Source organism: Paenibacillus sp. FSL R5-0623 (genome assembly GCF_037974265.1).
GTDB lineage: Bacteria > Bacillota > Bacilli > Paenibacillales > Paenibacillaceae > Paenibacillus.
In genome coordinates, this window is the sequence record NZ_CP150233.1 from 1,672,475 (window position 1) to 2,133,847 (window position 461,373).

Below are 461,373 nucleotides of genomic sequence, written 5' to 3' on the forward strand. Positions count from 1 at the left end.
AAAGATAATTCCAAACCAACTTTAATGATTATACTTCACGAGATTTATGGAATAAACGATCATATTAAGTACTTTAGTGACATGTTGATCATGAAAGGTTTTGATGTCGTAATTCCAAATCTCATTGGTCGGGAGTCATTTACATATGATGAAGAGGATAGGGCATATCAACATTTTTATAACAAAATTGGATTAACCCAAGCATTATCTAAAGTAGTAGATGTAGTAAATCTTAAAAGAGATAAGTATGAATATATTTTCATTATAGGTTTTAGCGTAGGTGCAACAATTGCATGGATGAGTAGCGAGCATGGAGTCGATGGAATTATTGGATTTTATGGATCGAGAATAAGAAATTATTTAGAGATAGAACCAAGTTGTCCAACCTTGTTAATTTTCGCAAGACATGAGGAATCAGTGAATGTATTAGACTTAGAAGCAAAATTACGGGTTAAAAAGCATACGAATATAAAAGTTATAGAAGCCGAACATGGATTTATGAACCCATATTATAGTGCATACAATAACCATGAGTGTTTGGAATGTATAGAGAAATGCAAGGAATTTCTTATGCAAATCGTCGAAGAAGACACAGTCATCCGATGACAATGTATTCACGCTGCGGGTTATCAGAACAATTAGTTCTAATTTACGCTGTTTACTCTTTACTTATTGAGAAAGGAAGTGATCGTATTAGTAATATTGACAAGCGAAATAGACTTAGTGAAGAAGTGTTCACTTATAAAACTGCTAAAGACAATAAAGTATTCATTTACTGGAAGGGAAAGCAAGTTACTATACTCTCTGGTAAGGCGAGTGATAAATTTTTAAAAGCAATAGAAGGAAAGGATCATAAGGGTACCCAATTAGTAATGGCCAAAATTACTGGAAATTTTAAACGCGGCAATGAGAAAGATAATAAATCATGAGTAATAAACAGCATATTCACGAGAGGCTCAACAGTATGGACTGCAGATGTATTAACAACGATCATGGAACCGGGCAGTGAAACACTAAGAAATAGGAGGGTTCATATGAAAGCTGTGATTTGCACCAATTACGGACCGCCAGAAGTGCTGCAGATGAAAGAGATGGAAAAGCCTAAACCGAAAGACCATGAGGTTTTAATTAAAGTTTTTGCAGCCACTGCACATATTGGTGATACCCGTATTCGAAGAGCGGATCCATTCTTGGTGAGACTTGTATTTGGCATGCTGAAGCCCAGGAAAAATTTAATACTTGGCCTGGAAATATCCGGTGTGATTGAGTCGGTAGGGAAAGACGTACAATCCTTTAAGGAAGGAGACAAGGTCTTTGGGCTTACAGGCTTTTGTGGGGGTTATGCCGAATACATTTGTTTACCTGAAAAAGTGAAAAAAGGAACCGGAGAAAAAAAGGGAATGGTTGCAATAAAGCCCAACAATCTATCCTACGAAGAAGCTGCGGCCGTTCCATCGGGAGCACTTACAGCTTTGAAAAATTTGCAAAAAGCAAAAATCAAGCCAGGTCAGAAAATATTGATCTATGGAGCATCCGGTAGCCTTGGGACCTATGCAATCCAACTTGCGAAATACTATGAGGCAGAAGTCACAGCGGTGTGCAGTAAAAGTAATTTTGGATTGGTAGAATCTATAGGAGCGGATAAAGTAATCGATTATACCGAAGAAGACTTTACGCAATCAGAAACTAAATACGATATCGTTTATGATGCCGTAATAAAAGCCGAACCCTCACAATGCCAAAAAATCCTAACACCCAATGGTGTTTTTCTAAACAACAGTCGCCTTCCGAAAATGGAAGAAGCCGATTTACTCTTTCTCAAAGAGTTGATCGAGGAAAACAAACTAAAACCAATCATCGATCGAACCTATACTTTGGATGAAATTGTGGAGGCCCACCGATATGTGGATACCGGGCGTAAGAAAGGCAATGTGGCAATAACGGTCAGATAGAATGCTGCCGCTGGGAGAAGAAGCCGCTGCCATGTAGGTGCAGCGGCCGATTAGAGTAGGACAGTAAGGGCAGATGACATTTCATCGATGATATCGAACCGAATGAAGAGTTTGAAACACAGCTAAAGATCGCGGACGAAGGTCATAAAGGAATGTTCTGGGGTGAACTGAATTACAGAAGAATGACGAGTAAGAAATAAACGGAATGATGGAGAGATTCATTGATACATTATAGACAGAATGCCGGTAAACGAACTGCCAATTTCATAGATAAGGGTGATGAATGTGGAACGAGGACTCATTATATTTCTGAACGGTACGTCAAGTTCGGGTAAGACCAGTATCGCGGTGGAAATAAAAAATCAGGGAGACATTCCATTTCATCATCTATCTGTAGATCAATTTCTGCATAATTATGATCAATTTATCGACAATACATATCCAGATATGAAACCAACAAGAGAAGTGGAACACCATGTGATGACCGATATCCTGTTCGACCCCATCAATTCGTTGTACTGTGCAACCATTAAACTGTTTTCGGAGATGGGTCTGAATGTCATCGTGGATACGGTCATCAGTAATGACAAGTGGTTTAACGATTTTTATGAGTTACTATCGGATTATCCGATACTGTTTGTAGGCGTGCAGTGCTCGAAAGAAGAACTCACCAGAAGAGAGCAGAGCAGGGGAGATCGCGAGATTGGACTTGCCCATTCCCAGTTCGACTACATCTACTCTTATGATGAATATGATCTGGAAGTGAATACGGAAGAGCTTAGCTCAGCTGCATGTGCGGAAAAGATATTAAGTTATATGAAGTCTGATCAGGAATACTTGGCATTTAAGAAGTTAAGCAGAGGAGAGGTAAAAACACCGTAAAAGAAATGAATTCAAGACCAAGGCTGGTAAGGTGGTCAAAAAATTGGAGATGGAGGATCAGACCTCAAGACAAAGTCTGTATTATGCAAACAAATTTGGATATAGTTCGCTTGAAGTAGTTTATAATCAGTTTAAGGAGCAAGGAGGAGTCGAGCATGATTATTTTCAAAGCAACCCAACTCACATTAAAAGATCTTCATGCCAAACCGGAAATCAGCCAAGACAGCGATGCCTTCTTTAGTTGGCATGTAAACTTCTTCACGTTGTATGGCAGAAAACACTATGTGTTTATGAATGATTTGTCCAGGTTAAGCTTAACGATCTATGGGATTAGAGCAAATCAGGCGAGTAAACTGGCAGGAATCTTTAAAAAGAATTTAGAGGACTATTTGGCCGTTGAGAAGCTTCCTGATCACCTGGTGAACTATTATTTGGAAAAATGTAACGTGAGCACGATCACCAAAACGGATAGTCGAAGTGTTATAAGTACCATGAATGAAATCATGCTTGTGATGAAGACGCTTGAAGTTGAAGATAATGATTTTCGTGATAAAGATGAACGGCATATGTGGAATAATAGATCCATGTATAAACCCATTGACTATAAAGAACCCATCGAGGTATTTGTTAAAGAGCTTCAAACACGGTTTGAAATGGAGAGTTAGAGAAACTGGATTTTCATAGGAGACCTCTAATGCCAGTAACAGTATAAGATGGATCATGGTGGGTTATTTCAGCAAACCACATCTGATCAAGTCAGACGTCATGAATACGGTAAAATGAGATCAGGAGATATGTTAAAATTACAGAAAGTAGAACTAACTCAATAACAGGAGGTAGAACACATGAAATGGCAAGAAGTTAGAGAACTGTTCCCTGACCAATTTGTTCTGGTTTCTATCATTCATTATCATGAGGAAGACAACAAAAAAATAGTAGATGAAGTTGCACCAATCCGAACCATATCAGAACGAGATGTAAACAAAGAGTTTTTTCAAGTAGAACCTGGTAACGTCGTGTATCATACTTCAAATCAAGACTTTGTGATCAACCTTCGCAGAGATCCATTAATGAGAGTGAGACGTAATACGAATGAAAATTAACTATGATGGTCAGTTAATTACAACGTCACTCACCGTTACATTTAGAGGCAGAGTATTAAGAATAGATGATGTAATTATAGATACAGGATCCTCACATACGATCATTAGTCCTGATGTTTTAGAGGAAATCGGTGTGACCTATGAAACTGGTGATTCGATATATGAAGCATACGGGATTGGAGGAAGTATTCCTTTCTACACCAAAGTCATGGATAGGATTGAAATAGGAACAAAAAGCATTGGGAATATAGAAATAGATGTAGGCATATTACCTAAAGAACATAAAGGGCTTCTCGGATTGGATATTCTGAAACAACAAAATTTTATAATTGATCTGAAAACATTAGAATTACATTATTGAAAATAAAATTGTAGTAATGAATGAGACTTATTTATAGTGCGTTTCGGATAATAAGATACATATACAAGTGGTTTTTACCTAACAAATTTTGTTGGTTTTTTTTGTTCTAGAGCCTGCGTGCTTTTCAACAGTTGAATTATGCTCTTATCCCATTACTCCAATCCGTAACCAACACTAAACATAAGCACTAGTCGCTGCCATGAAACCGATTGCCCGTTCTCCAGTTTGAGCACAAGAAGCATGGTTTATTTTCTCCAAGGAGTTATTACCTTTCTTGGCACTATGTCGCATTAGTCCGGCTCAAATGTCGCAAAAGTACATGGTAACACGATACGGAGATCGTTTATACTCTCTTTATGTTTCGATAATGAAAATCATTATCAGTATTATACATAAGGGGGATTCATCATGAATCAAGGAACAAAGAGGCAGGCTGCCGGAAGCAAGGCATATGCTGCTCACAAATCACGATTATTCATGGGCTTGATGTTGGCCCTTATTCTAGTCCTGACGGCTTGCGGTGCCGCAACAGGTACAGATAGCGGTAAGCAATCTGCAGCAACGCCAGCGGAGACACCTGCGAATGCGGAAACGCAAACGGATGGAGCTTTTCCCGTAACGATCAAGGGCATGAAGGGTGACATTACTCTAAACGAAAAACCGAAGAGAATTGCAATTCTTGATGTTAAGTTCTTGGATCAGATGTTAGCGATTGGCGAGAAGCCAGCAGGAAGTGTTATTGCAGGAGGGAATACCGATTTTCCAGAATATTTAGGAGACCAACCGAATGGCGTAGAAGTTCTGGGTACAAGGGACGAGCCTAACCTGGAAGCGATTGTAGCGTTGGACCCGGATCTGATTATCATGACGGACTTCCAGGAGAAGCAATATGAGGGTGTAAGTAAAATTGCTCCTACCCTGGTACTCGATTTCTACGAAGACTGGCGGGATACGTTAGCTACAGTGGCTAAGATTACAGACAAGCAGGACGAGGCAGAGAAAGTGCGTACAGCGTATGAAGAGAAAATCGCCGGGCTGAAGACAAAATTGTCAGAGAAGCTGGGCGATGAAACGGTGGCGATCATTCGTCCACGAAAAGAAGGAATTCGTGTTCACGGTATTGAGCACCGCATTGGCGGTATTATGTACAATGACTTGGGGCTGAAGATGCCTGCTGTGGTACAGGAGATTAATGAAGATGGTTCCATAGAAATCTCTATGGAAAAAGTGCCTGAGATCGGGGCAGATCGTTATTTTGTGCTGTCGGATGAACTGTTTGCGGCAGAGGCAGAAGCTATGGTGAGTAATCCCGTGTGGGAGTCCCTGGATGCTGTGAAAAATAACCGCACGTATGATGTAAACTCAACACTGTGGATTGCATACTACGGACCGCTTGCGATTAATCTGATTGTAGATCAGGCAGCGGAAGCCCTGCTCGGATCGAACTAATATGAACCTATATCTCTCGACAGACTTATGGAAAGAGACGGTAGAGGATCATTCGATTTTGCTTGGTGAGCCGCCTGAACATAGTGTCCGTACCATTGCTTTGAGTGAGTTGCATGACGAAGAGGCGTGTCGAGAGTATATCAGCTGGTTTCAGAACTATATCGATGCGCCTGACATGAAGGTTGCCGCTTCCATGTTAGCCAAACGGATCGGTTATCTGTGGACGGCTCCACTTGTGACCGCGATGACTTTTCATCATCAGCATGTAACCTTTCAGCTGGAGAACAGCTTTCTCTATCATCCAGCGCTCTCAGATCATGAGGGCAGTACACGATTTCCTTTTCTAGCGGTGAATGGACTTCAGGCTGAAGGACTAACGGGAGACAGGGGAGTATGGCGGGAAAAGGTGCTCGAGGAGATGTTTGCGGTACAGCTTACACCGCTGTTAAAGACGCTTGCTGCGATTGCGCCTCTTTCGATGAGTATTCTCTGGGAGAACATCATGGTACGTATCGGCCGACTATTCGCTCCTGATGAAGCCGAGACTGAGCAGGAAAGTAAGATCATTCAAGAGGACTTTTCATATCTGACGCAGGTGGCATCCGGGGAAGTGTTTGGTGAGAGGAAGAATCCGTTAACCCGCTTCACCGATTGTAAGGACAATGTGCATGTTGCTAAAAGCGAGCGAATTACCTGCTGTTTCTATTACCACATGTCAGGTGAATATTGTCTCAAATGTCCGAAAATTGACAATGAGAAAGAATCTCAACTAAAATGACAACAGCAAGAATTTTACCTTTGCGATTGTCAGGAGATGAGAGAAATGCCGCTGCAAGAACAGACAAGTCTATGGAGTGATACAACGATCAAGATGCTTGACGGGGATAGCGGTACTTTGCAGACAGGCAGCGTTTTACACGTAACGGATTTAACTTCAAATGTGCTGCTGCTGGCATATGGAGGGGAAGGGGAGCTTGCAATGGATGGCGAGGGTTGCCACATTGGAGCTTCTTTTGCCTGTCATGTGGTGAAGGGATCATCCTTTACGCTGACGGCCAGATCAGAGGACATTCATTATATTGTCATTATGTACAAGGCTTCTTCTATAGAAGGAGCCTCTCTTATTGTGCCTTCATATCGCAAGCATCCGCTGCGCAGGTCATTTGTTCAAAACTCGGCAACCCATGCGGAATGGATCGAAAACGCCGAGAAAATCGTTGCCAAATGGCGCCGCGGTGAAGGACTGGAACGTTTCTATGCCAACGCTTTGCTCCAAGGAATGATCTACGAGCTGATCATGGAGTATGAACGTGGTCAAGGGGGAGCGGAGTCCGACATGGTGGATGTAGTCGCTTCTTATATCACATCGCACTATCGTCAAAACTTGGAGCTAAAAGAGCTGGCAGCCCTTGCGGGCTGTAGTGTAAGACAGCTGCAGCGACGATTCAAACAAGAGAAGCAACTTGGACCGATGGAATACGTCATTCAGCTGCGTATGGAAAGTGCCTCACGCATGCTATGTCACACGGATGCCTCCATCGGTGAAATTGCGGACAAAATGGGCTATCGCGATATGTATTACTTCAGCAGAGCATTTAAAAAATATCATGGTGTCCCACCGCTACATTACCGGCATGCCGCCGCTTCGAGAAGAGATGCAGACTATGCGAATGCTTTGCTACAAAATCGCACAGCTTCTTCTTATGAATCAGCCGAAGGTCCGGTCATCTGCCATATGCGCGGGGAGTACACCGTCACCGAGATACCACAGCGTATCGCTGTCCTCGATGTGCAATATGCTGATCATTTGCTTGCACTGGGCTTGTCTCCGGTAGGAAGTGTCGGACTAGGAAGTACCGTGTTAACGTTCCCTCAATCACTCCGGGCAGGACTCCAACATACAGCATTACTTGGTACGTATGAATACCCCGATCTCCAGGCGGTAGAGCGACTTGCGCCGGATCTGATTATTTGCACCGAGGTGCATGATCAGCATCATGAATGGTTAAGCCAGAACGCTCCAGTACTCATGTTCAAGCGTAACGAAAACTGGCAGACGATTCTAATTCTGTTCGGTGAACTGACAGGTAAGCGAGCAGAGGCCAAGCAGATTATCGCGGATTATCATCGCCGAACAGCTTTGCTATCCGAGGAATTGTCCTCTGTACTTGCAGGAAAAAGTGTGGCATTGATTCGTCCACTCGATTCCCTCGTGCGCGTCCATTCTGCTGCTCATCGCACAGGCGCTGTGTTGTACCGGGATCTGGGTCTGCCCGTTCCGTTATTTGTTGCAGATACCACCGACACGGCCTATCATATCTCGGTTGAGAGATTACCTGCAGTACAGGCTAGCCACTACTTTTTGCTGAGTAATGAGCTTATGCAGGATGGGATATCTGCGACAGAGACGAGGGTTTTGGGAATGCTGGATGGGGGTGAGCAACAGTGTGTATATTCTGTTGATGCTGCAACATGGATCGGCTGTTATGGGCCAACAGGAATCAATGGCATAGTGGATCAGATCGCACAGACATTGTTGGGGTGAGGGGGAGTTGTACTGCAACTCCCCCTATTTACATATATCCAAAATATATTGGATTAGTGGAGAACTTCTTCAAACAGAGGTGTATCATAATTAAGAATGCAGTCATTCTATTATGTAGGTCGCATTTGTTTCTTCATTTTATTGTTACGGAGAACGTTGACAGAAGTAATTGACGAAAGATACAATCCATATATTCCCTATAGTTTCAAAAGCGTTTATATCGATTGATCGTTTTAAAAATATACTTTAGCTCTCTATTTGGAATTTGGTTTCTTGGATATACCTTCAGGAAGCGATAGTGTCTTAATACTTAAAGGATCGTAGTTCACGAAAACAAATACCTTCTTTTTCTTATCGCCTTCAATGTAGCCATGGAGGCCTAACGACTTGGCTAGATCGGTAGGAGAGAATTTATACTCCGTAAAACGAACGGTTACACCGTATTTTTCGAGAACATAATTTGCAGCGAACTTCTCGGCGGAGGATACAATCGCCTTTTCTTCTTCGGAGGCACATGCTCCGAGTAAGAGAGATGAGATGATTAAGAGTACGAATAGGAAGAAAGGTTTTCTCAAAAAGGGACACCTCTACTTTCATAGACTGGTATTAATATACTATAAAGATTGAATTATCACTAGTTTACATAATCATATCGGAATGTTCAATTCAGGAGGTATTTATGCGGAACGATTACATTAGCGATGAGTTGTATAAGGAAATATCTGATCTTGCCTACCAGGACAACATTACTGCCGGAGCACCGCTTACAGAAGAGGGAGATTATGCACAATGGAAGGTCATTGAACCTGAAGGTGCCGAGCTCCACAATAAAGTGTCGGGTTTCGATTCCGTCATCCTCCACAACAATCAGACGAATCAGATTGTCATCGGTTACCGCGGAACAGAGCCAGGTGGGAGCTGGCTTGGGAGAGCAGCCGATTACGAAACAGACGTGTTCGATGTTTTAGGTGGACGCACCAGAGAACTGGAGGATGCCGTAACTGACCCTAATCATCATAACATTTTCAAAAAAAGCTTTATTCAATCCATTAAGGACGATATCGATTGGGAGAACAATCAATTTCATCAGGCGGAAGTGCTTTATGAACAAGTCAAAGCAAAATATCCCGACTCCAGTATCTCCCTTACGGGACATTCGCTTGGAGGTGGTTTAGCGCAATACGTGGCAGCACGGCAGGATTTGTCGGCCATGACATACAGTGCTCCGAGTGTAACCAATTTGCTGGACGATGCAAGCTTGGCTAAAGTGAACGAGGGTTATTATGATGGAAAAGTGGTGAACATCGTTCAGCCTAACGATTCAGTAGGTGCAGGAGGACTTTTTGAATATGACAGACATGTTGGCAGCACGTACTACAAAGGCCAGGATTTTGACTCGGCCAATGCGATGTACCAAAACTGGAGGCTGCAATTCCAGCTCATGGTGCCGATTCGTCCGATGGGGCCCAGCGGTCCGTTAGTCACATATAATTTCCCAATTGATATCGATCTGGACAAGTTTCAGGTAGGTAATATTGTTCGATTGATGGACTCGTTTTCCAAAAAAGAAGGCAAGGGATATCACTCAATGAACCAGTATCAATTTGATGAACAGGGTAACTTGGTGGGTCCACTTATCGATCGCGCCACGGGGAAACAAATTGACATCTCACCACGCTGGAATGCTTATCAGGAATCACGGATGGCTTTGTCAAACCTCGTTGGTGGGTTGGTGGCCCCCTTGATTGCGGCTGCATCCAATGGAAAGTCAGGTCAAGGTGGTGGCACAATCCGACTAACGCCGGAGGAATTGGCACAGGCAGCCAAGGAGATGCGCTTTAGTTTGAGCGGGTTTTCCAATGATGCACAAGCTTCCATCCGAATGTTCGAGGCTTATACTTCTACAAGTGAAAGCCATTCCTTCACGTCAATCGCTTACGAAGCTACGGCGACACTGGAACGAATTAACCGTTGGTATCAGGAATCGATCAGCGAGATTGCAGAGTATATTGAACGCAAGCACGAAGATTTCGTTCAAGCCGACCAGTTCTTAACGGGAGGTAATTGACATGGGAAGAATATCGGTATCTTTATCCGATCTGAGAAGAGCCGTTCAGCAATGTGAGCAGTTGCAGGAGCGCTTAGTGCAGCAGGAGCAGAAGATGCGTTCAATACATAGTAGACTGGAGCAAGATTGGGCAGGAAATGCTGCCACAACGCTAGGATTCAAAATGCAATCTTTCCTGAACGGGACATCCAGCCGAATGGATGAATTGGAGGCGCATAAAGAAGCATTGCGACGATACATCCACAGGATGGAGGAAGCTGACCGTGCAGACTTCAAAGACCCGAGGGAGCACAGCATGCTGAGATGAGATATCCGAACAGTGGCTGAGACCTGGATTGGCTGTTATGCTCTAACAGGTATTAATGGGATTGTGGATCATTCGCTCAGGCTTTGTTGGCTTGAGCAGCAGTGCCGGCACAAGCCCATTTGAAGCGAAAGATGGTACGTTCACCTTTTAAAAAGTTGATATATCCCAAAAGCATCGGAAGGTCGTCGGATTCCCCATGGGATGAAGAACGACTTTTTTTGTTTTATTACTATAATGAAAGGTTGCACTGCATAATCGCATTCTACGCAACCCTGCATATATTCAGCGTATTCAAAGCCCATTGGATCGATTTGATAAGGGTTTGAGAAAACTAATAAATTCCCCCTATTCGCCAATTTCCTTTCGTAATTGTAACAATATGGGTTATCATATACGTAGTTCAGGCACTATTAGGAGGGGATTCAATGAAAAAAATATAGCACTAATCATACTAATGGTTGGATTGATAATAAGCATGTACTTCAACTATCAATTCAAAGCGTACAAAGACAATCAAGACGTTGATTACACGGTTAAACTGAATCATGGAACCGAAATTGGTATAAAAGAATCAATCTACAATTTAGATAATGTGATCAAAAGCTTAGAGGACAATTCTTCGAAGGAAACAGTCATACACGCATTAGGAAATGTGGCCGTATCTTTGAAAGTGGGTGAAGAATCATTCGTCTTTCTGAATTCCGACTTCAGGGAAGATCAGTTATCATCAACCAATTTAATCTATAATGTGTTTAGAGATATGTATACGCATATAAGAGTAGAAATCATAGACCAAATTTTATCGAATAAGATATCGCTAGAAAAAGAATCGAGAAATCAACTGATTAAGGATATAGGTGTGCTTAAACAAGATTTGGAGTATGTTGATAGTCAATTTAACGAGGATATTTTGAAAGAACAAAATTCTAAGTGGATTGAAAATAAATGGAAAGAGTTAATTGGAGAGATTGTAAATCGAAATACGGATTTTAAGTTATATGAAAGAATGAAAACGAAATACAATTTATAATGAGTTCGTGAGAGACTATGGATATAGGCGGATACCCCCGCACCAACTAACTGTGCTCATGCAGCCGCACCCTTTCGGGTGCTTTTAAGCCGGTGGTGGGTTAGCATCTACGAAACGACATCAAACCATAAGGAGGCCAATTTCGTGATTAGATTGTGTAAAAGCATGGATACGGATGTAATGTATCAGATTATTAATGATGCAGCAAAGGCTTACAAAGGAGTAATTCCTGACGATAGGTATCATGAACCTTATATGACATTGGAAGAGCTAAAGTGCGAAATGAACGATGGCGTAGTATTTTGGGGGTTTGAAGAAAAAAATCAATTATTAGGAGTTATGGGGATTCAAGATAAGGGTGATGTATGTTTAATTAGACACGCATATGTACGAACAAACCAACGGAATAGCGGAATAGGTACGAAGCTTTTAACTCATATGGTGGCTTTAACAAATAAACCGATCTTAATAGGGACATGGGACTCAGCTGAATGGGCTAAGAAATTTTACTTAAAGAATGGTTTTAAACTGGTATCACCTGATGAGAAGAAAAAGCTATTAAATACCTATTGGAATGTTCCAGAAAGACAAATTGAGACCTCTGTAGTCTTATGCGATAGCAAGAGGGCCACTTGACAAAATTTCAGAATATACAAGTTCAAATTAAATTAGAAGTGGTTTCGTATAATATCATATTCCCGCGTAGGGGCTTGCGCCCCTTGATCTGCCCGTAATATTTCTGTGGAATGGATAAGCAGGTACATCCATTCCCTAAGATAAGGGCTATCTAAAGGGGGGCGTCGTGATGCTGGAACATTCCAGAAATTAATAAATCAAAATTTGAAGAGAGGTTTTTTCCTAAAACCGCTTATGTTTAGTTCTGGACGCTTAAGTGAAAGACTACAAGGAGGGATATTATGAAGCTTTTTCGTGGAAAAGAAGCCTTAAATTAAGGTACTGATCTTATAAAACCTTCAATATATACGCCTCTTGGAACAATTGAACTTTCACTTGCTGCCTCTGGCGAATGTTATCTTCCTACTCACTGTTCTCAGCTCAAACATGGCGGATCACTCTACCAGTATTACTACGACTCGTTTGATTGCGAGTTAGTGCTCTGTAATCTGAACCATAATCTTTCTTCACCTCAGGAAGTAGAGGAATGCTGGGGAGCCGTATTTAGAATCAAACCCAATGCATATCATCAGATAAGCACTTGTAGCTTTTCGGCTTTGTGGAAAGAGGGATACAGCTGGGAAGATTACGGATCTGACACGGGAGAAAATCTTGAAGCTGTCGAATATGAGAATGAACAGTACCGCTTACACATAGGAACCCAAGAAGAACCACTGATAATGGGAAAAAGAAAACAAGGTGATAGGACTCCTAAATCTCTTACTTTGAACTCTGCTTTTGAGAAGTGTAGTTTTGTCTTACATTCTGATCAAGGCATTGAAGTATCTATGACAGAGATTAATTCCCACCAGATATGCTAAGTACATTTTTTAATAGCTTGGAATAGAAAAATAGAAGAGGATATTTCTACTTGGTTAGCTGTAGACCAGCCTACGAAAGAAATCTTAAAGGGAGAAGATATTTGGTAAACTATAAACGAAAATAGTATATAAAGAACAAGAGATACATCCTTGATCAAGTAGTGGAAGAAGTGTGGTACTTTACATAAAAATAGAGGATAAATTTTGATATACGTCTAAGGTAGAAGGAGAGAATGTAATTGAACAACATAAACTCTCATAATTGCAATCTAAATATAAGATATGACCTGCCTGATGAGTTGTGGGCTAAAGTTTCTAAAGTATATGAGCGGATGCCAGGGTGGATTGGTTATAAAAGTGGAATTCCGTATTGGTTTGGAACTGAAGAGGATGATGTTTTCATTGAAGCATCCGTTGAGGCAAGTGGATTATCATTTTATGCACAGATGGATGATAATGATTGGAATGCATGGATAGAAACATTTAAGTTGGAAGCGTCAAAAGTGTTGGGTTTTGATGTTGGTGAACCCGAAGATGGATATATGTGATGAAAAAGGAGGATGAACAGGTGAATGAATATGGTGTATTACTTGAGTCAAACGGTCGGTATGCTTTGAGGTTTGAACGATTTCTTCATCATAATCCAGAAGATGTTTTCTTTGTGATCACGAAGCCTAGTTCCTTCGCCCAATGGTATCCTTTCGCAACAGGAGAGATGGATCTGAGAATTGGTGGCAGGATTGCCTTCGATGATGGTGAAGGAACGACATATGAGGGGACCATTACAGAGTTAGAAAAGCCATATGTATTTGGGTTCCGTGAAGTTGATGATCTGATTAACATTTCATTGCAGAAAGAAGATAAAGGATGTCGAATGATCTTTACCCATACGTTTAACGATGATTCATGGGCAGTGAACACGGCCGCAGGATGGCATAGGTGCCTGGATGTATTGGTCCAAATTATCAATGGTAGACCCATTCAGTGGCATGATAACTCAACTGAGCTGCGTGAAATCTATAGTGAATTATTCAAGATAAAAGATTAACAGAATTAAAAAAGTTATTTCAATATAACACCCTACCTCAACGTTGATCAGCATAGTGGGGTGTTATCGTGACTAAGGATTCATGTATATTCTTTCCAATAACGAACGAAGCATTGCAAAAAACAGTATTCACCTACCGTGATACGATAATTAACGATAACTAGCCAAAAGTTATACGAAATTGTCGAAAGGATTGATGGACGTTGATTCAAGGAGAATTAATTTATAAAACAATAGACTCTTTAAAGAAAAGATTAGAAAATAATAAATTACTAGAATTGCAACTTCAAGAAGGTTATTTAACTCAAGCTACCTGTCAGTTTAATGAAGCAGCAGATGAAAGTGATTTATTGGAATTCCAAAGGAAGTTAGAGTATAAACTTCCCAATGATTATATTAACTTTTTGAAGACAACCAATGGTTGCTCATTATTTGATCATCCGCAATACGGTGGAGAATCATATTTATATAAGTGGCAGGATATTGAAGAATCAACGTACGAGGAACCAACTGTTGGGTACTTAAAGATAGCCTATATATACCAAGATAATATAATAATTGATCTGAAAGCATATAGCCAAGGCTCAAATAATTACTTAATGGTTAAGGGGCACATAGATCATTTTCATGAGTCGAGGCCCTTGAATATGAACTTCGAGTTGTGGTTCGAACGATTTATTATCAGTCAGGGAGATAAGTTTTGGGAATGGTCAATATATACGGCAGAAAATTATTATAGATTAAGAGGATAAAATATTGAAGGAGATTTCTGAGGAGTACTTTCAAACTAGAGGGTTCGTGAATACAGGAACGTTATGTGGAATTGTATTGAAAGAGTTAGAGTAGGTGAGTCCAGTGGTGGAGAGAAAATTCAAAAGACGTTTTTTTTATATTGTTCTACTGTCATTTCCATTTGTAGTAGTAGAGAGTTTACTTTTATTAAAATATCCTAACACCGGATTAGGCAGGATTATAAGCTTGCCCATGACCTTTATGATGAATGGTGTGATTATTCTGATCTCATCCAGTTTAGTTTATTAATTGCTTAAATACACCAATTTTAAAGTTGTTGGGAGAGTTATTCTAGGATTAACGATATGTTTAACTCTGATCGTAACAGTATGGTTGTATCCACAGGATTCATCCAAACATATTACAAAAACTATAGTAGAAGATATTAAGAGTTTATGGATTAAATGAGGAATTCGCTTAGTATATATTTTCTGATTAATTATTATTTCTAAAAAATCCATACATCAATTCTTAAAGAGGTGAAACTCCTGAAAGAGAAAACCAAAGTGATGGCCTATTTTTGTTTATTTGGAGATGAATTCGATCCGAATCATGTAACTTCAATACTTAGAACGGAACCTACCAATACGGCTTACAAAGGCGACATAATTAACAAAATGCATCGAATAAAAGAAACATCATGGACATTAGGTACGGATTATGAAGAATCATTAGATGTAAATCACCAATTAATAAAAGTAGTCGATATGTTAAGAAACAAAGCAAAAGAGATCAATTCGATTCGGATTGAACATCAAATAAGAACAAAATTTTTCATTGTAATAAGAATAGAAGAGGGGAAAACGCCTGCTCTTTATTTCGATTCTGATTTTATTGAATTCGTTAATATGATTCATGCTGAGATTGATGTGGATTTGTATTCCAATCCATATAATGAAGAATTCGAATAAGAAATGAAGTTCGTAAGACATGGTTAAAGGGAATGGACATGAGATAACATTATATTCATGCTGCGTACATTCGTCTTGGGGTCGGCAAGAGCCAGACACTTAGCATACATTGGGTTGTGAATACAGAAACGTTATATGAAACTTTCTGATGAGAGATAATTGATAAATGTATGTATACATAATCTGCAGTGAAAGTAGCTATACTTTGATTAAATAAATTAAAGAAAATTTTATTTTGAAGAGAGTATTCTCAAACCTACTAGAAGAGTGAGATTTATGTTGCTTCAATAGGATGAAATAATAATTAATCTATAGCAGGGATGCGGGAAATCTGAGAATATTTTTGAAGTCAATCTACTTATTATCTGCTGTAGGAGTTGGCATTGGATGTTATTATTCATTCATATTTTTTATTTTTAATATTGGCGGTGGTTTTATGAGTAATGATAACAAGCCTGCCGCTTTCGGGGTTGCTACTTTGGCGGTAGTAGGAATAATCGTTTTTTTACTGCTTGGCAGACTCATTTACAATTCCAACTCCTATATTGGCCCAAGTGTTGTAATCATAGTTGTTACCGCTATTCTGACTTTGCCAGTTGTGGATGTGGCTTATAATGTGATTGATACTTATCAAACACACCGCGCGAAGCCTTATGTGGAAAGTTATATGAATGACTTAAAAACAGGTTTTGTTGATAAAATAGCACCACTGGAATTTGATTATAACGAAAGCAAGACTGAAACTCTTCGTTACTGGAGTAATAATGGACATGATATTTGGATTAAATTAAGAAAGAAAAATGAAACACTGACATCAGAGGATTTAAATAACGTAATTAATGCCTTACCTTCAGCTAAGTATAAAGTAAGAGTATTTATATATTATAAGAGCTTTAAAGAGTATCCAAACGATCAGTATTTTATTGATTTTTCGATTCGAAATAGCCCAACTGTTCCACCATATTGTAATTCAGATGACTTTGAACATAATCTATGTGATTTTGTAATAGGAAAATAAATCTAAAGGAGTTTCCAAATTGAAGAATCAAAAGCGTTCAATGATTTTACTATTTCTTTTAATAATAGTGGCCCTAAGTGGTTGCATTTCATACAGTGTGAAGGCGGATAAAATTGTTGAGGATGGGTTGATAATAAATTCAATTTCATTTGGACTGGGGGAGAGCGAAGAAGATGCAGGTATTACAGTCGTAACATACAATTTAAATCTACGGAATAGAACCAATAAATCAATAATCCTAAAAACAGTTGAACCGATTATAAGTAAGGATATTCAGGAGCGATTAATTGATAGAGACATTAAATTGGACATAAATGAGAAAATTGATGGTGATACTTCGGAAGCACTGACAGGTACTTTTAAATTAGATACTAAAGGGCTTGATAAAGAAGGAATAATCAAGTTAAACATTAATGTTAAAGAATTTAATATAGCAATGGAACAAGTCGTAGGAATGAATGAAGTAAATAACTAATATGAAAAAAGTCCAAAAAAACATATCTAACAAAGAGGTGTATCTTTATGGAAAGAAAAAAAGATGAGAACAATCAGATGGGTGTAATTCCAGAGCGCCATAGCCCTGTACGACATATTCTTAATGAAGCAAATGGAATACTGAACAATCAATTTATAGACAGTTTTAAAAAAGCTCTGGATACTCCAGATGCATATGTAATTATGGAAGGTGATTATGGAGGACAAATCTATTTGTCTTGCCCTATGAAACTAGTCAATTGCAGTGAGGGGACATTACATACTCTATTAAAAGATTTAGATACCATTGCATGGGACTGTAATGAGGGAGAAGGCCAAGGACTATATTACGAAAAACTCTTTCCTGGTGATGGGATTAGTGGAGGTATGGGGGGAGGCGATGTTGAGGAAGGACTATGGATTCATGAAGAATTTATAGATTTACAATTATATGATGAAATTCATGAAGTCATATCAGGCAATAAAGAAAGAATAACAAAACAATAAAATGAATGATCATAAGGCCCATCAACATCGGATAACAAAGTGTTCATGTGGATGGGCAAACTGTTGAAGTACTGCATACAGAGAAAAAGGAAGATGTGAGGTGAGTTATGGGCGTAAGAAAAAAATATAAACGTAAAATCGTTCGCTCCAATCGATTATTTTATTGGTATGTTGAACCGGATATTGACGATGAAGGAATAATCAAATTACATATCGTTTCTGAGGATAAGAAGTTAATCGTTACTTATGAAGTTGGACAACACAGTATTAAGAACAAGACCCCATATATAGTCATCATCGGAGAAGAATTCGAAGGCTGGACAACAGAATATATAGGATACAGAAGAGTACTCACACCGAAATGGAGCGATGAGATCATCACGCCAAAGTTGATAGGTGAAATCATTGATTGGTGCCTCTTGAAAGACAAAGAGATAAACATCGTGAATTGGAAAGGTGAAATTCTCCGACCTATCTCCTGAAAAGAGTGTAATTGCATTTGAGAATAATTTAGAGTCATGTGGACTTTTTTGAAAACGCATACGTGAAAACAAGAGAATGTAATTAACATTTAATATAAAAGGAGAGAAGCTAATGCAGATGAATCGTGGACATCACACGGTAAACAAAGTAATGGTTTCTGTTCTTTCATACATATTTATCATTATGGCAATAGCAGTACCTGCCCACGCTGATGAGAAACAGGTTGAGACTACACCATCCAGGATTCCTTTATCCAATTTAGAGGAGACGATTGATGCTTATGTAGCCTCGTATGAGAAGTACACCGCTGCCGTTTCGGTTGTGGCTATCAAAGATGGTGAAACCATTGTGAATAAGGCATATGGTTACGCAGATATTGAGAAGCAGCGAAAGGCGGATACCTCTACTGTTTTTGAATGGGCTTCCATCTCGAAACTGTTGGTCTATACGAGTGTGATGCAGCTTGTCGAACAGGGAAAGCTTGATTTGGAGACGGATATCCAAGAATATCTGCCAGAGGGATTTTTCAAAAAGCTGAAATACGATGATCCAATTACCCTATTGAACCTGATGCATCACAATGCGGGTTGGGAAGATCAAACAGCGGCCGAGGTGTTTTATTACTCTGAGGATGAAACGTTAGAATTAGGAGAAACGCTGCGTAAAAATGAGCCGAAACAGATCTATAAACCGAATAGCATAGTGGGTTATTCGAACTATGGCGTTGGTCTAGCCGGTTACATCGTGGAAGAGATAAGTGGACAACCTTTTTATGAATATGTTAATCAACATATTTTCGAACCGCTTCATATGAACGACACCTCAATTCATCCAACGGGGCAAGATCATCCAGACCTAGTACAAAGAAGGAATGAGATTGAAGGGTATACAAAAGATTTGAAACTGATCCCTGAGAACAGAGTATACGTTACGTTTTATCCTACAGGGGCAGCGATTGGGACAGCAGAAGATTTAGGCAAATTCCTTGCAGCGTTGATGCCTGTAGATGATAGCAATGTATTATTTAAGAACAGGGATACGTTGAACGAAATGTTGTCAACAAGTCTATATTATGAAGGCACTTCTACTCCGCGATTTGCGCATGGGTTCGTTGAGATGGAATACTGGGTGCCTACTCTGATGCACGAGGGCAATTTGAAAGCATTCTCCAGCAAAGTTGTCTTTGATCCCGAATCTAAATTTGGGATGGTAGTCATGACAAACCAGTCTTTTGAGGAAATTTATTATTATGGGCTTATTAAAGAAATTTTCGGTGACAACGTCAATTCTAATAGAGTTACTTCAGATGGGGGAGGATATTTTCAATCCGCACGACGGGCAGCATCTAGATTTACTAATTTATTTACAGCCCTTGATATAAAGAAATTCACAAAAGCTGAGTTGAGTAGTTCTTATAACGTTGTCGAGCATAATGGTGTTGTTGAGAAAATTTCCTTTACTCCTTACATTGATTACTTGCCTATATCGAATGTAAAGGTAAACTTGATAAAGATATCTTTTATTCCTGCTGTGCTTGCCGCCATTTTCACTATAATTGCTTTGATCGGCTATGTAATCCGGCAGCTTCTTAACAAACTAAATAAACGAAGAAAATCTACCACCAATTTTAATAAATACCATCTTGCAATTAACTTTGCAGGTGTGGCACTCCTTCTTAATCTTTTCATCTTACAAACGAAGTTGAGGTTTCCAAATTATCCTGGTTATTCTTCGATACGCATCAATTTAATGTTTAACCTACTATATGTGGTTCTAGCAGTGGCGTTTCTTGGCTTGCTTATCTACAAATTGCGGAAGAGCAGTTACAGCAAAAAGCAAAAGGTGATGTACATCATGTCTGGCATCTCGGCGTTCATCTTGGCTGCTTTTGTTGTGGGATGGAATTTGTATGTTTAGAGTGTTGTAGGTACGTCTTTAAACTCAAACCTATTTATGAGCCATCATCGGTCGTCCATTGTTTCAATGACTTTAGTCGGTTGCTCTTTCAGTTTTCTAACATATTTTATTTTTTAGAAGCATTTAAACAGGGGTTATAAACGTTATAGACTTTTTTGATCGCATTTTGTGGTGAAATCGATCTTACCGAAAGAGATTCCTTCTTGATTTTTAGATACCATATTTCGGTAAGTAAACAGGCGTGGTATAAAATGGTAGTATTCTTGAGGGAAAGGTAGTATTAATTAAGTATTTCCTGTTATTTCACTATACAAGAAAGATTTAGGCGGTTTATTAACTTTGCATACTTTTCTATATTATAATACACTTGGAAATATCATGAAAATATTATACATCTTACGGAGGTTATTCCATGAAAAAAAAATTAAGTAAATTGTTGGCACTATCTTTAAGTAGCTTATTACTGTTTTCAGCTAGCGGTGTTGTTTCAGCGTCAGACATTAATGCTTCAGTTGATGTTGGTAATTCTGTTCTTCTTCAATCTGGGTGGACACAAAGCGAAATTGATGACCTTTTAACGCCAGAAGAAGTAGCAAAATATGCAAATGGTACTTTAGTTGATACTACAACTCATTATGTGAAGCAAATTGTATCAAGTAATACTGAAAATAATTACTCAATGTCGATTACAGACTCTACAAATCTGCCAACTCTAATTGCAGAAACTGGAGAACTTGTCTCTATGAGCAAAGAGGATTTTTACAGAGAGATTGCAGAATCTAATGAGGCTGAAGAAGATTCAGAAAATTCAGTTACACCACAAGCAACCTCTAAAAACCAATCCTATACTACAAGTGATGGATACATGAAATATACTATGGAGACTTATAAAGTAGGTACAAATAAATATCAGTTAAATTTAAGATTTGAATGGGTAAAAAATCCTTCACAAAGAGGTATTGATATCATGGCACTTGCTCATGGTCCACAACTAGTTCAGTCTGGGACGCAGAGTAATGTTACTTTCACTGCAAAGCATGATGCAATAATAAACGGAAAATCATACCCTGAAGTCCCAATTGCTAGAGACTCAATAGTTGTAGATTCGGGTGGGACAGCAGTTACATTTAAACTCCCAACTACATCTCTTAATTACTTAGTAAATAATATTAGAGGCTACATGAGTTATGGAGCACAAAAAGGGAACACTAATGATATAGCAGTTGGGATTCATGGATATTATAAGCATAAAGTCAGTTCACTTAATGTAGCTCCTTCAATAACAATTCCTGGTGGTCCTTCTTTAAGGATATCTTCTGAAAGTACTTATGAAACAGAAAAACCAACACCGTATTTCTCATTCGATCTTTAATATGTTATTATGAGGCCATAAATTATTTTATGGTCTCATCTTTAATTATATAAGATGTAAGGAGTAAGAATTGTGAATAAAAAAGAAAAGAAGTATATTATTGCTATTATTATACTTGTTGCAGTTGTATTGGGTGCTATTTGGTATTTTAAAGTGGGTTATTTATTGAGAAAACCAGAGATTCCCGAAGCCAATATTGAAATTCAAACAAAAATGGTTGATGGGGGTACGATTAATTTACGAAACGCTGAGTACACCGAAGGACAAATAAAGGTCGGATATGAAGTGAGAGGATTCAGTTTGGAAGAGTATAATATTTCTTGTAAGCTTTATAATGACGGAAATTTAATTACAACTTCTGAACCAACAGGTGGAGGTATGATAGAACTAGACGAAAAACATTTTTACTTAATTGGTAGTGAGAATATAAATCAGATCAATCTGCCTGAATCTATAAATCTAACTGTGGAGATTGCAGTTATACCAAATGATTATAGACAAAAACCTATAACAGCATCATTTAATGTGAGCCTTGATAAACAAGTGCAATAGATTGGAAAGAGGAGATGAGACGTTGAGTTTTATCAATCGTTGAGTAGTACGCTCGTTTCGCCAATTGAATCAGCAATGACTTTTAAGGGGACTGTTGTTCGTACTGCTCCATCTCCATTATTTCCATAAATATTCCTGAATATCATCATTCTTGAGTAAATCATTTTAGAAATGAAGTGATACTCATCTTCTCCTTTTATATCAAATTTCCTCAGCTAGTAGAACCATTGGGCCACGTTCTGCGGCTCGTTTCAATTAGCGCCTAAAGATCAGAATACCTGCAACGATCCTGCTTATTTCTTACCATACACACATACACAAAAGATGAGTAAATAGTTTTTATAATGTTGCCGAGAAAATTTCTGTTACCCCTTATATTGATTTCTTGCCTGTATTAAATTTAAAAGTGAATTTAATTAAGATATCTGTTATTTCTGTTGTGCTAGCTATCGTTTTCAGTTTATGTGATTTGATTGGCTATTTAATCCGGATGCTTATTAACAAACTAAATAAACGAGGAAATCTTACGACCAATTTTTAATAAATATCATCTTGCAATCAATTTTGCAGGTGTGGTACTCCTTTTTAATCTTTTCATCATACAGACGAAGATTAGCTTTCCAAATTATCCTGGTTATTCTTCGTTACGGATCAATTTAATGTTTAACCTACTATATGTTGTTCTAGCAGTGACGTTTCTCGGCTTGCTTATCTACAAACTGCGGAAAAGCAGTTACAGCAAAAAGCAAAAGGTGATGTACATCATGTCTGGCATCTCAGCGTTCATCTTGGCTGCTTTTATTGTGGGATGGAATTTGTATGTTTAGAAGATTAAACGCTGAATATAGATATTCAAAGCATTGCAATGGCTCGCGGATGACTTCTATACATCATTGATATTATAAGTGGAGAAAATTATAAAGAGTAAAGGCAGCAGTTCCTTATGTGGAACTGCTGTCTTTGTGTTAGTATGCCCTTTGGTAACTTGTGCCTTGGCATATTGAAGGGGGATCAAGATGATCCTATTTTTTAACTCTCAAAATAAATATCTTAATGGAACTGTAAATGACCACTAGAATATTCAATAATATTAGACCTATATATCCATCCGTTAATTTTGTTCTTTCAATCCACTTATTCACTAACTCTCCAGAGAGAGCTTGTTTTCCTAAATATTTATCTATATCATTCGGATGGATTTCATCCCTATATATAAGTGGAAACTCCATGCTGTTGGATGAAGCAGCTAGCGGCGGATAGAACTCTACCCATTTCTGACCTGCCCATCGATCATACTTATAATGAAAGTCTGCGCTGGATTCGAGACTATCCCATCTGAGAAAACCCAATATGATTAGAATACAAAGTGTGATGACGCTAATTATTAGCTTCTTGTTAATCAAATAAACACCATCCTTATGTTTGTACTAGTAACAATACTGTTGCATGAAAATAGCTGTATCATCCATTTAATTCTAGCAGTATTTTCCGTTATCTGTATGTAAATTATTCCGTATGAAATGGTAGTAAATAAACAACCAATCGATCAAAGAACCGTTGCAGAAGACATAAAAGTTAAGAGGATGCAGCCGCAAAACGATTAAAGCGTATTGTAATCAGGTCGAACGTTTTCTGAGCAGCTTTCCACTTAAAAGTACGGATGTGACTACATCAAATGTTCAGCCGTATTGTTTAGGTTTGCTTGAGCGAAGGATCTCCCATTCGAGCGTGAATCAGATGATTAGCGCGCTCCGCTTTTATTGTAAACATGAGCTCCTTCATCCTACAGATATCCAATATATTCGTCCCAAGAAGCAGACCGAGCTTCCACAAGTGTTGTCCGAAAAGGAAGTTGTTCAATTACTCAAATCCGTAACCAACCCTAAACATAAGGCCATATTGTTTCTGACCTATTCTTCCGGGCTTCGTGTAAGTGAAGGTGTGCGTCTGCGTTGCAGTGATCTGGATGTTGAAAGGAAAACACTCCTCGTGAGACAGGGGAAGGGGCAAAAGGATCGGAGGACGCTTCTTTCAAATCTCGCTTGGGATTTCGTGCAGAAGTACATAGCTGAAAATAGACCCAATCGTTGGCTGTTTCCGGGGCAATCTATCTTACTGAGCGGAGCGTGCAGAAGGCGTTTGAAGAAGCAAGACGACGTGCAGGTATTGTGAAAAAGTAAGTATTCATGCGCTGAGACACTCCTTCGCCACTCATTTTCTGGAAAACGGGACAGACCTGCGCTACATTCAGGAGTTACTTGGTCATACGAGTGCACGTACAACTCAGCGATATACGCATGTTAGTACGAAAAATATCCAGCGTATTCAAAGCCCGCTGGATCGGATGGATTTGGGAGATTGAGTACTAGGCTACCCTTCCCTTTTTTTACTCGAATTTTTCTTCGCAAATGTAACAATATGGGTTATCATATACGTAGTTCGGATAATGGACGTATTCACGAAGTACATAAATTAGATGTTATAGGAAATGGCTTTGAGAGGATGAAGTTAAAGAATGAAAAAAAAAATTGCTAGACTATTAGGTGATTTTTTAACGAGTTTCATGAAGATAATGATACATTTACCGGGGTTCCAAGTAACAATAACAAACGAAGTGTATGAATCCATAATGAGAGATTTATATGGATCAAGAGTCGATATAGAAAAAAAGATTGGAAAAGCATACGAATCATTGCATGAAACATCTAAATTACTTTTTGAACTAGAAGATACTTTGAAAGAACGAACTGAAAAATTGAATTATCTCAGAAACGAATACGAAAGATATAATAAATTAGCTGAAATTGAACATAGCAAAGCTGCACCCCTTATAAATCATGTAGACACACTATTAGGGAAAGGAAAGAAAACGGAAAGATGGTTTAACTTCTTTTTAGGTTTAGCTGCTGGTATCATTACTACACTATTAGGAATCATTTTTGGACCATATATTGCGAATTTCTTCATTAGATAACTCGATGAAGTAAGCCACATCCTATAACATAATATTCAAGCTACAGCTCCTTTCGGAGCTTTGGTCTGCCAGATGAATTTCGAAGAGGAGTATCAGCAGACACCCCCTTCTGGGTTCATAAATACTGGAACGTTAAGCGCAACTTCTGGAAGAGCGTATTTAAGAACGATTCAAAGGCGAGGAATTACCAAGATCGACGAAGAGGATTCGAACAAGAAGTGTAATCTACAAAGCAAACAACACTTTACAGGATTTAAGCCTGTTAAACGTTAAAGTGGACTCAACGATTTATCTCGGAGGGATTATGTGGAATTCGGAAACGGTGCTAAAGAAAATCGTGAAATAAAGATTTCAAAAGATTCAAAGACATTTTTAGAACTAAGAGACATCGTTAACAGATTTGATCCTGTAGATCTAGTTGAAGGCGGTGCTCCTGATGACGAACACGATCGTTTAACTACGGAAATATTAATGTTGCTTTTTCAAGATTCGATGGATGAGATTCGGGATCTTTTGATCAATTGTCAGATATGGTATGGATATGATCCAAACGATATTAAAGAAGAGTACAGAGAACGATTTAACAGCAAGATTGATAGAACGCAAAAAGAGATTTTAAATTGGCATACCAAGAATAAGAACTAAGAAAATTAGATTTATGTAAGTAAAGGATCAATGAAGTCAACTCAGGAAGACAAAAGCACAGCTTAACATAATATTCAAGCAGCGTCTCCTTTGGAGCCTTGGTCTGCGAGGTGGATTTCGAAGAGGGATTTCAGCAGACAACTCCTTTGGGGTTCATGAATACAGGAACGTTATCAGAAATTACTTGTGAATTAATTGGAGGTTAGTTTATGGAAGTAATAAATTACTTAATTGAGAATGGCTCATACCTTAGTAATGTACTTATCGCAATCTCTTTCATTGCAGGAGTTATTACATCAATAATTGCACTATTTTTAAGTGGGTCGAAAGAAGAAAAACTCTTCAAAACTTCCGGCATTTTTTTGGTTTTTATACTTTCATTAATGGCAAATAATACTTGGGTGAGTGCAGTATCAATTTTTATTATCGCCACAATAATTACAAAGCTGGAGTTCTTGGAAAATCTTGCAGCTTTAGCATGGGGAAGAGATAAATTCTGGGATTTTAGAGTAGGACATGCTAATCCGAAGGAAAAGGATGAGAAATTGAAACGGGAAGAGAAAGAATTGAAGGCAGGCAGTCCAAGTTTGAGCAAACCCAAAAATTATAAGAATATCATTCTTCAATTCGAGTTGAATGTTTATAATGCTCTTGTAGAAACATCCTTATTTTTGGATCTAAAACCAGAAGTTTCACTTACAAATATAAAAGGATCACTAATAATTGATTTGTTGGGTAGAACTTTTGATAAAGATATTATTTTTGAGTTAAAGGCATCTAGTAATCGTGACGTTATTAACAATGGCATTAGGCAACTACATAACTATGTGCATGCCTACAAAAGTAGCCAATTTAATAGTTTGCTACTAAATAGAGATGTAAAAGGCGTTCTTGTTATAAAGTCTGGAATGAAACCATTACCAAGTATTTATGAAAATATGTTTATTCTTGAATATAATGAGGAACAAAAAGTATTTTCAAATTTAGATGATTTTAAGGAGTTTATAAAATAATTAGATGGATAATTATGGATTAAAAGTAACTTCTGATAACAAATTTTCACGCATCGGAGCCTTTCGGGCCCTTGGCCCGCGAGATGCGATCGGCAGGGAAGCGGAATCAGCGGAGACATCCGCACCGACTAACCGCATCGCGGCCGGCTCCTGATTGAGCCTTAAGTCGGTGTGACGTCGTGAATACGGGAACGTTATAAGAAATTCGGGCAATAACAGATAACACAAATAAATAGCTTATACTTAGTGTGTAAATGGAGGGACTTATGAATCATAGCAAACTTTCAGATCATACTTTCAAAAAAGGGAAATTTATCACGCCTTGGAATGAGTTAATGAGTGAAATCGGCAGAGAAAATTCATGGTATCATGGAAGATTGCCAGAATATTTATGGATAGCTCTTATTATTAATTTTTATGGTAGAGAAAAAGGACTAGTAAAATGCAATATCATTCTCAATAAACTTAAGGAACAAGAGCCCACATTAATTACTCCAAAATTTTCGAGGATTCTTAATTTCGAAACGGAAAAGCAAACCAAATTCTTTGATTTCTTATTAACTGTTATTGATGCTCAAGTGTTATCACCTTTAACTACTATCTTTACCTATTCTAACTTTCCGGTTTTTTCGTCAAAGTTCCAATCAAATATGTCAGTTGATGAAAGGGTTGAAACTATAAATTCTGTGATGGAGGAAACCAGCGATCATCAATCATATCTTTCTACTGACGTTAGATTTATTATAGTGTATTTCGTTGTACTGTCAGGGAAGTTACAAATGCAACGTGAATCTATGACAATGCTTCTTGAGTATCCTACATTATCACATGAAGATGAAAGAATGAGAATGATACGTCCAACGGTAAGGTCAATGGAAATGCTGCAGAACGAAATTGATCCTTTTGATGGAAAATATTTAGATTTCTTTTGGGAGGCAGTTAGTAGAATGAGTGATTGTAAGTTGTTTTACATAGATATGTCCAGTGAGCTACCTGATACAAAAGAATACATGAGGAGAGTGAAAATAATACTTGAATATTATACAGATTTGCTTACATCAGCAAATCCACTTGATAATAAAATGCTAGTCCTCTTGGGAATAACCACGTATTCTTACAAACGATTAATAGAGTTGGTTGAACATGAACTCTTCTATACAATTTCAGGCAGGGGTATTGTTCGTACTGTAATAGAGGATTACATAATGATGAAATATTTACTTAAAAACGAATCATTACATGCTGATATATGGACAGAGTATCAGTATTACGGAATTGGTCAATACAAACTCATTGTTGAACGTTTTAGACAATCGGAAAAAGAGTTTCCATATAGCCATGTTTCTTATGAATATATGGATATTTTAGTTAATGAATATAAAAATAAAGAATTTATAGACATGGATACTACCTACTTTGATAAACAAAATATTAGAGGAAAGGCTATAAGCGTGGATGAGAAGGAGCTATTTGATTTTTATTATGACTATGACTCTGCATTTGAACATGGACTATGGGGAGCGATTCGTGAAAGTTCATTAATTAAGTGTAATACACCTTCACATCAGTATCATTGTGTTCCAGATATAGAAAATAACCAGAAACTGAGAAACGTTTGGCACGATTGTGTAAGTGTTTTGAATAAAACACTCAATGTTTTAGAAGAATTATATGGAATCCCTTCGCATTTGTCGGCAGGAGTAAAAGAATATGAACAATAATCTACTTTTAGACGAATTAAATAATATTCAAGTTGAGTATAGAACTATATTAATCAATGCTCTAAAAAATATTAGTGACAATGATGCTGATGCTGTTGTAGATGAAATTGGGGTCTTTTGGAGACGTAATAAAAAAATTGTACAGTGTATATTACGTTATTTATATCAACCTTACAGCGCTTACGTATTTACAGCAGCAACAATTTTGGATATGGATGATTACGAGCATTTCCCATTCGTATCTTTGGGTAAGTACCATTTCTGGGATGATCCGATATACAAGTATATAACGATGCTTAGAAAAACTGATGTTAATAGAGATTTTAATTATAAGATGAAGGAACAAATAGCATCTACAATTAGGGATAATATAAAGATAATTGAACAAGCTGGGGGAATAATATATATTTTACCCATCCGATTATTAACCGAAGATAATTCAATGATTTATAAGGCTGCTGATCAAGCATTTTTCAGTATGTTTAAAGATTCCCTTGATATTGAGTCGTATAAAAATCAATTTAAAACTATAAGTGATATAAAGAATGGATTATTACCAGATATAGATACGAGCATATTTTTTTTAGAAGATGAAGATAGCGGGTTGGATCTCGAAACCAGATTTACAGTTTATAAGGAGTCAACACTCTTACCACTATCTTCTGATGCTACGGATGCTGAGGTTTTTTGGTTCGTAGTATATAGTTATTTAGCTCAAGCATTCGATACTATTCTATTAAGTGCAGAACATAGACTAGTTCCATATGTTAGGTTTAAAGTAACTTTTAAATATATATTACAAATCTCAGGGCATTTCGTTGATAATGAAGAAATATCGGACATGCTTTTCAAATGTGTAATTTCCCATATATTACACCATAAGTTTGACAAACAAAAAATATATGAAATTGATATTAGAGATTATTATGAAGCCATTAGAAGTTATAATTTTGAAAATCAAATGTTTTTAGAATTAAAACAGCAAGATAATCCTTTTACTAATCTATCCATTAGCGAAGTGAATACTATAATTAATCGTAATTTAGAGAGCTTTTTTACAAGGTTACATCATAATAATTAAGTAGCTCAGTGATCGCCCGAACTACTTCTAACAGAATATCTACGCTGCGGGACTTTCGACCCTTGGTCTGCCAGAAGGTAACTCGAGGAAGTTAACTCAAACATACAACCATATGAGGCAAAGTGGCAATGCCACCCGGCAGCAACTTGCCTTAAGCCTCTCGGGTTCGTAGATACGGGCTCGTTATAAGAAATCCTTGAAAATCAATTTTAATTTGCAAGTCATATTAGAATACTACGATATTTTAGATAATTTATTTACTCAATCCATTACATTTAATGTCCTGAAAAAGGAGGAGATTAGAAAAAACAATAATAAACAATATTTCAAAACAAGAACTAATTACCAGTGAGAAGAAGATCAATTGATCTAATACAACAAAACTGGGCCTTCGTATAACATAATATTCACGCTGCGGGCATACACCCTCGGTCCTGTATTCGCCGGACAGACAGTATACGCTGAGTCGTGAATACAGGAATGTTATCTGAAAGACACTTGATGCTGGAAGGGCAGGTAATTATGAAACATATTTTCACAGAAGATAATATCAAATGGTTCATTGGAATCACTATACCTGTGATTGTTACAGTATCTGGTTGGATCTATGTTTATAGGCTCGGGCAGAAAAATCTTAAAAGAGATAAACAAATAACAACTTATATAAATACATTTAATTTCATGAAAGATCCAATAAACGATGTAATTCAAAAATATTCAAAACTATCTACATATTTATTTTTGACCTATACACGAATACAGCAGCTAAACAAAGATAATCTGCTGTTAGAATCAGATAAAGAATTTCTTTTAGAATCGTTTAATACAAAGAAATTTGAATTATTAAAGAATGATGCAAGTGAAGCTTTTCTCAAGTTTACATATGCTTGGGAGCAATATGAAATTGTATTACTTCCTCTTGTTGAACAGAGACATGCACTACAAGATGAATTTCAAGAACTAATTCAAATTTCTAGTAAAGCACATACAGAATATTTCACATTTCTTTATTGCATGAATCAAGAAATAGAGATCGTGGAAAAGTCCAAAGGAACATCTAATTAAAACTCTTCAAGATTACCATGATAAGAGTTTAGATTTCTTCGCATGTATTAGGGATGTGAATTTAAACCTACAAAACTTTATCTTTAAAGACTTATTAGGACAAACAGTTAAAAAGAGAATAGTGACTGACTCCAAATACTTAACGATAGACACATTAATGACAAAGCATAACAAATCGTAGGTTGTTCGAGAAGAAGTATCTTTTAGATAACAACATATCGATGCATTTGGTTCTCGGTCCGGTAGGGGACCTTTTTGATGATAAATATGAGAAGGCACAATTGATAGGAGATAAACAACATAATTACGATATTGACTATGAACATTTAAAACTAACTTCTGATGAAGCATATAATTATTTTAAAGGTTGTTTTTATACTATATATGACAAGAATGAAAACTTAGATACCATACCAATCTTGTAAGCTTACTCGTAAAGGGAGGTCCTATGATTAAATTTGAAGAGATCGGTGATGAAATTATAGTTCGATATATTCCAAGAGATGGGCTCCATTGGGTAATAAAAAAATTTGATGATAATGAAAAGATAGCTATTGGCAAAACCTTTTACTTTGAAAAGAATGATTTAATTAAGGACATCGACTTAGAAGAATTTACTATAATAGAGGAGGTACAATTTTCTTTTGCCAAGCGAGAAGGTGATTATTTTAGAGTCAATAAAACTGCAATTAGAGTAGAGAAGGAATTACTAATCCACAAAAATATAAAGTTCCAAATTAATATGTTTAAGACATTTAACAATATCTCTATTTTCAGAAGAATTTTTGATGTCATAGAAGGAGATTTGTCTATTGGACCCGATAAATCGGATTTACCAGTAGAAGAGTTCAATAAGCTATTGAAAATATTCCCCAATTCCACTGAAGTACGGAAATATTCCAATGCTAGGATTAGTCAGATACTAAAGGAATATGTAAATACAAAACGAGAGTTTGTATTAGAATATAATTCTTACATGTCTAAGAAGTTAGTGGAAAAGAGTATTAAGTCAAGCTTAAGTGCGACATTTGCTGAGTACGAAGTAAGAAAGTATCAATATGTAATGGAACGTCTTAAATATATGCTGAAAAATGAAAATGGCTACACTGAATCAGATTGGCAAAACGAAATTATAGACGTCTTGTTATTGATTTACCCTAAATATATCCGAGTATTTAAAGAAGTGAGATTCAGAGATGAATATAGTTTAAAACAACGAAGATTAGACTATATGCTAATTGACTCAAGTGGGAATGTTGATGTTGTTGAAATAAAAAAACCAAATTTTAATGCTCTGATTTCTCAACATACATATAGAGATAATTATGTTCCAGTTAGAGAACTATCAGGTACGATTATGCAAGTAGAAAAGTATTTGTTTCATTTGAACAAGTCGGGGAGACAAGGTGAAAAAGATTTAACAAATAAATATAGGGAGTTCCTTCCGAGTGGTTTCGAGATTAATATTACAAGTCCTAGTGCTATCATTATTCTTGGAAGAGAAAAGGAACTGAATAGCGAACAACTTCGAGATTTAGAAGTTATCAAAAGAAAATATAAAAATGTAATGGATATTGTTACATATGATGATCTAATTAGACGGTTAGAAGGCATTATCGGTAAATTTCAAAATCAATTATCCGAACCTAATCCGAGATAATGGGCAATTTAAGCAACATACTCTCAAGTAAATAAAATTTATGAGCCATATTTAGATAGAAGGCATATTTACTCATTACAAATCTCTGGATATCAATAAATACATTGAAATTTTCTGAGGGAGACTACAAGATGTTGAAAGACAAAGTTAGATTGATTATTAAAGGTCCAGTTATGTCGATGTGATATTGGGATTATCATTAAGGAATATACTTTTGAAATTTTTTAGTAGAAAGGTGCTGTTTGAGTTGATCCATCAGGTAATTCATTTTTATATTAACAAACTAGGTAATTATAATTTAGTCTTTAATAACATGAAGGTATATTGGTTTGGATTTATTAGTTTGTTAGGGTTAGTTAGTATTGCCTTTTTATTTATTCCTAATGACTACAAGTTTTATGGATTTGTAATTTACCTCATACTAACAATTATAGGATTAAACATTGTGAACATTAAAGCTAAGAAAATCGTTCTTACTAAATATGGACTGAAACAAGATGAAAGAATGTGGGGTGGTTCTGAATTTAATCTATATAAGGAAAATGAATTAAAAAAATATTTAAAGAATGAACTAGGTTTAAATTTATCGAAAAGCTGTACTAAAATAATTGAAGCCCTAAATAAGGAAATTGAAAATACTAAACTCACAATTTTTTTTGTTCCGGGCATATTTGTTGGTCTTTTTATACCAATATGGAACCAGTATGCTATCACTCAATTCAAAAATATAAGTTTAATGTCCGAAGCAATAACAGTACTAGGTGTTAATATTATAGTAATATTTATGATAACTTACGTGATTTCACTTCTTAGATTTGTTATGTCTGATGTAGTGAGTTTGAGAAGAAACAGATTAAAAGAACTAGTAAGCTTAATTGAAGGTATTGATTTGAGAAGCAGTGATGAAGACTCTGAGAAGTGACTAACTTTTAGATAGATATATTATTCGAATAGAAGTGGCTTTTATGGAGGTTTGATTTTAGGGGGAGAAATACATCAGCAGACCAGTGAATTGCTAGGACCGTTCAAACGTGAAAGAATAGTCTAGATTTTCAACTAGCATATACAATGTCGTAACCAATTCTCTCTAACCAGCTCTTATTTTCGCGAATAGATTGGAAGCTGAGAGCTGATCTTATTATTGACACCGAAGGCTTAAATCGGTGTTTTTTTATTTTTAATTCGATCCCCGCATTAAAATGATCATTTGTTATCTTATAATTTGGATTAGACGAAGATATTAGTATACAGAATCGGAGCGCAGGTATTTGAATTAAAAATGACTGCTCACGTCTAGCATTACCAAGACATGACGCAGTTTAGACCCATCAGAGAGGTGGATGTATGAGCCGGTTGCTTGACTTATTGGAAGAGGAACGGCGCAAGCTTAATCAGCTTGGAGAGGCATCCTTGAAGCAAGCGATTCCGTTATGGGACAATCCGGAGGTTCAGGAACAGAGCCGAAGGGTAGACGAACTGGTGGCACAAGTTAGTGAAATAAAGGCGAGACATAGCCGAGTGGTACGCTGATGAGTGAGATTACATAATGCGTAGGGGAGGAGAAGTTATGGATTTTCCACGGTGGATGCAACGAGCGATTCAAGCAAGGCTGGATGAGGTGACTGCCCGGATGGAAAATGATCCTGAACTGAGTCGAGTACGTGGGGAAACCGACGAAGCGTTCGAAGCTATGTTTGAAGGTGAGGATGTCGAGCAGACACCTGGATATACCGAGTGGGAGAATCTCTACATTGTCAGAAAAGGCACAGAGAATGAGCAGTTGTACATGCAAGGACTGAGGGACGGCATTCAGCTTACAGTTTCCTTGCTGGGTCAGTCGATGCTGGAGGAGACCAATACAAAGGCTCATGAATCCTCTAACGCGAACCCATAAGACAGGGGAAGCGACCTCAATCTCTACCTAAAAAAACAGCCGAAGCGTGTAACTATCGCTTCAGCTGTTTTTAAAATCTCTACTTTTCCAAAATCTAACTCTTACTTCGCACTTACCGATTTAAACCAATCATTCACTTCTTGCGTGATCTGATCTCCGCCATTGGATTTCCAGTTGGCGACGAATTGGTCAAAGGCATCAATTGGCAAATTGCCGTAGATGATTTTGTTGAAGGTTTCCATCTCGGACTGGCGGAGCAGGTTCCATTTGGATACCATGGTTGGTGTTGCAGCGCCAGTGAAATAGTTTTGTTTACGGACGTCGATCTGGGACATAACGACTTTACCTGCATACCAGTTTTCCGGTTTACGGAATTCGGCCATTTGTTTCTCGTACGGTGTTTCAGGCTTCTCGCCGTTGGCCAGCTTCACGAGTGTTTTCATGTACAGATCCGGGATACGTGCCGGTCCGGTCAGGAATGGGAATTCGTTGGAGAAGTCTTTGATCTTCTCTTTGTCACTGGTCGGTTGTCCGTCAATGATATCCCAGTCGTAACCTTTGGCGAAGCCGTATTCATACTCACTGCCCGCTTTCGGGTTAGCCAGGTTATCGAGCAAGTAGTTATAGTACAGGAAGATGGCTTCCGGGTGCTTCGCATCCTTGTTGATCATGATACTTGCGTTGACACCAGAGTTCTGCCACTTCGTACCGATCTTGCCGTCTGGGCCAGCTGGAACAGGGTAAGCTTTATACTTAGAGCCAGGTACGTTCTTCAGCAGGTCAGGTGCAGGCCAGTCTGGTACCCAGTTTGCACCAGGCAGAATGCCCGCTTTGCCAGCTGTCCAGCTTTCAGCGGATTTGCCTTCGTCCCACAGAGCGGAGTCAGCGTGGATATAACCTTTATCCATCCATTCAGCCAGCTTGGCTAGGGCTTGTTTGGCACCCGGGTTAACGGAGCCGTACTCAAGATTGCCGTTCGCGTCTTTGTTCCATTGCTCCTCGATTGTACCGTATGCACCGAACAACCAGTCGAGCTGACCCATCCAGGTGTTGGTGTTATTTTTCAGCGAGATCGCCAACGGGAATACTTTGTCTGGAGACAGACCGTCCGGGTTCTCGTTCTTGAATTTGTCCATGATGTTCTCAAGGTCTGCGATGGTTTTCGGAGCTTCCAGGTTCAGCTTCTCCATCCAGTCCTCGCGGAGCCAAAGCAGCGTATCGTCATTATCGGTGTACTCCATGATCGGCATATTGTATTTCTTGCCGTCCTTGGTGAACGGATACCACAGTTCAGGATGTGCTGCGGCGTGATCTTTCAGGGTCTGACTCGCGTACTTGTCGAACAACTCATCGATGGCGATGAATTGACCGGAGTCGATCAGCTGATTCGTCAGTACCGCATTGGTAGGTACGGTAACGAAATCAGGCAGTTTCTCGCCAGAGGCGATTGCCAGTTGCAGCTTTTGTCTGTATTGATCGTCATTGGCTGGATACCAGGTATCTTTATGTTTCATACCCAGCGTTTCGAGCATCCAGCGATCGTGCACGTTATTTTCTTTGGTATCCCCTTGAACGTATTTCTTCGGCATCAATACCGAACTGAACTCGATGGGTGGGTCATATTTTCCTTTGGCAAAAGCAGCTTCTGCTTCCGCTGAGCCGACAGTTCCCGGCGTATTATCGGTACCATTGTCACTGGCTGTCTCGCCACTGCCGCACGCAGTGATCGTGATGAGCGCGATAACCATGAGCAGTGACCACCATGTTTTGAATTTGATCATTGTTCAATCCCCCTACGGTGTATGATCTTTACAATGTAACTGTACCAATTTGGGCGGGAGGGCATCTATATGAGTTTGTTAGTTTCGATAGGACTCTATTAGTGAATGTTCCAAAAGATCGGTTTTCAGTCATGTTATTTATGCTGGTCTCTGTATTCCTGCGGCGTGACGCCGAATTGACGCTTGAACACTTTGATAAAATAAGCCGGGTCCATATAACCAATCTCCATGCTGATTTCATACACTTTTTTGGTGGTCGTCACCAGCTTGTGGCAGGCCCGATCCATGCGCAGGCGCGAGATATAATCACTGATGCCTTCGCCCGTTTCGATCTTATAGATTTTGGACAAATGGGTCGGGTGCAGATTAACATGGTCGGCGAGTACACGCAAAGATACATCCAGATGCAGGTTCTTATCTGTAAAATCCTGAATCTTCTTCACATAATCGGAACGGATGTCCTTGATCTCGTTGGACGTGCCTTCCTTGAGCTTGCCAAGCACACTGAGCGACCATTTCCGAAGTTTGCTGATGGTAGCGAAAACTTCCCCACTTTGCAAATCCTCGACATCATTTCCCATTAAAGTGGTCAGAGTCAGCTTGTTCCGGTGAGCAATGTTGGTGAACGATGCTGTAATGAGAAAACCAGCCTCCATGCAATGCTCCCATGATTCCGACCATTTCTCATCCAGCTCTGCGCAGACTGCGAGGATTTTCTCTTCGGCAGCATCCCATTGTCCGCTCTCTAGCAAACTAATAAAGGTGGGCGGGGTGTAAAGGACATCCAAGGGACCTTGTGCCGCAGGTGTCTCGACATCGCTGACACGCATGACAAATTCGCGTTCGTCTCCAACGATCTGCCGGAAGTATGCTGAGGCCTGACGGAAACGATCGTAAAGCTGATTCGGAAAGGTGAACCACTCAGTGATAACGATGGAGAGGGAGCCTTTCAGAAATTGTTTTACTTTGGATTGAAGCTGTATCGATAGCTTCTCCAGAATGATTTCTTTGCCAATATCGCCTTTCCGTTCTTTCAACTGAAGTAAAAACACCAAATATCCGTGCTCCTCCTTCACGCCCCACACTTCCATAAACTCACCCATAATCTCTTCCGCCATATTGATGATGGCATATTCGATCAGGGTCTGATCATTGCTGTCATAGTGTCCGAATTCTTCTTCCAAACGAACCAACATTAACGCGGCATCACCGGTATGAAAGGGGAGATTGTAATTAGCGATCTTCCGATCCCATTCCGCAGCCGCGATTCGTTGTCCCTGCAACGCCCCCAGGAGCAGTCGTCCCCGCAAATGGGGGAGATTCTCTCGCAACGTAAACTGCGTTCGTGTCAGTGAACTGACAAGTTCCCATTCGTTGTTCAATTGATCGATGGCCTTCTGAACGGCCCCCATTAATTCATCATCTGTCGGCGGCTTGAGCAGATAGTCTACAGCCTCGAACTGGATGGCTTTTTTGGCGTAATCGAATTCGGAATACCCGGATAACAGGATACATTTAATTTTTTTGTCCCGGATGCGGATGCGTTCGATCAGTTCAATACCTGTCATTTCAGGCATCTGAATGTCTGAGATCACGATATCGATGGGGTGGGTGTCAATCATTTGAAGTGCTTCGTGTGCCGAGTATGCTTTATGCACATGTTCAATCCCGAGCGTATGCCAGGGTTTGGTCATGGACAGGTTATCGACCCAGTGTGCTTCATCGTCTACGATCATCATTTGCATTATAATGTCTCCCTTGGTGGTTGAACTAAGGCATATTTACACTTGCCACTTCGATGACAGAATAACCTTCCGATCGCTGTTACCCCCAGATTTTCTGATTCACTTTTATAAAGGTGAAAATCTGGGGATAAAGGCGAACGCTTTGCTTCTTCAGGTTTTTTCTGTCCTCTGCGTTCACGTGTAAATGGTTCGTTCAAAATCAAATAGTCAACGTATATTATCGGTATTACCTTTATCGGAATCTGTATCCTCTTTTGGTATCTCCCAGATGATTTCGGTTCGGAATCCGCCAAGTGGGGATGGGCCGAATAGGAGGTAGGAGTGACTGCCGAACAGGTGTGTGATTCGTTGGTGCGTATTCCAAAGGCCGCAGCCCATTTCTTCTTGTAAAGGTTCTTGCATCTTCAAGTTCAGCGCTTCGTACTGTTCTGGGCTGAGGCCAGGACCATCGTCGTCGATGTATATTCTGCCAAAACCATTCAAGCGCTCCCCGGTAATTCGAATTTCCCCGGATGAATAGGACTTCGCCACGCCATGAATGACGGAATTCTCGACCATCGGCTGAAGCATTAATCGTGGCACCGACTGGCCAAGCATATCCTCAGGGATATCAATATGATACTCAATTCGACCATTGCGCAGCTTCTGGATATCCAGATAGTTGATGAGCAGCTTGATCTCTTCCTGAAGCGAAGATGTCTCTTTTTCCATACGGGTGGTATAGCGGTAGTAGGCACTAAGGTTATGCGCCATGGAGACCACAGCTTGTTCGTCCTTCATCTGAGCCATGTTGATGATATAACCAAGACAATTATATAGGAAATGCGGATTGATCTGCGCTTGTAATTGCTTCAGCGTAGCTTCCCTGGCTCTAATTTTCTCATGGAATACATTTTCGATCAGATCCTGAATCTGATGGGACATATCGTTGAATCGACGGAACAGGAATGAGAACTCATTCTGGTTTTTGCTATGCAGTCGGACAGAATAATCCCCTTGCTCTACGCGGCGTAAGCCTTTGATCAGCTTTTTGATCGGATATTGAACATTCCGGTACAGCAGGATTGACGCAGAGATACCCACAACCAGCAGCAAAATCATACAGGTGTAGAACAGATTCTGACTCAGCGAGATGGGTTTCAAAATCTGATACAGCGGAATCACGTCCACCAGGTGCCAATCCAGATAAGTGGACTTCACGGAGCTGACTAGATAGTTTTTCCCGTTCAGCTCCACGACATCCTGCGTGGTATCTTCGGGAGAGTGCGTATCCAGATACTGAATGAGTTCTGCGGACAACTGCTTGTCCGCGCTGCGATTGAGAATGGGGGAATTTCCTTTGTGATACAAGAAAGGATCGCCTTGTCCGCCCGCTTTATACGTATCCAGCATATTTTGAATGTTCTCGTAGCTGAAGCTGGCTTCAATCACCAGATTGCTTCCAGTGAGCATTCCTGGTTGGGCAAGGGAGTCCGTAAAGAACCAATAGAAGGATTTCATCTCATCCTGTGAATCTGCACTCTGGTCCCCATAGGTCCATTGTCCGCTCATATTTTTTTTCAAATACGCTTCATCATATCCTGTGGTTCGATTGTAGTTGGCGATGACATCCTTATTCTGCTGTGAATGCACTGCATATCGGGTGGGCCATATATCCGTAACGCCGGTTTGCAGCGTCATCTTCTCTTGTATCACATAACGGGTCTGCATCCGGTCATATCGATCATCCCACATGTTAAGGCCGTTGAATGCTCTGACATTGGGGTCTCGGGAGAGAATTAGGCTGAAATCCATCATCTGATTGATTCGGGAGTCGATCTGACTGGACAGAAACGTGAGCTGTTTGGTGTTGGAGATCTGCAGTTCTTTGCTGACGACATCATAGGTGACGTTATTCGAGTAGGTGTACATGATCAGAATGGGGATGAATAAGACCACAATTAACAGGTTTATTTTGGCGAATAGACTGAATCGGGATCTGGTTTTATTTTGAAAAGGCATTAAGCGCTTCCATATATACATAAAAAGTCTCCTTCTAATTCGTGTGTAAACAACTTCTTCTAGGATGGCCCTAACAAAACACTATCAAGCCTAACAATGTTATATAGCAGACCTCAGAATGGCTTGATACTATTTATATCAGAGAACCCCATCACACACAAAAACTTTTTTTGGGAACAGGAGCAGTGCTATGGAGGCTAAATTGGAGGGTAAGCGGGTCCCGCAGGCAAACGTTGGGAACAAGCTGGAAAAAAAGAGAAAAAAACGCTATAAACAGCCATGGATTCTGCACTTCATGGTGTTGCCGGCGGCCATTATGGTCTTTATATTTTCATACATTCCGATGTCCGGGATTTTGATGGCATTTCAGGATTATAAACCTGCACTGGGATTTTTCAATTCCGAATGGGTAGGACTGAAGCACTTCAGGTACATGTGGGAAAATGATTACTTTCTGCAAATTACATGGAACACGCTATTTTTTGCCTGTACGAAGATTGTCATGAATCTAATCATTCCGTTTATCTTTGCCTTATTGCTTAACGAGGTACGGAAGATGGCGCTGAAAAGAACGATTCAAACGCTCGTGTATCTTCCACACTTTCTGTCCTGGGTTACGTTGTCAGGTATTCTGATCGACATTCTGGCCCAGACGGGTATTGTCAATCAGTTCCTGGTTTCGGTATTCGGTATCAAGCCGATCTTCTTCCTGGGGGATGGCAGCTGGTTCCGGTTCACGATTATTGCGAGTGATGTCTGGAAAGAGTTTGGATTCAACACAATCATCTTCCTCGCGGCACTGTCCGGCATTAACCCTGCACTTTATGAAGCGGCTGAAGTGGATGGAGCAGGACGCTGGAAGCAAACGATGTATATTACCATCCCGGCACTTATTCCGATTGGGATCGTCATTGCAACCTTGGCACTGGGGAATGTGCTTAACGCCAACTTTGACCAAATCTTTAACTTATATAGTCCGTTAATTTATCAACAAGGTGATATTATCGATACGTTTGTGTATAGAGAAGGTCTGCTTAGTGGGCAGTTCAGTTTCGCTACCGCTGTGAATCTGTTCAAATCGGTCATCAGCCTGATCCTGATTGTGATCTCGTACCGACTGGCTTACCGATTCGCCGGATATCGAATTTTCTAGAAAGGATGACAAACGAATGTATCATAAAACGATGCCTTACCGCATATTCAGCATATTCAACAATGTGTTCCTGACCATCCTTTCACTGCTCTGCTTGCTGCCTTTGTATCACTTGCTCATGGTATCACTTAGCGCATCTGCGCCTGCAAATGCTGGTCTCGTCACGTTCTGGCCGATTGGATTTACACTGGAGGCGTATGCGAAGACATTTGCCAATACAAACTTCCTCTCCTCCTTATGGGTATCTGTGGAGCGGACGGTACTCGGTACTGGACTTGCGTTAATTGTTAATACGCTTGCAGCCTATGCGCTCTCCAAAGAGACGCGGGTGTTCCGCGCACGTAACATCTATCTGTGGTATTTTGTCATCACGATGCTGTTCAGCGGTGGCCTCATTCCGGGATATATCCTGATTCTGAAGCTGGGACTGATGAACACATTGCTGGCCTTGATCCTGCCAGGATTGGTTGCAGTGTTCAACATCATTCTATTGCTCAATTTCTTCCGTACCGTTCCGAAGGATCTGGAAGAAGCTGCATTTATCGATGGCGCAGGTCACTTGCAGACGTTTATCAAAATCTATCTGCCTGTCTCCGTACCCGTTATTGCAACGGTTTCGCTCTTCATGATGGTTGGACATTGGAACGCATATTTCGACGGAATCATCTACATCCGTGATGCGGAGAAGCTGCCACTCGCGACTTTCATGCAGACGATCATCGTGCAGGCCGACATGTCGAAGCTTGATCCAGAAGCGGTGAAGAACCTGTCCCAACGGACCATTCGGGCCTCGCAGATCTTTATCAGTGCACTTCCGATCCTGCTCGTGTATCCGTTCCTGCAACGTTATTTTGTTACCGGGATCGTGGTTGGGGCTGTGAAGGAGTAGTTGAATGTAGGGGATGAATAGGGTTGTAAAATGGAGTCACTGAACTGGGGAAGGCCAGGGAGGTGGCTTCTTTTTGGTTATGGAATAGAAGTATATTACCTTTAATTGAATAAAATGGTACTATGAGAGTTGATTAAGAGCATGAGTCATTTACCAATAGGAGGATGTGGACAAAGTGAAGAAGATTATGGTTGTTACCCTTGCTTTGACGTTTTTGAGCGTATTCATGACTTTTACAGCCACAAGCGCACCGAAAAAGATCAATATATTAATATATTACTTAATGAAAAAGAACTAAAGACTCAAGCAGGCGCTGAAGCTCCCAAGAAATCAATTGAAGTTATGGTTAACTTGGAAACATTTCAATTAGTAGAGGCAAATGATTATATCATCTCTGACGGCCACATACTCGTTTCGCCAGCCTATATTACGAATGTACTAGATTTCGATGTGCCTGGTAAAGGGATATGGTGGGATAACGAAGCCAAAAGTGTAATATTTGCATATGTCGACAAAGATGATTATCCAAAGCCAAGGTTAACCTTTAAGGTGGGGGAAAGCTCTTTTACCGAGTTCGACAAGCAAATTGAACTAAAGAGTAAAGTACTAATGGTAGATGGAAGAGTTTATTTGCCGTTAAGAGCAATTAGTGAAGCATATGGTAAGGAGGTTCAATGGGAATCCAATAACAGCAAGAACATGGTTCGAATAACTGCGAAAAATAACTTGCCATGATTTTTATGCAGAACAACAGGTTTTGAAGCGATTTCGTTAAACTGGAAACATCCAGGCTCGATCTCAAATATTCGTTGAAGGGTAGGAGGGTATATGGGTTCAAGAATAATGCATCTGGTAATTGCAAATAGAATTGCTGATAGCCTATCAATCAAAGATAAGACGCCTTTTTTACTTGGAAGTATCGCTCCGGATGCTGTTTCATCAAAAGATTCGTCACATTTCTTTGCTGGTGAAGTACAAGATTTTTCAAGGAACGTTGACTACAAAGGCTTTATACATAAATATAGATCGCAAGCAGAAGACTTATATGTACTTGGTTATTTTACACATTTGATTGCTGATGATATTTGGTTGAAAGGTTTCAATCTGCCTTGGTTAAAAAACAGAATGGATGCAGACGCTGGATTATATAAACTGTATCATAATGATTTCAGAATATTGAATGGGAAGTTATTAGAGCATTATGGATACACAGATGAATTAAGAAGGTCGCTGAATTACATTCCTACATTATCTGAATTAGATGAGGTTAAATCAAAAGATGTTGAAAAATTCGTTCCATATGTATGGGGTGATATGGAATATGATAACGCAATATTGAATGAAGATCTTAATGTTTTTACGTTTAACCAGATCGTTGGATACTTAGAGACATCAGTCGATATGGGATTATTGAATATGAGGTATGTAAAGATAAAGTATAATTTGTAGGCTATATTTCTGAAAAGTGGAGATCAGAACGAAGCCCGTTGCCCATACACTCCCAATCCTGTTATAATTCCGGTATATCTATCGTATTGGGGGTTATGACGTGGCAATAGGGATGATGCCGGATTGCTCGTTCGCTAGAAAGCCTTACGCAAAGCCTGAATAGGGGCGGACTTTGTGTAGGGCGCGACAAAATGAGATCGTATGCCCTGAAATCAACATCAACATCATGGTTCAACCCGCAGGCTTTGCACCTTACTTTATTTTCCTAATAAAAATAAGGGGCTGAAAGCCATGCAAACACCATTTATTCATAATCATCAGTTCAATTATATTCAAAAACAAGCTGATTTCCTGCTCAAAACTCTGCGCTCGGTCGTGGACCCCAAAGTATTGGATACGGTCCGTTATACCGTCAGCACGAATGCCGTTGGCATCTTCAATGATCTGACGCCGGAACAAAAGCAACTGCTGGAGCAGTTATCCACGTATGAGACGACACATGAGTTGCAGACCTATCTGAACCAGCTGGAAGCATATCTGATTCCATTTCCGCAAGTAACCGCGAAGCAGATTCAGAAGCTGTTTCCCAAGGTAAAGAAGCTCAAAGTGCCGGATCTGGAATCCATCGATTACGCACGTACAACTTATCTGAGATGGACCGACATTGCTACCGATCGCTTGTTCATCGTGTATCCGCACGAAGGCAGATTCCTCGGAATTGAGGGACGGCTTACAGCCACGAACAAGAAAGGGTATTGCATGTTCTGTCATCGCCATCAGGAGCTCGGATTCTTCAACGTGAAGACCAAGAGTTATACGCCGGACAACATTTCTTCCGTGGCCCAGTACGTATGCATGGATAACACAGCTTGCAACCATAGCATCACCGATACTAGTATGTTGGAGAAGTTTCTTCTCTCGACAGTAAAATAATGCAAGACACACAGGCAGGGTCGCTCTTCGGAGCGACCTTTTTGCCGTGTTCAAGCGTAGTGATTCGCCATTGAACGTACCACAAAACTTCAGAATTCATATTCGGATCATACCTTTTTTCTCATACCATCATGGAGTCGGAATATCGTTGGCATAGTTCAGTCCCAAGTGATGTGCATGGTTCAGCAGTGCCTCATAATGCTCAGGCTTGGATTCCAACGTTTCATATAAAAACTCAACCCTGGATTGGGACACGCCGCAGTAATCGGCAATACCCACATTGAGCAGGTTGGCGATCGATTGACCATGGTTGCGCTTTTGCATCTGTTCTTCCGTCACACCCGAAAGAGAGATCCACAATATCTGCTGATGAGGGAGCTTGTTCGCGCCGTAGGCAAATCCGTTGTTCATGACACGATCCACATAACCTTTCAACATGGCTGGCAGATGCCACCACCAGAGAGGAAACACAAAAGCCACAGCATCGTGTTTCTTCAATCGCTTCATCTCGGTTTCAACCTCAGGTGAGAACACTTGATTTTCTTGAGTATAGTCGGGTTCATCCATCTCACGAAGAATCGGGTCGAATCCAATTCCATGCAAATCCAATATTTCATAACCGTGACCAGCCTCGGTAAGCCCTTTTGCAAAACGTTCAGCTACCTGGAAGGTCAAGGAATCTTTACGCGGGTGGGATACTACAACGAGTACGTTCATATTAACTTTCACTACCTTTCTGGATTGCAGTCTTGTAGCCATAATTCAATGGCTGATGCTATTATAAACAGGTATGAAAACATCTGGAAGTACGCACTTTGATGTTCTATAAGAAGAATAAAGTGCCATAGGAACATTGAAGTACCCTAAATGGCGGCCACGAAATGGGCTTGAATAAATGGAAAAAGAGAAGCAAGAAGATTATGTTTCCACCTAGGATATAGCCTGATTATGGAGGGGTTCAAAAATGACGGAACATGGAGAAACAAGTGCTCCAAAGAAATATAAAGTAGGCGTGGAAGCGGCTTTGGAAGTGATGGGTGGGAAGTGGAAGCCATTGATTATTTATCACTTAATGACTGGACGGAAACGCACGTCAGAGCTTCGACGATTGATACCGGACATTACGCAGAAGATGCTGACAACACAGCTCAGAGGACTCGAAAAGGACGAGATTGTACAGCGCAAGGTATATTCGGAGGTTCCACCCAAAGTGGAGTATGAGTTAACGGACTACGGCTGGGGACTTAAGCCTGCCCTGGACCATTTGTGTTATTGGGGAGAAGATCATCTGGACAAAATCCACGGGGATAAGTTTAAAGTGTTGGAGGACTTTGATTCCGAAGAGAAGGGGTCGGGAAGATGAATGGTGCGGAGCACGCGAAACAGGCAGTGCCCTTTCGTTGCGAAGGCGTGGCTGTAGTTCTGTTGAAGAAGAGCTTGGATCAATACCGTGTACTGATGCTAAAGCGGGCTGGTCGGATGTTGCATAATGAGTGGTGTTATGTTGGCGGCGGGATAGAGAAGGGCGAGAAGGCATGGGAAGCAGCACTCAGAGAAGTTCACGAGGAAACAGGTATTACGGAAGTCCGGTTGTATTCTGCCAATCAATTCGAACAATATTACTCACCCATGGAGGATTACATCTATACCGCTCCCGTATTCGTAGCATATGTGGATGAGAGCCAGCTTGTCCGGTTAAATCATGAACATACCGAGTACCAATGGATGACGTTTGGCGAAGCCAAAGAAAATGCGGCATTGCCCGGAATTGATGATATTTTGCATTTTGTTGAAAAGCATTTTGCCAAGAAGTCTCCGTCGAAATGGCTGCGGATTGATGGGAAGATGTAATTCGAGATCAGAAGATATGAAGGTTTTTAGAGAAATTCAGAAGTTTAGAGGCATAATAATGAAAGAGGTGTGAGACAAATGATTAACGAAGAATATTATGTGAAGCTTAATCGAGATGCACAAGAACAGTATCAATCTTACAAACAAGAAGCAGAAGCACGGGTACATAGAAGAGAATATACGACAAGTAAACGGTATGACATTTCTCCGTACTGGTATGCGCGCCAAGGTGAAATTCCTGGAGATATCTCGTATGAAGTGACAGATACCTATTATGAGTTTGATGATGAAGGTAGAATACGGATTTTGGCCTGTGACGATTTAATTGATGGCTACACGTATGTTACATATGAAGAAAGTCATATAACGACAAGAACGTATGTCGATGGCGAATTGGACTCAGTCAAGGAATATTTGATACAAGACGGGTTAATCTGTCGGTCAGTGGAGTATTTTACTCGATTCAATAAATTAGAGTATGAAGACTATATCTATGAAGGCAACAGACTCGTGGAAGTATATCAACCTCAATACGAAAATAATGCTCTATTTGCTCACCTTCTTCGAACGTATCTCGAATATGATGAGCAGGGTATTCTTCTGCGAATGTTAGATGGAACCAAAGGTGTGATTTACGTGACGATGTCATCCGAAGAAGTCTCAATACTTCGGGAAACGGTGAAAAAGGAACTCATTCTGGCTGTGAAAGACATTATTGATGTTCTCTGTGAAAATCAATCGGACAAAAGATATTGTTTTCTGTCCATCTACTTACACGATGAAGTGGATACGGTATATTCACCTATTTTTGATCCAGGTTTGCAAGAAATAAGAGAAGAACAAATTGAAGAGAAAGATGAAAACGAAGATTACTATTACAACATTTGGAATTCAGGAGAGCATCCTGGAATTGATCAACAAGAACTTACAAATCATGATTTAATTGAGAAGCTTAGAACTCTTATTATGTATTGGCGTAGCAACGGAGATTGGTGGGAGGAAGGAATGAGATTGTGGAAGGAAGTCGCGTATGACCTCAATGAAACGACGAATTGGTCCGATTACTCCCGACTTACGGAAAACTTTGTTGTATTCGTCGAATGGGAGGCGATGGATGTTATGAGTGGAAATTTGCAAGAAAGCATCCCACCTGCCAAGTTAGAAGTTTTACAATCAGAAGGCTTAGCACCAATCATTTAAAGTCCATCAAACTCACAAGTAGAAATTTGAGAGAAAAAATATCATTACTGAATATGAATTTGAGCAAAATAAGGAGAAGCTGCTTACCAAGATTAAATGGTTCAGAGACAACTGCATAATTAACAATGGACGATCACCTAAAGTGGGCATCCATTGTTAATTTTATCTTCGTTAATTAATTATCTAAGTCAAACTTACTCATTCGTAATATTTATCGTTTCATCAGTGATCGTTTTTCCATCACTTCCCAATGCTTGAACCACTAAACGATTGTGTAAGGACTTACCCGCAATATTCCAAGTTATTTTCCAACCATCATTCCCACTGGTATCGTATCCGATTAGTTCTCTTTCTCCCCATGTCTCTGTCCCAGTTGGAACGGACCAGAAAAGAAGTGTTTCCGCGTTGGTAGTCTCTACAGTGACAGTTAAATCAGAACTGTTTGCAGGGACTACAACCCAACCTTCTTTTTCAGGGAAGTTAGTCTTAATACTCATGATCATAGGTGCAGACTCTTTTCTTTGCACATCCTCAGACTCATGATTTTTCGCAGAGTCTTCTGAAGTGCACGCAGTGAGAAGAAGAAGGAAAAAAAGAAGCAGATAGAATGCTTTTTTTGTCATTATTATCACCTCCTTCTATAATTTTGAATGAATAATCTATATTATAGAAAAAAATTAAATAAAATTCCAAAAAAACGCCAAACTTTACGTTTGACGTTTTTAATCTGAACTAAATGATTAATAGTTCCCAGTTTGGATGTATCCACTACTTTTATCAGAAAAACTGTAATAATAGCTTAGTATAGTGTAGTAGTTATACTCTGGGTAATTTTGTGCAATATATTGTGTGCCCCATTGACTTAATACTCCACCCCAAGCTGTACCAATATCCCCTTCTGATCCTGCTCTGTACTGAGCGTCAAAAACTTTGCCATCAGAATTGACCATGAAGATTCCTGATACAGCATTAACGGCATTATTTGTAGCCGTTTGTCCAGAATTTGGAACATAGTGTTGGTAATTTTGCCAGCGGTCTGTTAAGTGTGCCCCATAATCTGTTGCAGGTTTTCTTGGATAAGTGGCGTTATACCATGCATATGTCTTAATTGTTACTGCCCCAGCTTTCAGTGACTCTGATTTCCATGATCCATACCACTCGTTTGGCAATACATTCTTAGCGTAAGTGTCAAAGCCGATATTGGTGATTGTTCCTGAACCAGTAATATACAATTTAAATGTTGATGGCGTACTAGTAGCACTTAGAGGTTGTATATCGCCCGAATTACTCTGAGCGTTAATTCCGTTCTTAGCTTTTTCCAAATTTAATTGTTCTCTAGGTTTCTTAATCGTAGTCGTTTCGGGAAAATCCTGATTTAGATCTATACTATTTTCTTCTACTATTTGATTTAATTCTTCATGTTGTGCATCTTCTTTAATAGTAGTTTGCTGGATAGATTTATTCTCAAAATTTACTATATGCCCTTGTTCTCGTTCTTTAACTACGTTATTTGCTTGTTGCTCAGCTGCCGAATTAAATGCATAACCAAGAGCTACAAGTTCATCAATGTTATAAACATTTTCATGACCAATAATATATTCTTGTCCATTTAGTTTCCCTGTTGCAATTAACTCATATTTAACACCATTGTAGAAGAATTCACTTTCTTTATTGACTGTATAATTAAAACCAACATAGTAATATCCGATATCCGTATATGCTGAGCTAATGTCAGCAAAATAGGGCTCTACTTTTAGTATATTATTGGAAGGAAGTTTTTTAGCCTCAAATACACTTATAGATTCTACAGATAGAATACCGGTTTTATTTTCTTTTTGTTCTTTATTTGGGAATCCTTGATAAAACTGTTGACGTTCAGGTGAATAAGTTTGAACAAATGAATTCCAATCTCTATTATTGATTGAATCGACATAATCAGAGACAACGGTAGGCAATATGCTGTTAGATGCACTAATGGTTTCAACCGATTCAGTTGCAAAGGCGTTACTTGCAAGTGGAATTGTTAGAATCGATACCATGCAACAAGACACAAATACTGATTTGAACATTTTCAACATGAATGTTATTCCTCCTAGTTATATAGAATGGATTAGAATGGATAAACTATGATACAGCGTTAAATGAACTTTCATTTATCACCACCTATGAATTCAAGCTACTCCCGATCATAGATCTCTATAAATCTTAGTTCTCTAAAGGCTGTAATTAGCGGAAGTATCAATGAATATTTTTCTAATATATTCCTTATATTGAATCTTGATACAATTACTATTTTTACCTATTCAACTCTATATTGTCAATGATGTTTTTGTGATATTTTCGAATTTTAGACGGATTGTCAAACAGGGTGCGACAGTTCCTCTGTGAAAGATTCGTGAGCAGTTCTCCACCCCAAGCATTTTCGGGGCCTGCTATTGATTAAATTCAGGGAGTGGGCGAGATATTCATCCGCCACTTGTGCAAAATTGGTGCCCTTGGGGGTAAACTCTCGAAGTAACCCATTCCCATTTTCGTTGGAACCACGTTGCCAGGATGAATACGGGTCAGCAAAATAAACGTGCAGGCCATGGGGCGTCTCCAGATTGGTATAGCAAGCAAACTCCTTCCCACGGTCAGCAGTTGCGGTGAGGAAGGCTCCTTTTGGGTACTGAGAGATGGCTACACCAAGCGCAATCTCCATGGACAATGCGGTACGATCAGGCATGAGAATAGCGGTATATAGACGCGTTTTACGTTCGATGAGTGTGGCTACACAACCTTTACTTTTCCCACGACCTGATACGACGGTATCCAGTTCCCAGTGCCCAAAGGTTTCACGGGAGTGGACTTCTTTCGGACGATCTGAAATGGTTCTGCCAATGGCGAATTTACCGCGAGTTTCTGCGGGTTTCTGACGCTTCCCTTTGTGACGTAAGACCTGCAATGTACCTTGAACCAGACGTCCTGCGTAGATCCAGCGATAGATAGTTTTGAAGGAGACTACAGGCAGGCCATCTGCACGAAAACGTTCGGTGATTTGTTCTGGAGACTATGTGGCCGCAAGTTTTACTTCCAGCGAAGTAGCCAAGGTATCCGACCATTTCCTGAAGGAACCGAGGCGTGACGACGTTCCTGATATGCATTCTGAGCTTGTTCTGCTTCGTAGGCTTCGGATGAAGCTGTGCGCGCTAATTCACGACAAATGGTCGAGGGATGTCTGCCCAGTTCCTTTGCGATCGCTCGTGAGCTTTTGCCCTGCTGGTGGAGGATTTCTAGCTTGCTGCGTTCGATTATGCTAAGATGTGTGTAGCTCATGGTGGATTCTCCTTGTGTGAATGAGGTGTGAGAACTTTCATTCTACACGAATCCGGCCATGGGCCCTTTTTTATTTATTTCCAGTAGGTGTCGCACTTCATATTACAATCCGTCGTATTCTGCCAATCAATTCGAACAATATTATTCACCCATGGGGGAGTATATCTATACCGCTCCCGTATTCGTAGGATACGTGGATGAAAGCCAGGTTGTCCGGTTAAATCATGAACATACCGAGTACCAATGGATGACGTTTGACGAAGCCAAAGAAAATGAGGCATTGCCCGGAATTGATGATATTTTGCATTTTGTTGAAAAGCATTTTGCCAAAAAAGCCCTTCCAAGTGGCTTCGGATTCATGGAGAGAATGATTAGGAGGTGGAACTCATCACATATAAGACGATTTATCCAAGAGCATGGTTGAGCCTACTATGTATGATGGTCATTGAAGCAATACTTCTCAGGGATGGTATTTACGATAAAAATGGGATTCTGAAGTACTCCCTGATCGCTATATTGACCTATATTCTGGTTTATATCGTTTTCCTGATCTGGCGGTTTTTTTTCACTAAACCCAGTATTACGCTGGAAAGCGATCATGTGATTTCTACGAAACATCAGAGATATGATGCATCTCAGATTGAGTGTATTTATGTGAATTACAGACGGATTGGCATCAAACTCTATGGTAAACGTTTAGTGCCGATGGATCTATGTTTTTATTTTCAACGAGGCCAGGAGACTACAGGCGTAGAAGCTGTGCATGAATGGGCAGCGCGAAACGACAAAGAAATAAAAAACAGATTTTTTCAAACCTTGGCGTAGACCCGTTCGTCTGTTGAGTATAAGGAATTGTTCATATTTTAAACGCACACATATTCCAGATGCAGCTAAATTCTCGTCACAAACTAGAAAGCTTTACGCTTCAATCGCAAAGTAGATTCTAAAAATCAGCAGGAGAGGTGCATATGAGATATTTAACGAAAGAATGGTATGAGCTGTGTCAGCAGACACATCTTCATTTTGGTATAAGAGTACATAGCGGAGCGTATGAGTTCGATGAGAATCTATTTTTAAGGCTATATAAAAGAAAGGAAAAAGCGCATGTGAAGCAGGAGCGAGACCTTTATAACTTGGACCCGCGTTTCATGCTGGAGCATGATGGTCAGGTCATGACTCGTGTAGAGAAAGCTTTTAGCGGGGAAGAGATAACGGAAGAGGATCAGAACGTATTTCACATGCCGCCGGAACAAAGAGCACATATCGAGAAACTTATTGCAGAATATGATGTACGCCCTCCGTTTGATGAGAAGAAATGCAAGGAAGAGTACAAAGAATCAATGGAATGGAATTTTCGATATAAGGCAGAGAATTTGCCACAGGAAATCGTTGAACAAATTGCGGATATCCGTGTGTTTACGTTGGGTTATTGTACGAGAGAAGTTATGCTACAGCTAAAGAAACAGAGCGCAGAAAATAGGAGAGAGATGGAGCGTGTATCGGATGAATACCGGGAAGCCATTATAGCACAGGATATTCCGGATGAAATACATAGCCGAGTTCAATTTCATGATTGTACGGTAACGGAATTACTGACTGGAGAGAAAGTGCTCATTCGTTTTGACACCCGCGGGGGCTTCACCAGTATAAACAAACTTACGCTGGTTGCACCCGAAATAATCAAGCAAGACGTTGGGGTTGTAGGCACTTACTGGCTGTATCAAGAGCTGTATCGGATCGATAACGGATATGAGCTCCATGTTCTTTTTGATGGAGAGAATATGCCTGAGCTAATTGTTCGTTGTGCTGATATTCTCGTAGAGGAAGAACCAGAGAGACCAAGAGGATGAATATGGAGGGAATAGAGATGGAACGGACCACCAGTACGTGGTTATTTATCTACTCCCGTATTTGTCGTGGGCGTTGCATGTTACTTCTTTCCTGATTTTCTATACAAAATATTTGTCCTGATGAGATATCGAAAAATTAAACCGAATAGCGAGTTTGAAGATAACCCACCTAATAGTAGCAAGGAGTTGGACACCATTTCGGAATTTATCTGGGCTTTAGTGATCTCAATTATAAGTTTAATTGTCGTTCTTATCTTTACTGCAATTGTACGTTATGCGATAGATTCATCCAAAACATCGAAGAAGATGGATGTACTAATTAAAGAAGTGCACTATCTGAAAACTGAAATTAAAAAATTGCAACACCATAAGCAACGAGATGATAGCAAGCATATTATTGATGAGAAAGTATAAAAAGCAAAACGGAGGACATCTGTATGGGCATGTCAGACTATTACAAAAACCTCAGGGAAAAGATCGGCAACGAGCTTATTTTTATGCCGGGTGTGGCTGGGATTATCCGAAATGGACAAGGGGAAATTCTGTTCGGTCGTAAACATAACGAATCAACCTGGGGGCTGATTGCTGGAGCAATCGAACTTGGTGAGACACCGGCGCAAGCGATAGTAAGAGAGGCACTGGAAGAGACAGGTCTAGTTGTTGAACCCGAGAAGATTATCGGAGTATACGGGGGTGAAGCAAGACGGTTTACATACAACAATGGTCATCAGGTTGAATATTTGACTATCGTATTTGAATGCAGGATCAAATTCGGGCAACTCACGCCCGATAATGAAGAGATGAAGGATCTGCAGTTTTTCCTCGAGGATCAGCTCCCACCCATGGCAAACCAGTACCCAGATTATATTTTTAGCTCCAATCAAGAAGAACGGGCGCATTTTGAAAGGTAAGCCAACCCACTGTGCTGAATTGGGCTGAGCAACAAGCATCATCCGGATGCTTTGCCTGAGTACTTAGAGGCATGGCAGGAATGGAAGCGACTATGTCAGGAATTTTGAACTAGCAGAGTATTTACAGCTGTCGCAAATGCCTTAGTTCAGGCTACACAAGACAGGAGAGATATCACAAGTTGGATAACAAAAGTAGTTTGTATCGTCCAAATGCTTGGACGACCTCCGATATACTTCATGGCGATTTAATTGCCAGTAAAGAACTTATCTATGACAAGTGTGGCTTTGTTTGCTCACAACCCCATGAAGAAGCACAAAATGCTGAATACGGGGCGTATGTGTTCACCTTACATTCTCTCTCCATTCGATTTCGTGTTGCCAAAACCACACCAACCAAGATTGGACAATTTGTCACTCTGTGGCAGCGGGGTGGGGATGGATCGTCACAGCCATATGATGTATCAGATCCAGCAGATATGTATGTCATTAGTACGCGCACAGGCAGCAACTTTGGTCAGTTTGTGTTTCCAAAGCATGTATTGTTACAGCGAGATATCGTAACGGATCGTGAAAAAGGTGGCAAGCGTGCCATACGTGTATATCCGCCTTGGGATAAACCAACAAGTAAGCAGGCTCTAAAAACGCAGCAATGGCAGCTGGAATACTTCCTGGAAGTACCTTTTACCGAACCATTGAACTGTGATCAAGCACGAGTACTTTATGGCACTCGACGATTGATGTAAGCGAAACAGTAGCCCAGCATCTCCAAACTCTTCTCCTCTGAATATTAGCTTTTCACCGATCTTTTAGGCATATCTCCTCTAATCGTTACTTCCCATTACTAAAGCGTGTGTTGTGTCCTCCATTTGTTAAAAACAGTGAACTTCTGTTCATTTCATTTTTTTGAAATTTGTGCTTGCCTTAATGTGAACATGAAGCCTTAGGATGTAAAAGAACCGGCCAAATGCATCCCAAAATGAACATAAAGGAGGAGTCAGCATTATGGCTTTTTCGATAAAAGAAGCTTCCGAGCGGCTGGGTTGTCCTGCACATAAAATTCGTTATTACGAGAAGGAGGGACTGCTCCCTTACATTAGGCGGGATCAACATGGCAATCGGATGTTCGAGGAAGAACATCTGGATTGGATGAGACTGATGTCCTGTTTCCGGGCAACGGGTATGAAGGTATCTACACTGAAACATATGGTTAGTCTGGCGTTGGATGGTGATTCAACGATTCCACAACGGAAAGCGATCCTTCACGAATATAAAGAGGAATTACATCGCCGCCAACTTGAAATTGCCGAAGCACTTGCAGCGGTGAATAACAAATTGACCATCTATGAAGACATAGAGACAGGAAAGCTTCCTTCAGAAAGCAAGCTGCTAGACCAAATGGAAAGCATCGGTAAAGACTAATTATGAACGGATGGAGAGATGGAGAAATGAAGCACAGAGTGCTGGGAAATAGCGATATCGTCGTATCTTCGATGGGATTGGGAATTATGGGCATGTCTCCGGGAATGTACGGGGAAACCAATGATGAGGAATCAATGAAGACCATTCATCACGCGTTGGAGATTGGTGTTACACTGCTAGATACAGCTGATGTATATGGTAATGGACATAATGAAGAATTACTGGGAAAAGCGCTGAAAGGACGTCGCGATCAGGCCATTATTGCTACCAAATTTGCGTATACCCCGAACTATGAGACGTTGAATGGTCATCCGGATTACGTGAAAAAGGCTGTAGAAGCAAGTCTTCGCCGGCTGGACACTGACTATATTGATCTGTACTACCAACACAGGGTAGATCCTCAGATTCCGATTGAGGAAACCGTTGGTGCGATGGCTGATTTGGTTAAAGAGGGAAAAGTCCGCTGCCTTGGCTTGTCGGAAGCATCGGCTTCCACTATGCGCCGGGCACACGCCGTTCATCCGATTTCTGCGTTGCAGAGCGAATATTCTCTGTGGAGCCGGGATATTGAGGACGAGATTCTGCCGACTGCGAGAGAACTGAATATTACACATATTGCATACAGTCCATTAAGCAGAGGGTTTATCTCAGGTGAGATTCGGAAATTCGAAGATTTGCATGTTAATGATCTGCGCAGATATATGCCGAGGTTCCAAGGAGACAATTTCGCCAAAAATATAGAAGTTGTGGATAAAATCAAAGAGATTGCGATGGAGAAGAGTTGTACGCCTGCACAATTGGCTTTGGCTTGGACAATGGCTAATAACGCATTGCCGATTCCGGGAACGAAACGAATCAAATATTTGGAGGAAAACGCGAACGCTGTAACGATTGAACTGACACCTGATGAATTAGCTCGTATTGAAAATGTAAGTCCCCAAAATGAGGTCCATGGAACACGTTATATGAAAGAAATGATGACTCAGCTTAACGGGTAAAATGAGGCAAAAAAGGAAGTATGATTTAGTGTCATATCCTGTATAATTTAGAGAACAATCAGGTTAGCATTTCTGTAGAGAGTGAAGGATATACGATTGGAAAATAAGGTATCCCTACTATGGGAGTGATTCTACTGTTACTTTGAATACTGGAGTGTGGTCATGATCGTTTTAACGTCAGCAATCGTATTCACCGTCTTGATTATGATCGTGATTCTCTTTCAGATTGCATTGGCTGCCGGGTTGCCGTGGGGAGAGTACGCCATGGGTGGGAAGTTTCCCGGGAAATACCCCATCTCCATGCGTTTTGCCTGCATAGTTCAGATCGCAATATTGGCATTTATGGGTATCATTGTTCTGAGTAAAGCAGGATTGCTTTGGCCTCGTTGGTCTTCGTTCTCAGATATCGCAATTTGGTTTATCGTTGGGTATTTGGTATTGGGGACCATATTAAATCTGATTACGAGAAGTGTATGGGAACGAAGAATCTGGGCGCCCGTAACGTTGATGATGTTGATAACCAGTATAATTATTGCCATTTCATAATAATGAGCAACAACGAGATATACAAAACTAGAGCCCTGGCATGTATGCCAAAGGGCTCTATGAATCACTGCCGTTCCTCATTTATACTAATGATAGTTTAACCCTTACATAGAGAAGATCAACGGAGAGGAGCGGTTTATTTATGCCGATCTACTACTACCTTGCAGCAGTTTTATTAGTCGTAACAGCCTATTTGGTTCGACGTAAGCTCAAGATTTTCCGTCCAGCAGGAAGACGCAGAAAACAGACGAAAGTTACGTACAGACGAAAAAAAGCACCATTGAATCTTGGACTTCGAGAAGAAGTCCCCTATCAGCAAACCATTCTTCAATTGGAGAAGAGCTACAATAAGCATTTTGCGAACAAACTCAAGATCCGAATTCAACAGGAATATCCTAACATGAAAACGCTGGAGTATCGGTGGAAATTGATAGAGCTTAAGCGATATTTCATTGTGGCTTCATTACTTAAGCAGGTGCCCATGTTCAGTGATGAAGTTGATGATTTGTGGCATGAGATGCTGATGTTTACGAAATCTTACGCTGATTTTTGTGCAGAATTAATGGGTTCCACGGTACACCATGAGCCGGCAATCACCCGCCGCGAAACGCCAGGAGCGCGTGCATGGTTTGACTGGGTGTATTGTCAATTATTCGAGTTCACCCCCTACAGTGCTGCAATCTGGGGTGATTTTTTCACTTACCCATTATCCAGTGATATACAGAAGCTGATCGCACAGGGAGATCAATCTGAACTGGTGAATGAACTGTTTCATGCCAGACGCATGCAGGAAGATCCTGAAGCTGCTCAGGTGATTGCCTACTTGATTGATCAGCTACGTAGATCCGCAACGCTAAGTGAAGAAGAGCTATCTCCAGCATCTTCCGGAAGTAGCGATGTAGCTCTCGTCATGGCTAGCGCCATGGTGTATTACTCCATGCATAACGAGGCGACATATGGGCTACACATGGGCCGGCTGGAGCAGGAAATTCTTCCACAGGAAAAGTCAGCTTATGGTTCCTCGTCAAGCAGTGGTTGCACGAGCAGTTCCAGCTGTTATGCGGATCAATGTACTGACAGTAGTAGTTCTTCGGGAGGATCTGGATCATCCTCAGGGTCATCTTCCGACTCTTCTTGCAGCTCATCCAGCTGTTCATCTTGTGGTGGTGGGGGAGATTAATGAAGGAGCATTCCTGTAAGGTTCCAGTTCACCGATCACCTTGGTAGGATTGGGAGGTGTCAAACGATTTTTTCGCTCCAACGTCGACTGAATTCCTTGCTCGGCAAAGCGTTTACGAACGAGCTATGTCATAACATAGCGTTGAAATATCTATTACAGTTGAAAGAGGTGATTCCATTGGTAAATCCATAAACGGAGAAAAATCCATGTATTAGTTTGAATAAGCATGCGATTTTTCTCTGCCTATGATATGAAAATATCCATGTAGAGGAGAAGAATTGACATGTTAAATCAATTAAGCGATTCCATATATTATATGTCCAACGATAATGATAGAGAAAGACCGGTACTAGGCTTGGTGTGTGGGGAAAAATATAGTCTGGTGATCGATGGTGGAAATTCGGTTCAGCATGCCAGAGACTTTATCGAGGAGATTCGATGCTTAAATGTGCCGCCTGTTCAGTATGTGGTTATTACCCACGCGCATTGGGATCATTTTTTGGGAATGAATGAATTCGGTGCGACGATCATCGTTAATGGTTTAACCAATAAGCGTTTGAACGACTGGAGATGTTATTCCTTTGATGATCAGTCACTTCGTGAGTATGTAGATGCCGATATGATCAGTGCGCATTGCATGGAAATTATACAGACGGAAATCCCGAGGAGAGAATCATTTCTACTAGATAAGCCCGGTATCGTCTTTAAAGATTCTCTCCGGATTGATCTGGGGAACAAGCTCTGTATGCTGGAACAGATTCGAAGTACGCATACGGACGATTCAACCATTGTGTATATTCCGGATGAGAAGACAATTTTCCTCGGAGACAGTCCGTATTCTACAACGACTCGTTCGTTATTTCATTATAAGCAGGATCTGTTATTCCCGATGATACAGGATATCGAGCGATATGATGCGGAGCACTTCTTGTTAGGGCACGAGTCCATATGTGATTCGGAAGAGATGAAGATATTCTTCGAACAGCTGGTCGCTTGCAGTAAATCAGTGAAAAATACATCTTTGGAGGAAGCCATAAGTTTGTTTGAAAGAGAACAGCGACGTGTTCCTGTGGGGGATGAACTCTTTTTTCTCAAAGCATTGGTTAATGATCGAATCTTGCAGGCTCAAAAAGATTAGATAGTCCTTGTATTGGAGTTATAGTAACGGTTTAGACAGGCAGCTGGCTATATAGTCAGCTGTTTTTCTTGTAAAACAGGCAGCTCATATTTGAAGCGCTAATGGACTCAATGAGGTAAACTATAGTAAATATTTATTTCTTTTTTTTTATAGGAGGAGAGGTGCTTAATGATAATTTCCTACAAGATACCCCATTTGCTGAAAGAAATCATCGCATGGGAGGAAGAGATTAAACAGGAAGTTCCTTATTTGGAGACACCAACAGGTTATTTTCTGCAATTTGATCCCCATGATAATGGAGGGTATATGAGTTCTCCAGTTGACGCAATCATGTTTGCACGTACAGGAATGGGGGGGATTCATTTCTCCTTCTTGACTGATTTTGGCAATGTTACTGATTTGAGTGTAGTGCCTATTGTTCGGGTTGATCCCATGGCTTTTGGAAGTTATGCGAGGATTGTGGCTAGAAATATTAGAGATTTTTTTGCCCTTGGATTCTCGGGACATGAAAGACTTCTGCTGAATGAATTTGAATCGAAACAACAATATTTGGACTACGTGAAAGAGCAAGAGGACAACACGAGCGAAAGTGACTATTTCGATAAGAAAAAGTGGGACCAAGAACAACAGAAGGTGAGAGATTTGGCTGTGCAACGTTTTGGGTTTCAGCTTATCCATGACGGATACTCCTATAGTGAAGAAGTTCGGCAAACAAGGCGAAATGAAGTCATTTTAGATACCTTAGATGGTCTTGGTGTTTCAGTGGGAGAGGCATCGGTGAATTGCTCCGGAGCAGTTCCTCACCCGTGGCATGAGAAGGAAATTCCGTATGATCAAGAGGAACAGCTGAAATCCTATATCTCCAGTGCAGAGCAGATTGGACTACTTAGTTTATTACGAGATGTTCAGGCACAAGGATTCGATAATAGTGATGTGTTTCGGGCGATCCACAACCGACTTATCTCGCTTGGATTGTCTGTGGAGGAACAAATGCTGGCACGTTATATGCACAAGTTATATTGAATGTAAAATATAATTTTGGCGGTAGACAGACGGTTTGCAGAGAAGTGCTTACTAATTAAAAGAACAGGGCAAAGTTCCGTTCTACGGAGCTTTATCCTGTTCTCGTGTACATTATAACTAACATGAAATGAAATTAATCAATGGTGATGATGCGCATGAGCATCTGGTGCGTCGCCTTTGACGGTACATAGTACCGAGGTGTCATGCAGATGTTTCTCGGACTCGACTTGGAGTGTTACATGTTTGATTTCTTTATGCTCCAGCATATGTTCAATCTTCTGAACCAGGATCTCGGATGCATAAACATCCATCGTTCCATCCACCACAATATGAGCGGTCAGCGCATTCAGGTTACTGGTAATGGACCAGACATGAACATCGTGTACACCTTTGACGCCATCGACTTGTTTGATAGTCTGCACCAGGTCATTCACATCCACATTGGCCGGAGTACCTTCCATCAAGATATGAAGGGATGATTTGGTGACATAGAAACCACTACGCAATACCAGTGCAGCGACAATCACACTCGCAAGTGGATCGGCCCAACCCCAACCAAAGAACATCATGAGCAGTGCTGCCGCAATGGCCCCAACCGATCCCAACATGTCACTGATGACATGGAGATAAGCACCACGCATATTCAGGTTATTCTCCGTATCGCTACCACGCATCATGATCCAGGCCACCAGAATATTGATGAACAATCCAATGACGCTGATGATTAACATGCCTACTGTAGCAACTTCCGGGGGATTGATAAAACGCCCAATCGCTTCGTAGAAAATGTAGAGTGCAATGGCGATTAACGTAACTCCGTTTAACGTGGCAGCCAAAATCTCGAATCTTCTGTAGCCGTACGTTTTGCCAGTATTTACTGCTTTTTCACCAAACGTGAACGCCAGCAAAGCGATACCGAGCGCAATAGAATCGGACAACATATGGCCTGCATCCGAGATAAGCGCGAGACTGTTGGTGATGAATCCACCAATGGCTTCTACGATCATATAGATGGTAATAATAATGAAGGAAAACAACAGGACTTTCTTGTTATTGGTGGTGTGAGCGTGGTTGTGTCCATGATCGTGCCCATGGATCTGATCGTGATGATGTCCGGACATTTAAATCCTCTCCTTTGGAGCCTTGCTCCGTTATGTAATATGATTTCTAGTGTGGAATAAAGATGATTCTTGGCTTGTTTGATCATCTACAAATGAATATATGAGCGTTTGTTCATATGTTATGGTTTTATTATAGTTGCGCCTCATAATAGTGTCAACCAGATTCATGGAAATATAAACATGGCCGCGGTGTTCCCGGGATTGTGTGCTGGCGAATGAGATTGCTTTTATGCTACCATCTGTTCAGGATCAAAGTGAGATGCACTGCTACATAGAAGGGCGGACAACGATATGAAACATCTGCTGCTGGCAGACGATGATGCCAATATTCGAGCACTCCTGCGGCATGTCATGACCAAGGAAGGGTATCGAGTTCATGAAGCGCAGGATGGACTGGAAGCGGTCAAACTAATGCAAGAAACCCCGATTGATCTGGCAATCTTAGATGTGATGATGCCGGGCATGGACGGACTGGAGTTATGTGATTTCATTCGGCAGCACTACGATATTCCCATTATGCTACTGACGGCACGTGATCAGCTATCCGATAAGAGAGACGGTTATTTGAGAGGAACAGATGAATATGTGACCAAGCCATTTGAACCGGAAGAACTGGTCTATCGGGTAAAGGCATTGTTTCGTCGGTACCATCGCACATCCAGCGATATCATCCGTATGAACCGAATCGTCATTGACCGCAACAATGTGGAAGTTACGGATGGGCAATCCATTCTCTTTTTGCCAATGAAAGAATTTGAATTACTCTCACAGCTTGCCCAGTTTCCGGGGCGTTTGTTCTCTCGAGATGAGCTCATTCGGCTGGTATGGGGAGCGGATTACGAAGGAGATGACCGTACCGTTGATGTGCACATCAAGCGGTTACGTGATCGTTTTGCCGATTATACGGACGATTTTGTGATCCAAACGGTCCGGGGCATTGGTTACAAAATGGAGGTGAAAGCACCTTGAGAACCTTGTACGTCCGGGTATTCCTCATTACGATTGCGGTGATTATGGTCAGCGGCATCCTCGGTTTTCTTTTGTCCAATATCTACTATCATACAAAGCTCAAGGATTTCAATGATGAGAAGCTGGTGGGCATTGCAGCGGAAATGAAACAATTTGTGGAGCAGCAACCGGACACAATGGAGCAGTATTTGAACAACGCCGCCGCACTCGGGTACGAAATCTATGTGACGGATGGAAAAGGCAACGACCAATTCTACGGCCGCGAATTCCGTGAGAAAGATCTGGACAAGCAAGCTGTGGTACGGGTATTGAATGGTGAGGTGTATCATGGCGTTGCCCAGTTTCCAAGCAAACCGTTCATTACCGGTTTCTTCGATAATCAATTAAGCAATACCGTGGGTGTTCATCTACAGCTAGGCAATGCGAATTACGCTCTCTTTATGCGTCCGGATGTAATTCTGCAGTTCGGTGAGCTGCGAATCTTTTTTGCACTGATTGGCGCATTTACCATAGGCATTAGTATCTTGATCTTTCTGATCAGTACCCGTTATCTGGTCAATCCAATTGAACGTCTGTCCGAGGCGACCAAGCGCATTGCTCAAGGAAAATATAATCTGAAATTGCCTACCGCAAGGCGGGATGAGATTGGACAGCTGGCTCAGCATTTCATGACCATGAGTCGTGAATTGGAGAGGGTCGATCAGGCGCGGCAACAGTTTGTATCCAACGTATCGCATGAGATTCAATCGCCGCTGACCTCCATTCAGGGGTTTGCCCAATTGGTGGCGGATCGCGATCTGCCCGAACAGGAACGAGAGCACTATGCATCGATCATTGAGGAGGAGAGTCGTCATCTCTCTTTGCTCAGTAAACAATTGCTTCTATTGTCCTCCCTTGAACAAGGCAACGAGGATCTGTCCAAAGTAAAGTTCTCTTTGCGAGATCAATTCCGGCAAGCGGTTCAGGTGTTGCAATGGCAACTCGAAGAAAAAGAACTGCTGCTTCGGATATCGGTGCCCGAATCCATCCAGCTGGTCGGCAATGAAGTGCTGCTCATGCAGGTGTGGATGAATCTGCTGGGAAATGCAGTGAATCATCTGCCACAGGGAAGAAGCATCGAGATTCATGCCGAGCAAATGGATAACCAGTGTGTGATTCAGATTAAGGATACAGGGGACGGGATTGCTGCGGAGCATCTGCCTTTCCTGTTCGATCGATTCTATCGGGTGGACCGTGCGCGGGAACGTTCTTCCGGCCGAACCGGGCTTGGACTTGCCATTGTGCAGAAAATTATTCGAATCCATGACGGTACAATTGAGGTCGCCAGTTCGCCTGAGGGAACAGTCTTCACCGTGACACTTCCGCAGATGTAATCTGTTATTCATTTGCCGTTCATTTTCGCCTCCTATACTTGGGTTATCAAGAGGGAGGTCACACAACATGTACTTGGCTATTCGGGAAATGAGGTATGCCAAAGGGCGGTATGCCTTAATTGCTACAATCATGGTACTGGTTTCATTTCTGGTACTGTTTGTTACAGGTCTTGCACAGGGGCTGGCTTATGATAACGCAGCTTCGGTCAAAAATATGGCAGCAACCCACTTTGTGCTGGAACAGGATACGAATCATCGGTTTACCCGGTCACAAGTGGATCAGGATCAGCTTAATCAAGCTCGCTCCGTAGTGGGGCAAGAGAACGCTGAGCCACTCGGTGTGAAAATGACAACCGTCAGTCCAATGGGCGACACGAAAAAGATCGATGTCACGTTGTTCATGGTGAATCCGGAAGGCTGGCTTGCTCCAGCGGTTACCGAAGGAACTCTGATTACGGATCAGACTAACGGGCAGGTTGTGGTGGATCATAAGTTAGCTGAATCCGGTGTGACGATTGGTACCGTTCTGGTCGATCAAGCTTCGGGAATGGAGTGGACCGTTGGCGGATTTGTACAAAATGAGTCTTTCAGTCACTCGCCGGTCGTGTTCCTGAATGAAGAAGAATGGCTTACGCTTCAAGGGGGTTCACGTACTACACAAGGTTCGGCCGACACCAATGCCAATTCGCCGATATACAATGCCATTGCGGTAAAGGACGCGGGTGAGCAGGTGGACGGACTGAGTGCTGCAATGCCTAATACGGAAGTCATTACGAAGTCGGATGCCGTATCGGCTATTCCTGGATATAAGGAAGAGCAGGGATCGTTGCTCATGATGATCGCTTTTCTATATGTCATCTCGGCGTTTGTGCTTGCGGTATTCTTCTATGTCATCACGATTCAGAAAACGAGTCAGTTCGGTATATTAAAAGCCATCGGAACGCGGAATGGATATCTGGCGGGTAGTGTTTCGTTACAAGTATTCATTCTGTCGGTTGGCAGTTTGGTCATTAGCGTGCTGTTAGTTCGACTGTTTGAGTCCATCTTGCCAGCATCAATGCCATTTCAATTAGGCTTATCCACGCTTGCCTTAACCTGCGTATTGTTCATCCTAATGTCTATGGCGGGTTCATTATTTTCAGTGTGGAAGGTTACCAAAATTGATGCGCTTGATGCGATTGGGAGGACAGCAGCATGAGAAACCGATTGGTATTACAGGGAATTACACAGACCTTTGAAGATGGTGGCAGTAAACGGACGATTTTGGACAAGTTGGACCTTGAGGTTGCTGAAGGTGAACTTGTGGCTGTGATGGGGCCTTCCGGCTCGGGTAAAAGCACATTCCTGTCCATTGCTGGCGCACTTCTTGAACCAACGGAAGGACAGGTTTTGCTGGACGGGGCTTCTATTATGGGCAAAAGCAAACAGGATATATCCGATATGCGGCTTCAGCAGCTTGGTTTTATATTTCAAAGTGCCAACCTCATTCCGTATTTGAAAGTAGAAGAACAACTCATGGTGGTCGCAAAGCTCGCCGGAACGGATAAAAATAAGGCGGAGAAGCGAGTGAATGAGCTGCTAGATACGGTAGGGTTGACCCATCGGCGGAAGGCGTATGCGGAGAAGCTATCTGGTGGGGAACGTCAGCGGGTCGCCATTGCACGGGCGTTGATGAACGATCCGGCTGTCGTGCTCGCGGATGAACCAACAGCCAGTCTGGATGCGGAACGTGGGCTGGATATTGTAGGCATGATTGCACGGCTCGTGAAAGAGCAGGGCAAGAGTGCAGTGATGGTTACGCATGATGAGCGGATTTTGCCGCTCTGTAGCCGGGTTCTTTTTTTGGAAAAGGGAAAACTGGTGCAGCATTAGAAGGAGAATGGTCTGAAAGTCTGGAGACAATATTGATCCAAGGCTTAAGGGTAGAGAGTGTAAGATGAGGGTCACGTATTCCCGGTGGGAAGGTGGCCTTCTTTCTTTGTTTGCGACTATAATTGGAAGAATAGTGAATTTTACATAGAGAGGAACAGATGTGGATGAGCAGCTTAAATGCAGAACAATTCCCGGCACTGAGTACGTCGATTCATTGGGGGATTATTGAGGCAGAGTTCAGATTAAACGACATCGTGGATGAAAAGCTGGTGAGTAATATTAGCATCATTCCATTTGTCGGGGATCAATGTGTTGTTTTCCAACTGGATAATGGAGACTGGGAGCTGCCTGGAGGCACGCTTGAAGCAGGTGAGCAGTATATGGATGGACTGGAACGCGAACTGATGGAGGAACTTGGGGCAGAAATGCGGTCCTATCAGATTTTTGGTCAATTCCACTGTACATCCAGTGCGTTGGAACCGTATCGACCGCATATCCCGCATCCCCATTTTGTGCGAATCATCGGGTATGGAGACGTTGAACTTGTCGGTGATCCGCTGAATCCGGAGGATGGCGAGCAGGTGGTTGCGGTGGAAGTGGTAGAGATTGATGAGGCGATCCGAAGATTCCAGGAACAGAACAGACATGACATTGCAGAGATGTACAAACTGGCTCATATGCTGCGAGAAGAAGCTAAATAGTATTTTTATAAATTAGAACAAGCATGATTCTGAACAAAAAAAGGGTAACCACGTATTAAATAAACTTTGCCTTGGGAGTGATATCAATGCAGGAACTTTTTAAGAAGATCATCAAAACAGACGTCAAACCCGTATTTGCCAAACACGGCTATTCGAAGAAAAATCTGAATTTCTACAAAGCGGATGGAAACCTCGCATATAAGTTCAACATTCAAAGAGCAAAGTATAACACCAGTAGTCAAGTTCAGTTTTATGTTAATTGTGGTGTTCATTCCACCGAACTTGCGGAGTTGCATTCCGTTGGATTGAATGGAGACATATTGGAGTTCATATCTCATTTTACCTGCCGAATCAGAGAAATAGCCCCTGCCGCTCCGGCCCACTATACCTTAACGCCTGATATCGATCCAGACGCTTTATCGAAAGAACTGGTGTCACATTTGGAAGAGGGCATGTCATTCCTACACTCGCTAACAGGGGCCAGAGATATAGTCCATTATTATATGGACAAGACAGCGCTACATTTAAGCGAAGTAACCTTCCGCTTCCTGCTAAAAGCCGGCGATACGAAAGAAGCCAAGCATTATTTAGAACAGCTTCACTCCAAATACGGAGCCGAAAAGCGCTGGACGATATTAGAAAAGAAATATGCAGCCGTTTTTGCCGAATATGGATTATAGGCTTTGCTCCAGACAAATAGCCAAAATGAGAGGGGATAACATATGAACGATACTCAATATAATTTAAATTTTGAGAAACTGTGTAATGAATTACAGCTTGGTGATTTGATTAGTTCGCCCAAACCGATTTCAGGTGGACTTCTTCATCGAATGTACGCCATTGAAACCACGCAAGCTAATTATGCCATTAAGGCATTGAATCCCCAGATAATGATAAGACCTACTGCTGTGCAAAATTATATTGATTCAGAAAAAATAGCAAACGTGGCAGCTGAACATATCCCTGCTCAACCTGCAAAAATGTTAAAGGGTACTTCTATGCATAACATTGATAATCAATTCTATCTAATATTTGATTGGATTGAGGGTCAATGTTTGGAACAAGATGAAGTTACGATCAATAACAGTTCTCTGATAGGAACGATCCTTGCAGATATCCATAAAACGGATTTTAGACAACTAGAATTGGATAGTTCACAGGCGACTAATTCTAAAAAAATAGATTGGATGTTTTATCTGAACAAAGGAAAAAATGAGAATTCGGAATGGATTGAGATTTTGAATTCCAGTATGGATAAGCTGTATGAGTGGAGCATGAAAGCTAAGAATTCATCTTCAATGCTAGCATCCAATAATGTTATTAGTCACAGAGATCTGGAGCCTAAGAATGTGATGTGGAGACAAGACATACCTATTATTATAGATTGGGAATCGGCAGGTTATATTAATCCGATGCATGATCTGGTAGAAACAGCTGTGTATTGGTCAGTAGATAGCTCTGGAAGTATAAACGAGGAAAAGTTCTTAGCTTTTATAGCTGGATATAAGAAGCGAGTGGGGAGTCTAACAGCCAATTGGGAAGTGGTTCTGGATATTGGTTTTGCTGGAAAGTTGGACTGGCTCGAGTATAGCCTTAAACGGTCACTGTGGATTGAATGTACGGACATAGAGGAACAGTTATTAGGAACATCACAAGTCATTAGAACTTTAGAGGCTTTGAAACAATACGAGAATATGATTTCAGATATTAAGAACTGGTTGAATACTTAATCCAGGAGGGGATGCCCATATGGCAAACGATAAAGGAACACTCAGAACATGCGAACAAGGACATTCATATTATAAAAAAAGTGATTGCCCAACCTGTCCGACGTGCGAAGCTGAAAGTAAACCGACAGATGGATTTCTAGCCTTGCTGTCAGCTCCCGCCAGACGTGCCTTGGAGAATGAAGGCATTGCGACATTACTGCAACTTGCGGATTACACAGAGAAAGAAATCCTGAAGCTGCACGGAATCGGACCATCTGCCATGCCTAAACTTCGAAACGCATTGGAAGAAGAGGGATTGTCTTTCAAGAAATAACCCTCTTCACTTCTTTCCTTTAATCCAAACCAGAAGCAGAAGTAATCTCATCCATCGTTACCCGATACAACAAGTTACCTTCACTAAGTAGCAGACGATGTTGACGAAAATCCTGCCGTACCTGCTTGAAGGGCTGATCATCTTCATTTAATAAATCAATCTTCTGCCCCTTGCTTAATCTTTCGGGCTTCTCCATTTTCTTAAGTACAAACGTACCATGTTTACCGTATCCGGCATCGAACAAGAAATGATAACCATCTGTACTGAAGCCGGAGGAACCGGAGATGTTCGGGTTCATGAATTTAACGTTGGCTTCGCTGGTACCCCCTGTGATACAACCAAGTTCAAAATCGGTATAGAAGTAGAACCAGACCTGGTTATCATTTACGACATTGAGTGCGTAACAATCCGCAATGTCTGCTGCATGGTTTTCGTACACTTTATTACCGTGCTTATCCCAGGCCAACAGACCGCTTGATCCAATCGGATCGCTCCATCCGTAGGTACCAAAAACCCCTTCATCGAAGTAACTGGTCCAGATCGTTCCCTTCTCTGTGACCTGTACACTTTGGATACCGTCTCCCAACAGAAACTCGCGAATTGTATTTCCGTCTAAATCACACACTTTGGCATTCAGATCAAACTGTTCATTTCCGTAATTCGTACAGCGCGCTCCGACGAGTAGCAGGTGATCATGCAATGGTTGTACGTAATGATAATTGAACGTCTGTCCCCAGATGACAACTTCCTCGATATTTTGATCTGTCACAATGAGAACTTTGTACGTATAGCTTTGCTTCAATTTACTCTGAACGAACATACCTCGTTTTCTTTCGGGGATCTGATTCATCAGCAGCACATAGACAAGGCCATCACCGCCCCACTGGGTGGAAACGATATCGAAGCCCTCGACATAATTTGAAATGTCGGCAAAAGGCAAAAGTTTTACTTTGGGATTGGGCATATCCATAACCCCTCCTTTTTACTCGAATGCAGAGTCACCACCCGCATCTGTATAAGAGGATTATGACATACGCGTACTTTGCTGAACATGGCGGAAGTATAGCGAAAGCCTTATTTGGTTTTTACAGTGTATGAGTATGATTTGAAATGGCTGCTTCGTCCTTGACATATGTAGTACAATAAGGAAGTTGTGTAAAATTCCATATAATAGGAAGGCGGAGAGATCGCTATAAGGAGAGTATGAAAATACATACAACGCTCGTGAAGTAAGGGGTGAGAATCACCCATAGGTTCAATGTGCAATATTAAGATGAAGACTCATCTCAGAAAAACAAAACTGGCTAAGGAAGTGTTACGAAATGGAACCACATATTCAAGAGCAAAAGGCAGATTACCGTCCACTAGGCGTCTCGGGATTGGGTGGTTGGCTGATTCTCATCCAGATTGGATTATTTCTAACGGTAATACTGCTTGTAGTGCAATTATTTCAACAGATAATACCCACATTCACAACGGAGACTTGGGAAATGCTAACCTCCAAACAATCCGACTACTATCACCCGTTATGGGGTCCGGTACTTATTTTTGAGATGGTGTACAATACGCTGTTTCTATTATTCAGCGTCTACACAATTTTTGCGTTTTATAGCAAGAAGGCAATATTACCCCGTCTGATGATCATATTCTATGGTCTCAGTCTAGCTGTTGGTATCATTGATTACCTATTATTACTCCAGATTCCGTTAGCAAAAGAATTGGAAGATGGAAGCTCGATCAGAGAAATTGCTAAATCTGTGATCACTTGTGCCATCTGGATTCCTTATTTTATCAAATCCGAGCGAGTTCATAACACATTTGTAAGATAAGTGGTAAGCAGGAAATGCCCGATCTTGGTAGAAGCTATCTGAGGTCGGGTTTATTTTATATATGCCGGGCTGTCATACAGTGTAAAGGATATTGTTCATTATAGAAGTGAAAAGGAGGAGAGATCTTGAAAATTTACCTGGTAAGGCATGGGATGGATGAGGGAGGGTATCGAGGCGGATGGAGCGATCGTGGACTTACGGAGCAGGGAATCAATCAATCCAGGAAACTGGGAGAGCATTTGCATCATCATGCTGAGGAGTACAACATACATACGATTATTAGCAGTGATCTGCCTCGTGCAGTACAGACTACACGGGAAATGGAGAAGAAATTAAACATGCAGGCTAGCTTAATGAAAGATTGGCGGGAGATGAATAACGGAGATTTGGCAGGCATGCTACATAAGGATGCTGAAGTGAATTACCCAGGGGTCTATTTCAACACTCTTGAGATGGACACCCCGTTTCCGGGAGGAGAAAGTCCAAGGGATTTTTATAACCGGATAAGCACAGCTTTTGAGAGTCTTTTCAGAGGTTTAGAGGAGCAGACAATCAAATCCAATGTTCTATTAATTACTCATGGCGGAGTGATTAACATCCTGTATTATCTGCTTGAGAAGAGGGAATGGAGTAATAAGTCCAGCTTTTATCCCATGGACAACACCAGTGTACATACCGTTGAAAAGGGAAGGCATGGTTGGAAACTTAGCAGTTCAAATGTGTTAAGTCATCTATCTAAATTGAACTAAACATTTACACAAAACGGAGAGGACAGAAAGGACCTGAAGAAGCAGCGCGTTCGCCTTTATTCCCGGATTTCCCCTTTATAAGAGGAATCAAAAAATCTGGGGATAACAGCGATTGGAAGGTTGTTCTGTCATCGGAGTGTACATTGTAAATATTCTTTAGTTCAATTTATATAGATTAGTTGTTTTTCCATGTTAAAGAGAAGATGGAGGCGATGACATGAGCGAACAACCAATTGAACTGCTGCAACGTTTAAAATCTTTATCTGGTCCATTTCCAACGTGGGATATGGGGCAGTTGCCAGAGCAGCCCGGGAAGTTATTTTTGGATTGGTTGAGATTGGCGGTTGAGAATGAAGTGAAAGAACCTCATGCCATGACGATCTCTACCGTGGATCACGACGGTTATCCTGATGCGAGAGTGTTGATTTTGAAAAACGTAATCGACGAAACGTTTTATTTTGCCTCCAGTTCGGAGAGTCGCAAAGGGCAGCAGTTGAAGGAGAATTCTCATGTCGCTCTGACATTCTACTGGCCTTCCCTTGGAAGACAGATTCGGATAAGGGGAATTGCCGAAGATCGGGGAGATGAAGCGGGTGCTGATGATTTCCGCAAACGTTCAGCTGGAGCAAGAGCAGTTGCTATGACAGGGCATCAGAGTGAGGTTTTGGATAGCGAGGAAGTACTGAATAGTTCCATTGAAGATCAGAAGGAAAAGATAAGACGTGACCCCAGTGTTGTTACACTTCATTGGCGTTTATACGCCGTGAATGCACAAGAGGTGGAGTTTTGGCAGGGAGATTCGGAGCGCAAGCATGTACGAGTCCAATATGTAAAGCAAGATGGGCAGTGGAAGACACGCAGATTGTGGCCTTAATTTTAGAGCAAATGAGTTAGGCAACATGCACCGAACGGCTGAGTGTTTCTTTTTCCTAACAATCTGAGGGAGGATAAATCTATGAAAAAGATTGAAAGTTTCTTCGAACCATTTCCCGTGTTGGAAACCGAACGGACGTTACTCCGACCTCTTACCTATGATGATCTGGAGGATATGTACAGTTACTGCGTTGTACCTGCTGTATCGGAGTTCACCACCTGGGATGCGCATCAGAGCAAAGAAGACACCAAAGCTTTTTTAGATTTTGTCATGAGTCGCTATGAGACGGATCTAATAGGCCCATGGGGGATTGAAGATAAACACACCAAGAGGCTGATTGGTAGTTGTAACTATCTAGGGTGTGACAGCGATAACAGGAGAGTTGAACTGGGATATGTGTTATCTGATCAATTTTGGAATCAGGGCTACATGACCGAGGTAGTGAAACGAATCATCCAATTTGGATTTGACGAAATGGGGCTCGAGCGAATCCAGGCCAGATGTTTAGTGGAAAACACAGGTTCTGCCAAGGTCATGGAGAAGGCAGGCATGCAATTCGAAGGTGTGCTGAGGAAATACATGAAGGTAAAAAATGAACTTCAGGATCTGAAGATGTATGCTATCGTAAAAGAAGACTTCTATACTCGTGTTAAATAAAGAACATGTTTTGGGAAAGGGCGAGCGAGGTTGAGCAAAGGAATCCTGTATCTTATGCTATTCATGACTTTTTTAAGTAGCTCAGAAGTGGCTTACAATCGTAATGCCGTTTCACAAGAACCTCTTGCATCTCATGCAATTAAGATATTTACGGAGGATGAATTCCGTTTTCAGATTAAATCCAAAGATATTACCATTAAACTAGGAAGTACTCGTGAAGAAGTTGAGCAGCAACTTGGACTACACGAAGATTATTATAAGCATACGAATGTTTACCAGTACAAAGATATGAGTATTCATTACAAAGATGGCAGTGTGGATGGCATCATAATTGATGACTCGGCAAAGTTCAAAACGTATAAAACGCCAAGTGGGATAGGTTATGGAAGTACAGTTCAAGAGGTCTTCCAACAATACGGCAAAAAAGCTTTTATAGATACTAAAAAGGGAAAAGTACAAAGTATTACATATTTCATGGAGAAAAATAAACGAGGCAATTACCATGTCATAGCGTCCTTTGATCATGCAATATTGGAAGAAGGCAGATTTGAGGATATGAAAGGCTTATCCATGAATTTTGATCAAAAAGGTCGTGTCTCATTCATCATGCTGGCGAGTCATGAGTTTGCCTATAATCCTGAGTTCAACGTGGATGACATACAATAGAGGAATTCTGGAATTACCTTATATCCCACCTTTACAACAACCAACGTACATAATGTCATATCGTCAACCGGGTGCCTTCCGCTATAATCTTCAAGTTATCCAAATGTGGATTGAATGAAGGAACCAGGAGGTACAACGAATTGATAGCCAAAAACAAATATAAATCACTCGAATTGGAAACCCCCGGCGTATATGAGCTGGAAGGGCTTGAGGTGGGAGTGACATCGAACTGCAATTATAAATGCGACTACTGCTGCGCCTACAATCGGGATGATGGAGCGTGCATCAATAGTCAGGAAGTTATCCGTATTATTAGTGAGCTTCCTCGTCTCAAGAGAGTGCGATTGTCAGGGGGAGAAGTTACACTGAAATATCAGGATTGCCTGGAGATTGTGACGTACTGTGCGGCACATGGCATCGATACACAATTGAACAGTAATGCCAGCCTGCTGACAGAAGAACGGATTCTTGCGTTGCGTGATGCTGGCTTGTCCAACATTCATATCTCGTTCAATTATACGGATGCGGAGTCGTATGCTGAGTACTACCGTGTGCATCCTCGCATGTATGAGAGACTGGAGCAGAATATCCGTTTGTGTACGGAAGCTGGTCTGGAGACGGTGCTGGAAACGTTACTATTTGAAGGTAATCAAGCGAACATGCAGGCCATTAGCGATAAGGTGTATGATATGGGTGTGCGCATCCATGAGATCCAGAACAGTATTAAGATGCCGCATACGGACTGGAGCCAGATTGTATCCAAAGAGTCTCTCATTCGATCTGTAACGGAACTGATAGAACATAAGAAGCCTGATACTTCGCTCTATTTTACCTGTATGGATCGGTTCGCTGAACAGTTGAATTTGCATGAACAACCCGGTGTGCATTTCTCTAATTGTGTAGATGGCACGAAACAGCTGCACTTGCACGGCAACGGGGATATTCTCATCTGTGAGTTATGCCATCCTGTCGTGATTGGCAACATCTATAATGGAACGTCGTTGAAGGATATCTATGCCCAACAGCCACCGGCGTTAACAGAATTTTTGGAAAAGCGGCCTTGTCCCGCATACGATGCACTTTTTGCAGACGCATAATAGGAAGACCTGTTGAAGATATGTGTGTTGAATAAAATATGCACTATGATAGAAGTGACCTTTAGGGTTCTATAGATTGAAAATCAAGGTGATCTGATTTCCTCAATGGGAAAACGGATGGCCTTTTTTGATTGAACTATTCATTTAAACAATAACGGAGAGGACAGAAAAAACCTGAAAAAGCGAAGCGTTCGCCTTTATCCCCGGATTTTCCCCTTTAGTAAAGGGAATCAAAAAAATCTGGGGGTAACAGCGATTGGAAGGTTGTTCTGTCATCGTAGTGTCAGTGTAAATAATCTTTAGTCCAATTGATATGGTTTCAGATTCATTTAAGCTACCCGGCCTAATATGGCCTTAAGAACTTAGATGAAGAGGTGAGATTCACATGATGAAGATCTATGAGAACCCAAACCGGAAAGACCCACATAAAAGACTGTTCTCCCCAAGAAAGCGCAGATGGCTCATCATCACACTTGTCATCGTGCTAACGGTAGGTGGAATCCTGTACAGCTTGGCTGACCGTTACCTGATCCGGCATGTGCAGGTGGTTGTGGCGGATGAGAACGCGGCAACGGCAACAACGAACAACGCGAATGATTCCACCAACACTTCAACCACCGCAACTGAAATGAATGCAACGTCAGATGATTGGAATTATTCGAGTGATGATATGAAGGTCAGTATTGAAAAAGTACAGACAGGCTCTGGCTCTGATCAGATTACGTATTATGTCGCTGATGTTCAGCTAACAGATGCAAGCAGCCTGCGATCCGCGCTGGCGGATAATAGCTTTGGAACGAACATTACCGAGAATACGTCAGAGATTGCCGCAGCCAATAATGCGATCTTTGCCATTAATGGTGATTATTATGGATTCCGTAATGATGGTGTCATTATTCGAAATGGAACATTGTACCGGGACAGTCCGACGCGGGATGCACTCGCCCTGTTCAACAATGGGACCATGAAAACATATAACGAGAACGAGATTTCTTCCTCGGAACTGCTGGCCGAAGGTGCAACCAATACACTATCCTTTGGACCGATCCTGATTCAGGATGGCGAGATCGTCAGTGATTTTAGCAGTGTGAAAATCGATAACAACTTCGGTAACCGCTCCATCCAGGATACAAATCCAAGAACAGCGATTGGCATGGTTGCTCCGAATCATTACGTCTTCGTGGTGGTGGACGGACGGCAGGACAACAGCCGTGGCATGACCTTGGCAGAACTGGCCGATGTCATGAAAGGCCTCGGAGCAACCGAAGCTTACAATCTGGACGGCGGCGGTTCATCCACAATGTATTTTATGGGCAGAGTTGTCAATAACCCGCTGGGGCGTAACCAGGAACGTGGCGTAAGTGACATTCTATATCTGACGGAGGGACAAGGATCATGACGATATTAATTCCATCATATGAACCCGATGTGCGTTTACTGAATCTCGTTCTGCAACTGCAAACATTTAAACTTGGTCCCATTGTGATTGTGGATGATGGCAGTGGCCCAGGGTACCGTGGGATTTTTGAAACGGCAGAAGCCTATGGCTGTACGGTCCTGACACATTCCGCCAATCTGGGCAAGGGAGGGGCCTTGAAGACGGGATTTCAGTATATTAAGGAGTATGGACCTCAGGGTGGTGTAGTGTGCGCAGACAGTGACGGACAGCATCTGCCACATGATATTAGGCGTATCTTCGAAGTGCTTATCGCACAAACGACACCAGGAATTGTACTTGGCAGCCGTCGCTTCAGCGGGAAAATCCCAGCACGCAGCCGTTTTGGCAATACAGTCACCCGGACAGTTTTTTCGCTCACGACAGGTACCCAAGTATATGATACACAGACGGGTCTGCGCGGTTTTCCATGCGCCATGCTGGACTGGCTGAACCAGATCCCCGGGGATCGGTTTGAATACGAGATGAACATGCTGTTAAGTGCACACAAGGAAGGGTATGAGATTACGGAGGAGTTTATTGATACGGTGTATCTGGATCACAATGAATCCTCTCATTTCCGCCCGCTGGTCGATTCGTTCCGAATCTATAGGCCAATCCTGATGTTCAGCACATCTTCGTTGCTGTCTGCTCTAATTGATTTTGGACTACTATTCGTCATTCAGTATTTCAGTCACAATCTGTTTTTGTCGGTTGTCACAGCGAGACTGTGCAGCTCACTCTTCAACTACACGATGAATCGGAAGTACGTATTTTCAGCTGGACGAACCTCGAAGGTTCGGCAATCTTTACCCAAATACTTCTCACTTGTCCTACTGGTGCTGTTATTAAACTACGGTTTACTGTATTTTTATAATGAAAAACTGATTATTCCGCTGCTCGCAGCCAAGCTGTTAACTGAGGTGTCCATCTTTGTATTCAGCTATTGGGCACAGCGCAGATTTGTCTATTAACACAGAGAGAGTGGGCATACAGCTTGCTCTCTTTTTTTCAATCAAAAACGTTTCAAAAGAATATCCTGCGCTTCTTGGTTAACAAAAAAGGTCGAGAACAGGGGTACGCATACCCTTGTTCTCGACCTTTTAAACTCACAGGAGGACGAGCGTTACATCAGCTTCTTAATCTCATCCTTCAGGATTTCGGACTGGGTGCCGAAGATGACCTGCACTGCTCCGCCACCGAGCCTCATGACACCGGAAGCGCCAAGCTGTTTGAGCGCCCGATCGTTGACGGCTTTGTCGTCCCTGACAACTAGCCGGAGGCGAGTGATGCAGGCGTCAATGCTCTCGATATTATCTGTTCCCCCGATCTCGGCGAGCACTTTGCCAGCCTTGGTGTCGGCAGACGCTGCCACTGCTGAAGTATTAGTGGGGGTATCGGCATCATAAGTGTCATCCTCGCGCCCCGGCGTTTTCAGGTTGAACTTGATAATCATGAACCGGAACAGGAAATAATAGACGACCGCAAATGCGAGTCCGACCGGGATCATGAGCAGCGGATTGGTCGACAGCTTCATGTTCACGAGGTAATCGATCAGACCTGCAGAGAAGGCGAAGCCCAGCTTAACATTCAGCAGGTACATGATCAGGGCCGCCGCACCGGTAAGAATAGCGTGCACCACATACAGCAGAGGCGCCGCGAACATGAAGGAGAATTCGAGCGGCTCGGTAATACCCGTTAAGAACGAAGCCACCGCTGCGCCGATAAAGATCGAAGCGACCATTTTGCGCTTTTCAGGCCGGGCTGTATGAATCAAGGCTAGCGCCGCAGCCGGAAGAGCGAACATCATAATCGGGAAGAAGCCAGACATGAACATGCCTGCCGTAGGGTCTCCATTGAAGAAGCGGGTCAGGTCGCCGTGCACGACTTCCCCGGCTGCATTGGTATAATCTCCGATCTGGAACCAGGCGATGGAGTTGAGGACATGATGCAGACCGAGCGGGATGAGCAGGCGGTTGGCGATCATAAACACCATAGAGCCAACGCCGCCAAATCCTACAATCCAGGCGCCAAAAGCGCCGATGGCATCCTGAATCGGGCTCCAGACCATGCCGAACAGGATGGCCAACACCAGCATGGAGCCGGCGGTGACCATCGGCACAAAGCGTTTGCCGGAGAAGAAGCCGAGCCAGTCAGGAAGCTTGATATTATGGTATTTTTTATACATATAGGCTGCAAGCAGTCCGGCAAATATCCCGCCCAATACGCCCATATCCAGCTTGACATCGTCAGGAATGTAGCCGAATACACCCGGAACGGCTCCGAGAATCCGCGTCAGCACCATATAAGCGATCAGGGCGGAAAGCGCGGCGACCGCATCCCCCGCCAGTCCGATTGCCACCCCAATGGCAAAGATGAGCGCAAGGTTGCCGAAGATCGCCCCCGCTCCTTCATTCAGGAATGGTACTACATACTGATTAAGGAATCCCCCGATCACGGGACCGAGAGGAATGTCCTTTTCATAATTAAGAAGACCGAGGCCTTGAAGAATACCTGCCGCAGGCAGGGTTGCTACAGGAAGCATCAGGGATTTTCCCAGCTTTTGCAGTGATTTCAGCATATTGTTCTTCCTTTCTTTTTTTGATTTAGGTTATTTGGACAAGCTGACTTTCATGATAGTTCCCATGCCTGCTTTTACGCTGCCATACTCCGGGTGCGACTCCCACGGCTGATCAGCCGCATTCGCAACGATGACAGGGGTGATGACCGGATAACCGGCCGAAGCGATCGCATTCAGGTCAAATTTAATTAGAGTCTGACCGATAGTGACCTGATCCCCGGTCTGCACTTGGGGGGTGAAGCCCTGTCCTTTCAGGCTGACAGTATTCATACCGATATGCAGCAGCAGCTGCAGCCCGGAAGCATGTTCAATCATTACGGCATGGTGCGATTTGATCAGGTGTACCACAGTGCCGTCGATAGGGGCGACCAGCCTGCCTTCCTGGGGAATCATTGCGACTCCCGGTCCCATAAGTCCTTGCGCGAACGCTTCGTCAGGCACTTCTTCCAAACTGACGCAGGTTCCGGTGAATGGGGAGGCGACGGATATTGTTTCAGATGTTTTGGCAGATTTGTTGTTTTTCCATTTCCAGATCATTGTGTGTTGTCCTTTCTGTTGTTGGTTTTGGCATGGGTTTGAAAAAGCCGGTATAAATGCATGGCGAGAAAAGCCGTTTCTTCCTCGGGCACTTCTGTACCCAAATCCTCGGCCATTACAGCGCTCAGTTTTCTGGCTAGCTGGTATTCGGACATATATTCATTTTTCACATATTGTGCGAAGGTGGGGGCCGTCATCGGCTGCTGATACAGGCGTTCCATGGAGAAGCGCAGGTGTATCATGAGTCTTGCCTGGCTAAGGCTGCCCTGATCAAAGCGAATGCCACCCTCCTCTTCAATAATCGACTGAAGCTTGCTGATCACATTAGATACCTTAACCAACTGTCCGACAGGGACGTGATTTACGGAGGAGTACACATGGTATGTCAGGAATCCCGCCTCATCCTCCGGTATCTCTACGCCAAAAGCCTCTCCGATCATGGCCGCCGCTTCCGAGGCGATTTCGAATTCTTTCGGAAAACTGAGCTTTGTCTCCGTAAGGAAAGGATTCAGAATCTCCATCCCGTTGCGGATACGATATAAAGTGAACTGAATATGACTCGGAAGAGCAAGATAGATCTTGTCATTCAGCTTGCCGGGAAACTGATCAGCGATGAGACGGATAATTCGGTCAGAGATGTCGATGACATTGGGGTCCAAATCCCTCATCAGCTCCTGAGCCTGCCCCCATTCCTCCCGGTCTTCCAGCCGGAACCTTTTCTCAATCCGCGGATCATCAGACTGCACGGTGCTTTCCACTTTGAACGCAAATCCCAACCCTTTGCCAATCAGTACATACTCCTTGCTATTCTGGTGCGACCGGGCCAGAACAATATTGCTGCCGACGACCCGCTCCACCTGCAGAATCATTCCTTTACTCACGGTTCACCGCCTCCTCGTTTCTAAAGTTAACGCTTTCATGCCTCCGGAACGCAAAAAGAGCCAAGAAGCGAGTATAGTCTCATGTTCGCTTCTTGGCTCATGCCCTCTGGGGTGGTAACACGCCAATTCATTTTATGTTTTCATCAGAACGTTCTTCCTACATAATATATAGCTGATCTGCCACCGTCAACCATAATTTTGTCATCCCACTGTTCGTCGTTTAATATAGGGAATGTGTAAACGAAAAGGTACCTGCCGTAGTTGGAGCCAAATCTAACATGAATAGGAGTATGCCTATGTATCTTCGAAGTGTGGAACTCCTGTCGGCCAAGATCGAGAATCCGGACCAATATCCTTTTGACATCCCCGCGATCCGGTCCTTGGAACGATTGGAGGTCACGAATAACGTTACTTTTTTTGTAGGTGAAAATGGTTCAGGGAAATCTACGCTGCTGGAAGGCATCGCACATCAATGTGGCTTCAATACCGCAGGGGGTGGCAGGAATAATACCTACGAGACACATGCTTCGGAATCCTCGCTCGGGAATTATCTCAGGCTGGCCTGGTTGCCCAAAATAACGAATGGTTTCTTCATGCGCTCTGAATCGTTCTATCAATTCGCATCACATGTCGATGAGATGCCGGCGTCGCTTCAATACTATGGCGGGCGTTCATTACATGAACAATCACATGGGGAGTCTTTTCTCAGTCTGTTCGTCAATCGCTTCAGTTCCAAAGGCATCTATCTGCTCGACGAGCCCGAAGCCGCATTGTCCCCAGCAAGGCAGCTGTCCTTATTGCGGATTCTTCATGATCTGTCAGGCACTTCACAATTCATTATTGCGACGCACTCACCCATTTTGCTGGGGTATCCGGGGGCAGAGATTTTAAGTTTTGATGATAGCCAGATTCAAGAGGTAGCCTATGAGGATACCGATCACTACCAGATTACCCGCAGCTTTCTGGAGAACCGCGACCGGATGCTGAATGAATTATTTAAAGATTAAATTGATATTGTGATACCAAGTTTAATACTACATTTTATGAGGAGAGATTGGATGAAAGTAGGATTCATAATCATTGATATGCAAGAGAGTATTGTGCGGAAAAAGATGGATCAGAGCTCGATAGACCATGCTTGTGAGTACATTAACCATGTGGCTAACGTGCTGCGATCGAATGATCATGTGGTCGTTCACGTACAGGATGTGGAGGGCATGGAGGAGACACCACCGGAAGAATATCGTATTATTCCCGAGGTGGATGTGAATGAGAAGGATATCACAGTTACCAAAGAAGCTTCCAACGCTTTCTGGCAGACTAATCTGGAGCAGGTGTTGAAGAGTCACGGAATTGAATTGGTGATTATTGCCGGGTTTGCTGCAGAGGAATGTGTTCTATTCACCTACAACGGTGCGATGGAGCGAGGTTTCCGGCCGGTGATGTTGCAAAATGGAATTCTCAGCACCCATCACGAAGCGGTGATTTCAACGTACAGAGATCGCAATGTGATCTCATATCCTGTGGTTGATTATCTAATCCATTAAGTGTCGGTTATATACTAAATGGAGGTGATGGTGATGAACGTGCTTCACATTGCTTTTGTCCTTGTGATCTCATTGGCAGGAGTTGCCTTTGGCGTTCAGGGATTGAAGAAAAAATCTCCAGTCATGATGTATATCAGTGTAATATTTATTTTCGTTCCTATACTCCTCTTCCTGGATTGGATGGCTTTTCTACCTTTTATCGCTCCGGCTGCACTTGCTAGTGGATACTTGGTGAAAAATAAAAATAAGACCAATAATCGGACTCTGTAGGGAGTCTTTTTTTTGTTCAAATGTACATTTCCACTATAACAGTTAAGGTTACTCCATGGTTTAAACCAAACTTTGACTATATCTGTTATGGTTGAAAGGATATATTGAGAACAGGGCACAGCAAACGTGCTGTGGACATCGGAAAGGTTATGTATGGATCACTAACTAACTCATTAACTAAGGGAGATGTACAAAGAAAATGAATGTACACATTAAAGTATTTTGGCAGAACAAAAGGAATTGTTTCTCAACCTGTTCAACTTGTACTTATATGATCTGTCTGAATTTTCAGGCGAGGATCTACTTGAAGAGGGGAAATATGATCCAACGAACACCTATCTCTATCTGGAACGCGATGAATTACATCCATTTTTGATTCAATATGATGGGAAAGTTATTGGATTCGTATTGGTGTGTTCACCTCCATATGTGACGGAAGGTGTGGATTATACCGTGCAAGAGCTGTTCCTGGTCAAAAAATATCGTGGACAGGGGCTGGCAGCAGAAGCGATTGACTTGGTGTTTGCTCAATTTCAGGGTAGATTCAAAGTCGAACAGCTTGCTAACAATGCGGCAGCAGTTTCATTCTGGAAAAAATATTATGAGCAACATCAGATTGAATATACTGAGTCTGAATATAACATTGAAATTGACAACATCGCTGGTAGCCACCGGATTTTGTCTCAGAATTTTGTGCGTGAAAAGAGAAATAATATTTAAATTAGAAGGTGATTAGCTTGTTTAGTATCTTAGAAACCAAGGGGAATTTGAAGTGGGTCTCAGGTGTATTTCAGGCAGAAGATGCAGCTAGCCAGTACATGGATCTCATACCTGATGAGCTTAAGGTGTACCATGAATTCATTCAGTTAGAGAACATCACATGATCATGTAACCAATTAGTTTATAGCGATTTACCGAGAAGAAGGAGCAGAGTTTCTGAGTAAACGAAGGATTTTCCAAATGTAATGAATTTTCTCTCTAGGTCCCATTTGCTTCTCCTGAGTTAGGAGGTGGATAGGATCTTTTTCGATTTCCATTTACCAATACATGGGTTATGATGAATTAAGAGGATTGAACAGATATTGAAGCATGGGTAAGTGTAACGGAGGTGCGGGTGTTGCCGAAGCATCATTTTGTTATCGAAAACAAATCGCAAGTAGACGGGAATATTCATACCTCCTACTCATGGGATTCACAAGGGAGAATACATGGAAGTGGATTAACCACAGAGAATCATGCGACCTTGGAAGACGAATTCATTGCGTACATCTATGATACCCTTTGCTGGTTGGATACATGGAATCCATCTACCTGTATGACATGTAGTGGACTGAACAACTATGGAATAACCGTGATCGAAGAACAGGATGTTTTGTTGAAGTTTCATCAACTCAACCGGGCCTGGATTGATCTATTTAGCCATGCGACTGATCCGATTGTTCTTACAGGGAATTACAGTATTGATGGAGAAGATCAGAAGGGATACTACGAGAAACTCGTGTACAACAAAGTCGAATTAATCAACGAATTAAACAAGCTTGCGAACATGGCAAAGTATGCTGAGGTAAATGGGAAATGCATTGTGCATTTTGGGATATGAATCAATAGAAAAGTCTCCTGATAAAAATTATGATCTGTTGAGAGAAAGGAGCAAGAGTAATGACTAGTCGTATTGTTGTTACGGGTGGAGCTATTATTCGCGATCATAAGGGAAGGGTTCTGCTGCAAAAGAGATCAGATTATGGAGATTGGGGATTACCCGGTGGTGGTATGGAGCCAGGTGAACGAATCGAAGAAACCATGATTAGAGAAGTGAAAGAGGAAACAGGGCTTGAGGTGAGTTCTTATGAATTGGCCTCCATCTACACGGGCGAGAGGATGCACTATACGTATCCGGATGGAAATGAAGTAGTATTTGTAATGTTTTTATTTGACGTTATTGCGGAGTTGGAAGGAAAACTCTGTGATGATCAAGTAACTCTTTTATTTGAAGATGAACAAAAGGAGTCATTACAGCTTATTTTTAAAAGTTTGGATGAGATTGATATTGCCACAATTAACAATGTGCAGAAGCCTATATTTGTAGACTTGAAGCAAGGAGAGTCTAAATTGCTACGCGAGTGATAGCGTTAATAGAATAGTTTAGATACTTTTACATTGCCTTGGCCTATGGTTCATTTTGCAATTGCATCCGAATTGATATCAGATCCATCCCCTGAATTATTATTGGGAAACCTCGCTCCAGATTCCATCCATGTAAGAACTAATCTTCGTACCGAAAAGGCAAAAAACCACCTCATGCCAGAGGCAGGAAGGTTCGCAACAGACGAAGAACTTAAAGGATTTTTTGAGTCCAACAAGAAGTTAGCTTATAGTGATCCCAAATTCATGCAATATCTTTGCGGATACATCGCCCATATCTATACGGATCGCGTGTGGACTTTCGATATTTATCCTGCATATGAAGTCCAGCCCAACGGAAGAAGCGTGTATACACAGGATGTCACGAAGCTAGAGTTTATGATTTTACGGAATTGGAACAGGGCCCATGAATGGTTAAGTGAGCTGAACGTGGGGAAAGCATTTGGTTTAGGTGGATTGCTGGAATCTGAGGTGTACCAGTATAGAGGAAAGAAACTTGAGTTTTTAACTAACCCTGACAACGAACCTTTGGGCGACTTAAATATTTTATCCATGGAAGCTATGGAAGAGTTCATACATAAAACTGCGTTAGCGCTAAAAGAATTGTATACAAAATGGAATGTGTATAATGATTTACGCAGCAGTGTGTAAGTAAGGGAGGAATTTACCTGAAGGTATACAGGAAACGACTCCGCAAAATTGTAGTGAATGATACACTGTTCCTGTACGTTGTGGATGAGCAAGCATACGATATCGTCATTCGGGTTTATTCGAATGCGCTTAAATCCACATTTGTAGAGTTCGATGTTGCTTGGGAAGATACATGGGATATATTTGTCTATGAACCCAGACTGATATCCAACCTTATTCAATATGCTATAAAACAAGGGTGGGACTACCAACAGAAGAACAACAAAATGAGATTCAACAACGCGAACAGCATTGTAAGAATTTTAATGGCAGAGAAACAAACATGATCATAAGGAACGTGGACACAAATTGAAAGCACGTCTCCTGCTCCTCAATTCACCTATTTTAAATTAGAAGATATGTAATGAAAGGCATGGCCACCAGTTAATCTTGCATCATAGAATCACATAAAGGAGTATGCTATGGACATCGTTATGACGCTTGAACCACACGGATGGCTGGATATCCTGGTTAAACCTAATCAAGGAGAACAGATAGAGATTCCGGTTTCTTTTTTGTCGGATGCGGTTGATGAGATGGCACGTCAATTCGTTGCATTGCACAAAGGAGCCAACGAGGTAACCATGACCATGCAGACCGAACCTGGAGAATATCGATTCTGGATCAAGAAAAGTTCACAGGTAATCGTTCAATTTATGGTGTATGAGATGAGTGATAACTTTAGCACGGAAGCCGTTACAGAGGGCCGTTTACTTATGTCCGAGGAGTTAACCTTGGTCAAGTTGACCAAGCTGTTCTACAGAGAGCTAAGCAAATTGAAGGAAATGGGACTGGAGGAATATCACAAACGGTGGAGTTTTGATTTTCCTCTGGATGCCTATGAGCGGATAGGAAGGGTTGTCCAGATCCGATGAAATCGATTGTTTTTGACGAGAAGGAGGGGTGACGTGGCAAACATATATAAGGGAAGATATTCCGCTCAGATTAAGGGAGAATTTGTTGTTTTTATCATCGGAATGAGGATCAATCGTCTGTGGGCTATACATAAATGGCTGCCTGTCTTTAAGTCCATGGGCCCGATGATTAAAGAACTGTATATGAATCCGGAGACCGGATTTCTGAGTACAGAGTATTTTATAAGCTGGCGTGGGGTGACGTTACTACAATACTGGCGCTCTTACGATGAATTGGAGAAATACGCACGAGGTGGACTGCACTTGGAAGCTTGGAAAAGATTCAACCGCTCCATTGGTACTGACGGAACTGTGGGGATCTACCATGAGACATACAAAGCTCAGTCAGGTTCCTTCGAGACCATATATGCCAATATGCCCAAATTCGGATTAGCTAAAGCGTCTGAACATGTGCCAGCGACAGGCAGGATGGAAACATCCAGACGCAGAATGGGCGGAGAGAATGACCCGGCAGTGGAAGCACCAGAGAAGCCTTAAAGTGGTGAAAAGAAAGGAGCATGTTATGAAGGCTAAACTTCGACCAGAAGATATATATTCAAAGCAACTGAGCTGGCTGTGTATTGAACCAATGCTTGTTTCTGTACGGGGCAGAGATATGGCCGCCAAAACAGAGATATACCGACAGTTACACGAAGGGCAACAAGCCTTATTTCTGTTCTATTCCTATCACAATCACACGAAAAGTCTGGCAGAATTTTATTGGTTTTCGGCGTATAACATCATCGAGATCAAGAGTTGGAATGGGATCAAAAAAGGAATGCACTTTTTTCATTTAGATGAGATGGTAACTGTACTGGACCAGATAGAAATTCTCATTACGGAAAAAAATAAGGTGGATGATGAGTGGCGTGAGGTGCTGCCAACGGATCTGGAGAAGGACCCAATCCTGCTCCAGAGAACAGAGGCATTATATGCTGCATATCAGATCGTGGCAGAAGCAGCTATAACACACATGAACAAGATGATTCTGCAAAATCAGGAGATGTATCTGGAGGTCGAGTAGGTTAAGGCAGCACCTTGATAAAAAAGAATAGTTCATGCCTTGAATACTCTGGATGAGTACATAGAAGAACTGCTCCCATGGAGTGGTTTTTTTATTGTCTACGTCGTGCCGATGCAACAAACCTGCAAAATCATGCAACAAAACGCAATACAGTGGGATAGTCATAACTATGCTTGTAATATGAGTTGTGAGAGGAGGGCAACACGTGAAAGTCATTTTTGAAGAGAATACAGCAATTGAAAAAAGGGTGGTCAAAGTCATAACTCATCCTGAAGAGAGGTCGAAGTGGGATCGTATTGAAAAAGCGATCGGCCAATCGGAAACTCAACTAATGGTCATCCATGCCAAGAACAATCGCAACGTACAGATTCAACTGAGCTCGGTGGTCGCCATTGAGTCAGAGGATCGGATGTGTTGTGTACGTGTGATTACAGGCGAGAGATACCTGCTTAACAAACGTTTGAAATTTGTGGAAGAAGACCTGGATGACGTTCATTTTGTGAAAATTAATAATCAAACGATCATCAACACACGGTATATCACCGCATTCTCTGCAACAGACCATGCTCGGATTAAGGTAGACCTGAGCGATAGCTCCAGTTACTTTGTCAGCCGATTTTATATTAAAAACTTTAGGGGGAAATTATCATGATGATGCAGCTTAGGCTGTCCTTTTTTCAAGTATTCACCGTTACTTCACTCTGGGTGACCTTGCTATTGACCCTATTCTATAATGATCAACCTATCGAAATGGGCTATCTGTGGAATATTGCCGGCATTTCAGCTATTGCCGCTGTGTTGTTTGGCGTGATGTACAATGCGCTCTGGAACTACTTTACGTTAAAACCAGTATGGAATATCGTTATTTCTTCCACATTCAATATTGCAGGAGGTATGGCGATCGTATGGTTGTTCTCGGTAGACATGTTCCAGTTCATCGCTCCCTGGTTCCCCGGCATGTGGTTTTTATCCATTGTGTTACACATCATCGCTTTTTATTTTTATGCTAGAATGGATAGCAGGAAAAAAGCGGAAGAGTTAAACAACATTCTCAAGTAGGCAAGGAGTACACGTATGAACGAGGGAGAGCTGTTGGTACGGATTGGAACCTGATGAGATAAACCGGGAGGGCCTTCGAAAGCTGCTTCACCAAGAGATGGAGAACCGAAACTCAGAGGATAAGGAAATTCTGAAACTGTTGTGCATTATGTTGTTCTGTATCGGAAATGTAGAGGACACTGAACTGATCTGGCAGGCCAAACGAAAGAATCAGGATACGAGCAGTTATATTGATGTGCAGTTATTATGTGGTGCAGGTTATGAGGAGACATTGTTTTATCTGGAAAATATGGACGGGGAACAGGCGAACAAGGAGTTGCTGTACCTTAGACAGTGTGAGCCGTATGATTTTGTTGATTTCTCCAAAGTGGAATGGGTCTCGAACTATAAACGATATTACGGTGTTTAAAAGTAAGTTCTGCTGATAACCACGCGCTTTGCATGATGTAACTCGTGCAGAGAAGTGTGGTTTTTTGCACGAAATACGATAGAAACAGAGATGGTAATCTTCGTTTATTCGCAAATTCCACATTATGGGTTATGATGTACCTTGAGAGAAAATTTTACATACATAGGAAGTCTTTTTTGGATAATAAAAGAGTGTAGATGAATGCTGACCGGAGGGCTGATTATGAGAAAGTTAACCGTACTTTCATTATTACTTCTACTTCTGGCGGCCTGTCAGAACAAGGGAAACACACAAGATGCACAGCAATCAATAGATTCACCATCTCAAAGCGTCACAGAAAAAGAGGTACAACAGAATGAAGAAATATCGACACTTCAAGAGAAGGAAGACATCCCACCAGAGTATCTCGATGAAACAAACTATACCGGGGACCAATTGGAAATTGTCAAACTTATGAATGCACGTATGCGTTATTTATACGAAAGTGACGAAAAGGGGTATAAGAATCTGTTTGATCCACAGTCTCCTATATCGGGCATGGGAAGATACAAAATTCGAAAGATTACTTCCATAAGCGATATTATCATTCAAGAGCAAAAGAAACTCTTCCAGGTAGCTGTAACGATTACTGAACTAAGAGAGAACGATAAGGAATATATCAATACGATGGTGTTTTGGAAAAAGAAAGAAGATGGCGATTCTGCGCAATGGGTTATTGCAGATATTGATTAATAACATAGTGTCTGAAACATGGAAGATCCATATCTTCACACAACATAAAGGGTGATGTAATGATGACAAGGCGATTAATACTGATTGAAGGATTACCGGGTTCAGGCAAGTCAACAATTGCCGAAATGGTATCCGAAATTTTAAAGGGGCGAGGCAAGGAGGTACAACTATTTCAGGAAGGAAATCTGGATCACCCTGCTGATTACGAGGGCGTATCTTTTTATTATGCTGGAGACTTCGAGGCTTTGTTGAAAACGCATGAAGAATACAGAGAGATTCTGGAAAGCAATGCGACTGCCCATGGCGATGGTTTTCTGATTCCTTATCGTAAGATGAGAGAACAATGGGGAATAGAGCTTCCCGATCAAATTGCACAGGATATTTTCAGCCGGGATATTTACGAAATTCCTTTTGCGCAAAATGTGAAGCTGATCACCATGAAGTGGCAAGATTTCGCCCAAAACGTGTTGAGCACGAATGATGATTGCATCACGATATTTGAGTGTTGTTTTATCCAGAATCCACTGACCATGGGTCTCGTAAAATGCAATCAATCCAAAGAGCAGAACGTGCAGTATGTATTGGAACTGGGGCGTATCATTCATGCTCTGAATCCGCTTCTCATCTATATCGATCAGAAAGATATATCCTATACCTTTGATAAGGCGGTTAGTGAAAGACCCAAAGAATGGTCAGAGGGATTCATTCATTATTATACGAACCAGGGTTTGGGGCAGGCACAGGGTTATCAGGGTGTTAAGGGTACGGTACAGGTTCTGCAGGAAAGAAAGAATCTGGAGTCTGAAATCTATGAGTTACTTCAAATGGATAAGGTATGGCTGGATAATTCGGATTATGACCGCAAGGTTTGTAGGCACAAGCTAGAAAAGATTCTGCAGTAACCTTAATGAAATACAAATACATACCGGAGGTCAGTTTTATGACATTTTATGGAGTAGCTTTAATTGCAATAACCGCAATCTTAATTATTATAGGTGTTCGAAGCAAACGGAAAGTGATTTTTAGATGGGGTATAGCCAGTTTAATTTTATTGCTCGTACTCATCATTCCGTCATTCATCATGGGATTCATGGACGGCTTTGCTAATGGATGGTCAGCGAGATGATCACTGCAGATAACAATAATATATCGTATGAACAAAATCACAACAAATTCAACTTCCGTGTGGCAGGTATTGTGATGGATGCGGGAAGAGTTCTTTTGCATACGACTGAACAGGATGCTTTCTGGAATCTGCCCGGAGGTCGGGTGAAATTAAACGAGACAACAGAAGCGGCTATTGTGCGAGAGATGATGGAGGAACTGGGGGTTCATGTAGAAGCGCAAAGGCTCGCATATGTTAGTGAAGATTTCTTTGAATATGATGGCCTGAAGTATCATGAAGTTGGCTTTTATTATGTCATCACATTGCCGCAAGCCCATAAGCTATATAGTGAAACTGAATTCAAAGGTTTAGAAGATAACGGTAAGTTAATTTTCAGATGGTTTTCCTTGGACGAACTGGAGCGGATGGAAGTCTATCCTGTGTTTTTGAAAAAGGAACTGACTAATCTCCTTGATGCAAAAGGCATCAAACACTTCATTCAGAAATAGAGCGATAGGTGCCTATGGACATTACATTTATTCGTCATGGTCATGGCGAACACTTGGTAGATTACCCTAATCAATTAAATTGCCTGCACCCTGGCCTCACTGAATTGGGGAAAAGCCAGGTTATAGCGTTGCGTAAACAAGTGTTTTTTGCACCTGAAGACGTCATTTTGGTCAGTCCAACAAAACGTACTATTGAAACAGCACAACTTCTCATCCCTAACAAAAATCTTGTGTTCTTAAGCCCGCTGGTTGGCCCAAGAATGTTTCCTCAGAGTCCAGAGTTTTGTACCTTTCGTCTGCGATCAGACCTACTCCAAGGAAGAACTCGGCCATCAGTATACTGACTTAAGAATGGTTGAGTTGGGGTTGGATTGTTGGGAAGAGAGTATTAATCAGATGGATGCACGTCGATTCAAGATATTAGCTGAGCAGCTTCTTGAATGGTGCAGGCAACAGAGCGGCAATACGTTTATCATTTCCCATGATGGTACGATATCGAACTACAGGATGTTACTCGGAGAACAAGGGTTAACCAAAAGTGATTTTCTTGGTGAAGCAGGGCAGTACACGATCAGGAACTTTTAACGATCTAAGGAGATCCCATCAATCTCTTTTACTACACATTACACAAGGAATCTGCTTTATAAGCGACTATAACTGCACTTAGGGGGATTTTCAATGAAGTTATCGGATTATGAGTATCTAACTTTGGCTCTGGAAGAAGCAGAACAATCACTTACTGAAGGAACGTATCCGATTGGTGCGATAATCGTGGATGTGGATGGGATTGTCGTGAGTAAAGGCAGGAACCGAGTCTTCTCGGATTGCGACCCCACCGCACATGCTGAGGTGGATGCCATTCGTCGGGCAGGAAAACATTTGCTGGATGTGGACAACAAGAGATTCACGAAGAAAAAAGACTTGACGCTCTATACCACCTGTGAACCATGTCCCATGTGTTCGTGCACCATACTAATGTCGGGGATTAAAAAGATTGTATGGGCAGCAGATGATGAAGAATATGGCGGGCTTCGACGTTTCAAGGAAGGACCTCATTTTATCCATATGTTTGACACGCTATCCTGTGTTGCAGCACCCTATCTTGATCTGGAAAACAGACAGAGGGCTTTGCTCGCCAAATGGAATATTAGTAGAGGTTTGCTTAATACAGAATGGGAGATTCCTAAACAATGATCTTAATCCAAAGGAGATGAATCCACATGGAATTCGTGGGAGAGAGGGTAAGAGTAACATCAGTCACAGAGCAGGACCTCGACTTCATATGTCAACTTGAATGTGACACAAACATATGGAGCTTTGAAGAAACTGTAGAAACGGATGAGGAAAAGGTCCGTGAGAAATATCGCAGTCATTTTGCTGTCGCAGATGATAAACCGTATGCCTATGATTTCGTTATACGCCGCATGGATGATCAGGAAGATACACCCATTGGTATCGTTCAAATGTGGAGTTATGTGGATTACCGAAAAAGCTGGGAACTTGGATTCGCCGTACTTTCGGAATATGCAGGCAACGGATATGGGAGCGAGGCTACCCGTCTTTTGTTACAATTTGCATTTCAAGAGTTACAAGCTCATAAGGTCGTCGGCATGTGCAATTCACAAAATGTTCGCTCAGCTGCACTGATGCAGCATGTAGGTATGATACGGGAGGCCGTCTTCCAGGAAGAATTGTGGTGGAACAATCAGTGGACAGACCAGTATTTTTTCTCGATTTTGGATAGAGAGTTTAAGCCAGTCTAATAGATACGGGAGGAAATCAGATGACTACGTTGGTTCTGCTAAGTGATTTGGTATTCGAATCTAACGATAAATTGGATCAGAAAATATTACGCTTATTCAACCGTGAACAGCCTTCCATCGGATATATTCCTTCGTGTTCCGATCCGGAGCGGAAATATTTTGAACACACCAGACGTTATTATAATCAACTAGGAATAGATAACATTCAATATTATGATCTTGATCTGGAGTATGAGGAGAGCACATTTGACTCTATTTTCGAATGTGATGCGATTCATCTATCCGGAGGAAATACGTTTTATTTTCTAAGTTTATTACAGAAGAGAAATGTGCTTGGTTTGTTGCGTTCCTATGTGAAGAGTGGTGGCATTCTGATTGGGGTCAGCGCAGGCAGTATTCTGACTACACCTACGATCGAGATAGCTGGGTATGGAGAAGATGCAGATGAGAACGAAGTGGGTTTGGATGATATGAAGGCGCTGGGGCTCGTTGATTTTGAGTTTGCACCGCACTGGGATGGTTCGGAAAATACCCTGAATTCATTAAGAGAGTATACCCGTGTTAATCGTACGGCGGTTTATGCGTGCCAAGATGGTGGCGGGCTTGTAAAGAATGGTGAAAGCGTAGAATTATATGGAAATGTGCGTCTCGTAGATTACAAAGAAAGGGGGTCTGTTTCATGAGTAATATTACGGTCTATCATTATGATGCTTTCTCTACAGTTCCTGGTCAAGGTAACCCGGCAGGAGTGGTTTTTGATGCGGATCATTTCAGTGAGAAGGAGATGCAGCAGATCGCTTATAAGGTTGGTTTTAATGAGACAGTATTTGTGTTGAACTCTGAAATAGCTGACGTCAGATTACGTTATTTTACACCGGGCCATGAGATTAATCTGTGTGGTCATGCCACAATGGCATCACTGTATGGTTTGAAGACGCGTGGGATGTTAAGTGACAAAGAGTTAATCACGATTGAAACCAATGTAGGTACATTACCCATACGATTTGAGTGCAATACCGACACCATTTACATGGAAATGAAACAGGATCAGCCGCAGTTTATACCGTTCCAGGGGGATATCGAGAAGCTGGTAAGCGCCATTAATCTAACTCTAGATGAGGTTGACCTTTCTACGCCAATCGTTTATGGAAGTACAGGGACCTGGACGGTATTAATCCCGATTCGTGAACTGAACTCTTTTATGAAAATGAAACCGGATTCTTCCCTGTTCCCAGGAATTTTAATTGAGAATCCCAAAGCTTCCCTGCATCCCTTTTGTTTCGAAACCCGTGATTCCGATGCGATGATGCATGCCAGACATTTTTCATCACCTTACTCTGGTACGACGGAAGATCCAGTGACTGGAACAGCCTCCGGGGTAATGGGTGCTTATTATTTAACCTATGTGAAACCGGAGATTGATGAGGTACAGTTTTTGGTAGAGCAAGGACATGAGATTGGAAGAGATGGAAAGGTTCAAGTGAGTGTGATTCGAGATGGTGAGGATATGGATGTCAGAATAAAGGGGACAGCTGTTTTTGTGCGTGAACTGAACGTTGAATTGGACACCTGATCTTCTACATAAAGGAGAGACTGTTATTGAATTAAAAGACTGTTTTAGATAGCGTTACTCGTGTCTTGAAAGAAGAATTAACGGATGCCTTGGTGGGAATATATTTACACGGTTCCATGGCCATGGGATGCTTTCATCCAAATCAGAGTGATATCGATATATTGGTTGTTAGCCGGGAAAAGCGGTCTGCTGACACCTATCGAAGGATAGCAAAAAAGCTAATGCATATTGAAGATGAGATGCACATTACGAAAGGTTTTGAACTCAGTATTGTACTGGAATCTACGATTGTAAGTATGGCATACCCTACTCCTTTCGAATTTCATTATTCTGCCTATCACCGGGAGAAATATCGAACGGATGAGCAATATCTCTGTGGTGGATATGAAGATCCGGATCTGGTAGCACATATGGCGGTCATCTATGATCGAGGTATTGTGCTGGATGGTAAACCCATTAAGGATCTGTTCCAACCGGAAAATCGTGAATATATGATTACCTCAATTACATCGGACGTGAGTTCAGCTATGGAAGAAATTGCGGACAACCCAGTCTACTATGTATTGAGTCTATCCCGGGTTCTTTTGTACGTGAAAGATTCAGTCATTCATTCCAAGCGAGAAGCAGGAGAATGGGCACTTACAAACCTTCCCACTAAATACAAGGAAGTCATCTCACAAAGTCTTGCAAAGTACAATGGTGATTTGGAGAATGTGAATTTGAGTGAAGCTTTACTTCTGGAGTATGCGGAATATATGTTGAATCAGATCCAATTGAAGGGAGATTAACATTTTGCAAATTTTTGATATTCGGCAGAAGCCGGACGTGCTGCAAGAAGCAGTGCAGTATTTCTGGAAACAATGGGGTTCGGAATCAAGCTTCCACTTCTATCGGGATTGTATAGAGCGTTCTGTGGAGACAGATAGTGATGTACCAAGGTTTTATGTGATGCTGGACGGAGACCGAATTATCGGTGGGTACGCTTTGTTACGAAGTGATCTGAATAGCAGGCAGGATCTCTTTCCCTGGTTTGCGTGTCTTCATGTTGATCCAGAATATCGGGGCCGAAACCTGGGTGGACAACTCCAGAACCATGCATTGAATGAGGTGAAAACAAAAGGGTATGACAAGCTGTATTTATGTACTGATCTGACCGATTATTATGAAAAAAATAACTGGGCCTATATCGGTAAAGGATATCTACTTGATGATGAAGAGACGAGAATCTATGAATATAAGATTTGATCATGGATCTACCACTCCCTGAGTTGAGTGGTAGATTTTTTATTTTAACTGATAAGCACGCTAAATGCCCCTTACATCCACCAGAAAAGTTAACTGAGGAAAAATATGCTAGAATAGGGAGTGATAATTTTATGGACTCGGTGTGTATGCGCTGATCCTGTTTATTAAGCTAGCCCGACGTGGGATTCAGGCATTGGATACTACCTGAATGAGAAACGCGGAGAGCGTTTCTAACGTTCACCATCTCACACTCGAACAGAATTATCATTTTTCTCTCAGTGTTTTATCTTTTCTATTCTAGTATGATTAACGCATCATCCCAGTAAAGAGAGGGTTAATAACATGGAAGCTTTTTTAGAACAAATTAACGAGTTAAACGAGCTTCAGAAAGATCTGGTCAGCATACATCCTTTATTTGCAGAACATTATCCAGTGGTTGTAGCCTATGAGGCTTTATTATATATCTATGATTATTCGTCCAAAACGCAGCAATATGAGTGGGTGAAGACGGTACCGGACGATTTTCCAGATGAATGCCTTGCCGCTATGCCGGTGCACCATATGGACGGACGAATGTGTGCGATCGTAACGGATGCAGTGTTCAAAGATCTGGAGCAGAAAGTTTATCTGTTCCACGAATATGTTCATTGTTATGTATATGAGAAATATGATGAACGGATCGTGGGCCGTCTCCAGATTAAGCATAAAATGGACCAACTCAAGCGTGTAACATGGGAACTGGATTATGAGTTTCCGTATGAAGATGAAATCGTTGTGGAACGGATTAACTCATTGTTGTCTGCTTTGAAGAGTAAAGACCTGATACAAGTACACACAGCTAGAAAGGCGTTGTTCACTTCATTAAATGAAGAACAAGCCGAGTATTGGAGCTGGTTGGAGTGGAACGAGGGTTACGCGCGTTATATTGAGAATCTGATTCGGGCAAAATTTGGACAGGAAAGCAATCATATGGGAGACACAGCCCCGTTTAACCGCTTGATGTTCTATGAATGTGGGTCGGAATACATTGCTCTGCTTGTTAAGCAGCACCCGGAATACCATACGGATCTGGAGCAGCTGTTTGACCGCATGCAAGTGGAGAGAATTCAGGGTTAATCACGCATCTACGGTGAAAAAAGGTGGAACCTAGCGAAGTCTCACTATTCCAGTGATCTGCGTAGCACCAGTAGGTTATATCGTTTCTTTTTACTAAGTATAGTAGAATACTTCCCGATAAAAGGAGATCAACTCTATGCCGTTACCTATGGTTCATCTCAATATTGCTAATCGAATTGCAGACTCGCTACAAATGCAGGCTGATCGAGGTTCATTCTATCTGGGGAATATCGCCCCGGATTCCATACATATGCGCGAAGGTACAACTAGAGATGATAAGGAATACACCCATTTTAACCCGAAAGATGATGGAGATCACGTTGGTGAACTGAAGGATCTTTACTCATTCTATATGCAACAACTTACCGATGAAGGCTGGAAGTGGTTTGTGCGAGGATACTTTATGCATGTGCTGACAGACTATTACTGGTTCCGGAGTGTACATCCTGAATTCGTCGAACGGGTCAACAAGGTAGATCAACATACAGGCAGTAGCAGATCGAAGGATGAACTAGCGCGTTTATATTACCAGGAGACGGACCAGATCGATTTCAATCTTTATCAAGGTTCAAGTTGGAGCGAAGAGGTATGGCAGGTGCTCAACAGTTCACCGGGTTATGACATGACGGATCGTTTAACTGCTGATGAGATTGTACGCTGGCGGGACCACACGTTTTCTTTTCTTAATGGGGAAGAACCGGGAATTACTCCTGAGTACATTACGGGCGAGAGAGTTCAGGTATTTGTCGAAGAGACCGTAGAGCGACTGATCTCTCTGTTGTCTTCATGGGACCCGGAGTTACGTAACTTGATATGAATATAGATAGTTAGTGCAGTTGAGTCATACCATTATATACTGTATTTATTACTTCTCTACTCATTACTAGTTTATTAATACTAAGTCAGGGAGGCACGCAGTATGGTGAGATATGTAGGAGTGTTGCTCGTATTTGTCATTGCCACGTTCATTGCAGGGTGCAGTAAACCGAATGAATCGACTGCGGAAGAGGGACTTCCTCTGTTGATCACCTTAACCTGTAATCCAGACCTCACTTTGGAACCATGCCAAGATGTTGAGTTTGATCGATCTGATGAGATACGGATCATGATGGATGCAATACATAAGGCCGAGCGTATGCCCGGCATTCTCGATTATGGTACACAGTACGACATGAGCATAACAAATGCGGACAGCTCGATAACACGGTATGATCTTTCATTAGGAATGGATCCCAAGATGCAAGGCCTGTTAGTAAACCATGAAGACACGAACATTGGATATAGCATATCCCTTGAGGATTCGAATCAAATAAGAAGACTGATTCAGCGACGTACAGATTAAGAAGGTATATGGAACGGAGAAGAACCTGTGGATGACAAAATTACCATTGAACCTTTGACGCGATCGGATGCAGATGGAGTGTATCAGGTGTTCAAGACAACCATTCCCGCAGCATTTGATCAGGAGGGAATAGGCTCGCTTCTGGATGATATTCAGGATGAAATAACACAGAAAAAAGCGATGATTCACAAGGCATTGCAAGCAAAGGACAACATCAAAGCAAGTGTATTTTTCCTCGTTGCCAAAATGGGGGATGTTATTGTAGGCACAATCTCGTATGGACCGTGTGGTAAGGAGATTCGAGAATGTACACAGGGCCGGCTGAACGATATCGGAGAACTGGGTAGCCTGTATGTGTTGCCCGAGGTTCAAGGACAAGGGGTTGGTTCGGCGCTCATTCTTGCACTGGTTACTGAACTGCAACGACTGGGGATTCAGCAATTCTGTCTGGATAGCGGTTACCAGATCGCACAGAAGAAGTGGCAACGCAAATTCGGTGAACCCTATGTCGTGGCGAACAACTATTGGGGCGAAGGAACAGATCATATGGTTTGGCTGTGTGAAGTACAGGATTTTATAGTAAAATGAAATGAACAAAAGAGATGACGACCTGTATTGTATAGGGGTCATCTCTTTATCTTTTTGCATCGATCGTGAACGATTGTTCGTACAGTGTATCATGTGTGTTTTTATGTACCCGAGAAAAAAAGGAGTGAACATATGTCTATCCAGTGGAATATACCCGAGCAAAGGCTTTCCCCTCATGCGGTGAACTTATGGAGAATCAGCGCCATCATATGGAATGTAATAGGTTTCCTGATCCTTGCCGTACTGTTAATACTCGACTCCATCTATGGATGGAAGACGTGGATTGGTTGGATCTTGTGGGGCATTACAGCCATATCTGTGCTCTACGCGGTGTGGGATATTTTCATCCAGCCGACATGGTTATACAAGCATTGGTACTATGATGTGAATGAGGAGTTCCTGCAACTGAAGCGTGGGGCGCTAACCAAGGTACATCAGATCATCCCCATGGCGAAAGTGCAATCGGTTACAACAAATCAGGGACCTTTGATGCGAAAATATGGACTCTATTCCGTATCGGTTGGCACGATGGGGTCATCGCATGAAATCCCGGCATTGCCAGAGGAAGTCGCGCTTGCACTCCGTCATCAGATTGCATCCTATGCACGGATTAATGAGGTGGATGAATGATCGATATGAAGCGACATCATCCATTAACCATGCTGTGGAGCTTGTGGAAACTGGTGAAGAATTCGTTCGCCATTATCCTGTTTTTGTTTGTATTCCGTCAGGGCTCAGAGTCCCAATGGCTTTTCTATGGAAGAATCGCTTTTTATGTAAGTGTCTCCATTAGCATCCTGTCCATTATCCTGAAGTGGTTTACTTCTCGTTATACAGCAGACGATAAGGCGTTTCACATCTACAGTGGTGTGTTCAACCGTACTCGAAGAACGATACCGTATACCAAGGTCCAGAACGTGAACCGACATACGATGTTGTTTCATCGATTGTTCAGCGTGACGTCGATCCGATTCGAGACCGGGATTAAGGGAGAAGATGCTACCTTCCAGTTACACGTTGTTTCACTTTCCGAAGCGGAACAGCTGGAGAAAATTGTAGCAGGTCATATGGCTGAAGAAGCAGTAACAGCAGGTGCAACAGAGGAACATGATACGTTGGATGCAGTTCAGGCTATGGATGAGGGAGAGGCGCAATCCGAACCTTTTATAACTGATGAAGTCATGTCTCTGCCTGCAAAAGAAAAACAGGAACGGGTTGTTCATTATCATTCCACCCGCAAGGACATATTCAAAGCATCCTTTACCTCGCTTAGTTTTCTCGTACTGATTCCGGTCCTGGCTACGCTCTATTCCTGGGTGAAGGACTTCTTCCCTGATGAAGAAGTAACGGAAAGTTTGTTATTAACCTGGCTTGATTCATGGTGGATTGCCGGTTTGATGATTTTAGTTTTATTAATTATATCTATTGCTCTGGGTATTGTCAGAACCTTCGTAAAGTATGGCAATTTCCAGATCACCTCGGATGCCAAGCGGATCTATATCTCGAAGGGCATGATGGAGCAAACGTCATTTTCAATCTTGAAAGAGCGAGTCCAGGCCGTCAAAATTACACAGTCACCGATGAAAAGGCTGCTTGGACTAGCGGAAGTAGAACTGACCACTGCAGGTAGTCTGGGAGAATCTGAGCAGGAGGTGAACTCGCTCTATCCCTTCTTGCCTGTGAAGCAAGCCTATACCCTGATTGAGGAGATCCTGCCATCCTATCGGGTTACGCAGGAGATGGAAAAACTTCCACGAATATCACTATGGCTGCGCCTGCTCAAACCAAGTTGGGGGTGGATCATGATCACGGGTTTATTGTGGTACTTCAAACCATTGGTGTTTGGACAGAAACATGCCTGGTGGATGATTTCCGCGATTCTGCTCGTGTGGATTGCAACATGCAGAGTGATGGACTTTTTCCATACCCGATACATTCTGCATCAGAATTTCATTCAACTTCGAACCGGTGCGCTTACTTCAACACTCTTCATCTCCAAACGTGAGAAAGTCATCGAAGTACAGATCACCCGTAATGTGTTACAGCGTTGGTTTGGTGTGGCTTCCATTCATACCGTAAACCGTGCCAAACCTGTTCTGCATCATCGGGCACATGACATTTCCCTGGATACGGCGAAATCATTTCAATCATGGTACATGGGACGTACCCAAGATGTTCAGACCCGTTAATTGCACGAGCAAGTGCAGGAAGACCGCATCAGGTTATTCTGTGCTTGCTCTTTTTAATTGAAAACAGAGGAGGAAGAACAGTTTGATTAAAGCTGTGTTCTTTGATGTGGACGGTACATTGCTGAGCGAAATAGATCGGAGTTTATCACCGAGTACAGCTGAGTCAATCCGGGAGTTGATTCGTAAAGGCGTTCAAGTCGTACTCGTCACAGGCAGGCCCTATAATTTATGCGAAGAATTCAGAAATCTTGGAATCGATACGATTATTTCGGCTAACGGAGCATTGATCAAAGCAGGTGATGAAGTGATACATAAGTCTGTACTTTCAGCACAGATGGTTAGAGCATTCAGTGAGTTTGCCGAGTTGCACGGGCACAGTATTTCATATTTTACAGAGTCATTTGAGACGAACGGGTTGTGTACTGGAGATGGTCGTGTTACTGAGGCGTTAAGAGATACGCTTGGACTCATGGATTCGCCGCAGAAAATCAGCACGTTGGAACAGGACGTATATTGCATTTGCTTATATGCGGATGAAGCGGAGATGGAGAAATTCCAAGCCAGATTCCCTTCTTTACGATTCGTGAGGTTCCATCCGTATGTAGTGAATGTGCTGGAAGCGAGCGAAGTCAGCAAATCTATATCCGCAGAGAAAGTTCTCGACTACCTGAAGATATCCAGAGAGGATATAATGGCCTTTGGCGATGGGGAGAATGACTTGGATCTGCTAGTGTATGCGGGAATCGGAATTGCGATGGGAAATGGTGGAGAACGAATTAAACAAAGTGCCGATTATGTCACCCTGCGGGCAAGTGAAGATGGGGTCACCTATGCATTGAATCAATTTAAGATCTTATGAAAATGAATCGGCTAAAAAGATGAAGGATATCCAAATTGTGGATTTTCATGTAGAATGATATAGCACGTATTAAGCCCTAAAGCATAGGGTGTTGATCGAAGGGTGACTTATGAAAAAGGTTGTTATCGCAATCCTGTCTCTGGTCGTATTTGTTGGTGTATCCTCTTCCGCTTACGCTCATCCAGGCAGACTGGATAAGAACGGTGGACATAACTGTTCAGCTAAATCCAAACAAAAGGGTCTGTGCACGGGTTATCACTATCACAAAAAGAAAAGATGAGAATGAGCTGTACAAGATAAACCCGGCCATCGTTCAATGTATGGTTGGGTTTGCATGTGTACCATTGATTTAAAATGATGGAGGCGGTTACACCATGCGGATACAGGAGATATCGGTATGGAATCATGACGATTTAGTGGCGATGCTGGCCGAAAGCTCCAGTGAAGGGTTCAGACATATCGAGCGATTAATCCATGAATATGAGACAGGAATCAATACATTCGAACAAGAAGATGAAGCGCTTTTTGAATGCAGAATGCACGATAAGGTTGTTGGGATCTGCGGTCTGAACAGAGATCCTTATTCTGAAATGATTGATACCGGAAGAATTCGCAGGCTTTATGTGATGAGAGAATTTCGAAGACATGGGGTTGGGCGCAGGCTGATGGATGCGGTTATTCAAAAAGCGGAAAATCATTACGCTCGACTGGTTCTGTACACGGATCAACCGGTTGCTGGATCTTTTTATCACAACTTGGGATTTAGAGAAGTGACGAGTATGGAGAAGATAACGCATGTATTGGAATTGGGGGAGAAGAGTGATGGATGATATTAAAGCGGTTATTTTTGATTTGGACAATACGATTCTGAACAGAACGATGACCTTTGACGGCTTCACGCAGCGTTTAATCAAGACCTATTTTGGTCACCTGGAATCAACCGAAGATATAAGTAAACGAATTATTGAACTCGACCAGGATGGTTATAAGGACAAACCCCTTCTGTTCAACGAGTTGCTGCATGAACTGCCTTGGGCAGAGAGTCCGCCACATGTAGAACTGATGGAGTTCTATGGCAGAGAGTATGTGCGAAGTTCAGTTTTGATGGAGCAGGCGCGAGAAGTCGTTCAGCATCTGCGGGGGAAATATCAAATCGGGTTAATTACCAATGGGCAGACCGATATTCAGTATGGAAAAATCGATCAACTCGGTATCCGGGAGGATTACGACCATATTATTGTTTCAGAAGAGGCGGGAGTCAAAAAGCCCGATCCACGCATATTTCAGCTTGCGCTAGATCATTTCGGTCTAAGCCCAGAGCAATGCATCTACATTGGCGATCATCCGGTGAACGATATTGAGGGAGCAGCAAGCGTAGGCATGAGCACCATCTGGATGAAGGTCAACCAGCCGTGGCAGGACAGCATTAAGTCGGGTCCTTTACATACGATTGAACATCTAAGTGAGCTGAAGAAATTGCTGTAGAAGGCGGTTATATAGACGAGTAGACTACTATAAACACAGTCTGGAAAGCGAGGGACATACATATGGAGATTAGACAGATGGCTACAGCGTTTTTGAGCAATGGCTCAGACATGCTGATGATGAAGAAGGCGGGTAGCAGATTGTTTGATTTTGAATTCTGGGGTGGCATTGGCGGACATCTGGAACAAGGGGAACTGAACGTACCCATGAGCGCCAGCTATCGGGAGATTGAAGAAGAGACCGGGTTCAAGCAAGAGGATGTCGAACACTTTCGGCTTCGATATATCCTGTTGGAAGTTAACGGTGGTGAGATTTGGCAGCAGTTTGTATATTTCGGAGAGACCACGCACCGACATTTTGTACCCTCGGATGAAGGCGAGTTATTCTGGATACCGCTGGATGAGGTTCTGGACTTACATTCGTCTATTCTGATCAAAGCAACGCTCCGGCACTATTTACAACATCCGGGCGCAGAAGACATCTGGATTGGCAACGTTCAGAGCGGAACAGACCTAAAGGGCACGCCACAGGTAATATGGAACAGAATGCAGGAAACGATATCATTTGAGCCAAAAGGAGTTATCAATAATGTTGAAATATAGAACTGAAAGATATCAAAGTCCCGTTCAGTAAATTCAACCAATAGAGTTTTTGCAATAAAAGGCATGATCCAGTTCAATGAGGTCATGTCTTTTTCTATATATACAATCATTCAAAATACTCTAAATAATTTCAATAACTTCGGCTTCTATGTTTCTACATACCGTGTAAATAGCTTAACCCATTCCATGAAGGAGATTTTGTTATGAAACGTATTGGAAACATGTTTCAGGCTGACCGTAGCAGAGTGTAAATGCTATGACAGCCTGAACGAGCGAACCGGTTTAATTTTGCATAGGACAGAGGCGGTAGTTATGGGTTGTTGGAAGAAGATGATTTCATCAGACTACGCTGTAATAATTCGATCTTTCGTTTGTCTGTTCCGATGTTCGATAGCCTCCTCATAATCCCCGATCAGTGTATCAAAAATATGCTCCCACGACCGCTGCTGAGCCAGCTTTCTGCCTTCCAATCCCATCTTCCGCAATTGGTTCACGTGATTTCCCCAGAGACATATCTCCCGAATCAGTGCATCAGCCTGACCTGGCTCGAATAATACACCGTTGCGGTGGTGGGATATCAGATCCTTTACACCTCCGGCATTGGCTGCCACCACAGGGAGTCCTGAAGCCATCGCTTCCAGTACCACATTGCCAAATGTCTCCGTAGAGGAAGGAAACACAAACAGATCTGCCGAAGCATACATAACAGCAAGTTCTTCGCCATGCATATAGCCTGTAAAGGTGACATTGGGTGGGGATTGCAGACGCATTTTGGGGAGAGATGGGCCGTCGCCAACGATAATCCAGTGTACACGGGACTGCATTTCCTGGGGTAGCTGCTGCATGGTAGTCGTGAGCGTAGCGATATCTTTTTCCGGGGCAATGCGTCCAACGTAGAGTAGAATGAGGGGAGCAGTGATGTGGTATCGTTCACGGATATCCGAGCTGCGTTTATCAGGGGAGTACAGGTTGCAATCAATCCCGCGAGACCAAAGTTTCAGACGTTGAATGCCCTGGGCTTGCAGGGTGTTTAATGTTTCCTGCGATGGAGTTAGGGTTGCATCACAGGCGCGGTGGAACCATTGGATATATTTCCAGTAGAGCGGAATCATACTTTTTAACCGGTAGTATTCGAGATAACGATCGAAGTGGGTATGGTAGGAGACAACATGCGGAAGATGGTGTTTGAGTGCATACCTCAGGCCAAGCAGCCCCATATTAAAAGGCGTAGCGATATGCAGCAGATCGGGCTGAAAGGCTTGTAGCTGTTTGTATGTGTTTGCTCTGTTGGGTAGAGCAATGCGGCATTCGGGATACAGAAAAAAAGGGATGTTGGCAACCGATCGGACTTGAGTCTCATGGCTTCCTTCAATGATGGAGTTCGGAGTAAACAGCAGATGTTCAATTCTTCTGCGGTTCAGATGGTTACTCAAGCGGTGGAGCGTGCCAGCAACACCATTGGTTTCCGGAAGATAGGTGTCTGTGAACAAGGCCAGGCGCATCATTACCCCTCCCAAGACTCGTGATGCCAAGATCATAACAGCGGAACATTTTCCAGAGGTCAAGTGCACGTTAACTTGACGATATTCCCTGTAAATTTGTTAAAGGATTACTATACCATCTTCCATAAGTTCAACTTATATAGCGTATTCTGCTATGATGTAATAACGTGTCGGCGTAGTTGAACTTGAAATTTACACGAAACGGAGAGGGCGGAAACAAACTGAAGAAGCGGAGCGTTCGCCTTTATCACCGGATTTTCCCCTTTAATAAAGGGATTGAAAAAATCTGGGGATAACAGCGATCGGAAGTTTATTCTGACCGCGTAGTGGTCCAGTGTAAAAACATTCGTTCAAACTATTCAGACAGAGAGATACAGGAGGCAGAGAAAGATGAACAAGTTACAAGAAGAATTGCAGGAGTTGTTACCACTCAATCAGCTTGAAGAGATGTCAGGTGAAGAAGTGGTGGGGAGTGTTGCCATGGACCTTTATCGGGCTGAATTTTCGACGATTCGAGAAAGTGGGCCGGAACTTCCGCAAGTATTGAGAGATATCATTCTAATCATTGATCTGGATACCGAGCTGTCCATGAACGGGATGACCGGTTTCCTTGAGAATGTCAGCGGACAGTATCTGGGTGAGACGATAACAGCTATGGAGCGGATCGGCAATGATGCAGATGCCGTGATCCTGAAGAAGATAGAGCAGATGTTGTCCGAAAGCGGTGTAACGCACGGGCAATTACGAGATAATGTGAATGGCCTGTCCGAAGATGACATCACGACAAGCCTGCAAACACACGGGGAACAGATTCATGAGGTATTGCAGCAGATTGAACTGGAAGCCGCGAATTTGAGCATGCAATCGGATAACGAAGAAAGCTTCGACTTTCTGTATCAATATGTGGATGAAAATAAAGATCGTTTAAAACAGGAAATGCAGCACATCTTGTCTAATTGAATTGGGAAAAGGAGATAAATGACAAGCATGAACAAACGATTAGCGATGGAATCCGTTCTGGTTACCCTGTTATTCATCATTGGTTTTGCAGCTTGGAATGTCGTTCAAGGCATGATCATGACCATGAATTACGTACCTGATCTGACAAACACCGCTTCTTCGGGTACCCCACTGCAATCCAAGGTTGCTTTTGGAACTATTGTTCGGTGGGATTCTTCCATGATAATCGTTGGCATAGGCGCAGTTATCCTGTTTGCAACTGCTTATTATGTTATCCGCTCACAATTCCAGCAGCGGAAGCAGCGCCCCTAGTCGATAGTAATCTCGTAACACATATTTCTTTATACACTAAAAAGAGCCCTTATTGTCAGATCACTGATAATAGGGCTGCTTTTCGTTATCCTCATATATTAAGAATGCCGGCCGCAGCCTTCTGACCAGATATCACAGCACCTTCCATTGTGGTGAACATGGGCTGTTTAGTATAATCCCCAGCGAGGTATAACCCTTGAATTGGAGTCACTTGTTCGGGTCGCTTGGGCTCATTGCCTGGTGAGATCCGATAAAAATTCTCATTCCCCCGAACAATCCGGTAATCCGTTACGGAAGACACACCTTCGGCCAGTCCGATATCGACCAACCCTTGTTTGGTACGCTCCCATACTTCCTCATCAGGCAAATCAATGAGTTCGTCGGGATTAACCAGAATGATTGAAGCTCTGCCGGGCTGCCCGCGAAACGTTGTTCGGGATTGCTCCCCAAATGAACCGATGTCGGTGCCTGGCCCAAAGGTTGTACGGTCCTCGGGAAGGAGTGGCAGTTCTGATTCGAACTGTGCTGTAACATGTGGCATGGCGTCCAGACTCAAAAAGGGCTGAAACCATTCATGTTCACTGAAGTGCTCTTCAAGTAATTGTTGGGAACGTCGGATATTGGTAGCTACAACAACACGTGTAGCGGAGAGCTGTTCACCATTTTCCAGTTCAACCCCCTTCAGACCTTCCTGATCATAGAGCAGTCGGATTACTGGGGCGTTGATTCGTACTTGTCCCCCTTTTTGCGTGATGGCAGCAGCCAAAGGCGCACACATGACATCCGTCATACCGCCAGTAAAGGCACCAATTCGCATTTTATGAATCCGAGGAATACCCGGCAGGAACAGGCCAAAGAAGGCATACGCAGAATATTTTTCAAGTGGCATGAAAAAAATGCCTGAAGATAACGGTTCAACGATTCGTTGCAGAGCCTGTTCGCTTACCCCATGCTGATTCGCAAAATCAAGTACCGATATTGAATCGAGTTCCTCGGGGCTGGATACACACTCCTTGAAGCCAGCAGCTAAAAAAGGAATAAGTGAAGCCTTGTCGGCTGGCGTGATGAAATTATTGTTTCCCAGAACACCTGATAGTGTTTTGAGGGGAGCATGAATAACGTCAAGTCCGAATTCACCATGCTCATCGACATTTGGGTGACGGACTTCCATCGTGGTTTCCCATACCAACATATCATCAAGGTCAATGCCAGCACGTTCAAGCAGATCTGGCAGTGCTTTGTAATATCCAATGAATTTGTGGAACCCGGACTCCACCTCCATTCCCCGCTCATTCCAGTTCCCTGTGCGTCCGCCTACATAGGGGGCAGCTTCGAGGACCAGTACAGACTTTCCCTGTTCTACAAGTTCAAAGGCACAACTCAAACCTGCGAGCCCTGCACCGATGACAATAATTCGATCTTTGTTCATCTGAGAATTGTTGGGTTGTGTAGACAATCATATTCCCTCCTTTTATATCTAATATACCCATTAATTCCTGTCCAAAAAGCTTCTATACATGATTGAGATCGAGTTATCGTAGTACAAAAACAGCTCTTTGACACGAATGTGCCAAAGAGCTGTTGGTACAGATGACAATCAGATATGTTTGGAAATGATTTCTTCCAGTCCTTGAGCAACAGAATGCGCACCCCGCGCCAGATGTCTTTCATACAGATGCAGGCGGACGAAACTCTCATCCGTGCCCATCGCTTCCGAGAACATTCCACTGAGTCCACGAGCGCGGCGGTCGATCTGTAATAGCAGCTCCAGTGAATCGCCCATCGGATAGAACATGACTTCCAACTCATCCAGATGCCCACGGAATTTGTTTGTTGGTACATATTCGAATTCCTGAACAAATGGCAGATTGCCGCCCAGCTTTGGCGCGTAGTCATTGGTCACTTCACGCAGTTTGAAGCCGAGGATATCCATTGCATCGAGCACGGTGTTCATGTCTTTGGTAGGAACAACATGCAGTCTGTCCCGGTCTGAGGGGTCTACAGCACTTGAAATATCAAGGCCCGTTTCTACCCATACCTCTGCACGATGTAGCGTAATAGGCAGGTTTTCTGGTAAGTCAAATGAGAAGTCTTTCTCCAATTTGGCTCCAGGCTGTAATGTGAAACCTTCGGTGAGCAAATATTTGGCTATAACGGCTGTTTCTTTTACTTTACGATCATCGCGCTCCCGTATGTAATGGGTTTTGATTGAAAGATAGATTCGATCTACGTTCTGTTCCACTTCTCCACCTTCAATGTACACAACCCCCGAGATGATTCCTCCAGGCGTGACCTCTGGTGTATGCAATTCTGTATTCACTTTGGCTGCTCCAACACCTACACTGGCTAACACTTTCTTGAAAAATGACATGCGCTCAACCTCCAGATCAGATGGTTTATTATATGGAATACATACGGCTTCGACCTTAATACGGAAGCTGGAAGAGAAGCGTTTCATATTTTAGCAAAGATATATCGCATATCCAAACAGGAGAATCGACGTACCTATGTCGAATGTTTAAATAAAGGGATTTTTTGTCAGGAGGAACTCTATGAGCATGGAATGGTACGATATGATTGCACGACGTAATGGAGGATACAAGGGTAGAGCTTTATATACGCTGGACGGTAACTCTGCTGAAGATATTTTTGAAGAGCGGTTGATTAAGCTTCTGCCTCAGTATACATCCGTGCTCGATGCAGGCTGTGGACATGGGGAGTTTACGTTGAAAATGTCGGAACATACCGATCACATTATGGGGTTTGATAATTCGGAAGAGATGATAAAGATAGCCCAAAACAGTCTTCATTCAAGCACGATAACAACTGTGGAATTTGTCTGTGTCAGCACAAAAGAAAAGATGCCATTTGAAGATAAGCAATTTGGTCTGATCTATGATCGCAGAGGTCCAACTTCCATTATTGAGCATGGGAGATTGCTGCAAAAGGGTGGAGTCATGATTGGTATTCATACGGATATAACAAAGGTACGTGAGCGTTTGGAGAGAAATGCATTTAAGGAGATCAAGATTGAGGAATATAACGAGGCACTTATGATTTTCTCAGATGAAAAAGAGTTTGCCATCTTTCTCTCCGATATCCCCGGAAACCCGGATTATACACAGCCTGAGTACCGGGAACAGCTGGAAGTCAAGCTGAAGGAGAACCAGGTTGATGGTAGAATTGCTGTAAGAGAATGCAAGTATATTTGGCAGGCCATAAGGAGTTGAAGCCGATTGAACACAGAATTTTCAGAACAGAAATATGGTGAAACGGGTGTCAAAACCAGCTTCGAACAGATGGCGAACGGGGAACAAAAATATAAAATGATAGCAGAAGATGGCAGTTATTATTGTAGAACTGTTGCCTCTCCCCACGGAGCATGGCAAAACAGTCATGTACATATCAACTTAACGGAGTTTTATGTGGTGCAAACCGGATGGATTGCGTATGCCAGTTATGGAGACGATCAGATGTTTTCGATTCGAGTGATGCGTGCAGGAGAGCACATCATTGTCCAACCTGGAATCCACCATAATATATACATGTCTGCACATAGCGCGATACATACCATCAAGCATGGATTGAATACCTCCAGTGATTGGACGGCATCACCTGAGTTGGATAGGTTAACTCAATCTTTAACAGAGAAGGAGCTACTCCAGAAGTATGATTAACCAGACGGGAGGATCAGACAGATGCGTAAAAGTACAATATTTTGGACTACGGGAATAACGATAATCCTCTTGGTGACTCTGCTCATATACAGCTATGTTATTCCAAGTGTGAGTGCACAGGATGTTGTGATGGCAGGTACAATCAGGCAGATTGATACGGACGCAGTTGAGGTAGAGTTAGAGATAACGCGAAAAAGAGAAGACAAGGATCGACATATGGTGTATCCTGTTGTCCCTGGATGGGAAGGGGTCACATTCACTGAAGAACAAGATGATGCGTGGTACATGCCTTCGTCTGTCGGCAGCTCCTATCTTGATCAAGTCATTCTGGAAAAGTATCTTAAGGCGCAGGGGAAAACCATGAACTCAGCTGATAATCTGATAGGATTTGCGATACCTGATGAGATAGGGAGCTACAAGTTGCGGTTAACGCTCAGATCTTCGGATGGAACGACTCAACCGCTTGAGAATCCCATGGTGTATTATGTTCACAACGAGCATTTGTTAGGGAAGGATCTGAGTTGGGTTACGGGTGAGAATCTGGAGATCAATAAGGAGTAATCCGAATGATGAATGTATATGAATCGAATGAAATTACCGTACGTTTCTTGGAAACAGAAGATGAACAACATCTGGTGAAGTGGCTGTCAGACCCGGAAGTTCTTCAATACTATGAAGGGCGTGATCGGCCGCATGACCTGGAACAGGTGAGAGAGCATTTTTACAATCAGAAAGATGATGCTACTCGTTGTATCGTTGAATATGGAGGACATCCGATTGGATACATTCAGTTCTATAAGCTTGAGGAAGAAGAACGAACGGAGTATGGTTATGGAGACACGGATGAGATCATCTATGGAACGGATCAGTTTATTGGTGAGGCAGACTACTGGAATAAAGGCATTGGTACACGGTTGATGCAGTCCATGCTGGCTTATCTGATTAATGAACAACAAGCCCGTAAAGTGGTTATGGACCCTCAATCCTGGAACTTGCGAGCGATATCCTGTTATGAGAAATGTGGTTTCCAAAAGATTAAGCTGTTGGAGAAACATGAGCAGCATGAAGGACAGATGCGAGATTGTTGGCTTATGGAATATACCCTGTAGATCCTGTTTAAAGTTATTTCGAATCATACAAACAAGGAGGAATATTGGATGGATGAAAGATTTCCAATAGGACCATTTGTACACACGGGTGAAGTTACGCCCGCGCAGAGAGAGCAGTGGATTCGGGACATTGCTGAGTTGCCTGAACGCGCACGAGAAGCGGTAAAGGGACTAAGTGAAGAGCAATTAAGTCTGCCGTATCGAGAAGGTGGATGGATGCTCAAACAGGTCATTCACCACATGGCAGATAGCCATATGAACAGTATGATACGTTTCAAGTTGGCACTGACAGAGGATACACCTACGATTCGACCTTATTATGAAGAGCGCTGGGCTGAACTGAGTGATTCAAGAGACCTAGATGTTGAATTCTCGCTTCAGATTCTGGATGCCCTCCATCGTCGTTGGGTGTTTCTGTTAAACGCGTTGACAGATGCAGATTATGCCAAACAATTTTATCATCCCTCATCGAAAGAAACGACAAGACTGGATTACAATCTGGGCATGTATGCTTGGCATGGCAAACACCATGTTGCTCACATCACATCGCTTCGGGATCGGCTGGGAATATAGCTAGAAAAAATATCTTGTTGAGGAGAAATTATCAATGAATGTACATATCAGACTATTAAATGAGAGCGATCCTGCAATCATATCAAAGGCGTTTCAGGAGCAGGGTTGGGGGAGATTTGCTGAGCAGTATACTCATTACTTGGCTGAACAACAGAATGGGGAACGCTTAACCTTGGTAGCCGAGTTGAATGGAGAATTTGCCGGATACGTGAATGTATTGTGGTATTCCAGCTACCCGTCTTTCAGGGAACAAGGTATTCCCGAAATTAACGATTTTAATGTGTTGATGAAGTTCCAGCGCCAAGGTATTGGTTCACGGTTGATGGACCGAGCAGAGGAAGTTATTCTGGAACGAACGGATGTTGCAGGCATTGGTGTAGGTGTGTTTTCAGATTATGGCAAAGCGCAAGTTCTATATGCCCATCGCGGGTACATACCAGACGGTCACGGTGTACACAAACATGATCATTACATTCAGCCGGGTGAAGAAACAATTATGGACGACGATGTTGTACTATATCTTACGAAGAAGTTAAAAGCCATGCAATAATTTCATAATATATACAATATGAAAGATGTCATGTATATTAGTTGTAAATATCTGTTATGTGTGACTGGCGTAAACGTGGAGTGAACCACGAGGGAGCACATATATTATATGCCGTACGCCTGGGCAAAGTGTTTGATCTTTTGATCAAACACTTTATTTATTATTTAGGGAACGAAAGGACTGGTGGCGGCAATGAAAATGGCGTTTGTTTTATTTGATGGAATGACAAGCATGGATTTAGCTGGATTTTATGAAGCTGTGACTTGGCTAGCGATTCTGAAAGTAAAGGAAAACGTATCATGGACATTCTGCGCAGATAAGGAGGAAATTTCGGATGACCGTGGGCTGAAAATGAAATCCGATGCAGTATTACCTCATCTAGGGGATTTTGACCTAGTATTTTTTCCTGGTGGATTATCAACTAGAACGCTTCGATTTGATGAGGATTTTATGCGATGGGTCCGAACGGCAGAAAATGTCACTTATAAAATATCTATTTGTACCGGGGCTTTACTGTTGGGAGCAGCAGGTTTCCTGAATGGAAAAAGGGCTACTACCAACTCATCTGCTTATGATTTATTGACTCCTTATTGTGCAGAAGTAATCTCAGCGCGTGTAGTGCGTGATGGTAATACGGTAACTGGTGCGGGGGTTACGGCTTCCATTGACCTGGGATTATATTTGGTCGAAATGTTAACGTCTACGGAGATCGTCCTTCAAGTTCAACAAAAACTAGAGTATCCATATTATGAAGCTGGTAATTTAAAAGATGTCTACATGCACACTAAAGGGTAGGGGATAAAAAGATGACTATTCGCCTTTTTCAAGCGATTGATCAGCCAGCGGTGCTGAAAATGATGACGGATCATCATTTTCAATTTCCTTCGTTTATACGCGATCAGTATCCTGCACGCTGGGATTCATTTTTAAAAATGACGGATGAACGTATCAGTGCTTATTATGTCATGGTTGACGAAGCAGATGTTGTCATAGGTCATGCTGGTTATATCTTTCAGTCTACTGTTAACCGGTATGAAATCGTTGGCGTTGTTACATGCAAATCACACCTTCGACAGGGAGTAGCACGTGGACTAATTACAAAAATATGTATAAAAATAGCTGAATTCGGTAGTGATGATGTCATGCTTTACACACTTGATCATGAAGAAAATGAAGCAGCGCTTGTATTTTATGAACGAATGAATTTTCAAAAAGAAGGTGTCGATATGAATTATTATACCTCGGGGCTTCATAGACTTTCACTTGTTAAAACATTATAAGGGGACTTCAAAAGACTAATTGTAGTGGAAACATAAAAGTGTACTTCAGTTTAAGTTGCATGAACTTGCAAAGAAAGATGATCAAAAAGCGGTCTTGCATGTTATACTCTATTGGAATTTGAGGAATGATAAGCAGGATGTTGAGAGATTAGATGATCAGAGGAGTGATTGATCCATGTTTAGCAAAGTCGGCCAGATTATGTTGTATGTCAATAATCAAGATGAATCACTGGCATTTTGGACTGAAGTCGCTGGATTCCACATTGTGGATGAAGTAAACCTTGACGAGGGCATGAGATGGATTGAGATTGCGCCTACCCCAGACTCGCAGACGAGTATTATTCTCCATGACAAAGAGTTCGTCGAACGGATGTCGGCGGGTGTAAATCTGGGCACACCTTCGTTAATGTTCTTCACCGATAATCTGGATCAGTTATATGCCGACTTGTCTGGTAAACATGTAACGGTCGGAGAGATAGTCGAGATGCCAACGGGGCGTGTTTTCAACTTTGCTGATAATGAAGGAAATTACTTTGCAGTTTTGGAACGGGCGAAGTAAGTTACAATTCAAAACCGCTATGCCTGTAAGCGATCGACAATCATGTCGGTCGTTTTTTGTTGGGAAAACGCTTATGTTTTGGAGTAGAAACATGCAAGGAAAATAGAGAATTACTGGGTAAAAATGTTATAATAGAGTGTGGCTGATTTATTGAAAATGACGAGGAATGAATAGTCGGAAATGAAGGTTTGGATGGAGCGATTAAGGAGGAATGTGGTTGTGGAAAAGACGATTAAAAGTGTACAGGATCTATATGATATGCTCGATGCGGACTTCAGATCTGCCAAGCAGTTTTGGGAACCTTTCTATGAGGATCGGAACAGACCCATCCCCTTTTTCCCAAACAAACCGGATGAGAATCTGGTAGCACATGTGAACGCAGGTGTGCTAAGTGGTGGCAAGGCACTGGAACTGGGGTGTGGCCCGGGCAGAAATGCGTTGTATTTAACCCGCCAAGGATATCAGGTAGATGCTTATGATCTTTCAGAGACAGGTATTGCTTGGGCTAAGGAGAGGGCGGCAAAAGAGAAACTGGACGTGCATTTTGAATGTCGATCTGTGTTCGAATTGTCCCCAGAGCAAGAATATGATCTTGTCTACGACTCGGGTTGTCTGCATCATCTGTTGCCACATCAGCGCATTCCCTACATAGAGATGGTCCACAATGCACTCCGGCCTGGAGGATACTTTGGAATGACTTGTTTTGCTCCTGGTTATGGCGATATTGGTGGGCCTGAGATCGTTATGAATGATTGGCAGGTGTATCAAGAGAAGTCGATGCGAGGTGGTCTTGCGTTCACGGAGGAGAAGCTTCGCTACATGCTGGAAGATGGCTTTGATTGTGTCGAATTCCGTGCGATGAAGGCGATGGAGCAGCAAGAACCGTGTTTTGGTGTACCTTTTCTGTGGGCCACGTTGTGGAGAAAGTTAGATTCATAAGCTTATATGGGGATATGATCGATTGAAGATAGAGGAGGAGTGTATCGGAATGGGAACGGTAACAGGAAGAAGACACTTTATCATTACAGGCACATCCAAAGGGATCGGTTTACAACTTGCAGAGTTATTATTGGCTAAGGGGGATTACGTTTACGGTATTTCACGCGGGGGTTCGGATCTGTTGGAATCAGGCGAGGAATGGAGCGGACGTTACCGCCATGTTCAGTACGATCTTGCCGACCTGAATGGGATCGATGATTTGATTACACGCATATTGGACGAAATTCCGTCTCAGGAAGCTGAATTCATTGGACTCATTAATAATGCAGCGATGCTGGAGCCACTAAGACCTATCGATCAGTGTAGTGCGGCAGAGATAAGTCAGAGTCTTAACATCAGCCTCGCAGCGCCAATGATATTGAGTTCATCTTTTATTCAACAAACAAATCACCTGTCCGCCAGACGTAAAATTGTTAATCTTTCATCGGGCTCGGGAAGTTATCCCGCGCCTTCAATGGCAGTGTACTGTACATCCAAGGCAGGCATGAACATGTTTACCCAATGTGTATCTCTGGAGCAAACGGGCCAACAGAACCCTGTTGAGATTATTGTTTTTGATCCGGGGATGGTCGATACGGAATTGCAGGCTGTTGCACGAGGCAAAAGTGCAGAGGAGTTCGCCCTTGCGGGTATGTTCAATCAAGTATATGAAACAGGACAATTAAGATCGCCACAAGATGTAGCGAAGCAGTTGATCGAGCGGATCGATGAACACAGTGATGCAAGCCATGTTATACACTCCACCGAGAGTTAATATCGTATACTTCGTTTTGCCTGTTTTCTTGTGAAGTAATAAGTATGGATACCTTTTTGATATAAGCCCAATTTCCCTGTACACTGGTAACAGCGATCGGAAGTACGATTCGTAACGGTAAAGGTGATCATGCAACAATGGAGTCTGATTACCTTATTCAACCTTAGAAGATCAGAAACGTGGTGAATCTCTTGTTTAAAATTATGCTCATTGAAGACGACGAATCGTTATTCACTGAAATCAAGGAACGTTTGTCCCAATGGTCGTATGACGTGTATGGTGTGCAGGACTTTGGCAAGGTATTGCAGGAGTACAGCGTAATTCAGCCGCAACTGGTCATTATTGATATTCAGTTACCCCAATATGACGGGTTCCATTGGTGCCGGATCATTCGTTCGCACTCCAATGTGCCGATTATCTTTTTGTCCTCACGGGATCATCCTGCGGATATGGTCATGTCCATGCATCTGGGTGCAGACGATTTTATCCAGAAGCCATTTCACTTCGATGTATTGATTGCCAAGATCCAAGCGACTTTGCGGAGGGTGTATAACTATAACACAGAGCATACTGAACTCCGAACCTGGCGCGGTGCTGCTATTGAATATGTGAAAAATACACTAACCTGCGGGGATGAATCTGTTCTGTTAACCAAAAATGAGATGTTCATCCTTAAAGTGCTGGTCGAGCACAAAAATCAGATTGTTTCCCGTGAGGACCTCATCCGGAGCTTGTGGGATCACGAACATTTCGTGAGTGACAATACGCTGACGGTTAACGTTAATCGGTTACGGAAGAAACTTGAACCCATCGGCTTGGAGCAGTACATTGAAACCAAAGTAGGTCAGGGATACATGGCAACGGAAGAGGCAGAAGCATGATCGGAAAGTACATACGAGAAAGGGCTAGTTGGTTATGGCTACTGGTAAGCATGCAACTTATTATTTTATTGGTGGGCTACCTGGACTCGTCCATTCCATTCCAATCTGTGATGTATATCGTAGGACTGAATGTGGTGGTATGTCTTGTTTTTATCTGGGCGAGATACCTGAAAGAGACCCGCTTCTATAGAAAATTGAGCATCTGGGATCATACCTATGATCTGAGAGAACTCGATATCGCCGAAAGTCCATATGAGCAGATTGTACATGAGGCGGTCAGTTCCCAGACACAGCGGTATCGTAAGGAGACGTCACACCATTTTATCGCTCTAGAACAGGAGAAGGACGAGATGTTATCCTGGATTCATGAGGTGAAGACCCCACTGACAGCGTTGCAACTGATGATCGAGCGCTTGCCAGATGACAAGTTACAGAGCCAAATGACATATGAATGGTTACGAATCCATCAGTTACTGGATCAGCAACTTCATCAGAAGCGTATTCCATTTATGCACAATGACTTGTTCATCGAAGAGACGGAACTTGAACCGGTATTGAATAGCGAGATACGAGCGTTGAAATCGTGGTGCATTTCCAAGGGTATTGGCTTTGACATGTCTTTGATGGTATCGCGCGTGCTCACAGACAGCAAATGGTTAGGCTTCATCCTCCGGCAGTTGCTGAGCAATGCGGTGAAGTATAGTGATTCATCGGATATCCTCATCGAAACGCGGGAACAGGATGGACATATTGTACTGATCATTCAGGATCACGGGCGAGGGATTGAGACACAAGATCTGCAGCGTATATTTGATAAAGGATTTACGTCTACCCGAGGCAGAATGGATGGGGCGGCAACCGGGATGGGACTATATTTGGTTCGTCAAGTGGCCCAGACGCTTCATATGAACATTCATGTAGAATCTTCTCTTGGCGAGGGCACAACCGTCACACTTACTTTTCCGCGAAAAAACGACATGGTGCATCTTGCAGGCGTGTGACAACAATGTCACATGCTTTTTGGTTTTGTTCGGTGAATCACACGATAACACTGCACATCCCGATTATGATATAGACATGAGCATTTTGCAGAAGATTTAAGAGGAGTGAGTGGGATATGTGGATACTGGAAGCCAAAAAAATTCATAAAGTCTATGGTAATAAACTGAATAAACAGGAAGTGCTGAAGGGCATTGATCTTGGAGTGAGCAAGGGAGAGTTTGTTGGTATTATGGGGCCTTCGGGTTCGGGTAAAACGACGCTGCTTAATGTACTTTCCTCCATTGATCGGGTGAGCCAGGGCACGATTGATATTGAGGGCAAGGAATTTACCGGAATGAAGGAGAAACAGCTGGCCGAGTTCCGCAAACATCATCTGGGCTTTATTTTTCAGGAATACAATCTGCTGGATACGCTAACGGTGAAGGAAAATATATTATTGCCGCTCTCCATCACGAACATTCCAAAGCAGGAGGCACACCGGAAGTTTGAACAGATCGCCCGTGAACTGGGGATATATGAACTGAAAGACAAGTATCCATCTGAGATTTCAGGGGGGCAGAAGCAGCGGACTTCGGCAGCACGAGCATTTGTCCACGAGCCGAGTATCATTTTTGCGGATGAGCCGACAGGAGCGCTGGATTCCAAGTCCGCTTCGGATCTGCTCGGCAAGTTAAGTGATATGAACAGCGCACGAAAAGCGACTATTATTATGGTTACCCATGATCCGGTTGCCGCAAGTTATTGCAGCAGAGTGATCTTTATTCGAGACGGTCAGATCTACACCCAGTTGAATAAAGGAGACGAGTCCCGGCAATCGTTCTTCAACGATATTATCAAAACCCAGGGCGTATTGGGTGGTGTACAGCAATGAGCTTGAATTATATTATCTTCCGCAATCTCAGGAAAAATCTAAAGAATTATTATCTCTATGTATTTGCGCTTGTGTTCAGTGTGGCCTTATATTTTTCCTTTGTGACGTTACAGTATGATCCTTCCATGGATGAGGTGGCTGCTTCAACAAAAGGTGCGGCGGCCATAGGTGCATCTTCAGTACTGTTAATCGTCATTGTCGGCATTTTTTTGCTCTATGCCAATACGATCTTTATCAAGCGGCGCAGCAAAGAAATTGGATTATTCCAATTGATTGGACTGACGAAAGGCAGAATTTTTGGTATTTTGAGTGCGGAGAACAGTATCCTCTATTTTGGCTCCATGGCTATCGGTGTGTTAATTGGGTTTCTTGCGTCCAAGCTGGTATTGATGATATTGTTCAAAATTCTCGGTGTGGATGCGATTACGAAACTGTATTTCTCTCCGATGGCACTGATGCAAACGGTGATTGTCTTTACGATGATGTATCTGCTCATCATGCTGATGAACTACACTTTTATCAAGAGACAGAGCATTCTCTCACTCTTTCGGGTGTCTGCCACTTCGGAGCAGCAGGTGCAGAAGATGTCGTTTGGACAGATGATTATTGGCGTCTTGGGCATTGCCCTGATTGTGTATGGATACTTCATGTCTGCACGGCTGTTCAGCGGTGAGGCAATGGACATGCAGCAGTTGATGTATACGATGATCCTGATTCTCTTCTCGGTCATACTGGGGACATATCTGTTCTATAAGGGTTCGGTAAGTTTTATTTTTAATCTGATTCGCAAAAGTAAAAACGGATACCTTACCATTCATGAAGTGTTGTCTTTATCTTCAATCATGTTCCGCATGAAATCTAATGCATTGCTGCTCACGATTATTACAACCGTATCTGCACTTGCTATTGGCATGCTGTCACTCAGTTACATTTCGTATTATTCGGCAGAGGCTCAGGCGAAGGAAAGCTTGCCGGAGGATTTTTCGTTTGCTCAGGTTGAGGTGAAAAATCGCTTTGTAAGGGAGTTGGAACATAAACAGATTCCATATGAGGAGAATCATAGACAGCCTATTTATATTGAAATTGATGCTCATGAAGTGATGGATGAGTCCATGACGGAACAGTACCTGTTCAGCAGTGTGTTGAGTGACAACATGGTAGATAACATAGATCTGCAACCAGGTGAAGTGATCTTCATGGGATATGGAAATGCTATTAAGCAGTTGATTTACATTCAGGAGACAGGTCCAATCGTCTTGCATGGGTTGAAGCGAACGTTGGACCAACAACTGATCGGAACCACCAAACAGGGAGTTCTTCCTGCGTATTATACTAGGGGCACGCCTGTAGCGGTAGTAGATGTAACGGTATACCAACAGCTGAGACAGGATCTCGATCCCGAGCTGCAAAAATCCGAGTGGGCTGACTACTATGGTGTACGTATTCTGAAAGAGGGGCAGGCTGAAGAGGCATATGCCGTATATAAGGAGCTGCAGTTGGAAGCACCAAGCTTCTCCCAGATTGAGTTCAGAAATAACCAACGTAATAATATGGGCTTGATTATGTTCATTGTTGGTTTCCTTGGTTTGACGTTCTTGATTACATCGGGATGTATCCTGTACTTTAAACAAATGAACGAGAGCGAAGAGGAGAAGGGTAATTATACCATTCTTCGTAAACTTGGATTTACGCAAGGCAATCTGTTGAGGGGAATTCAGATCAAGCAGTTGTTTAACTTCGGTATTCCGCTTGTGGTGGGATTGAGTCATAGTTACTTTGCCGTGAAATCAGGCTGGTTTTTCTTTGGTACGGAGCTGGCGACACCAACGGTCATTGTTATGATAGTTTATACATTGTTATATTCGATTTTTGGCCTGTTGTCTGTGTGGTACTATAAGCGGGTGATTAAGGAAGCCTTGTAGAATTGGGTTCAGTAGTATGCTGATATAGCAAAATAGGTTGAGTAAAGGGCAGCTGTATTGTTTACAGACTGCCCTTTGTCTTACAGAAATGAATAGAGCAAACTGAAAAAAAAGGATGATTATGGAATTAAGTCGAAATGATGATAGAGTCCATGCTTCTGATTCATGTAAAACGGTGGAACGAGGGGAGTGGAGTAGCGTGCCTGGAATTCTATATGCCTCGAAGAAAGAATTGAGTGAGACGATTCGACGCACCTATGTATTATTTGAGGGAGAATTCAATGACATCCATAACAGTGACAAAGATAAGTGGGTTGAAGGTGTGGATAAAACTCCTGCCCAGATGATCGCCTACCAGCTGGGATGGATGAACCTGGTGATGGATTGGGAGCGAAATGAACAGTTGGGACATGAATGTCATATGCCTGCACCAGGGTATAAATGGAACCAATTGGGGCCGTTAAATGAATCATTTTACGAAAAGTATTCAGGTTATACGCTGGAGGAGCTGCGCTCTTTGTTTCGGGAGACAGAACAACAATCGCAGAACTGGATTAACTCCCTTAGCGAAGAGGAGTTATTTGTACAAGGGATGAGACAGTGGACGGGTACCAAGCCTGGGTGGGCTATGGTGAAGTGGATCCAGATTAATTCTGTAGCCCCTTTTAAATCTTTTCGGACCCGAATTCGTAAATGGAAAAAAGGTCAGTTAGCCAACATGGATGAGGGGAGTGGAGATATCTAATGAATCTGGCAAATAAAATCACGTTGGCTAGAATCGCGTTGATTCCATTGTTTATGATCTGTTTTCTCAATCAGCAAAACGTGATGATTGCACTAATTATATTTGCAGTAGCGGCAGGTACGGATAAATTGGATGGATATGTGGCGAGGAAATATAATCAGATCACGAATCTGGGAAAGTTGCTTGATCCACTGGCGGATAAACTGTTGATTGCGGTAGCGCTGGTGATGATGGTTCAGGAGAATATGATCAGTTCATGGATCGCTGTAATCATTATTGGACGTGAAATTGTCATTACAGCGTTACGAATGGTAGCGACAGAGCAGGGCATTGCTCTCGCAGCCGATCGGTATGGAAAAATCAAAATGGTGCTTCAGGTGGCAGCCATCATTGCGATTTTGTTGAACCATGTTCCGTTTAGTTTGCTAACTGATATCAGGGTGGACTTGGCATTATTATGGATTGCAGCGTGTGTTACTCTCCTATCGGGGATGAATTATATTATCTTAAATTATAAACTACTTAGATAAAAGGAGTGTAGGAGATGTTTAAAGGGAATATAGCGCCAAGTACAGCGCAAGATTCGGAATATGTTCGCCAGCAATTAGTCGCATACAATGCGACCCATGTGAGTGAGGAATTAAGGCATCGGTACGAAGAACTGAATTTCAATATCAAAAATGAGACCGGCGAGATTGTTGCAGGTGTGCTTAGTACACTTTGCTGGAACTGGCTGGAGGTTGATATTCTTTGGGTGGATTCTGATCAGCGGCATCGGGGTTACGGCTCCCAATTGCTACATGAGGTCGAACGTCTTGCGCACGAGAAATCCTGTGATTTTGTTATGTTGAACACCTTCTCGTACCAGGCACCAGAATTCTACAAGAAGCACGGATACCAATTGATCACAACGATAGAGAATGCACCAAGAGGGCATCATCACTACTATTTCAAGAAGGACCTCACTTAAGATAGAATAATAGAACACCAATTAGATAGAACGTCAGGGGGATACATTATGGTTACGATCAAAGCCATTGAACTACAGGATTTGTCGGCTTTAAGCAAACTGTATCATGAGTTAATAGGAACGCCGTCGAACGAGCAGCAGATGCAGAAAATGTTCCATTACATACAGCAGAATGGTCATTATCACGTTCTGGGTGCATTTTACAATGGCGAACTTGTCGGGTCTGTTATGGGGATTGAGTGTATGGATCTGGTAGGCCAATGTAAACCGTTCATGGTTGTGGAGAATGTGATTGTATCGGATCAGGTACGCAGACAGGGAATTGGTCAGAAGCTTATGCTCCAGATTGAGCGGATTGCGAGAGATCTTGGGTGTGAATACATGATTCTGGTGTCTGGCGATCAGCGTAAGGAAGCGCATATTTTCTATGAGAAGCTAGGTTTCAAGGATGAGAAGGTTCAGGGTTACCGGAAGCATCTTAATTGACTATTCTTTCTGTTTTCGTGACCGAAAACAGCGATTGTTATTAGCTAACACATCGACGTGGAGTTATGGTGCAGTCGACCAAGGTAAATAGAGACACGTGAGTTGGAATACAAAAAAAAGAGAGCTGGCAACTCTCTTTTTGTATTTATTCCTTGCTTTGTTCTTTGGAGCCGGATGAGGATGATCGAATATATTCCGGTGGATGAACATCATTAATCATTAAAATGCCGTCATACTGATCGCGTGGGACAAAACTCTCAGGGATCATGCCCCAGCTGTATGCAAATCGTGGTTCGAACATCCATGAGTTGCCTGTTTCCCTGTTCTGATACCGCAGGTCCAGGAAACTGTAGGGTGTATTCGTTGCTGACATGATGCCTTCAATGGAACCGGGTTCTGCCGGCTCAACGGCATGAAGTCCGCCGGAATTATCGGCCGTTTGACCGCTGGATGCATACAATCCCAGAACATAACTTGATTTTTTCATTTCTTCCGAAAGTTTTTCTCCCATCATGGTTATGGGATAGGGCGAGCCAATGACTTCGCTATGCGCCTTTCTTATGTGATCATTATGCCCCCATACAATAAATTTTTCGTTGGGATACACTTCGGTAGCGAGCCACATGAGATTATCATGCATCGCCTGATCACGCCACTCCATGGAATCAAAAAACGACTCATATTTGCCTTTATTCATTTCAGCCATTGCACGGATCGAAAGATCGACATATTCCATCGCTACACGAATTCGATCATTGAGGCTTCGCTCCAGCAGCATGGAAAGTTTCGGTTGATCCGGGTATTCTTTTTGCAGATAGGTCTGGTTCGCTTCGGATTTCAGGGATTTAAGGACATCTTTGTATACCTTGATAATTTCATTTTTCTCAGCGCGATAGGCTTTCAGATCCGTTCCGGCAGAGAAATTGGACATCTTTTGTTCCGTTTGTGCGAGTCGCTTGGCGAGCTCTTTATCCTTCAGCCAGTTACCGTCCAACAGTGGGAATTGCAGTTGCATGTCGAAACCGGTTAGAATCAGGGGTCGTTCAGTCTGTGCGCTCGTTTTGAGATAATCGAATAAAGGCATGATTTCCTTGGACCACCAGACGCCGAAGATGGAGTTTTTCATCGTTTGTTCGGGAAGTTGCTGTTTTACCATGGCATTAGCAAGCGATGTGTTGGAAAGACCGCTTTCAAAGGCAAGAATGTTGTATCCCATTTCCTGATGCAAAAACTGGATCAGCCGGGTCTTCGCCAGATTAAATTCGGCAACCCCATGGGAGCTTTCACCCAGAAACACAATTCGCTTGTCATAGAGTAGAGGTTTCAGCATCTCCAGATCCGAGAAGGAATCGGGCTCCTGACCTGTCTTCACAGGCTGGATGCTATCCAGTCGATATGCGTGATCTCTAGCCCATTCGTTCCATTCTGCAATTTTCTCATCCGACGTTTTCGCGGATTGCACCTGGGTTACCTGCCCCTGAATGGTCTCCATGGTAGCTGATGCTGCAGCACCTGCATGTCCGGCTGGATAGAGTGAATTGGCCAGTATGGCGGTAGTCAGAGCAAGTACAGCACCCATTTTTCTTTTCCTGAAATCGATCAAAATAATGCCTCCTTCATCATATGCGTGATAATAAATGATTTCGTAATGGAACCATCCGGCTTATCTCTGCTCTTCGTCCCAGAACAGGTCATTCAGTGTTCTTGAGAGTGCCTTGCATATGGCAATACATAAGCTGAGGGAAGGATTATACTTTCCCAGTTCAATGAGACCAATGGTTTGTCTCGATACACCAACGATCCGTGCCAGATCGTCCTGCGATAGATCCTTTTCGACCCGGGCGACTTTTAATCGTATATTTTTCATGCCCATTCACCCTTGTATCCTTTCTATGAATCCCACTGATCTTTTCGAGCGGCTTTTTGACTCGCCTTGTTTGCGAAGTGATGAACGATGACATTGAATCCTGCAAAGAGCGGAATATAAAGCAGCAGTGAAATAATAAAAACGAGGAAGAAAAACCACCACTTCTCATTCGCCGTTTCGGCAAACAAAACAGAACTTCGGATGCCCAGGAACAAGGCCATAGAAAAACCGATAATCAGACCCGTAATTATGTTGCGCAGGCTATATGAAATTTTGCTCGTCTGGTCATGGACCTCAACTTCATCCGAATAAATGCCCAGCATGACGGAACGAACCCCGAAAAAGATACTTCCTGCGAGAAGGATGATCACTTCCGTCAGCATGGAGTAAGTCTCCCAACTGAGAAAGCTTTTGATCAGGATGGAGATGCCGCAGATCCACATGATTAAAGTGTAAGCTTCCTTATACACCTTGTTTTTCAGATTGACGATACGCTCATCCTGATTGCCATTTGTTTTAAACCATTTCATGATTGACCTCTCCTTCATAGAGATTGAAAATAATGTGGTAAATATTTCTTATGAGCTTCATGATAATATTATTTGAGTCTTTTTGCAATATATATATGTCATTTTGTTTGGTATAAAATACAATCCGTGAAAATAAAACAAATCTAAAGTTATACAATAACGTACAGCGACTGGTAGAGGACACTGCAATCGAAGTGGCATTGTGTATCATCCGGCAGGAATTGATTTACTGCCCATACGGCATAATTTTTGGTAATATATACAAAGTGTTTGATAAGACAGGAGGTTTATATAGAGTATGAGAATCGTGGATAACATTAAAGTCTGGGGGGAGCCGCTGGAGAACGCCGTAAGTCAGGCGGTGACTTGCTCGCAATATGGAGATGTACTGGGTGTGGCTCTCATGGCCGACCATCACAAAGGCTACTCGCAACCCATCGGTGGTGTTGTCGCTTACCGGAATATGATCAGTCCGTCAGGTGTCGGATATGATATTGCCTGTGGCAACAAGGCTGTGCGCACGAATCTGATGTGGGACGATATTCGAAATCAGATCGCAGAGATCATGGATGATATCAATTCGACCATTTCTTTCGGCGTGGGCCGCAATAATCCAACACCGGTGGATCATGAATTGTTTGATGATGCGAGCTGGAAGTTGTTGGATACCATTGAACCAGGATTACAGCATAAGCTGAAGACACTCGCACGCAACCAGCTTGGAACTGTAGGCAGTGGCAATCATTTTGTGGATATTTTTGTAGAAGAGGCAACGGGAAAGGTATGGATCGCGAATCATTTTGGCAGTCGCGGGTTCGGTCACAAAGTGGCGAGTGGATTCCTTAACCTCGCTGCAGGACGCGAGTTCAGTGGTAAAGCTCCGGGCGAATCGATGGATCAGCCGCCTACGTTGTTTGACCTAAATAGCGAAATGGGTGATATGTATTGGGACGCAATGACTTTGGCGGGCCGGTATGCCTATGCAGGGCGTGACTATGTCATTGAACAGGTGCTTGGAATTCTTGGGGCACATTCCGAATATGCCGTACATAATCACCACAACTTTGCCTGGAAGGAACAACACATGGGTGAAGAGGTAGTTGTGGTCCGCAAAGGTGCAACGCCACTGGCACCCGGGCAACTCGGTTTTGTTGGAGGCAGTATGGGTGATATCTCGGTAATTGTGGAAGGGATCCACAGCGAGGAGAATACCGAATCATTCCGCAGCACCGTACATGGGGCAGGGCGCACGATGAGCCGAACCCAGGCGGCTGGCAAAATGAATTACAAGCTGCGCACACGCATGGGTGGCGAGATTAGTAAAGCACAGATGCATGAAGCAATTCGTGCCTATGGCGTTGAGCTCCGGGGAGCGGGCACGGACGAAAGTCCGTTTGTGTACAAGAAACTGCAAGATGTACTGAACGCGCATGCGAATACGCTGAAAATCAACCATGTGCTGCGCCCGGTAGGCGTTGCCATGGCCGGAGGCAATGAATTCGATCCGTACAAGGATTAGTCAGAAAAGAGGGTGAACTTCATGAGAAATTGTGCGATATATAGCTCTCAGTTTGACCTGGATCAGCTGTTTGAATGGATTCAATCCATTTATCCTGAGGGTACGATTGAACGCCGGGAAGACAAAACCCATATTCAAGTGACTCAGAAAAAATGGCTCAGTAAGAAGACCAAAGGCTTTAATATCATGACCAGCCAGACACATCCAGAGGAATTTACGACAATGATTCAAGGGATGCTTGGTTTTTTGAGTCAGATTAAAGGGCACAATGCTTCGCTCCAGGAAAAGGTACTGATCAAATGTTCCACACTGAACATGGTGATTGGTATTGAGACGGAAGAAGATATCTCGGAAGAATTCTATGACGAGTTATTGCGTGTGGCTGATGCGCTGGATGCCGTCATCTTCTGGGGAGGTGGATCTCTGCTCAATGCACAAGGCCAGCTATTGCTGGATGTGAATGGAGAATCTGAGGTGGAGGATTACACGGTGACAGCACACACCAGTTTCCTAGATGGCGCTACACCCCAGTCCGAGTCTGCAATTCAACGTAAAACGCGGTCAGAACAACGCTTAACCGAACAAGGGGTTCCATTTAATGCGAACTTGCCCGCAAGATCCGGGGACGAGCACACGACGATTCGAAGTGAAACGGAAGTCGCGCGCCGTGCGGTTTCGTTGTGTCTTGCTGCGCTTAAAGGAGAGTGTTTGGGAGCTGGCGAAAGTGCGGAAGATACCGCAGCGCTGGTTCAGGAAGTGATTGACAAGTATGAGGCTGAATCCTTCTTCTCCCCCGTAGAGAAGAGTTTTATCGATCAGCACGGAGCAGAGCAGCAGGAGATCATTGCCTTCTCCTGGGGATATGAAGCGTACCACGTGATGTTGTGGGCGCTTGGTTACGTGAAGGAACTAGGCGCACCAACGGAGTTGTGTAACGTAGGGAAGGATGTCGGTTATTTGCAACAGAAGGATAGCTTTACGGACTTTCTCACGGATGCATCCCTGCGTAGCAAGAGCGAGATTCTGGATGAAGCAGATATGATCTACCGTTACAACTGGGTGTGTGTGGATAGTCGGGTAAATGACAGAACGCCTCCCGCTGGTTTGAATGGCGGGGTGGCTTATGAACGTCATCGTGCATTGAACTGGCTGATCTGTTACCTGGATCAGGACTGGGATGATGTGCGCACGGATACGTAGAACGGCCCAACATAAAATAATGCAAGCCAAATACCCCTAAAGCCGCATGATTACACGGTTAAAGGGGTATTTGGCTTGCTGTTCTGTGTGGCATAAGTGTTATTTCATATGATTTTCAGCATGTGCACTCACATATGTACCACCATGTATCCTACCTTATTAGCCGCTATGCCTGCTGAACTGTTCACGAATAATGACGTCAGCAAGAATCAACTTTTTCTCGACGCTGCTCTCTGGGTTCGCAATGCGCCATAACATCTGATCCACTGCACGCGCACCGAGCAATTCCTTGTTCACATTGACTGTGGCCAGTAAGGGAATATTGTCGTATAGATTATCAAATCCAGTCACAACACACTGATCGGGTACACGAATGCCCATACTCTCAAGAGCTTCTATGGTGTATAGCCCATAGAAATCATTCGCACATACAAACACTTCAGGCAGGTTATCCTCATGGATCACTGAAGTGAACGTCTGGCGGAACTCATCCAATGCCTGATTACTCAACTCGGGAATCTGATGTATTTCCATCCCATGACCCATAAGCACAGAAGTGTATGCAATCCAGCGTTCATAGAAGCTATGAGCATCCCCGATATTGCCAACGAACTGGAATGTTTTGAAGCCCTTGCGGAGCAAATAGAGCATGATCTCGCGCATGGATGCAAAGTTATCGGTGAATATGCTGTCACTGTGAAAAACAGGGTCCAGATGATCGACCATCACAACCGGAATACTGAGCCGCTTAATTTCAAGCAGAATCGGGGTCGAGATCGAGCCAACGGTGATGATTCCACGAATTGCATCCGGATTGAGCAGGGTGAACAGCTGGTCTGCAGATGGTTCCGTCAAGGTTAGAATGTTAATACCTTTTTGGTTCAGCTTGGAAGAAATCCCGTTAAAGACGGGTCCCCAGTATACGGAGTCCTGATTTTGGTATCGAACATTGGGAAACAAAATCAAGATCGTTCCGCTTGAACGTGTGTTCTTCGGTTCCTGAAGTTCATGGCTGTTATACAGTTCACCAGACAACATGCTGTTATCTTTGAAATATCCAAGTTTGCCAGCGGCCTTGAGAATGACATCCCTCGTTTGATCGCTAACTCCCGATTTTCCAGACAAAGCTCGTGACACCGCGAATTTCGACAAACCCGTAAAATGTGCAATCTCCTGAATTGTTACCTTCGTTTTCATCATACCATCCTTACACTCGTAGTTCTGCCGTATTCCTATTTGGAGCGATATCCAACTGATTCTAGTATAGCATGATGTATTTCTCTTAATCTAATAACGGATAGAGAATTCAAAATGTTAGTGATTCACAGCATTTTACGATAGCCATCCAACGTGAAGGTAAGCGCATTTTCAGATATTATGACGAATGTTGTATTAATAATTATTATTTCGTTATTTAAATAAAATAACAAATGATTGAAATGTAGTGCTGATTATAACAAGTGTGTACTTAGGGAATGACCTGGTGAATAAGCTGTAATACAGCTAAATTATAGCTTTATCAGCATTTTATCAGAATAAGTAGAAAATGTTAACAACAAAAATGTTGACGCTTACATTTTGCTGTGTTAAATTTTGTTTGTCAAAAACAAACAAGAAAATAACAAATGGTGGTGGTCGTTTATTTTTGATTGGTTGATGAGCGGGGTTAATGATTTAGAGTGGACCATGATTGGCATACACATTCGGGGAGGTTGTTAAAATCATGATCAGAAGATGGAATGTTCTACCTCTGATGTTATTGGCTGTGATTCTTTTTGTATCCGCTTGCAGTGGTGGGGGGACAACGCAGACGGGGACTGATGCAGAGGGAACAACGAATTCAGGCAACAGCACCGAAGTCGCTGAAACAGAGAAAGAAGACGTAGCGGAAGAAGCTGTGGCAAATGTGCCTGATCTGGGTGGACGTGTCATCAAGGTTGCGGCCTGGTGGGATCTGAAACCGGCGGGAGAGACGGCCTCGGATAAGGCCAGACTCGATAAAATTGCAGAGGTAGAGAAGAAATACAACGTGAAACTGGAGTTCGTCAACGTACCTTTCGAAGAATACATGAACAAATTCACAACGTCTGCACTAGCCGGCGAACCATTCGCTGACATCGTTCAGATGGAATACAAATCCGCACTACCAGCCATCCTCAAAGGGCAACTGTTGCCCATCTCCGAATTCACTACACCTGAGAACAACATCAACCAAGAGGCAAACCTGATTGCTAAATTTCCTGCCATTGCAGGCAACGAATACGCCTTCGAATCTCCAACCAGCATCGGTCTGGGACTTCACTATAATCGTGACTTGTTCAAAAAACTGTCATTACCTGATCCGCAGGACCTGTATAACCAAGGTGAATGGAATTGGGATAAATTCTTGGAACTCGCCAAACAGGCAACCAAAGATACGGATAATGACGGCAAAACTGACGTATACGGATTTTCTGGCTGGGCGCTTGATGTCGTTCGTCATTTTACTGCAGCCAACGGTGGAACCATCGTGGATGATACAAATAGCAAAGAGGGATTATCCGATCCGAAAACGATTGAAGCTGCTGAATTCGTCAAACGCCTGTATAACGTGGAAAATGTCGTGAAGGTCAAAACCGGCGACAAAACCAACTGGGAGGAAAGCAATACGTTCAAGGATGGAGACGTAGCTCTGTTCACTGCTGCTGAATGGCAGTTGGGCGATCTCACCTTTGCTGTTGGCGTTGTACCGATTCCGAATGGGCCACAGGGTAGCAAAGAGGTAACGTATGCAAACAACGCGGCATCGGCGAAGTTCATTCCAAAAGGTGTGGAGGATCCGAAGATCGTCTACCAAATCTATGAAGAGACCTTCGACATCCCGCAGATTGAAGAGTATCCAGGTCAAGATTATCTGGAGAGTCGTTATACCGATGAGAAGGATATTGCGATCATTCGCGAGCACATCGCTGGAACGGGCCGCATTTTACTGGATGATGCTTACACGGGTTACCCATTTGGAGATTACGTGAACGATATCATCAAAAACAACGCTTCCGTGACAGCAACAGCCGAGAAATACAAAGCACAGGCACAAGCTGCCATTGATAAACTCGGCAAACAATAAAAACACTTATCACCAGCAAACGATTCAGGCAGGGGCTCGTGTCGGCAAGGTTGCACGGAGTCCCTTTTTCCTGAACCACCAAATCGGCATTGATGGCATCAGCCTTGATGAGGAGGACTCGGAGGATGGCTGGAATTCTACAACGTAAGAAATGGATATTGTCCACAGTAATCATCGTGGCGGCAGCCTGCATCATTCTATATGTAACTTCCGGCGCTGATGTGAAGAGTGCAAACATTCCGCCTGGCAGTCTGCCTGCCATTGAAGTGGATGCAGTCTTGCAGCAGACCCGGCAGAAAAAGGGGTACGAACAGTATCGATCCGGAACGGATCAGGCTACACAGCCGAATGTGGACATCACCATTGAAGCAGGAGACTACATAAAAGCCGAAGGTGAGGACGTCCGCAAACTGACTAATTATGAGGGAATGGATGGTGTATCTCTCCATACCGGAGAGACCGGACAAGTCGATTGGACCATTAACGTGCCGGAGACCGGGCTGTATAACCTGTCCGCCACCTATTATCCCATTGAAGGCAAGAGCTCAGCCATTGAGCGTGCATTGTACATTGATGGTGAACTTCCTTTTGCGGAAGCCGCCTATTTGCAGTTTGACCGGGTGTGGGCGAATGAGAAAGATGTTGTGGAGCAGGACAATCAAGGTAATGACCTTCGCCCGAGACAAGTGGAGCAACCACGTTGGATGGAAGAAACGTTTCAGGACTCCGACGGGTACGAACAGGCTCCATTCAAGTTTTATCTGGAAAAGGGAGAGCACACGCTAACACTAAAATCATCGCGTGAACCCATGGTGATTCGGTCCATTCATCTTTTTAATGAGAAGACAGCTGTTCCTTACGCGGAGACTGCGGGGGCAAAACGGTCGGATTCTTCCGGACAACCGAAGGATGTATTTATTAGGATCGAAGGAGAAGCCGCGATTGCCAAATCTTCACCTACGTTATACCCGACCAGCGAAAGGTCAAGTTCTGCTGTATCTCCTTACAGCGCTTCCCAGGTACGCATTAATACGATTGGCGGCTTTAACTGGCGTCTGCCAGGACAATGGATCGAATGGGAAGTGGATGTGCCGGAGAGTGGACTTTATCACATCGGTTTTACCGGACAGCAGAATTTTGTCAAAGGCATCTACTCCACACGCAAGCTCACCATTGATGGTGAAGTTCCGTTTGCAGAGATGGCCAAAGCTCCTTTCCGTTATCAGAGTGACTATCGCATTGACATCATGGGCGGCAAGGAAGCATACAAGTTTCACTTGGAAAAAGGAAAGCATGTGCTACGGCTGGAGAACAGTCTCGGAGATTTTGCACCTCTTATCCGCAATGTGGAGGACAGTCTGTACAACTTGAACTCCATGTACCGACGAATTCTGATGATTACAGGCACGAAGCCTGATGAATTCCGGGATTATCGGGTGGAGAAACAGATTCCGAACCTGCTGGAAGTGTTCAGCGGGGAAAGTAAACGACTCAAAGACGTGGCTGCACAGCTTCGTCTTCTGTCAGGACAGTCCAGCGATCAGGAAGCGCTGATCAAGACGATGGCGTTGCAACTGGATGAGATGATCGACAAGCCGGATACCATTCCAAGACGGCTTGCGGCTTATAAAACCAACACGGGTGGTCTCGGAACATGGGTGCAGCAGGCACGAGAGCAACCCCTTGAGATCGACGCACTGTACGTCACTTCGATCGACCGTGATATTCCCGGAACAGGCATGGGACCACTCGCGAAGCTTGGTCATGAAGCCAAGATATTCTATCATTCGTTCTTCATTGATTATAACCAGATCGGCAATGTAGCCACTTCAGAAGATCAGCGTACGGTAACGGTCTGGATTGGTAGCGGACGTGACCAGGCGAATACGATGAAGGCGATGATTGACAAGACCTTCACACCAGACAGTGGCATTAACGTGAATCTGAAGCTGGTCAACATGGGAACCTTGCTGCCAGCGACGTTGTCCGGTGAAGGACCCGATGTTGCCATGCAGATCGGTAATGATCTGCCGGTGAACTTTGCGATGCGGAACTCGGCTGTAGATCTGACGCAATTCAGCGACTATAGCACCGTAGAACAGGAGTTCAGGGAAAGTGCAATTGTACCGTATGCCTACGATTCGGGCGTATATGCCCTACCGGAAACACAGACCTTTAACATGCTGTTTTATCGTACAGACGTGCTCGAAGAACTCGGACTTGAAGTGCCTCAGAATTGGGAGGATGTAGAGGCTCTACTCGCGATTCTGAGCAAAAATCACATGGAATTCGGCATGCCGGTTGTGACCCAGGCGAATATGCAGGGTGTCAATATTCCGCCGAACTCGCAGTATGCAACGATGCTGCTCCAGAATGGCGGCGCCTTCTATCGTAACGATGACAAGGAATCGGATCTGGATTCCCGGATCGGAATCGAGACCTTTAAGCAGTGGACGGAATTCTATACCGATTACAAGCTGGAGCGGGAATATGATTTTGCCAACCGTTTCCGGACAGGACAGATGCCTATTGGACTAACGGATTACACCATGTACAACCAGCTGTCTGTATTTGCACCGGAGATTCGGGGACTGTGGGGATTCGTTCCTGTCCCAGGAACCGTTCAGGCAGATGGTACCTTGAATCGGGACGTCCCGGGTGGAGGCAGCGCGGTCATGATGCTGGAGAGTGCCAAGGATCAGGACGCGGCCTGGGAGTTCATGAAGTGGTGGACCAGTACGCCGATTCAAGCTGAATTCGGACGGGAGATGGAGGGACTGATGGGTGCGGCTGCCCGTTATCCAACGGCCAACATCAAGGCGCTGGATTCCCTGCCTTGGCCTGCGGAGGATTATGCGAATCTCAAAGCCCAATTCGAAACGGTGAAGGGTATTCCCGAAGTACCTGGTGGTTATTTTACAGGCCGCCATCTGTTCAATGCATTTTACAAAACCGTTGTTGGCCAAGTGGAAGCCAGGGAATCCATCATGGATTATACCCAATATATTCAGGACGAGATTCGCGTCAAGCGTAATGAATTTGGTCTTCCGTAAGCAGAGGGAGGGTTAATCGTGCCACAAATATCACTCCGAGACGGACAAAACAGTCCTCCTGAGAAAGCGTCAAGGATGGGCATGAAATCGTGGTGGAGCTGGAAGCTCCAGGAAATGAAGGCCAGCAAACATTCCTATGTTCTGCTTGCACCTTATATGCTCCTGTTCCTCATGTTTACCGTGATTCCGGTTGTCATCTCGATCATACTCAGTTTCACCTACTTTAACATGCTTGAATTCCCGCGGTTTATTGGCTGGCAGAACTACACCCGCCTGTTTCTGGAGGATGATGTATTCCTGATTGCAATCAAGAATACGTTGTTGTTTGCCATTATTACCGGGCCGATCAGTTATATTGCCTGTTTTGTCTTCGCGTGGATCATTAATGAGTTAACACCGAAATGGAGAGCGTTCATGACGCTGATCTTCTACGCGCCCTCCATCTCGGGCAATGTGTATTTTATCTGGCTGATGATCTTCTCGGGAGATCGTTATGGTATTGCCAATGGGCTGTTGATCAAATGGGGTTTTCTGCTGGAGCCGATCCAGTGGCTGAAGACAGAAGCTTACATTATGCCCATCCTCATTCTCGTGCAGCTGTGGCTGAGTCTCGGAACCGGATTTCTGGCGTTTATCGCTGGTTTACAGACTGTAGACCGGACGTTATATGAAGCAGGAGCGGTAGATGGGATCAAGAATCGATGGCAGGAACTATGGTACATTACCCTGCCTTCGATGCGTCCACAGTTGATGTTCGGCGCAGTCATTCAGCTGACAACCTCGTTTGCCGTGGCCGATGTGTCGATCGCGCTGGCCGGGTTCCCGAGCGTGAACTATGCAGCAGAGACTGTGGTGACCCATTTGATCGACTTTGGTACAACGCGGTTTGAGATGGGATACGCATCGGCGATTGCCACCGTGCTGTTCATGATTATGGTGGGCACCAACTTACTGGTACAGAAACTGCTTCGAAGGGTGGGAGAATAGCTATGGCTGCAATTGCGACAGGCAAAAAACGCGTGAATCGCTCGCTATCGGGAAGCCTCTCCCTGTTTGCCCTTCTGCTCGTATTCGGTGCTTTCATGGTACTGCCGTTGATCTATGCGATCAACAATGCATTCAAACCTTTGGATGAAATCTTTACCTTTCCACCAACTTTGTTTGTCAAAAATCCCACGTTCAGCAACTTTACGGATCTGCTGAATCTGCTGAGTGACTCGTGGGTGCCGTTCTCACGTTATATATTCAACACGGTGTTTATAACCGGCATCGGTATCGTAGGCCATGTGCTGCTAGCTTCCGCAGCGGCCTACCCGCTTGCCAAACACAAGTTTCCGGGCAAAGTATTCATGTTCCAAGTGGTCGTACTGTCACTGATGTTCACACCTGCGGTAACGGCAATTCCGAACTATATGATCATGTCATGGCTCGGATGGATCGACACGTACTGGGCCGTCATTATTCCGGCGTTTGCCTATTCACTCGGGTTGTATCTGATGAAACAGTTCATGGAGCAGATTCCGGATGCGCTGCTGGAAGCGGCCAAGATTGATGGTGCCAGTGAATATCGGATCTTCTGGTCCATCGTCATGCCCAATGTGAAACCAGCCTGGCTTACATTGATCATTCTACTGTTCCAGATGTTATGGGGCAGTGATGGCAATGGATACATCTACAGCGAGCAGCTCAAGACCCTGCATTATGCAGCGGGTCAGATTATTCAGGGCGGAATCTCCCGGGCAGGAGCGGGTGCTGCGGTAGCACTGATTTTGATGAGTGTGCCGATCACGCTATTTATTTTCTCTCAGAGCCGAATCATTGAGACGATGGCGAGCTCGGGCATGAAGGATTAAGGGGGAACGATATGGCACGCACAGTGAAAAGATGGCTTGTTCTTCTGGCGGCAGTATCTCTGCTGCTGGTGAATGCCGTGCCTGCGGCGGCCTCCCCGGCGCCGTATGAGAGTTACAACTACAACTATTGGAAAGAGGCTGTTCCCTCACCGGATGCCTATCTGCCCGAGCGTACCCTATCAGGTCGTGACCTCGGCATTAGTGAGTTCAAAGACCCCGGTGATGTGAACGTTTCTCCCTCCGGGTTGATCTACATTTTGGATAGCGGCAACAGCCGAATTGTCGTATTGGACCCAGACTTTAAGCTGCTGCGCGTGATCGATGGATTCATGATGGAGGGCAGCAAGGAGACCTTTAACCTTCCAGGTGGATTGTTTGTAGATGAGCAAGAACGCATATACGTCGCCGATACGGGCAACGGTCGTGTGGTAGTCCTGAATGGAGAGGGGACGCTGATTCAAACCATTACGAAGCCCGAGTCGGATATCCTGTCGACCCAATTTCAGTTCCAGCCTTTGAAGCTGACGGTTGACCATGTGGGCCGGGTGTACGTTGTGGCACAGGGGGTCTACGAGGGCATTATGCAGTTTGACGAGAGTGGGAAGTTTATCGGATACGTCGGTACGAACAAAGTGGAACGGGACTACGGCGAATATATCTGGCGCATGTTATCGACCAAAGCCCAGCGTGCACAGATGGTCCTGTTTGTCCCAACGGAGTTCTCCAATGCGGATATCGACCACAAAGGATTTGTGTATGCGACGAATATTGATCCTGGCTCGAATGAACCGATCAAACGTCTCAACCCGTCTGGCGAAGATGTACTGAAACGGTTTGGTTATGTTGACGTCAAAGGTGATATCCGGTTTCGCAACAATCCCGGTCCATCCAAGCTTATCGATGTGAAAGTGCTGGGTAATGGCATGTACAGTGTACTGGATGCGACACAAAATCGGGTGTTCACATACGACGATGAAGGGCATCTGCTCTACATATACGGTGGCAAAGGAAATCAGGTGGGTACCCTCAAAACGCCTGTTGCGATTGAACAATCCGGTGAGCGCCACTTGGTTCTGGATCGGGGCAAGAACAATCTTGTCGTCTATGAGCCAACCCGTTTTGGTTCCCGTGTGAACGAAGCGGTGGCACTCCACTATCGCGGAGAGGACACGGAGGCCGTGAATATTTGGAGAGAAGTGCTGAAGCTGAATGCCAACTATGACATCGCCTATATTGGTATTGGCAAGTCCTTATTAATGGAGAAGAAAAACGAGGAAGCGCTGGGTTACTTCGAACTTGGGATGGACCGCAAAAGTTATTCTGTCGCGTTCAAGAGGCACCGGCGGGAGATGATGAAGGAACACTTCGGTACATTCCTGACCGCTGCGATCGCGCTGATTTTCATTCTGATCCTGACCCGAGTGGCGGTTAAATGGAGACGGAGGAGGCAGGTTGATCGTGAAGCAGGATTTCATTAAGTTTCCGCTGCATCTCATTTTTCACCCCATTGATGCATTCTGGGACCTCAAGTCGGATAACCGAGGACGGCTACTCGTTGCTTTTGCAGCGCTCGTGCTCACCATCATCATGATGATTTTGCAGAAGCAGTATGCAGGATTTCTCGTCAATTACATCGATCCTCGTACGATTAACAGCATCATCGAGATAGCCACAGTTGCTATCCCGTTCTTTCTATGGTGCACAGCCAATTGGGCAGTAACGACCTTGATGGAAGGGGAAGGGAAATTCAGAGAAATCGTTCTGGCGACAGGATACTCGCTCATTCCGGTTATTCTGATCTATGCCCCGATGATCGTGATCAGCCGCTTCATGGTGCAGGAGGAGACTGCTTTTTATTATCTTTTTAATAGCATCGCGTTCTTCTGGTTTGTGTTGCTTCTGTTCATTGGCATGATGACGGTTCACCAGTACACCGTGATTAAAACAATCATTACGATGGTGCTAACACTCATTGTGATGGGCATTATCGTATTCCTTGGTGCCCTCGTCTTCAGCATGCTGCAACAGTTGTACGAATTCGGTTATAACATCTACCGTGAGTTGATTTTCCGGACCTAAAGGAGGCGGCATCCGTGAACAAAAGGCAACGACTATATACGGTGCTGGCTGGTGGTGCAGCTGTAATCATGATTGCAGCCGGGCTGCTGTATATAAACAACAGGGGGGTTCCTGCCGTGGAAGCCGCGGCTTATCTGGATACAACAACCCAGGCCATGCCCGTCACGGAGGAACCGTTACAATTCCTTGACGACTCTTCGCAGGGGGTGCCTGGTATGCAACTGGTCGCCGAAGATCAGGGATTGGCCCTGTACTACAACGAGGAGACAACAGAAATCGCAGTACGTGACGGAAAAAGTGGAGAGATCTGGTATAGCAACCCGAAAGAACGGGATGGGGACAGTCTCGCTTCCGCATATGAAAAAGAAGTGCTGTCCTCCCAGCTGAACGTGTCTTTCCGGGATGCGATGGGCACACTGGAGAACTTCCCGAATTTCAGTTCCAGCATCAGCAACAAGCAATTCACTGTGGGGCAGATCGATCAGGGAATTCGGGTGAACTATACGCTTGGTGATACGTCGCTTGGCATTGACGCACTGCCGAAGTTGATTAGCAAGCAGCGCCTGGAGGAGAAAGTGCTCTCCAAACTGGATGCTACTGTCGCTAGATACACATCTGCCCGTTATTATCCAACCAAGAACAATCCGGATATCCTGGAGCGGCTGGATGGACAGATCTCGAAGCAGCTTGTGTTGAACAAGATGTTGGGAGCCTTTGAGACGGCGGGTTACACGGCGGACGATCTGGCTTTTGACAATCAGGAGAACGGGGTCGAAGGCGGAGGTGTATCGGATAAACCCAGCTTCGTGATTCCTGTGGAATACCGGCTGGATCAGGGCGCACTTGTCGTAACCGTTCCTTTGAGTCAAGTTCAGGAAAGTGGGCAATACCGCATTCGGAATGTTGATTTGCTCGCTTACTTTGGTGCTGCGGATACGAAGGGTAAGGGCTACATGCTCGTACCTGACGGTTCAGGCAGTCTGATCCACCTGAACAACGGGAAAACCCAGGAAGAACAGTATGTACAGCGAGTATACGGCGCAGACCCCAATGATAACTCGCTTAGTCGTCCTCAGGTTAGTGAATCCGCGTATATGCCTGTGTTTGGTCTGAAGAACGGGGAGAATGCCTGGTTTGCGGTGATTGAAAAAGGGGACGGCATTGCCAGTATCTCTGCGGATATTGGAGGCAGGCAGAACAGTTACAACCACGTGCATGCGACCTTCTCCTTGCGGGGTGAGGATGAACTGGAGATGTACACCTCGCAGAAAATGCAGGAGATCCAGCTGCTTGGCGAAGAGCCTTTCCGTGGAGATATCCAGGTGCGTTATCATTTCCTTCATGGAGAAGATGCCAGTTACTCAGGTATGGCCCGCCTGTATCAACAGCAGTTAATAGAGCAGGATGTACTGAAGCCGCTCGTAGAACAGACGGAGTTGCCGTTCTATGTAGATGTACTTGGTGCGGTGGATAAAGAGGGTTCGTTCCTGGGCGTGCCATATCGTTCCACTTTAGCTATGACCACGTACGAACAGGCTACTGAAATGGCGGCGAAGTTGCAGCAGGAAGGTGTAAACCGCGTGCAAATGCGGTATCAGGGATGGTTCGGCGGTGGGATCAGTCATCATATGCCAACCCAGGTGAAGTTGGACAGTGAGGTAGGCAGTCGTTCCGAGCTGCAAGCGTTGTCCGCTAAACTTGAACAATCGGGTGGAGCCTTGTTCCCAGATGTGGCTTTCCAGCATATTTATCACGATGATATGCGCTTTGCTCCCTCTTCGGATGCGGCTCGGTTTGTCACAAAGGAGACAGCAGAACTGTATCCGTACAATCCTGCACTTAATCGCATGGATCAGAGTAGGGACAGCTATTATTTGCTCTCAGCAGCCAAGCTTCCTTATGTAGTGGGTGAGTTTGCCGACAAATACAATCAACTGGACCTCGGCGGATTATCTCTCCGTGATCTTGGGCAAGTTCTGACTTCCGATTACCGGGATAGCCGGGTGATTCATCGGGAGACGGCGAAGCACATTGTGAAGGAACAGCTGGGACAGCTGGAACAGTCCTATCCGAACTTGATGATATCTGCCGCAAATAGCTACGCTTGGGGGAGTGCACAACATGTTGTGAATGTACCCGCAGGGTCAAGTCGGTTCAATATTACCGATGAAGAAGTTCCTTTTTATGCGATGGTTATTCATGGATACATGAACTATGCTGCATCTCCGATGAACACGTCGGGGGATCAGGATCTCCGCAAACAATTGCTGCGCAGCCTGGAGCTTGGCGCAGCTCCGTATTTTCAATGGACCTATGAACCATCATCCAGGCTGAAGCTGACGAATTATGATTCGGCCTACGCGACGGAGTATAGCTATTGGGTGGATGACGCTGTTGCCTTGTATAAGCAGGCCAATGAAGTGCTGGGAGAACTGGAGAATGAGCGGATCCTGAAGCATGAACGCATCCAGGATGGCGTGGTCCGGATCACTTATACGGGCGGTACATCCATTCTTGTGAATTACAATGTGGATTCAGTTACTGTTGGTGGAACAACAGTTGGCGGGACGGACTATGTGGTGGAAGGAGTGAGCCGATGAGAACCATTCGATTATCGCTGAAGTCACGGAGAGCGCTGCTTGGACTTGCCTTTATATCGCCGTGGCTGATCGGCTTCATCTTCCTCTTTGCCACGCCACTCCTGCAATCCATCCGGTTCAGCCTGAGTAACCTGTCTGTTGCTCCGGGCGGATACGTCCTGGAATACGTTGGATTTAAAAATTTTAAGGATGCGCTTCTGGTTGACGCGACGTTCAACCGGATTCTGGTTGACTCGGTTGGAGCAATGCTGCTGAATGTGCCGATGATACTGTTTTTCAGTCTGTTCACGGCGACACTGCTTAACCAGAAGTTCAGAGGCAGAACGATGGCGCGTGCAATCTTTTTCTTGCCGGTTATTCTGGCTTCAAGTGCAGTCGCAGCAGCTGAGTCTGCGGGATTAATCAATCTGATGGGAGATGCAAGTGCGGTCGATGCATCTGCCGATGGCGGGGCTTCGTTCAACGTGGTGTCCATTGTGCGTATGCTGGCCGATGTGGGATTGCCGATGGCCTATGTGGATTACATTGTAGAAGCCATCATGCGGATCTATGAGATTATTAGCAGCTCTGGTGTCCAGATTCTGATCTTCCTCGCCGCGCTGCAATCGGTGCCGGGATCGATGTACGAGGTTGCCAAGATCGAAGGGGCGACAGCCTACGAATCATTCTGGAAAATTACATTTCCTATGGTCAGTCCGTTGATTCTGACAAATGTCATCTATACCATTATTGATTCATTTGCCGGAAGTCCGGTCACACAAGCTATCTATCAGACCGCATTCAAAACCCAGAATTTTGGCTTAAGCTCGGCGATGTCCTGGTTATATACCTTGGTGATTGGACTTGTACTGATCGTAGTGGGCTGGGTGTTGTCACGGCGGGTTCATTACAACTGACGGTTAACGTTGAGGGAGGCTTCAGATTATGGCTGCGTCAGGAACAGATCGCATGGTGGTGGTTCCCAAACAGAATTACCACATGCAGCGGGTACGAAACAAGACATCGGACCTTCTCTATTCCATTTTCAGATATGCACTGGTCATCGGCATTTCATTTATTATTTTATATCCGTTATTTCTCAAAGTTTCAGTCGCGTTTAAGGATAAGCAGGATATCTACAATCCGACGATCTATATGATTCCTCAGCATTTTACACTGGATAACATCCGGCTTGCAGCCCAAGTGATGGATTTTCTCCCCTTGCTGGCGAACACCTTACTCTTTGTTACCATCACAACGCTTCTGACAGCCATATCCTGTGCACTTGCTGGATACGGCTTCGCCCGGTTCACGTTTCCGGGTAGCAATGTGCTATTCATCCTGGTGATTCTGACTATTCTGGTGCCGACAAGTACGCTTATGGTACCGATGTATCTGCATTTCCGCAGCTTCGACTTTATGGGCATCATCCAGTTGTTCACGGGGGAAAACGGGATTAACCTGCTCAATACGTACTGGCCTTCAATGATTACGGCTGCTACGGCAGGAGGGCTGAAGGCGGGGCTATTCATCTATATCTTCCGGCAGTTTTTCAAGGGGATGCCAAAGGAAATCGAAGAGGCTGCACTGATTGATGGCGCAGGTGGATTCAAAACCTTTGCCCGAATCATGCTGCCCAATGCAATCTCGCCGTTGATTACGGTTATTCTGTTTTCGTTTGTATGGCAGTATAACGATACCTTCTATTCGGCATTATTCATGAGTGAAAGTCCACTGATCTCGCTGAAAGTGGCTTCCTTACCTGCTCAGGCGAACCAGTTGATTCCGCAGCTGATGGGCTTTGGCTCGAACTCGGGCATCAAGGCCGATCCAAACTATGTGGCGATGATTGTCGATACAGGCATTTTGCTGGCTATTGCACCCCTGATTATTTTGTATCTGTTTGTGCAACGTTATTTCGTGGAGAGTATTGAACGTTCTGGTGTAGTGGGTTAACATGTTAAATCCAATTGGAGGTGTAGAGATGACAGTGCGTGAGATCAGCAGAGTTCCGGTGAATAAAGCAGCGACTCCCGAAGCAAAAGAACTGATGGCGTTCCTGGTAGAGCGTTATCAAAAAGGGATGTTGTCAGGCCAGCAGGATTATAGCAATCTAAACTGGATTAATGAAAATACAGGCCGGAAACCAGCTGTGATTGGCTTTGATCTCATGGAATATTCGCCATCAAGAACAGAGCGCGGTGCGGTCTCCCAAGAGATTCGGGATGCGATAGACTGGCACAAACAAGGCGGGATCGTGACATTATGCTGGCACTGGAACGCACCGACGGATCTGATCGATGAACCGGGTAAAGAGTGGTGGCGGGGGTTCTATACGGACGCGACAACCTATGATCTTGCCTCCGCGATAGCTGATACTGAATCGGAAGCATATCAGTTATTGATTCGGGATATCGATGTTATTGCTACACATTTGCAAGAGTTGAAGGATGCTGGTGTGCCTGTATTATTCCGACCACTTCATGAAGCAGAAGGTGGGTGGTTCTGGTGGGGAGCGAAAGGCCCCGAATCTGCCAAACAGTTATATTGTTTGTTGTATGATCGATTGGTTCAAGAACATCAGCTGCACAATCTTATCTGGGTCTGGAACTCGGAAAAACCGGAATGGTATCCGGGTGATGATATCGTGGATATTGTGAGTGTAGATGTATACCCGGAAGCGGGAGATCACAGCCCGCTGGCGGCACGTTACACCGACCTGCGAGAGCTTGTGAAGGATAGTAAAATCATTGCACTGGCCGAGAACGGCTCCATCCCTGATCCTAAGCAGATGAAGGAGCAGGATGTACACTGGAGTTGGTTCTGTACCTGGACAGGTGGATTCCTGAGAGACGGGACACATAATGAACTAACGTTTTTGAAGGAATTGTACCATAGCAAAGAGGTCATTACGCTCGATCAGTTACCGAAGTGGAGTTGGTTATAAGAATCCCATGTCCAACTTGAATTGGAATCAATGAAGCGTTAGTATTCGCTGTAAGAATTCATGCGAATACTAACGCTTCATTTGTTGGCAGCGCACATTTGTTAATGGAACCCCTCTTCCGAGAAACATCGGAATCCGGTTGCACAAAAATCTAGTTTGACGGGTGTAACATAGCTATGATATTGGTATGCAAAGTCACGCTGGAAGTGAATAAAATATACGATTGATTCACTGTGCGGATCAGAATCCTCTCGCTTGTGCCATTGACTGGACCGATCCGAATGGCGGATGGTTCGCTACCACCGTATGTATCATCCAGGGTGACCGATGTGATATGTGTGATGGGAATTTCAATTTTGGAAAACTGCCACCGGATGACCAGTTGATCTTCTACTTTTTTCACGTTAACACCAAACATAGGATGACCTCCTGTTGTGATTCAAATTATTGAAGTAATCTCGTATGTCCAGTTTATCATATTTTGGATAAAATTACCTTATTAATAATAAAGAGTGACGATTTCTATCAACTGATTTCGAAAGTCCAATTCTATCCTGTGCAAAGGAGGAGAATGTATGAACGACTGGAATGCCTATCATTATTTTGAACAAAGTCTTGGTCCTTTCAGAAATCTCTCCAGCCTGTCTGCGGATGAAGCAGAAACAGTTACCCAGAAGATTCGTCTTCAGGGACGGAACTTTGCAAGTCGGCGACCCGCAGATTACATGACAATTCGCAGAACACTTGAACAAAGGGCTTATGAGCAGTTTGTTGCCAAAGGTGGGATGCCGGTACAATCATATCCCCATTATATGACGCTCGGTGCATGCGAGTGGCTGTTGTCCTGGTATTCAGAACCCGATCATGTAATCATTCCGTGGGTTGACCTTCCAGTTGAAGTTGTGAGTTTTACCTACGGGGACTTGTTTCCAACAATGAGGTTTGACGATGCTAAACCTTATCGTAAGCAGATCTATACCAAGGATGAAATCATGGAAGTTATTCAGTTCTATGGTTGGCCTCAGGAATGGAACCGTAAAGGTGATAAGGGGCCGGAACGATATATTGAGGTACAGGTCTGGGACGAACGTATTATCCAACCGTGCACACGTGACTGAGCTCGTTATGAAGATTTTTGATTTTATTATCGATCGCAAGAAGTGATCATGCGGAGATATCAGTGTACGATATCGAGGGTGGGATATTTGAGTAAAACCTACAGGATTAACCATCGTACATATCGAATACAAATAGAGAAATTAGAAAACTTATACTCCAACACAAAGGGTGTGCCACATGACGAATCTATTCGAACATTGTTCAGGTCAAACATTATCCGCTAACCTGGGATGGCTGAACGAGCCAACAGATTGGTCCATTGAAGACGGCAAAGTAACGATAACCGTTTCGCCGATCAGTGACTTTTTCATTGATCCGGGAGGTGAGCCGGTGAAAGCTTCAGCTCCATTTTTACATACGATAGTCAAGGGAGATTTCAGCATCGTCACTCAAGTACAGGTGGATATGAAAGAACAGTATGATTCGGGCTGCCTGATGGTGAGGGTGGACGATACGAATTGGGCTAAAGTCTGCTTTGAGTATTTTGAAGAACAGCCGTCTATTCTTAGTGTTGTTACTCGTGTTAACTCGGATGATTGTGTATCAGCACCTGTAGACGTTAATAAGCCTTATTTACGTGTAGCCCGGGCAGGCAACAGCTTTGCTTTCCATTATTCTCAAGATGGAGAGAAGTGGAAGCTGGTTCGTTATTTCGGACTCGACTGCCCGGAAGAGATCAAAGTTGGCATTGTGGCCCAATCCCCCATTGGGCAAGGGACCACGGTTACTTTTACAGACGTACAGCTTCAGCATGGAGTGACCGGAAGTGTTCGCCGGGTAAAATAACAGGGATCAGAAGGTTGTTCTGTCATTTATTTCACCCGAATTAACAATCCAAACAGGCCGAGTACAGCAAAGGCCAGAAATGCCGTTGTATTGGAAAACACTTCGATCGTATAACCTGCCATGGATGAGCCAAGGAATTGTCCAATACCCAGCGCGAGAAAGGCAAGGCTAATTCCGATGGACACATTTGGACTGAATAGTCTCGTCGCCCAAACAATAAATACACTGGTCAGGAAAATATACGTGCTGCCAAATATGATCGCAGAGATGAGACTTGCAGTCATGGATGGAAGAAGGATTACCCCCAGTGAGATCGCCAATAAAAGTATGCCCATTCGGTAGGACCACCCAATCTCGAACCGTTCAATAATGCGACCGGCGCATCCACCGAGTATCCCCATAACCCCCATCACAATCCAGAACAACACGGCTTCCGAATCGGAGGCCCCTTTCTCGTCTGTGAGGAAGTTGCGGGCAAAGGTCCAGTAGATTGCAGAACTGAAACCTGTCAACAGACAAGCCATGAGCAGAGCGGATCCTGGTCTGGTTGGTTTCATACATGCCCAGAGAGACTTGGTACAAGGCAGTGTCTTCGTAGGTGGAATAACACGTCTGTTCCACAGCAGAACAACAACACCGATCACAGCAAACAGGATGTAGGTTAGACGCCAGTAATCCGTGAACAGCCAGTAAAGTGGACCTGATATTACAATCCCGAAGCTGGTCCCTGTGTTAATCCAGCTGTTGCCTCTTGCTTGTAGCTCGGGAGCAAGCTCGGCATTAACCGTGTTACCGAGGGCTGGAGAGGCCCAGCCTGTACTCAAACCTGCTAGAAATATACTAAATGTAAGAACCCATGCATTCTGAGCCAGGGCAATGCCGGTTAATCCGAGCACTGCGCTGATTCCTGCCAATTGAATGACATAATGATGTCCCTTGCGATTAATCAACAGTGGTGCAGTTAGAAGGGACAGACAGTAGGCAATATACGTTCCTGAGTTAATCGCGCCAGAGGCTGCATCATTTAATTGTAAAGCTTCCGAAATTTCCGGCATAAACAGTCCATAACCGAATCGCCCGAATGCATAACATACAGCGATTAGTGCAATGCCTGGAAAGATAATTTTTTTCATTTAATCCACCGCCTTTTAGATAGAACGATCATTATATTTCTTATGAAATAAAAAAGTGAGTTGAAATATTAACTCACCCGGAATAGCTTTATTTGAAACTGGTTTGCGTCATATGGATCAGTTCACGGCAGACGTCATTTACATTTTCTGTCTCAGCAAGTGCCGTGGAACCCTCCAGCAACAGGGAGAATCGCAATAGATCTCGATCACTTGCAGCAGGCGCCAATGTTTGGATTAACGTTCTCATATGTCTTTTATGGGCATTCACTGTCTGGACGATGATATGATCTGTATAACCTCCGAATTCTTCTTTGGCGCGTAGAAATAAGCACCCTCTTGATTCGTGTTCCTTCAGCCAGGTTGCATGTCCTTCAGCCAGATTGAAGAACATGGGTTGTGCTTTATTGTCTGCATATTGCCGGAGTTGTTCCAAATAACGCTGTTCGCGCCGCAGGAGAACCTGGACGATGAGATCATCCTTCGACTCAAAATGATTGTATAGCGTCATAATCGCGATCCCAGCATCCGTGATAATCCGCTTCAAACCGATGGAATGGAAACCGTGAAGGTAGAACAATTCTTCAGCCACGTTCAAAAGCATTTCCTTTTTGCTGCTCATGATCAGTGATACTCTCCCTTCAAAATAAGATAGAACGATCATTATACTCGTAGGCTATAGTAAATCGTTTACATTGTCAAATTCTGTGAGCAGGCGTTATATGAACTACGTCGTTGCACATTAACCGGACATATGAAAGCACAACATGACAGGTTGTTGGGTGGTTTATCCGTTATATTAGTCATCAAGGAGTGATTATTACATGAACTGGATCAACGCATTACAGGTCGCTATTCAATATATGGAAGACCACTTGCTCGAAAATATGACGATGGAGCAGATTGCAGCGCAGGCCCATATCTCTCCTTTTCACTTTCAACGTACCTTTGCCTTATTAACTGATGTTACTGTAGCTGAGTACATAAAACGCAGACGATTGACACTGGCGGCACATGAGCTTCTGCAAAGTGATCACAAAATCATTGATCTGGCGTTTAAATACGGTTACGACACACCGGAATCTTTCTCTAAAGCATTTCGTAGACAACATGGGATCGCACCCAGTGAGGCTCGTAAAAATAGTAACGCTGTCCAATCGTATAATCGTCTGGTGATTCAAGTGAGTCTACAAGGAGCAGAGCCGATGAAATATAAAATTGTTGAACATCCCGAATTTACGTTGGTCGGAGTAGAGCAAACTTTCTCATATTTAGATGGAGAACATCTGCAAGGCATCGGGAAGATGTGGCAGGAAGCGTGGACGAGTGGTACAGAGGATCGTTTGTTTGAACTGAACAATGGGGCTATTCCGGGGTTACTCGGTGTCGTTGTGGATCAGAGTGAAATTCAGGAGAAACAGATGCAGTACTGGATTGCTACGACTTACGATGGTAAAGTCCCGGAAGGATTATCAAGCTTCACCATGCCTGCTTCTAAATGGAGTGTATTTGAAGTAGAAGGCCCGATGCCCGAGAGTATGCAGCTTCTGTGGAAACGGATTATTTCGGAATGGTTTCCATCCAACCCTTATGAGCACGCATATATGCCGGAGCTGGAAGTATACCCGGGGCCCAATCAACCGCCACAAATCTGGATACCGATTAAATAAATTTTAACCGTTTCAAACTCGATCATTGTAGCCCATAAACACTCGGATAACCGAAGCTGTTTATGGGTTATTTGGTTGTGATTAATCAGAGGTTCGAAGTTGTACAGAGGATGTTCAAGCGTTGTTCATTTTATTGCAGCCAGGTAAACATGATATATTGGAATGAAGGTTAACAGCTATAAGAGGACAATGAGGTAAACTGCAGGAGGCAGATATGTTACATGAGGACTTATTCATTCAGACGATCATCAAACACGAGCAATTAATGCATGACCTGCGGAGAGTTCGTAGTCTCCATTTGCCTCAAAGTTACATAGGTGCAGGATATATTCGTAATTATATCTGGGATGTTCTGCATGGATATGATCTTCGTGAACTTCACAGCGATATTGATGTTGTCTATTATGATGCGCAAGACTTGCGTGAGGAGCGAGACATACAGCTCGAACAACAGCTTCGAGAGGAGACGGGCAATTCAAAGTGGTCGGTCAAAAATCAGGCGAGAATGCATCTGCGCAATGGCACAGCTCCTTATCATTCTACTGAAGATGCTCTTCGCTATTGGCCAGAAGTTGTGACTGCTATAGGCGTACAGTTGGATGAAGGGGACTGGGTGAACATCTGTGCTCCGCATGGTTTGGATGATCTGTATCATCTCGTAGTCCGCAAAAGTCCGTTCTTCACGGATGCTGACTATTATAATCAGAGAGTACAGGAGAAGTGCTGGCAGGAACAATGGCCGAAACTAACGATAATAACAGCTTGAATAATAAGTGATTTGCGGAATAGCGGGTATAAGAAGGAGTGTCTACAGATTTGATAAAAAAGTTCTTACAAAAAAATGGACTGATCATTGATCTTGTCCTGTTGGCATGTTTTGTGGCATTTCTGGCCTTCTGGGGCCAAAGGTTTGCAGTCATGTTATTCGGAATGATCACGGTGGCTTTTATCGTACTAAGACGGATTGACTATCAGAAGCATGTTATTCTGAAACGGATTATCCTTACCGGATTTGGCGTGGTTGCCGTCTCTTTTGTCATTATTGAAGCCCTTGTATTCACACAACTTGGTGCGAACGATCCGGAAGAAGCGGACTATGTCATTATTCTGGGTTCGGGCATCAGAGGAACGGAATTGTCATTGACCCTAAAACAAAGGTTAGATGCCAGTCTGGACTACATTCGCAGTCACCCTCAGACACCCGTCATTGTATCGGGTGGGCAGGGACCTGGAGAATCGATTCCTGAAGCGCTCGCCATGAAAAACTATCTGATTGAACAGGGGATTAGCCCTGCCCAAGTCATTATGGAAGATCGCTCCACAAGTACACAGGAGAATTTGGCCTTTTCCAAAAAAATCATTCTTGAATCCGGGTTAGAGCACCCCGAGATCATGATCGTCACCAGTGACTATCATATGTTTCGCTCCAAGTATATTGCTGCCAAGAACGGTTATGCGGCAGAATACGGCATATCGGCCCCGTCACCGGGTTATCTGAAACCCGTCAACATGATCCGTGAATATTTTGCTACGATCAAAACATTTATCTAATGCACATGACATAAAAGCGGAAACAGGACGAAGCTGGAGATCTATGATCTATGCTTCGTCCTGTTTGCATATAAGGATGCTATTGCTCCTTAACGATAGGTTATTTTTCTGAAGGAGCAGGTACAGTTACTGAAACCTTATCCCCAGGGAGAGCTACGATTTCGGGGGATTGGGTATTCGAAGGAACGGCTACGACTTCAGGAGATTCACCCTTAAAAGGAACAGTGACTGATTCTACAACTTTAGCCTCAGAAGGTTTAGTAGTAGAAGGTTCAGTAGCAGACGGAACTGGCACAGCTTCGGAAACTTCATCCTCAGGGAGAGCCACGATCTCAGGAGTTTCGGAAGTAGAAGGAGCAGTTACAGCTTCGGAAATTCCGACCTTGTTGGGAGAAGTTACGATTTCAGGAGATCCACCCGTAGAAGGAACAGGCACAGTTTCAGAAGCCTCAGCCTCTACTTTAACTGTGTGGTTTGATGCCCATACGGCGGTGGACGTACTTACGCCTGTAATAAGCAGTAGGGCTCCCATACTTAACATCCAATGTTTCTTTTTCAGTTTCTTTACATTAAACATAATCATCAATCTCCTTTTTAATTGTTCACCTTCACCCGATAGGGACGAACAAAATTGAGCAGGCATTTTCTTGGTTCCCGCCATCACATTTAAAATCGTCTCACCATATCGTCTCCGCTCTTCATGGGACATCTCTTTCACCACATCTTCATCACAGGCCAACTCGCTCCAAGTATGAATGTCCCGGCGAATCATATGAATCAGGGGATTGAACCAGTGCAGGGCACTAACCCCCAAGGTCATAGCTTTGACCCACAGATCTTTATGTTTTAGATGTACCAACTCATGATGAATTACCATGCTGATGTCCATTTTCACCGTATTTTCGGGTGGCAGATATATCGTGGGTTTAAACAAGCCGACCAGTATAGGGCTTCGTACTAGCGTGCTGTGAGCAAGCGTGATATTGCTTTTGAGACCCAAAGCCTCTTTGATTAATGGTAGCTGTATAGCTGCCTCACTATGACAGAGGACTGGGGTACGTGTACGAGATAATTCATTCATAAATCTTCGATAACAGTACACCTGCCATGCAGAAAAACCAATGACTCCAATGCCCCATACGCATAACAAGAACCAGGCTGTGGTTACCGAAATGGTTTGTTCCGGGATAAATGTTCCAGCAAGTAAGCCCGAAGCTGCTGTATTCTCCGTACCCGGTATAGTTGATGTCGTTTGGAATGCAATATCCAAAAGCCGCGAAAGGCCAAGAGATACCGGGAACAGATAAAACAAGAGAGCAAGTTTACCGAGTCTGTAGAGCCACTTGGTCGGAAAAACAGATACGGGTATAAGTCGTAGTGCCAAAATACAAACAGAAACGATACTTCCCGCCACGGTCAAGCTATACAGAATTTCAAAAAAGATGTTCATCATCTGCACCTACTTTTCCGAAAGCCATTTTTTCAGTTCTGAAATGTCATCGTCTGAAAGCTTGTCGCCATCATACATGGCCGAAACCAAATTCTTGACTGAACCTTGATAGAGTCCATCAAGAACATGCTGCGTTTCCTGTAGTTTGTAATCTTCGGGCTGTAGAAGAGGTGCATAATCATTGGTTCGTCCACGTCTCGTGACGGTAAGTGCGCCTTTATCCACCAACCGTGACAGAAAGGTAGACATGGTCTGCGCTTTCCACGCTTTCCCCTTCTCTGCAAATATGTCTAATAGTTCTGTCGAGGTGACTGGTGGGGCGCATGACCATATAACAACCATTAACTCCATTTCTGTTTCGGATAATTTTTGAATCTGGTTCACAGTGAACACTCCTTAACATCGTTATGCGTCCATAACGATCGTATTACTACACTACGTAGTACGTATAAACTACTACAACTTGTAGTGGATAGTCAAGTTATCCTGATAGATGCTTGCCAAACCATGTTATAATATAGGTCATTAATAGAAGAACGATGTAGGAGTGAATGATCATTACAGCATATCAATTACCTGCTCTCTATGAGCAGAAGCGAGTTTCAATGCACGAGATGGAAGAGATTGTACGCCTGTTGGCCCAGGCACCGCTATTATATGATGATGGACAGAGCATACAGGTTCAGGATTACATGGGAGGATTAGAGATCGAACTTGAGCATGAGGTACGTCGTGCAGTAACCGAGTTGTATGAACTGGCTGTTCAGGCCTGCCGCGCCTTCGCTGATCCATTGGCGTACGAACAACTTCAGGATGCGCTTGGGTTACAGGCTGAGTTATGGCAGGAGGAAGTGCTTACTCTTGCAAAGTGGATGGACTGGCTGAAGCAGATCAGCGAAGGAAAGAGAACACTGCCAGAGTACAACTTCACAGCGATGCTAGGGAACTTGCCGGACGGATTCATGATCCATGATTTTTATGATGAACTCCGATATCAGCTGGAACAAAACCCTGCAAACGCATGGGCTATCGAAGAGCGGGATCACTTGTACGCAGCCCTGGGTGCGAAATAAATCAAACCAACGGGTCACCGGCGGTGTTAATCTAATATCTGCATTTTGCATGCATAGAAGCATTCCAATCTATACCTTACGAATTCTTTACCCAGTATGGGAAATGAGGGGATACCGTGAAGAAGGTTGTATTAGCTGGTGGAACGGGATTTGTCGGACAGGATTTTGCCCAAAGGTTCAGAAAGCTGGGGTATGAGGTGATAATTATCTCGCGTCAGCCCGGTCATATTGCCTGGGAGGATCGTGCGGGAATCATAGAGGCACTGGAAGAAGCAGAATTGTTGATTAACCTGGCAGGTAAATCGGTGAACTGCCGTTATACGGATGAGAATCGCAAAGTCATTCTGGAATCCAGAACCCGTACCACGCGCATTCTCGGCGAAGCCGTTCTGGCTTGTAATCATCCTCCTGAACTATGGATTAATTCGAGTACAGCAACGATATACAGACATGCTGAAGATCGTCCCATGACGGAAAAAGAGGGCGAGATTGGCTCCGGATTCTCGGTCGACGTTGCCAAGGCATGGGAACAGGCTTTCTTTGAATTCAGTCTGCCGTCTACGCGTCAGATTGCACTGCGGATTGCGATTGTGCTGGGCGAGGGTGGCGTGATGGTGCCCATGACGAACCTCGTCCGTTTTGGACTGGGAGGATCTCAAGGCGCAGGAACACAGCAGTTCAGCTGGGTTCATATCGAGGATCTGTTTCGCATGGTAATCTATCTGCAAGAGCATCCACACTTGAATGGTGTGTTCAATGCTTCCTCTCCGCATCCGGTGACGAATCGGGAGCTAATGGCGCGTCTGAGAGAACAGATGGGTGTTCGGATCGGCCTGCCTTCTCCTCGCTGGATGCTTGAACTGGGTGCACGCTTTATTCAGACCGAGACGGAATTGGTTCTCAAAAGTCGTTGGGTGATTCCCGAGCGAATGGAGAGAGAAGGATTCACGTTCACATACGGTACACTAGATGCCGCTCTTGCCGAGATTTTGAATAAGAAGAAATGACCTTCATACAAAAGAAAACACAACAGGAAGGGCAGAGGCATCTGCCCTTTTGTTATATATGTTCAACTAAACATTTACACGATAACGGAGAGGACAGAAATAACTTGAAGAAGCGAAGCGTTCGCCTAAAAGCTTTCTGAAAGAAAGCTGCATCGGAAGCATAAGCTTATCCCCGGATTTTCCCTTTTTAAGAAGGGAATCAAAAAAATCTGGGGATAACAGCGATCGGAAGGTTGTCCTGTCATCGGAGTGTCAGTGTAAATACAATTCTAATTAGCTGAACTTATAGAGGTAGTTCAAAAAGTCCGCTTTTGATTACGAAGGATGCCTATCGGCATCATCAGCATCGAATATGGAATTCAGCCGAAATGTCCGTTGCTCACGTAGTTTTCCTACGCTCCGCTACTCCATTTCTAGCTTCATCCCATCTTCTCGGTACTGAAAACCGGTCTTTTTGAATACGAACTTATTATCAGTCAGATGAACAGAAAGAGGTTGGGGAAATGCAACTTAGAAGAGTTAGGATCGCAGGAACAGGGAAGTACCTGCCTGAACAGGAAGTCACCGATGAGGAACTGGATCGCCGCTTGGGCGTGCCTGAAGGATGGGTCAGCAAAGCCACAGGCGTAGGTGTACGCCATTATGCTTCGGGTGAAGAAACCTCCTCTTTCATGGGCGCGCGTGCTGCGGAAGCTGCACTGGCGGATGCAGGACTTCAATTCGGGGATATCGACTGTCTGGTGTGTACCAGTGGCACGAAGGAACAACCGTTGCCAAGTACGGCGGTGTTTATCCAGCAGGCCATGGGGCAGCAAGATTCAGGCGTACCTGCCTTTGATATGGATGCAACCTGCCTGAGTTTCCTGAACGGACTCGATGTGATCTCCTATATGGTAGATGCCGGACGTTACCGGCGAGTACTGCTCGTAGCCACCGAGATTGCCTCAGCTGGACTGAATTGGTCGGATAAAGAAAGTGCGGCCCTGTTCGGAGATGGAGCGGCCGCTGTTATTATTGAGCGTTCGCCTGAAGGGTCCTCCTCTCAGATCGTCCATGCTTCCCTTCGAACCTACAGCCGAGGTGCTCGCTTCTCCGAGATTGCAGGTGGAGGTACACGGATGCATGCTTCGAATTATAAGGCAGATCAGCCTGAGCCCTATCTTTTTCATATGGATGGACAGGCCATCTTCCGCATGGCTTCCAGACTTCTGCCCGGATTTATCGGCGATATATTGCAGGCGACGGGGAATCAGATGGAGGATTTCCAATTGGTTATTCCCCATCAGGGGAGTGCGATGGCGATGAGACTGATTCGCAAGAAGCTGGGCATTGCTGAAGATCGATTTATGGATATCACACGAAATCACGGCAATACAATTGCGGCATCGATCCCGATGGGGCTACATGAAGCGATTAAGCAGCAGAGAATCCAGCGGGGGGATCGGGTGCTGATGATTGGCACGGCCGCCGGATTATCATTGGGAGGACTCATTTTTGACTATTAGATCTGGGGAAACCGGACATCGTACATCTGCTTCCCTCCGTGTGCTGCTTACAGGCGGAAGGGCTCCCGTAACGCTCGATCTGGCACGCATGCTTCATCGGGCAGGCCATCGGGTCTATGTTGCGGAGAGTGCCGTACGGCATCTGACCAGATTATCTCGTGCAGTGGAACAGTGTGCTGTGGTCCCATCGCCACGTCATGAGACACATGCTTATCTGGCGGAGCTGGAACGGTTGGCACAGGATTGGCAGATTGACCTGTTGATTCCGATGTGTGAAGAAGTCTTCTATGTTGCTCAAGGGGCAGACAGACTGCGTGCATATTGCCGTGTTCTGGTTTCTACACTGGAGCAGCTGCATGAGCTGCATCATAAATATAACTTTATCCAGCTTGCAGGGGCACTCGGTCTTTCGGTTCCAGATACACGCCTGATCAACAGTCGGCAGGAATGGATGGAAGCTCAGTCTGTTCTGGGAAAAGTAGGAGATTGGGTGTGGAAACCGGTGTATTCCCGCTTCGCAGCCAAAGTTCGCATGCCAACACTCATGACCGATAACGCTGGGGTAGGGACGGATCAGGAAAGAAACGGAAGCAAAAAGAAACGTCGACATTTCCGTAACGATCCTCCGGACGAGGTAGCATTATCATCTGTTTCACCTTGGGTTGCACAGGCATACATTCCCGGTCAGATGTTATGTACATACAGCATAGCGCATGAAGGACAACTGGTTGCACATGCCACTTACGACAGCCACTATCGTACAGGTAGCGTGGGAGCCAGTGTTTTTTTTGAACAGGTGGAACATGAAGGTGCCCTTGCGTGGGTGAGACAATTTGTTGGGGCAACGGGTTTTAGTGGACAGATTGGGTTTGATTTTATAGAAGGTTCGGATGGGCAGGTATACGCAATTGAGTGTAATCCGAGGGCAACGAGTGGGATTCATCTGTTTCACCCTGGAGATGACTTGGTGCGTGCACTGACTGAACCGGAGACGTTGATAAAAGAAAGAAAAATGATCACGCCCGCACGGAGCAGCAAAGCCATGCTCATGCTTCCCATGCTGGGAAGCGGGGTGCAGCAGATCTTTGGCAAAGGGAAGCTCCGTGCATGGATATCTGCGTGGCGTGGAACCAGGGATGTGGTCTATGTAGGGCAGGATATCCAGCCTGTATTTGAACAATTCGGAGTGGTGCTAGCCGCATGGCGTCTGGCAAGATCGCAGAAGTGCTCGCTGACTGAAGCTTTGACTCATGACATAGAATGGAACGGTGAACAACAATGAATAGAGCATTGGTTACAGGTGCTACGGGATGTCTGGGTAGGCACCTCGCGATACGACTTGCCAAAGAGGGCTGGGAAGTAACTGGCATGGGACGACAGCCGAAGGTTGGTGCAGCACTTGAATCAGCAGGAATTCGATTCCTGAGTGGAGATATACGGGATGAGGGAGTAGTAAACGAAGCGTGTGCAGGACAGGATATGGTGTTTCACTGTGCGGCACTATCATCGCCATGGGGTAAATATCGTGACTTTTATAGCAGTAATGTAGAAGGCACACAAAACCTCATGGATGGCTGCCTGCATAATAAAGTACAGCGATTCATACATGTCTCGACTCCAAGTATATATTTTAACTACATACCACGATATAACGTACATGAGAATGACCCGTTGCCATCCAAACCAGCCAATCATTATGCAGCCACGAAGCTTCTCGCTGAGCAGGTTGTAATGGAGGGGCATGCGAAGGGGCTTCCGTCGATCATCATTCGACCACGAGCTATCTTTGGTCCGTATGATCAGACGTTATTTCCCAGAATTGTTGCAGCGAATGCGAAGTCGGGGGTGCCCATGATCGGTGATGGACAGGCATTAATCGATCTGACATGTGTGGATAATGTGGTGGATGCCCTATTATTGTGCCGCGATGCCTCTACAGAAGCACTTGGTAGAGCCTACAATATCTCCAATGGCGATCCAAGGGCGTTCAGTGAGTTGGTGAGCAGCCTGTTTGGCATGCTGGATATGCCCTTGCGTTGTCGAAACATTCCTTATCGGATGGCATATGGTGTGGCAGCGTTGCTAGAGCGAGTTCATGGCTATATTCCTGCGTTGGGTGAACCTGCGTTGACACGGTATACAGTCGGCTCCTTATCTATTCCACAGACATTGGATATTACGGATGCAAGGGAGCAATTGGGGTACGTCCCTCAGGTGTCCATTGAAGAGGGATTACAACAATTTGCAGACTGGTGGAGGGCAGAATCATGCTGACGACAACTCCAGTAGAACTATATTTGGGTGCGGCGGGTTACTGTACACATCCAGAGTTTCTGACGATGCGCGGTGGTCGGTTGAGCCCAGTGCCTTTCCCGGCAGGATTTGCCTGCATCATTCATCCCGTACATGGACCGATCCTGCTGGATACGGGATATAGTTCCCGCTTTTTTGAGGAAACGGCTCATTTGCCTAACGCACTGTATCGTCATATTACACCTGTGGTCTATCGTGAAGAGGATAGTGCCGTTCATTTTTTGGCTGGAATCGGACTGAAAGCTTCGGATATTCGATATATCATTCTCTCACATTTTCACGGTGATCATATCGCGGGTGTACGAGATTTCCCGGAGGCACAATTCATCTATCTGCCAAGAGCTTATGATGCTGTGCGCTCACTCGGTTCAATTGCGGCTGTGAAGGCAGGTTTTCTTGCGGGGCTGTTGCCCGAGGATTTTATGGCCAGATCATGGCCTGTTACGCGTCAGCCTGAGCGATGGACGAGAGCGGGGAAAGAGTTCCCTTTTGATGAAGTCTATGACATCTTTGGCGATGGCAGTCTGCTGGGGGTGGATGTATCCGGTCATGCGGAAGGCATGATGGGACTCCTGCTGCGTACAGAAGAACATGACTATTTTCTGTGCGCGGACGCGGTGTGGTCGAGTCGGGCTTTTCGTGAACAGCGCAGACCGAATATTCTTGCTGGAATCATTATGTCGAATCGACAGGAATACCACCGTAATTTTGACAAGCTGGTTCAGCTGCATCAGCAATTCCCCCACATTCGGATTGTGCCGAGTCATTGTCGAGATGTACTGGACGCTTGGGGTGCAGGAGGGCTGAAACGATGAGCAATACCTTTCGTATTGTGGTTCATTATGCTCTCGCACGTGGGCTGCGAACATGGAAAACGCGAGAACAACTGGAGCGCTGGCAAGAGCGCAGGGTTATTCGGCATGTCCATCAGGTCCGTGCCCGATCTCCGTTTTACCGGAAGTGGTGGGGTGACGTGGACGCATCCGACTGGAGAAGATTTCGGTTGATTGACAAATCGATCATGATGGAACATTTCGATACACTGAACACGGTGGGCATTACCAAAGTTGAAGCGCTGGCTCTTGCAGGTGAAAGTGAAGAAACACGTGATTTCAAACCTTCCATTCAAGGCGTGACGGTTGGACTGTCTTCGGGCACGTCAGGGAACCGGGGGATATTTCTGGTGAGTGATCGGGAGCAGGATGCGTGGACGGGTACGGTGCTGGCCAAGTTGCTGCCTGGTGGACTGTGGAAACCTGCGAAGATTGCGTTTTTCCTGCGGGCCAACAGTAATCTGTATGAATCGGTGCAGCGTGGCAAATTGCAGTTTCAGTACTTTGATCTGCTGGAACGTGTGGAGACCTTGGTGAATCGGCTGGAAACCTACCAACCTACTGTATGGGTAGCTCCTCCATCCATGCTGCGTCTGTTGGCGGACGCCTATGTGGCAGGCCACCTGACCGCTGTACCGGATAAAATCATCTCGGTTGCCGAGGTGCTGGACCCCCTGGATCGCAAGGTGCTGGAGCAGGTCTTCGGACAGACTGTTCATCAAGTCTATCAATGTACAGAAGGATTTCTAGGTGCGACCTGTCGCTACGGCACACTGCATTTGAATGAAGACATCGTGCATATTGAAAAAGAGTACATTGATCCAGCCACCCGGCGGTTTGTGCCCATTATTACGGACTTCTCCAGAACATCACAGCCGATTATCCGATATCGGTTGAATGATATTCTGACCGAGTCGGCGCTGCCATGTGCCTGTGGTTCCCCGTTTACTGCCATTGAGCGGATTGAAGGCCGCTGTGATGACACGCTTTATTTTACACAACTACATACGGGTGAGTCGGTACCTGTCTTTCCAGATTTCGTTACCCGCTCGGTCATTGCGGCTTCGCCGGATATTGAACATTATCGTGTGGTGCAGCAAGGGGACGGAACAATGGAAGTATCTCTTCGGCTTGGCGGGAGCGCGGTGCTGGAGCAGGTCGAGACGGATGTACGGGGTGAACTGATGAAGCTGGGAGAGCGGCTTGAATGCACATTACCTGAGATCCGATTTGTACCGTATACGTTTGAACAGGGACTTACGAAGCTGCGTAGGGTGGAGAGACGGCATAATGAAGTGGCGGATTAAGCAGCAGGGGCCGTGCAGTATAGGTAGGAACGGGAAGTAAGTAATTTACCGAGGAAAGAAGGACACACCGTGACAGCAGATGAACACTTAACAGAGGACGGGCAGGGACGCATTAACACGGGTCATGATGCAGTGAAGAAGACAAAGGAGAGAGCGAACACCCCGGTGGCCTTAATTACGGGTACATCCAGTGGTTTTGGTATGCTTACCGCAATCACCCTTGCCAAGCAGGGGTATCGCGTTGTTGCTACAATGCGTGATCTGAGTCGAAGAGAAGAATTGGTGAAACTGGCTGAACAGGCGGGGTTAGCTGAACGTTTGCAATATGTGCAACTGGATGTGACCGATGCTGAATCGGTGCAGGAAGCTGTGGGGTCCGTACTTCTTAATAATGGCCGAATCGACATGCTGGTGAACAATGCAGGATTTGCGGTGGGCGGGTTCATTGAGGAAGTATTGATGGAGGATTGGCGGCGCCAGATGGAAACGAATCTATTTGGATTAATCGCCGTGACACGTGCGGTCCTGCCTGTAATGCGTGAACAGAAGCAGGGGTTGATTATTAACTTGTCCAGCGTAAGTGGGTTGTCCGGTTTTCCGGGGTATGCGCCCTATGCTGCCTCCAAATTCGCTGTGGAGGGATTCACGGAAAGTCTGCGACATGAGATGTCTTCGTTTGGCGTTCGCGTGGTATTGGTAGAACCAGGTGCTTATCGCACGCCGATCTGGAATAAAGGTTTGGGTGAGATTCACAGAAACGAGGACTCTCCATATAAACATAAGCTGGATGCGGTTCTTCGTTATTCCCAACATGCAAGCGAGACAGCGCCTGATCCACAGGAAGTGGCAGATCTGATCGGCCGAATTGCGCGGATACGTGCACCAAGACTTCGATATGCGCTCGGAAAGGGTTCGCGTGTGCTGATCATAGGCAAAGCGGTGCTACCCTGGAAGTGGCTGGAGAGGATTATCGCCCGTGGTTTAAAATAGAGATTAGGCAGTAGCTAAAATTGTACAGTTTTCAGACGGGAGGGGTTAGTCATATTTGAACTCATCGTCATTATTTTACTTCTTGCGATTGTGGGTCTGCTCTTTCATATCAATAGCAAGCTACCAGCGCGTGACCGGGTGAAGGAAGCAATGGAACGGGATCGGAATCAGAAACATAATCAGAATGCTCCAAATTAAAACGCGGAGGTTACCAATGAAAATGGCATTCGTTTTGTTTGATGGACTGACTTTTCTTGATTTTGCAGGGTTTTATGATGTGGTCAATCGGTTGAATTTCTTTGAACCTACCAAAGGAACGACGTGGGAAACTTGTGCAATGACAGATCAGGTCACGGATGAGTCTGGTCTAACGTTGAAGGTGGATCGAGTGAAGCCTGACCTATCGGAATATGATCTCGTGTTTATCCCCGGAGGCATGGGAACGCGCAAGCTTCGATATGACGAGGCCTTTGTAGGTTGGCTGAAACAGGCTGAGTCTGTGCCTTTGAAGGTTTCGGTGTGCACAGGCTCTCTGCTGCTGGGTGCAGCTGGTTTTTTATCTGGCAAAAAAGCAACAACACATCCCCGTGCATATAATTTGCTTGAGCCATATGTCACTGAGGTGATTCAGAAGCGGATTGTAAAAGATGGAAATGTAATTACTGCCGGTGGTGTAGCTACATCTATTGATCTGGGGATTTATGTTGTTGGGTTGCTTGCAGGACAGGAAGCGGCAGCGAATGTAAAACTTCAGATCGATTATCCTTATGAGATGCAGGGAGTGGTCGAAGAATGAATGAAGGCCGAAAGCAAGAGACCTATACCATTCGCAATATTCAGCGGGATGAAGCAGACCTCTACTGGCCTTTGCGACTGGAAGCACTGAAAACACATCCTGAAGCCTTCGGGGCTTCGTTCGAGTTGTCCATCCAACTCCCCATGAGTGAAGTGCAGGAGCGCATACATAATGAACCGGATGATTATATTCTGGGAGCATACACAACAGAAGGAACACTGGCGGGAATGATGGGTTTCAAAAGGGAACATGGCCTAAAGCTCAGGCACAAAGGCATGATCTGGGGCGTCTATGTTGCTCCGCCATATCGGGGAAGTGGGCTGGCTTCGCGTTTGCTCCGCGAGGTGCTGGATCGGGGAAGACATCTGGAAGGTATCAAGCAGATTAATCTGAGTGTAGTGACAACAAATGAATCAGCCCGACGTTTATACGAGCGATATGGATTTGAAGTTTATGGCATCGAGCGTAACGCACTGGAAGTCCATGGTCAGGGATATGATGAGGCGCATATGAATTACTTTTATACGGAGCATTCAACATTGAATGAAAATATCACAGCAGGAGGGGTTCTATGACAGATCATATTGAACTTGAGATCGACGGTGTTTCCTTTGTCTTAAAAGAGTCTCATTCTTTCGATTGGTTACAGCCCTTGGGTAAGGTTTTTCGCGTATTCGATCAGCAGGATTCAGGGAATCTCTCTTTTGGTATTGTGCAAAGGGATGGAAAGCGATTGTTCGTTAAATATGCGGGAGCACATACGATTCATGCGAATCATACGGGAAGTCCCCCGGAAGCCATTCGTAATCTGAAATCATCTGTTTCCGTATACGAAGATTTGGCGCATGACACGTTGATTCGACTAACGGATCATTTTGCAACGGATGAGGGTTATGCCTGTGTATTCGACTGGGTGGATGGGGAGTGTCTGCACTCCCATTGGTATTTCCCACCTCCGGCCAAGTATGAAGATCCGCGTTCGCCCTATTATCGGTTCAGACAGCTTCCAGTGGAGACACGCATTCGAGCGATGGAGGAGATTCTGGATTTTCATATCGAGGTGGAACGAAGAGGTTATGTGGCTGTAGATCTGTATGATGGCAGTCTGATCTATGACTTTGACAGAAACTTTATGAAAATTTGTGATATCGACTTGTATCGGAAGGGCTCTTTTACCAATACCATGGGGCGAATGTGGGGATCTTCCCGTTTTATGTCTCCCGAAGAGTTTGAGCTAGGCGCGCCCATAGATGTGGTTACCAATGTATTCAACATGGGGGCAACGGCTTTTGCGTTGCTTGGCGGGGAGAAAGATCGTTCCTATGAGAGATGGGATGCCGGAGAAGCATTGTATCAGGTTGTGATACGTGCAGTCAGTGCTGATCGGTCCCAGCGGTACGCAACGATTGCGGAACTTGGTGAGGCCTGGGAACAAGCTACCGTGCAAGGTCAATGAGTGGAGCGGTGTAATTTTCGCAAATATGCAAAATCAAGTCGTATCCGCACTGAAAATCCCGTATAATGGAAATTAATGAGGAGGTGCAGATGATGTGCAGATATGCCATGTCAGGACCATACAAGGACATCTATGCCTGTTTCATTTGTTTGGAGCAGAAGGAAGCTGGTAAAGGCAGTGAAGGCAAACGATTATTGCAAAGGTTAACTTCGTAGTTATGGTTCCAAAATCTAACCTGTCGCCTATGGCAATGTTGAAAATACAGGTGAGCACGTTATATATAATCAATGAGCAGCAGCGTCTATTAAGCATTAACGAGCCGGGTGGTGGACAGGCTCCAGCCCTTTTTATCGGCATGACTTCTGCCGGTTCACTGATCTATTACCATGAGCAGTTCCCGCCTGATCTAATGGATGAGTTGAGTAAGGATTGCGAGCTTCCATTGGATATTCCGAAACTGATTCGAAAGGTGGAAACCTTTGAGCCAGTTAACCATGTGTGGATGGGACCCGTCTATGCTTTTCCTGAGATATCTGATGAGTGGAATCAGAAGGTTCAGTTGATTGGTCAGGAGCAACGTTATTTGTTGGCAGAGCATTTCTCTGAATTAACAGATCATTTGCATGAAAAAAGCCCTGTTGCCGCTTATGTTATTGGTGATTCTGCTGTGGCAGTGTGCTGCTCCGCAAGGGTTTCCCTTCATGGTGCAGAGGCGAGCCTGTATACGGCACCCGGTTATAGAGGACATGGATATGCAGCGGAAACGGTAAAGTGCTGGCAGTATTATGTCAAGGAGCGTGGACGCATGCCAATCTACAGTACATCTTGGGATAATCTCGCTTCACAGCATGTTGCCCGTAAACTCGGATTAATCCAGTTCGGTGTGGATTTCAGTATCACAACTGTGGATTTGAGGAAGGACTGTGATGTCTGATGATCCGCACTTTCGTACAAAAGGATCTGCAGTATGTCATTGAAGCACATATCCGAATCTATCGAAACGAGTATAATTATGATCATAGCTTTGCTGAATTTATCACCAACGCGGTGAATTCGTTTGGTCGCAAGCAACTTTTGTCAGGTCAGGAGCTTACCGAAGAACAATGGGAACTTATTATGTAGTTGGCCGAGGGCTTGAGCATGAAAGCCGAATCCGTAGTGTTAACTCGTTGTTGAAAGGAGTGGTACAGTGAATCGCAGAAGACTGATTCTGGGTTTGTTATCCGTATGCACAGCATTGACGGTAGCAGCATGTTCGAGTCGGACAGAAGAACAAGCACTATCAGCAACAATTGAAAGTAACCTGCAGCAGATGGTTAGCGACCCTGTCCTTCTGACCAGTAGTAATCCCAATGATTATATTGCGGGTAACCGTGAGGCTTACGAGGACATCCTGCATACGGGTGAGGCCGGACTGCTTCTCCTGTTACAGCAACTCGAATCCAGTCCAGATAATGGTCTCAAGGAATGGATCATGGCTCAGGCAAGTACTGAACTGCTTGGAGAGCATAACCCTGTAGAGGCGTGGCATAGTGGCAAGGACTGGCTCAGACAGTATAAAATGAACGTAGAATAATGGCTTATCTTCTCTATAGTACCTGACTTAGCGGAAGTAATGGAGGGGGCGGAATCGATTCTGAAGAAGCGATAGCGTTCGCCTTTGTCAGCGATCAGAAGAACGATCCGTAACCGGAATGGTTCCCGCCAGTCGTCAAGCACTGTAGTGTGTGATGAGCCGGAAGTACAAACCTCACCTCCAGTCAGCATGAGCAGCATTGAGAGGTTCTTGGAACCCGAAAGAATACATTATAGAGGTGAAATCCTTGAATAAGAAAATTGCTTTTTTTGATTCAGGCATCGGTGGTTTAACCGTTTTGCATCAGGCATTACAACAGTTTCCGGAAGAAAAATTCCTGTATTACGCGGATACCCTGCATGTCCCATATGGAACGAAGTCTGCGGATGAGGTTAGAGGACATATTTTTGATTGTGTAGAAGCCATCGTTCAGGAGGATGTTCAAGCAATCGTGATTGCTTGTAATACAGCAACAAGTCTGGCTGTGAAGGATCTGCGCGCCAAGTACGATATCCCGATCATTGGCATGGAGCCTGCGGTCAAACCAGCCGTGGAGATGAATCGTGATAGTGGGAAGAGAGTGCTTGTATTTGCCACGGCCCTCACCTTGAGCCAAACCAAGTATAACGAACTGGTATCACGTGTTGATGATCACCACAGTGTGGATTCCATTGCGCTACCGGAACTTGTGGAATGGTGTGAACAGCTGGATTTTGATCCGGGCAAAATCGCTGATTATTTCCGCTTCAAGCTGGCAGATCTCGATCTTCATGGGTATGGCACAGTGGTGCTTGGTTGCACGCATTATCCATTCTATACGTCCATTCTGCGCACGGTTCTGCCCGATCATATACAGATTATTGATGGCAGTACAGGCACAGTGAACCATCTGAAGCAGCGGCTTGGACTGGTGGCTCAACATGGAGACAGAACAGGGGATCAGGTCACTTTCCTCAGTTCATCAGGCAGACCGGAAGAGCAGGAGAAGATGTACAATGCACTTCAATATCTTGAGATGAACTCCAAGTAGGTTACGCCATAGGAGGTGATAGCTATGCAGTCCATTTATCTTATCCGTCACGCTAAGGCCACAGGGCAGGAACCCCATGCAGAGCTTACAGATGAAGGGATCAGGCAGGCTGAAAAACTTGCAGATCTCTTGGCTCATCATTCCATAACGTATATTGTCTCCAGTCCATGGAAAAGGGCCGTTCAGACGGCTATGCCACTGGGCATAGCAACGCTGCAACATATACATACGGATGAACGTCTCCAGGAGAGGGTACTTAGCTCTCTTGATCTGCCTAACTGGATGGATGTACTGAAACGTACATACGATGATGTGGATTGGATGGAAGAAGGCGGGGAATCTTCGAGAAACGCGGCTGCAAGGGGGCTGGCACTACTGGAAGAGTTGTGGAGCAGACCGGAACAGCACGGGGCCGTGGTTACACATGGGAACTTGTTATCACTGCTTATTCGTGAGTATAAACCATCCTTTGGTTATGAAGAGTGGACCAAACTGTCTAACCCGGATGTGTATGTGCTGGAGAGACAACGACCGGATGCAGGGCTGTCCACCATTCGAAGAATCTGGACAGATTAAACAGCAAAAGAGTGCTCCAGCGATATTATATCAGCCAGAACACTCTTTTCGTTTATCCACGGGGCATATTACAATGCAGCAATCATGATCATAACCCATCCAGCCAAAAATGCGACTCCGCCAAGTGGGGTAACGGCTCCCAATCTGCGAACACCCGTTACACTTAAAACGTACAGGCTGCCAGAGAACAGGATAATCCCGGCGAACATCAGCCATCCGGCAAGCATGACGAGTGAAGAGGATTCATGACGGTCTGCCAGCAGTCCGATCAGGATGATGCCAAGTCCGTGGATGAGGTGATATTGAACACCGGTTTCATAGATTTTGATCATGTCAGCGGATAGTTTGCGCTTGAGCGCGTGTGCGCCAAAAGCACCCAATGCAACAGCCAGGAACATCATAATACTGCCGAGTATAATCAGGGTTTGCAATGTGTTTTTCTCTCCTTTTAAGGGTAATTAGATATAACATCAAAGTGTACTGCACGAGTGTTGTCTACAGTTTGCGCAATTGAATCTGCCCAATGGAGTGATCGGCTTCCTTTTTCAGAATCAGTCTGGCACGTCCTTTGGTTGGCAAAATGTTTTCATGCAGGTTTTTGGCATTGATATCTTGCCAGATCTGGTTGGCCGTACGTACGGTTTCTTCTTCATCGATATTGGCGAATCGTTGATGGAAAAAGGAATCAGTGTTCTGGAACGCTGTATTGCGGAGTAGCTTGAAACGCTCAACGTACCAGTGTCGTATATGCTCTTCTTCCGCATCAATGTAGATGGAAAAATCGAAGAAATCACTAACCAGCAAAGGCGTTTCCTTTTTGATCTGAAGTACATTTATACCTTCAATAATGAGAATATCCGGTTGACAGATCTGCTTCTCTTCTCCTTGAATGACATCGTAGGCGAGGTGAGAGTAGACGGGTGCTTTCACTTCGGGCTTGCCAGATTTCACATCACCCATGAACTGAATCAGGGATTTGATATCATAACTTTCCGGGAATCCCTTGCGGTTCATGATGCCCTTCTCTTGCAGCACCGCATTGGGGTATAAGAAACCGTCGGTTGTGACAAGGTCAACCTTCGGGCTATTCTTACCTCTGGCGAGCAGTGCCTGTAGTAAGCGGGCCGCTGTACTTTTGCCCACGGCAACACTTCCCCCGATTCCAATGATGTAGGGGGTGGGGAGAGCTTCTTTTTTCATAAAGGAGGCAGTTAATTGATTCAGTTCTCGTGAAACTCTTGCATATAGGTCAATAAAGTGGGTAAGAGGCAAATATATATCTTCGACTTCTTGAATCGATACCTCTTCATTCAATCCCTTTAACTGTTCTAATTCGGCTTCCGTCAGTGGAAGAGTGGTCTGATGTTCTTTAAGTTCAGCCCATTCCTTGCGGTTAAACTCGATGTAAGGAGAGTATAAATTCATGAGATCCCGCTTTCTGTATGTAATATAATTGTGGACACAACCTAGTGTATCAAATTTCAGGAAACTGACAACACCTTTACATTGTGCCTTTCATAATGCCTCTCGTCAAAATGGAGCGAAAAACAACTTACTAGGAAAGTTTAACCCAATTTATGTTAAAGTCAACGTATACCATGCGGAAGGGTGACAGCACATGATCGTATATGAGAGAGAGCATGATTTTGTTTTGACCGCACAGCATGAGCATGGATTAGTAGCCGGAGAGATGGCTTCCCACTGGAAAAATGAATTATTATCCGATGCTGCGCATCGGGATGAATTGATTCTAGCGGCCAAGGAACATGACCGTGGCTGGATTGAACTGGATTCGTCTCCGTTCTGGAATGATTACAGTCAATCGCCGTATTCGTTTCGTGACTTTCCATTGCGTCCGCGTTTTGTATTCTACCATAAAGGGATTGAAGAAGTCCGTCAGAAAAACCTATACGCCGGATTATTGTGTAGCTTGATGTACACGGAGCTATTTCAGAAAAATCTGGGGGCCAATGCTCAGGATGATGATGACATCCGAGATTATCTGCAACAAGAACACGAACGTCAGCTGGATTGGGAGAAACAGCTTGGTGGTGATGCTGAAGCCCTGAAACAGAGGCTGCAAAGTGATGTGGAGATTATGCTTTTCTGTGATCAGCTCAGTCTGTTTCTCTGCATGGAGGAACCTGGAACACCTGCTGCGCGTTATGATTTTTTTGCAGAAGGGCTCAGTTGTACGTTTGATGCCTGTTCCAGACAACCGATTCAAGCAGAGTGGTTATCCAATGAAAAAGTAGGCCTGTCTTTTTTCCCGTTTGATGAGGACTTTACGATCGTTTTGCCTTATAAATCAGTGCCGAAGGCAAGTATCCGCAAATTTGGTATGCAACAGGCTTATCGCCGGGCTGAATGGAAGGAACGTCGTGTGTTGATTACGGAATTGAACTGAGAACTGGAAACTCCAGGCTTGAGGAAAGAGCAGCATAGAATATCACAAAACAGGCGGGCTTCTGATGTACAGATGTACAGGGCGTCCGCCTTTCGTATGCATATATATCATCATAGACTATAGTATGAGACCGGTGAAAACACCAATCAATCAGCGTGGGAATAAAGAAGGAAAACACAGGTTATTCCCAGAAATGTTAGTGTACAGCAGAGAAGCGCATGTTAGCAGGAGGACGAATATGAGCACCAGAATAGAGATATTAACAATGTGTATGGTATGGGACAAAATGAATGATCAGGTGTTATTAATGAATCGGCCGGATCGCAAAGGGTTTCCGGGATACATCGCTCCTGGGGGGAAGGTAGATTTTCCGGAGAGTATCGTGGATGGTGCCGTGCGGGAGGTTCTGGAGGAGACGGGGCTAATAGTTAATGAGATTACGTATAAAGGGCTTGATGAGTTTTGTGATCCCGAACAAGGATTGCGGTACATGGTATTTAACTATTTGGCGACTTCATTCGAGGGTCGGTTATTGCAAGATCCGCCCGAAGGCGAACTGTTATGGGTGCCTATGAAGCGGGTTTTTGAGCTGCCTATGCAGGATTGGTTTGCTGAGCGTCTCCCGCGTTTTTTCCAAAAAGGTACTTTTGAGCGGAGTGTGATCTGGGAGAAGTCATCCGGACGTACACTGAAAGAGACATTTATGATGTATAGCGATTGAGTACTTGAACAGAGTTAGATCCGATAAGATAAAACGTCAGAAGGAGGGGAAATAATCATGGGATACCAGCATGCCTTGGAAGAATAGATTGCGGCGACGCTTGATGGGGAATGGAAATTAATCCATGAGCATTTAAGCTTGGGTTAGGATAAAAAGAATGCCTCATAATGTATCATCCATATCTATATATTTATATCCAAATATTATGATATAATGAAGTTTACTATTTTTATAGGAGATGACTAGTCTGTGGGTAATAGTGTGTGATTAATAGATTGAGTAAACTAGTTTGTTGAAATGAAGAATGATATATTTGTAGATTTGCCATACATAGGCTTCTGCAAACAGAACGTAAATGAATATTGTACGATGAAAAGGTGGAGATTGGCATGAAATTGTCGTTCCGGATTTTGGACTGGGAAGAAGAGAGACCCTACGAACTTTTGTTGATGGCTGATCCTTCAAAAGCAATTGTGGATGAATACCTGAGTCGGGGTGTTTGTTTTATTGCCGAGTATGAAGGAGAGATGGTTGGGGAGTTCGTATTGTTGAAGACTCGTCCAGAGACTGCGGAGATTGTTAATATTGCCGTACAGGAAGAACTGCAGGGACAAGGTGTAGGCAAACATATGATTAAGGAAGCGATGGAAGCTGCACGTAGATTGGGATGCCGAATTCTCGAGATTGGGACGGGCAACTCCAGCTTTCATCAATTGAAGTTATACCAACGTTGCGGTTTCCGCATTATCGGGGTTGATCGTGACTTCTTTGTGAGGCATTATGAGGAAGAGATTATAGAGGATGGTATCCGCTGTGTGGATATGATCCGTATGGCCATAGATCTGGATGCTGTTACAGAGGATGAAAAGAAATAGGAAGTAATCGCTGGGGTGAAATTTGCTGAATCCAATGAAGCTGCTCGGATAATTTATGTCTGAGTCAGCTTTTTTCAATTGGTCTCCTGAAGAAAACCCCAATTATTTGTTGAATGTGACGTCAAATGGTTAATGTTTAACTGGACGGTTTGTTTTTGAACATAATGGACCACAATTCAATTAAGGAGGTAAAATGGGAGATCGTATGTCTATTTTGTTGTAATTAAGCGTTCGTTGTTCTACCCAAATTGCTCGATTTATTCGATTCATCTAATTTATGCATCGATTGAACTAAAAATAGGAAATGCTCCTGAGCGTAAAAGTTTATAGAATAGATAGTAGAACACGAACTTCACTTGAAGAAGTGGAGAAAGTGTAACCTTCGAACGGATCAGGACAGTATTCGACATCTGTGCGACGGTATATACAATCATTGTTTTACTTTGATTTTGAAAACGCAGACAAACCTTGACGGGAGCGTCGGACTAACGTTACTACCACCAACAGCACGATTATTGGACTTCATGAAAAATTTCGCTTAAAATGTTGAACGAACGCAAATTACAGCTTAGTCAATGATTTCCGTCAAAAACTTATGACTAAATCAAGACGGAGGGAACGTCGATGACGATCGTGGAAGGCAACAAGAAGCCCTGGGAAAGTTACTATGGCCCCAATATGGGATACGTACAGGAACAATATGAATTATTCACTCAAGACCCTGGTTCGGTTACACCGGCTTATCGTGAACTATTTGAACAATGGGGTGCACCGCCGATGTCTGGCAGGGATGCACGCACAACTTCGAATTCCGGCAACGCCCAATCGGCTTCCGGAAGCGTAGACATTCAACTATTACAGAAAGCGGTTACAGCGGGTAAACTGGTATGGAACATCCGTACCTATGGTCATCTTGCTGCAGATATAGATCCGCTTGGAATCAGTGAAGATACAGACACATCTTTGCTGGAACCTCAGCATTTTGAATTAAACGAAGAAGATCTGAAGGCTTTACCTGCTTCCCTGATCTGGGAAGGTGCAGATGGGCAGACAGCAACCGGATGGGATGCAATCCAACGCTTGCGTCAGATATATACTGGACCCATGGCTTATGAATTCAGTCATGTGCACGAAGTTCAAGAACGTGAGTGGCTGAATCGTCGTGCGGAATCCCGGACATCACCAGCTCCACTTAACCCGAAAGAACGTAAGAAGTTGCTGGAACGTTTGGTTGAAGTTGAGCAATTTGAAGATTATCTTCACAAAACATTTGTTGGGCAGAAACGTTTCTCCATCGAAGGTAACGATGTGCTTGTGCCGATGCTGGATGAAGCTGTTCGCATCATGGCGGAAGCCGGATCAAGCCACATTCTGATGGGTATGGCCCACCGTGGACGGTTAAATGTACTGGCTCATGTTTTGGGCAAACCGTACAGCAAAATTTTCTCTGAATTTCATCATGCTCCGAACAAAGATTTGGTTCCATCGGAAGGTTCGACTGGAATCAACTACGGTTGGACGGGGGATGTCAAATATCATATGGGTGCCAACCGTTTTGTAAAAGACGGGGAAACTGTACAGGCACGCCTTACTCTGGCAAATAACCCGAGCCATCTGGAATACGTTAATCCGGTTGTACAAGGGTTTGCTCGTGCGGCTCAGGATGACCGTCGTGACCCTGGATATCCGAAGCAGGACGTGACGAAGGCAGCTACCATTTTAATGCATGGTGATGCAGCATTCCCTGGCGAAGGGATCGTTGCCGAGACGCTTAACTTCAAAGCTCTGCCAGGATATCAGAATGGCGGAACCATCCATATTATCGTCAACAATCGTCTGGGTTTCACTACAGATAGCGGTGATTCCCGTTCAACGTATTACGCAAGTGACCTTGCTAAAGGGTACGAAATTCCGATTGTACACGTGAATGCGGACAATCCGGAAGCTTGTATTGCAGCCATTCGTATGGCAGCAGAGTATCGCAATCGTTTCAAAAAGGATTTCCTGATCGACTTGATTGGTTACCGTCGTTACGGCCATAATGAAACCGATGATCCCGAAACGACTCAACCTATCGTTTATGACAAGGTGAAAAACCATCCAACGGTAAGCCACCTGTATCAGGATCAGTTGAAACAGGAATCGGTTATCGATGATGCGTCCATTACGAGCATTCGCGATGGAGTAACGAACAAGTTAAAAGAAGCTTATGACCAGATGAAGAAAAATGAAGTACATGAATATTATCAACGGAAAATCAGTGAGCCGGAAGCTGTTACGATTACGCCGACTGCGGTACCACTGGAGAATCTGCGCAGCATTAATGCCGATCTGCTGAAATGGCCTGAGAACTTCAATGTGTATCCGAAGTTACAGCGGATTTTGCAACGCCGGAGCACTTCCCTGAATGAAGGGGAAAAAGTGGATTGGAGCCTTGCGGAAACACTCGCATTTGCAACTATTCTGGCAGATGGCAAGCCAATTCGGATTAGTGGACAGGATGCCGAGCGTGCTACATTCGCTCATCGGAATCTGGTGTTGCATGATTCGGAGAATGGAGCGAAGTTCTGCCCATTACATCACTTGCCACAGGCAAGAGCATCCTTTGCAATCTATAACAGTCCGTTGTCTGAAGAATCCGTTGTTGGATTCGAATATGGCTATAACGTATATTCACCAGATACATTGGTCATTTGGGAAGCTCAATTCGGAGACTTTGCCAACTGTGCACAGGTTATATTTGACCAGTTTGTATCAGCGGGCCGCGCCAAATGGTCTCAGAAGTCCAGTCTGGTTATGTTGTTACCACATGCGAATGAGGGCCAAGGACCTGAGCATACAAGTGCTCGTCTGGAACGCTTCCTGCAGCTTTGTGCAGAAGACAACATGACGGTTGCCAACTTGTCGAGTGCATCTCAGTACTTCCACTTGTTGCGTCGTCAAGCTTCGTTGACTGAAACGGAAGATGCTCGTCCACTTGTGATGATGTCACCAAAAAGTCTCATTCGTAACCCGCGTGTTGCATCACCGGCAGTTGAATTCAGTGAAGGCAAGTTTGAACTTGTACTGGAGCAAGCTGGACTGGGGACACAGCCGGATCGTGTAGAGCGCATTATTTTGTGCAGTGGCAAGATTGCCATCGACCTGGAAGATGCTATTGAAAAAGATAAAGCAGATCGGTCATGGCTTCACATTATCCGTGTGGAACAGTTGTATCCGTTCCCGGCAGAAGAGATCAAACGTGTCCTCGCCCGTTTCAGTAATGTAAAAGAGTTGGTATGGGTACAGGAAGAGAACAAAAACATGGGTGCCTGGACATACATGGAGCCTCGTCTTCGTGAAGTCGCCCCGGAAGGCACAACCGTTAGATATGAAGGTCGCCCGGAACATGCAAGTCCTTCCAGCGGTTATCAGCTTGTGCATAGTATGGAACAGCAACAGATTATTACATCTGCGTTGAAACAAACGACGAAGAATAATATTCCACTGGGGAGGTAACAGCTGTGAGTGAAATTAAAGTACCTGCAATGGGTGAGTCAATAACTGAGGGAACTGTATCCAGATGGATGGTTAAAGAAGGGGATACCGTTAATCAGGGGGATGTGCTTCTTGAACTGGAAACGGATAAAGTAAATATTGAGATCAGCGCAGAAGAAAGTGGCGTGCTGGAGAAGATCATACGTCAGGAAGGAGAGACGGTAGAGATCGGTGAAACGATCGGTACACTCTCAGCTGGTTCTGGAGGAGGAAGCGGTGCACCCGCTTCCGAACCAGCAGCTGAAGAGAAAAAGGCCGTTACTCCTGCACCTGAAGCTCCAACACCACCACCTGTTGCGGCAGCACCGGAGTCATCCGATAGTGCGAAGACGGCTTCACCGTCTGCCCGTAAGCTTGCACGTGAACGTGGTATCGAACTGGATCAGGTTCAGAGCAAAGATCCGATTGGACGAGTATACCAGGACGATGTGAAGAGTCATAACAATCAGGCTCCTGCTCCTGTTGCTCCACCTGCGAGTAAAGCTCCAGCAGCACCAAGTGCTCCGGCAGCTGGAAGTTCTACCTATACCAAACCAGTGGAGCGTCAGCGGATGTCTCGCCGCCGTGCGACCATTGCCAAACGTCTGGTAGAGGCTCAGCAGACAGCAGCCATGCTGACTACGTTTAATGAAGTTGATATGACTGCGATCATGGATGTACGTAAACGCCGTAAGGACAAGTTCAAAGAGAAACATGAGATCAACCTGGGCTTCATGTCCTTCTTCACCAAAGCGGTTGTGGGGGCTCTGAAAAAATTCCCTACAATCAACGCAGAGATTGATGGTGAAGATGTTGTGCTCAAAAAGTATTATGATATCGGCATTGCCGTATCTGCGAAGGAAGGACTGGTTGTACCGGTTGTACGTGATGCTGATCGTCTGGGCTTTGCCGAGATCGAGAAGAGCATTGCGGACCTGGCATCCAAAGCTCGTTCCAACACACTGGCGTTGTCTGATCTTCAAGGCGGAACGTTCACCATTACCAATGGCGGAACATTTGGTTCCTTGTTGTCTACGCCAATCCTGAATACACCTCAAGTGGGTATTCTGGGAATGCATAAGATCCAGCTTCGTCCAGTGGCGATTGATGCAGAGCGGATGGAGAACCGTCCAATGATGTACATCGCGTTGTCCTACGATCACCGGATTATCGACGGTAGTGAAGCGGTACGTTTCCTCGTGACCGTGAAAGAACTGCTTGAAGACCCGGAATCCCTGTTGATTGAAGGTTAATCCATAACGTTTGAATATAGCTATTATTCATATCGCTTAACAAGAAAACCCCTGAACTGGAGCGCAGCGTGAGCTGTACATCCGATTCAGGGGTTTCTTTTGGCTCTTGGTATGTTGTCTCCGACTCTATTATATAGAGTCAGCCGTCTCAGTAGGGCTCACCGGACTAGGGGGTGTATTCGAGTCAGGGGTATTCCGCTCTAACCAGTTCACAACGTGCTGGGCCACTTCTGTTCGGTTGATCTCATGCAGCATTTCATGCCGTCCATCCGGATACAGGCGATACTCAATGTTCTCCAGCTGAAGCTTCTTATACTGCGAGACCAGATTAAGAACGCCTTTGCCATGAAGTCCGACAGGGTCCTTCTCACCTGAGAACAGGTATACGGGTTTGTGTTTGGGTATGCGCTCCATATTGTGTGGAAGATGGACTTCAAGCAGCAATTTGAAGAAGTCGCGGAAAAAGCCTGCTGTACAGACTGCTCCGCACAGGGGATCATCAATGAATCGCTGAACCTCTTGTGAGTCCCGGGACAACCAATCAAACGGTGTCGTCGCAGGGCGGAAGGAACGGTTAAATCCACCAAATACAATCGCGTTGAGCAGCATGCTAGGGTGGGTAGCACCCTGAATGCCGCACTGCAAGAAGGCCAGCTTCTCTCCAAATCGGAGCAGACCGCGTCTGCCGTTTGTCCCTGATAAAATAAAGGCATGGTAGTGCTCATGACCAGCGTACATGAGATGTTGTACCAAGAATGAGCCCATGCTATGTCCCATTAGAAACAGGGGCACCCCAGGATTCTCCTTGGCGGCTACTTCGCCCAGATTGATCATATCACTCGCCATCCAGCGGAAGGCATCGATACCAGCATTACCAAGCAACTTGGCATTCTCCACAGTTTTGCCATGACCCCGATGGTCATTGGCATAAACCGCATAGCCATTTTGGGTAAGGATGTCGGCAAATTCGGCGTACCGGGCTGCCGTCTCGCCCATGCCATGTGCAATTTGCACGACACCTTTAACGTTACATTCCGGATCGGGAAGCCAGCGGTACACATGAATACGGGTACCTTCACTAGCGACCAAGGCAAAGGTAGATTCCTGCATCTCGTGTAATTCCTCCTTCACAGGTTACATATAAGCTTGATTTATGGCAGATAAGAGCGAAGAACAGTGGTGTTTCCATTTAATGTATAAGAACCCAGATTGGCTGGCAAGAGATAACATTGTCCAGCTTTCAATTCAATGCTGTCTGATTCAGCATGTGCCCACTCCAAAGTTCCTTCTCCTTCACAGACAACGAGAATTGTGAAGCTGTCAGGATTGGTGGAGAGTTCCCACCGTTCAGTCACAATCCCTTTTTCCACCACAAAATAAGGGCATTCCGCAAGCTTGAGCCATTCACCAGGAGTAGCGTTATTTGTTTTCATTGTTGAGGCACCTGCGCCCTCATAGGCGGTGACATTTAATGAGTCTTCAACATGCAACTCACGTGGTTTTCCGTCTAGCCCTGGACGATTGTAATCGTATATCCGGTACGTCGTATCCGAGTTTTGCTGAATCTCAGCGACAACAACACCTGCACAGAGCGCATGCACTGTTCCAGCAGGGATAAAGAACGTATCACCAGCTTCTACAGGTACCTGACGAAGGGTATCCATCACCGTGCCGTTTTCCAATGCTTCTTTTAATGTTGCCCGATCAACGCCTTCATTCAAGCCATAGATGATGTGTGCGCCCGGTTTTGCGTCGAGTACATACCACATTTCTGTTTTGCCAAGCTCGCCAGGAGGAAGTGCCTCATACTCGTCTGTTGGATGAACCTGCACGGACAGGTCATCGTTGCAGTCAAGCAGCTTAATCAGAAGGGGGAAACGGCCGCCTTTTTCGGAAACGCCTTTGGTTCCAAGCCATTCGGTGCCCAGTTGTTCACGAACTTCATCCAGACCTTTGCCAGCCAGGGCTCCATTTAATACCTTGGTTGTACCGTTGGGATGATCCGCTATCATCCATCCTTCTCCGATATGTCCTTCAGGGGGCGTAAGGCCGAATTGCTCCAGCGCACGACCGCCCCACACACGTTCTTTGAATTCAGGTTGGAATTGTAATGGGTATGGCGTAGACATCAGTAATCTCTCCTCTAGTATATGAAATGGTGGATCGCTTTAATCAGTCATGGACATGTAGTCGCCATGAGCAAACAAGTGAATACGTTTGCATATGTAGATGTAGAACACAGATCGCAGTAAGAAGAAGCCGTTAAAAGCTCACCTTGCGATTGTGTCTAGTTTATTGTATTTGGTGAACAAAGGAAATTATTTTTTCTCGATTCCGATCAGAAAAGGAGAAGTTTCTCGCTGTAATTGGCGATACATCACAACCTGTGCCTGTTCGACCGGAAGGGCAGAGGACCATTCCAATACGGCTGATGCTTCCTGTGCACCTCCGTCATGACCAGGATAGAGCACAACCGTAATAATGCCGCGAGGACGTAATAAAGCGAGTGCAGCTTCGAGTGCAGCGATTGTGCTGTCTGTCTCGGTAATGATGGAGGAATCTGCACTTTCTGAAGGCAGGTACCCCAAGTTGAACATAACTGCACCAACCGCACCAAGCCATGACTCAGGAACTGCTTCTGCCATTCGATCATGGCTTAGTTGAAGCATGGAGATGGAGCCAAGCTTGGCTTCATCATTTTGTTTTCGAATCCGGGCCTGTGCCAGCGTGAGGGCTTCACTTTGAATATCGAATCCAATGACTTGACCATGCCTGCCTACTTGTTGTGCCAAAAATAGTGTGTCTGCTCCTGTGCCAACGGTTGCATCTATCGCCAGATCACCTGGCTGCAGACGGGAAGCAATCCACTGATGTGCACAGCTGAGAACCGAAAGAAAGCCCATCTATGCTCGCCTCCAATACTTACCTTGCCATGAATCCCGCTCTCGCAGCTCACGATCAATGGAGTTCAACACTTCCCATTTGTTCATGGACCACATCGGTCCGATCAACAGATCACGTGGTGCGTCGCCTGTAAGACGGTGTACGATCATTTCCGGTGGAAGCATCTCCAGTGTATCTACGATCAGCTTGATATACTCGTCCTGATCCAGAAAACGTAAAAGACCGGCTTCGTATTGCTTCACCATTGGTGTTTTGCGCATCAGATGCAGCAGGTGAATCTTGATTCCCTGCACATCCATATTGGCAACTGCCCGTCCAGTGTCCAGCATCATCTCATGTGTCTCTTGAGGCAGACCATATATGATATGTGTACACACACGTATATTCCGTTTGCGCAGTTTCTCAACTGCCTCTTCGTAACACTTCGTGTCGTGCGCGCGATTAATCAATGTTGATGTGGAATCATGGATGGTTTGAAGCCCCATCTCAACCCACAGGTAAGTGCGCTCGTTCAGTTCAGCCAAATAATCAACAACGTCATCTGGTAAACAGTCCGGGCGAGTGGCGATGGACAAACCAACAACACCGGGTTGCTCAAGAATTTCTTCAAAATATTCGCGCAGCTCCTCAACCGGAGCATACGTATTCGTATAGGCTTGGAAGTAGCCAATATAATGCGCTGTAGGCCATTTGAGATGCTGTTTATCTCGAATTGTATTGAATTGGGTGACCAGATCTTCACGTCTGCTGCCAGCAAAATCGCCTGATCCACGCGCACTGCAGAAGGTGCAACCACCTTTGGCAATGGAACCATCGCGGTTGGGACAGGTGAATCCAGCATCCAACATCACTTTGAAAACCTTATTGTTAAATTGATCGCGCATCTCATAATTCCAGGTATGGAATCGTTTATCTCCCCACAGGAGAGGGGACTGTAATGCAGGTGCATTCATCTTCAGGGTACTCCTTTGGCTGTCGAATTACCGTAATCATACGTGAACAAAAGAAGAAGTGCTATGCGATTTCCGTCATAGACGATGGATAGCGATTATAGGTGTCTTCATGAACTGTAGCATTTTGCATTATTCGATTTGAGTCGCTCACGGGTACAAGATATGGACAGGAAAAAGCATCCCGATCCATATCTTGCTGATTGGAAGACGCTTATGGGATTTATGCAAAATGCTCACTTTATCATTGTATCAAAAAACTAAAAAAAAAGGGAATCGAAACGCAAAAATAGGCCGTAAAATCAAGGTTTTCTCCTTGCTATAGTTTACACCTTATGTTATATTTAAATCAGCGTCAGACACCATCTAATGGGTATTATTCATCATAGCATTTGAATCAAGATTGACGTCATGGACCATACTATACCGTGAGGTGATATGAATGAATTCCCAAGTTAAAAACAAAGAATTGAATCATGTGTCTGTTGAATTGACGGCAGAAGAGGCACTGGCTTTAACAGGTGTTCGTTTTAATGGAAATCCGAAAGTGAAAGCGGCTGCAAGACAAAAAGTTCGCGATGCTTTCGAAAAGACATTTGATTTTTCACACCAAGATAAGGTAGACTATGAACTACTAAAGTAGTTGGACCCCAATTCCAAATAAATCGAAGAGGGAATCTTTGAGATTTGCCCAAAGTGGCAGATCCGAAGATTCCCTTTTCATTGCTCTTTACAATTTGCCAGTTCTTCGGCAAAATAGTTCTGAGACAAGTATGGGACAAACGGAGGAATAAAATGCGTTTACGTGGCAGAAAAGGGATAAGAGAAAATCTGGAGCAACAAGTTGATCTTGTTGTACTGGACCCCAAGCAACATAAAGGAAAATGGTCTGATCTGTTTGGCAATGATCACCCGATCTTCGTGGAATTTGGTATGGGTAAAGGTCAATTTATCAGCCAAATGAGTTATAAATATCCGGAATTTAATTTCATCGGTATTGATATGTATGATGAACTGGTGCGTCGTGCCAGTGAGAAAGCTCGTAATGCGTGGAGTCAGGCTGATGTGGAGACACCTCCGAACCTGAAGCTTGCGCTGGCAAATATCGAACAGATCGAAGAAGTTTTTGAACCGGAAGAACTGGAGCGCATTTATTTGAACTTCAGTGACCCTTGGCCAAAAGCAAAGCATGCACGTCGTCGGTTGACGCATCCGCGCTTCCTGAAGAAATACACGGAATTGCTTAATCCCAAAGGTCAGATTCATTTCAAAACCGATTCGGAGACGCTGTTTGATTTCTCACTCAACGCCATTGCCGACTTTGGCCTGCAAATGACCAATATTTCTTTGAATCTGCATCGTGATGGTTTAAATGAAGAACATGTGATGACGGAGTACGAGCAGAAATTCATGGGTAAAGGTATGAACATTCACCGGGTTGAAGTGATTGTTGGTGAAGAGGCCTTGCGTGAATATCATCAGACACGTCTGGACAAGTATAAAGTTCGTGAAGCTTCTGATGAGTCTGGCGAAGAACAGGAACAGGAATAATTCGAAATCTAACTTAAACTCAATTAAGTAGAGCGACACATGAGGTGAATGGTTTCATTCTCATAGGTCGCTCTTTTTTTGTATTAACAATCGATGTGCAATACTCCATAAACTCACGTCTGGGATGAATTCAAAAGTTCTCTGAATGAAACTCTTTGCGGCGATAATCGTTTGGTGTAACCCCGTTGAACTTTTTGAACATGCGATAGAAGTATGAACTGTTGGTGAATCCCGTCCTCTCGGCAATATCGGCAACAGAGTTCTCTGTCTCTACCAGCAGATGCTGGGCCTTGGCTATGCGGGTTTCGTTAATCACGTCCGTGAGCCCTTTCAGGGTGAGCTGTTTGTAGAGCCTGCTCACATAGATGGGCGACATGCCCAACTCATCTGCGATAGAAGTTAGACATAGATTGGGGTCCGCATAGTCCCGCTCAATAATGCCATTGATTTTACGAATCAATTCTTCATGTTTCAGTGTACGTTTCTCCTCCACTTTGGAGCCAAGCTCATCAAACATCCGATAGAAGTGTTCATGTACTTCACTAATGTCTTCCGCGTCTTTGACAGGCAGCATTAGACCATCCGAGACTGAATCAAGTGTGAGTTGATTATTCTTCTTGAGGGTATTTCTTACATGGTTCAGTGTCATCGTCAGATGGGATAAGGCTAGCTGGAAGACGGTAAATGGATATGCGGCTGTCTCGCCGACGATGTCTGCATAGACTTGTTTTGCTTCGCGTGTCTTACCTGTCATTAGATGATCGACAAGTTGTCTTTCCTTACCTGCCGGGAATGCGTACTCCTTGGCGTGATACGCCATGATGTCAGAGGTATAGATCAGACAGCTCGGTCCCATGAACAAACGATGCAGTGAGGCTTCGGCTGATCTGGTATAGGATGCAATACTGTCTTCCAATGAATCTTCTTCCGTGCCGATCGTACAGGAGATGGAGCATTTCAAATGGGTCATTACAGCTGCCTGCATCATACGTAGCAGTTCTTCGATTCGATTATGGGCAGGTTGCCCAAGTTCATGCTTTTCAGCTTTTTCATTGAAAATGAGTGTGATCAGATCACCGCCCATGTCCACAGCTTCCGAATTGTAGTGGAGATCGGCTGTCTCGGTGCATATGTTCATCATGGCGTATTTTACAAGTTGGGTCTCATCACGATACGTTTCGCAGAATTCGGTAAAATGGTCAATACGCAGCAATACCAGTCTGGATGCACGCTGAACATCAATGGAAGAACCATAGAACTTCATCCGTTCTTCCAGCATACCTCCAGTTACTATTTCGCGGCCCTGCAGTGCCCCTCGCAGAAAATCCTGCCGTAACAAATGAAGACTGCCACGTCGCTCTGCTTCCATCACACGTAAACGAACAAGCACCTTATCAATAGGGTGATATAGTTTTCGGGACACAAGGTAAGAGAGCAGCAACCCTGCGAACAGAAGTCCAACACAAAACAGAACGGTATGTGTGCGCATACTCCGTATATCTGATGTAATCAGATCATAAGGTGTTATTCTCACATAACGCCAACCCAGGTCATCGGGAGCGGTATAGGTGATGAGAGATTTTTCTCCGTCGACCTTCTCGGTAAAGTAAGCTGACTGCTCCGTATCCTGCATAATTGGCTTCATAAAAGCTTCGCTGGAGAGATTTTTCATCAATGCACGGTCGCCAAAGTCAGATAAAAGGTCTCCATTCTCATTCACGATAAAGGTTTTGCCTGGTTGATCCACAGCATTCATATTTGGACTGAGCCAATCATCCTTGATATTAACGATGACAGCATAGTTTAGCTTCGCGTTATCATTGATCGTGTCGTAACAGAGATAGGTGTAGCTGTTAACCTCTGTTGCTTCGGTAGAGCCGACCTGATATGTACGCGGGATCGGGACAAAAGGTTTATAGTCATGGAAGTGTTGGAGGATGCTTGTAATCCCCTGATCGTCGATCTCCGAGATGGACTGCTGCCCATTACGCACGTTGGAACTAATAAAGAATTCATTACTTTTGGAGTTATATACATAGATGGATTCTATAAAAGGAAGGGACATGCGGTAGTTGTCTAGTTGCTCCATCGCCGATGTGATCTCATAAATATTTGGTTTGGAATAGAGCAGTAATGAAGAGATGGTGTAGTCCTGATAAATCTGATATGACAATGATTTCGCAGTCTCCGTCATTTTGGCTACTTCACGGCTGGTTTGAGTAAGACTGTTCATATCTGTACGATACACCTGGCGAAGCGCAATCCGATTATAGTTGACGTACAAAATAGAAGAAGCCACAAGCAAGGTAGCGACCGTACTGATAATAATGCCGATAAGAATCCGTGTGAAGACCTTCTGACTGTCCTCTGAACGTTTACGCATTCTTCTTCCCCCTCGGACCTCCTGTTTTGGGTGAACAACATAGAACTTCATATACATACGTTAGGCTTCATATATGGATGAGCAGAAGAGCAAGAGTATCTTGAATTATATATTATGTATGCGTTTACATCAATGCTGGACAGGCTGTTTTGCCTGTTTTCTCTACAGAAAGTTCAACTTTCGCTGGATTGTTCACTAGGTGTAGCCTATGCACGATATCAATATTTGTGAACGGATGTGTGTGGATGTCTATTCATTTCATGGTTCGTTCATTTTGTTCATAGTTCATTTCGCAGAATCGTTCATTTTCTGAAGGGAAGCTTCAGTATCCGTGAGTGAAGAGAGCATCTACAATTAAAAGAGAGCTCCACCACGCAGCACCGCAAGAAATTCGGGAGGGATCGAGCCATGCTTAAAGAATTGAACAAAAACAAAATCATGTTTCTGATGCTGTTGCCCACGCTGATCTTTTTTCTGATTAACTCGTATTTTCCGATGGTCGGCATCTATTATGCATTCACCCGGTATGATTTTGAAGGCGGATTATTTGGCAGTCCATTTGTCGGTCTGGAGAACTTTAAGTTCCTATGGCAATCCGGAATGTTGCTCAAGCTCACAACCAATACCGTGGGTTACAATCTCGCCTTCATTATATTAGGAAACGGTCTGGCGATCTTCTGTGCGATTATGCTTAGCGAGATCAGGGGCAGGTTATTCAAAAAAATCACGCAATCCGTCATGTTCTTGCCGTATTTCATCTCATTTGTACTATTAAGTGTAATCGCTTACAACATGTTTAACTACGAGTCGGGTTTTGTGAACACGGTGCTCAAACGTTTTGAGGCCGGCCCGGTCGACATCTATAACACACCCTGGATCTGGGTGTTCCTGATCATCATCTTTTATCTATGGAAAAATCTTGGATACAGCATGGTCATCTATCTGGCCGCCATAACGGGGATCAGTGACGAGTATTATGAAGCCGCCCGGATGGACGGGGCCAATATATTTCAGCGGATCTGGTACATTACGGTACCGATGCTGAAGCCAACCTTTGTCATATTGTTGTTGTTCTCACTCGGCAGCATTATGAAGGGGCAGTTTGACCTGTTCTATCAACTGATCGGTAACAACGGGGTACTGTACAACGCTACAGATATTATTGATACGTATGTGTATCGTTCACTGAAAGTAACGTTTGATATCGGGATGGCAACGGCTGCGGGTCTGTATCAGTCCTTGTTTGGATTCATTTTGATCATGACCGTCAACTATATTATCCGCAAAGTAAATGAGGACTATGCCTTGTTCTAGAACGCCCGCAGGGCAGGAGGGAGAACGATCATGAACACGCCAATGAATACTCACACTCGTACGAATACTCGTCTCAGAGATTCGGAATTCACTTTCATGTTTCAACTGATTTCCTACAGCTTCATCATCATTTTATCAATCATGTGCTTGCTACCGTTTCTGCTGATTCTATCCGGTTCATTCAGCAGCAACGAGTCCATTGTGAGGAATGGTTATCACCTCTTTCCAACGGACTTTTCCCTGGAAGGTTACAAAATGGTGTTCAAATTCCCGACTCAGGTACTCAAGGCTTATGGGGTAACGGTCTTTACAACGGTGGTGGGAACTACGCTAGGGCTGTTCCTCATCACGATGGCCGGATTTGTGCTCCAGCGTAAGGATTTTAAATATCGGAACACATTCTCGTTTTTTATCTACTTCACAACCCTGTTTGGTGGGGGGCTTGTACCTTGGTACATTATGCTTGCGAACTACTTCAATCTCACAGATACGTACACCGTACTGATTTTCCCGGGGTTGATGACGCCATTCCTCATTATCCTGATGAAAAACTTCATTCGCTCGGCAGTGCCGGATGAATTGATTGAGTCCGCCAAAATTGATGGAGCGAATGACTTCCGCATCTATGTCAGCATTGTGTTGAAACTGGCGATGCCTGGTATCGCCACCGTAGGTCTGTTTCTGGCACTGGGTTACTGGAATGACTGGTTTACCTCATCCCTCTTCATTAACAACCCGGATATGTACCAACTGCAATTTTATCTCTACAACACGATGAACACGATTACATTCATTGACCAGATGGCGATTGGCACAGGGATCACACTCAGTCAGGAAGTGCCTACCGAATCAACCAAGATGGCAATGGCTATCGTTGTAACGGGACCGATTTTGTTCCTGTATCCGTTTGTACAACGTTATTTTGTTAAAGGACTCACCATTGGTGCAGTGAAAGGTTAGAACGTGAACGCGCTGTGGGCGTCAGGCTACTGATATCATTTCAGGTCTGAAACATGGCGAGTCTGCGCTAACATATAAAGGTTCACCACAAAAAGGGAGGATGCGTATGCGTAACAAAACAATTCGGCACCTGTCTCTGGTACTTGCCCTGATGTTGTTCGCCGGGGTACTTGCCGCATGTAATAACGGTTCGGGGGGATCGACGCAAGGAAGTGAGCAGGGAGGAACATCCGGGAACAAAGGCGAGAAAGTCACGCTTCAATTTTACATGCTTGGGGATGCTCCGAAAGATCTGCCTGTTATTGAATCCGAGATCAATAAGCTGGCGGAGGCTGATCTGAACGTCAATGTGAAATTCAACTACACCTCATGGACCGACTGGGATCAAAAATATAAACTGCTGCTGTCTTCCGGACAGCCAATCGATCTGATCTTCACAGCGGATTGGACATTCTACCAGTCCTATGCCAAGAAGGGCGCGTTCCTGCCACTGGATGAAATGTTGCCTACAGCAGCGCCAGCACTGAAAGCTCATGTCCCTGATGATATGTGGGATGCTGTCAAAATCAATGACAAAATCTATACTGTTCCATCCACTTGGATTGAGTATGTAACGGAGGGAATTGCGTACCGTGAGGACTTGCGCGAGAAGTACAATCTTCCAAAACCGGAATCCTTGGAAACGCTTGAAGCATATCTGGAGGGCATCAAAGCCAACGAACCTAATATTATTCCGATTGCGGATAGCAATGCCAACCATACCCATGGTATTCGTCAATTGACATCCAAGCTGGTTAATACAGCAGGTCAACTTCCATATGGACTGGATATTATGTATGACACACCATCAACCGTGACGTCCTATTGGGGATCCGCGCAACACCTGGAAGACCTGAAAACATACAAACGTTGGATGGACAAAGGATTTTTCCCGAAAAACGTACTGAATGTAAAAGATACATCCAACTCGTTGCTGCAAAATGGAAAAGCGGCTGTTGTTCTGTCCGGGGAAAACCCTAACAAATTTAATGCAGATGTAATCAAGGTACAGTCTACGCATCCAGATTGGAAACTGGCTTATTTCCCTTACCCGAATGCGAAAGGGTTTGCACAACCGGTTCACCCGATCCACAATGGTTTTGCGATTCCGCGTAGCAGTAAAAACCCGGAAAAAGCATTGGCATTCTATGAGAAACTTGTGACAGACAAACGATATAATTGGTTGACTGAATACGGTATTGAAGGCAAAAACTTCGAGGTAGATAATGGATACTACAAAATGGTCGGAGATGCACAAACAAACGGCTTCCCGCGTGAGGGCATGAATGGCTGGGCTTGGCGTAATCCGGAATTCATGCTCTATGATAAAACCTTTGATGATGTCCTGACCATGTTTGAGGATCTCGACAAAATTAAAAAGCCGGATATCTTTACAGGATTTGCTGAAGACTGGACTCCGTACCAAGCCGAGAAGGCTGCATTGGAGCAAGTGGAAAAACAATATTTGTATCCGCTTAATGTAGGTTTGGTGGCAGACGTAGAGGCTGGATTGAACACATTTATGGAGAAGGCTAAACAAGCAGGATTGGAAAAAATTCAGGCAGATTACACCAAGCAGTGGCAGGAGTACTTGAAGTCTACAGGCATACAATAGTTTGTACTTTCCTTCATAAAGAAAAGGTGTCTTCGGATTCGAAGGCACCTTTTCAATGTGGTTGCAGGCTTGTTTGAAGCCGTTGGTTAGAGGCTTGATTAGACGAAGAATACGGGAAGCAACATCCTAATGGGATAAATTCATAAACGGGCCTCTTCTGCGGATGAAGGACGAACGTCCTCCAGCAGATCGATAATACTTTGAGCACTCTGTAGCGGATGAACCTTGGCGATTTCCGCCAGATGACGTTTGCGTTTACGTACAACATCCGGGTAGTGATGCAACAGCTTGTTCATCCATTTGACCACTACGTCGAGCGATGTTATGGGTTCTCCCAACCCTCTTGCGGTAAAATAGTGGACGTTTTCTTCTTCCTGACCAGGTATAGGGTTGTGGAACAACATTGGAATTCCTTTGGCAAAGCCTTCGCTGCATGTCATTCCCCCAGGTTTGGTGATCAGCAGGTCGGATACTTCCATCAATTTGTCCACTTCGTTGGTGTATCCCAAAATATGAATGTTTTCTTTGCGATACATGGGGTTCTGTTCCATGCTGATCCGTACTTTATCATTGCGACCCAGACAAAAAATGATCTGAATATCTTCATGCCAGCGTGTCAGCAACGGATGGACCAGCTTGTCGCTGAGCATTCCCCAACCGCCGCCCATCACCAGTACGGTGGGCATGTTCTTGAGGTTGAATCTGCTTCTAATCTCTTCTCGCCCGGGATGCTCCCAGAAATTTGGATGCACCGGAATGCCCGTGACTCGAATGTTGTCTGTAGGTACGCCGCGTAGCATTAGTTTGGACTTAACCTCATCTGAAGAAACCAGATAAAGGTCTACTTCACGGTTAATCCACGTCCCATGTGCATCATAGTCGGTGATGACTGTGCATAGGGGAACCTGTACACCCAGACGTTTCAGTCTGGATATGACAGCACTTGGAATCGGATGTGTACAGACGATTGCATCGGGACGTAACTGGCGCACAACGCTGCGTGTATGTGTATAGAACAGTTTATGCAGCGCCAGTGTTGTCAGCCTGTTTAATGATTTTTTATATTGGTGTCTGTATACGTATCCGACAAGTTTGGGTTGGTTGGTAACCGTTTTTTTGTATGCTGTTATAATCAGAGGTGCAACCTTGGGATTTAAGAAACTTCCCAGTTCAAGCACTTTTGTCTGCACGTCTGGCGAAAGCTTTCGCAAATTGCTGGACAGTGCATAGGCGGCTTGAGTATGACCCGTACCAAAGCCTTCAGATAATAGTAATACTCTTTTTTTCTCCACGCTTGCTTCACCTGTTCCTGCTAGGTTTTTCTGAGTCTAACATATCGGCTTTAAGACCAGAATGCAACTGTTGCAAGTGCGACTAAAGTACCTATTGTGGCACCTGCCAGAACATCGGAAGGATAGTGTAATCCCAGATAAATTCGAGAGAATCCGACAATAAGGGCCACAGGCAACAATATTAGCAATAAGATCGGATCAGTGGTCATAAAGGGAACCGTGACCGAAAAAATGGCAGTTGTGTGTCCTGAAGGAAACGAGTGATCCGTCAGGGGATTACGGAACGTAATTGTATCCGGCAAGGCCAGATAAGGTCGAATGCGGGGATACAATTTTTTCGCGATGGCTACAGGAATGTGGCTGACCGCAAGAGCGATACAAGCCTGGAGTCCTGTTGTGCTCCATGGAGCTGGAGCAAGCAGCCAGATTAACAAGGATATTGCAATAGATGAAGTTGCTCCACCCAGATGGGTGAAATAATACAGCCAAAAATTCATAAAACGATTATGAAGTCGGCCGTTGATCCACATAAAAACATTTCGATCATAATCTTGAAACTTTAAGAATAAACGGCTCATATTGGCCTCCTGCCAGTCAGGCCGCTCGTAATGGCGGCATTATTTCCGGTGATTTTCTGCATCCGGTTTCGTCCTGATTAGTATATAACCGTTTTTCGTGAACTTGAGGTTATTTCAGGTATATGTTTATCATATTTTTAAATGTTGTCCTTTTCAAGAAGAACCCATGTAAAGAACGTAAAATTCATGTTAAAGAGTGGATATATACCCATCTTAACTTTTTGACTTCGGTCAGCCAAAAAAGATACAATGATTCAACATGGCTGAAATGAGGTAAAAAAATGTGAGTTCTGTTTCAAACTTTTTGAGGTCTGTTTGCGTTATTTGTTATAGAGCCTCTGACGAAGAATAACATGCTGATGAAAAAAGCAGGGACTTTAGAAATAAAAATCAAGTAAACGGCTGAAAATAAGATATAACAGGCATGAATGCGAGGTTGTGGTATCACGAAGTGTCTATTCAGCGTTTAAAGATCACATTTCTGCTTCAGAAAGTGGAATTGGGGTTTTGACAAATGACTGAAAAGGATACAGAATCGATAAAGCAGCCAACTGATAGCAACCAAGCTTTGAAACATTGCCTGATATAATCACGTAGTACACAAAAGAACAGGGTCATATTCTGCAGATCAAAAAAAAATAAATTGCAGAATCAGGAAGAGAAATGCTTGAGTAAACTGGGTTTTGAAAAAAAGGGGGTAACAGAGAACGATGTTGGACGCTATATTCGTCACGATGCAGGTCATTCTGGCACTGCTAGCCGTGTACCAATTCACGTTTTCGCTGTTCGGTCTGATTAAGAAAAAGAAAAAGAAACATTATCCGGCGACAAAATCATTCGCTGTACTCGTCGCAGCACACAATGAGGAACAAGTCATTGGTGCCTTGATGGAGAACTTGAAACAACTTGATTATCCGAAAGATCTGTACGATGTGTTTGTCATCTGTGACAACTGTACGGATGGAACGGCTCAAATTGTCAGAGAACATGGATTAAACGCATGTGTACGTACTAATGCCGATTTAAGAGGTAAAGGGTATGCCATCGAATGGATGCTTAAGTACCTGTGGAAATTGCCACGTCAGTATGACGCAGTTGTTATGTTTGACGCGGATAACCTGGTTGACCGTAACTTCTTGCTTGAGATGAATGATGACTTGAACAATGGTTCGCGTGTTATCCAAGGATATATTGATACGAAAAATCCGGAGGATTCCTGGATTACTGCAGCTTACGGTGTTTCTTACTGGTACATCAACCGTCTGTGGCAGTTGTCTCGTCATAACTTGAATATGGCGAATTTCCTCGGTGGAACCGGAATGTGCTTTGAGACCAACCTGTTGAAGGAAATTGGTTGGGGTGCAACAAGTCTGGTTGAGGATCTGGAGTTTACGATGCGCAGTGTGCAACGTAATGTGTATCCTGTTTTCAACTATGACGCCAAAGTATTTGATGAGAAGCCATTAACATTCAAAGCTTCAGCGAGACAACGTCTGCGCTGGATGCAAGGTCACTTTACAGTTGCGCGTAGATACTTCTTCCCGCTGCTATGGCAGTCCATTAAGGAAAGAAGCCTGGTGAAATTTGACCTTGCTATCTACGGAGCCAATGTCTATGTGGTGTTGCTTACGTTCCTGATGACGGCTGTGATGTGGGTAGACATGGCTATATTCAGTGGTCCGCACATTGCTAATATTTATGGATACTTCCCTTTATGGGTTGGGTTCGTGGCTATTGGTTTGAACATTCTGACGTTCCTGTTGTCCATGGCGCTGGAGAAGGTTACCTTTGCCAAAGTTTATCTATATCTGATTTTGTTCCCGATCTACCTGCTGTCTTGGTACCCGATTACGTTCTACGCTTTCTTTACGCAGAACAACAAACAGTGGAGCCACACTCAACATACACGTGTTGTACGGTTGGATGAGGTGCAAAGCAAACAAGGGTAAGGAACCTGCATGCGATACTTTGTTGACATCTGATATCACAAATGTGTAATTCACGAAAAAAAGTTGTGAAGAATGTTGACAATGTATTTCATGGGTGATATAGTATTCAAGTGCCTTAAAGCGAATAGCAATGGAATCACAAGCAGAAGTCCGACTTCTCACCTGATCAACAAACATGTTGGCTGGTCAACGATCCCAATAATTTATGAAGTGTATACTCATGAAGAATTGTGTTGATTACAGGGATGTCGGTAGCTTGACCGGCATCCCTTTTATTTTTGTTTAACTGGATATTCAAAATGACCTGGAGGTGGACGATTATTAGTAAAGATCACATGATTAATGATGAGATTCGGGCGAAGGAAGTACGCCTTGTCGGAGCTGAAGGAGAACAAATTGGGATTACGCCCATTCGCGAAGCACTGCAAATGGCGATTGACCTGAATTTGGATCTGGTCAATGTGGCACCACAGGCTAAACCGCCGGTGTGTCGTATTATGGACTATGGCAAATTCCGCTATGAGCAACAAAAGAAAGATAAAGAAGCCCGTAAGAACCAGAAAATTGTTGATATTAAAGAAGTATGGTTCCGTTCCAATATTGAGGAGCACGATTATCAAACGAAGCTTCGTAATGTAGTTAAGTTTTTGAACGAAGGCGACAAAGTGAAATGTTCTGTTCGTTATCGCGGACGTGAAATTGCACATGCCGCGATTGGTCAACGGATTTTGGAGCGCGTTAAGGTAGAAGTTGCAGAACTTTGTACTGTTGAACGTCAACCAAAATTGGAAGGCCGCAGTATGATCATGATCTTGGCTCCTAAAGCCTGATAACATTGGAGGAGGAAACACAAAATGCCTAAAATGAAAACACACAGCAGTTTGAAAGGACGCTTCAAAATTACCGGTTCCGGTAAGGTCCTTCGTTACAAAGCTCACAAAAACCACTTGCTTTCCCACAAATCCAAACGTGCTAAGCGCGTTCTGAACGGTAACCCAGTTATGGCTGCCGGGGATGTTAGACGTTTGAAACAAGGCTTGGCTAACTTGAAAGGCTAATTCTAATTAGTACATTCCGTATGGGGGATCGGCTACGGCCGTACACATACCACGGATACATTTATATTTATTTGGGAGGTTCTTTAATATGGCAAGAGTAAAAGGCGGTTTTGTAGTACGTCGTCGTCATAAAAAGGTTTTGAAACTGGCAAGAGGTTATTTCGGTTCCAAACACCGTATTTTTAAAACAGCTAACGAGCAAGTAATGAAATCCCTGGTATACGCATACCGTGACCGTCGCAACACGAAACGTAACTTCCGCAGACTGTGGATCGTTCGTATCAATGCTGCAGCACGTATGAATGGTTTGTCTTACAACAAACTGATCCATGGTTTGAAACTTGCTGGAGTAGATATGAACCGCAAAATGTTGGCTGATCTGGCCGTTAACGACATCAATGCGTTCAACTCTTTGGCTACTGTAGCTAAAGGCAAAATTAACGCTTAAATTGTATGATACAAGCCGCCGTACCTATATGGCGGCTTTTTTTACGGTTTGGAAGAAATTCGAAGATGAATCTCTGAATGAGTAGAGCGAATAGGCTGTAGTCTGGAGGGGAACAATGAAACCAGGTAACTGGCTGAATAACCTTCCATGGGAATACATAAAATACGAACGGTGAAATAATACAAATGAAAACAGGTAAATCCCACTCATCACTAAAGTTCGCGATACATTTTTGTTATATAACATCACATCGTTGTAACGTTAGTGTGTTAAAACGCTAAATCATTAAGCGTTTTCAATAAAAAAAGAACAAAAATATGTGATATTTGGTGATGAAACATCTGGATTTTAACACTGGTTGATTGTATAATCACCTCTAGTAGGCTAGTCCTAGATTTTTCTCTCCATGTCATAATGTTCGGTTTTTCGACAGATGATAGGATGCTTCAAGGGTGAGAATGCGCTTTTAATGTCGAAGAAACCATACATTCTGCATAAAAGTCATTTCAGCTATCTGTTAACCGTTCAATTGTAGGCTGGATTGGAATGAGGGATATATCATTAAGGGGGAAAAAGAGAAATGAAAAAGATGCTCAGCTTGTCTTTGGTAATGTTGCTGGCGGTATCGGTTATGCTCGCGGGTTGCGGTAGCAAACCGAAAGAAGAAACAAATGCCGGAGGAGATACAGGTGGAACTCCCACTGAAGCGAAATCCGATCTCAAAATCGGTATGGTTACTGACGTAGGTGGAGTTAATGACAAATCCTTTAACCAATCCGCTTGGGAAGCTCTGCAAGCGACTGAAACAGAAACAGGTGTAGCAGTTAAATACCTGCAAAGTAAATCCGATGAAGAGTACATTCCTAACTTGAACGAATTCGTCAAAGGTGGATATGATCTGACTTGGGGTATCGGTTTCCAGTTGGCTGATGCAATCAAGACTGTAGCTGAGCAAAACCCTGATTCCAAACTCGCGATCATCGACAGTGTTGTTGATGCTCCTAACGTTAAATCCGTAACATTTGCTGAAGAAGAAGGATCTTACCTGGTTGGTGTTGTGGCTGGTCTGACAACAAAATCCAACAAAATTGGTTTTGTAGGTGGTATGGAAAGCCCACTGATCAAAAAGTTTGAAGTAGGATTCAGAGAAGGTGTTAAAGCAGTTAACCCTGATGCTCAATTCATTTCTAACTACACAGGTGCATTTGATAAACCTGACTTGGGTAAAGCAGCAGCAGCAACACTTTACAATGAAGGCGTAGATATTATCTTCCACGCTTCTGGCGCAACAGGTAACGGTGTGTTTAACGAAGCAAGTGCTCGTAAGAAACAAGGTCAAGATGTATGGGTTATCGGTGTTGACAAAGACCAATCTCTTGAGTTTGGTGATGAGATCACTTTGACTTCCATGATCAAAAAAGTTGACGAAGCAGTTAAGCGCGTTAACAAAGAAGTAGTTGATGGTACATTCGCTGGGGGTTCCGAGAACCTGACTTTGAAAGAAAACGGCGTAGGTATTGCTGATACCTCTACTGCCAATGTACCTGCTGATACACTTGCAAAAGTGGAAGAGTACAAAGAAAAAATCATCAGCGGCGAAATCAAAGTTCCTACGGAGTAATTTTGATCTTAGTCGCAAATGAATAATCATTGGGGCCGGTCTTGACCGGCCTTATGATTGCAAGAACAGGAACATTTGATCAAGTCATGATAACAATTGTACAAGCTTATTGTGCACCAACGCTCCGGTAGGAGCTTTTCTTAAGATAATGGAATTGATATGTTCTGAATGAGCTGAACCATTCGATTATCGCAAGAAAAACTTCAGCTAAGCGCGGTCTGTCTTCTTTGAAAGTACGTCGATAGACGTTTTTTTTACGTTTGCGGAACCACACTATATCAGTTATAAGGGTGATTACATGGGTGCAGCAACCCCCGTCGTTGAGTTAAAACAAATTACGAAGCGTTTCCCAGGCATTGTTGCCAACGACGCCATCAGCCTTCAGCTTCGTAAAGGCGAGATCCATGCGCTACTGGGCGAAAACGGCGCTGGTAAGTCAACGTTGATGAATATTGTATTTGGTCTCTATCAGCCAGATGAAGGTTCCATTGAAGTGAATGGCAAGCCTGTCATCATCGACAGCCCTAACCGAGCGATCGATCTTGGCATAGGCATGGTGCATCAGCATTTTAAACTTGTACAGCCGTTCACGGTAACAGAGAACATTATTTTGGGATCTGAACCAACGAAGGGTCTCAATATTAACTATAAAAAAGCAGCCGCTGAAGTTCAGCGTCTTTCCGAACAGTATGGACTTAAGGTGAATCCTCATGCCAAAATTCATGATATTTCTGTCGGAATGCAGCAACGTGTAGAGATTGTTAAAACATTGTATCGCGGTGCAGACATTCTGATTTTTGACGAGCCTACAGCCGTATTGACTCCTCAAGAGATCAAAGAACTGATGATCATCATGAAGAAGCTTGTATCTGAAGGAAAATCCATTATTTTGATCACGCACAAACTGAAAGAAATCATGGAAATCTCCGATACGGTAACGATTATTCGACGGGGGAAAGTGATTGATTCGGTCAAAACTTCGGAAACAAATCCGAATGAGTTGGCAGAGAAAATGGTGGGGCGGAATGTCACATTCAAAGTGGACAAAAAACCGGCTACACCTGGAGCCAATGTGCTCGAAGTCAGTAAATTAACGGCTAAGAATAAAGAAGGTATTTCGGTTCTGAACCAACTTAACCTGAACGTACGTGCAGGAGAGATTGTCGGAATCGCAGGCGTGGATGGTAACGGCCAAAGTGAACTGATTGAAGCCCTTACTGGACTTCGTAAAGTAGAGAGCGGTTCAATTCTTTTGGAGGGCAAGGAGCTGTCCAATCATTCTCCGCGCCATATCTCGGAGTCGGGTGTAGCCCACATTCCAGAAGATCGACATAAACACGGACTTGTACTTGATTTTTCAGTGAGTGAAAATATCGTTCTGGAATCGTATTATAAAGCACCATACACCCGTAAAGGGTTCCTTAACTTCGATGCCATCAAACAGCAGGCGAAGCGGCTTGTTGAGGCATTTGACGTGCGTACACCAAGCATCGAGACCAAAGCTCGGTCCTTGTCCGGAGGAAACCAGCAAAAGGCCATTATCGCCCGTGAGGTAGATAAAAACCCTGAACTGCTTATTGCTGCGCAACCAACACGTGGTTTGGATGTAGGGGCTATTGAGTTCGTGCAAAAGCAACTGATTGCACAGCGCGATCAAGGGAAGGCTGTTCTGCTGATTTCATTTGAGCTTGATGAGATTATCAATGTATCTGACCGAATTGCTGTTATTTATGAAGGCCAGATCGTTGGCGAGGTGCTGCCGGAAGAAACCAATGACAGGGAGCTCGGCTTGATGATGGCGGGCAGCACCCAAAAGAGAGGTACTGCGCATGAATAACGTATTGAAATGGTTTACCCGAGATTCATTTATTTTGCCTGTAGTAGCTATTATTATGGGTCTTATTCTCGGTGGAGTTGTCATGCTGATTGGTGGCTACAATCCAATTGAAGCCTATGGTGCACTGTTCACCAAGGTATTTGGTGACATGTACAACTTTGGTGAAGCAGTACGGGAAATGACACCACTAATTATGACTGGACTTGCATTTGCATTTGCATCACGTGCAGGGTTGTTTAATATCGGGGGAGAAGGTCAATTTCTCGTTGGTATGACCGCTGCAACATTTGTTGGTGTTAAATTTGCAGGTTTGCCGATCTACCTTCATGCGCCACTGGCTTTGATTGCCGGTGCATTGTTTGGTGGTCTGTGGGCCGCTATTGCTGGTTATCTGAAGGCGGCACGTGGGGTCAATGAAGTTATCAGTAGTATCATGTTGAACTGGATTGGTCTGTATCTGGCCAACCTTATCGTACGCCAATTCTTGCTCTTGAAGGGCGAGAATCGTTCCGTGGATATCAGCGAATCGGCCTCGATTAGTTTGACATGGCTCTCTGAGCTGATGGGCAATTCCCGTGTACACATGGGGACGTTGATTGCCCTTGTGATGGCTGTGCTCTTTTATATCTATATGTGGAAAACAAAACAAGGTTATGAAATCCGCGCGGTAGGTTACAACCCTAATGCGGCTGAATATGCAGGTATGCATGTTAACCGGAATATCGTAAAAGCGATGTTTATCAGTGGTATGCTTGCCGGCCTTGGTGGTGCATTCCAGGTTCTTGGTGTGTTCCAATACCAAACCGTAATGTCGGGTTCACCGGGAACAGGCTTTGACGGAATTGCGGTTGCCCTGATTGGTTTGAATCATCCGTTTGGGGTGTTATTGGGGGCAGTGTTGTTTGGTACCCTCACGTACGGATCTGCAGGTATGAGTTTTGCTGCGGATGTTCCGCCTGAGATTATTCGGATTGTGATCGGTTCGATTATCTTCTTCATTGCGGCACAAGGCATCGTGCGCTGGATACTCAAACCGTTCTATTCGAAGCGTAAGAAAGAGAAGGTGTTGTAGATGGACTTGTTGACAATTGGGCAAATTATCAATACGACGCTTGTCTTTGCTACGGCATTGATTTTTGCATCACTCGGCGGAATTTTTTCGGAAAAATCAGGTGTAACCAACCTTGGACTTGAAGGTTTTATGGTCTTTGGTGCCTTTGCAGCTGGAATCGGAGCACATTATGCTCAAGAAGCGGGCATGGGTGGAACGACATCGGCATGGATGGGGGTTTTGCTCGCGATTGTATTGGGCGTACTGGTATCGCTGATTCATGCCGTTGCGTCTATTACATTTAAGGCAGACCAGATTATCAGTGGTATCGTCATTAACTTTTTGGCGGCAGGAAGTACGTTGTATTTGGTTAAACTGTTGTTTGAAGGTTCTGGCGATTCACCGTTGGTTCAAGGCTTCAGCAAGTTTGATGTGCCATTGTTGAAAGACATTCCTTTGCTGGGAGAAGCCTTCTTCAAGAACGTATATCCAACGACATATCTGGCCATTCTATTCGTATTCCTGACGTATTACATCATGTTCAAAACGCCATTTGGTCTGCGCCTTCGTTCTGTTGGTGAACATCCAAGTGCGGCGGATACGGTTGGTGTTAAAGTGCTTCGTTATCGCTATATTGGCGTGATGATCAGTGGTGCACTAGCCGCTATTGGTGGAGCTGCGATTACGTTGACGACTACCGGTACATTCTCACACAATACGGTTTCCGGCCAAGGTTATATTGCCATTGCAGCTATGATCTTTGGTAAGTGGAATCCGATTGGTGCCTTTGGTGCGGCTGTCTTCTTTGGATTCTCACAAGCGATCCGAAACTATGTACAGTTGTTTGAATGGTCACAAAGTATTCCCCAGGAAATTATTTTTATGTTGCCTTACCTGCTTACCATCATCGTTCTCGTTGCAGCGGTTGGACGTTCTTCGGCTCCGTCTGCACTCGGTGAAGCTTATGACCCGGGTAAAAGGTAAACTTGCAATATGTCAATTTACTATCCAAAAGCTTGATAAAAGGGTCCGCCTTGCGCGGGCCTTTTTTGTTTCCTTGAGCGTCACCAAGCCACTTTTTCACGTTTAACTTGGTTCTCGTGCAGATACCCATATTTTCAGGTAGGGACAAAGAAACAGGCGAATTCAGTGATGGACGAATACACTGTTTTGAACGATCCGAGGAGGAGGGGAAAGTATGAAACAACAAGTTACGCGTGATGAAGCGATGAAATTAATAGGCAAAAATATTGTTGCAATCAAAAAAGACGGCACTCGGGTTACGGGAAAGCTGTTGAAAGTATCGGGCAACAAACTGGTGCTGAAGCGTCTGAATGGCAAAAAAGTACGTACAAAAGCGATACTGCCACTGGTATTGTTTGATCTGCTTGCTATTGCCACACTGCCTTATGCTTATGGAGGTGGTCCCGGCTTCGGTCCCGGATATGGACCTGGACCAAAACCAGGCCCTGGATATGGTCCAGGCTACGGACCGGGATATGGTCCAGGCTACGGACCGGGATATGGACCTGGAGGACCTGGTGGCGGATATGGACCTGGTCCTGGATTCGGCCCTTATGGCCCAGGTCCACGTCCACCAGGATTTTTCTAGGACATTCTATAAATTTTTTTCCAATTCGTAGCAACGGCTTATCATGATGTATCGAATCGCGCTGTATCCATTTTTTTGATAAAACTGAAGCCCTTTGGTATTGCCCTCATCCACCATAACTTTAGACCTTCGACAACCCCGGGATGCCGCAAAGCTCTCTGCTTTGAGCAACAAAGTTTGCCCATAACGTTTGCGTTGTTCTTTCGGACTAACGGCCATCATATCGACATAGAGCAATTCCCCATGCATGAGAAAATGGATGAATGCCACAGCAGCTTTGTCTGGCTCCGGCGAGACAACAAAGGTCATGCCCCTGTTCATTCGCAGGGGTATTTCTTTGCGGATTTTATTGATTTCCTTTTCGCTCATATGGGATAAAGGAACAAGTTGAGTGTCAATCAGCTTCATGATGGCGCCATCATCCAGCTTGGATGTGCGTTGCCGAATCACCATGCGGAGCCTCCTTTCAGGACCAGTCGTGCTGCTCGTATATCCTATGCCCGAAGCAAGATAAAAGGTGACTGAATGAAGCGCTGGGATTAGGGCTGAAGAGGGAAGAAGGAAGGTTCTCTGAATTTTTATGCAAAACAGGTATTGACTTATCGGTTGGAGGAATCATATAATGTTCCTAACATTTAACGAGAATATTTCATCGGCTATGAAGAGGACGAAGTTTTAAGGGCTCTTTTGCTCAGAGAGTGGCTGGAATTGCTGAAACCACCACCATTATCCCTTATATACGAGCTCACCTCGGAGCTGTTTTCCTGAAAAGCACTGGATGTCACTCCTTTCGCGTATTAGGGAAAATCGTATGTCTGCGTTACAGACAACAGGTATGGGAAACGACTATGTTCGTTTGAGCTATTCGTTTTGTTGTACCTGGTAAGGTCCGTTATTGCGAAATTTCGGACAAAGTTGGGTGGTACCACGGAAGCGATAACCTTTCGTCCCTCGCAAGCATGAACTTGTTTGCAGGGGATGGAAGGTTTTTTTTGTAACTTTAAATGTCAGAATGGTGTAAATTCCGAGAGGAGGATGACTAATGGGAGCTCAAATTCCAGAAGTACGATCAACAGATGAATTACGTGAAAAATGGATGAAGCCGGAGGTCATTAGCGGTTCCGAGATTCTGCTGAGAAGTTTGTTGCTTGAAGGTGTGGATTGCGTATTTGGTTACCCGGGTGGCGCAGTGTTGTACATTTACGATGCAATGTATGGTTTCGAGGATTTCAAACACGTCTTAACCCGTCACGAACAAGGTGCAATTCATGCAGCTGACGGATATGCACGTGCAAGCGGCAAAGTTGGTGTTTGTATCGCTACCTCCGGGCCGGGAGCAACCAATCTGGTTACTGGAATAGCCACGGCATATATGGATTCTGTGCCGCTAGTTGTCATTACGGGAAATGTTAATTCCAGCCTGATCGGCTCGGATGCTTTCCAAGAAGCGGATATTACTGGGATTACAATGCCGATCACCAAACACAGCTATCTGGTAAAAGATGTTAAGGATCTGTCGAGTATCATTCATGAGGCTTTCCATATTGCCAACACCGGCCGTAAAGGTCCTGTACTGATCGACATTCCAAAAGATGTCTCAGCCAACAAAACCTTGTTTGAACCGAGCACTGAACCTGTTACATTAAGAGGGTACAATCCACGGACAGTACCAAACAAACTGCAGGTTGACCGTTTGGCTCAGGCCATTCAGGAAGCAGAACGTCCAATGATTCTGGCCGGTGGCGGTGTGGTATACTCGGGAGGACATGAAGAACTGTTCGAGTTTGTTGAGAAGACAGGCATTCCGATTACGACAACCCTTCTGGGGCTTGGTGCATTCCCAAGTGGGCATGAACTATGGACAGGGATGCCAGGAATGCACGGAACATACACATCCAACCTGGCCATTCAAAATGCGGATCTGCTGATTAATATCGGCGCACGATTCGATGATCGGGTAACAGGTAAGCTGGACGGATTCGCTCCACATGCCAAAATCGTTCATATCGATATTGATCCGGCTGAGATTGGTAAAAACATTGCAACCGATATTCCAATCGTTGGTGATGTGAAGACCGTACTTGAAATAGCCAACAAAGAAGTTGGACGTGCAGAGCGTGCAGATGCATGGAGAGACCAGATCAAACAGTGGAAACAAGAGAAGCCATACAGCTATACGGATTCAGACGAAGTGCTGAAACCGCAGTGGGTTGTTGAAATGTTGAATGATACAACCAAAGGTGAAGCGATTGTGACTACGGATGTGGGACAACATCAGATGTGGGCGGCACAATATTACAAGTTTAATCAACCACGTTCATGGGTAACTTCGGGTGGTCTCGGAACGATGGGCTTTGGATTCCCTTCTGCCATTGGTGCTCAGATGGCCAATCCGGACAGACTTGTTATCTCCATTAACGGTGACGGCGGAATGCAGATGTGTTCCCAAGAACTCGCAATCTGTGCTATTAACAATATACCGGTAAAAATTGTGATCATTAACAATCAGGTACTCGGAATGGTTCGCCAATGGCAGGAACTGATCTATGAGAACCGTTACAGCCACATTGATCTGGCAGGAAGTCCGGATTTTGTAAAACTGGCTGAAGCATATGGCGTGAAAGGATTACGTGCAACGAATAAAGAAGAAGCAGCGCGTGCTTGGCAGGAAGCTTTGGATACACCAGGACCAGTCGTTGTAGAATTCGTAGTACGCAAGGACGAAAATGTGTATCCAATGGTTCCGCAGGGAGCAACAATTGATCAAATGCTGATGGGGGATGCTGACGAATGATTAGACATACGATTTCAATATTGGTAAACGATCAGCCAGGCGTCCTTCAGCGTGTATCAGGGTTGTTCGGTCGACGCGGATTTAACATTGAGAGTATTACAGTAGGTCAATCGGAAGAACCTGGACTCTCCCGGATGGTTATTGTTACCATTGGTGACGATAAAACACTAGAGCAGATTGAGAAACAATTGTACAAAATCATCGATGTTATTAAAGTGGTAGATTTCAGCCTGAAACCGATGGTAGCCCGTGAACTCGCCCTGATCAAAGTGAAAGCAGAGCCTTCCGAGCGACCTGAAATTCTGGGTGTGGTAGAAACATTCCGCGCATCCGTTGTAGATGTTGGTCCAGGCAGCCTGATTGTGCAAGTAGTCGGAGATACGGACAAAATTGATGCTATGATTGAATTGCTCAAGCCATATGGCATTCGCGAATTGTCCCGTACAGGCATCACTGCATTGGTACGCGGCAACGTATAAAGCTATAATGAATGAAGAGGGACGACGGTTAGCTAACATATACAGTTGATCTTATGTGAGTGTCAGTCCCCTAACAGTTGTAATTTAACATTTTAGTGATGTAACGCTTGAAAATATAGCTACATTCCCGCATTAATGGGCGGGTGTCTGAACGGATCGGATCAGACCAGAGATGCTTTTGACACTCCAAGCGAGGCGGTCCCTTGAGACACCCGCTCATTAATGAAGGGTTCTTTACAATACAAAGGAGGACTTATAAACATGCCAGTAACTACTTATTATGAACAGGATGCAGAGCTTAACGTATTGAAAGGAAAAACGATCGCGGTAATCGGTTATGGTAGCCAGGGCCACGCCCAAGCTCAAAACCTTCGTGATAGTGGATTGAACGTAGTCATCGGACTTCGTGAAGGTAAATCCTTCGACACTGCAAAAAATGATGGATTTGAAGTTCTGTCCCCGGCTGAAGCAACAAGCCGTGCAGATGTAGTTCAAATCTTGCTGCCAGACGAAACTCAAGCTTCTGTATACAAAAACGAAATCGAACCAAACCTGAAAGAAGGCGCTGCATTGCTCTTCTCACACGGTTTCAACGTTCACTTCGGTCAAATCGTTGCTCCAAAAAACAGCGATGTATTGCTGGTAGCTCCTAAGTCCCCTGGTCACATGGTACGTCGTACTTATGTGGAAGGTTTTGGTGTACCAGGCCTGATCGCGATTGAGCAAGATGCAACGGGTAAAGCAAAAGAAATCGGTTTGGCTTATGCTAAAGGTATCGGTTGTACACGCGCAGGGGTTATCGAAACTTCCTTCCGTGAAGAAACAGAAACAGATCTGTTCGGTGAGCAAGCTGTTCTGTGTGGTGGCGTGAGTGCATTGGTAAAAGCTGGATTCGAAACATTGACAGAAGCGGGTTACGCTCCTGAAATGGCGTACTTCGAATGTCTGCACGAACTGAAGCTGATCGTTGACATGATGTATGAAGGCGGACTTTCAAGCATGCGTGATTCCATCAGTAACACAGCTGAGTACGGTGACTATGTAACTGGACCTCGCGTTGTAACTGAAGATACGAAGAAAGCAATGAAAGAAGTGCTGACGGATATCCAACAAGGTAAATTCGCACGCGACTTCATTCTGGAAAACCAATCCGGACGTGCATTCTTGACAGCAACTCGTCGTAACGAAGCTGAACACCCAATCGAAGTGGTTGGCGGACAATTGCGTGAGATGATGCACTGGATCAAGAAGTAAGCATTAACTTCTAGAACATGCACTTAAAGGTATTCAAGTAAACTTAGAGCTTTAACTGGGAATAGCGGCCGTGCTTATGCGTGAGCCGCTATTGCTGGTTCAGAGAAACATATAATAACAAGTACAGGAGGTGCGAAGCGTGCGTAAAATCTATGTGTTTGACACAACGCTGCGTGATGGAGAGCAATCCCCGGGAGTCAATCTGAACACTCGTGAAAAGGTGGAAATTGCCCATCAGCTCGAGCGGCTTGGCATTGACCGGATGGAAGCGGGTTTCCCGGCGGCATCTCCAGGTGACCTGGCAGCTGTCAATGCAGTAGCAAATGCAGTCAAAAATGTGACCGTAATTGGCTTGTCCCGTTCCAGAGAACAAGACATTGATGCGGTTAAGGAAGCACTTAAAGGTGCACAGGACCCGTGCATTCACGTTTTCCTGGCAACTTCACCCATTCACCGCCAGCATAAATTGCGCATGGACAAAGCGCAGGTACTGGATACAGCTCGTTCCGCGATTCGTTATGCCAAGAAAACATTCTCGAAGATTGAATTCTCACTTGAGGATGCAGGTCGTACCGAGTATGATTTCCTCGTGGAAATGGTAAATATGGCTGTTGAAGAAGGTGCAGCCGTTGTGAATATTCCGGATACGGTTGGTTACCTGAGCCCATATGAATACGGCAACATTTTCAAACACCTCAAGGAGAATGTACACGGTATTGAAAAGGTACAGCTGAGTGCCCACTGTCATAATGACTTGGGTATGGCGACCGCGAATACACTTGCAGCCATTCTCAACGGAGCCGATCAGATCGAAGGGACGATCAATGGTATTGGTGAACGTGCCGGGAACACGGCGATCGAGGAAATTGCTATGGCACTGGAGACACGTCAGGAATTTTTCCAGGCGAAAACTTCGCTGCAGTTGTCTGAGATTGCACGGACCAGTCGTTTGGTTAGCCGTTTGACAGGTATGGTTGTACCTGGAAACAAAGCCATTGTTGGGGCAAATGCCTTCGCACATGAATCCGGCATTCACCAGGATGGCATGTTGAAGGAAAAAACAACGTATGAGATTATGACTCCAGAGTCCATCGGTCTGAAGGAAAGCAAACTTGTACTGGGTAAACATTCTGGTCGACATGCTTTCCGTGAAAGGTTGATTGATCTGGGATATGAGCTGGAAGAAGAAGCATTGAATCGTGCTTTCGCCCAGTTCAAAGATCTGGCTGATAAGAAAAAAGAAGTGACTGATGAAGATCTGCTCGCTCTAATTGAAGAGAAATTGCAGGATGCACCTGAGGTGTATAAACTGGAATCCATCTTCGTAACGTACGGAGATGAATCGATACCAACAGCCAAAGTCCGCATTGCGACGCTTGACGGGGATACAATTGAGAAGCAAGCAGAGGGTAACGGATCGGTAGATGCAATCTACAATGCGATTGACCAAGTAAGCGGGGAAGACGTAACGTTGTCTGACTATTCCATCAAATCGGTAACACATGGTAAGGATGCATTGGGTGAAGTACATGTTGTGCTGACTCAGAATCAGGTTTCGGTACAAGGACGTGGCGTAAGCACAGATATATTGGGTGCAAGTGCACGTGCCTATGTAGACGGCCTGAATCAATTGATTGAGAAGCGCAAGACATATACGAACCGTGTAAACGTTAACCTGTAGGCTCCGATGCAAGAAGCACGCAGCCTTCATTGAACTGAACTATAAGCCGAGACACATGTATGCTGCTAGAATGATTAATTTTTAATTTAATTAATTTAGTAGATCGTTCGGCTTACTTTGTTACGTTCAGTGAGGTACGTAAAAAGTCTGACTCTCCTGTGGAGGGTCAGACTCTTTTGCTTGTATTTATATGATTATGGCAGTAAAACACAGTGCGAGTTGCACGCCTAACTCTCAAATTGGCTTACACTACCAAACTATTACCACGCGTATGCATTAGGTGCATGTCCACCTGGACCCGGGAAAATCTCATCCAGACGTTTGAGCACAGCTTCATCCAAAGTCACGTCCAGACATTTGAGTGCGGTCTCAAACTGCTCCAGTGTACGCGGTCCGATAATCGGGGCGGTCACTGCCGGATTGGCTGCAACCCATGCCAAAGCCACCGTATCCTGTGGTTCACCGAGATCACGACAGAGTGCAGCAAAGTCTTCAAGCTGAGTTTGCTGCTGCTCGATCCGTCCAGCGATGCCCCCGCTGCGTGTTCCTTCCAGCTTCTGCAGAGCATTACGTCCCAGTAATCCACCATCCAGTGGACTCCATGGAATGACGCCGAGGCCCAGCTCTTTGGCAGCGGGCAGTACTTCCAACTCAGGCAAACGACAGTTGAGACTATATTTATGTTGCTCGGAAACCAGGCCGAGGAAATGACGATTCTTGGCTTCGCTTTGAGCGATTGCAATCTGCCATGCAGCAAAGTTACTCGATCCTACATAACCGATTTTACCCTGATGAACGGCATTCTCAAATGCACCCCACAGTTCATTCCATGATACGGCTGGGTCTACATGATGCATCTGGTATAGCTCGATATGATCCGTCTGTAAACGGCGGAGGGAACCCTCCAGATGCCGTCTGATTTTGTAGGCGGAGAGGCCAGCTTCGTTGTTGGGGCCGTCTGTATCATCATGCATGGAGCCATAGACTTTGGTGGCCAGAACCACTTTCTCACGTCTGCCACCACCTTGGTTGAACCAGCGTCCGATAATTTCTTCGGTAAGACCGGAATTCTCTCCCCAGCCGTAGATGTTAGCGGTATCAAAAAAGTTCACGCCTGCATCAAGTGCTGCGTCCATAATGCGAAAAGCTTCTTTTTCATCTGTAGCAGGCCCAAAATTCATGGTACCGAGACAGATTCGACTGACCTTGAGGCCTGATTTACCCAAATACGAATATTGCATGTTGCTTATCCCTCCTGCGTACCTGATTTGAATTCAGCTATATTTTACCCCACCGGGAGGTCAGGAACAACTTGTGCAGGCTAATCTCTATTAGCTTATAGGTAAAATCTATTAAAGTCATAGATTGTATATCTTGGTCAAATGACCTTGGAATATGATACAAAAGAGAGAGTTAATATGAGACGTTACTTTATGAATAAATAATGAATGAAATATAAGGAGTGGACAACCCAATGGCAGACGTAAAAAAAATTGCAGTTATTGCAGGTGACGGAATTGGCCCTGAAGTCGTAGCTGAGGCTGAGAAAGTTCTTAAACGTACGGAGGAAGTATTCGGTTATCGTTTTGAGACAGAACATGCGCTGTTTGGCGGTATTGCGATTGATGAGAAGGGTACACCTCTTCCTGAAGAAACACTGAGCGTATGTAAAAGTGCAGATGCAGTCCTGCTTGGAGCGGTGGGTGGTCCAAAATGGGATAACAACAGCAAAGAGCTTCGCCCGGAAACAGGCCTGCTGGGTATTCGCAAAGCACTTGGATTGTTCTCCAACCTGCGTCCGGCTGTCGTATTTGATTGCCTGAAGGATGCTTCAACGCTGAAGCCTGAAGTACTGGAAGGTACAGATCTGATGGTGGTACGTGAGTTGACAGGTGGGATCTACTTCGGTGAGAAATTCAGACGTGAAAGTGCACAGGGCGAAGAGGCTGTGGATACATGTGCATATAATGTAACAGAAGTGGAGCGGATCGTTCGTCAGGCGTTCGAAATTGCGCAAGGACGTCGCAAAAAGCTGGCTTCTGTAGACAAAGCCAACGTATTGGAAACTTCCCGTCTCTGGCGTGAAGTCGTGAACCGGGTAGCACCGGATTATCCGGATGTTGAATTGGAGCATGTACTGGTAGACAACTGCGCGATGCAATTGCTGCGTCGTCCGTCCAGCTTCGATGTCATCGTAACGGAAAACATGTTCGGAGATATCTTGAGTGATGAAGCAGCGATGTTGACGGGTTCCATCGGTATGCTCGCATCTGCATCACTGGGAGAGGGCAGCTTCGGACTCTATGAGCCGGTACACGGTTCTGCACCGGATATCGCAGGTCAAGGCCTCGCTAATCCAATTGCAACCATTCTCTCTTTGGCGTTGATGTTCCGCACAACCTTTGGTTATGCAGAAGGTGCGGATGCCATTGAAGCAGCTGTGTCGGATGTATTGAACGCAGGACATCGCACGAGTGATATTGCTGTAGACAAGAGCACAGCGATCAGCACAACCGAAATGGGCGATTTGATCGTGGCGGCTATTCAGAAACAAGCGTAATTATATTACCAACTACAGGCAGCCCTTTGTTTCCAGTTATGGAATGTACAGAGGGCTGTTCCTTTATCATTTTTGCCACGAAAAATCCTTATTTATAATGATTATAAAAAAATAATGTTTATAATCTTGACTTTGGGAAGTCCGGATGATAACATTTTACTTGTACTTGTTATCAAGTATCAAATCATTTTAATTACAGGAAAAGCGTACGCGTTTTTCTTGATGATGAGCAATCCGCAAGGATGCTTACATAATCCCAAAGGAGGAATTTTTAGTTATGGCAGAACGTTTGGTAGGTAGACCAGCACCGGATTTCGCAATGGAAACAGTATCGGGAGACGGACAAGACTTTGGTTCCGTTAAACTGTCCGATTATCGTGGCAAATGGCTTGTATTCTTCTTTTATCCTTTGGACTTCACATTTGTGTGCCCAACTGAAATTACAGCTTTGAGCGTTGCTTCCGAGCAATTCAAAGCTTTGGATACTGAAATCCTTGGCGTGAGTGTAGACTCTGTACACAGCCACAAAGCATGGATCAATACACCTGTAGACAGCAATGGTCTGGGTCAATTGAACTTCCCGCTGGCTTCTGACATCACGAAGCAAGTGGCTAAAGATTACGGCGTTCTGATCGAAGAAGAAGGCGTAGCATTGCGCGGTCTGTTCATCATCGATCCAGAAGGCGAATTGAAATATCAAGTGGTTAACCACAATGATGTAGGCCGTAGTGTTGAAGAAACACTTCGCGTACTGCAAGCACTGCAATCCGGCGGATTGTGTGCAATGAACTGGAAACCAGGCGACACTAACCTGTAAGCCAGATTAACTTGAACGGTTTTTGTTCAAGCCCTCATCCCGTTAGGGATTGAGGGCTTTTTGCACCCTTTTGACGGTAGTTATCACGAAGTTAATCAAAAGTGTTTGAACAAGCAGCTAAGCGTGTTAATAATATATTAGAAGAAAGTCTTCTTTTTATCTGTTGAAAGAGGAATTGATGGCCTTTAAGGCGAATAGGGTATGGAAACCCGGTAAATATTCCGGTGCTCTGCATTTATAATCTGTACATGAATGTGATACACTGATGGAACTATTCCTTTTCGGAAGTGCTGGAAGTGTACGGGATGGCATTTTAACAAAAAAGTCCCGGCACGAATAAGGAGGGTGAACAAAAATGAGTTACTGTTGTGGGGCAAGTATGGTTGGAACGAAGGGCACGCTGAAGCATTACCGCACCCAGGTTCATAATGTTCCCCTGCTGTTTTGCCCGGTGTGTCACCGGGTTGAGGTGCATTATAAAGTGGAAAATGAATATGAAATTCTCGCTGAATATGCGCATGGAGACGGTGCATCCGAGATCGATTTTCAGGATTATGTAACAGAAGATGAAGATGCGATTTTCGAAAACTGTGTAAACCGTGAGAGTGAGGATGCCATGGTCATTGTGCAGCGCCAGATTGATATGGCTCTGGATTTGCTCAGGCTCGCGAAGGAAACCCAAGACGAGAAGTGGGAAAGCGAACTTAAACGTCGATTAGCTGTCATGAGTCAGCGCAGACTGAAAATTCAGCATAATAAGACCGGACTATAGATGATCTCGGATATATCACCAATTAAAGATATTAAAAACGAAGCTGATTTGCCTATGGGGGTGAAACGGCTTCGTTTTTGTGCTGTATTCTGGAACTAATTCGAGGTTTTTTTTAAAATAATTTCCATTCGACACTTTCTCCGATTGACTCTCTTCTATAAACTTGTCTATGATAAAAACAGACTTGCAAAAGAGGCGGAGCAAAAAATGTTCGTGTTTGGGAATAGGAGAAGGTCAGAATGGGACAAACGTATATGATTTTCCGGATCAACTGTTGGTTACCGGGAATAGACCAGCAAGAGTTCCGGCCATGCCATCCATATTTTCGGCTCAGCCCCCCAACGAAAGGGCACCGGTAATGAACAATAAAATCGGCCCTTCCTGTTTCTGTGATGATATGATGTCCGAATGGCAAGTTTATCATTTACGTGAAAAGGAGGAACCTGACATGATTAGTGAATTTCAGGATACAGTGCCTCAACCAACGGATGGATTCCCGCCTGTGCATCTGGATAACAACAAGTACGAGAATGTACTGGAACATCTGGATAGCGGTATTATGTTGTTTGACAGTCACGGTGTATTGACGTTTATTAACGTTCAGATGGCAAAGTTGTTGGAACTTCCAAGAAGTCTGTTGAGCGGCTGCACCCTGATGCAAATGCTGCATCATCCACAGATGAGCCGATTCAAGAAAAAGAAAATTTTACGTATCTATCGGGAAACTATTTTTCACCGTAAGCGCTATCATGAGTTGATTGATGAATACGGAAGGCATTGGCTGGTTACTGTGACGTACGGTGATCAGATGGATGGTGACTTCTTGTTCAGCGTCAAGGATGTATCTGATTATAAACAAATTGAACAGACCGCTTATCAAAATGACAAACTTGCGATGCTGGGGCGAATTTCAGCATCTATTGCTCATGAAATTCGTAATCCGTTGACTGCAATCCGTGGGTTCATCCAACTGCTCAGGCCCCATTTGCTGCAGCTCGGCAAAGACGAGTACGCTCGAATCATACTGACGGAGATTGATCGGGCGAATGACATCATCTACGAATTTTTGAATTCTTCCAAACCGTCAGCTCCACAGAAGACCGTGATATCCGTCGACTCTTTGCTCAAAGAGGTGGTCTTGCTGACCGAAAGCGAAGGGTTGATGAAGGGATGCGAGATCGTACTGGATGAAGGGGATGCCCCGCTGAATGTGTCCATTGATGTCAAACAGATTAAGCAGGTTATTTTGAATATGGTGAAAAACGCAATGGATGCCATTGAGGAAGTTGGCGAAGAACACACGGGTCTAATTCGAATATCTACCGCCACGGAAAACAAGTTCGTGCAGATCTCCATCGCGGATAACGGTCATGGGATGGACCATAACACGCTTGTACGTCTGTTTGATCCATTCTTCACGACCAAGGAGAGCGGGACGGGGCTTGGACTTTCGGTGAGTTACCGAATCATCAAGAATCATGGAGGCACCATCTCTGTGGATAGCAAAAAGGGCGAAGGCACGCGGTTTATGATTATGTTACCCTTGGTATATTGAGAAAAGCGGGGGAGTCAAGGAGTTGGCCATTTGCCAACTCCTTTGTTTTATGTTGCCAATAAGGGTTATAGTTAGTAATGAATGCGAATACATAAGCTCCATAACGGAAGGATGAGATGCAGATGGAAATCCAAGGAATGGAACGAATGAATCAACAATTGATGGATCACGTGGGAAAAGTGATTGTGGGAAAAGAGCATACGATAGAGCTGGTGATGACAGCCATCATAGCGTCAGGACATGTGCTGCTGGAGGATGTACCGGGTACTGGGAAAACGATGCTTGCCAAATCGGTAGCCTCTTCATTGGACTGCACATTCCAACGCATACAGTTTACACCGGACTTGCTGCCCTCTGACTTAACAGGGATTCATTTTTTTAATCAAAAAGAAGGGGATTTTGAATTCCGACCCGGCCCCTTGTTTGCCAATCTTGTACTAGCAGATGAGATTAACCGTGCTACACCGCGTACACAATCAAGCTTGCTGGAGTGTATGGAAGAGCGCCAGATCAGTATTGACGGTTCAACGAGACAGCTGGAACGGCCTTTCATCGTTATCGCCACCCAGAATCCTGTAGATAACCAGGGAACTTTTCCGCTACCTGAAGCGCAGATGGATCGTTTTATGATGAAAATTCGTATGGGTTATCCAAGCAGTGAAGAGAGTGTAGAAATTTTGAGACGTACGGTAGCCAGTCGTTCTGTTGATGATCTCTCGGCAGTGATCAGTCGTGAAGAACTTTTGAAGGCGCAGGATACGTATAAAACAGTGCAAATCAACGAAGATCTGCTACGATATATCATTCAGTTAACCGAAGCGACAAGGCAACATCCAGAGCTCTCGCTTGGCGTAAGTCCACGAGGGGCTCAGGCATTACTCAAGGCAAGTCAGGCATGGGCTGCACTGCATGGCAGAGACTTTGTTTTGCCTGATGATATTAAAGTACTGGCGGAACCTGTGCTGGCCCACCGACTGGTATTCCGTAACCGCATCAGACAACAAGAGGGCTTGGCTGAGCGTATCATCCAGGAACTTCTGAATCAGACAGAAGTGCCTACGGAGAATCTCGCTACAAGCGGGCGTTAATCTTATGGCATTATTATGGCTTGTCCTTGTTGGAGGCATTGTCGTTGTTATACATGGTGTGTGGTTTGGACGACCTGCACTGCGAAAACTCAGGTACAGCAGACAATTCAGCAAGCTGCGTTGTTACGCTGGAGATGAACTTGAGATGGTGGAGACGATATCAAATGAGAAACGAGTCTCCGTACCGTGGCTCAGACTTGAATCGATGATGCCAGTGTCGTTTGTATTTCGTTCTGGCTCAGGTATGGATATTAGTCAAGGCGAGATCTATCAGAACCATAAGAGTATTTTTACGTTAAAACCGTTTACTCGTATTACGCGCAAGCATCCTTTTACATGTACTCAGCGTGGAATTTATCCATTAAATACAGCAACGATGACAGGTGGGGATCTCTTTGGCGTGTGGCGTTCCACCAAACCGATTCCTTTGCAAATGTCTATGATCGTGTATCCTTCATTAATGAATGCAGAGGATCTTCCTGCAATTTATCAGGTATGGCAGGGAGAAGTGGAAGTATCACGATGGATCGTTGAAGATCCTTTCTTGATCCTGGGTGTTCGGCCTTATGGTGCAGGCGACCCTATGAATCGTATTCACTGGAAAGCGAGTGCACGTACAGGTGAATTACAAGTCTACAAGCAGGGATGGACAGCTGATCCGCAATCCTGGATTGTAGTCAACATTCAGGAATCTGCAGATATGTGGAGTGTTGTCACTCGACCGGAGAAGATTGAACGGGCTCTGCGTTACGCTGCCACGGCTGCAGTGGATGCCATCGGTAGAGGACTACCGGCAGGCTTCGCTCATAATGGTTATCATGTGGGTGGAGGCCGCGATACACTTCGGATTGAGCCGGATTATGGCACGCCCCATCTGGAACGGTTACTGGAAGCTATGGCAGAGACAGAGTTGAAATGTATGGTGCCCATGGAGCAATTCCTGAACGATGAAGTACGTCTGAATGAAGAAGCACAGCAAATCCGCAGCTATCTGCTGATTACATCCTATGTATCTGCCGCTATGGAGCACGAGATTGCACGTCTGCACGAACAAGGACATCGTGTAACGATTCTCCCGGTGGAGGACGTGAAGGGTAATACGAAGGCGGTGAGTGCATGAGGAACAGACCGGTAGCGACGACCAAAGGACTCATAGCAATGCTTGCCGTCTTGATGGCTGGCATATACCTTTTTCCGATATTTACGCTTGCTTCATTTTACGCAATGGAACATTTACCGTTCACATTATTCATCCTGGTTGTTCTTGTAGGTTGGTTGGGACAGTTCATTCAGCATAAAATTCCAGGTTTTAGCGAGAAGAATACATTCATTCGTGGAGTAACGGCACTCGTCATAGGATTTCTCTTCGCACTCGTTGTTGGGATGAGCCTTATTCTCCCGTTGCCGGATATCATCACATTGGTACTGTGTGGAGTCATCTCGGCTTATGCAGGTCTGACCTGCCAGCCCGTCTTTCATTCTGTGTTGTTATGGCGCTTGCAGATTATGGGTGTAATCAGTGCGATCGTGCTTATGATTGCTTCGAATTCGTTGGAATTCATGCAGCCGATACGAACCTATACCCTATGGATCTATATTGCGGGAGTGATCAGCTTTGCCTTTTGGCTGGTTGGACGATATATGCTGCAACTGGATCAGGCAATACTCAATGACGGCAAGAGAAGATTGGTATTAAGAGACTTTGCACGTGCGAATCATCAGCGGTTCATGTGGATGTTTATTGTTATCGTCGCGATTGGTGCGTTCCCAAGTCTGGCTGCCTGGCTGGGGCCGCTACGTGACCGCTTGCTTGCATGGATCAGGGGATGGTTTGGTCCGATTTCTGGTGAGGAGCCACGATTACCAATGGACAACCCCAATCAGCCGCTAAATATACCGAATGACTGGAGAGAGCCGCCATCCGAGCCCTCAGTCTTCTGGAACATCCTCGGATGGGTAGTGATGTGTGCTGTAGCAGGAGCAATTCTGTGGCTGCTTCTGAGGTTGGGACAAAAAACGATAAACAGACTTATGGATCGATTCAAGGGGATGTTACAACCAGGTGAAAAGAAGGCAGAACCACGGACGGAGTATATCGATGTCAGTGAGACGCTTGATGCGCCAGCAAAAGTCCGAAAGAATTGGTTTCGAAAAAAAGAAGCGCCACCTGCACAGGATGCTGAACGTGTTCAGTATTACTATCGGACTTGGATTGAAAGAGCTGCTCATCGAGGTGTGGTAATACAGGGGACGCACACTCCGCTGGAAGCCGCACAGACCATTATTCAGAATGGTGTGAAGGTAGAAGAAGATGAGCTGTCTGCGAGACTGCCAGATACGTATAATGCCGTTCGTTATGGAGAGAAAGCTCCCAATCATTCCGATATGGTTGAGATTGACCGAATCTGGAGATCTTATCGAAGTAAATAAGTCCGGAATCCCTTTACTTTTCTTGTCACGTTCAAGTATCATGAGAGGAATACACAAGTTGGTCAGAAAAGGAGCAGACATTAATGAAGACAAATCATTGCAAAATTGTAGATTGTACGATCCGTGATGGCGGATTGGTGAATAATTGGGACTTTAGCGTGGACTTTGTTCAACAGCTATATGCTGGATTGAATGAAGCTGGCGTTGATTATATGGAAATTGGATATAAGAACTCTCCGAAGTTGCTTAAAGGTGCCGAGGAAGCAGGACCATGGCGTTTCCTGAACGATGATTTCCTGCGTAAAGTTATTCCTCAAAAAGGCAATACCAAACTGTCTGCACTGGTTGACGTAGGTCGTGTGGACGAAAATGATATCTTGCCTCGCAGTGAGAGCATGCTGGATCTGATCCGGGTTGCCTGCTACAGCAAAGATGTAGACAAGGCACTTGCACTGGTTCAAACATTCCATGATCGTGGATATGAAACCACACTGAATATTATGGCACTCTCCAATGTTATGGAGAATGAATTGCTGGAAGCATTTGAATTGATCAAAGAAAGCGCTGTGGATGTTGTTTACATTGTAGACTCCTACGGCAGCTTGGATCATAATGATGTGAAATATCTGGTAGAGAAGTTCAAGACTCACTTGCCTAACAAGCGTCTTGGTGTTCACACACATAATAATATGCAGCTTGCGTTTTCTAACACATTGGTTGCGGCAGAACTTGGCGTTGAACTGCTTGATGCTTCTGTGTATGGTATGGGACGTGCGGCAGGAAACTGTCCAACCGAATTGCTCGTAGCTCATCTCAAAGGAACAAAATACAACTTGCGTCCAGTACTTGGTGTATTGGAACAGTTGATGGTTCCACTGAGAGAAAAAGAAGAATGGGGTTACATTCTGCCTTACATGATTACAGGTGCGTTGGACGAGCATCCACGTTCAGCGATGGCGATTCGTTCATCGGAAGACAAGGATAAGGTTGTTGATTTCTATGATAAATTAACAACACCAGAAGTGAATTTTGATAAGTAATATAGTCTGAAATACAGTTGCCAAATAGGAAAACATGGACTCTAACTGGAGATCCATGTTTTTTTAGTTCTTAATGCCTTGTTTTTCTCTATATTTATGAATAAATATTCCTAGGAGCAACTATTTTTTAGTTCACGTATACAAAATTAAATGTTATTATGTACCAGATAGCATGTGTATGCATGTGAATTGAACGTTGGTTAATATGATTTTTGTCGAATCGTGTAGTAAGTTTTAAGTTTGGTTAATGTAATTCAGGATAGGTGATCCCGGGAAGGAAAACACGGCATGAAGGTTAATCTGCAAGATCAGAGAAACATAAGTTGGGTCGCTGTGTGCGGCTTATTGTGTTTCCTCGCAAGTCAATGGTTTCGTTCTTCTTCAAGCTCTGATCTGATCATATCGGGTTATCCGGTTTTGACACTCTTGGGTGGATTTGCTGCGGTAGCGGCTTGTATCGGCATTTACAATCAAAGCTGGTTGTTTCGGACACAGAAGCTAACGCTTCGGAGGGCATTATTGACAACACTCTTTTTATTGATTGGTCTGTTTGAACTGGTTCATATTGTTTCATTTGCAGAAGAGATCCCAAATGGAGCCATGATGGAATCGGAGTTCTCCTTAATGATGTCAACCATGAAATCTTTGGTATGTTCAGTAGGTTTACTGCTCGTGTATACCTTAAATGAGAATGAAATTGCATTACCACGCAAATTCTTACTGTTCAGTGGGACATTGGGTACCTTTGTTATTTTGTACATACTGGCTATTCAGGAATGGAGCATGTTGCCGAGTATGCTTGACGGGGAAGTGCTGGGTGGTATCTTCACCCGAGTTCATCTTATGGTCGGATTGCTCTATGGCATTATTGCGGTTCTTATGTTTGTGCAATGGAAAAAAACCAAAGATGCTGATCTACCAACCATTCTATGTGGCATTCTGTGTTTCTTTTTTGGTGAATGTTATTTTGTTTCAGCAACTGGGGTGAACGATCTCAATCTGTTATTAGGATTGCTGAGTAATTGTATGGCATATTTTTTCATTCAAAAAGGGCTGTATACGTCCGTAGTGGACACGCCTTTCCTGCAACAGCAGGTGGCGGAAGCCAAGATGAACTATATTGCTCATCATGATGATGTAACGGGACTTCCAAACCGTCGTCGCCTTTCACAGCGGTTGAAAAAAATGATGGATGATGCCGTGGTGCAGGAACAGCTTGTTGGTGTACTGGTCCTGAATATTAATCGGTTCAAGACCATTAATGATTCGCTCGGACAGCAAGCAGCTAACCGGGTTTTGCGTCAGGTAGGTCAACGACTGAAACATTCGTCACTTCCAGGAGAAGAAGTCTTTGGATTGGGAAGAGATGAGTTTGCATTAACGATGACAGATTTTAGTTCAACCGATACAGCGTTGCGTCGGACAAGATCTATTTTGCAGCTTTTTGAGAAGCCCGTCTTGGTTGATGGCAATGAGTATCATCTTACACTTGGAATCGGGATGGCCATTTTCCCACATGATGGGGAGACACCACTGGAGATTATTCAGAATGCAGATACGGCTTTGCACAGTGCAAAGGAACAAGGAATGGAACTGAATCGTTTTGCCCATGCGATGCAGATGAAGGCACAGGAGCGTTTGCAGCTTGAGAATGATCTGCGCAAAGCGTTGGATCGGGGTCAGTTCTACCTGGTCTACCAGCCGCAGGTTAATCTGCAAAGTGGACTAATCGTTGGCATGGAAGCTTTGGTGCGTTGGCAGCATCCGCAGCGAGGCTCGGTATCTCCGGCGGAATTTATTCCTCTGGCAGAAGAGAGTGGGCTCATTGTGCCACTTGGCGAATGGGTGCTTCGTGAGGCATGTACACAGAACAAACAGTGGCAGGAAGCCGGTTATCGTAAACTGTGTGTTTCGGTGAATCTGTCGATGAGACAATTCAGGCACTCCCATTTGTTGGACAATATCAATGGCATTCTCAAAGAGACGGGACTAGAGCCTGTATGGCTTGAACTGGAGATTACAGAGAGCATGACATTTGATAAAGACCGGTCATTCGAACAGTTGCGCAAAATCAAAGAAATTGGTGTGCATATCAGTATTGATGATTTTGGAACGGGATACAGCTCGTTGCACTATCTGAAGGATCTGCCGATTGATCGGCTCAAGATTGACCGTTCATTCGTCAATGAAGTCATGGAGGACAGCAATAACGCCGCGATCGTATCTACCATCACCTCAATGGCGCATCATTTACAACTGAAAGTCACAGCTGAGGGCGTGGAGAACGAAGATCAGATGGTCTTTCTTCGCAATCAACACTGTCACGAGGCTCAGGGTTATTTCTTCAGCAAACCGATTAAAGCCGCTGAATTTGAAAAGCAGTTTTTGAGAGATGTGGATAAGCCTACAGGATAGGGAACAGCGGGGGTGCGAGGGTGCTCCTGCTTTTTTTGATGGATTCGTAATGAAAAAAATGGGAAATATGACTTGCATGCTATAGAGGATCATGGTATATTATTATTTGTAAAATCACTGTTAAATTCCTAAGGAACTTAACAATAAATCTTCAATCATGCGGGTGTAGTTCAATGGTAGAACTTTAGCCTTCCAAGCTAATAGCGTGGGTTCGATTCCCATCACCCGCTTAACGAAGCAGTACCGAAGCCCTTGCGATGCAGGGGCTTTTTCTATTACCTTAAAAGAAATCTCGTGGTAACAGCGATCAGAAGATTGTTCTGTCTTTGGAGTGGCGAATAAGTAAGTATGCTTTAGTTTAATTTATATACCCTTTGCTTTTTTACAATGATCTGGTACAATAACGGAGAAATTGATACTACACATGAATGAGAGGTAACCATACGTCCCATGAAGTAAAACACATGAATTGAACCCCAGTTAACTGCAGACGGTTTTATGACGCAGTCAGCCAGAGCGGCTGAGCAATGAGGGGATTCGTGTGTCCAAATTCAGCTATGGGAAAGGTATGGAACAAGTAAGCCTTGTAGGTTTACGTGTACCCTGTGTTTGGGGTTTCTTTGTTCATGCCGTAGCTTACCTTAGATCTGTCTTTGAATGCTTGATCCAACCCTGAATTGCCAAACCGCCGGCTGATGCCAGCGGTTTTTTTGTTCAGCAAAAAGGATGCAGGAAGGATGAGGCCTCATGATGACATTGGTACGCTTACATGAAGTATCAAAAGAGTGGAACGGCAATGAATTGTTTACAGGATTGAATTTGGAGATAAATGAGGGCGAGCGACTCGCCATTTTGGGTCGAAACGGATGCGGCAAAACAACGTTGTTACGCATCATTTTGGGTGAGGAGCATGGTGGTGGACGGATTGAACGTCATATCCCCCAGCAGGAATGGGGGTTCATGCGCCAGCGCTCGGAGATTGAGGCCGGGATGAATGTACTGGATGCGGTCCGGCGTGAGAGCGGTCAGATCTATGAAGTGAAACGGAACTTGGAAGAGCTGGAACAACGTTTGAGCGTCAGCACTGAAGCTGACGGAGAGCTGCTTGCAGCTTATACGCAAGTGATGGATCAATATGAACGGTTGAACGGTTATATGTGGGAGACAGAGGTAGAGAAAGTACTGACTCGCCTTGGATTATCCGCAGAGCATTGGAACAGACCCTATGATTCCTTGAGCGGTGGACAAAAAACAAAGGCTCGTTTGGCGGGGCTACTAGTCAGCAAACCTAAATTGCTGATCCTGGATGAACCGACGAATCATCTGGATGAGGGGAGCATGCGTTGGCTGGAAGAGTGGTTATCCTCATATGAAGGTACGCTGTTATTTGTATCACACGATCGTACGTTTATTGATCAGGTAGCATCAGGCGTCATTGAGTTTAATTCAGATGCCCTGACCAAATACAAGGGCGGATATTCCGACTACAAAATCCACAAAGAGCGTGAATTACGCGAACAGGAAACGATCTATCGCAGGCAGGAGTTGGAACGTAAGGCGCTGGAAGAAACGATTCGAAATTATCAGGAGTGGTTCCATAAAGCGCATAACTCAGCGACCGATGTGGAGGTGAAGATCACCCAGAGCTTCTACAAGGCCAAAGCCAACAAAAATATTTCACGTTATCATGCGAAACAAAAACAGTTGGAGCGTTTGGAGCGGGAACGGGTGGATAAACCTCGTGAAGCTGCCAAGTTGAACATGGAATTACAGATGAATTCACTGGCTGCACGCCAGCTGCTTGCGCTGGAAGAGGTGAGTTTTTCATATACGGGAGACAATCCATTGCTGCACGATCTTCGAATTACTGTGGAACGCGGCGATCGGCTTGCTGTACGGGGCCCTAATGGAACGGGCAAGACAACACTGCTGAAGTTGATGATTGGTGAGCTGGAACCTTCGCAAGGCAAGGTCACACGGCATCCACAGCTGAAAATCGGTTACTTTTCACAGGAGCTGGAAGGGCTTCCTGAGAATCAGACGCTGCTGGACAGCTTGCTTACCCTTCCATCCATGACACAAAGTGCGGCACGTACCATTCTGGGATGTTTCCTATTTTCCAGAGATGATGTGTTCAAGCGGATTGGGGATTTGAGCATGGGGGAAAAGTGCAGAGTGGCATTTCTGAGGCTTTACTTTGGCGGAGCCAATCTATTGGTGCTGGATGAACCGACGAATTATCTGGACATTGATACCCAGGAAGTCATGGAGAATGTATTAAAACAGGCTTCAGGTGCTTTGGTGCTTGTATCCCATGACCGGATGCTGACGAAGTCACTCGCGAATCGGTTATGCGATCTGGAGGCTGGTGGCACAGCAACTCTGTTTGAAGGAGGCGTGTCGGATTGGGAGCAGTCCACCAAACTTCGGGAGGTGGCGCTGGAGACCCGGGAATCCGATGACGAGCGGTTACGATTGGAGATGCGCCTATCGGAGTTGCTGTCTCCTGTGAGCACTGCTGGAAAAGACAGTCTGACACAACCGGAGCATTCGAATGAGCGAGCAGTCGAGGCAGCTGAGATTCGCGAAATCCAGCGGCGCCTGAAACAATTGAAAGATAAGGGTGCAAGCATAAATTAGAACATGGACGGCTTGCTATTTCGATCTGTTTTGCATATAATTATGAACGATCATCGATGATTACATCGATATAGGTAAGTGTTCAAAAAGATCGGTTTTCAGTACCAAGAAGATGGGATGAAGATAGAAATGGAGTAGCGGAGCGTAGGAAAACTACGTGAGCAACTACAATGTTTCCGAAGGAAACATACTTCGTAAGCATCTGCTTATTCGGCTGAATGCCATATTCGACGCTGATCATGCCGCTAGGCATCATTCGTAATCAAAAGCGGACTTTTTGACAACCTCTAGAGGTTTAACTTAAAAGCAAACGTGATGATGGAGACAAGTAAGCAGTGCCTCTGGACAGGGAGGAAGCGCCGTAGATTGAGAGCGTTTCTGTAGAACAAGGCTGCCGAAATTCACTCCGAAGCGGTTCCCTGAACCTGTTTGTGTGCAGACACAGAGGCAACAGTAGGGGCAAACGGTTAACGGTCGTTATTCCGTACAAAGTGAGACAGAACCAGTTGCAGGCCAGAAGGCCACGCAGCAATGGATGTCTAACAAGGGTGGTACCACGGTCTTTTCGTCCCTTCAGGGGAGAGAAGGCCTTTTTTTGTTGCAAAAACACCACAAAAAGGGGGCAATTACACATGAAAGAACGTTTAGAGGCATTGAAGATCGAAGCGCTGGAGCAGTTGTCTGGTGTGAATGATCCGCAGACGCTCGGTGATCTGCGTGTAAAGTATTTGGGGAAAAAGGGTGCATTAACTGAGATTTTGCGTGGTATGGGTGCGCTTAGTGCGGAGGAACGTCCAGTTATTGGTCAAGTAGCCAATGATGTTCGGGCTGCTATTGAGGAAGTCATTGACAGCAAGCAGGATCAGTTCCAGAAGGAAGAGACGGCGAAGCGTCTGCAATCCGAGAAAATTGATGTAACCCTGCCAGGACGTCGTGGACGCCAAGGCGGACTGCATCCACTGACCAAAGTGGTACAGGAGATCGAAGATATTTTCATCGGTATGGGATACCGCGTTGCGGAAGGTCCTGAAGTCGAAATGGATTATTACAACTTTGAAGCATTGAATCTGCCAAAGAATCACCCAGCGCGCGATATGCAGGACTCCTTCTATGTTACAGAAGACTTGTTGATGCGTACCCACACATCTCCGGTTCAAGTACGCACCATGCAGAGCATGAAGGGCGAAGTGCCTGTCAAAGTCATCTGCCCAGGTAAAGTATACCGCCGTGATGACGACGATGCGACGCACTCTTTCCAATTCAACCAGGTTGAAGGATTGGTCATTAGCGAAAACATTCGTATGAGCGATCTGAAAGGAACCCTGTTGCAATTCGTGCGCGAAATGTTCGGTTCCCACACAGAAATTCGTCTGCGTCCAAGTTTCTTCCCGTTCACAGAGCCAAGTGCGGAAGTGGATGTAACTTGTGTACAATGTGGCGGCAGCGGCTGTCGAGTATGTAAGCAAACAGGCTGGCTTGAAATTTTGGGCGGCGGTATGGTTCACCCGAAAGTACTGGAAATGGGTGGTTATGATCCGGAGAAATACAGTGGTTTTGCATTTGGTATGGGCGTAGAACGTATCGCGATGCTGAAATATGGTGTCGATGATATCCGTCACTTCTACAACAGTGATCTGACCTTCCTGAAGCAATTTGGACGGCTGTAACACTAAGACAAAAAAGATTAACCATTTAGAGCAAGCGAATGAACCGGGAACACCAATTTATAGATGAAGGAAGTGAACGTCCATGAGAGTATCGACAGATTGGCTGTCTGATTATATTTCCCTTGAAGGTGTGACGCCACAGGAATTGGCGGAGAAAATCACCCGTGCGGGTGTCGAAATTGATGTAGTGGAGAACCGCAACAAGGGCGTGAATAAAGTCGTTGTAGGTTATGTGAAGAGCAAGGAGAAACACCCCGATGCAGACAAACTGAATGTATGTGTCATCGATGCCGGACAGGAAGAAGATCTGCAGATCGTGTGTGGTGCGAAAAATGTGGATGCAGGCCAAAAAGTAGTCGTAGCCCTGGTTGGAGCGAAGCTCCCTGGTGGATTGGATATCAAAAAAGCCAAACTGCGCGGTGTTGTCTCCCTTGGCATGATCTGTTCCGCCAAAGAGCTGGGCATGAACGACAAATTGCTGCCCAAAGATCAGCAGGAAGGTATTCTCGTTCTGCCAGAACAAACAGAGGTTGGCACGCCAATTAGTCAGGTTCTTGGTCTTGACGATCATGTGCTTGAACTGGACCTGACACCGAACCGTTCCGACTGTCTCAGCATGCGTGGTGCTGCTTATGAAGTGGGTGCCATCCTGGGTCGTGAAGTGAAGCTGCCAAGTCCCAAAGACCAACTGGTTGAAGTTGGTGATGCAGCCGCGAGTCATATCTCCGTAGAGATTAAGGCACAGGAGCAATGCAGTCACTATGCAGCTCGTTATGTAACTGGCATTAAGCTGGGTGCTTCCCCGTTGTGGATGCAAAACCGTCTCATGGCGGCAGGTGTTCGCCCAATCAATAACATCGTTGATATCACGAACTATGTCATGCTGGAATACGGTCAACCGCTACATGCATTCGATGCGGATAAGCTGGAAAAGGGCCATATTGAAGTGCGGATGGCCAACGAAGGCGAAACGATTGTTACACTGGATGGACAGGAGCGCAAGCTGGAGCCGCACATGTTGCTCATCACGGACGGCGTGAAACCTGTAGCCATCGCTGGGGTTATGGGTGGCGAGAATTCCGAGGTATCGGAGGGGACGGTGAATCTGTTGCTGGAGTCCGCCAAGTTCGACGGCGGAACCGTTCGGAAAACGTCGCGCCAACTGGGGCTGCGTTCCGAAGCAAGCATGCGTTTTGAGAAGGAAGTAGATCCGGGTGCAGTCATTACAGCTTTGGATCGTGCGGCTGAACTGATACAGCGTTATGCTGAAGGTGAAGTGCATCAGGGAATCGTGGAAGCTGGAGCAGAAGCTGCGGAGAAACGTGTGATTCAATTGTCGCTGGACAGACTGAATCGTTATCTGGGAACCGATCTGTCTTTGCTTGAGGTAAAAACCATCTTCGCTCGTTTGCACTTTGCATGTGGTGATGCTGATCAAGGATTGCTGGATGTGGAAGTGCCAACACGCAGAGGGGATATTACGCTTGATGTGGACTTGTTTGAAGAGATTGCACGCCTGTACGGATATGACAACATTCCGACCACATGGATTGAAGGACCGACGACACCGGGGGCATATACACGCTCTCAAGCGATGCGTCGCACTATTCGTGGATTGCTCTCAGGCAGTGGCTGGCAGGAAATGATCAGTTACTCCTTTGTACACCCGGATAAAGCGACCCTATTCCCGGCATTGACACAAGGCAGTAAAGCCGTGAAACTCGCGATGCCTATGAGTGAGGACCGCAGTGTGCTTCGTACGAGTATTTTGCCGCAAATGCTGGATGCAGCGGTGTATAACATGAACCGCAAACAGGATTCACTGGCTGTATTTGAAGTGGGCAATGTGTTCTTCACCGAAGAAGATCAGTTGACCAAGCAACCGCATGAAATCCCAGTACTGGGGCTGCTTCTCACCGGAAATCGTGCAAGCCAGCAGTGGAATGTTGGAGCGGAGAAAGTAGACTTCTTCGATCTGAAAGGTGCGCTTGAGCATCTGTTCGCCTACGTGGGGCTTGAACAACGCATTCGCTTGGTAGCAAACAGCCCTGAAGGATTCCATCCGGGACGTTCCGCATCGGTTTACCTGGAAGGTAAGGATGGCGGGGAAGGCACATTGATCGGTACATTGGGTCAATTGCATCCGGAACTGCAACAGCAGTATGATCTGAATGATGTATACATCGCAGAGATTGCACTTGAATCGATATACAGCGAAGCAGACGCTGACATTCGTTATCGTGAGCTTCCGCGTTTCCCAGCCATGGAACGTGATATCGCGGTTGTTGTGAATGAGGATGTTGAAGCTGGAGATATGCTGCGCGCCATTCGTGAATCGGCGGGTGAATTGTTACAAAACGTACAGGTATTCGATGTGTTTACTGGCAGTAAACTGGGTGAAAACAAGAAGAGCGTGGCGATGGCACTGGTATACCGGAATCGTGAACGTACACTCACCGATGAGGAAGTTACTGAAGTTCATGCCCGTGTAGTGGCTCGTCTGGAAGAGCAATTCGGAGCGGAATTGCGTAAATAGGACAAAAGAAGATTTTTTGAACAAAGATTAGCAGGAATTGTTTGAAGTCACATCGAATCCTTAGCATTAGAGGATCGATGTGACTTTTTTGTGATTACAGCTTAGAATCAACATACAGACTTGAAGGAGGGCACAACTGTGACTACACCTGATCGTACACGCGTCACCGTAGAGATCTACGGGACTTCCTATAAACTGGTTGGCAGCAGTGCCGACTATATGAAACAAGTAGCTAACCTGGTAGATGAGCGTATGGGCGCAATCTCCAAGCAAAATTCCCGTCTGGATACTCCGCGTATTGCGGTACTGGCGGCTGTACATATGGCTGAACAGTCTCTTCAGACTCAGGAAATCCGTAATGAACTGAAGATGATCACTGGAGAACGTACAGAACTGAGAAACGAATTGAATCGGTTGAACGCCATACAAAATGAACATCAACAAGAATTGGAACGGCGTGACCAGGCTCTTGCTGATTTGCAAAAGCTGAAGATTGAAGCAGAGCAGGCGTTGCAAAAGTCCGAATCGGACAAAAATTCAGAGATAGCCAAGTTGAATACGCTGTTGGAGCAAGAACGCGCTCAAGCAACGGAGCGAGTGCAGAAATTGCAGGCGCAAGCGACAGCTCAACTGAAGGAAGCAGAAGCCAAGGGAACGAAACAGCTGAAGGAAATGGAAGAGAAAGCGGCTAACCAGCTTAAAACTGCACAGGCACAGGCCGCTTCCCAGCTCAAAGAAGCTCAGAACCGTTCTGCAGCCGAATTGCAGCAGGCGCAGGCCAAAGCTGCGGCGCAATATAAAGAGCTGCAGGACAAGACTGCAGCTCAATTAAAAGAAGTCGAAAGCCGTGCCGTTGCAGAACGTCAGCAGATTGAAGCCAAAGCTGCGCAGCAGGTTCAGACAGCCAAGGAAGAAGCCGAGTCGGCCATTTTGTCCGAGTTGGAGCAGGCAGAGAGCAATCTGAAGAAAGCTCAGGAAGAAGCAACGCTGCAATATCAGGAACTTCAGCAACAGATGGAACTTCGTCTTCAACAGGCTGAAGAAAAAGCGTTGCAACAGACACAAGAGCTCACGGATCAGGCGAATCGGGAACGGGCTGACTTGCAGGAACAAGCGGAGCAGCAGCGCCTGACTGAGATAAATCAGTTGAATGCGGAGTTCAAGGCGTTATCCGAGCAGTTGGAACTCGAATGGATGGAGAAAGAAGCAGCTCTCGAAGAACAATTGCAGCAAGCCAAGGAAGCAGCAGCGTCCCAGGCGAAAGAAGCCGAAGCGGCGGCGGAGGCCTTGTTGCAAGAAGAACAGGGCAAGCTCAAGCAGCAACTTGAGGAACAACGTAAACAGGCGGAGACTCGACTATTAGATGTCGAAGAACAATTAGAAGAAGTAATGACCCAGCTTATCAGTGCACAGGACATAGTTGCAGAGCAAGAACAGCAACTTCAGCACGAGCGTGGTCAATTGGAATCGTTACGTCATGAACATGGGGTCCGTAAACAGGAGCAGGAAGTTCAGACTCGCCGAATTACGGAACTGGAACAACAACTGGAGCAGTTGAAAGAGGATCGTTCCCAGTTGCAGGAGCTTCTGCGTGAAACGGAACAGGCTGCCCAGCAATCCCGTGATTCACAGGAACAATGGAAGCAGAAGTATAATGAAACTGTGGATAGAGAAACCTCTCTCACAGCACAGCTGCGCAAACTTCAGGAGCAACATGCACAGCTTGAACAGGAAGTTCAAAAGCTTCGTGAGGCTGAAGTGAAGTCGGAAGAGGAACAACGCAGATTGCATAAGGTGCTTGAACAGGCTCATGCTGCGGTGCGTACATTGCAGAATGAGATCGGCACGCTTACGGAACGTGAGCAGTCCTGGAAGGACCTTGCTGAGCAGCGATTGGCTGAGATCGGGGACCTGGAGAATCAGATTCTTGAAGTTGCTGAACAAAATGAAACGTTGGAGTCTGGTGTGCAATCTCTTCATGATGAATTGTCCGTGGTGAAGGAAGAGTCTCGTTTCAACCATGAAGAGGCTGTGCAATACCAGAAGGATGCAGAGCTTTTGGAAGAGAAACGCAATCAGCTTGAAGTTGAGCTAAATGTTGTTCGGGAAGAGCTGAACCGACTTCAGGATAACTATAAACAAATCCGTAATGATTACAGTGATGCATTACAACGGGAAGAGAATTACAGTTCCAAGCTGGATGAATTGAGCAAGGAGAAACAAGAGATTGTGAGCGCACTTGAAGAAGCGAGACAGTCTTCAGCGAAACTTTCCGAGCGCTACTCGGAGCAAGAGAGCCGGCTAGCCCAGACTGAGGAAGAAGCATTGGAGTGGCAGATCAAACACGAAGAACTGTCAGCCAAACAGGCCGAGTTGGCATCCCGTCTGGAGCAGATGACAAGACGTGAAGAAGAACTTCACTCAACCGTTGAACAAGCAGAGCAGAACAACCAGGTGTGGCAACGCCGTGCAGACGAATGGGCGGCTCAGGAACAATCCTGGCAGGAGCGCTGGGCTGCACTTGAGAATGAACTAACGGTTTGGAAGAGAGAAAGTGCTGCAAGTAGTGAGTTGCTGGAGGGGCTGGAGCAAGAACGACAGCAGCTGGACAAGTTACGTGCAGAAGCGACCCAAGAGAAAGAGATCATGGAAACTAAACTGCTTGAGATGGGGGAGCGTTACGAACTAGCGGCCAATCAATTACGTTTGTTACAGGTTGAACGTGAAATGGAGCAGGAGAAGGCTGAGCAGCTGAACACGGAATATCGTCAGTTGCATGATGAATATACGAAATTGCAGACGGAATATAACGAATGGATTGAATTGATTGAACAGGACCAGACCTAGCGGATTGATTGTAGTAGCACTGGCTCGTGTGCAACGCACTCTGGTACAATTTGTTATACTAAAGAAGGAGCTCCCGTCGCTGCGGGGGCTCCTTGTCTTGAAACCTATTCTTCAACGATAATTTTGGAGATCATGCTGCTGTGTCCGGAACCACAGAAGACCGAACAGGACATTTCAAACTCACCAACTTTGTCCGGGGTTATGACTTTGGAACTATTTCTGGTGTCGAGCGTAAGATTCAGCTCAGGCACAAGAATACCGTGGTTTCCGTTTACATTTTCATAAACAATCTTAACCGGGACACCTTTTTTAAGATGGTACTCGGGTTGATCAAATGTGTAGTTGCTTGCCTTGATGACCAGTTCTTCACTGGCTGTAACGCCAGCATCCGACCCGTTGCTGTCAGAGTCTGCGGACTGATTCGCTCCTCCACATGCAGTGAGGACCAGAATTAACATACAGGCAGCGAGCCATGTTATGCCTTTCTTCATTATGTGCCTCCTTAAAGCGTGATATGGATAAAATTTGAATGATTGCTCCAGTCATCATACCGCAATATGTGGATGCCTGTACACGCTGCGTATGTCGTTTTTTTGAAAATTGTACGTGTACGGCAGAGCAGGCGTACTGCCCGAATGAAATAAACCCCTTCCGGCCAGGGCCTTCAGAGGTTTAGGAGAATTCATGGGGACGTTAAGGTGAAGTGGAGATTAACTTTTGGAGCTTCGTCCGGCATCAAAAGGGGTGGATACCGGGATGAAGAGATCGATAATCCCGATAACCAGCGCAGCGAGAATGGCACCGAGCAGGCTGACTTCAACATGATCTACAACATATTGACCAAGCCAAATCACCAGTGCGCTAACGATAAATCCGACAATACCGCGACCAAACGGGTTGACCCTTTTGCCGAAGATACCTTCAACGATCCAGCCGAGCAGGGCAATGACGAGAGCAAGCAACAGGGCGCTCCAGAAGCCACCAACGGCGAATCCGGGAACGATCCAGCTGACCACCATTAATACAATTGCAGCGATGATAAATCGCACGACATGTCCCAGGAAATTCATGGTGTTTACCTCCTTTTATTCGGATTGAACTGAGCAGGGCAACTCCAGGGGGATGGAGAGGTTGCACAATCCTGACACCTGTAGTTTGTGGTGCTATGGTTGAAGTTATGTGTGGAAGGATTCGTTAAATAGCGTAAGAAAGTTTCTTTCGTTATAATACAGATATAGTTTGGAAGGAGTTGTACACTTGGACACGAAAATTTTACACACACTGGAATATCGCAAAATTTTAAATACATTGCTTAGCTTTGCTCAGACGACCATGGGAAAAAAGAAAGCGGAGCAACTTGAACCAAGCAGTGAACTTGAAGAAGTGAAGCGGTTGTTGCAGCAAACCGATGAAGCCTTCACATTTGATCGCCTGAAAGGCTCACCGTCGTTTGGGGGAATTGTAGATATTACGGCTTCCATCAAACGTGCTGAAATTGGAGGCACACTTAACCCTCACGAACTTTTGGGAATATCCAATACAACCTTTGCGGCGCGGCGATTGAAACGTCAGATTGGTACTTTGCATGAAGATGAGCCCATCGAATCATTGTTCTATATCAGTGATCAACTGTCGGAGCAAAAAACGCTTGAGGATGCCATCAAAATCTGTATTGACGATAATGCAGAGGTTGCCGACAGTGCAAGCGTAACGTTGGCGCAGATTCGTCGTGAGCTGCGAGGCGGAGAAGCACGGATTCGCGAAAAACTGGATTCCATGATACGATCCTCTACCGTATCCAAGATGCTTCAGGATCAGCTCATCACCATCAGAGGAGACCGTTTTGTAATCCCGGTGAAAGCTGAATATCGTTCGTACTTTGGCGGGATTGTGCATGATCAATCCGGTTCGGGTGCGACATTGTTCATTGAGCCGGAATCCATTGTTGCCATGAACAACAAATTACGTGAAACCCGAATTCGGGAAGAACGCGAAATAGAAATTATTTTGCAGAAATTGACGGCACTTGTCAGTGAGCAGGGAGAGTGGCTGTTGTATGATGTCGACTTGCTGGGATCACTTGATTTTATCTTTGCCAAAGCACGACTGGCTCGTGAACTAAAAGCAACATTGCCTCGCATGAATGACCGCGGGTTCCTGAAGCTTAAGAAAGGCCGTCATCCACTGATTGCGATCGAAAATGTGGTTCCAATCGACATAGAGCTGGGCAATGATTACACATCCATTATCGTGACAGGTCCGAATACGGGTGGTAAGACGGTAACGCTCAAAACGATTGGATTGCTCAGCCTGATGGCAATGTCCGGTTTATTTGTTCCGGCTGAGGATGGCAGTCAGTTATGTGTATTTGATGCGATTTATGCAGACATTGGGGACGAGCAGAGTATCGAGCAGAATCTGAGTACTTTCTCCAGTCATATGACCAACATCATTCGCATTCTGAAAAACATGACGCCGAAAAGTTTGGTGTTGCTCGATGAACTTGGAGCAGGGACAGATCCTGCTGAAGGTTCCGCACTGGCGATCTCCATGCTGGAGCATATGCACCGGACGGGATGTCGCATGGTTGCAACCACGCACTACAGTGAACTGAAAGCATACGCATATGAGCGTAAAGGTGTCATTAATGCCAGCATGGAATTTGACATCAACACACTGAGTCCAACCTATCGCCTTCTGGTGGGTGTACCTGGACGAAGTAATGCATTTGCCATTGCAGAGCGACTGGGACTGCCGGGTTACATTCTCGACTACGCCCGTGGCGAAGTGAAGGAAGAGGATCAACGGATTGAGCACATGATTGCTTCTCTTGAAGAGAACCGTCTTACGGCTGAACAAGAACGTGAGAAGGCAGAGAGCTTGCGCCAGGATATGGAGAAATTACGCAGTCGTCATCAGACCGAATTGGAGAAGCTGGAACAGCAGCGTGATCGTAGGATTGAAAAAGCAGAAGAAGATGCACGCAGCATTGTGGACAAGGCTCGCGCGGAAGCGGAGAAGATTATAGCCGATCTTCGCCTGTTGGCTATGGAAGAAGGTGCTTCCGTGAAGGAGCACAAACTCATTGCTGCCCGCAAACAGCTGGACGAGGCGGAACCGGAGAAACGCAGAAAAACGGTCAAGAAGACGGCAACAGCGCCGAAGACTCGTGCCATCGGTCCTGGTGATGAAGTGCTTGTCTACAGTTTGAATCAGAAAGGCCATGTTGTAGAGATGTCGGGCAGCAAAGACGCTATGGTACAACTGGGGATTATGAAAATGAAAGTATCCCTGGATGACCTGGAACTGCAGCAATCGGCTCCAGCAGCCAAACCGAAACAAAAACCGGTAACGGGTATGAAACGCACACGTGATGACAATGTGAAAAGTGAATTGGATCTGCGTGGTACCAACCTGGAAGAAGCCCTGATGGAGACAGATCGGTTCATTGATGAAGCTTTCCTTGCCAACCTGGGCCAAGTTTATATTATTCACGGTAAAGGTACGGGAATTTTACGTTCCGGTATTCAGGATTACCTGCGTAAGCATAAACATATTAAAAGCTACCGGCTGGGCAATTACGGAGAAGGCGGGAACGGTGTGACCGTCGCAGAATTGGAATAGCCGGTCCATGAATCAATGATATTCTGCGACCTTATTCATGAAGGTCGCAGATGGGGAGAGGGGAACGGTGCGTGATAGAAAGCATTGACCAATTGCTGTCTCATCCCTTGGGGATGGTACTCGGTTTTTTCTCGGTAGCGATTATGGAGTTGCTTGTATTTCTGGCTTGCTTCGAACTGGTGACCAAGTATAAATGCTGGACGGAGATCAAGAAGGGCAATGTGGCCGTTGCGATGGCTACAGGAGGTAAGATCTTCGGGATCTGCAACGTACTGCGTTTCTGCATACAGGCTAAATCTTCGGTGTATGAAGCCATGACGTGGTCGTTTGTTGGGTTCTTCCTTCTGCTCGTTGCCTATTTTTTGTTCGAATTCCTGACACCCGTGTTCTCCATTGATAAGGAGATCGAAGCGGACAACCGAGCTGTTGGATTGATATCCATGATTATTTCCGTTTCATTGTCGTTTGTTATTGGCGCGAGTATTATCTAGGGGGACCGGTCATGAAGATACTGATACGGATTCTGTTTGCGGCATCAATTGTGTTTTTTGCCATCGGTGTGATCTATGTGATGAATACATGATGATTTGAAAGAGAAAGGTTGATTTAATATGGAGACAACAGTATGCCCTTGGTGTCACACGGAGATTGTATGGGATGAGGAACTCGGTCCTGAAGAAGAGTGTCCATATTGTCACAATGAATTGAAGGGATATCGTACACTCAACATTGACATCGGAGATGAAGAGCAAGATGAAGCTGAAGACGACATTTATGATGTGGATCATGCAAACGATGATAAACAGACTACGGATCTTTCAGATCTGTGGGGGGATGAAGTTGAGCTCAAATTGCCGGAGTTGCGAACGTTAACCAAATACGCGGATGAAGGTAATGACCTGATTCAATATGAACAAGGTGTCCAGAAGCAACTTGATCATCAGGAAGAAGTACCCGAGTGCCCGAATTGTCGGGAATTCATGATTCTTGCTGGTACTCAAGCTGCAACGCAGGATAACTTTACTCCAGTTGCTAACGCAGCTTCAGGCGAAGGGTCACTATTGTCACCACCGTTTAAGGTATTGACCTATGTATGCTCGGGATGTTTCCAAGTTCAATACAGTCTGTCTGAGGAAGATCGTCTGCGTCTGATTAAGAACCTGAGCACACAGGAATAAACATTACATTACGGAGATTCTAACCAATTTCATAGCAATCCTGAAGATTCATCATGTTTTCCTCTTGCTTGGGGCACGTTAAACCTAAGACCTACCTGTGCACAGTTCACTTCAGGTGGATGAAGGAGGAGCAGATGAAGATTACTTTAGGCCGACAATCCATTCTGCTTTTGGGCGTGAATGGATTGTTTGCGTTAGCCGGAGCGTTGTCGGGAACCTTTTTGAATGTGTTTCTGTGGAAAAGCCGTCCGGATTATGCCATGTTGGGTTGGTTTACAATTAGTCAGCAATTGGCTATTGGACTCACGTTCTGGCTTGCTGGCAAATGGGTCAAGGAACACAATAAAATGAGTGCTTTACGACTGGGGACTGCACTGTCCGGGCTTTTCTACATGGTTGTCCTCTGGGCCGGTTCCAGAGCTGTAGACTGGATTTGGCCTCTGGGCATACTACTGGGTTGTTCTCTGGGGCTATTCTGGATCGCATTTAATGTCGTGTATTTTGAAATAACGGATCGGGAAAACAGAGATCTATTCAATGGCTGGGTGGGATTACTTGGCTCGATGACAGGAATTATAGGTCCATGGTTCTCCGGTCTGATTATCACCCGAATGACGGACAATACAGGGTATCGTCTCATATTTACGGTATCACTTGTCATTTATGTTATCGCGGTGGTATTTAGTTTTTTTCTCAAAAAGAGAAAGGTAAGCGGTACATATCGCTGGTCCGAGCCTTGGATACAGTTATCCAAACCGGATAGTCCCTGGAGGACCTTGGCCTTGGGTTTGTTCGCTCAGGGTGCGCGTGAAGGGGTCTTTGCCTTTCTGATTGCATTGCTTGTATACGTGGCCACTGCACAGGAGTACAAGTTGGGACAGTTCTCACTCATCACTTCTGCCGTGGCATTACTAAGTTATTGGGCAGTGGGGAAATGGTTTAAACCACAGTATAGATCGAGAGGCATGTTCATCGGAGCTCTGATTCTGCTGATTGTGCTGATACCTCTTCTGTGGAAAGTGACCTATGTTACGCTGTTAATCATGGGGATTGGAAGTGCAGTTGCGATGCCATTGTATATTTTACCTATGATATCAGCGGGATTCGACATGATGGGTACAAGTGGTGAAAATGTGGAAAAAAGGGTTGAACTTGTCGTATTGAGAGAGTTATGTCTGATGGGTGGCAGACTTTTCGGGTTGACCATATTTATTGTAACGGTCACGAATACTCCGTCCCTGCGCATGTTAACTTGGCTTATTATCGTTCTGGGTGCTTTTCCGCTCATTGGATGGATCTTTATGCGCAAGTTATTGAATCGGACGGAAGGTCAAGAGTCGGGGGGGTAGCAACCTTTCAATATACAAACAGGGTACAATGCAAAAGAGAGAGAACTTTCCCTGCATTGTACCCTGTTTGTATTTGTATTGGTTCATGTAGTTGGTTGTACAGGAGATGGTTTACTTGTACGTGTAAGTGAGAATAAATTCATATCAGGGTTCTGCTTGCCCGTAATGGCATCCACAATGAGAGAGGCAGCAATCATACTGTACACGGTACCGTTGCCTCCATACCCTTCAACAAAGTATGAATTCGGATAGTCTGGGTGTGGACCGATTAGCGGAAGACCATCATGGGTGCTTCCAAAAACAGCTTCCCAAGCGTAATCAACTTCGAGATCAGGTAATGGGAAATACTCGGCAATCTTCTGTAACAAAATCTCACCTTTATGAACCGCCTTGATCGCCCGTTGTTCTTCTCGAGGACGATTCTCATCAAGTCCACCAGCAAGAATTCTTCCGTCTGGAGTTGTGCGCATATATAGATAAGGTCGTTCGGTCTCCCATATCAAGCTTCGCTTATGCCAGCTGCTCAGATCCTGTAGTGGCTTGGTAGCGATAGCATATGTGCTTTGAAGGTATGCGCCTCTGTCCTTTTTGATTTCTTGTGTTTCATAGCCTGTTGAGAAAATAACATGTTTGGCACGTACAGTGCCATCAGGTGTGTAACATAGGGCACCATTTTCATCATAATCACAATGGGTTAATTCACTATGAGCGTAGACTCTTGCTCCTTGACGTGAGGCTGAATGGAATAGTGAGTGAACCAAACGAAACGGATTAACCTCGGCATCTCCGCTTGTGTATAGTGCAGCACGTTTGCTGAACGGGAACACTGCACTGATTTCTTCCTGATCCCACAGCTCTACATCAAATCCATAATGCTTCAGGTTACGATATTCTTCCTCCAGCAACGGTACATCTTCCTCGTGACTGGCGCAATACAGACTTGTGCGAGGCACAAACCAAGGATCAATCTCAAGCTTCGATGAAATTTTTTCGAGATGTTGCATGGCATCACGGCATAATTCGTAGAATCGAACACCGCGTTCTTCTCCGAATGTCTGGATACAAGAGGTGAGCCTTTTGTCATTCGTATATTGGAGCAGGCCCGTATTTGCCATACTACTGCCATAACCGATATCTCTTTTGTCAATAACAACGGTGTCAATCCCCTGATCCGTCAAAAGCTTGGCAGACAACGCGCCTCCCATTCCACCACCGATGATTAGGCAATCACAGGACAGATTTTCTTGCAAAACAGGATAATGGGGATGGGAAGTAAAGGTAGTTGGCCAAAATGTTTTTCCGTTAATAAGTTCCATAATTGATCACCTCTGTTGAATGTAGTTGAAGTATACTTTTTCAGGTTAGGGTAACAATAAATTCGCAATAACTTTAGATTAAGGAGGTCAGATATACATGCAAAACTCACAAATGCAAGCACTGAGCCCCAAGGAACTGAACTATATTGCGGATTCAATTTCCAATGAGGAAATGTTAATCAAACAATGTGCAGCTACAGCCTCCATCACACATAATCCGCAAATTCAACAGGCGCTGAATCATTATGTTCGCTCACATGAGCAGCATCTGAATACTCTTGTCAATGCGTTACAGCAACATCAATCTCTTGCACCAGCGCAATCACAGTAAAGTTCAAAACATGACAAGTTATTTCAAAGTATAGGAGGAAAATACATGTACACTCAATCTTTGTCATCTGGTGGGAATTTTATGCAAGAGCAAGATTTGTTGAAGTCGATTCTTGCAGATTTAAGACGAACTTCACGTGAATATACAACGGCAACTACTGAATCTTCCTGCCCCACGACCCGGAGAATGTTCAATGATTTAACGAACGATACATTAAGACTGCAAGGTGAACTGTTCAACCTGATGCAACAAAACAACATGTATTCCGCTTCATCCAAAGCACTTCGTCAGGATGTGGACAAACAAATCCAGTCTGCACACCAGACCCAACAGAAGTGTCAGCAATTCATTCAAGAAAAGAACACGCAGAACAGTTCATATAGCCAAGCTCCTAATGTGCCTCAGCATCAACCGAATTACGGTAACCCTTATTACATGTAACCTTTGCAAAAGAGGTTTGAAGCACCTAACGTTACAGGACCATACCACCGCTTGCCTGAATTCAGGGCAGGCGGTCTTTTGTCTATGCATCAACGTTAAATTCATGTAATATAAGTATTAATTCATTTTCAGGAACCTGGATGACGCTGGAGGGAAAACCATGAAAGATTTGAACGATCTGCAATTAAAAGTTCTGGATCTTCTAAAGGAAGACGCGAGAAGGACTCCCGCACTGCTGTCGACGCTGCTGGGGGAGTCGGAAGACAACATCAAGAACGCCGTGGCACAGCTTGAACAAGACCACGTCATCGTGAAATACGCAACCGTCGTGAACTGGAGTAAAATAGATGATGAGAAAGTAACGGCCCTGATTGAGGTGCAGATCACGCCAGAGCGTGGTCGTGGTTTTGAAGGGATTGCCGAACGCATTTATCTCTATCCACAAGTGAAGTCCGTATATCTCATGTCCGGTGCATACGATCTGCTCGTTGAAGTGGAAGGTGGCAACCTGCGTGAAGTCGCTAATTTTGTATCGGAGAAATTGTCTCCGATAGACTCTGTACTTTCTACCAAAACGAATTTTATTCTTAAAAAATATAAGCAGGACGGGATTATTTTTGAAGACCATCAGGAAGACAACCGTCTCATGATCTCGCCGTAAAGGAAGATGTGTCATGATAGTGAATGAACAGACAACCGGGAACAACAAGAAAATGACATCATATCTGGCACCTCTCGTGCAGCAGATACCTCCATCCGGAATTCGTAAATTTTTTGATCTGGTTGGAGACAACAAGGATATTATCACATTGGGTGTGGGTGAGCCTGATTTTGTTACCCCTTGGCATATGCGTGAAGCTTGTGTATACTCGCTGGAAAGAGGCATGACCAGCTACACATCCAACGCAGGTATGCCGAAGTTGAGAGAAGCCATCAGTGAATATCTGGATACGCAGTTTGATACCAAATACGATCCCAAGGATGAGATTATTGTTACTGTGGGTGGCAGTGAAGCGATTGACTTGGCTTTGCGAGCATTAATTGTACCTGGCGACGAGATTCTCATTCCTGAACCTTCGTACGTGGCTTATTCACCAATCGCTTCAATCGGTGGCGGTATACCGGTTGGTGTTGAAACCTACGCGAAAGATCAGTTTAAGTTGACTGCTGAAGCACTTGAAGCTGGCATCACACCGAAGTCGAAAGTGGTTATTCTGTGTTATCCGAGTAATCCCACTGGAGCCATCATGACGTATGAAGAGTGGCTTCCTATTGCTGAAGTGATTAAAAAGCATGATCTGATTGTGATCGCGGATGAAATCTACGCTGAATTGACGTATACGCAAAAACATGTTAGCTTTGCAGCTATCCCTGACATGAAGGAGCGGACCATTCTCGTAAGCGGATTTTCAAAGGCTTTTGCAATGACAGGTTGGCGGATTGGGTATATGTGTGGTCATCCTGAGCTTATTGCAGCCATGCTCAAAATCCATCAGTATACGGTAATGTGTGCGCCGGCCATGGGTCAGGTTGCCGCACTTGAGGCGTTGACGAATGGTTTGGGTGAGAAAGATCGGATGGTAGAATCGTATAATCAGCGTAGACGTTTAATTGTGCAGGGATTCAGGGATATTGGACTTGATTGTCATGAACCTCAGGGAGCATTCTATGCATTCCCGAGCATTCAAAAGACGGGTATGAGTTCCGACCTGTTTGCTGAACGATTGTTAACGGAGAATAAAGTGGCTGCTGTTCCGGGCAATGTTTTTGGTCCTCAGGGAGAAGGCTTCTTGCGTTGCTCTTATGCTACTTCTGTAACCCAATTAAATGAAGCTTTGGAACGAATCGGAAACTTTGTTTACAAACTGCAAAAAGAGGGTTAATACTAAAATAGAATCTTTTTACAAATGTGACATGGTTATATTGGAAAAAAATAACTTTCTTTTACAAAATAATGTGATATAATTTCAATTTGAAATAAGTTTTCATAAATTTGGAATCCATTTTTCCAAGGAGGGGTTAGCTTTGTTTTGTGTTGAATATGATTTACCGACGAATCGTGGGCACTATCTGGCAGAAGGCGATCATGGCGACCGATGGTCGGTGAAACCCGATAACGCATCTTTGCATGACATTTCCTTGGAAGATGAAATTCATATGCTTCGTCGCAAGATGGAACAGATTTTCCTCGAAGAGAAATCATTCACATCCGATATTGTAATTGAAATCAGCAGTTTGCTGGATTTAAAGATTAATGAATATATGAAGGCTAATCCGATTAAAGGAAAATAACGTTTATGCTGGATTGAAACGTTTCATTAATTGAGTTAGAAAGGGAGACCTGAGAAGGTCTTCTTTTTTTTGTGTGTAAAGGCAAGGTGATTCCCTGATAAGCCAGGTTATTTTTTTGCGTGGAACAATTGTGATATATTGGACATAGGAGACTAAAGGGGGAACTGGAATGAAGAGATTTTGGGGGCTTACTGCAATCATTTCTATCGTTTTTCTGCTTGCTGGTTGTGGAGGTAAAGATGGTTTTTCCATATTCATCATTGATAATCAAGGAAATCCATCTGTAATCTCAGAGCAGTTACAGGCCAATCTGCAACAGAAACTGGGTGAGGAACCTAAGGTGGAAGTGATTACCAGTGCAATGTATGATGTTCAGAAAATTATGGTGGAATATGCGGCTGGAGGACATGATATCTTCATTTTGCCTGAGTCCGACATGAAACAATACGGAAGTAATGGCTCCAATGTTCCGCTGGATGATACTTTTGATCCCAAGAAGTTTGAACGGGGTGTATTTGAGGGTGGAGTATTGGTAGAGAAAGGTGAAGGAGATGCAGGTTCAGATCTCAAGCAAGAATCACATCTTTACGGCATTCCGCTCGAAGATATGAAAATGTTTAAAGATGTAGAATATGCTGCGAGCAATTTGTTCGCCACCATTCCAGTGTCATCTTCCAATGTCGAAGAATCCAAAAAAGTGCTGAAGGCGCTGACAGAGTAAAGAAAATTCAGAATGGCTATGGAAGGAGGGAAGCGGATTGCTGATTACGGTCACAGGCGGCATAGGTAGTGGTAAAACCCGGTTTGCCCTCAAGTACGCAGCCGGAATTAGCCGGGAGGGTGTATATTTATCCACCGGTGATCATGATCCCGTTATTCCCGAATTGCCATCCGCTCATTATCGTGCCATTCATGCCGGGAACGGTCAGCATCTGACAGAGGTGATCACCCAGATTAATCGGGAATCCAATCTGTTTTTGGCGGATCAGCGAATTGTAATTGTAGACAGTCTGACCTCCTGGATGGCTGCCGGTTTCAGGGCAACAGAGGATCTGGATCATCAGCGTTCAGAGACACAGCTTTTGCTTGATGCTTTATTGTCTTATCAGGGGAAGTTGCTTGTGATTACCAATGAAATGCATGGTACATTGCATCCTACCGAGGAAGAACGAATATTTACAGCGAGAATGGCTTCGGTGAACCGGATGCTGCAGATACATGCTGAAAAGATGTACATGCTGGTATCCGGTCTGGCTATCGATCTTAAAAGTCAGGGCATGCGAAATGAAGATGAACGATAGCGAGATGACATAAACGGGTGACATAAAGAAGCCTCCTTAACCACGAATTGGTGGCGAGGAGGCTTTATTTATTAAGCTATCCTTTTTATTTCTGCTTTTTGCTACGTCTGATCCACCAGATGATACATCCGATGACAATGATGGCCAGAATGACGTACACTACAATGGAATAGATGTCCATAAAGTGCAAAATGCTCTCCCATGATGCGCCAAGCGCAGCACCAACGCAGACAAGAATGACATTCCAGATTAATGTACCAATGGTTGTAAAGAGAAGGAATAAACCAAATTTCATATTGGACATGCCTGCGGGAATGGAGATAAGACTACGGACGAGGGGAACCATTCGGCAGAATAATACGGTCCACATGCCATATTTGTCAAACCATGCATCGACACGGTGAATATCCTCTTTTTTGATGCGCAGAACATGTCCCCAGCGTTCCACAATTTTCTCAAGGCGTTCAACGTCAATGAGTAGACCAATACCATACAGGATCACAGCACCAAGGACAGAGCCAATAGTTGCGGCGATAATAACTCCTGGAATAGTGAGACTGGTATAGGTGGTCATGAATCCGCCAAACGGCAGGATAATTTCGGATGGAATCGGGGGAAATACGTTCTCAAGAGCAATAATGAGTGCAATGCCTATGTAGCCGTATTGTTCCATGAAATCGGTTATCCAGTTTTGCATAATCGTCTCCTTTACTTTTGGTTTCCTTTGATTTGTCGTATACTCGGCAGAGCACACCAATTCTTATATACGTGTAAAGCGATAAAGGGGTTTCTGAAAAAATGGCATTCCCGTATTCATTATTATATTACCAATTGGAGGGATAACGATGGGCATATATACACGAACAGGTGACGAAGGACAGACTTCGGTCATCGGTGGACGCGTCATCAAGGATGATGACCGAGTTGAGGCTTATGGCACGATTGATGAATTGAACTGTTTTGTAGGCCAAGCGATCAGCCTTATTGACTCTGCTCAAGGGGAATTCGAAGATCTGCGTGAACATCTGCTGGAAGTTCAGCAGGAACTGTTTGATTGCGGGTCGGATCTGGCCTTTGTGAAGATTAGTGAGACCAAATATAAGGTGAGAGATGAGATGGTCACACGTCTGGAACAATGGATCGACCAGTATGATGCAGAGAATCCAAAAGTGGAACGGTTCATTATTCCAGGTGGCAGTCAGCTGTCTTCTGCTCTTCATGTGTGCCGTACTGTATGTCGTCGCGCAGAGCGTCGCACAGTAACACTTGGACAACATACAGATATTAATCCGTCTGTACGGCGGTATCTAAACCGACTGTCTGATTACTTCTTCGTGGTTGCACGGACAGCCAACGCGAGACAACAGGTGGCGGATATTGAATATGTGCGGAGCAAAAAAGTCTTCCGCCGCAAAGAATGAGCCAGTATTATTCGCCAATTGTCTACACGGTGACCGAACAAGAAGATGGCTGGCTGCTGAAGACCGTGCTTCAGCGCCGGCTGCTGGTTTCGCGTAAGCTGTTGTCCAAAATTAAGCTGACGGAGCAAGGTGTCATGTTAAATGGAGAGCGCGTATACATTAGCGTGAAGGTAGCTGCGGGTGATATCGTTGAAGTTCGGATGGAGCAAGAGGAATCGGATGATATTTTGCCTGAACCTATTCCGTTTACCGTTCTGTATGAAGATGAGCACTTGCTTATTGTCAACAAGGATGCGGGCATCATCGTTCATCCGACGCATGGACATTATACGGGTACTTTGGCAAATGGCGTTGTTCATTACTGGAAAACCAAAGGCGAGCGTTTCCGGTTTAGACCGATTCATCGTCTTGATCAGGAAACGTCAGGTGTTCTTGCTATAGCCAAGAACCCTTATGTCCATCAACATGTCTCTGAACAGATGATCGCTGGAACAGTGGACAAGAAATATATTGCACTTGTGCACGGCAGCCCTGTCCCGGAACAAGGGGCGGTGGACGGACCGATTGACCGCGATCCTGAAGAGCCACACCGCCGAATCGTAACACCTGATGGTTATGCTGCAAGAACGTTGTACACGACCGTAACACGTTGGTCAGAGGGCAGCGCCAGTGCGATAAGCCTCAAGCTGGAAAGTGGCAGAACCCATCAGATCAGGGTACATATGACGTCCATCGGCTGTCCATTAATCGGTGATCGAATGTACAAGACACTACGTGTGCACGAGATCGATGAGCAGACCATGGCTGTTCGGGATGAACGGGACAGCTGGATCGAACGCCAGGCCTTGCATGCCTGTGAGCTGACGTTCGAACATCCCATTCTACAGGAACGCATAACGTTCCAGGCTCCTTTTCCAGCAGATATGGCTGCGCTGGAGAAGCGTTTGAATGATGAGGCAGCTCCCAGAGAAGAACTGTAGGAAGTTGCGATGAGGGACTTAGATCTGCACCTCGTATCGCAGTTTTCTGCACACCCCGTCCCTGCTTGGCAGTCAACCTTGGTTGGCTAACTTGTGTGAGGGATGCTTCATGCACCCGAACAGCATGCCGTAGGCTAATCTATATGTTCTATGGTTAATGTATTGATGTTTAGCATTTTCATGTTAAATCTTTTAAGATTTAGACCCAAAAAAATATAGCGAATGTGTGTTTTTGATCTCATTCGCCAAAGTCAGTAAAGTTGCATGGCGATGGTATCGATTTGGAGCGACTTTTGGATTTGCGAAGCAAACCAAGGGAAGCGACAAGTCGAAACCGGAGCCACACCGGAGCCACACTAGGAGGAACACATACCATGAGTAACTTAAAAATATATCAATATGCCAAATGCGGCACATGTCGCAAAGCTGTAAAATGGCTTGAAGCTCAAGGACATGAGCTGGAGTTAATCCCTATTTTTGACTCACCGCCATCAGAATCTGAACTAACAGAACTCATCCAAAAGAGTGGACTGGAAGTGAAAAAGTTCTTTAATACGAGTGGGGAAGTATATAAAGAACAACAATTGAAGGACAAGCTTCCAGGCATGTCCGCTGATGAACAGATTCGTTTACTGGCTTCCAATGGTCGTCTGATCAAACGTCCGATCGTTACGGATGGAGAAAAGGTGACGGTTGGATTCAAGGAAGAAACGTACGAGCAGGAATGGAATAACGCATAAACGCGCTGAATATTAGCCTTGAATTGTTCAAAATTCAGGGCTTTTTTGGCTGAACGATGGTTGGCGGAACTATGCTATAATGATAGAATTAGTTTCGTATTTTATATGCTAGATTTAGATAGGAGAGAACAAATTCAAGTGAATCAACGTAATGAACCTACTTTGTTGCTGGTAGACGGTATGGCGGTGTTGTTCCGTGCTTTTTATGCGACATCTGCAAGCGGATATATCAGACGTACAAAGGCAGGATTGCCTACCAACGCAGTCTACGGATTTATCCGTTATTTCTGGGATGCGGTTCAGACTTTTGGGCCAAGTCATGTCGTATGTTGTTGGGATATGGGCGGTAAGACGTTCCGCGGTGAAGAATACGCAGCTTACAAAGGCAACCGGGCGGAAGCTCCGGACGACCTGATTCCCCAGTTTGCCCTGATCCGTGAAGTGATGGATAGCCTGGGTATTCCAAATATAGGTGCACAAGGATTCGAAGCTGACGATTGTATCGGGACACTTGCGAAGTATTATACCGAAGAGACAGATATGAATGTTATGGTACTGACGGGTGACCACGACATGTTGCAACTGATCAATGATCGCACAAGTATCATTATTATGAAAAAAGGCCATGGCAACTACATGGTGTACAACCCTGAAACGCTCATGGCTGAGAAACAACTGACACCTCGTCAAGTGATTGACATGAAGGGTCTGATGGGAGACGCCAGCGACAATTATCCCGGAGTACGGGGAATTGGTGAGAAAACAGCGTTGAAGCTTGTACAGGAATACGGTTCCATTGAAGGGATTCTGAGCAACATGGATAAACTAACCCCTTCGGTGCGTAACAAGATCGAGAATGATCTGGACATGCTTCATCTGTCCCGCAAACTGGCAGAGATTCATTGTGCTGTTCCGGTTGCCTGTGCGCTGGATATCTGTGAATTGCGTCTTGACCCGGATATGGTGATGGACAAGTTTGAACAACTTGAGATGAAGAGCCTTGGCTCTTGGATGGGAGTGGCAATAGGGTGAGCAACATGAAGAACGTACGAACAGGCAAAAAGTGGTGGACAGGGGCTATGGCCCTCGTCCTGGTCTTGCCCGTAATTCTTTCGGGAGCAGTAAGTGCACCACAGACAGTGGATGCCAAAGCAGCAATTAGCACCAAAGTACAGAAAGTAAAAGCAGCAGGACGTAATTTTACCGTACAGACCATTTCGATTCCAAAGGGAACACCGGTTACCGTGGGACTCGCGAAGAAGCAAGTGGGCCAGACGGCAACATTGCCATCAATCGTGAAAGCCTATGGTGCACAAGCAGCCATTAACGGAGCATTTTTTGAAGCATACAACGGAGCACCAGATCCATATGGCATGTTAATAGCAAATGGTAAGGTCATACATATTGGAAGATACGGAACATCCATCGGATTTAAGGAAGACGGCTCGGCGATCATGGACTCACTTCAGGTGAGTTTGACAGGTAAAGTAACGGATACCAAAGGTAAATCACGCAGTTGGTATGCCACCTTTATTAATCGAACGCCTTCGGCGAACGCAAGCATTACGATGCTGTATACGCCTGAACGAGGTGCCACAGTCGGGTTCAAAGGTGGCACTGCGGTTGTCATGGAGAAAGGTATCGTGACCAAAAAAGTGCCCAATACAAATGTAGCGATTCCTAAGAATGGCTCGGTATTGGTCTTCACAGGCAACCAAAAGTCTTCTTCAGACCGTTTCACCGTTGGTTCGACCGTAGAAATGAATTATAAGTATACGAACGCAGCAGGCAAAGAGATCCCTTGGCAAGATGTAGTTACTGCTGTTGGGGCAGGACCACGTCTGGTAAAAGACGGCAAGGTAGCTGTCAATCCGACGAGCGAAGGTTTCAAGGATGCCAAGATTCTTAATGCTTCCGGAGCCAGAAGTGGTATTGCGATTATGGCAGACGGTTCTGTTATGCTGGCTACCGTTTCCGGAGCGACAATCAAGGAGTGGGCAGCGGTGATGCAGAAGCTTGGTGCCAAACAGGCCATGAACCTGGATGGCGGTGCTTCCTCGGGTATGTATGCCGGGGGCAAAATGCTGACTTCTCCAGGCCGGCTCTTGAGTAATACACTGGTATTTGGCGGCTCTGTGCGTTAAAAGAAAGTGATTATTGGGAGGTATGACGCAAATGACACTCACATCTGATCGAAAGCCAGGGGAGGGTACAGCTGTTCTGGCCATTAATGTAGGGTTGCCGCAGCCGCTCCCTGGGCAGAAGCGTGAAGTGCTGAGCGGCATTGTGAAACATCCTGTATCCGACGCGGTTTTCCTGTCATTCACTGGAATGACAGGGGACTCGCAGGCGGATCTGGTGCATCATGGCGGCCCTGACAAAGCCGTTTGTGTATACGATTACAGTCGTTATACGGTGCTGGAACAGCTGATGGATCGCAAGCTGAACTGGGGAGCTTGTGGAGAAAATCTGACAGTTGAAGGCTGTGCCGAAGAAGATGTCCGGATTGGTGATGTGTACGAGTTGGGCGAAGCCACAGTACAGGTCAGTCAGCCCAGACAACCTTGCTTCAAACTGGGTGCGAGGTATGACTATAAGGAGTTGCCTGTTTATTTTCAGGAGAGTGGACATACCGGCTTTTACTTTCGTGTACTGCAAGAAGGGGAGGTTCGGCCTTCATCGATATTTCGACGAATCAGCACCGATCCTTCATCCATGACGGTTCTTGAAGCCAATCGAATTATGCATCAGGGGAAAGAAGATATGGAAGGTATTCAGGCGTTACTGGCCATACCTGCGCTGTCAGACAGCTGGAGGCAAACGTTAATGAAACGATTGTCCAAGCTGGCGAACAAGTAGCAGGGTAATTATAGTGTTATCAAGAAAAGTAATCCGAATTCCTTTTTTAAACTAACTTGGGAGTGTGACTAACATGACGATCTTAGGCGCAATTGAAGCAGGCGGAACCAAATTTGTATGTGGTATTGGCACAGAGAACGGAGAAGTTCTGGAACGCGTAAGTTTTCCAACAACAACACCGGAAGAGACAATGGCTCAAGTGATTTCATTTTTTGAAGGCAAAGGCATTGAAGCTCTGGGTGTAGGTTCATTCGGTCCGATTGATCCGATTGAAGGAAGCCCAACATATGGCTATATCACAACAACACCAAAACCACATTGGGGACAGTATAACGTGATTGGCAAGCTCAAGGAGCATTTTAATGTGCCGATGACATTTGATACGGATGTGAATGGTGCGGCACTTGGAGAAGCAACCTGGGGCGCTGCACAAGGTCTTGAGAGCTGTCTGTATATCACTGTGGGTACAGGTATTGGTGCTGGCGCTGTGGTTGGTGGTAAAATGGTCCATGGATTGTCACATCCTGAGATGGGACATATCATTGTACGCAGACATCCGGAGGATACATACGAAGGTTTCTGTCCGTATCATGGTGACTGCCTCGAAGGTCTTGCAGCAGGACCAGCCATTAACAAACGTTGGGAGCAACCGGCTTATGAACTGCCTGCAGATCATAAAGCTTGGGAGATCGAAGCGCATTATCTGGCGCATGCACTGATGAATTATGTTCTGATTCTCTCTCCGCAGAAAATCGTCATGGGTGGCGGAGTAATGAAGCAGGAGCACCTGTTCCCGATGGTGCGTAGCAAACTGCAGGAGTTGCTGGCAGGATACGTTCAGCATCCGGCGCTTCAATCCGACATTGACCAGTATGTTGTGTCACCAGGACTTGGAGACAATGCGGGTCTGTGTGGTTCGCTGGCGCTTGCCAAGTTGGCATTGAATAAATAGGTTATTAAGGGATTGACGAATTTTACCATTGTGGTATGATATGGGCAACAGCATAGTACGGTTAATGAGGAAGCACCTCTCTTGCATGGATTTTGCAGGAGGGGTGTTTTTTTTGTGCTGCCTGTAGGTAGCGTAACTAACCCGTATAGGCTGAAATGTTAAAGGGAGGGAACAGAAAATGGAAGTCATTTTCATGAACAGATTGTCTAAAATGTCAGATCAGAATGCAGAGTATGCACAGCTATGGATTGGGGAGGAGGAAGATAGTTGGCAGCTGGGATGGAGCCGCTACGAGGAAGGAGAGCGTGAGGACAGCATCTGGTATGAAGGGACTTCTTGGGAGGAGCTGCTTCATATTTACCGTCTTCAGCTTGCGATACAGATGAGTGAGGGGTACCGACCGCAGTTGCAGGGGTTATTTCATGAGAATGATGATCTGAAATCACGCAGTTATGGTGGACAGCGCCTCCATTGTTATAGTGAGTTATATGGCAATGAGCAATTATATACGGATCTGTGCACATGGCGCAGGAAGAGAGCTGTGTCTGACCGGAAGGCACCGTATTTTGTTGCAACGAATCGTCTGCTGCGTTTGATCAGTGCCTTCGTTCCGCAATCGCTGGATGAACTGATGCAACTGCCGGGCGTGGGAGAGAGCAAAGCAACTGAGTATGGTACGGAATGGATGGAGATTACAAGCGGGTTGGAGCGTTCAACGACATTCCCGCTGGACTGGGTATATACGGCGCTGAAGGAAGAAGAGTATGAGAGTTGGTTATACAAGCAGAGAGAGCAGAAGTACAAGCAAGAACTGGATAAGTTCACCACGCGCAAGCAGGTGCTTGAAGGCATGAAGGAAGGATATACGTTAGAAGAGATTGTTAATCGATCCGGATTATCCCGACGCGAATTGATTGAGCTGTTGGAGACACTAGATCTCGAAGGTTATGACATTGATTGTCTTCTTGATGTGGAGCTGGCAGTGATGCCAGAGAACGAACAAGAGGCCGTATGGAGTGCGTATGAGGAGCTGGGAGATACGTTCCTGAAGCCAGTATTACATAAGGTGTATGGAGGAGAGAAACCCGATGGAGGAAGTCTGGAGCAGGTCTATGAAAGACTGCGTATGATTCGAATCCGCTTTCGTCGGCACGCAGAGACAGAGAAGAATGTTGGTTAATGATCAGAAATAAAAAGAAATGAAAAAAGACGAGGCGTTTCTCCCGGAGGAGCGCTTCGTCTTTGTTATTTCATATGAGTTCATACCCAGTCTTTCTTGCGGAAAATGAAGAACATGCTCAGGCCCAGGGTAACCATCAGGCCAATCACAACAAAATAGCTGTATTTCCAGTTAAGCTCTGGCATATTCGTAAAGTTCATGCCGTATATACCCGTAATGACCGTCAGCGGCATGAAGACCGTGGTAATGGCGGTAAATACACGCATGATCTCATTCGCCCGGTTCGCAATACTGGATTGGTAGGCTTCTCGCAAGTTGCCCATCAGGTCGCGATAAGTCTCAAAGGTTTCAGATATTTTAACAGCATTCTCATAGATGTCACTGAAATACTTTTGCAGTTGATCATCGATGAGACGCAGATCTTTTTTGTTCAGGGTGTTAATGACCTCTTTCTGAGGTCCAAGCACTTTTTTCAGCCACAGAATCTCACTGCGCAGCCCGATAATCTCATTTAGATGTGACTTTTTGGTGTGCATCAGAATGTCTTCCTCAAGCTTCTCGATCCGTGCTTCAATTCGATCACCTACGGTGAAATAATTATCAACAATCAAGTCAACCAGCAAATACAGCAGACGATCCGGTGTACTGATTTCCTGTTCCCACAGGATTGGTTTCAGTGTGCGCAATTCGCTGACCTTTTGTTTGGTAACACTAATAATGAAATGTCTGCCGAGGAATAAGTTGACCGCACGTAGAAATATCTCTTCATCATCGAAACGGATGCTATTAATCACAATAAAATAATGGTTCTCATAAATTTCAATCTTCGGACGTTGTTCTTCGTCACTGAGACAGTCTTCCACAGCCAGATCATGCATCAAGAACAGCGGCTGAAGTACCGCCAAATCGTCTACGTCTGCATCAATCCAGTAAAATCCTTCCGCTGGTGGAGTCAGCGCCTGCTGAATGTCGTCCACCGGAATAAATACACCGTTGTTTACCAACCGGATTTTCATCGTTAATCTACTCCTTCTGCACCCGCCAACTTGGCGGATATTATCATTATGGGCGCAAAAAGAACAAATCAGCCGGTCGGCAGCGGAGCCTGGAGATCAGGGCTGCGTTCACTATATAATCAAACGGAAGTCACGTCCCGCTGCCGGCATGCTGATGTCAATTCTCTATGCAGTTTGTCGGAATTCGGCTGCCAGTCAGGCCTCGGGTCGCCATCCATTTAATATGTCACCTCTCACATAAGGGTTTATAACACCTTGTTTAGTATACCGCTGGTACAAGGTGCTTTCAAGCGCAAAAATGTGTCTATTTCGCGCCCTGAGGCAGTGTATGACAACGGATGATGAACGGTTCCGATCTGGGAAGCAGACATCGAACTGCATCTTGACGTGAGGGCATTAATGTAATAAAGTAGACGGTGAACCATATTTAATTACAATCTAATACAGCGAAATCTTATCAAGAGTAGGTGGAGGGACTGGCCCGATGAAACCCGGCAACCGGCGGTATACCGCACGGTGCTAATTCTTGCAGCGACTAAGTGTCAAGTGGCACTGTTGTAACTGAGAGATGAGAGAGGCGCATATCTTTTTTACATATGACCTTTCTCGAATCCGAGGAAGGTCTTTGTTATATGCCCCGACTTCTCAGCAGTGATTTTCGCTAAGGAACTTGAGGTTGTTTGTAACGTTGGATGAAAGAGCAATTCAATGTTTTCACAAGCTCAAGGCAGTCTATAACTGTATTGATGTGAAGACATCAAGCCAGGGTGGCTGCATCTATCTATGCACAAGGAGGAGTTAGATTATTATGCCAATCAAAATACCCGATACTCTGCCAGCAAAAGAAGTACTTGAAGGAGAGAATATCTTCGTCATGGATGAAACTTCTGCATATCAGCAGGATATTCGTCCACTCCGTATCGCTATATTAAACCTGATGCCCACAAAGGAAACGACCGAAACACAATTGCTTCGTCTGGTGGGAAACACGCCTATTCAGGTGGATGTCGTTCTCGTACATCCCAAATCCCATACGTCGAAGAATACGTCTCAGGAGTATTTGGATCTGTTCTATAAAACCTTTGATGAGATTGAGCACCGCCGTTTCGATGGAATGATCATTACGGGTGCCCCGGTGGAACAGATGGATTTCGAAGACGTGAACTATTGGAATGAAATCCAGGAGATCTTCGAATGGACCAAAACCAATGTGACTTCAACCCTCCACATATGCTGGGCATCCCAGGCAGGTTTATACCATCATTTTGACGTACCCAAGGTTGCACTTGATGAAAAGTGTTTTGGCGTTTTCCCACATACCATCAATAAACCACATGTTCCATTGTTGCGTGGATTCGATGAAGTATTCAACGTTCCACATTCCCGTCATACGGAAGTGAGACGCGAAGATATTGAAAATAATGAGAATTTAGAGATTTTGGCTGAATCCGAGGAAGCGGGGATCTTCCTGGTTGCTACCAAAGACGGCAAACAGATTTTTGCCACAGGACATGCCGAGTATGACCCGTTCTCATTAAAGTGGGAGTATGACCGGGATGCAGCCAAAGGGTTGGATATCGCATTGCCTAGGCATTATTATCCGAATGACGACCCTTCCCGTGTGCCACCGGCTACTTGGCGCGCTCATGCCAACTTATTATTCTCTAACTGGCTCAATTACTATGTGTATCAAGAAACACCTTACGATATTGGCCCGCAAATCTAATCGAGATTACAGGAGGATGCAGCAATGGAAGACAACAACAAGTTGAAAATCGAAAGCCGCTTAGCACAAATTGGGTCCATCAATGAACCGGTAACAGGCGCCATTAACTTTCCGATCTATCAATCCACTGCGTTTCGCCACCCGAAGCTTGGACAAAGCACGGGGTTTGATTATATTCGTACGACTAATCCAACCCGTAAAGTATTGGAAGAAGCCGCCGCAGCGCTGGAGTCCGGTGATGCAGGGTTTGCCTGTAGCTCGGGAATGGCCGCGCTGCAAACGATCTTTGCCATGTTTGGTCAAGGGGATCATCTGATTGTATCGCTGGATCTGTATGGTGGAACCTATCGTCTGCTGGAACGTATTCTGTCCCGTTTCGGCGTAACTGCTAGTTATGTGGACACGAATGACCTTGCAGCACTGGAGAAGGTTCGTCAGCCGAATACCAAAGCTGTATTTATTGAGACACCAACCAATCCACTGATGATGATCACCGATGTGGAAGCCGTTGCTTCCTGGGCGAAAAGTTACAACCTGTTGACCATTGTTGACAACACGTTGTTGACTCCATTTTTCCAACGTCCGATTGAACTGGGTGCCGATATCATCATTCATAGTGCTACCAAATATCTGGGCGGACACAATGATGTGCTGGCGGGACTAATTATAACCAAGGGTGAGGCGTTATCTGCAGAGATGGCGTTCCTGCATAATTCCATTGGAGCGGTATTATCTCCAAGTGACTCCTACCAGTTGATGAAAGGTATGAAAACGCTGGCTCTTCGCATGGAGCGTCATGAGCACAATGCACTTACCATTGCCAAATACTTGCTTGAACACCCAGCGGTGGTGGAAGTGTATCATCCAGGCCTATCCGATCATCCGGGGTATGAGATACAGAACAAACAATCCACGGGTAACACAGGTATCTTCTCTTTCAAAGTGAAGGATGCACGTTATGTTGAACCGTTGCTGCGTCATATCAAACTCATTGCTTTTGCCGAAAGTCTCGGCGGAGTCGAATCACTCATGACTTATCCGGCAGTACAGACTCATGCGGATATTCCGCTTGAAATTCGTGAAGCCGTAGGTGTGGATGACCGTCTGCTCCGGTTCTCCGTGGGCATTGAACATGCGGATGATCTGATTGCAGATCTCGGCAATGCTCTGACAGCTGCACAGCAGGAAGTGGAAGGAGGCGTGCACTCATGAGTGAGTCCAACAACAAGCCCAATTCCGAGTTGAAATTTGATACCAAGTTGCTTCATTTCGGCGATGAGATTGACAAAACGACTGGAGCCTCCAGTGTACCGATCTATCAAGCATCAACGTTCCATCATTTTGATATCTTCAATCCGCCTCAGCATGACTACAGTCGTTCGGGTAATCCGACACGTCAGGCTTTGGAAGATTACATCACATTGCTGGAGGGCGGCGCACGAGGCTTCGCCTATTCTTCGGGGATGGCTGCGATATCAAGCGTGTTCATGATGTTCTCCGCAGGGGACCACATGATTGTAACGGAAGACGTATATGGAGGTACGTATCGTTTGCTTACTTCCATATTAAGCCGTATGCAGATCGAGACAACCTTTGTAGACATGACCAATATAGATGAAGTAAAAGCGGCACTCAAGCCAAACACCAAGGCAGTTTATATGGAAACACCATCCAACCCTACACTGCGAATTACGGATATCGCTACTGTAACTGACTGGTCGAAGGAACATGACCTGATCACGATTCTGGATAACACCTTTATGACACCGTACTATCAGCGTCCAATTGAGCTTGGTGTGGACATCGTCGTACATAGTGCTACGAAGTTTCTCGGAGGTCACAGTGATGTACTGGCAGGGTTAGCCGTTGCTCGCACGGAATCACTTGGCGTACAACTGAAACAGTTGCAAAATGGACTTGGAACTGTACTCGGGGCACAAGAATCCTGGCTTCTGATGCGCGGGATGAAAACCTTGGGAGCTCGCATGGCTCATAGTGAACGGAGCACAGCCAAACTGGCGGCATGGCTTAATGAGCGCAGTGATATTACCGCTGTCTTTTATCCTGGACTGGAGGATCATCCGGGCCGTGAGGCACATGAGCGCCAGTCCACAGGATATGGAGCTGTCGTTTCATTTGACGTCGGTTCAGGTGATCGCGCAAAAGCAGTTCTTAACCGGGTGAAGCTCCCCATTGTTGCTGTAAGCTTGGGAGCTGTGGAGAGTATTCTGTCCTACCCAGTGATGATGTCTCACGCTGCAATGCCGGCTGAGGTTCGCCGTGACCGTGGCATTACAGATGGGTTGCTGCGCTTCTCTGTAGGTCTGGAAGATATCGAAGATCTGATTGTAGATTTGGAACAAGCACTTCAGGAATCATAGCAAAAGTGGATGATTGAATACGCCGAAGCGTATCACTTAAGTTCGAAATAATTCTTTTCCATATGTAAAAATTTTTACTTATTTTTAAAGCACCTGTACATAAGGTGCTTTTTTTCACATGTAACCTGTGTTACGATATGTGGAGTACAGAAATACGATGTTGCCACCAGAACTTGCTTCTCTTGAACAAGTTGGGACGGATCGTTATATAATTTCTCTTCATGAGGGAGGCTTTTTTACGATGAGTACGGTAGACCGTATCTTAGATAAAGCCCTTCGGGGCGAACGTTTGGACTTGGAAGACACGATTCAGCTATTTGAATCCAATGAAGTGGACAAAATCGGGGCTGCTGCTAATGTCATTATGAAACGCATGCACCCTGAACCATACAGAACATTTGTAATCGGGCGTAACGTCAACTACACGAACGTGTGTGATGTGTACTGCCGTTTTTGTGCTTTTTACCGCAGACCTGGCTCGGATGAAGGTTATGTACTTCCAGACGAAGTTATTTTCCAGAAGATTCAGGAAACGGAAGATGTGAATGGTACCGAGATTTTGATGCAAGGTGGAACGAATCCAAACTTGCCTTTCAGCTATTACACAGACCTGTTGAAAGCCATCAAAGAGCGTTTCCCAAACATCACGATGCACTCTTTCTCCCCAGCGGAGATTATGAAAATGGTTGAAGTATCCGATGGCCTTACATTGGAAGAGGTTGTTCGTGCTATTCACGAAGCTGGACTGGATTCCTTGCCTGGCGGCGGCGCTGAAATTCTGGATGACCGCACACGTCGGAAGATCAGCCGCTTGAAAGGTTCATGGCGGGATTGGATGGACGTTATGCAAACTGCACACCGCATCGGTATGAACACCACGGCAACGATGGTTATCGGACTTGGTGAATCGATGGAAGAGCGTGCATTACACTTGCTCCGTGTACGTGAAGCTCAGGACGAATGTATTGCGAACAAGTATGACTCCGAAGGTTTCCTGGCATTCATTCCTTGGACTTTCCAGCCAGACAATACCAACCTTAAGCTGGAGCGTCAGACTCCGGAAGAGTACTTGAAGACTGTAGCCATCAGCCGACTGGTGCTGGATAATATCAAGAACATCCAATCCTCATGGGTTACCATGGGTCCGGAGATCGGTAAGAAGTCGCTTGAATTTGGCTGTAATGACTTCGGTAGCACGATGATTGAAGAGAACGTTGTATCTGCTGCTGGTGCAACTTATAAAGTTAACATTGAATCCATTCTCCGTTTGATTCGGGAGTCCGGTTATATCCCGGCACAACGTAACACTCGATACGAGATTGTGCGCATGTTCGACGAAGAGAATTCCGTGCATGAAGATTTCGTAATGCAGAACTAATCCTGATGATTTGAATACTACTTCCATAACTGCTGATCGTTAGATAAGTATTTATGAAGCTAAGCCCGCTGACTACTCTGTTTGGAGAGACGGCGGGCTTTTTGATTTCTTTCTGCGGTTCGAGGTCATCAAACAGTACATGTTACGCAATTGCCGATATTTTATATTGAAATTGAACTGTTACAATGAAAGGGAACTTGTGTAGTCAGACACGCTGGAAGGGGTAAACCGATGAAGAGAAGAATACTTGGCAAGACGGAACTGAACGTACCTGTATTGAGCTTTGGAGCATCCTCCCTCGGTTCTGTATTTCGTGACATTGACCGGGACGAAGGGATTCGCACTGTACATGCGGCCGTAGATGCGGGGATGAATTACATAGACGTTTCGCCTTACTACGGGCAGACAAAGGCGGAGACAGTGTTGGGTGAGGCCATTCGCAGCTTGCCGCGCAGTTCATATATGTTATCAACCAAAGCCGGACGGTATGGGGAAAATGAGTTTGATTTTTCACGTCAGCGAATTCTGAATAGTGTGCAAGAGAGCCTGGATCGATTGCATACAGACTATATTGATATTTTATTCTTACATGATATTGAATTTGTCCCAGCAGAGATTATTATCGAAGAAGCTTTTCCAACGTTGCTGCGTCTGAAAGAGCAGGGAGTTATACGACATGCGGGCATTTGTGGTTTACCCTTGCCGTTGTTCGAGAAGGTTCTGCCACAGATCGATGCGGATGCGATCATCTCGTATTGTCATTATTCATTGAATGATACCTCATTATTGTCGTTATTGCCCTTGTTGGAAAAAAAAGAAATGGGCCTTGTCAATGCTTCGCCTCTTTCTATGGGCTTGTTGAGTACCCGTGGTGCTCCTGCCTGGCATCCGGCAGATGATCGGGTGAAACAGCTCTGCCTGAAGGCTGCCCGCTTCTGTGCAGAACAAGGCAGTGACATTGCCAAGCTGGCCGTGCAATTCTCCACGTCGAATGAACGAATTCCGACAACACTGGTGAGCAGTGCCAGCCAGCGCAATATCCTCAATAATGCAGCCTGGATAGAGGAACCGATCGATCAGAGCCTGCTGGATGAAGTGCTGTGCATTCTGGCTCCATTGCATAACGAGACATGGGCAAGCGGACGACCTGAATATAATACGAAGCCAGGCAACACGACAGCAGAAGCATCCAAGGGGGAACAACGATGAGAGCCATTGTATGTGAAGGAATAGATCAATTGAAGCTCCAGGACCTGCCTCAACCAGAACGAGCAGAAGGAGAGGCGTTGGTTGCCATTCGGCGGATTGGGATCTGTGGAACGGATCTGCATGCGTACAAAGGCAACCAGCCATTCTTTACCTATCCTCGTGTTCTGGGGCATGAACTGGCGGCTGTTATTGAAGAAATCGGTCCGAACGAGGCTGGGTTACAGCCTGGGGATCAGGTAAGTATTATTCCGTATCTGCATTGCGGTCACTGTATTGCATGTCGCAATGGAAAAACCAATTGTTGTGCGTCCATGCAAGTCATGGGTGTGCACGTAGACGGAGGCATGAGAGAAAGAATCAGCGTGCCTGTCTCACATCTGCTCTCAGCAGAAGGTTTGACGTTGGATGAGACGGCAATGGTAGAACCATTAAGCATTGGAGCCCATGCCGTCAGAAGAGCGGGAATCAAGCCTGGTGAGCATGTGGTTGTGATTGGAGCTGGCCCCATTGGCTTGGGTGTGATGGCATTTGCCAAACAGGCGGGAGCGCGTGTTATTGCCGTTGATCGTAATCTGGACAGGTTGGAGCTTAGCCGGATTTGGGCTGGAGCGGATGACTTGGTTCAGGCGAATGAACATTCTGTGCAGCATGTGGCTGAAATCACGGGAGACGACTATGCTACGGCTGTCTTTGATGCAACCGGTAATGTGAATTCCATGAATGAGGCCATTCAATATGTGGCGCATAGTGGACAACTTATTTTTGTAGGACTGGTGAAAGCAGATATTACTTTTCATGATCCTGAGTTTCACAAGCGGGAGATGAGCATCCTGGGCAGTCGAAACGCAACCCGTGAAGATTTTGAACAAGTCCTGTCGACCTTGCGTCAAAAGAAATTAAGGATGGATGGGTATATCACACACCGCGTGGAATTTGATGAGTTACCTACTGCAATAGACCAATGGTTATTGCCAGATTCACATGTAGTCAAAGCCATCGTTGAACTATAATATCAATTAATTATAATAACAGAAAAAAACGCTCTCTGACCTTGGTGGACAATACTGTCCATCCATAGGGGAAGAGAGCGTTTTTTGTAAGTTGAATTAAAATTACACGATAACGAAGAGGACAGAAAAAATCTGAAAAAGCGAAGCGTTCGCCTGAAAGCTTTCTGAAAGAAAGCTGCTCCGAAAGCATACGCTATCCCCGGATTTTTCCCTTCAGAAAAGGGAATCGAAAAAATCTGGGGATAACAGCGATTGGAAGGTTGTTCTGTCATCGTAGTGTCAGTGTGTCAGTGTAAATATCTTTAGTTCAACTTACATGAGCTATTATTTTTCCGGATTTGTCACAATGCCCGCATGTGGATCAATGTGACGCACAATGGACTTCAACCAGATCATCTCCAGCACATGTACCTCATAATAAAGTGCACCCGGGATTTGCCTGATCCATCCTTCTGCCATCGCGAGTTGTGTTGAGTCAGAAGTGGCTTCCAGCGTTCCAGGTTCACGGCGCAGCCGTTTACGTACAGCTTTTTCAACTTGAGAGCTTTGTGTGGTCAAAATGCATACTTTGCGTTTGGAAGAAAAGCCCCTGAACGCAATGTACACCATTTCATAAGCAATAAGATAGGCGATTACGGAATACATCGCTTGGTCCCAGCCAAAGACAACACCAGCGGCTGTCAGTATCAACAAGTTAAGCAGCATGATTATTTTTTCGATAAGCATCCGTTTTCCGCTAAATACACGTTCAGGTGGGCGGGAAGACGGATCACCGATTTCCAGCGTATCCAGTGTCCCACCATACCGCACGACGAGCCCAATTCCGAGCCCGAGGCATAATCCGCCAAACATGGCGGCAGCCAGCGGATGCTCTACAAGTGGCGGCATGGGATGAAGCACAATGGCACCGATCGAAAAGACAACCAGACCCAGAACAGTAACCAGTACAAATTTCTTCTGCACAATCTTGTAAGACAGAAATATAAACGGAACATTGAATAAAAATAGGAACAATCCAATCCTCATTTCGGTCCAGTGGGCGAAGAGTGAGGAAATGCCGGTAATGCCTCCAATAATAATTTTATTCGGGTGTAAGAACAATTCAAGTCCCACGGAGGCCAGAATTCCGCCCGCAATAACGAGAAACAGGTTTAACCAGCGGCGGGAAGACGATATCCTGGTCTTGACGGTGTTTGGCACCGGATTAGCCGATATCAGAGGTGCTTTCATAGGTCATCCTCCTTAGTGCGGCTTTCGAGCCATTCTCCCTGGGTTAGTCACAGAAAGATCGGCGTAAGAGCCGCGAAGTACGTTAGTATGTCTGTTCTGTACAGACATAGGAATTATCCTTCTTTCTGTAGGACCTTTGGTTCTTCTTTCTTTTTCCGAGGATCTTTGAACTTGAATATTTTATCCAATAAACGGAATACATGTTTGGACTCTTTGGTTAATAAAGGACCCAGAATGGCCAGAATTAGGACATACAGCGCGGCAAATGGTTGAATCATTGGCAACAGTCCACCGGCTTTACCCATGTTGGCCAAGATGATGGAAAACTCACCCCGTGACACAATGGTTAATCCAATATTGGCCGATGCTTTGGGCGATAGCCCTGCACTGCGCCCTGCCAGCATACCCGCCAGGAAGTTACCGAACAATGTAATAACAACTGCAATCAGAGCTAACCATACGGCTTCGCCGCCCAGGGACAAAGGATCAATGGACAATCCAAAGCTGAAGAAGAAGATGGCTCCGAAGAAGTCACGGAACGGTAGAATCAAGTGCTCAATCCGCTTCGCGTGTTCTGTTTCAGCAAGCACCAGACCAACCAGTAATGCACCAATCGCTTCGGCAACATGGATGGTCTCAGAGAAACCAGCTACCAGGAACAAGGCTCCAAATACAACGAGAGAGAAGAGCTCATTCGATCTTATTTTAAGCAATTTGTTTAGTAGCGGTGTTGCTTTGCGTCCAAGGATAATCACGATAAGCATGAATCCGAGGGCAATAAGTGCGGACATGATGACGCCTCCGATGGAGGATGAATCACTAAGCACAAGGCCGGACAAGATCGAGATATATACAGCGAGGAATACATCTTCGAACATAATAATACCCAATATCATCTCTGTTTCCGGGTTGGCCGTTCGTTTCAAATCGACGAGTACCTTGGCCACAATGGCACTGGAAGAGATGGTAGTTATACCTGCGATAATAAGTGCTTCTGCAACTGGGAAACCGGAAACAAAACCGAATATTAATCCCAGCGTAAAGTTTATGCCGATGTAGATCGAGCCGCCAACTGCAATAGAGCGACCTGATTTAATTAAACGACCTACCGAGAATTCAAGTCCAAGGTAGAAGAGTAGGAACAGGATACCGATCCGACCCATAAATTCAATGAAAGGCTGACTTTCAATAAAACGGAAGTCCAAATGCCAGATTTTCATGGCATGTGGCCCAACGGCCATCCCGATCAGAATATAAAACGGAACAACCGAAAATCTTAGTTTTGCCGATAAAAGGCCGGCTGCCGCAATGAGCACAAGGGCCAGACCTACTTCGAATATCAAATGATCCATCTATTTACCCCCTTCCAGTCAGGAGGAGAGATTTAAACAGTTTCTGCTGATTGCGTTCGCCAACGGCTACCACCGTGGATTCTGCACTGATAACTACCTCCGGACCTGGGCTGATATGTTTTTTGTGATTTTTCTCTACAACGGCGATAACCGTTGCCCCAGAGTTTTGACGTACGTCCAATTCACCGATGGATTTGCCGATACTTGCAAAGGATGGTTCGATTTTGTACCACTCGATAATCAGGTCGTCAAACGTTACTTCAATATTTTCAAGCTGCTTTGGTTTGTAAGTTAATCCGCCAACAATAGCAGCAATCTGTCGTGCTTCGTAATCGTCAAGTGTGATCATCGAGATGCTTTGATCGGGATCATCATACTCGAAGTGGTACATTTCCCGGCGACCGTCATCGTGAATAATAATGACAATTTTATCACCGCTGCTTGTTTCAATTTGAAATTTTTTGCCAATTCCCGGCAAGTCTGTTTCGCGTACATCCATGGATTGTTGCCTCCTTATAATTAGGGGCTGGCCACAGAAGACAGGCTTATTTCCCGAAAATGATTAATCTGCTGCTCAAAGGAACATCAAAAAGATGCGGGTAAACAGAGCCAGAAATTCCTGACACAGCCATATGATTTGAATTTGTCGGTGTGGGTACAACAAAAATAGGTACTGTCATAACATTGGTTTATCTAACGTGTGCTAAAAGGGTTATAAGTTATGCACAAGCACACCGTCTTATAGATACAGAGGTGTCTCCATGCAAAAGCAACCTGTAAATACGTCGTAACGGCTAGTGAAGAGCGTTCACGTATTTTGGTGCTATAGGGGTGAGGGATACATACATGCTAGTAAACTTAATAGGTAGCAGAAATAATCTGCGTTTAAACAGACAATACCACGGTTTAAAGGACAGACCCGTTGTAGGGATTCGCAGCATCAATACCAATGCGAGGACAAGAAAGACAGGCTTATTATGCGTAACCGCAATCAGCTTGGACATGACTTGTGGGTATTTGCGAATGACAGGTTTCTGCTGTGATTCGGTTATTTGCAACAGCACTTCCTTGTTGGAAGTTGCTTCTACAGACACCCCAACGGCAGATTCGGTCTGCATCGGAATAGGGAAGCACAAGGCTTGGAAAACGCACAAAATGATAATGATAGTGTAGTGGAGTATTCTAGGTTGTTGTCTCATTTTGGCTTCCCTCCTTTTCCGTGAAACATACTGTTATTAAAATAATAACACATTTTTGTCTTAACTCCAAACCTCTTCATAATATACTGAGAAATCATGACACGCTTTCCATCAATCCGCTTCGTATATCCCCATCGGCCTTGCCATATACTTTGAACAGGAAGGAAAGGAGTGATTCTTGTGGAACTGTTTGCTGTATGGACCGATGTATCGGGGCAAGAGGAAGCGGATCAATTTTATCGTTGTGTCAAGGAAAAAACCAAAGGTTTACATATAAATAAAAGAGGATTCCGGCTCACCTTCAAACATAATGATGGAAGAGCAACCTGGGTGTGCAGAGGGAATGAGAATCACGAAGACTTCCAGCAATGGCTTCCCCGGATCAGTGATCTGCTCTCCCTTGGACTCGCCGACTTCATTATGGAGACACAAGAACGAAGCATGGTGGAGGATATGATCGCCAAGGCATGTTCTGTCATGGATGAGCATGAGGTGGAGAAGGTCAATCGAATCTGCATGCCACTTCTATTAAATGGTGATCTGGATCAGCCCGGACTTCGGGAGCGCCGCCGTACTACATTAGCCAGTGGACTACGGCAAGATCTGGAGGATGTTCACTTTTTTCACCTTGAAGGTATTATCAATTTCCGTATACGGCCATATAAGCAGGAACTTCAGGAATTAGTGGAGTATGCGCTCGATGAGTTCTGGATGGATCGGCAATATGAAGAGTTTATGGGGCTGTTAAAATATTTTGTGTTTTTTCAAGAAGCCAAAGTACCACTAGTTCATCTTATACACAAAGGAATGCATGAATTTCAGGTCCTGGATGCTGGACTTAATCTGTTACCTGTGCAAAAGGATGAACAGGTTGTTGTGGAAATGCCGGGTCTGGAACTGGAGATGGATATTGAAGATATGATTGTAAGTACACTCATCTCGATCTCTCCTGAGAAGGTCATGCTTCACACACGCACCCCGGATCTGCCAATCATCTCGACGATATGCCAGATCTTTGAAGACAAAGTGCAAATATGTCATCATTGCCCGGAATGCGAAGTGCTGCGCTCAGGATTGTTGACAGGTCTTGACGCAAGTGATCTCGGCAATTATAATAACTGTTGATCCATGAATTTTTCATGAGAACCATTGAACCAAAAGCGTTGACAAAGACAACAACCACACGCAAGATCGGTGCAGAGAGAGGAACCTAGGCTGGAATTTCCTCCGGATATCACGTATGGTTTACCCCTTTGTAGCTGCAATTTTGAAAGTGGAGTTAGAATATCGCCTTTATGGGGGATTATCCGCGAGTAAGGATCTGCCGGGTCATGCCCGTTATCGTCATGCCAATGAGGGCTGTATTTCCGAATATGGATGAATCAGCTGAATTAGGGTGGAACCACGAGTATAAAACACTCGTCCCTTTGCCGGGACGGGTGTTTTTTGCGTTCCTTTGCAAAATGACTGGAATAGCAATAGATAATCAGTCCATAAATATCTGGACATGAAGGTTACATTAACAGGAGGAATGAGAAAAAATGGCAGTGAACATTAAATTACCGGATGGTTCGGTACGTGAGTACACCGATGGCAGCAGCATTGAGGACGTAGCCGCTTCAATTAGCAGCGGATTGCGCAAAAATGCCGCAGCCGGCAAGCTGGATGGTATCGTGGTGGACTTGTCCACAACACTTCATGAGGGAGCATTGGTGGAGATCGTAACGCTGGATTCACCAGAAGGACTTGAAGTGATGCGTCATAGTACAGCTCACTTAATGGCTCAAGCAGTGAAACGTTTATATGGTAACAAAGAGGTACGCCTCGGTATTGGCCCTGTCATTGAAGATGGTTTTTACTATGATATGGACCTCGAACATGCGCTCAATCCTGAAGATCTACAAAAGATCGAGAAGGAAATGGAACGTATTGTGAACGAGAACTTGCCAATTGTACGTAAGGAAGTTAGCCGCGAGGACGCGATCAAAACGTTTGAAGAAGTGGGCGATCCTTACAAACTTGAGTTGATTCGTGATTTGCCAGCGGACAGCGTGATCACGATTTATGAGCAAGGTGAATTCTTCGACTTGTGTCGTGGTCCTCACGTACCATCGACTAGCAAAATCAAAGTGTTCAAACTGATGAATGTCGCAGGTGCTTACTGGCGTGGAGATAGCAAAAACAAAATGCTTCAACGTATCTATGGTACGGCTTTTGTGAAAAAAGCACAGCTGGACGAGCATTTGCACTTCCTCGAAGAAGCTAAAAAACGGGATCACCGTAAGTTGGGTAAAGAGCTGGAAATGTTCACTTTCTCCCAACTGGTCGGCCAAGGCCTGCCAATCTGGTTGCCTAATGGTGCGAAGCTGCGCCGTACTCTGGAGCGTTATATTGTGGATCTGGAAGAAAGCCTGGGATACCAGCATGTATACACACCGGTTCTGGGTAACGTGGAATTGTACAAAACATCTGGACACTGGGAGCACTACCAGGAAGATATGTTCCCGAAAATGGTAATGGATAACGAGGAACTTGTTCTCCGTCCAATGAACTGTCCTCACCATATGATGGTGTACAAGTCCAGCATGCACAGCTACCGTGATCTGCCAATTCGTATTGCAGAACTTGGTATGATGCACCGTTATGAAATGTCGGGAGCATTAACAGGTCTGCACCGCGTACGTGCAATGACACTGAACGACTCACACATTTTTGCACGCCCGGATCAGATCAAAGAAGAGTTCGCTCGTGTTATCGAGTTGATTCAAACAGTCTATAAGGATTTCGGTATTAACGAATACCGTTTCCGTTTGTCCTATCGTGATCCGCAGGATACCGAGAAATACTTCCAGAACGACGAGATGTGGGAAATGTCCCAACGCATGCTGCGTGAAGTTGTGGAAGAGCTCGACCTTCCATTCTATGAAGCTGAAGGTGAAGCGGCGTTCTACGGTCCAAAGCTGGATGTTCAGATCAAAACAGCCCTGGGCAAAGAAGAGACATTGTCTACGGTTCAACTGGACTTCCTGTTGCCTGAGCGATTTGAACTTGAATATGTGGGAGATGACGGACAGAAACATCGTCCGGTCGTTATTCACCGCGGTGTAATTAGTACAATGGAACGTTTCACAGCATTCTTGCTGGAGAACTTTGCAGGAGCTTTCCCATTGTGGTTGTCTCCAGTACAGGCAAAAGTGATCCCGGTATCCGGAAACTTCGACGATTATGCGCGTGAAGTGGAAGGGAAGCTGAAACGTGCGGGAATCTCTGCTGAAGCCGATCTGCGGAATGAGAAGCTTGGATATAAAATCCGTGAGGCGCAGCTTGAGAAAATGCCTTATATGTTTGTTGTCGGTGAGAATGAGCGTAATGCAGAAGCGGTATCCGTGCGTAAGCGTGGAGAAGGCGATCTGGGAATGAAACCGCTCGATGAGATTATCGCTCAATTGAAAGAAGAAATCGCAACACGTTTGGTATAAATGAACAAATGATCTATCGGATAACCAGTGCATAAGTTGCGCTGATCACTCTGCATAACGCCTGGATAACATGGGATTGACCTATGTTATTCAGGCGTTTTTTCGTAGTGTTTGCAGTAAAAAGTATAGATTAATTGCTTTTTGGAAAACCTTTGCAGTGAGGGGGAGGTTATACAATGAAAAAGCAATTCTCAATTCAGAAGAAACATATACGGGGTTTATTGGTTGGCTGTGTGATGTTCGCTGGGATGATGATTAACCTGAATCAGGCGGATGCCTATACATTTGAAGAGGAAAGTACAGTACTGCATGTCGAGAGTCAGAGCAGCGGCAGTGAAGGTCCAATTATTGAAACTTCCAGCAAGTCGGATCAAGAATTTCCAGAACAGGTCAGCCATCAATACAGTGATGAAGCCCACCTGACGACCATGGTGTATATGGCTTTATTATGGTCACCACAACCAATGGTCATTCCAAGACCTGAGCTTCCAGAGAAACAAGTGGCAGATCCGTCTATGCCGGTACTTGCTCCGCGTTCAGAACAAATCCTGGGTACACAAAAGGTTACAGCAACGGGATATACGGCAGGTGTGGAGTCTACAGGAAAAGGACCAAAACATCCTCAATACGGAATTACGTATTCTGGTGTCAAAGTACGCCGTGATAAAGAAACAGTTTCCACGATTGCAGCTGATCCAAAATTGTTCCCGATGGGTTCCATTCTGTATATTCCGGGCTATGGATACGGAATTGTTGCAGATACCGGTTCAGCGATCAAAGGCAATAAAATCGATCTATATTTCCCTACAACGAAGCAAGTGTACAAGGAATGGGGCAAAAAGGACGTTGAGGTACAAGTAATTAGACAAGGCGCCGGGAAGTGCACAGAAAAGATGCTCAGCGAGTTGGCAGATGCGATCGACGTGTACAAATCCGTACCGGACTCGTGGCTGGACAAGGCCATATAATTTCACCTGGTCACATGAATAACTGAAGTGCTCTCTTCACATAATATTGACTGGGGACGAACCCCGCGGTGCAGCAATGCAACGTAAATATGAAGAGAGAGGTGATTCGTTGTGGCTAAGAAATCACAAGGACAAGGGTACCAAACGCCAAACGAGAAGTACAATGCAGAGTTTGGAGAAGAGAATGCATCAGCTAAAGTGAAACAATCCGCTCAAAACAAAGTACAAGATAATTTCCAAACACCTGATGAAAAATTCAATGCCGAGTTCGGTGTAGAAAACACAGGCCAAACTGGCCAAGGTCAAGGCAAAGCATCAAAATACAAAAAATAATTGAAGATTCAATAATCTTATGATGATTCAGCACCCTGGAGCAAAAGCTCCGGGGTGTTTTACATATGCGGATTTTTTACATAAATATCCTCCCATCTCAGTCTCGAGACCGAGATAACTTCCATCTGCCGCCGCTGTTCTCATTGTTCTGTCTGAGTTACACTGGATACAGAATACAGACAAAGGAGACATGAGCGATGAAACGATCGACGCGTGACCGCTGGTGGGTTGGCATACCTCTTATTGCTATTGGTGCGATGATCTTGTTCAGACAATTGGGATATGACATTGATGTTGGATATATTTTCAGAACATATTGGCCGTTATTTCTGATCTGGTGGGGGGTCAAAGGAATATCCGAGATTCGTCGCAACGGGGGTTACGCCTTCATTGGACCGGTAATTGTCCTCGCGATCGGTGGTTACTTCCTAGCCCGTAACCTGGGATGGATTGATTACTCCATGGGGGAGTTCATCCGTTATCTGATTCCGATTATGCTGATTGGCGGAGGATTGTTCGTGCTGATTGGGCCACGACGTCGTGATCGGAAACATCATGACAAGATGCAGCCACCTCCAGCACCAGAGCAACCTTATAAACCGTTAGCTCCGGAGGATCTGGAGATGCCGTCGTCGTTTGACGAACAGTTCGAGAAAACATTTGGCAAACCAAAACAGGAACAGAAGAACGATGCATATGGCCCTCATTTCACAGGATCAACGGATTCATCATCACAAGGGCATCAATATAAGAAGAAACATCAATCGTATAACTCTAACGATACCGGATATGGAGAACATTATGATGATGGCTACGGAAATGGTTATGGGAATTATGGCAATGGCAATACCATTAATAAATCAGCATTCATTGGTGATCTGTACATGGGGCAGGAAGTATTCTCGTTGAAACCCATGAACATCTCGGCTTTTATCGGAGATACCGTAATTGATTTAACCAAAGCACAGATTCCTTATGGGGAGACGAAGATTGTCATTTCTTCATTTATTGGGGATGTGAAAGTGTTTGTTCCAGAAGATATGGATCTGGGTGTGACGGTGACGACAAATTCCTTCATTGGAGATATGTCACTGTTGAACCAGAAACGCGGCGGATTCCTGAGTAGTGCCCAGGCTGAAACTGCCCATTACCATGAAGCAAGCAAAAAAGTACGGATTATTGTAAGTGTGTTTATCGGAGACGTCAAAGTGAATAAGGTGGGCTAACGCATGATTCGAACAATTCTCAAGGCCAATAAATGGGAACTGATGATGTATTTTGCGCTAACCGGTCTGATTACGCTGGGCGGATTCTATCTATTGTATGGAGAGGTGTTGATGGGGGCTGGTCGTCAGCGGGCATGGACCTATGTTGCCGTTGTTGTGCTGGCCACCGTTATCACCGGATATATCGCTGCATTACGACTCCAACGCAAGATCGACCTGCTTGATCTCAACATGTTGAAAGTGTCCAAGGGTAATCTGGCGGTGCGCATGCCTGAAGCGGATGACGCTTCGTTTGGTCGTGTCTATCAGGAATTCAATGTCATGATGGATTCGATTGAGAAAAAGATGAGACTGCTTCAGCGCCTCGGTGAGCAGGAAGTCATTGAGAAGGAGCAAGCCTCGGAGCGGGCTGTGCTTGAAGAGCGCAAACGAATGGCAAGGGACCTTCATGACACGGTTAGCCAGCAGCTGTTTGCCATGCATATGTCGGCTTCGTCCTTACCTCGTCTGCTGGAGATGAATCCTGAACATGGCGGTAAAGTACTAGACCAGTTAATCCAGATGTCACATATTGCACAGCGTCAGATGCGAGGACTCATTGCTCAACTTCGACCTGTGGAGCTGGAAGGGCGTGATCTCACCGCAGCACTGGATAGTTGGTTTCCTGATTATTGCAGGCAGAATGGTCTTAAAGGTGTGAAAGAGCTGGAACTGGATGGCGGAATCTCGGATGCCATTGAGCACCAGCTGTTTCTTGTTATTCAGGAGGCGGTTGCCAATGTTGTGAAGCATGCAGAGGCGGGAGTGGTTAGTCTGTCCATACGGGAGAGTGAACATCAGATCAGTATGAGCATCAGCGATGATGGTCAGGGATTTTTGCAGCAAGCGGAGCGTCCGGGTTCATACGGGTTATCTACCATGCGTGAACGGGCGGAGAAGCTTGGGGGGCAAGTTCAGATTATATCAAAGCCGGGCGCGGGAACGACGGTACGGGTATTGATCCCGAAATTTCCGAATGTATCTGAATGAACTAGAGGGGGAGACGGAATGAGTGGGAAAGTAAACGTAATGATTGTGGATGACCATGACATGGTACGAATGGGGTTGAAAACGTATCTGATGCTGGAACCTACTTTTCATGTGATGGGGGAAGCGGGCCACGGGCAGGATGCGCTTGATCAGTTACGTAAGTTAAATGATAGTGAAATGCCGGATCTGATCCTGATGGATCTGATGATGCCGGTAATGAATGGCGCTGAAGCAACAAAAGCCATCATGACTGAATTTCCAGGGATGAAAATTGTGATGCTCACCAGTTTCCTGGAGGATGATCTGGTTGTGCAAGCAATTGAAGCGGGTGCGGTAAGTTATGTGCTGAAGACAGTCTCTGCTGAAGAACTGATCTATGCTCTGCAAGGGGCCTATAGAGGCATGCCTGTTATGACAGGTGATGTGTCGCAGGCATTAACCCGGGGAATCAGACAACGTACAGCGAGAGAGAGTGAATCAGGTCTGACTGAACGGGAGAAGGAAGTGCTGCTGCTTATTGCAGAGGGAAAGACCAACAAAGACATTGGAGAAGAATTACATATCAGTATCAAAACCGTCAAAACACATGTGAGCAACCTGCTGATGAAATGTGAGATGGACGATCGTACACAATTGGCCATCTATGCGCATCGTCAGGGTTGGGTGAAAACGAAAGGGTAAAATGCTGTAGTGACGGGGAAAAGAGTCTATTCTTACGTGCTTTTATCTCCTTTTTAATTGTTTTTAAGGTACGGTTAAGGTTTAAAGTACAAAATAAGAACAGTTAAAGAATATCTCTTGGGAATAAGAGATTGGGAGGTAGAGAGGCATGGACGAACGCAACTATAGATCGAACCGTCAAGACGAGGAAAACGAAGCCAAACAAATGGAGAACCGCAATTCTTCCGGAACGGACGAATCCTCCTATTATTATTCTTATGGACCTTTTCAGTCCGTGAATCAGGAAGATACAGCAAATCACATGGGAAGCAATAATCAGCGTGAAGAAGGAAATGTAGAGATTACAAAACCTGATCCGGTGAGGCCCGTACCTACTTACTATAATAGCGAATCATCCGAACAAGCGAAAAGATCATCAGGCGGTGGAAACGCCTCAGGCAACGGTGGAGATCAAGGGAATGGCGGCAAAGGCAATTGGAACTATAATAACCGCAAGCCGCGTTCTTCCGTAAGATCACTTCTATTTTCCTTTATTGCCGGTATGCTGGTCATCACTGTTCTCATGTACACCGCTGATAGAACAAACATGTTCACACCGGAGACGGCACTTACGAACACGGACAATCAAAGTTCAGGACAGGAAGCATCCACAAACACAGGCGGAGGTAACAATGTCACAGCGTCGTTACTGCCAACAGGCAAAGAAGATGTGTCTTCCGTAGTAACAAGTACAAGTCCTGCTGTCGTTAAAATTGAAACACTCGCGAAGCAATCTTCACGTACAGGATTGGGTCAGGGTGGATCCAATACAAGCGATCCGCTGTACCAATACTTCTTTGGTAATGGCGGCGGAACGGAAGGCAATCAAGGCCAAAGCCAGCAACCACAAAGCAGTAATCAGCTTGTGCCTATGGGCATTGGTTCCGGGTTCATTTTTGACAAAGAAGGATATATCCTGACGAATCAACACGTTGTTCAGGGTGCAGACGTAATCCAGGTAACCCTGGAGAACAACAGCAAGCCTTATGAAGCGAAACTGCTGGGAAGCAGCTTTGATCTGGATCTGGCTGTATTGAAAATTGAGAAAAACAGTGGTGACGATGCGTTCCCTGTAGCTCCACTGGGTGATTCCAATAGTACTCAAGTCGGTGAGTGGCTTGTAGCTATCGGTAACCCTGAAGGGTTCGAACACACGGTTACAGCAGGTGTACTGAGTGCCAAAGAACGTACGATCAGCATTCCAGATGAAGAAACAGGAAAAACACGTGAGTACAGCCATTTGCTGCAAACCGATGCTTCGATTAATCCGGGTAACTCCGGTGGTCCGTTGCTTAACCTGAATGGGGAAGTTATCGGAATGAACGTTGCAGTAAGCGCAGATGCACAGGGGATTGGTTTTGCAATCCCGTCGAGCGTCATCTCTGAAGCCGTTAAATATCTTAAAGAGGACAAAGAAGTTCCCAAAGAGCCAGTACCCTTTATCGGTGCATCTCTGATGGCTCTCACGCCTGAAGTTGCTAAACAAATGGGAACAGACGTTACCGAAGGTTCAGTTGTAGCCAGCACGATCTTCCAATCACCGGCTTACCAAGCAGATCTTCGTGCATATGACATCATCACAGGTGCCAACGGTACGCCTTACGCCACAAGTCAAGATCTAATTGATTTTATCAAGAAACAGGAAATCGGCAGTGAAGTGACATTAAACGTGGTGCGTGACGGTAAGAAAATGGATCTGAAAATCAAAATCGGCAACAAAAATGATTTTGATACTTCCCAAACAACAGGTACACAACAGCAGCAACCATAATATCGGGCAAGGATTTACAGAACGGAAGGGTTTGAAGGCCCTTCCGTTTTTTTTGCCCTGATGGAGCAAGGTTACAATGGACCAGGACGGATTGGAGACCCCCTACTTGAAGATGCAGATTGTGCTTCTGCCTGTTACAATGGGATAAAACGTTAGGATAAAGGAGAAAGACCACCATGCGCTCAACTATTTTGATTGTGGATGATGACGAAAAAATTGTATCCATGCTCCGCCGGGGGCTGGCTTTTGAAGGATATGAGGTACAGACGGCTTCCAATGGAGCTGAAGGCCTCAGCAAACTGATGGACAAGGAGCCGGACATCGTTGTGCTGGATGTGATGATGCCGCAGATTGACGGATTTGAGGTATGTCGCAGATTGAGAGAAGCAGGCAGCAAAGTGCCTGTGCTGATGCTGACGGCCAAGGATGAAGTACAGAGCCGGGTGACCGGACTGGACACGGGAGCCGATGACTACCTTGTAAAACCTTTTGCGCTGGAAGAATTATTGGCACGTGTCCGTGCATTGCTGCGCCGCAAGTCTGATAGTGGAGGTACGCCGGACAACCGCTTAATGTATGAAGATATCATTTTGGACAATGACTCACGTGAAGTATTGCGAGATGGGCAGCGTCTGGAGCTGACTGCCAAAGAATTCGAACTGTTGAATCTGTTCATGCAAAATCCAAGACGGGTACTGTCCCGTGATCTGATTATGGATAAAATCTGGGGTTATGATTACAGCGGTGAGTCTAACGTGCTTGAAGTGTACATTGCCATGCTCAGACAGAAGACCGAAGAATACGGTGGCAAGCGTCTAATCCAGACCATCCGGGGAGCCGGCTATATTCTGAGAGGTGACTCTTAATATGTCCATTCGGTTAAGACTAACCGCATGGTATTCTGGCATTTTGGCGGCTGTTCTGATCTTTTGGGGCGTTGTAATCTATGCCTTTGTTTATTTTAACTCCTATCAGGAAGTCGAACAGCAATTGAAGGTGAAGAGTACCCGGATTACGGAACAGATTGGTGTTAATCCTCTTTCACAGTCGCTGGATCTGGACCCATTTACAGAGAGTCAGCTGCAGGAGGCACAAATCTATATTCAACTCTGGGATTATCAGAGTCGTTCTGGCAGAATTTCCGGTAATATGGAGAAATTGCAGATTCAGTTTCCGGTATTAAAAGCCAATGAAATTCTTGAAAAGCGTGGCATATCCAAGATCTATGTGGACGGTACACCGTTTCTGGTGAATCAGCTTCCTCTTTCTCTTCAGGGGACCAATGAAGTACGTGGAATTCTCCAGGTTGGTGCGAATGTAAGTTCACAGGAGCGCTTGCTGGAAGCGTTACTTAATATTTTGGTTTTTGGCTGGCTGGTGGCTATGGCATTGGCTATAACCTCAGGTCTCGTTCTGGCCCGGAAGTCGATGCGTCCGCTCGTGAATGTCATTGATGCCGCGAACCAGATTCAATCGGGAGATGACTTAAGTGTACGTATTCAATATGCAGGGCCTAAGGATGAGATCGGGCGTCTGATTGAAACGGTGAATAATATGCTTGAACGTACAGAACTGTCATTCCGTGGTTTGGAGGAGACGAATGCTGCCCAGCGCCGCTTTGTATCCGATGCATCGCATGAACTGCGTACACCGCTGACCACTATACGGGGGAACGTGGACTTCCTGAAGAAGTTATGGGATCAGGAGGGAACCGACCGACCGAATCTGGATGAGGAGACCGTCAAACAAATGTCGCTGGAAGCCATTGAAGACATGGCGGACGAGGGGAAACGTATGAGCAGGCTGATCAGCGACATGTTATCGCTGGCGAGAGCGGATACGGGTCAGAAAATTGAATTGAACCCGATCCCGCTGCAGATTCTCGTACAGGAAGTGGCACGCAGAGCACAATTTCTGGATCGTCAGGCAGACTGGCTTCCAGGAGACTTTTCCATCCTGAACGGCATTTATGTGAACGGTAGCAAGGACTATCTGCAACAAATGCTGTTTATTTTCATCGAAAATGCGTTTAAATACACACCTGAAGGCTCTGTGACGCTGGATGCCGTATTATACAAGGGACAGGTGGGACTACGCATCAGCGACACCGGTATTGGAATGGATCGGGACGAAGTGCCTTTCATATTTGATCGCTTCTATCGGGCAGATGAATCCCGCGGGGCTACACCAGGCATAGGTCTGGGACTTTCGATTGCGAAGTGGATTATTGAGGAACACCATGGATCGGTTGAGGTTGTGACCAGACGTGGAGAAGGAACCACATTTATTATCTGGTTGCCGGTTGTCTTTGCTCCGCCTATCGAATAAAGGTATAATATACAGGACTGCAATTACATCGGCAACGTTGCCGAGAAAGAAAGCGGGTGGCAACCAAGTGGAAGTACTACGAATTTCGCCGCGGGGATATTGTTACGGCGTTGTGGATGCGATGGTGCTCGCGCGTCAAGCGGCACGCAATCTGGATTTACCACGACCTATTTATATATTGGGTATGATTGTGCATAACCAACATGTGACGGATTCCTTTGAAGATGAAGGTATTATTACATTGGATGGTCCGAACCGGATGGATATTTTGAGCCAAGTGGAGAGTGGCACGATTATTTTCACAGCTCATGGTGTATCTCCTGAAGTGCGTAAGCTGGCACGGGATAAAGGATTGACAACAGTGGATGCAACATGCCCTGATGTGACCAAGACACATGATCTCATTCGCGAAAAGACAGCAGAAGGTTATCAGATTATTTATATTGGTAAAAGGAATCATCCTGAACCAGAAGGTGCTGTTGGCGTTGCGCCAGACCTCGTTCACCTGATCGAGAAGGAAGAAGAGATCGATGGACTGAACGTTCCTTCAGGCAAAATCCTCATTACGAATCAGACAACGATGAGCCAGTGGGATATCAAACACATTATGAGTCGTCTGCTGGAGAAATTCCCGGGCGCAGAAATTCATAATGAAATATGCCTGGCTACTCAGGTTCGTCAGGAAGCTGTCGCGGAACAGGCAGGTCAAGCGGACTTAGTTATCGTGGTGGGTGATCCTCGCAGCAATAACTCTAACCGTCTGGCACAAGTGTCGGAGGAGATTGCGGGTGTTACGGCCTACCGTGTATCCGATGTTTCCGAGATTCAGCAAGAATGGCTGAAAGGTGTAAATAAGGTGGCGGTTACTTCGGGTGCATCAACACCAACACCGATCACGAAGGAAGTTATCCTTTACCTGGAGCAGTATGAACATGACAAGCCGGAGACGTGGGAAATCAAACGTACCGTGAACATGAGCAAACTGCTGCCTCCAGTTAGAGAAAAAACACGTACACCTTAGGGCACAGCTAATGTAAAAGTAATCTAAGTGTGTGTGAATTGCAAACGAGACGTGAATGAGAAGAATCCTGTTACGCAGATATCCGAATGTCGGAGCCTGTGGGGCAGGATTCTTTTTGTATATGGATAAGGAATGTGTACCTTGACGCAATAAGAGAACTATGGTATATTCACTTTAACGGATAAAAGCTTAAAAGCGAACAAGCGTTTAAGCGCGACAGGATTTTTATGTTTAATCAGACGCACGTTAAGAAATGATTGTGCTCTCATACAAGGAAGGATGGGAATTAATATGATCGTTATTGCAGGCAAGGCTACACCGGAGGAACAGATTCAGGATATCGTTGCAGTTATTGAAAAAGAAGGGCTTCAGGTGCATATCTCTCGCGGAGAGGATCGTACTATCATTGGTTTGATTGGTAAAGTTGAACCTAAAATGCAAGAGCATCTTCGCCAAATGAAAGGTGTAGAGAATGTCGTGAAAATCTCGAAGTCCTACAAATTGGCAAGCCGCGACTTCCATCCGGAAGATACGGTGATCTCCATCAAAGGTGTAGATATCGGCGGAAAAGAACTTGTTGTCATGGGCGGACCATGTGCGGTTGAATCCGCTGCACAGATTGATGAGATTGCAGGGCTTGTGAAAGCTGCTGGTGGGCAAGTGTTACGTGGTGGTGCATTTAAGCCTCGTACGGGTCCTTACAGCTTCCAGGGAACGGGTGTAGAAGGATTGATCATGATGGCTGAAGCAGGCAAGAAACATGATCTGCTGACCATTACAGAAGTCATGACACCTGAGTATGTGGATATTTGCGCCGAGTACGCAGATATTCTGCAAGTAGGTACACGTAACATGCAGAACTTTGACCTGCTCCGCAAATTGGGTGAGTGTGGCAAACCGGTATTGTTGAAACGTGGCTTCAGTGCGACATACGATGAGTTGTTAAATGCGGCTGAATACATTCTTGCGGGTGGTAACCCAAATGTCATGCTGTGTGAGCGTGGTATTCGTACGTTTGAATCCTACACACGGAATACGCTGGATCTGTCAGCGATCCCTGTTCTACAGTCTCTGAGCCATTTGCCGGTTATATCTGACCCGAGCCATGGTACTGGACGACGTGAACTGGTGGAACCGATGACAAAAGCTTCCGTTGCTGCGGGTGCCAATGGCTTGATCATTGAAATGCATACCGATCCGGATAACTCCATGACAGGAGATGGTGTGCAATCCTTGTTCCCTGATCAATTCGCTAACCTGTTGCAGGATCTGGAGAAATTGGCACCAATCGTGGGTAAATCATTCAGCACAGCCAAACAACCAGCTGAATTTTTCCCGGCACGTGTAGGCGTGTAATAAGAATTTCATAATCAAGGTCTGGATCATCATCCGGGCATCTCATCTGGTCTCGTTCATTGCGACGGAATCAGATAGATGCTCGGTTTTTTGCATATTTTGCAGTTTTGAACGTATTTATTAATCAATGGTGATAAGAAACATTTATGATGTGAAGTTTTTCCCATGATTTAGGATAAAAAAGGGGTCGCTTTACCGCATTAAACCAGTTAAATGTATATGAATTTAGTTGTTATATGAATTTAGGTTATTTATAAAATGTGAGTATATCTAACATACCTTCAAAAAATACCTTACATAAGTATTGACGATGTCATGTTTTAAAATTTATAATGACGACAGAAAAAAATTCGAATTTAGACATTTTCTTAGTGGGGTTGTTTAATGTTCGGAATATTTGGGAGGACGAATACATGTCGGTTGAAAACGTATTGAAATCAATTCAAGAGAACAACATCGAGTGGGTAGATTTTCGTTTTGTAGATTTAGCTGGTCGTGCACATCACATCTCGTTGCCAGCTTCGGCTGTTGATGCAGACACGTTCGTAAATGGAGTAGCTTTTGACGGTTCTTCTATCCAAGGTTTCCGCGGAATTGAAGAGTCAGATATGGTTATGATGCCAGACCCTGAAGCGACTTATGTCGATCCGTTCACTGCACACCCTACATTGAATGTTATGTGTGATATCTTCACTCCGGATGGCGAGCGTTATGAGCGTGACCCACGTAGCATCGCTGTTAAAGCAGAAGCTTATTTGCAAGAGAGCGGTGTAGGTACAGCGGCATTCTTCGCACCTGAATCCGAGTTCTTCATCTTCGACGATGTACGTTATGAGAGCGGCACGAACAGCTCTTCCTACTATGTAGATTCCGAGGAAGCTTCATGGAACACCAACCGCAAAGAAGAAGGCGGAAACCTGGGCTTCAAAGTTCGCACTAAAGGTGGATATGTTCCAGTAGCGCCAGTGGATACACAACAAGATATTCGTAGCGAAATGTGTCGCCTTTTGGAAGAAGCGGGCCTTTCGATCGAGCGTCATCACCATGAAGTGGCGACAGCGGGACAAGCTGAAATCAACTTCCGTTTTGATACACTGAAGAAAACAGCAGATAACCTGCTTGCATACAAATACATCGTGCACAACACTGCACGTCAATATGGTAAAGTAGCAACATTCATGCCTAAACCATTGTTCGGTGATAATGGTAGCGGAATGCACGTTCACCAATCCATCTTTGATGGCGATTCCCCATTGTTCTATGACAAAGCGGGATATGCTAACCTGAGTGAAATGGCTCTGCACTACATCGGAGGTATCCTGTACCATGCTCCGGCACTGATCGCTTTGACTAACCCTAGTACAAACTCATTCAAACGTCTTGTACCTGGTTACGAAGCACCAGTAAACCTGGTTTATTCCAAGGGTAACCGTTCCGCAGCAGTTCGTATTCCGGTTGCAGCTGTGACACCAAAAGGTTGTCGTATCGAGTTCCGTACACCAGACTCCACAGCTAACCCATACTTGGCATTCTCCGCAATGTTGATGGCTGGTCTGGATGGAATCAAACGCAAAATCAATCCAACTGAGCTTGGATATGGTCCGCTCGATAAAAACATCTATGACCTGTCTGATGCAGATAAAGAAAACATCCGCAGTGTGCCAGCTTCCCTCGAAGAAGCACTTGATGCATTGGCAGCTGATAACGAGTTCTTGACTGAAGGCGGCGTATTCACAAAAGAATTCATTGAAAACTACATCAACCTCAAACGTGATGAAGCGAAAGCAGTAGCGATCCGCATTCATCCGCACGAGTACAGCCTCTACTTCGACTGCTAATCGGTCGGGGTCGGAACAGTTCTTGTTCCAACTTAAAGCCTCCGGGACACGCTCTCGGAGGCTTTTCCTTGAATTAAACAATGTAGTGCTTTAACTTTGCAGGGTGATAAAGGAATTTGATGACCTGAATTCAACACTTCAGTGCATATTGCCCTTGAAGCAGATAGAGAATACTGATATCATAGCGATAATATTTACTTTGAGTGCATTTTGCACAAATCCATAGAGCGACTTCCAATAGGTAAGATATAGATCGAAATGATTCAATTCGTCTATATCTTATACCCGTGAGCGATTCTAATCGAATTGTGGAAAATGCTGTTTGTATGTCAGAGTTACGGATGGAAAGGGCGGGGGATTTTGTGACAAAAAGAGCGTATAACTTTAATGCAGGACCTGCGGCGTTACCACTTGAGGTACTGGAGCGTGCACAGGCGGAATTTGTAGATTTTCGTAATACAGGCATGTCGATTATGGAGATGTCTCACCGTGGAGCGGTGTATGAGTCTGTACATAATGAAGCTCAGGAGCGGTTGTTGTCGCTTCTAGGCAATCCAAAAGGATACAAGGTTCTCTTTCTGCAGGGCGGTGCAAGCACTCAGTTCGCGATGTTACCAATGAACCTGCTCGGTGCAGGGCAGACTGCAAGTTACGTGATGACTGGCAGCTGGGCCAAAAAGGCTCTGTCTGAGGCGAAGTTGATTGGCGAGACACATGTTGCTGCATCTTCAGAAGCAGAGAAGTTTATGAAATTACCGGATGTTTCGAATCTGAGTTTGCCAGAACGTACGGCTTATGTACATCTGACTTCCAACGAAACGATCGAAGGTACGCAATTCAAGTCGTTCCCGGATACCGGTTCAGTACCTCTGATTGCGGATATGTCTAGTGATATTTTCTGTAAACCATTTGACCTTAATCAGTTCGGCATGATCTACGCGGGTGCGCAGAAGAACCTGGGTCCATCCGGAATTACGGTTGTAATTGCCCGTGAGGAACTGGTGAGCGAATCGCCTAAAACGATTCCAACCATGCTTCGTTACAGCACACATGTAGATAACAATTCCCTGTACAATACGCCGCCATCCTTCTCGGTATATATGGTGAATGAAGTATTGAAATGGATTGAAGAACAGGGCGGATTGGCTGGTATTGAGCAAAAAAATACGAAAAAAGCGGAATTGCTCTATAACACAATTGATGCTTCCGGCGATTTCTACCGTGGTTGTGTGGAACCAGAAGATCGTTCCCTCATGAATGTAACCTTCCGTCTTGCTTCTGAGGAACTGGAGAAAAAGTTCATCAAGGCATCGGAGGAAGAAGGATTTGTAGGTCTGAAAGGACATCGCAGTGTGGGTGGTCTCCGTGCCTCCATTTATAATGCTGCTCCTTATGAGAGTGTTAAGGCACTGACAGACTTCATGAGCCACTTCCAGAAGACAAATGGATAATTAGTAGAGGCACGGTGTGATGGACCTTCGTGTCTTATCCTGTGCATTACCAGAGCCTTCCACATTGACGTGTGGAGGGCTTTTCTTTAAGATTAGAGGGTTGTCGTCAACATGAAATGAAAGGAGATTGAACATATATGGCTTTACACATCGTTCTGGTTGAACCAGAAATCCCGGCGAACACAGGCAATATTTCGCGTACTTGTGCGGCAACCGGTACCCATCTGCATCTCGTACGTCCACTTGGATTTCGAACAGATGATGCTACATTGAAGCGTGCAGGGCTGGACTACTGGCATGCTGTTCATATTGAATACCACGACTCATTCGCTGAGGTTCAGGAAAAATTTCCGGAAGGTCGTTTCTTCTACGCAACTACGAAGGCGAAAAACCGATACAGTGATTTTAATTTCCAGGATGGAGATTTCCTCGTTTTTGGTAAAGAGACTAAAGGCCTGCCACCTGAATTAATTGCTGCGAATCCCGATACATGTATGAAAATGCCAATGACTGGTGACGTTAGATCATTAAATCTATCCAATTCGGCAGCAATTATTGTATATGAAGCGTTGCGCCAGCTCAATTTCCCGGGGTTAGAAGGATAAATTCAGGTTATAAATGACGGCTAGAATTCGGAAAAAAAACATTTTTCAAAAAAAAGGACAAAAAATGTTTATTTCCAGCAGGATTCGACAAAATCTTGGCGAATCTATAAACATAGTACAAATGTACCTAGAAATTTAGAGTAAGATAGGAGAGGTGTGCCGTAGCTATGAAGCCAGCTGGAGTAGTTCGCAAAGTTGACCAATTAGGTAGGATCGTATTGCCTAAATCTTTGCGTAAAAGGTATCAAATGAATGAGGGAGATCCTGTAGAAATCTTAGTACAAGGGGACCATATTATCTTGGAGAGATATCGTCCAAAATGTATTTTCTGCGGATCCATCGAGGAAGTCAACGAGTTCAAAGAGCGTTACATATGCGCACAATGTTTAGATGAAATGACTCAGCTTCCACAGCACGGATAAGAAATAACGTCATGGGGTCCATTGACCCCGTGGCGTTTTTTTTGTTTTATTCTCAATCGGGTGACATAATTGCAAATTGAAATAAGATAAAATACGTAGACTAACGCTGGGTGTAAAGGGGTAAAACCTCATTCCAAACGGCATTCAGGATGCCTTGCATATTTTCTTCCTCACTGTTAATACATATGATAGCTTCCTTAGAGGGAATTACAATACACAATTGACCATAGGCTCCATCGGCACGGTAAGCGCCATGAGAACACATCCAGAACTGGTACCCGTAACCTTTTCCCCAATCTCCGTCTCCAGTCGTTTCGATCTGCTGGGACGTAGCCTGTCTGATCCAATCCGCAGGTACAAGCTGTGTGCCTTCCCAAAGGCCCTCCTGCAGCAGTAACTGTCCAAATCGACTCAGTTCCTCATTGCTTATCCAAAGACCTGCACAGCCAAGTGTTACCCCGAGTGGAGAGGTTTCCCACTCTACTTCATGGATGCCAAGCGGATCAAATAACCGTGGAGTCAGGTAATCTTTCACGGTTTGGCCGGTAGCAGCCTGTAGCATGGCTGAGATCATAAATGTATCCCCGCTGCTATATGTAAATTGTTCTCCAGGTATCCGGTCCAGAGGCAGCGACATGTAATATTTCGCCCAGTCCTTTTCAGTCAATGAAGCTCGTTCATCAGCCCAAAGAGGGGGAGAGTCATGGCCCGAAGACATTCGGAGAAGATCACGCAATTTTAATTCTTGCGGTGATGGGAGTTTGTGCTGTGCAACGGGTACATGATCATAAGAGAAATAATCACCAAGTGTCGCATCCAGATGTAACAAACCTTCTTCAAGCGCAAGACCAACGGCCATACACGTGAAGGATTTACTGATGGAATGTTGTACCCTGCGCTGGTCCTTATCCCGGTCCCAATGGGCAAGCAGATGCCCTTTTTGTAATATGCGAATGGAAAAAACATTCAATTGTTGCTCCGTAATCGTATGAATGAAACCTTTGAGTTGATCAGACATATTAACCTCCCTAATATCAGGTGAAACCTGAGTAAAATCGGTTGGTGAAACGTTTCCGTAATTCGAATGCAAAATCAGAACCCATGTTAGTATAAACCTGGTTTGGTGTCAATTAAAGTTGTAATAGTACTGACTAAATTTTCATTTTTTCGTAATAATAGTGTCTTTGGACGCAAATTTATACTTGAAAAAGCATTTTTTCGAGAAAAAAACGCGAAATTTGTAAAAAGGTTATTGACAGAATTTACTCATCGGGCTTATGATTTATTCGAAACGATTCGAAGAAATCGCTTCCACATTAAAAGTGTTGTAATGAAGTCCATGTGGATCAACGTTGGCTATGTTTTGAAACGATTCGAGAAAATCGTTTCGATAACCCATCGTAATACAAGGGAATCTACAACAGCCTGCAATCCAACGCCAGAGAAACGAATGAGTAAAGACAGCAGGCGATGATGAGAGGGGTTACATTATGGCACATATAACGATCGAAACTGGATCGCCAACCTTATGCATGAATACCAGCATACATGTTGTGTCCAGTGACTCCGGAGAGACTTCAGGCGGTACACTATATCTGTTGCACGGGGCAGGCGATAATGCGAGTACCTGGCAGCGATTAACCACAATTGAGATGTATGCAGCGCAATATGGCTGTACGATCATTATGCCGGAAGCGAATCGAAGCTATTACACCGATATGGAATACGGCCTGAATTACTTCCACTACATCACTCAGGAATTACCTGAAATATGCAAGCGTCTGCTCAATCTGAATCCTGATCCGGAGAAAACATACGTCGCCGGTTTATCCATGGGTGGATATGGTGCACTGAAATGTGGACTAACTTATCCAGAGCGCTATCGCAAAGTAGTGTCCCTATCCGGCGTAACGGATATCCAGACACGACTTCATGATCCCCATATGCCAGCGACCATGATCAAGGAAATGAAAGCGGTTTTTGGAGAACGTTTACAGGTAAAAGCCGATCAGGATATTTACGCACTGTCGGCCAAGCTGCTGGAACAGGGTGTTCCTTTACCGGATATCCTCAGTTGCTGTGGCGATAGTGACCCCTTCGTAGAGATGAATCGCGACTATGCGAGATACATGCAGGGGACTGCCTTTGATTTTCGGTATGTGGAGACGCCGGGGGCTCATGAATGGAGATTTTGGGAGCACCACCTGAGAACGATGTTTGATTTTCTGTACAACGACAAGACCATAGTAGAGTGAGGAGATGCAATGTGAAACCTGCAGCCGAAGGACCTAGCAAAAAGCTGAAGGGAAACGTGAAGGGCAATTCGCTCTGGACTGAAATCTGGAAGCACCGAATGACATACACCCTGCTTATTCCGGGGCTTGTCTGGCTAATTCTGTTTGCCTACATGCCGATGGGTGGCCTGTCTCTGGCATTCAAAGATTACAAGGCCAACCTGGGCATCTGGGGAAGTCCATGGAGCGGATTCGAGAACTTCAAATATGTTTTCCGTGATCCAACCTTTATCGACGCAGTATGGCGTACGCTGTACATCAATATTCTGAAACTGATTATTCAGTTCCCGTTCCCGATCATTCTGGCGCTGTTGCTGAATGAATTGCGGATGCGTAGAGGAAAAAAATTGTTCCAAACCGTTCTTACGTTCCCGCACTTCCTGTCCTGGATCATCGTATCCGGGGTAGTCATCAATGTGCTGGCATATGACGGACTGGTAAACAGTGCGCTCGGACTACTCGGATTGCCAACGATTAACTTCCTGGGGTCTGAATCCAACTTTGTACCCATGTTGCTGTTGACTGATATTTGGAAATCAAGTGGATGGGGCGCGATTATATTCTTGGCTGCCATTTCCGGTATTGATCAGGATCAGTATGAATCAGCACAGATTGACGGGGCATCCCGTATGCAACAGATGTTCAAAATTACTTTACCGAACATCCTTCCAACCATCACAATCATGTTTATTCTCTCGGTTGGTGGATTGATGTCTTCCGGATTTGACCAGATCTTCAACTTGGCAAATGCCGCTACCAAAAATGTATCGGAAGTACTCGATGTATATATCTATCGGATTACGTTCCAGTCATCTACCGATTTCTCATTCTCGACAGCGGTCAGCTTGTTCCGTTCCCTGGTGAATATGGCCTTGCTGCTTCTTGCTGACAGATTTGCCAAGTGGCTTGGCGGAGACGGTTTGTTCCGATAAGAAAGGAGGAAAAATGAGATGAGCAAGAAAGCTAACAAAAAACCGAGAATTGGTACAGAAAAAATGACACTTCTCGATTACATTATTTTTGCCGTATTACTAGTGCTTGCCCTGATGATCCTGATTCCGTTCTGGAATGTCATCATGATCTCGTTTGCAACACAAAAAGAATATGCTGACAATCCATTTTTGATGTTCCCTAAAGAATGGACATTGGATTCCTACAAGGCATTGTTCGCTGACGGAACGATTCTGACGGGGTACAAAAATACAATTATATTGCTAGTCATCGGCTTGCCACTCAGCTTGTTCCTGACAACAAGCATGGCATATGGCCTTAGTCGCAACAAATTTCCGTTTAAGAAATTTCTCTTTTTCCTGGTATTGTTCACCATGATCTTTAATGGTGGTATCGTGCCGCTGTACCTGATCATGAAATCACTTCATCTTACAGGTACGCTGTGGTCCGTTATCCTGGCGGGAAGCTTCAGTGCGTTTAACATGATTCTGATGATGAACTATTTCTACACCTTGCCTGAATCACTCATGGAATCGGCGAGACTGGATGGAGCCGGAGAGTGGAGAATTTTGTTCTCTGTTGTTCTTCCGCTGGCTACACCAATTATGGCTACAATCACGTTATTCTACGGTGTGGCTTACTGGAACAGTTGGTATGATGCGATGATATTCCTTCGAAAAGCGGATCAGTTACCGCTCCAGAATGTACTCCGAAATATTATCGTGACATCTACGACGAATGCATCCAATGCATCCAGTGTGGATGCTGCCCAGGCAAGCAACTTCTCAATGGGCATGAAGATGGCGGCTGTATTTGTCACCATGGTACCAATTATGTGTTTCTTCCCAATGCTGCAAAAACACTTTGCCAAAGGGGTATTAACAGGGGCAATCAAGACCTGATATACGTATAGGATTTTTCAATAAAATTCTACTAAAAAACATGGGGGTAAAACATGAAAACGAACAAAAAGTTGTCAGTAAGAGCTCTCTTTGCCATCACGCTTAGTGTAGTTATGCTGATGGTGACCGCTTGTTCCAGCCAAGGAGCTTCAGGTGGTAACGAAAAAGATGCAGAGGGAAATTACAAAGACAACCTGACCATCTCTGTAGCTAACCTGACAGAAATCAAAAACGGGAACCTGGATAATGACTTCCACAAGTTCTGGACAGACAAATTTAATGTAACTTGGGACTACAACTATATCGATTGGGATTCATGGGGCGAGAAACTTCGTCTGTGGATCAACTCTGGCGACTTGCCGGATGTAGCGGTATGGAACTACGTACATGGCGATGCCATTAACAGCATTGAACAAGGTTTGTTCTACAAATTCCCGGATGACTGGAAAGAACGCTGGCCTAACGTGGCAGCAGCTTACAATTTGACGGGTCTTGGAGACAAGTTGGAAGAATTGACAGGTGGAACATATGTCCTGCCTAGACCAATCTATTTCGAGAACAAACCAGCTGACCCACTCACGAACCAAATTGGTGTCATTGCGCTTCGTAAAGACTGGGCTGAAGCAGTTGGTTTTGAACTGAAAGATGCTTATACAACAACCGAATTGAATGAATATGCTGCGCTAGTGAAAGAAAAAGATCCAGGCAAAGTGGGTAACAAACTTGTACCTCTGTCCTACAATGCGGCAGATGCCATGACAAACATGATTATGCCAAACAGTGTGCATGCCATGACTGACTCTCCGTTCTACAAAGGTGAAGATGGCCAATTCCACTGGGGACCAGCAGATCCTGAAACGCTGACAGGACTTAAATTGATGCAAAAAGCCTATAAAGATGGACTGCTCAATCCTGAGTTCTACACATGGAAAAACAATGAAGGTCAAAACAACTTCAAAGTAACCGGTACAGCTGCTGTAACAAGTCTGGGCGGACTGGCTTCGTACAGACAAGGTCTGGATTCCGATATGAAAAAAAATCTGGGTGTAGATAGTGATGAACTGGTACACACAGCAATCGTAGTGGGCGATGACGGGAAATACCGTAACATGGAGCAAGCCAACTTCTGGTCTGCATTGATCTTCAATCCAGACATTAGTGACGAGAAATTCGAACGGATCATGGATCTGATCGATTACTCCGCAACAAAAGAAGGACAGTTGCTCATCAACATGGGCTTTGAAGGAAAAGATTGGAAATATGATGAAAACAACGAACTCGTTAGCTTGTTGCCAGAAGGAACGGTATTGGAAGATAAATATCCAGCACGTTTCGAAGGTCTGTATCTGCTCGGTGACGACTTCAGTGTTGTAAACCCTGCAATCAAAAAAGATTACCGTGATAGAGCCGTGAAATTGTTCGAAGAAAAAGCAAAACTTGGTACAGAAGGCAAATCGCTTGCACCATACGATTGGGATGTCAACCTGTACGATTCCAAAGCTAAGAGTCAGGCTTCATTCGACTACCAGAATGAATATGCCAACTTGATCCTCAAAAACGGAGATCTAGAGGCAAACTGGAAAGAATGGGTAAACAGTAAAATGTCCCTGGTTCAACCTTATCTGGATGAGCTAAACGATAAATTCTAGTAATCATTCAGTCATTAATTTTGAACCCGGTGCGCGGTCTCTCCCCGAACGCAGCCGGGTTCTTTATTTCAACAACTTGTAGTGGAGGATACGATCAGATGAATAACGAGCAATTGTTAGACCTGGTAAAACAGATGACGTTGGAGGAAAAAACAGCTCAGCTTCTTCAGTTGACTGCCAACTTCTATGAAGGAACAAATGTCGAAGGCCAGATCACAGGGCCGATGGAAGAGATGGGAATTACGGAGCAGTCCGTGGATGCCAGTGGGTCCATTCTGGGGTTGTCCGGTGCGCAGGCCATCATTGATGTACAGCAAGCTTATATGAAAAAAAGCCGTCTGGGGATTCCGCTTTTGTTTATGGCTGACGTCGTTCATGGATTCAAAACCATTTTCCCGATTCCACTCGCGATCGGTTGTTCATGGGACACAGAACTGGCTGAGAAAAGTGCTGAAATTGCAGCACGTGAATCAGCTGTATCCGGTTTGCATGTTACCTTTGCACCGATGGTGGATCTGGTTCGTGACCCGCGCTGGGGCCGTGTGATGGAAACAACAGGAGAAGATCCTTATCTGAACAGTTTGTTTGCGGCTGCGTTTGTACGTGGATATCAGGGCGATAGCTTGAAGGATGAGCCAGATCGTCTTGCAGCCTGTGTTAAACACTTTGCGGCGTATGGAGCGGCTGAGGGTGGTCGGGATTACAATACGGTGGACATGTCTGAGCGTAACCTGCGTGAGTACTATTTGCCAGCGTACAAAGCAGCATTGGATGCGGGCGTGGAAATGGTTATGACTTCGTTCAATACGGTTGACGGTATTCCGGCAAGTGGCAATGAGAAGTTAATGCGCGGCATTTTGCGTGATGAATGGGGCTTTGATGGTGTATTAATCTCGGATTGGGCTTCCATTCGCGAGATGATTGCGCATGGTGCTGCAGAAGATGATCGTGAAGCGGCATATCGTGCCATTCGCGCAGGAGTAGATATGGAGATGATGACACCTTGTTATGTGCATCATTTGCCTGAACTGATTGAGAGTGGTGAAGTGGATGAGAAGCTCATTGATGAAGCCGTTCTGCGAATTCTGCAACTGAAAGAAAAGCTGGGATTGTTCGACAATCCGCTGCGTGCAGCCGATCCTGAACGTGAACGTGAGATTGTATTCTCCAAAGAGCATCGTCAGGTATCGTATGAACTGGCAACCAAATCGGCTGTCTTGTTGAAAAATGATGGCAATGTGCTTCCACTTCAACCTGACGCTAATGTAGCCCTTATTGGCCCATTTGCACAGAGTCCTGATATTCTGGGCTGGTGGTCCTGTGAAGGAGTTAAGGAAGATGCAGTTAAGTTGGGAACAGCTCTGCAAGAACGCCTGACGGGTGGGAAAGTTCAATTTGCTCAAGGCAGTAATGTTCATACGATTACAGCTGAGCAGATTGCCGAAGCCCTTGAAGTGGCAAGCAAAGCAGATCTGATTGTCCTTGCTCTTGGTGAAGACTCCGAGATGAGTGGAGAAGGTGGCTCACGCACGGATATTCGTCTGCCAGCAGCCCAATTGGAATTGATTAAACAGCTCAAAGCAGCGGGAAAACCTATTGCGAGCGTTATCTTCAACGGCCGTCCATTGGATCTGCATGGTGTAATCGATGAATCGGATGCTGTTCTTGAAGCCTGGTTCCCGGGTAGTGAAGGCGGAGCCGCGATTGCAGATGTTCTGACAGGTGTGGTGAATCCATCTGCACGTCTGACGATGTCCTTCCCGCAGTCCGTAGGTCAGATTCCGGTCTATTACAACCATTTCAATACAGGTCGTCCACTGAACCCGGAGAAGACAGAAGAACGTTATGTCTCCAAGTACATTGACAGCCCGAATGAACCTTTGCTTCCGTTCGGTTATGGTCTCTCCTACACTTCTTTCTCTTATGGTGATCTTGAAGTGTCGAGTAACGAGATGACTGCCGAAGAGTCCCTGAGCATTCAAGTACGTGTAACAAACACGGGTGAGCGCGCAGGCGTGGAGACCGTTCAGTTGTACGTTCGTGATGTAACGGGTGAAGTCGTTCGTCCTATGCGTGAGCTGAAAGGATATGTGAAGCTTGCACTGGCGCCAGGCGAGAGTGGTACAGCCACGTTTACGTTAAATGAAGAACAGCTTCGTTATCACCATTCCGACTTAAGCTACCGCAGTGATCGAGGCGAGTTCCATATTCTTGTGGGTGCAAACAGCCGGGATACTCAGAAGAAATCATTCAGACTTGTTTAATCCGGTGAATGGAAAGAGTAATGTGTCAGGCCTTTTGTTATGGAAGGCCTGATGAACATAACAGGGGAGCGAAGAATGTGGTCAGTATCAAGGATATCGCCAAACAGGCGGGAGTTTCCATCTCTACTGTGTCATATGCGCTGAATGGCAGCAACAAAGTGACCGATGAGACGAGTTCCAAAATTTTGGCCATTGCCAAAGAACTGAACTATGTTCCAAATGCCGCAGCAAGAACACTGAAGAAGAGGGAATCCAAAATTCTAGGTGTATTCTTGACCGATTTTAGAGGAGATGTGTATGGAGACTTGCTGAGTGGCATGAAAGCCGTATGTAATGCTCAAGGTTATGACCTGATCGTGTGCAGTGGTAAACAATCCCATCGCATGCTTCCAGAGAGGATGATTGATGGTGCAATCATTCTGGATCATACGTTTGCAAGTGAGGAACTAATGCAGTATGCCGATCGTGGGCACAAAATCGTTGTATTGGACCGTGAGATGGATCATCCCAACATTAATCAGGTTCTGCTGGATAATAAGGCCGGGGCGACACTTGCGATGGAACATCTGATTGAACAGGGACATAAGAAAATCTACGTGGTGACAGGACCGGAAGGTTCGTTTGACTCTGTGCAGCGGTTAAAGGCTGTGAGACAGGTTGCGGAACGTGAAGCCGATGTGGAATGGATTGAGATCACGGGAGATTTTGAGAAGAGTGGTGGAGAACAAGCCGCAGATCAGATTGTGCAGGTGTATGATGGACCCGCAGCGGTATTCTGCCTCAATGATGAGATGGCTATTGGCTTGTGTGATCGTCTGGCAGACAGTGCACTTGGCGTTGGTCAGGAGATTGATGTCATCGGATTCGACAATATTGAATTGAGCAAGTACGTCCAGCCGAGATTGGCAAGCATTGATTATTCCAAGCGCAAGTGGGGATCGCTTGCTGCTGAACAATTGATCAAAATTATTGCTGGAGAACCCGTTGATCATGAGCGAATTTATGTGACATTAGTTGAGGGTGGATCGGTGAGTGGGCCTATTCCGTCTGATTCGGTTATATCTATGCGGAATGACCGGGCGGTTAGCTATTGATCCCGAATACAGCAAGAGACAAGGCTTAGAAGAATCGAATCATTCTTTTAAGCCTTGTCTCTTGCTATTTCGAGGATGAAGCAATAGAAAAAGCCTCTCCGGAGAGAGGCTTGGCCTTTACAAGCCTTTTGTTTTGTCATTGTTGTAGGATGAAGTGAGAATGCCTGTAATGAAGAGAGTCAATACGATTGCAATAATCCAGAATGTCAGTGAAAATGACATACCCTTCGCACCTCCTGCACAAGCTCATTTTCTTCTATTATAACCATTATAGGTAGAAAAGAAATGCTTCACCCTATTATTTGTAAAATAAAAAGTGTGTGGGCACCGGTCTGAGGTTGCCATCTGAAGGGTTATTCACAACCCGATTATTCAGAATAAGCGAGGATGATCCACCGCCATCCAGATTATAGGCGTTGATCACCCCAAGCTTGTACAACCGCCCTTGCAACTCTTCAAGGGTAGCACCGGAACTTCCGCCCTCATTATATCCGTCGACCACAATGATTAATAACTGATCATCCTTATAATTGCCAATGACTGTACGTGGTGCTCGTTTGGGTGATACCTTCCACTTGTCGGGAATTGCGGTTTTACGTCCATTCTGTAGCAGCACGGGTACAAACGTAGCCCCAAATTGTGGTTGCAGGCGATCCAGTGAGTTTTTGTCGAAGAACTTGCCTCCAACCAGTTTGCCGGCATCGTTAAGTCCTACAAAAAACAGATCTTTGAAACTGGCCTGAAAACCGTTCACGTATTTCCCGTCCATGACGGTTGTGCTAAGTGGATAACGTTTGCCGCCACTGTCAGCAAATCCACCTGCGTTAATCCCGGCAATTGCACCGTTACGCTTCACAGCCTGCATGGTCGTCTCAGAACGCCCAGGTTCACTGTCTAGAGCCATCTGCATGGCTGTAGGGTCTTTTAGCTTGATCTTCATGGCATAGCCCTTATAGCTGCCAGGATTCACTCTGTACATTTCAATCGTTAGCCGGTCACTGTCTACCCGTTCAAATGGAACGCCAAGCTTGGATGAAATCCGTTTGTTGTAGATCATTTCCGGACGATCCGCCTGGGTGGAAGCCTTCTGCACAAGTGTAGACATCGTACTTGTTGTTTTATTATAGAGCTGTGTCGTTCTTTTAATAGAAGAAGAAGTCTGGACAGCAGCATCTTTTGCCCCCGCAAGCTCTTGGCTAATTGCTTGGGTCCGGGGTGTAATCGTATCCTCTGACAGTTCGGTAGGCATCAAACCTCCGGGTTCAAGTGGAGGACGAAACAGCAGCAGGCATAATATCAATCCAACAAAAGGAGCGAGTGCAAGCATAAAAAAACGATTAACCTGTTTGACGGGTGTAATCATTTGAGCAGGTCCATCTTTTTCTGGAGTGTCTCCAGTTGTTTTTTGACTTCGCTCAGCTGGGTATACAGTTTGTTGCTGTTATCCGTTTTGTCACTTGCATTATCCTTGGTGAAATTCAGCAATTCATTGAAGGATTGAACCTGTCCCTGCAGGTCTTCTACTTCCTTTGATATCGTTGTTAGCTGATTTTCATAGTCGGTTTTGAGTGCTGCAATCTGCTGCTGATTATGGGCTTGAAGCTGGTTAATCATCTGTTGCTGGAGATGGTTACTATAATAGTAGGTTCCAACGACTCCTAGTGCAATGAGAACAATCCACATTACCAGAAACAGCCTGATTGAAGATCCAGCCTTGCCTTTGGCGCTCCGGGTGTGATGGATGTCAGAGGATGGGGCAGATAATTTCATATCATCACTCCTGGTCATTAATAGGTACAAAAAAATTTCCAGTCCTCATTCTATCATGCCCCTATTGATTACGCAAAAATGAAATTCTTTACTTAATAGAGTAAAAAGAGATTGCATCGGAAGGAAGTCCTAGGATACAATTTCTTATAGATGCAATAAGTAGGAACTTTGGGCAGGTTTTTCGACTTTTTTAGATAGAGATGCAGGAAATTTATACTATATTTTGACCTTTCCGGGGATGGAAAGATGGACGTCATGGTGTTTTTATAACAAAATACAGTGAAAATAGAGCTTTTTTATCGGCTTCCTCCTGTATTTTTCTGTTTTTCGACATAATCCGACCTATGCTTCTTCTATACTCGGATTGTCGCATAGACGATGAAATCATCATGACAGAATTTAAAAGTTATTTGTCCAATACATAACAGGGGGAACAACAATGAAAAAAGTATGGCAGGTGGTCATCATAGATATCCACCCCACCAGCATGCTCGGTACAAAATTGATTTTGGAAGAGCAGCAAGATCTGACGGTACGTGGCATGACTTCGACCGGAACAGAAGGGCTCGATCTGGTGAATATTCACCAGCCTGATCTGATTCTGATGGATTATCGTCTTCCGGAGGGTCAGGCAGATCAATATATTGCCCAGATGAAGAATCTGTCAGCGCACAGTCACATCATTATTTTGACGGATGAAGACAATGTGAAGCTGTTTCGTCATCTGATGAGCCTTGGTGCAAGCGGTATGTTATCCAAACAGGCTTCCCCTAGCCAGCTGATTCATCTGATCTCTGGGTTGCGTGAGGGCCATGTGTCCATTCCATTGTCGTGGTTAAACAGTGCGGAGTGGGCGCAACCTGTGGAGTCTCCGACAGAAGCACGTGTCATTGAATTAACAGAAACCGAAACTTTTATCATGGAAAGAATTGTTCAGGGTGTAACCTATGATAAAATAGCGAATGAGATCAACGTTAGCAGACGTTCCATTGATAATTACCTGCGTAAAATATACGTGAAGCTGGAAGTAAGCAGTAGAGCACAGGCCATTGAACGTTATGCCTTGCATGCAAGACAAGTGAAGACGGGATCCTGACGAAACAGGTTTGTTCTTCCCATGATCACAACAGTTCTGTATGCATCCGGTCATATTCGATGGCGAGCAGGAATAGGTTGTAGGGCTGCGGACTGCGAGTACAGTTTCGGAATAGGGATGAAAGGGGAACGGATCGATGAAATATTTCTTTGCTTCCCGTACCAACAGGCTTTTGTCATCACCACTGAGGGATATACGTGAGATGTCTGGCAGGGATTATTTCATTTCTCTGGCAGAAGAATTGCCTGCGGAGGAGTTGTTTCCTTTCAAATTGTTGGAAGAAGCAGCGGTATCTGTCTTTAGTTCAGGCCCCTCCGCATTGCAATATGGAGAGCCAGCAGGTTACACACCCCTAAGAGAGTGGTTGAACAAAGACTGGAATGCACGCAAAGGCATACGAACGGTACCCGAGCAGATTCTGTTGACCACTGGTACCCAGCAGGCCATCGATCTGGTGATGCGTCTATTGCTTGAGCCAGGAGATTCTGTACTGGTTGAACATCCCACATCTCCAGGCTGTCTTGAGGTTCTGGAGATGCAAGGAGCCAAGATTGTGCCCGTAATGGGTGACCGGGACGGCATACTGCCAGACCTTTTGGAGCATCACATGCAGCAGGTTAGACCGAAGCTGCTTTTTGCTGCACCCAGTTTCTCGAATCCGACCGGTGCTTTGTGGAGTATGGAGCGGCGGGAGGCTGTCCTTGAACTGTGTTCGCGCTATGGTGTACTGCTTGTGGAAGATGATTCTTACGGAGAGCTCCATTTCGATGGCCTTGAGCCAACGGAATTCTATCGTAAATATCCCTCACTCTTTGCACTGGATACTGCCGATCAGGGTGGACATGTTCTCTACATTGGTTCGTTCAGCAAAACGGTAGCGCCCGCTCTTCGAACCGGATGGGCCGCTGGACATCCTGCGCTGATTCAGGCAATGGCCTCGGTTAAACGAATTGCAGATGGTCAGTCCAGTCCGATGAATCAGCGGCTGTTGTATCAATTGCTTGCTCATTCCCCTTTTCGTTGGAGTGATCACCTATCCATGTTGAATCGGGAGTATAAGACAAGACTCAAACTGATGCTTGAACTGTTGAAAAGACCTGGCTGGAAAGGGTGTCAGTACAATATCCCTGAGGGCGGAATGTATCTGTGGGTACAGTTGCCTGAAGGATTGGATAGTGGCGCTCTGCTTAAGGCGGCTTTGCCCAAAGGTGTATCTTTTCTTCCTGGATCACTATGCTCCACAGGTGTACAGGATCAACGTTACATCCGGTTGAACTTTAGCCATCCGGGCCGGGATGAATTGCTGCTTGGCATGAACCTGATCAGTGAAGCCATTTCCGAATTTACGGCTCGTAGCTAAGTCGGATCAAAATAGATTTTGTAGCAAAAATTAAAATGGGTTCATGACCAAAGTGATTACGTTATTGCATCCACTAACATTTTTATATATAATATGAATTAATGAGTTGTTGGTTTCTTTATATAAGCTACAATGGTGGCCGGTTCAGAAAATGCACTCATATATTTTATCTAACGGGGGAAAATTCAACATGTCTAATATTTTATTTGTTAAAGCAAATGACCGTCCTGCAGATCAAGCAGTCAGCGTTAAATTGTACGATGCATTCTTGAGCGCATACAAAGAGTCTCACCCAGGTGACACAGTTACTGAGTTGGATCTCTACAATACAGAATTCCCATTCTATGGTAACACTGCTATCACAGGTACTTACAAAGCAGCTAACGGTTTTGAACTGACAGCTGACGAGCAAAAAGCAGCTTCACTTGCAGCACAATTGCAAGATCAATTCCTCGCAGCTGACAAAGTTGTATTTGCATTCCCACTGTGGAACTTCACTGTTCCAGCTCCATTGGTAAACTACATTGCTTACCTGAGCCAAGCTGGTAAAACATTCAAATACACTGCTGAAGGTCCTGTAGGACTTGCTGGCGACAAAAAAGTAGCTTTGCTTAACGCACGTGGTGGCGTATATTCCGAAGGCCCAATGGCAGCTGCTGAGATGTCCCTGAACTTCCTGAAAACAGTTCTCGGCTTGTGGGGCATTCAAAACCCAGAAGTGGTTATCGTTGAAGGACATAACGCTTCTGCAGATCGTGCTGAAGAAATCGTTACTTCAGGTCTGAAATTGGCTTCCGAAGTAGCCGTAAAATTCTAATAGCAATCATTTATATAGAACACATCAAAACACCTGTAGTCTCCAGTGGAGATTACAGGTGTTTTTTTTGCATTCTCATTTTTTCGTATCCGTTACTTTCAGATGATTCAGAATCAGGTCTTGCCTGTATTTTTCAAATACTGCTCCGCTGTTTCAGCGATGTATGCAAGGTCGTCCTTATTTTCACCAGATACAGAATACGTTACATCCAGTTCATTAATGGTCCGTTCAATCATATCATTATCCTCAAGCATGTGTGCATGCTCGGTTAACGCCTGTACTCCCTTAATCGTCAAAATATATTTTCCACGGGAGAGGCGTTCAAACCAGCCATAATAATTTTTTTGCAGAATCGCTGCTGCAGAACCTACGCCTGTCTGTCTGGCAAGGTTGGCCGGAGAGGCTTCTCCGTTCGTCCGTAGAGCGGATGCAACACGTAAAGCCTTCTCACGATATGCTGTGACCAGCTGTCTTCGTGTGCTGCCTCCCGTATTGTAGTCTCCGCTGCGTTCGTCGAATTCCTTGAGCAATCGTTTCCGCCGAACACCGCTTTTGCGGGCAACTTGATTGGCGCTAGTAAGGGGCGTCTGGGTGGAAGGATCGCACAGTACATCAATCAAGGGGGCTTTGGTTTTGTAAAATGTGACAGTCAGTAGCCCCAGACCAAGTTGTCTGCATAGTGCAGTCAGTTCGCTCCAGCGTTGGTTCACGGCTCCGCGTTTACTACGATTGCGTTCGACGGCCAGATACACGAACGGGCTAAGCTTCAAGCGCTGCATGCCCTGCAATAACAGGGAGAGGTTAAATGTTTTTTTCATCTCCACGATGAGTGGTTCGTCCTGGTCCGATCTGACCCCTACGAGGTCACAATGTCTGACTTCCGCCTTGACGTCGAAGCCACGCTGCTCGAAGAAAGCCTTCACAGGCGAATATAATTCGGTTTCGTATTTCACTGCCATCGTCCGTGCTCCTTTCCAGAAGTGGCCTGTCTCTGACCATGTGTTGTCCGGTTTCCTGAATTTAGAACCCTCATTATATCATATTCGTTCTTTTTTTTCTGAAGGCACAAGATGTCTGATAGAACAGGGAAAAGCCAAAATTCGAAGCGGTGGATTGAAAAAAAGAGGTCAACTTATCTGAATTGCCGCATAGGTATGTAATACACTTTTCACAACAAAACAAGACGTTTGGACAGAGGGTGGCGGAACTACACAGAACCGCAAGATTGGTATTCAAGCAGGAGCCGCAATTCTATTGATTTCTTCATACCATTCGGAATGGTTGACAATCACACTAAAGGAGCCATGGGAGGTACCAAGCATGAATATTTTTGAACGCGTTGCGGAACATCGGGCAGAGAGTGACCGTTTGACATGGAACGGAACATTTGAAGATTATATTGCACTGCTGAGAGAGGACCCGACTCCGGCAATGACGGCTCACGCCAGAGTGTATGAGATGATTGAATCGTTTGGGGTGGAAGAAGTAGGTGGGCATAAGCGGTACAAGTTTTTTGAACAGGAGATCTTTGGGCTTGACCGTTCGATTGAAAAGCTGGTTGAAGAATACTTCCACTCGGCAGCACGTCGTCTGGATGTACGGAAGCGGATCTTGCTCCTGATGGGTCCCGTAAGTGGAGGGAAATCGACGCTGGTGACGCTGCTGAAGCGGGGGCTTGAACAGTTCTCGCGGACAGAGAAAGGTGCCATATACGCCATTGATGGATGCCCGATGCATGAGGAACCGCTGCATCTGATTCCACTGGAGCTTCGTCCTGAAGTGGAAAAGGAAATTGGAGTCCGTATTGAGGGTAACCTTTGCCCATCTTGCCAAATGAGGCTCCGTACCGAATATGGTGGTGATATCAGCAAGGTACCGGTGGAACGGGTCATTGTTTCCGAAGATAATCGCGTGGGAATAGGAACGTTCAGTCCATCCGACCCGAAATCGCAGGATATTGCCGATCTGACGGGGAGTATCGACTTCTCCACCATTACGGAGTTTGGTTCCGAATCCGATCCACGTGCCTATCGTTTTGATGGGGAGTTGAACAAGGCAAACCGTGGGTTAATGGAGTTCCAGGAGATGTTAAAATGTGATGAGAAATTCCTGTGGAATCTCCTGTCACTTACGCAGGAAGGAAATTTCAAAGCAGGACGCTTTGCCTTAATCAGTGCGGATGAAATGATTGTGGCGCATACGAATGAATCGGAGTATAAGTCTTTTATCTCCAACAAGAAGAACGAGGCACTGCAATCCCGGATGATTGTCATGCCGATTCCGTACAATCTGAAAGTGTCCGAGGAAGAGAAAATCTATGCCAAGCTCATTCAGCAAAGTGACATGAAGCATGTTCATATTGCACCGCATGCCCTGCGGACTGCAGCCATTTTTTCGATACTTACCCGCTTGAAGGAAACGAAGAAACAAGGCATGGATCTCGTTAAAAAAATGCGCATGTATGATGGTGAAGAAGTGGAAGGATACAAAGAAGCTGATCTGCGCGAGATGCAAAATGAGTATCTGGATGAAGGGATGTCCGGCATTGATCCACGGTATGTCATTAACCGGATCTCCAGTGCTTTGATTAAGCAAAATCTTCAGTGCATTAACGCGCTGGATATTCTGCGGGCGATCAAGGATGGTCTGGACCAACATGCCTCGATCACGAAGGAAGAGCGGGAGCGTTATCTGAACTTCATTGCTCTTGCACGCAAGGAGTATGATGAACTGGCCAAGAAGGAAGTACAGAAAGCATTTGTGTACTCATTCGAGGAATCCGCAAGAACGTTATTCGAGAATTACCTCGATAACATTGAAGCATTCTGCAACTGGTCCAAGATGCGTGACCCGCTCACGGATGAAGAGATGGACCCGGATGAGCGTCTGATGCGATCCATTGAGGAACAGATCGGGATCTCCGAGAATGCAAAGAAAGCGTTCAGAGAAGAGATTCTGATCCGAATCTCGGCATACTCCCGCAAGGAGCGCAAGTTCGAATACAGCAGCCATGACCGTTTGCGTGAAGCGATTGAGAAGAAGTTGTTCACCGATCTGAAAGACATCGTCAAGATCACAACCTCAACCAAAACACCGGATGCAACACAATTGAAACGTATGAACGAAGTCATTAAACGCTTAATTGAGGAACATGGATACACCGCAGCCAGCGCGAATGAACTGTTACGTTATGTGGGCAGTCTGCTTAATCGCTAATCGGCAACGAACCATTCCGGATCAGGCTCCTGATGCCTGCTGTGAGGCTCCTTCACAGCAGGGTCAGGGCCTTTTTGATTACATGAAGGTCATATTAATCTAAAAAGCTGACAAATAAGGTTAATTTTAAAGAGAATTAGTTCTAATGGTATATGTATATTTAGGTATTTTAGTCTATAATCAATACATATATTTACAATTCAAAGTAATTTAGTGTTTATTAAGGAGCTGACTGAACCAGATATGAGCAGTATTTCCGCAACAAGACAGAAGCAACTTGATTACATGGGATTAACCACAGGGGATCTAAAACTACTTGCCAATCATCGGCCTGTTTTTAAAAAAGTCGTTAATGAAGTGGTGGATCATTTCTACAATCATGTGGGAAATTATCCTGAATTGGTAGATCTGATCGCAAGATTCTCTACCATTGATCGTCTAAAAGAAACACAGAAGATGTACTGGTTATCGATGACGGACGGAATCGTGGACGACGCATATATTGAGCAACGGATTGCGATTGGACTTGTGCATTCACGGATTGGTCTGTCTGAAGATTATTATCTGGGTACCTATATGGTCTACCTGGATATTGCAACGAGCATATTCCAACAGGTTATTCCTGATTCCTGGCACCTTGTCATTCAAGCGCTCAGCAAAATGTTTAATCTGGATTCACAGCTTGTCCTTGAAGCCTATGAGAAGAAAGAAAAAGAAAAGTTACATCAGCTTGCCGATGACCAACAACATACATTGCAGGCGATTACGCAGATTACCCAAGAGCTTACGGGCATGATTAGTGAATTAAATGAAAGTGCAATGGCTATATCGAGTGTAGCCAAGGAAACAGCAGCTTCTCAGGATCAGGCTCAGGTTCTGCTCACCGAATTGACAGGGGAGATTCATCAGATTGGAAAAATGGGTGAACTCATTCGCGAGATATCGGATCAGAGTCATCTTGTCGGTCTGAATGCCGCGATTGAAGCTGCTCATGCAGGAGAGTTTGGACGTGGCTTCGAAGTAGTCGCCAGTGAGGTGCGCAAGCTTGCAGCCAGTTCTCGGGACGCCCAGGGTAAAATTCAGTCTAATCTGGAGCAGATCATGAAGAAACTGAGCAGTGTGCAGCAGGAGTCGGATCATACGTCTCGCGGAGCACGTAGCCAAGCTTCACGCTCGGCTGAACTCGCTGTATTTGCAACAACAATGGAGAAACTGTCTCTGGATTTGAAGAATCTGGAACAGCAGGAATAGAGCTTAAAAGCATTAGGAACCTTCCATACCGTTTCAGGCTGTTTTAAGCTATAATGGGTAGACAAACCTGCCGATGTTATAGAAAATGCAGCCGGAGACAGGGGATTTGAAAGAGGTTGAGGTGATCAGATGGCTTCTATCCATGATGTAGCCAAGGAAGCGGGAGTATCTGTTGCAACCGTTTCCAAAGTGATAAACGATTATCCTGATGTAAGTGAAAAAACACGCAAAAAAGTCAATATAGCCATCGAATTATTGAAATATCAACCCAATGTGGTCGCACGTGGGCTTGTCAAACGCCGTTCATGGACGGTGGGCGTACTGTTAACGGTTCCGTTTACGAACCCTTTTGTGTCGGAGTTGCTGGAAGGGATCAAGACAGCGCTGGAGAACAGTGGATATGACCTGGTCCGGTTGTCTACTCGATTCGATGATCCGGCGTACTCGTTCATCAAACATTGCCGCAGTCGTAATGTGGATGGCGTAGTGGTATTCGGGGAAGGCAGAGAAAACACGAGTATTCAGGAACTGGTGGATGCAGAGATTCCAACAATGTTTATCGATACGGACATGTTGGGCAAGCGTGCTGGTTACATTACTACGGATAACGCGAACGGGATCTCGATGGGTGTCAAACATCTGCATGAGCTTGGGCACCGCAAAATTGCCTATATCTCAGGGACACTTGGACCTGCCGTAGCCAATCTGCGATTGGAAGGATATCGGGAAGGGCTGCGAGAATGCGGCATCCCGTATTCTACGGTATATCTGGAGATCTGCGATTATTCATTCGACGGAGGAAGCAAGGCCGCCCGACGATTGCTGGCACTTCAGGATCAACCAACGGGAATTGTCTGTGCATCAGACATGTCTGCTTTTGGTGCGATTCATGAAATTGAAAAGCATGGACTGAGTGTACCAGAAGATATCTCGGTTGTCGGGTTCGATAACACGTATTACGCTGAGGTATTCAAACCGGGGTTGACCACGGTGAATCAGAATATCTATTCCATCGGCATTAAGTCCATCGAATATCTGATTGCCATGATCGAGAATCCATCTTATTCTCCTCCCGTGGTGACGGAACCTTCCAATCTGGTTGTCCGTCAGACGACAGCTCCTTTAAAAGTGTAATTTTGTAATGACGGTGACATGGAGCACAGCTAACAAGCTGTGCTTTTTGTCGTTTTATATTATGGTGAAGTTTTTAAAATAAGTCCTATAGTTTAACGGGTAAACAAAGTTCGCTGGCAATCGTATAATGAAAGTGCTTACAATCTTGTTCAATAACGACTATCCAATCCTGCACAACGATCTTGTAAAGGGCTGGCGCATGACAGAACAAAGGTTACTCTTCACAACCAACCAAGGAGGAGATCGGATGCATTTGAGAAAATGGTGGAGCTTGTGCTTGTCGGCTGTATTGATCTTCAGTTTGTTCCCAAGTGTGGGAACAGGAGAGACGCGTGCTGCGGCTGCGGACGTTAAGACTGGCGATGATGAAGTACTGTTTGAGGCTAATTTTGAAGATGGTGTGTTGGGGCAATGGCGTCCACGTGCGAGTGAAAAGCTTGATATCGTCACGCAAGTAGGTCACGACAGTACACGCAGCCTGAGAACCTCTTCCCGTACCGAAACGTTCCATGGACCCTTAATTGAAGTAATAGACCATGTACAGAAGGGCAGCACAGTTCATATTTCGTTTTGGGCCATGTACGATGAAGGACCGGACAGTCAGGTCATTAACGGTTCACTGGAGAAAGAGTACAATAACGACGCTTCAAGTCGAGAATATGCTACGTTTGCCTCTGCAACTCTGAACAAAGGACAGTGGAAAAAAATCGAGGCGGATGTGGTGATCCCTGGAGAAAATAGCGGCATCACTGGGTTCCGCATGTATGCAGAGACACCTTGGAAGACATCAGCGGAAGTGACGCCGGCGGACACGATTACTTTTTACGTGGATGATGTTCTGATTACGGAAGCCGAAAAAATTGAAATAGAGCCGAACATTCCGAATCTAGTGGATGTTGTGGGACAACACTATGCAATGGGAGCGGCAATCGACCAGTCTGCACTGGATGCGGAAGATCCGCATTCCCAGCTGTTGACGAAACATTTTAATAGTATTACAGCTGGAAACTTTATGAAAATGGATGCGATGCAGCCTCAGGAAGGACAATTTGTCTGGTCAGAGACAGATCGTCTGGTGAAGTTTGCCGAAGCAAATGACATGGAAATCAGAGGTCATACGCTGTTATGGCATAGTCAGGTGCCGGATTGGTTCTTTACGGATCCGGATGATGCTTCGAAACCTGCCACGCGGGAACAGTTGCTTGCACGGATGAAAACCCATATTCAAACCATCGTGAGCCGGTACAAAGGAAAGGTTCATACATGGGATGTCGTCAATGAAGTCATCTCAGACGGAGGCGGCTTGCGGAATGAGGCCAGTAATTCCAAGTGGAGAGATATTATTGGGGATGTGGATGGCGACGGAGATGACAGTGATTACATTGAGCTGGCTTTCCGTTATGCACGTGAGGCTGACCCCGATGCTGTACTGGTGATTAACGACTATGGAATGGAGGGCAATGGAAACAAGGTAAATGATATGGTGAAGCTTGTAGAGAAGCTGCTTGCCAAAGGAACACCGATTGATGCGGTTGGATTCCAGATGCATGTGTCGATGTACGGACCGGATGTAAAGCTCATTCGTGAGGCTTTTGAGAAAGTGATCGCTCTTGGTGTGAATGTACAGGTTACAGAGCTGGATGTTTCGATCTATTCAAGTAATTCTGAACTGGAGATGCCTGTCACAGATGAATTGATGCTGCAACAAGCTTATCGTTATCGTGAACTGTTCGACCTGTTCGAAGATTTGGGGAAACGCGGCGTGATGGACAGTGTTACGGTCTGGGGACTTGCAGATGATGGTACATGGCTTGACAATCATCCGGTCAAAGGACGCAAAGATGCACCGTTGCTGTTTGATCGTAAATTAAAAGCGAAACCGGCCTATTGGGCACTGGTGGATGCTACCACTCTTCCGATCTATCGTAATGAATGGACAGCATTGAAGGCCAGCCCTTCTTTACCGAATCACAAAGGACAGGAAGATATTCTTTGGGGTGCTGTGAAAGGACTCGAAATTAATCATCTGGCAGATGATACATCTGCGGTTACGGGTGAGGCTCGTATGATGTGGGATGCCAAAAAGGTGAGTTTACGAGTGGAAGTGAAGGATACCACACGTCGCAAAGGGGATCAGGTGCAGGTTTTCCTCGCGGAAGAAGTCAAGGGGAAAGGTGCTGCAACTTCTGAAACTGATCTGTCTGCCAAGAAGAAAAATCCGCCGTCTGTCAGTGGTCAATATACATTTAAACGGGATGGCGGTAAAGGCAAAGATAAAAATACTTACAACGTACAGGAGACAAAAACCGGTTATGTTGTATACGCATCACTGCCTATGTCAGCTGCTTTAGTTACTGAAGGCCAGGTCTTGTCTCTGGATTTTCGGATTACGGATGAATATGCTGCTGGAAAGACAGCGACCATCGTTTGGAATGATATTTCCAATCAACAGCCTGACAAACCAGCCAACCGGGGCAAACTGAAGCTCGGTTCTGTTTTGAAACAAACCAAGGTCACTTATGGCAAACCTGTAATTGATGCGAAGAAGGATAACGTCTGGAAAAAGGCTGCATCTGTTAAAACGGATGTCTGGGTGGTCGGAAACTCCGGTGCAACGGCGACTGCACAGCTGTTATGGGATGAGAAATACCTGTACGTATTGGCAGATGTGAAAGATCCTTTGCGAAGCAAATTAAGTTCTAATGCACATGAGCAGGATTCAATCGAGATTTTTATCGACCCGAGCAAAGATCAGACAACATTCTATCAGGAGGATGACGCCCAGTACCGGGTCAATTTTGATAATGAGGCTTCTTTTGGAGGAAATGCACGGAAAGAAAGTTTCAAATCAGCTACCCGATTAACAAGCGGAGGGTATACAGTGGAAGTGGCAATCCCACTAGATAGCGTTCGTGCTGAAGGGCAAAGATGGATTGGATTTGATCTGCAAGTTAATGATGATGGCGCGGGGGATGGCAAGCGAAGCAGTGTGTCCATCTGGAGTGATCCATCAGGTAATTCTTATCAAGATACTTCCGGTTTTGGCAGTCTGTTATTGACTCGCAAATAGAATATTTAGTTGTGAATTAGAATATGAAAATGTTAGCTGTTCAACATCGTATATCTGGAAATAAGTGTTGATTTTAAAGGCTGGGACGTTTAGACTATATACATTCAAATAAACGGGTTCCAATGTATGACAACGGCTTCAACTAAGTCTGTGGTCACGAGTCAAATGATGCGGAGGGAGTGCCTGTCATCCAGACAGCGCACTCGCTTCTTTTTTACATTTTTGCATACATACAAGGCATTTCCCGGTCGAAAGGACAGAGTGAGTGGAGCACCTACATGGTACGTACAACTTAGAACTTGTTATTTTATCCTATATTATTGCATCGTTAGCTTCATACGCAGCCCTTGACCTTGCAGGCCGTGTAAGTCAGGCTAGCGGGATGGCGCGGAATGTATGGCTTACCTGCGGTGCAGTCTCGATGGGGCTGGGAATCTGGTCCATGCATTTCGTAGGTATGCTGGCTTTTGTTCTGCCTACGCAAGTCTCCTATTCCACCGGTAAGGTTGTTTTATCTGTTCTACTTGCTATTGTCGCATCAGGGGTGGCCTTGAACATTGCGGGTAGACAATCGGGCAGGATAAGCCAGCTCATGATTGCTGGAGTGCTGATGACAGCGGGGATCAGCTCGATGCATTATGTGGGAATGGCAGCGATGTCAACTCCGGTTACGTATGAACCAGGCAGAGTGGTGTTATCCATTCTGATTGCAGCGCTTGCTTCCTTTGCGGCATTGTGGCTCATGTTTTTCTTCCGTTATCATCAATCAAGACATACCTGGGTTTACAAGATGGGCAGCGGTCTCATAATGGGGATCGGAATCTCTGGCATGCATTATACCGGGATGTCAGCCGCACATTTCCATCATTCACATGGCTCGATGGTAAGTTCAGGTATGCAGATTGAGCCAGGCATTCTCGCCTACTTGATCGCATCGGGCACATTTATTGCTTTGGGCTTGACGTTGTTTGGCATATTTATCAATCAGCGAATGTCACAGAAAGATCAACGGATTCATGAGAATGAGCAATGGTATCAGGCCTTGTATCATAACCATTCGGATGCCATTATTTCAGTGAACAAGGAAGGTATTGTCAAAGGGATTAATGCTGCTGTAACAACAATCACCGGATATCCTGAAAAAGAGGTCATGGATCGTTCCATTGATGATATCGCTCAGCAGATCGATATCGAGTGGATAAGTGAATTTGATTCCATCGATTGGGATGATCATGGGCTGGAGCAGGCGCACTACATGGCCAAAATGAGAGACATACAGGGTGAACTTCTGGACCTTAGTATTGTTGTAGTTCCTGTTGTCATTGATGGCAGACATGTGGGAAGTCACATTTTGATCAAAGACGTTACGGAGGAAAAACAGGCTCAGGAGAAGATTCGTCACCAAGCTTTGCATGATCCGTTGACGGGGTTGCCCAATCGGCGCAAGTTGGATGATGTGCTGGCTTGTACGATTCACGATTCAGAAGAAAAAGGGAATTCTTTTGCCGTTATGGTGATGGATATAGATCGTTTCAAGATGATTAATGACTCGCTGGGACATTCCATTGGAGATGTATTTCTAAGAGAAGTCAGCAACCGGATCATGAAAGCCATAGAAGCTTCTGACCCCTTGGCTATGGAAAATGTCATGCTGGCCCGGATGGGCGGCGACGAGTTCACACTCGTTGTGACCCAGGATCAAGCGACAGAAGTGCGAGTGGCAGAACTTGCAAAACAGATTGTTGAAGCCATACAGCTACCTTATCGGTTAAAAGAGAATGACTTTTACGTAACCGCCAGCATTGGAATTGCGATGTACCCGGATCATGGAGTGGGCGTGGATGCTTTGCTGAAACATGCGGACTCCGCCATGTATGAAGTGAAGAAAAACGGCAAAAATGGTTTCCAATTCTACACTGTCCAACTGGATTCGGAACTATATGAACGCATTGAGCTGGAGGGTTATCTTCGTAAAGCTTTGGAACGCGATGAGATGGTCCTGTACTATCAGCCACAGATTCGTACCGAGGATAGCCGCATGATTGGTGTGGAGGCTCTTATACGTTGGAACCATCCACTTAAAGGTCTGCTCGCACCTAATGTGTTTATCCCGCTTGCAGAAGAGACAGGTATGATCTATGAGATTGGCAATTGGACGCTGCGGGAAGCATGCAGGCAGATGAAACTCTGGCATGCCAGTGGCGGACCACTCATTCCGGTATCGGTTAACTTGTCCAGCCAGCAGTTCCACCAATCCAACTTGGTAGAACAGGTCAAGAATGCACTCTTGGAGACAGGGCTGGATGCTCGATATCTAGAGCTGGAAATAACAGAGAGCATGATGATGGATGCAGCCGTATCCACGGCGATTCTTAATGAACTGACAGCACTGGGTGTCAAGATCAGCCTGGATGATTTCGGGACAGGATACAGTTCACTGAGTTATCTGAAGCATTTCCCGATTCACAAGCTTAAGATTGATCGTTCATTCGTGACGGACATTACAGAGAGTCACAGCGATCAAGCCATTGTGGCGACCATTATATCAATGGCGCAGAATCTCAAGATGGAAGTCATTGCGGAAGGCATTGAGACGAAAGGTCAACTGGATATTCTGATGCAGAATGATTGCCGCGAGATTCAGGGATATTATTTTAGTCGTCCGCTGCCAGCAAGTGAAGTGGAACATGACTTTTTTGTACCGCTACGATTGCAGGGTAATGGTACACCGCCGATACCATCCTAATTGTATGAAATGCCAAGCGGCAAGTTCCCGTGTATATCGGGGACTTGCCGCTTTTTTATGTCCTTATTTATTATTAATCATTAATCTCATCCATGATAAGAGCATTTATATTTTCGTTTCCAATAATCATAATCGAAAACCTTACATAAATTTGCGGTGGTGCTTCTTGCCGTCATACGTAAACCAGATCGGTTTATCCTCGACACGTGTCTCCACATGTACCGTACGCCCCCAGAGGCGATACAGATAAGGCATGGTGCGCTCCATATATTTCAGGTCCAACTCGATGCCCTCATATTGATGTTTCAGCACGAGTTCCCCGGTCCGCATATAGTCGGCATCTTGCACGACCAGATAAGGAGAACCTCCGTTGACACGTGAAAATACGAGCTGATCCCGTATGTTCTCCCAGGACTTGTCGGTGATTTTCCAGTCCGGGCCTTTTTTCTCAAAGACGTAAAGGTCGAGGTCCTCGGTTAATTGCTTGGTCATGTAATTGCGGATAAAGGAGGTATCGGAATCGAATTCACGCACCTCGAACATTTTCGCACGGCCCTGGCCTGGTTTACGGCCCCAACGATCCTGTTCTTCCCGGGTTGGGTTATCCCAGCGTCGCTCAATATCCTCGAAAATCTTCAGTCCCAAATAATACGGATTCAGACTTTGTTTGGATGGCTGCACCACGGAGGAGTTGAGCTTCGCGAATTCGATCGTATCCTCACTGTTGAGATCGAGTTCACGGATAATGCGTTGATGCCAGTAAGAAGCCCAGCCTTCGTTCATGATTTTCGTTTCCATCTGTGGCCAGAAATATAACATCTCTTCACGCATCATGCTCATGATATCCCGCTGCCAGTCGGTCAATACTTCCGAGAATTCCTGAATAAACCACATGACATCCTTCTCTGGTTCAGGCGGAAAGTGATGGATCTGAATGCCTTCGGCTGGTGGATCTTCGGTCTTCACATCATCAAGCGACCATAAATCATCATAGCGGCCTTCCGGTTTGGGTGCTTTCTCACCGCGTTGCTCCCGCATTTTCATCTCCATGTAACGTTGTTTGTCCAAATGGCGGGGTTTAATCAGCTGTGGGTCCACATGTTCCTGAATTGCGATGACGGCATCGATAAATGCTTCAACCGCTTCCGTTCCGTACTCCATCTCATAATTGCTGATGCGATCCGCCGTAGCAGCCATGCTTTCGACCATATTACGGTTGGATTTGGAGAAGCGGGCATTGTTTTTGAAAAAATCACAGTGTGCCAATACGTGGGCTACGATCAATTTGTTCTGAATCAGGGAATTGCCATCCAGCAGGAAGGCATAACAAGGGTTGGAGTTGATGACAAGCTCATAAATTTTGCTGAGACCAAAATCGTATTGCATTTTCATCTTATGAAATGTTTTGCCAAAGCTCCAGTGGCTGAATCTGGTCGGCATGCCGTAGGCTCCAAATGTATAAATAATATCCGATGGGCAGATTTCGTACCGCATGGGGTAATAGTCCAGACCAAAACCATTGGCAATCTCCATAATCTCGGCAATAGCGTATTCTAGGTCGCGGATCTCATCTGTCATCTAACGCTGCCTCCTTCCCGTTTCTGGAAAAAGCTGCGCAAAGCTTTGTACACTTCGCCTTTTTCTTTGATCACATAATACATAAACTGATCCATCTTGATATGGCGATAAGCCGACATCAGTGTGCTACTGCGGTTATATTGATTCACTTCGCCGTATCCAAACATATTGCTACGCTTCATTAACTCCCCGATCAGCTTCACACACCGTTCGTTATCCGAGGTCAGATTATCCCCGTCAGAGAAGTGGAAAGGGTAGATGTTGTAGCTGGAAGGTGGATAACGGCTGTCAATAATATCCAGCGCCTTCATATATACAGAGGAGCAGATGGTGCCTCCGCTCTCGCCACGGGTAAAGAACTCTTCTTCGGTTACTTCCTTGGCTTCCGTATGATGGGCGAGGAAAACAATCTCAACCTTCTCATACTGACGGCGTAGAAAACGGGTCATCCAGAAGAAAAAGCTGCGCGCGCAGTATTTTTCAAACGAACCCATGGACCCGGATGTATCCATCATGGCAATGATAACGGCATTAGACTGGGGAATGATTTTGTCTTCCCATGTCTTGTAGCGCAGGTCATCCGGACTGATATGATGGATGCCTGGCGTGCCAGTCGTAGCATTGCGACGCAGATTCTCCAGAATGGTACGTTTCTTGTCAATATTGGACTGCATACCTTTTTTGCGAATATCGTTGAAAACTACCGTATGTGTCTCAATCAGATCCTTGTCTTTCTGCTTCAGATCGGGTAATTCCAGCTCAGCGAAGAGCATATCTTCCAATTCCTCAATACTCACTTCGGCTTCCACAATATCATGACCAGGCTGATCGCCAGCTTTTTCGCCTTTGCCGGGTTTCTGCGAAGCAGCGGGATCACGACCGATGACGTCTCCGACCTGACTGTCACCGTCTCCTTGACCAACATGTTTTTGCTTCTGGTAGTTATACACAAAACGGTACTCATCCAGACTGCGGATTGGTACCTTGATGATTTGTTTTCCATCAGACATGATGATGTTTTCTTCCGTAATCAGATCAGGCAGATTCTGCTTGATGACATCTTTCACCTTTTGCTGATGGCGCTGTTGGTCCTGGTACCCTTTGCGGTGAAGCGACCAATCTTCCTTCGACACGACGAACGAGTAAGGCTGGTGTGAATTTGACATGTAGGCACCCCCCATTGATTACGCGGCACAGTTTGGCCTGTCGGTAATTAAGTATATTCACGGGCGAGGACGATATGTGATGAGAGTGGATATAAAATGATACAATTACGCAAGTTCACCTCGGAGGTAAGGTGAGTTGCAAGAACAGAACTGCACCATTTTTTACAGAAACAGTGAACAAGTGTGATATCCTTCCTTTACAATAGGAGAAAGACATCAATCATTATAATAGTTGTATGTAAAGGAAGGATTTCTGTGAATAAAAAGGCGATCAAGGCTTGGATTATGTATGATTGGGCCAATTCAGCTTATGCAACAACAGTACTGGCGGCAGTACTGCCTGTATTCTATGCTTCGGTGGCTGCAGCAACGCTGGATACGGATACCGCCGCATCCTACCTGGCCTATACACACTCCATTGGCATGTTGTGCGTAGCTCTGCTAACACCGTTGCTAGGCACGCTGGCTGATTTGTCAGGACGTAAGGGCGACTTCCTGCGTGTATTTGCAATCATAGGCGTCCTTGCTACATTGGGATTCAGCGCAATCGGCGAAGGGGACTGGTTACTTGCTTCCGCTTTGCTGGTCATATCTACGATTGGTTTTGCAGGTGGTAACACCTTTTACGATGCAATGCTGCCGGATCTGGTACCTGTTGAACGAAGAGACATGATATCCTCCAAAGGATATGCCTATGGTTATATTGGAGGAGGATTGCTGCTTGCGGTGAACCTGCTGATGATTCAGCAACCGGGCTGGTTCGGGATGAGCAGTACACTGGCAGGCACAAGACTTGCTTTTATCTCCGTCTCGTTGTGGTGGTTGCTGTTCTCGATACCGATCTTTCGCCATGCTCCGAGACGATCTGCATCACCGGATCTGCCCGTAACGTGGAAAGGGTATGCTGTGGTGGGAGTGCGCAGACTGCGCCAAACCTTTGGTCAGATGCGACGTTTTCCCCAGTTAATCCGCATGTTGTTGGCTTTTTGGTTTTTTAATGACGGTATTAATACCATCATTCTGATGGCTACAATCTATGGGACAAGTATAGGTATCGGCACAACCGACCTGATGCTTGCGCTACTGTTAACCCAGTTCATCGGGTTCCCGTGTACATTGTTATTGGGAGCATGGGCACAGCGTTGGGGAGCAAAACAGGTATTAATTGTTAGCTTATCGGTCTACATATGTATTGTGATTCTTGGTTATTTCATGACACAAGCGATCCACTTCTACGTGCTCGCCGGGCTGGTTGGTGTCGTGCAGGGTGTGAGTCAATCCACAGCGCGTTCCCTGTTTAGCAATCTGATGCCAGCTGGCAGAACAGGAGAGTATTTTGGTTTTGTGAATATTACAGGCAAATTCTCTTCGATCTTCGGTCCGTTTGTATTTGGTTATGTCGGACAGATCACGGGTTCCACGCGTTGGGGTATTCTGTCGCTCATTTTCTTTTTCGTCGCGGGCATTGTTGTATTGTTAACCGTGAAGGTACAGAAGGGGATGCAGGATGCTACACAGGCAGATCAGGAAGAAGAGGGAAATGGGAGTATCGGGGCTGCTGGGAAAAGTTCAAATGTAAGGTTTACCTGATAGTTGTTCACCCGTTTTCATATTAAGTTTCTCAACGGATTACGTATGGCTTCAGGCATTGTTCCTCACAGAACATGTCTGGAGCTTATTCGCGTTTGTGCAATCAGAACATAATTGGTCATGAATAAGTGCTTAAATGACAGACAGCAGAATACAGTGAAAGAGTAAGAATTTATGAAAAGGTGAAAATAAAAGATTGACATGATACATTTTGTATCATAGAGTAAAACTATAAATACATATTGTATCTGAGAGTTGTCGAATGTAACCATGTGTTTTGCTTCATTCCCGGGTGAACACCCGACGGAATATTGCAAAACGCTGACCTATAGCGTGCATATTACTCGTTTTGCCAAACACAAAGGTAGAGTCTGGTCTATCCCAGCTACATATTTATACTAATGAACAGAGGAGAGGCTGCCATTGATCGATGCTCAAGGTAACGGACTTGTTTTCTTACTATGTGTTCCCCGCAGTGGTAGTTCCTTATCCACCGTAATGCTGCAAAATCATAGTCGTATATTTGCCACCCAGGAAATGTGGTTTCTGATGAATCTTGTCGATTTGAACAAGGCTGATTCACGTGCTTATGGTGGCAGCTCCATCATTCGTCAGTTCTACAATGCCATGGTATCCGAGGATGTCTTCGAAAAGGCGTGCAGAAGTTTTGCTCTTGAGATCTATAATGGATTCCTGGAAGGGAGCGGAGCAGACTTCATCGTTGATAAATCTCCACGATACTATTACATGCTGGAATGGCTGGATCGTCTGTTCCCTCAGTCCAAGCGCATTCATCTCCAGCGTAATCCTCTGGCCATAGCAGCATCATTCAAAAAGGTAAACCGCCATACAGGTGAAGGATTCGACCTGACTCATAGTTTGCAGAGCTCCAAATTAAATATGAAATCTGTAGATCTCACACTGGGTATGCTCCGCTTGAATGATTATTTTGCTGAACCACATTCCAATGCGCATGAATTGCAATATGAACGATTGGTTTCCAATCCTCAAGAAGAACTTGAGAAACTATGCTTATTCTTGGGAATTCGATATGAACAGGGTATGGAGCAGTATGGACAGTTTCTGGACAGTGCCAAGTCTGACATGTTCTACAGTATGGGCGTGGGTGATCCATTCCTCTCTTCGCATCAAAAGGCACATCAGGATTCTGTTAACAACTGGAAAAACATATTAGAACCGCATGAAGTTGAACTGTATTGTCGTGTGATGGGAGCGGATCTGTTCCATCGGATGGGGTACAGTGACCAGTTGGCAGAAGCCGAACAATGGACGGGTGTTCGTTATGAAGCAAGTCCGGATCAAGAGGTCATTGAGCGAATCACGCATCAGTTGACGACAGCGACTGGTTGCGACTGGCAGCAGCACTATCGGATGCAGCCAGCTGATTCTCTCGTCCATGATTCCCATGAAAATCGGAATGATTCAGTTCTCGAAGAACCGGAAAAGATAGATCCCACACTGGCTGCACTGGCAACGATCAGGCAGCTGCAGGCCGCACTACGGGCGGCAGACCATCGTCTGGAACGGGGATACAGTGAGCGAGAACGCTTGAAAGTCCAGCTGGCTTCTGCTCAAAGCAAGATACAGCGTATCAAATCATGGGTACCATTTGGTCACCAGATCAGCGCCTGGGCTTCACAGCGCAAGATTCTACGGGGAGGCAAGTCATGAGCGCCATAGCAGGAATTGTACACAACGATGGTCAGCAGGCGCTATGGGAAGACAGCTGGCGTCTGTACGCAAGCCTGGGGCATGTCCCTGCGGATACAACAGGGGTGTGGAAAGGCAATGAGGCGTTCCTCAGCTGTCATGCCCAATGGATTACACCGGAATCGGTTAGTGAAAAGTTGCCTTTATATGATGAGGAAAGTGGTCTGACCATCACGGCAGATGCCATTCTGGATAACCGGGAACAACTGGCAGATCAATTACAGATATCCAGAGCTGAACTGGCGATGTTATCGGATAGTGAATTGATCTTGCGTGCCTATCAGCGCTGGGGGGAAGATGTAGCTGTCCGATTGCTGGGGGATTTTGTATTCGCGATATGGGATGAGCGGAATCGAAAACTGTATGCAGCGAGAGACATTACAGGCATGAGAGCTTTTTATTACCGACATGATGGCTCACGTTTTGCTTTCTGCACACTCATGAATCCGTTGCTTGGGCTTGAAGGGGTACATAAAGAACTGGATGAGACTTGGTTGTCCGAATTCCTTGCCATTCCTGACATGCATGATTCAGCAGATATCAATTCAACCGTATATCGGGGAGTAAGCCAACTGCCTTCTGCACATACACTTGTTTTCCGGGATGGGAGACTGGAGCTGAAGCAGTATCATCGCTGGAATGAAGTCGAACCCCTAAGGCTGAAATCCGATGGTGAGTATGTAGAAGCGTTTCGGGAGGTCTTTGGGCAGGCGGTTGGATCGCGATTGCGAACTCATAGGCAGGTAGCTGCTGCTTTAAGTGGCGGACTGGACTCGGGAGCCGTGGTTGGTTTTGCTTCTGGAACACTGAGAAGTCAGGGCAAACGCCTGCATGCTTATAGCTATGTTCCCGTGCCGGATTTCACGGATTACACGTCGAAAACGTTGCTTGCTGACGAGAGACCATTTATACGTTCCACTATTAATCACGTCGGGAATATCACAGAGAACTATCTGGATTTTGAAGGCAGAAGTCCTCTCAGTGAAGTAGACACCTGGCTCGATATTATGGAAATGCCCTACAAATACTTTGAAAATTCATTCTGGATTCGCGGATTCTATGAAAAAGCGAGCCAGCAAGATGCGGGCATTCTGCTCACAGGAGCACGCGGTAACTTCACCATCTCCTGGGGGCCGGCTCTGGATTATTACGCCAGTCTACTGAAAAGTGGCCGCTGGTATCGCTGGTTCCGTGAGATGCAGCAGTATAGTGAACGGACCGGAATGCCCTTCTCCCGTATAGCCAAGATCACCGGGCGAAAGGCATATCCGGAATGGTTCAAGGCTCAGTCCAAAGGAGCAAGCCAGGCCGCGTCCGTGCAGTTGATCCATCCTGATTTTGCTCAAAGAACAGGTGTACTGGAAAGACTCAAATCCATTATTGTTCTGCAGGGCGGTGCCCAGGCTGATGCACTCAAAGTACGTGCCGAGAAATTCAATAACCTGGCCATTGCGAACAAAAACGGTGCTGTAGCTACAAAATGTTCTCTGCGTTACCGCGCTTGGGAACGTGATCCGACAAGTGATGCCAGAGTCATCCGGTTCTGTCTGTCCGTTCCGATTGAACAATATGTGAAACAAGGGACGGATCGTTCATTGATTCGCCGGGCTACCTCACCGGAGTTGCCTGACAAGGTCAGACTGAATCAACGGGTACGGGGTGTGCAACCTGCAGATTGGTTACATCGCATCATTCCGAATTGGGATGCCTTTACGGCTGAGTTACGTGCTTTGTGTTCTGACAGCAAGGTTGCTGGCATATTAAACACGGAGCGTATCAAGTCTGCCCTGGCCAATTTTCCGAGTCCAAGACCTGAACTTGCTTCGCATCCAGATCTGCGATTGATGATGCATAGTCTAATCGTCTATCGGTTCATTCGAAAATTCTGAATGAGCGCACATGAAAGGAGGTGAATACGATGCAAATGGAAAAAAAGGAATGGCAAGCACCAGCTCTTGAAGTGTTGGAAGTCAATCAAACTATGGCCGGTACTGGCTACAGACAAATTGACTGGATCACGGTTCACGATGCGGATCTGTACGATCCAACTTCCTAAGTTGTTTAGTTCCAAAACGTGTCATCATACTTAAAGGGCGGAATTGGAACCAATCCAGCTTTTCGCCTCCGCCCTTATATTGAGCAACATGAATATAAGGGCTTTTTTTTACATTTTATTACGAAGGAGGCGTCGTTCATTGTTGCCTGTGCATTATGTGGCGTATGGTCTGCGCTGGTCGAGCCAAACTCGAATGCCTGAACTACAGATCGCACCCAAGGATGCGGAGAGTGATTTTGATGTCGTGGATGTGCACATCGAGTCTTCAGATCTGACCCCATTGTGGGAGGATTGGAATGTAGGCAACGACAACTTTGTGGCGCGAGAGGGCAGTCTTTTTTTCAAAATCGAAGATACAGGTCTGTTTCTAATGGAACAAGGAAAACGCATTGTTGTATCCCCCATACCGGGTGCAGATGAGAAAAAGGTCAGATTATTCATCCTGGGCACATGTATGGCGGTCATTATGATGCAGCGTGGCATCCTTCCATTGCATGGCAGTGCAGTGGTTATTGATGGCTGGGCTTACGCATTTGTCGGACATTCGGGAGCAGGCAAATCAACACTCTCGGCCGCACTGGCATCACGCGGATATCCGCTTCTCACCGATGATGTTGTTGCACTGACCTGGGATGCCGGAGGAAGAGCTATCGTATCACCTGGTTACCCGCAACAGAAGTTATGGCAGCCCAGTCTGGACGGTTTTGGCATGAAGGAACAGGATTATGCAACGGTTCACGCCGAGATTACAAAGTATGCGATACCTGTTCAGCACTATTTTCATGAGATGGCCGTACCACTAGGTGGAATATTCGAACTTGCTCCACAACCGGAGGAAAACCATACTTCTGTTCAACTGGTTGAAGTGACGGGGCTAGAACGACTGCATCTGTTATGCTCGCATACGTTCCGTGGTGGACTGGTTGCAAGACAGGGGCTGGCACAGTGGCTGTTCGAGACGGCTTCAAGACTTTCAGCAAGTGTGGAGATTGGCAGATTGGTCAGAACGGGTGCTGAGTTTACAGCATTTGAGATGGTGGATCGGATCACAGATCATATACGTAAAGGAGTGCATACAGGACAATGACAGCGACTACACCGATGAATGTGGAAGACCGGGTAACCCGGAAGGAAGGCAATCTGGTCAGTGATATGGGCAGTGAGAAAGTTATGATGAGCATTAGCTCTGGAAAATACTACAATCTCGGGAGTACCGGTGGACGAATCTGGGACCTGATCGCAGAAGAACGCACGCTGGGTGAAGTTGTTGAGGTACTTGCTGCGGAGTATGAAATTGAGCCAGATGTATGTCGTGAGCAGGTGGTGCAATTCCTGGAACATCTGTCCCGTGAAGGTTTAATCGACGTTACTCGCGGAGTGTAGAACCATGTTGCGAAAAATAAAGGCTTATCTCGCGCTCCCGCGGTCGATGCGTCGACTGGTATGGGAGGCCTATATGCTCCTTGGCTGGGCACGCATACAGAAGGCTATGCCATTTGCCAAAATCGCGCCAGGGCTGGGAACACCCATGGTTGAAACACCGATGACAGGACTTGACCGCAGCGAGGTCATCACTATACGGAATATTTCCAAAGCGATTTCGCTTGCCAGCAAATATACGTTATGGGAAAGCCGCTGCCTTGTAATGGCGATTGCCGGGATGAAGATGCTTGAGCGACGCAAGATAGAGAGTACGTTATATATGGGGACAGCGCGGAATAAACAAGGACATATGATGGCTCATGCCTGGCTGCGAAGTGGTAAATTGATCGTGACCGGAGCTGATACTATGGACCAATATACGGTTGTCGGTGTGTTTGGCAAACGGTGTCCGGAGAAGGGATCTGGGGAGATTGTCTATGATACATGAAAGTGAACTCTATTCATCAGGGTTTCCGAAGGAGCTTAAGCTGATTTTGAGCATGATTAGAGGTGATCTGACGGCTCTATCCCCTGAAGAACTCAAGGCGGGTTTGCAAGGAACCGATTGGCAGCTCTTTCTGCGGCTTGTCTATCATCACCGCTTATACTCTGTCCTTTATTTGAAAATGAAAGAATTGAACTCTGCAATCATTCCTGCAGATGTTATGGAGAGTCTGAGACAACAATATACGATCAATACGTTCCGCATGTTACATCTGACAGCTGAGATGGAGCAGGTGTGTGGAGCATTTCGTGAACGCGGCATCCGCAATATTACACTAAAGGGACCAGCGCTGGCTCATGATCTCTATGGCGATGTATCCATGCGAACCTCCAAAGACCTGGATATTCTTATTCCGTTCCATGATGTGGAAGCGGCTGAAGGAGTTCTGGCTACCCTCGGATATGTATCCAAGGAAGGGGAGCGGGCACCTACGGTGCGCAGCTGGAAATGGCGGGAACATCATATCTGTTATACCCATCCGGTCAAAAAGACTCAAGTGGAGATCCATTGGCGTCTGAATCCGGATTCGGGCAAAGAAACCGATTTTGAATTGCTGTGGAAACGCAGCCGGTTCAGTTCATACACACAGACACCTGTCCGTATGCTTGAACAAGAAGACCTATGGGCTTATCTCGTAACCCATGGTGCACGACACGGCTGGTTCAGACTGCGCTGGTTACTGGATATTGACCAGATGATCCGCAGCATGCCACTTGATGTGAAGAAAGTGGAAAGACGTCTGAAAGCGGAGGGACGTTTATCGATCGGTTCACAGGCTCTTTACTTAGCCTCAGATCTGCTGAACACGCCGCTGGATGTAGAGTACAGGTCTTTGATGTCCTTAAGTGACCGTACAGGCAAGCGATTAGCCAACGAAGGCGCAAAGTTCATGAACGACATGCTGGAAAGTCCGGCTGATATGAAGTCTTATCAATCGTACTTGTTTAAACTTCGAAGTACCAAGCAGAAATGGTTTTTCTTTATCGAACGTTTATATCCAAGTACATGGGATGTGGATCAATTGCCGCTTCCGCGTTCTTTGTTTTTTCTGTACTTTCCGTTACGTCCGTTTCTCTGGTTCTGGCGGCGAATTAAAAGGTATACGGTGACGGAAAGGGGTAAAGTATGATCTCGGAATTAAGGTATTTCATGCGAAAGTTGCATCATGTCACGGGGCCCATTTTATATTGGAATCTGCTAGGGATGATCTGTATCAGTCTCATGGAAGGGATCGGTATCTACATGCTTGTTCCGATGCTGAGTCTGATTGGCATATTTGAGATGGGCTCCACAGGCTTAAACATTCCCTGGCTGGGCGACGTGTTGAATCGTTTTTCTGAAAATAGCCAATTGTTACTCGTATTGTTCACCTTTGTATTGATTGTCTCCGGACAGGCCTGGATGCAGCGTCTCCAGACGATCCGTAATACGCGAATCCAGCAGCAATTTGTACGCACGCTGCGCATGGAAACCTATGGTGCCATTATAATGGCGCAATGGTCATTTTTTCTCCAAAAACGAAAATCCGATTTTAACCATATATTAACGACTGAACTTGCACGTGTGAGTCAGGGAACGAGCATTATGCTGCAAATGGCAGCCTCTCTGATCTTTACGGGAATTCAGATCGGTCTCGCTTTCTGGTTATCCGCCAAGTTGACGGCACTTGTGCTGTTCTGTGGATTGTTATTATTTTTTGTCTTGAGAAAATTCGTCAAGCAGGCCAAGCAGATCGGAGACCAGACCTCTGAATATTCGCAAAGTTATTATAACGGCATTACCGAGCATTTTAACGGCATTAAGGATATTAAAAGCAACATGCTTGAGCGCTCACACATGAACTGGTTTGAGCGCATGTGCAGACAGATAGAACGCAATGTCATTCAATTTAGTCAATTGAACAGTGGGACACAGCTGATTCACCGGATGTCCGCGGCAATCATTATTGCGGCATTCATCTATCTTTCTCTCCGTGTAATGACGGTGCCACCAGCAAGTCTGCTGCTCATCATCCTTATCTTTTCCCGCTTATGGCCAAGATTTACGGCGATTCAGTCCAATCTGGAGTACATCAGCTCCATGCTGCCTGCGTTTCGGGTAGTCAGAGAACTGCAAGCGCAGACGGCGAAGAGTCGTGAGATTAGTGCAGAGATTGCTTCGGCAGGAGACGTTGGAACTGATGGAATTCAACCTATGGAACTGAAGGAATCTATCACATGTGAGGATGTCTGCTATCGCTATGAGGGAAGTGATGCTTACTCATTGAGAAATGTGCAAGCTTCGATTCCAGCAAGGGGTATGACCGCAATTGTGGGGAAATCCGGAGCAGGCAAAAGCACGCTGATAGATCTGATTATGGGCCTTGTGAGGCCTGAAACTGGTCGTATTCTGATTGACGGTGTGTCTTTGTCAGAAGAACGCTTATTAAGCTGGCGAAGTTCCATCGGATATGTCTCCCAGGACCCATTCCTGTTTCATACGAGTATTCGTGAGAATCTGCGTCTGGTTGATCCAAATGCAAGTGAAGAACAGATGTGGCAGGCTTTACAGTTTTCCTCTTCTGCGGCTTTTGTGAGAAAGTTGCCACAGGGTCTGGATACGATCATTGGTGATCGGGGTATTCGCTTATCCGGGGGGGAGCGTCAGCGATTGGTGCTTGCCCGGGCCATGTTGCGTAATCCTTCTGTATTGGTGCTGGATGAAGCAACAAGTGCGCTGGACAGTGAAAATGAACAGTACATTCATGAGGCGTTAGAACGGTTAAAAGGACATGTGACCATTATCGTGATTGCACACCGATTGTCCACGATTCGGACGGCAGATCGTGTAATTGTGCTGGATGAAGGTCGGGTGATTCAAGAGGGTGGATATCAACAGTTATCTACTGATCCGGTAGGGACGTTTAGCAAGCTTTTGAACATGCAAGCGGGTGTTGTGGGACAGTAAGAGGGTGGATAGCAGAATTCATTCCAAAATTAAAAGCCGAGTATGGGACACATGTATCTGCTTCTGTTCATTCGTATATTTATTGAATAATCAGGCACGACACACGTAAAGAGGCGCGCCACGATAGGCGCGCCTTTCATGTAGGTGGTTCGTATATTGAGCAAGGATTAATGAATAACGGCTGTTTTCGTAGGAAGCGGCAGCTGTAGAGCACCGATCTGCTCCAAATGCTGTATGATCTCTTGTACAGCTTCCTCAATGGACGATTGTTCCGTATCGATGATGACTGAAGGCGATTTGGGTACATCATAGGGGGCGGAAATGCCTGTGAAATGCGGGATGTCACCATTGCGGGCTTTTTTGTATAGACCCTTGGGATCACGACGCTCACATTCTTGGATTGAACAGCGCACATAGATTTCAATGAAATCATCTGGTTCAAATAACTGTCTAACCATCTCCCGATCCTGTTCATGAGGAGAGATAAAAGCCGAAAGTACAAACAACCCGGCATCTACCATTAACTTCGATACTTCACCAATTCGCCGCAGATTTTCTTGACGATCCCCTGCTGTAAAACCGAGATCACGGTTCAGTCCATGACGTACATTATCCCCGTCCAGAACATAACAGCGTACGCCTTGATCGTAGAGATACTGCTCCAGGGCAAATGCAAGGGATGACTTTCCTGCACCTGATAACCCGGTAAACCATATGGCACGACTACGGTGCCCATTATGCTTCTCCCGGTCTTGTCTGTTGATGCTGGATGATTGCCAGGTTATATTGCGCTCTTCCTTCGACATGAGTATCCCGCCTTTTCCCTACCATGATATGTATAATATTTTAACATATTTACAAGATTATAGCACCTTACAGATTTCTTCAAAATAAGCGTGAATCGACAAAATATCGGGTATAGATGTAGTACATACATAAGCATTATGCATATATCCAAGGAGTATTTGCATCGAATGATGCAAGATGCTCATATCGCAGGAGGAACAATGTCATGAACGAAAACATACAAAACATACAAGTTGGGTTCAAATGCCCGGATTGCCAGCAGGATATCCGAGCGGAATTTATAGATGAACAGGTCAGCACGGTTCGTTGTAAAGGTTGTGACAGAGCGTATACACTTTTGAAGCCAACCATTGGTGATGAAATTCTTCTGGATTGGGAACAGGAGGCGTTATATCACAAGCTGAGAGCAGAACGATCTGAACTGGATAATCACAATATGTCGGCCTTGATTATCAAAGTTATCGAGCTGCTTACATGGCGTGATCGTGGAGATGGACAGACCCGTGCCATACAGACCGTGAGGGAATGGCTTGCTTCCAGTGGCAAACCTCAGACCTTACTTGAATTGTTCCATCAATCTCCGCCACAAGCTGAAAATAAACGTTTCGATCGTTAAGGATTTACATACATTAGCTGTTCCTGTGGCATATTACCTGAAGGTATTCGTGTGTGCAAACGACTAACCGAATTTTTCAGGAACAGGAGCGGATAGAATGAAGCGAATGGTTCTATATATACTGTTGGGACTGTTGTCCATCAGTATGGTACCGGCACAGACTGAAGCATCACCGGTTACCGGAGCGTATCACTTTGGCTTCAAAAAAAGTCAAAACGGTCAACTGCCCTCCATTGATCAGGAAGGCTTTAAATCGATCTTACAACATAACGATGCCATTTTCCTGGGGGATACAAAACAGAAGGAATTGTATCTCACGTTTGATAACGGGTATGAGAATGGATTTACACCTGCCATACTGGATGTTTTGCGTACCAAGAAGGTACCAGCTGCTTTCTTTGTGACAGGTCATTATCTGAAAGATCAGCCTGAGTTGGTCAAACGTATGGCGGCTGAAGGTCATATTGTCGGTAATCATTCATGGAGTCATCCGGATATGACCCGCATCTCCAATGAAAAGCTTAGAGAGGAACTCGAGAAGGTCAAGTCGGAGGTCAATCGGCTGACGGGTCAACAAGCGACCTTTTTACGGCCACCGCGCGGGATCTTTAACAATCGTACGCTTGCAGAGAGTCATGCTCAGGGTTATGTGAATGTGTTCTGGTCTGTTGCTTATAAAGATTGGGATACCAATGTACAGCGTGGCGCACAATATGCTCATCAACAGGTGTTGAAACAACTCCATCCGGGTGCTGTTATTTTGCTTCATTCGGTATCCAAAGATAACACGGAAGCTCTGGGTTCCATCATTGATGAGGCTCGCAAGCAAGGATATGCATTCAAAAGTCTGGATGATCTGCGGACCAAAAGTTATTGATCCATTATCATAATGAGCAATGGACCAAGTGTAGGTTTCAAAAGTTTAGCAAAAATATTAAAGGGCATCCTGAGCGTTTAAGCTCGGAATGCCCTTTTTAGTTATATCAGTATGCCAGTCCAAGTATTGGATGTACCCACATACAGATCCAGAAGAAAGGATTGGGTAATACGATACGAGGTTGCGTGTAATACTATAAAACAGTACTATAGATGATTCCAATCGTTTTCGGGCCGCAGTGACTGCATATTACACAACCAGCAGTGGTTAGTTCCACACGGGCACCCGTTTGTTCCTGCAAAGACTTCTGCAAATCAAGCGCATCTTCTTCAGCCATGGTGTGCACAACAATCAGCAGGTCTGGATCGATCTGATCCTTATGGCTGAGCGTATTATTCAGCATTTGTTCCAGAGCTTTCTCCCGTTTGCCGCGTACTTTATAGGCAGGTGCCATCTTACCATCCGTTACCCGGATGACAGGGCGAATCTTGAGCAGGCTACCAATCAGGTTCTGCATGCCCGAACAGCGTCCGCCTTTATGCAGATACTCCAGGGTATCGATGACAAATTCGGTGCGTACATTTGGTTTCATCGCCTCAATCAGATGTGTAATCTGAGTCAGGTTTTGTCCTTTATCGGCAGCATGTACAGCTTTCATCACCATCAGCGCAATTCCTGATGAGAGATTCTGTGAGTCAATGACCGATATTCGACCTTCCGGGAATTCGGAACTCGCTAGTCGTGCATTTTGATAGGTAGAGGAAAGTTCAGAAGATAAGCTGATATATAAAATCTCATCCCCTTGATCTATGTAAGGTTGAAATGCCGTTATGAAATCAGCGGGGGAAGGTGCAGCTGTTTTGGGAAGACGCCCATCTTGGCTGACACGTTCATATAGCTGTTCAGGCTTAATCTCAGCACCGTCTTTCAGTGATTCTTCACCGAACACGACATATAAGGGAATGATACCGATATCGTGCTGCTGGATCCATTCTGGAGCCAGATCACTTGTGCTGTCCGCAAAAATTTTGATTCGTGACATGTCAATCTCCTTTGAAAACAATGATTTTGGCAAAAAATATAGATTATTCTTATGTGTAAACCCATTCATTTTAATTATAAGGAAACATGACGCTGATGCAAAGCGTTACATCAGCGTCATGCCTACCAAGATAAGTCCAACGAATAACAGAATCATGATCCCATTTAATAGGGTTCCGATAATGGAAAAAACTTTCTTTCGATTCTTGAGGACAAGACCAATAATTCCGACGATGCCTCCGGCCAGATTGAGAATCAGGCAGACCAGGATGGCTAATGAAGCCAGAACCACTGCTGGATGCAAGGCGATCTCTTCTGTCTGCAACGGGGTAAGAACTCCGATGGACTCGTTTACAGCCATGGTGGCAATAAAGAATATCAGAATATAACCCAAGATTGCAACCAACCCAATGACAAAGCTGGCGATTCCAGGTCCGGAATGTTTCAGTGGTACCATTGGATGCCTCTCATGATCTGACGGGTGTGCTTCATACCCATTGTTATTGTATGGATCTGCATGGCCAGGATTCTGATCCGTGTTGTTATAACCTGAATTATAGGAATCGCGATTATCCATAATGTTGACTTGCCTCCCTTAATCATCGTACTGAGTGTTATCAACCTAATCGATGAGTAATAATTCTTCTTTTAAAATACAACGATTACATACCTGTTTACTTTTCCATAAATATCGATAAAAATCAAGGATTTACGCCAGTTTTCTACGATATTTAGGGTAGGGATAGGTTTAGTAAGTATAAACAGACATATGATCTATGAAGCTACACCCCGACTGGTAAAGGAGGAGTGGATTCGCTACAATAATAGGAGGAAGAGTTGAATTAAGGGAGAGAACTTACATGCAACGAAGATGGATGATGCTTGGAGCTGTAATGACCTTGCTATCAGTGGCGATAGGTGCGTTTGGTGCTCACATGCTCAAGGATACGATTGGGCCGGCGGCCATAGCTACTTATGAGACGGGTGTGCAATATCACATGATTCATGCATTGGGCCTGCTCATTATTGGCTTGACGGCTGGTCAACTTGGAGCATCGACAAAACTGAAGTGGGCAGCGCGTCTGTTGTTTATCGGTATTATCGTGTTCTCGGGCAGCTTGTATGTGCTTAGTATTTCTGGCATCAAGATTCTGGGTGCCATCACACCGATTGGTGGGGTAGCCTTCATTGCCGGATGGTTGTTATTGGCATTAGATGTATGGCAGCGAGGTAAGGATCGCTCCTGATCGGTCCAAACAAATCTCGGAGGGTTCAATCCTGCATGAACCATTGAACTAAAAAAGCAACTTGCGTTAGAATGTCCCGTCATTCTAACGCAAGTTGCTTTTTGTTTTAATCCGATGAAGTTAGTTACAGAAACTCATCGATTTCATTGGTTCGGAACGTATACACCTGTTTTTCATCGACATGATATATGCTCACAATACTGGTATCTCGATCAAAATTCAGAATACGGCAAGGAATGCTCTGATGTTTACCGTTCTTGTTATTGACAACAATACGGGTGAGTTTATTCTCTTTAATGAGTGTGTCAATCCACGCGTCAAACGAGTTTCCATCGGATACATTGGATGTTTGGGTGGCAGGCTTTTTCTCGCTAACCGGTTGTTCTTGTTGATTCTGTGTTTTGACTGGAGCAGGTGAGGCAGGTGTCTGAGCTGCAGTGGACGCCTTCTGTGCTGCGTTGGCTTTTTTGCGTTCGTTGTGAAGTGTGACGAAAGAGTCCTTCTTGGACTGGAGTGTCGCTTCAATAATTTTGCCTAGCTCTATGCCGGATTGAATCCGAAAGTCCGCAATTTGTTCTTCATTGTTTATGAACTCCAACAGGGACTGCAGTGCCAATGCATTTGAGCGGCTCTTAATAAGTATATCGACATTAAATAAAAAGCCGATGTCCTCTTGATTGGATAAGGTTTCTTTCATTCATCCCAGCCCCGTTAAAAATTATGTCAGCTCAAAAAAACGCTTCAATTCACTATATCATTAAAAAGGAAATTATCATAGTGCTAGAGACGCAGAAATATGCCGAAAACAATTGGGTGAATATCACAAATAAACCTTATTATTCACGTCTTTTAGAAGGTGTCCATAAGACAATCCAGAATGAGGGTAACAACATTCGTGAACTGTGGAAGAGGAGGTGGATAGGGAAATTTTTTGACCGATGCAGCCCATTATTGTTGGAGAGTACGTATTGGCGTGTACGGAGCAACTACCGTACCTCATTTTGGAGTAGAGTCGCAAAGTGCTGTTACATGTAAATAATGAACCCGTATGAGACAACATTCATCTTATGCCCACTCTAATTATTTGTACTCTGACGTTTAACAACCGTCTTCTCGTTATTATGTTACAATATGCTCATCACACATTAAGGAATGAAGACCATGCATCAAGAGGACAGTGTATTTGAACAGATTATGAAGCAGAAAAGATTGAAGCCTGTCAAGCCTGAAACCACAAAAGTTCAAGTGAAACCAATACATAAAAAGAAACTAGCTCAGGAGCAGTTAAGTGAAATGGATGTCCAGTTCAAAAAGTCGGTAGCTGAATCAATAGACCGCAGTGTACTTCATAGACGTGTACTGGGAATTAGAAGAGAGTTAACGGAGATAAGGCGATTAAAGAATGATGAGCATACGTTTTAAGGTAGGCCCAATTCAACTCACCTTGGGTGGGGGGCTTTTATTAGTGTTTATTCCCCTGCGTTCTAATCCCTTCTATTGAATTTCATAGACCCGCTCCTTTAGGCATGGTATAATCATTCCATAATTTAGGAGGCGAGGTCTACATATGAGTGATATGAAGAAAATCTATTTGTATTTTAGTTCATGGATGATTCTATTTATTTTAGGGGCTATATCCTCATCTCAATTAGGGAGCAATCACCCACTAACGAATCTCTTGTACATTGTTGGTTTTGTATTATTAATAATTAACATCTACAAGGGATTTAAAGTAGTAAAAAATCAAGAAAAATTAGAACATGCATCAGGTAATGTGAGAGTACTAACCATGGAATTAGAGAAGTTAGATAAAATGTTTGCAGCCAATATAATCAATGAAGAGGAGTATGAGTTAAAAAGGTCTAGCCTTAAGAAGCAATACTCAAGTTCTGTCGATACATACATAAACGATAAAGACTGGCGTGCCTAGAGTATAGATCATAATAGTAGAAAATGACCGGATTATTAAAATCTTGTATCTGAGCTGCCTCATTTCTGAGGTGGCTTTTTATATTTCAACTAAAGCATAGTTCTACTATCTAATTCTGCGAGAAGAATTACCAACAATATATTTGAACTGTAAGTACCCACATTTTCTCAAACACGGCAGGTGTCCACACGACAATCCAGAATGAGGCATACAATTATCGTGACCTGTGGAAGAGGAGGTGGATCGGGAAATTATGGTGACGATGGAGCCCATTGTAGTTGGAGAGCATGTATTGGTTGGGGTAGAAGTCAAGCTACCCAAAACAACGTTGTTGACCATTAACACATCCAAAGGATATATCATGTGCGGAGCACTCGACGTGGGATTACTTAATGAGAAGCTCGGGGATCGCAAGATTATTGCAGCTCGGGCGGTTGGTGTGCGTACACTGGAGCAGTTGCTGCATGCACCTATGGAATCGGTGACAACAGAAGCCGAGGCCATGGGCATTACGGTTGGCATGACGGGTGTAGAGGCTTTGTTGAAAATGATCTAAGCACTAACAAAAGGGCTCCCCGCAAGGGAAGCCCTTCTTTAGCGTTGTAATTCAGAGCCTAGTGCACGTCGTTTGTAGATCCAACGCTATATACGACACTCTCTTCTTGTATACTCTTATTAAGTTAAGCTTCTTCCTTCGCAAACAAGGCAGCCAGATTTTCTTGGAAAGGAGCGCGAACAACGCCTTTTTCCGTGATAATAGCTGTTACATATTCGTTAGGCGTTACATCAAATGCTGGATTGTATACTTTAATACCTTGCGGTGCGGTGCGTTTGCCAAATCCTTCGGTCACTTCCTCCGCAGCACGTTCCTCAATTGGAATCAGGTCTCCGGATGGAGTAGATAAGTCGATGGTTGACAATGGGCTGGCTACATAAAACGGAATATTGTGAGCCTTGGCAAGCACGGCCACGCTGTAGGTTCCGATTTTGTTAGCAACGTCACCGTTCGCTGCAACACGATCTGTTCCGACGATAACAGCTTGAATCCAGCCTTTGGACATCACCATGCCTGCCATGTTATCACAGAGCAGCGTAACGTCAATGCCGGCTTGCTGTAACTCAAATGCAGTCAGGCGTGCACCCTGAAGTACAGGGCGAGTTTCGTCTGCAAATACTTTCAGGTGAATGCCACGTTCCTGTGCGAGATACATTGGAGCAGTTGCCGTACCGTATTTCGCCGTAGCTAGTCCGCCTGCGTTGCAGTGAGTGAGTACACCCATACCATCTTCGAACAATGGCAGTGCATTCTCGCCGATCATGCGGCATACTTCTTCGTCTTCCTTCTGAATTAACAGAGCTTCTACTTCAAGAGCATCATTGCCCTCATCCAGGCTCAGGCCGGATTCAACGACCTCATTTGCTTTTTGCATCATGCGATCCAATGCCCAGAACAGGTTCACCGCTGTTGGACGGGAAGTAGCCAGATGAGCACATATGGATTTCACGTGGTCCAACCAACCTTGAACAGTTGTTCCGTCATATGATTTGGCACCCAATACAACACCAAATGCAGCAGCAATACCAATCGCTGGAGCACCGCGTACTTTCATGGAGTGGATGGATTCCCATACTTCCTCGGGTGTATACAATTTCAACATGAGGATCGTTTCGGGCAGCAGACGCTGGTCAAGCATTTCAAGCTTGTCCTTTTTCCAGATGAGAGAGGACAGAGGCTGATATTCAGGGGTTGTCATGGGTGGTTCCTCCGTTCCTTATGTTAAGCCTTAGTAGTTGTAACAGATGTGGATACAATATCCAGTACTTCGCCGATGGTATTCAAGCGACGATTGTTCTTGATCAATGCTTTACCAATGGACAGTGCTTTACGCTGAGCATGTTCACGTTCAGTCGCATTTGGAATGGTATCTATATCCGCCACGTGAGCGAGTCCCACGATACGACGAACCATTTTGGCACCTGCAAAGCCGATCGAATCTCTGAACAATTGTTGCACATACAGATCCTGATACCCTGGCGTTTTTGCCATCGGATCAACGAGGTCATTAACCCAGAGGGCACGGAAACGAGATTCGAATTCAGTCCATACATCACGAACCATATTCAGCAAAAGCGTTTCACGCTCACGCAAAGCAGTCTCGTCCTGAATCCATCCTGGCAGGGATGCGTAATTCAAGAGCAGGTTCGCAAGGACTGCACCCACATCGAATCCCATGGGGCCGTAATATGCAAATTCGGGATCGATGACCTTTGTTGATTCAGGTGTAACAAAAATACTGCCTGTATGCAGATCTCCATGAAGCAGTGCCTGCCCATGTGTCAGGAATTTTTCCCGTAGTAATGCCACTTCGAGGTGAAGCTCTCCATCTGTGCGAAGGGCTTCAGCCTCGTCTTCAATGGAAACATCATAATTATTTTTCTCAGCGATCCGGTAGGGTTCATCAAAGATCAGATCCTCCGTTATTTTGCATTGGTCTGGATTAATGAATCTACCCTGTTGTTCCTTCTTCAATTGCTGATCCATGCCCAAGTCGGATGTGAAGAACAGCGTTCTTGCCATGAATTCCCCAATATGCTGTGCAAAAAGAGGATAGGAAACACCTTCGATCAGGCCTTTACGCATGATCACATGATCACTCAGATCTTCCATAACCGTTAACGCAAGGTCATCATCGTAATGATACACTTCGGGTACCATCCCTGGACACAGACGATACTCTTCCTGAAGAATCTCACGTTCAATGCGGGCACGTACCAGAGACAGTGGCCATGATTCTCCAACCACTTTCGCATAAGGAAGCGCCTGTTTGATAATGATACTTTTATCGGAGTTCTGATCCGTGATGTGGAAAACCAAATTCAGATTGCCGTCGCCGATCTCGTGACAATCCAGATTTGCATCTGCCGCAAATGGACCCGGTAATGTTCTGGCCAGTTCAATTGCATCCTGGGGGGTAAACGGGCGATATTGGGACAAAGGTGCCACCTCCATATATATGAAGAAACAGGAAAACCCACTTCTTTGCTTGGTATATGTCAGTATATCGGAAATAACGCGGTTTTTGAACTTTTTTTTGAGACAAGTCAAGTCGATCCTGATTCGAACTTCCGGTTCAAGGGTAAAAACAAATAGGCCGGACGGTTGAGAGAAACAACGTTAACAAGCCTCTCCGCTACCAAGCGGTGACACATTATTAACTCTCTGTTATGCATTGCGGGACAACCTGTTTATCATGGCATGACAGACTAATTTTAAATAAAGGATGGGATTAATATGGCTACAAAAAACAAAACAGATCAAGCAAAATCGGTGGAACAAGTACTTAATCGTCAGGTAGCTAACCTGAACGTATTGTATGTTAAAATCCATAACTATCACTGGTACGTTAAAGGACCTAACTTCTTCACGTTGCATGTGAAATTCGAAGAGTTCTACAACGAAGTTACAGTACAAATGGATGAAATCGCTGAGCGTATCCTTACGCTGAAAGGTAGCCCAGCGGCTACAATGAAAGAGTATTTGGAGCTTTCCTCTATCCAGGAAGCAGCAGGCGGAGAAGACGCAAAAACAATGGTGCAAAACCTGATCGAGGACTTCGCTACACTTTCGAATGAATATCAGGAAGGTATCGAAGTTGCAGATGCAGCTGAAGATCAACCAACATCCGATATGCTGACAGGCTTCAAGGCTGACCTTGAGAAACACATGTGGATGCTTCGCTCTTTCCTGGGTTAATATAGCCAAAATTTTGCCTAATACAAGTGGGTCTCTTACGTAAGCTTTCTGAGCTCGGAACTTTGTTGTCAGAAACGCCCTGAGCGTCTATACTGCTGACAAGAACGATGTGGGAGGGAATCGCTTATGTTAGAACCAACGATACCGGCTTTAAAAGAATGGGCTTCTGCAATCAAAGCCCTGGAAACGGGTCGCCAGATTATGGTGATGCGCAAAGGTGGTATTGTGGAGGAAACCCGACATTTTGAGCTGAAAAGTCCAGCATTTTACCTGTATCCGACTTATGAACATCAGCGTAAAGAACTGATTAAGTCCTCGGATCAATCCTTTGTTGAAGAATCATTGGCCGAATGGGTGCCCGAAGCTTCGACAATCCGCATTACGGCATATGCCGAAGTAACGCAGGATCTGGAGATACGAGATCAGGAGATGCTGGATCGACTTCTTGACTTTCATATGTGGACAGCGGATTTTGCCGAAGACCGTTTGAAATGGAAACGGAAAGATCCGCTCCATGTATTGATTTTACGTGTGTACCTTTTGAAAGAACCGATGGAAATCCCCGTACTGCCTGAATATAACGGTTGTCGTTCATGGATTTCTATTCCGAATGGTCCGGTGCCGCGCGAAATGACGCCGGTGGTGGACGTTGCGGATTTTGACGAACAGGTACAGAAGATTAACGAGATGCTCAAATTGTAATATTATTAATGAAGGGGCTTGTCCATAATATGGATAAGTCCTTTTTTAGATTATGTGTAGCAGATACGATAAAAGCTTCATTTTCTGTGATTTTTCTCACTGTCTATCTCAGCGGGAGATGTTTTCTCATTTGATTCAATCTGGTATTTATTATAGAATCAGAAAGAATAATGTTTCCTGCAAGGAATATACCCTCTTAGGAAATAGCTTGATTATCATTGAGAATCAGTTTAGAATTATTCTAAAGTGTTCTTGCTTTAAGGAATCGAGTACAAGAAATTCAGGGGAAGCCCTGTTTCAGATATAATAGGCGCTTTTTCGTTTTCGACAGTAAACATCAAATTAATCAATGGAGGGAAACAATACACATGGCTACGAATTTCGTCATTGAAGGTCTGAAAGCGACGATCGAAGGTAAGGAAATCTTGAAAGGCATCAACCTGGAAATGAAAGGTGGAGAAATCCACGCAATCATGGGTCCGAACGGAACAGGTAAATCAACTCTGGCTTCTGCATTGATGGGCCATCCGAAATATGAAGTAACTGACGGTACAATTACACTTGATGGTGAAGATGTATTGGACATGGCTGTAGATGAGCGTGCACGTGCAGGTCTTTTCCTGGCTATGCAATACCCAAGTGAAATTGCAGGTGTTACAAACTCCGACTTCTTGCGTAGTGCAATTAACGCACGTCGTGGCGAAGGTAACGAGATCTCACTGATCAAGTTCATTCGTCAAATGGAAGGTAAAATGAAAGAACTCGACATGAACCCTGAGTTCGCTCACCGTTACCTGAATGAAGGTTTCTCCGGTGGTGAGAAAAAGCGTAACGAGATTCTGCAAATGATGCTGCTTGATCCGAAAATCGTAGTACTTGATGAAATTGACTCCGGTCTGGACATCGATGCTTTGAAAATCGTGGCTGACGGTGTGAACGCTATGAAGAGCGAAGACCGTGGCTTCCTGATCATCACTCACTACCAACGTCTGTTGAACTACATTACGCCTGACTATGTTCACGTAATGATGCAAGGTCGTATCGTGAAATCCGGCGGACCTGAATTGGCTCACCGTCTGGAAGCGGAAGGGTATGACTGGGTAAAGGCAGAGCTGGGAATTACAGACGAAACTGTAGGCCAAGAAGCGTAAAGACAAAACGGAGGAGGATTAATTAATGACTACACAAACAATTCTTCCGGTTGAATCTGAAGCGCTTCGCGCCTTGTCGGAAAGCAACAATGAACCCGGCTGGTTGACCGAACAGCGGCTCGAAGCTTTAAAGCTTGCGAGCGGGCTTGCGCTTCCTAAACTGGAAAAACAAAAAATCGAACGCTGGAATGTCAGCGAGTACGGAACATATAAAACAAGTGAAGCTATTTCTTCTTTGACAGAAGTACCTGCTTCTATCAAAGATCTGGTTCAGGATCAAGCTGAAGGCAGTCTGGTTATCCAGCGCAATTCCGGTACGGTATACTCTAAAGTGTCTGCTGATCTGGCAGCAAAAGGAGTTATCTTCACGGATCTGGCTACAGCGGTTCGCGAACATGGCGATCTGGTAAAACAATATCTGAACACAGCGGTGAAAGCCGATGAGCATTCCCTCGCTGCACTGCATGCGGCACTTTGGAATGGCGGGGTCTTCCTGTATGTTCCGAAAAATGTCGAAATCGAAGTACCACTGCAAGCAGTGTTGCTTACGGATGACGCATCTGCAACGTTTGCACCTCACGTGCTTGTGGTTGCAGAAGCAAACAGTTCAGTAACTTATGTTGATAACTATGTATCTGGCGAATTGTCCGCACCTGTTTTCCATAATGGTGTTGTGGAAGTATTCGCAAAATCCGGTGCTAAAGTACGTTTCGCATCGGTTCATCAACTGAGTGTGAATGTAACTGATGTTTCATTCCGTCGTGCAGTATTGGAGAATGATGCTTCCATCGAGTGGATTGTAGGCGAAATGAATAACGGCGATACAGCGAGTAACACGATGACCGTGCTGAAAGGCAATGGATCAAGTTCTGATTCCAAAGTCATCGCTGTAGGTTCCGGTTCGCAGAAAATCAACTACACCACAGAAGCCCGTCACTTCGGCAAGAATACACCAAGTCAGATGATTACACGTGCAGTTATGCGTGAAGAAGCTTCTGCAATCATCAACGGGATCACGAAGATTGAGAAAGGCGCTACCAAAGCCGATGGACAGCAGACAGAGAAAGTGTTGATGCTGAGCCCTAAAGCACGTGGAGACGCCAACCCAATCCTCCTTATTGATGAGGATGATGTAACAGCAGGTCACGCGGCTTCTGTTGGTCAAGTCAATGCCGAGCAGATTCATTACTTGATGTCGCGCGGAATTAACCGTACGGATGCCGAACGCCTGATCATCTATGGCTTCCTGGCTCCGGTGGTGGCGGATATTCCTTTGGAAGCACTGCGCACCCAATTGCAGTCTCTGATTGAGAAGAAGCTGGGACAATGAACCCATCCATTCGCGAGCAGTTCCCGATCCTCCACCAGGAAATTAACGGACACCCGCTCGTATATTTAGATAGTGCTGCAACTTCACAAAAGCCTCATGCTGTGATCGAAGCAGTCAAACATTATTATGAGTATGAGAACTCCAACGTACACCGCGGTGTTCATACCCTTGGAAGCCGTGCAACTGACGCCTACGAAGGAGCACGTGAGAAGGTAGCCAAGTTTATCAATGCCCGCCGTACACAGGAGATTATCTTTACCCGCGGGACAACGACAGCCCTGAATCTGGTGGCTTCATCATATGCCCGCGCCAATTGCAAAGAAGGCGATGAAATTGTTATCACGCAAATGGAGCACCATAGTAATCTGATTCCTTGGCAGCAAGTTGCCAAGGAGACAGGTGCAACATTGAAATACATTCCGCTTCAGCCTGACGGTCATATTGAATTGGCTGATGTCGAGAAGACGATTACGAACAATACTAAAATTGTAGCAATCGCTTATGTATCCAATGTTATGGGTCTGATCCATCCGGTGAAACAAATTGCTGAAATTGCACACCGCAATGGTGCTGTCATCGTTGTTGATGGCGCACAAAGCACACCTCACATGAAGGTGGACGTTCAGGATCTGGACTGTGATTTCTATGCATTATCCGGACATAAAATGTGCGGACCAACCGGAATCGGTGCACTCTACGGCAAAAAGGCGCTGCTGGAGTCCATGGAACCCATTGAGTTCGGTGGTGAAATGATTGATGATGTGGGTCTGTACGAATCCAACTGGAAAGAGCTTCCCTGGAAGTTCGAAGGCGGAACCCCAATTATCGCAGGTGCGGTAGGGTTGGGAGCTGCCATTGATTTTCTGGAGCAGATTGGTATGGATGAGATTGCACATCATGAGAGTGTGCTGGCAGCTTATGCAACAGAACGACTGGCTGAGATCGATGGGTTAACTATCTATGGCCCAGCCAAGCGGCATGTGGGTGTCGTTACCTTTAATCTGGGGGATGTTCATCCACATGATGTGGCAACCGTGCTGGATGCGAGTGGCGTAGCCATTCGTGCCGGACACCATTGCTGTCAACCGCTAATGCGCTGGCTTGAAGTTAGCTCAACAGCTCGTGCCAGCTTCTATCTATACAATAACGAACAAGATGTAGATCGGCTTGTCAGCGCCTTAATCCAGACAAAGGAGTATTTTGGCGATGCAACTTGATGATCTGTACAGACGTGTTATAATGGACCACTACAAAAACCCGCGTAACCGCGGAACATTTGATAATGACGCTGTCACGGTGAATTTGAACAATCCAACGTGCGGCGACCGGATTTCACTGCAAATTTTGCTGAAAGACGGAATCGTTCAGGAAGCCAAATATACGGGTGAAGGTTGCTCCATCAGCATGTCCTCTGCATCGATGATGACGGAGGCTGTCAAAGGCAAAACGATGGAGCAGGCACTCGATATCGCTAACCGTTTTTCCTCACTGATGAAAGGTGAAGAAGTCGATTTCGACGATTATGAAGATCTCGAAGCCCTATCCGGTGTGAACAAGTTCCCTGCACGCATCAAATGTGCCACTCTGGCCTGGAATGCATTACGCAAAGGGATTGACGAAGAGAACAAAGTACAATAACGATAGGGAGGTAGAGCAAGATGGCTAAAAAAGCACCAGAAATGGAAGAGTACAAATATGGTTTTCGCGACGAGCACAAATCCATCTTTCAAACCGGTAAAGGTCTGACTGCAGAAGTGGTTACCGAGATTTCCAAGATTAAGAATGAACCGGATTGGATGTTGGAATTCCGTTTGAAATCCTTGAAACAATTCGAAAAGATGCCAATGCCAAAATGGGGCGGAGATCTCGACGGATTGGATTTCAATGAAATTCAGTATTATGTGCGTGCTTCTGAAAAACAAGGTAAAACATGGGAGGAAGTTCCTTCCGAAATCAAGGAAACCTTTGATAAATTGGGTATCCCTGAAGCAGAGCAAAAGTTCCTTGCAGGTGTATCGGCTCAGTATGAGTCCGAGGTTGTATACCACAACATGCAAAAGGAATTGGAAGACCAAGGTGTAATCTTCATGGATACGGACACGGCTCTCAGAGAGCATCCGGAAATCCTGCGTGAATATTTTGCAACAGTTATTCCGCCAGCAGATAACAAATTTGCTGCATTGAATAGTGCGGTATGGTCCGGAGGAAGCTTCATCTACGTGCCTAAGGGCGTTAAATGTGAAGTGCCTCTGCAAGCCTACTTCCGGATCAACTCCGAGAATATGGGACAATTCGAGCGTACACTCATCATTGCCGACGAAGATAGCTTCGTTCACTATGTAGAGGGCTGTACAGCTCCAATCTACAGCACGAACTCACTGCATAGTGCGGTCGTTGAGATCATCTGTAAGAAAAATGCCCGTGTTCGTTACACAACGATCCAAAACTGGGCACCAAATATCTACAACCTCGTTACAAAACGTGCGGTTGCAGAAGAAAATGCAACAATGGAATGGGTCGATGGTAACATCGGTTCCAAACTGACAATGAAATATCCAGCGGTTGTACTGAAAGGCCGTGGAGCTAAAGGTTCCGTACTCTCCATCGCTGTAGCTGGTAAAAACCAGCATCAGGATGCAGGTGCGAAAATGATCCACTTGGCTCCGGATACAACATCTACGATTGTATCCAAGTCCATCAGTAAACATGGTGGTAAAGTAACGTACCGTGGTTTGGCTTCCTTTGGACGTCAAGCTGAGGGCGCGAAATCCAACATCAAGTGTGATACACTCATTCTCGATAATGAGTCCACATCAGATACAATTCCTTACAATGAAATCATGAATGATAACATCATGCTGGAGCATGAAGCTACAGTATCCAAAGTGTCTGAGGATCAGCTCTTCTACCTGATGAGCCGTGGTCTGACTGATGCGGAAGCAACACAGATGATTATCATGGGCTTCATTGAGCCATTCACGAAGGAATTGCCAATGGAATACGCCGTTGAGATGAATAGATTGATCAAATTTGAAATGGAGGGCTCCATTGGTTAATCCAATGCAGCGCTCTTCGAAGCCGTGAAGCAGAACGATGTTGCTGCTATTAAGCTTCAGATCCATTTCACGGAATCACAAAATCATTGAAGAAAGGTCGAGGGATATTCCTTCGACCTTTTTTTAAATTTCTTATGTAGTGATGAGCTTGGCGTTTTTCAATTACATAGCTATTATATTTATAGTAGTGTTTTGCACCGCTTGGAATATACGTTGGAGAGACCATAAGGTTTCCCTAATGATATTCTGAGCGGTATTTTTGTGGAATAAAATAAGACCAATAGCACAAGCCATTTCATAGATTTCAGCATTTAATGATAGAAAAGGATGTGAGTGTATGAGCGTAAACCCCTTCGAGGGCTATCGGATTACAAGTTCCTTCGGCTATCGAATTCATCCTATTCATGGTGGACAGACATTTCACCGCGGAATTGATCTCGTGACAGAGCCCTGGAATGGCCCCGTCTATGCCTTTATGGAAGGTAGGGTACGTTTTGCTTCCGAAGGAGTTACAGGCTCCGGATTCGGCGGTTACGGGCTTACAGTTGCCCTTCAGGATCATCGTGGCTACTTGCATTGTTATGCGCACCTTTCACGTATTGCTGTAAGCGTTGGACAGCAGGTGAAGCGAGGCCAGCTTGTCGGTAATCAGGGGAGCACAGGTCAGAGTACTGGTCCGCATGTACATTATGAGATTCGTAAAACAAGTGCACCATCTTACGGGTATACAGCCAGCGAAGAGGGTGTGACGGAACCGGGTGCGTATCTACAGGCCGAATACGGAACTGCATCTCAGGAACAGGAGGCTCCGCCGATGACCACTGAGCAGAAGAAAATGTTTGAAGCCATGCAGAAAACGCTGGAGATTCAAGGGGGATGGATTCAGCAACAGGAGCAACTTTCCAATATGGATTGTCCCGCATGGGCGCAGCAAGCATTTGATTATTATCGACCGTTTATTATGAACGACAAAGGCAGTTATGAATTTTGGAGATTACTTGTTATCATGTACCGCAAGGAAAAAGGCATCCAGGTTCATTCGGATTCCGACACATAGATTCCTGCAAAGAACAGGGAGTAACAGAAGGCTGATCCACTCAGGTAGATGCAGACAGACAACCATTTATCGAATGTTGCCTGTTCGCCCGGTTCATTCCACCGGAAACGTCATATGTTAGGGTATACCTGATGAAGAGGAGGCAATCACATGAGCGAAGTAGGATATGGCTGTGGTGGCAACGTAGGCGGAGTAGGCGGCGTTGGCGGATACAATATGTTCACAAACACTGGTGCAATCTTGGTACTGTTCATTCTGTTGGTTATCATCACAAAAGCATTCTGCGTGTAATCCAACATGATTGAATCGGAATAGACAAAAGGGAAGCCGATTACGGCTTCCCTTTTGTCATATGCCAACCTATGAGTTGGTTATTCAAGCTACTTCCTGTTTGTTGCTTCGTATCCATCCTGTGTGCTGAGTACAATGAACAGATAGGCTTGTTACACCATTACTGTACATAAATTTCAACGATAGCAATATCTCTTTCTTTCGCTAAATCGATAAAGGCTGTAGAGGTCTGAACGAGTGGTCGGAAATAATCCGCAGGATTATTCATGACAATGAGTCCCGTCTGACCCGTGGTGAGCAGAACCCTTTTACCGATAAAATTAGGTAGCATATGCTTGATCAGTTCCTGCGTTGCTTCAGCATTTAACTGACCGAAGCTGAGACTGTACAGTTCACACAGAACAGAGATCAGTTCCTGTTTGGTCTGGTACACCCGATTTGTCGTCATGGCGCTGTAAACGTCTGCTACAGCAGTTATACGGGCATATGGGTGGATCTCGTCCCCTCGAAGTCCATGAGGATAACCACTTCCATCCTCGCGCTCATGATGCTGAAGTGCAACCGTTGCCAGAATTTCATCCTGCGTGGATTCTTTAATGATATCGTATCCATAGAATGTGTGTTTCTTCATTTCGTCAAATTCTTCCGTGGTCAATTTACCAGGTTTATGTAAAATCTCAGAAGGAATCTTGGACTTGCCGATATCATGAAGATATCCTGCTTTGGCTACCGTTAGACATTCCTCGGGGTTGTAACCCATCCAGCCGGCGATATAAAAAGCGAGCATTCCGACTTGCAATGAATGGTTGTACGTATAATCGCTTTCCCCGTCCAGCATAAGCAACAAGGAGACAACATCTTTTTGTTTTTCCAACTGTTCTGTTAGGGTAAACAAAATTTCATCGACCTGTGTCTCATCAATAAAACCCTTCTCCATCGCTTGTTGAAATAGAGATTCAGTACCTTTGATCGTATCGTTAAACAAGTTAGTTAACAGACGGGTCTGATCTGAAGGTAAGGTTTGTGCATCAGAGTGTAGGTCGGATGGTGTGTGTTCTACATCTGCGTACTCGATTCCATGTTGCAACAGTTTGGATAGGTCATCTTCACTGAGGGTGGAACCTTTCATCAGCATGTGGAGACCCGAACTGTTGTATACATCATTTTTTAACAGGTCACCCGGTTTAAGATCAGTAACATGCACTCTCACGTATAAACCACCTTTTCTCGACTAATATCGACACATATAATTATAATAACAAGAAAAAAATGGGTTGACAACGACTTATTTACTATTAACCCACTCTATCTAAAAGGTGTAAAGGCTCATTATTTAGTTCTCCATGGGGTTCCATGGTCCTAATTGATGTCCCTTCCATTCAGATCCATCTTCCCAAATTTCCTTTTTCCAGATCGGAACGGTCTGTTTGAGTCTCTCTATGGCGTAACGGCTTGCATCATAACAGTCGTTGCGATGAGGCGAGGAAACGGCAATGACTACACTAATCTCTGCCACATCTACTTTGCCAATTCGGTGACTGATTGCACATAACACACCAGGCCAGCGATCGGAGATTTCCACACCAATGGCTGCCATCTGAGAAAGAGCCATCGGCACATAGGCCTCGTATTCAAGATGGACGGTGCGCTGTTCACCGGTCATTTCACGAGTCGTACCTACAAAAGTAAGAGCTGCCCCGTGATTCGGGGTAATCACTAGTGCCGTTGTTGCTTCCACGGACAAAGTGGATTCTGTAATTAGAAATAAGCCATCTTCAGTCCGATGCTCTGGAACGGTAGAGCGAAGCTGTTCATCGGATATATCCGTACCATCGCCTCCAGAGACGGGAGGGATCAACGCAAGTTCATCTTCTGAGCTAAGTATAGTATCGGCAGGAGCGTACTGCTGGTTAACTGCCAAAAAGGATGTCCTTATCTGAGAAGCTGCCTCTGGGTAGGCCAGACTCAGTCTTTCTTTTAAATCGGCAGCGGTTGGAATGTCTCCAATGTACTCAAACTCCAGAAGGGATGTATTTAAACGTTCTGCAATGCCTGCAAATAGTTGAATTGTCAATTTCATAGATATGACTCACCTCTTTTTGATCTCTAAACCCTATAAATATATCATAACGACGCGGAAAATGTTATGCTTATCCATTAGAAGAATGAACGTTTATTGAAGAGCAGGGGAGGCGGTGTGATGAGCACCAGGGAGAAGCAAACGTTAACGATTCTGCACACCAACGACATTCATAGCCACTTCGGCTCCATGAGCACCATCGCCGCTATGATCAATGAGGAACGTGACCAAGGTGGCAACTTCCTTGTATTGGATATCGGCGATCATATGGACCGGATGGCCGTTGAAACAGAGGGAACACTGGGTACGGCTAATGTTGATGTTATTAACCTGACGGGCTACGATGCCATTACAATCGGTAACAATGAAGGACTAACCTTTACGCCAGATCAGCTCTCACAGTCCTACGCTGGACTTCTGTGTCCTGTGGTATGCGGCAATGTTGTGGAGCAAGATACTGGACTTGCGCCAGTGTGGATGAAACCTTCTCTGATTGTGGAGAAAGGTCCATTTCGCGTTGGTCTGCTGGGGGCAACGGCCCCTTTTACCACGTTTTACGAATTGCTCGGGTGGGATGTTCTGGACCCTGTGGAGTCATTAAGAGCTCAAGTGGAAGCATTACGTGATGAAGTGGATGTGGTGGTTATTCTTTCACATCTGGGACTTTCGACAGATCGTAGACTGGCGGAGCAGATTACTGGAATCGATGTTATTCTCGGTGGACATACCCATCATGTTCTCGAAGAACCCTTAGTCATTGGTCAGACCGTGCTGGGTGGGGCTGGAAAATTTGGCCAATGGCTTGGGAAAGTGGTTCTGGAACGAACAAGTGTGGGAGAACCTTTCCAACTGGTAAGTAGCGGTTGTATGGCTGCCAAGAGTATATTACTGGATGATCAGGTTGCGCTGGCAATCGCTACGAATCGTACGGAAGCCGAAAGGACACTCAATCAGACGGCAGTGATAACGGATCGGGTGCTGCCAATCGCGTATGATCGGGAATCCCCGTTTGCAACATTGCTTGCACAAGCTGTCCGCCAATTCACGGGGGCACAGCTGTCTCTGGTGAATGCAGGTCAGCTTCTCGGAGAGCTTCCACAAGGGAATATTACAAAAGGAATGTTGCATTCCCTATGTCCATCTCCTATAAATGCTTGTACAATATGCTTGAGTGGAAGTCATATTCGTGAAGCACTTGAGCAGTCCTTGTTGGACGAGTTTTCAGGTAAGCCCATTGTGGGATTTGGTTTTCGTGGTCATATTCTAGGCACGTTATGTATGGACGGAATGGAAGTTCAATACAATCCAGATGCGCCAGCCTATGAGAAGATCCAGGCCATATCCATCAATGGGGAGCCTATGGACGAACAATGTGAGTATATTGTTGGGACACTGGACATGTTTACGTTCAATGTGGGGTATCCTCCTCTTGCTCATGCAACCCGTACGCTCTATCATCTTCCGGAATTCATACGCGATTTGCTGGAAACGGAAATAAAACGACCAGGGGCTCTGGACGACAGCCTGCGAGCCCGCTGGTGTCAAAGCTAAATTTAAAGTACTTGCCTTCTGCTGAAGCGGCGGCTAGTGGTAATTACATCTACGGAGCGGGAGAGGATAGGCTGTGCGTTTAGTACATATAAACTTATTGCAGCCTGGCATGAAGCTGGGGAAACGTATTTATAGTGAAGAAGGCCTTGTATTACTTAGTGAGGATGTAGAGCTGACGAGCCGACTGATTGGGCGTCTCAAGGATCTCGGGGTCGGTTATGTGTATATCAAAGATGCTGCGACCGAGGATATCATTGTTCCAGATATGTTGCAGGAAGAGACCCGAAGGAAGGCACTGGTAGAGATCAAGCAGCAATTTCAGAGCATGTCGGGAATGAAAACGAAGAATCGGATTCCTCATTTCGGTAAAGCGCTTAGTGGTGTGATGAATACCATTCTGGAGGACATCGGCAGCCAAAAGGAAGCCATGATTATGCTGATGGACATGAACTCCAGTGATTTTGACCTGTATAATCATTCGCTGAATGTATGTGTGTATACACTGGTTCTTGGTGTCGCTTCGGGTTACACACGCCAGCAATTAATGGAGATTGGTCTGGGTGCCTTATTGCATGATATCGGCAAAACACAGATTACACCAGAAATTTTGCATAAACCCTCCAGATTGAGTGATGAGGAATTCAAAATCATTCAGCAGCACACTACATATGGACACCGTATTCTCAAAGATGAACCAGGTATACCGCTTCTATCCGCGCATTGTGCATTGCAGCACCATGAACGAATTGATGGAAGTGGATATCCCTTTGGTTTGAAAGACAAGGAAATTCATGAATATGCCAAATGGATTGCGCTTGCTGATTCGTATGATGCCATGACAACGAATCGGGTGTACAAGCAAGCCTTGCTGCCGCATCAGGCAGTAGAGGTGTTGTATACAGGATCAGGAACCCTCTATGAACAACGGATGCTGGAGAAGTTCAGGGATTGTGTCGCGATATACCCATTAGGTATTTCAGTCAAGCTCAGTACGGGAGAGGTTGGGGTAGTTGCATCAATTCATTCACGTGTTCCTCAACGTCCACTTATCCGTGTTATTAAAGATGCCGACGGCCAGACCTTATCTTCGCCCTACGAAATTAACCTGTCTACAGCACTGTCTGTGATGATCACAGGTGTAGAGGGTGTGGAGGATATACCTTCAGCGGCTCAAAGTGAACAGGTGGAAAGCTGAACTACTTGAAAGATGATTAGCGCTCATGTCGTAATATCCGGGCCGTTTCGTAATTGGCCCAGAGTTGCCTGAGCGTTTTTTTGTCATGTAATGGACAGGGTCTACGTATGCCGGAGCATTCAAAATTGTGCTATGATAAAAGATAACTCCAAAAAGAGAAACACAAGGTATGATGTAAATTAAACTTTTTAGGTTAATAAAAGGAATAAGGTGAAGAACAATGACCATGCTAAACTCAGGATCGGTACAACCGATGCCTTTATCGCCAACGAATGATCCGTGGGATCCGATCGGCTCTCTGCGTACATATGGACGCCATGTGCTGACCAGTGTAGAAATGACCGTGACACATCTGTGCAATATGAGGTGTGAGCATTGTGCCGTGGGAGATATGCTTACGATGCGTGAGGCGCCGGCTCTTCCGCTCCCTCTGATGCTGAAACGATTGGATGAAGTGGAGCATCTGCAGACGATTAGTCTGACGGGTGGCGAGCCAAGCTTTAGCCAAAAAACAGTGGATGAGATGATTATCCCGCTGCTCAAATATGCCAAGGAACGTGGAATTCGTTCCCAGATCAATTCGAATCTAACGCTGGATATCAGCCGGTATGAGCAACTTTTACCTTATCTGGACGTTATGCATATCTCATTCAACTATCTGAATGCAGATGATTTCCATCAAGTTGGATTTGCGAATAGTGGCAGACCTGTGAAACGTGAAGTAGCGGTGAAAATGTATGAGAAAATGATTGAAAATTCACGCAAACTGAGTGAAGCAGGCATGTTTATCTCTGCGGAATCAATGATTAACTTCCGTACGCACGACAAGCTGGATGGTATTCATCAATTGATTCGTGAGATGGGCTGTGTCCGTCATGAAGTGCATCCGATGTATAATTCGAACTTTGCTTCGTCACTGCCCGTGTTATCACTGGATCATATGAGAGCAGCGATTCATCGTTTGCTTGATGTGCGTGACAAAGATATGTGGATGTTATTCGGGACCCTGCCATTCTTCGCGTGCAGTGCAGCAGAGCAGGATCGGGAACTGATCAACCGTTTATACAGCGAACCAAATGTGACGGTACGTAACGATCCGGACGGACGTAACCGCGTTAACGTTAACATGTTCACGGGTAATGTGTATGTGACGGATTTTGCGGATATCCCGGCGTTTGGCAACATTCGTGATCGGAAACTGGATGATGTGTTCCATGAATGGTCAGCTGAACATCCGTTGAATCAAACGGTCAATTGCCATTGCGATATTGCATCCTGTTGCGGACCAAACCTGCTAGTGGCAGATATGTATTACAAGGGTGTGGATTTCAAATCGAGAAAGGCTATCACACGTTGATATTCCAGGTGTATTCCTGAAATAGATAGAAAAGGGGAGTTTCAACTTGGATATTCATACTGAATTTCATCTTGGACAGCTGGTATTTAATCTGGTCTGTGTCTTTTTGCTCGTATTTTTGAATGGCGTATTTGTTGCAGCGGAATTTTCCCTTGTGAAAGTAAGGCAGACACGCTTAACTCAATTGCAGAGTGAAGGAAACCGTTTGGCTGGTTATGCACTGAAGGTGAATAGTAAACTGGATTCCTATCTATCGGCAACTCAGTTCGGGATTACATTAACATCACTTGGACTCGGGTGGCTGGGAGAACCAGCCATCTCTGAATTGCTCGTTGAGCCTCTCATGTTTAAACTTGGTGTAGGAGATACAGGGCTTATTTCGACCGTGTCGGTCATTATCGGTTTCTGTATCATTACGTTTCTGCATATTGTGTTGGGTGAGCTTGCGCCTAAATCGTTGGCAATTCAAAAAACAGACGGAGTGGCATTGTTTTTATCTGCACCTTTGCTGTTGTTCTACAAAATCTTCTTCCCGTTCATCTGGGTACTGAATGTATCGGCCAATGCATTGCTGCGTTTGGCAGGTATCGAACCTGCCAGTGAAGGAGAAGCTCACTCGGAAGATGAACTTCGAATTCTGATGAAGCAGAGTGCCAAAAGTGGTGTCATCGATAAAGATGAGATCAAACTGATGGACAACATCTTTGATTTCTCCGATATGCTGGCACGTGAAGTGATGCTGCCACGTACAGATATGGATTGTCTGTACACGCATATGTCTTTGGAAGAGAATCTGGAGATCATTAATGCAACCAAACATTCCCGGTATCCCGTAGCAGTAGAAGACAAGGATGAGATCATTGGATTCATACACATCACCGATCTGTTGCTGGCTAAACCGGAGCAACAACATGATCTGGCTTCACTTATTCGTCCAATCTTAAACGTTCCTGAATCCATGGAAATCAGCCATGTGCTGCGTCTGATGCAGAAGAAACATTCTCAGATGACGCTGGTTGTGGATGAATATGGCGGCACAGCTGGATTGCTGACTGCGGAAGAAATTCTGGAAGAGATCGTTGGAGATTTGTATGACGAGTTTGAGGATGAGCGTCCGCATATGGAACGCAGTGGTGATTCGTTTTCCATTGATGGTCGTTCGCTTATTGAAGAAGTTCATAAGTGGACCGGAGCCATCATTGAGGATGAAGAAGTGGATACCATTGGCGGATGGCTGTTTAAAGAGCTTGGAGGTAGTCCAGCCAAGGGCAAAACTCGGGAGCTGAATGGATACGTCTTTGAAGTGGAGGAGTCCACTCGTTTGCGAATTACCCGAGTTCGAGTGTACAAACAATCTGTTCCTCAAGACATGAATTCGGAAGAAAAACCAGTAGAATAGATTTTGTAGTAACATGTTACTCATTTTACGAAATACAGACCTTTGGAAGTGCCGTAAGAGGTGCTTCCAAAGGTCTTTTTTGATTGAGAGTGAAGTTGGCATGAGAAATTCCTTTATGAAGTTTGGATAAATGGGGATTAACCTGTAGAACTGAAACATATACATGTAGAGACGGGAAGCAATGGTTTGAATGGTATGGGGAATGCACGTAAACATCGTTGAAGGAGGCGTTTCGAGTGAAGGATCCACAGCTTCGAGCCTATGCTCCTTTTGTGGGGCCGTTTGATCCTTGCAAACCGATGGAAATCCGCACGTATCTAGTTCCACCGCAGTTGTTTATACCTTTCCAGCCCATGGGTTGGCCGCAATACAGTCCGGCAGAAGCGTTAAGACTGGGAACATTATGGCCTGCATTATATAGCCCTTACACATCCAAGAAATCAAAGGAGAGGAAGGTGGAGGCAGATGGAACCTGAAGCACCGAAAGCCTGTGATGCAAAATACTACGAGTTGCTGGAAGAACTTCAGGCGCTGGACTTCGTGTTAGTGGAACTGAATCTATACCTGGATACCCATCCAGGTGATTTCCAAAGCATTGAGCAGTACAACAAGTTCAGCCAGGAGCGAATGCGGGTAGCTCATGAGTTCCAACAGCTGTATGGACCGCTGATGAATTTTGGTCATGCCTTCTCGAAATATCCGTGGGAGTGGTCCCAGACACCATGGCCTTGGCAGGTATAAAAGTTAAAGGAGGAGTCTTGCAATGTGGGTATACGAGAAAAAGTTACAATATCCCGTTCGAGTGAGTAAATGTGACCCTCATATGGCCAAATTACTGATGGAACAGTATGGTGGAGCAGACGGGGAATTGGCAGCTGCCCTGCGGTATCTGAACCAGCGTTATACGATTCCAGACAAAATTATCGGCCTGTTAAACGACATTGGAACAGAAGAATTTGCTCATTTAGAGATGATTGCCACGATGATCTATAAGCTCACCAAAGATGCTACAGTGGAGCAGCTGGAGCAAGCTGGCTTGGATGCTCACTACGTTAATCACGATAAGGCCCTCTTTTACAGCAATGCAGCAGGTGTACCGTTTACCGCTACGTATATTCAAGCCAAGGGTGATCCAATTGCGGATCTGTACGAGGACATTGCAGCAGAAGAGAAAGCCCGGGCTACATATCAATGGTTGATCGACCTGACCGATGACGTGGATCTGCAGGATAGTCTGAAGTTTCTAAGGGAACGCGAGATTGTGCATTCCTTGCGTTTTCGGGAGGCTGTAGAGATCCTGAAAGACGATCGGGAGACAAAGAAGATTTTCTGAACGTCTGGTATAGAAGCAGAAGTCTGGCAGTCCGATAGGGCTGCTTTTTGCTTTGAAGAAATGTAGAAGCTAGAAGAAGTGTATGTGCTGAAATGTGGATTGCTTTCAAATAAAAAGACGATCCTCTTTGGAAGAAAGAGAACCGTCCTGTTTTTTATACTTTGGCGAAGTAAGGCCTAATATTCAATTACCATGGCAACATTTTGCCACCCGGCTCCAACGGTCCAGAACAGAACTTTGTCACCACGCTGAATCTGACCGGTTGTGACCGCTCGATGTAATGCGATGAATGGACTGCTGGTTGAGGTATACCCGAACTCATCTCCGATATAGACGGCAATATCGTCACCAATGCCGACGTTCTTGGATACAGCCCGAATGTTACTAATGGATAGCTGGGAGAAGCAGGCGGCTCTGATCTCGTCTGGTCCAATTTCGTTACGTGTCAGCAAGGTACGAATGGACTCGGAAGCGGCATCCACACAGATGGAATCATCAAATGGGATGAATTTCACATGAAAGGCACCTGGATCTACACCCGTTTTGCCCAGCTTCGCCAAGCCTTCTGCAGGAAAAAGAGAATTACCATACACGCAGGTATCCGTCTGATAGATGGAATCAATGAAACCGACAGCATGTTCATCCCGCTCTACAATAACCGCTGCTGCTGCATCACCGAAATTGGCGAAGTATACGGGATCATCGGGACTGGCGTGAGGAGCCACGTAATCGGAGCCGATGATTAATGCCCTGCGAATTCGAGGATTGCCCAGCATCTGTCGGCTAACTTGTTCGAAAGCAGCAGTCATACCCGCGCAGTTGGCGTTGCTGTCAATACAGATCGTGTGAGAAGCGCCGTTAATCAGGCGGTGAATCATCAGGGAATTTGTAGGAAAGATGTATTCTGGCGTTTGGCTTGCATAAGCAATCAGATCAATATCTGCACCGGTGAGTCCGGTTTTTTCCAGTAGGTTACTGGCTGCCTCAAAGGCCATGCTTAGTGAGTTTTCGTCATCGTTGTCAATTTTATAACGTGTATCACGACCAAGTGCCTTTAACAATCCTCGAATATCTACACCTCTTGCGTCAAAATGTTCAATATAAAAGTCATTGTGCACCTTGGTTGCTGGATGATAGATATCGATATCTACAATACGAATTCCGGCCATCTTCATTCTCCTCTTGAGCGGAAGGGTGAATTCCCAGCTTATCCGCCTGGTTTATTAAGTGGTAACGGTAGAGATGATTTCGAGATTGTCCAGACCGACTGACCGGCCGAGCCGGGACAACTGCATTTTTAGAATCGCGTTGTTCTCGAGGGTCAACACGACTTTTTTGTATTCGTCTTTTTTGAACATCTGAAGGCATCCTTCCAGAAGAGGCACAATCTCCGGAGCAGTAACATTCAACTTTTTGCAATCGATGTTCAGGTTATACTCCTTGGTATTAATAGGAGCGATCGTATCCTGATAGGCCGAGATGGAACGCAAACCGTCTTCTTGAGAGAAAGAACCCTCCAGTTCAATGTTTAACACCTTGTTCGGAACGTCAGTCTTCAGAATGAAATTTCCCATGCTTGATCTCTCTCCTTTAAATGAGTTAAGGCTATCCTGTTAATGGATACACAGCCCATTGGGCCTCTACTAAAGGCTTCTAAGATGCGAGCTGGTTCGAAGGATAATTTAACCATATTATAAAGGTAGGAATGTAAAAAGATCAATAAAAAAGTCGAATCATGTATAAAAATGTAGAAAAGTGAATTACTGTATTTCATCCAATGTGGCAAGCAAAATATTAAACGCACTTATGATCCGCGGAGCACCTACACACGGAGCCAAATGTAGCAATATCCCCTTGAGTTGATCTACAGTTACCCCGACACTCAGAGCCATCGTGTAATGCACGCCTAGTTGTTCATACTGTCCTTGGGTGATCAACGAAGATATGATAGCGACTTCCTTCCATTGATCAGTAATGGTGGTGCGCTGAAAAATATCCCCATATGCTGTCCCCATAATAAATTCAGATAATTCGGGAAAATGCTCCTTGATTGGTGCAAGGGCTCTTGCGCCGTACTCACCAGAAAGTTTAGCAAAACGGTCCAGTCCCTGAGCTACATGTTCGCTCATGATATGCTCCTCCTAATTCAAAGTTACGGTGCGGTGAGCCGTAGGTGGAATTTCATCTCGATCAGTCAGAAGCTCAATGACAGTCACCTGATTCAACGTTTGGGCTGTGCTCAGCGCAGATGAGAATTCTTCATGTGTCTCTGCCCGGAAAGCGACAGCACCCAGAGATTCGGCGAATTTGGCTGCATCCATGGGAACCTCAAATAAGGTGCCATCAATTCTGCCTGTTGTTTTTTCCATTCCTTTGAGTGCCATGTCCAGTTGTTTGTTGTTAACGACAATGAAAATGACGTTCAGATTGTTGCATACTGCGGTATTGATCTCCGTCCCCAGCATCATGAAACATCCATCCCCGGTGATACATACAACGGTCTCTTCAGGTGAAGCGGCCTTTGCACCTATCGCCATACCAATGGCGTTCCCCATGCAGGCAAAGTAAGCGTCAAACACAAAGCTGCCTGGTTTCTTGACTTTATATCGCTGAACCGCATGAAATCCATGGCTGCCATCATCAACAAACAGCTTATGATCATACGGAAGCAGATCGCTCATTCCATCTAGCACAGAAGCCAGAGACAGTTGAGGGAGATCTGGTAAAGGGACCGTGTAATCCATGGGTGCCGTGGTTCTCACAGGAGTAGGGAGGTCTTCTAATGTGCCCAGCAAATATTGCAGGTTGTCCTTCAAATCACCGGTGATATGTAAGGTTTGAGCGCTCAGAATCTTGCCTACAAATATAGGATCAGCGTCAAATTGAATGAGGTGTGCCGGGTGATGTTCAGGCTTCAGATTGCAGAGGGTCATGTCACTTAGACGTGAACCGAGTACGATATAAAGGTCACTTTGGTTCAACATGTCGTCTGCATGTGGGAAACCTCCAACACCACAAGGTCCATGGTACAGGGGATGGTCCCACGCAATCGCTCCTTTTCCACCAGGCGTAGTAATGACAGGGATGTTGAACGATTCGGCCAATTGAAGCAATTCATCATGGGCTCTGGCACGACTTACACCTTTACCAGCAATAATTAAAGGGCGGTTAGATTGTTGAATGAGAGGAAAAATACGATTCAGGTTAGATATACTAAAAAGAGGTTCCGGTTCGGGAATGATAATCCGGCATTCCGATAACAATTCAGTCTGTACGTCAAAAGGAAGACAGAGGTGAACAGGGCCTTTATTAGGGCCGAGTGCAATGGATAAGGCATGATTCAGTAGGGTACCGAAGTGATCTCCACGCTCAACAAGTTTGCTAAATAATGTGGCAGGCCGGAACATCTCGGCTAGATCAGCCAGATAGGAAGAGGAATCCTGGCACTGAGGTAGCCCCAGTTCCTGGATGGATTGATGACCCGTAATAAACAATACAGGCAGATTGTTGGCCTTTGCATGGGCTGCTGCAGTAAGCAGATTGGTTCCGCCTGGACCGGATGTGGCAAAGGCAACGCCGAGTTTACCCGTCTGTAATGCATAACCGGATGCGGCAAAACCTGAGCTGGATTCATGACGGCCTGGAATGAACTCTAATCCGTAATCCACCATTTTCAGTACAGCAGGGCAGATGGATTTACCAATAATACCAAAGACATGAGTAACGCCTAGATTACGCAGAGTTTCTGCCAAATAGTCCGCAACTGTTCTCATGCGGGACACCTCGCTTCATGAAATAGGTTATTAGAACCATACGCATATTCCATTTGTTGAATGCAAGTTACTATCTAAGGTTGTAAGAGGAAATATTCATTGTTATTAGGAAGAGTATCTTTTTTTGTGGTTTTTTGTCAACCTGTTTTTGTGAGTCTAAATTCCTGATTCTTAAGTTGGTAACGCTTTAAGTGTTGCTGGATAAAGTGAAAACAATTGGTTATATATCCCTGGAACGAATTACCCGGTTGTTACGAAGTTACAAATAATGTAAAAATATGACTAACAATGATGAATTTCAGTCTCTAATAGCGACTTGAAAGCTAGAGATTTATCTTTTTTCGTATCAATGCATCGCATTCGCAATTCTTTGCTTTCTGCTATACTGGAAAGGAATTGGGAGGGGATGGAATGACAGTCATCAAGATGGCTCTGGTTGGGCTGGGTAAAATGGGATTACATATGGTTCATCTCATCGAGAATACCAAGATGGACACGGAGATTGAGATTGTTGCGGTGTGTGATGCGAATGAGGAAAGTTTGGCGTCTTTTGCAGCTTCTCATCGGGGAGTTAGGACGTATACGGATTACAAGCAATTGATGAATGAACATCAGATTGATCTGTTGTATATTGCAGTTCCGCCGAAATTTCATTATCCGGTTGTCATGGAGGCTCTGGAGCGCAAAATTCATGTATTCTGCGAGAAACCGCTTGCCAATAGTATAGAAGAAGCCAAAAAGATGCTGGATGCAGCGCAAAAAGCGGGCGTTGTTCATGCCATCCATTTCTCGATGCCGCATGAACCTTCCGTGCTGAAGTTGCAAGAGATGATTGAGCAGGATACTGTGGGGGCCATTCGCAAAATAGATCTCATTTTGCAATTCCCGCAGTGGCCACGATCATGGCAACAGAATGCATGGATTACAAGCCGGGAACAGGGTGGATTTATTCTTGAAGTGGGGATTCACTGGATTCATATGATTCAAAAGGTGTTTGGTGCCATCCGGGTAGTGAGCACTCAGGTGCAATATCCTGAGAATGGAGACTGTGAACTAGAAGTACAGGCTGCAATGGAACTGGAAGACGGAATCCGAATTCAGCTGAACGGCATCTCTCAATTTGCGGGGGAAGAACGTGTATCCATGGTGGTGTATGGCACAACAGGCACGATTGCCCTGGAAAATTGGGAAGAATTGAAGACTGGCATGGTGGGGCAGCCACTTTCTCCTGTGGAAGTGCTTGAGTCCGCCAGTGAATTGCCGGTTCTTAAACATGTGATTGCACGTATACAAGGCAAACCAGCTAAGATATATGACTTTAACGATGGGTATCAGGCACAATTGATACTGGAAGCGTTACGAAACACGGAACAATCAGGATAAGAAAAGGAGTGTCAGGTTTTTTCATTTCGAAGCGCCTGCTGTACCTTTAAATGTATCAGCTCTCCGTAACACCAAGAAGCATCGCAGTGGCCCAGGTGTGCCTGTCTGCGATGCTTCTTTCCTGTGTTTGGCGCAAAATAGAGCTACATAGACATTCTATCGTTATGTTGTATGTTGATCCAGGTCACGCCAGCTTGAATCGCTTAACCAGCTGATCAAGCGCGTCGGACATTTCATTCAACTGCTTGGACGTGTCAGACATTTCCTGCAGAGAAGCAAGTTGTTCCTCCGTCATCGCAGATACTTGTTCCGTGGCTGATGCAGTATCTTCCACAACAGCTGATACTTCATTGATGGACTTCATCACAGCCTCACTACCGGAAGTTAACTCCTCGACAACAGCAGATACCTCCAGAACTTCACCACTGAGGTTATGAATATGCTGAGTAATGGTTGAAAAAGCATTACCTGCATCCTCAATGGTCCGCAATCCTTCATTCACATGTAGAGTGCTCTCATCAACCACCTGCACTGTACTTTGAACACCTGCTACCACGGTTTCCAATATACTTGTAATCTCTTTGGCTGATGTTGCACTTTGGTCTGCAAGATTACGAATTTCCGCAGCAACAACAGCGAAGCCGCGTCCATTTTCCCCAGCGCGGGCAGCTTCGATTCCGGCGTTAAGTGCAAGCAGATTGGTTTGTCTCGCAATACCCGACATTGAATCTGCAATGTTGATCACTTGATCAGACATCTTCGAAATTTCATTAATGGCTTCCTGTACAGAGAGGAAGGATTGCTCAATGGAACTCATTTTACCTACAGCATTATCAATGCGCTGTTGCCCATCCACGGCAATGGATTCGGTACGAACTGCACTGCCTGCCACGTCACTTGCCGAGGAGGCGACACGATTAAGGCCGTGGAGGGATTGCTGCATCGCAGCTACCATGGTTTGCGTAAGAGCAACCTGTTCATCAGCGCCTTCAGCCACACGTTCCATGGCAGTGGCAACTTCTTTTCCTGCAAGATGGCTATCGGCAACCCCTTTATCCAATCGATCCGAAGCTGTGCTCAGAATCATGGCATTGCTCTGAACGTCCAGCATCATTTGCTGCAAACCAGTGAGCATTGTATTGGCTGCCTCCGCGAGTTCACGAGTTTCGTCTTTCATTGGCGTAGCGATTCTCAGTGTCAGGTCACCATTGGAAGAACCGATGTCATTTAATGCCTGCTTCACGGTACGGATGTTTCTAACAATGGCACGTGACAGGACCAATGCTGTGATGAACGAGATGATGGCCACAACGATAAGTGCCCCATACAGTTCCAGGTTCAGTAGTGTGTTTTTTTGCTTCAGTGCTTCTGTACGGTTATCGGTTAACGTATGCTCGTTGGTTCGAAACGTATCGAGAGCAGTGCGAATCTGGTCCATGTCTCTTTTACCTGGATCATCTGCGAAAAAATCTCGAATGGCCTGCGTATTATTTGCTTGGCGAAGGGCGACCATAGGTTCACCAGCGACCTGGACCCAGTTCTCCATATTAGTATGTATGTCTTCCAAAAGTGCAAGTTGAGCCGGATTATCCGAAACTAAAGCAGCAAGTTCATCTTTGAGTGTAATAAGTTGCGCTTTTCCTTGGGTGTAGGGATCGAGATAATTGTCCTGACCCGTGATGATGTAACCGCGTTGACCTGTTTCCATATCTACCATGTTTCTTTCGAGTTCATAGGTGAGGGCATGTACCCTCATATCGTGATCGACCAGAAAATCCAGTTCCCGTTGGAGCTGACTTGTGCTGTTCTGAATCAGCAGGATGCAACCAGCCAGTACAGCCAGTACGAGTAAATATCCTAATCCGATCTTATAAAAAATCTTAAAGGTCTTACGCTTTTTCATGTTTGTTATTCCTCTCTATGGGGTATATGTAGTTGTCGAAAAAACCGAAAATGTGATAATTGTAGGTCTTTAGATTAGGTGTCTAAAGAACTATTTTTTAGTATTATACGTAAAGAAACTTCTTTTGTATATAGTTTGTTTAACTAAAATATAACGTTTGGTTGATGCTGTATAAGGTTGGGGTTGATGATGTTTTATAATCGTTGGTTTACACGTTCAAACGTTATGTTTATCATGGGAAGGGAACGATTCCAATTACATATACAATATCCCAATCCGAAAGGAACATTGGACATGAATAAAGAGAAGGTATTGCTCAAACCGGAAGCGATGATTTTTGACATGGATGGTACGCTGTTCCAGACAGAGACCCTGTTGTTGCCGGCTTACCAGCAACTATTTGATACATTGCGTGCCGAAGGGCATTTTGAAGGAGAAACTCCACCCGAGGAACGGATGCTGGGAAGTTTGGGCATGTTGCTCGAAGATATATGGAAAGTGGTTATGCCTGAGGCATCGGAAGCGGCACATCGCCGGGCAGACGAACTGTTGCTTCAACTGGAGATTGAGGGGCTTGATCAAGGAAGTTCTCAATTGTACCCTGGGGTGAAAGAAACGCTGCAAGCATTAAAACAACAAGGAGTGCGTCTTTTTGTCGCAAGTAATGGGCTGGAGGACTATGTGAAGGGTGTGGCGTTTGCACACGAGATTATGCCTTTCTTTGAAGGGGTATACAGTGCAGGCCAGTACAAGACTCCTTCCAAGATTAATCTGGTACAGATCCTGCTTGAGAAACATCGTATTCAGGACGCATGGATGGTAGGGGATCGCTCTTCTGATGTGGAAGCTGGTAAAATGAACGGTCAGGCGGTCATCGGCTGTGCCTATGCCGGGTTTGGCCGTGATGAGGAGCTTGCGGGCTCAGATGTGCTCATCTCTGATTTTACAGAACTGCTGCGTCTGTATGATGAAGCAGAGTAGCCTCTACGCTGCTAACGTATACTGAGATTTAAGATTACGAACCACATGATATGAACCTGTAGACTCAACGGAAATTCGTTGAATACAGGTTTTTTTGTTTGGTCATGCAGTCACATTCTCCCCTGTAGAAAGTTGATTTCCCTATCCCGCTTTCCTCCATATTCCCTCTATACTTCATTCAAAAGCTATAGGGGGTCCGATTCTGGTGAAACCATCCAAAATACATGCCTATATGTTCATCTTTCCAAGTCTTTTTTTAACTCTTGTATTCGGGATCTATCCTCTGTTATGGGCGCTGCGTTACATGTTCTATGATTATCAAGGCATCGGGACGCCTGTCTTCATAGGGCTTGATAATTTTGGACGCATTTTGCGTGACGGGCAATTCTGGGATTCTGTAGGCAACACGGGTGTGTATGCCCTGGGCAAACTCGTCGTTACAATTCCACTGTCGTTAACTCTGGCGATTATTCTAAATCGCAAATGGAGAGGGCGATCCCTCTTTAGGGCGATCTATTATCTGCCCACTATTTTTAGCGCTTCGGTTATGGCGATTGTATTCTTTATTATTTTCAACTCCTATAACGGAATATTGAACCAATTGCTGCTTAAGTATCATGTGATCTCCGAATCCATTAGCTGGCTGGGGGCTGAACATGCCATGCTAACAACCATCATCATCGCTATCTGGGGGGCTGTGGGCAACTATATGTTGTTGTTCATTGCGGGTCTTCAGAGCATTCCCGAAGAGCTTTATGAGGCGGCATCGCTGGATGGAGCGAGTGAGTTTCAGAAACTGCGGAATGTAACGATTCCGTTGCTGGGTCCTGTCTTGCAGATGATCATCATGCTGGCAATTACCACGGCGCTGAAAGGTTACGAGAGTATTATGGTGCTGACCGAAGGAGGACCGTATGGCAAAACAGAGGTGATGTATCTGTATTTGTTCAAACTGTTGTTTCCCGTGTCGGCTGACACCCAATCACTCCAGCAGCTCGGTTATGGCAGTGCAGTCGGTTTCACAACGGCTCTCATCGTAGGGGCAGTGACGCTTATTTACTTCCGTATATCCAAAAAGCTCAATGATGTCTATTAAACTGAAAAACAGACTTTTTGAACACGTATAAATTAATCAGGAGGAAACGATGATGACTCAAAATGTGCTTGCGCCCTCAGGGTCTCCCCAACTCATTCGCTGGACCAAACGAACGGTACTTTGGCTGTTTTTGATCGCTATCGCTTTGTTGTCGTTGTTCCCCATCATACTTGTATTGCTCGGTTCCTTCAAAACAAACCAGGAATTGACCGGAGGAGCTACCATCTGGCCGAAGATTTGGCAGTTCTCCAACTATGCTCAGGCTTGGAAAACGGCCAATTTTTCCGGTTTTACGATTAACAGCGTTTTTGTAAGCATCAGTACAACAGTTGGCACGCTGCTGGTAGCCTCGATGTCAGCCTACGCTGTGGATCGAGTGAATTTCAAAGGGAAAACGGCGTACACCCTGCTCATGGCATCCACTCTGTTTATTTCCATAGGCGCGGTTGTGCTGCGTCCGCAATTTGACCTCATGGTCAAGCTGGGGCTGAACACCACGTTGTGGGGCGTTATTATTATACTGATCAGCGCACACGCTGCCACATACTTTATTCTGATTGGTTTCTTCAAGAGCATCCCGCGCGAACTGGATGAAGCGGCGATGATTGATGGCTGCAATTTCTTCACCACATACTGGCGAATTATTCTTCCGCTCCTGCGCCCCGGACTCGCCGTTGCAGGTCTGGGTGTATTCCAGAGTTCATGGAATGAATATATCCTTCCTTTTGTGTTCACCATGAGCAACCCGGACTTACAGACGTTGCCGGTTGGACTGGCTAATCTGCGATATGGGATCGGAGCTGCGGCTGAGGTCCAACTGATGATGGCCGGAGCCTGTCTATCCATTTTGCCGCTGCTCATCGTTTATATTTTTGCCAACAAATCATTCATGCAGGTGACCTTGGGAGCTGTGAAAGGATAGGCGTGAGCACAATCATGGAGACGGTTTTACGGGTAATTCCACTGTGCTATACTCATTTTAATTCACAGCGGACGGGCCAAGCCGTGTTCAAGGAGCGAGCGCCGATGATATTCGACTTTTATAAAATGTCCCTGAAAAAAAGAATACAGCTGCTGTACATTTTTCTCGTTGTCTTGTGCATCAGTGTGACCGGGATATGCTCTTATCTCTTTGCTGCACGAAGCATTGAGCAGAATGCACTTGAACTGAAACAAAGCATTCTGAACAAATCCGTGCAGGTTATGGATGAACATCTGAGGCACATTGTTGTATCCTCTTTTTCTTTTATGCTCAATGAAACGTTCACCCAGGTCATGAAGGACGTGGGAAAAAATAACACATCTCATTATTATCAGAATCTCTCACTGCTGCAAACATCTTTTGCTCAATTGAAGCTTGTAGAGCCACTGATTGATACTGCCTATCTGACAACACCCATCGGTGATTTTTTCTCAACCAAAGATTTTCCGAATCGAAATAATTCGTTCGACAGCGAATACGGTCGCTACGTGAAGCTGCAAGGCTGGAATACGATGTGGTTTGGCTCACATCAGAGTCAATTATTCCAATCCAAAGGACATGTGTTATCTCTGTTGCTTAAACCCATTGTGATCGATAATCATACCTATTCGAATGTATATATGGTCGTCAATATGAAGGAAGAGGCGATGCGAGACATTCTGACGCAGGATCTCATGAATAACCAGATTCAACTGTTTTTGCTGCACAAAAACGGAAATGAAGTCATTCGCCCCAGGTCCCGAAATTACGATTTCATTATGGAGCCTGACTTTACCCAACAGTTTAGCCGTGACGATGCTGGGGATTTCACCTACAGGAACGATCAGGGGGAAGACATGCTTGTTAACTATTCGGCATTGTCGATGAACGAGGATTGGGTCATGGTAAGTGTACAGTCCAAGGCTGACTTGTTGTCCCCCCTCCAAAAGATACGCTGGCTGATCATCCTGATCATGTTGTTTTGCATTTTGCTTGCACTCGGGTTGTCCAGGCTGCTGGCCTCCGCTCTGTTGAAGCCACTGAACAAACTGCGACGCTTGATGGTTGAGGTGGAGTCCAATGATCTGGATGTACGGTTTCGCAGCAAGTATGACGATGAAGTCAGCGCTGTAGGGCATCGTTTCAATCGGATGTTGGACCAGATTCAGATTTTGTTTGAAGAAGTACGGACAACAGAGCAAGACAAACGGAGGTTTGAGGTCAAGGCGCTTCAGGCGCAGGTTGATCCCCATTTCCTCTACAATACGCTTAATACAATGTTTTGGAAAAGTGAGAGCGGAGAGAAGAAGGATGTAAGTGAGATGATCGTCTCCTTATCCTTGTTATTCCGTCTGGGACTGAATGATGGGAAAGACATCACCAGTGTGGAGCAGGAGATCAAACATGTCGAACAATACATGCAGCTTCAGCAAAAATGTTACGAGGATCTGTTTGTTTATCGGATTGAGGTGGGGGACCCCTCTTGTTATGCTGTTGATATTTTAAAAATATTGCTTCAGCCCTTGGTGGAGAATTCCATCCTGCATGGATTCAATGACAAAGAAGATTTGGGCGTTATCCTGATCCGCATTGATCGTCAGGGGGACACACTACGGCTGGAGGTGGCTGACAATGGATGTGGTATGGATGTAGCTAGTATCTATGCTGAGGATGTTCCTGACGGGGGACGCAAAGGTTATGCCCTATCCAATCTCCATGGCAGACTAAGCCTGCACTACGGGGATGTGGCCTCGATTGTGTTTCATAGCAGTACAGATGTAGGGACAACAGTTGTTATCACGATTCCGATCACCTGAGGAGGGGCAGTATGGGCCAATTGACGATGTGTGTTATGGATGATATCCAGGCAGTTGTAAAGGGCATATCTTCGACTATTCCGTGGGAAGATCATCAGGTTCGGATTGTAGGCACGGCGAGTAATGGAGAGAGCGGTTGGTCCTTGTTGCTGGAGCAGCAACCCGACATCGTGATTAGTGATATCAGGATGCCCAAGTTTAGCGGGCTGGAGCTAATGAAGCGGGCAGTGGATGCCGGACTGCGAGCCAAATTTATTTTCATCAGTGGTTATTCGGATTTTCAATATGCACAGGAGGCCATCAAGATGGGTGCATCCGATTATTTGCTCAAACCGTTTACCCCTGAAGAAATACTCGGTGCGGTGTTGAAGGTAAGACAGGTGATTAAGGAAGAACAGGCACAGTGCAAACAGTTGGAACAGTTGGAGCAGAAGGTGGAGAGCAGCAACCAGTACGAGCGTCACAGCTATCTCTTGGGTTTGTTGCGTCATGAAATCGGGGGCTTCCTTAATGAAAGTCGCTGGAATGAGCTGCATATTGATCTCGATTCCTCCAATCTTCTCGTCATGGTCATTGAGGTGGATGGTTATACGCGATATGGATACACGATGCATCTGGATGCCGAAATCGTTCCTTTTGCGGTCCAAAATATTGTGGGAGAAACCTTGAACCGCTACACCAAGGGCGTTGTTTTACGGGAAAACCGATACCGGCTTGCCGCCATATTTAACACACCAAGTCAGATCGACGTCTCCGAGCTCCTGGAGCAATGCCGCCAAAATGTGGAGCGATTCAGCAAAAAAACAGTCTCGATTGGTGTTGGTACGATTGCCTACAGACCACAGGAAATCTGGACGTCCTACGCACATGCAGATCAGGCGATATCCTATCGTTTTTACAGTGAAGGAAATTGCATCCTCAAGTATGCTGAACTGGAGAATCAGGCCTGTGTGGCCCCGGTATATCCTTTGGAGAAGGAAAAAGAGCTTTTTTACGCACTGAAATGTGGTAATGAGAGCACCTGTCACCGCATCATTGATGAAATTCTCGAAGAATGGCAGGTTTCCGAAGGTTTCCCCGAGCCGCTCACGATGATTCGTTTGTTGTCTGGACTGGCCTTTGCCATCTACCGTGCCTTTTGTGATGAGATTACAGCAGAGGAACGCTTGCGTCTGGAGGCCGACCTGACAGTGCTTGAGGCGATGCGCTCCTTGACGTTTGAGGGCTGGAGGGGATATATCAAGCATTTTAGCAGTATGGGTTGCGAGATTATGGACAAAAAGCGACTCACCGATGTCAAACAGGCGATTAGCAAAGCACAGGAATATATCAGTCTGAATCTTGCAGAAAATCTGACGCTGCATGCCTGTGCCCAATCCGTGCATTTAAGTCCGAGTTATTTTGCCAATGCCTTCAAAAAGGAAACGGGCATAACGCCGATTCAATATATTACTAAGATGAGGATGGAAAAAGCAAAAGAGTTGCTGGTTGCAGGTGTACAGGTGCAAGAGATCTGCCAGAGGCTGGGTTATGAGGACAGGCCTTATTTCAGCGGTTTGTTCAAGAAATATTGCGGCATGACGCCAACCTGCTTCCGGCAAATGTATGAGAATTGAAACCGATACGGATCGTCATTTTTCCCACCATGCAAAGTCAGAATGTCCCTCACTTCCATGAAAGCGTAGCGATTATCATTACGTTAACGGATAACCAAACGGGTTGTCCAGACAAGCATAAGGGGGCATATCAATGGTTAAAAAGTGGATGGTGACTACGCTAAGTGCATTGCTAGCGCTAAGTTTGGCAGGTTGTTCTGCTGACAGTGGTACTTCGGCAAATAACGAATCGGGGACCAGCGGGGAGAATGCCGGAGGGAAAACCAAAATCATATATTGGACACCGGACCGCCATGATGCTGATTTTATGAAATCCAAGATCGATGAGTTCAATCAGACGAACAAGGACAACATTGAAGTGGAGATGACCGTGATGGGGGACAACTACCCACAGGCGGTCGATATTGCTTTTGCCAGCAAGCAGGCACCCGATGTGCTGCAAGTTAATGATTTTCAGACGTATTATCAGAAGGGATATCTCGCCCCGATCGATGGATACATGAGTGATGAGATGAAGACCGTGTTTAAAGACAGCTTGATTGAAAATAAAAACACGATTGATGGAAAAATATATTCCCTCCCCAATACAGGGCAGGTCTGGCGGCTTGTGTATAACAAGGATATTTTCAAAAAGGCAGGGATCGAGAGTCCGCCAAAAACGTTGGCTGAGATGGTTGCGGATGCCAAAAAAATTACCGAAGTTGGTAAAAGTGAAGGCATCTATGGTTTTGCCAGCCCGTTCAAGAGCAGCAGCGGCTTCTGGAGAGCAGCCAATACGATCGCAGGTGCAAGCAGTAATGTTGGTATTGATGGTTACAACTACAAGACTGGCCAATTTGATTTTGGGATGTACAAGGATATCGCAATGGCACTCCGTCAGATGAATCAGGATGGCAGTATGCTGCCAGGGGTAGAAAGTCTGGACATCGATCCACTCAGAGCCCAGTTTGCTCAAGGAAAAATTGGAATGTACATTAACCACTCCGGCGAACCAGGGGTATATAAAGATCAGTTTCCTACCAAAGAAAATTGGGCAGCGGCTCCTGTGCCAACAAATGATGGAACGATCAAGGGCGCTTCGCAAGTCATCGGGGGCTCCTACATCGGCATCAATGCAGATTCTGCAAACAAGGAAGCGGCATGGAAGTTTATGGAGTATGTATACAGCACAGATCTTCAGAGTGAGTATTACGAAAAGGGATACGGAATCTCACTGATTCCTGCTGTACTAAGCTCTGACAAAAAACCAAGCATTCCGGGCATTGAAGGTTTCCTGCCCAAACGATATGATGCCATTTTCCCGGCAAATCCAAGTGTGGTGACCGAAAGTTCACTGGAAGGCACCAAATGGGGTGAGGCTTTTTCAATCTTTGTATTCACGGGTGGCGATCTCGATGCTGTGATCAAGGATCTGGATACAAGGTACAATGCAGCTCTGGAGAAAACCAAAGCGGCAGGGCTGACCAACATAACTGCTGATCCATCGTTCGATTCTTCCAAGCTTCAGGGTAAATTGTCCACAGAAGACTAATAAACGTTCATAGCGGCCGTGGTTTAACTACTTCGGTCGCTTATTCACAAGGAAAGGGGAAAAGCAAAATGATTATTAATCATGCGTCTACCGATGCATATATCATAAACGAAACGAGTTCCCGCAAGATCTTGGGCATGGGCGGTACATTAATGATGGTGGAGGTTACCTTTGCTAAAGGTGGTATTGGAGAAGTTCACTCCCATGATGCGCACGAGCAAGTCAGCTATATCGTCAAAGGCAGCTTTGAGGTACAGGTCGGTGAAGAAACTCGTATCTTAAAAGCAGGGGACAGCTTTTATGCCGGTTTTAACGTTCCGCATGGGGTCAAGGCCCTGGAGGACTCCGTCATTCTGGATGTGTTTACCCCATTCCGTCAGGATTTCCTCGAGGCATCCCAATGAGCGATTTTTACCTTTCGGCAACGGATCTGCAACGGGCTGCCCAATATTATGAAAAACATTTTCCGGAAGAAGCCCGAAATTCGCTCACGATTGCCAATCGTGCCATCCTGAATGAATTTATCGTTCCTTATACCAACGATCTGAATCGCTGGATTCCGATGGGGACACCTGTGGACTGGCTCCACAACCCGACCAATGATCTGGAGTTCACATGGGGCATCAATCGACACTGGCATATGCTCGATCTGGGCAAGGCGTATCTGATGAAGGGCAATCCGCTATATGTAACAGCATTTATTGACCACTACCGTAGCTGGAGACAGCAAAACCCGGTACCTGTAAATCTGGTTTATGACGAGGCTGTGTTCTTTCAAAAACCCGGCCCGTGGCGCTTGCTGGAGACGGGACTACGTGTGCAGTCCTGGATATCGGCATATAAATATATGGAAGCGAGTTCACTGATAGACGAAGGTTTTCAGGCGGAGTTCCGACAAGGTCTGGAAGAGCACGCCGAGTTTTTGACCCGTTACCTCGGCAGCACGGAAATCAATCATGCCATTATGCATATGCAAGGCTTGTTCATGATTGCTACGTTCTACCACCAGCACCCGCGAAGTCCACACTGGCGTCAAGTGGCGATGGAACGTCTTGAGCTGTGTTTGCTGCATCAGTTGGGTGAAGAGGGAATACAGGTTGAACTGACAACACATTACCACAATGCCAGCATCGAGATGTTTGGCACGCCTTATCGGTTGGGTGAGATTTCAGGACATCCGTTCTCGACATGGTATGCCAGCTGTCTACGCCAAATGGCAGCATTTACTGAGGCGCTGATTCGACCAGATCACCAGTCTACCGGTATTGGTGATTCGGATTGGGTTGGCGATGGACGACAACGACTGACCCTGCTTGGAGCGATCCTGGACGATAATGATTTGATGGCTCGCGGAACGGATAGCTCGGAGTGTCTCTGGTTGCTGGGTGTGGAGAAATATGAGCGATGTCTCCGTCTACAGGCTTCTTCTTCTCCGGCTTTGTCGAGCCGGGCTTTTCCGCAGACAGGATATTATGTTATGAGGGACAAGTATCAATATCTTTTTTTTGATGCGGCTGCCATGGGCGGAGCACACGGACATGCAGATGCGCTGAATGTGGAGTGGATGTGGAAGAACCAGCTTTTCTTCACGGACACCGGACGTTACACGTATGAAGAAGGGGAATGGCGTCGGTATTTCAAAAGTACGCGGGCGCACAATACCGTCACGGTGGATGGTCTGAATCAGACACCTTATCTCTCCACACAGCAATGGGGTGAACCGGAGGCTCAGGCCACAACGTTACGTTGGGAGAGCAATGACAGCTATCACTTCATTGATGCTTCGCAGGATGGATATACACATTTGCCAGATCCAGTTACACATCGCCGGTGGATGCTGGCAGGGGTGGAGATTCCTATACTACTGATTGTGGATTGGCTGGAGGCGGAAGCAGAACATACTCTGGAGCAACGATTTCACCTGCATCCGGAAGCGGATATTGCGCTGAGAATGAATGAAGCTGGAGAACTGACGGCGGATATGAGCTATGAGGCATCTTCCATAACACTAACGATGCAATGGGTTACGGCAGGCATCGGGAAGGGAGCCTTCGAGTTGACGGAGCAGCCCGGCTGGGTATCTGAGGTGTATGGTTCCAAGTCGGAAACATCGGTTATTCAGGGCAAGACTGATTTCTCGGGAAAAGTGGGTATTCTGACGTTGTGCCTGCCTGTGGATCATATTGACCAGGTTGTAAGTGTTACCACATGCCAACTAGAACCTGACCTGATGAGATTGGCATTATCTTATGTGCAAGGTGAGGAAAAAGGGTATATTGTGATTGACAACGATACGCTGCAATGGACGAAAGAACAGAAATAAAAAACAGTAAAGCAGGAGTCTATGCTCGCACTTGGCGAACATAGACTCCTGCTTTATCTAATCCATTCATTTGAGTTTCCTTTTTCTTTTTACTCTGGTGGATTTTTGCGAAACGGGCCTGGGAATGGCTGGTTTTCTGGACGTTCCGGGAGGTCTGTTGCGATATACCCATAAGGCATACTCCAGCGGTTGAGTGATGGCTTTATAATAGATATCCCGCTCCCCGATGCGAGCGAATACTTCACGCGCAGGTTTGGGATTAACTTCAAGCAGGTAGATACGTCCGCTTCTGTCAATCGCCAAATCGAGTGCCAGCTCACACAGGTCGCCATACGTATCTTCCAGAAACGAAGCAACATCAATGCCGAATTTCTCTGCAGTTGTGTTAATTTCTGCCCGGAGGTCGTCATCTTCGATCCATTGCTTCATGAGTCGGTTCATCGCTATTGCCTGACCGCCGCCATGAAGATTGGAGGTCACGCTTTTTTCTGCACCCATGCGTCCAGCACATCCAGTAAGCTCCCATTGTCCTTCACCATTCTTCTGAACGAGCATGCGATAATCATGCACACGTCCATTCGGAAGCTGAAGTTGAATGCCCTTTTGTACAAGATACTTGTCTTTCATGTTCCAGTGCTGGAGCAACGCTCCCAGTCGTGATAAATGAACTTTACGTGGAGTGATGATACGACGTTTCTGATCTCGCCCCTGAACAAGCACCGTATTAGCCTCACTACTGCTGCGTTCAATGCGTAGAATACCACGTCCGCCTGTTCCATTAATGGGTTTGAGATAGACCAGGGAAGAAACTTTGAGCATCCGGTTTACATCGGACATATCCTGAAATAGAGCGGTTTCCGGCAGGTGTTCACGAAAGTTGGCTTTTTGCAAAAGGGTCTGGTGGATGGTCCATTTATTGCGCAGTGGCCTGTTCAGAAAGAGCAGATGCCCATATTTCTCACGAAAAGTAAGCAATTGCTGGAACCTTCGGTTACGCTGAATCCGGCAGCGATCAAAGATCAGGTCCGGGAATGATCGCCACTCCCTGGACCAGCCTTTTCCCTCATGAAAAACCATGGCTTCAATTTGTTTGCCGCCGGGGTGTACGTCGGCTGGTGTGAATACATAGATATCGAGTCCCCGCTTGCGCCCTTCAAGAATCATTCTACGATAGACGCTTCGTTCTTCAAGAGCGCGATGTTCATTTAAGTACAACGTCATAATGCCCAGAACAGGTGAGGACACAAACAATCACCTTCTTTTTGCAGTATTCCTGTCTATCATCGTTTGGACTGACGGGCAAGATAAGCGCTGTAGTGAAATATACGTTCCAATGATCGCCGTCTGATCTGTGGTTCATCAAACTTCATGGGCTTTGCATTGGCTTCGAAGAACCAGAGTTCCCCCAGGTCATCAATGCCCAGATCCATGGACATTTCTCCGAGTGTGAAACCAGATCCCCGTTCTACCTGTCTTGCGATCATTAATGAAGTGGATTTCACACGTTTCATCAGGGTTGTTGACATTTCTTCGCCAAAAAGCTCGGTCAGCAGCTTCTCAGGGTCTTCTACGCTCCCGCCACGCGGCACATGCGTTGTAATGCTGCGGGAGCCAGCAAGCCTCGCTCCTACACCGGTTACGCTCCATTGGCCCTTGGTGTTCTTTTGTACAAGAACACGCAAATCGAAGGGGCGTTTACGAGAGGATGCCAGTTCAATGCCTTGTTGCATGATATAGGGCGTATGTCCAGTTTCTTTGCGAATTCGTGCCCATAACTTGGCAAGTGTAGCTGCTTTATAGGTTGTGCTTTTACGTGTGGTTTGTATTTTGAGTCGATAAGGAAGCCGTTCTTTTTCCTGAAATTTAAGCATCATGATTCCTTTGCCAGCTTTGCCGCTCTCGGGCTTAAGGTACAGGTAGGGATACGCCCGTAGAACGGCACCCAGAGAAGAAGCACTTCGCATCCGCCGAGTATAAGGGATCAGTTGCTGAGTCGATTTGGACTTCTTCAGCCATTCGAACAGATCCCATTTGTTGAAAAAGAATGGGTTATACAGTTCGATTCCGGATTGCATGCATTCGTCAATTTTGCGCTGAACGGAAGGTTTTCCTTCGTCTTCCCGGTTGGGAATACGATTGTACAGAACATGGGGAAGGGGGAAAGGTTGTGAAACCCACTTTCCACTCCCCTTGTTGTACGTATATCCTTTCACGGTGGGACCACTCACGTTCAGATCCCGAACAGTTACAATGTACACCACGTATCCCATGCTTTCGCCTGTCTGTAAGATATCCTGAAAATTTTGATGATTTCCCCTGAACATGCGCTGTTTATCATGCATGGTCAAAACAGCAATGACAGGTTTGAAATCATCATGAAGGCTCATCAAATTTCTTCCTTCTTCCGGAACTTGCTCAAATACAGGCAGTGTTCCAAGATGTGCTCCACCGACGATTTGCCCTCCACCCGGAGTGAAGGGTGACGGAAAATGGAGCGCCCGGGTTTGGCGTTCGCTTCGAACATCCATACATGTTCCTCCTGATCAATGCCCAGATCAAAGCCAATCTCACCAATCAGATGCTGGTGCTGGGTTTCAATCGCCTGGGCCAGTGTAATAGCGACGGATTTGGCATGCTGAAGAACTTCTCCTGCACGATCGCCGAAGTTGCGACTGAGCGCCTGCTCAGGAGTCATTAGGGAGCCGCCATTTTTGATGTGTGTTGTGACGCTGCCACGTCCTGCCTTTTTGGCTCCAATTCCGACAACAACCCATTGATTGTTACCATTTTTATGCATGTGAAAACGAAAATCAATGGGACATTCATCAATCTCAATTAGACGTATTCCCTGCTGAACGACATATCCGCGTAGCTGTTTGCCATGTCTTCCCTGAAGCATGCGCATCAGACTGTTGAAGGACCCAAAACGCAGGAGTGCATTACCGCCTTTTTTGCGATATCGTGCGAAATATCCACGTTTGGGCGAGTAAGTCAGGCGGTAGATCCCGTTCCCCAGACTTCCGGCAGTAGGTTTATAGTAGACGAACTGATGGCGTTCCAACATTTCCTTCATCTGTTCAACGGACGGATTGGTAATTGATTCAGGGATATACCTTCCGGCTGCCGGCTCGTTCTCCAGCAACGTATAGATATCCGATTTGTTGAAAAAGCTCCAGTTGAAGAACGGAATTTTTCGGCGAACAAATCGTTCCCGCAGCTGGTTGATTGCTGGTGAGAAGTCTGAGCGTCTGCTCGGCAATCGGTTGTAGACAACATCGGGCAGAGGTACCGTTCTGCGGGTAAAGCTTCCGTTATCATTCAGAAAAAAACCGGATACCGTCTCATTCTGCCAATTGATATCCCGGGGAGTAAAGGCATAAATATAGGATTTTCGGCTGCCTTCACGGAGTAACTGTTTGATGAAACCAGTACGGGAACCGAATGGATTCGTGCTCGTCGCAGGCCCATCAGAGAGTACGCCGATCAGTGGACCTAACTGGACCTCATCATTTTGCAAATTCCGGAGATAAATACTGCCCCGTTTCGGAACGTTCATCATATTACGGATACCTGAAGCGAGATACAGATGTTTACCTGCTTTTTTGATTGGTTTGATCGTTGCAGGTACCCGGTCACGCCCGAAGCGAAGGTGCACCGTTTTTTTGCCGGACAGGTTGAGGCTCTTCATTAAAGCGTTGGATACATAAACCACTTTATCCGGTTGCTTGGTGAAATGCAGATTGCAAAAGGTCAAACTCATGATTTATCCTCCTATCCTGAAAAGATCCTTGGGCTCCATGGCAAGCGGGCGCTGCGGGCCTCAGCCGCCGTGAATCGGGATGGGTTTCAGGCCAGCTTTGCTGGATGTATTCGGCAATTTCATTGGACGAATGACGTCCGTGAGAACATGTTGTTGCAACAGATAACGGGCATAGGCAAGCGGCCGCGTATAAGTCAGGGTATGCATGCGTCGGTCGCCCGCTTCTGCAAATGAGGTGCGGCCTGGTTTGGAGTTGACTTCAATTAGCCAGAGTTGGCCCTCTGCATCTGCTCCGAAATCAAGCCCCAATTCGGCTAACCTGCCGAAACGGCTTTCCAGCAGGGTGGGGATAAGAGTAGCAGTCTGCCGGATGCTCTTCAGCAGAGTTTCCGTGCGGATCGTTCCATATCGCTGGAGCAGATATGCGTGGGCAGGATATGCTTTACCCCCACCGTGAAGATTGGACGTGAGTGAACCTTCGGGTCCTTCCCGTACCATACATCCGGTAAGTGTCCAGCGACCTTGCCCATTCTTTTGCATTAGAGCCCGTATGTCGAATGCTCTTCCATGATGGCTAAGCTCCAGATATGGCTGCACGATCATCTTACGCTCAGCCTGATGTAATGCTAGCCAGGAAGATACAGCCTGGGTATGGTTGAATGTAAGAAAAAAGGGCTCATTGTCTTCGTTACGCCCCTCCACGATCCATGTCGATGGGGTCGTTCCCCGAGACAGGCGAAAAGTATTTTTGCCATGAGTCCCGGATACCGGTTTGAAGAACAGTCCTCTGGGCCAACGGTCCAGCCATGTTTCCCAAGGAATATGTGATCCGATCCGGGTTGTGGGAGCAAGTTGTGACCTCAAGTCAGGATTTCGGGACAACACACGATGCACCTCCCATTTTCCTGGAAGGGAAGCAGACCAATAACGATGTTGATCTGTGCCGTTGGTTGGTATCCATTCCTTAAGCTGTTGTCTGACGTACCTGGAGATTGGGCGAAGACAACGATCCATAATGAGATCGACTGCAGGAACAGGTAGCGAATTCCACTTCCCTTGATGATAGGCATATCCCCATTGAAGAGGGAGATGGACTGCATCATTTGATATCGGGATCACAATAATCTGAAGGGCGTATCGCATGCTCCCCACACTGAGACGACGGCAGAAAAGTTCATCTGTAAAGGGAGGTGAGCCTTCGGTTGCACGTACCAGAATGGCCAGTGTCTTGGTCTGAGATGATGGAAACATTACGCTGCACCTCTCCTCTATCAGATTTGTTTCCAATAGGAAATAACTTTTCAAAAACCCGCCAGGTACGTAGAATATTCAAGCATGGCTTTGACGGAAGGGCGGATCTTGCTCTCACTCAGTGGTGTATTATCATTCTTGGATGGTTTGGAGTTGACTTCGAGCAGCCATACGCGCCCAGTGGTGTCCAGAGCCAGATCAATACCAAGTTCACCAAAATGGGCAGGGATGGCACTCTCAATCCCCTTTGCGATATCCAGTGCTGCGGTGTGCAATCCTGCATAAGCGGAAGCTTTGGCTGATCCAGACAACTGTGTTTTGGCAACAGCATCCTTGACGGTGCTGAGACTTCCACCCCGTGCCAGATTGGATACGTAGTGACTCCCGCCTGCAATCCGGGCGACGATGGAGGTTACACTCCATTTACCTGTACGGTTCTTTTGCACGAGCGCACGGAAATCCACGGGTCTGCCACTGTTGTCAATGAGAGTCAGCCCTTGTTGGATCTGATAACGCGTTGTTTTCATTTTCCCAGACATACTGGCATACAGTTTATCCAGAGAAGTATACGTTTGTTTCCGGGTGCCCCCGACGCCAGTTGCCAGAGTCAGGAAGCTTCCGTCCGTCTGACGTGAGACCCGGATGATCCCTTTACCCAAAGAGCCGCGTACGGGCTTCAGAAATACAACCGGATGTCGGTTGCACATCGTCTTGAGCAGGGCTGATGTCTTGAGTAAATGAGACTCGGGAAGAACTCGTTTAAGCGTTGAAATGGACTTGAGTGCGTCAAACACTTCGTTTTTGTCCAGAAACTTTTCATTGAAGGTTTGCGTGCCGTAGAGCGATTTTACTTCTTTCATAAAATGCTGTACGCTAGGTTTGTTCTCAAGCTTGCGGGACGTTAGCCGGTTATTGACGACGTCTGCTACAGGCAGAACAGTCTTTTTCCAGCCGTCATCATACACCCAGCCTTTCATATAACCCGTTACCGCTCCAATATCCTCCGGTGTGAAAAAGGATACATAGGCGCCTTGCTTACGGCAGGCGTTCACCAGTTCTTGACAGAACATCGTGATGGAGCCAAAGGGCCGATCGGGCTGATCGGGATAATCCTGGCTAACCAGTACACTGATGTAGGGTCCAAGGCGAAGCGTACGGCTGGCTGAACGATAGGATACCCTCAGAACCGAACGTGGAACGAGACCGGTTTTGCTGGCAACTGTCTGATTGATGCGCAGCCCGTCATACCTTGGTACCGGAATAACAGTGACTTCGCGACGGAAAGAGCCAAATTGCAGCTGAAGCGGCCTTCCTGAAGGGATTTTAAGCGCCTTAAGCACCCCTTCGCCCAGCATGATGACGTCGTCCTGCAGGATGCCCGAGCCGGTAACCTGAATCGTTACTTTTTTAGTGGACATCACGGATCTCCTTCCGGGCGGCAACTTGATGTCTGATCTCGAAGTTGAACGGCATCTGAACATGGCATGTGCTTCATCATATGAGGACATATAACCCTTGGTGATTGACCCATATGGATTAAATGCATTTGATTTCGAGGCAGGTTATGGATGGCCTGTTTCAGATCGTCCTTGTTTGACAGCGAAGAAAAGCGTGTATTAACACGGATGAACAAACCAATCTGAGGAGGAATAATAGTGAACATTTATGACAAAGCCAATGATTTGGCCAAAGCACTGAGAGAAAGCAGCGAGGTGGAAGAGATTACTTCCGCGATGAAGCTGATTGAAGCTGATCCGGATGCAAAAGCAATGCTGGATAACTTCCGTGATCAACAAATGGAACTGCAACAACGTATGATGAGCGGCGATATGCCAGCTCCGGATGAGATGGAGAAAATGGAAAAATTGTTTGAAGTACTGAGCTTGAATCTGAATATCCGTCGCTTGTTTGATGCGGAGCGTCGCCTCAGTGTCATCATTGAAGACGTGAATAAAATTATTGCTGACAGCCTGGGTCATCTGTACGGTGGCGCTGAAGCGTAAAAAAAGTAGTTCAAAAAGTAAACTTTTGATTACGAAGGATGCCTAGCGGCTCATCAGCATCGAAGTTGAAATTCAGCCGAAATGAGTGTGGGCTTACGAAGGTTGTTTCCTGCGGAAACATTGCGGTTGCTCACGTAGTTGTCCTACGCTCCGCTACTCCATTTCTAGCTTCATTCCATCTTCTCGGTACTGAAAACTGATCTTTTTGAACACGTACTAAAAGGTTGTCTTGTTTTTTTACCTGAACCTTTCATATTGGCTCCTTATCGTTCATAGACTAGACATATAGAGTCGATCAAGAACGAAGGAGCTGTGAATGGTGAAAAGGTTGAAAAAAGCAAAACATGTAATCTATCTGCTTATTGCGTTGTCGATGCTGGTCATTGCACTGCCGCGGATTTCCTTTGCTGGAGGAATGGACTGGGTTAATATTTTTGGCATCGTATGGGTGCTGTTCTCCTTATTAATCGTTGGTGCACATCTGCATTTTATTCTCGGTGTGGATGAAGAGAAGAAGCGTGCACTGGAAGCGGTTCGTCGGGCGAAGCTGCGGCAGTGGGAGATGAAACTGCTGGACAAGCAGGAGCGGAGCGAGTCTGTATAAAGGATAGAATTACAATCCGTATGCAGGGCCAACAGCGTTGGTTCTGCCTCTGGAACAAGACCGGATTCCCTTGCACATAAGGGGCCGGTCTTTTTGTTATATACAAGGATCAGGGAATAATCGGAAGATTGAATTCAAGCAGCCCATTTCCCAATAAGAATGGGATAGGAAGTGGGGTTATTTTCCTGACGTCGTGTTATAATAGGTACAGTATAGTACAGATGCATCTTCGGGGGTGGTACAGTTGGACGGACAGGAAGAGAACGTAACGAAGCATGAACAGTTACTTCAACATATTGAACAACTGAAGGTTGGCAGCAAAATATCAGTACGTGGACTTGCGCGGGAGCTGGGTGTAAGTGAAGGGACAGCATATCGTGCGGTGAAAGAGGCGGAGAACTTCGGGCTGGTCGTGACCAAGGAACGAATTGGAACGGTGCGGATCGAGAAGAGACCTCGGGGCATGTCGGAACAGTTGACCTTTGCTGATGTTGTGACCATTGTGGAGGGCCATGTGCTGGGGGGGAACGAAGGTCTCACCAAACCGCTGCACAAGTATGTGATTGGTGCGATGAAAGAACAGGCAATGGCCCGTTATATTGACGCTGGGAGTCTACTGATTGTAGGTAACCGTGAAGATGCTCACTCGCTTGCCCTCGAACAGGGAGCGGGCGTGTTGATTACGGGTGGTTTTGGGACAAGTCGTGAAGTAAGAATTATGGCTGACGAGCTTGGGCTACCGATTATCTCATCCAGACATGATACATTCACAGTGGCTTCAATGATTAACCGTGCGATCTTCGATCGGCTGATTAAGAAAAAAATTATGCTTGTTGAAGATATTATCGGTCAGAAACCTCGCCTGCAGGTGTTGAAGGTCACCAGTTCAGCAGCAGATTTTCATATGCTGGTGTCGGAGACGGGTGAACATCGCTTCCCAGTGGTGGATGAATGGAACCGGGTCATCGGGATTGTGAGTCTGAAGGATGTCAGTGAGCTGAAAGAAGATCAAAGTATTGAGAAATGTGTGATACGCCGCCCGATTACGGCCTCATTGCAGACATCTCTTGCTTCTGCTGCCCAGATTATGACCTGGGAAGGTATCGATTTTCTGCCAATCGTGGATCGGAACCGCAAACTGATTGCGTCCGTCACACGCAAGGAAGTGCTTCAGGCCATGCGGGATGCACAGAAGCAGCCACAACTGGGAGAGACGTTTGATCATCTGATCTGGAACGGGTTTGCCGAGGAGCGCGGTGAACAGAACGAATTGTTATTCCACGGATTCATCATTCCTCAGATGGCAACGGATCTGGGTACGATCTCCGAAGGTGTTCTGTTGAATGTGATGACACAGGCTGGTCGGCGGGCAGCGTGGGATGTTACAGGGAACGACCATGTGGTCGATAATGTAACGACGTATTTTGTTCGACCGGTACAGATTGAGGATCAGATCCTGGTTCGACCGTTAATTCTGGAAACCAGTCGTCGAACGTGCAAAATGGACATTGTGGTTACCCGTGAAGGCAGTGTGGTATGCAAAGCGGTAATGACATTGCAGTCGATTGACCATGCCTAGCAGGGTACGTTGCCTCGGGCATAGACAAAGAGAGTACTCCCTGATCAAGAAGCTCTGCCGGGTTGCGCTGTCGCGCGGTTCTGGCTTCGCTTAACGAAGGGGAAGTACTCTCTTTTTGCAGACGCAATGATAGCGCTTCAACGAATCATGCAGATTGTCCGGAGGTTTTACCTGATCCCTTACTGGACCGTTGTTGAAGCCGCGCATAATAACTGCGGTTACGTATTCCGGCAAATACATTATACGCACCCATAATCAGAAATAGCGCTTCCACAATCACGGATAAAGTGGAACCCGTGAAGACAAACATCAGAATCAGTGCAAGCACAACAAGCATGCCACCCATCCAGATATTTGTCCACGAACGGTACAGACCGGCGCTGGCAGCATCCGAACTTCTGTGTGAACGAATGCTGTTCAACGCTGCAAAAACCATGGCAACAGCAAAGATGGCGATTAGTGCATATTTGAGTACATCAATGAACACAAAGACGCAGCTCCTTTTCTGGAAAGCATTTACTGCCCTTATTGTACCATGCAGAGATGCAGACAAGGGCAGTTTTTTGCTGTTACGCAGGAACGTGCATGCGAATCTGTACCCAGACTTGCAGTACCCCTTCCATAACCAGCATCGTTTTGACCTGAACGGTGTACTCCTTTTCCCTGACAGAGTAGACTTTCTGATTCAGCATGATTCGCGTCATTTTGCTATACTCATCGATGTTGAATACATCTCTGCCCCGAAGTACCTCAAGTTCGTCTCCGAGTTTCTGTAACATCACTTTCAGAGAAGCCTCGTCTGGCCCCTTATCCGATTCTTCTGCACGGACCTTGATTTCCTTGATAACGGTTTGGCGTTTACTGTATTTTTTCAGCGTTTTGATATCCTCCTCATTCTGATGCAGCTGAAGCTGCAGCTCCTGATTGTTCAGCCACAACGCATTGTAACTCAGGTGAAATATACCGTTGTAGACGACACATCCAGCGATCATTCCCAGAACAAACACAGCGGTCATTCGCATCAGCGGGCGGTAACGGGAAAATGGCGGAATTCTCATGAACGCTGTTCCTGTCTCATATTAGCTCCGGCCTCCGCCGCACACCCATTTCACCAGCTCGGTTCCCATATGCGCCCCCATAAAAGCAGAGATTAAATACAGAATTTGTTTGACCGCCGGAGACAGGTTACCATCCAGGAAATTGCTCTCGATGACACGCATGGGATCTATTGTGCCGCCGACAGCGGCTGCGAGTGCCCATATCTTTATTTTCCCGGAAATATCGAGCATTGTCTGTGTCGGAGGCTGAAGAGAGATCACTGCTCCAATACCTCCGATCATCGCGCCGCCCAGCACGATTCCAAACGCAATAAAGAAATCAAGAATGGCTTTGGACAAAAATGTGCTCACTGGCAACACCCCTTTCAGACCTAGCAGCACACCTCCTGTCTTGGGTCTGTCACAGGGGGAGCGGCTTGTACTTCTATTGTATGGGCGTGCCCCCGAACGTTATGATAAAATAGAATAATAAAGTCTCCTTTTTATGAGGTTGTCACGAATTTTAATAGGAGATTCCATTTTTTATTTATTTAATTCATATATATATGAGATAGATAGGATAGCAGACGGATCAGATGATCGATGCTGCGACTATCTGCGGCGAAAGGAAGAAAAAAACATGAGTTCTTTTGTGCATTTGCACGTTCACAGCGAATACAGTTTGCTGGACGGCGCTGCGCGTATTCCGGATCTCGTGAATAAGGCTGCAGATCTCGGAATGACGACACTTGCGCTGACCGACCATGGCGTGATGTATGGTGCAATTCCTTTTTATAAAGCATGTATGGAGAGAGGCATCAAGCCGATTATAGGGTGCGAGGCATACATGACAGCAGGGTCCCGCAAAGAGCGGGGAAGCCGCAAGGATCAACCGATTCATCATTTGATTTTGCTTGCCAAAAATATGACGGGTTACCGTAATCTGATGAAATTGTGCTCCATTGGACATCTCGAAGGTTTTCATTACAAACCCCGTGTAGATATGGAAAGTCTGGCTGCCCATCACGAGGGCATTATCTGTCTAAGCGCATGTCTGGGTGGGGAAGTACCACAGCATCTGTTGCATGGACGAGAAGAAGAGGCGAGAAGTGCGGCGTTACGCTACAAAAATATCTTTGGTGACGACTTCTATCTGGAACTTCAGGATCACGGGCTTTCCGAGCAAAAAAGGGTAAATCCGCAGTTGATCAAACTAGCGGCTGAGCTTGAGATTCCGCTTGTAGCCACCAATGATGCGCATTATCTGTCCGAAGAGGACGCGGAGCTTCAGGATGTATTGATCTGTATTGGAACAGGCAAGACCGTGGATGATGAGACTCGGCTTCGGATTGGAACCAATCAGCTCTATCTGAAAAGTGAAGAAGAGATGGCTCGTTTGTTTCCTCATGTACCGGAAGCTCTGGCAAACACCGTCCGCATTGCGGATTCCTGTGAGTTGAAGCTGGAATTCGGCAAATCGATTTTGCCAGAATACAGACCACTTCCTGATGGACTCAGCCCTTCTTTGTATCTGCGTCAGCTGTGCGAAGAAGGAATGGAGGAGCGTTATGCGCAGTCCACACGTTGGACAGATGCGGAGCTTCGATCCGAACTCGAACAACGATTAGCGTATGAGCTGGGTATAATCGACAGCATGGGATTCTCGGATTATTTCCTGATTGTTTGGGATTTTATCGCCTATGCGCATAAGCAAGGCATTGTTACTGGACCAGGCCGGGGCTCCTCGGCAGGTAGTCTGGTAGCGTACACTTTGCATATTACCGATGTTGATCCGATGAAATACAACCTGCTCTTCGAACGATTCTTGAATCCCGAGCGGATCTCCATGCCGGATATTGATATTGACTTCAGCGATGAACGTCGGGATGAGGTCATTGATTATGTCGCCCATAAATATGGCAAAGCCCATGTCGCCCAGATTATTACGTTTGGAACGATGGCTGCCCGTGCAGCCGTACGTGATGTTGGACGGGCACTGAATGTGCCTTATGGTGAAGTGGACAAGGCTGCAAAGCTGATTCCGGCGCAGCTTGGCATTAACATTGAGCGGGCCATGGAAGCTACACCTGAACTGAAGGCGCTGTATGAAACCAAGCCTAAGACACGTGAGCTGCTGGATATGGCGATGAAGGTCGAGGGTATGCCACGCCATGCTTCGACGCATGCAGCGGGAGTGGTTATCTCCCGTGACCCGCTAACCGATGTGGTGCCGCTTCAGGAGGGCAGTGAAGGGACAGCATTAACCCAGTATTCCATGGAAAACCTGGAGTCGATCGGGTTGCTTAAAATGGACTTTCTTGGTCTGCGTACCCTCTCGATCATTGAGCGTTGTGTGCGCTGGATTGGGGAACATGGAGAAATTCCGGACTTCCGTCTTATTCCCGATGATGATCCGTTAACGTACGAGATGCTTGGGCGAGGGGACACGATGGGCATATTCCAACTGGAATCTGCCGGGGTACGCCGTGTGCTGAAAGAGATGAAGCCAAGTGGTTTTGAAGATGTAATCTCTGTACTTGCCTTGTACCGTCCGGGCCCGATGGAGTTCATATCCAAATACATTCAGGGCAAGCATGGACAGATTGAAGTGGATTACCCCCATGTGGATCTGGAGCCTATCCTGAAAGATACGTACGGCATCATCGTGTATCAGGAACAGATCATGCAGATAGCCTCCCGGATGGCCGGTTTCTCGCTGGGTGAGGCAGATTTGCTCCGCAGAGCGGTCTCCAAGAAGAAACGGGAAGTGCTGGATCTGGAGCGTGGACACTTTGTACAAGGCAGCCTGAAACAAGGGTATAGCGAAGAAGAGGCAGACCTGGTCTATGATATGATCGTCAAGTTTGCCAACTATGGCTTCCCACGTGCCCATGCCGCGGCATATGGTGTGCTTGCGTTCCAGACAGCGTATCTGAAGGCGCATTATCCGGTTCATTTTATGGCATCCATGTTAACAGCCGTAATGGGCAGTCATCGGAAAGTGGCAGAGTACGTGGTGGAATGTCGGCGTATGGACATGGAGGTGCTTCCGCCGGATGTGAATGAGAGTGGTATTCTGTTCACACCTGTATTTGTGCCGTCCGGCAGCGCAGGAGCCGGGGATCAGAGCAATGTATCGCAGCAGACTGCGGGAGCAGATGCAGAGAGTGACGCCGGAAGCCCTGCCGAAGAACATGCCACGAACGGTAACGAGAGTTCCTTCAGGGAAGATCGCGTTCATGAGCATGATGGATATTCCGGACAAGCCGAATATGGTGAAGCACCTCTGCCGGATGATCCCGGTCCTGGACCGGAAGAGAACAGTGGTGAATATGAGTGGCAGGCAGCAACATCCATGCCTGAGACATCCGACAACCGGAAGGAACCGGGATTGGTGACGGCTTCTTCAATGGGTGCAATACGATTTGGTCTGGCCGCTGTGAAAAATGTCGGTACCCAGGCAATGGAAAGCATTATGATCGTAAGGCAGGAGAGACCGTTCGACAGTTTGCTCGATTTTTGCCGTCGTGTGGATCTGCGTGTATGCAACAAACGTGTGATTGAATCGCTGATCCAGGCCGGAGCTTTTGATACATTACCTGGGCACCGGGCCCAATTGCTCGCGATGCTGGATGAGACTGTTGAAGCGGCTCTGAAATGGCGCAAGGAACGCGAGGATCTGCAGATTCAATTGTTCGACTTTGTTGAGACGCCAAACTGGGAGATTGAGTATCCGGATATTCCTCCTTATTCCTCAGGGCAGCAACTGGAGCTGGAGCGTGAGTTGTTAGGTTTGTATCTCTCCGGGCATCCGCTGGATGACTATGAAGATGTGCTGGAATCGAGTGGGGCTGACCGGATCATGGAGCTGACCGAGGCGGCAGACGACACGATGACCGTCGCCGCGGGTATGGTTGTGTCTGTGAAGTCGATTACGACGAAACAGGGCAAGGCTATGGCGTTCATGGAGCTGGAAGACCAGATTGAACGCTGTGAAGTGGTTCTCTTTCCCGAGGTATGGCGGCGTAGCCAGCAACATGTCGGGAAAGGTGAACTGCTCGTCGTGCGTGCCAAAGTGCAGCAGCAGGACGAAGGGTTTAAGCTGCTGGCTGAGGAAGTGGTGCCGTTGTCACCGGCGGCACTGGAGCAGCAGCTGCGCAGCCGCGACCGGCGCGGCAAGCCCGGCAGCGGCAGTTCTTCGCGCCCGGCGCAGTCGGCTTCGCCGCGGCGGCCAGCGGGCGCAGGAGCCGAAGCGCAGCGCAGCAGCGCAGGCGGGGATGCTTCCGCTGTGCGTAGCAGCGGGAGCCAAGGCTCGGCAGCGACGCGCAGCGATGCGGCGGGTACGGGCGCAGCCACGGCGGCGGCTTCCCGGCCTGGCGGTGCCGCAGAAGCGGCAGGCAGCCCGGCGCAGAGCCGCGAACCGCGGGCCGTGGAGCAGCGGGTGTTCGTGAAGATTGCCCCTCATGCCGAGAAGCCTGAGCTTCTGGCACGTCTGAAGCAGCTGCTTCAGGAGCATCCCGGACCTGTGGCGACAGTGCTCTTCTATGAGCAGCAGCAGAAGCTGCTTGCGCTAAGTGATGCCTACCGGATTAAGCCATCACCTACCTTATTCTCCGATATGGAGAAAATGCTGGGGGAAGGCACAGTCAAAATTAAATAAGAGGCTGTCCCGTAAGTGATAGCACTTATCCATAGTATGAAACCTGTTTGGCTCAATGCTGAACAGGTTTTTTTGTGATTACTTTAGCGCGGTTCCTGATTTCAACCATCCGCACATTTTATGAACATTTTAACAGGTTGCTGCATACACTTGAGAACACCGAAGGACCTCGCGGTCCTCGGGGGATTGATGCGGGAGGTCGAGATATGTCATATGAAATCGTAGAAGCCATGCTGGCCCGGCGGGGTGTACGGATTGATGCAATCGCAGCAATTGTATACCGTCTGCAAAAAGGGTACCACCCCGAACTGACCTTGGACGACTGTGTAACCAGCGTGAAATCCGTTCTGCAGAAACGAGAGGTGCAATATACGCTCTATACGGGTATTGCTCTCGACGAACTTGCGGAGAAAAAACTCTTGCCCCAACCGTTACAGGCTATTATGGAAGCGGATGAATCCCTGTATGGAGTGGACGAGACTCTGGCCCTCGGCATTACTCATGTGTATGGTATGATTGGTTTAACCAGCTTTGGTTACCTGGATAAAGAAAAAATAGGTGTAATTCATGATTTGAACGAACACACAACAGCCATTCATGTCTTTTTGGATGATCTGGTCGCAGGGGTGGCCGCTGCGGCTTCTGCCCGGATTGCACACAAAAATATTAAAGCCAAAAAATACCCCTCAGACCTTTAACCCCCTGTATTTCCATGCTTGTCTGTTATGGTCAATCTAATGGCTCATATGAAGGTCTTCAAGGGCGGCTGACGCTGCCCTGATAAGCTTGCGGCTGCTTATGGAAGAGGTATGAACAAGAAGATTTCGTCAACCATATGAGTTATTCGTGGGGGACTAATGTCCCTCATGATCCCAAATTCTCCCCAAAGGTCCCGAACCCTTTCTTGCAGAAAAAAAGTGAGGTATGTTATCATTAGTCCAATATACGGGCTCTGAACATTAGCTTAGGGGGCGGACAAGGCATGTGGACGGTGATTTACATTGCACCGACAGCAAAGGTTGCGGACAAGATCAAGACCAAGCTTTCGGAAGAAGGTTTTCTGGTACAGACCCGTCCCATCAGTTTATCCAAGCAGCAATTTGAGATTCGCGTCCCTTCTGGGGAATTGGAAGAGGTCCAGGAAGTGTTGAATTCCATTCTGCATTCCTGATTTGTTCGACATCAACGTGCCTTGGCAGATGAAGAAGTACCATCGGTACATAAGGGGCTAATCGCGTAAGCGGAGAGAGGAATCGACTTGCATGTATTGTATGCTGCTGTCCTTCCTTCTTTTTTTGTTAGGACAAGGACCGACCTGATTGCTCCCGGAGACCCTACCAAGATAGATTCAAACATCGGCGCAACAATCTTTCGGTTTTTGCAGGTAACATCAATCGTGCTGACAGAAGCCGGTGATCCTTGCCATGTACCGGCGGATTTTTTTGTTGTGAATGCTGGACAAGGCCCATGGCAGCGTGTGGGTCGTAAGCGGTTTACCGTAGCACGCGGATGAAGCTGCCACAAGCAGCGCTCTGCAGGTTGCGGCCATCAAATCAACGGCTGGAGAGGTGTAGTTGTGTTCAAAGATATATTCCAGAAGAAACGGAAGTACGCTACCATACCTTCCGAGCGTGCACTTCCCGGCGAAGGCCAGGAAGTCCTAGAACGCCCAAAACGTGAAATACCTGAAGGGCTTATGAACAAGTGCAGCAAATGCGGCACGATTCAATATAGCAAGGAATTGGAGAAAAATCTGAAAGTATGTCCTGCCTGTGGTTACCATATGCGTCTTAACGCTATGGAGCGCATTGCTATGGTACTTGATGATCAAGGATTTGTTGAGTTTGATGCTGATATGATATCGGTTGATCCACTTGGCTTTCCTGGATATAGCAACAAACTGGAACAACAGCGCCTGAAATCAGGTCTTAAGGAAGCTGTAATTACGGGGGAAGGAACCATTGATGGCCTGCCTGTAGTTGTGGCTGTCATGAGCTTTGATTTCTTCACAGGCAGCATGGGTTCTGTAGTAGGGGAGAAAATTACCCGTGCCATTGAGCATGCCACAGAGAAACGGTTACCATTGATTATTTTCTCAACATCAGGTGGTGCCCGGATGCAAGAGAGTATTCTCAGCCTCATGCAAATGGCCAAAACAAGCGCAGCTTTATCCCGTTTGGATGAACAGGGCGGGCTGTACATTTCGGTCATTACGGACCCAACGACAGGTGGAGTCTCGGCAAGTTTTGCGAGCCTGGGCGATATTAATATTGCCGAACCTGGCGCTGTATTTGGTTTTGCCGGCAGAATCGTTATCGAACAGACCATCCGTCAGAAGTTACCTGATGATTTCCAGACGGCTGAATTTAATATGCAACATGGTCAGTTGGACATGGTTGTGCACCGGAAAGAGCTTCGGGCCACTCTTGGCAAGCTTCTGGATATGCATAGTGAAAAAGGAGGGGTCTAAATGGCGGGTGAGTTGCCATATGAAGCGCCTCTGGTTGAGATGCGCAAAAAGATTGATGAACTCGTACAGTTTGGACAGGAAAAAGGCATCGACTTCACGGACGAGATTGCCCGCCTGGAAGAACGTTACCATAGACTTGAAGAAGAGATCTACACTGGCATAACAGCAGCTCAGAAGATGCATCTGGCCCGGCATCAGCAGCGCCCAACGGCGCTGGACCTGATCCAGCTTATATTTACGGACTTCATTGAGCTGCACGGTGATCGCATGTTCGGAGACGATCTTGCGGTTGTTGGCGGACTTGCCAAGCTGAATGGAAAGACAGTAACGGTAATCGGACAACAGCGGGGGAAAGACACGAAGGATAATATCGCCCGCTTTTTCGGCAGCGCTCATCCAGAAGGTTTCCGAAAAGGACTTCGTCTGATGAAACAAGCGAACAAATTTGGCCGTCCTATTATTACGTTTATTGATACTAAAGGGGCGTATCCGGGTAATACTGCAGAAGAGAGAGGTCAATCGGAAGCGATTGCTCGCAACCTGATGGAGATGGCGAAGCTATCGGTTCCTGTTATTGTTGTGGTCATCGGCGAAGGTGGAAGCGGTGGTGCCCTCGCTATGGCTGTGGGTAATCGTGTGTTGATGCTGGAACATGCGATCTATTCTGCAATCTCTCCGAACGGCGCTGCTTCGATTCTCTGGAAGGATGCATCCAAGGCAGATCAGGCGGCTGAAGCAATGAAAATAACAGCCAAAGACCTGCTGGAGATGGAAGTCATTGAAGAGATTGTCCCTGAGCCACGCGGCGGTGCTCATCGGGATTATGAAGCGTCTGCTGCTTTCATCAGTGAAGCCTTGGTCCGTCATCTGGACGATATGAAGGGTTGGAGCGGGGATCAGCTGAAACAGGATCGTTATGAGAAATTCCGTAAAATTGGATCAGTCACGTTTGAACCTCAAGCATCCATTGAAGCCCCTCAAGAGCTTGTAAAAGTCGATGTTGCGAGTAATTTGTCGGGAAATGCTGAATAATGTGACGAATTTCCTATACAAATGAGCAAAAGTATAGTAAATTTAATAGTTGGAAAAAGAAAAATAGATAAAGAGTAATACCTTTAAAATCGGAGGAAACCCAAAATGCGTAAAACGAAAATTGTATGTACCATTGGTCCATCCAGTGAATCTCTGGAGAACACCAAAAAATTGATTATGGCCGGTATGAATGTGGCCCGTCTGAACTTCTCCCACGGTGATTTCGATGAGCACGGCGGACGGATCATTGCGATTCGCCAAGCATGCGAAGAGTTGAACAAAACAGTAGCGATCCTGCTGGACACCAAAGGACCGGAAATTCGGACAGGTAAACTCGAAGTTGAACCAATCGAATTGGTTCAAGACGAGTACATCACTTTGACAACAGAAGAAATTCTGGGAACCAAAGAACGTCTTTCCATTACGTATACAGATCTTCCGAATGATGTTGAACCGGGATCTACAATTCTGATCGACGACGGTCTGATCGGACTGACTGTGGTGGAAGTGCAAGGCACCGAGATCAAATGCCGTATCGTTAACGGCGGATCGATCAAAAGCAAAAAAGGTGTTAACGTTCCGGGCGTTGCCATTTCTCTGCCGGGTATCACCGAAAAAGACGCTAACGATATCGTATTTGGTATCGAACAAGGTGTCGATTTCATCGCGGCTTCTTTTGTACGTAAAGCAAGTGACGTACTTGAGATTCGTGAATTGCTTGAAAAACACAATGCTGGACATATCCAAATCATCTCCAAAATCGAAAACCAACAAGGTGTCGATAACCTCGACGAAATCCTTGAAGTGTCTGACGGCCTGATGGTTGCTCGTGGAGACCTGGGTGTTGAGATTCCTGCGGAAGAAGTACCATTGGTACAAAAACGCATGATCCAAAAATGTAATGTTGCAGGTAAACCGGTTATCACAGCTACACAAATGCTGGATTCCATGCAGCGTAACCCGCGTCCAACACGTGCGGAAGCAAGTGACGTGGCGAATGCGATCTTTGACGGTACGGACGCAATCATGTTGTCCGGTGAGACAGCTGCGGGTAAATACCCAGTTGAATCTGTTCTGACCATGTCCCGTATTGCTGAAAAAGCAGAATCTGCTCTGCCTTACCAAGAGTTGTACCTGAAACAACGTGTTGCTCAACAAACAACAGTTACAGAAGCAATCAGCCAATCGGTTGCTCTCCAAGCTCAAGATTTGAACGCAAAAGCGATCATCACTTCGACTGAATCAGGACACACTGCACGCATGATTTCCAAGTATCGTCCAGAATCTCCAATTATCGCTGTGACAACGGAAGACAGAACTTCCCGTCGTTTGGCTCTGGCTTGGGGTGTAACTCCTGTCAAAGGAAGACTGGTTGATTCCACGGATGCTTTGTTCGAAAACGCAATTGAAGGCGGCGTAAAATCCGGACTTGTTAAAGAAGGAGACCTGGTTGTGATCACAGCAGGTGTACCTTTGGGTCGTTCCGGTTCTACCAACCTGATTAAAGTAAGCCAAATTCCAAACAACGCTTAATAGCGTCTTGGATGGAGAAGCAACAGAAAAGAAGCAATGGGGCTTTATTGTCCCGTTGCTTTTTTTCCATCTTATTGACACTTTGCAGCGATGTAACACGTATGAATGATAGAACGAAGGAGGCTGATAACGTGCGAGAACAGAGCAACGGTAGCTGGTATGCGGCACGTCTTCGTGTACGCTATCAAGAAAGTGACCAGATGGGCGTGGTCTACCACGCGAACTATTTGAATTGGTTTGAAATCGGTCGAACTGAGATGATTCGCCAAATGGGGTATACATATCGTAAAATGGAGGAACAGGGGTTACTGCTTCCCGTAACCGGACTGGATGTGAAGTATCACAAGCCTGCCCGATATGATGATGAGATTATCATTTTCACCCGTATTGCTGCATTTAGTGGTCTGCGACTGAATTATGAGTATGACGTAAGACGCATGTCTGAAGAACCTGATGAGCATATGGCGATTGGAGAACGGGTATGGTCAACTGATGAATTACTCCCCGGTGAACGGCTAGTTACAGGTTCTACCCAGCATGTGTGGGTGAATGGGGACTGGAAGCCAGTTCGGCTGGATAAGGCAGCCTCTGAGTTATACAGCGCGCTTGAAAAGGTGTGGCTTTTGGGAAAGGAGTAATACGTCAATGCGAAAATGGATGTGGGCTTTACTCTTAATCATTCCGGTGATTGAATTATTTGGTTTTATTCTGATGAGTGACTGGATCGGAGCCGGAAAGACATTGCTTCTCATGATTCTCACGTCCTTGATTGGTATAGCAATGTTGCAGTTTGAAGGGCGAAAAGTACTTGTGGACGCCAAATCCGAGATGGAGCGTGGCAAGGTACCAGGAAGAAAAATGGTCGATGGTCTTTTTATTTTTGTCGGTGGTTTCTTACTTTTGATTCCAGGTTTTGTAACGGATCTGATCGGGTTTACACTGATATTTCCATTAACACGTCCGGTTTACCGTCTGTTCTTCCTGGGATGGCTAGAGAAAAAAATGAAAAGTGGCAAAATTACGTTTTATCGTCGTCCGAAATGAAACACCAGTTGTTATGCATAATGGAAAAGGCTCCGCTCAACAGAACATTTCTGTTGAACGAAGCCTTTTTATTTTTCCTGTGTGCTCATAAGATGATGCCTCATCGGACACGTCCGTTGATGATATACGTTCTGAGGTCGCGTAATACGTTAGCCCGATTGAACGCATCGAGAATCACGAGACTGACAGGGCCAATAATCAAGCCCAGAACACCGAACAACTTCAAACCCACAAACATGCCAACCAGCGTGGCGAGTGGGTCGAGCCCTACACTGCTTGCAAGTACCTTCGGTTCAATAATCTGACGGGCGATCAGTAAGATCAGATAGATAATACTAATGCCAATACCCAGATACAGATCCCCATTCATAAAGAGGTACGCTGCCCAAGGCACCATGATAAGGCCCACACCCAGATAAGGAAGCAGATCGACCAAACCAATCATCAGAGCAATGGTGAAGGCTGAATTAACTTGCAATATAAGTAGTCCAATCATAACGAATAGTGCTGTAATCGAGATCATGATCAATTGTGCTCTTGCGTATCCGAACAATGCCTTCTTAAGGTCGGTCCATATGTCGGATATCGGCTTGCGAATGGAAGAGGGTACCCATCCCGATACGGTGATGTTGTGCCTGGTCCAGCTTTTGCTAATGAAGAATGTAGACAACAGAACAACGATTAATACCGCGCCCATGTTAGGCAGGGAAGTCAGCAGACTCAGAATCATGTTGAAAAATCCGGTGACCAGATCTGTGACGGCTGTACCCACCGTTTCAGTTGTTTTACTAATATTGCTGTTGATGGTTTCCTGGTAGTTGGGATTTTCCTTGTAAAATTCATTGATCTGCGCAGTCAAACTTTGAATGGTGTCATTCTGGGTCCAGCGCACAAACGTGTCCTTGATCTCATCAACATGAAGATCAAAGCTTGTCGTAAGTGAAATGACTTCTTTTACCATGCGGGTAATCGCCGCAGACAGCACCACCGCAATGGCTCCAAAATAAAGGATCAGTGAAAGAGTCACAGCCAGCCAGCGCGGGAATCGTGCTCGATGCTGAAGCAGTTTCACTAATGGATTCATGGCATAGGCGATAATCCAGGCAATTGCAAAAGGGTACAAGAGCGGGAACAGCAAGTATATGGCAACGGCGATCAGAACGGCCGCAATGATAACCCATAAGCCGCGGAGCAGGCGTTTCAGTATTATTCTATCCAAGCATCAACTCTCCTTATTTCAATTAAGCCGACCTATGTATGATCCAGGAAGCAGTATTAGAAATAGATGGCTATCTTAATTAATATAGAGCATTTACAAGGTTTTGAAACGCCGGGATGTTACCAGATCTTGTTCAAAAGCGGACTTTTGAACAAAATCTGCGGGGATTCTTTCTTTTGCCTAGAGTATGCCTTAGCATTACAGAATATAGCAATAGAAAGTTCTTCATACGACAAGATTGGTTAAAAAACATTAAATGTCAACCTTGTTTTTGTAAAGGCTTTCAAAAATGCTTTATCGGTCCGATAAAGAAGTTTGATGTGCGAATGAACTCTCATCATGTTCACATAAACGACAAAATCCAGTATGATGTTATAAGTAAATACCGATTGACAGATAGGAAAACCGTAGTTTGAAATATTTGTTAATTTTAAAATGAAAATGTTTACAAAAAGAGAATAGGTGCATTTTGGCACTTATATGACACTCTGGAATGGTTCCTGATTTCGCTTATTAAAGGAGAGATGTATATGACAGCTACCAAAGGTCTGGAAGGCATCGTTGCAACAACCTCTTCGATCAGTTCTATTGTAGACGGTGTGCTTACATACCGTGGTTACGATATCGACGATTTGGCTGAACATGCCAGCTTTGAAGAAGTTGCCTATTTGTTGTGGTTTGGTAAATTGCCAACAACGGATGAACTGAAATCCCTTCGTAAAAGCCTGAGCGATTACGCGCCGATTCCGAGCGAGTTGATTGCACAAATCCAATTGTATCCGAAAAACGTCAGCACCATGGCAGCACTTCGTTCCGCTGTCTCTGCACTTGCACTGTACGACGAGCAAGCGGATGAGATGACAACGGAAGCGAATGAGAACAAAGCGGTTAAGTTGCAAGCACAGTTGCCAACGATTGTGGCAGCCATCGCCCGTATCCGTCAGGGCAAAGAACCTGTGGCTCCAAAAGAAGGCGCTTCCATCGCAGAGAACTTTTTATATATGATGACTGGTGAAGAACCATCCGAGACCGCAGTGAAAGCATTGGATCAAGCCCTTGTCCTGCATGCGGATCACGAGTTAAACGCTTCGACATTTGCAGCCCGTGTAACGGTTGCTACGCTGTCAGATATCTATTCCGGTGTAACTTCCGCCATTGGCGCACTGAAGGGACCACTGCATGGCGGTGCTAATGAAGCCGTTATGAAAATGTTGAATGAGATCGGTACGCCTGATCGTCTTGAAGCGGCAATTCAGGAAAAACTGAATAATCGTGAAAAAATCATGGGCTTTGGACATCGGGTGTACAAAAACGGCGATCCACGTGCCAAACATCTACAGAAGATGTCCAAGGAACTTGGCGAGATGAACAATGATACGCGTTTGTATGATATGTCTGTGAAGATCGAGGAACTGGTAACAGGACAAAAAGGACTGAAGCCTAACGTAGACTTCTATTCTGCTTCTGTATATACCCAACTGGAGATCGAACAGGAATTGTTCACTCCAATCTTTGCGATCAGCCGGGTGTCTGGATGGACTGCGCATATTTTGGAACAGCTTGCGGACAATCGCATTATTCGTCCACGTGCGGAGTACACTGGCCCTACAGAACAGAAATACGTTTCTATTGAACTTCGCTAATAGCCGCAAAAACAGTATAATAATATAGACGAGGTGAAGGGTTGGAAAGCAGAGGCTTTACTGGCTTGGGCTCTCAGGACCCTTCTCTCAACAAGACTAGTGGTATGATGAATACTGCATATACGAAACCTAGGAGGAATTTTAACTATGAAATTAGAAAAATTTGCTCACCCAACTGAAGGCGAAAAAATCCAAATTGATAATGGTACACTTCAAGTACCTAGTAATCCAATCATTCCATTTATCGAAGGTGACGGTACAGGCCGTGATATCTGGAAAGCTTCCAAACGTGTATTGGATGCAGCTGTTGAAAAAGCTTATGATGGCAACAAAAAAATCGCTTGGTATGAAGTGTTTGCTGGACAAAAAGCATTCGATACATACGGTGAGTGGTTGCCGAATGATACACTGGAAGCCATTCGTGAGTATATCGTAGCGATCAAAGGACCATTGACTACGCCAATCGGTGGCGGTATTCGTTCCCTGAACGTAGCCCTGCGTCAAGAGCTTGACCTGTACACATGCTTGCGTCCTGTTCGTTATTTCGACGGCGTACCTTCTCCGGTTAAACGTCCTGAGTTGGTAGACATGGTCATTTTCCGTGAGAATACGGAAGATATCTATGCAGGAATCGAGTATGCTGAAGGTTCTGAAGAAGTGAAAAAAGTGATCCAGTTCCTGCAACAGGAGATGGGTGCTAACAAAATCCGTTTCCCTGAGACTTCCGGTATTGGTATCAAACCAGTTTCTTCCGAAGGTTCGAAACGTCTGGTACGTGCAGCAGTGCAGTACGCAATTGACCATAACCGTAAGACGGTTACATTGGTACACAAAGGTAATATCATGAAATTCACAGAAGGTGCCTTCAAAAACTGGGGATATGAAGTGGCTGAAGAAGAGTTCGCTGACAAAGTATTCACATGGGCACAATACGACATCATCAAAGAAAAAGAAGGTACAGATGCAGCGAATGCAGCACAAAAAGCTGCTGAAGATGCTGGTAAAATCATCGTAAAAGATGCGATTGCCGATATCGCTCTGCAACAAGTATTGACTCGTCCAGGCGAATTTGATGTTATCGCAACATTGAACCTGAACGGTGACTATCTGTCCGATGCACTTGCAGCGCAAGTTGGCGGAATTGGTATCGCTCCTGGAGCGAACATCAACTACGTAACAGGACATGCTATCTTCGAAGCAACTCACGGTACTGCACCTAAATACGCGGACAAAGATGTCGTGAACCCTGGTTCCGTTATTCTGTCCGGAGTAATGTTGCTTGAGCACTTGGGATGGCAAGAAGCAGCTAACCTGATCTACAAAGGTATGGAAACATCCATTAACAATAAAACAGTAACGTATGACTTTGCACGTCTGATGGACGGCGCAACTGAAGTGAAATGTTCTGAATTCGCGGATCAAATCATTAAAAACCTGTAAGGGGAGATGTGAATCTTGACTATTCAGCGCAAAAAAATCACAGTAGTCGGCGCCGGTTTTACCGGTGCTACGACCGCATTAATGCTTGCCCAAAAAGAACTCGGGGATGTTGTGCTGGTTGATATTCCTCAACTGGAGAACCCGACGAAGGGGAAAGCACTCGATATGATGGAAGCAAGTCCTGTTCAAGGATTTGACAGTCATATCGTGGGTACTTCCAACTACGAAGATACTGCAGGTTCTGAGATTGTAATCATCACCGCTGGTATCGCCCGTAAACCGGGTATGAGCCGCGACGATCTGGTCAATACGAATGCGGGTATCGTGAAGTCCGTTTGTGAAAATGTGAAAAAATATTGCCCTGATTCCATCGTCATTATTCTAAGCAACCCGGTGGATGCGATGACTTATGCAGCTTATCAGACCCTTGGTTTTCCTAAAAACCGTGTTATCGGTCAGTCAGGTGTTCTGGATACAGCACGTTATTGTACCTTCATTGCGCAAGAGTTGAACGTATCTGTTGAAGATGTTCGTGGATTCGTTCTTGGCGGTCACGGAGACGATATGGTGCCTCTCGTTCGTTATTCGAGCGTGGGAGGCATTCCGATAGATACGCTGATTCCGGCTGACCGGATCGAATCCATCGTGCAGCGCACACGTGTAGGCGGTGGTGAGATTGTGAACCTGCTTGGTAACGGCAGTGCATATTACGCTCCAGCGGCTTCACTTGTTCAGATGACCGAAGCGATTTTGAAGGACAAGAAACGTATCATTCCAGTGATCGCTTATCTTGAAGGTGAATATGGCTATAATGATCTGTTCCTCGGTGTACCAACCATTCTGGGTGGTAACGGCATTGAGAAAATATTCGAACTTGACCTGACTGCGGAAGAAAAAGCAGGGTTGGATAAATCGGCTGATTCGGTTCGCAACGTCATTTCGGTAGTAAACCTGTAAGTTTGAAAACTTTTTGAACAGAAGCTAAAAGAAAACCTCCGGTAAACCCGGAGGTTTTCTTTTCTTTGGATAAGTTCCCCAGTATAATGGAATGTGATGTATAGCACACCGAAAATGTTGAGGAGGATGAAAATTTTGACAATGATTATGTATCTGCTCCATATTGTTGGAGCACTGGCGATGGGATTCTATTTGATTCTGCCATTTGTGGTCGGAAAAATCCGTACCTTGAATGCTGCAGCACAAGAGGGAGCCTTTGCATCGCTTCGTTCTTTGAACAAAGTCGCGCAGTATGGACTTGTAATCCAACTTCTTACTGGTGGTTACCTGATGACCAAAGGTGAGTATTCTCATGTCTGGATGGCTGTTGTTGTTGTTCTGCTCTTAGCTATTGCGGCTATTGGAGGAATTATGGGTAAACCGCTGCGACTCGCTGCAGAAGGTGTGAAGAACAAGCGTGATGTGGGCCCTGAGCAAAGCAAAATCCGTATGTTCAGTACACTTCTGGCTGTATTTTTGCTAATCATGGTGTACCTGATGGTGAATAATCAGGTGATCTAAGTGCGTTGTGGACGATTAATCCATCCTACGAAGATGTATTGTTAGTTGTTGGTTAAGCGTTTGCAGACGTAATTAGGACAAGCCATATGATATGTAAGATGGTGTTCCGTTGAAACAAATAAAAAGATAGACAGCCTCATTGGCTGTCTATCTTTTTATTATCGAGATGAGATCAGCAGTCCTCGGTGTATTTAAACTGGAACTAGAGGGATCACTACCCTTCATAACAGCATGCATATTCCATCAGATACGGTCTACATTGGTTAGGTTGTACTCACAGTATACGCACGCACTGCATTTCGACCGTTGCGCTTGGATTCGTACAAGGCAGTATCAGCGTCGCGTAACAAGGACTCCAGCGAATCTGACCCTCCATTGTACTGGGCAATACCAAAGCTTGAGGTCAGTGTAATAGGCACTCCCTTAACATCCAGGGGGTCATTCAATAAGGCAACTCTCAGTTGTTCGGCAAGTTTCTCGGCTTCTTGAAGCGAGGTATTCGGAAGAGCGATGACAAACTCTTCTCCTCCATAACGGGCAAACAACATCTCAGGGCTTAAATATCGATTACAAACAGAGACGACATGAATGATGGCCTGATCGCCAACATCATGCCCGTACGTATCGTTGATGCGTTTAAAGTAATCAATATCAAATAAAATAAATGAAACAGGTTGCAGATTAAGCTGAGCTTCACTCAAAATCTCCCGTCCTCTATGCAAAAATTGAGTGCGGTTATAGATTTTGGTCAAACCATCGAAATAAGCCAGTTGTTTCAGCTGTTCTTGCAAGAAGCGTTGTTCCGTTATATCGATTAACATAATTAGACTGCCCACAGTCTGTGCATCCTTGTTATACACGTAAGATGTCCTGACCTGGTAACAGACGGTCTCTCCATTTAACTGCCAGTACAGATCGGTTTGCAATCCTTCTCTTCCGTATTCAACGGGAAACGTCTTTCCAGCAAGATTAAGCCAGATATCATCCAAGGGTTGGCCAATCATGGCTGTATCAAGCTCTGGCAACATGTCACGCAGAGATCGGTTGTAATCGACCAGTCGATTGAAACTATCCAGTACAATAACACCTTCACGCATGCTCTCGAAAATACTGTCTTTGGCGATGGGTACGATGGTCAGTAGACGTGAGGATAGAATCGCCCAGATATACATAGCAGACGTGATACACATGAGTACGGGTACGGGGTCCATCCCGCCGGGGGTCACACCAAGCAAATACAGAAAAGCTGCGACCATAGGAATAATCTGTGAAGTAATGAGAGTAAGTAATTGACGACGATACATCTTCTTGGTATGTCTCCATTGTCCGATCAGAATGAGGCAGGCACATAACAGACAGGAAAAGGTGAATGCACCGTGTACAACATACCATTGGCCCACTGCGATATCCATCAGAGGAACGGGACTATCTTCTCTCAGCCATACTTTTTTATAAAATAGATGATGAAAGTCATTGGTTGCAACCATAGCTAGTGTAACGGAAGGGATTACAAACAATGAGGCAGTTACCTTTTTGGATAACGTTTTTCCAGTGTACTTTATCATCAACATGAGGCCAAGAGATGCGGAGAAGGGCATGCCTATATACTCCACGGTGGTCCAAAACATCATCTGCTCCAGCGTGTTGCTGGCTAGCTCAATCGCATAACCAAAAGTGTATATGGAGAGTGCTGCTGTGTAGAGAATGAATATTTTGGAACTGGGGATCTCGGATCTTCTGAAATAGGTATATAAACACAAAAAGACATTCAGCACGGCTGAAGTAGCTACGAGTGTTATATATGAATTAATATGCGATTCCATTGTCAGGTCTCCATGTTAGTTTAGAATGATTAAACCAATAAAAATGAGAGTTAAAGCACATCAGTATACTGTACATTGTACATCAGCCCATGCAGCATAGGAATACGCTTTGTATCATGAAACAGTCTAATTTTGAATAAATTTCGAATTTTGGCAAAACAGGCATTGAAGCAAATAGGTTGTTTGATATCCAAAGATCGTGGTAAATAACGATTAGAGACAGCACGCTGAGACTTGAGTTGCTGTTGATCACAGAAGAATAATCTGGACTGTTACTGCCATCCTACAGAATGAGACTTTTTTCAGAGAACGAAAGACAAGGAAGTGTGCAGTTATGTCCATGTCTTCTGTAATCCAAATATGTTCACATTTTGAGAGGAGAATGTTAGATGTCAACTACACCACAAAATCAAAAAACAATGCCAGCACAGCACCAGGATCAACGCCCCGGAATCGAATCAGAGATGCATCCCAGACCGGAATTTGAGAAGCCTGAATACAAGGCAGCAGGTAAACTGACGGGTAAGGTGGCGCTTATTACAGGGGGTGACAGCGGAATTGGACGTGCTGTTGCTGTTACGTATGCCAAGGAAGGCGCGGATGTCGCCATTGTATACCTGAGCGAGCACGAAGATGCCAAGGAAACGAAGCGTCAGGTCGAACAGGAAGGACGCAAGTGCATCTTGATTGCAGGTGACATTGGTGATGATGCCTTTGCGAAGAAGTCGGTTCAACAGACAGTGAATGAACTGGGCAAACTGGACATTGTCGTGAATAACGCAGCAGAACAGCATCCACAGCAGAATCTGGAGGATATTACGCCAGAACAGCTGGAGCGTACATTCCGTACCAATATCTTCGGCATGTTCTATGTGACACAAGCAGCCCTTCCACATCTGAAGCAGGGCAGTACGATAATTAATACAACCTCCATCACAGCCTATCGCGGCAGCCCGACACTGCTTGACTATTCGTCTACCAAAGGAGCAATCACTTCGTTCACTCGTTCGTTGTCGATGAATGTGATTGAGAAGGGAATTCGTGTTAATGCCGTTGCACCAGGGCCGATCTGGACACCACTCATTCCATCCACATTTGATGAGAAAAAAGTAAGTGAGTTCGGCGCAACGCAACCAATGAAGCGGCCAGGACAACCGGATGAACTGGCTCCCGCCTATGTATATCTAGCTTCAGATGATTCTTCGTATGTGAGCGGACAGGTGATGCATGTAAATGGCGGAGAAGTGGTGAACGGATAATACGTAAAGAACGTTTAGACTCAGGATAAGATTTATTATATAGAGAGGCGTATCGCTTTCAGCATGGCTGAGCGGTGCGTCTTTTTTATATCAGGGGAATGTGCAAGTTTAAGATGCGGTTAGCAGCTGTTTACAAAAGTCTGCATCTGCGTTGATACATATATGATATTGTACGAATAACCTCGCTGACTGGAATCTCCCTAATCTGTGATATGATAGATCGAGCAATTATACTCGGAGGGATAAGTCATATGAAAATTAGCAAACAGAATGCAGCACATTATATATGGGGTGCACAGTGCGATGGCTGGCACCTTGTTCAAAACGATAAATTGAGCATCATTCATGAGCGAATGCCTGCAGGAACGGCTGAAATACGACATTACCATTCGGTAAGCCGTCAGTTTTTTTTCATCCTCAGCGGTGAAGCGTGTATGGAACTTAATGGAGAGACGTTTGTGCTGGAAACCCATGAAGGAATAGAGATTGCACCCGGAATGCCGCATCAGATGATGAATCGGAGCAACGAGGAAGTGGAGTTTCTCGTAATTTCCAATCCAGGTACCCGTGGGGACCGAATTGAACTGGATTCAATGTAGAGCAATTCATAAGATATTAATCTGATCATAAAGGAAGAGATAGATGAGACCGTTCCGAATTCGCCTTGCCATCATTATGATGGTGCTGATCGGTGTATCCGTCATTGTGGCTGGATATACGATGGGCAAAGTGTTTAAGACTACGCATATAGCCGCATTGGAGCAAACCATGGTGCGCGAGATTAATTTGCTCAAAGCAACTTTTCCATTCCATGATGCAAGTGATCCAACCTCGGAAGCCACACGAAAGTATTATTCAGATCGGGCGTTGGAACTGGATCGTCTGACGGATTCCCGGGTAACCTTCATCAATAAAGACGGCACGGTCATTGGGGATTCCGAGAGTGATCCGGCATCCATGGATAATCACTTGGACCGTGAGGAGATTAAGGGTGCCGTTGGAGATGGGTACGGCCAATCCATACGCTACAGTGAGACATTGGGACAAGACATGCTGTATGTAGCACTACCTGTGAATTCGGATCAAAGTGACATGATTGAAATCCCTAGCGGCAAATTTGATGGCTACATTCGTCTATCCATGAGTCTACAGGCTGTGGATCAAGGGCTTCAGCGTGGTTGGATGATTATGTTTGCTGCACTTGGACTATTGTTCTTAATTGTCGCGTTTGTCAGTTATCGGGTTGCACGCGGATTAACCTCCCCGATTGAGCATATTACAAAAGTGGCCCATCGGATCACCAAGCTGGAATACGATGCCAGAGTTGATGTAACGCGTAGAGATGAGATCGGACAACTGGGGCTTGCCATAAACGGAATGGCAGACAGCTTGCAGTCACAGCTGAAGACGATTCGTGACAATGAAGCGTTGCTACAGAGTGTCCTCGCGAACATGACGGGAGGAATTGTCATGATCGACGCAGGGCAATCCATTGCACTGGTCAATCGGGAAGCGGAGCGTATGCTTGGTATTCAGGCAGGAAAGGTTACGAGTAAGCCTTATACTGAATTGAAAAGACACTACGAATTAACACGTACAATCGAAGAGAGTGTTGCACTGAAAGAACGGATGCATGAAGAAGTGAGTGTGTTCAACCCGGAGGAAAAACTGATCCGTATTGATGGAGTACCGATGTCTGAAGATGATGGCGGTTATCGGGGCATGTTGTTCCTGTTGCAGGACGTGACGGCGATTCGCCGATTGGAGTCCATGCGCAGTGAGTTTGTTGCAAATGTCTCTCATGAGCTCAAGACACCAGTCGCTGCGGTCAAAGGGTTTGCCGAAACGTTGCTCAGTGGCGGGGTACAGGATAAGGAGACAGAGCGATCATTCCTGAAAATCATCTATGATGAAGGAGATCGACTTAACCGATTAATCGGGGATATTCTGGAGTTATCCAAAATTGAATCGAAACGCGCACCGCTGCAATGCTCACCTGTTCATGTACACTCTTTCTTCGAAATGGTGCTGGGCACCTTGTCCAAGGTAGCGGAGAAAAAGCAAATTCGTCTGGAAATGCATGTTCCGGAGGAACTGTACATTGAAGCAGATGAGGACAAGATGAAGCAGATATTCATCAATCTGTTATCCAATGGTATCAACTATACCCCGGATGGTGGACGAGTGAAGTTACAGGTGACGATGGATAACGATGATGAAGTGGTCTTTGCGGTGTCAGATACAGGCATTGGCATACCGAAAAAAGATTTGCCGCGAATCTTCGAACGGTTCTATCGCGTTGATAAAGGCAGATCCCGTAATTCAGGAGGCACAGGCCTTGGGCTTTCCATCGTTAAACATCTGGTGGAACTGCATCATGGCAAATTGTCTGTAGAGAGTGAACTGGGCATGGGGACAACGTTCCGTGTGATCCTTCCATTCATTCAAGACGAAGAGATGTAGGCGTTTGGTATCAAAATGTAAAAAGTGTGTATTGTTTTACACCGCGTTAACAAATTAGTGCTATGATAGAAAAAGTGTTGTGGCAACAGACAACCTATGAAGAGAGAAGGGGTATCATGGCACAGCGTTTGCTAGTTATTGAAGATGAACCTACATTATCAAGATTACTCACGTATAACCTGACACAGGAAGGTTATGACGTTACGGCAGAGGATCACGGATCTGCAGGATATGATCGGGCCTTGTCCCAAGAATTTGATCTCATTTTGCTGGATTTGATGCTTCCGGGCATGAATGGTCTGGACATTCTGAGCAAGTTAAGAATACAGGGTGTTAGTACACCTGTTATCATTCTGACGGCCAAGAACGGTGAAGCCGAGGTTGTACAGGGACTGAAATCAGGTGCCGATGATTATATTACCAAACCGTTTGGTGTGTCTGAGCTATTAGCCCGAGTGGATGCGGTATTAAGACGTTATTCCAATGGTGAAGATTTACCACAGCTTGAGGACAAGGATGGCTCACGAATTATTCTGGGAGAGCTGGAGATTTATCCTCTGAAATATGAAGTGACATTGGGTGGACAATCCATCAGTCTGCGTCCAAAAGAGTTCGAAGTACTTCTATATTTGGCCAAAAAGCCGGGTGTGGTACTGACAAGGGATGATCTGATGAACGCTGTGTGGGGCTTCGATTATATCGGAGGTCAACGAACCGTGGATGTTCACGTCAGCTCATTACGTAAAAAGCTGGAGCTGGACCCGGAATCGGTTCACATTGATTCGATTCGTGGTGTAGGTTATAAATTGGTTGTCAAAAGAAAAACTCCCCATCATTCAAGTTAGCAATGATCGGGGAGTTTTATTTTACGTTCATTTAACATAAAGGAAGATTTTCCTTTACGTAGAGGGAGTAGCATGGACTTATCTGGGTGATACTTTATACCTACATAATCTATCTCAAGACGGAGCTAATACGTAAAGGAGATTGCGCATTTATGCCCATGTTGCTCGAAGTGAAACCTGACCAGCCTCATGTTGTTTTACATAATGAAGAAGTAACAACATCCGAAATGAAGCAGAGTGAAGAACCGGTTGTTGCTGAAGAACCTGTAATCCATTTGCATGACTATTATCGTCAGGTACCTGTCGCGGGGGTCCATACCACCTGTGGAGAAGCTGCGACGATGATGAATCAAGATCAGGAGCACCCATGTATTGTACTGTGTGATGAGCAGATGAAACCTACTGGATTGTTAATGCGAGAGACGTTATATCGGATGTTAAATGGCCGTTTTGCCGCAGATCTGTTCTACCGTAAGCCGGTCATACAAGTAGTGAATACATCTCCGGTTATAGCAGATGTTCATATGGAAGCCACCACAATTATTGATATCGCACTTGGACGGGATGAACAGCATTTCTATGATTGTCTGCTCGTAACGGAACAAGATCGACTGCTCGGTGTGCTGACGATACGTGATGTGATGTCCCTCTCCCGCAGACTGCAACAAGCTTCTTCGGCAGAACGGGTACGTACGGTTTCCGAGAGCAGGCAGGAGATATCCAGAATCAACGATGGGGTCACCAAGCTGGTGCATGCTGCTAATCAGACTGTTCATGAGGCCCGTGAGATCATGGCATTGTCCAAGCAGGGCGAAGAGAGTTTGAAGCACGTTGACGCTTCCTATAACCGGGTACATCAGCATATGGAGAGTCAAGGACAACATGCGGATCACATGCTGAATTCGATCAAAACAGGCTCAGGAATGGCACAATCCATTCGCTCCCTGGCAGATCAAAGTGGTCTCCTCGCCCTGAATGCTTCCATCGAAGCAGCTCATGCCGGTGAATATGGACGAGGTTTTCAGATTGTTGCAGGCGAGATTCGAGCGCTCGCGAAACAAACCCGTGAGGTTGCGGGGAACATGTCTTCATTGCTAGAGAATATTGGTGGATTGACCCTTCAGACTGTTGAACTGGTTAAGGCAAGCGGAGCGGAGATTGACGACAGTTCTGCGCATGTCACCGCAGGGGGAGCAACGTTCCGACAACTGAACAGTGCAGTGAGAGATCTGTCTCGTATAGCAGAGGAGATCGCCATGGAAGGCGGGAAAGCTGGAGAAGTCGCAGAGCACATTCGTACGAAGCTGGATGAGATGGTTGTGAATGGTGAGTAAGAAAAGGTAGTCAATAAGGCAGGCATCAGGAATCAGATTGATCCATTAAGCAGATCATGAAGGTTAAGGATGTCTTTTTTACATTCCGTTAACATGAAAGTGATACTGTTTTTACAATGAAAGGGTAGGATATTAAAGATGGCCGAGAAGCGATGAACGATTATCAGTATCGGTCTCAACGTAAAGGGAGTTTCCGTGTCCCTGCAGCGAAGGAGAAGTGAACATCCATGAAGGACCTCATTCACATTGAAAATCTTAATTTATATTATGATACGCATCACGCGCTTAAAAATATATCGATGGATCTGCCGGAAAAAACCGTTACTGCGTTCATCGGGCCGTCAGGTTGTGGTAAATCGACATTGCTTCGCACGTTAAACCGGATGAATGACATGATTCCGGGTGTTCGTGTGGAAGGACAGGTTATGCTGAATGGCTCTGACATTTACAGTAATGAGATTGAAGTGGAGACACTGCGCAAACGAGTTGGCATGGTGTTCCAACAACCGAACCCTTTTCCAAAATCCATATACGATAACGTGGCTTATGGACCGCGCTTGCACGGGGTAACCCAAAAGGCTGAACTGGATCAGTTGGTGGAACAAAGTCTTGTCCATGCTGCCCTATGGGATGAAGTGAAGGATGTATTGAAAAAGTCGGCACTTAGTTTGTCCGGCGGACAACAACAGCGTCTCTGTATTGCACGGGCGCTGGCTGTACAGCCTGACGTTCTGCTGATGGATGAAGCAACGTCTGCACTCGACCCGATCTCCACATTGAAGATTGAAGAACTGGTGAAGGAATTGCATCACAAGTACACGATCGTTATGGTTACCCACAATATGCACCAGGCGGCACGGGTATCTGGACGCACGGTATTTTTCTTGAATGGTGAAGTGGTGGAGGCAGCTGATACGGAGACGTTATTCTCCACACCGCAAGATTCCCGGACCGAGGATTATATATCTGGAAGGTTCGGTTAAGCGAGCTGAATTGGAATGATCCCGGCATACCCGGAGATGATGGATAAGGAGGACATGAAATCTATGATTCGCAGAAAAGAATTTGATCAGGAGCTTGAAGAGCTACGTACCTTGCTCAAACAAATGGGTGAACATGTAGGAGAAGCATTGGATGGTGCTATTGAGAGTTTACAAACGATGAACGCGGAGAAAGCTCAGGTCATCATCAAGAATGACGCGAATCTGAATGCCCTTGAAGACAAAATTATGGAACTTGGCTCCAAACTGATCATCACACAACAGCCGGTGGCGAAGGATCTCAGACGTATTATCGTGGCATTCAAAATTTCCAGTGATCTGGAGCGTATGGGAGATCTTGCGCTCGACGTGGCGAAGGTGACTCTCCGGATGGATGGACAGAAATTGATTAAACCGCTGGTGGATATCCCGCAAATGGCAGAAATCGTGAAATCCATGATTGATGAATCCATCGAATCTTTCCTGAAAGAAAACACAGACCTGGCCTATAAAATGGCTCAGACAGACGATCAGGTCGATCAACTGTACAGCCACATGATCAGTGACCTCTACACGTTAATGACAGACCATCCTAATCAGGCTTCACAGGCTATGCTGCTGATGATGGTTGGACGTTACATTGAACGTATTGGCGACCATGCAACCAACATTGGTGAGAGCACGGTGTACCTGGTGACAGGTAAACGTCCGGATCTGAATCAATAGAAGAGCATTGCTTTGGAATTGGGGAATCAGTACTGATTAAGTAATGCAATCATATGAATGGAAAAGGACTTTCTCTCAGATAGGCTGCGTACAGCTGTCTGCGGAGAAGGTTCTTTTTTTTGCAATTAAAAATGAAGTGAAAAGAGGCTATTCTTTTTGATGTGACAGGTGGGTATGGTATCATGAGAGTAGATGTAATTTGAAGAGGTTGACCATATAATACGCGAGGTGCTGGAATGGACAAGTTTATTCTCATAGATGGAAATAGCATTATTTACAGGGCGTTTTTTGCAATGCCGCCTCTGACCAACTCGAAAGGTCTGCATACCAATGCGGTATATGGCTTCACCACGATGCTGCTGAGACTGCTTGAAGAACATAAACCTACACATGTCATGGTTGCATTTGATGCAGGCAAAATCACGTTCCGCCACGAAGGGTACCAGGAATACAAGGGTGGACGGGAGAAAACACCACCAGAGTTGTCAGAGCAATTCCCTTTGCTCAAAGAACTGCTGAAAGGGCTTGGCATTGCTCAGTTTGAGCTCGCTGGATTCGAAGCGGATGACATCATCGGAACGTTAACCAAACGCGCAGATGAAGCGGGCAGACAGGTGCTTGTTGTATCGGGTGACAAAGATATGCTGCAGCTTGCTTCCGAACATGTACATATCGGGCTGACGCGTAAAGGGGTAACCGATATTGAGCTGTACGATCCTGCTCAGATTAAGGAGCGTTATGGTCTGACGCCGCTGCAAATCATTGATCTCAAGGGTCTGATGGGCGATGCGTCCGATAATATTCCGGGTATTCCCGGGGTTGGAGAGAAGACAGCGTTGAAACTGCTGCACCAGTTCGGATCGGTAGAAGATGTGCTGAACGGTACAGGTGAACTGAAGGGCAAGATGAAAGAGAAGATTGAGGCACACGCCGAAGATGCCTGGATGAGCAAACAACTGGCGACGATTCACCGGGAAGTTCCGCTGGAGCAGACGTGGGAGGATATGCAATTCGCTGGATTAAAAGAAGAACATGCTGGCCCTGCACTAGCTAAGCTGGAATTCAAATCTCTGCTTGAACGCCTGTCGTTCAGTGGCAGTATTGGTTCTGAACAGGAAGCGGTTCCTGCTGCCGAAGTTGAATCCTCCATTGCAACAGAGGAGAACATCAGTGAGCTGTTCAGTTCCCTCGATTCCATTGATGTCCTCCACGTGGAGACACATGGGGATAACCCGCACCAAGCGAAATTGATTGGACTAGCTCTAGGTTCCGCTGGAACATATACGTTCATATCTCCCGAATTGCTTCATTCCGAGGCAGCGGCTCCAGTGCGGGCATGGCTTGGTAATTCAGACCAGCCAAAGCGCGGTTATGATCTTCATCGTGTAGACCTGGCCCTGCATGCGCATGGGATAGAATTCGCTGGTGCGTCATTTGATGTACAACTGGCGGCGTATTTGCTTGATCCAACAGAATCCAACCAGACGATTAGTGGGCTCACGACCAAGTATGGTCTGCCGTCGCTTGTGGAGGATGACACGGTTATGGGCAAAGGGGCCAAGTACAAGGTGCCGGAAGTGGAAGTCTTGGGTGATTTCCTGTGTCGCAAAGCTGCTGCAGTAGCAGCCATTATTCCACTTCAGGAGCAGGTGTTGGACACGGATGAGATGAATTCGCTGTTCCATGAACTGGAGATGCCGTTGTCACGCATATTGGCGGACATGGAGAAACAGGGCATCAAGGCCAATACAGCCGATCTACAGGCTTTGGGCAGTGAGTTTGAAGAACAGATCAGCAGGTTGATGGCTGAGATCTACAAGCTGTCAGGAACGGAATTTAATCTGAATTCACCGAAGCAACTGGGTGAGATTTTATTTGATAGATTGGGCTTGCCCGTGGTGAAGAAAACAAAAACGGGCTACTCTACAGATGCGGAAGTATTGGAGAAATTGGCTCCTTATAATGATGTGGTCAAGCATATTCTGCAATATCGTCAGCTTGCCAAGCTGCAATCCACTTATGTGGAAGGGTTACTCAAAGAGATATCCAATCGGGATGGCAAGGTGCATACGTATTATCGTCAGACCATCGCCGCTACCGGACGACTTAGCAGTCAATTCCCGAACTTGCAGAACATTCCGATTCGGATGGAAGAAGGTCGCAAAATCCGGAAGGTATTTGTTCCTTCCGAACCCGGATGGTCCATTTTGGCGGCAGACTATTCCCAGATTGAACTGCGTGTACTGGCACACATTTCGGACGATGAGCGCTTGAAGGAAGCATTTGTCAATGATATGGATATTCATACAAAGACCGCTTCGGATGTATTCGGCGTGAAGCCTGAGGATGTGGATGGGGATATGCGTCGTTCCGCCAAGGCAGTTAACTTTGGTATCGTGTATGGCATAAGTGATTATGGCTTATCACAGAACCTGCATATTACACGTAAAGAGGCCGCACAGTTTATTGATCAGTATTTTGAAGTCTTCCAGGGTGTGCGTCGATATATGGATGACATTGTGAAGGAAGCTCGCCAGGATGGTTACGTCAAAACGCTGTTGGAACGTCGTCGCTACCTGCCAGAGATTAATGCCAGTAACTTCAATCTGCGTTCCTTCGCAGAGCGTACGGCGATGAATACACCGATTCAGGGAACAGCGGCAGATATCATCAAGCTGGCCATGGTACAGATGGATGAAGCGCTGCGGGAACGCAAGCTGAAGAGCCGTATGTTGCTTCAGGTGCACGATGAACTTGTATTTGAAGTGCCTGCGGATGAATTGGAACTGATGAAAGAGTTAGTGCCTTCAGTTATGGAAAAAGCATTGGAACTGTCGGTTCCGCTGAAAGCTGAAGTCAGCTTTGGTGATAACTGGTACGAAGCGAAATAATTCAAGCGCTACGCGGTTTTTCCGGTATTTTACAATAGGCCCTTCCATGTCCGAGATATAAGAAAAGGGTCCCGCTGAACGCCATCTTCCGTTATAATATAGGGGAGGTGAGAACATCATGCCGGAATTACCGGAAGTTGAAACAGTCAGAAGAACATTGAATCAACTTATTGTGGGCAAAACGATTGATCATGTTACCGTTAGCTTGCCGCGGATTATTCAGCGGCCGGACGACATAGATGCATTTGCAATGGAACTCGCGGGACATACCGTCATTGGGGTGGAGCGCCGAGGCAAGTTTTTGCGTATTTTGCTGGACGGGCTGGTGCTTGTCTCCCATCTGCGGATGGAAGGAAGGTACGGTGTGTACGAGCAGCATGAAGATGTGGAGAAACATACACATGTGATCTTCCATTTTAATGATGGTACGGAATTGCGTTATAAGGATGTGCGTCAGTTCGGTACGATGCATCTGTTTAATGCAGGTGAAGAACTGGTGTCCAAACCTTTGCTGAAGCTGGGACTGGAGCCGCTTGATCCAGCCTTTACGGTAACTGCATTCCGCGAGGCGGTTGGCAAGCGCACAACCAAAATCAAGGCTGTACTTTTAAATCAGGCATATGTGGTTGGTATCGGGAATATTTATGTGGACGAGGCTCTATTTCGCGCAGGTATCCATCCCGAGACCATCGCTAAGACACTGACCGAAGCTCAGTTAACGGTGCTCCATGAAGCGATTGTGGCTACGTTGCAAGATGCAGTGAATGCAGGTGGATCTTCCATCAAGTCCTATGTGAATGGACAGGGTGAGATGGGGATGTTCCAGCATCAACTGAAAATCTATGGACGCAAATCAGAACCTTGTACAACTTGTGGTACGTTAATTGAAAAAACGGTGGTTGGTGGCCGTGGCACGCATTTTTGTCCAAACTGTCAGCTGTTGTAACATGAACTGAATGAACGAAATGATGAAATCATAGCACCCTTGGATTCCTCCCTCCATATACTGATATGGCAGAAATAAGCGGGCGTATACCCATACTGGCATCTTCAGTTGGCACGAGTACCGCACAGAGGAGGAGTCCGGGGTGCTGCATCATTTTGTTTCATTGCTGGCGCTTGCTTTGGCGCTTAGTTTAGATGGTTTTGGAGTCGGGATTACATATGGGTTACGGAGGACTAAGATTCCCCTGTTATCTATCGCTGTTATTTCGATCTGTTCAGGATTGGTTATTGCCTTGTCGATGCAAGTAGGTGTGTTGTTGTCCCATGTGGTGTCACCGGATATCGCTTCGATCGTGGGAGCCGTTATATTGATAGGTATTGGTGCATGGTCACTGTTGCAACTAATTCGAAAGCAAGGCAAAGAACAGCTGGAAACAGACACTGGAATGGGTGAGGGAACAGAAGCAAAGGTAACTGGAGTGGGAGAAACACAAGAGAGACTGTCGGATTCAAAGGGCAGAAATCAGGTGCTCGCACTGGATCTGGAGCAGTCGGCTTCAAATGGATCACTGGAACGAATGGTATTTACACTGGAGCTGCGCAAGCTGGGCGTTGTCATTCAGATTCTTCGCAGTCCCTCCAAGGCGGATATGGATAACTCGGGGAGTATATCTGCCCAAGAAGCGATGTGGCTTGGTATTGCCCTGTCTCTGGATGCGTTTGGAGCAGGTTTGGGAGCGGCACTTCTGGGATTCCCTACACTATGGACAGCACTCATTATTGCACTGTTTAGTGGGGCGTTTCTGTCACTCGGCATGAAGGTTGGCCTACGATTCTCAGCTCTGCGCTGGATGCGAAGACTGTCTGTATTGCCAGCGCTATTGTTAATGATTATGGGAATAATGAAGTTGTTATGAGGTGAAACGATGAATATAGGCTTAACCGGCGGGATCGCGACAGGCAAAAGCAGTGTTTCCGCCTATCTCGCCAGTAAGGGAGCGTTGCTCATCGATGCAGACGTTATTGCCCGGGAAGTTATGATGCCCGGGCATCCCGTGTTGGCCGCCGCTGTTAAGCGGTTTGGACAAGCCATACTGAACGAAGATGGAACACTGGATCGGAAAAAGCTTGGAAGTATTGTTTTTGAACAACCCGAGGAACGAAAGGCACTGGAGGCTATCACACATCCGGCAATCCGAAGAGAGATGCGCGAACGGGCTGCTGCATACGAATTGCAATATCCGGATAAACTTGTGGTGTCTGATATTCCTTTGTTGTACGAATCGGGTCTTGAAGATGGTTTCGAGGAAGTCATGGTTGTCTATGTCCCGAGAGCGGTGCAACGAGATCGCTTGATGAGTCGGGATGGAATGACTGCAGCACAGGCCGAGGCTCGAATGGATGTACAGATGGATATTGAGCGCAAAAAACAGCTGGCAGACATTGTCATCGATAACAGTGGTTTATGGCCTGCGACGGAGCAGCAAATTGACTCATATCTACAGCGTAAGGGTTTGTTATGAAAATATTGCGTAAGAAACGTGTACTGCTGTTGATGTTTGTGTCCTTTGTACTGGTGTTATTTCTGAATACGAACTGGATGGCATGGTTCTATCCCATACATTATAAGGAAGAGATCCGTGCCCAATCTCAGAGCTATGAGGTTGATCCGTTTCTAATTGCTTCCATTATTAAGGTGGAGACCAATTTCAAGACAAGCAAGGAATCCAAACGAGGAGCTATCGGGCTCATGCAACTGATGCCGGATACGGCCAACTGGATACTGGAACAAGCCAAAATTCCCGACACTTCGCTGGAGGAATTAAAGCACGAGCCTGAACGAAATATTCAGTTAGGTACATGGTATCTGCGGAATCTGTCCGATCAATTCGATGGCAATGAAGCGGTCATGATCGCTGCCTATAATGCGGGTCCAGGCAAAGTGAACAGTTGGCTTAGAGATGGTGTATGGGATGGCTCGTTCGAAACGGTGAAAGATATTCCGTTTGGTGAGACGCGTCACTATGTACAAAGAGTCATTTACTATTATAATCAGTATGTAAAGATCTATAATACGTTCTAAGTATATAAGTAGAAGCACAGAGCAGGCCGGTTGTTCACCGGCCGCTCCATGCTCCTCTGTGTAGCGTATTACGATGCAGATATTATTGGTATTGACCTGCCAATTGCTGTTCTGCAATTGTTACCAGACGCTTCGTGATGTATCCACCGATCGAACCGTTCTCGTAAGAAGTCATGTTACCTTGGTATCCGTCTTGTGGGATGCTGATTCCGAGTTCTTGAGCAACTTCATATTTCATTTGCTCGAGTGCTGCGGAAGCTTTAGTTACCACCAGGTTGTTGGAGTTACCGTTGCTTTGTGCCATTGCTGTTCACCTCCTCGTGAGTTGGTAAAAGTATTATGTCTCGGCAATGCATTTTTCATTACAAAATCAAGACAGGGAATATGTGGTAAAAGTAAAACGTGGGAAGTGATCTGATTTGAAGTGTCCTTATTGCGGTTATATGGGTACCAAAGTGCTTGATTCGCGTCCGGCCAACGAAGCGAAATCCATTCGCCGTCGGCGGGAGTGTGAGCAGTGTGCCCGAAGATTCACAACGTTTGAGATGATTGAAGAGACTCCACTGATTGTCATTAAGAAAGATGGCAGCCGGGAAGAGTTTAGCCGGGACAAAATTCTCCGCGGGCTTATTCGTGCCTGTGAGAAACGTCCAGTCTCCGTTGAGACGCTGGAGATGATGGTATCTGAAGTGGAGAAATCGCTGCGTAATACAGCTGATGCTGAAGTGGAGAGTCGCCAGATTGGTGAGCTGTTAATGGAGCAGCTGTTTCCAGTCGATGAAGTGGCTTATGTACGCTTTGCCTCGGTATATCGCCAGTTCAAAGATATCAATATGTTCATGAAAGAACTGAAATCCCTGTTGTCCAAAGACGATCTGGAGGATTAGTGAAGTGGGAAAAGGGAGAAGAGCAGTCTGGAGTTCCAGTCCGTGTGTACCAGAGAAATCGGTTGTTCTTCTCCAAGCACTTTGGTGCAATGTAGATCCAAGAAGAGTCCAACTCAACCTAAGATAAAGCCAAGAAAAATAAGTAAACCTCTGAATGAGCTGGATATCAGATGCAATAAATTGATTGCCGAATCCGTTGATCGAACCACATCTCTTGAACGTGTAATCCAAATTAAGAAAGAGCTGACGGAATTGCGAAGATTGAAGAGAGGGAAGAAGTTAAAGGAGCGTCATATTTGACTCATCTTGGAGGACGAAATTTCGTCTCCCTTGTTTAATCGAAGGTTACATAACTCCAATTTATTACATGTATTGTAATGTTCAACAAAGAGGAGAATTTAAAAATGAAAACAAGTACACCAGAAGAAGTAGGAAAAGGATTGAAAGATTTGGCTACACGAATTAGAGAAACGAAGAAGGAATATAACGTAGATATTGATGAGGTAGATAAGAGAGTGGCAATTATATTTGGAAATAGGAATCATTACATATTTAAGTAAACAAAAAGACCCTAAGTAGAGGGTCTTTATTTTATGGAGCGTAGGGGGGTCGAACCCCTGACCTCTTCGCTGCCAGCGAAGCGTTCTCCCACTGAACTAACGCCCCATGTTGGGCACAAGAAATAATATATCATCTAAATTAGGGACAGTCAATAATTGTTTACTCAAGGTCAATAATAATATATAGTTATGGTAGTATATAAGAGCGATCGGAGGGATAAATATATGGCAGGGAAACTACGTGTGGCTACATTTTATCGAGTTTCAACCAAGGGGCAACTAGACGGTAACGATATTCCAATGCAGAGAAGATCATGTACAGACTTCATTGACAACAAAGGTTGGACATTGGTAAAAGAATACGTAGAAAAGGGTGTATCAGGCTATAAGACTTCTAATGATAACCGCGATGAAATACAGAGAGCTAAATATGATGCCGAAAATGGCAACTACGACATCTTGCTGTGTTTTATGTTTGATCGGCTCGGAAGAAGAACGTATGAAACTCCTATGCTTATCAAATGGTTCACTACTCAAGGTGTAGAAGTATGGTCAGTTAAAGAGGGTCAACAAGAATTTAAAGATGAGAGCCATGATATAACAAATTTCCTTAGATTCTGGCAATCTAATAATGAATCTCGAAAAACATCAATTCGTGTTGATGAAAAACATGTGCAAATGGCAGAGGACGGCGTATTTAGAGGGGGTACGGCTCCTTTTGGCTACAAATTAGTTAAATCTGGATCTATCAATAAAAAGGGTAAAGAGTTAATGAAGTTGGAGATAGATGAAGTTCAGGCACTAGTAATTAAGCAAATATTCAATCTAGTTAAAGACCAAGGATATGGGAGCAATAGGATTTCTCAATATTTAAATGAAAGAGGCATTAAAACTTCTACAGGTTCAAATTGGAATACTGGAGCAATAAACTTTATTTTAAAGAATCCAACATACAAAGGTTATCCTGCTTACGGAAAGAGAAAATCCAAAGAAGGTGTTTTTGTTACTAAAGATAAAAGTGAATGGACAATGCCAGAGCAGTGTCAGACTCATCTGGTAATTATCCCAGAAGACGATTTTGATTACGTCCAAGCTTTTAGGAGTTCTCGATCGGTAGAAAACATAAAAAACCATACCTATTCAAGAGTAAATAGTACTAAGAGTCCATTATTATTTGTTGGAATGATTCGCTGCGGTAACTGTGGATCACCACTTACTACTACATATAATAGTAAGAAGTACGCATTGGCAAATGGAGAGATTCAAAAGTGGAAGAGAGCAGTGTATAGATGTAGCGGTAAAGCACTCAAAAAGGTTGAATGCGCTGGTCAAACAATGTATGCCCAAAATAAAATCGAGGATACAGTTTTAGAAGAGGTAGATAACTATCTTTCTTATTTAAAGAAAATGGATTATCAAGAGTATGCTAAAGACTACAATCAGGAAGAATTTGATTATATTAAACAAGCCGTAGATAAGAAAAATAAAGAACTTGAATCGTGCTATGAAGAAATAAATGCTCTGAAGTCTGAAATATCAAAAAGTATAATGGGTAAAAGTACATTTAAACCCGAAATGCTTAATGACTTAATAGAGCAAAAACAAAACGAACTAGCAATTACAGACTCAGAGGTAAGAAAGCTGGAGGTTGATTTACAGACAAAAAAATCAGAGCTAAATGACATAAAGGAACTATCTGATAGTATTAGTGTCTGGATAGAGAAATTCAAGGACGCAACTGATGAGAAAAAGAAGACTATGCTCAGAAGTATAATCGATGTTGTAACTGTGATGCGTGATGGTATTGATATCAAGTTTAGACTAGATATCGCGCAGTTTTTATCAAATGCTGGAAATGGTAGTGTTTCTGAACTACGTGGGAGATCGCATCGTTGGCAGCGATGAGATCAGGGTTCGATCCCCCTAGGCTCCATTCAAAGAGAAACGTCATCACATAATGTGATGACGTTTTTTTGTATGGATTGCCTTGGAGGTCAGGCTCCGGTGACAATAACAGAAATGCTAACGTGTCGTTGCCTGAAGACTCCATAAACCATCGAATCTGATATCGGGGATCGATCATCTCTTGCATAGCCCGAATGGTACTACTCCGATCAGTCCGATCATTAGCCCTTAACTTCTAATGGAAAGAACATGGTGCTAGATCAATCCATGTCACGTAGAGGAAACTGTTGGGATAACGCTCCACAAGAATCATTCTTAGGTCAATAGAACTTAAACAAGCTGCCGCCTGCACGATACAGACAGCAGCTTGAAGTCGCCTAACTTTTTTAAAATTGTCCTTTACAAGGGGTACACTTTAGGCTGGATACTGTCCAGCCGGAAGGGGTTTCATTTTTCTGTATACGCTTTCACTTAGCCAGATATTCGGTGAACCTTACAAAGATCGTAGCTACTTCGGCGCGGGTGGCGGTGGCTTTGGGAGCAAAAAAGTTGTCCGGCTTGCCTAGCACAATGCCGATGTCCCGCAGTGCCTGAACGGCCTCCAACGCCCAGGAGCTGATCTCACTCTCGTCCGTGAAGGACTTAGCGTGGCTTTCAGGTATCTCATAGCCTTTGTACTTCATGTAGTTGTACAGTATGACCAGCATTTGCTCGCGTGTCATCGGTGAATTGGGGTCAAAAAGGTCTGCGTTTGTACCGTTGACTATGCCTTTTTCGGCCGCCCACTCGGCTGCCGCCGTGTACCACTGTCCGTCCGTCACGTCGCGAAAGCGGGAACTCGGGTAGCTGGAGAGGTTTACGTTCTCAAGATTGGCCAGTACCTGCACGAACATGGCACGCGTCATTGCGGTGCCCGGTGAGAACGTTGTGGACGTCGTGCCGTTGAAAAGATCGTATGTGTAGGTGAAATTTATATCGTTGTAGAACCATTCGTCCATGTTGGCATCCCTGAAAGGGTTGCCCGATATGACGAGGAAGCCTAGTGGGGTGGCGTCATCAAACGCCAGCTCCGTACCCTCACGGATGTTCAGCGACATGCCGTTGTCTAAGTCAACTCTTGCGCCGCTCGGTCCTACCACAACCGCTCCGCCGCTCCGTATCTTCGATCCGCCGTGGAAATACACCTGGTTGCCGTTTGGCAGGTTCATATGCGCGTCTTTGCCGCCTACTGTGACCGTACCGTCGCTCGCGATCGTCGAGCCGCCCGAAATGGTCACTGTGCTGTTGCCGCCGGGTAGTGTCACTTCGGCAATCTTGTCTGCCGGTATGGTTACCTTACCGTTTGAGTCTATCGTTGTGCCTTCGGGTACCTTAATCTTGGTCCCGCCTTTGGTCGCAATCTCGCCACCACCGGGGAGGGTGGTGTTGCCGTTTTTGTCTGTGACCGCGGGTTTATCCTTCGGTGTATTCACTGTGTAGGTCGACTTCAACGTTCCAGCGTCTTTCCCGGTGCCCGTATTGTCAGTGTTGCCCGTATTACCGATGTTGCCGGTATTTCCAGTGTTTCCGGTGTTGCCCGTATTGCCGCCAGAATCAGGCACAGTGGGAGTCGTCGTCTTCATCGGCGTTGCCGTCGCCCTGATCTCCGCGCCGTCGCCCTTCGCGTTCACCGCGATGATGGTGAAGTTGTATCCTTGCCCGTTTGTCAGGTTCTTGAAGGTATATTTGGTCTCCGCCGCATCCAGTGTGACCGGCGTCACGTTGCCATACCATACTTTGTAGCCCAAGATCGCACTGCCACCGTCGTCAGCAGGAGCAGTCCAGCTCAATGTGACCTGTCCGTCACCCGCTGTCGCCTTGAAGCTGCTCGGAGCACCGGGCACGACCGGTTTTCTCTGCGCGAACATCCAATCAAAGACGTCTGTGTAGTCATTGTTCCAAGCCGGCAAGTTAGAGGACTGCGCCGTGGGAGCTATACTCCAATTCCCCATAGTTATCTGGTTGTAAAGAACCGCCGCTTCCACTTCATGCGCTATATAATCAGCCAGAACAGGTGTGTTGGCAGGATTCGGCCTCAGATTTGGCTGATCAAATTGATTGTAGGGCCACGTAAGTGCCTCATTACTCTCAAAGCGCGAAGCCCTCGCGTTGATCATTTTCGGCATATTGTTATTGATGAAGTTATTGAGGTTAGTCTGGTAGCCTCCAGCATTATGAGCATTTAAAAACATCCAATAGGCCAGGTTATTGTGAGCGTCATTGTCCTTAGCGTTTGGTGAACCGCTTACAGGGGCCATAGGTGCGGCGGCAGCGAAGAAGCCAGGGTAGCTGTTAACTAAGTTGTTTGTATACTGGCCGCCCCAGGAGAAGCCTGCTGCGTAAACACGGTTAGGGTCTACTTCGCCGCTGGCAATCAGGGCATCTATGACCTTCTTAACATTCTCTGTGGAGGGAACAGATACGCCATTATAGGAAAGATTCAGTACATGGCTGGCGTATTTATCGGGATTTTGCTCCATCTTTTTCATTAAAGCGACGGAGCCGTTGGCGGATTTCATGGCCGCTTTTTGGTCTGTCACAGCGTTTGTGCCGCCGCGTGACATGCCGTGGGTATATACATACAGCGGCAATCCTTTCATCACGTTACCGTCTTCATCCTTGTGAAGGTAGAGCGAACGATTGACCGAATTGTCCGTGAATGTTGTAAATTTATCAAGGATTGGATTCACCACTTTTTCCTGTTCAAAAACCACATTGTGAAGCGAATTCCCTTCTGTCAGTACGATTTCGCCCTTTTGAACAAGGGTGTAGACCTGCCTAGTCGAGTTACTGCTGCCATCCAGCGTTGTACTGCCGCCGCTCTCTGAATAAAACTCAGACTCAACAACGATGTAACGACCGCTCGCCAGTCCGTCCTGATAATCTGGTGAATGGCTAATCGGCCCCACATAGCCGCGTACCTTCGGTTCATCATTAGCATACACCCTTGTGATCTTGCGTGGTCCTTCAAAAGTCACCGCTTCGCCGTTCAGGGTCGTGTTCCTAGCCGATAAGGCAAACAAGTCTGGACTAAGCTCGGAGCCTAACGCCGCCTTCCCCTCGCCTAAATCAATGATAACAGCCGTTGTGTACTCGCCACTGGCGAAGTTGTCATTCCATACGATAAAGGGAAGTATCCCCGCGTCCGGATCGTTTTTGAAAGTCACATGAATGGCATGATCAGCCTCAATATTCGTAAAGGTATAAGTGCCAGCAGATAGAGTCACGGTCTCGCCGTCTACCGTTACGGTATCCACAATTTTGCCGTAATCGGGGGCAAACGTAATTTCTTTGTTAGAGCCCCGATCTACTCTCAGAACATCCCCGGGTGGGTTCGACATGATTGAGCCGCCCGGTCCCGCAGTGGCGGTAATTGATAATCTGGTGTCTAATTCATTGGCTGGGATGAGCTGCAGGCTGTCTGTAAATGAATCAGAGCTGGTGTAAGCTGCATCTGGAACTCCAAAAGAGGAAACGACTTCGTAGCGGTCAGCTCCCTTTTCCGTCGAGTTATTGATGTAAACCTCAAAGGTAAGTTTTCCCTCCTCAAAGGTCAAATTTCTTTTTGGTATTCTCATTTCCACAATATATCCGGTTTCCGTGATCTGGGTCCATGCAGCCCTGCCTGGAGCGGCCTGCCCTGAAAACACACCCGTCGAGCTGACCCGCCATTGGTTAGAGCCGCTGGTTCCGGTACCAACATAAAACTCCAGGCTGTCATACCGGTGATCTGCGCCAGCTCCCTGATATAGATTACTGTCATTCACAACTACGCGGGCATACAGGTAGTCATGATCCCAAAGGATTCTGGCTGTACCCATGGCATGGGGTCTGGGGTCGGTGGGTACCGTGCTTTTGTTGATGTGATGCTCCATGGTTTGGCCCCAAAGTGAGTCGTTTGCCCCGAGTTCGGGAGTTCCAAAAATGGCGGTGGGTGTTTCATTCGCTTCTGCGTTCTCGATGTTGTCAGTGGCGGCAGCATAGCTGGTAGGCATTAGCGACGCTACCATGACCAAGCAACAGAGGAATGCGAGCATTCTGCTAAATCGTTTTGGCATAAATGAAAATCCTCCTTATTTTTTCGATCCGGTTCGCCCACGACTTACCGGCATCTTATTCGGACACGTTGTCAATATGACAAGCGTCCAACTATATATATTAAGTTTATCAGGAGTTAAATCCTTTAATTTACACATAAACCATACGTATACATCCAGAACGGCAGAGATGCCGTTTTATTGTTTTGATAATCTTGTACGCATCTGTACATGTAGATTGCTTCATATGAATGGTGTTGCAGTCTGCCTTCATTTCAAATTGCAATAAAAAAATCCACCTTATGAACAAGAAACTACATTGAATTGGAAGGGTGGAAGACGTAATATGAGGAGAAATGTAAGCGCATTCATATCAGGGTGTTTCTTTAGCTCCTTGAGCGAGGTGGTCTTGTTTTAAAGGTGAAATAAGGATTGTGTGCTTTTGAATATTAAACGAGGGGAAGAATGCTATGCGAAAGCGGATTTCAATCATAACTTTAGTTTTACTTTTGACCTTCAATAACTGTTTGAGTTTTGTTCTGCCATTTAACAATCAAGCTTCAGCGGACCCCGTAACACCAACGATGTTGGCACATTATCCATTGCTTGAGGATGTGCAGGATACATCCGGTAATGGCAAACATGGAACGGCTATAGGCAACATTACGTATGCTGATGGTCTTACTTTACCTGGAGGAACAGATAGTACTACGAACTACGTGCAGCTTCCTACTGGATTGTTTGATCATCAAGAAAATACAACGATTTCTGTATGGATCAAAAATAACACGGGGAGCGGGAACTACTCCGCATTATTCTACGGTACGCCAGCAGCTGAAAATAAATTACCAACGAATTACTGGATGTTTAATCCATCGAATCCAAGTGGTGATTTCAAGTCCGTATTTACGGATCGCAATAATATTGACCAGCCTTGGACGACAGAGGTAGGCGTATCAGGCACTTCTACGTCACAGTACGAAGGTCAATGGGTTCACTATACGACGGTCATCACAGAACGCTCTATTACAGGTTACATTAACGGTGTAAGCATAGGCACGGCCGCCAAAGAGAAAACAACAGCCAGCTTTGGTACGGATTTGCAAGCTTACATCGGTCGCTCCAATTATTCAGGGGATGCTACTTTTGCGGGCAGCTTTCAAGATTTGAGAATTTACGGAGAGGCACTAAATAATGAAGATATCGCTGTAGTATATGAACAATCGTTTAATGAAAAGCAAGTACAACAAGGCAAAATAGAGCTAACATTAGGTGATGTATCTGCCGTTACAGAATCTCTTGAACTACCTACTGAAGATAAGAATGGCGCAATGATATCATGGACTTCTAGTGATGAGAGTGCGATTAGTCCAACTGGGGAAGTGTTCTTACGAGAAATGAAGCAACAAGTCACGTTAACTGCAACCATTTCTTTGGGTGAAAGCCAGGTAACGAAGGAGTTCATGGTTACCTTACTACCTAAGGATGACTCTATTGAGCAGATTGCCGTTAAGAGTGTCTTGCTTAATGAACCTACATTTATTTTGTCAGTGGGGGACAGCGAGACATTAGTGGCTACGATTTCACCTTCAAATGCAACGAATAAAAGAGTCGTCTGGACATCTAGTGACTCCAGTGTAGCGATTGTCAATTCAACGGGTAAAGTTACAGCTGTTAGTGGAGGTACAGCCACAATTACGGTACAGACGGAAGATGGAGAGTTTACAGCTACATCAGCCGTTACGGTTAAAGGAAAATCGCTAAAAGATGATCTTATTCTTCATTACAACATGAAGACAACTGAAGAAGTAGACGGTCAACTCGTACTGAAGGATGTTGCCAACAAGGCAGTTACATTTGACGGAATATTTAGAAATCCAAACAATGGACAATTCATTTCAAACAGTGAGGTTGGCTTTATTTCCTTCAACGGTGGAAGCTCTACATCTAATAGTGGACATGTTGAGATTCCTAAGGGCTCAAATGGACTAGATCTACTACACGGTCTGAATGAGATTACAGTATCTTCAATCGTGAACTGGACGAATGATGGTACGAATCGCTGGATCTTCGGTTTGGGTACTGTATTAACACCAGAAACGAACAAATATTTCTTCGTAACGCCACGTCACGGTAGCGGATCAGGTAATATGATTGCTACAGGTATCTCCAAAAATGGCTGGCCGAACGAAGCATTAGTTACAGGTAGTGCAAACTCAAACCTGATCGGTGGGCAGTGGAAGAATGTAACGGTGTCCTTGTCCGAAGCTAGCAATAGGATAACGTTATTCGTGGATGGAGTTAAGGTTGCTTCAGGTAATACGAAGGGACTAAAGCTGTCAGAAATTATTAATCCGGATGCTACGTTCTCTGGCTTTATAGGTAAGTCCATCTTCGCCAACGATCCATATCTTCAAGGTAGCATGGCTGATTTCCGAGTATATGATCGTGCGTTGACGGAGCAAGAAATGAGCGAGTTATATCAACAAGAAGCAGCAACTCACATCTCCCAAATACGTCAGCTCACTGTTGATGATGCAGCGAATCAACTTGACATCGGTGATTACTTAGACGAGGCAGATCAGAGTGCTGACAAGATAACGAGAAACGTTAATTTACCAACAAGTGGTAAAAATGGCGTAAACATCACTTGGAGTTCTAGTCATCCTACTGTCATTTCTAACCATGGCACTGTACAGCGTCCGGCTGTTCAAGCAGGTGATGTTCAGGTAGAGCTTACGGCTACTTTAACGTATCAAGGCGTATCTACAACTGCTGTATTCCCTGTTACGATCTTGAAGCAATTCGATGATCAGCAGAAGGTTGATCTGGACGCTGAACAATTAGAGATCTACAACGCGGACAATGTTAAAGGGAACTTACGTCTTGTCACTACAGGTGAACAAGGCTCCACCATTACATGGACATCCAGCAGGCCGGCGGTTGTTAAAGGAACGGCTGAAGCGGCTGGTAACGCCACACAATTAGGCTGGGTGAGCCGTCAAGCTGCGGATATACCCGTTACGCTAATCGCTACGATTACGAATGGTGCAGCTTCTAAAGAGCTTACGTTTAACGTTACGATTAAACAAGCAATTGCGCCAGTTCAGCTTGATGCTTACTTCTTTGCGTACTTTACAGGTGAATATGAGGGTGGTGAAGAGATATCCTTTGCTACAGCTGAAGATCCATTGTTCTGGAAAGCGCTGAATAATGGTAAGTCGATCCTTCAATCCGATATGGGTGAAAAAGGACTTCGTGATCCATTCGTTATTCGGTCACCAGAAGGTGATAAATTCTATATGCTGGCAACCGATTTGAAAATGGGTGAAAGTACAAATTTTGACCAAGCTCAAATTACGGGTAGTCATTACATGATGATTTGGGAGTCGGAGGATCTCGTTCATTGGAGCGAGCAGCGCATGATCGAGGTTGCTCCTAAGACGGGAGGAAATACGTGGGCACCAGAAGCTATCTATGATCCAGTAACTGGAGAGTATATCGTATTTTGGGCATCATCGATGAAAAACACAGAGACATATGGTGATTATAACGGAAGACCTGCAGGTCAGTACAATGTGATGTACTACGCAACAACAAGAGACTTCTACAACTTCTCTGAGCCAAAGGTCATGATTGATGAGTCACTTCCGACAATTGATACAACGTTTATTGAGCATAATGATATGTTGTACCGATTCACCAAATCAGAAGTGAATACTAAAGTGTATGTGGAGAAAGCACCAACTTTTTACTATGACAAGGACAATATTGCAGCTAACGGCCTTCAATACGACGCTGTTCCGGGTACACGTGATAATAAACTTGGCTTGATCGGAAATAATGGAAACAACGAAGGGCAGACGATTTTTAAGGATAATAATAAAGACAAATGGTATCTGTTCCTTGATTCATGGCCATATCATGTCCGATATACAACAGATCTGGATAGTAGCACGCAATATATGAACAATGTATTAAGTAGTGATCAATATGCACTGCCGCCAGGACCACGACACGGAACGGTAATTCCAATCTCACGTGCAGAGTATGATGCTTTGCAAGAGAAGTATGCAAGGAAAGGTCCAGCACCATCAACAGACCCGGTTGTACATTACTCATTTGATGCAAATACAGTGAATGGTACAATGTTGAATGACATTTCTGGCAATGGTCATCACGCAACACTAGTAGGTGGAGCAACGATTAATGAAGAGGATCGTATCGGTAAAACGGGTGGTGCACTAGAGCTTAATGGATCAACAGGTTATGTGAAGCTGCCAGATGACTTGATTCAATCCTTGAATCTGGAGAAGGCTACGTTCTCTACATGGGTTCAAATGGACAGAAATCAAGCAAATCAAAGAATATTTGATTTTGCTTCCGACACAGGGAGACAGGTTAACCGCAACACCATGTACTTGAGCACACAAGGGGATACAGGTAGTCTAGAGTTTGCTGTCGTAACACCTTTTACAGAAAAATTTAGCAATGACAGCACGAAACTCGGATCAGATTATAAATATGCATTGAGAAATGCTGGACTATTACCAACGAAAACTTGGCAGCATGTTGCCATTACAATGGATGAATTTGATGCCGTATTGTATGTGAATGGTCAAGAGGTTAAACGTAGCTCGACATTTAACGTTGAGCCGAGAATGTTACTGGAAACAACGATGAATTATATTGGCAAATCGAGAAACGGCTCTCATAGTTTATTTGATGGTAAATTGGATGATTTCCGTATTTATAATCGTGCACTATCCGTTGAAGAGATTGCAACATTAGCTGATGAAGACGTTACTCCTCCAGTAGAGCAGCCATCTGGGGCAGAGCTCATTCTTCACTACGATATGAATGATATCGATGGTGCGACGGTTATTGACCAAACAGGAAACTTCAACGGAAAATGGATGAATCCGTCTAAAGCAGAATGGATTCGTACTCAAAATGCTGGTGTACTAAGCTTTACTGGTGGCACAACGAACTCTTATGTAGAACTGCCACAAGGAGTTCTCGATGGATTAACGGATATGACCGTTTCATCCATTGTGAACTGGAGCGGTAAAAACGCTGCAGAGTGGTTATATGCATTAGGAAGACCAGACAATAATACGCACTATACGTATTTCACACCACGTTATAACGCTAACGGTCTAGCTCGCCTAGGTATCGCGACGAATGCTTGGAATAACGAGTCATCAGCTTCTACCACGGGCTTAAAGAATAATGAATGGAAAGTCGTTACGACTGTTGTTTCAGGCACGGATGGTACACTAACGCTTTATATCGATGGTGTTGCAGTTGCATCAGGCTCAACGAATGGAATGACAATAGAACAAATAAAAAATACTTCTGGCAGTAGTGGAACCATCGGTAAGTCATTCTATCCAGCTGATCCATACTTCGGTGGTATGATTGCAGACTTCCAAATCTATGATGGTGCTATGACTGCGGCCGATATTACATCACTTAAGGCCCATTCAGATCAGAAGATTGCTTTGATGGAGGGCATGCTTGTATCGGCTGCGACGGAGAAATTAACGATTCATGATCTTCTTGCTGCTAATGCATCAAAAGATACGATTATAAGCAATGTCACATTTCCAACATCAGGTGCTTATGGCACAACAATAAGCTGGACTTCAGATAAAGGGAATGTCATCTCAACTACAGGTGCCGTAACCAGACCAGCTAACGCAAAAGGTGATCAAGTTGTAACGTTAACAGCAGTATTTACAGATGGTACAGAGACAGTTAACAAAACTTTTCAGTTGACGGTTAAGGCATTGCCAAACGATCTCACTTCTGTAGATGAAGCAAAAGCAGCACTAGTCGTTCATAACATTAATGATGTAAGAGGTCATATAACACTACCAGCATCTGGACTATACGGAACAACCATTACTTGGGCTTCTGCTCAACCGAACGTCGTTTCAGTTACTGGAGAAGTAAAACGTCCGGCACACGGTAGTGGAAATGTAGACGTGAAGCTTACAGCTACAATTACATTAAATGCAGCATCCACTACGAAGGAATTCATTGCGAAGGTGAAGGAACGGCCTGCTGATGAAAATTATGCGGGATACTTTTTCACATATTTCACTGGAGAAGGTACTGCAACAGGCGAGCAAGTTTACTTTGCACTAAGTAACGGTAATGATCCGTTGAACTGGCGAGAATTGAATGATGGTAAACCTGTGTTGACCTCTACCTTAGGGGAGAAGGGTGTACGTGATCCGTTCATTATTCGTTCGCCTGAAGGTGATAAGTTCTACATGATTGCTACCGATCTGAAAATTAACGGTAATGGTAACTGGGGCAGAGCACAGACATGGGGCAGTCGTTCCATTATGGTTTGGGAATCGAATGACCTGGTCAACTGGACAGATCAACGCATGGTAGAGGTTGCACCGGAAGAAGCGGGTAATACATGGGCACCAGAAATTATGTACGACAAAACAACAGGTGAGTATATCGTATTCTGGGCATCAAGAATGTTTGAGGATGCATCTCATACAGGCAGTGCTTATCAAAAAATGATGTATAGCAAGACAAGAGATTTCTATACGTTTACTGAACCGCAAGTATATTTGGATTATGGATATTCCATCATTGACACAACGATGATTGAGCATGAAGGAAAAGTGTATCGCTTTACGAAGGATGAGCAAAACAACGGAGCTTCTGCTCCATTTGGCAAGATGATCTTCCAAGAGGTGGGTGACTCGATCTTAGATCCAGCCTTCAAGATGATTAATCAAGGCGTTGGTAACATCAAATGGGTTGAGGGTCCAACGATCTTCAAATCGAATACAGATGAAAAATGGTATTTGTTCGTAGATGAGTTTGGTGGAAGAGGTTATGTTCCATTCGAGACAACTAATCTTGCATCAGGTGTCTGGACATTATCTTCTAACTACAACTTACCAGCTAGTCCGCGTCACGGAACGGTAATTCCAATTACACAACGTGAGTATGATGCACTCAATGGGAAGAACGTACCCGTTAGCGGAATTAGCTTGGACAAAACGACGTTGTCCATCGTAGAAGGTCAATCAGGGCAGTTGACAGCTACGGTAGCTCCAGCTAATGCAACGAAAAAAGCAGTAACATGGAGCTCAAGCAATACAGCTGTAGCCACTGTAAATGCGACAGGTCAAGTAACAGCGGTGGCACCAGGAACAGCAAGGATTACAGTAACTACAGTAGATGGTGGGTTTTCATCAAGCGCTACGGTAACGGTAACACCATTGGTTGATGGAACACCACAAGCACCAAGCAGTGGTGATGGAAATGGTGGCGGTGACGGTAACATTCCTGCACCTACAGTACCAACAGCTCCAGGTGGAAATGAGCCAGTGGTCATGGACAACGGCCAAATAAACATTAAACCAGTTGTAAATGAGAGCGGTACTTCTGAAGTGAAGTTAAGTGCGGATACAATGAAGCGTGCGCTTGATCAAACGACAGGCGGTAAGCTACACATGCAAGTTGAAGCTGATGCAAGCTTGAACGGGCTAACGATTGAGCTAGCCGTAGATGCGCGCTTAACAAGTGGAGCTTCTATGGTAGATCGCATCGAGATCAACACAGGCTCTGCAGTTGTAACAGTGGCAACCGAACTGCTTGGAACAGGAACAAGTGCGGGAAAAACGTTAGGATTGTCGATTAAGAAAATTGCAGCTAATCAACTGCCAGCTGGCGCACAAGCTCAGCTGAACGGTGAGGTCGTATACGATATTGAGCTAACGATTGATGGTAAGAAACTTACAGAGTTTGATGGCAGAGATGATCTCGTGATTGAATTGCCATACACACTAAAGGCTAACGAAAATCCAAACAACGTCGTTGTATACGATGTGAAGGACAACGGACAGCTAAGAGTGGTGATGAATGGTAAATACAATGCAGCGACAGGAAAAGTAGAGTTCAAGCCAACGTATCTAAGCAAGTATGCGGTAGCGTATGTTGCAACGAGCTTTAAGGATGTGACCCAAGATTGGGCGAAGGATGCGATCTCAGCATTGGGAGCAAGAGGCATTGTGAAGGGTGTAGGCGACGGTGGGTTTAATCCGAATGGTCAAGTGACAAGAGCAGAATTCATCACCATGCTGATGATTATGTTTGAACTATCGGATGAGAACGCAACGACAAGTTTTAGTGATGTGAAGCAAGGAGAATGGTACCATGGAAATATCGCAACCGCGCAGAAGCTGGGGATTGTGAACGGGAAACCAAATGGACGATTCGGAGTTCATGAGAACATTACGCGAGAAGATATGGCGGTTATGGTATACAAGGCGATCCAAATTAAGCAACTAGCGTTAGCAAGTGGTGAAGCTACAGCCTTCAAGGATGAAGCAAGCATCGCAAACTACGCGAAGAAAGCGGTAGAGGCAATACAGGGAGCAGGCATAATAAACGGTGTAGGTAACGATGAGTTTGCGCCGAAGAAGAATGCTAGCCGTGCAGAAGCAGCAGTGATGATCTATAATGTGTTGGGTTTGATATAGACACGTTAAGTATAGGGCAGTTGCTATTGATTCACTCTGATAATAAAGTTGGGCGGAAGAACTTCTTCCGTCCACTTTATGATCTGTTTAATCAGTGAGCAGGAAAAGCCGTTAGATCCTGGCTTAAAGAAGTAGTTGTTAACTTTACCTTAATACGGGCTCAATTTTGCCCCTAAGATTATCGGTATAGGCCAGATTTCCATCCGTAGTAATTACGGCAGCCTCGATATCCTTCATTTTATTAACTTTATGAATGATGGAGACCGCATCTAATCCAAATAATTCTGTAGTATATATATCACAGTCGAGCGATCGATCCGCAATAATCGTTAAAGAAGCGATATTACTTTCGATTGGATAGCCTGTTCTGCTGTTAAATATATGATGGTACTGACCCCCTTCCTTCTCTAAAACTCTCTCGTATATTCCTGATGTAACAACGGATTGCTCGCGTATACTAACGAGTGCTGCTGCATTTCCTCTAGGTAAAAAGGGATTTTGGATTCCAACTTTCCAATGACTGGACCCGGTGGGAGAATCGCCATGAACCAGAACATTGCCGCCCATATCGACCATAGCTGATGCAGCTCCGTTTTTCTTGAAGAATGACATAACTTGATCAGCAAAATAACCTTTAGCAATCGCTCCAAGGTCGATCTCCATGCCTTTTTTGAATAAATGAACCGTATGCTGCTCATCGTCAAGCTGTATATGCTCCGGATTCAAGAGCTCCAGCACTGCTTTAATCTCGGTACCCTCCGGCACATGTGCCTCGCGAAAACCAATTCTCCACAATTTGATCAAAGGCCCTATTGCAATATTTAAAAATGAATCTTTATTCAGGCTGTGTTCTTTGCCTATCTTAATAAGATCATACAGCTCCTTGTCTACTCTAAGCGGATGTGATGCGGCTTCTTTTTTTAGCATGGCAAGCTGCGAGTGCTCACTGTTGGCACTAAACACTTGTTCATAATGGACAAGCATATTCACGGCTTCCTCGGCAAGCTCTTCAGCATCTGTACCCTCGATATAGAGGGATATGTTAGTTCCCATAAGCGGTATCGTTCTTGTAAAAGGTTTCATGATAGCCTCCTATATCGCACATTGTTGTCCGTGATTGAGAAAAGTATGGATGAGGTCATGATCCACGCTATTCAGCTTTTTTGCTCCATGGTGGGCTATAAAATAATCCAGACTCATCTTCTCTACAGGGATTGGATAGATATTGTATTCCGAAGGGCACTCTTGATATGGATACTTTCAGGCACAAAGGTTAGACCTAAATTATGCTTTGCCAGCTTCAGTACCGTGTAAATTTCTTTGCTCTCCATAACGATATTAGGCTGTACCTTGTAGACACTGAGCAATTGATCAATCTGTTTTCGGATTGCCGAACCCTTGGACGTTAGAATAAGCTTTTGATTCAAAATGGTGCTGATCTCAATCGTGCCCTCCGGGATGACTGCAACATTCTCTTGATATAATTCGCAGCAACGCGGAATGATGGCCTGGTAACTGTGCCTGCCCCAGTTAAATGAGTTCAAGTTAGGGGAGATACTGCTTGAATTTTGTCCGATCCAGAAGTCCAGCTCATTATTTTGGAGACGTTTCTCATTTTTTTCAGGTAAATCCTCGACAAGATTAATTTTATAAGCAGGATGAAGTTCCAGAAAAGCTGGTAAAAAAAGGGGCGTTAAGTACGCACCGAGGCTCGGAAGAATGCCGATCCGTAACACTTTATTGCCCATATCCGATACATATGAGATTTCCCTCATAAGCTTGGCGTAGCTATGTTCAAGTGACGTTAAGTATTGATAATATATTTTCCCCTGCTCGGTTAATCGGTACGGAAGTTTGTTGCGAGTGATTAGCTCACAGCCCAACTCAATTTCGATTTTCTTGATAACCTTTGTGAGGTAGGGCTGAGATATGTAAAGGGATTGTGCGGCCCTGCTATAGTTACTGTATTTCAATAGGCTGTCAATGTAACACAAGATATCTTGAGATGCTAACTTAGACATGTTCCTCACCCTTTGTGAAAAAAGTAACAAACTTTGAATTTGAGGTGATTATAACAAATTAGTTATCAAACTGCAATGAATAACTATTAGATCATTTGAGCTTTGATATGTTAGAGTTATGCCGAAAGATCGAGTCTGACATTTACGAACATCATCTCGTATGACTGAGAGGGGATTATGATGAATTATTTAGCTATCGCAGGCACGAATTCGGATGTGTCTACAAACCGGACGTTACTTCAATTTATGCAAAAGCATTTTGCTAGTGAAGCCCAGATTGATTTATATGAAATTAAGGATTTGCCTGCTTTTATTGAAAAAGATGAAATAGAGGATGCTGAAGTTGATATTCCTGTGAAGGTACAAGACTTATTAGATCAAATCTCTAAAGCGAAAGGTGTCATTATCGCTACTCCCGAGTATGATCATGCGATCCCTGCCGTGTTGAAAAGTGCGCTGGAATGGATCAGTTATACCACTCAAACCTTGAAAGACAAACCTGTTCTGATTGTGGGTGCTTCACATGGTGCACTCGGTTCTTCCAGGGCACAAGCGCATCTTAGACAAATCCTGGATTCGCCTGAGCTTGGTGCGAGAATGATGCCTAGCAGCGAGTTTCTTTTGGGAAAATCACAGCGTGCATTTGATAGCAGTGGTAATCTCATTGAAGCTCAAAAAGTGGCCGAGCTTGACGAAATTTTCAATGAGTTTGTTTTGTTTACGGAGATCACTACGGAACTGTTATCAAAAAGGACGTTGAAGAAAAAAACGAAAAAATTTTCCTGGCAAGAGTAGGGGGCTAATCACAATGAAAATCATAGCGATCGTTGGCACAAATGCAAAGAAATCGTATAATCGCAAGCTACTTCAATTCATACAAAAGCATTTTGAGTCCAGAGCAGCCATTGAAATCCTCGATATTACAGATGTTCCGATGTTTAATCAGTCTGATAACCAAACAAACAGTGCCATTATACAATCGTTTAATGAAAAAATTATGGCAAGTGATGGTGTCATTATTGCGACTCCAGAATATAACCATTCCATCCCTTCATCCCTTAAAAGCCTGCTGGAATGGTTGAGCTTTGAAATCCATCCGCTGGCTGGAAAACCTGTGATGATCATAGGTGCGTCAAAGGGAACACAAGGTTCCTCGCGTGCACAGCTGCATCTTCGTCAAATTCTGGATGCACCAGGTGTCGAAGCTAATGTGATGCCAGGGTATGAGTTTTTGCTTGGCAGCGCACATAAAGCATTTGACGAATCAGGCAACCTGAACAATGAAGGAACGATCGATTTCCTGGAAACATGTTTCCTGCGGTTCCTTCGGTTTGCCAAAATTTCAAATCAGCTCAACGAAGAAGAGGAGTTTACCTATAGACCCGGTGTGTATGAGATCAATGCCATAGGTCACAGTGGCAATCTGCCGATGAAGGTTTCCTTTAGTGAAAATAGAATTGAAAGCATCGATATTGATTCGAAGGGTGAAACCGAAGGCATTGCCGATGTTGTTTTTATAAGAATTCCGAATAAAATCATTGAGGGACAGACGCTGAATGTAGATGCTCTCTCCGGTGCTTCTGAAACCAGTAATGCTGTCATCAATGGTGTAGCCAAAGCGGTTAAGCTTGCCGGAGTGAATCCTGACATCCTGAAAAGACGTCCAAAACCTGCTAGCAGCCAGATGAAAGATGACGAAGAATACACTTGCGATGTGGTCGTTGTAGGTGGAGGTGGCGCAGGACTCAGTGCTGCTGCTACAGCTTTACAACAAGGAGCAAGTGCGATTGTACTTGAGAAATATCCTGCTGTTGGGGGAAATACGATCCGCTCAGGTGGTCCTGTCAATGCTGCAGATCCTGTATGGCAACAACAGTTCACTGAGAATCCAGGGGAAAGACAGACGATTGAGAATTTATTAAGTACCGATGAGAGCTTGATCCATCCAGAATATGTAGATGATTTCCATGCACTCAAAGAAGAGTTTACTGCATATCAGGAAAAGTTCGGCACAGAAAAAGCTTATTTATTCGACTCGCCACTTCTTCACAGAATGCAAACGTATTTTGGGGGCAAACGTACAGACCTGAATGGGAGCATGATCTACGGACAATACGATCTGGTCAAAGTACTTACAGACCGTGCCTTGGAAAGTGTAACGTGGCTTGAGGATATCGGGGTTGAATATGATAAGAGTATCGTATTTGCTCCAGTGGGTGCTCTTTGGCGCCGCGGCCATAAACCTGTCAAAAGTTATGGCTCTGCATTTATCATTGCACTTAGCAAATATGTAGAAGAGCATTCAGGAAAAATGATTACAGATAGCCCGGTCAAACAATTGATCATCAAAGATGGAAAAATAACAGGTGTCATCGCAACCGGAGTTAACGGGCAGAAAATTACCATTCATGCTAAAGCGGTTGTTCTTGCTAGTGGTGGTTTTGGTGCAAATACACAGATGCTCAAGGAATATAACACGTACTGGAGCCATATTGACGATGATATCAAAACAACAAATTCCTATGCGATGACTGGTGATGGAATATCGCTTGGTAAGAGTGCGGGAGCAGCGCTGACAGGCATGGGCTTCACTCAAATGATGCCGGTAGCCGATCCGGATACGGGCGAACTCTTCAGTGGACTGCAAGTACCGCCTGAAAACTTTGTCATTGTTAACAAAAAGGGAGAACGATTTGTTAATGAATTCTCTGGACGAGATGTCCTAACGAAAGCAGCAATCGAGCAGGGAAGTTTATTTTACCTGATTGCGGATGACGAGATCAAGAAAACGGCAGCGAACACAAGCCAGGAAAAAATAGACCGTCAAGTCGAAGAAGGTACCTTGTTTAGAGCCGATACCATAGAAGAACTGGCAGTGAAAATCAAAATGGAACCTGAAGCTCTTAGAAATACGATTGATAAGTATAACTCATATGTGGATGCGGGCTTTGATCCGGAGTTCCATAAGGATACGTTTAGCTTAAAAGTCGAGAAGTCTCCATTCTATGCCACACCTAGAAAGCCGGCAGTTCACCATACCATGGGCGGAATTAAGATCGACACCCAAACTCGCGTATTGGATGAAAACGGTCAGCCGATTGCACATCTGTATGCCGCTGGAGAAGTTGCAGGAGGTATACATGCAGGCAACCGTTTAGGCGGTAATGCCTTGACGGATATCTTTACTTTTGGCCGAATCGCTGGTAAGACTGCTGTTGATGAGATGAATGATTAGAATGTAAAATAAGAAATATAGATCACTCTAGGTTTCCCATATGTAAAGAACCCGCTTAACACAAGGATTTTCGAGTGTTAAGCGGGTTTTTTCGATGTGGAAATGCTTTGGTTTTGTGGTCGTGGTCACACGAATGTTCTCAGACCCCAAACCAAGCCCGGTGAAGGGCGTATACGCCTTCTGTAATATCCTCAATACTCAATCCACCAAAACCAATCTGAACCATGGATTGCTCCGCTTGAGCTGGTTGCGCCCAAAAGGGGGATACCGGGTAGACCTGGACACCTTCCTTCTCAGCAGTAGCAATCAGCTTGTGTTCATCCATTCCATTATGTACACGCAACAAAATATGAAGTCCTGCATCCTCACCAATGATGGTAACTTGAGCACCCATCATCTTCTGAATCATTGAAATGAGTGTAAATTGCTTCTGTCGATATACCTTCCTCATCTTGCGAATGTGGGCTTCCCAATGTCCATTACTCATAAACAGCTCTAAGGTGTTCTGCTGAAAATGAGAGACCGTTTGATCATATAATCGGTAGTCTTGTTTACGGTGTAGCTCTAACATGGTCTGTGGTAGAACCATATACGCAATTCGTAATGAAGGAAGAAGGCACTTTGAAAATGTTCCCAGGTAAACGGTTCGCTGTTGAGTATCCAGGCTTTGCAGGGAAGGTATCGGTTTGCCGACATATCTGAACTCACTATCATAATCGTCCTCAATAATGATCCCATTCTGATCTGTTGCCCATTTCAGTAATTGCATTCTCTTGGCCAGCGGCATGACCATTCCATAGGGGAACTGATGTGACGGTGTAATGTAGACGATGCGGGAATTGCTTTTGTATAACTTATGGATATGAAGTCCATCTGCTTCCAGCGGAATCGGGTGAATGTCCAAACCTTTATGTTGAAAAACCGTCCGAACACCGTCATATCCCGGGTCTTCCATCGCGATACCATGACTAACATCACCTAGTAATCCAGATAACACACCGAGCAGGTATTGAACACCAGCTCCAATTATAATTTGATCAGGTGAACAATTTACTCCCCTAGAGCTGTGCAGGTAATTTGAAATTTCAGATCGAAGTCCCGGTTCTCCAAGAGGATCGCCATAGGAGAACAACTTCATTTGGTTCTGGAGCAAGCTCTGATTGGATAACTTGCGCCAAGTGGCAAATGGAAAATGCTCAGCATCTACGTCACCATAACGAAAATTGTATCGAATCTCTGGGCTATCCTGAATACTGTTTTCCAACCAATCCTTACTCACTACATGGGACAAGGGCAATGCTTCCAGCTTCAAATCCATTATGTATAAGCCACTTCTAGGTCTGCTCTGGACATAACCTTCGGCTAATAACTGTTGATAGGCCATATCGACTGTATTACGGCTAATGTGGAGGTGGCTGGATAGTGAACGAATAGAGGGAAGACGACTATCGGCTGGTAACTTTCCGTTCAAAATATCTTTCTTAATATAGTGATAAAGCTGAGTGTATAACGGATCTCCAGACTCTCTGTTCAACAATAATGTCAACTCAATCATGCTAATCCTCCTCGTTGCCAGAACTGACCCTATGATTTTGTTGAGAGTTGTCACTACTTATGGGGTCAATCGATGGTTACAATTATATCAGTTCCGGTCGAATTGAAAAGATATCAGTGCACTGGATTACTATTGTTGTAGGAGGAGAAGGAATGAACAAACCTATAGATGTTATGGAACGAATAGAAAATCCGTCAACACAAGCGGTGGAAAACTTCAATCAACACCCTGGTTTCCGCCGTATGTTTGCCCCAGACCAATTAACAATAGGGCTGTTTTTACCACTTAAATTCTATAAAGGACACATGGATGTTCTAAAAGGTCAAGCTGACCTCGTGGAAAGCATTGATCAACGCAATTTTGCTGCCGTATGGGTGCGAGATGTCCCTTTATTTGATCCCGGCTTTGGAGATGCTGGACAAGTATTTGACCCATTTGTCTATCTAGCCTATCTTGCTGCAAGAACCCGAAACGTTTCCCTAGTAACAGGAAGCGCGATCTTCACGCTTCGCCATCCGATTGATTTAGCCAAGGCAGCTGCATCCATTGATGTACTCTCGGGCGGACGACTTGTGTTAGGGATTGCTTCTGGCGACCGACCTGCTGAGTTTCCGGCATATGGGATAGATGGGGAGCATCGTGATGTGCGATTCCGGGAGACGGTGGAGTTTTTCCGTGAGCTTATACAGGATAGAACTGGCGCAATTCAATCTTCTCTTGGTCAATTGAAAGGGCTTGAATTACTCCCGAAACCAGCAGCTGGTGGTATTCCGCTCGTTGTGACAGGCTCAAGCAGGCAGTCTTTAGATTGGATTGCGAAGAACAGTGACGGCTGGCTTACGTATCCCGAAGCAACGGCAAACGAATCCGGTCCTCAGATGCTTGGCCATAAGATTAGTGCCTGGCGTGAAAAAATACCTAATGGCATGTTCAAGCCGCATATGACCAACGAATGGATTGATCTTGTGGAAGATGTCAATTATCCTCGAACACCGCTTCGTGGCGGGTACATATTACGTACAGGTCGGGCAGGTTTGATTCAGCTTTTGGAGGAATGGCGAGCGGTGGGAGTTAATCATGCTGCACTAGGCATTCATTTTTCGAGTCGGCCTCCTGCTGAGGTGATTCAGGAGTTGGCAGAGGAAGTATTGCCGCTCTTTCCTACGCATGTGAGTCCGAAGCCATTGTTTACAGGGTGGTAGAGCATAAAATTATTGTCTGATGACAAAGATGGCTTTTCTCCGCATTTCTGTTAACGATCAGAAGAGGATCGATCCGCTGGCAGCGATAAGGTCAGGGGTTCGATCCCCTAGGTACCATAACGAAAAAGACGTCATTACGAAATATATTATGGCGTTTTTTTCGTTATGGATTGTTCAGGTAGCGAATGCGTAGCTTAGTCCGCGTGCGTGCATGAAGCTGTAAATCGACTCGATACAGCAGATCAGGGATGATGCCAAAGGTATGACATACTTTTATGTAAACGCTTTAATTAAATATAGACAAGGGATGCCGACGGTGATAATATTGTTTCTGTAAGAAACTATATTGTTCTTATCAAATATAATTATAAGGACTTCATTCTTAAGTATACGAATAACGCCCTGTGCTAAAGAATTTTAATTGTTTGGTGCTTGAGCGTAACGAGAGGGATGGGAAATATTATGAGTATAATTGAAACAACAATCGAATCTTTTGACGGTACTCGCCTATATTCTAGTAAAAATTTAGTTAGTGATGCGAAGGCAGCTGTAGTCATTGTTCACGGACTAGCTGAGCATGCAGGGCGCTACGATTATTTGACAGAGAAGCTGAATCAGCGTGGGTTTAGCGTGTATCGGTTTGACCATCGTGGTCATGCCAGATCCGAGGGACAGCGTACGTTTTATAAAGAATTTGATCATCTTATTGAAGATGTTCATGTCATTGTTGAGGCGGCATTGCAAGAGAGTGGCGATCTTCCGCTATTTATCATCGGACATAGTATGGGCGGTTTTGCAACCTCGTCCTTTGGAACGAAATATCCAGGCAAGGTCAAAGGCATCGTACTATCCGGAGCCCTCACTCGATACAATACAAAAGTTGCCGGAGAACTGCCAATGGATCTTCCTGCAGGCACGTATTTCCCAAATGAGCTGGGCAGCGGCGTATGCAGTGATCCCGCAGTTGTATCCGCTTACGCGAATGACCCGCTGGTTGAAAAGCAGATCTCTGTAGATTTATTTAACAGCTTGGGAAATGGCATAACATGGCTCAAGGAGAACCCCAAGCAGTTTACAGATCCCGTGCTTGTACTGCACGGAGCAAATGATGGACTGGTCAGCGAAAAGGATTCCCGTGACTTTTACGGCGATATTGCTTCCACGGATAAAACACTCAAAATTTATGCTCATCTGATGCATGAGATATTTAATGAACCGACTCGTGATGATGTTATTGAAGAAGCAATTACATGGATTGAAAAACGAATCTGATTTCAGTAGAGTAAGAGAGAATCTGAATATGAAAGGGATTACTCATGAAATTAGATTGGATGGGCGACCATCGGGAACTGATTGAGAAAATTATCAAATACGGTAATGCGTACTCGAACACGTACAAGTTGCAACGAAGTTATGGAACAGACATGATGTTCTCGGCTTCACAGATTCAAACGTTGGAATACATTCTGGAAGCCGAGGACAAGGAAGAGAAGATGTCGGAAATGGCCGCACGACTGGGCGTAAGCCGCAGTACATTTTCCAAGAACGTGAAGAATCTGACGGAAAAAGGTCTGCTCGAAAAATTTCATTTAAGCGGTAACCGCAAAGACATATACGTCAAACCTTCGCTGAAAGGTCGCGAGGTATATACGAAGTATACCGAATTTGTAAGGGAGCTGTGCTTTGATGAGATTTTCAAGTATGCAGATCAGATTTCAGAAGCAGATAAGCAAAACTTTGTTCGCATCATGGATTTGTTTGCCGACGTGCTCGTCTGGTATGGTGAAAAAGAACAGGAAGCGCGCAAGTTAATCAGAATTGATTCCTCTGAAACATGAACCTTGAAATTAAGGGCAACAGCCCATTCCCTCCGCGAATGTCCGTCATACAGTATAAAGTGCTTGATGCAGCAGAGGCTGTAGGACAATTATTCAGCAGGGAGTGGGATGTGTGAAATCATCAACAAAGCTTACCGGACGGGTTATTTATAAAGGAGATCCGGGATACGAAGCGGCGCGCAAGAACTGGGACCCGCATACCGATAAATATCCTAAAGTTTTTGTTTTTGCCCAAAAGACGAAAGATGTATCCAACGCTATCCGATGGGCTCGTGAAAACAATGTACCGATCAGGCCGAGGAGTGGAAGACATGCGCTTGAGGTTAATCTTTCACAAGTGAATGGTGGTATCGTGATTGATGTGAGTGATCTGAATTCCATCAAGCTTGATAAAAAAAATGGAACGGTTGTTGTTGGAACAGGAAACCGAGTGGGAAGAATTGCGAATACCCTTGCCAAGCAAGGTTTCATAGCTCCTTTTGGTGACAGCCCTACTGTAGGGATCGGTGGAATTACGTTAGGTGGGGGAATTGGGCCTCTCCAGCGTACGATTGGACTCATCAGTGATAACCTGCTTGAGGTAGAGATGGTGGACGCCAAAGGAAAAGTGATTCGGGCTAATAAAAATCGTAATTCGGATCTCTTTTGGGCCTCGCGGGGAGGGGGCGGTGGTAACTTCGGAGTATACACCCGTTACAAATTCAAAGTGCGCCGTGCTCCAGCGAAGGCGACTGTATTTAAAATCACCTGGCCATGGGCTCAATTCGAAAAGGTGCTCAAAGTATGGCAGAGGTGGGCTCCCTCTGTGGATACAAGACTGGGCAGCGAGTTGTCCATCGGACCGAAAAAGGGTGGCAATGTTGTCATGGAGGGGCTGTTCCTAGGGTCAAAAACAGAGGCACTCCGTCTATTGCAGCCGATTACGAGTGTTGGCACACCGACAAGTTCCATTGTTCGTTTGTTACCTTACACGGAAGTTGTGAAGTTCTTATTACAACCTGATCCGACCGAGACTCAACGGTATAGCAACCAGTTCTCGTCCGGTTTTGGACGAAAACCATTCCCCGACAAAGCCATTAAATCGATGCGAACATTTTTGGAGAACCTGGAAGAGGGACCAGGCGGATTCTATTTCCTCAACTGGGGCGGAGCAGTAAGTCGCAAATCACCTAGATCAACCGCCTTCTTCTGGCGTAAAGAGAAGTTCTATGTGGAATGGACCAGTACGTGGCTCAAACCATCCCATGCCGCCAAAAATATCGCACTCGCTCGTAATACTCGCAAGAAATTGCAACCATACATTGTGGGTTCCTATATCAACGTTCCAGACCAAGGGATCAAGAATTCCGGTCCAGTGTACTATGGAGCCAACTATGCCAGACTGCGGAGAGTCAAAGCCAAGTATGACCCGAAAAATGTGTTTAACAATCCACAAAGTATCACTCCGGCTCGGATAGTGTAAGGTAGAGCCATTCATTTTTTAACAGTAGCTAGTGCTAATTAGAAGTTAAATTCATCTATGTACTATTAATAATAAAGACACGTCTTTTATGGCGTGTCTTATTGATATTTATGGTAGTATAGATGCCAAAACGATATATGAAACGATACAGTTGCTGTTCGACCCTTGAATGGAGGTATAGCTCATGTATGCACCGATCTTATCTACGAAATTAACCATTCCAGTTCAGCGCTCCCATGTAGTGGATCGTCCCCGCCTGTATGTCCGTTTCGGCGAGGGGATGCACGCTAAACTCATACTGGTCTCTGCTCCTGCAGGATCAGGAAAAACACTACTAGTCAATCAATGGGTTAAGTCTTCTTTAATAGATACAGCTTGGCTCTCGCTGGAAGAAGCGGATAACGATCCTTCACGTTTTTTGACATATCTATGTGCTTCGTTACAGACGATTGTCCCCAAGCTTGCTGAAGGAATCATGGGATTTGTTCAATCTTCCGAACCGCCACCTAATGAGACCATTATTACATACCTTCTTAATGAAGTTTCTGAAATAACCGATCATTTTGTACTTGTTCTGGATGATTATCATCTCATGACTTCAGAAGTGATCCATCAAGCGCTTGCCTACTTACTGAGGCACATGCCCCCGCATATGCATATCGTCATGACTACGCGTCAGCAACCCAAGTTACCTTTGGCTCGACTGCGGGCAAAGGGGGAATTGATTGAAATACGTGGTAGTGATCTGCGGTTTACTTCTGCCGAATGTAGTGAGTTTTTGGATCGGATCATGGGATTGAAACTTTCAGAGGAACATGTCGCTCTCCTTGAAAAACGAACAGAAGGCTGGGTGGCCGGGTTGCAGTTAGCGGCCTTATCCATGCAGGGTTCTTCTGATCTAAATCACTTTATGGAAACGTTCAGTGGCAGGGACCCATTTGTACTGGACTATCTAATGGAAGAAATATTACAAGGGCTTACCGAACAGGTACAGAACTTTTTATTGAAAACGTGCATGTTGGATCGATTATGCGGTTCATTGTGTGATGCGATCTTTGATATAGATGAACCCAAGGAACATGAATCCGTTGATTTTACCGGACAGGACATGTTGGAGTGGCTGGAGCAAGCCAATCTTTTCATCGTTCCCTTGGACAATGAGAGGCGATGGTATCGTTACCATCATCTGTTTGCAGATTTATTGCGTAAAAGAGTACACCAGAATTCAAATTATGCCGGCACAGCGCAGACCGAACTGTCTGTTACTGAGATACATAAGCGAGCGAGTATCTGGTATGAGAAGCATCAAATGGAGCTGGAGGCTTTCAATCATGCTGTAGCTGCGGCAGATACTCATCGGGCATCGGATCTGTTGGAAGGTAAAGGTATGCCACTTCTTTTTCGCGGGGGTGCTGTTCCTGCCTTGCAATGGTTGAGTTCTCTATCCTCAGCAGAAATGGATTCAATACCTTCCCTATGGGTGATGCATGCGGCTGCGTTGTTAGTGTCAGGACATATGATAGACGTCGAACCCAAATTGCAGTCTGCTGAACAAGCGTTACAAAATATGGAACCTGAAAAGATCAATTCTGATCTCATCGGACATATTGCCTCCATCCGAGCCACGCTGGCTGTCAGCCGGCACGATGCGGATACGATTATTACGGAGTCACTTCGAGCACTCAAATATTTGCATCCTCATAATCTGCCCATTCGTGCAGCAACAGCTTGGACCTTAGGATATGCATACCAGCTTCAGGGAAAACGTGTGGAAGCCGAATTGTCCTACGAGGAATCATTATCGAACAGTACCAGGATCGGACATCATATCATCACGATGATGGCGACACTGGGCATGGGGAATATGCAGGAATCTAACAATCAGCTACACCTGGCGGCTGAAGCCTATCAGCAGGTGGTACATATGGCAGGTAAGCCACCGCTACCCATTGCTTGTGAAGCCCACTTGGGTCTGGCGCGAGTTCATTACGAATGGAATAAGCTTGATGTGGCGATGTTACACGCTCAACAGAGTGTGCAGTTGGCACATCAATTTGTCCAAACCGACAGGGTTGTTGCAAGTGAGTTATGGCTCGCCCGAGTGACGCTTGCGAAGGCGGATCTTCTTCAAGCCGCTTTTATGTTAGATAGAATCAACGAAAAGGCCCAACGGTTAAATTTTACAAAGGCGATCCCTGATATTACTGCTGCATACGTTCTTGTGCTCCTTCGTCAGGGCGATCTGAAAAAGGCAATACGATTATCATGGGACAGAAATCATGCGCTTAGTCAGACCAGAGTATTGCTGAAGCAGGGGAACACCTTGGGAGCACTTGGTATGATGGAATCCTGTCTTCACTTGGCCATAACCAAAGGCTTCAAGGATGAACAGCTCAAGGCAACAATCCTTCTGGCGGTTATCCATGAGGAACATGGAAATAGAACACAAGCTATCGAGCTCCTGACTGAGGCCATGATGATGGCAGAGCCAGCAGGCTTCATTCGTGTATTTGTAGACGAAGGTGTTGTTGTGCACAGTCTTTTGAAGAGTATGAGAGCACGTGGTGACTCACATTTATATCTGCTTCAATTACTGGCTGCATTTGATGAAGGTGAGGACAACAGAATAGAAATGATTTCGGAAGAGACAGATGTATATCCGTACGTTTCTGAACTGCGAATTGATCCGTTAAGTGTGAGAGAGCTCGAAGTATTACATCTGATTGCGCAGGGAAGATCCAATCGGGAGATTAGTGAGATACTTCATATTGCGCTGCCTACCGTGAAAGGACATAACCGGATTATTTTTGACAAAATGCAGGTGAAGCGACGAACCGAAGCCGTGGCAAAAGCACGTGAATGGAAACTCCTGTAACGGATGTATCTTTGAAACAATACTTTAGTATCTAGGGGCCGAACCCACTTCCCGATATACTCATGGCAAACAGGAACATGTGGGGGGAAAGATATGAGAGCTATCATATGTACAAAGTATGGATCACCAGATGTGTTGCAGCTTAAAGATATAGCGAAGCCATCACCCAAAGAGCATGAGATTCAGATTAAAATACATGCAACAACCGTAACATCGGGGGACTGTAGAGTTCGCGGTTTTAATAGCCCATTCCTGTACTGGATACCCATGCGTCTTTTTTTGGGAATCCGAAAACCCCGAAATTCGATTCTGGGCGTAGAGTTAGCAGGCGAAGTTACGGCGATCGGCAAGGAAGTGAAGCGATTTAATTTAGGTGATCAGGTATATGCACTAAATGGAATGCGTTTCGGTGCCCATGCTCAGTATATATGTCTATCTGAAGAGGATCCCGTCACTTTGAAACCGGTTAATGCAACGTATGAGGAAGCAGCAGCTGTTCCGTTCGGTGGAACTACGGCCTTATATTTTCTGCTCAAAGGAAACATAAAACGGGGAATGAAAGTGCTCATCTATGGAGCTTCGGGAGCCGTAGGAACTGCTGCTGTACAGCTTGCAAAGTATTTTGGAGCAGAAGTGACAGGGGTATGCAGTACAACGAATGTGGAATTCGCGAAGTCACTTGGTGCCGAGCATGTTATCGATTATATGAAGGAAGACTTTACAAAAACAAGTCAGCGGTATGATCTGATATTGGATGCAGTTGGCAAAGTCTCGAAAGGTCAGTGTCGGCACCTATTGGTACCTAACGGCACATATGTCACTGTTGATGGGCAAGGCATCGCAAGGGTTACTGCGAAGGATCTGATACTTCTTAAAGAGTTGATGGAGGCTGGTAAGATGCAAGCGGTGATTGACAGACGTTATGCCTTGGAGCAAATTCAGGAAGCTTATCGCTATGTGGAAACAGGGCGAAAGAGGGGAAATGTCGTGATTACGGTCAAACATGAGAACTAATTGGCAGTGTGTCGAACTTACTTTTCAAAGGAATGAAAAAGCCACCCTCGGTCATATGACCAAGAGCGGCTTCTTTACATGCCAATTCGCATATCAGCCATTCAGCTATTATGCTTTAACTTGTTCTCCAGCAAATACTTCAACGTTCATTGGAGCGGCCATGAATGCTGCTGCTTGTTGAACAAAAGCTTGGAAATGCGCGCTTGTGTTGTGGGAAGCTGTAGCAGCTTCATCTTTCCACAGCTCGATCATCGTGTATTGTTGTTCGCGTTCTGTGCTTTTTGCCAAATCGTAGCTGATGTTACCTTCTTCTTGACGTGTTGCAGCAATCAGTTCTTTCGCAGATACGAGGAATGCTTGCTCTTGGTCCGGTTTAACTTGCAGATGCGCGTGAATGATAATCATAATGTATAACCTCCATATTGTGTTTGTTTGGAATGTGTTAAGAATGTATGGTTACTAACCAATATAATCGAACTTACAGGGAAACCGTCCCTGATATTATGCCCAAGTTGTGATGGTTTCTACAGGCAGACGGTAGGAAGGGTGGCCTTCTTTGGCCGATTTACCGATCGAGATCAACATAACAGGTTGATAACGCTCTTTGTCCATGCCAAATGCTTCTGCAATTTGATCTTTCTCATAACCACCAATTGGGTTGGTGTCATAACCATGAGCACGAGCAGCAAGCATCAATTGCATGGAAGCAAGGCCAGCATCGATCAGGTTAACGTCACGAAGATCGGAAGCAGCCATCTTTTCGTAATAAGGCATTACAGTTTTGAGCTGCATATCCTTAATGTCTTGTGGCATGTAACCAAGTTCTACAGCTTTACCAAAAATCTCATCCATGTATTCAACGTTGTTCATATCAATAAATACGCCAATAACAGCGGCAGAAGTCAACACTTGATTTTGATTAAATCTCGCAAGTGGAGCAAGCTTTTCTTTACCTTCAGCCGTATCAACAACCAGAAAACGCCAAGGCTGCAGATTGATCGAAGATGGTGCACGGGAAGCTTCGGACAGAATTTCTGTCATCTCTTCACGGCTGATCTTCACTTCAGGATCGTAAAGTTTAACAGAACGGCGACCGTAGGTAATTTCGTTAAAATCATTGGTTTTTTGGAATTTGCTTTGAATTGTACTCATTCATGGATCTCTCCTCTATATGGGTTTAGAAATTGTTGTGCATACGTTCCAGGAGATCGGCGAGTGACTGAACTTCGTCTTCACTGAAATCCTGTAAAATCTGGTTGATAAAATTGGTCTTCTCTGCTTTGTAGCCTTCAATCTGTTTCCGACCGTGGTCCGTCAAACGAACAAAAGTGACCCGATTATCGTCGGGGTTCTTGCGTCTTGTAACCATCAGGTCCGCCTCAAGCTGTTTCAAGTGGCGTGTAATCGCAGCACTATCAATGTTAATGATTTTCTGCAGCATGGATTGGTTAATCTCATCTACCTGATCCAGCTCATGCAGAATTTCGAAGCGAGAGGAACTGATACCTGTACAGCGTTCAAACTTGGGACTGATTTTGTTACCCAACACGTTCAACAGATTGATGATTTGTTCTTCTTTGGAAACAATACGTGTCATGACTAGACCTCCCGGGTGAATCTGAATCATGAACAACGGCGTATGTTAACCAATGATTAATGTTGCAGTATACAATGCCATTGCCTAATGATTATTTGTATGCTCTCGATCATTGATGTATCAATATTTGATGCGTCAATCATTGATGTCTCAATTAATATATCATGCCTTTTATGATTTTGCAACAGGTTAGAAAATGCTGCTGATTCTAGCGTTATTATCCCACTATGTTACATTACATTCCGTATATGTTGTCCAAATGGATAAGTTAATATTGATTGTTTATGTCATTGAGAATTGTTATCAACTAATTTATAATAAAATGAAATGTACATCATGAGCGAAATTAACAGGCATTTCCTAACAGCAACAAGAAGGTATGTCGATGTAACATGGTGGGAGGGAAAGTACAGCGGATATGAATTTAAATGATCACATCAGGTTGTGGAATCATGTTTTTGTCAAAATACTGGACGTACGCCAGAACGCTTTGGATCCTGGGGAGAAGCTGAGAAATTATCAACTACCAGCGAGTACCTATCTATATATCACCGACGGAAGTGCACGGATACGAATGGATCAACACAGATATATCGTGAAGGGATTCCACATCATTCATGGAGGCAAACAGGCGCATTTAAACATGGAGACGGATTCAGGCGTGACGTATTATATGATTTTGTACAAAGCCATTCTGGCCTTGCCCTGTGGGATGGAAATTCAGCATCTGATGGACCATGAACGTCCGTTCCAGGACCAATACGCACTTGTACCAACCCGTCCGCTGCACCTGTATCAGTGTATGGAGGAATTAAAACAGGAGTGGGAACAGTCCACTAAGCTTGCAAAGTTACATGCCAAAACCTTATTTCATCAATGGGTATATTCTTTGTTGGCAGACATATACGAACAATCCATTCAGCCACATAAACCGGATACGGTCACACAGGCTATTGAATACATGAATGCTCATCTCCATAAGCCCATAGCTCTTGACGTAATGGCAGAAGCAATGGAATGCAGTGTGGGGCACTTGTCCAGGTTGTTCAAACAAAAGTTAAACATCAGTCCCATCCAGTATCTTGGACAGATCCGAATGGAGAGGGCAGCACATCTTCTGGTGCATACCCGTGCTACGCTGCAACAGATTGCAGAACAGGTCGGCTATCCGGATGCACATTCACTGAGCCGCAGCTTCAAAAAAATAAAAGGTCTTTCTCCAATTCGTTATAAAAAAGGAGTAAGCCAACGGTTTAACAAGTCGCAACAGACATTGGTATTGAACAACAAGCAAGATTTGCCCAGTATAATGCAAGAAAATGCCCTTCATTCGTTACATTCCCATCTATATAATGATATTGATTATCAATATCAAAAGAATGTTGGAGGGGAATTAATAATGCAAGGAAAATTCAAAATGACAGCACTAAGCATGATGTTGTGTCTAACGCTATTGCTCACGGCCTGTTCCAGTCCGGCACCGTCTGCAAGTGGTACGCAAACAGAGACCAATGCGGCTACTACACAATCGGGTAACCAGACAACGGAGACAGGGAAATCGACTGCACAGCCGGAGACGCGGACGGTCTCCACAATGAGGGGAGATGTGGTAATTCCGGCCAATCCTCAGCGTGTCGCTTCAGATCAATATATGGGGTACCTGCTGAAACTGGGCATTGTACCGGTTGGTGTAAGAACATTTATGCTGAACGAAGGATGGATTGAAAAGTCTGGCATTGCTGCTGATGTTATAGCGGGTATTGAGGATTTGGGAGGAGAGTTCCCAATGAATCTGGAGAAATTAGTGTCACTTGAGCCGGATCTCATCATCGGTTCCATTGATAAAAATATTGAGGATTACGAAAAAATTGCAACGACCGTCTTTTTACCTTATTGGGAAGGCGATAAAACTTCTGGTCCACTGGAAAAGCTGCGCCGGATTGCTGGTGTTTTTGGTAAAGAGAAGGAAGCAGAGCAATGGATCACGACATATGAAGAGAATATCGAAGAGACTAAGAAGCAGATTGATGGTGTAATTAAAGAAGGCGAGACCGTATCCATCATTCAAATAGGATACAAAGCGTTGTATGTACTTGGTGCAGAAGGTGGGAACTATGGTAGTTCCACGATCTACGAGATGCTGAAACTGCCTCCTACTCAGCAAGCACTCGATATGAAGGATGGATTCGAGACGATCTCCCTTGAAGTACTGCCTGAGTATATGGGAGATCATATCTTCTTATATGGTTCGGGTAGCGAAGACGCCAAAGAGATCCTGAACAGCGAGGTGTGGAAACGTCTGCCTGCTGTGCAGAAAGGACAAGTCTACGCCTATGGTTCCTTGGATGGAACAGAGGATGAGTTCGTCATGGAAGATCCCTATTCACTGGAGTTGCAGTTGGATAGTATAAAGAATTTACTATTGGGAGCTAAAAAATAGAGTTAATTAGTTCACACAGAATCGGATCAGAACGGGGAGGGGACGTGCGCATGGAGGAAAATGATTGGATCAAACAACTGGAGCAACTACATTTCTCTGCTGTCCACGTCTGCCATTACTGTAACAATCCGGGGGCTGTTCATCATCGGATCTGGAAAAGGTTCGCCATTTGCAGGGTCATCGCGGGCAAGGGATCTTTGTCTATGGATAACATTGTACATACGGTGTCTCAAGACGAGTGGTTTTTGTTGAAGCCAGGAATGCATGTGGAGTTTCAGACGGATATGGAAGCACCTGTCCGATATCAGATCATTTTATTTTCCTGTGTTACACTTACCCGGCGTCGGAATGCTTGGCATACCGAGGCATTTGATCTCCCTGTGACGGGCAAACTTAATGTTCCTTCCAATACACGTGATATTCAGGAGATGATGGATACCCTGGTGAGTGGAAAACACTCGTTTGTGAGTCTGGAAAAGACGCGCAGGAAACATCTTTTGCATCAGTTGTTGATTCAGTTAATGATGCACGTGAATGAAGCAACACCCCCTGTAGCGGGGATGGATGTGGCACTTGATTATATGACGCATCAGTATATGGAAGACATTCGAATGGATCAGATGGCCCGCATGGCAGGGCTTAGTGTGAATCATTTTATAAGAACATTCAAACGGCAACTTAATATGACCCCGATTGAATATATACTGAAACTACGTATGGCAAAGGCCAAGCAGCTGTTATTTTCTTCAGACAAAATCAAGGATATTGCAGAGCAAGTGGGTTATAAGGACGAGCACTATTTCAGCAGAGTTTTCAAGAAAAACGAAGGAATCGCCCCAACATTGTATATGAAAAATAAAGTGAATCGCATTGCCACCTTATATTACGGGTTGGACGATTATGTGATCACACTCGGTTTGAGGCCAGTATCCTCTTTATCCTATGGTCAGAGGGTGGTTCGTCATGTTGCCATACCTGCGCTTCAAGCACATAGTTATCAGGGACTTATTCTGGATAGCTTCAATCAGGACTATGATGATTTGAGGCGAGTCCAACCGGACCTGATCATTACAAGTGATCGTTTGGAGCCCAATGACTCCCTGCATCGGATCGCGCCTACCACCATGCTGGAGCACACCAATCATTTTGGCGAGAGGCTTCTGTATATGGCGGACATTATGGGTCGCACCGAACAGGCTGTACAGTGGATAGAACAACATGCTGAACTGAGCCGGGTTCTTCGAGGACGCATTCAATCGAGGTGGGGGAAACAGAGTGCCATGTTCATCCGGGTGACTTCTCATTTCTACCGAATGTATGGATTGAATAATCAGACAGGGGCGCTATTGTATGATGATCTGGGATTTTATTTGCCTCGTGATTTTCCGGAAGAACAGTGGGCTGTAGAGAGTAAAGTTCGCGATTTGCAGTTATACGACGCGGATCATGTGTTTGTAATGGTCGATCCCACAGAAGAGGCACGTGCTCAACTGAGGCAATTACAGCAATCCAGTGCATGGTTGGCATTAAAGGCTGTTCAAGAAGGCCAAGTATATAATGCAGGAGATATTTTTTTCAAAACGCTGGGTCCCACCGGACGCATGTGGGCCATGCGATATGTGGCAGAGCAACTTGGGGTTACCTTACGGTGATATTGTGCAAGAGAAGAGAGTGGAATAATCCATGGTAAGCCTGTACGCTTTTCCCTACTATAGTGATAATGATTATTATTATTAAATAGTAGAGGGGATTTACTACAAATGGTAAGACAGAGAGCAACAACGATGATACTGTTGGCCCTGCTTGTGCTCGTTCTGACGGCATGTAGCAAGGCAACAGAAGCAACGCCTCCGCAACAGGATACACCTGTGGAAGAGAGTGGTACACAAACGATTGAGCATCTTAAAGGAACAACGGTTGTACCGCAAAAAATAGAGCGTATGGTGGTATTATCTGCTGCTTACATCGATCACATGTTGACGATTGGTGAGAAACCAGCAGGCGTTAATGTAGAAGTTCGTTACGGAGGAGATTATTTGCCTTACTTTGCAGATCAGCTTGCCGGCATTCCAACGGTAGGGTCTGCAGACAGTCCTAACCTGGAGGCTATCCTTCAGATTGATCCGGATGTCATCGTTATTGAGAGTCGAACTGCGGAGAGTACGTATGATCAATTGGAGAAAATCGCTCCGACGATTGTACTTGGTACTGAATGGCTGGATTTTGTTGATGATACAACATATTGGACACAGGATCTGTTGACCATTGCCGGGATGTACAACAAAGTGGATCTGGCAAAAGAAAAGATAGCCGAGGTAGAGCAGCAGGCGAAGCAATTAAAAGCGAAGATCGAACAACTGGATCAAAAAAAGTTGGCTTATCTGCGTGTAAGAGAGAAGACCCTACAAATTTACGCGGCAAAAGGACATCCAACCAACACACTTTTGTATCATGATCTTGGATTTGTGCCAACGACTGTGACACCTGCCGAACAACGTGAGGATTTGTCCATGGAGAAAATTGCAGATGTGGATGCTGATTTCGTAGTTCTGGAGATTGACCCGAATGCCGATGAGTATTTAAACAACATCAATGCAAGCTCACTCTGGAAGGGAGTACCGGCTGTTGGTACAGATCAGGTCTATACGACAGATTCCTTCTGGTTGTTTAAGGGCTGGGGAGCAATTGGACGAAGCGAGATTATCAACGAAGTTGAAGACATGATTAATAGATGAGACGTTATCCAAGACATGATTATTCAGAGATGTCGGAAGCGCTACAGCAATTTTTTGTGACGAGGATCCAAGCGACTTGTGATGATTCCAAGTATCCTTTCCATGTGAAAGATCTGCTTAATGAAGAGAAACGAAACTTGATATTGCGTGAACAGGCTGTGCAGCAAGGGCTTCAATTGGGCTGCAAAGGAAGTGTGGCCGTCGGTACACTTTTTGCCAAACGTTACTCCGTATTTGTTATGTCCGTAATCTCAGCTTTCAGTCTATACGATACGATACTTAGCGTTGCAGACGATGATGTGCGGTTTGAATTGAATGGAGCAGGTGGCATGCGATATGAGACTCGGCTGAAGAGCTCCTTGTTGGAGGGGGGAGATCCTGTTCAGCGCAGGTCAGAGAGTGGTTTGCTCAAGAAAAGAGTGCTGCTACATCTGGAACCTGTCCTGCGAGCGGTAGCCGTCGGAACAGGAGCGAGCGATAAGGTCATGTGGTCTCTGGTTGCGCATAATGTGCAACAATTGTATGCACGAATGATCCATGATCAGAGCATTTGGAAGACAGATGAACGGCTTGCAAAGATTCAAGAAGATCAAAGCATCTGGCTGGATCGGCAAAACGATAATGCATGTACATTTGCCAATGAGCTGCAGCACTTCGAACATTCCGGTTGGCAGGGACCGCCGTTCCTGATACGCCGATATTGTTGTTTGGCATATCAGGTTGGGAGCGGCAGTCACGCACATGCATATTGTAACAGTTGTCCGAAGCTGGATTCGGAATCCCGATTGCGCAAACTTCTCCAGCAGTGAACTAACAGACACTTTTGTACCGCATGGTACGAATCTGTTTTAGACAATCTGTGTTCTCTTCGGTTTCCAGTGGGTAGAATCTATGATCGACAAGCTACACAACCTGCAGCGGCTTGAGCCAGCGTCTGCGGGTTTGTTGGCTTTGTACAAGTTCACGATACCTTTGCATTGAGGTATAGTATTCGTTATACTTCAAGCTATTGATCAATTAATCACTAACTATTGGAGGGGGGATTATCATGGCAAAGGATACAGCAGCGTCGGTTAACCGGCGAAATGATATTATCTCTGCAGCAATTGACGTCTTCGCGGAAATTGGCTATTATCGTGCGACTACAGCCCAGGTAGCTGAACGGGCACAGATCTCACAGCCGTATATATTTCGTTTTTTCAAAACAAAAGAAGCTTTATTATTAACTGCAATTGAGGTCTCATGGACACGGGTGATTGATTCGTTTCGAATTGTGGTGGAGACGGCGACACCAGATCAGTTAGAGAATGATCTCATTGAAGCCTATGATAAGATTCTGGAATCGCACAAGAGCGAAATCTTGCTTCAGATGCAGGCGCAAACGATCAGGGAGGAAGTCATTCGTCAGGCTATGCAAAAAGGCATGAGTGATGTAAGAAGCATTGTACTGGAAGCTTTCACCGTTGCAGGAATTGCTGAACCGCTAAAAAGAACCATGATTTTTCTGGCAATCGGGATGTTGTGTAATGTATCTAATGCACTGGATATGCCGGAGCTGAAGGAACGATAGAGAGGGAGGTAAAGTCCCTTTTTGAATTTTAGTTATTGATCAATCACTAATTATGGTTTATATTGTTTTCAGGTAAGTAATCGATCAATAACTAAATGAATGAAAGAGGTCGATCCACGATGAATAGAGCTATTGTGATTGGTGCCACAGGTGGAACAGGTGCAGCAATTACGGAGGAATTGATTAGACGGGGTATTTCTACCATTGCATTTGGGCGCTCCCGTCAAAAGTTGGAGCAACTTGCGGTAAAGTTGGGATCTTCAGATCACCTGCAAATCGCAGTGGGGGATGCATTTCGATCGGAGGATATTATTGCTGCTTCCCAGGGTGCCGATGTCATATTTCATTGTGCGAATGTCCCTTATAACAAGATGGAGAGCAGGCTAATTCCGCTGGGCGAATCCGTGATGGTGGCGGCAGAACACATGGGTCTGAACGTGGTGGTAATAGACGGAATCTACCCCTATGGCAGAAGACAAATGAAGGAAGTAACCGAAGAACATCCGAAACAGCCACATACGCGCAAAGGCAAGACACGACTTGCCTATGAACAGATGTTATTCAGTGCAAAATGGAGCAAAGTTCAGGTGATGATTGTTCGCTTGCCGGACTATTATGGCCCAACGGCCAATCAGGCTTCCTATCTGGGTTCAACCCTTGAAGCGATAGCAAAAGGCAAGATGGCTTTTTTTATCGGGAATATGAAAGTACCCAGAGAGTACATCTATTTACCGGATGCTGCAGTCATGGTGGTGGAGCTGGCAAGCAGAGATACGACGTATGGACAGAGCTGGAACATTCCTGGATCGGGGATCATCTCGGGTCATGACATCGTGCGTATGGCACAGAAGGCTGCGGGGAGAAGCAAACCTGTGATGGCGTTAGGAAAAGTGGGATTGACGTTGATCGGACTAGGTGTACCCGTTATGAAAGAAATTGTAGAAATGTTATATCTGACCGAGGAACCCCTGATCTTGAGCAGACAGAAGTATGAGGAACGTATTGGCACGGTTGTGGCAACCTCTTTTGAAGAAGGAATTGCTTTGACGATTAAAGAGCTGCAAGGGGAGTAGAAGGGAATATATTTTTAGATCTTATACACCACGTCAATTCTCCGCATTTTATAATAGTACAATCTATGCCCGGGACTAGCTTTGTACGCCCTTTATTATTAAGCCTATGAATGTCACTTTGTTAGTGATTAATCAATTACTTTAAGCGCGATTGGACTAATTGGTACTATGGGGACGACCAGAGTCACTGGAGAGACGGGTCTAACAGGGATCACAGGACTAACGGGAACCACTGGGCCAACCGGGTCCAACTTTGCAAACACAAGGGTTCTGGGCGATTGCTCTATCCCTGGGTGCTAGGGTTAATCCAGCCTTTCTTGTACAGAGAACATCACCTACGGTAACGACGCTGGTCAGTGGTCTGTTGCCCGTCCTAAACGTCGCGATTACGCTACTTACACTGCGGGCAGTGCTGGGAAGTGGTTCAGTCACTTTGGCAGTGGAAGTCGCACTGAATGCGGGAGATGTGATTGGACTGTTCTATGCTGGCTGCAAGCGGGCTAACGATTAAGTTGAATCTGGGCAGTGGTGCTACGAATGGCATTGTGTGGTCTGTGCATGAGATTACCTAAAAATACTTCTTAACGGACGGTGCCTATGGACAAATTCGTAAAGTTGTAATAAGTTAGTTTGAAGATATTCGAAATATCTTTTAGAAATTGGACTAACAAGTGAGGTGGATTTCATGATTCCTATTTTGGGACGCATTAACGAATTAAGTCGAAAACAACGCAGCAGCGTCGGATTGACAAAAGCAGAACAGAGCGAGCAGCAGGAGCTTAGAAAACAATATTTGCAGGCTATTCGAGGTCAGGTACTGACAACCATGCTGGCAGTATCCGTTGTGGACCCGCTGGGTCATGATGTGACCCCTGAGAAATTAACCAATGAAAAATTGCAGCGCCGTGAACAGGCCGGCCAATAGCATTCCATTAATAAGACAGACCAAGGATACATCTTGGTCTGTCTTTTTTATTTTCTGTAAAGCATCCATCTAGAAGAAAGCTCATCAAAGAAGAGGGTACCGCCCAGTTAGGATTTCGTGTGAATTAACAAGCATGTTAGAAATTTTTAGTTTTTATGACAATAAAGCTACCTCGAACTTCAAATCATCCCCGACAACTCATATAATAACGCTAATATATGTCATGATTACAAGTGGAAAACAAAATTTTCTTCATATAACTAACAAGAAACTAACATTAAATAATTTAAAAGAAAGTTCATATGTGTCCTTGAAAGGGTTGATGAATCATGAGCCTGGAAGATTTGAATGAACGTGTGAAGAAAGATCTAGCTTATTTGTCATTTGGTGGTTCGAACTGGGTACGCCCAAGAGAACATGCGGATGGTCATGTCTATGATGTTGTCATTGTAGGCGGAGGCCAGAGTGGATTAGGGGCGGCATTTGGACTTCTTCGTGAACGAATCTCCAATATTCTCGTTATTGACGAGAATACCTCAGGCCTTGAAGGGCCTTGGGAGACTTATGCGCGTATGGTTACTTTGCGTACACCCAAGCATCTGACTTCCATCGATCTGGGTATTCCTTCGTTAACCTTTCGCTCATGGTGGGAAGCACAGGTGGGGCCTGAAGGTTGGGAAGAGGTAGACAAGATCCCGCGTGGAGACTGGATGAATTATTTGCGCTGGTATCGGGAAGTATTGAATCTGCCTGTTCTTAATGAGATAGAATTGACGCTTGTTGAGCCTATGGAGAACGGAATACATCGACTTCATGTGAATAAGGCAGGAACTCAGATGGACGTTATCCTTGCTCGCAAAGTAGTGTTTGCTACGGGAATACAAGGTGGTGGAGAGTGGCATGTGCCATCCATGATTGCGGATAGATTACCTCGGGATCGGTATGCCCATACGTCGGAAGCGATTGATTTTGATCGATTGAAAGGTAAAAGGGTGGCTGTGCTTGGCGGCGGTGCCTCTGCATTCGATAATGCGAGTTATGCCCTTGCCACGGGTGTGGCGGAAGCTCATGTATTTGTACGGCGGGAACAACTGCCTAGTGTTAATCCCATTCGTCAGATGGAACAATCCGGTATGATTGAGCGATATCACGCTCTTCCGGTTGCGGATAAATATGAAGTGATCTCTCATTTCTTCAAATTCAATCAACCGCCAACCAACGATACGTTTAATCGTGCGGCAGCCTGGCCTGGATTCGAACTACATTTGAATTCGCCTTGGCTGAGTGTAGAAGCGACGGACCAAGGTGCGATTGTGCACACGGCAAAGGGAGCATTTACGTTTGATTTTCTGATTATTAGCACAGGTCTGCTTAGTGATCCGGCACTCCGTCCTGAACTGAAGCTTGTGGAGCCATACATCGCGCGCTGGGAGGACTGTTATCAGGCTCCGCCAGAGCATCGCAATGCATTGCTGGATGCACATCCTTACCTGAGTTCTGGGTTTGCAATGACCAGCAGGAGTGAACAGGGTGAGAAACCGTTGCATGGACTGTTTGTATTCAACTACTCTGCACTTGCCAGCTGTGGTCTGTCGGCATCGGCAATATCGGGAACCAAGAGCGCAGTGCCGAAACTAGTCTCTGCGATAGCCGATCAGTTGTTCCTCGATGATCGGGAGATTATTTTGCAGCAATTCTATGCGTATGAAGAAGAGGAATTTACGGCTACATGGGTGAAAAGTGGTGCCCTCGGCTAAATGAAAACACTGCATAAGTTAGTGAACGTGTGGCATCTGATGCTGCACGTTTTTTTAATTTTTACAGGATGAAGGTTACACTTGCCTCTAATTTGTTGTAAAATGTCGGTTGGAACATGTTAAAGGCAGGGATAATAGATGAATGAAATGAACTATGAACAATTTAGAGCTCACTTGAAGAAAGCGTCGCGTAAACGAAATGTACCTTTGATTAAGATCGTAGCATTTCAAGAGAAATACATGAAGATTGAAGAAGTTCAATTTTACGATGTGGAACAAAATCATATGAGTGTTCAGGCCTGCAATACGTTGTGGATGCATCTGGAGAATAAATCGTTCCGTAATATGGTGTCCCAACATTTGCAGTTTTATAGAGACATGGAGAACCTGGGTCGGCATTCCTTTGAGAATCTGATCAAAGAACTATATGATACGTCTGTTCCTGTGCTGCTCGATTACAATCCCGCTCATTATTACACCTCGGGGCAGCTCGCTGAGATTCTGGTCATGGACGAGGAGAGGCTGGTTGAACAATTGGAGATGGGCCGATTCAAGGGGGCTTTTATTAATGAAGAAGGTAAATGGCTTAAACCCAAACCGGATGCAATGGTTGTAGAGTCATAAACGCGCATGTAAATCCTATGAATAGTTAAATCCTGCAACGCCGCGCTTGAAGCGCCGGATGCTGCAGGATTTTTAATGGATATGAAGCGCACGGAATGACATCTTTATGGACAGGGAAACTTCGTTCGATGAATACTCCAGTCTCTGACGAACTCTAAATCCATCTTTACAAGGATTAGGAGTCCCAGCGATCAGAACGAGGCTCGCGGGCCCGAATAATATTGATTAGTGCTGAAGAGCATGAGTTACGTGAGTCGAAAGTTGCGGGTTTTTGAAGGTTTTTTAATTATTTTGAATGAAAGTGGTTGTTTTTTGAGGGATTTATGATACTATAGAAGCAGTTGGAGGAATGAAGATGCTGACTGAAGAACGATATGCTGCAATTATAGAGCGCTTACATTTACAGGGAATTGTGAAATTACAAGAACTAGTTGATGTGTTGGGTGCTTCTGAATCAACGATTAGGCGTGACTTGATCGATCTGGAGAGTCGTCAGATGCTCAAACGCATCCACGGCGGTGCCGCACTGGTGAATGAAAAAACGCTGGAACCGGGCATGGAAGAAAAAACGTTCAAAAACATTCAACAAAAAACGACGATTGCCCGTTTGGCTGCACAGGAGATCGAAAATGGCGAATGCATTTATCTGGATGCAGGGACGACAACGTTAGCTATGATTCCTTTTATTGAAGCTAAAGACGTAACGGTTGTAACCAACGGACTTTCACATGTTGAAGCTTTGGTAAGCAAACGTATTCGCAGTTATTTGCTCGGAGGTATGATGAAAATTCATACCAAAGCAGTCATTGGCAGTATCGCATTACAGAACATGGATAATTTCCGTTTTGATAAATGTTTTCTTGGAAGCAATGGAGTTGATCCCGAAATGGGGTATACAACACCGGATCCGGAGGAAGCCTTGATTAAAAGGCGTGCACATCAATTGTCGGGAAAATCTTATGTGCTGGCTGATTCCAGCAAAATAGGGGAAATTACTTTTGCCAAATTGTTTGATTTGGAGGAGGCCGATTTGATTACTGAGCAGATGCCAGAACACTGGCGGCCTGGAATCGCCCAGAAAACTAAAATAATTGAGGGATAACGATGATATATACGATAACACTTAACCCGTCCATTGATTACATCGTGGAAGTGGATGAGCTAAAACTTGGCGGATTGAATCGAATGAATCGGGATTTGAAGCTCCCTGGCGGCAAAGGCATTAATGTCTCTCGCATACTGAATCAACTTGGAGCAGATAACACGGCCATTGGTTTCCTTGGTGGATTTACGGGACGTTTCATTAATGACAAGTTGCAAGAAGATAACATTCGGACAGACTTTGTCACAATTGCAGACGATACTCGCATTAACATCAAGCTGAAGCATGGAGAAGAGACAGAGATTAATGGTCTTGGACCTGCAATTAGTGCCGAAGAGGCAGAGCAGTTGCTTCACAGATTGTCTTCATTGGAAAAAGGAGATATTGTCATCCTCTCCGGAAGTGTGCCGCCTTCACTTGGAACGGATTTTTATGATCGTCTCATTAAAGTATGCAAGCAAACGGGTGCCGAATTTGTGATTGATACCACTGGCCCTGCGTTAATGGAAGCTCTGGAACATGCACCATTGCTGGTGAAGCCAAATCATCATGAACTGGCTGAACTGTTCGGTGTAACGATTGATACACGCGAGGAACTGGTGTTATACGGGCGTAAGTTGCTGGAAGCCGGTGCTAAACATGTGTTGATTTCCATGGCAGGTGAGGGTGCACTATTCATTACCAAAGCGGAAGTTCATCATGCGAATGTGCCAAAAGGCACTGTGAAAAACTCGGTTGGTGCCGGTGACTCCATGATTGGCGGATTTGTAGGTACTTATGTACAGAGCGGAGATTTGCTGGAAGCTTTCCGCACAGGGGTTGCATCTGGAAGCGCGACTGCGTTCTCGGATGATCTGGCAACACGTGAATTGATTGATGAACTACGCAATCAAGTGACCATTACGACAATCTAGTTTAAAAGACATATAAAAGCTTTTCATTGTAATTGTAATTGTAATGTAGTGAGGCCTGCCTATGCAGGCCGACTGAACTTAAGGGAGTGTACCAAGATGAGAATAACAGACTTGATGATCCAGGAAACAATGATCATGGACCTGCAAGCCACAACCAAAGATGAGGCTATTGATGAACTGATTGCAAGCCTGAACCGAAGCGGACGAATTAATGATCCGGTCCTGTTCAAGGAAATGATCTATAAAAGAGAAGCTGAATCGAGCACAGGGATCGGTGGCGGAATTGCGATGCCACATGCCAAGACAACAGCAGTGAATGAACCAACGGTTGTATTTGCCAAGAGTAGAAAAGGACTTGATTTTGAAGCGTTGGATGATCAGCCAGCTCATGTGTTCTTCATGATTGCGGCTCCAGAAGGCGCAGGTAATACCCATCTGCGTACGCTTGCAGCCCTTTCCAGGTTGTTGATTGATAGCGATTTCATCTCACAATTGATGAGTACAGATACACCTGCGGAAGTTAGTGCATTGTTTGATGCCAAACAGGCAGAAGCAGCGGAGAAGGAAGTAGCCAAAGAAAAAGCAAAAGCTGAAAAAGCAGCAAATGCCGCATCGGGCTCCACTAGCAATCAGCAACAGAATACCTCTGGGGTCATTGTAGGTAATGCCAATTCGGAAGATTTTGTTGTTGCGGTTACAGCCTGTCCAACCGGTATAGCTCATACGTTTATGGCTGAAGATGCACTTAAAAAGAAAGCTCAGGAAATGGGCATTAATATTCGCGTAGAGACAAACGGCTCTGAAGGAGCGCAGAATGTTCTCACTGCTGATGAGATCGCTCGTGCTAAAGGGGTTATCGTTGCCGCAGACAAAAATGTGGAGATGGCACGTTTCGATGGCAAACCGGTATTGCAAAGACCGGTGAGTGATGGAATTCGTAAATCCGAAGAGCTGATTCGCAAAGCCGTTAACGGTGACGCACCGATCTATCACAGCCAAGGCGGAAATGCCAAAGAAGATGGCGCAAACACTGGTAAGATCAGTGTAGGTAGCAAAATCTATAAAGATCTGATGAACGGTATCTCGCATATGCTTCCGTTTGTCGTAGGTGGAGGAATCCTCCTGGCTATTTCGTTCCTTATTGAACAGCTTGCGGGCGAGGATAATCCCCTCTTCCAGCTGCTTCAAACGATCGGTGGCGGAACAGGTGCGTTCCACTTCCTCATTCCGGTACTTGCCGGATTTATTGCGATGAGTATTGGTGATCGCCCGGCCCTGATGCCTGGTATGGTCGGTGGATTGATGGCAGTTAACTCAAACGCCGGTTTCCTTGGTGGTCTGGCTGCCGGTTTCCTGGCGGGTTATGTAGTTATTGGTCTTCGTAAGTTGTTCAAAGGATTGCCAAAAGCGATTGATGGCTTGAAACCAATCTTGCTGTATCCAGTATTTGGTTTGCTGATCGTGGGTGCCATCAGTTTCTATGTCTTTGATCCAATCTTTGGTTCCCTGAACACCTGGCTGGTAGATGCACTTGGTAACCTGGGTACAGGTAATGCGGTATTGCTGGGCTTGCTGCTTGGCGGCATGATGTCCATCGATATGGGTGGACCATTCAACAAAGCGGCTTACACGTTCGCCATTGGTGTGTTCACATCCAGTGGTAACACAGACGGTGCATGGATGGCAGCGGTTATGGCAGGCGGTATGGTGCCTCCTCTGGCGATTGCACTTGCAACAACGTTCTTCAAATCCAAATTTACAGAGCAAGAACGCAAATCAGGCCTGACTAACTATGTACTTGGATTTTCTTTCATTACAGAAGGTGCAATTCCATTTGCTGCGGCTGATCCATTGCGTGTATTGACTTCTTGTATTCTGGGTTCCGCTGTTGCTGGCGGATTGACACAATTGTGGAGCATTAATGTGCCAGCTCCGCACGGCGGCATCTTTGTTGCAGCACTGGCGAACCACGCATTATTGTTCCTGCTCGCTGTTGCAATTGGTTCTGTGATCTCCGGTCTGATTCTGGGACTGTGGAAGAAGTCACCAACGCTTGTGAAGTAACAGATATAAGAAACATCTCCTGGGTGAAATTCACTTGGGAGATGTTTTTTATTTCAGCTTTTTCGTCAGGTAGTGGAAAGTTGCTTCCGTATTTGTGTAAAATGCTTATTTAGCTTTTACATTCATGTGTGGTAAACTAAATATAATTATATTTTGAAACTATGTTTCGTCTGATGAAACTTATGCAGGAGGAATTGGAATGTCTGATGTAATCAAAAGTCAGGTGCAGAAGCAGTTTGCGAAAAATGCAGGTAAATACGTGACGAGTTCGGGGCATGCCAAAGGTGAGGATCTCGCGTTGCTCGTGGCTTCATCTCAAGCTACTCCGGATATGAACGTGCTGGATATCGCCACAGGGGGAGGGCATGTCGCTAATGCATTGGCTCCGCTTGTTCAGCGGGTGACAGCCCTCGATCTAACGGAAGAAATGCTTCAGGTAGCTGAACGATTTATCCAGAGGAATGGACACGGTAATGTAGATTTTGTAGCCGGGGATGCAGAGAAGCTGCCATTCGATGATGATGTCTTTGACCTAGTGACCTGCCGAATTGCTGCCCACCATTTTCCGGATGTTTCTTCGTTTGTTCATGAGGCATTACGAGTTATGAAGCCCGGTGGAAGGTTGTTATTCATTGACAACGTGGCACCTGAACGTGATGAGAATGACCAGTTTTACAATGAAGTGGAGAAGTGCCGGGATGCAAGCCATGTTCGAGCATGGCGCAAGACGGAATGGATTCATATGCTGGAGTATGCCGGCTTCCGAATGGAAACGATGGTTTCCTTCCAGAAACGCTTTAAGTTTGAAGAATGGTGTAACCGTGCAGCACTGCCGGAACGGGAGAGAGGGGAGCTTGAAGCAAGCATGTTGAGTGCACCGTCTATCATTAGAAAATTTTTCGATTTTGAAGTGACCAAGAACGGGGAGCTTGACAGCTTCCAAGGAGAAAGTGTGTATATCCAAGCGATTAAACCGGCTCATATCTGATTAGGTAAAGGACCATTTAGCTGAGCGGTTTATGCAACGGTAACAGGATGAATGTGAATGTTGATAAAATAAAACAAGCAGAGTACCTTGAATAGGTAGTTCTGCTTGTTTTATTTTGCATATTGATAATCAAAGCGACGGTTTAGGGTTTAAGTATAACTTTGGTACATTCGTCTTCATGATCGTTGAAAATGCGATACGCATCGCTTGCATTCTCCAGTGAAATCCGATGGGAGATGATCTCGGTTGGATCAAATTCACCAGCAGTGATTTTGCGGAACAATTCAGGCATGTAATGTATAACAGGAGCTTGTCCCATTTTGAGATTGATATTGCGTTCAAACAAATTGCCTAAAGGAAACATGTTGTAGGAAGAGCCATATACACCCGTAAGTTGCAGTGTGCCAAATTTGCGGATCGCTTTCATGCCGATTTCGATCGCACTCAGTGAACCGCCGTGAAGTTTCAGCTTCTGCCCGATTTCTTCCAGCATGTTCTTTTTACCATCCATACCTACACAATCGATAACAACGTCGGTTCCGCCTTGTGTAATCTCGCGAATGTGCTCACCCATATCATCGTAATCTTCGAAATTAAAGATCTCTGCATCGTTCAAACGTTTGGCTTTCTCCAGTCGATAGGGCAGGCGATCTACAGCAATAACGCGTTTGGCACCTTTCATCCAGGCGAACTTCTGTGTCATCAGCCCAATTGGACCGCTTCCGAGTACAGTGACTGTATCTCCCGGTTTAACTCCGGCATTCTCGACGCTCCAGTAAGCGGTTGGAAGAACATCGGACAGGAACAATAGGGCTTCATCTTCAAGTTCACAGGATTCAGGAATCACAAACGGAGTGAAGTTCCCGTAGGGAACACGCAATAATTCTGCCTGCCCTCCGGGGTGATTTCCGTAGCGTTCGGTGAACCCAAAATAACCCCCTGTATGAATATCCGGATTGCCATTGGAATTATCGCACTGGCTCTCCATGTCATGATTGCAATAGAAGCACTCACCACAAGCGATGTTAAAAGGCAGGACCACACGGTCCCCCTTCTTCACACGTGTCACTTCCGGACCTACTTCTTCTACAATGCCCATCGGTTCATGACCGATAACATAATCTTTGGCAGCAGGCAAGGCTCCCTGGTAAATATGCAAATCGGATCCACATATAGCTGTGGAAGTAATACGAACGATAATATCATCCTTCTGTTGCAGTTTGGGATCTTCAACCTCTTTGACTTGAATGTCCTTGATTCCCTGAAACGTAACGGCTCTCATCTTTCATATTCCTCCTTATATAGTGGGATTCTCTGACGATTACCCCATTTCAGCTTAAATGATAGATATACATACTAAATTAAACGACAGGCCATTTTACTTTACGCAAGGCATTGAGCAACTCAGGCGGCGCATTCAGATTGTCACGGACCAGATCCTGCGGGGTTAACGCCATCCACTGATTCAGCGATACATCCTCGAATCGATCACTTCGGAATATTTCCAAAAACCATAAAGTGTCTGTGCCGGTATTCTCTATATAGTGTCCCATTGCGACAGGAACATATCCGACATCTCCAGCCCGATAGTCAAATGTGCGAGCAATGCCATTGCCTCCAAAGACAGTCATTCTCCCTTGTCCTGTCAGATAGTATTGCCATTCATCTGCATTGGGATGCCAGTGCAGTTCACGCATGGCGCCAGGTCGGATCTCAACGAGTGCGGCTGCAACGGTAGTTGAGATGGGGAAGTTGGTGGAGTCGACAATCCTTACGCTTCCGCCGGGGGTAATGAGTGGTTCCTGGGCCAACAATCGGTGTTTGAATGTGAGAGGAACGGTGCCATATGGCGACTGAACTTCCTGGCTCTCGATGGAACCCGGGACGGTATCTTGGAAAATGTAGACCTGTTCCTTCGGCATTGACTGAAAAGCGGATTCGGGCACGCCAAAATTGACAGACAGTACTTCTGGTGGGGTATGGGCAAACCAATCCGATATAGATAACGTATTTAGATCGGAGAAGGACCCGTCATCAAACACAAGCAGAAATTCACAACCTTCCTCCAGCCCCTGAATGGAATGGGGTAGACCTTTGGGGAAAAACCAGAGATCGCCAGGCCCGACATCCGCAATAAAATTACGTCCGTTCTGATCTACCGAAGTGATTCTTGCCGTTCCCCAGATCATATAGGCCCACTCGGATTGTTGATGCCAGTGCAATTCCCGTACACCTCCCGGTGTCAGGCTCATGTTCACACCAGCCAGTGTAGTGGCAATAGGGAGATCCCGTACGGTGATTTCACGTGACCAACCCCCATGGTTCAATTGCATATGGGTATCGGAAAAAGACATTTTCAGATTGGGCAATAACCCGTTATCGGTTGCCGGAGGTACCAGCATATCGGGGTTTTGTATATCTCTCATGACGTCTCTCGGTCCCAGATCAGGTCCTCCTACGCCATCACTGCGAATGGGTTGCGGGATGATAAATGGTTTTTCATTTGGTTGCTGTCCTTTGGTCATGAAGTGATCCCTCCAGATTCAGTCCCATGGCACACGCGACATGGTATCGTTATGTTTACACCTATGAATCAGGGCCTGGATAATATGAGGGACAACATCCATCATGATTAAGCTGGGTTGGTTGGGGGCTTTCCAGACTACAGTGTACGGAAACGCTGTTCATAAATCTCGTTTACCCGGTGGAGAACGGCAGGGCCCTGCTCTGTGAAACGAAGTGCTGTCGCTTTATTTTTCACCAGGAACGTACCGGATTCGTGTTCGGTTGGGGATAAGGCCGCATTGTAGAGCAACGAAGCGCCATGGCTTGGATGGGGAAAGAACCATTTCATAATGGGTTTGATATAGAAAGGTAATCCGGATGTTTTGTTGCCCCTTAGCGTATTATTTCCACCGGGATCTACGCTTAGTAATTGTATGCCTTCCGCTTTGGCAGACTTGGCAACCTCGCGTGTCCATAGGGATAAACCGAGCTTTGAAATGGCATAGGGACCAAACAGCTTTTTGAATTCAGCTGGACGTTCCAGGATGTTCAGATCAAATTGTTTGACCATTTTAAACGCGGTGGTGGAAGTATTAATAACTGTTTTCATCTGTCCTTTGAGCAATAGCTCAACGAATTCCATGTAGATGATGTAAGGGACTACCGTCTGAAGTTCAAAGTGCAGTTCATGCCCCTGATCAGAGAAACGAAGCTCCGAAGCGCTACCCCCCGCATTGTTAAACAAGACATCAATTGAATCGGTATCGGATTGGATCTGATCTAATGCAGTTCTCAGACTGTCGTAGTTGGTCAGATTAGCCTGAACCCAACGGAGCTGGCCTGAACGTAAGGCGTTCTGAATATCGGTATCCTCGGATGGGAAAGCAGAACGGTTGAGACCGATGACCTGCCATCCTGCAGCCAGTAACTTGCGTGTCAGTTCAAGACCAATTCCTGACGTTGACCCTGTGATGAGAGCGGTGCGAAGCTGATTTTGTATATTCATATATACCTCCAGATAGAATGGGATTACAGAACGAATCTGTATGCTGCGCTCATTCTATAACTTGGAGTCGACTCCAAGTCAAGGGGTATTGGGATGGGATGGATCATGCTTGACTTGGAGTCAACTCCAAGTTGTAATATGGAGAGAAATGAATGTGGAGGAGGTCCATATGATGAGCGACAATGTAATGTTCTCCATTAAAGAAACGTCAGAACAGGCCGGATTATCAGAAGATACAATTCGTTATTATGAGAAGATTGGGCTGCTTCCCCGAGCTGAACGCAAGGCCAATCGCCATCGGGTATATCGCTCGGAGGATATCCATACGATGAAGTTGATCACATGCCTGAAAAAAACAGGAATGTCTCTGGAGGAAATGAAGCCATATTTACAAATGTCCATGGATTCCGATCTCGCAGATTTCCCGGATGAACGGGAGATGCTGGTTAATCACCGGAAGAAAGTTGAAGCACAGATTGCTTCGCTACAACAAGTCGTTGATTTTATCGATGAGAAGTTGGAGAAACGAAGTATGTATCCTGATGAATGTCCTATTACCGGGGAGAACCAGATGTCTGTTTTTGAAAAACAGAACATATTCTCCTGATGGCAGTGCTGCCGATTTGAATCTGAAAACCCACGTCATGATGACGTGGGTCTTTTTGATGTTTCTAGCATTTAATATCGAGTGTATGACGAAGTCGTTTGATATCGCTTTTGGGAGGGAGACCATACATGCGGGCATACTCCCGGCTGAATTGAGACGGACTTTCATAGCCAACCTGGAACGCAGCGTCGGCGGCATCGGTTGAACCTGCAAGCAACATTCGCCGGGCTTCATGCAATCGAATTTGTTTCTGGAATTGCAAAGGGCTCATGGCGGTAATGGCTTTGAAATGATGATGTAATGAGGAAGAACTCATGTTGATCATGGCAGCAAGTTGTTCAATCCGAAGTGGCTTAGCATAATCAGATTGGATGACTTCGATCACCTCGGCGATGTGCTGTGCATGACTGTCCTGAATAGCAAACTGCTTGATGGAATGTCCATGTTCATCCTGAATAATACGATATAATATTTCGCGGATAAACATAGGGGCAAGGACGGGAATGTCTTCAGGTGTATCCAGCAGCCGAACCAATCGGATCACGGCTTCAAGAAGGTCAGGTTTGGTTGAACTAACAAACAATCCTCTTCGTGTTGAATGGTCAGGTTTGGGTTGTACAAAAGGCGTATCCTGAATCAGATCGAAAATCTGCCCTGAATTAAAATCCAGTCGAATACATAGATAGGGATGTTCGGTTGTAGCCTGTACAACCTGCCCTGAAATAGGCAAGTTTACGGAAGCTACCAAATATTGTGACAGGTCGTAGATGTAGCTCTCGCGGCCGAGTATAACTAATTTGGAACCTTGGGCGACAATGCAGAGGGAAGGCTGATAAACGGAATATATGGGTTGTGAGATTTCGGAGGCACGGATTAAGGCAAGCGATGGAATTGCTGTAGGATGTATCCCGTCACTTGGGGTGAAATGCTCAATAAGTTGAGCCAATTGTTGCTGCTGCTCCGTGATGCCCGTATCCGTTTCATTTGTTTTGATAAGCAAGAATTGTAGCCCCCCTTGTAAACCACTATTACTATTATTTTAAAATGTTCTGGAGGAATAGGCAAGAATACTGTGGGATTTTTCTATCGTACAACGATTGATTCTCTCCATAATGGAGATAAGCAACAGAATCTTTTGAAGCAGAGAGGAGCGAGAAACAATGGAGCGCAGTTCAATGGGTGACCAACAAGAACCAAAACACCCGTATGTGGGGATGTGGGTCACGAAGGATGGATATATCAGACACGAACTTCTTCCTTGCGGTAGATATGATGAAGCAAGAGGAGATCGGCAAAGTGCATATCAGGGTCTCTATGTTATTCATGGGAAACATATAGAATACGTGGATGATATGGGATTTACAGCGGATGGAGACTTCAGAGACGGCGTTTTGTATCATGCAGGCATGGTTTTGTATAGAGAAAATGTACAATAACAACCAAATAAGGAGCGATATAATATGTCCAATGTAAAAGGGAAAGTTGTTGTGATTACCGGTGCGAGTAGTGGAATTGGTGAGTCAACAGCTCGATTGCTTGCACAGCATGGAGCGCATGTAGTTATTGGAGCTAGGCGTGTGGACCGTTTGGAGGCATTGGCCTCTTCCATTCGTTTGGAGGGCGGATCAGTGGAGTATCATTCGCTGGATGTTACCAGATTGGAAGAGATGCAAACCATCGTTGACCTCGCTCAAACTCGCTATGGACGTGTCGATGTCATTTTAAATAACGCTGGAGTCATGCCGCTATCTCCCCTTGAATCGTTAAAAGTAGATGAGTGGAATCGCATGATAGATGTTAACATTCGTGGTGTTCTGCATGGCATAGCGGCTGGACTCCCCGTCATGAAAAAGCAGGGGTTCGGCCAGTTTATTAATATCGCCTCTATTGGAGCCTATGCCGTGTCACCAACGGCCGCGGTGTATTGTGCAACCAAATACGCGGTCCGCGCCATCTCGGAGGGGTTGCGGCAGGAAGTAGGCGGAGATATCCGCGTAACCCTTGTAGCCCCGGGCGTGACGGAATCGGAACTCGCGGATACGATTTCCGATGAAGAAGCACGTGATCTCATGAAAGAGTATCGGCGCATATCCATTCCCGCCTCGGCGATTGCGCAAAGTATCTTGTTCGCCATTAGCCAGCCGGCAGAGGTGGACGTAAATGAGATTGTAGTCAGACCGACAGCAAGCATGGCTTAAGGTCTGATCCTCTTTTGGTATATAATAGGTTCAATTGATACGAAAAGAGGAATAGTGCAGTGACATTACAACAACTAAAATATGTGATCGAAGTTGCCACGCGCGGTTCCATGAATGAAGCAGCCAAAAGGTTGTTTATCTCGCAACCCAGCCTTTCGAATGCCATTCGGGATCTGGAGCAGGAGTTGCGAATTACTATTTTTGAACGCACCAATAAGGGAATATCTCTGTCTAAAGAAGGCGTTGAGTTTCTGAGTTATGCACGTCAGGTGGTAGAACAAGCTGAATTGCTGGAGAACCGTTATCTGAACGCCAAGCCATCCCCGCAGCACTTCTCCGTATCGACGCAGCATTATGCGTTTGCAGTGAATGCCTTTGTTCGTCTGGTACAGCAGTATGGTCAGGATGAATACGAGCTGGCGCTTCGGGAGACCAAGACCTACGAGATTATTCAGGATGTGAAAAGCCTGCGCAGTGAAATTGGCATCCTGTATTTGAATGAGTTCAATGCCAAGGTGATTAACAAATTGTTAAAAGATGCGGGGTTGGTTTTCACGAGTTTGTTCACAGCCAAGCCCCATATCTTTATCAGTGTGAAGAACCCGCTGGCGAAGCAGGAGTCGGTTGCAATCGAGCAATTGCAGGATTATCCGTACTTGTCATTTGACCAGGGAGAGTACAATTCTTTTCATTTTTCCGAAGAGATCCTGAGTACGTTATCTCACCCCAAAAGCATACAGGTTAATGACCGCGCAACATTGTTTAACCTGTTGATTGGTCTGAATGGTTATACGATCTCTACGGGCGTACTTAGCGCTGATCTGAACGGAAACGAGATCATTCCTGTACCGCTGGAATGTGAGGAATCGATTAATGTAGGGTGGATAAGCCACAAGAGTACTTCCCTCTCTAATCTGGGTGTAGCATATGTCCAGGCTTTGCATGAGGCCATAGGGTCTTAGAAGTGTTAAATGATTCATCAAAAGGCCGTTTCCGGTTGAGTCGGAACGGTCTTTTTGTTGTACCACGATCTTTCAAGTATAGGGTGGTATGTTGTCATCCCGTGTAATAGAATGAAGGTATATGTCGAATAGGTGTAAGAGATTGAAGGGAGAACGGTGAGTGAGAGTTCTGTATCGGAATAAAAGTGAACAGCATGAGCTTACGGTATATGATACCAAAAAGCTTTATGGAGAGAAGGGCCAGTTTCGTGTATTAGAATTCTCCAACGCAGCTGTGCAGGGAGCCATGGATCTGGATGAGCCTAACCGGATGGTGCTGGAGTATCCGAGAGCGATGGTGCATCTAATGGAACGGAATGATCCTGAGTTTAATACCGTATTTGTGGTGGGACATGGTATTGGCACATTGCCAACTTACTTGGCTGATCGCCAGGTAAAGGTGGCTGAGCTTGACGCAGAGGTCGTGGAGTTGAGCCAAACCTTTTTTGGATATGAGGGAAGTCCTGTGCTCATTGGGGATGGTCGTGAATTATTAGACCAGGAACCTGCGGGGACATATGATTATATTATTGTTGATGCCTTTACGGCAACGGGGACACCCGAGCAGTTTATATCCAGTGATTTTTTTGCCATGGTCAAGGACAAGCTGGACTCGGACGGAGCTGTCATCCTTAATGTGTTCGGACGTAGGGGCAACGATCGGCTTGTCAATGCAATCTATACGACACTTCAGGTACAGTTTGCCTATACACGTGCATTTGCATTACCTACAGAAACAGCGGATGAAGTTCAAAATCGCATTTTAATGGGTAGTCATCACCCGATCGAATTTCAGGTTCGTCAGATGGCAGGGTTTGTTGAACAAGAGCCAGAAGAAGGATATATCATTGTAGATTAGGGCGATCCTGAGCAGTGATTCTTCCAGGGAAAGTAAAATGTCATTAAATCGTCAATCTTACGATGTAATTGTTAAGATTTCTCAAACTCTTTATTTGATCTTAACAACTTTTGTATAAGATAGAAGGAATATGCCTTTTCATGAAAATCCGGGGGAAGTAAACGATGATTGCACAGATCAAGAGATCTAGAAGACTACGAAGAAAAATAAAAAACATCAAGAAGATCAGCCTCACGGCTTTACTCGGCGGGTTGGTCACTATTTCAGTTATAATGACATTGACCCTCATGGTCATCTCATCTTATACATCTCAGAAACAGTCACTCATTGATAACACCCTGTCCTTAAACTATGCCAGCGCTGTGCAAATGAGCCAAACGCTGGATTCGCTTTTTGATTCCATGCAGGAGAGCTTGAAATATGCAGCCACATATTTCACGGATATGGATCACTCCAATACAAAAGAGTTGAATTCTACATTGGATTTGGTTCGCAATAGCAGTAATTTTTTCAATTCCGTTTCTTTGGTAGATAAAGCGGGAGTAGTCAAATCTACCTCGCCTTACTCACAGGCTAGCGTAGGTCAACATGTTAGTTCCAATGCAGCAAAAGAAGCGGTTAGTTTGAGGACTTCGTATATCTCCGAAGCGTACCAGACACCCAGAACCAAACGCAGAATTGTATTTGTCAGTGAACCGATCTTTGATTCGACAGGGGAGTACCAAGGAACGATTGGTGGAAATATCTTTTTACAGGAAAATAATATATTGAGTCTCTCTTTTGGCAGTCAGCTCAAGACAAGTAATGGTTCCTACTTTTTTATTGTGGATAAGAAGGGCACTTTGTTATTTCACCCAAACACCAACCGAATCGGTGAAAATGTCAGTAAAAATGAAGTGGTACAAAAGCTGTTAGTAAACGAGAAAGGTAAAGAACAATACAAAAACCTGGCAGGTGTAGATTCGCTTGCAGGTTACTATAAAGTTCCATCAACAGATTGGGGCGTCGTAATCGTGTCTCCAACCCAAACGGTGTACGATCAGCTGAATCATCATATCCGTATGTTGTTGCTGTACACTTCAGTGCCTTTCCTCATCCTGACCCTTATTGTGGTTCGGGTTGCACGCAAGCTTGCCAGTCCTTTTGCTATGCTTGCTGATTTGGTGAATCAGGTCGATAAGGGAGAAGTGGATCTACCGGTGATGAAACCTCACTGGAATAGAGAGGCAGACCTTCTCACAAGGACAGTTGTTGGTGCATTGGCGAACTTTAGGAAACAGACAAACCAGCTTGTCTATGATGCCAGAACCGATGTTTTAACTGGCATGAACAATCGCAGAACCTTCGAAGAAGTCATCCAGGAATGGATTCAGGATGATGTGCCGTTCTCCATTATTGTTCTGGATATCGACCGCTTCAAGTCCATTAATGATACATTCGGGCATCATGCTGGGGATGAAGTATTGAAACACATTGCCAATATCATTCAATTGTCTGTTCGACCAGAAGATGTCTGTGCCCGGTTTGGTGGAGAGGAATTTGTAGTCTTGTTAAGAAATTCAGAGTCTAACGTGGCTTTTGAGATTGCTGAACGTATCCGAATAACGGTCGAAGAAAGCGTATTGCCTATAGATCGTTCCGTCACCATCTCGGCTGGAATTGCTGAATATCCGAAGCATTCCACAACATCCACAGAACTGTTTCACTTGGCGGATAATGCATTGTATCAAGCCAAGGAAGAAGGGCGTAACCGAACGGTTACGATCCAGACGGTTATTAAATAAGCAAACAAAGAAGCTGTTCCCTAAGAATAAGGGACAGCTTCTTTGTTGTTTTATACCTCTTGTGAGGATCTCGCCAGAACCTCATTTGTATACGTTTCTCCCCAATCTCGCATGCTGAAGATAATCGGCCGTAACGTTTCACCAAATGGTGTGAGGGAATACTCCACTTTAGGTGGGATCTGGGGGTATATTTCACGATGAACAATTCCGCTGCCTTCCAACTCTCGAAGTTGCAGGGTGAGCATACGCTGGGTGATGTCAGGAAACAATTTTCGGATCTCGTTAAATCTCAAAGGACCAGAGAATAAATGATACAGAATGGCACCTTTCCACTTGCCTCCGATCACACTAAGGGTGACTTCCACGGAACAGCCGTATGGCGCGGGACATAGCTTGGATGCGTCCTTTTTCATTATAAGTACACCTCCACTTTACGGTGATTTTCTATAGTATCTATTTGGGTGGTTACATTACATAAAGTACGTATAGTACATGAAAGAGCATATCACTTATTATTCAGATTATAAACCCTAATTATAGGCAAAGGCTGACGGGTTGATGTCTATATGATAAAAAAGAGCCCCGGTTTCAGGCTCCTCTCTGGATGTATAAAATATGATGATGAGCGTATATACGCTACTTCAGTGACGATAGAATGGTGTCACATAGAGCCATCGTTGCAATATTATCCTTGGCGCTGGAATGTGGAACAGTCTGATTCTGGCAACACGCGATAAAGTGCACCATTTCACCAACAAACCCGCGTAGATAAAGGTCGCGATAAGCTCCTGACATGGGAGATCCGGAAGGTGTATATACGGTATCTTGCTCTTCGAGAGATTTCCAGGGAAGGCTGGCCGAGCTTCGGGATTGATGAACAGTAAGTGTGTTGATCTCTTCAGCTGACGCAAATCCGTTGTCGAAGGTGACGAGTACACTTTCACTCTCCCGTGACCAAGCACTCATGCCGGTAAAATAAGCGCTGCCTACCACGTTATTCTCAAATACAAGGGAAATGCTTTGATTAATGTGTTCCCCATCCTTCACGGTTGTGCCTGTAACCCGTATTACTTCCCCGAATAAGTAACGCATCAGATCGACCATATGAATGGCAGCGAGCTTCATGAACTGTTCCTCATCCTTGCAAAATGGGGTACTGTCTACAGCGAATTTCATCTGGAATGAACATACCTTACCTAGCGAACCACTATCAATTAGCTCCCTCAGCTTCATGTATACGGGGGCATAACGTTTCATAAAACCAACCATGACAACGACGCCAGCCTGCTCGGCAGCTTCTGCTACAGTGGCGGCTTCCGCTGCGTTCCATCCGAGCGGCTTATCCACGTATACATTCTTGCCAGCCCGAATGCATTCGAGAACAAGAGCGGTCTGATCTACAGGCTGGGCGACCACAACGACTCCGTCACAGATTTCCTGCTGCAACATAAGCTGAGCATTATCATACGCTTGTCCGTTGCTACCAAATCGCAGCAGAGCTGCTTCAGAGCGTTCCATACTGCGTGTGGCAATGGCCTGGATCTGCGCTCCGGCTTCAACAACAGAAGGGTAAATATTCGTGGATGCATGAAACCCGGCACCGATAAAGCACAGATGGGTTGTTTTCAAGGTGGATCTCTCCTTCATTTTTGCATTCTTATGGATGGTATATTTGTTGTTTAATGCTACGATAGGGTGTTTGAAGTTGAGAAAAAAGGACATATGTCCTATTCTTGAATGAAT

443 protein-coding genes, 2 tRNA genes, 2 pseudogenes and 2 riboswitches (1 of these 449 running past the window's edge) are annotated in these 461,373 nt (G+C 45.1%); of the genes and pseudogenes, 358 read left to right on the forward strand and 89 right to left on the reverse strand.

The annotated features are described in order from the left end of the window. From MKY92_RS07590 to MKY92_RS07635, 10 genes are all read left to right on the forward strand, one after another. On the forward strand, nt 1-606 hold the 3' portion of the coding sequence (locus tag MKY92_RS07590) for a dienelactone hydrolase family protein (RefSeq protein ID WP_339299974.1). The gene continues 6 nt to the left of window position 1, outside the view; 606 of the gene's 612 nt are visible here — the last part of the coding sequence; its start codon lies beyond the left edge, outside the window; its stop codon occupies nt 604-606. An 86-nt stretch (nt 607-692) separates the two neighbouring features. Continuing rightward, on the forward strand, nt 693-929 hold the full coding sequence (locus tag MKY92_RS07595; RefSeq protein WP_076209533.1) for a hypothetical protein: 237 nt from the start codon (nt 693-695) through the stop codon (nt 927-929). A gap of 105 nt (nt 930-1,034) precedes the next feature. Then, nucleotides 1,035-1,952, forward strand: coding sequence for an NAD(P)-dependent alcohol dehydrogenase (locus MKY92_RS07600; protein ID WP_339299975.1), 918 nt, complete (start codon nt 1,035-1,037; stop codon nt 1,950-1,952). Nucleotides 1,953-2,237: 285 nt separating this feature from the next. Next, nucleotides 2,238-2,834, forward strand: coding sequence for an AAA family ATPase (locus tag MKY92_RS07605; protein ID WP_339301732.1), 597 nt, complete (start codon nt 2,238-2,240; stop codon nt 2,832-2,834). 155 nt (nt 2,835-2,989) lie between these two features. Beyond that, nucleotides 2,990-3,499, forward strand: a complete 510-nt coding sequence (locus MKY92_RS07610; protein WP_339299976.1) for a hypothetical protein — start codon at nt 2,990-2,992, stop codon at nt 3,497-3,499. A 180-nt stretch (nt 3,500-3,679) separates the two neighbouring features. Next, on the forward strand, nt 3,680-3,937 hold the full coding sequence (locus MKY92_RS07615) for a hypothetical protein (RefSeq protein ID WP_036669338.1): 258 nt from the start codon (nt 3,680-3,682) through the stop codon (nt 3,935-3,937). Beyond that, nucleotides 3,927-4,298, forward strand: a complete 372-nt coding sequence (locus MKY92_RS07620; RefSeq protein ID WP_074094074.1) for a retropepsin-like aspartic protease — start codon at nt 3,927-3,929, stop codon at nt 4,296-4,298. The genes MKY92_RS07615 and MKY92_RS07620 overlap by 11 nt, the downstream gene beginning before the upstream one ends. Before the next feature lie 408 nt (nt 4,299-4,706). Next, nucleotides 4,707-5,747 carry an iron-siderophore ABC transporter substrate-binding protein gene (locus MKY92_RS07625; RefSeq protein WP_339299978.1) on the forward strand — a complete coding sequence of 347 codons (1,041 nt, stop codon included), beginning with the start codon at nt 4,707-4,709 and terminating at the stop codon, nt 5,745-5,747. A 1-nt stretch (nt 5,748) separates the two neighbouring features. Beyond that, on the forward strand, nt 5,749-6,525 hold the full coding sequence (locus tag MKY92_RS07630) for an IucA/IucC family C-terminal-domain containing protein (protein ID WP_339299979.1): 777 nt from the start codon (nt 5,749-5,751) through the stop codon (nt 6,523-6,525). 45 nt (nt 6,526-6,570) lie between these two features. Continuing rightward, a complete protein-coding gene (locus MKY92_RS07635) occupies nt 6,571-8,292 on the forward strand; it encodes a helix-turn-helix domain-containing protein (RefSeq protein ID WP_339299980.1) in 1,722 nt (573 codons plus the stop codon). A 254-nt stretch (nt 8,293-8,546) separates the two neighbouring features. Here the strand turns inward: MKY92_RS07635 and MKY92_RS07640 are convergent, their stop codons facing one another. After that, nucleotides 8,547-8,867 carry a hypothetical protein gene (locus tag MKY92_RS07640; RefSeq protein ID WP_339299982.1) on the reverse strand — a complete coding sequence of 107 codons (321 nt, stop codon included), beginning with the start codon at nt 8,865-8,867 and terminating at the stop codon, nt 8,547-8,549. Between the two features lie 104 nt (nt 8,868-8,971). On the opposite strand from MKY92_RS07640, the gene MKY92_RS07645 reads away from it, so the two are divergent. The 28 genes and pseudogenes from MKY92_RS07645 (at nt 8,972) to MKY92_RS07780 (ending at nt 34,320) form a co-directional block, all read left to right on the forward strand. Then, a complete protein-coding gene (locus MKY92_RS07645) occupies nt 8,972-10,360 on the forward strand; it encodes a hypothetical protein (RefSeq protein ID WP_339299984.1) in 1,389 nt (462 codons plus the stop codon). Nucleotide 10,361: 1 nt separating this feature from the next. Continuing rightward, complete coding sequence (locus MKY92_RS07650; RefSeq protein ID WP_339299986.1) at nt 10,362-10,667, forward strand: WXG100 family type VII secretion target; 306 nt, start codon at nt 10,362-10,364, stop codon at nt 10,665-10,667. Between the two features lie 454 nt (nt 10,668-11,121). Further along, nucleotides 11,122-11,697, forward strand: coding sequence for an oxidoreductase (locus MKY92_RS07655; RefSeq protein ID WP_339299987.1), 576 nt, complete (start codon nt 11,122-11,124; stop codon nt 11,695-11,697). Between the two features lie 144 nt (nt 11,698-11,841). Continuing rightward, nucleotides 11,842-12,333 (forward strand): GNAT family N-acetyltransferase, encoded by a 492-nt coding sequence (locus tag MKY92_RS07660; protein ID WP_076251680.1) that lies wholly within the window; start codon nt 11,842-11,844, stop codon nt 12,331-12,333. A 1,099-nt stretch (nt 12,334-13,432) separates the two neighbouring features. After that, complete coding sequence (locus tag MKY92_RS07665; RefSeq protein ID WP_339299989.1) at nt 13,433-13,741, forward strand: hypothetical protein; 309 nt, start codon at nt 13,433-13,435, stop codon at nt 13,739-13,741. Further along, the gene (locus MKY92_RS07670; protein ID WP_339299990.1) at nt 13,741-14,241 is read left to right on the forward strand and encodes an SRPBCC family protein; all 501 of its coding nucleotides are present in this window, start codon (nt 13,741-13,743) and stop codon (nt 14,239-14,241) included. Before MKY92_RS07665 ends, MKY92_RS07670 begins: the two co-directional genes overlap by 1 nt. A 203-nt stretch (nt 14,242-14,444) precedes the next feature. After that, on the forward strand, nt 14,445-14,993 hold the full coding sequence (locus tag MKY92_RS07675; RefSeq protein WP_339299991.1) for an SMI1/KNR4 family protein: 549 nt from the start codon (nt 14,445-14,447) through the stop codon (nt 14,991-14,993). Nucleotides 14,994-15,512: 519 nt separating this feature from the next. Further along, nucleotides 15,513-15,944, forward strand: a complete 432-nt coding sequence (locus MKY92_RS07680) for a DUF4279 domain-containing protein (protein ID WP_339299993.1) — start codon at nt 15,513-15,515, stop codon at nt 15,942-15,944. A gap of 343 nt (nt 15,945-16,287) precedes the next feature. Further along, entirely contained in the window at nt 16,288-16,962 is a 675-nt protein-coding gene (locus MKY92_RS07685) for a hypothetical protein (RefSeq protein ID WP_339299995.1), read from the forward strand. A gap of 19 nt (nt 16,963-16,981) precedes the next feature. After that, entirely contained in the window at nt 16,982-17,437 is a 456-nt protein-coding gene (locus MKY92_RS07690) for a hypothetical protein (protein WP_339299996.1), read from the forward strand. 47 nt (nt 17,438-17,484) lie between these two features. Then, entirely contained in the window at nt 17,485-17,943 is a 459-nt protein-coding gene (locus MKY92_RS07695) for a hypothetical protein (RefSeq protein WP_339299997.1), read from the forward strand. A gap of 107 nt (nt 17,944-18,050) precedes the next feature. Next, nucleotides 18,051-18,425, forward strand: coding sequence for a hypothetical protein (locus MKY92_RS07700; RefSeq protein ID WP_339299998.1), 375 nt, complete (start codon nt 18,051-18,053; stop codon nt 18,423-18,425). Nucleotides 18,426-18,537: 112 nt separating this feature from the next. Then, nucleotides 18,538-20,343 carry a serine hydrolase domain-containing protein gene (locus tag MKY92_RS07705; RefSeq protein WP_339299999.1) on the forward strand — a complete coding sequence of 602 codons (1,806 nt, stop codon included), beginning with the start codon at nt 18,538-18,540 and terminating at the stop codon, nt 20,341-20,343. 412 nt (nt 20,344-20,755) lie between these two features. Then, a complete protein-coding gene (locus MKY92_RS07710; RefSeq protein ID WP_339300001.1) occupies nt 20,756-21,715 on the forward strand; it encodes a hypothetical protein in 960 nt (319 codons plus the stop codon). 72 nt (nt 21,716-21,787) lie between these two features. Beyond that, nucleotides 21,788-22,267, forward strand: a complete 480-nt coding sequence (locus MKY92_RS07715) for a hypothetical protein (RefSeq protein ID WP_339300003.1) — start codon at nt 21,788-21,790, stop codon at nt 22,265-22,267. A gap of 1,632 nt (nt 22,268-23,899) precedes the next feature. Further along, nucleotides 23,900-23,977 (forward strand): annotated as a pseudogene (locus tag MKY92_RS07720) (hypothetical protein); the annotation flags it as partial. A 27-nt stretch (nt 23,978-24,004) separates the two neighbouring features. Then, entirely contained in the window at nt 24,005-24,439 is a 435-nt protein-coding gene (locus MKY92_RS07725; RefSeq protein WP_339301734.1) for a tyrosine-type recombinase/integrase, read from the forward strand. 46 nt (nt 24,440-24,485) lie between these two features. Next, nucleotides 24,486-24,629 (forward strand): tyrosine-type recombinase/integrase, encoded by a 144-nt coding sequence (locus MKY92_RS07730; RefSeq protein ID WP_312027052.1) that lies wholly within the window; start codon nt 24,486-24,488, stop codon nt 24,627-24,629. A gap of 153 nt (nt 24,630-24,782) precedes the next feature. After that, nucleotides 24,783-25,241: a hypothetical protein gene (locus MKY92_RS07735; protein ID WP_339300005.1), complete on the forward strand. Its 459-nt coding sequence runs from the start codon at nt 24,783-24,785 to the stop codon at nt 25,239-25,241. A gap of 306 nt (nt 25,242-25,547) precedes the next feature. Further along, nucleotides 25,548-25,886: a hypothetical protein gene (locus MKY92_RS07740; RefSeq protein ID WP_339300007.1), complete on the forward strand. Its 339-nt coding sequence runs from the start codon at nt 25,548-25,550 to the stop codon at nt 25,884-25,886. A 209-nt stretch (nt 25,887-26,095) separates the two neighbouring features. Then, entirely contained in the window at nt 26,096-26,899 is an 804-nt protein-coding gene (locus tag MKY92_RS07745; protein WP_339300009.1) for a hypothetical protein, read from the forward strand. Between the two features lie 266 nt (nt 26,900-27,165). Beyond that, complete coding sequence (locus MKY92_RS07750) at nt 27,166-28,620, forward strand: DUF5677 domain-containing protein (protein ID WP_339300010.1); 1,455 nt, start codon at nt 27,166-27,168, stop codon at nt 28,618-28,620. After that, complete coding sequence (locus MKY92_RS07755; protein ID WP_339300012.1) at nt 28,610-29,701, forward strand: hypothetical protein; 1,092 nt, start codon at nt 28,610-28,612, stop codon at nt 29,699-29,701. Before MKY92_RS07750 ends, MKY92_RS07755 begins: the two co-directional genes overlap by 11 nt. A 501-nt stretch (nt 29,702-30,202) precedes the next feature. Next, the gene (locus MKY92_RS07760; protein ID WP_339300014.1) at nt 30,203-30,766 is read left to right on the forward strand and encodes a hypothetical protein; all 564 of its coding nucleotides are present in this window, start codon (nt 30,203-30,205) and stop codon (nt 30,764-30,766) included. A gap of 448 nt (nt 30,767-31,214) precedes the next feature. Further along, nucleotides 31,215-32,426, forward strand: coding sequence for a Shedu immune nuclease family protein (locus MKY92_RS07765; RefSeq protein WP_339300016.1), 1,212 nt, complete (start codon nt 31,215-31,217; stop codon nt 32,424-32,426). Between the two features lie 235 nt (nt 32,427-32,661). Continuing rightward, entirely contained in the window at nt 32,662-33,348 is a 687-nt protein-coding gene (locus MKY92_RS07770) for a hypothetical protein (protein ID WP_339300018.1), read from the forward strand. 422 nt (nt 33,349-33,770) lie between these two features. Then, on the forward strand, nt 33,771-33,956 hold the full coding sequence (locus MKY92_RS07775) for an aspartyl-phosphate phosphatase Spo0E family protein (protein WP_339300020.1): 186 nt from the start codon (nt 33,771-33,773) through the stop codon (nt 33,954-33,956). A gap of 37 nt (nt 33,957-33,993) precedes the next feature. Then, nucleotides 33,994-34,320 carry a hypothetical protein gene (locus tag MKY92_RS07780; RefSeq protein ID WP_339300022.1) on the forward strand — a complete coding sequence of 109 codons (327 nt, stop codon included), beginning with the start codon at nt 33,994-33,996 and terminating at the stop codon, nt 34,318-34,320. 101 nt (nt 34,321-34,421) lie between these two features. On the opposite strand, the gene MKY92_RS07785 is transcribed toward MKY92_RS07780, so the two are convergent. From MKY92_RS07785 to MKY92_RS07795, 3 genes are all read right to left on the reverse strand, one after another. Then, nucleotides 34,422-36,101, reverse strand: a complete 1,680-nt coding sequence (locus MKY92_RS07785) for an ABC transporter substrate-binding protein (RefSeq protein WP_100529643.1) — start codon at nt 36,099-36,101, stop codon at nt 34,422-34,424. A gap of 134 nt (nt 36,102-36,235) precedes the next feature. Beyond that, entirely contained in the window at nt 36,236-37,846 is a 1,611-nt protein-coding gene (locus MKY92_RS07790) for a response regulator (protein WP_339300024.1), read from the reverse strand. Between the two features lie 207 nt (nt 37,847-38,053). Next, nucleotides 38,054-39,868, reverse strand: coding sequence for a histidine kinase (locus MKY92_RS07795; RefSeq protein ID WP_339300026.1), 1,815 nt, complete (start codon nt 39,866-39,868; stop codon nt 38,054-38,056). Nucleotides 39,869-40,142: 274 nt separating this feature from the next. Between MKY92_RS07795 and MKY92_RS07800 the strand changes: the two genes are divergently transcribed. The 5 genes from MKY92_RS07800 to MKY92_RS07820 all read left to right on the forward strand — a co-directional run bounded on the left by MKY92_RS07800 (nt 40,143) and on the right by MKY92_RS07820 (nt 44,271). Next, complete coding sequence (locus MKY92_RS07800; RefSeq protein ID WP_175623691.1) at nt 40,143-41,000, forward strand: ABC transporter permease subunit; 858 nt, start codon at nt 40,143-40,145, stop codon at nt 40,998-41,000. A gap of 16 nt (nt 41,001-41,016) precedes the next feature. Then, nucleotides 41,017-41,889: a carbohydrate ABC transporter permease gene (locus MKY92_RS07805; RefSeq protein WP_047842119.1), complete on the forward strand. Its 873-nt coding sequence runs from the start codon at nt 41,017-41,019 to the stop codon at nt 41,887-41,889. A 141-nt stretch (nt 41,890-42,030) separates the two neighbouring features. Next, nucleotides 42,031-42,624, forward strand: a complete 594-nt coding sequence (locus tag MKY92_RS07810) for a copper amine oxidase N-terminal domain-containing protein (protein WP_339300027.1) — start codon at nt 42,031-42,033, stop codon at nt 42,622-42,624. A gap of 93 nt (nt 42,625-42,717) precedes the next feature. Continuing rightward, nucleotides 42,718-43,338, forward strand: a complete 621-nt coding sequence (locus MKY92_RS07815) for a zinc dependent phospholipase C family protein (RefSeq protein WP_339300028.1) — start codon at nt 42,718-42,720, stop codon at nt 43,336-43,338. Nucleotides 43,339-43,629: 291 nt separating this feature from the next. Then, nucleotides 43,630-44,271 carry a FusB/FusC family EF-G-binding protein gene (locus MKY92_RS07820; protein ID WP_339300030.1) on the forward strand — a complete coding sequence of 214 codons (642 nt, stop codon included), beginning with the start codon at nt 43,630-43,632 and terminating at the stop codon, nt 44,269-44,271. Nucleotides 44,272-44,400: 129 nt separating this feature from the next. Here MKY92_RS07820 and MKY92_RS07825 read toward each other — a convergent pair whose 3' ends face one another. Beyond that, complete coding sequence (locus tag MKY92_RS07825; RefSeq protein WP_339301736.1) at nt 44,401-44,988, reverse strand: NAD(P)H oxidoreductase; 588 nt, start codon at nt 44,986-44,988, stop codon at nt 44,401-44,403. 247 nt (nt 44,989-45,235) lie between these two features. On the opposite strand from MKY92_RS07825, the gene MKY92_RS07830 reads away from it, so the two are divergent. The 3 genes from MKY92_RS07830 to MKY92_RS07840 all read left to right on the forward strand — a co-directional run bounded on the left by MKY92_RS07830 (nt 45,236) and on the right by MKY92_RS07840 (nt 47,322). Beyond that, the gene (locus MKY92_RS07830) at nt 45,236-45,634 is read left to right on the forward strand and encodes a helix-turn-helix domain-containing protein (protein ID WP_124113551.1); all 399 of its coding nucleotides are present in this window, start codon (nt 45,236-45,238) and stop codon (nt 45,632-45,634) included. Continuing rightward, nucleotides 45,631-46,122 (forward strand): NUDIX domain-containing protein, encoded by a 492-nt coding sequence (locus tag MKY92_RS07835; RefSeq protein WP_339300033.1) that lies wholly within the window; start codon nt 45,631-45,633, stop codon nt 46,120-46,122. Before MKY92_RS07830 ends, MKY92_RS07835 begins: the two co-directional genes overlap by 4 nt. A gap of 78 nt (nt 46,123-46,200) precedes the next feature. Further along, entirely contained in the window at nt 46,201-47,322 is a 1,122-nt protein-coding gene (locus MKY92_RS07840; protein ID WP_339300035.1) for a hypothetical protein, read from the forward strand. A gap of 194 nt (nt 47,323-47,516) precedes the next feature. Here the strand turns inward: MKY92_RS07840 and MKY92_RS07845 are convergent, their stop codons facing one another. The 3 genes and pseudogenes from MKY92_RS07845 to MKY92_RS07855 form a co-directional block, all read right to left on the reverse strand. Continuing rightward, nucleotides 47,517-47,945: a hypothetical protein gene (locus MKY92_RS07845; RefSeq protein WP_076209360.1), complete on the reverse strand. Its 429-nt coding sequence runs from the start codon at nt 47,943-47,945 to the stop codon at nt 47,517-47,519. Nucleotides 47,946-48,062: 117 nt separating this feature from the next. Continuing rightward, entirely contained in the window at nt 48,063-49,400 is a 1,338-nt protein-coding gene (locus MKY92_RS07850) for a SpoIID/LytB domain-containing protein (protein WP_339300038.1), read from the reverse strand. A gap of 281 nt (nt 49,401-49,681) precedes the next feature. Then, a pseudogene (locus MKY92_RS07855) lies at nt 49,682-50,637 on the reverse strand (IS30 family transposase). Nucleotides 50,638-50,830: 193 nt separating this feature from the next. Between MKY92_RS07855 and MKY92_RS07860 the strand changes: the two are divergent. The 12 genes from MKY92_RS07860 (at nt 50,831) to MKY92_RS07915 (ending at nt 59,702) form a co-directional block, all read left to right on the forward strand. Next, nucleotides 50,831-51,061, forward strand: a complete 231-nt coding sequence (locus tag MKY92_RS07860) for a hypothetical protein (RefSeq protein WP_339300039.1) — start codon at nt 50,831-50,833, stop codon at nt 51,059-51,061. Nucleotides 51,062-51,072: 11 nt separating this feature from the next. Continuing rightward, a complete protein-coding gene (locus MKY92_RS07865; RefSeq protein WP_339300041.1) occupies nt 51,073-51,462 on the forward strand; it encodes a hypothetical protein in 390 nt (129 codons plus the stop codon). 143 nt (nt 51,463-51,605) lie between these two features. After that, nucleotides 51,606-52,487 (forward strand): DUF4085 family protein, encoded by an 882-nt coding sequence (locus MKY92_RS07870; protein ID WP_339300043.1) that lies wholly within the window; start codon nt 51,606-51,608, stop codon nt 52,485-52,487. A gap of 120 nt (nt 52,488-52,607) precedes the next feature. Next, nucleotides 52,608-52,901 (forward strand): hypothetical protein, encoded by a 294-nt coding sequence (locus MKY92_RS07875; RefSeq protein WP_339300045.1) that lies wholly within the window; start codon nt 52,608-52,610, stop codon nt 52,899-52,901. A gap of 23 nt (nt 52,902-52,924) precedes the next feature. After that, a complete protein-coding gene (locus MKY92_RS07880; RefSeq protein ID WP_339300047.1) occupies nt 52,925-53,398 on the forward strand; it encodes an NUDIX domain-containing protein in 474 nt (157 codons plus the stop codon). A gap of 179 nt (nt 53,399-53,577) precedes the next feature. Next, on the forward strand, nt 53,578-54,141 hold the full coding sequence (locus tag MKY92_RS07885) for a MepB family protein (protein WP_339300049.1): 564 nt from the start codon (nt 53,578-53,580) through the stop codon (nt 54,139-54,141). A 259-nt stretch (nt 54,142-54,400) separates the two neighbouring features. Then, a complete protein-coding gene (locus tag MKY92_RS07890) occupies nt 54,401-54,817 on the forward strand; it encodes a MerR family transcriptional regulator (RefSeq protein ID WP_024628148.1) in 417 nt (138 codons plus the stop codon). Nucleotides 54,818-54,843: 26 nt separating this feature from the next. Further along, nucleotides 54,844-55,815 carry an aldo/keto reductase gene (locus tag MKY92_RS07895; protein WP_339301737.1) on the forward strand — a complete coding sequence of 324 codons (972 nt, stop codon included), beginning with the start codon at nt 54,844-54,846 and terminating at the stop codon, nt 55,813-55,815. 162 nt (nt 55,816-55,977) lie between these two features. Beyond that, nucleotides 55,978-56,361 carry a hypothetical protein gene (locus MKY92_RS07900; RefSeq protein WP_339300051.1) on the forward strand — a complete coding sequence of 128 codons (384 nt, stop codon included), beginning with the start codon at nt 55,978-55,980 and terminating at the stop codon, nt 56,359-56,361. Between the two features lie 142 nt (nt 56,362-56,503). Further along, the gene (locus MKY92_RS07905) at nt 56,504-57,541 is read left to right on the forward strand and encodes a hypothetical protein (protein WP_339300052.1); all 1,038 of its coding nucleotides are present in this window, start codon (nt 56,504-56,506) and stop codon (nt 57,539-57,541) included. A 283-nt stretch (nt 57,542-57,824) separates the two neighbouring features. Further along, a complete protein-coding gene (locus MKY92_RS07910; RefSeq protein ID WP_339300054.1) occupies nt 57,825-58,679 on the forward strand; it encodes an MBL fold metallo-hydrolase in 855 nt (284 codons plus the stop codon). A gap of 168 nt (nt 58,680-58,847) precedes the next feature. Further along, the gene (locus tag MKY92_RS07915; protein ID WP_339300055.1) at nt 58,848-59,702 is read left to right on the forward strand and encodes a hypothetical protein; all 855 of its coding nucleotides are present in this window, start codon (nt 58,848-58,850) and stop codon (nt 59,700-59,702) included. Between the two features lie 137 nt (nt 59,703-59,839). Here the strand turns inward: MKY92_RS07915 and MKY92_RS07920 are convergent, their stop codons facing one another. Further along, nucleotides 59,840-60,823, reverse strand: coding sequence for a cation diffusion facilitator family transporter (locus MKY92_RS07920; protein WP_339300057.1), 984 nt, complete (start codon nt 60,821-60,823; stop codon nt 59,840-59,842). Nucleotides 60,824-61,114: 291 nt separating this feature from the next. Between MKY92_RS07920 and MKY92_RS07925 the strand changes: the two genes are divergently transcribed. From MKY92_RS07925 to MKY92_RS07960, 8 genes are all read left to right on the forward strand, one after another. Beyond that, complete coding sequence (locus tag MKY92_RS07925) at nt 61,115-61,792, forward strand: response regulator transcription factor (RefSeq protein WP_339300058.1); 678 nt, start codon at nt 61,115-61,117, stop codon at nt 61,790-61,792. Next, the gene (locus tag MKY92_RS07930; protein ID WP_339300059.1) at nt 61,789-63,165 is read left to right on the forward strand and encodes a HAMP domain-containing sensor histidine kinase; all 1,377 of its coding nucleotides are present in this window, start codon (nt 61,789-61,791) and stop codon (nt 63,163-63,165) included. Before MKY92_RS07925 ends, MKY92_RS07930 begins: the two co-directional genes overlap by 4 nt. Nucleotides 63,166-63,232: 67 nt before the next feature. Beyond that, nucleotides 63,233-64,363, forward strand: a complete 1,131-nt coding sequence (locus tag MKY92_RS07935) for an ABC transporter permease (protein WP_339300060.1) — start codon at nt 63,233-63,235, stop codon at nt 64,361-64,363. Beyond that, nucleotides 64,360-65,037, forward strand: a complete 678-nt coding sequence (locus MKY92_RS07940; RefSeq protein ID WP_339300062.1) for an ABC transporter ATP-binding protein — start codon at nt 64,360-64,362, stop codon at nt 65,035-65,037. The genes MKY92_RS07935 and MKY92_RS07940 overlap by 4 nt, the downstream gene beginning before the upstream one ends. A 164-nt stretch (nt 65,038-65,201) precedes the next feature. Beyond that, the gene (locus tag MKY92_RS07945; RefSeq protein ID WP_339300063.1) at nt 65,202-65,738 is read left to right on the forward strand and encodes an NUDIX domain-containing protein; all 537 of its coding nucleotides are present in this window, start codon (nt 65,202-65,204) and stop codon (nt 65,736-65,738) included. Between the two features lie 86 nt (nt 65,739-65,824). After that, nucleotides 65,825-66,418 carry a DUF4304 domain-containing protein gene (locus MKY92_RS07950; protein WP_339300064.1) on the forward strand — a complete coding sequence of 198 codons (594 nt, stop codon included), beginning with the start codon at nt 65,825-65,827 and terminating at the stop codon, nt 66,416-66,418. 42 nt (nt 66,419-66,460) lie between these two features. Continuing rightward, nucleotides 66,461-67,468 carry a phosphotransferase gene (locus MKY92_RS07955; RefSeq protein ID WP_339300065.1) on the forward strand — a complete coding sequence of 336 codons (1,008 nt, stop codon included), beginning with the start codon at nt 66,461-66,463 and terminating at the stop codon, nt 67,466-67,468. A 19-nt stretch (nt 67,469-67,487) separates the two neighbouring features. Continuing rightward, entirely contained in the window at nt 67,488-67,781 is a 294-nt protein-coding gene (locus MKY92_RS07960) for an RNA polymerase alpha subunit C-terminal domain-containing protein (protein ID WP_339300066.1), read from the forward strand. A 19-nt stretch (nt 67,782-67,800) separates the two neighbouring features. On the opposite strand, the gene MKY92_RS07965 is transcribed toward MKY92_RS07960, so the two are convergent. Continuing rightward, nucleotides 67,801-68,745, reverse strand: coding sequence for a hypothetical protein (locus tag MKY92_RS07965; protein ID WP_339300068.1), 945 nt, complete (start codon nt 68,743-68,745; stop codon nt 67,801-67,803). A gap of 358 nt (nt 68,746-69,103) precedes the next feature. Here MKY92_RS07965 and MKY92_RS07970 point away from each other — a divergent pair, with 358 nt between their 5' ends. The 8 genes from MKY92_RS07970 (at nt 69,104) to MKY92_RS08005 (ending at nt 76,062) form a co-directional block, all read left to right on the forward strand. Further along, nucleotides 69,104-69,610 (forward strand): DUF2569 domain-containing protein, encoded by a 507-nt coding sequence (locus MKY92_RS07970; RefSeq protein WP_221822669.1) that lies wholly within the window; start codon nt 69,104-69,106, stop codon nt 69,608-69,610. A gap of 125 nt (nt 69,611-69,735) precedes the next feature. After that, nucleotides 69,736-70,359, forward strand: coding sequence for a histidine phosphatase family protein (locus MKY92_RS07975; RefSeq protein ID WP_339300069.1), 624 nt, complete (start codon nt 69,736-69,738; stop codon nt 70,357-70,359). 217 nt (nt 70,360-70,576) lie between these two features. Continuing rightward, nucleotides 70,577-71,233: a pyridoxal 5'-phosphate synthase gene (locus tag MKY92_RS07980; RefSeq protein WP_339300070.1), complete on the forward strand. Its 657-nt coding sequence runs from the start codon at nt 70,577-70,579 to the stop codon at nt 71,231-71,233. Between the two features lie 81 nt (nt 71,234-71,314). Beyond that, nucleotides 71,315-71,890, forward strand: coding sequence for a GNAT family protein (locus tag MKY92_RS07985; RefSeq protein ID WP_339300071.1), 576 nt, complete (start codon nt 71,315-71,317; stop codon nt 71,888-71,890). 63 nt (nt 71,891-71,953) lie between these two features. Next, nucleotides 71,954-72,556 (forward strand): hypothetical protein, encoded by a 603-nt coding sequence (locus MKY92_RS07990; RefSeq protein ID WP_339300072.1) that lies wholly within the window; start codon nt 71,954-71,956, stop codon nt 72,554-72,556. Between the two features lie 140 nt (nt 72,557-72,696). Further along, nucleotides 72,697-73,653, forward strand: coding sequence for a radical SAM protein (locus MKY92_RS07995; protein ID WP_339300074.1), 957 nt, complete (start codon nt 72,697-72,699; stop codon nt 73,651-73,653). A gap of 385 nt (nt 73,654-74,038) precedes the next feature. Beyond that, nucleotides 74,039-75,052: a phosphodiester glycosidase family protein gene (locus MKY92_RS08000; protein WP_339300075.1), complete on the forward strand. Its 1,014-nt coding sequence runs from the start codon at nt 74,039-74,041 to the stop codon at nt 75,050-75,052. Further along, a complete protein-coding gene (locus MKY92_RS08005) occupies nt 75,049-76,062 on the forward strand; it encodes a bifunctional glycosyltransferase family 2/GtrA family protein (protein ID WP_339300076.1) in 1,014 nt (337 codons plus the stop codon). The genes MKY92_RS08000 and MKY92_RS08005 overlap by 4 nt, the downstream gene beginning before the upstream one ends. 152 nt (nt 76,063-76,214) lie before the next feature. Here MKY92_RS08005 and MKY92_RS08010 read toward each other — a convergent pair whose 3' ends face one another. Genes MKY92_RS08010 through MKY92_RS08020 form a run of 3 tightly spaced genes read right to left on the reverse strand, consistent with a single transcriptional unit; the run spans nt 76,215 to nt 79,087 of the window. Further along, nucleotides 76,215-77,669, reverse strand: coding sequence for a PTS transporter subunit EIIC (locus MKY92_RS08010; RefSeq protein WP_339300077.1), 1,455 nt, complete (start codon nt 77,667-77,669; stop codon nt 76,215-76,217). Between the two features lie 30 nt (nt 77,670-77,699). Then, nucleotides 77,700-78,206, reverse strand: a complete 507-nt coding sequence (locus MKY92_RS08015; RefSeq protein ID WP_339300078.1) for a PTS glucose transporter subunit IIA — start codon at nt 78,204-78,206, stop codon at nt 77,700-77,702. Then, nucleotides 78,203-79,087, reverse strand: a complete 885-nt coding sequence (locus tag MKY92_RS08020) for a PRD domain-containing protein (RefSeq protein WP_339300079.1) — start codon at nt 79,085-79,087, stop codon at nt 78,203-78,205. Before MKY92_RS08020 ends, MKY92_RS08015 begins: the two co-directional genes overlap by 4 nt. 296 nt (nt 79,088-79,383) lie before the next feature. Here MKY92_RS08020 and MKY92_RS08025 point away from each other — a divergent pair, with 296 nt between their 5' ends. From MKY92_RS08025 to MKY92_RS08205, 37 genes are all read left to right on the forward strand, one after another. Further along, entirely contained in the window at nt 79,384-80,094 is a 711-nt protein-coding gene (locus MKY92_RS08025; RefSeq protein WP_339300081.1) for an AAA family ATPase, read from the forward strand. 51 nt (nt 80,095-80,145) lie between these two features. Further along, a complete protein-coding gene (locus MKY92_RS08030; protein WP_339300082.1) occupies nt 80,146-80,634 on the forward strand; it encodes an isochorismatase family protein in 489 nt (162 codons plus the stop codon). 33 nt (nt 80,635-80,667) lie between these two features. Continuing rightward, nucleotides 80,668-80,904 (forward strand): hypothetical protein, encoded by a 237-nt coding sequence (locus MKY92_RS08035; RefSeq protein WP_339300084.1) that lies wholly within the window; start codon nt 80,668-80,670, stop codon nt 80,902-80,904. Between the two features lie 222 nt (nt 80,905-81,126). Further along, nucleotides 81,127-81,624, forward strand: a complete 498-nt coding sequence (locus MKY92_RS08040) for a GNAT family N-acetyltransferase (protein ID WP_339300086.1) — start codon at nt 81,127-81,129, stop codon at nt 81,622-81,624. 17 nt (nt 81,625-81,641) lie between these two features. Continuing rightward, the gene (locus MKY92_RS08045) at nt 81,642-81,788 is read left to right on the forward strand and encodes a hypothetical protein (RefSeq protein ID WP_339300088.1); all 147 of its coding nucleotides are present in this window, start codon (nt 81,642-81,644) and stop codon (nt 81,786-81,788) included. A 233-nt stretch (nt 81,789-82,021) separates the two neighbouring features. Then, nucleotides 82,022-82,504: a hypothetical protein gene (locus tag MKY92_RS08050; protein WP_339300090.1), complete on the forward strand. Its 483-nt coding sequence runs from the start codon at nt 82,022-82,024 to the stop codon at nt 82,502-82,504. A gap of 59 nt (nt 82,505-82,563) precedes the next feature. After that, on the forward strand, nt 82,564-83,028 hold the full coding sequence (locus MKY92_RS08055) for an NUDIX domain-containing protein (protein WP_339300091.1): 465 nt from the start codon (nt 82,564-82,566) through the stop codon (nt 83,026-83,028). Nucleotides 83,029-83,073: 45 nt separating this feature from the next. Further along, nucleotides 83,074-83,697 carry a hypothetical protein gene (locus tag MKY92_RS08060; RefSeq protein WP_339300093.1) on the forward strand — a complete coding sequence of 208 codons (624 nt, stop codon included), beginning with the start codon at nt 83,074-83,076 and terminating at the stop codon, nt 83,695-83,697. Nucleotides 83,698-83,750: 53 nt separating this feature from the next. After that, nucleotides 83,751-84,023, forward strand: a complete 273-nt coding sequence (locus tag MKY92_RS08065) for a hypothetical protein (protein ID WP_192134513.1) — start codon at nt 83,751-83,753, stop codon at nt 84,021-84,023. A 135-nt stretch (nt 84,024-84,158) separates the two neighbouring features. Next, nucleotides 84,159-84,611 carry a hypothetical protein gene (locus MKY92_RS08070; RefSeq protein WP_339300096.1) on the forward strand — a complete coding sequence of 151 codons (453 nt, stop codon included), beginning with the start codon at nt 84,159-84,161 and terminating at the stop codon, nt 84,609-84,611. Nucleotides 84,612-84,644: 33 nt separating this feature from the next. Beyond that, complete coding sequence (locus MKY92_RS08075) at nt 84,645-85,148, forward strand: DUF4188 domain-containing protein (RefSeq protein ID WP_339300098.1); 504 nt, start codon at nt 84,645-84,647, stop codon at nt 85,146-85,148. A 1-nt stretch (nt 85,149) separates the two neighbouring features. Beyond that, entirely contained in the window at nt 85,150-85,674 is a 525-nt protein-coding gene (locus tag MKY92_RS08080; protein ID WP_339300100.1) for a hypothetical protein, read from the forward strand. 205 nt (nt 85,675-85,879) lie between these two features. Beyond that, nucleotides 85,880-86,326: a LytTR family DNA-binding domain-containing protein gene (locus tag MKY92_RS08085; protein WP_339300101.1), complete on the forward strand. Its 447-nt coding sequence runs from the start codon at nt 85,880-85,882 to the stop codon at nt 86,324-86,326. Beyond that, a complete protein-coding gene (locus MKY92_RS08090; RefSeq protein ID WP_339300102.1) occupies nt 86,323-86,733 on the forward strand; it encodes a hypothetical protein in 411 nt (136 codons plus the stop codon). The genes MKY92_RS08085 and MKY92_RS08090 overlap by 4 nt, the downstream gene beginning before the upstream one ends. Nucleotides 86,734-86,830: 97 nt before the next feature. Continuing rightward, a complete protein-coding gene (locus MKY92_RS08095; RefSeq protein WP_339300104.1) occupies nt 86,831-87,142 on the forward strand; it encodes a hypothetical protein in 312 nt (103 codons plus the stop codon). A 222-nt stretch (nt 87,143-87,364) separates the two neighbouring features. Beyond that, complete coding sequence (locus tag MKY92_RS08100) at nt 87,365-87,874, forward strand: hypothetical protein (protein ID WP_339300105.1); 510 nt, start codon at nt 87,365-87,367, stop codon at nt 87,872-87,874. Nucleotides 87,875-87,933: 59 nt separating this feature from the next. Further along, nucleotides 87,934-88,776, forward strand: a complete 843-nt coding sequence (locus MKY92_RS08105; protein ID WP_339300107.1) for an adenylyl-sulfate kinase — start codon at nt 87,934-87,936, stop codon at nt 88,774-88,776. 220 nt (nt 88,777-88,996) lie between these two features. After that, nucleotides 88,997-89,488: an NUDIX hydrolase gene (locus MKY92_RS08110; protein WP_339300108.1), complete on the forward strand. Its 492-nt coding sequence runs from the start codon at nt 88,997-88,999 to the stop codon at nt 89,486-89,488. Nucleotides 89,489-89,502: 14 nt separating this feature from the next. After that, the gene (locus tag MKY92_RS08115; RefSeq protein ID WP_339300109.1) at nt 89,503-89,832 is read left to right on the forward strand and encodes a phosphoglycerate mutase family protein; all 330 of its coding nucleotides are present in this window, start codon (nt 89,503-89,505) and stop codon (nt 89,830-89,832) included. A gap of 7 nt (nt 89,833-89,839) precedes the next feature. After that, nucleotides 89,840-90,073 (forward strand): hypothetical protein, encoded by a 234-nt coding sequence (locus tag MKY92_RS08120; protein ID WP_339300110.1) that lies wholly within the window; start codon nt 89,840-89,842, stop codon nt 90,071-90,073. Nucleotides 90,074-90,166: 93 nt separating this feature from the next. Further along, complete coding sequence (locus MKY92_RS08125) at nt 90,167-90,682, forward strand: nucleoside deaminase (RefSeq protein WP_339300112.1); 516 nt, start codon at nt 90,167-90,169, stop codon at nt 90,680-90,682. Between the two features lie 26 nt (nt 90,683-90,708). Further along, nucleotides 90,709-91,251: a GNAT family protein gene (locus MKY92_RS08130; protein ID WP_339300114.1), complete on the forward strand. Its 543-nt coding sequence runs from the start codon at nt 90,709-90,711 to the stop codon at nt 91,249-91,251. 20 nt (nt 91,252-91,271) lie between these two features. Beyond that, complete coding sequence (locus tag MKY92_RS08135; RefSeq protein ID WP_339300116.1) at nt 91,272-91,934, forward strand: Type 1 glutamine amidotransferase-like domain-containing protein; 663 nt, start codon at nt 91,272-91,274, stop codon at nt 91,932-91,934. Next, on the forward strand, nt 91,931-92,824 hold the full coding sequence (locus tag MKY92_RS08140; RefSeq protein WP_339300118.1) for a PhzF family phenazine biosynthesis protein: 894 nt from the start codon (nt 91,931-91,933) through the stop codon (nt 92,822-92,824). The genes MKY92_RS08135 and MKY92_RS08140 overlap by 4 nt, the downstream gene beginning before the upstream one ends. Before the next feature lie 239 nt (nt 92,825-93,063). Next, nucleotides 93,064-93,612, forward strand: a complete 549-nt coding sequence (locus tag MKY92_RS08145; protein WP_339300119.1) for a DUF4111 domain-containing protein — start codon at nt 93,064-93,066, stop codon at nt 93,610-93,612. Between the two features lie 4 nt (nt 93,613-93,616). Further along, nucleotides 93,617-94,069 (forward strand): GNAT family N-acetyltransferase, encoded by a 453-nt coding sequence (locus MKY92_RS08150; protein ID WP_339300121.1) that lies wholly within the window; start codon nt 93,617-93,619, stop codon nt 94,067-94,069. 342 nt (nt 94,070-94,411) lie between these two features. Then, complete coding sequence (locus MKY92_RS08155; protein WP_339300123.1) at nt 94,412-95,185, forward strand: hypothetical protein; 774 nt, start codon at nt 94,412-94,414, stop codon at nt 95,183-95,185. Between the two features lie 136 nt (nt 95,186-95,321). Further along, nucleotides 95,322-96,002, forward strand: a complete 681-nt coding sequence (locus tag MKY92_RS08160) for a zinc dependent phospholipase C family protein (RefSeq protein WP_339300125.1) — start codon at nt 95,322-95,324, stop codon at nt 96,000-96,002. A 102-nt stretch (nt 96,003-96,104) separates the two neighbouring features. Beyond that, nucleotides 96,105-96,527 (forward strand): hypothetical protein, encoded by a 423-nt coding sequence (locus tag MKY92_RS08165; RefSeq protein ID WP_339300127.1) that lies wholly within the window; start codon nt 96,105-96,107, stop codon nt 96,525-96,527. Nucleotides 96,528-96,554: 27 nt separating this feature from the next. Continuing rightward, nucleotides 96,555-97,115: a GNAT family N-acetyltransferase gene (locus MKY92_RS08170; RefSeq protein ID WP_339300129.1), complete on the forward strand. Its 561-nt coding sequence runs from the start codon at nt 96,555-96,557 to the stop codon at nt 97,113-97,115. Nucleotides 97,116-97,247: 132 nt separating this feature from the next. Continuing rightward, nucleotides 97,248-97,745 carry a PH domain-containing protein gene (locus tag MKY92_RS08175; protein WP_339300131.1) on the forward strand — a complete coding sequence of 166 codons (498 nt, stop codon included), beginning with the start codon at nt 97,248-97,250 and terminating at the stop codon, nt 97,743-97,745. After that, nucleotides 97,742-99,304, forward strand: a complete 1,563-nt coding sequence (locus MKY92_RS08180) for a PH domain-containing protein (protein WP_339300132.1) — start codon at nt 97,742-97,744, stop codon at nt 99,302-99,304. Before MKY92_RS08175 ends, MKY92_RS08180 begins: the two co-directional genes overlap by 4 nt. An 82-nt stretch (nt 99,305-99,386) precedes the next feature. Continuing rightward, complete coding sequence (locus MKY92_RS08185; RefSeq protein ID WP_339300133.1) at nt 99,387-100,163, forward strand: Cof-type HAD-IIB family hydrolase; 777 nt, start codon at nt 99,387-99,389, stop codon at nt 100,161-100,163. A 109-nt stretch (nt 100,164-100,272) separates the two neighbouring features. Beyond that, complete coding sequence (locus tag MKY92_RS08190; RefSeq protein ID WP_339300135.1) at nt 100,273-100,443, forward strand: YHYH domain-containing protein; 171 nt, start codon at nt 100,273-100,275, stop codon at nt 100,441-100,443. Between the two features lie 94 nt (nt 100,444-100,537). Then, nucleotides 100,538-100,993, forward strand: coding sequence for a GNAT family N-acetyltransferase (locus tag MKY92_RS08195; RefSeq protein WP_339300137.1), 456 nt, complete (start codon nt 100,538-100,540; stop codon nt 100,991-100,993). Next, nucleotides 100,986-101,648 (forward strand): HAD family hydrolase, encoded by a 663-nt coding sequence (locus tag MKY92_RS08200; protein ID WP_339300139.1) that lies wholly within the window; start codon nt 100,986-100,988, stop codon nt 101,646-101,648. The genes MKY92_RS08195 and MKY92_RS08200 overlap by 8 nt, the downstream gene beginning before the upstream one ends. A gap of 62 nt (nt 101,649-101,710) precedes the next feature. Next, on the forward strand, nt 101,711-102,250 hold the full coding sequence (locus MKY92_RS08205; protein WP_339300140.1) for an NUDIX domain-containing protein: 540 nt from the start codon (nt 101,711-101,713) through the stop codon (nt 102,248-102,250). 344 nt (nt 102,251-102,594) lie between these two features. Here the strand turns inward: MKY92_RS08205 and MKY92_RS08210 are convergent, their stop codons facing one another. Continuing rightward, the gene (locus MKY92_RS08210) at nt 102,595-103,755 is read right to left on the reverse strand and encodes a glycosyltransferase family 1 protein (RefSeq protein WP_339300142.1); all 1,161 of its coding nucleotides are present in this window, start codon (nt 103,753-103,755) and stop codon (nt 102,595-102,597) included. A 387-nt stretch (nt 103,756-104,142) separates the two neighbouring features. On the opposite strand from MKY92_RS08210, the gene MKY92_RS08215 reads away from it, so the two are divergent. Next, nucleotides 104,143-104,712 (forward strand): hypothetical protein, encoded by a 570-nt coding sequence (locus MKY92_RS08215; RefSeq protein ID WP_339300143.1) that lies wholly within the window; start codon nt 104,143-104,145, stop codon nt 104,710-104,712. 27 nt (nt 104,713-104,739) lie between these two features. Then, a complete protein-coding gene (locus tag MKY92_RS08220; RefSeq protein WP_339300144.1) occupies nt 104,740-105,024 on the forward strand; it encodes a hypothetical protein in 285 nt (94 codons plus the stop codon). Nucleotides 105,025-105,115: 91 nt separating this feature from the next. Here the strand turns inward: MKY92_RS08220 and MKY92_RS08225 are convergent, their stop codons facing one another. Together MKY92_RS08225 and MKY92_RS08230 are read right to left on the reverse strand one after the other, a co-directional pair. After that, on the reverse strand, nt 105,116-106,480 hold the full coding sequence (locus tag MKY92_RS08225; RefSeq protein ID WP_339300145.1) for an FAD-dependent oxidoreductase: 1,365 nt from the start codon (nt 106,478-106,480) through the stop codon (nt 105,116-105,118). Nucleotides 106,481-106,621: 141 nt separating this feature from the next. Beyond that, on the reverse strand, nt 106,622-107,395 hold the full coding sequence (locus MKY92_RS08230) for a sporulation protein (RefSeq protein ID WP_339300146.1): 774 nt from the start codon (nt 107,393-107,395) through the stop codon (nt 106,622-106,624). Between the two features lie 181 nt (nt 107,396-107,576). Between MKY92_RS08230 and MKY92_RS08235 the strand changes: the two genes are divergently transcribed. The 19 genes from MKY92_RS08235 (at nt 107,577) to MKY92_RS08325 (ending at nt 121,402) form a co-directional block, all read left to right on the forward strand. Beyond that, nucleotides 107,577-108,254, forward strand: coding sequence for a class I SAM-dependent methyltransferase (locus MKY92_RS08235; protein ID WP_339300148.1), 678 nt, complete (start codon nt 107,577-107,579; stop codon nt 108,252-108,254). A gap of 6 nt (nt 108,255-108,260) precedes the next feature. Then, a complete protein-coding gene (locus MKY92_RS08240) occupies nt 108,261-108,701 on the forward strand; it encodes a hypothetical protein (protein WP_339300150.1) in 441 nt (146 codons plus the stop codon). Between the two features lie 21 nt (nt 108,702-108,722). Continuing rightward, entirely contained in the window at nt 108,723-109,262 is a 540-nt protein-coding gene (locus MKY92_RS08245) for a hypothetical protein (RefSeq protein WP_339300151.1), read from the forward strand. Between the two features lie 8 nt (nt 109,263-109,270). Continuing rightward, nucleotides 109,271-109,810: a GNAT family N-acetyltransferase gene (locus MKY92_RS08250; RefSeq protein ID WP_339301739.1), complete on the forward strand. Its 540-nt coding sequence runs from the start codon at nt 109,271-109,273 to the stop codon at nt 109,808-109,810. A 48-nt stretch (nt 109,811-109,858) separates the two neighbouring features. Beyond that, nucleotides 109,859-110,383 carry a YfiT family bacillithiol transferase gene (locus MKY92_RS08255; RefSeq protein WP_339300152.1) on the forward strand — a complete coding sequence of 175 codons (525 nt, stop codon included), beginning with the start codon at nt 109,859-109,861 and terminating at the stop codon, nt 110,381-110,383. A 34-nt stretch (nt 110,384-110,417) separates the two neighbouring features. Beyond that, a complete protein-coding gene (locus MKY92_RS08260; protein ID WP_339300153.1) occupies nt 110,418-110,933 on the forward strand; it encodes a GNAT family N-acetyltransferase in 516 nt (171 codons plus the stop codon). Nucleotides 110,934-110,983: 50 nt separating this feature from the next. Then, nucleotides 110,984-111,065, forward strand: a riboswitch (ZMP/ZTP riboswitch). A gap of 60 nt (nt 111,066-111,125) precedes the next feature. Further along, nucleotides 111,126-111,728: a DJ-1/PfpI family protein gene (locus MKY92_RS08265; RefSeq protein ID WP_339300155.1), complete on the forward strand. Its 603-nt coding sequence runs from the start codon at nt 111,126-111,128 to the stop codon at nt 111,726-111,728. Between the two features lie 11 nt (nt 111,729-111,739). Then, nucleotides 111,740-112,213, forward strand: coding sequence for a GNAT family N-acetyltransferase (locus MKY92_RS08270; protein ID WP_339300157.1), 474 nt, complete (start codon nt 111,740-111,742; stop codon nt 112,211-112,213). Nucleotides 112,214-112,388: 175 nt separating this feature from the next. Further along, on the forward strand, nt 112,389-112,772 hold the full coding sequence (locus MKY92_RS08275; protein ID WP_339300159.1) for a VOC family protein: 384 nt from the start codon (nt 112,389-112,391) through the stop codon (nt 112,770-112,772). A gap of 219 nt (nt 112,773-112,991) precedes the next feature. Then, nucleotides 112,992-113,711, forward strand: a complete 720-nt coding sequence (locus MKY92_RS08280) for a class I SAM-dependent methyltransferase (RefSeq protein ID WP_339300161.1) — start codon at nt 112,992-112,994, stop codon at nt 113,709-113,711. Nucleotides 113,712-113,760: 49 nt separating this feature from the next. Next, nucleotides 113,761-114,525, forward strand: coding sequence for an SDR family NAD(P)-dependent oxidoreductase (locus tag MKY92_RS08285; protein WP_339300163.1), 765 nt, complete (start codon nt 113,761-113,763; stop codon nt 114,523-114,525). A gap of 191 nt (nt 114,526-114,716) precedes the next feature. Beyond that, nucleotides 114,717-115,406, forward strand: a complete 690-nt coding sequence (locus MKY92_RS08290; RefSeq protein WP_221822759.1) for a response regulator transcription factor — start codon at nt 114,717-114,719, stop codon at nt 115,404-115,406. Then, nucleotides 115,403-116,407, forward strand: a complete 1,005-nt coding sequence (locus tag MKY92_RS08295; RefSeq protein ID WP_339300165.1) for a sensor histidine kinase — start codon at nt 115,403-115,405, stop codon at nt 116,405-116,407. Before MKY92_RS08290 ends, MKY92_RS08295 begins: the two co-directional genes overlap by 4 nt. Nucleotides 116,408-116,523: 116 nt before the next feature. After that, the gene (locus MKY92_RS08300) at nt 116,524-117,279 is read left to right on the forward strand and encodes an ABC transporter ATP-binding protein (RefSeq protein ID WP_339183347.1); all 756 of its coding nucleotides are present in this window, start codon (nt 116,524-116,526) and stop codon (nt 117,277-117,279) included. After that, a complete protein-coding gene (locus tag MKY92_RS08305) occupies nt 117,276-119,201 on the forward strand; it encodes an ABC transporter permease (RefSeq protein ID WP_339300166.1) in 1,926 nt (641 codons plus the stop codon). Before MKY92_RS08300 ends, MKY92_RS08305 begins: the two co-directional genes overlap by 4 nt. Before the next feature lie 199 nt (nt 119,202-119,400). Further along, complete coding sequence (locus tag MKY92_RS08310; protein WP_339300167.1) at nt 119,401-119,946, forward strand: ClbS/DfsB family four-helix bundle protein; 546 nt, start codon at nt 119,401-119,403, stop codon at nt 119,944-119,946. Beyond that, a complete protein-coding gene (gene pgsA, locus MKY92_RS08315) occupies nt 119,946-120,476 on the forward strand; it encodes a CDP-diacylglycerol--glycerol-3-phosphate 3-phosphatidyltransferase (RefSeq protein WP_339300168.1) in 531 nt (176 codons plus the stop codon). Before MKY92_RS08310 ends, pgsA begins: the two co-directional genes overlap by 1 nt. 14 nt (nt 120,477-120,490) lie before the next feature. Continuing rightward, nucleotides 120,491-120,916 carry a GNAT family N-acetyltransferase gene (locus MKY92_RS08320; protein WP_339300169.1) on the forward strand — a complete coding sequence of 142 codons (426 nt, stop codon included), beginning with the start codon at nt 120,491-120,493 and terminating at the stop codon, nt 120,914-120,916. Between the two features lie 48 nt (nt 120,917-120,964). Then, on the forward strand, nt 120,965-121,402 hold the full coding sequence (locus MKY92_RS08325) for a GNAT family N-acetyltransferase (RefSeq protein WP_339300171.1): 438 nt from the start codon (nt 120,965-120,967) through the stop codon (nt 121,400-121,402). A gap of 145 nt (nt 121,403-121,547) precedes the next feature. Here the strand turns inward: MKY92_RS08325 and MKY92_RS08330 are convergent, their stop codons facing one another. The 3 genes from MKY92_RS08330 to MKY92_RS08340 are packed head-to-tail and all read right to left on the reverse strand — an operon-like array spanning nt 121,548 to nt 123,799. Further along, on the reverse strand, nt 121,548-123,005 hold the full coding sequence (locus MKY92_RS08330; RefSeq protein WP_339300173.1) for an erythromycin esterase family protein: 1,458 nt from the start codon (nt 123,003-123,005) through the stop codon (nt 121,548-121,550). A gap of 60 nt (nt 123,006-123,065) precedes the next feature. After that, the gene (locus tag MKY92_RS08335; protein WP_339300174.1) at nt 123,066-123,269 is read right to left on the reverse strand and encodes a helix-turn-helix transcriptional regulator; all 204 of its coding nucleotides are present in this window, start codon (nt 123,267-123,269) and stop codon (nt 123,066-123,068) included. A 23-nt stretch (nt 123,270-123,292) separates the two neighbouring features. Continuing rightward, entirely contained in the window at nt 123,293-123,799 is a 507-nt protein-coding gene (locus MKY92_RS08340; RefSeq protein ID WP_336760493.1) for a DUF6773 family protein, read from the reverse strand. A gap of 298 nt (nt 123,800-124,097) precedes the next feature. Between MKY92_RS08340 and MKY92_RS08345 the strand changes: the two genes are divergently transcribed. After that, nucleotides 124,098-125,318: an RtcB family protein gene (locus MKY92_RS08345; RefSeq protein ID WP_339300177.1), complete on the forward strand. Its 1,221-nt coding sequence runs from the start codon at nt 124,098-124,100 to the stop codon at nt 125,316-125,318. 21 nt (nt 125,319-125,339) lie between these two features. Next, nucleotides 125,340-126,518, forward strand: a complete 1,179-nt coding sequence (locus MKY92_RS08350; protein WP_339300179.1) for a DUF4272 domain-containing protein — start codon at nt 125,340-125,342, stop codon at nt 126,516-126,518. Nucleotides 126,519-126,677: 159 nt separating this feature from the next. On the opposite strand, the gene MKY92_RS08355 is transcribed toward MKY92_RS08350, so the two are convergent. Then, complete coding sequence (locus tag MKY92_RS08355; RefSeq protein ID WP_339300180.1) at nt 126,678-127,718, reverse strand: LacI family DNA-binding transcriptional regulator; 1,041 nt, start codon at nt 127,716-127,718, stop codon at nt 126,678-126,680. A 523-nt stretch (nt 127,719-128,241) separates the two neighbouring features. Here MKY92_RS08355 and MKY92_RS08360 point away from each other — a divergent pair. The 10 genes from MKY92_RS08360 (at nt 128,242) to MKY92_RS08405 (ending at nt 142,135) form a co-directional block, all read left to right on the forward strand. Continuing rightward, on the forward strand, nt 128,242-129,624 hold the full coding sequence (locus MKY92_RS08360; RefSeq protein ID WP_339300181.1) for an extracellular solute-binding protein: 1,383 nt from the start codon (nt 128,242-128,244) through the stop codon (nt 129,622-129,624). A gap of 125 nt (nt 129,625-129,749) precedes the next feature. Then, on the forward strand, nt 129,750-132,677 hold the full coding sequence (locus MKY92_RS08365) for an extracellular solute-binding protein (protein ID WP_339300183.1): 2,928 nt from the start codon (nt 129,750-129,752) through the stop codon (nt 132,675-132,677). Nucleotides 132,678-132,752: 75 nt separating this feature from the next. Next, the gene (locus MKY92_RS08370) at nt 132,753-133,664 is read left to right on the forward strand and encodes a sugar ABC transporter permease (protein ID WP_047842211.1); all 912 of its coding nucleotides are present in this window, start codon (nt 132,753-132,755) and stop codon (nt 133,662-133,664) included. A 2-nt stretch (nt 133,665-133,666) separates the two neighbouring features. Continuing rightward, a complete protein-coding gene (locus tag MKY92_RS08375; RefSeq protein ID WP_017689719.1) occupies nt 133,667-134,530 on the forward strand; it encodes a carbohydrate ABC transporter permease in 864 nt (287 codons plus the stop codon). Between the two features lie 11 nt (nt 134,531-134,541). Continuing rightward, on the forward strand, nt 134,542-136,008 hold the full coding sequence (locus MKY92_RS08380; protein WP_339300185.1) for an NHL repeat-containing protein: 1,467 nt from the start codon (nt 134,542-134,544) through the stop codon (nt 136,006-136,008). Further along, nucleotides 135,989-136,609, forward strand: a complete 621-nt coding sequence (locus MKY92_RS08385; RefSeq protein ID WP_145319964.1) for a YIP1 family protein — start codon at nt 135,989-135,991, stop codon at nt 136,607-136,609. The genes MKY92_RS08380 and MKY92_RS08385 overlap by 20 nt, the downstream gene beginning before the upstream one ends. 14 nt (nt 136,610-136,623) lie before the next feature. After that, nucleotides 136,624-139,209 (forward strand): DUF5696 domain-containing protein, encoded by a 2,586-nt coding sequence (locus MKY92_RS08390; RefSeq protein WP_339300187.1) that lies wholly within the window; start codon nt 136,624-136,626, stop codon nt 139,207-139,209. After that, complete coding sequence (locus tag MKY92_RS08395; protein WP_076209260.1) at nt 139,206-140,105, forward strand: sugar ABC transporter permease; 900 nt, start codon at nt 139,206-139,208, stop codon at nt 140,103-140,105. The genes MKY92_RS08390 and MKY92_RS08395 overlap by 4 nt, the downstream gene beginning before the upstream one ends. Before the next feature lie 28 nt (nt 140,106-140,133). Next, a complete protein-coding gene (locus tag MKY92_RS08400) occupies nt 140,134-141,144 on the forward strand; it encodes a carbohydrate ABC transporter permease (RefSeq protein ID WP_339300188.1) in 1,011 nt (336 codons plus the stop codon). Between the two features lie 28 nt (nt 141,145-141,172). Continuing rightward, on the forward strand, nt 141,173-142,135 hold the full coding sequence (locus tag MKY92_RS08405) for a glycosyl hydrolase (protein ID WP_339300189.1): 963 nt from the start codon (nt 141,173-141,175) through the stop codon (nt 142,133-142,135). Nucleotides 142,136-142,286: 151 nt separating this feature from the next. Here the strand turns inward: MKY92_RS08405 and MKY92_RS08410 are convergent, their stop codons facing one another. Then, complete coding sequence (locus MKY92_RS08410) at nt 142,287-142,553, reverse strand: hypothetical protein (protein WP_339188725.1); 267 nt, start codon at nt 142,551-142,553, stop codon at nt 142,287-142,289. A 157-nt stretch (nt 142,554-142,710) separates the two neighbouring features. Between MKY92_RS08410 and MKY92_RS08415 the strand changes: the two genes are divergently transcribed. Together MKY92_RS08415 and MKY92_RS08420 are read left to right on the forward strand one after the other, a co-directional pair. Then, on the forward strand, nt 142,711-143,253 hold the full coding sequence (locus tag MKY92_RS08415; RefSeq protein ID WP_339300191.1) for a hypothetical protein: 543 nt from the start codon (nt 142,711-142,713) through the stop codon (nt 143,251-143,253). Between the two features lie 178 nt (nt 143,254-143,431). Next, the gene (locus MKY92_RS08420) at nt 143,432-144,040 is read left to right on the forward strand and encodes a DUF1349 domain-containing protein (protein WP_339300193.1); all 609 of its coding nucleotides are present in this window, start codon (nt 143,432-143,434) and stop codon (nt 144,038-144,040) included. Between the two features lie 26 nt (nt 144,041-144,066). On the opposite strand, the gene MKY92_RS08425 is transcribed toward MKY92_RS08420, so the two are convergent. Then, complete coding sequence (locus tag MKY92_RS08425; RefSeq protein ID WP_339300194.1) at nt 144,067-145,173, reverse strand: MFS transporter; 1,107 nt, start codon at nt 145,171-145,173, stop codon at nt 144,067-144,069. An 88-nt stretch (nt 145,174-145,261) separates the two neighbouring features. After that, on the reverse strand, nt 145,262-145,792 hold the full coding sequence (locus tag MKY92_RS08430) for a TetR/AcrR family transcriptional regulator (protein ID WP_339300196.1): 531 nt from the start codon (nt 145,790-145,792) through the stop codon (nt 145,262-145,264). Between the two features lie 202 nt (nt 145,793-145,994). Between MKY92_RS08430 and MKY92_RS08435 the strand changes: the two genes are divergently transcribed. The 3 genes from MKY92_RS08435 (at nt 145,995) to MKY92_RS08445 (ending at nt 148,391) form a co-directional block, all read left to right on the forward strand. Then, a complete protein-coding gene (locus tag MKY92_RS08435) occupies nt 145,995-146,840 on the forward strand; it encodes an AraC family transcriptional regulator (RefSeq protein WP_339300198.1) in 846 nt (281 codons plus the stop codon). 214 nt (nt 146,841-147,054) lie between these two features. Next, the gene (locus tag MKY92_RS08440; protein WP_339300200.1) at nt 147,055-147,606 is read left to right on the forward strand and encodes a nucleotidyltransferase family protein; all 552 of its coding nucleotides are present in this window, start codon (nt 147,055-147,057) and stop codon (nt 147,604-147,606) included. Between the two features lie 50 nt (nt 147,607-147,656). Further along, nucleotides 147,657-148,391 carry a YdcF family protein gene (locus MKY92_RS08445; protein WP_339300202.1) on the forward strand — a complete coding sequence of 245 codons (735 nt, stop codon included), beginning with the start codon at nt 147,657-147,659 and terminating at the stop codon, nt 148,389-148,391. A 100-nt stretch (nt 148,392-148,491) separates the two neighbouring features. Here MKY92_RS08445 and MKY92_RS08450 read toward each other — a convergent pair whose 3' ends face one another. Next, on the reverse strand, nt 148,492-149,844 hold the full coding sequence (locus MKY92_RS08450) for a M56 family metallopeptidase (RefSeq protein ID WP_339300203.1): 1,353 nt from the start codon (nt 149,842-149,844) through the stop codon (nt 148,492-148,494). A gap of 6 nt (nt 149,845-149,850) precedes the next feature. Next, nucleotides 149,851-150,225, reverse strand: a complete 375-nt coding sequence (locus MKY92_RS08455) for a BlaI/MecI/CopY family transcriptional regulator (RefSeq protein WP_339300205.1) — start codon at nt 150,223-150,225, stop codon at nt 149,851-149,853. A 167-nt stretch (nt 150,226-150,392) separates the two neighbouring features. Between MKY92_RS08455 and MKY92_RS08460 the strand changes: the two genes are divergently transcribed. The 17 genes from MKY92_RS08460 to MKY92_RS08540 all read left to right on the forward strand — a co-directional run bounded on the left by MKY92_RS08460 (nt 150,393) and on the right by MKY92_RS08540 (nt 164,303). After that, complete coding sequence (locus MKY92_RS08460) at nt 150,393-150,914, forward strand: hypothetical protein (protein ID WP_339300207.1); 522 nt, start codon at nt 150,393-150,395, stop codon at nt 150,912-150,914. A 116-nt stretch (nt 150,915-151,030) separates the two neighbouring features. Then, on the forward strand, nt 151,031-151,921 hold the full coding sequence (locus MKY92_RS08465) for a TIGR01777 family oxidoreductase (protein ID WP_339300209.1): 891 nt from the start codon (nt 151,031-151,033) through the stop codon (nt 151,919-151,921). Nucleotides 151,922-152,424: 503 nt separating this feature from the next. Then, nucleotides 152,425-153,426 (forward strand): beta-ketoacyl-ACP synthase III, encoded by a 1,002-nt coding sequence (locus MKY92_RS08470; protein ID WP_339300210.1) that lies wholly within the window; start codon nt 152,425-152,427, stop codon nt 153,424-153,426. Continuing rightward, complete coding sequence (locus tag MKY92_RS08475) at nt 153,416-154,708, forward strand: ATP-grasp domain-containing protein (protein WP_339300212.1); 1,293 nt, start codon at nt 153,416-153,418, stop codon at nt 154,706-154,708. The genes MKY92_RS08470 and MKY92_RS08475 overlap by 11 nt, the downstream gene beginning before the upstream one ends. Then, nucleotides 154,705-155,700, forward strand: coding sequence for an NAD-dependent epimerase/dehydratase family protein (locus MKY92_RS08480; protein ID WP_339300213.1), 996 nt, complete (start codon nt 154,705-154,707; stop codon nt 155,698-155,700). Before MKY92_RS08475 ends, MKY92_RS08480 begins: the two co-directional genes overlap by 4 nt. Further along, nucleotides 155,694-156,554 (forward strand): MBL fold metallo-hydrolase, encoded by an 861-nt coding sequence (locus MKY92_RS08485; protein ID WP_339300214.1) that lies wholly within the window; start codon nt 155,694-155,696, stop codon nt 156,552-156,554. The genes MKY92_RS08480 and MKY92_RS08485 overlap by 7 nt, the downstream gene beginning before the upstream one ends. Further along, the gene (locus MKY92_RS08490) at nt 156,551-157,879 is read left to right on the forward strand and encodes a F390 synthetase-related protein (RefSeq protein WP_339300215.1); all 1,329 of its coding nucleotides are present in this window, start codon (nt 156,551-156,553) and stop codon (nt 157,877-157,879) included. The genes MKY92_RS08485 and MKY92_RS08490 overlap by 4 nt, the downstream gene beginning before the upstream one ends. A gap of 69 nt (nt 157,880-157,948) precedes the next feature. Continuing rightward, nucleotides 157,949-158,869: an SDR family oxidoreductase gene (locus MKY92_RS08495; RefSeq protein ID WP_339300217.1), complete on the forward strand. Its 921-nt coding sequence runs from the start codon at nt 157,949-157,951 to the stop codon at nt 158,867-158,869. A gap of 214 nt (nt 158,870-159,083) precedes the next feature. Continuing rightward, the gene (locus MKY92_RS08500; RefSeq protein ID WP_339300218.1) at nt 159,084-159,665 is read left to right on the forward strand and encodes a DJ-1/PfpI family protein; all 582 of its coding nucleotides are present in this window, start codon (nt 159,084-159,086) and stop codon (nt 159,663-159,665) included. Beyond that, nucleotides 159,662-160,240 carry a GNAT family N-acetyltransferase gene (locus MKY92_RS08505; protein ID WP_339300220.1) on the forward strand — a complete coding sequence of 193 codons (579 nt, stop codon included), beginning with the start codon at nt 159,662-159,664 and terminating at the stop codon, nt 160,238-160,240. The genes MKY92_RS08500 and MKY92_RS08505 overlap by 4 nt, the downstream gene beginning before the upstream one ends. Beyond that, entirely contained in the window at nt 160,237-161,121 is an 885-nt protein-coding gene (locus tag MKY92_RS08510; RefSeq protein ID WP_339300221.1) for a serine/threonine protein kinase, read from the forward strand. Before MKY92_RS08505 ends, MKY92_RS08510 begins: the two co-directional genes overlap by 4 nt. 89 nt (nt 161,122-161,210) lie before the next feature. Continuing rightward, nucleotides 161,211-161,336 carry a hypothetical protein gene (locus MKY92_RS08515; protein WP_339300223.1) on the forward strand — a complete coding sequence of 42 codons (126 nt, stop codon included), beginning with the start codon at nt 161,211-161,213 and terminating at the stop codon, nt 161,334-161,336. A gap of 2 nt (nt 161,337-161,338) precedes the next feature. Further along, complete coding sequence (locus MKY92_RS08520; protein WP_339300225.1) at nt 161,339-162,055, forward strand: GNAT family N-acetyltransferase; 717 nt, start codon at nt 161,339-161,341, stop codon at nt 162,053-162,055. Beyond that, nucleotides 162,055-162,243, forward strand: coding sequence for a hypothetical protein (locus MKY92_RS08525; RefSeq protein WP_339300226.1), 189 nt, complete (start codon nt 162,055-162,057; stop codon nt 162,241-162,243). The genes MKY92_RS08520 and MKY92_RS08525 overlap by 1 nt, the downstream gene beginning before the upstream one ends. Before the next feature lie 67 nt (nt 162,244-162,310). Further along, entirely contained in the window at nt 162,311-162,697 is a 387-nt protein-coding gene (locus tag MKY92_RS08530; RefSeq protein WP_339300227.1) for a hypothetical protein, read from the forward strand. Between the two features lie 247 nt (nt 162,698-162,944). Next, entirely contained in the window at nt 162,945-163,727 is a 783-nt protein-coding gene (murI, locus tag MKY92_RS08535) for a glutamate racemase (protein WP_339300228.1), read from the forward strand. Between the two features lie 24 nt (nt 163,728-163,751). Continuing rightward, nucleotides 163,752-164,303: a histidine phosphatase family protein gene (locus MKY92_RS08540; RefSeq protein ID WP_339300229.1), complete on the forward strand. Its 552-nt coding sequence runs from the start codon at nt 163,752-163,754 to the stop codon at nt 164,301-164,303. Between the two features lie 68 nt (nt 164,304-164,371). Here the strand turns inward: MKY92_RS08540 and MKY92_RS08545 are convergent, their stop codons facing one another. Together MKY92_RS08545 and coaA are read right to left on the reverse strand one after the other, a co-directional pair. Continuing rightward, on the reverse strand, nt 164,372-164,734 hold the full coding sequence (locus tag MKY92_RS08545) for a DUF423 domain-containing protein (RefSeq protein ID WP_339300231.1): 363 nt from the start codon (nt 164,732-164,734) through the stop codon (nt 164,372-164,374). A 64-nt stretch (nt 164,735-164,798) separates the two neighbouring features. Then, nucleotides 164,799-165,728, reverse strand: a complete 930-nt coding sequence (gene coaA, locus MKY92_RS08550; protein WP_036610217.1) for a type I pantothenate kinase — start codon at nt 165,726-165,728, stop codon at nt 164,799-164,801. A 193-nt stretch (nt 165,729-165,921) separates the two neighbouring features. On the opposite strand from coaA, the gene MKY92_RS08555 reads away from it, so the two are divergent. The 5 genes from MKY92_RS08555 to odhB all read left to right on the forward strand — a co-directional run bounded on the left by MKY92_RS08555 (nt 165,922) and on the right by odhB (nt 173,075). Next, nucleotides 165,922-166,710 carry a DUF3891 family protein gene (locus MKY92_RS08555; RefSeq protein ID WP_036610214.1) on the forward strand — a complete coding sequence of 263 codons (789 nt, stop codon included), beginning with the start codon at nt 165,922-165,924 and terminating at the stop codon, nt 166,708-166,710. 238 nt (nt 166,711-166,948) lie between these two features. Next, nucleotides 166,949-167,431: an 8-oxo-dGTP diphosphatase gene (locus tag MKY92_RS08560; RefSeq protein ID WP_339300234.1), complete on the forward strand. Its 483-nt coding sequence runs from the start codon at nt 166,949-166,951 to the stop codon at nt 167,429-167,431. A 389-nt stretch (nt 167,432-167,820) separates the two neighbouring features. Continuing rightward, on the forward strand, nt 167,821-168,306 hold the full coding sequence (locus MKY92_RS08565) for a GNAT family N-acetyltransferase (RefSeq protein ID WP_076209233.1): 486 nt from the start codon (nt 167,821-167,823) through the stop codon (nt 168,304-168,306). Between the two features lie 624 nt (nt 168,307-168,930). Then, nucleotides 168,931-171,804: a 2-oxoglutarate dehydrogenase E1 component gene (locus MKY92_RS08570; protein ID WP_339300236.1), complete on the forward strand. Its 2,874-nt coding sequence runs from the start codon at nt 168,931-168,933 to the stop codon at nt 171,802-171,804. Nucleotides 171,805-171,809: 5 nt separating this feature from the next. Then, on the forward strand, nt 171,810-173,075 hold the full coding sequence (gene odhB, locus MKY92_RS08575) for a 2-oxoglutarate dehydrogenase complex dihydrolipoyllysine-residue succinyltransferase (RefSeq protein WP_339300238.1): 1,266 nt from the start codon (nt 171,810-171,812) through the stop codon (nt 173,073-173,075). Between the two features lie 129 nt (nt 173,076-173,204). Here the strand turns inward: odhB and MKY92_RS08580 are convergent, their stop codons facing one another. The 4 genes from MKY92_RS08580 to MKY92_RS08595 all read right to left on the reverse strand — a co-directional run bounded on the left by MKY92_RS08580 (nt 173,205) and on the right by MKY92_RS08595 (nt 176,932). After that, nucleotides 173,205-174,185: an alpha/beta hydrolase gene (locus MKY92_RS08580; RefSeq protein WP_339300240.1), complete on the reverse strand. Its 981-nt coding sequence runs from the start codon at nt 174,183-174,185 to the stop codon at nt 173,205-173,207. Between the two features lie 41 nt (nt 174,186-174,226). After that, nucleotides 174,227-175,204, reverse strand: coding sequence for a type I phosphomannose isomerase catalytic subunit (locus MKY92_RS08585; RefSeq protein WP_338708200.1), 978 nt, complete (start codon nt 175,202-175,204; stop codon nt 174,227-174,229). 189 nt (nt 175,205-175,393) lie between these two features. Beyond that, the gene (locus MKY92_RS08590; protein WP_339300242.1) at nt 175,394-175,978 is read right to left on the reverse strand and encodes a class I SAM-dependent methyltransferase; all 585 of its coding nucleotides are present in this window, start codon (nt 175,976-175,978) and stop codon (nt 175,394-175,396) included. Continuing rightward, entirely contained in the window at nt 175,979-176,932 is a 954-nt protein-coding gene (locus MKY92_RS08595) for a TIGR01212 family radical SAM protein (RefSeq protein WP_036610193.1), read from the reverse strand. 439 nt (nt 176,933-177,371) lie between these two features. Here MKY92_RS08595 and MKY92_RS08600 point away from each other — a divergent pair, with 439 nt between their 5' ends. Both MKY92_RS08600 and trmB read left to right on the forward strand, forming a co-directional pair. After that, entirely contained in the window at nt 177,372-177,572 is a 201-nt protein-coding gene (locus tag MKY92_RS08600; protein ID WP_017689675.1) for a hypothetical protein, read from the forward strand. A gap of 152 nt (nt 177,573-177,724) precedes the next feature. Beyond that, nucleotides 177,725-178,480: a tRNA (guanosine(46)-N7)-methyltransferase TrmB gene (trmB, locus tag MKY92_RS08605; RefSeq protein WP_339300244.1), complete on the forward strand. Its 756-nt coding sequence runs from the start codon at nt 177,725-177,727 to the stop codon at nt 178,478-178,480. Between the two features lie 130 nt (nt 178,481-178,610). Here trmB and MKY92_RS08610 read toward each other — a convergent pair whose 3' ends face one another. After that, nucleotides 178,611-180,863 (reverse strand): AraC family transcriptional regulator, encoded by a 2,253-nt coding sequence (locus MKY92_RS08610; RefSeq protein ID WP_339300245.1) that lies wholly within the window; start codon nt 180,861-180,863, stop codon nt 178,611-178,613. 408 nt (nt 180,864-181,271) lie between these two features. Here MKY92_RS08610 and MKY92_RS08615 point away from each other — a divergent pair, with 408 nt between their 5' ends. The 3 genes from MKY92_RS08615 (at nt 181,272) to MKY92_RS08625 (ending at nt 184,791) form a co-directional block, all read left to right on the forward strand. Further along, nucleotides 181,272-182,177, forward strand: coding sequence for an ABC transporter permease subunit (locus tag MKY92_RS08615; protein WP_339300246.1), 906 nt, complete (start codon nt 181,272-181,274; stop codon nt 182,175-182,177). Nucleotides 182,178-182,207: 30 nt separating this feature from the next. Then, nucleotides 182,208-183,137: a carbohydrate ABC transporter permease gene (locus MKY92_RS08620; RefSeq protein WP_339300248.1), complete on the forward strand. Its 930-nt coding sequence runs from the start codon at nt 182,208-182,210 to the stop codon at nt 183,135-183,137. A 106-nt stretch (nt 183,138-183,243) separates the two neighbouring features. Then, nucleotides 183,244-184,791, forward strand: a complete 1,548-nt coding sequence (locus MKY92_RS08625) for an extracellular solute-binding protein (protein WP_339300249.1) — start codon at nt 183,244-183,246, stop codon at nt 184,789-184,791. 140 nt (nt 184,792-184,931) lie between these two features. Here MKY92_RS08625 and MKY92_RS08630 read toward each other — a convergent pair whose 3' ends face one another. After that, a complete protein-coding gene (locus MKY92_RS08630) occupies nt 184,932-186,083 on the reverse strand; it encodes a glycosyltransferase (RefSeq protein ID WP_339300251.1) in 1,152 nt (383 codons plus the stop codon). A 50-nt stretch (nt 186,084-186,133) separates the two neighbouring features. Further along, a complete protein-coding gene (locus MKY92_RS08635) occupies nt 186,134-186,661 on the reverse strand; it encodes a phosphatase PAP2 family protein (protein ID WP_017689668.1) in 528 nt (175 codons plus the stop codon). A gap of 710 nt (nt 186,662-187,371) precedes the next feature. Here MKY92_RS08635 and MKY92_RS08640 point away from each other — a divergent pair. From MKY92_RS08640 to MKY92_RS08680, 9 genes are all read left to right on the forward strand, one after another. Then, nucleotides 187,372-188,610 (forward strand): glycosyltransferase family 2 protein, encoded by a 1,239-nt coding sequence (locus MKY92_RS08640; protein ID WP_076209221.1) that lies wholly within the window; start codon nt 187,372-187,374, stop codon nt 188,608-188,610. 335 nt (nt 188,611-188,945) lie between these two features. Beyond that, nucleotides 188,946-189,440, forward strand: a complete 495-nt coding sequence (infC, locus tag MKY92_RS08645; RefSeq protein ID WP_017689666.1) for a translation initiation factor IF-3 — start codon at nt 188,946-188,948, stop codon at nt 189,438-189,440. A 24-nt stretch (nt 189,441-189,464) separates the two neighbouring features. Then, a complete protein-coding gene (rpmI, locus tag MKY92_RS08650; RefSeq protein ID WP_017689665.1) occupies nt 189,465-189,668 on the forward strand; it encodes a 50S ribosomal protein L35 in 204 nt (67 codons plus the stop codon). 88 nt (nt 189,669-189,756) lie between these two features. Further along, a complete protein-coding gene (rplT, locus tag MKY92_RS08655) occupies nt 189,757-190,116 on the forward strand; it encodes a 50S ribosomal protein L20 (RefSeq protein WP_017689664.1) in 360 nt (119 codons plus the stop codon). A 580-nt stretch (nt 190,117-190,696) separates the two neighbouring features. Then, a complete protein-coding gene (locus tag MKY92_RS08660; RefSeq protein ID WP_339300254.1) occupies nt 190,697-191,737 on the forward strand; it encodes a BMP family ABC transporter substrate-binding protein in 1,041 nt (346 codons plus the stop codon). A 298-nt stretch (nt 191,738-192,035) separates the two neighbouring features. Further along, entirely contained in the window at nt 192,036-193,574 is a 1,539-nt protein-coding gene (locus MKY92_RS08665) for an ABC transporter ATP-binding protein (protein WP_210107588.1), read from the forward strand. Further along, nucleotides 193,567-194,646, forward strand: a complete 1,080-nt coding sequence (locus MKY92_RS08670; RefSeq protein ID WP_036610168.1) for an ABC transporter permease — start codon at nt 193,567-193,569, stop codon at nt 194,644-194,646. Before MKY92_RS08665 ends, MKY92_RS08670 begins: the two co-directional genes overlap by 8 nt. Further along, nucleotides 194,647-195,609 (forward strand): ABC transporter permease, encoded by a 963-nt coding sequence (locus tag MKY92_RS08675; RefSeq protein WP_091014847.1) that lies wholly within the window; start codon nt 194,647-194,649, stop codon nt 195,607-195,609. Between the two features lie 214 nt (nt 195,610-195,823). After that, nucleotides 195,824-196,237: a hypothetical protein gene (locus tag MKY92_RS08680; RefSeq protein ID WP_339300257.1), complete on the forward strand. Its 414-nt coding sequence runs from the start codon at nt 195,824-195,826 to the stop codon at nt 196,235-196,237. Between the two features lie 6 nt (nt 196,238-196,243). On the opposite strand, the gene MKY92_RS08685 is transcribed toward MKY92_RS08680, so the two are convergent. Then, a complete protein-coding gene (locus MKY92_RS08685; protein WP_339300258.1) occupies nt 196,244-196,690 on the reverse strand; it encodes a GNAT family N-acetyltransferase in 447 nt (148 codons plus the stop codon). Nucleotides 196,691-197,279: 589 nt separating this feature from the next. Between MKY92_RS08685 and ilvB the strand changes: the two genes are divergently transcribed. The 4 genes from ilvB to MKY92_RS08705 all read left to right on the forward strand — a co-directional run bounded on the left by ilvB (nt 197,280) and on the right by MKY92_RS08705 (nt 202,445). Further along, nucleotides 197,280-199,031, forward strand: a complete 1,752-nt coding sequence (gene ilvB, locus MKY92_RS08690) for a biosynthetic-type acetolactate synthase large subunit (protein ID WP_339300259.1) — start codon at nt 197,280-197,282, stop codon at nt 199,029-199,031. Further along, nucleotides 199,028-199,510 (forward strand): acetolactate synthase small subunit, encoded by a 483-nt coding sequence (gene ilvN, locus MKY92_RS08695; RefSeq protein ID WP_024628317.1) that lies wholly within the window; start codon nt 199,028-199,030, stop codon nt 199,508-199,510. Before ilvB ends, ilvN begins: the two co-directional genes overlap by 4 nt. 261 nt (nt 199,511-199,771) lie before the next feature. Further along, nucleotides 199,772-200,764 carry a ketol-acid reductoisomerase gene (gene ilvC, locus MKY92_RS08700; RefSeq protein WP_036669754.1) on the forward strand — a complete coding sequence of 331 codons (993 nt, stop codon included), beginning with the start codon at nt 199,772-199,774 and terminating at the stop codon, nt 200,762-200,764. A 139-nt stretch (nt 200,765-200,903) separates the two neighbouring features. Then, nucleotides 200,904-202,445, forward strand: a complete 1,542-nt coding sequence (locus MKY92_RS08705; protein WP_339300261.1) for a 2-isopropylmalate synthase — start codon at nt 200,904-200,906, stop codon at nt 202,443-202,445. Nucleotides 202,446-202,705: 260 nt separating this feature from the next. On the opposite strand, the gene MKY92_RS08710 is transcribed toward MKY92_RS08705, so the two are convergent. Beyond that, nucleotides 202,706-203,686: an aldo/keto reductase gene (locus tag MKY92_RS08710; RefSeq protein WP_221822893.1), complete on the reverse strand. Its 981-nt coding sequence runs from the start codon at nt 203,684-203,686 to the stop codon at nt 202,706-202,708. Between the two features lie 233 nt (nt 203,687-203,919). On the opposite strand from MKY92_RS08710, the gene leuB reads away from it, so the two are divergent. From leuB to MKY92_RS08780, 14 genes are all read left to right on the forward strand, one after another. Beyond that, a complete protein-coding gene (leuB, locus tag MKY92_RS08715; RefSeq protein WP_017689651.1) occupies nt 203,920-205,005 on the forward strand; it encodes a 3-isopropylmalate dehydrogenase in 1,086 nt (361 codons plus the stop codon). Between the two features lie 277 nt (nt 205,006-205,282). Beyond that, nucleotides 205,283-205,822 (forward strand): peroxiredoxin, encoded by a 540-nt coding sequence (locus MKY92_RS08720; protein ID WP_036610146.1) that lies wholly within the window; start codon nt 205,283-205,285, stop codon nt 205,820-205,822. Between the two features lie 355 nt (nt 205,823-206,177). Beyond that, nucleotides 206,178-206,594 (forward strand): hypothetical protein, encoded by a 417-nt coding sequence (locus tag MKY92_RS08725; protein WP_221822895.1) that lies wholly within the window; start codon nt 206,178-206,180, stop codon nt 206,592-206,594. Between the two features lie 448 nt (nt 206,595-207,042). Beyond that, a complete protein-coding gene (locus MKY92_RS08730) occupies nt 207,043-208,149 on the forward strand; it encodes an ATP-binding protein (RefSeq protein ID WP_338592902.1) in 1,107 nt (368 codons plus the stop codon). A gap of 122 nt (nt 208,150-208,271) precedes the next feature. Then, nucleotides 208,272-209,237, forward strand: a complete 966-nt coding sequence (locus tag MKY92_RS08735; RefSeq protein WP_017689647.1) for a MoxR family ATPase — start codon at nt 208,272-208,274, stop codon at nt 209,235-209,237. Between the two features lie 4 nt (nt 209,238-209,241). Continuing rightward, on the forward strand, nt 209,242-210,357 hold the full coding sequence (locus MKY92_RS08740; protein ID WP_339300262.1) for a DUF58 domain-containing protein: 1,116 nt from the start codon (nt 209,242-209,244) through the stop codon (nt 210,355-210,357). After that, nucleotides 210,354-211,667: a DUF4129 domain-containing protein gene (locus MKY92_RS08745; protein WP_339300264.1), complete on the forward strand. Its 1,314-nt coding sequence runs from the start codon at nt 210,354-210,356 to the stop codon at nt 211,665-211,667. The genes MKY92_RS08740 and MKY92_RS08745 overlap by 4 nt, the downstream gene beginning before the upstream one ends. A gap of 83 nt (nt 211,668-211,750) precedes the next feature. Then, complete coding sequence (locus MKY92_RS08750; RefSeq protein WP_047842252.1) at nt 211,751-212,707, forward strand: aldolase catalytic domain-containing protein; 957 nt, start codon at nt 211,751-211,753, stop codon at nt 212,705-212,707. A gap of 288 nt (nt 212,708-212,995) precedes the next feature. Beyond that, complete coding sequence (locus MKY92_RS08755; protein WP_339300266.1) at nt 212,996-215,122, forward strand: EAL domain-containing protein; 2,127 nt, start codon at nt 212,996-212,998, stop codon at nt 215,120-215,122. A gap of 159 nt (nt 215,123-215,281) precedes the next feature. Beyond that, a tRNA-Gly gene (locus MKY92_RS08760) sits at nt 215,282-215,352 on the forward strand. A 517-nt stretch (nt 215,353-215,869) separates the two neighbouring features. Further along, complete coding sequence (gene abc-f, locus MKY92_RS08765; RefSeq protein WP_339300268.1) at nt 215,870-217,762, forward strand: ABC-F type ribosomal protection protein; 1,893 nt, start codon at nt 215,870-215,872, stop codon at nt 217,760-217,762. Nucleotides 217,763-218,394: 632 nt separating this feature from the next. Beyond that, nucleotides 218,395-219,429 (forward strand): phenylalanine--tRNA ligase subunit alpha, encoded by a 1,035-nt coding sequence (gene pheS / locus MKY92_RS08770; RefSeq protein ID WP_017689641.1) that lies wholly within the window; start codon nt 218,395-218,397, stop codon nt 219,427-219,429. An 82-nt stretch (nt 219,430-219,511) separates the two neighbouring features. Next, on the forward strand, nt 219,512-221,965 hold the full coding sequence (gene pheT / locus MKY92_RS08775) for a phenylalanine--tRNA ligase subunit beta (RefSeq protein ID WP_339300270.1): 2,454 nt from the start codon (nt 219,512-219,514) through the stop codon (nt 221,963-221,965). 138 nt (nt 221,966-222,103) lie between these two features. Further along, nucleotides 222,104-224,812 carry a hypothetical protein gene (locus MKY92_RS08780; protein ID WP_339300272.1) on the forward strand — a complete coding sequence of 903 codons (2,709 nt, stop codon included), beginning with the start codon at nt 222,104-222,106 and terminating at the stop codon, nt 224,810-224,812. 104 nt (nt 224,813-224,916) lie between these two features. Here the strand turns inward: MKY92_RS08780 and MKY92_RS08785 are convergent, their stop codons facing one another. Then, nucleotides 224,917-225,303, reverse strand: coding sequence for a cytochrome C oxidase subunit II (locus MKY92_RS08785; RefSeq protein WP_339300274.1), 387 nt, complete (start codon nt 225,301-225,303; stop codon nt 224,917-224,919). 219 nt (nt 225,304-225,522) lie between these two features. Beyond that, nucleotides 225,523-225,882 carry a phage holin family protein gene (locus tag MKY92_RS08790; RefSeq protein ID WP_017689637.1) on the reverse strand — a complete coding sequence of 120 codons (360 nt, stop codon included), beginning with the start codon at nt 225,880-225,882 and terminating at the stop codon, nt 225,523-225,525. A 187-nt stretch (nt 225,883-226,069) separates the two neighbouring features. On the opposite strand from MKY92_RS08790, the gene MKY92_RS08795 reads away from it, so the two are divergent. The 4 genes from MKY92_RS08795 (at nt 226,070) to MKY92_RS08810 (ending at nt 230,963) form a co-directional block, all read left to right on the forward strand. Continuing rightward, nucleotides 226,070-228,436 (forward strand): endonuclease MutS2, encoded by a 2,367-nt coding sequence (locus MKY92_RS08795; protein WP_124113694.1) that lies wholly within the window; start codon nt 226,070-226,072, stop codon nt 228,434-228,436. Nucleotides 228,437-228,486: 50 nt separating this feature from the next. Then, the gene (locus tag MKY92_RS08800; RefSeq protein WP_339300276.1) at nt 228,487-228,927 is read left to right on the forward strand and encodes a DUF350 domain-containing protein; all 441 of its coding nucleotides are present in this window, start codon (nt 228,487-228,489) and stop codon (nt 228,925-228,927) included. Nucleotides 228,928-229,047: 120 nt separating this feature from the next. Continuing rightward, entirely contained in the window at nt 229,048-229,614 is a 567-nt protein-coding gene (locus MKY92_RS08805) for a hypothetical protein (protein ID WP_237176223.1), read from the forward strand. Between the two features lie 134 nt (nt 229,615-229,748). Beyond that, complete coding sequence (locus tag MKY92_RS08810) at nt 229,749-230,963, forward strand: MFS transporter (RefSeq protein ID WP_339300277.1); 1,215 nt, start codon at nt 229,749-229,751, stop codon at nt 230,961-230,963. An 83-nt stretch (nt 230,964-231,046) separates the two neighbouring features. On the opposite strand, the gene MKY92_RS08815 is transcribed toward MKY92_RS08810, so the two are convergent. Further along, a complete protein-coding gene (locus MKY92_RS08815; RefSeq protein WP_339300279.1) occupies nt 231,047-232,279 on the reverse strand; it encodes an FAD-dependent oxidoreductase in 1,233 nt (410 codons plus the stop codon). Between the two features lie 97 nt (nt 232,280-232,376). Here MKY92_RS08815 and MKY92_RS08820 point away from each other — a divergent pair, with 97 nt between their 5' ends. The 7 genes from MKY92_RS08820 to MKY92_RS08850 all read left to right on the forward strand — a co-directional run bounded on the left by MKY92_RS08820 (nt 232,377) and on the right by MKY92_RS08850 (nt 236,644). Next, nucleotides 232,377-232,610 (forward strand): hypothetical protein, encoded by a 234-nt coding sequence (locus tag MKY92_RS08820; RefSeq protein WP_047842262.1) that lies wholly within the window; start codon nt 232,377-232,379, stop codon nt 232,608-232,610. Between the two features lie 45 nt (nt 232,611-232,655). Continuing rightward, entirely contained in the window at nt 232,656-233,051 is a 396-nt protein-coding gene (locus MKY92_RS08825) for a spore coat protein (protein ID WP_124113698.1), read from the forward strand. Nucleotides 233,052-233,211: 160 nt separating this feature from the next. Beyond that, the gene (locus tag MKY92_RS08830; protein WP_339300281.1) at nt 233,212-233,712 is read left to right on the forward strand and encodes an Lrp/AsnC family transcriptional regulator; all 501 of its coding nucleotides are present in this window, start codon (nt 233,212-233,214) and stop codon (nt 233,710-233,712) included. 13 nt (nt 233,713-233,725) lie between these two features. After that, complete coding sequence (locus MKY92_RS08835; RefSeq protein WP_036610094.1) at nt 233,726-234,934, forward strand: aminotransferase class I/II-fold pyridoxal phosphate-dependent enzyme; 1,209 nt, start codon at nt 233,726-233,728, stop codon at nt 234,932-234,934. Between the two features lie 142 nt (nt 234,935-235,076). Then, nucleotides 235,077-235,343: an aspartyl-phosphate phosphatase Spo0E family protein gene (locus MKY92_RS08840; protein WP_062833452.1), complete on the forward strand. Its 267-nt coding sequence runs from the start codon at nt 235,077-235,079 to the stop codon at nt 235,341-235,343. A 169-nt stretch (nt 235,344-235,512) separates the two neighbouring features. Further along, nucleotides 235,513-236,064: a hypothetical protein gene (locus MKY92_RS08845; RefSeq protein WP_221822945.1), complete on the forward strand. Its 552-nt coding sequence runs from the start codon at nt 235,513-235,515 to the stop codon at nt 236,062-236,064. 37 nt (nt 236,065-236,101) lie between these two features. Beyond that, on the forward strand, nt 236,102-236,644 hold the full coding sequence (locus tag MKY92_RS08850; protein WP_076209196.1) for a bifunctional adenosylcobinamide kinase/adenosylcobinamide-phosphate guanylyltransferase: 543 nt from the start codon (nt 236,102-236,104) through the stop codon (nt 236,642-236,644). Between the two features lie 85 nt (nt 236,645-236,729). Here the strand turns inward: MKY92_RS08850 and MKY92_RS08855 are convergent, their stop codons facing one another. Beyond that, on the reverse strand, nt 236,730-237,341 hold the full coding sequence (locus MKY92_RS08855; RefSeq protein WP_339300283.1) for a DedA family protein: 612 nt from the start codon (nt 237,339-237,341) through the stop codon (nt 236,730-236,732). A 148-nt stretch (nt 237,342-237,489) separates the two neighbouring features. Here MKY92_RS08855 and MKY92_RS08860 point away from each other — a divergent pair, with 148 nt between their 5' ends. From MKY92_RS08860 to MKY92_RS08895, 8 genes are all read left to right on the forward strand, one after another. Next, complete coding sequence (locus tag MKY92_RS08860; protein ID WP_036610088.1) at nt 237,490-238,065, forward strand: cob(I)yrinic acid a,c-diamide adenosyltransferase; 576 nt, start codon at nt 237,490-237,492, stop codon at nt 238,063-238,065. Continuing rightward, nucleotides 238,062-239,045, forward strand: coding sequence for an RluA family pseudouridine synthase (locus MKY92_RS08865; RefSeq protein WP_339300285.1), 984 nt, complete (start codon nt 238,062-238,064; stop codon nt 239,043-239,045). Before MKY92_RS08860 ends, MKY92_RS08865 begins: the two co-directional genes overlap by 4 nt. A gap of 374 nt (nt 239,046-239,419) precedes the next feature. Then, nucleotides 239,420-239,785, forward strand: coding sequence for an arsenate reductase family protein (locus tag MKY92_RS08870; RefSeq protein WP_047842267.1), 366 nt, complete (start codon nt 239,420-239,422; stop codon nt 239,783-239,785). Between the two features lie 138 nt (nt 239,786-239,923). Continuing rightward, nucleotides 239,924-240,817 carry a 5'-3' exonuclease H3TH domain-containing protein gene (locus MKY92_RS08875; RefSeq protein WP_017689620.1) on the forward strand — a complete coding sequence of 298 codons (894 nt, stop codon included), beginning with the start codon at nt 239,924-239,926 and terminating at the stop codon, nt 240,815-240,817. A gap of 5 nt (nt 240,818-240,822) precedes the next feature. Beyond that, nucleotides 240,823-241,929: a phosphodiester glycosidase family protein gene (locus tag MKY92_RS08880; RefSeq protein WP_339300288.1), complete on the forward strand. Its 1,107-nt coding sequence runs from the start codon at nt 240,823-240,825 to the stop codon at nt 241,927-241,929. Between the two features lie 31 nt (nt 241,930-241,960). Then, nucleotides 241,961-242,644, forward strand: coding sequence for an MOSC domain-containing protein (locus MKY92_RS08885; protein WP_339300289.1), 684 nt, complete (start codon nt 241,961-241,963; stop codon nt 242,642-242,644). 73 nt (nt 242,645-242,717) lie between these two features. Continuing rightward, nucleotides 242,718-243,596, forward strand: coding sequence for an ROK family protein (locus MKY92_RS08890; protein ID WP_339300291.1), 879 nt, complete (start codon nt 242,718-242,720; stop codon nt 243,594-243,596). 178 nt (nt 243,597-243,774) lie between these two features. Next, on the forward strand, nt 243,775-244,776 hold the full coding sequence (locus tag MKY92_RS08895; protein ID WP_339300293.1) for an HRDC domain-containing protein: 1,002 nt from the start codon (nt 243,775-243,777) through the stop codon (nt 244,774-244,776). Nucleotides 244,777-244,856: 80 nt separating this feature from the next. Here MKY92_RS08895 and corA read toward each other — a convergent pair whose 3' ends face one another. Further along, nucleotides 244,857-245,792, reverse strand: coding sequence for a magnesium/cobalt transporter CorA (gene corA, locus MKY92_RS08900; protein ID WP_062833460.1), 936 nt, complete (start codon nt 245,790-245,792; stop codon nt 244,857-244,859). Nucleotides 245,793-246,243: 451 nt separating this feature from the next. Then, nucleotides 246,244-246,367: riboswitch (SAM riboswitch) on the forward strand. A gap of 233 nt (nt 246,368-246,600) precedes the next feature. Here corA and metA point away from each other — a divergent pair. From metA to MKY92_RS08930, 6 genes are all read left to right on the forward strand, one after another. Continuing rightward, the gene (metA, locus tag MKY92_RS08905) at nt 246,601-247,518 is read left to right on the forward strand and encodes a homoserine O-succinyltransferase (protein ID WP_339300295.1); all 918 of its coding nucleotides are present in this window, start codon (nt 246,601-246,603) and stop codon (nt 247,516-247,518) included. Between the two features lie 24 nt (nt 247,519-247,542). Beyond that, nucleotides 247,543-248,730 (forward strand): PLP-dependent transferase, encoded by a 1,188-nt coding sequence (locus MKY92_RS08910; RefSeq protein ID WP_076327044.1) that lies wholly within the window; start codon nt 247,543-247,545, stop codon nt 248,728-248,730. Then, on the forward strand, nt 248,727-249,899 hold the full coding sequence (locus tag MKY92_RS08915) for an aminotransferase class I/II-fold pyridoxal phosphate-dependent enzyme (protein ID WP_339300297.1): 1,173 nt from the start codon (nt 248,727-248,729) through the stop codon (nt 249,897-249,899). Before MKY92_RS08910 ends, MKY92_RS08915 begins: the two co-directional genes overlap by 4 nt. A gap of 241 nt (nt 249,900-250,140) precedes the next feature. Continuing rightward, nucleotides 250,141-251,277, forward strand: a complete 1,137-nt coding sequence (gene mqnC / locus MKY92_RS08920) for a cyclic dehypoxanthinyl futalosine synthase (RefSeq protein ID WP_215076942.1) — start codon at nt 250,141-250,143, stop codon at nt 251,275-251,277. A 231-nt stretch (nt 251,278-251,508) separates the two neighbouring features. Then, nucleotides 251,509-252,486 carry an aldo/keto reductase gene (locus tag MKY92_RS08925; protein ID WP_339300298.1) on the forward strand — a complete coding sequence of 326 codons (978 nt, stop codon included), beginning with the start codon at nt 251,509-251,511 and terminating at the stop codon, nt 252,484-252,486. Further along, nucleotides 252,483-253,496 carry a zinc-binding alcohol dehydrogenase family protein gene (locus MKY92_RS08930; RefSeq protein ID WP_339300299.1) on the forward strand — a complete coding sequence of 338 codons (1,014 nt, stop codon included), beginning with the start codon at nt 252,483-252,485 and terminating at the stop codon, nt 253,494-253,496. Before MKY92_RS08925 ends, MKY92_RS08930 begins: the two co-directional genes overlap by 4 nt. A gap of 324 nt (nt 253,497-253,820) precedes the next feature. Here MKY92_RS08930 and MKY92_RS08935 read toward each other — a convergent pair whose 3' ends face one another. The 4 genes from MKY92_RS08935 to MKY92_RS08950 all read right to left on the reverse strand — a co-directional run bounded on the left by MKY92_RS08935 (nt 253,821) and on the right by MKY92_RS08950 (nt 257,277). Continuing rightward, the gene (locus tag MKY92_RS08935; RefSeq protein ID WP_339300300.1) at nt 253,821-254,726 is read right to left on the reverse strand and encodes a YitT family protein; all 906 of its coding nucleotides are present in this window, start codon (nt 254,724-254,726) and stop codon (nt 253,821-253,823) included. 113 nt (nt 254,727-254,839) lie between these two features. After that, nucleotides 254,840-256,078, reverse strand: a complete 1,239-nt coding sequence (locus MKY92_RS08940) for a cation:proton antiporter (RefSeq protein WP_091014701.1) — start codon at nt 256,076-256,078, stop codon at nt 254,840-254,842. A gap of 4 nt (nt 256,079-256,082) precedes the next feature. Beyond that, entirely contained in the window at nt 256,083-256,577 is a 495-nt protein-coding gene (locus tag MKY92_RS08945) for a cation:proton antiporter regulatory subunit (RefSeq protein ID WP_076209182.1), read from the reverse strand. A 295-nt stretch (nt 256,578-256,872) separates the two neighbouring features. Next, the gene (locus tag MKY92_RS08950) at nt 256,873-257,277 is read right to left on the reverse strand and encodes a hypothetical protein (RefSeq protein WP_339300302.1); all 405 of its coding nucleotides are present in this window, start codon (nt 257,275-257,277) and stop codon (nt 256,873-256,875) included. Between the two features lie 171 nt (nt 257,278-257,448). Between MKY92_RS08950 and MKY92_RS08955 the strand changes: the two genes are divergently transcribed. The 16 genes from MKY92_RS08955 to MKY92_RS09030 all read left to right on the forward strand — a co-directional run bounded on the left by MKY92_RS08955 (nt 257,449) and on the right by MKY92_RS09030 (nt 275,824). Next, nucleotides 257,449-258,402: a putative sporulation protein YtxC gene (locus tag MKY92_RS08955; protein ID WP_339300303.1), complete on the forward strand. Its 954-nt coding sequence runs from the start codon at nt 257,449-257,451 to the stop codon at nt 258,400-258,402. Nucleotides 258,403-258,818: 416 nt separating this feature from the next. Further along, complete coding sequence (gene thrS / locus MKY92_RS08960; RefSeq protein WP_339300304.1) at nt 258,819-260,756, forward strand: threonine--tRNA ligase; 1,938 nt, start codon at nt 258,819-258,821, stop codon at nt 260,754-260,756. Between the two features lie 176 nt (nt 260,757-260,932). Then, the gene (locus tag MKY92_RS08965; RefSeq protein ID WP_339300305.1) at nt 260,933-261,724 is read left to right on the forward strand and encodes a 3D domain-containing protein; all 792 of its coding nucleotides are present in this window, start codon (nt 260,933-260,935) and stop codon (nt 261,722-261,724) included. A gap of 111 nt (nt 261,725-261,835) precedes the next feature. Continuing rightward, nucleotides 261,836-262,057: a hypothetical protein gene (locus MKY92_RS08970; RefSeq protein WP_339300306.1), complete on the forward strand. Its 222-nt coding sequence runs from the start codon at nt 261,836-261,838 to the stop codon at nt 262,055-262,057. Between the two features lie 197 nt (nt 262,058-262,254). Next, nucleotides 262,255-263,283, forward strand: coding sequence for a cell wall-active antibiotics response protein LiaF (gene liaF / locus MKY92_RS08975; RefSeq protein ID WP_339300307.1), 1,029 nt, complete (start codon nt 262,255-262,257; stop codon nt 263,281-263,283). 3 nt (nt 263,284-263,286) lie between these two features. Next, complete coding sequence (locus tag MKY92_RS08980; protein ID WP_091032721.1) at nt 263,287-264,312, forward strand: sensor histidine kinase; 1,026 nt, start codon at nt 263,287-263,289, stop codon at nt 264,310-264,312. Nucleotides 264,313-264,330: 18 nt separating this feature from the next. Then, nucleotides 264,331-264,993 (forward strand): response regulator transcription factor, encoded by a 663-nt coding sequence (locus MKY92_RS08985; RefSeq protein WP_017689597.1) that lies wholly within the window; start codon nt 264,331-264,333, stop codon nt 264,991-264,993. Between the two features lie 148 nt (nt 264,994-265,141). Further along, entirely contained in the window at nt 265,142-266,803 is a 1,662-nt protein-coding gene (locus tag MKY92_RS08990; RefSeq protein ID WP_339300308.1) for a trypsin-like peptidase domain-containing protein, read from the forward strand. A 176-nt stretch (nt 266,804-266,979) separates the two neighbouring features. Continuing rightward, the gene (locus tag MKY92_RS08995) at nt 266,980-267,669 is read left to right on the forward strand and encodes a response regulator transcription factor (RefSeq protein ID WP_091014684.1); all 690 of its coding nucleotides are present in this window, start codon (nt 266,980-266,982) and stop codon (nt 267,667-267,669) included. Between the two features lies 1 nt (nt 267,670). Then, nucleotides 267,671-269,131, forward strand: a complete 1,461-nt coding sequence (locus MKY92_RS09000; protein ID WP_339300309.1) for a HAMP domain-containing sensor histidine kinase — start codon at nt 267,671-267,673, stop codon at nt 269,129-269,131. A gap of 67 nt (nt 269,132-269,198) precedes the next feature. Then, on the forward strand, nt 269,199-270,152 hold the full coding sequence (locus MKY92_RS09005) for a 4-hydroxy-3-methylbut-2-enyl diphosphate reductase (RefSeq protein ID WP_145319760.1): 954 nt from the start codon (nt 269,199-269,201) through the stop codon (nt 270,150-270,152). A 291-nt stretch (nt 270,153-270,443) separates the two neighbouring features. After that, on the forward strand, nt 270,444-271,508 hold the full coding sequence (gene aroF / locus MKY92_RS09010) for a 3-deoxy-7-phosphoheptulonate synthase (RefSeq protein ID WP_036610039.1): 1,065 nt from the start codon (nt 270,444-270,446) through the stop codon (nt 271,506-271,508). Nucleotides 271,509-271,921: 413 nt separating this feature from the next. Continuing rightward, nucleotides 271,922-273,346 carry a type I glutamate--ammonia ligase gene (gene glnA / locus MKY92_RS09015; RefSeq protein WP_074094318.1) on the forward strand — a complete coding sequence of 475 codons (1,425 nt, stop codon included), beginning with the start codon at nt 271,922-271,924 and terminating at the stop codon, nt 273,344-273,346. 362 nt (nt 273,347-273,708) lie between these two features. Further along, nucleotides 273,709-274,797: a 3-phosphoserine/phosphohydroxythreonine transaminase gene (gene serC / locus MKY92_RS09020; protein ID WP_253432862.1), complete on the forward strand. Its 1,089-nt coding sequence runs from the start codon at nt 273,709-273,711 to the stop codon at nt 274,795-274,797. Between the two features lie 137 nt (nt 274,798-274,934). After that, the gene (trmL, locus tag MKY92_RS09025; RefSeq protein WP_076209167.1) at nt 274,935-275,402 is read left to right on the forward strand and encodes a tRNA (uridine(34)/cytosine(34)/5-carboxymethylaminomethyluridine(34)-2'-O)-methyltransferase TrmL; all 468 of its coding nucleotides are present in this window, start codon (nt 274,935-274,937) and stop codon (nt 275,400-275,402) included. A 167-nt stretch (nt 275,403-275,569) separates the two neighbouring features. Then, nucleotides 275,570-275,824, forward strand: a complete 255-nt coding sequence (locus MKY92_RS09030) for an AbrB/MazE/SpoVT family DNA-binding domain-containing protein (protein ID WP_036610032.1) — start codon at nt 275,570-275,572, stop codon at nt 275,822-275,824. A gap of 100 nt (nt 275,825-275,924) precedes the next feature. Here the strand turns inward: MKY92_RS09030 and MKY92_RS09035 are convergent, their stop codons facing one another. Then, nucleotides 275,925-276,842 carry a serine hydrolase gene (locus MKY92_RS09035; protein ID WP_339300310.1) on the reverse strand — a complete coding sequence of 306 codons (918 nt, stop codon included), beginning with the start codon at nt 276,840-276,842 and terminating at the stop codon, nt 275,925-275,927. 472 nt (nt 276,843-277,314) lie between these two features. Here MKY92_RS09035 and MKY92_RS09040 point away from each other — a divergent pair, with 472 nt between their 5' ends. The 6 genes from MKY92_RS09040 to MKY92_RS09065 all read left to right on the forward strand — a co-directional run bounded on the left by MKY92_RS09040 (nt 277,315) and on the right by MKY92_RS09065 (nt 284,978). Then, nucleotides 277,315-278,079 (forward strand): alpha/beta hydrolase family protein, encoded by a 765-nt coding sequence (locus tag MKY92_RS09040; protein WP_036669834.1) that lies wholly within the window; start codon nt 277,315-277,317, stop codon nt 278,077-278,079. An 11-nt stretch (nt 278,080-278,090) separates the two neighbouring features. Continuing rightward, on the forward strand, nt 278,091-279,050 hold the full coding sequence (locus MKY92_RS09045; protein ID WP_017689585.1) for an ABC transporter permease subunit: 960 nt from the start codon (nt 278,091-278,093) through the stop codon (nt 279,048-279,050). Nucleotides 279,051-279,068: 18 nt separating this feature from the next. Beyond that, a complete protein-coding gene (locus tag MKY92_RS09050) occupies nt 279,069-279,971 on the forward strand; it encodes a carbohydrate ABC transporter permease (protein ID WP_036610027.1) in 903 nt (300 codons plus the stop codon). Nucleotides 279,972-280,024: 53 nt separating this feature from the next. Continuing rightward, the gene (locus MKY92_RS09055; protein ID WP_307538221.1) at nt 280,025-281,620 is read left to right on the forward strand and encodes an ABC transporter substrate-binding protein; all 1,596 of its coding nucleotides are present in this window, start codon (nt 280,025-280,027) and stop codon (nt 281,618-281,620) included. Between the two features lie 98 nt (nt 281,621-281,718). Further along, complete coding sequence (gene bglX / locus MKY92_RS09060) at nt 281,719-283,884, forward strand: beta-glucosidase BglX (protein WP_339300311.1); 2,166 nt, start codon at nt 281,719-281,721, stop codon at nt 283,882-283,884. A 77-nt stretch (nt 283,885-283,961) separates the two neighbouring features. Next, nucleotides 283,962-284,978, forward strand: coding sequence for a LacI family DNA-binding transcriptional regulator (locus MKY92_RS09065; protein WP_253507053.1), 1,017 nt, complete (start codon nt 283,962-283,964; stop codon nt 284,976-284,978). Between the two features lie 298 nt (nt 284,979-285,276). On the opposite strand, the gene MKY92_RS09070 is transcribed toward MKY92_RS09065, so the two are convergent. Together MKY92_RS09070 and MKY92_RS09075 are read right to left on the reverse strand one after the other, a co-directional pair. Then, a complete protein-coding gene (locus tag MKY92_RS09070; RefSeq protein WP_339300312.1) occupies nt 285,277-286,341 on the reverse strand; it encodes a phosphodiester glycosidase family protein in 1,065 nt (354 codons plus the stop codon). Beyond that, on the reverse strand, nt 286,338-286,748 hold the full coding sequence (locus tag MKY92_RS09075) for a hypothetical protein (protein ID WP_339300314.1): 411 nt from the start codon (nt 286,746-286,748) through the stop codon (nt 286,338-286,340). Before MKY92_RS09075 ends, MKY92_RS09070 begins: the two co-directional genes overlap by 4 nt. 439 nt (nt 286,749-287,187) lie before the next feature. Between MKY92_RS09075 and MKY92_RS09080 the strand changes: the two genes are divergently transcribed. From MKY92_RS09080 to MKY92_RS09090, 3 genes are all read left to right on the forward strand, one after another. Further along, complete coding sequence (locus MKY92_RS09080; protein WP_017689577.1) at nt 287,188-287,844, forward strand: response regulator transcription factor; 657 nt, start codon at nt 287,188-287,190, stop codon at nt 287,842-287,844. A gap of 136 nt (nt 287,845-287,980) precedes the next feature. Further along, a complete protein-coding gene (locus tag MKY92_RS09085; RefSeq protein WP_036610015.1) occupies nt 287,981-289,204 on the forward strand; it encodes a PLP-dependent aminotransferase family protein in 1,224 nt (407 codons plus the stop codon). Between the two features lie 190 nt (nt 289,205-289,394). Next, a complete protein-coding gene (locus tag MKY92_RS09090) occupies nt 289,395-290,021 on the forward strand; it encodes an FMN-dependent NADH-azoreductase (protein ID WP_339300315.1) in 627 nt (208 codons plus the stop codon). 113 nt (nt 290,022-290,134) lie between these two features. On the opposite strand, the gene MKY92_RS09095 is transcribed toward MKY92_RS09090, so the two are convergent. Next, complete coding sequence (locus MKY92_RS09095; protein ID WP_339300316.1) at nt 290,135-290,980, reverse strand: DUF2161 family putative PD-(D/E)XK-type phosphodiesterase; 846 nt, start codon at nt 290,978-290,980, stop codon at nt 290,135-290,137. Nucleotides 290,981-291,341: 361 nt separating this feature from the next. On the opposite strand from MKY92_RS09095, the gene MKY92_RS09100 reads away from it, so the two are divergent. The 5 genes from MKY92_RS09100 to MKY92_RS09120 all read left to right on the forward strand — a co-directional run bounded on the left by MKY92_RS09100 (nt 291,342) and on the right by MKY92_RS09120 (nt 301,438). After that, the gene (locus MKY92_RS09100; RefSeq protein WP_036669848.1) at nt 291,342-293,237 is read left to right on the forward strand and encodes a PrkA family serine protein kinase; all 1,896 of its coding nucleotides are present in this window, start codon (nt 291,342-291,344) and stop codon (nt 293,235-293,237) included. 243 nt (nt 293,238-293,480) lie between these two features. Then, a complete protein-coding gene (locus MKY92_RS09105) occupies nt 293,481-294,488 on the forward strand; it encodes a globin-coupled sensor protein (protein ID WP_339300317.1) in 1,008 nt (335 codons plus the stop codon). A gap of 129 nt (nt 294,489-294,617) precedes the next feature. Further along, nucleotides 294,618-295,622, forward strand: coding sequence for a LacI family DNA-binding transcriptional regulator (locus MKY92_RS09110; RefSeq protein WP_221823030.1), 1,005 nt, complete (start codon nt 294,618-294,620; stop codon nt 295,620-295,622). 247 nt (nt 295,623-295,869) lie between these two features. Further along, the gene (locus MKY92_RS09115; RefSeq protein ID WP_339300318.1) at nt 295,870-298,692 is read left to right on the forward strand and encodes an endo-1,4-beta-xylanase; all 2,823 of its coding nucleotides are present in this window, start codon (nt 295,870-295,872) and stop codon (nt 298,690-298,692) included. Nucleotides 298,693-298,957: 265 nt separating this feature from the next. After that, nucleotides 298,958-301,438, forward strand: a complete 2,481-nt coding sequence (locus tag MKY92_RS09120) for an EAL domain-containing protein (protein ID WP_339300319.1) — start codon at nt 298,958-298,960, stop codon at nt 301,436-301,438. Between the two features lie 141 nt (nt 301,439-301,579). On the opposite strand, the gene MKY92_RS09125 is transcribed toward MKY92_RS09120, so the two are convergent. Together MKY92_RS09125 and yhbH are read right to left on the reverse strand one after the other, a co-directional pair. Continuing rightward, complete coding sequence (locus MKY92_RS09125; RefSeq protein WP_339300320.1) at nt 301,580-303,016, reverse strand: SpoVR family protein; 1,437 nt, start codon at nt 303,014-303,016, stop codon at nt 301,580-301,582. Next, nucleotides 303,013-304,182: a sporulation protein YhbH gene (gene yhbH, locus MKY92_RS09130; RefSeq protein WP_074094335.1), complete on the reverse strand. Its 1,170-nt coding sequence runs from the start codon at nt 304,180-304,182 to the stop codon at nt 303,013-303,015. Before yhbH ends, MKY92_RS09125 begins: the two co-directional genes overlap by 4 nt. Before the next feature lie 255 nt (nt 304,183-304,437). On the opposite strand from yhbH, the gene MKY92_RS09135 reads away from it, so the two are divergent. From MKY92_RS09135 to MKY92_RS09175, 9 genes are all read left to right on the forward strand, one after another. After that, nucleotides 304,438-305,772, forward strand: coding sequence for an MFS transporter (locus MKY92_RS09135; protein WP_339300321.1), 1,335 nt, complete (start codon nt 304,438-304,440; stop codon nt 305,770-305,772). Between the two features lie 423 nt (nt 305,773-306,195). After that, nucleotides 306,196-307,464, forward strand: a complete 1,269-nt coding sequence (locus MKY92_RS09140; protein WP_339300322.1) for a sulfotransferase — start codon at nt 306,196-306,198, stop codon at nt 307,462-307,464. Further along, nucleotides 307,461-309,392, forward strand: a complete 1,932-nt coding sequence (locus MKY92_RS09145; protein ID WP_339300324.1) for an asparagine synthase-related protein — start codon at nt 307,461-307,463, stop codon at nt 309,390-309,392. The genes MKY92_RS09140 and MKY92_RS09145 overlap by 4 nt, the downstream gene beginning before the upstream one ends. A 29-nt stretch (nt 309,393-309,421) precedes the next feature. Continuing rightward, nucleotides 309,422-309,559, forward strand: a complete 138-nt coding sequence (locus tag MKY92_RS09150; RefSeq protein WP_174806426.1) for a paeninodin family lasso peptide — start codon at nt 309,422-309,424, stop codon at nt 309,557-309,559. A gap of 139 nt (nt 309,560-309,698) precedes the next feature. Beyond that, on the forward strand, nt 309,699-310,646 hold the full coding sequence (locus MKY92_RS09155) for an aldolase (protein ID WP_339300325.1): 948 nt from the start codon (nt 309,699-309,701) through the stop codon (nt 310,644-310,646). After that, nucleotides 310,643-310,942, forward strand: a complete 300-nt coding sequence (locus MKY92_RS09160) for a lasso peptide biosynthesis PqqD family chaperone (RefSeq protein ID WP_017689560.1) — start codon at nt 310,643-310,645, stop codon at nt 310,940-310,942. Before MKY92_RS09155 ends, MKY92_RS09160 begins: the two co-directional genes overlap by 4 nt. A gap of 4 nt (nt 310,943-310,946) precedes the next feature. Then, nucleotides 310,947-311,429 carry a lasso peptide biosynthesis B2 protein gene (locus MKY92_RS09165; RefSeq protein ID WP_076209512.1) on the forward strand — a complete coding sequence of 161 codons (483 nt, stop codon included), beginning with the start codon at nt 310,947-310,949 and terminating at the stop codon, nt 311,427-311,429. Between the two features lie 52 nt (nt 311,430-311,481). After that, nucleotides 311,482-312,615 (forward strand): nucleotidyltransferase family protein, encoded by a 1,134-nt coding sequence (locus MKY92_RS09170; protein WP_339301741.1) that lies wholly within the window; start codon nt 311,482-311,484, stop codon nt 312,613-312,615. Between the two features lie 20 nt (nt 312,616-312,635). Beyond that, nucleotides 312,636-314,432, forward strand: a complete 1,797-nt coding sequence (locus MKY92_RS09175; RefSeq protein ID WP_339300326.1) for an ABC transporter ATP-binding protein — start codon at nt 312,636-312,638, stop codon at nt 314,430-314,432. Nucleotides 314,433-314,599: 167 nt separating this feature from the next. Here MKY92_RS09175 and cysC read toward each other — a convergent pair whose 3' ends face one another. Then, on the reverse strand, nt 314,600-315,238 hold the full coding sequence (gene cysC / locus MKY92_RS09180; RefSeq protein ID WP_339300327.1) for an adenylyl-sulfate kinase: 639 nt from the start codon (nt 315,236-315,238) through the stop codon (nt 314,600-314,602). A 206-nt stretch (nt 315,239-315,444) separates the two neighbouring features. Here cysC and MKY92_RS09185 point away from each other — a divergent pair, with 206 nt between their 5' ends. Together MKY92_RS09185 and pdaA are read left to right on the forward strand one after the other, a co-directional pair. After that, nucleotides 315,445-315,855 carry a hypothetical protein gene (locus MKY92_RS09185; protein ID WP_221823056.1) on the forward strand — a complete coding sequence of 137 codons (411 nt, stop codon included), beginning with the start codon at nt 315,445-315,447 and terminating at the stop codon, nt 315,853-315,855. A 97-nt stretch (nt 315,856-315,952) separates the two neighbouring features. Further along, on the forward strand, nt 315,953-316,732 hold the full coding sequence (pdaA, locus tag MKY92_RS09190; RefSeq protein ID WP_074094344.1) for a delta-lactam-biosynthetic de-N-acetylase: 780 nt from the start codon (nt 315,953-315,955) through the stop codon (nt 316,730-316,732). Nucleotides 316,733-316,925: 193 nt separating this feature from the next. Here the strand turns inward: pdaA and MKY92_RS09195 are convergent, their stop codons facing one another. Both MKY92_RS09195 and MKY92_RS09200 read right to left on the reverse strand, forming a co-directional pair. Then, the gene (locus MKY92_RS09195; protein WP_339300328.1) at nt 316,926-317,774 is read right to left on the reverse strand and encodes a DegV family protein; all 849 of its coding nucleotides are present in this window, start codon (nt 317,772-317,774) and stop codon (nt 316,926-316,928) included. Nucleotides 317,775-317,879: 105 nt separating this feature from the next. Continuing rightward, complete coding sequence (locus MKY92_RS09200; RefSeq protein ID WP_339300329.1) at nt 317,880-318,350, reverse strand: hypothetical protein; 471 nt, start codon at nt 318,348-318,350, stop codon at nt 317,880-317,882. A gap of 283 nt (nt 318,351-318,633) precedes the next feature. On the opposite strand from MKY92_RS09200, the gene MKY92_RS09205 reads away from it, so the two are divergent. Continuing rightward, nucleotides 318,634-319,020 (forward strand): DUF423 domain-containing protein, encoded by a 387-nt coding sequence (locus MKY92_RS09205; protein ID WP_339300330.1) that lies wholly within the window; start codon nt 318,634-318,636, stop codon nt 319,018-319,020. A 124-nt stretch (nt 319,021-319,144) separates the two neighbouring features. Here the strand turns inward: MKY92_RS09205 and MKY92_RS09210 are convergent, their stop codons facing one another. After that, nucleotides 319,145-319,717, reverse strand: a complete 573-nt coding sequence (locus MKY92_RS09210; RefSeq protein ID WP_036609959.1) for a hypothetical protein — start codon at nt 319,715-319,717, stop codon at nt 319,145-319,147. Nucleotides 319,718-320,172: 455 nt separating this feature from the next. Between MKY92_RS09210 and MKY92_RS09215 the strand changes: the two genes are divergently transcribed. The 3 genes from MKY92_RS09215 to MKY92_RS09225 all read left to right on the forward strand — a co-directional run bounded on the left by MKY92_RS09215 (nt 320,173) and on the right by MKY92_RS09225 (nt 321,506). Further along, a complete protein-coding gene (locus MKY92_RS09215; protein WP_339300332.1) occupies nt 320,173-320,442 on the forward strand; it encodes a hypothetical protein in 270 nt (89 codons plus the stop codon). A 145-nt stretch (nt 320,443-320,587) separates the two neighbouring features. Then, entirely contained in the window at nt 320,588-320,950 is a 363-nt protein-coding gene (locus MKY92_RS09220) for an SHOCT domain-containing protein (RefSeq protein ID WP_339300334.1), read from the forward strand. A 253-nt stretch (nt 320,951-321,203) separates the two neighbouring features. Next, on the forward strand, nt 321,204-321,506 hold the full coding sequence (locus tag MKY92_RS09225; RefSeq protein WP_017689545.1) for a DUF1805 domain-containing protein: 303 nt from the start codon (nt 321,204-321,206) through the stop codon (nt 321,504-321,506). A gap of 124 nt (nt 321,507-321,630) precedes the next feature. Here the strand turns inward: MKY92_RS09225 and mtnA are convergent, their stop codons facing one another. Both mtnA and mtnK read right to left on the reverse strand, forming a co-directional pair. Further along, nucleotides 321,631-322,704 carry an S-methyl-5-thioribose-1-phosphate isomerase gene (mtnA, locus tag MKY92_RS09230; protein ID WP_339300336.1) on the reverse strand — a complete coding sequence of 358 codons (1,074 nt, stop codon included), beginning with the start codon at nt 322,702-322,704 and terminating at the stop codon, nt 321,631-321,633. Nucleotides 322,705-322,727: 23 nt separating this feature from the next. Then, complete coding sequence (gene mtnK, locus MKY92_RS09235; protein ID WP_339301743.1) at nt 322,728-323,945, reverse strand: S-methyl-5-thioribose kinase; 1,218 nt, start codon at nt 323,943-323,945, stop codon at nt 322,728-322,730. 297 nt (nt 323,946-324,242) lie between these two features. Here mtnK and MKY92_RS09240 point away from each other — a divergent pair, with 297 nt between their 5' ends. From MKY92_RS09240 to MKY92_RS09280, 9 genes are all read left to right on the forward strand, one after another. Further along, on the forward strand, nt 324,243-324,704 hold the full coding sequence (locus MKY92_RS09240; RefSeq protein ID WP_017689542.1) for a Dps family protein: 462 nt from the start codon (nt 324,243-324,245) through the stop codon (nt 324,702-324,704). A gap of 126 nt (nt 324,705-324,830) precedes the next feature. Further along, nucleotides 324,831-325,406, forward strand: coding sequence for a DUF1802 family protein (locus MKY92_RS09245; RefSeq protein ID WP_339240951.1), 576 nt, complete (start codon nt 324,831-324,833; stop codon nt 325,404-325,406). A 368-nt stretch (nt 325,407-325,774) separates the two neighbouring features. Further along, nucleotides 325,775-326,557 (forward strand): Fe-S cluster assembly ATPase SufC, encoded by a 783-nt coding sequence (sufC, locus tag MKY92_RS09250; protein ID WP_017689540.1) that lies wholly within the window; start codon nt 325,775-325,777, stop codon nt 326,555-326,557. A gap of 25 nt (nt 326,558-326,582) precedes the next feature. Next, a complete protein-coding gene (gene sufD, locus MKY92_RS09255) occupies nt 326,583-327,887 on the forward strand; it encodes a Fe-S cluster assembly protein SufD (RefSeq protein WP_036609929.1) in 1,305 nt (434 codons plus the stop codon). Further along, a complete protein-coding gene (locus MKY92_RS09260; protein ID WP_017689538.1) occupies nt 327,884-329,104 on the forward strand; it encodes a cysteine desulfurase in 1,221 nt (406 codons plus the stop codon). Before sufD ends, MKY92_RS09260 begins: the two co-directional genes overlap by 4 nt. Beyond that, the gene (gene sufU / locus MKY92_RS09265; RefSeq protein WP_017689537.1) at nt 329,094-329,525 is read left to right on the forward strand and encodes a Fe-S cluster assembly sulfur transfer protein SufU; all 432 of its coding nucleotides are present in this window, start codon (nt 329,094-329,096) and stop codon (nt 329,523-329,525) included. The genes MKY92_RS09260 and sufU overlap by 11 nt, the downstream gene beginning before the upstream one ends. A gap of 20 nt (nt 329,526-329,545) precedes the next feature. Continuing rightward, on the forward strand, nt 329,546-330,943 hold the full coding sequence (gene sufB / locus MKY92_RS09270) for a Fe-S cluster assembly protein SufB (RefSeq protein WP_076209130.1): 1,398 nt from the start codon (nt 329,546-329,548) through the stop codon (nt 330,941-330,943). Nucleotides 330,944-331,280: 337 nt separating this feature from the next. Continuing rightward, entirely contained in the window at nt 331,281-332,000 is a 720-nt protein-coding gene (locus MKY92_RS09275; protein WP_221823087.1) for a M23 family metallopeptidase, read from the forward strand. A gap of 150 nt (nt 332,001-332,150) precedes the next feature. Then, nucleotides 332,151-332,291, forward strand: coding sequence for a hypothetical protein (locus MKY92_RS09280; protein ID WP_017689533.1), 141 nt, complete (start codon nt 332,151-332,153; stop codon nt 332,289-332,291). Between the two features lie 160 nt (nt 332,292-332,451). Here the strand turns inward: MKY92_RS09280 and MKY92_RS09285 are convergent, their stop codons facing one another. Both MKY92_RS09285 and MKY92_RS09290 read right to left on the reverse strand, forming a co-directional pair. After that, nucleotides 332,452-333,501: an HD-GYP domain-containing protein gene (locus tag MKY92_RS09285; protein ID WP_339300339.1), complete on the reverse strand. Its 1,050-nt coding sequence runs from the start codon at nt 333,499-333,501 to the stop codon at nt 332,452-332,454. A 123-nt stretch (nt 333,502-333,624) separates the two neighbouring features. Continuing rightward, the gene (locus tag MKY92_RS09290) at nt 333,625-334,371 is read right to left on the reverse strand and encodes a molybdenum cofactor biosynthesis protein MoaE (protein ID WP_339300341.1); all 747 of its coding nucleotides are present in this window, start codon (nt 334,369-334,371) and stop codon (nt 333,625-333,627) included. 120 nt (nt 334,372-334,491) lie between these two features. On the opposite strand from MKY92_RS09290, the gene MKY92_RS09295 reads away from it, so the two are divergent. From MKY92_RS09295 to MKY92_RS09325, 7 genes are all read left to right on the forward strand, one after another. Continuing rightward, nucleotides 334,492-335,922, forward strand: coding sequence for a 5'-nucleotidase C-terminal domain-containing protein (locus MKY92_RS09295; protein ID WP_339300343.1), 1,431 nt, complete (start codon nt 334,492-334,494; stop codon nt 335,920-335,922). A 73-nt stretch (nt 335,923-335,995) separates the two neighbouring features. Next, on the forward strand, nt 335,996-337,117 hold the full coding sequence (locus MKY92_RS09300) for an HD-GYP domain-containing protein (RefSeq protein ID WP_339300345.1): 1,122 nt from the start codon (nt 335,996-335,998) through the stop codon (nt 337,115-337,117). A 220-nt stretch (nt 337,118-337,337) separates the two neighbouring features. Then, a complete protein-coding gene (yfkAB, locus tag MKY92_RS09305; protein ID WP_091032604.1) occupies nt 337,338-338,474 on the forward strand; it encodes a radical SAM/CxCxxxxC motif protein YfkAB in 1,137 nt (378 codons plus the stop codon). A gap of 46 nt (nt 338,475-338,520) precedes the next feature. Continuing rightward, nucleotides 338,521-339,873, forward strand: coding sequence for a hemolysin family protein (locus MKY92_RS09310; protein ID WP_339300347.1), 1,353 nt, complete (start codon nt 338,521-338,523; stop codon nt 339,871-339,873). A gap of 236 nt (nt 339,874-340,109) precedes the next feature. Continuing rightward, the gene (locus tag MKY92_RS09315; RefSeq protein ID WP_179088483.1) at nt 340,110-340,349 is read left to right on the forward strand and encodes a spore coat associated protein CotJA; all 240 of its coding nucleotides are present in this window, start codon (nt 340,110-340,112) and stop codon (nt 340,347-340,349) included. Then, nucleotides 340,339-340,614, forward strand: a complete 276-nt coding sequence (locus MKY92_RS09320) for a spore coat protein CotJB (RefSeq protein ID WP_076209123.1) — start codon at nt 340,339-340,341, stop codon at nt 340,612-340,614. The genes MKY92_RS09315 and MKY92_RS09320 overlap by 11 nt, the downstream gene beginning before the upstream one ends. Nucleotides 340,615-340,636: 22 nt before the next feature. Next, nucleotides 340,637-341,206 (forward strand): manganese catalase family protein, encoded by a 570-nt coding sequence (locus MKY92_RS09325; RefSeq protein WP_076209122.1) that lies wholly within the window; start codon nt 340,637-340,639, stop codon nt 341,204-341,206. Nucleotides 341,207-341,382: 176 nt separating this feature from the next. Here MKY92_RS09325 and MKY92_RS09330 read toward each other — a convergent pair whose 3' ends face one another. The 4 genes from MKY92_RS09330 to MKY92_RS09345 all read right to left on the reverse strand — a co-directional run bounded on the left by MKY92_RS09330 (nt 341,383) and on the right by MKY92_RS09345 (nt 344,979). After that, the gene (locus MKY92_RS09330; RefSeq protein WP_339300349.1) at nt 341,383-342,381 is read right to left on the reverse strand and encodes a 3-oxoacyl-[acyl-carrier-protein] synthase III C-terminal domain-containing protein; all 999 of its coding nucleotides are present in this window, start codon (nt 342,379-342,381) and stop codon (nt 341,383-341,385) included. A 48-nt stretch (nt 342,382-342,429) separates the two neighbouring features. Next, nucleotides 342,430-342,780, reverse strand: a complete 351-nt coding sequence (locus MKY92_RS09335; RefSeq protein WP_336760812.1) for a hypothetical protein — start codon at nt 342,778-342,780, stop codon at nt 342,430-342,432. A 186-nt stretch (nt 342,781-342,966) separates the two neighbouring features. Further along, nucleotides 342,967-343,335 (reverse strand): carboxymuconolactone decarboxylase family protein, encoded by a 369-nt coding sequence (locus tag MKY92_RS09340; RefSeq protein WP_017689521.1) that lies wholly within the window; start codon nt 343,333-343,335, stop codon nt 342,967-342,969. A 12-nt stretch (nt 343,336-343,347) separates the two neighbouring features. Next, nucleotides 343,348-344,979 (reverse strand): thiamine pyrophosphate-binding protein, encoded by a 1,632-nt coding sequence (locus MKY92_RS09345; RefSeq protein ID WP_339300354.1) that lies wholly within the window; start codon nt 344,977-344,979, stop codon nt 343,348-343,350. Between the two features lie 411 nt (nt 344,980-345,390). Here MKY92_RS09345 and MKY92_RS09350 point away from each other — a divergent pair, with 411 nt between their 5' ends. Continuing rightward, nucleotides 345,391-346,362 (forward strand): Gfo/Idh/MocA family oxidoreductase, encoded by a 972-nt coding sequence (locus tag MKY92_RS09350; protein ID WP_339300356.1) that lies wholly within the window; start codon nt 345,391-345,393, stop codon nt 346,360-346,362. 184 nt (nt 346,363-346,546) lie between these two features. Here MKY92_RS09350 and MKY92_RS09355 read toward each other — a convergent pair whose 3' ends face one another. Then, nucleotides 346,547-348,265 (reverse strand): methyl-accepting chemotaxis protein, encoded by a 1,719-nt coding sequence (locus tag MKY92_RS09355; protein ID WP_339300358.1) that lies wholly within the window; start codon nt 348,263-348,265, stop codon nt 346,547-346,549. A gap of 294 nt (nt 348,266-348,559) precedes the next feature. On the opposite strand from MKY92_RS09355, the gene MKY92_RS09360 reads away from it, so the two are divergent. The 8 genes from MKY92_RS09360 to MKY92_RS09395 all read left to right on the forward strand — a co-directional run bounded on the left by MKY92_RS09360 (nt 348,560) and on the right by MKY92_RS09395 (nt 358,590). Then, entirely contained in the window at nt 348,560-349,246 is a 687-nt protein-coding gene (locus MKY92_RS09360) for an HAD hydrolase-like protein (RefSeq protein ID WP_047844222.1), read from the forward strand. Nucleotides 349,247-349,451: 205 nt separating this feature from the next. Continuing rightward, the gene (locus MKY92_RS09365; RefSeq protein ID WP_076209116.1) at nt 349,452-350,342 is read left to right on the forward strand and encodes a sugar ABC transporter permease; all 891 of its coding nucleotides are present in this window, start codon (nt 349,452-349,454) and stop codon (nt 350,340-350,342) included. A gap of 52 nt (nt 350,343-350,394) precedes the next feature. Next, the gene (locus MKY92_RS09370) at nt 350,395-351,264 is read left to right on the forward strand and encodes a carbohydrate ABC transporter permease (RefSeq protein ID WP_339301745.1); all 870 of its coding nucleotides are present in this window, start codon (nt 350,395-350,397) and stop codon (nt 351,262-351,264) included. A 14-nt stretch (nt 351,265-351,278) separates the two neighbouring features. Continuing rightward, nucleotides 351,279-353,120, forward strand: coding sequence for a sensor histidine kinase (locus MKY92_RS09375; RefSeq protein ID WP_339300361.1), 1,842 nt, complete (start codon nt 351,279-351,281; stop codon nt 353,118-353,120). A gap of 11 nt (nt 353,121-353,131) precedes the next feature. Next, on the forward strand, nt 353,132-354,736 hold the full coding sequence (locus tag MKY92_RS09380) for a helix-turn-helix domain-containing protein (protein WP_339300363.1): 1,605 nt from the start codon (nt 353,132-353,134) through the stop codon (nt 354,734-354,736). Between the two features lie 133 nt (nt 354,737-354,869). Then, nucleotides 354,870-356,267, forward strand: coding sequence for a sugar ABC transporter substrate-binding protein (locus MKY92_RS09385; protein WP_339300365.1), 1,398 nt, complete (start codon nt 354,870-354,872; stop codon nt 356,265-356,267). A gap of 68 nt (nt 356,268-356,335) precedes the next feature. After that, nucleotides 356,336-356,671: a cupin domain-containing protein gene (locus tag MKY92_RS09390; RefSeq protein WP_339183643.1), complete on the forward strand. Its 336-nt coding sequence runs from the start codon at nt 356,336-356,338 to the stop codon at nt 356,669-356,671. Further along, entirely contained in the window at nt 356,668-358,590 is a 1,923-nt protein-coding gene (locus MKY92_RS09395) for an alginate lyase family protein (RefSeq protein WP_339300366.1), read from the forward strand. Before MKY92_RS09390 ends, MKY92_RS09395 begins: the two co-directional genes overlap by 4 nt. A 66-nt stretch (nt 358,591-358,656) precedes the next feature. Here the strand turns inward: MKY92_RS09395 and MKY92_RS09400 are convergent, their stop codons facing one another. From MKY92_RS09400 to MKY92_RS09420, 5 genes are read right to left on the reverse strand one after another with little or no spacing between them, the layout of a single operon-like run. Continuing rightward, nucleotides 358,657-359,835: a YheC/YheD family protein gene (locus MKY92_RS09400; RefSeq protein ID WP_339300367.1), complete on the reverse strand. Its 1,179-nt coding sequence runs from the start codon at nt 359,833-359,835 to the stop codon at nt 358,657-358,659. A gap of 35 nt (nt 359,836-359,870) precedes the next feature. Next, on the reverse strand, nt 359,871-360,977 hold the full coding sequence (locus MKY92_RS09405) for a YheC/YheD family protein (RefSeq protein WP_339300369.1): 1,107 nt from the start codon (nt 360,975-360,977) through the stop codon (nt 359,871-359,873). Then, entirely contained in the window at nt 360,977-362,350 is a 1,374-nt protein-coding gene (locus tag MKY92_RS09410) for a YheC/YheD family protein (RefSeq protein ID WP_036609869.1), read from the reverse strand. The genes MKY92_RS09405 and MKY92_RS09410 overlap by 1 nt, the downstream gene beginning before the upstream one ends. Before the next feature lie 60 nt (nt 362,351-362,410). Further along, complete coding sequence (locus MKY92_RS09415; RefSeq protein WP_339300370.1) at nt 362,411-363,601, reverse strand: YheC/YheD family protein; 1,191 nt, start codon at nt 363,599-363,601, stop codon at nt 362,411-362,413. A gap of 50 nt (nt 363,602-363,651) precedes the next feature. Next, complete coding sequence (locus MKY92_RS09420; protein ID WP_221823125.1) at nt 363,652-365,019, reverse strand: YheC/YheD family protein; 1,368 nt, start codon at nt 365,017-365,019, stop codon at nt 363,652-363,654. A 237-nt stretch (nt 365,020-365,256) separates the two neighbouring features. On the opposite strand from MKY92_RS09420, the gene MKY92_RS09425 reads away from it, so the two are divergent. From MKY92_RS09425 to MKY92_RS09435, 3 genes are all read left to right on the forward strand, one after another. Next, nucleotides 365,257-365,604, forward strand: coding sequence for a YlbF family regulator (locus tag MKY92_RS09425; RefSeq protein WP_036609862.1), 348 nt, complete (start codon nt 365,257-365,259; stop codon nt 365,602-365,604). Nucleotides 365,605-365,923: 319 nt separating this feature from the next. Beyond that, a complete protein-coding gene (locus MKY92_RS09430; RefSeq protein ID WP_085981456.1) occupies nt 365,924-366,208 on the forward strand; it encodes a hypothetical protein in 285 nt (94 codons plus the stop codon). Between the two features lie 244 nt (nt 366,209-366,452). Continuing rightward, the gene (locus MKY92_RS09435) at nt 366,453-367,787 is read left to right on the forward strand and encodes a DRTGG domain-containing protein (protein WP_076209105.1); all 1,335 of its coding nucleotides are present in this window, start codon (nt 366,453-366,455) and stop codon (nt 367,785-367,787) included. Between the two features lie 145 nt (nt 367,788-367,932). Here MKY92_RS09435 and MKY92_RS09440 read toward each other — a convergent pair whose 3' ends face one another. The 3 genes from MKY92_RS09440 to MKY92_RS09450 form a co-directional block, all read right to left on the reverse strand. After that, the gene (locus MKY92_RS09440) at nt 367,933-368,274 is read right to left on the reverse strand and encodes a YtpI family protein (protein ID WP_339300371.1); all 342 of its coding nucleotides are present in this window, start codon (nt 368,272-368,274) and stop codon (nt 367,933-367,935) included. Between the two features lie 82 nt (nt 368,275-368,356). After that, a complete protein-coding gene (locus tag MKY92_RS09445; RefSeq protein ID WP_339300372.1) occupies nt 368,357-368,845 on the reverse strand; it encodes a hypothetical protein in 489 nt (162 codons plus the stop codon). 21 nt (nt 368,846-368,866) lie between these two features. Then, entirely contained in the window at nt 368,867-369,196 is a 330-nt protein-coding gene (locus MKY92_RS09450) for a YtrH family sporulation protein (protein WP_026081169.1), read from the reverse strand. Between the two features lie 268 nt (nt 369,197-369,464). Here MKY92_RS09450 and MKY92_RS09455 point away from each other — a divergent pair, with 268 nt between their 5' ends. The 9 genes from MKY92_RS09455 (at nt 369,465) to MKY92_RS09495 (ending at nt 379,563) form a co-directional block, all read left to right on the forward strand. After that, nucleotides 369,465-373,484: a DNA polymerase III subunit alpha gene (locus MKY92_RS09455; RefSeq protein ID WP_339300374.1), complete on the forward strand. Its 4,020-nt coding sequence runs from the start codon at nt 369,465-369,467 to the stop codon at nt 373,482-373,484. Nucleotides 373,485-373,690: 206 nt separating this feature from the next. Then, nucleotides 373,691-374,182, forward strand: coding sequence for a phosphatidylglycerophosphatase A (locus MKY92_RS09460; RefSeq protein WP_036609851.1), 492 nt, complete (start codon nt 373,691-373,693; stop codon nt 374,180-374,182). A 284-nt stretch (nt 374,183-374,466) separates the two neighbouring features. After that, on the forward strand, nt 374,467-374,655 hold the full coding sequence (locus MKY92_RS09465; RefSeq protein WP_017689496.1) for a hypothetical protein: 189 nt from the start codon (nt 374,467-374,469) through the stop codon (nt 374,653-374,655). A gap of 207 nt (nt 374,656-374,862) precedes the next feature. After that, nucleotides 374,863-374,997, forward strand: coding sequence for a hypothetical protein (locus MKY92_RS09470; RefSeq protein WP_339300375.1), 135 nt, complete (start codon nt 374,863-374,865; stop codon nt 374,995-374,997). Nucleotides 374,998-375,060: 63 nt separating this feature from the next. Next, nucleotides 375,061-375,954 carry an acetyl-CoA carboxylase, carboxyltransferase subunit beta gene (gene accD / locus MKY92_RS09475; protein WP_036609844.1) on the forward strand — a complete coding sequence of 298 codons (894 nt, stop codon included), beginning with the start codon at nt 375,061-375,063 and terminating at the stop codon, nt 375,952-375,954. Next, complete coding sequence (locus tag MKY92_RS09480; protein ID WP_036609840.1) at nt 375,955-376,986, forward strand: acetyl-CoA carboxylase carboxyltransferase subunit alpha; 1,032 nt, start codon at nt 375,955-375,957, stop codon at nt 376,984-376,986. Between the two features lie 105 nt (nt 376,987-377,091). Further along, complete coding sequence (pyk, locus tag MKY92_RS09485) at nt 377,092-378,519, forward strand: pyruvate kinase (protein WP_017689492.1); 1,428 nt, start codon at nt 377,092-377,094, stop codon at nt 378,517-378,519. Between the two features lie 131 nt (nt 378,520-378,650). Then, entirely contained in the window at nt 378,651-379,157 is a 507-nt protein-coding gene (locus MKY92_RS09490; RefSeq protein WP_339300376.1) for a thioesterase family protein, read from the forward strand. Between the two features lie 7 nt (nt 379,158-379,164). Continuing rightward, on the forward strand, nt 379,165-379,563 hold the full coding sequence (locus tag MKY92_RS09495; protein ID WP_076209101.1) for an FxsA family protein: 399 nt from the start codon (nt 379,165-379,167) through the stop codon (nt 379,561-379,563). A gap of 100 nt (nt 379,564-379,663) precedes the next feature. Here MKY92_RS09495 and ytvI read toward each other — a convergent pair whose 3' ends face one another. After that, the gene (gene ytvI / locus MKY92_RS09500) at nt 379,664-380,782 is read right to left on the reverse strand and encodes a sporulation integral membrane protein YtvI (RefSeq protein WP_339300377.1); all 1,119 of its coding nucleotides are present in this window, start codon (nt 380,780-380,782) and stop codon (nt 379,664-379,666) included. Between the two features lie 530 nt (nt 380,783-381,312). Here ytvI and citZ point away from each other — a divergent pair. The 4 genes from citZ (at nt 381,313) to MKY92_RS09520 (ending at nt 385,383) form a co-directional block, all read left to right on the forward strand. Further along, nucleotides 381,313-382,425 (forward strand): citrate synthase, encoded by a 1,113-nt coding sequence (citZ, locus tag MKY92_RS09505; RefSeq protein WP_017689488.1) that lies wholly within the window; start codon nt 381,313-381,315, stop codon nt 382,423-382,425. Between the two features lie 147 nt (nt 382,426-382,572). Further along, the gene (gene icd / locus MKY92_RS09510; RefSeq protein ID WP_339300378.1) at nt 382,573-383,865 is read left to right on the forward strand and encodes an NADP-dependent isocitrate dehydrogenase; all 1,293 of its coding nucleotides are present in this window, start codon (nt 382,573-382,575) and stop codon (nt 383,863-383,865) included. Nucleotides 383,866-383,880: 15 nt separating this feature from the next. Continuing rightward, on the forward strand, nt 383,881-384,822 hold the full coding sequence (gene mdh / locus MKY92_RS09515; RefSeq protein WP_036609827.1) for a malate dehydrogenase: 942 nt from the start codon (nt 383,881-383,883) through the stop codon (nt 384,820-384,822). A 141-nt stretch (nt 384,823-384,963) separates the two neighbouring features. Beyond that, a complete protein-coding gene (locus MKY92_RS09520; protein ID WP_036610969.1) occupies nt 384,964-385,383 on the forward strand; it encodes a hypothetical protein in 420 nt (139 codons plus the stop codon). 263 nt (nt 385,384-385,646) lie between these two features. Here MKY92_RS09520 and MKY92_RS09525 read toward each other — a convergent pair whose 3' ends face one another. Beyond that, nucleotides 385,647-387,206, reverse strand: a complete 1,560-nt coding sequence (locus MKY92_RS09525; protein ID WP_339300380.1) for a histidine kinase N-terminal 7TM domain-containing protein — start codon at nt 387,204-387,206, stop codon at nt 385,647-385,649. Nucleotides 387,207-387,595: 389 nt separating this feature from the next. On the opposite strand from MKY92_RS09525, the gene MKY92_RS09530 reads away from it, so the two are divergent. The 12 genes from MKY92_RS09530 to MKY92_RS09585 all read left to right on the forward strand — a co-directional run bounded on the left by MKY92_RS09530 (nt 387,596) and on the right by MKY92_RS09585 (nt 400,732). Further along, nucleotides 387,596-388,465: an SDR family oxidoreductase gene (locus MKY92_RS09530; protein WP_339300382.1), complete on the forward strand. Its 870-nt coding sequence runs from the start codon at nt 387,596-387,598 to the stop codon at nt 388,463-388,465. 251 nt (nt 388,466-388,716) lie between these two features. Next, nucleotides 388,717-389,064, forward strand: coding sequence for a cupin domain-containing protein (locus tag MKY92_RS09535; RefSeq protein WP_339300383.1), 348 nt, complete (start codon nt 388,717-388,719; stop codon nt 389,062-389,064). A 43-nt stretch (nt 389,065-389,107) separates the two neighbouring features. Beyond that, on the forward strand, nt 389,108-390,928 hold the full coding sequence (locus tag MKY92_RS09540) for an ATP-binding protein (RefSeq protein WP_339300385.1): 1,821 nt from the start codon (nt 389,108-389,110) through the stop codon (nt 390,926-390,928). Between the two features lie 116 nt (nt 390,929-391,044). Continuing rightward, complete coding sequence (locus tag MKY92_RS09545) at nt 391,045-391,773, forward strand: response regulator transcription factor (RefSeq protein WP_036609823.1); 729 nt, start codon at nt 391,045-391,047, stop codon at nt 391,771-391,773. A 152-nt stretch (nt 391,774-391,925) separates the two neighbouring features. Further along, on the forward strand, nt 391,926-393,107 hold the full coding sequence (locus tag MKY92_RS09550; RefSeq protein ID WP_339300387.1) for a methyl-accepting chemotaxis protein: 1,182 nt from the start codon (nt 391,926-391,928) through the stop codon (nt 393,105-393,107). Nucleotides 393,108-393,334: 227 nt separating this feature from the next. Then, nucleotides 393,335-394,090, forward strand: coding sequence for a phosphate ABC transporter ATP-binding protein PstB (pstB, locus tag MKY92_RS09555; protein ID WP_036609821.1), 756 nt, complete (start codon nt 393,335-393,337; stop codon nt 394,088-394,090). Nucleotides 394,091-394,153: 63 nt separating this feature from the next. Next, nucleotides 394,154-394,813, forward strand: a complete 660-nt coding sequence (gene phoU, locus MKY92_RS09560; protein ID WP_339300388.1) for a phosphate signaling complex protein PhoU — start codon at nt 394,154-394,156, stop codon at nt 394,811-394,813. A 236-nt stretch (nt 394,814-395,049) separates the two neighbouring features. Then, nucleotides 395,050-397,704, forward strand: coding sequence for a DNA polymerase I (gene polA, locus MKY92_RS09565; RefSeq protein ID WP_339300390.1), 2,655 nt, complete (start codon nt 395,050-395,052; stop codon nt 397,702-397,704). 118 nt (nt 397,705-397,822) lie between these two features. Further along, nucleotides 397,823-398,650, forward strand: coding sequence for a DNA-formamidopyrimidine glycosylase (mutM, locus tag MKY92_RS09570; RefSeq protein WP_036669994.1), 828 nt, complete (start codon nt 397,823-397,825; stop codon nt 398,648-398,650). A 100-nt stretch (nt 398,651-398,750) separates the two neighbouring features. Then, nucleotides 398,751-399,566 (forward strand): MntP/YtaF family protein, encoded by an 816-nt coding sequence (locus tag MKY92_RS09575; protein ID WP_339301747.1) that lies wholly within the window; start codon nt 398,751-398,753, stop codon nt 399,564-399,566. A gap of 9 nt (nt 399,567-399,575) precedes the next feature. Continuing rightward, a complete protein-coding gene (coaE, locus tag MKY92_RS09580) occupies nt 399,576-400,172 on the forward strand; it encodes a dephospho-CoA kinase (RefSeq protein WP_339300392.1) in 597 nt (198 codons plus the stop codon). Then, nucleotides 400,169-400,732, forward strand: a complete 564-nt coding sequence (locus tag MKY92_RS09585; protein WP_339300394.1) for a lytic transglycosylase domain-containing protein — start codon at nt 400,169-400,171, stop codon at nt 400,730-400,732. Before coaE ends, MKY92_RS09585 begins: the two co-directional genes overlap by 4 nt. 82 nt (nt 400,733-400,814) lie before the next feature. On the opposite strand, the gene MKY92_RS09590 is transcribed toward MKY92_RS09585, so the two are convergent. Next, nucleotides 400,815-401,036 (reverse strand): alpha/beta-type small acid-soluble spore protein, encoded by a 222-nt coding sequence (locus MKY92_RS09590; protein WP_017689472.1) that lies wholly within the window; start codon nt 401,034-401,036, stop codon nt 400,815-400,817. 115 nt (nt 401,037-401,151) lie between these two features. On the opposite strand from MKY92_RS09590, the gene nrdR reads away from it, so the two are divergent. Together nrdR and MKY92_RS09600 are read left to right on the forward strand one after the other, a co-directional pair. Next, nucleotides 401,152-401,619 (forward strand): transcriptional regulator NrdR, encoded by a 468-nt coding sequence (nrdR, locus tag MKY92_RS09595; protein ID WP_036609807.1) that lies wholly within the window; start codon nt 401,152-401,154, stop codon nt 401,617-401,619. Nucleotides 401,620-402,023: 404 nt separating this feature from the next. Further along, nucleotides 402,024-402,179, forward strand: a complete 156-nt coding sequence (locus tag MKY92_RS09600) for a hypothetical protein (protein ID WP_339300395.1) — start codon at nt 402,024-402,026, stop codon at nt 402,177-402,179. 34 nt (nt 402,180-402,213) lie between these two features. On the opposite strand, the gene MKY92_RS09605 is transcribed toward MKY92_RS09600, so the two are convergent. Further along, nucleotides 402,214-402,285: transfer RNA gene (locus tag MKY92_RS09605), tRNA-Ala, on the reverse strand. A gap of 119 nt (nt 402,286-402,404) precedes the next feature. Here MKY92_RS09605 and MKY92_RS09610 point away from each other — a divergent pair. Then, nucleotides 402,405-404,084, forward strand: coding sequence for a recombinase family protein (locus MKY92_RS09610; RefSeq protein WP_339300397.1), 1,680 nt, complete (start codon nt 402,405-402,407; stop codon nt 404,082-404,084). A 467-nt stretch (nt 404,085-404,551) separates the two neighbouring features. Here the strand turns inward: MKY92_RS09610 and MKY92_RS09615 are convergent, their stop codons facing one another. Then, complete coding sequence (locus tag MKY92_RS09615; RefSeq protein WP_339300399.1) at nt 404,552-408,181, reverse strand: S-layer homology domain-containing protein; 3,630 nt, start codon at nt 408,179-408,181, stop codon at nt 404,552-404,554. A gap of 506 nt (nt 408,182-408,687) precedes the next feature. Between MKY92_RS09615 and MKY92_RS09620 the strand changes: the two genes are divergently transcribed. Beyond that, nucleotides 408,688-416,679 (forward strand): immunoglobulin-like domain-containing protein, encoded by a 7,992-nt coding sequence (locus MKY92_RS09620; protein ID WP_339300401.1) that lies wholly within the window; start codon nt 408,688-408,690, stop codon nt 416,677-416,679. Between the two features lie 144 nt (nt 416,680-416,823). Here the strand turns inward: MKY92_RS09620 and MKY92_RS09625 are convergent, their stop codons facing one another. Then, the gene (locus MKY92_RS09625; RefSeq protein WP_339300403.1) at nt 416,824-417,762 is read right to left on the reverse strand and encodes an FAD:protein FMN transferase; all 939 of its coding nucleotides are present in this window, start codon (nt 417,760-417,762) and stop codon (nt 416,824-416,826) included. Nucleotides 417,763-417,884: 122 nt separating this feature from the next. After that, the gene (locus MKY92_RS09630) at nt 417,885-418,700 is read right to left on the reverse strand and encodes a LysR family transcriptional regulator (protein WP_339300405.1); all 816 of its coding nucleotides are present in this window, start codon (nt 418,698-418,700) and stop codon (nt 417,885-417,887) included. Nucleotides 418,701-418,877: 177 nt separating this feature from the next. Between MKY92_RS09630 and MKY92_RS09635 the strand changes: the two genes are divergently transcribed. Together MKY92_RS09635 and MKY92_RS09640 are read left to right on the forward strand one after the other, a co-directional pair. Further along, on the forward strand, nt 418,878-419,495 hold the full coding sequence (locus MKY92_RS09635) for an NADPH-dependent FMN reductase (protein ID WP_339300407.1): 618 nt from the start codon (nt 418,878-418,880) through the stop codon (nt 419,493-419,495). A gap of 13 nt (nt 419,496-419,508) precedes the next feature. Next, nucleotides 419,509-421,935, forward strand: coding sequence for a flavocytochrome c (locus MKY92_RS09640; RefSeq protein ID WP_339300409.1), 2,427 nt, complete (start codon nt 419,509-419,511; stop codon nt 421,933-421,935). A gap of 139 nt (nt 421,936-422,074) precedes the next feature. Here the strand turns inward: MKY92_RS09640 and MKY92_RS09645 are convergent, their stop codons facing one another. Next, nucleotides 422,075-423,490, reverse strand: a complete 1,416-nt coding sequence (locus MKY92_RS09645) for a PLP-dependent aminotransferase family protein (protein ID WP_339300410.1) — start codon at nt 423,488-423,490, stop codon at nt 422,075-422,077. A gap of 152 nt (nt 423,491-423,642) precedes the next feature. Between MKY92_RS09645 and MKY92_RS09650 the strand changes: the two genes are divergently transcribed. From MKY92_RS09650 to MKY92_RS09675, 6 genes are all read left to right on the forward strand, one after another. Then, a complete protein-coding gene (locus MKY92_RS09650; RefSeq protein WP_339300411.1) occupies nt 423,643-424,692 on the forward strand; it encodes an LLM class oxidoreductase in 1,050 nt (349 codons plus the stop codon). Between the two features lie 462 nt (nt 424,693-425,154). Beyond that, on the forward strand, nt 425,155-425,964 hold the full coding sequence (locus MKY92_RS09655; RefSeq protein WP_339300412.1) for a lysophospholipase: 810 nt from the start codon (nt 425,155-425,157) through the stop codon (nt 425,962-425,964). Nucleotides 425,965-426,008: 44 nt separating this feature from the next. Then, nucleotides 426,009-426,530, forward strand: a complete 522-nt coding sequence (locus MKY92_RS09660; RefSeq protein WP_339300413.1) for a MarR family winged helix-turn-helix transcriptional regulator — start codon at nt 426,009-426,011, stop codon at nt 426,528-426,530. A gap of 112 nt (nt 426,531-426,642) precedes the next feature. Continuing rightward, nucleotides 426,643-427,992, forward strand: coding sequence for an FAD-binding oxidoreductase (locus MKY92_RS09665; RefSeq protein ID WP_076318379.1), 1,350 nt, complete (start codon nt 426,643-426,645; stop codon nt 427,990-427,992). A gap of 184 nt (nt 427,993-428,176) precedes the next feature. Next, entirely contained in the window at nt 428,177-430,867 is a 2,691-nt protein-coding gene (locus MKY92_RS09670; protein WP_339300416.1) for a LuxR C-terminal-related transcriptional regulator, read from the forward strand. Between the two features lie 93 nt (nt 430,868-430,960). Beyond that, nucleotides 430,961-431,881, forward strand: coding sequence for an NAD(P)-dependent alcohol dehydrogenase (locus tag MKY92_RS09675; RefSeq protein ID WP_339300418.1), 921 nt, complete (start codon nt 430,961-430,963; stop codon nt 431,879-431,881). Between the two features lie 108 nt (nt 431,882-431,989). Here MKY92_RS09675 and MKY92_RS09680 read toward each other — a convergent pair whose 3' ends face one another. The 3 genes from MKY92_RS09680 to MKY92_RS09690 all read right to left on the reverse strand — a co-directional run bounded on the left by MKY92_RS09680 (nt 431,990) and on the right by MKY92_RS09690 (nt 433,478). Next, a complete protein-coding gene (locus MKY92_RS09680) occupies nt 431,990-432,286 on the reverse strand; it encodes a putative quinol monooxygenase (protein WP_339300420.1) in 297 nt (98 codons plus the stop codon). Between the two features lie 96 nt (nt 432,287-432,382). Further along, nucleotides 432,383-433,033 carry a nitroreductase family protein gene (locus tag MKY92_RS09685; RefSeq protein WP_076209073.1) on the reverse strand — a complete coding sequence of 217 codons (651 nt, stop codon included), beginning with the start codon at nt 433,031-433,033 and terminating at the stop codon, nt 432,383-432,385. A 25-nt stretch (nt 433,034-433,058) separates the two neighbouring features. Beyond that, a complete protein-coding gene (locus tag MKY92_RS09690; protein ID WP_221823224.1) occupies nt 433,059-433,478 on the reverse strand; it encodes a MarR family transcriptional regulator in 420 nt (139 codons plus the stop codon). 574 nt (nt 433,479-434,052) lie between these two features. On the opposite strand from MKY92_RS09690, the gene MKY92_RS09695 reads away from it, so the two are divergent. The 14 genes from MKY92_RS09695 (at nt 434,053) to MKY92_RS09760 (ending at nt 449,670) form a co-directional block, all read left to right on the forward strand. After that, entirely contained in the window at nt 434,053-435,918 is a 1,866-nt protein-coding gene (locus MKY92_RS09695) for an AraC family transcriptional regulator (RefSeq protein WP_339300422.1), read from the forward strand. A 50-nt stretch (nt 435,919-435,968) separates the two neighbouring features. Then, nucleotides 435,969-437,570 carry a helix-turn-helix domain-containing protein gene (locus MKY92_RS09700; RefSeq protein WP_339300424.1) on the forward strand — a complete coding sequence of 534 codons (1,602 nt, stop codon included), beginning with the start codon at nt 435,969-435,971 and terminating at the stop codon, nt 437,568-437,570. A gap of 108 nt (nt 437,571-437,678) precedes the next feature. After that, nucleotides 437,679-438,653 (forward strand): ABC transporter substrate-binding protein, encoded by a 975-nt coding sequence (locus MKY92_RS09705; RefSeq protein ID WP_339300426.1) that lies wholly within the window; start codon nt 437,679-437,681, stop codon nt 438,651-438,653. Beyond that, nucleotides 438,650-439,462 carry a hypothetical protein gene (locus MKY92_RS09710; protein ID WP_339300428.1) on the forward strand — a complete coding sequence of 271 codons (813 nt, stop codon included), beginning with the start codon at nt 438,650-438,652 and terminating at the stop codon, nt 439,460-439,462. Before MKY92_RS09705 ends, MKY92_RS09710 begins: the two co-directional genes overlap by 4 nt. A gap of 239 nt (nt 439,463-439,701) precedes the next feature. Further along, the gene (locus MKY92_RS09715; RefSeq protein WP_339300430.1) at nt 439,702-440,223 is read left to right on the forward strand and encodes a TetR/AcrR family transcriptional regulator; all 522 of its coding nucleotides are present in this window, start codon (nt 439,702-439,704) and stop codon (nt 440,221-440,223) included. Between the two features lie 119 nt (nt 440,224-440,342). After that, on the forward strand, nt 440,343-441,296 hold the full coding sequence (locus tag MKY92_RS09720; protein WP_339300433.1) for an SDR family NAD(P)-dependent oxidoreductase: 954 nt from the start codon (nt 440,343-440,345) through the stop codon (nt 441,294-441,296). A gap of 253 nt (nt 441,297-441,549) precedes the next feature. Continuing rightward, nucleotides 441,550-441,807, forward strand: coding sequence for a hypothetical protein (locus MKY92_RS09725; RefSeq protein ID WP_339300435.1), 258 nt, complete (start codon nt 441,550-441,552; stop codon nt 441,805-441,807). A gap of 174 nt (nt 441,808-441,981) precedes the next feature. Further along, complete coding sequence (locus tag MKY92_RS09730) at nt 441,982-442,221, forward strand: DUF896 domain-containing protein (RefSeq protein WP_017689452.1); 240 nt, start codon at nt 441,982-441,984, stop codon at nt 442,219-442,221. A gap of 329 nt (nt 442,222-442,550) precedes the next feature. Next, nucleotides 442,551-443,978 (forward strand): NAD(P)-binding domain-containing protein, encoded by a 1,428-nt coding sequence (locus MKY92_RS09735; RefSeq protein ID WP_339300437.1) that lies wholly within the window; start codon nt 442,551-442,553, stop codon nt 443,976-443,978. Nucleotides 443,979-444,116: 138 nt separating this feature from the next. Further along, nucleotides 444,117-444,602: a hypothetical protein gene (locus tag MKY92_RS09740; RefSeq protein WP_339300439.1), complete on the forward strand. Its 486-nt coding sequence runs from the start codon at nt 444,117-444,119 to the stop codon at nt 444,600-444,602. 355 nt (nt 444,603-444,957) lie between these two features. Then, nucleotides 444,958-445,704, forward strand: a complete 747-nt coding sequence (locus tag MKY92_RS09745; RefSeq protein ID WP_017689448.1) for a DeoR/GlpR family DNA-binding transcription regulator — start codon at nt 444,958-444,960, stop codon at nt 445,702-445,704. A gap of 2 nt (nt 445,705-445,706) precedes the next feature. Next, the gene (gene pfkB / locus MKY92_RS09750) at nt 445,707-446,618 is read left to right on the forward strand and encodes a 1-phosphofructokinase (RefSeq protein WP_339300441.1); all 912 of its coding nucleotides are present in this window, start codon (nt 445,707-445,709) and stop codon (nt 446,616-446,618) included. A gap of 96 nt (nt 446,619-446,714) precedes the next feature. Then, nucleotides 446,715-448,682, forward strand: coding sequence for a fructose-specific PTS transporter subunit EIIC (locus MKY92_RS09755; protein WP_339300443.1), 1,968 nt, complete (start codon nt 446,715-446,717; stop codon nt 448,680-448,682). A gap of 199 nt (nt 448,683-448,881) precedes the next feature. Beyond that, nucleotides 448,882-449,670 carry a class I SAM-dependent methyltransferase gene (locus tag MKY92_RS09760; protein ID WP_339300445.1) on the forward strand — a complete coding sequence of 263 codons (789 nt, stop codon included), beginning with the start codon at nt 448,882-448,884 and terminating at the stop codon, nt 449,668-449,670. A 142-nt stretch (nt 449,671-449,812) separates the two neighbouring features. Here MKY92_RS09760 and MKY92_RS09765 read toward each other — a convergent pair whose 3' ends face one another. The 3 genes from MKY92_RS09765 to MKY92_RS09775 form a co-directional block, all read right to left on the reverse strand. Further along, nucleotides 449,813-450,952: a zinc-dependent alcohol dehydrogenase gene (locus MKY92_RS09765; protein WP_074094414.1), complete on the reverse strand. Its 1,140-nt coding sequence runs from the start codon at nt 450,950-450,952 to the stop codon at nt 449,813-449,815. A gap of 79 nt (nt 450,953-451,031) precedes the next feature. Further along, nucleotides 451,032-452,195, reverse strand: a complete 1,164-nt coding sequence (locus MKY92_RS09770) for an oxalate decarboxylase family bicupin (RefSeq protein ID WP_339300447.1) — start codon at nt 452,193-452,195, stop codon at nt 451,032-451,034. 137 nt (nt 452,196-452,332) lie between these two features. Continuing rightward, nucleotides 452,333-453,181 carry an SDR family NAD(P)-dependent oxidoreductase gene (locus tag MKY92_RS09775; protein WP_339300449.1) on the reverse strand — a complete coding sequence of 283 codons (849 nt, stop codon included), beginning with the start codon at nt 453,179-453,181 and terminating at the stop codon, nt 452,333-452,335. A gap of 169 nt (nt 453,182-453,350) precedes the next feature. Here MKY92_RS09775 and MKY92_RS09780 point away from each other — a divergent pair, with 169 nt between their 5' ends. Continuing rightward, nucleotides 453,351-453,788, forward strand: a complete 438-nt coding sequence (locus tag MKY92_RS09780; RefSeq protein WP_339300451.1) for a MerR family transcriptional regulator — start codon at nt 453,351-453,353, stop codon at nt 453,786-453,788. Between the two features lie 64 nt (nt 453,789-453,852). Here the strand turns inward: MKY92_RS09780 and MKY92_RS09785 are convergent, their stop codons facing one another. After that, nucleotides 453,853-454,782: an AraC family transcriptional regulator gene (locus tag MKY92_RS09785; protein WP_339301748.1), complete on the reverse strand. Its 930-nt coding sequence runs from the start codon at nt 454,780-454,782 to the stop codon at nt 453,853-453,855. Nucleotides 454,783-454,948: 166 nt separating this feature from the next. On the opposite strand from MKY92_RS09785, the gene MKY92_RS09790 reads away from it, so the two are divergent. From MKY92_RS09790 to MKY92_RS09810, 5 genes are all read left to right on the forward strand, one after another. Then, complete coding sequence (locus tag MKY92_RS09790) at nt 454,949-455,224, forward strand: Atu4866 domain-containing protein (RefSeq protein WP_339300453.1); 276 nt, start codon at nt 454,949-454,951, stop codon at nt 455,222-455,224. A gap of 24 nt (nt 455,225-455,248) precedes the next feature. Continuing rightward, complete coding sequence (locus tag MKY92_RS09795) at nt 455,249-455,986, forward strand: SDR family oxidoreductase (RefSeq protein WP_339300454.1); 738 nt, start codon at nt 455,249-455,251, stop codon at nt 455,984-455,986. Nucleotides 455,987-456,045: 59 nt separating this feature from the next. Next, nucleotides 456,046-456,948 (forward strand): LysR family transcriptional regulator, encoded by a 903-nt coding sequence (locus MKY92_RS09800; RefSeq protein ID WP_076209057.1) that lies wholly within the window; start codon nt 456,046-456,048, stop codon nt 456,946-456,948. A 160-nt stretch (nt 456,949-457,108) separates the two neighbouring features. After that, entirely contained in the window at nt 457,109-457,846 is a 738-nt protein-coding gene (locus MKY92_RS09805; protein WP_339300455.1) for a fused MFS/spermidine synthase, read from the forward strand. Between the two features lie 287 nt (nt 457,847-458,133). Further along, entirely contained in the window at nt 458,134-459,630 is a 1,497-nt protein-coding gene (locus tag MKY92_RS09810) for a sensor domain-containing diguanylate cyclase (RefSeq protein WP_339300456.1), read from the forward strand. A 50-nt stretch (nt 459,631-459,680) separates the two neighbouring features. On the opposite strand, the gene MKY92_RS09815 is transcribed toward MKY92_RS09810, so the two are convergent. Next, the gene (locus MKY92_RS09815) at nt 459,681-460,043 is read right to left on the reverse strand and encodes a helix-turn-helix domain-containing protein (protein ID WP_339300458.1); all 363 of its coding nucleotides are present in this window, start codon (nt 460,041-460,043) and stop codon (nt 459,681-459,683) included. A gap of 223 nt (nt 460,044-460,266) precedes the next feature. Further along, nucleotides 460,267-461,259 (reverse strand): Gfo/Idh/MocA family oxidoreductase, encoded by a 993-nt coding sequence (locus MKY92_RS09820; RefSeq protein WP_339300460.1) that lies wholly within the window; start codon nt 461,257-461,259, stop codon nt 460,267-460,269. Between the last annotated feature and the right edge of the window lie 114 nt (nt 461,260-461,373).

Coding starts and splice junctions, on each gene's coding strand:
- MKY92_RS08145 (WP_339300119.1), top strand. CDS start 93,064: ATGCACATTACGAAAGGTTTTGAACTCAGTATTGTACTGGAATCTACG.
- MKY92_RS09195 (WP_339300328.1), bottom strand. CDS start 317,774: ATGTCACGAATCAAAATTTTTGCGGACAGCACAAGTGATCTGGCTCCA.
- MKY92_RS07800 (WP_175623691.1), top strand. CDS start 40,143: ATGGTGTTGCCGGCGGCCATTATGGTCTTTATATTTTCATACATTCCG.
- MKY92_RS08430 (WP_339300196.1), bottom strand. CDS start 145,792: ATGAGCAGCAAAAAGGAAATGCTTTTGAACGTGGCTGAAGAATTGTTC.
- MKY92_RS09380 (WP_339300363.1), top strand. CDS start 353,132: ATGGGCCAATTGACGATGTGTGTTATGGATGATATCCAGGCAGTTGTA.
- MKY92_RS07880 (WP_339300047.1), top strand. CDS start 52,925: ATGGGCATGTCAGACTATTACAAAAACCTCAGGGAAAAGATCGGCAAC.
- corA (WP_062833460.1), bottom strand. CDS start 245,792: ATGAAAATCCGGTTGGTAAACAACGGTGTATTTATTCCGGTGGACGAC.
- MKY92_RS09405 (WP_339300369.1), bottom strand. CDS start 360,977: ATGAGCCTTCATGATGATTTCAAACCTGTCATTGCTGTTTTGACCATG.
- MKY92_RS08565 (WP_076209233.1), top strand. CDS start 167,821: ATGAAATTGTCGTTCCGGATTTTGGACTGGGAAGAAGAGAGACCCTAC.
- MKY92_RS07990 (WP_339300072.1), top strand. CDS start 71,954: ATGACTTTTTTAAGTAGCTCAGAAGTGGCTTACAATCGTAATGCCGTT.
- MKY92_RS07630 (WP_339299979.1), top strand. CDS start 5,749: ATGAACCTATATCTCTCGACAGACTTATGGAAAGAGACGGTAGAGGAT.
- MKY92_RS08210 (WP_339300142.1), bottom strand. CDS start 103,755: ATGATGCGCCTGGCCTTGTTCACAGACACCTATCTTCCGGAAACCAAT.
- MKY92_RS09125 (WP_339300320.1), bottom strand. CDS start 303,016: ATGACAGATGAGATCCGCGACCTAGAATACGCTATTGCCGAGATTATG.
- MKY92_RS09215 (WP_339300332.1), top strand. CDS start 320,173: ATGAAGACCATGCATCAAGAGGACAGTGTATTTGAACAGATTATGAAG.
- MKY92_RS08375 (WP_017689719.1), top strand. CDS start 133,667: ATGGCTGCAATTGCGACAGGCAAAAAACGCGTGAATCGCTCGCTATCG.
- MKY92_RS07785 (WP_100529643.1), bottom strand. CDS start 36,101: ATGATCAAATTCAAAACATGGTGGTCACTGCTCATGGTTATCGCGCTC.
- MKY92_RS07780 (WP_339300022.1), top strand. CDS start 33,994: ATGGATTTTCCACGGTGGATGCAACGAGCGATTCAAGCAAGGCTGGAT.
- MKY92_RS07700 (WP_339299998.1), top strand. CDS start 18,051: ATGGGCGTAAGAAAAAAATATAAACGTAAAATCGTTCGCTCCAATCGA.
- MKY92_RS08155 (WP_339300123.1), top strand. CDS start 94,412: ATGGAAGCTTTTTTAGAACAAATTAACGAGTTAAACGAGCTTCAGAAA.
- MKY92_RS07735 (WP_339300005.1), top strand. CDS start 24,783: ATGAAAAAAAAAATTGCTAGACTATTAGGTGATTTTTTAACGAGTTTC.
- MKY92_RS08620 (WP_339300248.1), top strand. CDS start 182,208: ATGAACACGCCAATGAATACTCACACTCGTACGAATACTCGTCTCAGA.
- MKY92_RS08815 (WP_339300279.1), bottom strand. CDS start 232,279: ATGGAACTTATTAACGGAAAAACATTTTGGCCAACTACCTTTACTTCC.
- MKY92_RS09340 (WP_017689521.1), bottom strand. CDS start 343,335: ATGAGCGAACATGTAGCTCAGGGACTGGACCGTTTTGCTAAACTTTCT.
- MKY92_RS09370 (WP_339301745.1), top strand. CDS start 350,395: ATGACTCAAAATGTGCTTGCGCCCTCAGGGTCTCCCCAACTCATTCGC.
- MKY92_RS08410 (WP_339188725.1), bottom strand. CDS start 142,553: ATGTTTGGTGTTAACGTGAAAAAAGTAGAAGATCAACTGGTCATCCGG.
- ilvC (WP_036669754.1), top strand. CDS start 199,772: ATGCCAGTAACTACTTATTATGAACAGGATGCAGAGCTTAACGTATTG.
- MKY92_RS09530 (WP_339300382.1), top strand. CDS start 387,596: ATGTCAACTACACCACAAAATCAAAAAACAATGCCAGCACAGCACCAG.
- MKY92_RS09600 (WP_339300395.1), top strand. CDS start 402,024: ATGAAAACAAGTACACCAGAAGAAGTAGGAAAAGGATTGAAAGATTTG.
- MKY92_RS08720 (WP_036610146.1), top strand. CDS start 205,283: ATGGCAGAACGTTTGGTAGGTAGACCAGCACCGGATTTCGCAATGGAA.
- MKY92_RS08435 (WP_339300198.1), top strand. CDS start 145,995: ATGAACTGGATCAACGCATTACAGGTCGCTATTCAATATATGGAAGAC.
- MKY92_RS07765 (WP_339300016.1), top strand. CDS start 31,215: ATGATTAAATTTGAAGAGATCGGTGATGAAATTATAGTTCGATATATT.
- MKY92_RS08355 (WP_339300180.1), bottom strand. CDS start 127,718: ATGATGAAAACGAAGGTAACAATTCAGGAGATTGCACATTTTACGGGT.
- MKY92_RS09770 (WP_339300447.1), bottom strand. CDS start 452,195: ATGACCAAAGGACAGCAACCAAATGAAAAACCATTTATCATCCCGCAA.
- pgsA (WP_339300168.1), top strand. CDS start 119,946: ATGAATCTGGCAAATAAAATCACGTTGGCTAGAATCGCGTTGATTCCA.
- MKY92_RS08485 (WP_339300214.1), top strand. CDS start 155,694: ATGCTGACGACAACTCCAGTAGAACTATATTTGGGTGCGGCGGGTTAC.
- MKY92_RS08845 (WP_221822945.1), top strand. CDS start 235,513: ATGAAGAGATTTTGGGGGCTTACTGCAATCATTTCTATCGTTTTTCTG.
- MKY92_RS07710 (WP_339300001.1), top strand. CDS start 20,756: ATGAAAAAAAAATTAAGTAAATTGTTGGCACTATCTTTAAGTAGCTTA.
- MKY92_RS07610 (WP_339299976.1), top strand. CDS start 2,990: ATGATTATTTTCAAAGCAACCCAACTCACATTAAAAGATCTTCATGCC.
- MKY92_RS07875 (WP_339300045.1), top strand. CDS start 52,608: ATGAGATATCGAAAAATTAAACCGAATAGCGAGTTTGAAGATAACCCA.
- MKY92_RS07600 (WP_339299975.1), top strand. CDS start 1,035: ATGAAAGCTGTGATTTGCACCAATTACGGACCGCCAGAAGTGCTGCAG.
- MKY92_RS09740 (WP_339300439.1), top strand. CDS start 444,117: ATGAATGAAATGAACTATGAACAATTTAGAGCTCACTTGAAGAAAGCG.
- MKY92_RS08190 (WP_339300135.1), top strand. CDS start 100,273: ATGAAAAAGGTTGTTATCGCAATCCTGTCTCTGGTCGTATTTGTTGGT.
- MKY92_RS08480 (WP_339300213.1), top strand. CDS start 154,705: ATGAATAGAGCATTGGTTACAGGTGCTACGGGATGTCTGGGTAGGCAC.
- MKY92_RS08995 (WP_091014684.1), top strand. CDS start 266,980: ATGCGCTCAACTATTTTGATTGTGGATGATGACGAAAAAATTGTATCC.
- MKY92_RS08885 (WP_339300289.1), top strand. CDS start 241,961: ATGACACTCACATCTGATCGAAAGCCAGGGGAGGGTACAGCTGTTCTG.
- MKY92_RS09110 (WP_221823030.1), top strand. CDS start 294,618: ATGGCTTCTATCCATGATGTAGCCAAGGAAGCGGGAGTATCTGTTGCA.
- MKY92_RS08990 (WP_339300308.1), top strand. CDS start 265,142: ATGGACGAACGCAACTATAGATCGAACCGTCAAGACGAGGAAAACGAA.
- MKY92_RS08950 (WP_339300302.1), bottom strand. CDS start 257,277: ATGAGACAACAACCTAGAATACTCCACTACACTATCATTATCATTTTG.
- MKY92_RS08540 (WP_339300229.1), top strand. CDS start 163,752: ATGCAGTCCATTTATCTTATCCGTCACGCTAAGGCCACAGGGCAGGAA.
- MKY92_RS08135 (WP_339300116.1), top strand. CDS start 91,272: ATGACTACGTTGGTTCTGCTAAGTGATTTGGTATTCGAATCTAACGAT.
- leuB (WP_017689651.1), top strand. CDS start 203,920: ATGGCAGACGTAAAAAAAATTGCAGTTATTGCAGGTGACGGAATTGGC.
- MKY92_RS09645 (WP_339300410.1), bottom strand. CDS start 423,490: ATGATTGAGTTGACATTATTGTTGAACAGAGAGTCTGGAGATCCGTTA.
- MKY92_RS08345 (WP_339300177.1), top strand. CDS start 124,098: ATGAGAATCGTGGATAACATTAAAGTCTGGGGGGAGCCGCTGGAGAAC.
- MKY92_RS08490 (WP_339300215.1), top strand. CDS start 156,551: ATGAGCAATACCTTTCGTATTGTGGTTCATTATGCTCTCGCACGTGGG.
- MKY92_RS08735 (WP_017689647.1), top strand. CDS start 208,272: ATGGAAATCCAAGGAATGGAACGAATGAATCAACAATTGATGGATCAC.
- coaE (WP_339300392.1), top strand. CDS start 399,576: ATGAATATAGGCTTAACCGGCGGGATCGCGACAGGCAAAAGCAGTGTT.
- MKY92_RS08405 (WP_339300189.1), top strand. CDS start 141,173: ATGACAGTGCGTGAGATCAGCAGAGTTCCGGTGAATAAAGCAGCGACT.
- MKY92_RS09040 (WP_036669834.1), top strand. CDS start 277,315: ATGGCACATATAACGATCGAAACTGGATCGCCAACCTTATGCATGAAT.
- MKY92_RS08945 (WP_076209182.1), bottom strand. CDS start 256,577: ATGGATGTACGCGAAACAGACTTGCCGGGAATTGGCAAAAAATTTCAA.
- MKY92_RS07940 (WP_339300062.1), top strand. CDS start 64,360: ATGAGAAACCGATTGGTATTACAGGGAATTACACAGACCTTTGAAGAT.
- MKY92_RS09200 (WP_339300329.1), bottom strand. CDS start 318,350: ATGGATAATCGCGATTCCTATAATTCAGGTTATAACAACACGGATCAG.
- MKY92_RS08595 (WP_036610193.1), bottom strand. CDS start 176,932: ATGAATGCACCTGCATTACAGTCCCCTCTCCTGTGGGGAGATAAACGA.
- MKY92_RS09075 (WP_339300314.1), bottom strand. CDS start 286,748: ATGAAATTATCTGCCCCATCCTCTGACATCCATCACACCCGGAGCGCC.
- MKY92_RS09385 (WP_339300365.1), top strand. CDS start 354,870: ATGGTTAAAAAGTGGATGGTGACTACGCTAAGTGCATTGCTAGCGCTA.
- rpmI (WP_017689665.1), top strand. CDS start 189,465: ATGCCTAAAATGAAAACACACAGCAGTTTGAAAGGACGCTTCAAAATT.
- yhbH (WP_074094335.1), bottom strand. CDS start 304,182: ATGTCAAATTCACACCAGCCTTACTCGTTCGTCGTGTCGAAGGAAGAT.
- MKY92_RS09540 (WP_339300385.1), top strand. CDS start 389,108: ATGAGACCGTTCCGAATTCGCCTTGCCATCATTATGATGGTGCTGATC.
- MKY92_RS09115 (WP_339300318.1), top strand. CDS start 295,870: ATGCATTTGAGAAAATGGTGGAGCTTGTGCTTGTCGGCTGTATTGATC.
- MKY92_RS09775 (WP_339300449.1), bottom strand. CDS start 453,181: ATGAATATACAAAATCAGCTTCGCACCGCTCTCATCACAGGGTCAACG.
- MKY92_RS09640 (WP_339300409.1), top strand. CDS start 419,509: ATGAAAATCATAGCGATCGTTGGCACAAATGCAAAGAAATCGTATAAT.
- MKY92_RS09795 (WP_339300454.1), top strand. CDS start 455,249: ATGTCCAATGTAAAAGGGAAAGTTGTTGTGATTACCGGTGCGAGTAGT.
- pdaA (WP_074094344.1), top strand. CDS start 315,953: ATGAAGCGAATGGTTCTATATATACTGTTGGGACTGTTGTCCATCAGT.
- MKY92_RS09375 (WP_339300361.1), top strand. CDS start 351,279: ATGGAGACGGTTTTACGGGTAATTCCACTGTGCTATACTCATTTTAAT.
- metA (WP_339300295.1), top strand. CDS start 246,601: ATGCCAATCAAAATACCCGATACTCTGCCAGCAAAAGAAGTACTTGAA.
- pheT (WP_339300270.1), top strand. CDS start 219,512: ATGAGAGTATCGACAGATTGGCTGTCTGATTATATTTCCCTTGAAGGT.
- MKY92_RS09345 (WP_339300354.1), bottom strand. CDS start 344,979: ATGAGAACAGTTGCGGACTATTTGGCAGAAACTCTGCGTAATCTAGGC.
- MKY92_RS08555 (WP_036610214.1), top strand. CDS start 165,922: ATGATCGTATATGAGAGAGAGCATGATTTTGTTTTGACCGCACAGCAT.
- MKY92_RS08110 (WP_339300108.1), top strand. CDS start 88,997: ATGATCACTGCAGATAACAATAATATATCGTATGAACAAAATCACAAC.
- MKY92_RS08675 (WP_091014847.1), top strand. CDS start 194,647: ATGGACTTGTTGACAATTGGGCAAATTATCAATACGACGCTTGTCTTT.
- MKY92_RS07805 (WP_047842119.1), top strand. CDS start 41,017: ATGTATCATAAAACGATGCCTTACCGCATATTCAGCATATTCAACAAT.
- MKY92_RS08265 (WP_339300155.1), top strand. CDS start 111,126: ATGAAAATGGCGTTTGTTTTATTTGATGGAATGACAAGCATGGATTTA.
- coaA (WP_036610217.1), bottom strand. CDS start 165,728: ATGAATTTATACTCTCCTTACATCGAGTTTAACCGCAAGGAATGGGCT.
- MKY92_RS08300 (WP_339183347.1), top strand. CDS start 116,524: ATGTGGATACTGGAAGCCAAAAAAATTCATAAAGTCTATGGTAATAAA.
- icd (WP_339300378.1), top strand. CDS start 382,573: ATGAAATTAGAAAAATTTGCTCACCCAACTGAAGGCGAAAAAATCCAA.
- MKY92_RS09080 (WP_017689577.1), top strand. CDS start 287,188: ATGAAAAAAGTATGGCAGGTGGTCATCATAGATATCCACCCCACCAGC.
- MKY92_RS08880 (WP_339300288.1), top strand. CDS start 240,823: ATGAAGAACGTACGAACAGGCAAAAAGTGGTGGACAGGGGCTATGGCC.
- MKY92_RS08895 (WP_339300293.1), top strand. CDS start 243,775: ATGGAAGTCATTTTCATGAACAGATTGTCTAAAATGTCAGATCAGAAT.
- yfkAB (WP_091032604.1), top strand. CDS start 337,338: ATGACCATGCTAAACTCAGGATCGGTACAACCGATGCCTTTATCGCCA.
- MKY92_RS08325 (WP_339300171.1), top strand. CDS start 120,965: ATGGTTACGATCAAAGCCATTGAACTACAGGATTTGTCGGCTTTAAGC.
- MKY92_RS08105 (WP_339300107.1), top strand. CDS start 87,934: ATGATGACAAGGCGATTAATACTGATTGAAGGATTACCGGGTTCAGGC.
- MKY92_RS09685 (WP_076209073.1), bottom strand. CDS start 433,033: ATGAGTACAATTCAAAGCAAATTCCAAAAAACCAATGATTTTAACGAA.
- MKY92_RS08460 (WP_339300207.1), top strand. CDS start 150,393: ATGATCATTACAGCATATCAATTACCTGCTCTCTATGAGCAGAAGCGA.
- MKY92_RS09745 (WP_017689448.1), top strand. CDS start 444,958: ATGCTGACTGAAGAACGATATGCTGCAATTATAGAGCGCTTACATTTA.
- MKY92_RS07850 (WP_339300038.1), bottom strand. CDS start 49,400: ATGTTGAAAATGTTCAAATCAGTATTTGTGTCTTGTTGCATGGTATCG.
- MKY92_RS09210 (WP_036609959.1), bottom strand. CDS start 319,717: ATGAAAGAAACCTTATCCAATCAAGAGGACATCGGCTTTTTATTTAAT.
- MKY92_RS07920 (WP_339300057.1), bottom strand. CDS start 60,823: ATGTCCGGACATCATCACGATCAGATCCATGGGCACGATCATGGACAC.
- MKY92_RS08260 (WP_339300153.1), top strand. CDS start 110,418: ATGAATGTACATATCAGACTATTAAATGAGAGCGATCCTGCAATCATA.
- MKY92_RS08220 (WP_339300144.1), top strand. CDS start 104,740: ATGAACAAACGATTAGCGATGGAATCCGTTCTGGTTACCCTGTTATTC.
- MKY92_RS08910 (WP_076327044.1), top strand. CDS start 247,543: ATGGAAGACAACAACAAGTTGAAAATCGAAAGCCGCTTAGCACAAATT.
- MKY92_RS07910 (WP_339300054.1), top strand. CDS start 57,825: ATGTTAAATCAATTAAGCGATTCCATATATTATATGTCCAACGATAAT.
- MKY92_RS08585 (WP_338708200.1), bottom strand. CDS start 175,204: ATGTCTACGCCATACCCATTACAATTCCAACCTGAATTCAAAGAACGT.
- MKY92_RS08335 (WP_339300174.1), bottom strand. CDS start 123,269: ATGAAAAATATACGATTAAAAGTCGCCCGGGTCGAAAAGGATCTATCG.
- MKY92_RS09735 (WP_339300437.1), top strand. CDS start 442,551: ATGAGCCTGGAAGATTTGAATGAACGTGTGAAGAAAGATCTAGCTTAT.
- MKY92_RS07870 (WP_339300043.1), top strand. CDS start 51,606: ATGAGATATTTAACGAAAGAATGGTATGAGCTGTGTCAGCAGACACAT.
- MKY92_RS08615 (WP_339300246.1), top strand. CDS start 181,272: ATGCTTAAAGAATTGAACAAAAACAAAATCATGTTTCTGATGCTGTTG.
- MKY92_RS09070 (WP_339300312.1), bottom strand. CDS start 286,341: ATGATTACACCCGTCAAACAGGTTAATCGTTTTTTTATGCTTGCACTC.
- MKY92_RS07725 (WP_339301734.1), top strand. CDS start 24,005: ATGATTAGCGCGCTCCGCTTTTATTGTAAACATGAGCTCCTTCATCCT.
- MKY92_RS09695 (WP_339300422.1), top strand. CDS start 434,053: ATGGATCAACACAGATATATCGTGAAGGGATTCCACATCATTCATGGA.
- MKY92_RS08830 (WP_339300281.1), top strand. CDS start 233,212: ATGAAAGATTTGAACGATCTGCAATTAAAAGTTCTGGATCTTCTAAAG.
- MKY92_RS08515 (WP_339300223.1), top strand. CDS start 161,211: ATGATGTGCAGATATGCCATGTCAGGACCATACAAGGACATCTATGCC.
- MKY92_RS09550 (WP_339300387.1), top strand. CDS start 391,926: ATGCCCATGTTGCTCGAAGTGAAACCTGACCAGCCTCATGTTGTTTTA.
- MKY92_RS09280 (WP_017689533.1), top strand. CDS start 332,151: ATGAGCGAAGTAGGATATGGCTGTGGTGGCAACGTAGGCGGAGTAGGC.
- MKY92_RS09755 (WP_339300443.1), top strand. CDS start 446,715: ATGAGAATAACAGACTTGATGATCCAGGAAACAATGATCATGGACCTG.
- MKY92_RS09170 (WP_339301741.1), top strand. CDS start 311,482: ATGATTAGAGGTGATCTGACGGCTCTATCCCCTGAAGAACTCAAGGCG.
- pstB (WP_036609821.1), top strand. CDS start 393,335: ATGAAGGACCTCATTCACATTGAAAATCTTAATTTATATTATGATACG.
- MKY92_RS08295 (WP_339300165.1), top strand. CDS start 115,403: ATGATCGGAAAGTACATACGAGAAAGGGCTAGTTGGTTATGGCTACTG.
- MKY92_RS07925 (WP_339300058.1), top strand. CDS start 61,115: ATGAAACATCTGCTGCTGGCAGACGATGATGCCAATATTCGAGCACTC.
- MKY92_RS08395 (WP_076209260.1), top strand. CDS start 139,206: ATGAGAACCATTCGATTATCGCTGAAGTCACGGAGAGCGCTGCTTGGA.
- MKY92_RS08745 (WP_339300264.1), top strand. CDS start 210,354: ATGAGGAACAGACCGGTAGCGACGACCAAAGGACTCATAGCAATGCTT.
- MKY92_RS07705 (WP_339299999.1), top strand. CDS start 18,538: ATGCAGATGAATCGTGGACATCACACGGTAAACAAAGTAATGGTTTCT.
- MKY92_RS08505 (WP_339300220.1), top strand. CDS start 159,662: ATGAATGAAGGCCGAAAGCAAGAGACCTATACCATTCGCAATATTCAG.
- MKY92_RS09085 (WP_036610015.1), top strand. CDS start 287,981: ATGAAATATTTCTTTGCTTCCCGTACCAACAGGCTTTTGTCATCACCA.
- MKY92_RS08685 (WP_339300258.1), bottom strand. CDS start 196,690: ATGGTGATTCGGCAACGCACATCCAAGCTGGATGATGGCGCCATCATG.
- MKY92_RS09700 (WP_339300424.1), top strand. CDS start 435,969: ATGGAGGAAAATGATTGGATCAAACAACTGGAGCAACTACATTTCTCT.
- MKY92_RS07845 (WP_076209360.1), bottom strand. CDS start 47,945: ATGACAAAAAAAGCATTCTATCTGCTTCTTTTTTTCCTTCTTCTTCTC.
- MKY92_RS07620 (WP_074094074.1), top strand. CDS start 3,927: ATGAAAATTAACTATGATGGTCAGTTAATTACAACGTCACTCACCGTT.
- MKY92_RS09395 (WP_339300366.1), top strand. CDS start 356,668: ATGAGCGATTTTTACCTTTCGGCAACGGATCTGCAACGGGCTGCCCAA.
- MKY92_RS08985 (WP_017689597.1), top strand. CDS start 264,331: ATGAGTGGGAAAGTAAACGTAATGATTGTGGATGACCATGACATGGTA.
- MKY92_RS08245 (WP_339300151.1), top strand. CDS start 108,723: ATGCGTAAAAGTACAATATTTTGGACTACGGGAATAACGATAATCCTC.
- MKY92_RS08890 (WP_339300291.1), top strand. CDS start 242,718: ATGACGATCTTAGGCGCAATTGAAGCAGGCGGAACCAAATTTGTATGT.
- MKY92_RS09630 (WP_339300405.1), bottom strand. CDS start 418,700: ATGTCTAAGTTAGCATCTCAAGATATCTTGTGTTACATTGACAGCCTA.
- MKY92_RS07810 (WP_339300027.1), top strand. CDS start 42,031: ATGAGTCATTTACCAATAGGAGGATGTGGACAAAGTGAAGAAGATTAT.
- MKY92_RS09535 (WP_339300383.1), top strand. CDS start 388,717: ATGAAAATTAGCAAACAGAATGCAGCACATTATATATGGGGTGCACAG.
- MKY92_RS08785 (WP_339300274.1), bottom strand. CDS start 225,303: ATGAAGAAAGGCATAACATGGCTCGCTGCCTGTATGTTAATTCTGGTC.
- MKY92_RS07895 (WP_339301737.1), top strand. CDS start 54,844: ATGAAGCACAGAGTGCTGGGAAATAGCGATATCGTCGTATCTTCGATG.
- MKY92_RS08090 (WP_339300102.1), top strand. CDS start 86,323: ATGATGATGCAGCTTAGGCTGTCCTTTTTTCAAGTATTCACCGTTACT.
- MKY92_RS09650 (WP_339300411.1), top strand. CDS start 423,643: ATGAACAAACCTATAGATGTTATGGAACGAATAGAAAATCCGTCAACA.
- MKY92_RS07890 (WP_024628148.1), top strand. CDS start 54,401: ATGGCTTTTTCGATAAAAGAAGCTTCCGAGCGGCTGGGTTGTCCTGCA.
- sufD (WP_036609929.1), top strand. CDS start 326,583: ATGACTACACAAACAATTCTTCCGGTTGAATCTGAAGCGCTTCGCGCC.
- MKY92_RS07650 (WP_339299986.1), top strand. CDS start 10,362: ATGGGAAGAATATCGGTATCTTTATCCGATCTGAGAAGAGCCGTTCAG.
- MKY92_RS07955 (WP_339300065.1), top strand. CDS start 66,461: ATGAACGATACTCAATATAATTTAAATTTTGAGAAACTGTGTAATGAA.
- pfkB (WP_339300441.1), top strand. CDS start 445,707: ATGATATATACGATAACACTTAACCCGTCCATTGATTACATCGTGGAA.
- MKY92_RS07825 (WP_339301736.1), bottom strand. CDS start 44,988: ATGAACGTACTCGTTGTAGTATCCCACCCGCGTAAAGATTCCTTGACC.
- MKY92_RS08965 (WP_339300305.1), top strand. CDS start 260,933: ATGAAAAAGCAATTCTCAATTCAGAAGAAACATATACGGGGTTTATTG.
- MKY92_RS08205 (WP_339300140.1), top strand. CDS start 101,711: ATGGAGATTAGACAGATGGCTACAGCGTTTTTGAGCAATGGCTCAGAC.
- MKY92_RS08570 (WP_339300236.1), top strand. CDS start 168,931: ATGACGATCGTGGAAGGCAACAAGAAGCCCTGGGAAAGTTACTATGGC.
- MKY92_RS08600 (WP_017689675.1), top strand. CDS start 177,372: ATGAATTCCCAAGTTAAAAACAAAGAATTGAATCATGTGTCTGTTGAA.
- MKY92_RS07615 (WP_036669338.1), top strand. CDS start 3,680: ATGAAATGGCAAGAAGTTAGAGAACTGTTCCCTGACCAATTTGTTCTG.
- MKY92_RS08100 (WP_339300105.1), top strand. CDS start 87,365: ATGAGAAAGTTAACCGTACTTTCATTATTACTTCTACTTCTGGCGGCC.
- citZ (WP_017689488.1), top strand. CDS start 381,313: ATGACAGCTACCAAAGGTCTGGAAGGCATCGTTGCAACAACCTCTTCG.
- MKY92_RS09095 (WP_339300316.1), bottom strand. CDS start 290,980: ATGGCAGTGAAATACGAAACCGAATTATATTCGCCTGTGAAGGCTTTC.
- MKY92_RS07985 (WP_339300071.1), top strand. CDS start 71,315: ATGAAAAAGATTGAAAGTTTCTTCGAACCATTTCCCGTGTTGGAAACC.
- MKY92_RS08610 (WP_339300245.1), bottom strand. CDS start 180,863: ATGCGTAAACGTTCAGAGGACAGTCAGAAGGTCTTCACACGGATTCTT.
- MKY92_RS08440 (WP_339300200.1), top strand. CDS start 147,055: ATGTTACATGAGGACTTATTCATTCAGACGATCATCAAACACGAGCAA.
- MKY92_RS07915 (WP_339300055.1), top strand. CDS start 58,848: ATGATAATTTCCTACAAGATACCCCATTTGCTGAAAGAAATCATCGCA.
- MKY92_RS09360 (WP_047844222.1), top strand. CDS start 348,560: ATGAATAAAGAGAAGGTATTGCTCAAACCGGAAGCGATGATTTTTGAC.
- MKY92_RS09185 (WP_221823056.1), top strand. CDS start 315,445: ATGAACGAAAACATACAAAACATACAAGTTGGGTTCAAATGCCCGGAT.
- MKY92_RS08825 (WP_124113698.1), top strand. CDS start 232,656: ATGTACACTCAATCTTTGTCATCTGGTGGGAATTTTATGCAAGAGCAA.
- MKY92_RS09790 (WP_339300453.1), top strand. CDS start 454,949: ATGGAGCGCAGTTCAATGGGTGACCAACAAGAACCAAAACACCCGTAT.
- MKY92_RS08360 (WP_339300181.1), top strand. CDS start 128,242: ATGATCAGAAGATGGAATGTTCTACCTCTGATGTTATTGGCTGTGATT.
- MKY92_RS07635 (WP_339299980.1), top strand. CDS start 6,571: ATGCCGCTGCAAGAACAGACAAGTCTATGGAGTGATACAACGATCAAG.
- MKY92_RS09760 (WP_339300445.1), top strand. CDS start 448,882: ATGTCTGATGTAATCAAAAGTCAGGTGCAGAAGCAGTTTGCGAAAAAT.
- MKY92_RS08350 (WP_339300179.1), top strand. CDS start 125,340: ATGAGAAATTGTGCGATATATAGCTCTCAGTTTGACCTGGATCAGCTG.
- MKY92_RS08915 (WP_339300297.1), top strand. CDS start 248,727: ATGAGTGAGTCCAACAACAAGCCCAATTCCGAGTTGAAATTTGATACC.
- MKY92_RS09520 (WP_036610969.1), top strand. CDS start 384,964: ATGATTATGTATCTGCTCCATATTGTTGGAGCACTGGCGATGGGATTC.
- MKY92_RS07745 (WP_339300009.1), top strand. CDS start 26,096: ATGGAAGTAATAAATTACTTAATTGAGAATGGCTCATACCTTAGTAAT.
- MKY92_RS09320 (WP_076209123.1), top strand. CDS start 340,339: ATGGAACCTGAAGCACCGAAAGCCTGTGATGCAAAATACTACGAGTTG.
- MKY92_RS07970 (WP_221822669.1), top strand. CDS start 69,104: ATGGAACCACATATTCAAGAGCAAAAGGCAGATTACCGTCCACTAGGC.
- MKY92_RS07775 (WP_339300020.1), top strand. CDS start 33,771: ATGAGCCGGTTGCTTGACTTATTGGAAGAGGAACGGCGCAAGCTTAAT.
- MKY92_RS08500 (WP_339300218.1), top strand. CDS start 159,084: ATGAAAATGGCATTCGTTTTGTTTGATGGACTGACTTTTCTTGATTTT.
- MKY92_RS08415 (WP_339300191.1), top strand. CDS start 142,711: ATGAACGACTGGAATGCCTATCATTATTTTGAACAAAGTCTTGGTCCT.
- MKY92_RS09465 (WP_017689496.1), top strand. CDS start 374,467: ATGTGGACGGTGATTTACATTGCACCGACAGCAAAGGTTGCGGACAAG.
- glnA (WP_074094318.1), top strand. CDS start 271,922: ATGTCGGTTGAAAACGTATTGAAATCAATTCAAGAGAACAACATCGAG.
- MKY92_RS08160 (WP_339300125.1), top strand. CDS start 95,322: ATGCCGTTACCTATGGTTCATCTCAATATTGCTAATCGAATTGCAGAC.
- MKY92_RS09100 (WP_036669848.1), top strand. CDS start 291,342: ATGAATATTTTTGAACGCGTTGCGGAACATCGGGCAGAGAGTGACCGT.
- MKY92_RS07830 (WP_124113551.1), top strand. CDS start 45,236: ATGACGGAACATGGAGAAACAAGTGCTCCAAAGAAATATAAAGTAGGC.
- MKY92_RS09660 (WP_339300413.1), top strand. CDS start 426,009: ATGAAATTAGATTGGATGGGCGACCATCGGGAACTGATTGAGAAAATT.
- MKY92_RS09245 (WP_339240951.1), top strand. CDS start 324,831: ATGTTAGAACCAACGATACCGGCTTTAAAAGAATGGGCTTCTGCAATC.
- infC (WP_017689666.1), top strand. CDS start 188,946: ATGATTAATGATGAGATTCGGGCGAAGGAAGTACGCCTTGTCGGAGCT.
- MKY92_RS08870 (WP_047842267.1), top strand. CDS start 239,420: ATGAGTAACTTAAAAATATATCAATATGCCAAATGCGGCACATGTCGC.
- sufC (WP_017689540.1), top strand. CDS start 325,775: ATGGCTACGAATTTCGTCATTGAAGGTCTGAAAGCGACGATCGAAGGT.
- MKY92_RS09705 (WP_339300426.1), top strand. CDS start 437,679: ATGGTAAGACAGAGAGCAACAACGATGATACTGTTGGCCCTGCTTGTG.
- MKY92_RS08010 (WP_339300077.1), bottom strand. CDS start 77,669: ATGCTGAAATCACTGCAAAAGCTGGGAAAATCCCTGATGCTTCCTGTA.
- MKY92_RS08665 (WP_210107588.1), top strand. CDS start 192,036: ATGGGTGCAGCAACCCCCGTCGTTGAGTTAAAACAAATTACGAAGCGT.
- MKY92_RS07905 (WP_339300052.1), top strand. CDS start 56,504: ATGCCGATCTACTACTACCTTGCAGCAGTTTTATTAGTCGTAACAGCC.
- MKY92_RS07750 (WP_339300010.1), top strand. CDS start 27,166: ATGAATCATAGCAAACTTTCAGATCATACTTTCAAAAAAGGGAAATTT.
- MKY92_RS09680 (WP_339300420.1), bottom strand. CDS start 432,286: ATGATTATCATTCACGCGCATCTGCAAGTTAAACCGGACCAAGAGCAA.
- MKY92_RS08305 (WP_339300166.1), top strand. CDS start 117,276: ATGAGCTTGAATTATATTATCTTCCGCAATCTCAGGAAAAATCTAAAG.
- polA (WP_339300390.1), top strand. CDS start 395,050: ATGGACAAGTTTATTCTCATAGATGGAAATAGCATTATTTACAGGGCG.
- MKY92_RS09295 (WP_339300343.1), top strand. CDS start 334,492: ATGAGCACCAGGGAGAAGCAAACGTTAACGATTCTGCACACCAACGAC.
- aroF (WP_036610039.1), top strand. CDS start 270,444: ATGATCGTTATTGCAGGCAAGGCTACACCGGAGGAACAGATTCAGGAT.
- MKY92_RS08855 (WP_339300283.1), bottom strand. CDS start 237,341: ATGCAAAACTGGATAACCGATTTCATGGAACAATACGGCTACATAGGC.
- MKY92_RS08525 (WP_339300226.1), top strand. CDS start 162,055: ATGATCCGCACTTTCGTACAAAAGGATCTGCAGTATGTCATTGAAGCA.
- MKY92_RS07935 (WP_339300060.1), top strand. CDS start 63,233: ATGTACTTGGCTATTCGGGAAATGAGGTATGCCAAAGGGCGGTATGCC.
- MKY92_RS08670 (WP_036610168.1), top strand. CDS start 193,567: ATGAATAACGTATTGAAATGGTTTACCCGAGATTCATTTATTTTGCCT.
- MKY92_RS09055 (WP_307538221.1), top strand. CDS start 280,025: ATGAAAACGAACAAAAAGTTGTCAGTAAGAGCTCTCTTTGCCATCACG.
- MKY92_RS09240 (WP_017689542.1), top strand. CDS start 324,243: ATGGCTACAAAAAACAAAACAGATCAAGCAAAATCGGTGGAACAAGTA.
- MKY92_RS08510 (WP_339300221.1), top strand. CDS start 160,237: ATGACAGATCATATTGAACTTGAGATCGACGGTGTTTCCTTTGTCTTA.
- MKY92_RS08000 (WP_339300075.1), top strand. CDS start 74,039: ATGATGAAGATCTATGAGAACCCAAACCGGAAAGACCCACATAAAAGA.
- MKY92_RS09150 (WP_174806426.1), top strand. CDS start 309,422: ATGCAAATGGAAAAAAAGGAATGGCAAGCACCAGCTCTTGAAGTGTTG.
- MKY92_RS08125 (WP_339300112.1), top strand. CDS start 90,167: ATGAAGTTATCGGATTATGAGTATCTAACTTTGGCTCTGGAAGAAGCA.
- MKY92_RS08060 (WP_339300093.1), top strand. CDS start 83,074: ATGGTTCATTTTGCAATTGCATCCGAATTGATATCAGATCCATCCCCT.
- MKY92_RS08230 (WP_339300146.1), bottom strand. CDS start 107,395: ATGTCATTTTTCAAGAAAGTGTTAGCCAGTGTAGGTGTTGGAGCAGCC.
- MKY92_RS08450 (WP_339300203.1), bottom strand. CDS start 149,844: ATGATGAACATCTTTTTTGAAATTCTGTATAGCTTGACCGTGGCGGGA.
- MKY92_RS09035 (WP_339300310.1), bottom strand. CDS start 276,842: ATGTCTGATCAACTCAAAGGTTTCATTCATACGATTACGGAGCAACAA.
- MKY92_RS08425 (WP_339300194.1), bottom strand. CDS start 145,173: ATGAAAAAAATTATCTTTCCAGGCATTGCACTAATCGCTGTATGTTAT.
- MKY92_RS09715 (WP_339300430.1), top strand. CDS start 439,702: ATGGCAAAGGATACAGCAGCGTCGGTTAACCGGCGAAATGATATTATC.
- MKY92_RS09495 (WP_076209101.1), top strand. CDS start 379,165: ATGCGAAAATGGATGTGGGCTTTACTCTTAATCATTCCGGTGATTGAA.
- MKY92_RS07950 (WP_339300064.1), top strand. CDS start 65,825: ATGCAGGAACTTTTTAAGAAGATCATCAAAACAGACGTCAAACCCGTA.
- MKY92_RS09655 (WP_339300412.1), top strand. CDS start 425,155: ATGAGTATAATTGAAACAACAATCGAATCTTTTGACGGTACTCGCCTA.
- MKY92_RS08095 (WP_339300104.1), top strand. CDS start 86,831: ATGGAGAACCGAAACTCAGAGGATAAGGAAATTCTGAAACTGTTGTGC.
- MKY92_RS08180 (WP_339300132.1), top strand. CDS start 97,742: ATGATCGATATGAAGCGACATCATCCATTAACCATGCTGTGGAGCTTG.
- MKY92_RS09780 (WP_339300451.1), top strand. CDS start 453,351: ATGATGAGCGACAATGTAATGTTCTCCATTAAAGAAACGTCAGAACAG.
- MKY92_RS08130 (WP_339300114.1), top strand. CDS start 90,709: ATGGAATTCGTGGGAGAGAGGGTAAGAGTAACATCAGTCACAGAGCAG.
- MKY92_RS08320 (WP_339300169.1), top strand. CDS start 120,491: ATGTTTAAAGGGAATATAGCGCCAAGTACAGCGCAAGATTCGGAATAT.
- MKY92_RS08590 (WP_339300242.1), bottom strand. CDS start 175,978: ATGGGCTTTCTTTCGGTTCTCAGCTGTGCACATCAGTGGATTGCTTCC.
- ilvB (WP_339300259.1), top strand. CDS start 197,280: ATGGGAGCTCAAATTCCAGAAGTACGATCAACAGATGAATTACGTGAA.
- MKY92_RS09635 (WP_339300407.1), top strand. CDS start 418,878: ATGATGAATTATTTAGCTATCGCAGGCACGAATTCGGATGTGTCTACA.
- MKY92_RS09810 (WP_339300456.1), top strand. CDS start 458,134: ATGGTCATCTCATCTTATACATCTCAGAAACAGTCACTCATTGATAAC.
- MKY92_RS08580 (WP_339300240.1), bottom strand. CDS start 174,185: ATGCAGGAATCTACCTTTGCCTTGGTCGCTAGTGAAGGTACCCGTATT.
- MKY92_RS09000 (WP_339300309.1), top strand. CDS start 267,671: ATGTCCATTCGGTTAAGACTAACCGCATGGTATTCTGGCATTTTGGCG.
- MKY92_RS09815 (WP_339300458.1), bottom strand. CDS start 460,043: ATGAAAAAGGACGCATCCAAGCTATGTCCCGCGCCATACGGCTGTTCC.
- MKY92_RS09615 (WP_339300399.1), bottom strand. CDS start 408,181: ATGCCAAAACGATTTAGCAGAATGCTCGCATTCCTCTGTTGCTTGGTC.
- MKY92_RS09710 (WP_339300428.1), top strand. CDS start 438,650: ATGAGACGTTATCCAAGACATGATTATTCAGAGATGTCGGAAGCGCTA.
- MKY92_RS09420 (WP_221823125.1), bottom strand. CDS start 365,019: ATGTCCACTAAAAAAGTAACGATTCAGGTTACCGGCTCGGGCATCCTG.
- thrS (WP_339300304.1), top strand. CDS start 258,819: ATGGCAGTGAACATTAAATTACCGGATGGTTCGGTACGTGAGTACACC.
- MKY92_RS07960 (WP_339300066.1), top strand. CDS start 67,488: ATGGCAAACGATAAAGGAACACTCAGAACATGCGAACAAGGACATTCA.
- MKY92_RS08710 (WP_221822893.1), bottom strand. CDS start 203,686: ATGCAATATTCGTATTTGGGTAAATCAGGCCTCAAGGTCAGTCGAATC.
- MKY92_RS08285 (WP_339300163.1), top strand. CDS start 113,761: ATGGGAACGGTAACAGGAAGAAGACACTTTATCATTACAGGCACATCC.
- MKY92_RS09030 (WP_036610032.1), top strand. CDS start 275,570: ATGAAGCCAGCTGGAGTAGTTCGCAAAGTTGACCAATTAGGTAGGATC.
- MKY92_RS08115 (WP_339300109.1), top strand. CDS start 89,503: ATGGACATTACATTTATTCGTCATGGTCATGGCGAACACTTGGTAGAT.
- MKY92_RS09205 (WP_339300330.1), top strand. CDS start 318,634: ATGCAACGAAGATGGATGATGCTTGGAGCTGTAATGACCTTGCTATCA.
- MKY92_RS08520 (WP_339300225.1), top strand. CDS start 161,339: ATGGTTCCAAAATCTAACCTGTCGCCTATGGCAATGTTGAAAATACAG.
- MKY92_RS08790 (WP_017689637.1), bottom strand. CDS start 225,882: ATGAATTTCCTGGGACATGTCGTGCGATTTATCATCGCTGCAATTGTA.
- MKY92_RS08070 (WP_339300096.1), top strand. CDS start 84,159: ATGGACATCGTTATGACGCTTGAACCACACGGATGGCTGGATATCCTG.
- MKY92_RS07900 (WP_339300051.1), top strand. CDS start 55,978: ATGATCGTTTTAACGTCAGCAATCGTATTCACCGTCTTGATTATGATC.
- MKY92_RS08195 (WP_339300137.1), top strand. CDS start 100,538: ATGCGGATACAGGAGATATCGGTATGGAATCATGACGATTTAGTGGCG.
- MKY92_RS08215 (WP_339300143.1), top strand. CDS start 104,143: ATGAACAAGTTACAAGAAGAATTGCAGGAGTTGTTACCACTCAATCAG.
- MKY92_RS08370 (WP_047842211.1), top strand. CDS start 132,753: ATGGGCATGAAATCGTGGTGGAGCTGGAAGCTCCAGGAAATGAAGGCC.
- bglX (WP_339300311.1), top strand. CDS start 281,719: ATGAATAACGAGCAATTGTTAGACCTGGTAAAACAGATGACGTTGGAG.
- MKY92_RS09160 (WP_017689560.1), top strand. CDS start 310,643: ATGACAGCGACTACACCGATGAATGTGGAAGACCGGGTAACCCGGAAG.
- MKY92_RS07655 (WP_339299987.1), top strand. CDS start 11,122: ATGGTTGGATTGATAATAAGCATGTACTTCAACTATCAATTCAAAGCG.
- MKY92_RS09730 (WP_017689452.1), top strand. CDS start 441,982: ATGATTCCTATTTTGGGACGCATTAACGAATTAAGTCGAAAACAACGC.
- MKY92_RS09090 (WP_339300315.1), top strand. CDS start 289,395: ATGTCTAATATTTTATTTGTTAAAGCAAATGACCGTCCTGCAGATCAA.
- MKY92_RS09610 (WP_339300397.1), top strand. CDS start 402,405: ATGGCAGGGAAACTACGTGTGGCTACATTTTATCGAGTTTCAACCAAG.
- MKY92_RS09670 (WP_339300416.1), top strand. CDS start 428,177: ATGTATGCACCGATCTTATCTACGAAATTAACCATTCCAGTTCAGCGC.
- MKY92_RS08175 (WP_339300131.1), top strand. CDS start 97,248: ATGTCTATCCAGTGGAATATACCCGAGCAAAGGCTTTCCCCTCATGCG.
- MKY92_RS09175 (WP_339300326.1), top strand. CDS start 312,636: ATGCGAAAGTTGCATCATGTCACGGGGCCCATTTTATATTGGAATCTG.
- MKY92_RS07840 (WP_339300035.1), top strand. CDS start 46,201: ATGATTAACGAAGAATATTATGTGAAGCTTAATCGAGATGCACAAGAA.
- MKY92_RS08470 (WP_339300210.1), top strand. CDS start 152,425: ATGCAACTTAGAAGAGTTAGGATCGCAGGAACAGGGAAGTACCTGCCT.
- MKY92_RS07625 (WP_339299978.1), top strand. CDS start 4,707: ATGAATCAAGGAACAAAGAGGCAGGCTGCCGGAAGCAAGGCATATGCT.
- MKY92_RS08660 (WP_339300254.1), top strand. CDS start 190,697: ATGAAAAAGATGCTCAGCTTGTCTTTGGTAATGTTGCTGGCGGTATCG.
- MKY92_RS09350 (WP_339300356.1), top strand. CDS start 345,391: ATGACAGTCATCAAGATGGCTCTGGTTGGGCTGGGTAAAATGGGATTA.
- MKY92_RS08400 (WP_339300188.1), top strand. CDS start 140,134: ATGGCTGCGTCAGGAACAGATCGCATGGTGGTGGTTCCCAAACAGAAT.
- ilvN (WP_024628317.1), top strand. CDS start 199,028: ATGATTAGACATACGATTTCAATATTGGTAAACGATCAGCCAGGCGTC.
- MKY92_RS08025 (WP_339300081.1), top strand. CDS start 79,384: ATGTATCTTCGAAGTGTGGAACTCCTGTCGGCCAAGATCGAGAATCCG.
- MKY92_RS08120 (WP_339300110.1), top strand. CDS start 89,840: ATGGTTGAGTTGGGGTTGGATTGTTGGGAAGAGAGTATTAATCAGATG.
- MKY92_RS08235 (WP_339300148.1), top strand. CDS start 107,577: ATGAGCATGGAATGGTACGATATGATTGCACGACGTAATGGAGGATAC.
- MKY92_RS08820 (WP_047842262.1), top strand. CDS start 232,377: ATGCAAAACTCACAAATGCAAGCACTGAGCCCCAAGGAACTGAACTAT.
- MKY92_RS08755 (WP_339300266.1), top strand. CDS start 212,996: ATGAAGGTTAATCTGCAAGATCAGAGAAACATAAGTTGGGTCGCTGTG.
- MKY92_RS07760 (WP_339300014.1), top strand. CDS start 30,203: ATGCTGGAAGGGCAGGTAATTATGAAACATATTTTCACAGAAGATAAT.
- MKY92_RS08270 (WP_339300157.1), top strand. CDS start 111,740: ATGACTATTCGCCTTTTTCAAGCGATTGATCAGCCAGCGGTGCTGAAA.
- MKY92_RS09220 (WP_339300334.1), top strand. CDS start 320,588: ATGAGTGATATGAAGAAAATCTATTTGTATTTTAGTTCATGGATGATT.
- MKY92_RS09590 (WP_017689472.1), bottom strand. CDS start 401,036: ATGGCACAAAGCAACGGTAACTCCAACAACCTGGTGGTAACTAAAGCT.
- MKY92_RS09105 (WP_339300317.1), top strand. CDS start 293,481: ATGAGCAGTATTTCCGCAACAAGACAGAAGCAACTTGATTACATGGGA.
- MKY92_RS07815 (WP_339300028.1), top strand. CDS start 42,718: ATGGGTTCAAGAATAATGCATCTGGTAATTGCAAATAGAATTGCTGAT.
- MKY92_RS07645 (WP_339299984.1), top strand. CDS start 8,972: ATGCGGAACGATTACATTAGCGATGAGTTGTATAAGGAAATATCTGAT.
- MKY92_RS07790 (WP_339300024.1), bottom strand. CDS start 37,846: ATGCAAATGATGATCGTAGACGATGAAGCACACTGGGTCGATAACCTG.
- MKY92_RS08800 (WP_339300276.1), top strand. CDS start 228,487: ATGGGGAGAGGGGAACGGTGCGTGATAGAAAGCATTGACCAATTGCTG.
- MKY92_RS08560 (WP_339300234.1), top strand. CDS start 166,949: ATGAGCACCAGAATAGAGATATTAACAATGTGTATGGTATGGGACAAA.
- MKY92_RS08930 (WP_339300299.1), top strand. CDS start 252,483: ATGAGAGCCATTGTATGTGAAGGAATAGATCAATTGAAGCTCCAGGAC.
- MKY92_RS09455 (WP_339300374.1), top strand. CDS start 369,465: ATGAGTTCTTTTGTGCATTTGCACGTTCACAGCGAATACAGTTTGCTG.
- MKY92_RS09355 (WP_339300358.1), bottom strand. CDS start 348,265: ATGAAAAAGCGTAAGACCTTTAAGATTTTTTATAAGATCGGATTAGGA.
- mqnC (WP_215076942.1), top strand. CDS start 250,141: ATGAGTACGGTAGACCGTATCTTAGATAAAGCCCTTCGGGGCGAACGT.
- MKY92_RS09275 (WP_221823087.1), top strand. CDS start 331,281: ATGAGCGTAAACCCCTTCGAGGGCTATCGGATTACAAGTTCCTTCGGC.
- rplT (WP_017689664.1), top strand. CDS start 189,757: ATGGCAAGAGTAAAAGGCGGTTTTGTAGTACGTCGTCGTCATAAAAAG.
- MKY92_RS07965 (WP_339300068.1), bottom strand. CDS start 68,745: ATGCCCAATCCCAAAGTAAAACTTTTGCCTTTTGCCGACATTTCAAAT.
- MKY92_RS08860 (WP_036610088.1), top strand. CDS start 237,490: ATGGGCATATATACACGAACAGGTGACGAAGGACAGACTTCGGTCATC.
- MKY92_RS08725 (WP_221822895.1), top strand. CDS start 206,178: ATGAGTTACTGTTGTGGGGCAAGTATGGTTGGAACGAAGGGCACGCTG.
- MKY92_RS09545 (WP_036609823.1), top strand. CDS start 391,045: ATGGCACAGCGTTTGCTAGTTATTGAAGATGAACCTACATTATCAAGA.
- MKY92_RS09225 (WP_017689545.1), top strand. CDS start 321,204: ATGGTGACGATGGAGCCCATTGTAGTTGGAGAGCATGTATTGGTTGGG.
- MKY92_RS09415 (WP_339300370.1), bottom strand. CDS start 363,601: ATGTTTCCATCATCTCAGACCAAGACACTGGCCATTCTGGTACGTGCA.
- MKY92_RS07835 (WP_339300033.1), top strand. CDS start 45,631: ATGAATGGTGCGGAGCACGCGAAACAGGCAGTGCCCTTTCGTTGCGAA.
- mtnA (WP_339300336.1), bottom strand. CDS start 322,704: ATGACAACCCCTGAATATCAGCCTCTGTCCTCTCTCATCTGGAAAAAG.
- MKY92_RS08740 (WP_339300262.1), top strand. CDS start 209,242: ATGGCATTATTATGGCTTGTCCTTGTTGGAGGCATTGTCGTTGTTATA.
- MKY92_RS08275 (WP_339300159.1), top strand. CDS start 112,389: ATGTTTAGCAAAGTCGGCCAGATTATGTTGTATGTCAATAATCAAGAT.
- MKY92_RS08055 (WP_339300091.1), top strand. CDS start 82,564: ATGACTAGTCGTATTGTTGTTACGGGTGGAGCTATTATTCGCGATCAT.
- MKY92_RS08035 (WP_339300084.1), top strand. CDS start 80,668: ATGAACGTGCTTCACATTGCTTTTGTCCTTGTGATCTCATTGGCAGGA.
- MKY92_RS09480 (WP_036609840.1), top strand. CDS start 375,955: ATGGCGGGTGAGTTGCCATATGAAGCGCCTCTGGTTGAGATGCGCAAA.
- pheS (WP_017689641.1), top strand. CDS start 218,395: ATGAAAGAACGTTTAGAGGCATTGAAGATCGAAGCGCTGGAGCAGTTG.
- MKY92_RS07820 (WP_339300030.1), top strand. CDS start 43,630: ATGCAAACACCATTTATTCATAATCATCAGTTCAATTATATTCAAAAA.
- trmB (WP_339300244.1), top strand. CDS start 177,725: ATGCGTTTACGTGGCAGAAAAGGGATAAGAGAAAATCTGGAGCAACAA.
- MKY92_RS07865 (WP_339300041.1), top strand. CDS start 51,073: ATGATGGTCATTGAAGCAATACTTCTCAGGGATGGTATTTACGATAAA.
- MKY92_RS08750 (WP_047842252.1), top strand. CDS start 211,751: ATGAAGACAAATCATTGCAAAATTGTAGATTGTACGATCCGTGATGGC.
- MKY92_RS09765 (WP_074094414.1), bottom strand. CDS start 450,952: ATGAGAGCCGTTACGTTTCAGGGAATCAAGGACATTCAAGTCAAAGAG.
- MKY92_RS08255 (WP_339300152.1), top strand. CDS start 109,859: ATGGATGAAAGATTTCCAATAGGACCATTTGTACACACGGGTGAAGTT.
- MKY92_RS08940 (WP_091014701.1), bottom strand. CDS start 256,078: ATGGATCATTTGATATTCGAAGTAGGTCTGGCCCTTGTGCTCATTGCG.
- mutM (WP_036669994.1), top strand. CDS start 397,823: ATGCCGGAATTACCGGAAGTTGAAACAGTCAGAAGAACATTGAATCAA.
- MKY92_RS09525 (WP_339300380.1), bottom strand. CDS start 387,206: ATGGAATCGCATATTAATTCATATATAACACTCGTAGCTACTTCAGCC.
- MKY92_RS09335 (WP_336760812.1), bottom strand. CDS start 342,780: ATGGGAAATTTCATTCTGAAGACTGACGTTCCGAACAAGGTGTTAAAC.
- MKY92_RS08680 (WP_339300257.1), top strand. CDS start 195,824: ATGAAACAACAAGTTACGCGTGATGAAGCGATGAAATTAATAGGCAAA.
- MKY92_RS08140 (WP_339300118.1), top strand. CDS start 91,931: ATGAGTAATATTACGGTCTATCATTATGATGCTTTCTCTACAGTTCCT.
- phoU (WP_339300388.1), top strand. CDS start 394,154: ATGATTCGCAGAAAAGAATTTGATCAGGAGCTTGAAGAGCTACGTACC.
- MKY92_RS08005 (WP_339300076.1), top strand. CDS start 75,049: ATGACGATATTAATTCCATCATATGAACCCGATGTGCGTTTACTGAAT.
- MKY92_RS09690 (WP_221823224.1), bottom strand. CDS start 433,478: ATGACACGTATTGTTTCCAAAGAAGAACAAATCATCAATCTGTTGAAC.
- MKY92_RS08030 (WP_339300082.1), top strand. CDS start 80,146: ATGAAAGTAGGATTCATAATCATTGATATGCAAGAGAGTATTGTGCGG.
- MKY92_RS08805 (WP_237176223.1), top strand. CDS start 229,048: ATGGAGACAACAGTATGCCCTTGGTGTCACACGGAGATTGTATGGGAT.
- MKY92_RS09675 (WP_339300418.1), top strand. CDS start 430,961: ATGAGAGCTATCATATGTACAAAGTATGGATCACCAGATGTGTTGCAG.
- MKY92_RS09625 (WP_339300403.1), bottom strand. CDS start 417,762: ATGAAACCTTTTACAAGAACGATACCGCTTATGGGAACTAACATATCC.
- liaF (WP_339300307.1), top strand. CDS start 262,255: ATGAAACGATCGACGCGTGACCGCTGGTGGGTTGGCATACCTCTTATT.
- MKY92_RS08925 (WP_339300298.1), top strand. CDS start 251,509: ATGAAGAGAAGAATACTTGGCAAGACGGAACTGAACGTACCTGTATTG.
- MKY92_RS08365 (WP_339300183.1), top strand. CDS start 129,750: ATGGCTGGAATTCTACAACGTAAGAAATGGATATTGTCCACAGTAATC.
- MKY92_RS09720 (WP_339300433.1), top strand. CDS start 440,343: ATGAATAGAGCTATTGTGATTGGTGCCACAGGTGGAACAGGTGCAGCA.
- MKY92_RS07980 (WP_339300070.1), top strand. CDS start 70,577: ATGAGCGAACAACCAATTGAACTGCTGCAACGTTTAAAATCTTTATCT.
- MKY92_RS09585 (WP_339300394.1), top strand. CDS start 400,169: ATGAAAATATTGCGTAAGAAACGTGTACTGCTGTTGATGTTTGTGTCC.
- MKY92_RS09325 (WP_076209122.1), top strand. CDS start 340,637: ATGTGGGTATACGAGAAAAAGTTACAATATCCCGTTCGAGTGAGTAAA.
- MKY92_RS09050 (WP_036610027.1), top strand. CDS start 279,069: ATGAGCAAGAAAGCTAACAAAAAACCGAGAATTGGTACAGAAAAAATG.
- MKY92_RS09460 (WP_036609851.1), top strand. CDS start 373,691: ATGTCATATGAAATCGTAGAAGCCATGCTGGCCCGGCGGGGTGTACGG.
- abc-f (WP_339300268.1), top strand. CDS start 215,870: ATGATGACATTGGTACGCTTACATGAAGTATCAAAAGAGTGGAACGGC.
- sufU (WP_017689537.1), top strand. CDS start 329,094: ATGCAACTTGATGATCTGTACAGACGTGTTATAATGGACCACTACAAA.
- MKY92_RS08635 (WP_017689668.1), bottom strand. CDS start 186,661: ATGAGCCGTTTATTCTTAAAGTTTCAAGATTATGATCGAAATGTTTTT.
- MKY92_RS07795 (WP_339300026.1), bottom strand. CDS start 39,868: ATGTATATATGGAAGCGCTTAATGCCTTTTCAAAATAAAACCAGATCC.
- MKY92_RS09260 (WP_017689538.1), top strand. CDS start 327,884: ATGAACCCATCCATTCGCGAGCAGTTCCCGATCCTCCACCAGGAAATT.
- MKY92_RS07945 (WP_339300063.1), top strand. CDS start 65,202: ATGAGCAGCTTAAATGCAGAACAATTCCCGGCACTGAGTACGTCGATT.
- MKY92_RS08810 (WP_339300277.1), top strand. CDS start 229,749: ATGAAGATTACTTTAGGCCGACAATCCATTCTGCTTTTGGGCGTGAAT.
- MKY92_RS09290 (WP_339300341.1), bottom strand. CDS start 334,371: ATGAAATTGACAATTCAACTATTTGCAGGCATTGCAGAACGTTTAAAT.
- sufB (WP_076209130.1), top strand. CDS start 329,546: ATGGCTAAAAAAGCACCAGAAATGGAAGAGTACAAATATGGTTTTCGC.
- MKY92_RS08340 (WP_336760493.1), bottom strand. CDS start 123,799: ATGAAATGGTTTAAAACAAATGGCAATCAGGATGAGCGTATCGTCAAT.
- MKY92_RS07755 (WP_339300012.1), top strand. CDS start 28,610: ATGAACAATAATCTACTTTTAGACGAATTAAATAATATTCAAGTTGAG.
- MKY92_RS08015 (WP_339300078.1), bottom strand. CDS start 78,206: ATGATCTGGAAATGGAAAAACAACAAATCTGCCAAAACATCTGAAACA.
- MKY92_RS08420 (WP_339300193.1), top strand. CDS start 143,432: ATGACGAATCTATTCGAACATTGTTCAGGTCAAACATTATCCGCTAAC.
- MKY92_RS09390 (WP_339183643.1), top strand. CDS start 356,336: ATGATTATTAATCATGCGTCTACCGATGCATATATCATAAACGAAACG.
- MKY92_RS09165 (WP_076209512.1), top strand. CDS start 310,947: ATGTTGCGAAAAATAAAGGCTTATCTCGCGCTCCCGCGGTCGATGCGT.
- MKY92_RS09410 (WP_036609869.1), bottom strand. CDS start 362,350: ATGAGTTTGACCTTTTGCAATCTGCATTTCACCAAGCAACCGGATAAA.
- MKY92_RS08640 (WP_076209221.1), top strand. CDS start 187,372: ATGTTGGACGCTATATTCGTCACGATGCAGGTCATTCTGGCACTGCTA.
- pyk (WP_017689492.1), top strand. CDS start 377,092: ATGCGTAAAACGAAAATTGTATGTACCATTGGTCCATCCAGTGAATCT.
- MKY92_RS08980 (WP_091032721.1), top strand. CDS start 263,287: ATGATTCGAACAATTCTCAAGGCCAATAAATGGGAACTGATGATGTAT.
- MKY92_RS09330 (WP_339300349.1), bottom strand. CDS start 342,381: ATGAAGATGGCCGGAATTCGTATTGTAGATATCGATATCTATCATCCA.
- MKY92_RS09445 (WP_339300372.1), bottom strand. CDS start 368,845: ATGAGAATTCCGCCATTTTCCCGTTACCGCCCGCTGATGCGAATGACC.
- MKY92_RS07695 (WP_339299997.1), top strand. CDS start 17,485: ATGGAAAGAAAAAAAGATGAGAACAATCAGATGGGTGTAATTCCAGAG.
- MKY92_RS08625 (WP_339300249.1), top strand. CDS start 183,244: ATGCGTAACAAAACAATTCGGCACCTGTCTCTGGTACTTGCCCTGATG.
- MKY92_RS07670 (WP_339299990.1), top strand. CDS start 13,741: ATGAAAAAGGAGGATGAACAGGTGAATGAATATGGTGTATTACTTGAG.
- MKY92_RS08250 (WP_339301739.1), top strand. CDS start 109,271: ATGAATGTATATGAATCGAATGAAATTACCGTACGTTTCTTGGAAACA.
- MKY92_RS08165 (WP_339300127.1), top strand. CDS start 96,105: ATGGTGAGATATGTAGGAGTGTTGCTCGTATTTGTCATTGCCACGTTC.
- MKY92_RS08935 (WP_339300300.1), bottom strand. CDS start 254,726: ATGAAAGCACCTCTGATATCGGCTAATCCGGTGCCAAACACCGTCAAG.
- MKY92_RS08835 (WP_036610094.1), top strand. CDS start 233,726: ATGATAGTGAATGAACAGACAACCGGGAACAACAAGAAAATGACATCA.
- trmL (WP_076209167.1), top strand. CDS start 274,935: ATGGCTTTACACATCGTTCTGGTTGAACCAGAAATCCCGGCGAACACA.
- MKY92_RS08380 (WP_339300185.1), top strand. CDS start 134,542: ATGGCACGCACAGTGAAAAGATGGCTTGTTCTTCTGGCGGCAGTATCT.
- MKY92_RS08730 (WP_338592902.1), top strand. CDS start 207,043: ATGATTAGTGAATTTCAGGATACAGTGCCTCAACCAACGGATGGATTC.
- MKY92_RS08200 (WP_339300139.1), top strand. CDS start 100,986: ATGGATGATATTAAAGCGGTTATTTTTGATTTGGACAATACGATTCTG.
- MKY92_RS08865 (WP_339300285.1), top strand. CDS start 238,062: ATGAGCCAGTATTATTCGCCAATTGTCTACACGGTGACCGAACAAGAA.
- cysC (WP_339300327.1), bottom strand. CDS start 315,238: ATGTCGAAGGAAGAGCGCAATATAACCTGGCAATCATCCAGCATCAAC.
- MKY92_RS09145 (WP_339300324.1), top strand. CDS start 307,461: ATGAGCGCCATAGCAGGAATTGTACACAACGATGGTCAGCAGGCGCTA.